Annotated in this window: 424 protein-coding genes, 5 tRNA genes, 1 other RNA gene, 5 pseudogenes and 2 riboswitches (1 of these 437 cut by a window edge); of the genes and pseudogenes, 255 read left to right on the top strand and 180 right to left on the bottom strand. The window is 67.2% G+C overall.

Going from position 1 to position 449417, the window contains the following annotated elements; translation table 11 throughout:
* Positions 1-330 carry the 5' portion of a hypothetical protein gene (locus tag AC2JAJ_RS06535; protein ID WP_486416450.1) on the bottom strand. It extends 270 nt beyond the left edge of the window, so 330 of the gene's 600 nt are visible here — the first part of the coding sequence; it begins with the start codon at positions 328-330; the stop codon falls past the left edge of the window.
* A 166-nt stretch (positions 331-496) separates the two neighbouring features.
* Positions 497-2743: a catalase gene (locus AC2JAJ_RS06530; protein WP_486416451.1), complete on the bottom strand. Its 2247-nt coding sequence runs from the start codon at positions 2741-2743 to the stop codon at positions 497-499.
* 108 nt (positions 2744-2851) lie between these two features.
* Here AC2JAJ_RS06530 and AC2JAJ_RS06525 point away from each other — a divergent pair, with 108 nt between their 5' ends.
* Positions 2852-5278: a phosphoketolase family protein gene (locus AC2JAJ_RS06525; RefSeq protein WP_486416452.1), complete on the top strand. Its 2427-nt coding sequence runs from the start codon at positions 2852-2854 to the stop codon at positions 5276-5278.
* Position 5279: 1 nt separating this feature from the next.
* Here the strand turns inward: AC2JAJ_RS06525 and AC2JAJ_RS06520 are convergent, their stop codons facing one another.
* The 3 genes from AC2JAJ_RS06520 to AC2JAJ_RS06510 all read right to left on the bottom strand — a co-directional run bounded on the left by AC2JAJ_RS06520 (position 5280) and on the right by AC2JAJ_RS06510 (position 8080).
* Entirely contained in the window at positions 5280-6029 is a 750-nt protein-coding gene (locus tag AC2JAJ_RS06520; RefSeq protein WP_501053420.1) for a DUF429 domain-containing protein, read from the bottom strand.
* Positions 6030-6036: 7 nt separating this feature from the next.
* Positions 6037-7380, bottom strand: a complete 1344-nt coding sequence (locus AC2JAJ_RS06515; RefSeq protein ID WP_486416454.1) for a carboxylesterase family protein — start codon at positions 7378-7380, stop codon at positions 6037-6039.
* 211 nt (positions 7381-7591) lie between these two features.
* The gene (locus AC2JAJ_RS06510) at positions 7592-8080 is read right to left on the bottom strand and encodes an inorganic diphosphatase (RefSeq protein ID WP_221384648.1); all 489 of its coding nucleotides are present in this window, start codon (positions 8078-8080) and stop codon (positions 7592-7594) included.
* A gap of 156 nt (positions 8081-8236) precedes the next feature.
* Between AC2JAJ_RS06510 and dacB the strand changes: the two genes are divergently transcribed.
* The 15 genes and pseudogenes from dacB (at position 8237) to AC2JAJ_RS06435 (ending at position 23151) form a co-directional block, all read left to right on the top strand.
* Positions 8237-9742: a D-alanyl-D-alanine carboxypeptidase/D-alanyl-D-alanine endopeptidase gene (dacB, locus tag AC2JAJ_RS06505; protein WP_486416455.1), complete on the top strand. Its 1506-nt coding sequence runs from the start codon at positions 8237-8239 to the stop codon at positions 9740-9742.
* Positions 9743-9873: 131 nt separating this feature from the next.
* Positions 9874-11079 (top strand): Rv3626c family coenzyme F420 biosynthesis-associated protein, encoded by a 1206-nt coding sequence (locus tag AC2JAJ_RS06500; RefSeq protein ID WP_486416456.1) that lies wholly within the window; start codon positions 9874-9876, stop codon positions 11077-11079.
* Between the two features lie 144 nt (positions 11080-11223).
* Positions 11224-12297: a tRNA lysidine(34) synthetase TilS gene (gene tilS, locus AC2JAJ_RS06495; RefSeq protein ID WP_486416728.1), complete on the top strand. Its 1074-nt coding sequence runs from the start codon at positions 11224-11226 to the stop codon at positions 12295-12297.
* A gap of 31 nt (positions 12298-12328) precedes the next feature.
* The gene (gene hpt, locus AC2JAJ_RS06490; RefSeq protein WP_131132307.1) at positions 12329-12880 is read left to right on the top strand and encodes a hypoxanthine phosphoribosyltransferase; all 552 of its coding nucleotides are present in this window, start codon (positions 12329-12331) and stop codon (positions 12878-12880) included.
* Between the two features lie 16 nt (positions 12881-12896).
* On the top strand, positions 12897-13964 hold the full coding sequence (locus tag AC2JAJ_RS06485; protein ID WP_486416457.1) for a LacI family DNA-binding transcriptional regulator: 1068 nt from the start codon (positions 12897-12899) through the stop codon (positions 13962-13964).
* Between the two features lie 159 nt (positions 13965-14123).
* The gene (gene ftsH / locus AC2JAJ_RS06480; RefSeq protein WP_221384660.1) at positions 14124-16184 is read left to right on the top strand and encodes an ATP-dependent zinc metalloprotease FtsH; all 2061 of its coding nucleotides are present in this window, start codon (positions 14124-14126) and stop codon (positions 16182-16184) included.
* A 9-nt stretch (positions 16185-16193) separates the two neighbouring features.
* Entirely contained in the window at positions 16194-16838 is a 645-nt protein-coding gene (gene folE / locus AC2JAJ_RS06475) for a GTP cyclohydrolase I FolE (protein ID WP_486416458.1), read from the top strand.
* Positions 16839-16847: 9 nt separating this feature from the next.
* Positions 16848-17798 (top strand): dihydropteroate synthase, encoded by a 951-nt coding sequence (folP, locus tag AC2JAJ_RS06470; RefSeq protein WP_486416459.1) that lies wholly within the window; start codon positions 16848-16850, stop codon positions 17796-17798.
* A 15-nt stretch (positions 17799-17813) separates the two neighbouring features.
* A complete protein-coding gene (folB, locus tag AC2JAJ_RS06465) occupies positions 17814-18185 on the top strand; it encodes a dihydroneopterin aldolase (RefSeq protein ID WP_486416460.1) in 372 nt (123 codons plus the stop codon).
* Entirely contained in the window at positions 18182-18727 is a 546-nt protein-coding gene (gene folK, locus AC2JAJ_RS06460) for a 2-amino-4-hydroxy-6-hydroxymethyldihydropteridine diphosphokinase (protein WP_486416461.1), read from the top strand. Before folB ends, folK begins: the two co-directional genes overlap by 4 nt.
* Positions 18724-19272, top strand: a complete 549-nt coding sequence (locus tag AC2JAJ_RS06455) for a DUF3180 domain-containing protein (protein WP_221384670.1) — start codon at positions 18724-18726, stop codon at positions 19270-19272. The genes folK and AC2JAJ_RS06455 overlap by 4 nt, the downstream gene beginning before the upstream one ends.
* Complete coding sequence (locus tag AC2JAJ_RS06450) at positions 19253-19765, top strand: PH domain-containing protein (protein ID WP_221384672.1); 513 nt, start codon at positions 19253-19255, stop codon at positions 19763-19765. The genes AC2JAJ_RS06455 and AC2JAJ_RS06450 overlap by 20 nt, the downstream gene beginning before the upstream one ends.
* A pseudogene (locus tag AC2JAJ_RS06445) lies at positions 19762-21105 on the top strand (PH domain-containing protein); the annotation flags it as partial. The gene AC2JAJ_RS06450 and the pseudogene AC2JAJ_RS06445, both read left to right, overlap by 4 nt.
* A 222-nt stretch (positions 21106-21327) precedes the next feature.
* On the top strand, positions 21328-22221 hold the full coding sequence (locus AC2JAJ_RS06440) for a Rossmann-like and DUF2520 domain-containing protein (protein ID WP_221384676.1): 894 nt from the start codon (positions 21328-21330) through the stop codon (positions 22219-22221).
* Positions 22222-23151, top strand: coding sequence for a 4-phosphopantoate--beta-alanine ligase (locus AC2JAJ_RS06435; protein WP_486416462.1), 930 nt, complete (start codon positions 22222-22224; stop codon positions 23149-23151).
* Positions 23152-23207: 56 nt separating this feature from the next.
* On the opposite strand, the gene AC2JAJ_RS06430 is transcribed toward AC2JAJ_RS06435, so the two are convergent.
* Entirely contained in the window at positions 23208-23474 is a 267-nt protein-coding gene (locus AC2JAJ_RS06430; RefSeq protein WP_221384680.1) for a hypothetical protein, read from the bottom strand.
* A gap of 128 nt (positions 23475-23602) precedes the next feature.
* Here AC2JAJ_RS06430 and AC2JAJ_RS06425 point away from each other — a divergent pair, with 128 nt between their 5' ends.
* A complete protein-coding gene (locus tag AC2JAJ_RS06425; RefSeq protein WP_221384683.1) occupies positions 23603-24238 on the top strand; it encodes a TetR/AcrR family transcriptional regulator in 636 nt (211 codons plus the stop codon).
* A 60-nt stretch (positions 24239-24298) separates the two neighbouring features.
* Here the strand turns inward: AC2JAJ_RS06425 and AC2JAJ_RS06420 are convergent, their stop codons facing one another.
* Positions 24299-26032, bottom strand: a complete 1734-nt coding sequence (locus AC2JAJ_RS06420; RefSeq protein ID WP_486416463.1) for an HNH endonuclease signature motif containing protein — start codon at positions 26030-26032, stop codon at positions 24299-24301.
* A 262-nt stretch (positions 26033-26294) separates the two neighbouring features.
* On the opposite strand from AC2JAJ_RS06420, the gene AC2JAJ_RS06415 reads away from it, so the two are divergent.
* Positions 26295-26861, top strand: coding sequence for a type 1 glutamine amidotransferase domain-containing protein (locus AC2JAJ_RS06415; RefSeq protein WP_221384687.1), 567 nt, complete (start codon positions 26295-26297; stop codon positions 26859-26861).
* 127 nt (positions 26862-26988) lie between these two features.
* Positions 26989-28455 (top strand): DHA2 family efflux MFS transporter permease subunit, encoded by a 1467-nt coding sequence (locus tag AC2JAJ_RS06410; RefSeq protein ID WP_486416464.1) that lies wholly within the window; start codon positions 26989-26991, stop codon positions 28453-28455.
* A gap of 6 nt (positions 28456-28461) precedes the next feature.
* On the opposite strand, the gene AC2JAJ_RS06405 is transcribed toward AC2JAJ_RS06410, so the two are convergent.
* Entirely contained in the window at positions 28462-29298 is an 837-nt protein-coding gene (locus tag AC2JAJ_RS06405) for an alpha/beta fold hydrolase (protein ID WP_221384689.1), read from the bottom strand.
* A gap of 57 nt (positions 29299-29355) precedes the next feature.
* Positions 29356-30027 (bottom strand): TetR/AcrR family transcriptional regulator, encoded by a 672-nt coding sequence (locus tag AC2JAJ_RS06400; RefSeq protein ID WP_486416465.1) that lies wholly within the window; start codon positions 30025-30027, stop codon positions 29356-29358.
* A 228-nt stretch (positions 30028-30255) separates the two neighbouring features.
* On the opposite strand from AC2JAJ_RS06400, the gene AC2JAJ_RS06395 reads away from it, so the two are divergent.
* Genes AC2JAJ_RS06395 through atzF form a run of 5 tightly spaced genes read left to right on the top strand, consistent with a single transcriptional unit; the run spans position 30256 to position 38910 of the window.
* On the top strand, positions 30256-31758 hold the full coding sequence (locus AC2JAJ_RS06395) for an amino acid permease (protein ID WP_486416466.1): 1503 nt from the start codon (positions 30256-30258) through the stop codon (positions 31756-31758).
* Between the two features lie 45 nt (positions 31759-31803).
* On the top strand, positions 31804-32679 hold the full coding sequence (locus AC2JAJ_RS06390) for an urea amidolyase associated protein UAAP1 (RefSeq protein WP_486416467.1): 876 nt from the start codon (positions 31804-31806) through the stop codon (positions 32677-32679).
* Positions 32676-33341: an urea amidolyase associated protein UAAP2 gene (locus tag AC2JAJ_RS06385; RefSeq protein ID WP_486416468.1), complete on the top strand. Its 666-nt coding sequence runs from the start codon at positions 32676-32678 to the stop codon at positions 33339-33341. The genes AC2JAJ_RS06390 and AC2JAJ_RS06385 overlap by 4 nt, the downstream gene beginning before the upstream one ends.
* On the top strand, positions 33338-37051 hold the full coding sequence (gene uca / locus AC2JAJ_RS06380) for an urea carboxylase (protein WP_501053419.1): 3714 nt from the start codon (positions 33338-33340) through the stop codon (positions 37049-37051). Before AC2JAJ_RS06385 ends, uca begins: the two co-directional genes overlap by 4 nt.
* A complete protein-coding gene (gene atzF / locus AC2JAJ_RS06375; protein WP_501053418.1) occupies positions 37048-38910 on the top strand; it encodes an allophanate hydrolase in 1863 nt (620 codons plus the stop codon). The genes uca and atzF overlap by 4 nt, the downstream gene beginning before the upstream one ends.
* Here the strand turns inward: atzF and AC2JAJ_RS06370 are convergent.
* Entirely contained in the window at positions 38888-39820 is a 933-nt protein-coding gene (locus AC2JAJ_RS06370; RefSeq protein ID WP_486416469.1) for an alpha/beta fold hydrolase, read from the bottom strand. The genes atzF and AC2JAJ_RS06370 overlap by 23 nt on opposite strands.
* Before the next feature lie 50 nt (positions 39821-39870).
* Between AC2JAJ_RS06370 and lysS the strand changes: the two genes are divergently transcribed.
* The 10 genes from lysS (at position 39871) to AC2JAJ_RS06320 (ending at position 50596) form a co-directional block, all read left to right on the top strand.
* Complete coding sequence (lysS, locus tag AC2JAJ_RS06365) at positions 39871-41409, top strand: lysine--tRNA ligase (RefSeq protein ID WP_221384702.1); 1539 nt, start codon at positions 39871-39873, stop codon at positions 41407-41409.
* 2 nt (positions 41410-41411) lie between these two features.
* Entirely contained in the window at positions 41412-41588 is a 177-nt protein-coding gene (locus AC2JAJ_RS06360; protein ID WP_221384704.1) for a hypothetical protein, read from the top strand.
* Between the two features lie 136 nt (positions 41589-41724).
* Positions 41725-42054 carry a histone-like nucleoid-structuring protein Lsr2 gene (locus AC2JAJ_RS06355; protein WP_221384706.1) on the top strand — a complete coding sequence of 110 codons (330 nt, stop codon included), beginning with the start codon at positions 41725-41727 and terminating at the stop codon, positions 42052-42054.
* Positions 42055-42378: 324 nt separating this feature from the next.
* Positions 42379-44871 carry an ATP-dependent Clp protease ATP-binding subunit gene (locus tag AC2JAJ_RS06350; RefSeq protein WP_221384708.1) on the top strand — a complete coding sequence of 831 codons (2493 nt, stop codon included), beginning with the start codon at positions 42379-42381 and terminating at the stop codon, positions 44869-44871.
* A 201-nt stretch (positions 44872-45072) separates the two neighbouring features.
* Positions 45073-47196: a S9 family peptidase gene (locus AC2JAJ_RS06345; RefSeq protein WP_486416470.1), complete on the top strand. Its 2124-nt coding sequence runs from the start codon at positions 45073-45075 to the stop codon at positions 47194-47196.
* A gap of 20 nt (positions 47197-47216) precedes the next feature.
* Positions 47217-47726 (top strand): amino-acid N-acetyltransferase, encoded by a 510-nt coding sequence (locus AC2JAJ_RS06340; protein WP_221384712.1) that lies wholly within the window; start codon positions 47217-47219, stop codon positions 47724-47726.
* Positions 47727-47989: 263 nt separating this feature from the next.
* Positions 47990-48991 (top strand): dihydroxyacetone kinase subunit DhaK, encoded by a 1002-nt coding sequence (dhaK, locus tag AC2JAJ_RS06335; protein WP_501053417.1) that lies wholly within the window; start codon positions 47990-47992, stop codon positions 48989-48991.
* Between the two features lie 2 nt (positions 48992-48993).
* Positions 48994-49626, top strand: coding sequence for a dihydroxyacetone kinase subunit DhaL (gene dhaL, locus AC2JAJ_RS06330; protein WP_221384796.1), 633 nt, complete (start codon positions 48994-48996; stop codon positions 49624-49626).
* A complete protein-coding gene (gene dhaM, locus AC2JAJ_RS06325) occupies positions 49623-50327 on the top strand; it encodes a dihydroxyacetone kinase phosphoryl donor subunit DhaM (protein ID WP_501053416.1) in 705 nt (234 codons plus the stop codon). Before dhaL ends, dhaM begins: the two co-directional genes overlap by 4 nt.
* Before the next feature lie 92 nt (positions 50328-50419).
* A complete protein-coding gene (locus tag AC2JAJ_RS06320) occupies positions 50420-50596 on the top strand; it encodes a hypothetical protein (protein WP_473694650.1) in 177 nt (58 codons plus the stop codon).
* A 2-nt stretch (positions 50597-50598) separates the two neighbouring features.
* On the opposite strand, the gene AC2JAJ_RS06315 is transcribed toward AC2JAJ_RS06320, so the two are convergent.
* The 3 genes from AC2JAJ_RS06315 to AC2JAJ_RS06305 all read right to left on the bottom strand — a co-directional run bounded on the left by AC2JAJ_RS06315 (position 50599) and on the right by AC2JAJ_RS06305 (position 52607).
* Positions 50599-51084: a hypothetical protein gene (locus tag AC2JAJ_RS06315; protein WP_486416472.1), complete on the bottom strand. Its 486-nt coding sequence runs from the start codon at positions 51082-51084 to the stop codon at positions 50599-50601.
* 89 nt (positions 51085-51173) lie between these two features.
* Complete coding sequence (locus AC2JAJ_RS06310; protein ID WP_486416473.1) at positions 51174-51605, bottom strand: DUF3592 domain-containing protein; 432 nt, start codon at positions 51603-51605, stop codon at positions 51174-51176.
* 60 nt (positions 51606-51665) lie between these two features.
* Positions 51666-52607: an iron-sulfur binding domain-containing protein gene (locus tag AC2JAJ_RS06305; protein ID WP_501053415.1), complete on the bottom strand. Its 942-nt coding sequence runs from the start codon at positions 52605-52607 to the stop codon at positions 51666-51668.
* A 160-nt stretch (positions 52608-52767) separates the two neighbouring features.
* Between AC2JAJ_RS06305 and AC2JAJ_RS06300 the strand changes: the two genes are divergently transcribed.
* Entirely contained in the window at positions 52768-53463 is a 696-nt protein-coding gene (locus AC2JAJ_RS06300; protein WP_486416474.1) for a hypothetical protein, read from the top strand.
* Between the two features lie 91 nt (positions 53464-53554).
* Here AC2JAJ_RS06300 and disA read toward each other — a convergent pair whose 3' ends face one another.
* The 3 genes from disA to AC2JAJ_RS06285 all read right to left on the bottom strand — a co-directional run bounded on the left by disA (position 53555) and on the right by AC2JAJ_RS06285 (position 55646).
* Complete coding sequence (disA, locus tag AC2JAJ_RS06295) at positions 53555-54631, bottom strand: DNA integrity scanning diadenylate cyclase DisA (RefSeq protein WP_221385160.1); 1077 nt, start codon at positions 54629-54631, stop codon at positions 53555-53557.
* Positions 54632-54784: 153 nt separating this feature from the next.
* Positions 54785-55384: a 2'-5' RNA ligase family protein gene (locus tag AC2JAJ_RS06290; RefSeq protein WP_486416475.1), complete on the bottom strand. Its 600-nt coding sequence runs from the start codon at positions 55382-55384 to the stop codon at positions 54785-54787.
* A gap of 40 nt (positions 55385-55424) precedes the next feature.
* On the bottom strand, positions 55425-55646 hold the full coding sequence (locus tag AC2JAJ_RS06285) for a hypothetical protein (protein WP_221385163.1): 222 nt from the start codon (positions 55644-55646) through the stop codon (positions 55425-55427).
* A 176-nt stretch (positions 55647-55822) separates the two neighbouring features.
* Here AC2JAJ_RS06285 and AC2JAJ_RS06280 point away from each other — a divergent pair, with 176 nt between their 5' ends.
* Positions 55823-57436, top strand: coding sequence for a peptide chain release factor 3 (locus AC2JAJ_RS06280; RefSeq protein WP_486416476.1), 1614 nt, complete (start codon positions 55823-55825; stop codon positions 57434-57436).
* Between the two features lie 6 nt (positions 57437-57442).
* Positions 57443-58672, top strand: a complete 1230-nt coding sequence (locus AC2JAJ_RS06275) for a beta-ketoacyl-[acyl-carrier-protein] synthase family protein (RefSeq protein ID WP_486416477.1) — start codon at positions 57443-57445, stop codon at positions 58670-58672.
* An 82-nt stretch (positions 58673-58754) separates the two neighbouring features.
* Here the strand turns inward: AC2JAJ_RS06275 and AC2JAJ_RS06270 are convergent, their stop codons facing one another.
* Positions 58755-59243 carry an NUDIX hydrolase gene (locus AC2JAJ_RS06270; RefSeq protein WP_486416478.1) on the bottom strand — a complete coding sequence of 163 codons (489 nt, stop codon included), beginning with the start codon at positions 59241-59243 and terminating at the stop codon, positions 58755-58757.
* Positions 59244-59384: 141 nt separating this feature from the next.
* Here AC2JAJ_RS06270 and AC2JAJ_RS06265 point away from each other — a divergent pair, with 141 nt between their 5' ends.
* Complete coding sequence (locus AC2JAJ_RS06265) at positions 59385-59627, top strand: hypothetical protein (protein WP_486416479.1); 243 nt, start codon at positions 59385-59387, stop codon at positions 59625-59627.
* A 35-nt stretch (positions 59628-59662) separates the two neighbouring features.
* On the opposite strand, the gene radA is transcribed toward AC2JAJ_RS06265, so the two are convergent.
* Together radA and AC2JAJ_RS06255 are read right to left on the bottom strand one after the other, a co-directional pair.
* Positions 59663-61036: a DNA repair protein RadA gene (gene radA, locus AC2JAJ_RS06260; RefSeq protein ID WP_486416480.1), complete on the bottom strand. Its 1374-nt coding sequence runs from the start codon at positions 61034-61036 to the stop codon at positions 59663-59665.
* Between the two features lie 29 nt (positions 61037-61065).
* On the bottom strand, positions 61066-62193 hold the full coding sequence (locus AC2JAJ_RS06255) for an FUSC family protein (RefSeq protein WP_486416481.1): 1128 nt from the start codon (positions 62191-62193) through the stop codon (positions 61066-61068).
* A gap of 249 nt (positions 62194-62442) precedes the next feature.
* Between AC2JAJ_RS06255 and pstS the strand changes: the two genes are divergently transcribed.
* From pstS to AC2JAJ_RS06230, 5 genes are all read left to right on the top strand, one after another.
* Positions 62443-63564: a phosphate ABC transporter substrate-binding protein PstS gene (gene pstS / locus AC2JAJ_RS06250; RefSeq protein ID WP_486416482.1), complete on the top strand. Its 1122-nt coding sequence runs from the start codon at positions 62443-62445 to the stop codon at positions 63562-63564.
* Between the two features lie 103 nt (positions 63565-63667).
* Positions 63668-64600 (top strand): phosphate ABC transporter permease subunit PstC, encoded by a 933-nt coding sequence (gene pstC, locus AC2JAJ_RS06245; protein ID WP_473694676.1) that lies wholly within the window; start codon positions 63668-63670, stop codon positions 64598-64600.
* Entirely contained in the window at positions 64601-65713 is a 1113-nt protein-coding gene (gene pstA / locus AC2JAJ_RS06240; protein WP_486416483.1) for a phosphate ABC transporter permease PstA, read from the top strand. It begins immediately after the preceding gene.
* 55 nt (positions 65714-65768) lie between these two features.
* Positions 65769-66548 (top strand): phosphate ABC transporter ATP-binding protein PstB, encoded by a 780-nt coding sequence (gene pstB, locus AC2JAJ_RS06235; RefSeq protein ID WP_221385182.1) that lies wholly within the window; start codon positions 65769-65771, stop codon positions 66546-66548.
* A 91-nt stretch (positions 66549-66639) separates the two neighbouring features.
* Positions 66640-67032: a hypothetical protein gene (locus AC2JAJ_RS06230; RefSeq protein WP_486416484.1), complete on the top strand. Its 393-nt coding sequence runs from the start codon at positions 66640-66642 to the stop codon at positions 67030-67032.
* Between the two features lie 88 nt (positions 67033-67120).
* Here the strand turns inward: AC2JAJ_RS06230 and AC2JAJ_RS06225 are convergent, their stop codons facing one another.
* The 4 genes from AC2JAJ_RS06225 to AC2JAJ_RS06210 form a co-directional block, all read right to left on the bottom strand.
* The gene (locus AC2JAJ_RS06225; protein WP_221385184.1) at positions 67121-67528 is read right to left on the bottom strand and encodes a hypothetical protein; all 408 of its coding nucleotides are present in this window, start codon (positions 67526-67528) and stop codon (positions 67121-67123) included.
* 95 nt (positions 67529-67623) lie between these two features.
* Positions 67624-68634 (bottom strand): inorganic phosphate transporter, encoded by a 1011-nt coding sequence (locus AC2JAJ_RS06220; RefSeq protein ID WP_486416485.1) that lies wholly within the window; start codon positions 68632-68634, stop codon positions 67624-67626.
* A 1-nt stretch (position 68635) separates the two neighbouring features.
* A complete protein-coding gene (locus AC2JAJ_RS06215; protein WP_221385186.1) occupies positions 68636-69253 on the bottom strand; it encodes a DUF47 domain-containing protein in 618 nt (205 codons plus the stop codon).
* 314 nt (positions 69254-69567) lie between these two features.
* Entirely contained in the window at positions 69568-70227 is a 660-nt protein-coding gene (locus AC2JAJ_RS06210; protein WP_221385187.1) for a hypothetical protein, read from the bottom strand.
* A 207-nt stretch (positions 70228-70434) separates the two neighbouring features.
* Here AC2JAJ_RS06210 and AC2JAJ_RS06205 point away from each other — a divergent pair.
* A tRNA-Lys gene (locus tag AC2JAJ_RS06205) sits at positions 70435-70507 on the top strand.
* Positions 70508-70587: 80 nt separating this feature from the next.
* Here the strand turns inward: AC2JAJ_RS06205 and AC2JAJ_RS06200 are convergent.
* Positions 70588-71220 carry a M23 family metallopeptidase gene (locus AC2JAJ_RS06200; protein ID WP_486416486.1) on the bottom strand — a complete coding sequence of 211 codons (633 nt, stop codon included), beginning with the start codon at positions 71218-71220 and terminating at the stop codon, positions 70588-70590.
* A gap of 183 nt (positions 71221-71403) precedes the next feature.
* On the opposite strand from AC2JAJ_RS06200, the gene AC2JAJ_RS06195 reads away from it, so the two are divergent.
* The 4 genes from AC2JAJ_RS06195 (at position 71404) to AC2JAJ_RS06180 (ending at position 74588) form a co-directional block, all read left to right on the top strand.
* A complete protein-coding gene (locus tag AC2JAJ_RS06195) occupies positions 71404-72231 on the top strand; it encodes a DUF4397 domain-containing protein (RefSeq protein WP_221385188.1) in 828 nt (275 codons plus the stop codon).
* Positions 72232-72412: 181 nt separating this feature from the next.
* Complete coding sequence (locus AC2JAJ_RS06190) at positions 72413-73162, top strand: class F sortase (RefSeq protein ID WP_486416487.1); 750 nt, start codon at positions 72413-72415, stop codon at positions 73160-73162.
* 48 nt (positions 73163-73210) lie between these two features.
* Entirely contained in the window at positions 73211-73789 is a 579-nt protein-coding gene (locus AC2JAJ_RS06185; protein ID WP_486416488.1) for an RNA polymerase sigma factor, read from the top strand.
* Positions 73776-74588, top strand: a complete 813-nt coding sequence (locus AC2JAJ_RS06180; protein ID WP_486416489.1) for an anti-sigma factor — start codon at positions 73776-73778, stop codon at positions 74586-74588. The genes AC2JAJ_RS06185 and AC2JAJ_RS06180 overlap by 14 nt, the downstream gene beginning before the upstream one ends.
* 79 nt (positions 74589-74667) lie before the next feature.
* Here AC2JAJ_RS06180 and AC2JAJ_RS06175 read toward each other — a convergent pair whose 3' ends face one another.
* Positions 74668-75585: an ANTAR domain-containing protein gene (locus tag AC2JAJ_RS06175; RefSeq protein ID WP_486416490.1), complete on the bottom strand. Its 918-nt coding sequence runs from the start codon at positions 75583-75585 to the stop codon at positions 74668-74670.
* Positions 75586-75823: 238 nt separating this feature from the next.
* Between AC2JAJ_RS06175 and arfA the strand changes: the two genes are divergently transcribed.
* The 12 genes from arfA to AC2JAJ_RS06115 all read left to right on the top strand — a co-directional run bounded on the left by arfA (position 75824) and on the right by AC2JAJ_RS06115 (position 86147).
* Positions 75824-77359, top strand: a complete 1536-nt coding sequence (gene arfA, locus AC2JAJ_RS06170) for an arabinosylfuranosidase ArfA (RefSeq protein WP_486416491.1) — start codon at positions 75824-75826, stop codon at positions 77357-77359.
* A 58-nt stretch (positions 77360-77417) separates the two neighbouring features.
* Entirely contained in the window at positions 77418-78005 is a 588-nt protein-coding gene (locus AC2JAJ_RS06165; protein WP_221385193.1) for an HhH-GPD-type base excision DNA repair protein, read from the top strand.
* Positions 78006-79010: a LacI family DNA-binding transcriptional regulator gene (locus AC2JAJ_RS06160; RefSeq protein WP_486416492.1), complete on the top strand. Its 1005-nt coding sequence runs from the start codon at positions 78006-78008 to the stop codon at positions 79008-79010.
* Positions 79011-79104: 94 nt separating this feature from the next.
* Positions 79105-79662, top strand: coding sequence for a cysteine hydrolase family protein (locus AC2JAJ_RS06155; RefSeq protein WP_221385195.1), 558 nt, complete (start codon positions 79105-79107; stop codon positions 79660-79662).
* Positions 79663-79748: 86 nt separating this feature from the next.
* Positions 79749-80051, top strand: a complete 303-nt coding sequence (locus AC2JAJ_RS06150; protein WP_221385196.1) for an urease subunit gamma — start codon at positions 79749-79751, stop codon at positions 80049-80051.
* Positions 80052-80061: 10 nt separating this feature from the next.
* Entirely contained in the window at positions 80062-80415 is a 354-nt protein-coding gene (locus AC2JAJ_RS06145; RefSeq protein WP_221385197.1) for an urease subunit beta, read from the top strand.
* Positions 80412-82142 (top strand): urease subunit alpha, encoded by a 1731-nt coding sequence (ureC, locus tag AC2JAJ_RS06140; protein ID WP_486416493.1) that lies wholly within the window; start codon positions 80412-80414, stop codon positions 82140-82142. The genes AC2JAJ_RS06145 and ureC overlap by 4 nt, the downstream gene beginning before the upstream one ends.
* An 8-nt stretch (positions 82143-82150) precedes the next feature.
* Complete coding sequence (gene ureE / locus AC2JAJ_RS06135; protein ID WP_486416494.1) at positions 82151-82636, top strand: urease accessory protein UreE; 486 nt, start codon at positions 82151-82153, stop codon at positions 82634-82636.
* Positions 82637-82786: 150 nt separating this feature from the next.
* A complete protein-coding gene (locus AC2JAJ_RS06130; RefSeq protein ID WP_486416495.1) occupies positions 82787-83455 on the top strand; it encodes an urease accessory protein UreF in 669 nt (222 codons plus the stop codon).
* Positions 83456-83482: 27 nt separating this feature from the next.
* The gene (gene ureG / locus AC2JAJ_RS06125; protein WP_486416496.1) at positions 83483-84100 is read left to right on the top strand and encodes an urease accessory protein UreG; all 618 of its coding nucleotides are present in this window, start codon (positions 83483-83485) and stop codon (positions 84098-84100) included.
* A gap of 146 nt (positions 84101-84246) precedes the next feature.
* Positions 84247-85077 carry an urease accessory protein UreD gene (locus tag AC2JAJ_RS06120; protein WP_486416497.1) on the top strand — a complete coding sequence of 277 codons (831 nt, stop codon included), beginning with the start codon at positions 84247-84249 and terminating at the stop codon, positions 85075-85077.
* Entirely contained in the window at positions 85077-86147 is a 1071-nt protein-coding gene (locus AC2JAJ_RS06115) for a HoxN/HupN/NixA family nickel/cobalt transporter (RefSeq protein WP_486416498.1), read from the top strand. Before AC2JAJ_RS06120 ends, AC2JAJ_RS06115 begins: the two co-directional genes overlap by 1 nt.
* A 62-nt stretch (positions 86148-86209) precedes the next feature.
* Here the strand turns inward: AC2JAJ_RS06115 and AC2JAJ_RS06110 are convergent, their stop codons facing one another.
* The gene (locus tag AC2JAJ_RS06110) at positions 86210-88165 is read right to left on the bottom strand and encodes a pectate lyase-like domain-containing protein (RefSeq protein ID WP_486416499.1); all 1956 of its coding nucleotides are present in this window, start codon (positions 88163-88165) and stop codon (positions 86210-86212) included.
* Positions 88166-88452: 287 nt separating this feature from the next.
* On the opposite strand from AC2JAJ_RS06110, the gene AC2JAJ_RS06105 reads away from it, so the two are divergent.
* Genes AC2JAJ_RS06105 through AC2JAJ_RS06085 form a run of 5 tightly spaced genes read left to right on the top strand, consistent with a single transcriptional unit; the run spans position 88453 to position 94193 of the window.
* Positions 88453-89745 (top strand): ABC transporter substrate-binding protein, encoded by a 1293-nt coding sequence (locus AC2JAJ_RS06105; RefSeq protein WP_486416500.1) that lies wholly within the window; start codon positions 88453-88455, stop codon positions 89743-89745.
* 2 nt (positions 89746-89747) lie between these two features.
* The gene (locus AC2JAJ_RS06100) at positions 89748-90740 is read left to right on the top strand and encodes a carbohydrate ABC transporter permease (RefSeq protein WP_486416501.1); all 993 of its coding nucleotides are present in this window, start codon (positions 89748-89750) and stop codon (positions 90738-90740) included.
* A complete protein-coding gene (locus AC2JAJ_RS06095; protein ID WP_473694722.1) occupies positions 90737-91663 on the top strand; it encodes a carbohydrate ABC transporter permease in 927 nt (308 codons plus the stop codon). The genes AC2JAJ_RS06100 and AC2JAJ_RS06095 overlap by 4 nt, the downstream gene beginning before the upstream one ends.
* The gene (locus AC2JAJ_RS06090) at positions 91660-93141 is read left to right on the top strand and encodes a glycoside hydrolase family 1 protein (protein WP_221385207.1); all 1482 of its coding nucleotides are present in this window, start codon (positions 91660-91662) and stop codon (positions 93139-93141) included. The genes AC2JAJ_RS06095 and AC2JAJ_RS06090 overlap by 4 nt, the downstream gene beginning before the upstream one ends.
* On the top strand, positions 93141-94193 hold the full coding sequence (locus tag AC2JAJ_RS06085; RefSeq protein WP_221385208.1) for a LacI family DNA-binding transcriptional regulator: 1053 nt from the start codon (positions 93141-93143) through the stop codon (positions 94191-94193). The genes AC2JAJ_RS06090 and AC2JAJ_RS06085 overlap by 1 nt, the downstream gene beginning before the upstream one ends.
* Positions 94194-94224: 31 nt before the next feature.
* Here AC2JAJ_RS06085 and AC2JAJ_RS06080 read toward each other — a convergent pair whose 3' ends face one another.
* The 5 genes from AC2JAJ_RS06080 to AC2JAJ_RS06060 form a co-directional block, all read right to left on the bottom strand.
* Positions 94225-94674, bottom strand: coding sequence for a transferase (locus AC2JAJ_RS06080; protein WP_473694728.1), 450 nt, complete (start codon positions 94672-94674; stop codon positions 94225-94227).
* Between the two features lie 87 nt (positions 94675-94761).
* Positions 94762-95421, bottom strand: a complete 660-nt coding sequence (locus tag AC2JAJ_RS06075) for a GntR family transcriptional regulator (protein WP_221385210.1) — start codon at positions 95419-95421, stop codon at positions 94762-94764.
* A gap of 116 nt (positions 95422-95537) precedes the next feature.
* On the bottom strand, positions 95538-96569 hold the full coding sequence (locus AC2JAJ_RS06070) for a transketolase family protein (protein WP_486416502.1): 1032 nt from the start codon (positions 96567-96569) through the stop codon (positions 95538-95540).
* Complete coding sequence (locus AC2JAJ_RS06065) at positions 96566-97462, bottom strand: transketolase (protein ID WP_486416503.1); 897 nt, start codon at positions 97460-97462, stop codon at positions 96566-96568. Before AC2JAJ_RS06065 ends, AC2JAJ_RS06070 begins: the two co-directional genes overlap by 4 nt.
* Before the next feature lie 36 nt (positions 97463-97498).
* A complete protein-coding gene (locus tag AC2JAJ_RS06060) occupies positions 97499-98836 on the bottom strand; it encodes an MFS transporter (protein WP_221385213.1) in 1338 nt (445 codons plus the stop codon).
* Positions 98837-99019: 183 nt separating this feature from the next.
* Between AC2JAJ_RS06060 and AC2JAJ_RS06055 the strand changes: the two genes are divergently transcribed.
* Genes AC2JAJ_RS06055 through AC2JAJ_RS06040 form a run of 4 tightly spaced genes read left to right on the top strand, consistent with a single transcriptional unit; the run spans position 99020 to position 102930 of the window.
* Entirely contained in the window at positions 99020-99844 is an 825-nt protein-coding gene (locus tag AC2JAJ_RS06055) for a sugar phosphate isomerase/epimerase family protein (protein ID WP_486416504.1), read from the top strand.
* A gap of 26 nt (positions 99845-99870) precedes the next feature.
* Entirely contained in the window at positions 99871-100644 is a 774-nt protein-coding gene (locus tag AC2JAJ_RS06050; RefSeq protein WP_221385215.1) for an SDR family NAD(P)-dependent oxidoreductase, read from the top strand.
* Positions 100645-100693: 49 nt separating this feature from the next.
* A complete protein-coding gene (locus AC2JAJ_RS06045) occupies positions 100694-102442 on the top strand; it encodes a dihydroxyacetone kinase family protein (protein ID WP_486416505.1) in 1749 nt (582 codons plus the stop codon).
* On the top strand, positions 102439-102930 hold the full coding sequence (locus tag AC2JAJ_RS06040) for an RpiB/LacA/LacB family sugar-phosphate isomerase (protein WP_486416506.1): 492 nt from the start codon (positions 102439-102441) through the stop codon (positions 102928-102930). The genes AC2JAJ_RS06045 and AC2JAJ_RS06040 overlap by 4 nt, the downstream gene beginning before the upstream one ends.
* A 28-nt stretch (positions 102931-102958) precedes the next feature.
* On the opposite strand, the gene AC2JAJ_RS06035 is transcribed toward AC2JAJ_RS06040, so the two are convergent.
* Positions 102959-103567, bottom strand: a complete 609-nt coding sequence (locus tag AC2JAJ_RS06035; RefSeq protein ID WP_221385218.1) for a TetR/AcrR family transcriptional regulator — start codon at positions 103565-103567, stop codon at positions 102959-102961.
* A 155-nt stretch (positions 103568-103722) separates the two neighbouring features.
* On the opposite strand from AC2JAJ_RS06035, the gene AC2JAJ_RS06030 reads away from it, so the two are divergent.
* The 4 genes from AC2JAJ_RS06030 to AC2JAJ_RS06015 all read left to right on the top strand — a co-directional run bounded on the left by AC2JAJ_RS06030 (position 103723) and on the right by AC2JAJ_RS06015 (position 108559).
* The gene (locus AC2JAJ_RS06030; protein WP_486416507.1) at positions 103723-105180 is read left to right on the top strand and encodes an APC family permease; all 1458 of its coding nucleotides are present in this window, start codon (positions 103723-103725) and stop codon (positions 105178-105180) included.
* Positions 105170-106810 carry an amidohydrolase gene (locus AC2JAJ_RS06025; protein WP_486416508.1) on the top strand — a complete coding sequence of 547 codons (1641 nt, stop codon included), beginning with the start codon at positions 105170-105172 and terminating at the stop codon, positions 106808-106810. The genes AC2JAJ_RS06030 and AC2JAJ_RS06025 overlap by 11 nt, the downstream gene beginning before the upstream one ends.
* Positions 106811-106905: 95 nt before the next feature.
* Positions 106906-107346 (top strand): SRPBCC family protein, encoded by a 441-nt coding sequence (locus AC2JAJ_RS06020; protein WP_221385221.1) that lies wholly within the window; start codon positions 106906-106908, stop codon positions 107344-107346.
* Between the two features lie 463 nt (positions 107347-107809).
* Positions 107810-108559: a GAF and ANTAR domain-containing protein gene (locus tag AC2JAJ_RS06015; protein ID WP_486416509.1), complete on the top strand. Its 750-nt coding sequence runs from the start codon at positions 107810-107812 to the stop codon at positions 108557-108559.
* Here AC2JAJ_RS06015 and AC2JAJ_RS06010 read toward each other — a convergent pair.
* Positions 108544-108834: a hypothetical protein gene (locus AC2JAJ_RS06010; protein ID WP_486416510.1), complete on the bottom strand. Its 291-nt coding sequence runs from the start codon at positions 108832-108834 to the stop codon at positions 108544-108546. The genes AC2JAJ_RS06015 and AC2JAJ_RS06010 overlap by 16 nt on opposite strands.
* A 203-nt stretch (positions 108835-109037) precedes the next feature.
* Between AC2JAJ_RS06010 and AC2JAJ_RS06005 the strand changes: the two genes are divergently transcribed.
* Positions 109038-109322, top strand: a complete 285-nt coding sequence (locus AC2JAJ_RS06005) for a metallothionein (RefSeq protein ID WP_221385224.1) — start codon at positions 109038-109040, stop codon at positions 109320-109322.
* Positions 109323-109418: 96 nt separating this feature from the next.
* Positions 109419-109856, top strand: coding sequence for a universal stress protein (locus AC2JAJ_RS06000; RefSeq protein ID WP_473694756.1), 438 nt, complete (start codon positions 109419-109421; stop codon positions 109854-109856).
* 156 nt (positions 109857-110012) lie between these two features.
* On the opposite strand, the gene AC2JAJ_RS05995 is transcribed toward AC2JAJ_RS06000, so the two are convergent.
* Entirely contained in the window at positions 110013-110402 is a 390-nt protein-coding gene (locus tag AC2JAJ_RS05995; RefSeq protein WP_486416511.1) for a hypothetical protein, read from the bottom strand.
* A gap of 110 nt (positions 110403-110512) precedes the next feature.
* Here AC2JAJ_RS05995 and AC2JAJ_RS05990 point away from each other — a divergent pair, with 110 nt between their 5' ends.
* Positions 110513-110977 (top strand): DUF8821 family protein, encoded by a 465-nt coding sequence (locus AC2JAJ_RS05990; protein WP_486416512.1) that lies wholly within the window; start codon positions 110513-110515, stop codon positions 110975-110977.
* A gap of 17 nt (positions 110978-110994) precedes the next feature.
* Here the strand turns inward: AC2JAJ_RS05990 and AC2JAJ_RS05985 are convergent, their stop codons facing one another.
* The 3 genes from AC2JAJ_RS05985 to AC2JAJ_RS05975 all read right to left on the bottom strand — a co-directional run bounded on the left by AC2JAJ_RS05985 (position 110995) and on the right by AC2JAJ_RS05975 (position 113128).
* On the bottom strand, positions 110995-111204 hold the full coding sequence (locus tag AC2JAJ_RS05985; protein WP_221385228.1) for a hypothetical protein: 210 nt from the start codon (positions 111202-111204) through the stop codon (positions 110995-110997).
* Between the two features lie 232 nt (positions 111205-111436).
* Entirely contained in the window at positions 111437-112252 is an 816-nt protein-coding gene (locus tag AC2JAJ_RS05980; protein ID WP_486416513.1) for a GDSL-type esterase/lipase family protein, read from the bottom strand.
* A gap of 99 nt (positions 112253-112351) precedes the next feature.
* The gene (locus AC2JAJ_RS05975; protein ID WP_486416514.1) at positions 112352-113128 is read right to left on the bottom strand and encodes a FadR/GntR family transcriptional regulator; all 777 of its coding nucleotides are present in this window, start codon (positions 113126-113128) and stop codon (positions 112352-112354) included.
* Positions 113129-113266: 138 nt separating this feature from the next.
* On the opposite strand from AC2JAJ_RS05975, the gene AC2JAJ_RS05970 reads away from it, so the two are divergent.
* The 6 genes from AC2JAJ_RS05970 (at position 113267) to AC2JAJ_RS05945 (ending at position 119342) form a co-directional block, all read left to right on the top strand.
* Complete coding sequence (locus tag AC2JAJ_RS05970) at positions 113267-114565, top strand: ABC transporter substrate-binding protein (RefSeq protein WP_486416515.1); 1299 nt, start codon at positions 113267-113269, stop codon at positions 114563-114565.
* Positions 114566-114662: 97 nt separating this feature from the next.
* Positions 114663-115616, top strand: coding sequence for a carbohydrate ABC transporter permease (locus AC2JAJ_RS05965; protein WP_260323438.1), 954 nt, complete (start codon positions 114663-114665; stop codon positions 115614-115616).
* Entirely contained in the window at positions 115613-116494 is an 882-nt protein-coding gene (locus tag AC2JAJ_RS05960) for a carbohydrate ABC transporter permease (RefSeq protein WP_221385232.1), read from the top strand. The genes AC2JAJ_RS05965 and AC2JAJ_RS05960 overlap by 4 nt, the downstream gene beginning before the upstream one ends.
* 9 nt (positions 116495-116503) lie before the next feature.
* Positions 116504-117652: a galactonate dehydratase gene (gene dgoD, locus AC2JAJ_RS05955; RefSeq protein ID WP_486416516.1), complete on the top strand. Its 1149-nt coding sequence runs from the start codon at positions 116504-116506 to the stop codon at positions 117650-117652.
* A 5-nt stretch (positions 117653-117657) separates the two neighbouring features.
* Complete coding sequence (locus AC2JAJ_RS05950) at positions 117658-118335, top strand: bifunctional 4-hydroxy-2-oxoglutarate aldolase/2-dehydro-3-deoxy-phosphogluconate aldolase (RefSeq protein WP_486416517.1); 678 nt, start codon at positions 117658-117660, stop codon at positions 118333-118335.
* Positions 118332-119342 carry a sugar kinase gene (locus AC2JAJ_RS05945; RefSeq protein WP_486416518.1) on the top strand — a complete coding sequence of 337 codons (1011 nt, stop codon included), beginning with the start codon at positions 118332-118334 and terminating at the stop codon, positions 119340-119342. The genes AC2JAJ_RS05950 and AC2JAJ_RS05945 overlap by 4 nt, the downstream gene beginning before the upstream one ends.
* A gap of 4 nt (positions 119343-119346) precedes the next feature.
* Here the strand turns inward: AC2JAJ_RS05945 and AC2JAJ_RS05940 are convergent, their stop codons facing one another.
* Positions 119347-120462, bottom strand: a complete 1116-nt coding sequence (locus AC2JAJ_RS05940; RefSeq protein WP_486416519.1) for a permease — start codon at positions 120460-120462, stop codon at positions 119347-119349.
* 79 nt (positions 120463-120541) lie between these two features.
* A complete protein-coding gene (locus tag AC2JAJ_RS05935; RefSeq protein ID WP_221385236.1) occupies positions 120542-121009 on the bottom strand; it encodes a MarR family winged helix-turn-helix transcriptional regulator in 468 nt (155 codons plus the stop codon).
* A gap of 134 nt (positions 121010-121143) precedes the next feature.
* Between AC2JAJ_RS05935 and AC2JAJ_RS05930 the strand changes: the two genes are divergently transcribed.
* The 6 genes and pseudogenes from AC2JAJ_RS05930 (at position 121144) to menE (ending at position 127687) form a co-directional block, all read left to right on the top strand.
* Complete coding sequence (locus tag AC2JAJ_RS05930; protein WP_486416520.1) at positions 121144-122082, top strand: SDR family NAD(P)-dependent oxidoreductase; 939 nt, start codon at positions 121144-121146, stop codon at positions 122080-122082.
* A gap of 2 nt (positions 122083-122084) precedes the next feature.
* Positions 122085-122975 carry an amidohydrolase family protein gene (locus AC2JAJ_RS05925; RefSeq protein WP_486416521.1) on the top strand — a complete coding sequence of 297 codons (891 nt, stop codon included), beginning with the start codon at positions 122085-122087 and terminating at the stop codon, positions 122973-122975.
* 1 nt (position 122976) lies between these two features.
* Complete coding sequence (locus AC2JAJ_RS05920) at positions 122977-124188, top strand: acyl-CoA dehydrogenase family protein (RefSeq protein WP_486416522.1); 1212 nt, start codon at positions 122977-122979, stop codon at positions 124186-124188.
* A 44-nt stretch (positions 124189-124232) separates the two neighbouring features.
* Complete coding sequence (locus AC2JAJ_RS05915) at positions 124233-124688, top strand: MaoC family dehydratase (RefSeq protein WP_486416523.1); 456 nt, start codon at positions 124233-124235, stop codon at positions 124686-124688.
* Positions 124689-124790: 102 nt separating this feature from the next.
* Positions 124791-126117 (top strand): annotated as a pseudogene (locus AC2JAJ_RS05910) (MFS transporter).
* A gap of 7 nt (positions 126118-126124) precedes the next feature.
* Positions 126125-127687: an o-succinylbenzoate--CoA ligase gene (menE, locus tag AC2JAJ_RS05905; RefSeq protein WP_486416524.1), complete on the top strand. Its 1563-nt coding sequence runs from the start codon at positions 126125-126127 to the stop codon at positions 127685-127687.
* Between the two features lie 69 nt (positions 127688-127756).
* Here menE and AC2JAJ_RS05900 read toward each other — a convergent pair whose 3' ends face one another.
* Positions 127757-128563: a DeoR/GlpR family DNA-binding transcription regulator gene (locus AC2JAJ_RS05900; RefSeq protein WP_308287850.1), complete on the bottom strand. Its 807-nt coding sequence runs from the start codon at positions 128561-128563 to the stop codon at positions 127757-127759.
* A 93-nt stretch (positions 128564-128656) separates the two neighbouring features.
* Between AC2JAJ_RS05900 and AC2JAJ_RS05895 the strand changes: the two genes are divergently transcribed.
* The 6 genes from AC2JAJ_RS05895 (at position 128657) to AC2JAJ_RS05870 (ending at position 135547) form a co-directional block, all read left to right on the top strand.
* The gene (locus AC2JAJ_RS05895) at positions 128657-129304 is read left to right on the top strand and encodes a bifunctional 4-hydroxy-2-oxoglutarate aldolase/2-dehydro-3-deoxy-phosphogluconate aldolase (RefSeq protein WP_486416525.1); all 648 of its coding nucleotides are present in this window, start codon (positions 128657-128659) and stop codon (positions 129302-129304) included.
* Between the two features lie 57 nt (positions 129305-129361).
* The gene (locus AC2JAJ_RS05890; RefSeq protein ID WP_486416526.1) at positions 129362-130657 is read left to right on the top strand and encodes an MFS transporter; all 1296 of its coding nucleotides are present in this window, start codon (positions 129362-129364) and stop codon (positions 130655-130657) included.
* Between the two features lie 50 nt (positions 130658-130707).
* Positions 130708-131292 carry a P-loop nucleotide/nucleoside kinase family protein gene (locus AC2JAJ_RS05885; protein ID WP_486416527.1) on the top strand — a complete coding sequence of 195 codons (585 nt, stop codon included), beginning with the start codon at positions 130708-130710 and terminating at the stop codon, positions 131290-131292.
* A 157-nt stretch (positions 131293-131449) separates the two neighbouring features.
* On the top strand, positions 131450-132478 hold the full coding sequence (locus AC2JAJ_RS05880; protein WP_486416528.1) for a bile acid:sodium symporter family protein: 1029 nt from the start codon (positions 131450-131452) through the stop codon (positions 132476-132478).
* A gap of 124 nt (positions 132479-132602) precedes the next feature.
* On the top strand, positions 132603-135068 hold the full coding sequence (locus AC2JAJ_RS05875; RefSeq protein WP_486416529.1) for a molybdopterin oxidoreductase family protein: 2466 nt from the start codon (positions 132603-132605) through the stop codon (positions 135066-135068).
* Entirely contained in the window at positions 135065-135547 is a 483-nt protein-coding gene (locus AC2JAJ_RS05870; protein WP_486416530.1) for a hypothetical protein, read from the top strand. Before AC2JAJ_RS05875 ends, AC2JAJ_RS05870 begins: the two co-directional genes overlap by 4 nt.
* A gap of 40 nt (positions 135548-135587) precedes the next feature.
* On the opposite strand, the gene AC2JAJ_RS05865 is transcribed toward AC2JAJ_RS05870, so the two are convergent.
* From AC2JAJ_RS05865 to AC2JAJ_RS05850, 4 genes are all read right to left on the bottom strand, one after another.
* Positions 135588-136337, bottom strand: a complete 750-nt coding sequence (locus AC2JAJ_RS05865; RefSeq protein WP_486416531.1) for a MerR family transcriptional regulator — start codon at positions 136335-136337, stop codon at positions 135588-135590.
* 108 nt (positions 136338-136445) lie between these two features.
* Positions 136446-136745 carry a DUF4193 domain-containing protein gene (locus AC2JAJ_RS05860; protein WP_221385249.1) on the bottom strand — a complete coding sequence of 100 codons (300 nt, stop codon included), beginning with the start codon at positions 136743-136745 and terminating at the stop codon, positions 136446-136448.
* 137 nt (positions 136746-136882) lie between these two features.
* Positions 136883-137743 (bottom strand): SDR family NAD(P)-dependent oxidoreductase, encoded by an 861-nt coding sequence (locus AC2JAJ_RS05855; RefSeq protein WP_486416532.1) that lies wholly within the window; start codon positions 137741-137743, stop codon positions 136883-136885.
* Positions 137744-137836: 93 nt separating this feature from the next.
* Complete coding sequence (locus tag AC2JAJ_RS05850) at positions 137837-138373, bottom strand: hypothetical protein (RefSeq protein ID WP_486416533.1); 537 nt, start codon at positions 138371-138373, stop codon at positions 137837-137839.
* A 242-nt stretch (positions 138374-138615) separates the two neighbouring features.
* On the opposite strand from AC2JAJ_RS05850, the gene AC2JAJ_RS05845 reads away from it, so the two are divergent.
* Entirely contained in the window at positions 138616-139824 is a 1209-nt protein-coding gene (locus AC2JAJ_RS05845) for an aspartate transaminase (protein WP_486416534.1), read from the top strand.
* Positions 139825-139856: 32 nt separating this feature from the next.
* Complete coding sequence (locus AC2JAJ_RS05840; protein WP_486416535.1) at positions 139857-140552, top strand: 4-carboxy-4-hydroxy-2-oxoadipate aldolase/oxaloacetate decarboxylase; 696 nt, start codon at positions 139857-139859, stop codon at positions 140550-140552.
* 91 nt (positions 140553-140643) lie between these two features.
* Here the strand turns inward: AC2JAJ_RS05840 and AC2JAJ_RS05835 are convergent, their stop codons facing one another.
* Positions 140644-140886, bottom strand: a complete 243-nt coding sequence (locus tag AC2JAJ_RS05835; RefSeq protein WP_221385253.1) for a hypothetical protein — start codon at positions 140884-140886, stop codon at positions 140644-140646.
* A 122-nt stretch (positions 140887-141008) separates the two neighbouring features.
* On the bottom strand, positions 141009-141959 hold the full coding sequence (gene nac / locus AC2JAJ_RS05830; RefSeq protein ID WP_486416536.1) for a nitrogen assimilation transcriptional regulator NAC: 951 nt from the start codon (positions 141957-141959) through the stop codon (positions 141009-141011).
* Between the two features lie 313 nt (positions 141960-142272).
* Between nac and AC2JAJ_RS05825 the strand changes: the two genes are divergently transcribed.
* The 15 genes from AC2JAJ_RS05825 to AC2JAJ_RS05755 all read left to right on the top strand — a co-directional run bounded on the left by AC2JAJ_RS05825 (position 142273) and on the right by AC2JAJ_RS05755 (position 156582).
* Positions 142273-143355, top strand: a complete 1083-nt coding sequence (locus AC2JAJ_RS05825) for an extracellular solute-binding protein (RefSeq protein ID WP_501053414.1) — start codon at positions 142273-142275, stop codon at positions 143353-143355.
* 47 nt (positions 143356-143402) lie between these two features.
* Positions 143403-144530, top strand: a complete 1128-nt coding sequence (locus AC2JAJ_RS05820; protein ID WP_501053413.1) for an ATP-binding cassette domain-containing protein — start codon at positions 143403-143405, stop codon at positions 144528-144530.
* Positions 144527-145447: an ABC transporter permease gene (locus tag AC2JAJ_RS05815; protein ID WP_486416539.1), complete on the top strand. Its 921-nt coding sequence runs from the start codon at positions 144527-144529 to the stop codon at positions 145445-145447. The genes AC2JAJ_RS05820 and AC2JAJ_RS05815 overlap by 4 nt, the downstream gene beginning before the upstream one ends.
* 2 nt (positions 145448-145449) lie before the next feature.
* The gene (locus AC2JAJ_RS05810; RefSeq protein WP_486416540.1) at positions 145450-146265 is read left to right on the top strand and encodes an ABC transporter permease; all 816 of its coding nucleotides are present in this window, start codon (positions 145450-145452) and stop codon (positions 146263-146265) included.
* Positions 146266-146550: 285 nt separating this feature from the next.
* Entirely contained in the window at positions 146551-147339 is a 789-nt protein-coding gene (locus tag AC2JAJ_RS05805) for a LamB/YcsF family protein (protein WP_486416541.1), read from the top strand.
* Position 147340: 1 nt separating this feature from the next.
* Positions 147341-148072, top strand: a complete 732-nt coding sequence (locus tag AC2JAJ_RS05800) for a 5-oxoprolinase subunit B family protein (RefSeq protein ID WP_473694815.1) — start codon at positions 147341-147343, stop codon at positions 148070-148072.
* Positions 148069-149076 carry a 5-oxoprolinase subunit C family protein gene (locus AC2JAJ_RS05795; RefSeq protein ID WP_486416542.1) on the top strand — a complete coding sequence of 336 codons (1008 nt, stop codon included), beginning with the start codon at positions 148069-148071 and terminating at the stop codon, positions 149074-149076. Before AC2JAJ_RS05800 ends, AC2JAJ_RS05795 begins: the two co-directional genes overlap by 4 nt.
* Positions 149077-149131: 55 nt before the next feature.
* Complete coding sequence (locus tag AC2JAJ_RS05790; protein WP_486416543.1) at positions 149132-150472, top strand: MFS transporter; 1341 nt, start codon at positions 149132-149134, stop codon at positions 150470-150472.
* A 60-nt stretch (positions 150473-150532) separates the two neighbouring features.
* A complete protein-coding gene (locus tag AC2JAJ_RS05785; RefSeq protein WP_486416544.1) occupies positions 150533-151291 on the top strand; it encodes an SDR family oxidoreductase in 759 nt (252 codons plus the stop codon).
* Between the two features lie 64 nt (positions 151292-151355).
* Entirely contained in the window at positions 151356-152324 is a 969-nt protein-coding gene (locus AC2JAJ_RS05780; protein WP_501053412.1) for an NAD(P)-dependent oxidoreductase, read from the top strand.
* Complete coding sequence (locus AC2JAJ_RS05775; RefSeq protein WP_486416545.1) at positions 152321-153091, top strand: SDR family oxidoreductase; 771 nt, start codon at positions 152321-152323, stop codon at positions 153089-153091. The genes AC2JAJ_RS05780 and AC2JAJ_RS05775 overlap by 4 nt, the downstream gene beginning before the upstream one ends.
* Entirely contained in the window at positions 153091-154164 is a 1074-nt protein-coding gene (locus AC2JAJ_RS05770; RefSeq protein WP_486416546.1) for an L-idonate 5-dehydrogenase, read from the top strand. Before AC2JAJ_RS05775 ends, AC2JAJ_RS05770 begins: the two co-directional genes overlap by 1 nt.
* The gene (locus AC2JAJ_RS05765; protein WP_486416547.1) at positions 154161-154709 is read left to right on the top strand and encodes a gluconokinase; all 549 of its coding nucleotides are present in this window, start codon (positions 154161-154163) and stop codon (positions 154707-154709) included. Before AC2JAJ_RS05770 ends, AC2JAJ_RS05765 begins: the two co-directional genes overlap by 4 nt.
* A gap of 107 nt (positions 154710-154816) precedes the next feature.
* Positions 154817-155410 carry a TetR family transcriptional regulator gene (locus AC2JAJ_RS05760; RefSeq protein ID WP_501053411.1) on the top strand — a complete coding sequence of 198 codons (594 nt, stop codon included), beginning with the start codon at positions 154817-154819 and terminating at the stop codon, positions 155408-155410.
* Complete coding sequence (locus tag AC2JAJ_RS05755) at positions 155410-156582, top strand: DMT family transporter (protein WP_486416548.1); 1173 nt, start codon at positions 155410-155412, stop codon at positions 156580-156582. Before AC2JAJ_RS05760 ends, AC2JAJ_RS05755 begins: the two co-directional genes overlap by 1 nt.
* Here the strand turns inward: AC2JAJ_RS05755 and AC2JAJ_RS05750 are convergent.
* Positions 156538-156711, bottom strand: a pseudogene (locus AC2JAJ_RS05750) (DUF3040 domain-containing protein); the annotation flags it as partial. The gene AC2JAJ_RS05755 and the pseudogene AC2JAJ_RS05750 sit on opposite strands and share 45 nt — an antisense overlap.
* Before the next feature lie 41 nt (positions 156712-156752).
* Entirely contained in the window at positions 156753-157337 is a 585-nt protein-coding gene (locus AC2JAJ_RS05745) for a DUF488 domain-containing protein (protein ID WP_486416549.1), read from the bottom strand.
* Positions 157338-157456: 119 nt separating this feature from the next.
* Between AC2JAJ_RS05745 and AC2JAJ_RS05740 the strand changes: the two genes are divergently transcribed.
* The gene (locus AC2JAJ_RS05740) at positions 157457-158191 is read left to right on the top strand and encodes a GAF and ANTAR domain-containing protein (RefSeq protein WP_486416550.1); all 735 of its coding nucleotides are present in this window, start codon (positions 157457-157459) and stop codon (positions 158189-158191) included.
* A gap of 241 nt (positions 158192-158432) precedes the next feature.
* On the top strand, positions 158433-160634 hold the full coding sequence (gene malQ / locus AC2JAJ_RS05735; RefSeq protein WP_486416551.1) for a 4-alpha-glucanotransferase: 2202 nt from the start codon (positions 158433-158435) through the stop codon (positions 160632-160634).
* A gap of 94 nt (positions 160635-160728) precedes the next feature.
* Here the strand turns inward: malQ and AC2JAJ_RS05730 are convergent, their stop codons facing one another.
* Both AC2JAJ_RS05730 and AC2JAJ_RS05725 read right to left on the bottom strand, forming a co-directional pair.
* Positions 160729-163863 (bottom strand): alpha-amylase family glycosyl hydrolase, encoded by a 3135-nt coding sequence (locus tag AC2JAJ_RS05730; protein WP_501053410.1) that lies wholly within the window; start codon positions 163861-163863, stop codon positions 160729-160731.
* Positions 163864-164037: 174 nt separating this feature from the next.
* Positions 164038-165084: a lactonase family protein gene (locus AC2JAJ_RS05725; RefSeq protein WP_486416553.1), complete on the bottom strand. Its 1047-nt coding sequence runs from the start codon at positions 165082-165084 to the stop codon at positions 164038-164040.
* A 419-nt stretch (positions 165085-165503) separates the two neighbouring features.
* Here AC2JAJ_RS05725 and AC2JAJ_RS05720 point away from each other — a divergent pair, with 419 nt between their 5' ends.
* Positions 165504-166307: a putative protein N(5)-glutamine methyltransferase gene (locus AC2JAJ_RS05720; protein ID WP_486416554.1), complete on the top strand. Its 804-nt coding sequence runs from the start codon at positions 165504-165506 to the stop codon at positions 166305-166307.
* 109 nt (positions 166308-166416) lie between these two features.
* Here AC2JAJ_RS05720 and AC2JAJ_RS05715 read toward each other — a convergent pair whose 3' ends face one another.
* The 10 genes from AC2JAJ_RS05715 to AC2JAJ_RS05670 form a co-directional block, all read right to left on the bottom strand.
* Positions 166417-168306, bottom strand: a complete 1890-nt coding sequence (locus AC2JAJ_RS05715; protein WP_486416555.1) for an HNH endonuclease signature motif containing protein — start codon at positions 168304-168306, stop codon at positions 166417-166419.
* A 236-nt stretch (positions 168307-168542) separates the two neighbouring features.
* Positions 168543-168950 carry a YtxH domain-containing protein gene (locus tag AC2JAJ_RS05710; protein ID WP_473694846.1) on the bottom strand — a complete coding sequence of 136 codons (408 nt, stop codon included), beginning with the start codon at positions 168948-168950 and terminating at the stop codon, positions 168543-168545.
* Positions 168951-169076: 126 nt separating this feature from the next.
* A complete protein-coding gene (locus AC2JAJ_RS05705) occupies positions 169077-169343 on the bottom strand; it encodes a GlsB/YeaQ/YmgE family stress response membrane protein (protein ID WP_221385279.1) in 267 nt (88 codons plus the stop codon).
* A 133-nt stretch (positions 169344-169476) separates the two neighbouring features.
* On the bottom strand, positions 169477-170310 hold the full coding sequence (locus AC2JAJ_RS05700) for an aldo/keto reductase (protein ID WP_486416556.1): 834 nt from the start codon (positions 170308-170310) through the stop codon (positions 169477-169479).
* Positions 170311-170348: 38 nt separating this feature from the next.
* Positions 170349-171911: a long-chain-fatty-acid--CoA ligase gene (locus AC2JAJ_RS05695; RefSeq protein WP_486416557.1), complete on the bottom strand. Its 1563-nt coding sequence runs from the start codon at positions 171909-171911 to the stop codon at positions 170349-170351.
* A gap of 37 nt (positions 171912-171948) precedes the next feature.
* Positions 171949-173205, bottom strand: a complete 1257-nt coding sequence (locus AC2JAJ_RS05690) for an acyl-CoA dehydrogenase family protein (protein WP_486416558.1) — start codon at positions 173203-173205, stop codon at positions 171949-171951.
* Between the two features lie 140 nt (positions 173206-173345).
* Positions 173346-174077, bottom strand: coding sequence for a TetR family transcriptional regulator (locus tag AC2JAJ_RS05685; protein WP_486416559.1), 732 nt, complete (start codon positions 174075-174077; stop codon positions 173346-173348).
* Positions 174078-174126: 49 nt separating this feature from the next.
* Positions 174127-175152, bottom strand: a complete 1026-nt coding sequence (locus AC2JAJ_RS05680) for an SDR family oxidoreductase (RefSeq protein WP_486416560.1) — start codon at positions 175150-175152, stop codon at positions 174127-174129.
* Positions 175146-176117 (bottom strand): aldo/keto reductase, encoded by a 972-nt coding sequence (locus tag AC2JAJ_RS05675; RefSeq protein ID WP_221385285.1) that lies wholly within the window; start codon positions 176115-176117, stop codon positions 175146-175148. Before AC2JAJ_RS05675 ends, AC2JAJ_RS05680 begins: the two co-directional genes overlap by 7 nt.
* A gap of 68 nt (positions 176118-176185) precedes the next feature.
* Positions 176186-177007: an aldo/keto reductase gene (locus AC2JAJ_RS05670; RefSeq protein ID WP_486416561.1), complete on the bottom strand. Its 822-nt coding sequence runs from the start codon at positions 177005-177007 to the stop codon at positions 176186-176188.
* Between the two features lie 197 nt (positions 177008-177204).
* Between AC2JAJ_RS05670 and AC2JAJ_RS05665 the strand changes: the two genes are divergently transcribed.
* The gene (locus tag AC2JAJ_RS05665; protein ID WP_486416562.1) at positions 177205-178104 is read left to right on the top strand and encodes a helix-turn-helix transcriptional regulator; all 900 of its coding nucleotides are present in this window, start codon (positions 177205-177207) and stop codon (positions 178102-178104) included.
* Positions 178105-178239: 135 nt separating this feature from the next.
* The gene (locus tag AC2JAJ_RS05660; protein WP_221385288.1) at positions 178240-178446 is read left to right on the top strand and encodes a hypothetical protein; all 207 of its coding nucleotides are present in this window, start codon (positions 178240-178242) and stop codon (positions 178444-178446) included.
* A 92-nt stretch (positions 178447-178538) separates the two neighbouring features.
* Here AC2JAJ_RS05660 and AC2JAJ_RS05655 read toward each other — a convergent pair whose 3' ends face one another.
* Together AC2JAJ_RS05655 and AC2JAJ_RS05650 are read right to left on the bottom strand one after the other, a co-directional pair.
* Positions 178539-178751, bottom strand: coding sequence for a dodecin (locus AC2JAJ_RS05655; RefSeq protein WP_221385289.1), 213 nt, complete (start codon positions 178749-178751; stop codon positions 178539-178541).
* Between the two features lie 120 nt (positions 178752-178871).
* Positions 178872-179576, bottom strand: coding sequence for a FadR/GntR family transcriptional regulator (locus AC2JAJ_RS05650; protein ID WP_473694864.1), 705 nt, complete (start codon positions 179574-179576; stop codon positions 178872-178874).
* A gap of 173 nt (positions 179577-179749) precedes the next feature.
* Here AC2JAJ_RS05650 and AC2JAJ_RS05645 point away from each other — a divergent pair, with 173 nt between their 5' ends.
* From AC2JAJ_RS05645 to AC2JAJ_RS05615, 7 genes are all read left to right on the top strand, one after another.
* Positions 179750-181234 carry a four-carbon acid sugar kinase family protein gene (locus tag AC2JAJ_RS05645; RefSeq protein ID WP_486416563.1) on the top strand — a complete coding sequence of 495 codons (1485 nt, stop codon included), beginning with the start codon at positions 179750-179752 and terminating at the stop codon, positions 181232-181234.
* A 52-nt stretch (positions 181235-181286) separates the two neighbouring features.
* Positions 181287-182186 (top strand): NAD(P)-dependent oxidoreductase, encoded by a 900-nt coding sequence (locus AC2JAJ_RS05640; protein WP_486416564.1) that lies wholly within the window; start codon positions 181287-181289, stop codon positions 182184-182186.
* A 167-nt stretch (positions 182187-182353) separates the two neighbouring features.
* On the top strand, positions 182354-183772 hold the full coding sequence (locus AC2JAJ_RS05635) for a GntP family transporter (protein WP_486416565.1): 1419 nt from the start codon (positions 182354-182356) through the stop codon (positions 183770-183772).
* Entirely contained in the window at positions 183772-184635 is an 864-nt protein-coding gene (locus tag AC2JAJ_RS05630; RefSeq protein WP_486416566.1) for a class II fructose-bisphosphate aldolase, read from the top strand. The genes AC2JAJ_RS05635 and AC2JAJ_RS05630 overlap by 1 nt, the downstream gene beginning before the upstream one ends.
* 46 nt (positions 184636-184681) lie before the next feature.
* On the top strand, positions 184682-185086 hold the full coding sequence (locus AC2JAJ_RS05625) for a DUF1304 domain-containing protein (RefSeq protein WP_221385294.1): 405 nt from the start codon (positions 184682-184684) through the stop codon (positions 185084-185086).
* A gap of 85 nt (positions 185087-185171) precedes the next feature.
* On the top strand, positions 185172-186509 hold the full coding sequence (locus tag AC2JAJ_RS05620; protein ID WP_486416567.1) for an acyltransferase family protein: 1338 nt from the start codon (positions 185172-185174) through the stop codon (positions 186507-186509).
* 15 nt (positions 186510-186524) lie between these two features.
* Positions 186525-186854 (top strand): GNAT family N-acetyltransferase, encoded by a 330-nt coding sequence (locus tag AC2JAJ_RS05615; protein WP_221385296.1) that lies wholly within the window; start codon positions 186525-186527, stop codon positions 186852-186854.
* Positions 186855-186897: 43 nt separating this feature from the next.
* Here AC2JAJ_RS05615 and AC2JAJ_RS05610 read toward each other — a convergent pair whose 3' ends face one another.
* Positions 186898-187227, bottom strand: a complete 330-nt coding sequence (locus tag AC2JAJ_RS05610; RefSeq protein WP_260323443.1) for a hypothetical protein — start codon at positions 187225-187227, stop codon at positions 186898-186900.
* A 433-nt stretch (positions 187228-187660) separates the two neighbouring features.
* Here AC2JAJ_RS05610 and AC2JAJ_RS05605 point away from each other — a divergent pair, with 433 nt between their 5' ends.
* The 5 genes from AC2JAJ_RS05605 to AC2JAJ_RS05585 are packed head-to-tail and all read left to right on the top strand — an operon-like array spanning position 187661 to position 193779.
* Positions 187661-189220 carry a pyridoxal phosphate-dependent decarboxylase family protein gene (locus AC2JAJ_RS05605; protein WP_486416730.1) on the top strand — a complete coding sequence of 520 codons (1560 nt, stop codon included), beginning with the start codon at positions 187661-187663 and terminating at the stop codon, positions 189218-189220.
* Complete coding sequence (locus AC2JAJ_RS05600) at positions 189217-190557, top strand: lysine N(6)-hydroxylase/L-ornithine N(5)-oxygenase family protein (RefSeq protein WP_486416568.1); 1341 nt, start codon at positions 189217-189219, stop codon at positions 190555-190557. Before AC2JAJ_RS05605 ends, AC2JAJ_RS05600 begins: the two co-directional genes overlap by 4 nt.
* Complete coding sequence (locus AC2JAJ_RS05595; RefSeq protein WP_486416569.1) at positions 190554-191117, top strand: GNAT family N-acetyltransferase; 564 nt, start codon at positions 190554-190556, stop codon at positions 191115-191117. The genes AC2JAJ_RS05600 and AC2JAJ_RS05595 overlap by 4 nt, the downstream gene beginning before the upstream one ends.
* Before the next feature lie 2 nt (positions 191118-191119).
* Complete coding sequence (locus AC2JAJ_RS05590; protein ID WP_486416731.1) at positions 191120-192979, top strand: IucA/IucC family protein; 1860 nt, start codon at positions 191120-191122, stop codon at positions 192977-192979.
* Between the two features lie 26 nt (positions 192980-193005).
* On the top strand, positions 193006-193779 hold the full coding sequence (locus AC2JAJ_RS05585) for an SDR family NAD(P)-dependent oxidoreductase (RefSeq protein WP_486416570.1): 774 nt from the start codon (positions 193006-193008) through the stop codon (positions 193777-193779).
* Here AC2JAJ_RS05585 and AC2JAJ_RS05580 read toward each other — a convergent pair.
* Together AC2JAJ_RS05580 and AC2JAJ_RS05575 are read right to left on the bottom strand one after the other, a co-directional pair.
* The gene (locus tag AC2JAJ_RS05580; RefSeq protein ID WP_486416571.1) at positions 193747-194871 is read right to left on the bottom strand and encodes an FUSC family protein; all 1125 of its coding nucleotides are present in this window, start codon (positions 194869-194871) and stop codon (positions 193747-193749) included. The genes AC2JAJ_RS05585 and AC2JAJ_RS05580 overlap by 33 nt on opposite strands.
* A gap of 218 nt (positions 194872-195089) precedes the next feature.
* On the bottom strand, positions 195090-196679 hold the full coding sequence (locus tag AC2JAJ_RS05575; RefSeq protein ID WP_486416572.1) for an MFS transporter: 1590 nt from the start codon (positions 196677-196679) through the stop codon (positions 195090-195092).
* Positions 196680-197113: 434 nt separating this feature from the next.
* Here AC2JAJ_RS05575 and AC2JAJ_RS05570 point away from each other — a divergent pair, with 434 nt between their 5' ends.
* Positions 197114-197371 carry a hypothetical protein gene (locus tag AC2JAJ_RS05570; RefSeq protein WP_486416573.1) on the top strand — a complete coding sequence of 86 codons (258 nt, stop codon included), beginning with the start codon at positions 197114-197116 and terminating at the stop codon, positions 197369-197371.
* Positions 197372-197512: 141 nt separating this feature from the next.
* On the opposite strand, the gene AC2JAJ_RS05565 is transcribed toward AC2JAJ_RS05570, so the two are convergent.
* Positions 197513-199993 (bottom strand): ATP-dependent DNA ligase, encoded by a 2481-nt coding sequence (locus AC2JAJ_RS05565; protein WP_486416574.1) that lies wholly within the window; start codon positions 199991-199993, stop codon positions 197513-197515.
* A gap of 40 nt (positions 199994-200033) precedes the next feature.
* Between AC2JAJ_RS05565 and ku the strand changes: the two genes are divergently transcribed.
* The 3 genes from ku to AC2JAJ_RS05550 all read left to right on the top strand — a co-directional run bounded on the left by ku (position 200034) and on the right by AC2JAJ_RS05550 (position 202568).
* A complete protein-coding gene (ku, locus tag AC2JAJ_RS05560; protein ID WP_486416575.1) occupies positions 200034-201137 on the top strand; it encodes a non-homologous end joining protein Ku in 1104 nt (367 codons plus the stop codon).
* 154 nt (positions 201138-201291) lie between these two features.
* Positions 201292-202137: a class I SAM-dependent methyltransferase gene (locus AC2JAJ_RS05555; protein WP_486416576.1), complete on the top strand. Its 846-nt coding sequence runs from the start codon at positions 201292-201294 to the stop codon at positions 202135-202137.
* Positions 202134-202568, top strand: a complete 435-nt coding sequence (locus AC2JAJ_RS05550; RefSeq protein WP_486416577.1) for an SRPBCC family protein — start codon at positions 202134-202136, stop codon at positions 202566-202568. Before AC2JAJ_RS05555 ends, AC2JAJ_RS05550 begins: the two co-directional genes overlap by 4 nt.
* A gap of 149 nt (positions 202569-202717) precedes the next feature.
* Here AC2JAJ_RS05550 and AC2JAJ_RS05545 read toward each other — a convergent pair whose 3' ends face one another.
* The 5 genes from AC2JAJ_RS05545 to AC2JAJ_RS05525 all read right to left on the bottom strand — a co-directional run bounded on the left by AC2JAJ_RS05545 (position 202718) and on the right by AC2JAJ_RS05525 (position 207490).
* A complete protein-coding gene (locus AC2JAJ_RS05545) occupies positions 202718-202993 on the bottom strand; it encodes an HPr family phosphocarrier protein (protein ID WP_221385306.1) in 276 nt (91 codons plus the stop codon).
* A 64-nt stretch (positions 202994-203057) separates the two neighbouring features.
* Positions 203058-205151, bottom strand: a complete 2094-nt coding sequence (locus AC2JAJ_RS05540; protein ID WP_486416578.1) for a PTS fructose transporter subunit IIABC — start codon at positions 205149-205151, stop codon at positions 203058-203060.
* Positions 205152-205153: 2 nt separating this feature from the next.
* On the bottom strand, positions 205154-206146 hold the full coding sequence (locus tag AC2JAJ_RS05535; protein ID WP_486416579.1) for a 1-phosphofructokinase family hexose kinase: 993 nt from the start codon (positions 206144-206146) through the stop codon (positions 205154-205156).
* Positions 206143-206949, bottom strand: coding sequence for a DeoR/GlpR family DNA-binding transcription regulator (locus AC2JAJ_RS05530; RefSeq protein ID WP_473694900.1), 807 nt, complete (start codon positions 206947-206949; stop codon positions 206143-206145). Before AC2JAJ_RS05530 ends, AC2JAJ_RS05535 begins: the two co-directional genes overlap by 4 nt.
* Before the next feature lie 289 nt (positions 206950-207238).
* Positions 207239-207490: a DUF6458 family protein gene (locus AC2JAJ_RS05525; RefSeq protein ID WP_221385310.1), complete on the bottom strand. Its 252-nt coding sequence runs from the start codon at positions 207488-207490 to the stop codon at positions 207239-207241.
* A 169-nt stretch (positions 207491-207659) separates the two neighbouring features.
* Between AC2JAJ_RS05525 and AC2JAJ_RS05520 the strand changes: the two genes are divergently transcribed.
* The 3 genes from AC2JAJ_RS05520 to AC2JAJ_RS05510 all read left to right on the top strand — a co-directional run bounded on the left by AC2JAJ_RS05520 (position 207660) and on the right by AC2JAJ_RS05510 (position 211713).
* Positions 207660-208277 (top strand): alpha/beta hydrolase, encoded by a 618-nt coding sequence (locus AC2JAJ_RS05520; protein ID WP_486416580.1) that lies wholly within the window; start codon positions 207660-207662, stop codon positions 208275-208277.
* Positions 208278-208480: 203 nt separating this feature from the next.
* Positions 208481-209218, top strand: a complete 738-nt coding sequence (locus AC2JAJ_RS05515) for an HAD family hydrolase (RefSeq protein ID WP_486416581.1) — start codon at positions 208481-208483, stop codon at positions 209216-209218.
* A gap of 149 nt (positions 209219-209367) precedes the next feature.
* A complete protein-coding gene (locus AC2JAJ_RS05510) occupies positions 209368-211713 on the top strand; it encodes a glycoside hydrolase family 65 protein (protein ID WP_486416582.1) in 2346 nt (781 codons plus the stop codon).
* A 47-nt stretch (positions 211714-211760) separates the two neighbouring features.
* Here AC2JAJ_RS05510 and AC2JAJ_RS05505 read toward each other — a convergent pair whose 3' ends face one another.
* The 7 genes from AC2JAJ_RS05505 to gcvP form a co-directional block, all read right to left on the bottom strand.
* A complete protein-coding gene (locus tag AC2JAJ_RS05505; RefSeq protein WP_486416583.1) occupies positions 211761-213077 on the bottom strand; it encodes an MFS transporter in 1317 nt (438 codons plus the stop codon).
* Between the two features lie 91 nt (positions 213078-213168).
* Positions 213169-214182, bottom strand: coding sequence for a lipoyl synthase (gene lipA / locus AC2JAJ_RS05500; RefSeq protein WP_486416584.1), 1014 nt, complete (start codon positions 214180-214182; stop codon positions 213169-213171).
* A gap of 13 nt (positions 214183-214195) precedes the next feature.
* Entirely contained in the window at positions 214196-215593 is a 1398-nt protein-coding gene (locus tag AC2JAJ_RS05495) for an L-serine ammonia-lyase (protein ID WP_486416585.1), read from the bottom strand.
* Between the two features lie 319 nt (positions 215594-215912).
* On the bottom strand, positions 215913-217214 hold the full coding sequence (gene glyA / locus AC2JAJ_RS05490) for a serine hydroxymethyltransferase (protein WP_486416586.1): 1302 nt from the start codon (positions 217212-217214) through the stop codon (positions 215913-215915).
* Between the two features lie 26 nt (positions 217215-217240).
* Positions 217241-217624, bottom strand: a complete 384-nt coding sequence (gene gcvH / locus AC2JAJ_RS05485) for a glycine cleavage system protein GcvH (protein WP_221385317.1) — start codon at positions 217622-217624, stop codon at positions 217241-217243.
* Between the two features lie 45 nt (positions 217625-217669).
* Positions 217670-218782: a glycine cleavage system aminomethyltransferase GcvT gene (gene gcvT, locus AC2JAJ_RS05480; protein ID WP_486416587.1), complete on the bottom strand. Its 1113-nt coding sequence runs from the start codon at positions 218780-218782 to the stop codon at positions 217670-217672.
* A 9-nt stretch (positions 218783-218791) separates the two neighbouring features.
* On the bottom strand, positions 218792-221653 hold the full coding sequence (gene gcvP / locus AC2JAJ_RS05475; RefSeq protein ID WP_501053408.1) for an aminomethyl-transferring glycine dehydrogenase: 2862 nt from the start codon (positions 221651-221653) through the stop codon (positions 218792-218794).
* A 158-nt stretch (positions 221654-221811) separates the two neighbouring features.
* Positions 221812-221911: riboswitch (glycine riboswitch) on the bottom strand.
* 135 nt (positions 221912-222046) lie between these two features.
* Here gcvP and AC2JAJ_RS05470 point away from each other — a divergent pair.
* The 6 genes and pseudogenes from AC2JAJ_RS05470 to AC2JAJ_RS05445 all read left to right on the top strand — a co-directional run bounded on the left by AC2JAJ_RS05470 (position 222047) and on the right by AC2JAJ_RS05445 (position 227497).
* Entirely contained in the window at positions 222047-222178 is a 132-nt protein-coding gene (locus AC2JAJ_RS05470) for a hypothetical protein (protein WP_486416588.1), read from the top strand.
* 11 nt (positions 222179-222189) lie between these two features.
* Positions 222190-222287: riboswitch (glycine riboswitch) on the top strand.
* Positions 222288-222442: 155 nt separating this feature from the next.
* The gene (gene cycA / locus AC2JAJ_RS05465; RefSeq protein ID WP_501053407.1) at positions 222443-223954 is read left to right on the top strand and encodes a D-serine/D-alanine/glycine transporter; all 1512 of its coding nucleotides are present in this window, start codon (positions 222443-222445) and stop codon (positions 223952-223954) included.
* 59 nt (positions 223955-224013) lie between these two features.
* Positions 224014-224877, top strand: a complete 864-nt coding sequence (gene purU, locus AC2JAJ_RS05460) for a formyltetrahydrofolate deformylase (RefSeq protein ID WP_486416732.1) — start codon at positions 224014-224016, stop codon at positions 224875-224877.
* A gap of 95 nt (positions 224878-224972) precedes the next feature.
* Positions 224973-225809 (top strand): methylenetetrahydrofolate reductase, encoded by an 837-nt coding sequence (locus AC2JAJ_RS05455; protein WP_486416590.1) that lies wholly within the window; start codon positions 224973-224975, stop codon positions 225807-225809.
* Between the two features lie 137 nt (positions 225810-225946).
* Positions 225947-226764 (top strand): annotated as a pseudogene (locus tag AC2JAJ_RS05450) (hypothetical protein).
* Positions 226748-227497 carry a LamB/YcsF family protein gene (locus AC2JAJ_RS05445; RefSeq protein ID WP_486416591.1) on the top strand — a complete coding sequence of 250 codons (750 nt, stop codon included), beginning with the start codon at positions 226748-226750 and terminating at the stop codon, positions 227495-227497. Before AC2JAJ_RS05450 ends, AC2JAJ_RS05445 begins: the two are co-directional and overlap by 17 nt.
* An 82-nt stretch (positions 227498-227579) precedes the next feature.
* Here the strand turns inward: AC2JAJ_RS05445 and AC2JAJ_RS05440 are convergent, their stop codons facing one another.
* Both AC2JAJ_RS05440 and AC2JAJ_RS05435 read right to left on the bottom strand, forming a co-directional pair.
* Positions 227580-229175, bottom strand: coding sequence for an HNH endonuclease signature motif containing protein (locus AC2JAJ_RS05440; protein ID WP_486416592.1), 1596 nt, complete (start codon positions 229173-229175; stop codon positions 227580-227582).
* 84 nt (positions 229176-229259) lie between these two features.
* The gene (locus AC2JAJ_RS05435; protein WP_473694924.1) at positions 229260-230621 is read right to left on the bottom strand and encodes a DUF445 domain-containing protein; all 1362 of its coding nucleotides are present in this window, start codon (positions 230619-230621) and stop codon (positions 229260-229262) included.
* A gap of 49 nt (positions 230622-230670) precedes the next feature.
* Between AC2JAJ_RS05435 and AC2JAJ_RS05430 the strand changes: the two genes are divergently transcribed.
* The 7 genes from AC2JAJ_RS05430 to AC2JAJ_RS05400 all read left to right on the top strand — a co-directional run bounded on the left by AC2JAJ_RS05430 (position 230671) and on the right by AC2JAJ_RS05400 (position 235538).
* Complete coding sequence (locus tag AC2JAJ_RS05430) at positions 230671-231537, top strand: glycerophosphodiester phosphodiesterase family protein (RefSeq protein WP_501053406.1); 867 nt, start codon at positions 230671-230673, stop codon at positions 231535-231537.
* Positions 231538-231577: 40 nt separating this feature from the next.
* Positions 231578-232984, top strand: a complete 1407-nt coding sequence (locus AC2JAJ_RS05425) for a CoA transferase (RefSeq protein WP_486416593.1) — start codon at positions 231578-231580, stop codon at positions 232982-232984.
* Positions 232985-233032: 48 nt separating this feature from the next.
* Complete coding sequence (locus tag AC2JAJ_RS05420) at positions 233033-233563, top strand: DoxX family protein (RefSeq protein WP_486416594.1); 531 nt, start codon at positions 233033-233035, stop codon at positions 233561-233563.
* Complete coding sequence (locus tag AC2JAJ_RS05415; RefSeq protein ID WP_501053405.1) at positions 233560-234348, top strand: AzlC family ABC transporter permease; 789 nt, start codon at positions 233560-233562, stop codon at positions 234346-234348. The genes AC2JAJ_RS05420 and AC2JAJ_RS05415 overlap by 4 nt, the downstream gene beginning before the upstream one ends.
* The gene (locus tag AC2JAJ_RS05410; protein WP_221385326.1) at positions 234345-234656 is read left to right on the top strand and encodes an AzlD domain-containing protein; all 312 of its coding nucleotides are present in this window, start codon (positions 234345-234347) and stop codon (positions 234654-234656) included. The genes AC2JAJ_RS05415 and AC2JAJ_RS05410 overlap by 4 nt, the downstream gene beginning before the upstream one ends.
* 128 nt (positions 234657-234784) lie before the next feature.
* Positions 234785-235042, top strand: a complete 258-nt coding sequence (locus tag AC2JAJ_RS05405; protein WP_221385327.1) for a hypothetical protein — start codon at positions 234785-234787, stop codon at positions 235040-235042.
* Between the two features lie 85 nt (positions 235043-235127).
* Entirely contained in the window at positions 235128-235538 is a 411-nt protein-coding gene (locus AC2JAJ_RS05400; protein WP_486416595.1) for a hypothetical protein, read from the top strand.
* A gap of 168 nt (positions 235539-235706) precedes the next feature.
* On the opposite strand, the gene AC2JAJ_RS05395 is transcribed toward AC2JAJ_RS05400, so the two are convergent.
* Complete coding sequence (locus AC2JAJ_RS05395) at positions 235707-235931, bottom strand: hypothetical protein (RefSeq protein ID WP_486416596.1); 225 nt, start codon at positions 235929-235931, stop codon at positions 235707-235709.
* Between the two features lie 194 nt (positions 235932-236125).
* Positions 236126-236773, bottom strand: a complete 648-nt coding sequence (locus AC2JAJ_RS05390; RefSeq protein ID WP_486416597.1) for a TetR/AcrR family transcriptional regulator — start codon at positions 236771-236773, stop codon at positions 236126-236128.
* Between the two features lie 123 nt (positions 236774-236896).
* Here AC2JAJ_RS05390 and AC2JAJ_RS05385 point away from each other — a divergent pair, with 123 nt between their 5' ends.
* From AC2JAJ_RS05385 to AC2JAJ_RS05360, 6 genes are all read left to right on the top strand, one after another.
* A complete protein-coding gene (locus AC2JAJ_RS05385; RefSeq protein WP_221385330.1) occupies positions 236897-237220 on the top strand; it encodes a thiamine-binding protein in 324 nt (107 codons plus the stop codon).
* A 61-nt stretch (positions 237221-237281) separates the two neighbouring features.
* Positions 237282-237959: an O-methyltransferase gene (locus tag AC2JAJ_RS05380; protein WP_473694937.1), complete on the top strand. Its 678-nt coding sequence runs from the start codon at positions 237282-237284 to the stop codon at positions 237957-237959.
* 98 nt (positions 237960-238057) lie between these two features.
* Positions 238058-238537, top strand: coding sequence for a Dps family protein (locus tag AC2JAJ_RS05375; protein WP_221385332.1), 480 nt, complete (start codon positions 238058-238060; stop codon positions 238535-238537).
* Positions 238538-238653: 116 nt separating this feature from the next.
* Complete coding sequence (locus AC2JAJ_RS05370) at positions 238654-239664, top strand: acyl-CoA dehydrogenase family protein (RefSeq protein ID WP_486416733.1); 1011 nt, start codon at positions 238654-238656, stop codon at positions 239662-239664.
* Positions 239658-241049: a PIG-L family deacetylase gene (locus tag AC2JAJ_RS05365; protein ID WP_486416598.1), complete on the top strand. Its 1392-nt coding sequence runs from the start codon at positions 239658-239660 to the stop codon at positions 241047-241049. The genes AC2JAJ_RS05370 and AC2JAJ_RS05365 overlap by 7 nt, the downstream gene beginning before the upstream one ends.
* Positions 241036-241815 (top strand): glycosyltransferase family 2 protein, encoded by a 780-nt coding sequence (locus AC2JAJ_RS05360; protein WP_486416599.1) that lies wholly within the window; start codon positions 241036-241038, stop codon positions 241813-241815. Before AC2JAJ_RS05365 ends, AC2JAJ_RS05360 begins: the two co-directional genes overlap by 14 nt.
* 99 nt (positions 241816-241914) lie before the next feature.
* Here the strand turns inward: AC2JAJ_RS05360 and AC2JAJ_RS05355 are convergent, their stop codons facing one another.
* The 5 genes from AC2JAJ_RS05355 to AC2JAJ_RS05335 all read right to left on the bottom strand — a co-directional run bounded on the left by AC2JAJ_RS05355 (position 241915) and on the right by AC2JAJ_RS05335 (position 245881).
* On the bottom strand, positions 241915-242172 hold the full coding sequence (locus tag AC2JAJ_RS05355; protein ID WP_221385335.1) for a hypothetical protein: 258 nt from the start codon (positions 242170-242172) through the stop codon (positions 241915-241917).
* Between the two features lie 357 nt (positions 242173-242529).
* On the bottom strand, positions 242530-243726 hold the full coding sequence (locus tag AC2JAJ_RS05350; RefSeq protein WP_486416600.1) for a YihY/virulence factor BrkB family protein: 1197 nt from the start codon (positions 243724-243726) through the stop codon (positions 242530-242532).
* A gap of 102 nt (positions 243727-243828) precedes the next feature.
* Complete coding sequence (locus AC2JAJ_RS05345; protein WP_486416601.1) at positions 243829-244491, bottom strand: DUF3618 domain-containing protein; 663 nt, start codon at positions 244489-244491, stop codon at positions 243829-243831.
* Complete coding sequence (locus tag AC2JAJ_RS05340; protein ID WP_501053404.1) at positions 244488-244919, bottom strand: phage holin family protein; 432 nt, start codon at positions 244917-244919, stop codon at positions 244488-244490. The genes AC2JAJ_RS05345 and AC2JAJ_RS05340 overlap by 4 nt, the downstream gene beginning before the upstream one ends.
* Complete coding sequence (locus AC2JAJ_RS05335) at positions 244919-245881, bottom strand: hypothetical protein (protein ID WP_501053403.1); 963 nt, start codon at positions 245879-245881, stop codon at positions 244919-244921. The genes AC2JAJ_RS05340 and AC2JAJ_RS05335 overlap by 1 nt, the downstream gene beginning before the upstream one ends.
* Before the next feature lie 187 nt (positions 245882-246068).
* Between AC2JAJ_RS05335 and AC2JAJ_RS05330 the strand changes: the two genes are divergently transcribed.
* Entirely contained in the window at positions 246069-246848 is a 780-nt protein-coding gene (locus AC2JAJ_RS05330) for a hypothetical protein (protein ID WP_486416602.1), read from the top strand.
* A gap of 64 nt (positions 246849-246912) precedes the next feature.
* Here the strand turns inward: AC2JAJ_RS05330 and AC2JAJ_RS05325 are convergent, their stop codons facing one another.
* Positions 246913-247956 (bottom strand): NAD-dependent epimerase/dehydratase family protein, encoded by a 1044-nt coding sequence (locus AC2JAJ_RS05325; protein WP_486416603.1) that lies wholly within the window; start codon positions 247954-247956, stop codon positions 246913-246915.
* Positions 247957-248103: 147 nt separating this feature from the next.
* Here AC2JAJ_RS05325 and AC2JAJ_RS05320 point away from each other — a divergent pair, with 147 nt between their 5' ends.
* The 11 genes from AC2JAJ_RS05320 to AC2JAJ_RS05270 all read left to right on the top strand — a co-directional run bounded on the left by AC2JAJ_RS05320 (position 248104) and on the right by AC2JAJ_RS05270 (position 260025).
* On the top strand, positions 248104-249066 hold the full coding sequence (locus tag AC2JAJ_RS05320; protein ID WP_486416604.1) for a sigma-70 family RNA polymerase sigma factor: 963 nt from the start codon (positions 248104-248106) through the stop codon (positions 249064-249066).
* A gap of 152 nt (positions 249067-249218) precedes the next feature.
* Positions 249219-249755 (top strand): D-glycero-alpha-D-manno-heptose-1,7-bisphosphate 7-phosphatase, encoded by a 537-nt coding sequence (locus AC2JAJ_RS05315; protein WP_486416605.1) that lies wholly within the window; start codon positions 249219-249221, stop codon positions 249753-249755.
* Entirely contained in the window at positions 249755-250843 is a 1089-nt protein-coding gene (locus AC2JAJ_RS05310; RefSeq protein WP_486416606.1) for a glycosyltransferase family 9 protein, read from the top strand. The genes AC2JAJ_RS05315 and AC2JAJ_RS05310 overlap by 1 nt, the downstream gene beginning before the upstream one ends.
* Positions 250840-251874, top strand: coding sequence for a glycosyltransferase (locus AC2JAJ_RS05305; RefSeq protein WP_486416607.1), 1035 nt, complete (start codon positions 250840-250842; stop codon positions 251872-251874). The genes AC2JAJ_RS05310 and AC2JAJ_RS05305 overlap by 4 nt, the downstream gene beginning before the upstream one ends.
* On the top strand, positions 251871-253124 hold the full coding sequence (locus AC2JAJ_RS05300) for a glycosyltransferase (protein WP_486416608.1): 1254 nt from the start codon (positions 251871-251873) through the stop codon (positions 253122-253124). Before AC2JAJ_RS05305 ends, AC2JAJ_RS05300 begins: the two co-directional genes overlap by 4 nt.
* Positions 253121-253846, top strand: coding sequence for a D-sedoheptulose-7-phosphate isomerase (locus AC2JAJ_RS05295; protein ID WP_486416609.1), 726 nt, complete (start codon positions 253121-253123; stop codon positions 253844-253846). Before AC2JAJ_RS05300 ends, AC2JAJ_RS05295 begins: the two co-directional genes overlap by 4 nt.
* Positions 253843-255276, top strand: a complete 1434-nt coding sequence (locus AC2JAJ_RS05290; protein ID WP_501053401.1) for a PfkB family carbohydrate kinase — start codon at positions 253843-253845, stop codon at positions 255274-255276. Before AC2JAJ_RS05295 ends, AC2JAJ_RS05290 begins: the two co-directional genes overlap by 4 nt.
* Before the next feature lie 51 nt (positions 255277-255327).
* On the top strand, positions 255328-256044 hold the full coding sequence (locus AC2JAJ_RS05285; RefSeq protein ID WP_486416610.1) for an SDR family oxidoreductase: 717 nt from the start codon (positions 255328-255330) through the stop codon (positions 256042-256044).
* A gap of 71 nt (positions 256045-256115) precedes the next feature.
* Positions 256116-257543 carry an aldehyde dehydrogenase family protein gene (locus tag AC2JAJ_RS05280; RefSeq protein ID WP_486416611.1) on the top strand — a complete coding sequence of 476 codons (1428 nt, stop codon included), beginning with the start codon at positions 256116-256118 and terminating at the stop codon, positions 257541-257543.
* A complete protein-coding gene (rfaE2, locus tag AC2JAJ_RS05275; RefSeq protein WP_486416612.1) occupies positions 257540-259075 on the top strand; it encodes a D-glycero-beta-D-manno-heptose 1-phosphate adenylyltransferase in 1536 nt (511 codons plus the stop codon). Before AC2JAJ_RS05280 ends, rfaE2 begins: the two co-directional genes overlap by 4 nt.
* Positions 259076-259107: 32 nt before the next feature.
* Positions 259108-260025 carry a spermidine synthase gene (locus tag AC2JAJ_RS05270; RefSeq protein ID WP_486416613.1) on the top strand — a complete coding sequence of 306 codons (918 nt, stop codon included), beginning with the start codon at positions 259108-259110 and terminating at the stop codon, positions 260023-260025.
* Here the strand turns inward: AC2JAJ_RS05270 and AC2JAJ_RS05265 are convergent.
* Positions 260022-260918, bottom strand: coding sequence for a LysR family transcriptional regulator (locus tag AC2JAJ_RS05265; RefSeq protein WP_486416614.1), 897 nt, complete (start codon positions 260916-260918; stop codon positions 260022-260024). The genes AC2JAJ_RS05270 and AC2JAJ_RS05265 overlap by 4 nt on opposite strands.
* A gap of 127 nt (positions 260919-261045) precedes the next feature.
* Between AC2JAJ_RS05265 and AC2JAJ_RS05260 the strand changes: the two genes are divergently transcribed.
* Together AC2JAJ_RS05260 and AC2JAJ_RS05255 are read left to right on the top strand one after the other, a co-directional pair.
* Positions 261046-262422 carry an MFS transporter gene (locus AC2JAJ_RS05260; RefSeq protein ID WP_221385353.1) on the top strand — a complete coding sequence of 459 codons (1377 nt, stop codon included), beginning with the start codon at positions 261046-261048 and terminating at the stop codon, positions 262420-262422.
* A 49-nt stretch (positions 262423-262471) separates the two neighbouring features.
* The gene (locus AC2JAJ_RS05255; RefSeq protein WP_486416615.1) at positions 262472-263221 is read left to right on the top strand and encodes a 3-hydroxybutyrate dehydrogenase; all 750 of its coding nucleotides are present in this window, start codon (positions 262472-262474) and stop codon (positions 263219-263221) included.
* 10 nt (positions 263222-263231) lie between these two features.
* On the opposite strand, the gene AC2JAJ_RS05250 is transcribed toward AC2JAJ_RS05255, so the two are convergent.
* Together AC2JAJ_RS05250 and AC2JAJ_RS05245 are read right to left on the bottom strand one after the other, a co-directional pair.
* Entirely contained in the window at positions 263232-263495 is a 264-nt protein-coding gene (locus AC2JAJ_RS05250; protein ID WP_486416616.1) for a hypothetical protein, read from the bottom strand.
* Between the two features lie 169 nt (positions 263496-263664).
* On the bottom strand, positions 263665-264057 hold the full coding sequence (locus AC2JAJ_RS05245) for a winged helix-turn-helix transcriptional regulator (protein ID WP_221385356.1): 393 nt from the start codon (positions 264055-264057) through the stop codon (positions 263665-263667).
* Between the two features lie 122 nt (positions 264058-264179).
* Here AC2JAJ_RS05245 and AC2JAJ_RS05240 point away from each other — a divergent pair, with 122 nt between their 5' ends.
* On the top strand, positions 264180-265043 hold the full coding sequence (locus tag AC2JAJ_RS05240) for an SDR family oxidoreductase (protein WP_486416617.1): 864 nt from the start codon (positions 264180-264182) through the stop codon (positions 265041-265043).
* A gap of 75 nt (positions 265044-265118) precedes the next feature.
* Here the strand turns inward: AC2JAJ_RS05240 and AC2JAJ_RS05235 are convergent, their stop codons facing one another.
* On the bottom strand, positions 265119-266606 hold the full coding sequence (locus AC2JAJ_RS05235) for an amino acid permease (RefSeq protein WP_486416618.1): 1488 nt from the start codon (positions 266604-266606) through the stop codon (positions 265119-265121).
* A gap of 240 nt (positions 266607-266846) precedes the next feature.
* Here AC2JAJ_RS05235 and AC2JAJ_RS05230 point away from each other — a divergent pair, with 240 nt between their 5' ends.
* The 4 genes from AC2JAJ_RS05230 to AC2JAJ_RS05215 all read left to right on the top strand — a co-directional run bounded on the left by AC2JAJ_RS05230 (position 266847) and on the right by AC2JAJ_RS05215 (position 271565).
* Entirely contained in the window at positions 266847-267734 is an 888-nt protein-coding gene (locus AC2JAJ_RS05230; protein WP_486416619.1) for an IclR family transcriptional regulator, read from the top strand.
* A 129-nt stretch (positions 267735-267863) separates the two neighbouring features.
* Positions 267864-269561, top strand: a complete 1698-nt coding sequence (hutU, locus tag AC2JAJ_RS05225) for a urocanate hydratase (protein ID WP_486416620.1) — start codon at positions 267864-267866, stop codon at positions 269559-269561.
* A 4-nt stretch (positions 269562-269565) separates the two neighbouring features.
* Complete coding sequence (gene hutH, locus AC2JAJ_RS05220; protein WP_486416621.1) at positions 269566-271158, top strand: histidine ammonia-lyase; 1593 nt, start codon at positions 269566-269568, stop codon at positions 271156-271158.
* 161 nt (positions 271159-271319) lie between these two features.
* Entirely contained in the window at positions 271320-271565 is a 246-nt protein-coding gene (locus AC2JAJ_RS05215) for a hypothetical protein (protein WP_486416622.1), read from the top strand.
* 112 nt (positions 271566-271677) lie between these two features.
* Here AC2JAJ_RS05215 and AC2JAJ_RS05210 read toward each other — a convergent pair whose 3' ends face one another.
* Positions 271678-271938, bottom strand: coding sequence for a hypothetical protein (locus AC2JAJ_RS05210; RefSeq protein WP_486416623.1), 261 nt, complete (start codon positions 271936-271938; stop codon positions 271678-271680).
* Positions 271939-272150: 212 nt separating this feature from the next.
* Between AC2JAJ_RS05210 and AC2JAJ_RS05205 the strand changes: the two genes are divergently transcribed.
* Positions 272151-273032 carry a fumarylacetoacetate hydrolase family protein gene (locus AC2JAJ_RS05205; protein ID WP_501053400.1) on the top strand — a complete coding sequence of 294 codons (882 nt, stop codon included), beginning with the start codon at positions 272151-272153 and terminating at the stop codon, positions 273030-273032.
* Between the two features lie 12 nt (positions 273033-273044).
* On the opposite strand, the gene AC2JAJ_RS05200 is transcribed toward AC2JAJ_RS05205, so the two are convergent.
* Genes AC2JAJ_RS05200 through AC2JAJ_RS05185 form a run of 4 tightly spaced genes read right to left on the bottom strand, consistent with a single transcriptional unit; the run spans position 273045 to position 276527 of the window.
* Positions 273045-273437 (bottom strand): universal stress protein, encoded by a 393-nt coding sequence (locus AC2JAJ_RS05200; RefSeq protein WP_486416625.1) that lies wholly within the window; start codon positions 273435-273437, stop codon positions 273045-273047.
* Positions 273434-275017, bottom strand: coding sequence for a tripartite tricarboxylate transporter permease (locus tag AC2JAJ_RS05195; RefSeq protein ID WP_486416626.1), 1584 nt, complete (start codon positions 275015-275017; stop codon positions 273434-273436). Before AC2JAJ_RS05195 ends, AC2JAJ_RS05200 begins: the two co-directional genes overlap by 4 nt.
* On the bottom strand, positions 275017-275520 hold the full coding sequence (locus AC2JAJ_RS05190; protein ID WP_486416627.1) for a tripartite tricarboxylate transporter TctB family protein: 504 nt from the start codon (positions 275518-275520) through the stop codon (positions 275017-275019). Before AC2JAJ_RS05190 ends, AC2JAJ_RS05195 begins: the two co-directional genes overlap by 1 nt.
* The gene (locus tag AC2JAJ_RS05185) at positions 275517-276527 is read right to left on the bottom strand and encodes a Bug family tripartite tricarboxylate transporter substrate binding protein (protein WP_486416628.1); all 1011 of its coding nucleotides are present in this window, start codon (positions 276525-276527) and stop codon (positions 275517-275519) included. The genes AC2JAJ_RS05190 and AC2JAJ_RS05185 overlap by 4 nt, the downstream gene beginning before the upstream one ends.
* A gap of 243 nt (positions 276528-276770) precedes the next feature.
* Here AC2JAJ_RS05185 and AC2JAJ_RS05180 point away from each other — a divergent pair, with 243 nt between their 5' ends.
* Both AC2JAJ_RS05180 and AC2JAJ_RS05175 read left to right on the top strand, forming a co-directional pair.
* The gene (locus tag AC2JAJ_RS05180; protein ID WP_486416734.1) at positions 276771-278351 is read left to right on the top strand and encodes a sensor histidine kinase; all 1581 of its coding nucleotides are present in this window, start codon (positions 276771-276773) and stop codon (positions 278349-278351) included.
* Positions 278348-279016, top strand: a complete 669-nt coding sequence (locus tag AC2JAJ_RS05175; RefSeq protein ID WP_486416629.1) for a response regulator — start codon at positions 278348-278350, stop codon at positions 279014-279016. Before AC2JAJ_RS05180 ends, AC2JAJ_RS05175 begins: the two co-directional genes overlap by 4 nt.
* 38 nt (positions 279017-279054) lie before the next feature.
* On the opposite strand, the gene hutG is transcribed toward AC2JAJ_RS05175, so the two are convergent.
* On the bottom strand, positions 279055-280008 hold the full coding sequence (hutG, locus tag AC2JAJ_RS05170) for a formimidoylglutamase (RefSeq protein ID WP_486416630.1): 954 nt from the start codon (positions 280006-280008) through the stop codon (positions 279055-279057).
* 203 nt (positions 280009-280211) lie between these two features.
* Here hutG and AC2JAJ_RS05165 point away from each other — a divergent pair, with 203 nt between their 5' ends.
* Positions 280212-281516: a cation:proton antiporter gene (locus AC2JAJ_RS05165; RefSeq protein ID WP_486416631.1), complete on the top strand. Its 1305-nt coding sequence runs from the start codon at positions 280212-280214 to the stop codon at positions 281514-281516.
* 67 nt (positions 281517-281583) lie between these two features.
* Here AC2JAJ_RS05165 and AC2JAJ_RS05160 read toward each other — a convergent pair whose 3' ends face one another.
* Entirely contained in the window at positions 281584-283023 is a 1440-nt protein-coding gene (locus AC2JAJ_RS05160) for a solute carrier family 23 protein (protein WP_501053399.1), read from the bottom strand.
* 110 nt (positions 283024-283133) lie between these two features.
* Between AC2JAJ_RS05160 and AC2JAJ_RS05155 the strand changes: the two genes are divergently transcribed.
* Positions 283134-283772 carry a copper resistance CopC family protein gene (locus tag AC2JAJ_RS05155; protein ID WP_486416632.1) on the top strand — a complete coding sequence of 213 codons (639 nt, stop codon included), beginning with the start codon at positions 283134-283136 and terminating at the stop codon, positions 283770-283772.
* 29 nt (positions 283773-283801) lie between these two features.
* Here AC2JAJ_RS05155 and AC2JAJ_RS05150 read toward each other — a convergent pair whose 3' ends face one another.
* On the bottom strand, positions 283802-284425 hold the full coding sequence (locus tag AC2JAJ_RS05150; protein ID WP_221385605.1) for an FAD-dependent monooxygenase: 624 nt from the start codon (positions 284423-284425) through the stop codon (positions 283802-283804).
* Between the two features lie 428 nt (positions 284426-284853).
* Between AC2JAJ_RS05150 and AC2JAJ_RS05145 the strand changes: the two genes are divergently transcribed.
* The 5 genes from AC2JAJ_RS05145 to AC2JAJ_RS05125 all read left to right on the top strand — a co-directional run bounded on the left by AC2JAJ_RS05145 (position 284854) and on the right by AC2JAJ_RS05125 (position 291960).
* Positions 284854-285894 (top strand): universal stress protein, encoded by a 1041-nt coding sequence (locus AC2JAJ_RS05145; RefSeq protein ID WP_486416633.1) that lies wholly within the window; start codon positions 284854-284856, stop codon positions 285892-285894.
* Positions 285895-285927: 33 nt separating this feature from the next.
* On the top strand, positions 285928-288744 hold the full coding sequence (locus AC2JAJ_RS05140; RefSeq protein ID WP_486416634.1) for a PEP/pyruvate-binding domain-containing protein: 2817 nt from the start codon (positions 285928-285930) through the stop codon (positions 288742-288744).
* 149 nt (positions 288745-288893) lie between these two features.
* Positions 288894-289988, top strand: coding sequence for a LolA family protein (locus tag AC2JAJ_RS05135; protein WP_501053398.1), 1095 nt, complete (start codon positions 288894-288896; stop codon positions 289986-289988).
* A 24-nt stretch (positions 289989-290012) separates the two neighbouring features.
* Positions 290013-291080 carry an ATP-binding cassette domain-containing protein gene (locus AC2JAJ_RS05130; protein WP_501053397.1) on the top strand — a complete coding sequence of 356 codons (1068 nt, stop codon included), beginning with the start codon at positions 290013-290015 and terminating at the stop codon, positions 291078-291080.
* Positions 291070-291960 carry a DUF2705 family protein gene (locus tag AC2JAJ_RS05125; protein ID WP_501053396.1) on the top strand — a complete coding sequence of 297 codons (891 nt, stop codon included), beginning with the start codon at positions 291070-291072 and terminating at the stop codon, positions 291958-291960. The genes AC2JAJ_RS05130 and AC2JAJ_RS05125 overlap by 11 nt, the downstream gene beginning before the upstream one ends.
* A 51-nt stretch (positions 291961-292011) precedes the next feature.
* Here the strand turns inward: AC2JAJ_RS05125 and AC2JAJ_RS05120 are convergent, their stop codons facing one another.
* The 5 genes from AC2JAJ_RS05120 to AC2JAJ_RS05100 form a co-directional block, all read right to left on the bottom strand.
* Positions 292012-293481, bottom strand: a complete 1470-nt coding sequence (locus AC2JAJ_RS05120) for a C40 family peptidase (RefSeq protein ID WP_486416637.1) — start codon at positions 293479-293481, stop codon at positions 292012-292014.
* A gap of 179 nt (positions 293482-293660) precedes the next feature.
* Positions 293661-294581 carry a cation diffusion facilitator family transporter gene (locus tag AC2JAJ_RS05115; RefSeq protein ID WP_486416638.1) on the bottom strand — a complete coding sequence of 307 codons (921 nt, stop codon included), beginning with the start codon at positions 294579-294581 and terminating at the stop codon, positions 293661-293663.
* Positions 294582-294591: 10 nt separating this feature from the next.
* Positions 294592-295020 (bottom strand): metallopeptidase family protein, encoded by a 429-nt coding sequence (locus AC2JAJ_RS05110; protein WP_486416639.1) that lies wholly within the window; start codon positions 295018-295020, stop codon positions 294592-294594.
* A gap of 9 nt (positions 295021-295029) precedes the next feature.
* Positions 295030-295920, bottom strand: coding sequence for a DMT family transporter (locus AC2JAJ_RS05105; protein WP_486416735.1), 891 nt, complete (start codon positions 295918-295920; stop codon positions 295030-295032).
* A gap of 174 nt (positions 295921-296094) precedes the next feature.
* On the bottom strand, positions 296095-297111 hold the full coding sequence (locus tag AC2JAJ_RS05100) for a PHP domain-containing protein (protein WP_486416640.1): 1017 nt from the start codon (positions 297109-297111) through the stop codon (positions 296095-296097).
* Between the two features lie 163 nt (positions 297112-297274).
* Here AC2JAJ_RS05100 and AC2JAJ_RS05095 point away from each other — a divergent pair.
* The 9 genes from AC2JAJ_RS05095 to AC2JAJ_RS05055 all read left to right on the top strand — a co-directional run bounded on the left by AC2JAJ_RS05095 (position 297275) and on the right by AC2JAJ_RS05055 (position 302283).
* Positions 297275-297347 (top strand) — tRNA-Glu (locus AC2JAJ_RS05095).
* Positions 297348-297438: 91 nt separating this feature from the next.
* Positions 297439-297512, top strand: a tRNA-Asp gene (locus AC2JAJ_RS05090).
* Positions 297513-297560: 48 nt separating this feature from the next.
* Positions 297561-297636 (top strand) — tRNA-Phe (locus AC2JAJ_RS05085).
* Between the two features lie 614 nt (positions 297637-298250).
* Positions 298251-299846, top strand: coding sequence for a glycoside hydrolase family 68 protein (locus AC2JAJ_RS05080; RefSeq protein ID WP_221385382.1), 1596 nt, complete (start codon positions 298251-298253; stop codon positions 299844-299846).
* Between the two features lie 173 nt (positions 299847-300019).
* On the top strand, positions 300020-300475 hold the full coding sequence (locus tag AC2JAJ_RS05075; protein ID WP_486416641.1) for an Asp23/Gls24 family envelope stress response protein: 456 nt from the start codon (positions 300020-300022) through the stop codon (positions 300473-300475).
* On the top strand, positions 300472-300663 hold the full coding sequence (locus AC2JAJ_RS05070) for a hypothetical protein (RefSeq protein WP_221385384.1): 192 nt from the start codon (positions 300472-300474) through the stop codon (positions 300661-300663). The genes AC2JAJ_RS05075 and AC2JAJ_RS05070 overlap by 4 nt, the downstream gene beginning before the upstream one ends.
* Positions 300660-301040 (top strand): hypothetical protein, encoded by a 381-nt coding sequence (locus tag AC2JAJ_RS05065; protein WP_486416642.1) that lies wholly within the window; start codon positions 300660-300662, stop codon positions 301038-301040. Before AC2JAJ_RS05070 ends, AC2JAJ_RS05065 begins: the two co-directional genes overlap by 4 nt.
* The gene (locus AC2JAJ_RS05060) at positions 301037-301675 is read left to right on the top strand and encodes a hypothetical protein (RefSeq protein WP_486416643.1); all 639 of its coding nucleotides are present in this window, start codon (positions 301037-301039) and stop codon (positions 301673-301675) included. Before AC2JAJ_RS05065 ends, AC2JAJ_RS05060 begins: the two co-directional genes overlap by 4 nt.
* Entirely contained in the window at positions 301672-302283 is a 612-nt protein-coding gene (locus AC2JAJ_RS05055; protein ID WP_486416644.1) for a hypothetical protein, read from the top strand. Before AC2JAJ_RS05060 ends, AC2JAJ_RS05055 begins: the two co-directional genes overlap by 4 nt.
* Before the next feature lie 59 nt (positions 302284-302342).
* Here AC2JAJ_RS05055 and AC2JAJ_RS05050 read toward each other — a convergent pair whose 3' ends face one another.
* Positions 302343-304148, bottom strand: coding sequence for a glycoside hydrolase family 13 protein (locus AC2JAJ_RS05050; RefSeq protein WP_486416645.1), 1806 nt, complete (start codon positions 304146-304148; stop codon positions 302343-302345).
* Between the two features lie 140 nt (positions 304149-304288).
* Here AC2JAJ_RS05050 and AC2JAJ_RS05045 point away from each other — a divergent pair, with 140 nt between their 5' ends.
* The 5 genes from AC2JAJ_RS05045 (at position 304289) to AC2JAJ_RS05025 (ending at position 308996) form a co-directional block, all read left to right on the top strand.
* Complete coding sequence (locus AC2JAJ_RS05045; protein WP_501053395.1) at positions 304289-305581, top strand: extracellular solute-binding protein; 1293 nt, start codon at positions 304289-304291, stop codon at positions 305579-305581.
* A gap of 7 nt (positions 305582-305588) precedes the next feature.
* Positions 305589-306626 (top strand): carbohydrate ABC transporter permease, encoded by a 1038-nt coding sequence (locus AC2JAJ_RS05040; RefSeq protein WP_486416646.1) that lies wholly within the window; start codon positions 305589-305591, stop codon positions 306624-306626.
* Positions 306623-307522, top strand: coding sequence for a carbohydrate ABC transporter permease (locus tag AC2JAJ_RS05035; protein WP_486416647.1), 900 nt, complete (start codon positions 306623-306625; stop codon positions 307520-307522). The genes AC2JAJ_RS05040 and AC2JAJ_RS05035 overlap by 4 nt, the downstream gene beginning before the upstream one ends.
* Positions 307519-307767 (top strand): hypothetical protein, encoded by a 249-nt coding sequence (locus AC2JAJ_RS05030; RefSeq protein ID WP_486416648.1) that lies wholly within the window; start codon positions 307519-307521, stop codon positions 307765-307767. The genes AC2JAJ_RS05035 and AC2JAJ_RS05030 overlap by 4 nt, the downstream gene beginning before the upstream one ends.
* Positions 307768-307943: 176 nt before the next feature.
* Entirely contained in the window at positions 307944-308996 is a 1053-nt protein-coding gene (locus tag AC2JAJ_RS05025) for a LacI family DNA-binding transcriptional regulator (RefSeq protein WP_486416649.1), read from the top strand.
* A 37-nt stretch (positions 308997-309033) separates the two neighbouring features.
* Here the strand turns inward: AC2JAJ_RS05025 and AC2JAJ_RS05020 are convergent, their stop codons facing one another.
* The gene (locus AC2JAJ_RS05020; protein WP_221385394.1) at positions 309034-309918 is read right to left on the bottom strand and encodes a DUF8083 family protein; all 885 of its coding nucleotides are present in this window, start codon (positions 309916-309918) and stop codon (positions 309034-309036) included.
* 34 nt (positions 309919-309952) lie between these two features.
* Positions 309953-310759, bottom strand: coding sequence for an exodeoxyribonuclease III (locus AC2JAJ_RS05015; RefSeq protein WP_486416650.1), 807 nt, complete (start codon positions 310757-310759; stop codon positions 309953-309955).
* A 159-nt stretch (positions 310760-310918) separates the two neighbouring features.
* Here AC2JAJ_RS05015 and AC2JAJ_RS05010 point away from each other — a divergent pair, with 159 nt between their 5' ends.
* From AC2JAJ_RS05010 to AC2JAJ_RS04985, 6 genes are all read left to right on the top strand, one after another.
* Positions 310919-312415, top strand: a complete 1497-nt coding sequence (locus AC2JAJ_RS05010) for a CoA-acylating methylmalonate-semialdehyde dehydrogenase (protein ID WP_486416651.1) — start codon at positions 310919-310921, stop codon at positions 312413-312415.
* Positions 312415-313515 carry an enoyl-CoA hydratase/isomerase family protein gene (locus tag AC2JAJ_RS05005; RefSeq protein ID WP_486416652.1) on the top strand — a complete coding sequence of 367 codons (1101 nt, stop codon included), beginning with the start codon at positions 312415-312417 and terminating at the stop codon, positions 313513-313515. Before AC2JAJ_RS05010 ends, AC2JAJ_RS05005 begins: the two co-directional genes overlap by 1 nt.
* Entirely contained in the window at positions 313508-314500 is a 993-nt protein-coding gene (mmsB, locus tag AC2JAJ_RS05000) for a 3-hydroxyisobutyrate dehydrogenase (protein ID WP_473695036.1), read from the top strand. Before AC2JAJ_RS05005 ends, mmsB begins: the two co-directional genes overlap by 8 nt.
* A complete protein-coding gene (locus AC2JAJ_RS04995) occupies positions 314497-315273 on the top strand; it encodes an enoyl-CoA hydratase (RefSeq protein ID WP_486416653.1) in 777 nt (258 codons plus the stop codon). The genes mmsB and AC2JAJ_RS04995 overlap by 4 nt, the downstream gene beginning before the upstream one ends.
* Positions 315274-315398: 125 nt before the next feature.
* On the top strand, positions 315399-316052 hold the full coding sequence (locus AC2JAJ_RS04990; RefSeq protein ID WP_486416654.1) for a DedA family protein: 654 nt from the start codon (positions 315399-315401) through the stop codon (positions 316050-316052).
* Positions 316053-316066: 14 nt separating this feature from the next.
* A complete protein-coding gene (locus tag AC2JAJ_RS04985) occupies positions 316067-317251 on the top strand; it encodes an acyl-CoA dehydrogenase family protein (protein ID WP_501053394.1) in 1185 nt (394 codons plus the stop codon).
* A gap of 6 nt (positions 317252-317257) precedes the next feature.
* Here AC2JAJ_RS04985 and AC2JAJ_RS04980 read toward each other — a convergent pair whose 3' ends face one another.
* The 5 genes from AC2JAJ_RS04980 to AC2JAJ_RS04960 form a co-directional block, all read right to left on the bottom strand.
* Positions 317258-318040 carry a MerR family transcriptional regulator gene (locus AC2JAJ_RS04980; RefSeq protein ID WP_486416656.1) on the bottom strand — a complete coding sequence of 261 codons (783 nt, stop codon included), beginning with the start codon at positions 318038-318040 and terminating at the stop codon, positions 317258-317260.
* 58 nt (positions 318041-318098) lie between these two features.
* Positions 318099-318428 (bottom strand): hypothetical protein, encoded by a 330-nt coding sequence (locus tag AC2JAJ_RS04975; protein ID WP_221385403.1) that lies wholly within the window; start codon positions 318426-318428, stop codon positions 318099-318101.
* Positions 318429-318561: 133 nt separating this feature from the next.
* Positions 318562-318765: a cold-shock protein gene (locus AC2JAJ_RS04970; RefSeq protein ID WP_009357211.1), complete on the bottom strand. Its 204-nt coding sequence runs from the start codon at positions 318763-318765 to the stop codon at positions 318562-318564.
* 131 nt (positions 318766-318896) lie between these two features.
* Positions 318897-319523, bottom strand: coding sequence for a response regulator (locus tag AC2JAJ_RS04965; RefSeq protein WP_486416657.1), 627 nt, complete (start codon positions 319521-319523; stop codon positions 318897-318899).
* Positions 319520-320746: a histidine kinase gene (locus AC2JAJ_RS04960; protein WP_501053393.1), complete on the bottom strand. Its 1227-nt coding sequence runs from the start codon at positions 320744-320746 to the stop codon at positions 319520-319522. Before AC2JAJ_RS04960 ends, AC2JAJ_RS04965 begins: the two co-directional genes overlap by 4 nt.
* A 185-nt stretch (positions 320747-320931) precedes the next feature.
* Here AC2JAJ_RS04960 and AC2JAJ_RS04955 point away from each other — a divergent pair, with 185 nt between their 5' ends.
* Entirely contained in the window at positions 320932-321510 is a 579-nt protein-coding gene (locus tag AC2JAJ_RS04955; RefSeq protein ID WP_486416659.1) for a GlcG/HbpS family heme-binding protein, read from the top strand.
* Between the two features lie 9 nt (positions 321511-321519).
* Complete coding sequence (locus tag AC2JAJ_RS04950) at positions 321520-322221, top strand: ankyrin repeat domain-containing protein (RefSeq protein ID WP_501053392.1); 702 nt, start codon at positions 321520-321522, stop codon at positions 322219-322221.
* A 151-nt stretch (positions 322222-322372) separates the two neighbouring features.
* Here AC2JAJ_RS04950 and AC2JAJ_RS04945 read toward each other — a convergent pair whose 3' ends face one another.
* The 4 genes from AC2JAJ_RS04945 to AC2JAJ_RS04930 are packed head-to-tail and all read right to left on the bottom strand — an operon-like array spanning position 322373 to position 326475.
* Entirely contained in the window at positions 322373-323557 is a 1185-nt protein-coding gene (locus AC2JAJ_RS04945; protein WP_486416661.1) for an acetyl-CoA acetyltransferase, read from the bottom strand.
* Positions 323554-324225 (bottom strand): CoA transferase subunit B, encoded by a 672-nt coding sequence (locus AC2JAJ_RS04940; protein WP_486416662.1) that lies wholly within the window; start codon positions 324223-324225, stop codon positions 323554-323556. Before AC2JAJ_RS04940 ends, AC2JAJ_RS04945 begins: the two co-directional genes overlap by 4 nt.
* A 43-nt stretch (positions 324226-324268) precedes the next feature.
* The gene (locus tag AC2JAJ_RS04935) at positions 324269-325708 is read right to left on the bottom strand and encodes a short-chain fatty acid transporter (RefSeq protein ID WP_486416663.1); all 1440 of its coding nucleotides are present in this window, start codon (positions 325706-325708) and stop codon (positions 324269-324271) included.
* A gap of 50 nt (positions 325709-325758) precedes the next feature.
* Positions 325759-326475, bottom strand: coding sequence for a CoA transferase subunit A (locus AC2JAJ_RS04930; RefSeq protein WP_221385409.1), 717 nt, complete (start codon positions 326473-326475; stop codon positions 325759-325761).
* 169 nt (positions 326476-326644) lie between these two features.
* On the opposite strand from AC2JAJ_RS04930, the gene AC2JAJ_RS04925 reads away from it, so the two are divergent.
* Entirely contained in the window at positions 326645-327433 is a 789-nt protein-coding gene (locus AC2JAJ_RS04925; RefSeq protein WP_221385410.1) for an IclR family transcriptional regulator, read from the top strand.
* 90 nt (positions 327434-327523) lie between these two features.
* Here the strand turns inward: AC2JAJ_RS04925 and nadE are convergent, their stop codons facing one another.
* Positions 327524-328378, bottom strand: a complete 855-nt coding sequence (gene nadE, locus AC2JAJ_RS04920) for an NAD(+) synthase (RefSeq protein ID WP_221385411.1) — start codon at positions 328376-328378, stop codon at positions 327524-327526.
* 75 nt (positions 328379-328453) lie between these two features.
* Between nadE and pyrE the strand changes: the two genes are divergently transcribed.
* The 4 genes from pyrE (at position 328454) to AC2JAJ_RS04900 (ending at position 333027) form a co-directional block, all read left to right on the top strand.
* On the top strand, positions 328454-330346 hold the full coding sequence (gene pyrE, locus AC2JAJ_RS04915; protein ID WP_486416664.1) for an orotate phosphoribosyltransferase: 1893 nt from the start codon (positions 328454-328456) through the stop codon (positions 330344-330346).
* 101 nt (positions 330347-330447) lie between these two features.
* Positions 330448-331215, top strand: a complete 768-nt coding sequence (locus tag AC2JAJ_RS04910; protein WP_486416665.1) for a GAF and ANTAR domain-containing protein — start codon at positions 330448-330450, stop codon at positions 331213-331215.
* 81 nt (positions 331216-331296) lie between these two features.
* Positions 331297-331917, top strand: coding sequence for a hypothetical protein (locus AC2JAJ_RS04905; protein ID WP_486416666.1), 621 nt, complete (start codon positions 331297-331299; stop codon positions 331915-331917).
* Between the two features lie 69 nt (positions 331918-331986).
* On the top strand, positions 331987-333027 hold the full coding sequence (locus tag AC2JAJ_RS04900; protein ID WP_473695072.1) for an alpha/beta hydrolase: 1041 nt from the start codon (positions 331987-331989) through the stop codon (positions 333025-333027).
* Here the strand turns inward: AC2JAJ_RS04900 and AC2JAJ_RS04895 are convergent.
* Positions 333024-333860 (bottom strand): HAD-IIA family hydrolase, encoded by an 837-nt coding sequence (locus AC2JAJ_RS04895; protein WP_188571777.1) that lies wholly within the window; start codon positions 333858-333860, stop codon positions 333024-333026. The two genes, AC2JAJ_RS04900 and AC2JAJ_RS04895, sit on opposite strands and share 4 nt — an antisense overlap.
* An 84-nt stretch (positions 333861-333944) precedes the next feature.
* Between AC2JAJ_RS04895 and AC2JAJ_RS04890 the strand changes: the two genes are divergently transcribed.
* From AC2JAJ_RS04890 to AC2JAJ_RS04880, 3 genes are all read left to right on the top strand, one after another.
* On the top strand, positions 333945-334601 hold the full coding sequence (locus tag AC2JAJ_RS04890; protein ID WP_486416667.1) for a TrmH family RNA methyltransferase: 657 nt from the start codon (positions 333945-333947) through the stop codon (positions 334599-334601).
* 122 nt (positions 334602-334723) lie between these two features.
* Positions 334724-335743, top strand: coding sequence for a class II fructose-bisphosphate aldolase (gene fbaA / locus AC2JAJ_RS04885; RefSeq protein ID WP_486416668.1), 1020 nt, complete (start codon positions 334724-334726; stop codon positions 335741-335743).
* Positions 335744-336166, top strand: coding sequence for a DUF3151 domain-containing protein (locus AC2JAJ_RS04880; protein WP_221385419.1), 423 nt, complete (start codon positions 335744-335746; stop codon positions 336164-336166). It abuts the gene before it with no gap.
* A gap of 98 nt (positions 336167-336264) precedes the next feature.
* Here the strand turns inward: AC2JAJ_RS04880 and AC2JAJ_RS04875 are convergent, their stop codons facing one another.
* Positions 336265-336897 (bottom strand): uracil-DNA glycosylase family protein, encoded by a 633-nt coding sequence (locus AC2JAJ_RS04875; protein ID WP_221385420.1) that lies wholly within the window; start codon positions 336895-336897, stop codon positions 336265-336267.
* Positions 336898-337153: 256 nt separating this feature from the next.
* On the opposite strand from AC2JAJ_RS04875, the gene AC2JAJ_RS04870 reads away from it, so the two are divergent.
* The 4 genes from AC2JAJ_RS04870 to AC2JAJ_RS04855 all read left to right on the top strand — a co-directional run bounded on the left by AC2JAJ_RS04870 (position 337154) and on the right by AC2JAJ_RS04855 (position 341035).
* Positions 337154-338254, top strand: coding sequence for a M14 family zinc carboxypeptidase (locus AC2JAJ_RS04870; protein ID WP_486416669.1), 1101 nt, complete (start codon positions 337154-337156; stop codon positions 338252-338254).
* A gap of 247 nt (positions 338255-338501) precedes the next feature.
* Positions 338502-339791 (top strand): adenylosuccinate synthase, encoded by a 1290-nt coding sequence (locus AC2JAJ_RS04865; RefSeq protein WP_221385422.1) that lies wholly within the window; start codon positions 338502-338504, stop codon positions 339789-339791.
* Positions 339792-340050: 259 nt separating this feature from the next.
* Positions 340051-340410, top strand: coding sequence for a YegP family protein (locus AC2JAJ_RS04860; protein WP_221385423.1), 360 nt, complete (start codon positions 340051-340053; stop codon positions 340408-340410).
* Positions 340411-340609: 199 nt separating this feature from the next.
* Complete coding sequence (locus AC2JAJ_RS04855; protein ID WP_486416670.1) at positions 340610-341035, top strand: CoA-binding protein; 426 nt, start codon at positions 340610-340612, stop codon at positions 341033-341035.
* Here the strand turns inward: AC2JAJ_RS04855 and AC2JAJ_RS04850 are convergent.
* The gene (locus tag AC2JAJ_RS04850; RefSeq protein WP_486416671.1) at positions 341032-342060 is read right to left on the bottom strand and encodes an isopenicillin N synthase family dioxygenase; all 1029 of its coding nucleotides are present in this window, start codon (positions 342058-342060) and stop codon (positions 341032-341034) included. The two genes, AC2JAJ_RS04855 and AC2JAJ_RS04850, sit on opposite strands and share 4 nt — an antisense overlap.
* A 45-nt stretch (positions 342061-342105) precedes the next feature.
* Between AC2JAJ_RS04850 and AC2JAJ_RS04845 the strand changes: the two genes are divergently transcribed.
* From AC2JAJ_RS04845 to AC2JAJ_RS04830, 4 genes are read left to right on the top strand one after another with little or no spacing between them, the layout of a single operon-like run.
* Positions 342106-342519 carry an MmcQ/YjbR family DNA-binding protein gene (locus AC2JAJ_RS04845; RefSeq protein WP_486416672.1) on the top strand — a complete coding sequence of 138 codons (414 nt, stop codon included), beginning with the start codon at positions 342106-342108 and terminating at the stop codon, positions 342517-342519.
* Positions 342520-342555: 36 nt separating this feature from the next.
* Positions 342556-343065 (top strand): DUF1990 domain-containing protein, encoded by a 510-nt coding sequence (locus AC2JAJ_RS04840; protein ID WP_486416673.1) that lies wholly within the window; start codon positions 342556-342558, stop codon positions 343063-343065.
* Entirely contained in the window at positions 343062-343379 is a 318-nt protein-coding gene (locus AC2JAJ_RS04835) for a putative quinol monooxygenase (RefSeq protein WP_473695088.1), read from the top strand. Before AC2JAJ_RS04840 ends, AC2JAJ_RS04835 begins: the two co-directional genes overlap by 4 nt.
* Positions 343380-343395: 16 nt before the next feature.
* Complete coding sequence (locus AC2JAJ_RS04830; protein WP_221385429.1) at positions 343396-343689, top strand: DUF503 domain-containing protein; 294 nt, start codon at positions 343396-343398, stop codon at positions 343687-343689.
* A 304-nt stretch (positions 343690-343993) separates the two neighbouring features.
* On the opposite strand, the gene AC2JAJ_RS04825 is transcribed toward AC2JAJ_RS04830, so the two are convergent.
* Together AC2JAJ_RS04825 and istA are read right to left on the bottom strand one after the other, a co-directional pair.
* On the bottom strand, positions 343994-344782 hold the full coding sequence (locus tag AC2JAJ_RS04825; protein ID WP_486414752.1) for an ATP-binding protein: 789 nt from the start codon (positions 344780-344782) through the stop codon (positions 343994-343996).
* Positions 344772-346322 carry an IS21 family transposase gene (gene istA / locus AC2JAJ_RS04820; protein WP_486414823.1) on the bottom strand — a complete coding sequence of 517 codons (1551 nt, stop codon included), beginning with the start codon at positions 346320-346322 and terminating at the stop codon, positions 344772-344774. The genes AC2JAJ_RS04825 and istA overlap by 11 nt, the downstream gene beginning before the upstream one ends.
* 322 nt (positions 346323-346644) lie before the next feature.
* On the opposite strand from istA, the gene AC2JAJ_RS04815 reads away from it, so the two are divergent.
* Positions 346645-347472, top strand: coding sequence for a type IV toxin-antitoxin system AbiEi family antitoxin (locus tag AC2JAJ_RS04815; RefSeq protein WP_486416674.1), 828 nt, complete (start codon positions 346645-346647; stop codon positions 347470-347472).
* 70 nt (positions 347473-347542) lie between these two features.
* On the opposite strand, the gene purL is transcribed toward AC2JAJ_RS04815, so the two are convergent.
* From purL to purS, 3 genes are read right to left on the bottom strand one after another with little or no spacing between them, the layout of a single operon-like run.
* Positions 347543-349852, bottom strand: coding sequence for a phosphoribosylformylglycinamidine synthase subunit PurL (purL, locus tag AC2JAJ_RS04810; RefSeq protein WP_486416675.1), 2310 nt, complete (start codon positions 349850-349852; stop codon positions 347543-347545).
* Complete coding sequence (gene purQ, locus AC2JAJ_RS04805) at positions 349849-350622, bottom strand: phosphoribosylformylglycinamidine synthase subunit PurQ (protein WP_486416676.1); 774 nt, start codon at positions 350620-350622, stop codon at positions 349849-349851. Before purQ ends, purL begins: the two co-directional genes overlap by 4 nt.
* 1 nt (position 350623) lies before the next feature.
* Positions 350624-350875 carry a phosphoribosylformylglycinamidine synthase subunit PurS gene (gene purS / locus AC2JAJ_RS04800; protein WP_486416677.1) on the bottom strand — a complete coding sequence of 84 codons (252 nt, stop codon included), beginning with the start codon at positions 350873-350875 and terminating at the stop codon, positions 350624-350626.
* 265 nt (positions 350876-351140) lie between these two features.
* Here purS and AC2JAJ_RS04795 point away from each other — a divergent pair, with 265 nt between their 5' ends.
* The gene (locus tag AC2JAJ_RS04795) at positions 351141-351326 is read left to right on the top strand and encodes a hypothetical protein (protein ID WP_486416678.1); all 186 of its coding nucleotides are present in this window, start codon (positions 351141-351143) and stop codon (positions 351324-351326) included.
* Positions 351327-351597: 271 nt separating this feature from the next.
* On the top strand, positions 351598-354705 hold the full coding sequence (locus tag AC2JAJ_RS04790; protein WP_486416736.1) for a S8 family serine peptidase: 3108 nt from the start codon (positions 351598-351600) through the stop codon (positions 354703-354705).
* Between the two features lie 102 nt (positions 354706-354807).
* On the opposite strand, the gene AC2JAJ_RS04785 is transcribed toward AC2JAJ_RS04790, so the two are convergent.
* The 4 genes from AC2JAJ_RS04785 to AC2JAJ_RS04770 all read right to left on the bottom strand — a co-directional run bounded on the left by AC2JAJ_RS04785 (position 354808) and on the right by AC2JAJ_RS04770 (position 357179).
* Entirely contained in the window at positions 354808-355143 is a 336-nt protein-coding gene (locus AC2JAJ_RS04785; protein ID WP_486416679.1) for a serine protease inhibitor, read from the bottom strand.
* Positions 355140-356063, bottom strand: a complete 924-nt coding sequence (locus tag AC2JAJ_RS04780) for a 3-methyladenine DNA glycosylase (protein WP_486416680.1) — start codon at positions 356061-356063, stop codon at positions 355140-355142. The genes AC2JAJ_RS04785 and AC2JAJ_RS04780 overlap by 4 nt, the downstream gene beginning before the upstream one ends.
* On the bottom strand, positions 356050-356619 hold the full coding sequence (locus tag AC2JAJ_RS04775; protein ID WP_473695101.1) for an SSI family serine proteinase inhibitor: 570 nt from the start codon (positions 356617-356619) through the stop codon (positions 356050-356052). The genes AC2JAJ_RS04780 and AC2JAJ_RS04775 overlap by 14 nt, the downstream gene beginning before the upstream one ends.
* Before the next feature lie 95 nt (positions 356620-356714).
* A complete protein-coding gene (locus tag AC2JAJ_RS04770) occupies positions 356715-357179 on the bottom strand; it encodes a MarR family winged helix-turn-helix transcriptional regulator (RefSeq protein ID WP_221385438.1) in 465 nt (154 codons plus the stop codon).
* A gap of 79 nt (positions 357180-357258) precedes the next feature.
* On the opposite strand from AC2JAJ_RS04770, the gene AC2JAJ_RS04765 reads away from it, so the two are divergent.
* The gene (locus tag AC2JAJ_RS04765; protein WP_221385439.1) at positions 357259-357501 is read left to right on the top strand and encodes a hypothetical protein; all 243 of its coding nucleotides are present in this window, start codon (positions 357259-357261) and stop codon (positions 357499-357501) included.
* A 171-nt stretch (positions 357502-357672) separates the two neighbouring features.
* The gene (locus AC2JAJ_RS04760; RefSeq protein ID WP_221385440.1) at positions 357673-357888 is read left to right on the top strand and encodes a hypothetical protein; all 216 of its coding nucleotides are present in this window, start codon (positions 357673-357675) and stop codon (positions 357886-357888) included.
* A gap of 87 nt (positions 357889-357975) precedes the next feature.
* On the opposite strand, the gene AC2JAJ_RS04755 is transcribed toward AC2JAJ_RS04760, so the two are convergent.
* The 5 genes from AC2JAJ_RS04755 to AC2JAJ_RS04735 form a co-directional block, all read right to left on the bottom strand.
* Positions 357976-359334 (bottom strand): aspartate kinase, encoded by a 1359-nt coding sequence (locus AC2JAJ_RS04755; protein WP_221385441.1) that lies wholly within the window; start codon positions 359332-359334, stop codon positions 357976-357978.
* A 159-nt stretch (positions 359335-359493) separates the two neighbouring features.
* A complete protein-coding gene (recR, locus tag AC2JAJ_RS04750) occupies positions 359494-360093 on the bottom strand; it encodes a recombination mediator RecR (protein WP_221385442.1) in 600 nt (199 codons plus the stop codon).
* A gap of 78 nt (positions 360094-360171) precedes the next feature.
* Positions 360172-363789: a DNA polymerase III subunit gamma and tau gene (locus AC2JAJ_RS04745; RefSeq protein WP_486416737.1), complete on the bottom strand. Its 3618-nt coding sequence runs from the start codon at positions 363787-363789 to the stop codon at positions 360172-360174.
* A gap of 21 nt (positions 363790-363810) precedes the next feature.
* Positions 363811-363907: signal recognition particle sRNA small type (gene ffs, locus AC2JAJ_RS04740), an RNA gene on the bottom strand.
* A gap of 44 nt (positions 363908-363951) precedes the next feature.
* Complete coding sequence (locus AC2JAJ_RS04735; protein ID WP_486416681.1) at positions 363952-364275, bottom strand: YqfO family protein; 324 nt, start codon at positions 364273-364275, stop codon at positions 363952-363954.
* A gap of 312 nt (positions 364276-364587) precedes the next feature.
* Here AC2JAJ_RS04735 and AC2JAJ_RS04730 point away from each other — a divergent pair.
* Positions 364588-364672 (top strand) — tRNA-Ser (locus AC2JAJ_RS04730).
* Between the two features lie 90 nt (positions 364673-364762).
* Here AC2JAJ_RS04730 and AC2JAJ_RS04725 read toward each other — a convergent pair.
* Positions 364763-365686 (bottom strand): oxygenase MpaB family protein, encoded by a 924-nt coding sequence (locus AC2JAJ_RS04725; RefSeq protein ID WP_501053390.1) that lies wholly within the window; start codon positions 365684-365686, stop codon positions 364763-364765.
* 132 nt (positions 365687-365818) lie between these two features.
* Here AC2JAJ_RS04725 and AC2JAJ_RS04720 point away from each other — a divergent pair, with 132 nt between their 5' ends.
* The 3 genes from AC2JAJ_RS04720 to AC2JAJ_RS04710 all read left to right on the top strand — a co-directional run bounded on the left by AC2JAJ_RS04720 (position 365819) and on the right by AC2JAJ_RS04710 (position 368996).
* Positions 365819-367456, top strand: coding sequence for a peptidoglycan DD-metalloendopeptidase family protein (locus AC2JAJ_RS04720; RefSeq protein WP_501053389.1), 1638 nt, complete (start codon positions 365819-365821; stop codon positions 367454-367456).
* Positions 367392-367904 carry a glutathione peroxidase gene (locus AC2JAJ_RS04715; protein ID WP_221385447.1) on the top strand — a complete coding sequence of 171 codons (513 nt, stop codon included), beginning with the start codon at positions 367392-367394 and terminating at the stop codon, positions 367902-367904. The genes AC2JAJ_RS04720 and AC2JAJ_RS04715 overlap by 65 nt, the downstream gene beginning before the upstream one ends.
* Before the next feature lie 162 nt (positions 367905-368066).
* The gene (locus tag AC2JAJ_RS04710) at positions 368067-368996 is read left to right on the top strand and encodes a phosphodiesterase (RefSeq protein ID WP_486414102.1); all 930 of its coding nucleotides are present in this window, start codon (positions 368067-368069) and stop codon (positions 368994-368996) included.
* 128 nt (positions 368997-369124) lie between these two features.
* Here AC2JAJ_RS04710 and AC2JAJ_RS04705 read toward each other — a convergent pair whose 3' ends face one another.
* Positions 369125-370762, bottom strand: a complete 1638-nt coding sequence (locus tag AC2JAJ_RS04705; RefSeq protein ID WP_221385449.1) for a stealth family protein — start codon at positions 370760-370762, stop codon at positions 369125-369127.
* A 104-nt stretch (positions 370763-370866) separates the two neighbouring features.
* Entirely contained in the window at positions 370867-371796 is a 930-nt protein-coding gene (locus tag AC2JAJ_RS04700) for a Cof-type HAD-IIB family hydrolase (RefSeq protein WP_221385450.1), read from the bottom strand.
* 148 nt (positions 371797-371944) lie between these two features.
* Here AC2JAJ_RS04700 and AC2JAJ_RS04695 point away from each other — a divergent pair, with 148 nt between their 5' ends.
* Both AC2JAJ_RS04695 and AC2JAJ_RS04690 read left to right on the top strand, forming a co-directional pair.
* Positions 371945-372244, top strand: coding sequence for a type II toxin-antitoxin system VapB family antitoxin (locus AC2JAJ_RS04695; RefSeq protein ID WP_221385451.1), 300 nt, complete (start codon positions 371945-371947; stop codon positions 372242-372244).
* Between the two features lie 10 nt (positions 372245-372254).
* On the top strand, positions 372255-372911 hold the full coding sequence (locus AC2JAJ_RS04690; protein WP_260323456.1) for a LytR C-terminal domain-containing protein: 657 nt from the start codon (positions 372255-372257) through the stop codon (positions 372909-372911).
* A gap of 27 nt (positions 372912-372938) precedes the next feature.
* On the opposite strand, the gene AC2JAJ_RS04685 is transcribed toward AC2JAJ_RS04690, so the two are convergent.
* Together AC2JAJ_RS04685 and AC2JAJ_RS04680 are read right to left on the bottom strand one after the other, a co-directional pair.
* On the bottom strand, positions 372939-373589 hold the full coding sequence (locus AC2JAJ_RS04685; RefSeq protein WP_486414103.1) for a TetR/AcrR family transcriptional regulator: 651 nt from the start codon (positions 373587-373589) through the stop codon (positions 372939-372941).
* Positions 373590-373620: 31 nt separating this feature from the next.
* Positions 373621-374319 carry a DsbA family oxidoreductase gene (locus AC2JAJ_RS04680; RefSeq protein ID WP_486414104.1) on the bottom strand — a complete coding sequence of 233 codons (699 nt, stop codon included), beginning with the start codon at positions 374317-374319 and terminating at the stop codon, positions 373621-373623.
* A gap of 215 nt (positions 374320-374534) precedes the next feature.
* Here AC2JAJ_RS04680 and AC2JAJ_RS04675 point away from each other — a divergent pair, with 215 nt between their 5' ends.
* On the top strand, positions 374535-375596 hold the full coding sequence (locus AC2JAJ_RS04675) for a glycosyltransferase family 4 protein (protein ID WP_486414105.1): 1062 nt from the start codon (positions 374535-374537) through the stop codon (positions 375594-375596).
* A 60-nt stretch (positions 375597-375656) separates the two neighbouring features.
* Positions 375657-377837, top strand: a complete 2181-nt coding sequence (locus AC2JAJ_RS04670) for an amylo-alpha-1,6-glucosidase (RefSeq protein ID WP_486414106.1) — start codon at positions 375657-375659, stop codon at positions 377835-377837.
* 3 nt (positions 377838-377840) lie between these two features.
* On the opposite strand, the gene AC2JAJ_RS04665 is transcribed toward AC2JAJ_RS04670, so the two are convergent.
* Together AC2JAJ_RS04665 and AC2JAJ_RS04660 are read right to left on the bottom strand one after the other, a co-directional pair.
* Entirely contained in the window at positions 377841-378374 is a 534-nt protein-coding gene (locus tag AC2JAJ_RS04665) for a GNAT family N-acetyltransferase (RefSeq protein WP_486414107.1), read from the bottom strand.
* 14 nt (positions 378375-378388) lie between these two features.
* Positions 378389-379348, bottom strand: a complete 960-nt coding sequence (locus AC2JAJ_RS04660) for a D-2-hydroxyacid dehydrogenase family protein (RefSeq protein WP_486416739.1) — start codon at positions 379346-379348, stop codon at positions 378389-378391.
* A gap of 143 nt (positions 379349-379491) precedes the next feature.
* On the opposite strand from AC2JAJ_RS04660, the gene AC2JAJ_RS04655 reads away from it, so the two are divergent.
* Positions 379492-380688, top strand: a complete 1197-nt coding sequence (locus AC2JAJ_RS04655; protein ID WP_221385459.1) for an MFS transporter — start codon at positions 379492-379494, stop codon at positions 380686-380688.
* Between the two features lie 216 nt (positions 380689-380904).
* Here AC2JAJ_RS04655 and aceB read toward each other — a convergent pair whose 3' ends face one another.
* Both aceB and aceA read right to left on the bottom strand, forming a co-directional pair.
* Entirely contained in the window at positions 380905-382557 is a 1653-nt protein-coding gene (aceB, locus tag AC2JAJ_RS04650; RefSeq protein ID WP_486414108.1) for a malate synthase A, read from the bottom strand.
* 102 nt (positions 382558-382659) lie between these two features.
* On the bottom strand, positions 382660-383976 hold the full coding sequence (gene aceA, locus AC2JAJ_RS04645; RefSeq protein WP_486414109.1) for an isocitrate lyase: 1317 nt from the start codon (positions 383974-383976) through the stop codon (positions 382660-382662).
* A gap of 149 nt (positions 383977-384125) precedes the next feature.
* On the opposite strand from aceA, the gene AC2JAJ_RS04640 reads away from it, so the two are divergent.
* Entirely contained in the window at positions 384126-385640 is a 1515-nt protein-coding gene (locus AC2JAJ_RS04640) for a helix-turn-helix domain-containing protein (protein WP_473695121.1), read from the top strand.
* Between the two features lies 1 nt (position 385641).
* Here the strand turns inward: AC2JAJ_RS04640 and AC2JAJ_RS04635 are convergent, their stop codons facing one another.
* The 4 genes from AC2JAJ_RS04635 to AC2JAJ_RS04620 all read right to left on the bottom strand — a co-directional run bounded on the left by AC2JAJ_RS04635 (position 385642) and on the right by AC2JAJ_RS04620 (position 389451).
* Positions 385642-385974, bottom strand: coding sequence for a hypothetical protein (locus AC2JAJ_RS04635; protein WP_486414110.1), 333 nt, complete (start codon positions 385972-385974; stop codon positions 385642-385644).
* Between the two features lie 363 nt (positions 385975-386337).
* Positions 386338-387345: a TAXI family TRAP transporter solute-binding subunit gene (locus AC2JAJ_RS04630; protein ID WP_486414111.1), complete on the bottom strand. Its 1008-nt coding sequence runs from the start codon at positions 387343-387345 to the stop codon at positions 386338-386340.
* Positions 387338-388786: a sensor histidine kinase gene (locus AC2JAJ_RS04625; protein WP_486414112.1), complete on the bottom strand. Its 1449-nt coding sequence runs from the start codon at positions 388784-388786 to the stop codon at positions 387338-387340. The genes AC2JAJ_RS04630 and AC2JAJ_RS04625 overlap by 8 nt, the downstream gene beginning before the upstream one ends.
* On the bottom strand, positions 388783-389451 hold the full coding sequence (locus AC2JAJ_RS04620; RefSeq protein ID WP_486414113.1) for a response regulator transcription factor: 669 nt from the start codon (positions 389449-389451) through the stop codon (positions 388783-388785). The genes AC2JAJ_RS04625 and AC2JAJ_RS04620 overlap by 4 nt, the downstream gene beginning before the upstream one ends.
* 234 nt (positions 389452-389685) lie before the next feature.
* On the opposite strand from AC2JAJ_RS04620, the gene AC2JAJ_RS04615 reads away from it, so the two are divergent.
* Both AC2JAJ_RS04615 and AC2JAJ_RS04610 read left to right on the top strand, forming a co-directional pair.
* Complete coding sequence (locus AC2JAJ_RS04615; protein ID WP_486414114.1) at positions 389686-391080, top strand: MFS transporter; 1395 nt, start codon at positions 389686-389688, stop codon at positions 391078-391080.
* Between the two features lie 179 nt (positions 391081-391259).
* The gene (locus AC2JAJ_RS04610; protein WP_501053387.1) at positions 391260-393008 is read left to right on the top strand and encodes a pyruvate dehydrogenase; all 1749 of its coding nucleotides are present in this window, start codon (positions 391260-391262) and stop codon (positions 393006-393008) included.
* Positions 393009-393028: 20 nt separating this feature from the next.
* Here the strand turns inward: AC2JAJ_RS04610 and AC2JAJ_RS04605 are convergent, their stop codons facing one another.
* From AC2JAJ_RS04605 to AC2JAJ_RS04570, 8 genes are all read right to left on the bottom strand, one after another.
* The gene (locus tag AC2JAJ_RS04605) at positions 393029-393886 is read right to left on the bottom strand and encodes a hydroxymethylpyrimidine/phosphomethylpyrimidine kinase (RefSeq protein WP_486414115.1); all 858 of its coding nucleotides are present in this window, start codon (positions 393884-393886) and stop codon (positions 393029-393031) included.
* 131 nt (positions 393887-394017) lie between these two features.
* Positions 394018-394956, bottom strand: coding sequence for a type IV toxin-antitoxin system AbiEi family antitoxin domain-containing protein (locus AC2JAJ_RS04600; RefSeq protein WP_486414116.1), 939 nt, complete (start codon positions 394954-394956; stop codon positions 394018-394020).
* 157 nt (positions 394957-395113) lie between these two features.
* Complete coding sequence (locus AC2JAJ_RS04595; RefSeq protein ID WP_486414117.1) at positions 395114-395863, bottom strand: dienelactone hydrolase family protein; 750 nt, start codon at positions 395861-395863, stop codon at positions 395114-395116.
* A 35-nt stretch (positions 395864-395898) separates the two neighbouring features.
* The gene (gene tgt, locus AC2JAJ_RS04590; RefSeq protein WP_486414118.1) at positions 395899-397185 is read right to left on the bottom strand and encodes a tRNA guanosine(34) transglycosylase Tgt; all 1287 of its coding nucleotides are present in this window, start codon (positions 397183-397185) and stop codon (positions 395899-395901) included.
* 48 nt (positions 397186-397233) lie between these two features.
* Complete coding sequence (locus tag AC2JAJ_RS04585; RefSeq protein WP_221385473.1) at positions 397234-397962, bottom strand: SRPBCC family protein; 729 nt, start codon at positions 397960-397962, stop codon at positions 397234-397236.
* 72 nt (positions 397963-398034) lie between these two features.
* Positions 398035-399063 carry a DUF6707 family protein gene (locus AC2JAJ_RS04580; protein ID WP_486414119.1) on the bottom strand — a complete coding sequence of 343 codons (1029 nt, stop codon included), beginning with the start codon at positions 399061-399063 and terminating at the stop codon, positions 398035-398037.
* A gap of 88 nt (positions 399064-399151) precedes the next feature.
* Positions 399152-399691, bottom strand: coding sequence for an NUDIX hydrolase family protein (locus AC2JAJ_RS04575; RefSeq protein WP_221385475.1), 540 nt, complete (start codon positions 399689-399691; stop codon positions 399152-399154).
* Positions 399692-399700: 9 nt separating this feature from the next.
* A complete protein-coding gene (locus AC2JAJ_RS04570) occupies positions 399701-400444 on the bottom strand; it encodes a VOC family protein (protein ID WP_221385612.1) in 744 nt (247 codons plus the stop codon).
* A 108-nt stretch (positions 400445-400552) separates the two neighbouring features.
* On the opposite strand from AC2JAJ_RS04570, the gene AC2JAJ_RS04565 reads away from it, so the two are divergent.
* Both AC2JAJ_RS04565 and AC2JAJ_RS04560 read left to right on the top strand, forming a co-directional pair.
* Entirely contained in the window at positions 400553-401164 is a 612-nt protein-coding gene (locus tag AC2JAJ_RS04565) for a YdeI/OmpD-associated family protein (protein WP_486414120.1), read from the top strand.
* 122 nt (positions 401165-401286) lie between these two features.
* Positions 401287-402963 (top strand): glycoside hydrolase family 32 protein, encoded by a 1677-nt coding sequence (locus tag AC2JAJ_RS04560; protein WP_486414121.1) that lies wholly within the window; start codon positions 401287-401289, stop codon positions 402961-402963.
* A gap of 12 nt (positions 402964-402975) precedes the next feature.
* Here the strand turns inward: AC2JAJ_RS04560 and AC2JAJ_RS04555 are convergent, their stop codons facing one another.
* Positions 402976-404262 carry a glycoside hydrolase family 76 protein gene (locus AC2JAJ_RS04555; protein WP_501053386.1) on the bottom strand — a complete coding sequence of 429 codons (1287 nt, stop codon included), beginning with the start codon at positions 404260-404262 and terminating at the stop codon, positions 402976-402978.
* 163 nt (positions 404263-404425) lie between these two features.
* On the opposite strand from AC2JAJ_RS04555, the gene AC2JAJ_RS04550 reads away from it, so the two are divergent.
* The 3 genes from AC2JAJ_RS04550 (at position 404426) to AC2JAJ_RS04540 (ending at position 408289) form a co-directional block, all read left to right on the top strand.
* Entirely contained in the window at positions 404426-405220 is a 795-nt protein-coding gene (locus AC2JAJ_RS04550; protein ID WP_221385479.1) for a 3-hydroxyacyl-CoA dehydrogenase, read from the top strand.
* A complete protein-coding gene (locus tag AC2JAJ_RS04545; RefSeq protein ID WP_501053385.1) occupies positions 405217-406422 on the top strand; it encodes an acyl-CoA dehydrogenase family protein in 1206 nt (401 codons plus the stop codon). Before AC2JAJ_RS04550 ends, AC2JAJ_RS04545 begins: the two co-directional genes overlap by 4 nt.
* A 421-nt stretch (positions 406423-406843) precedes the next feature.
* The gene (locus tag AC2JAJ_RS04540) at positions 406844-408289 is read left to right on the top strand and encodes an HNH endonuclease (protein WP_486416741.1); all 1446 of its coding nucleotides are present in this window, start codon (positions 406844-406846) and stop codon (positions 408287-408289) included.
* A gap of 53 nt (positions 408290-408342) precedes the next feature.
* Here the strand turns inward: AC2JAJ_RS04540 and AC2JAJ_RS04535 are convergent, their stop codons facing one another.
* On the bottom strand, positions 408343-409176 hold the full coding sequence (locus AC2JAJ_RS04535) for a DUF1684 domain-containing protein (RefSeq protein ID WP_486414123.1): 834 nt from the start codon (positions 409174-409176) through the stop codon (positions 408343-408345).
* 189 nt (positions 409177-409365) lie between these two features.
* On the opposite strand from AC2JAJ_RS04535, the gene ppc reads away from it, so the two are divergent.
* Both ppc and AC2JAJ_RS04525 read left to right on the top strand, forming a co-directional pair.
* Positions 409366-412182: a phosphoenolpyruvate carboxylase gene (ppc, locus tag AC2JAJ_RS04530; RefSeq protein WP_486414124.1), complete on the top strand. Its 2817-nt coding sequence runs from the start codon at positions 409366-409368 to the stop codon at positions 412180-412182.
* A 90-nt stretch (positions 412183-412272) separates the two neighbouring features.
* Positions 412273-412578: a hypothetical protein gene (locus AC2JAJ_RS04525; protein WP_486414125.1), complete on the top strand. Its 306-nt coding sequence runs from the start codon at positions 412273-412275 to the stop codon at positions 412576-412578.
* Between the two features lie 21 nt (positions 412579-412599).
* Here the strand turns inward: AC2JAJ_RS04525 and AC2JAJ_RS04520 are convergent, their stop codons facing one another.
* A complete protein-coding gene (locus tag AC2JAJ_RS04520) occupies positions 412600-413211 on the bottom strand; it encodes a DedA family protein (RefSeq protein ID WP_221385485.1) in 612 nt (203 codons plus the stop codon).
* Between the two features lie 35 nt (positions 413212-413246).
* Here AC2JAJ_RS04520 and AC2JAJ_RS04515 point away from each other — a divergent pair, with 35 nt between their 5' ends.
* Positions 413247-413777 (top strand): O-acetyl-ADP-ribose deacetylase, encoded by a 531-nt coding sequence (locus AC2JAJ_RS04515; protein WP_473695157.1) that lies wholly within the window; start codon positions 413247-413249, stop codon positions 413775-413777.
* Here the strand turns inward: AC2JAJ_RS04515 and AC2JAJ_RS04510 are convergent.
* On the bottom strand, positions 413749-414711 hold the full coding sequence (locus tag AC2JAJ_RS04510; RefSeq protein WP_501053473.1) for a pseudouridine synthase: 963 nt from the start codon (positions 414709-414711) through the stop codon (positions 413749-413751). The two genes, AC2JAJ_RS04515 and AC2JAJ_RS04510, sit on opposite strands and share 29 nt — an antisense overlap.
* Positions 414712-414829: 118 nt before the next feature.
* Here AC2JAJ_RS04510 and AC2JAJ_RS04505 point away from each other — a divergent pair, with 118 nt between their 5' ends.
* Positions 414830-415480, top strand: a complete 651-nt coding sequence (locus tag AC2JAJ_RS04505) for a helix-turn-helix domain-containing protein (protein ID WP_486414126.1) — start codon at positions 414830-414832, stop codon at positions 415478-415480.
* Positions 415473-416166: pseudogene (locus tag AC2JAJ_RS04500) on the top strand (SRPBCC family protein). Before AC2JAJ_RS04505 ends, AC2JAJ_RS04500 begins: the two are co-directional and overlap by 8 nt.
* A 27-nt stretch (positions 416167-416193) precedes the next feature.
* Here AC2JAJ_RS04500 and yczR read toward each other — a convergent pair.
* A complete protein-coding gene (yczR, locus tag AC2JAJ_RS04495) occupies positions 416194-417675 on the bottom strand; it encodes a MocR-like transcription factor YczR (RefSeq protein WP_486414128.1) in 1482 nt (493 codons plus the stop codon).
* Between the two features lie 60 nt (positions 417676-417735).
* Here yczR and yczE point away from each other — a divergent pair, with 60 nt between their 5' ends.
* Positions 417736-418356 carry a membrane protein YczE gene (gene yczE, locus AC2JAJ_RS04490; RefSeq protein ID WP_486414129.1) on the top strand — a complete coding sequence of 207 codons (621 nt, stop codon included), beginning with the start codon at positions 417736-417738 and terminating at the stop codon, positions 418354-418356.
* 24 nt (positions 418357-418380) lie between these two features.
* Here the strand turns inward: yczE and AC2JAJ_RS04485 are convergent, their stop codons facing one another.
* From AC2JAJ_RS04485 to AC2JAJ_RS04450, 8 genes are all read right to left on the bottom strand, one after another.
* Positions 418381-419211 (bottom strand): Fpg/Nei family DNA glycosylase, encoded by an 831-nt coding sequence (locus tag AC2JAJ_RS04485; RefSeq protein ID WP_486414130.1) that lies wholly within the window; start codon positions 419209-419211, stop codon positions 418381-418383.
* Positions 419204-424282: an Lhr family helicase gene (locus AC2JAJ_RS04480; protein ID WP_486416743.1), complete on the bottom strand. Its 5079-nt coding sequence runs from the start codon at positions 424280-424282 to the stop codon at positions 419204-419206. The genes AC2JAJ_RS04485 and AC2JAJ_RS04480 overlap by 8 nt, the downstream gene beginning before the upstream one ends.
* 195 nt (positions 424283-424477) lie before the next feature.
* Positions 424478-424987 (bottom strand): hypothetical protein, encoded by a 510-nt coding sequence (locus AC2JAJ_RS04475; protein ID WP_486414131.1) that lies wholly within the window; start codon positions 424985-424987, stop codon positions 424478-424480.
* A gap of 134 nt (positions 424988-425121) precedes the next feature.
* Entirely contained in the window at positions 425122-426672 is a 1551-nt protein-coding gene (locus AC2JAJ_RS04470; protein ID WP_486414132.1) for an FAD-dependent oxidoreductase, read from the bottom strand.
* A 224-nt stretch (positions 426673-426896) separates the two neighbouring features.
* Positions 426897-427544: a DUF4232 domain-containing protein gene (locus tag AC2JAJ_RS04465; RefSeq protein ID WP_501053384.1), complete on the bottom strand. Its 648-nt coding sequence runs from the start codon at positions 427542-427544 to the stop codon at positions 426897-426899.
* 31 nt (positions 427545-427575) lie between these two features.
* Positions 427576-428436 (bottom strand): DUF1775 domain-containing protein, encoded by an 861-nt coding sequence (locus tag AC2JAJ_RS04460; RefSeq protein ID WP_501053383.1) that lies wholly within the window; start codon positions 428434-428436, stop codon positions 427576-427578.
* An 86-nt stretch (positions 428437-428522) separates the two neighbouring features.
* Positions 428523-429149, bottom strand: coding sequence for a hypothetical protein (locus AC2JAJ_RS04455; RefSeq protein ID WP_486414135.1), 627 nt, complete (start codon positions 429147-429149; stop codon positions 428523-428525).
* Between the two features lie 137 nt (positions 429150-429286).
* The gene (locus AC2JAJ_RS04450) at positions 429287-429493 is read right to left on the bottom strand and encodes a hypothetical protein (protein ID WP_486416744.1); all 207 of its coding nucleotides are present in this window, start codon (positions 429491-429493) and stop codon (positions 429287-429289) included.
* Between the two features lie 183 nt (positions 429494-429676).
* Between AC2JAJ_RS04450 and AC2JAJ_RS04445 the strand changes: the two genes are divergently transcribed.
* The 3 genes from AC2JAJ_RS04445 to AC2JAJ_RS04435 all read left to right on the top strand — a co-directional run bounded on the left by AC2JAJ_RS04445 (position 429677) and on the right by AC2JAJ_RS04435 (position 432220).
* Entirely contained in the window at positions 429677-430021 is a 345-nt protein-coding gene (locus tag AC2JAJ_RS04445) for a hypothetical protein (RefSeq protein WP_486414136.1), read from the top strand.
* A gap of 199 nt (positions 430022-430220) precedes the next feature.
* Positions 430221-431438: an NRAMP family divalent metal transporter gene (locus AC2JAJ_RS04440; RefSeq protein WP_486414137.1), complete on the top strand. Its 1218-nt coding sequence runs from the start codon at positions 430221-430223 to the stop codon at positions 431436-431438.
* A gap of 14 nt (positions 431439-431452) precedes the next feature.
* Positions 431453-432220, top strand: a complete 768-nt coding sequence (locus AC2JAJ_RS04435) for a putative hydro-lyase (protein WP_486416745.1) — start codon at positions 431453-431455, stop codon at positions 432218-432220.
* 92 nt (positions 432221-432312) lie between these two features.
* Here AC2JAJ_RS04435 and AC2JAJ_RS04430 read toward each other — a convergent pair whose 3' ends face one another.
* From AC2JAJ_RS04430 to AC2JAJ_RS04380, 11 genes are all read right to left on the bottom strand, one after another.
* Positions 432313-432999: a GntR family transcriptional regulator gene (locus AC2JAJ_RS04430; RefSeq protein WP_486414138.1), complete on the bottom strand. Its 687-nt coding sequence runs from the start codon at positions 432997-432999 to the stop codon at positions 432313-432315.
* Between the two features lie 46 nt (positions 433000-433045).
* Positions 433046-434782 carry an acetyl/propionyl/methylcrotonyl-CoA carboxylase subunit alpha gene (locus AC2JAJ_RS04425; RefSeq protein ID WP_486414139.1) on the bottom strand — a complete coding sequence of 579 codons (1737 nt, stop codon included), beginning with the start codon at positions 434780-434782 and terminating at the stop codon, positions 433046-433048.
* An 11-nt stretch (positions 434783-434793) separates the two neighbouring features.
* A complete protein-coding gene (locus AC2JAJ_RS04420; protein WP_486414140.1) occupies positions 434794-436419 on the bottom strand; it encodes a 5-oxoprolinase subunit B/C family protein in 1626 nt (541 codons plus the stop codon).
* Positions 436416-437174 (bottom strand): LamB/YcsF family protein, encoded by a 759-nt coding sequence (locus AC2JAJ_RS04415; protein ID WP_486414141.1) that lies wholly within the window; start codon positions 437172-437174, stop codon positions 436416-436418. The genes AC2JAJ_RS04420 and AC2JAJ_RS04415 overlap by 4 nt, the downstream gene beginning before the upstream one ends.
* A gap of 103 nt (positions 437175-437277) precedes the next feature.
* Positions 437278-439032: a thiamine pyrophosphate-dependent enzyme gene (locus tag AC2JAJ_RS04410; RefSeq protein WP_486414142.1), complete on the bottom strand. Its 1755-nt coding sequence runs from the start codon at positions 439030-439032 to the stop codon at positions 437278-437280.
* 31 nt (positions 439033-439063) lie between these two features.
* Positions 439064-440014, bottom strand: coding sequence for a glutaminase (locus tag AC2JAJ_RS04405; RefSeq protein ID WP_501053382.1), 951 nt, complete (start codon positions 440012-440014; stop codon positions 439064-439066).
* Entirely contained in the window at positions 440011-441603 is a 1593-nt protein-coding gene (locus AC2JAJ_RS04400; protein ID WP_501053381.1) for a helix-turn-helix domain-containing protein, read from the bottom strand. The genes AC2JAJ_RS04405 and AC2JAJ_RS04400 overlap by 4 nt, the downstream gene beginning before the upstream one ends.
* Positions 441604-441774: 171 nt before the next feature.
* Positions 441775-442527 carry a maleylpyruvate isomerase family mycothiol-dependent enzyme gene (locus AC2JAJ_RS04395; RefSeq protein ID WP_486414145.1) on the bottom strand — a complete coding sequence of 251 codons (753 nt, stop codon included), beginning with the start codon at positions 442525-442527 and terminating at the stop codon, positions 441775-441777.
* A complete protein-coding gene (locus AC2JAJ_RS04390; protein WP_486414146.1) occupies positions 442527-443354 on the bottom strand; it encodes a fumarylacetoacetate hydrolase family protein in 828 nt (275 codons plus the stop codon). The genes AC2JAJ_RS04395 and AC2JAJ_RS04390 overlap by 1 nt, the downstream gene beginning before the upstream one ends.
* Positions 443354-444484 carry a cupin domain-containing protein gene (locus AC2JAJ_RS04385; protein ID WP_486414147.1) on the bottom strand — a complete coding sequence of 377 codons (1131 nt, stop codon included), beginning with the start codon at positions 444482-444484 and terminating at the stop codon, positions 443354-443356. Before AC2JAJ_RS04385 ends, AC2JAJ_RS04390 begins: the two co-directional genes overlap by 1 nt.
* A 103-nt stretch (positions 444485-444587) precedes the next feature.
* Positions 444588-445403 (bottom strand): IclR family transcriptional regulator domain-containing protein, encoded by an 816-nt coding sequence (locus AC2JAJ_RS04380; protein ID WP_501053380.1) that lies wholly within the window; start codon positions 445401-445403, stop codon positions 444588-444590.
* Between the two features lie 48 nt (positions 445404-445451).
* Here AC2JAJ_RS04380 and AC2JAJ_RS04375 point away from each other — a divergent pair, with 48 nt between their 5' ends.
* The 3 genes from AC2JAJ_RS04375 (at position 445452) to AC2JAJ_RS04365 (ending at position 449165) form a co-directional block, all read left to right on the top strand.
* Positions 445452-446735: an MFS transporter gene (locus AC2JAJ_RS04375; protein WP_486414148.1), complete on the top strand. Its 1284-nt coding sequence runs from the start codon at positions 445452-445454 to the stop codon at positions 446733-446735.
* Entirely contained in the window at positions 446728-447975 is a 1248-nt protein-coding gene (locus tag AC2JAJ_RS04370; RefSeq protein WP_486414149.1) for an FAD-dependent oxidoreductase, read from the top strand. The genes AC2JAJ_RS04375 and AC2JAJ_RS04370 overlap by 8 nt, the downstream gene beginning before the upstream one ends.
* 116 nt (positions 447976-448091) lie before the next feature.
* On the top strand, positions 448092-449165 hold the full coding sequence (locus tag AC2JAJ_RS04365) for an LLM class flavin-dependent oxidoreductase (RefSeq protein WP_486414150.1): 1074 nt from the start codon (positions 448092-448094) through the stop codon (positions 449163-449165).
* Positions 449166-449417: the final 252 nt, after the last annotated feature.

Raw genomic sequence — 449417 nt, 5'->3', positions numbered from 1 at the left:
CGCCACGGGAACCCTTTCCTTGCTGCTGCGGAGCCGGTCGACAGCCCGCCGCGCATACACCAGGCCGTGGCCTGATGCGTCCTTGACCTGGTTGGGCAGCGGCTCGTCCACCGGCCCCGCACCGATGCCGACATACCAGGAGCCGCTGCGCAGCGCGATCAGCGCCGCGTCCACCGCCTGGTGCGGGCAGTCGACGATCCCCTGCACTTCGTCCTCCACCGAGCGGTCAAAGTCCAGGCGCGCGGGGATGTGCCGCAGGGCCTTGAGCAGCTGCGGAACCTGGTCGCCGTCGCGCCGGCTGTCCGTCTGGTTGATGGTCAGGGTGAACATTCTGGGTACACACTACCCGGAAGTAGGAACTGTGGGACCGCCGGTATTACGGCTGGTGGGCCGCCTGTGCACTTCCTGGTGGCGGCGCAGCTGAGGGTCCGCGCCTGGTGCTGCGGACCCTCGGCCATCCTCCGGAGGAATGACCTCCGGCAGTCAGTTTTCCTGCTCAGTCGCCGGCCTGCCCGGCTGCCGCACCGGCTGCCGCGCCGGTTGCCGGGAAACGGTCCCAGGCGCGGTGGGCGGCGAGGAGCCCGGTCAGCGCAGCGGTGACTTCCGCTGCGCTGTCCCCGGCAGCGATGCCAACCGTTTCCTGCCGAATGCCGATCGCCTCAAGAACTGTGGACCCGGAGCCCCAGACGCCAATGGCTTTGGCGTGGCGGTACGCCTCGGAGAGCATGAGGGCGACGCGCGGATCGGGGGCTTCAACCGGTTCCCCGGCCTTGGCGTCACGCCCTGCTGCGGCGTCAGGCGCAGGCTGCTTGGCTCCGGCGACGATCAGCGCGTCGAACTCGGTGGACCGCGCCGTGAGGAAGGTCCGCTGCACCGTCACCGAAAGTCCGTCGGAGGAAAGCACGCCCCCGGTAGGTGCGATGACCAGCGGAACCATGCCCTCGCCGTCGAGCGCTTTGCGGGCAGCCTCCACCTCGGCCAGGTCACTGGCCGAATCGGCGATGATGCCCACCACGCGCCCGGCAACCGGCCAGGTCTCACCCACCTGGGACACGGCCGGGCTGGGGTCCCGGTCCGGGACCTGCTCGGTGGCCTCCGGCGCAGGCATGCCCAGGCCGGCAGCGACGGCGGCGCAGAGCCCGGCGTCGATATTCGCCAGGGCCTGGAGCTGCCGTTCGCGGATTGCGGTTTCGTAGCATTTGCCGAGCTCGAATGTGTACGCCTGGATGACATGGTCCTGCTCCACCGCGCTCAGGCTCCGGAAGAACAGCCGGGCCTGGCTGTAGTGGTCATCGAAGGATGCCGGGTTGCGCCGTTCCTTGATGGATTCCGCAACTGCCTCCGGCACGTCCACGAACGCGCCCATGTCCTGGCCGGCCAGGAACGGGCACCCGCCATCCAGGGAATTGGGCCGGTACGGTGCAACACCGGCGTGGTCCGCAGTCTGGTGCATGCCATCGCGGAGCATGTCGTTGACCGGAGCGTGCGGCCGGTTGATGGGGATCTGCGCGAAGTTCGGCCCGCCGAGCCGGGAGATCTGGGTGTCCAGGTAGGAAAACAACCGGACCTGCAGCAGGGGGTCGTTGGTGACGTCGATGCCCGGCACCAGGTGTCCGGGGTGGAAGGCCACCTGCTCGGTTTCAGCGAAGTAGTTGGTGGGGTTCGCATTGAGGGTCATGAGCCCGATGGGCTGCACCGGCGCGAGTTCCTCGGGGACGAACTTGGTGGGATCCAGCAGGTCGATGCCCTGGAACATCTGGTCTTCGGTGTCCGGGAAGGTCTGGATGCCCAGTTCCCACTCCGGGTAGGCGCCGGCCTCGATGGCGTCGGCGAGGTCGCGCCGGTGGAAGTCCGGGTCCATGCCGTTGATGATCTGGGCTTCCTCCCACACCAGCGAGTGCACGCCCTGTTTCGGCTTCCAGTGGAACTTCACCAGTGTGGTGTCACCGGCGGCGTTGACGAGCCGGAACGTGTGGACGCCGAAGCCTTCCATGGTGCGGTAGGACCGGGGGATGCCGCGGTCGGACATATTCCACAGAGTGTGCGCCTGCGCCTCGGTGTGGAGCGACACGAAATCCCAGAAGGTGTCGTGCGCGCTCTGGGCCTGGGGAATTTCCCGGTCCGGGTGGGGCTTGGCCGCGTGGACCACGTCCGGGAACTTGATGCCGTCCTGGATGAAGAACACCGGAATGTTGTTTCCCACGAGGTCGTAGGTGCCCTCGTCCGTGTAGAACTTGGTGGAGAACCCGCGGGTGTCCCTGACCGCGTCCGCGGACCCGCGGGAGCCCAGCACGGTGGAGAACCGGACGAACACCGGAGTTTCGACGTCCGGGGCAAGGAAGCCGGCGCGCGTGACTTTGGCAGCCGTCCCGTAAGAACGGAACACACCGTGCGCCCCTGCGCCCCGGGCGTGGACGACGCGCTCCGGGATCCGCTCGTGGTCAAAGTGGGTGATCTTCTCGCGCAGGTGGTGGTCCTGGAGCAGGATGGGACCGCGGGTCCCGGCTTTCAGGGAGTGGTCCGTATCCGGCAGGCGGAGCCCCTGGGCGGTGGTCAGGTACTGGCCGGACTGGGCGCGGGCGGTGGCGGGCGCACCCGTCGGGCTACCGGTCGGTGACACGGCTTCGGGACCGCGCTGGTCCGGCTTTGGCGGCAACGGCTCCCGCGGGGTGGTGGGCTCTTCAAGCGCCGGAGGCTCACTGGACGGAACTCCGGGAATTACAACGTCGTCTTCGGCTGGCATGTCTATCTCTCCCCACAGTAGATTTGCCCCAGCCCCCATACCGGGAAGCTAAGCTTACTTACTACCCTACAGGCCGCCTGCGGCGGCACACCCGACGTAAGGATGGTTATGGCCGGCAGCGCAGGACAGGATGTAAAGCCGCAGGACGGGACGCAGCTGGATGACATGCGGCCGGAAGAACTTGAGCTCGTTAACAAGTGGTGGCGGGCCGCCAACTACCTGTCGGTGGGCCAGATCTACCTGCGGTCCAACCCCCTGTTGCGGGAACCGCTCCGGGCGGAGGACACCAAGTCCCGCCTGCTGGGCCACTGGGGCACCACCCCCGGACTCAACTTCGTCTATGCCCACCTGAACCGCGTCATCCGCCGCGACTCAGCCGAGATGCTCTTTGTTGCCGGCCCCGGCCATGGCGGCCCGGCCGTCGTCGCCAACGCCTGGCTGGAGGGAACGTACTCCGAAATCTATGCCCATGTGGGCAATGACGAGGCCGGCCTTGCAGAACTCTTCCGGCAGTTCTCGTACCCCGGCGGCATCCCCAGCCACGCCGCTCCCGAAAGCCCCGGCTCCATCAACGAGGGCGGTGAACTCGGATACTCCCTGGCGCACGCCTACGGCACGGTACTGGACAACCCCCAGCTGGTGACCGCCGTCGTCATTGGTGACGGCGAGGCCGAGACCGGCCCGCTGGCCGCCAGCTGGCACTCGCACAACTTCCTGGACCCGGCCGCGGACGGCGCCGTGCTGCCCATCCTGCACCTGAACGGCTACAAGATCGCCAATCCCACCATCCTGGCGCGCATGCCGCAGGAGCAGCTGGAGCAGCTGCTGCGCGGATACGGCCACGAACCGCACTTCGTCACGGTCGCGGACCCGGACGACACCGAACAGGCGCACCGGGACTTTGCCGCCGTCCTGGACCGGTGCCTGTCAGAGATCCGGGCCATCCAGGACGCCCACCGCGCAGAGGGGGAAGGCCGCGAATCGGGGGAGGGCGGACACCGCTGGCCCATGATCGTGCTGCGCTCGCCGAAGGGCTGGACGGGCCCGCGGGAGGTGGACGGGCTGCAGGTGGAAGGGACATGGCGTGCCCACCAGGTGCCGCTGTCCGAGGTCCGGACCAACGGGGAGCACCTCAAGCAGCTGGAGGAATGGCTGCAGTCCTACCGCCCGGATGAACTGTTCGACGGCGACGGCAGGCTCCGTCCCGACGTCGCCAGGGCCGCGCCCACCGGCGACTTCCGGATGAGTGCCACGCCGCACGCCAACGGCGGCCTGCTCCGGCGGGCCCTGAAACTGCCCGCCTACCGGGACCACGCCGTCGAAGTCCCGAACCCCGGCACCGAACGGGTCAGCCCCATGATCACGCTGGGCTCCTGGATGCGGGACGTGATCGCGCAGAACATGGAGAACTTCCGGCTGTTCGGGCCGGACGAGACGGCATCGAACCGGCTGCAGAACGTCTACGAGGTCACCGACAAAGTGTGGCAGTACCGGATCGACGACGTCGACGAGCACCTTGCGCGGTCCGGACGGGTCATGGAGGTGCTGAGCGAGCACCTGTGCCAGGGCTGGCTCGAAGGCTATCTGCTCACCGGCCGCCATGGGGTGTTCAACTGCTACGAGGCCTTCATCCACATCGTCGACTCCATGTTCAACCAGCACGCCAAATGGCTTAAGGTGCACCGCACGCTGTCGTGGCGCCAGCCGGTGCCGTCCCTGAACTACCTGCTGTCCTCGCATGTGTGGCAGCAGGACCACAACGGTTTTTCGCACCAGGACCCGGGCTTCATCGACCACGCAGTGAACAAAAAGGCCGAGATCATCCGGGTGTACCTGCCGCCGGACGCCAACACCCTCCTGTCCGTCATGGAGCACTGCCTGGACTCCACCGACTACGTGAACATTGTGGTCAGCGGCAAGCAGCCGTCACCCACGTGGCTGGGACCGGCCGACGCCGCGAACCACTGCAGCCGCGGGCTGGGTATCTGGGAGTTCGCGGGGTCCGAGGTGCCGGGCGAGGAGCCCGACGTCGTCCTGGCCTGCGCCGGCGACGTTCCCACCGTGGAGACCGTGGCCGCGGCGGAACTGCTCAGGGAGGGTGCGCCAGGCCTGAAAGTCCGGGTGGTCAACGTGGTGGACCTGATGCGGCTGCAGGATGCCAGCGAGCATCCGCACGGCCTGCCGGCCCGGGACTTTGACGGGATCTTCACCAACGACAAGCCCATCATCTTCGCCTACCACGGCTACCCGGCGCTGATCCATCGGCTCGCGTACCGGCGGACCAACCAGCAGGGCCTGCACGTGCACGGCTACCAGGAGGAGGGGACCACCACCACGCCGTTCGACATGGCGATGATGAATCGGATCGACCGCTTCACCCTGGCGATCGACGCGATCGACCGGGTGCCGGGCCTCGCCGAACAGTATTCACTCCTGCGCCAGGACCTGCAGGACCGGCGGAACCGCTGCCGTGAACATACCCGCACCCACGGCGAGGACCCGGAGGAGATCCGGAACTGGAAGCTCGGCGGGTAGCTTACCGAAGTCCGTCAAGGGCGCAGGACGGAAGGTGGATCCATCCCTCGCTGCGGGCTGCCTCCGCGTGGCCCCCGTCCGGCTGGAGGGTGAGCCCGCGCGCCACCGCACGCGCGGTGAGGGAGGCGATGACGGCGTCGAACATGTCGTCCGAGCCGGCCAGCCTGTCCCGGTACCCGCCCAGGTCGAGCCAGGGCGCCCGCTCCTCAAAGGCCGCCAACAGGAGGCCAAGGCGATCGGCTTCGGGGATTCCCCGGCCCTTGTAACCGCGCCCGTTGAAGCCCCAGATCTTCAGCGAGGCCGCCGGATACACCTCGGCGAGCCGCCCTGAACCGTCGCGCTGCTGCGGGCCATGGATGGCGGCGATCTTCGCCTGGATGACGGCGCAGCGCATGGCGGGGTGGGCCAGGCGGTCGGCGGAGACGCTCAGCGGGATCAGCCCGGTGTGCGCAGTGGTGAAACGGTCGGTGTCGCGGTAGGCGAGCAGCCGCCGGCCCGCGATGCCGTCGTGCGCCAGGACGGGGCCGCCGTCGAAGTTCCGGTGCCCGGTAAGGAACGGGATCAGCGCATCAGGCCAGCCCACCGGGCAGTCGACGCCGGTCATGGCGCAGGCGCCGAAGAGGTCCACGATTTCCTGGTCGTCCACGTCCAGGGACAGGTGGGTGAGCCGGGCCAGGCTGTCACTCCAGTCGATGACAGCCACCGCGGTCTTCTTCGTGGCTGCCGCGAGGTCCACGCCGAGGGTCCTCACGGGGTTCTCAGGCAGCCTGGTACCGCAGGACCCCGGGAATTTCCCCGGCTGCGCCCAAGTCCGAGCCACGTGCGAAACCGGCCCACAGCGCCCGCAGTTCACGGCCTGCTGCTTGCACATCCTCCCAGCGGGCGCCATCGGTCAGGCCCACCCCGTCCCAGGTCTTCTTGCTGCCGAGCAGCAGGGGAAGGTCCACGGTATGGGCGGCGCCAAAGATGTTGCCGGGCGCATGCCAGTCCAGGACATAGCGGTGCACTTTTCCGCCCGCCTTGGCATGCCGGCGCGCAAACTTCCGGGTTGCCCGCCCATACACCGTCTCCGTGACAACCCAGTCGATGGCCCGGACGGCCGCGGGACCCACCACGGGAACGCCCGCCAAGCGCATCAGGCGCGGGCTGCGGGGGAGGAACAATCGGGCTTCCTCCGAGGTATGTCCGATCAGGACTTCGATGGCAGGGGCAGTCCGGTTCCAGGCCGCCTCTATTTCGGACTCCTCGGGGAGCGGATCGTGGCCGTACTGGGTGCCGAACGGCATGGCCGCCAACATGCCGAACTTCTTGGCCACTTGCGTAACCTGTGCTTCGAGAGCCACCACATCCATGGCGGGCGTCTGCTCCGTGACGCCGTCGGCCGCGATGCCCATGGCGTGGTTCATCTTGGCCCGGCCCCGGGTAATGCCCAGCGGCGCGCTCTGGATGATGGCGCGCTGGAAAAGTGTGGGCGCCTCCGGCGTGGCCATCAGGTGGGCGATTGCATCGCCCCCGGCGGACTGGCCAAACGCGGTGACCCGGCCGGGATCGCCGCCGAAGGCGGCGATGTTCCGCTGCACCCAGCGGAAGGCCTCCAGCTGGTCGAGGAGCCCCAGGTTGCCGGGACGCCCGGCAGGCGTCGCCAGGAACCCGAACAAACCGAGCCGGTACGTCACCGAGACCACTATCACCCGGTTCTCGGCCACCAGCCGGGCGGGATCGAAGATCGCCAGGTCACCGGATCCCGTGGTGTAGGAGCCGCCGTGGATCCAGACCATGACGGGCAGCTTTTCGTCCCGAGAGAGATCGCTGGGCATGGTGATCGACAGGTTCTGGCAGTCTTCGCTGCCGGGAAGCTCGCCGTACTTGGTGCCCAGGACATCGTCCAGGAACGGGACCGGCGCCTGCGGGCAGGCCGGCGCCAGGGACGTGGCGGCGAATTCGGCGGTCCAGTCCGGCACTGGCGCCGGCGGCTGGAACCGCTTGGCGGTGGCGTAGGGGATGCCGGTGGCGCGGAGGACGTCGCCGTCGCGCCATCCGCTGATGGGGCCGCAGGGAGGACGGAACAACAGCTGGGAGGTCAGGGCTGGCTCGGAACTCACAGCCCCACCATGCCACAACTTCCTGAAACAACGACGGCGGGTGCCCGGCTTCGGAAAGCCGGCCACCCGCCGTCGGACTTGCCCCAGCGTGGGTGGGCCCACGCCGTCAGGGTTCCCTGACCGAGCGAAGCGAGGTTAGGGGGACGGTGGGTGGGCCCACGCCGACAGGGTTCCCTGACCGAGCGAAGCGAGGTTAGGGGGACGGTGGGGATTAGTGCTGCGAAGGCACGTAGCGCTTGATCGAGGCTTCCAGCTCGGCTTCGGCGGCGGCGCGGTCGCCCCAGCCTTCGGCCTTGACCCACTTGCCCGGCTCCAGGTCCTTGTAGCGCGTGAAGAAGTGCTCGATTTCCTTGATCAGGAACTCGTTGACGTCGCTGACTTCCTGGATGTGGTCGAAGCGGGCATCCACGGGGACGCACAGGATCTTGGCGTCTCCGCCGCCGTCGTCGGTCATGTTGAAGACGCCGATGGGGCGGGACTCGACGATGACGCCCGGGTGCAGGTCGAAGTCCTGCAGGAGCACCAGCGCGTCCAGCGGGTCGCCGTCCTCGCCGAGGGTGTTCTCGAAGTACCCGTAGTGCGTGGGGTACTGCATGGAGGTGAAGAGGACGCGGTCCAGGCGGACGCGGCCGGTCTCGTGGTCAACTTCGTACTTGACGCGCGATCCCTTGGGGATCTCGATGGTCACGTCGTGCTTCATGGGAATGCTCCTCGGCAATTGCAGGGGGTGCGCGGCACACTTGACGGGCCCACAAAAAAGAGTGTCGGTGCCGCCGACTACAATTGAGGATATAGCGAGAGGCCCTGGAATCAGGAACTTGTGGGGAAATTTCAGGACTTGAGGACCAGCACCAGCATGACCAAAACAACCGGCCCGGAACGGCGTCGCGTCCGGCCCCCGCAGCGTTCCGGCAGCCTTCCCGCAGTCCTCCGCAAGTTGTGGCCCCTGGCCCTCGCCACCCTGCTCCTGGTTGCCCTCGCCATCCCCGCAGCCCTGCTGGTGGCACCCGGATTCCTCGGCCCCGAACCGCCCGCGCCGGCCCCCGCGCCTCCCGCCTGGCAACAGGTTCCCGCCACCCTCTCGGGCCCGCAGGGGCTGGCGGCCCTGGAACCCTCGGCCCAGGTGCCCGTCCCGTCAGCACTGGCGGCCCAGGTGGACCCGGTGCTGAAGACCGACGGCGGCGGAACATTCACCGGGATCGTCCAGGATGCGCTGACCGGCAAGGTCCTCTTCGACCGCGGCGGCGCGGAAAACCGGGTGCCGGCGTCGAACCTGAAACTGCTGACCGCCCTCGCCGCGCTGCGCACGCTGGGACCGGACCACCGTTTCAGCACCCGGGTGGTGCCCGGCCCGGAGGCTGGGCAGGTGGTGCTGGTGGGTGGCGGCGACGTCCTCCTGGCTGGGGGAGAGTCCCGGCCCCAGTCAACGATGGGCCACGCCGGCCTGGCCACCCTTGCCGCCCGCACGGCGGAAACCCTGCGGGAGGCCGGAACAACCGGCAGCATCAAGGTGCTTCTGGATGATTCCCTCTTCAGCGGCCCCGCGCTCAACCCCGCCTGGCAGGCAGGGGATGTGGAGGCAGGGGAGGTGGCCCCGCTGTACCCGCTGGCCCTCAACTCGGCCCGCTTCGATCCCGCCGTCACCACGGGGCCACGGCCGCAGGACGCCGCCATGGCCGCGGCTGAGGAGTTCGCGGCCCGGCTTCGCGCCGCGGGTGCCGGGGCGGGACTGGCGGTAGCGGCCGGCGTCGAACGTGCAGTCCACGCATCACCCCAGCAGGCTGCGCACCCCGCCGTCCTGGCGCAGGTCGATTCGGCCACGGTCGCGGAGCAGGTTGACCTGATGCTGCAGGTATCGGACAACTACCTGGCCGAAACCATGGGCCGGATGGCGGCACTCGCGTCCGGGCAGCCGGGGAGCAGTGAGGCCGCAGTCGCCACCGTCACGGCCCAGCTGGCGGCGGCCGGCATCCCCGTGGACTCCCTGAAACTCGTGGACGTCTGCGGGCTGGCCATGGAAAACCGGGTCTCCGCCCGGCAGCTCACCGAAGTGGTCCGGGCCATCACCTCCGGTACCGACAGCAGGCTCCGTGCCGCCCTCGACGGGTTTCCTGTGGCGGGCCTGACCGGCACCCTGGACATGCGGTACGGGAATGCCACCACGTCCGGCGGTGCCGGGCTGGTGCGGGCCAAGACCGGGACGTTGAACACCGTGCTGGCGCTCAGCGGCTACGTCGTTGACGCCGACGGGCGGCTTCTGGTGTTTTCGTTCGTCGGGAATGGGCTGACCCCCGGCGCGGCCGGCAACAAGGAGGCCCTCGACCGGGCCGCCACCGTGCTGGCCGGGTGCGGCTGCCGGTAACACTCCCAGGCGCGGTCCCGCGGGTCACGGCCGCTCATGTCCGGGCCGTCCAGGTTGCGCCGCGGCTGTGGGAGTTCCCCGGTGGGCGAACTTAAAGCCGATCCCCAGCCTCCTGTGTTCTGATGGGACCTATGGAGTCCACTTCACGCGAGTCCGCATCGATGCTGTCTTCAACGGATAAGTCCCCAACGGGCCAGTCCCCGGCGGCACCATCCAACGCAGCACCATCCAACGCAGCCGAATCAACCGCTGCCCCTTCCCTGATCAACTGGGATCTCGCAGCCTCCGCAGCAGCGCGGCTGGCTCCCGCCGGCCCTGTGCTCAGCCAGGCTGCCATCGGCGAGGCCGTGGACAGCCTGCGCCGGCTCGCGGACGCCTCCGTTCCGCACGTCCATGAGATTACGGGACTGGAAGCGGCACGGGACCTGCGGGACTCCTCGGTGCTGGTGGTGGACCGGGCATCCTGGGCCAAGGCCAACACGCAGAGCTTCGCCGTGATGCTGAAGCCGGCCATGCAGAAGATGCTGGACAACCGCCGTGGGACGATGAGCCCGGCGGCCGCCAACGTCAGCGGCGCCATCACCGGCAGCCAGCTTGGTGCCGTCCTGGCCTTCCTCTCCAGCAAGGTCCTGGGCCAGTACGATCCCTTCGCGGCACTGGCCGAAAACTCCACGGCACCCGCCGCCGGCAGGCTCCTGCTGGTGGCACCGAACATCGTCGCGGTGGAGCGGGAGCTCAACGTCACGCCGGAGGATTTCCGGCTGTGGGTCTGCCTGCATGAGCAGACGCATCGCGTGCAGTTCGCCGCCGCGCCGTGGCTGCGGCACCACATGCTGGAACAGATCGATGAACTCAGCGGCCACCTGCTGGGCAACGTCGACACCCTGATGGAGCGTGCCTCGGCAGCCGCCCGTTCGCTCAAGGACCGCTCCGTCAACGGAAACACTCCCGGCCGCGGCGCCATCCTGGACCTGCTGCAGGACCCCGAGGAAAAGGCCGCCATCTCGCACCTCACCGCGGTGATGAGCCTCCTCGAAGGCCACGCCAACGTGGTGATGGACGCCGTGGACGCCAGCATCATCCCCTCGGTTAAGACGATCCGCCAGCGGTTCAACGACCGCGGCAAGGACCGCGGCGTCATCGAAAAGTTCATCCGCAGCCTCCTTGGCCTGGACGCGAAGATGCGCCAATACTCCGACGGCGCCCGCTTCGTCCGGGCCGTGGTGGACGTGGCTGGCATGGAAGGCTTCAACAAAGTATGGGAGTCGGCCGACCACCTGCCCACCGAACCCGAGATCCACGATGCCAAGCTGTGGCTTGACCGGATGGGGCTCTGATTGCCTGACGAGCAGGTGCCCCGCCAGCCTTCTCCCGGGGTTCAGCCCGCCGCGCCTGCCAGCGGAACGGCGGTCCCCGCATCACGCGGCAGCGGCCGGCGCCGGCCCGGCAGGCTGGCGCCCGTCGTCGGCACCGCACGCAAAATGGTGCAGGACGCCCTTGCCGCGGCCGGATATCCGCGGCACGTGGTGGTGGCGTGCAGCGGCGGACCCGATTCCCTGGCGCTTGCCGCCGTCGCAGCGTACTTCGCCCGCCGCGGCCATGTGGATGGCCACCCCCTGACGGCAGGCGCGGTAGTGGTGGACCACCAACTGCAGGACGGCTCTGCCGAGGTCGCCGCCCGCACCGCCCAGGCCCTGAGGGAACTCGGCCTCGCCCCGGTGGACATCCGGAAAGTCACGGTTGGCGGTGCCGGGATGGGCCCGGAAGCCGCCGCGCGCGAAGCCCGGCACGAAGCGCTGGAAGCCGCCGCGGCGGAACAGGGCGCCGGTGCGGTCCTGCTGGGGCACACCCTGGACGACCAGGCGGAGCAGGTACTCCTGGGCCTGGCCCGCGGTTCCGGAACCCGCTCGCTTGCCGGCATGCGGCCGGCCCGCGTCAGCCCGGGCAATGCCCTCCTGCTGCGGCCTTTCCTTGGGCTGCGCCGCGCGGACACCGAGGAGATCTGTGCGGTTGAGGAGCTGGAGCCCTGGCACGACCCCACCAACGAGGACCCCGCCTACGCGCGGTCGCGTACCCGGGTTGAAGTCCTCCCGCACCTTGAGGAAAAGCTGGGTCCCGGCGTCGCCGAATCGCTGGCCCGGACCGCCGCCATCCTGCAGCTGGACGCCGACTACCTGGAGGATGTGGCGGAAAGCACCTACGCATCCCTCGTGGAGCGGGACGACAAGGAACTGAGCCTTCCAGAGGAGGCTTTGCGCGCGCTGGCCCCGGCCATCAGGTTCCGGGTCATCGCGAAGGCGGCGGCCGACGCCGGCGGGCAGCAGCCCAGTTACCGGCGCCTTTTAGCGGCGGAAGCGCTGCTGCGGCGGCAGGGATCGGCAGGGCCGGTGGAGCTTCCCGGGGGCGTCAGCGTGTACCGGCTGTCGCTGGCCCAGCTGGAAGGATCGACGCCTGGCCCGCAGCCGGGAACGCATGAGCGCCCCGGCTCCGTTCCCCGCGAACGGGCGCGCTGTGGGAAGCTAGTATTCCGGCCGCAAAAGCCGCCCGCAAAATAGTCGCACCCCCGCATCTAAACAGGAGCCATTGGTGGATTCAAACGACGTCCAGGCAGACCTCAAGCACGTTCTCTACACCAAGGAACAGATCCAGCAGCGCATCGCCGAGCTCGCTGCGGAGATCGACAAGGACTACGAAGGCCGCGAGATCCTCATTGTGGGCGTCCTCAAGGGTGCCGTGATGGTCATGGCGGACCTTGCGCGCGCGCTGCACAGCCACATCTCCATGGACTGGATGGCCGTGTCCTCCTACGGCTCCGGCACCCAGTCGTCCGGGGTGGTGCGCATCCTGAAGGACTTGGACACCGACCTGATGGGCAAGGACGTGCTGATCGTCGAGGACATCATCGACTCCGGCCTCACCCTGTCCTGGCTGAAGACCAACCTCGAATCCCGCGGCACCGCATCGGTGGAGATCTGCACCGCCTTCCGCAAGCCGACGGCGGCCAAGGTGGAGATCGACGTCAAGTACGTCGGCTACGACATCCCCAACGAGTTCGTGGTGGGCTACGGCCTGGACTACGCCGAGAAGTACCGCAACCTGGACTTCGTGGGCACCCTCGCCCCGCACGTCTACGAGTAGGCTGCGCCGCAACATCTTGCCGCCCAAGGATCTGCCCAGGAACATCGGCATCAAGGACGTGGCGCGGGCCGCCGGGGTGTCCGCCACCACGGTCTCCCATGTCCTCAATGACGTGTCCTATGCCCGGGTCAGCCCGGAGACACGGGACAAAGTGAAGGCAGCCGCCGTCGAGCTGGGCTACGGCCCCAACCGCCTGGCCCAGGCCCTGCGCAGCCGCAGGTCCGGCGTCCTTGGCCTGGTCAGCGAGGAGGTGGCCACCACGCCGCATGCCGGCCGCATGATCCTCGGCGCAGACCAGGCCGCCCGCGCGCGCGGCTACACGCTGATGCTGATCAATACCGCAGGCTCAGCCGACCCGGACCTGCGGGAAGCGGACGTCGAGTCCCTGCTGGAACGCCAGGTGGACGGGATCCTCTACGCCACCATGTACCACCGCCGGCTGCAGCCCCCGGCCAACCTGGGCAAGGTCCCGGCGGTCCTGGTGGACGCGGTCACCGCGGACGGCGGATTCCCGGCCGTGGTGCCGGACGAATACGGCGGGGCAGCCGCCGCGGTGGAAGCCCTGCTTGCCGCCGGCCACACCCGGATCGGGTTCCTGAACAACACCGAGGACGTTCCCTCCACGCACCTGCGCCTGCAAGGTTTCCGGGAGACGCTGACCCGCGCCGGACTGGACGGCGACTCCGCGCCGGTCCTGACGGCGTCGTCCGATGCAGACGGGGGATACGCTGCTGCCGGCCGGATCCTCGACGGCGACAACCCGCCGTCGGGCCTCTTCTGTTACAACGACCGCATGGCCATGGGGGCGTACCGCGCGGCGGCCGAGCGCGGCCTGGCCATTCCCGCGGACCTGTCCATTGTGGGCTTCGATGACCAGGAACTGATCGCCGCCAACCTGCACCCGGGGCTGACCACCGTGGCCCTGCCGCACTATGCCATGGGCGCCTGGGCGGCGGACAGGCTCATCGACGTGATTGAAGCCGGCACCACCGGCCCGGTACCGGAGCCGGTCCTCCTGGAGTGTCCGCTGGTCAGCCGGGGGTCCATCGCTGCGCCGGGGGACGTGGCGCCGGCGAGGCCGTGACGCCGCCTTAAAGCGCTACGCCCAAAGGGAACTTTTGCTTTTCACTATGCGTGATGTACTCCGGACGGTGTATAGCTAGAAGCTGACGCAGCACCATCACGCGCGCAGACTACTCGCCGTGCAGCACTACCGGAAGGGACGGGGCCAGCCCCCGAACAGATGAAAGCTAAGAACTTCTTCAAAGGCCCGGGCATCTGGATCGTCGTCGTGGTCGGTCTGCTCCTGGTGGCTTTTGCAACGCTCGCCCCCGGCGGCGCGTCACGGATCGATACGGACAAGGGCCTGGAACTGCTCTCCGGCAACAAGGTGGAGCAGGCAAAGATCTTCGACGGCGAGAACCGCGTTGACCTCACGCTGAAGGACAACCTGAACCTGGACGGGCAGGACAAAGGCAAGAGCGTCCAGTTCTTCTTCGTGGATGCCCGCGCGCAGGACGTGGTGAAGGCTGTCACCGACGCCAAGCCGGCCCAGGGCTTCACCGACCAGCCGATCGAGAGCAACTGGTTCTCCGGCCTGCTGTCCCTGTTGATCCCGGTCATCCTGCTGGGCGCCCTCTTCTGGTTCCTGATGACCCGCATGCAGGGCGGCGGCTCCAAGATCATGCAGTTCGGCAAGTCCAAGGCCAAGATGGTCAGCAAGGACATGCCGCAGGTGACCTTCGCCGACGTTGCAGGTGCCGACGAGGCAGTGGAGGAACTGCAGGAAATCAAGGAATTCCTGCAGGAACCGGCCAAGTTCCAGGCGGTCGGCGCCAAGATCCCCAAGGGTGTGCTCCTGTATGGCCCTCCGGGCACCGGCAAGACCCTGCTGGCCCGTGCAGTTGCCGGTGAAGCCGGTGTCCCCTTCTTCTCCATCTCGGGCTCGGACTTCGTGGAAATGTTCGTCGGCGTCGGCGCCTCGCGCGTCCGCGACCTCTTCGAACAGGCCAAGGCGAACTCCCCGGCCATCATCTTCGTGGATGAAATCGACGCCGTAGGCCGCCACCGCGGCGCCGGCATCGGCGGCGGCAACGACGAACGCGAGCAGACCCTGAACCAGCTGCTGGTGGAAATGGACGGCTTCGACGTCAAGACCAACGTCATCCTCATCGCCGCCACCAACCGGCCCGACGTCCTGGACCCGGCGCTGCTGCGTCCCGGCCGTTTCGACCGCCAGGTCTCCGTGGAGGCACCGGACCTGATCGGCCGCGACCAGATCCTGCAGGTGCACGCCAAGGGGAAGCCGATGGCGCCCGGCGTGGACCTCAAGGCCGTTGCGAAGAAGACCCCCGGCTATACCGGTGCGGATCTCGCCAACGTCCTCAACGAGGCGGCGCTGCTGACCGCGCGCTCCAATGCCAACCTGATCGATGACCGTGCCCTGGACGAGGCGATCGACCGCGTCATGGCCGGCCCGCAGAAGCGCAGCCGGGTCATGAAGGAACACGAGCGCAAGATCACCGCCTACCACGAGGGCGGCCACGCTCTTGTTGCCGCGGCGCTGCGGAACTCCGCGCCGGTCACCAAGATCACCATCCTTCCCCGCGGCCGCGCCCTTGGCTACACCATGGTGGTTCCGGAGAACGACAAGTACTCCATCACCCGCAACGAGCTCCTGGACCAGATGGCCTATGCCATGGGCGGGCGCGTCGCCGAGGAGATCGTGTTCCACGATCCGTCCACCGGCGCCTCCAACGACATCGAAAAGGCCACCGGCACCGCGCGCAAGATGGTCACCGAGTACGGCATGAGCGAACGCGTTGGTGCTGTCCGCCTCGGCCAGGGCGGTGGCGAACCCTTCCTGGGCCGCGATGCCGGGCACGAGCGCAACTACTCCGACCAGATCGCCTACGTGGTGGACGAGGAAGTGCGCCGCCTGATCGACCAGGCCCACGACGAGGCGTACGCCATCCTCACGGAGAACCGGGACATCCTGGACCTTCTCGCCCTGGAACTGCTGGAGCGGGAGACCCTTAACCAGGCAGAAATCGCCGACATCTTCCGGGACGTCCGGAAGCGCGACTTCCGCGAAGTGTGGCTGTCCAAGGAGACCCGCCCGGTCCTCGCGGGCCCCGTGGAGACCCGCCAGGAGCGGGCTGAACGGGAAGCCCAGGAAGAGGCCAAGAGGGCCAGGATGGACGAACCGCTGGACGCCCAGCCCCCGCACGCGCAGGGCGTTTCCGAGGATGCCCCGTTCCGGGGAGGAACCCCCGACTCGGGTCCTGACACCCTTCGCGGCTAAGCTTTCCCTGTGAATTCCTTCGACGACGACGATGTTTCCGCCTCCGCCACTTCCGTGGCGGAGGGCGTTTCCTCCCATTCAAAGCACGACAAAGTGGACCGGCCAAGGATCGAAGCGGCTGTCCGCGAGATCCTGCTGGCCATTGGCGAGGACCCGGACCGCGGCGGCCTGATAGACACCCCCAAGCGCGTGGCCAAGGCCTACGCCGAGGTGTTTGCCGGGCTGCACCACGACCCCGCGGACGTCCTGTCCACCACCTTCGACCTGGACCACGAAGAACTGGTCCTGGTCAAGGACATCCCGTTCTACTCCACCTGCGAGCACCACCTGGTGCCGTTCCACGGGGTGGCCCATGTGGGTTACATTCCGTCACATGACGGCCGGGTCACGGGGCTCAGCAAGCTGGCCCGGCTGGTGGACATTTATGCCCGGCGCCCGCAGGTGCAGGAGCGCCTGACCACTGAGATTGTCGAAGCGATGGTCCGCCACCTCAAACCCCGTGGTGCCATCGTCGTTGTTGAATGCGAACACATGTGCATGTCGATGCGCGGTATCCGCAAGCCCGGAGCGAAGACCGTCACCAGCGCGGTCCGCGGGCAGCTTCATGACCCGGCCACCCGTGCCGAAGCCATGAGCCTCATCCTCGGAAGGTAACCACACACCATGGACTCACTCGCCGCAGCCCCCGGAACGGGGCCCGCAACCTCGCCGCTGCCCATCCTGCGCAAACCGCGCCCGGCAGCGCGTTTCGAAGACCTCCCCACCGACCGCACCCTGGTCATGGGGATCCTGAACGTCACCCCCGATTCCTTCAGCGACGGCGGCAAGCACGCCACGGCGGACACCGCCATCGCGGCGGGCCTGCGGATGTTCTACGCGGGCGCCGACATCATCGACGTCGGCGGTGAATCCACCCGCCCGGGAGCAGATGACGTCAGCCCCGACGAGGAGCAGCGGCGCGTGCTGCCCGTCATCGAGGCGCTGGTGAAGGCCGGTGCGCTCGTCAGCATCGACACCACCCACGCCTCCACCGCAGCCGCTGCCCTGAAGGCCGGCGCGGCCATCATCAACGACGTCTCCGGGCTGACCATCGAGCCGGAGATGGTGGAGCTGGTGGCATCGTCCAAGGCTCCCTATGTCCTCACGCACCGCCGCGGGGACGCCAGGACCATGAACTCGCTCGCCGAATACACGGACGTGGCAGGGGAAGTGGTCGCGGAGCTGGCAGGAGTGCGGGACAAGCTGTACGCCGCCGGCGTCGCCAGCGAACAGATCATCATCGATCCGGGCCTGGGCTTCGCCAAGAACGATGCGCAGAACTGGGAACTGCTGCAGAACCTGGACCAGCTGGACAGCCTGGGCCACAAGGTCTTGGTGGCTGCCTCCCGCAAGCGTTTCCTCGGCACCCTCCTGACGGTGGCCGGCAAGTCTGCCGCTCCCGACGAGCGGGACGGCGCCACGGCCGCGATCACGGCGATCAGCGCCTTCCGCGGAGCCTGGGCCGTGCGGGTGCACGACGTCGGATCCAGCCTCGACGCCGTCAAGGTCGCCGCCCGCATGGCAGCAGCGCCCAAGGCTGCCGCACCCAGTTCCGCAATACCCAGAACCACCTAGGGCCGGGGGACCCCGATGGACAGGATTACGCTGACCGGTGTGACAGCCGTCGGCCATCACGGCGTGTTTGACTTCGAACGCCGGGAGGGCCAGCCCTTTGTGGTGGACGCGGTGCTCTACCTCGACTTCACCATGGCGGCGGAGTCTGATGACGTCATGGACACCGCGCACTATGGCGAGGTGGCGCAGCGTATTACTGACTGGATTTCCGGGGAACCCCTGAACCTCATTGAGGCACTGGCTGTGCGTATCGCCGACAGCCTTCTCAGCGAATTCCCGCTCGTGGCCGTGGAGGTCACGGTGCACAAGCCGCAGGCCCCTATTGAGGTTCCGTTCGGCGACGTCGCAGTGACCGTCCATCGCGACGCGCCAGGGGTGGGCGCATGAACGGCATCTACACCAAGGCCGTGCTGGCGCTGGGCAGCAACCTCGGGGAACGCAATGAGACCCTGACCGAGGCCGTGGCGGACCTTGTGGATCCTCCTGAAGTCCGCCTCCTTGCCGTTTCGCCGGTTGTCCAGACGAAGGCCGTGGGCGGCCCCGCAGGGCAGCCGGACTTCCTGAACATGGTCATCACGGTGGAAACTTGCCTTTCCCCGCAGGGGCTGCTGGAACACTGCCAGGCGGTGGAAAACAAGCACCACCGCGTCAGGGAGGTGCACTGGGGGCCGCGGACGCTCGACGTCGACATCATCACCTACGGCGATGTCCGCAGCGACGACCCCGGCCTGACCCTCCCGCACCCGCGCGCGGCCTCCCGAGCCTTTGTCCTCTACCCGTGGTCCCTCATCGAACCGGCTGCCACGCTCGACGGCGAACGCATCAGCGCGCTGGCCGCCCGGGCCGACGATTTCGGGGACCTCGCTCCGTTTGATGGTTTTGGCGACTTCGACGGCATGCCCACGGCGGGAGCGGTGGAGGAACGATGAAGCCGGTCAATCCGCTGCGCCTGATGCTGATCGGCGTCATCCTTGCGGTGGCGGGCTGGTCGGCAACCGTGGTCACCAGCCGGTACGGCATGTCCACTCCGGTCCTGCCTCCCACCGCGCTGGCCACCATGGCCGTGATCGTGATCATCACGCTGGTCCTCGGGATCCGGGTCCTGCGGTGGCGAAACAGCCACAAGCCGGAGAGCAAGGCGAAGAAGACGCAGCTGGACCCGCTTCTGGCCGCCCGGACGCTCGTCCTGGCGCAGGCCTGCGCCTACGCGGGGACCGTGCTGCTGGGCTGGCACGTGGGGATCTTCCTGGACCAGCTGAGGATCTGGAGCCTGCGCAGCGACCAGGGCATCACCTGGCTGGCCCTGGTCATGGGCGGCGGCGGCCTGGTGATGATCGTGGTGGGCCTGGTGGTGGAGCGGTTCTGCCGGATTCCCCCGGAGGACGGAGACACCACCGGCGTGGAAGGCAAGAAGGGCCGCGCCGCACGTGGAGAGGCCGCCGGGGAAGGCGAGTATGCGTACCGAGGCGATTGACCCGCCCGGTATCGACTGGCAGCGGGTTTCACCCAAATATGTGACGGTGCGGCTGGTGGAGTGGGCCCTCGCCAACCTCGCCATGGTCCTGGTCCTGTCCCTTCCGCTGGGTTTCGTACTTCTGGGCTGGTGGTCCTGGCCGCCACTGGGACTGGCCATCGCCGTGCCTGCCGTGATGCTGGTCGTGGCGCTGTGGCGGCTGGCGTTGATTCCGCGGCAGGTCCGCGCCATCGGCTACGCGGAGCGCGACGACGACCTCCTGATCAGGAGCGGCATCTTCTTCCAGCGCGCCATGGCAGTGCCGTACGGCCGGATGCAGTACGTCGACATCGCCGTGGGGCCCGTGGAACGCGGCCTGGGCCTCTGCACGCTGAAGCTGCACACCGCTTCGCCCGGCACTAACGCGCGCATCCCCGGCCTGCCGGCGGCAGAGGGGGCACGGCTCCGTGAGCAGCTGGCCGCGCGCGGCGAAGCCAGGCTGGCAGGGCTGTGACCGCTGACGGCCAGCGGCCTGCGGTCCCAAGTTCGGCGGCCAGCCAGGAAGCATTAGGAGCGTCCGACGACGAATGGCGGCGCGTGCATCCTGCCTCGCCGTTTGTCCGGGGCTGGGTTGCGCTGGCCGCCATCGTCTTCTTCTTTGGCCGGGACATCTTCGAACGCGTCCTGCAGGGACAGCCGATCTTCGAGGAGGGCCTGGCCCGGCGGGCCCCGTGGCTCCTGGCCGGCGGCGGTACTGTGCTGGCCGTGGCGGTGCTGGGGTTCGTCCTCACCTGGTACTTCACCAAGTACCAGGTGTCCGGTGGCTATGTGCGGGTGGACAGCGGATTCCTGTTCCGCCAGCACCGCCAGGCCCGGCTGGACCGGGTGCAGGCGATAGACATCGAGCAGCCCCTGCTGGCCCGCATCTTCGGCCTGGCCGAGCTCAAGTTCGAGGTGGCCGACGCCGGGGAGTCGGCAGTGCGCCTGGCCTACCTGAGGATCGACGACGCCCGCCGGCTTCGCGCCACCATCCTCGCCCAGGCCTCCGGCGCCGTTCCCGCAGTGGAGCACGCCGGCAACCACGCACCCGAGGCGCCGGAATACCAGGTACTCACCGTGCCGCCGTCGCGCCTTATCGGTTCGCTGCTGCTGAGCGAGCAAAGCTTCTTCGTGGTGCTGGGCGGCGTCGCGACAGTGCTGCTGTCCGCCGTGACGGATAACCGCGCCTTCTACTTCTACCTGGTTCCGGCGGCACTGGGCCTCGCAGCCAACTACTGGAACCTTTTCACCAAGGGCTACAACTTCACCGCCGCCATCTCGCCCGACGGGATCCGCCTGCGGTACGGGCTGCTGGACACCCAGGCCCAGACGCTCCCGCCCGGCCGGATCCAGGCGGTGAAGATTGCCCAGCCGCCACTGTGGCGTCCGTTCGGCTGGTACCGGGTGCAGGTCAACGTGGCCGGGTACGGCTTGGCCGGGAACGCGGCTGCAGGGAACACCAGGACCACCCTGCTGCCCGTGGGCAAGCTCGCCGACGCCCTGAACATCCTCGCGCTCGTGCTGCCGGATCCCGGAACCACGCAACCGGACACAGTGTTCGGGGCCGGACTCGCCGGAAGGGATTCCGACGGCGGATTCGTCACTACGCCGCGCCGGGCCCGGCTGCTGGCACCGCTGGCATGGCGCCGGAACGGTTTCACAGCGACCGGCACGGCCCTGTTGATCCGGTCGGGCCGCTGGTGGCGTGAGCTGGTGGTGGTCCCGCACCAGCGGACGCAATCAATGGCACTGCACCAAGGCCCCCTGGCGCGCCGATTCCGGGTGGCGGACCTGGTCCTGCACACCACGGCAGGCCCCGTATCCCCGCGGCTGGTCCAGGCGGGGCTGGATGAGGCGAGGCAGCTCTTCGACGACCAGGCCGCCCGCGCCCGGCTGGCCCGGACGCGGCAGACAACGGAACAATGGCTTCGGCAGGTGGTCCCGCCGGCACTAGAAGGCCCCCCGAACGCCGCAGGCGTGGCCGTCGCCGCCCGCGCCCGGCTGCCCCGACCAACCACCAACAGGAAGGCCCACAGCATGGCTAAGCCCGGACGCCTTGGCGTCGGAATCATCGGCGCAGGAAAGGTCGGCGCCGTGCTTGGTGCTGCCTTGCGCGCAGCCGAGCATGCCGTCGTCGGGGTCTCAGCGGTATCCGAGGCCAGCCGTGAACGGGCCGAGGCGCTGCTGCCCGGCGTCCCCGTCCTGGAGGTCCAGGACATCGTGGAACGCGCAGAATTGGTGCTGCTGGCCGTGCCGGACGATGCCCTGCCGGACCTCGTGGAGGGCTTGGCGAAGCTGGGGGCCTGGCAGCCCGGCCAGCTGGTTGCCCACACTTCCGGCCGGTTCGGCGTGGGCGTGCTGCGCCCGGTCCGCGCTGCAGGGGCCGTCCCGCTGGCACTGCACCCGGCCATGACGTTCACGGGCATGAGCCTTGACCTGACGCGCCTGCTCGACTGCACGTTCGGGGTGACCGCTGACGCGGCGATGCTTCCCATCGCGCAGGCGCTGGTGGTGGAGATGGGGGCCGAGCCGGTGGTCATCGCCGAGGCCGACCGGACTCTCTACCACGCGGCGCTGGCACACGGTTCCAACCACTTGGTCACCCTGGTGGCCCAGTCATCGCAGTTGCTGCGCGAAGTGGGCGTGGAGTCGCCCGAGCGCATGCTGGGTCCGCTGCTGCGCGCAACGCTGGAGAACGCGCTGGCCTCGGGCGAGTCCGCCCTGACCGGGCCGGTGGCACGCGGTGACGTGGGAACGGTGCGTGCCCACGCGGAGGCGTTGCGGGAGTACGACGGCGGCGGGCAGGGCGACGTGCTGGCGGCCTACCTTGCGATGGCGCGCGCCACGGCCCGCCGGGCTGAAGGGCGCGGGCTGCTGAAACCCGACCAGTTGCAGGGGCTGCATGAGGCCCTCGATCCGAAGGAGGACTGAATGTCCATTCAACTCGTCACCACAGTGGCCGGCCTGAAGGCAGAGAGTGCCCGGCTCCTCCGGTCCCGGAAGGGCATTTCGCAGGGGCTGGTGCCCACCATGGGCGCACTCCATGAAGGCCATGCTGCACTGGCGCGCACCGCCGTCGAACAAAATGACGTGGTGGTGGCGAGCATCTTCGTCAACCCCCTCCAGTTCGGCGACGCCGTGGACCTGGACCGGTACCCGAGGACCCTGGAAGCGGACCTGGTGCTGTTGGAGGAACAGGGCGTGGACCTGGTCTTCGCACCCTCTGTGGAGGAGGTCTATCCGGGCGGCGAACCCCTGGTCCGGGTCACGTCCGGCCGGCTCGGGGAAAAGTGGGAGGGTGCCTCCCGGCCGGGCCACTTCGATGGAGCACTGACCGTCGTGGCGAAGCTGTTGCACTATGGCATGCCGGCCGCGGGCCTTCCCGAAGGGGTCGGTGGGGATGTTCCATCCGGGGCAGCCCTGCCCGCGTACCGGGCTTATTTCGGACAGAAGGACGCCCAGCAGCTGGCCCTGGTGCGGCGGATGGCGGCGGACCTCAATTTTCCGGTGGAAATCGTGGGCGTGCCCACCGTGCGTTCGGACGACGGCCTGGCGCTGTCCAGCCGCAACCGGTTCCTGTCAGGCGAAGAGCGGGAAGCAGCGGTGGTCCTGTCCCGGGCATTGCGGCTGCTGGAGGAACGGGCCAACGCACACGAGCCGTTGGACCTCGATTCCGCCCAGGCAATGATTGAGTCCCAGCCCCTCGTGGGATTGGACTATTTCGACGTGGTGGATCCGGGCACCCTGGAACCGCTGGCCGAGAACTGCCGGGAAACGCCGTTCCGGGGAGAAGCATTGGCTCTTATCGCCGCGAAGGTGGGCCCGGTGCGGCTGATCGACAACATGCCGCTGAGCTCCTAGCTGCGGAGCTGGGCTTCCGTTGGCCTGGATGCAGGGCTGGCCGGATGCGTGGCTGGCTAGATGCCGGGCCTGTCGCGGCTGGTCATGAGCTGTTCGAGGAGCGCGCGTTCCGGGCGGCCGGGATTCCGGGCGACGCAACGGCGAAGGCGGTTACGCACGACTTCGTCGGCCGGGTCCTTGCTGCACAGCAGCTCATCGATAATTTCCTGCGCCTGCCATCGGAGCGACTCGATGGCGAACTGCCGGATCTCGGCCGGCGTTTCACTGGACATCCAGGGATCAGGATCCGAGGGCACGGTCTGGAATATCCGCTCTGCTGTCATCGGGGCCTCCTTGCACCAATCCGAAGCGGCCGAAGGTTTGGCCTCCACGGCGTTTGAGAGCACTGCGCGTGGTCAACACTACAGCCGGAAAGACCAGTCTGTCTCCCCCTGGAGTAGACTCAAGTTCTATGAGTACAGAGGCGAAGGTCCCGTTGTCCTCCGCATCTTCGCTGACGGTGGCGCCGGAAGGCCAGGCCAACTCCGAGGAGCGGATCCTGGCGGTGGCCTATGAGCTCTTCTCACGCCGGGGAATCCGGGATGTGGGCGTCAATGAGCTCATTGAGCGCTCGGGAGTAGCCAAGGCCACCTTCTACAGGCACTTCCCCTCCAAGGACTCGCTGGTCCTGGCATTCCTGGAGCAGCGGGACAAGCTCTGGACGGTCGAAGCGATCGTGACCCAGGCGCGCCGCCGTGGAAGGACTCCGGTTGAGCGCCTGCTGGCGATTTTCGACGTCCTGGGGGAGTGGTTCCAGCGCGAGGACTTCGAGGGGAGCACCTTCATCCATGTTCTGCTGGAAATGGGACCGTCCCACCCCCTGGGCCAGGCCAGCATTGACTACCTGGCAAAGCTCCGGGGGCACGTAGAGGCGCTGGCGGAGGAGGCGGGACTGACAAGCCCCGACGAGTTCGCCCGGTCCTGGCAGATCCTGATGAAGGGATCCATCATTTCGGCCACGGGCGGCGATCTGCAGGCTGCCACGCGGGCGCAGCAAATGGCTGGCTGGCTGATCGAGCACCACACGGCTCGGCCGGAGGCCCAGTAGCGGCGGCGGCCCGGCTACCTTCCGGCCCTCTTACGCTCGTGCCTGGACGTTCCTTCCGGGTTATCTGCCCGCTACAGCAAGGTCCCCAACCAAGACGAATGGCTTCTCGAAGAATTCGGCCCATTCTGGGTCGTCCGGGGAGAAATCGTTGAGGTCCATGAGCCCTCCATTGTCGGGTTCCCATTGGGCAGGATCGAGGGCCTCCCTCTGGGCAGAAGATTCCACCTGCCCGGGCGGCGCCCACTGAGGCACTTCCCACTGAGGCGCTTCCCACTGAGGCGCTTCCCATGGAGGAAGAGCTTCCTGCAGAGAAGGTACTCCCCGCGGCTTCCAATCTTCGGCGCCAACATATCCCTCGCCCCTTGCCGCACAGGTTAGTGACTGCGGCCAGTGGGTGGGTTCGGGGTCGGGTTGTTCGGGGTTGTAGTGGCGGCCGGTGGGTGAGGTCCAGCCGGGTGGCTCGTTTGCGGTGGCCGGGGTGGGGGTCCAGCCGCCGTGGTGTTTGAGCCGGTGGTGCTTGGGGCAGAGTTGTCCCAGGTTGGAAGCGCCGGTTTTACCGCCGTGTTTCCAGGCGGTGAGGTGGTCGGTGTCGTTGTCCAGTGATCGGTTGGTGCAACCGGGGAAGGTGCACTTGGCATCGCGCATCCTGATCCAGCGTTTGATCGTCTCGGGGAGCCGGTAGCTTCTGCGGCCGATCTCCAGGGGTGCGCCGTCGCGGGGGTCGACGAGGACGCGGTAGAAGGAGTCGGCGCCGTCTGCGACCAGCTTCCGTGCCATGGAGGCCGGGATCGGCCCGTGGCCGTCGAGTTCGGCGGGTTCATCGGTGAGGCCGAGGAGGGAGAACACCGGCACAGTCACCAGGACGTCGGCCCGTGGGGTGGGGGCCTTGCAGATTTCCGAAGGTTCCTCCGTGTCCGCGGTGGCTGTGCCGGTAGCAGTGGCCCCGGCGCCAAGCAGCAAAGAGGCTGCGATGTCGGGGCGGAGTTGGGTGAGGGTGCGCGGTTCGTTGGGCCCCTGCAGCCCGCGGGCGATCGCGGTGGTGCGGTTCCAGATGGCGCAGGCGGTGTCGCCGGGGAGGTGGAGCGAGATCCAGGCCATGCCGTCCCCGTCCGGGGTGTATTCCATCCGGCGGTCTGCCACACCTTTAGCGTGGCGTTTCTCAATGGATTCGGGGTGGTGCCGCTCCCGCCAACTGCGGACCTTCGCCCGGAACCGGGACGGGATGAGTTCACCGGGGGGCGCGCCGCGGGCAGGGCTCGGGGCGTCCGGGTCGAAGAAGTGCGCCACCAAAGACGCTGCCCCGGCAGGGCTGAGGCCTTCGGTTTCATCCACGATCACCTTCGCGTGCTGCCACGACACCGCCCCGGCGGCCAGCGCTTCCATGACCGGCGGCAGCGAGCAGACCTGCTGCGACTGGTGGACGAAAGCCCCGGCCGAGGCGGAGCTGATGGTCAGGACCCCGGCGATCTCCTCCACCGCGGACATCTCCGCGTACGTGCGCTCCTGCACGGATGCGTTCGGCGGCGTCATGGCCTGCTGGATCCGGAGGGAATCGGCCGCGTCCTGCGCTTTAGCGGCGGCAATCATTGACTCCAGCTTCGAATACCCGGCCAGCCGCTCCAGCCGGATCTCGTACTGCCGCTGCAACACATCCACACCAGCGCCGGCACCGTCACCTTCAGCGGACGCAAGCGCAGCGTCCTCGACGAACAGCGCGTCAAGGGCAGCGACAGAGGCATGAACACCCTCCATCCCCGCCCCTGAACCGCTCACTGTGCCGCTGCTGATTCCCATAAAAACATCATCCAGCGAGGCACTGACATTCTGACTTGCGCCGGTCCGCCACCCATGCAGGTAAGCCAAAAGACCCGAGCCGCCCCGCCGCCGTCGTACGCTCCCCAGCGGGTGCGCACCTCCTGGACCTTCCAGCTCCAGGACAAATAGTCAGCTTGCTTATCACTTACATACTTCCTAGGCTGGAACCTGTCAGGCAAACAACTCTCGAAGCGGATCTGTGCGCCGAAAAGCGCGGTCCCGCCTCAAGCGAGGAGGAAGAATGTCAGAGCACAGCATCGCAGGCAAGAAGGTCGCATTCCTTTTGACTGACGGCGTGGAGCAGGTGGAGCTCACCAGCCCCTGGCAGGCAGTGAAGGACGCCGGCGGCGAGCCCACCCTGGTGGCGCCGAAGAGCGGCAAGCTGCAGGGGTACAAGGGTACGGAGAAGGGTGACACCTTCGACGTCGACCTCACCGTCGCAGAGGCCAACGCCTCCGACTTCGACGCGCTGGTCCTCCCCGGCGGCGTCGTCAACGCCGACCACCTGCGGGTGGACAAGGACGCACAGAGCTTCACCCGCAGCTTCTTCGAACAGCACAAGCCGGTGGCCTCCATCTGCCACGGACCATGGCTGCTGATTGAGGCCGGGGTCATCAGGGGCCGGAACGTCACGTCCTACTTCACCCTTGAAACCGACCTGAAGAACGCCGGGGCGAACTGGACGGACCAGGAAGTGGTGGTTGACCAAGGCCTGGTGACCAGCCGGAACCCGGATGACCTGCCGGCATTCAACAACAAGCTGGTGGAGGAAATCTCCGAGGGCCAGCACGCCGGCCAGACGGCCTAGAACTACTCCTGTTCCCTCAGGGTTTGGAAAAAATACCCGTGCGGAGGAATTACTCCAGCGGGTAGAGTGTTGGCATCTGCAGCGGCGCTGACCGCGCATCACTCACCAAAACCCTGAGGGAACACCCATGTCTACCGAAGCCTCTCCGAACGCCAAGGGCCAGGCCGTCCAGAGCCAAGGAACCGAGGCCGCCACGCCGGAGAAGATGTCCCGGGAGGCAGTCACCATCATCAGCACGCTGCTGGTGGCGACGTTCGTGGTGATCCTGAACGAGACCATCATGAACGTCGCCCTGCAGCGGCTCATGGTGGACCTCCGGGTGGACCCGCCAACGGTCCAGTGGCTCTCCACCGGCTTCATGCTCACCATGGCCGTGGTCATCCCGACTACCGGATTCATCCTCCAGAGTCTGTCCACGCGCGCCGTCTTCATGCTGGCCATGGGCCTGTTTGCCGGCGGCACCACCCTGGCTGCAGTGGCCCCCGGGTTCGAAGTCCTGCTGCTGGCACGCATTGTCCAGGCCAGCGGCACCGCCATCATGCTCCCGCTCCTGATGACCACCATCCTCACCCTGGTCCCGCTGGCCAAACGCGGGGCGGTCATGGGAAATGTCAGCATCGCGATCTCCGTTGCCCCCGCCATGGGCCCCACTGTCTCAGGCCTGATCCTGGAGCATTTCACCTGGCGGTTCATGTTCGTGTTCGTGCTGCCGGTGGCCCTTGCGGCGCTTGCCATCGGAGCGAAATACCTCACCAACGTGGGAGAGACTGAAAAAGCCCGGCTGGACGCGCTGTCCGTCATCCTCACCGTCCCTGCATTCGGCGGCCTGGTCTACGGGCTCAGCCAGATCGGCGGCGGCCACGGCGGCCAGGCCGGTCCCGGCGCTGCAGCAATCGCAGCACTGGTCATCGGCGTCGCCGCCCTGGCAGTCTTCGTGCTCCGCCAGGTCCGGCTCCAGAAGGCGGCCGCGCCGCTGCTGGACCTGCGTGCCTTCAACTTCCGGATGTTCACCGTATCGGTCCTGCTGATGGTGGTGGCCATGATGGCACTGTTCGGCGGGGTCATCCTGCTGCCGCTCTACCTGCAGGAAGTCCGGGGCCTCGGCTCGCTGGAGACCGGCCTGGCGCTGCTTCCCGGCGGTCTCGCCATGGGCCTGCTTGGCCCGGTCATCGGCCGCGCGTTCGACAAGGTGGGCCCGCTGCCGCTCACGGTCAGCGGTTCCATCCTCATGGTTGTGACGCTCTGGCAGTTTTCAATGCTCGACGCCGGCACGGCGGTTTGGTGGATCGTCACCCTCCACGTGGGCCTGAGTTTCGGCCTGGCGCTGCTCTTCACCCCCGCCTTCACCACCGGACTGAACCCGCTGCCCCCGCACCTGTACTCCCACGGTTCGGCGATCATGAGCACCACGCAGCAGGTGGCAGGCGCCGCCGGCACGGCCCTGCTGGTGTCCATCTTCGCCGTGGTGAGCGCGACGTCGGGGCTCGTCGCCGGGATGAGCGCCGCCTTCCTGACCGCAACGGTCATAGCCTTTGCCGCCGTCGTGCTTTCGGCGATGATGCGTAAGACCGAGGGCGCCGGCCCGGGTCACTAGCCGAAACTAGCCGGCGAAGAAGTCGCTCAGTTCCTTGATCAGCTTGTCCGGGGCCTTGATGGCGCCATCATGGCCGAAGCCCGGCAGGATGGTGTAGCTGGATCCGGAGAGCACGTCGTGGATCTGCCCGCAGGCGATGCCGAAGTAGGCCGGGCTCTTTTCGCCCACGACGATCAGCGTTTCCAGCGGGAGGTCCAGGAACGGCTCTGCGGGCATGTCGGCGGCGATGATGGCCTTGATTTCGCGGACGCCGGTGCGCATCAGTTCCCGTTGCTGCTTACCCTCCGAAGTGCCGGCGGTCAGCTTGTTGGCCAGGGTCAGCATGGACAGCGGCATGCGCGAGGAGAACGCCCCGCCCGCCTCGAGGCCGCGCTGGATCACCGCAAGGGCGCGGTCGTCATCCTTGGCGGCGATCGCCTTCTCGTACTCGGCGATCCAGTCGGCGGTCACGCTGCCGTTCACGGAGACCGCGGGGTCATAGACGGCCAGCCGTTCCACCGGCAGCGTCCGGGCCGCGTGCAGGGCCACCGCGCCGCCAAAGCTGTGGCCGAAGACGTCAGTGCTCGACGTGTGCTTCATGACGGTATCGAGGTCCCGGATGTCCACGTCGAGGGTGTAATCCTCGGGCTGCGGTGACGACGAGCCGCGCCCGCGCCGGTTGAAGGTGTGCACCGGCCGGCCCAGGGAAGCGCTGAGCTTCTGGGCGAACTTGGTGTACTCAGCGGCCGTCACCATGGAGGGCGGCACCACCACCACGCCCGAACCTGCCGAAGCATGTTCCGTGCCGGTGGAGAAGAGCTCCACAGTGCCGCCGTCGGGGGTCCTGATGTTCTCTCGCGTCATGGTCCGAGCCTAGCCGAGCAGGCCGGGTAGGGGCATAACGGGCGCGGGGACCAGGGCCTAGGCGATCCGGCTGACCAGGGCTTGGCTCGCCGCCCGGATAGCCGGCAGTTGCCCGCCGAGTCCGCAAAGGGTGAGCCCGGCGTCGGCGGCCTGCGCCGCCGAGTCGCTGCCGGCCATCCCGTCCGCCCTGAGGTAGATCAGGGATTCGACCAGGCGGAACGTGAAATCTCCGCCGTCCGGGCCGCCGGTGGCGGTGGACAGGCCGGCGCCCAGCAGCCCGTATAGACGGCGGAGTTCCTGGCGGTCGGCCAGGAACTGGGCAAAGCGGGTGCTCCTGACTTCCGGCAGGTGGTACAGGACGCCGAGGTTCCAGCTCGCGGTGCACAGCTGGGTGCCGTCGTAAAGCGCGACGGCGTGCAGCCGGCTTCCAGCGGGGCTGTCAGTCCCGCTGGAATCAGCAGGCAACGCCGCCACTGCCCGCGCGAACTTCAGTCCGGCGGACACGGTTCCCTCCAGCAGGTCCTCGAGGATGTCGTCCTTGGTTTTGAAGTGGTGGTACAGGGATGACTGCCGGATTCCTACGGCGTCCGCGATGGACCGGGTGGAGGTGCTGGCAAAGCCCTGGGTGGTGAACAGTTCGGCCGCGGCGTCGAGGATTTCGTCGCGGGCGGTAGCGCCCGGCCGTGAGGGCTGTTGATGGCGGGGGCGTCCCGGTCCGGCTGAAGTCACGGCATCATTCTTGCACCGCTGGCGCCGGCCGGGAGTCCGGGGTTGTGCTGGTGAGGGGACGGAAACCTGGCCGAAACGTGATGTCTATCCGCCTTTTACAGAGGTGAAACTGTTTGGGGACATCCCGGTGGAAAACTATCAATTGACCGGTAATCAGCAGCCTTCGGCCGGGTGCTGCGATACCGGGAGGCTCTGCCCCCCAATTCCTTTCCAGCCCGGAGATTCCCGATGACTTCAACCGTTCTCCCCACCGTCCACCAGGACGATGCAGACCTGACGTCCCTTGGCTACCAGCCCACGCTCCACCGAAAGCTCGGCCGCTATGCTTCCTTTGCCGCCGGATTCTCTTTCGTTTCGATCCTGACCACCATCTTCCAGCTCTTCGCGTTCGGCTACTCCTTCGCCGGCCCGGCATTCTTCTGGACCTGGCCCGTGGTCCTGGTGGGCCAGTTGCTGGTGGCCCTGAACTTCGCCGAACTCGCCGCCCGCTACCCGCTCTCGGGCGCGGTGTACCAGTGGGCGCGGCGGGTTGGCGGGGAAGGAGTTGGCTGGTTCGCCGGCTGGTTCATGGCCATCGCGCAGGTGGTTACCGCCGCTGCCGCCGCCATCGCCCTGCAGGTGGTCCTGCCCCAGCTCTGGGACGGTTTCCAGGTGGTGGGCGGCGACCCGGCCCTCAACACCGTCACCGGCGCCGCGAACGCCGTCGTGCTCGGGGCTGTCCTCCTGGTGGCCACCACAGTCATCAACTCACTCGGCGTCAAGCTCATGGCCCACGTGAACTCGGTGGGCGTGACCTGCGAGATCGTCGGGGTCGCAGCGGTGATCCTGGCCCTGGTCAGCGCGGCCCAGCGCGGGCCGGACGTGGTGGCGGATACCACGGTGCTGCAGGGCTCAGACCTCGGCGCCGTGGGGGCCTTCCTGGTATCGGGCCTGATGGCCGCCTACGTGATGGTGGGCTTCAACTCCGCCGGGGAGCTATCGGAAGAAACCAAGGATCCACGCCGGACGGCACCGCGGACCATCCTCTCCGCCCTCCTCATCTCCGGCATCGGCGGGGCGCTGATGATCATCACCGCCCTGATGGCCGCACCCAGCCTCGACGACGGCCGGCTCGCCACCGAGGGCCTGCCCTACGTCCTCACCGCGGTTCTGGGCACCTTCTGGGGCAAGGTGCTGCTGGTGGACGTCGCGATCGCCATCTTCGTCTGCACCCTGGCCATCCAGACCGCCGGTTCCCGCCTGGTGTTCTCCATGGCCCGCGACGGCAAGCTCCCGGCGTCGGCCCTTCTCTCCTCCGTCCACCCCACCCGGGGAACGCCCATGTGGCCCTCGATCGTGATCGGCGCCCTGGCGGTGGGCGTCCTGGCCATCAACGTGGGAAACGCGGCCCTGTTCACCACCCTCTGCAGCGTCTGCATCGTGATGGTCTACCTGGCCTACCTCCTGGTCACCGTCCCGCAGCTGGTCAACCGCCTCCGCGGCGACTGGGACCGGGTGGGACAGGCCATGCCCGCCGGCCTCTTCTCACTGGGCCGCTGGGGGCTTCCGGTCAACATCCTCGCCGTCCTCTACGGCGGCGTCATGGTGGTCAACCTCGCCTGGCCGCGGCCCGAGGTGTACGACCCCTCCGGCGAGAACGGACTCCTCCTCTGGTCCGCGCCGATCATGGTGGCCGCGGTCCTGCTGCTTGGCCTCTGGGTCCGGCGCCGGAACCTCGCAGCCAACGCCTGAGACACGCGCAGATCATCCGAAATTTCCAGCAACTACAGGACTGACATGACCCAGACCCTCGAAACACCAGTTACCGGCACGGCCACCACCGCAGGCGCCCGCGCCCACGCCAGGGAACAGCATGGCAGGACCGCGGAGACCATGCGGTTCGTGCCGGCGGCTTCAGCGCCGGCACGCGTTCTGGCGGGAATTCCCGACGGCGTGTCCCCCGCCTGGGCGGAAACCCTCGCCTTTGGCCGCTACACCACTATGGCCCTGGCCCGCGGAACCCGCATCCGGCTTACGGACACCGCCGGTGACGCCTGCGTGCACACCCTCCTTTATCGCACCGGCGCCGTGCATGAACGGCTTAACCTCGCCGACACCGTCAAGGTCCCTTGGCAGGCCTACCCGGGCACGGGACACCCGCTCCTGTCCGACGCCGGACGCCTGATGGCCACCATCGTCACCGACACCTCCAACCGCCACGACGCCCTGACCGGCGCCACCACGCTCGCCGGCAACGCTGCAAAGTACGGTGCGGGGACCGCCCACAGTGCGTCACCCGCCGCCCGCGAGCTGCTCACCCTGGGTGCGCTCAAGAGTGGCCTGGGCACCAGGGACGTGGCGCCGTCGCTCTCCTTCTTCAAAGGCATCACTGTGGACCCCTCCGGCCGCATCACCTTCACCGGCAGCGCCGGCCCGGGAGCCGCCGTCGAACTCCTCCTCCAGATGGACGCCGTGCTGGTCCTGGCCAACACCGCCCACCCGCTGGACCCCCGCCCGGACTTCACTGGGACCACCGTGGACATCGTGGCCTGGCACGCGCCGAAGGACCTCGGGGAACTGGAAGCGGGCAGCCTCACCGGCCCGCTGGCCCCCGAACACCTGCAGGCCCTCCGCAACACCGAACACGACCTCACCGCAAGGAACGCCCGATGAACACCGCCATTTTCCCGGACGCCACCGAAACCGCGCTCGCCCCCGGCGATGTGGTCCTGGACGAACTTGTCGAAGCCCGCGGCCCCTGGTCCGCCGTGGTAGCCGCCGGCGACGTCCTGACCATCGTTGACCTGGAAGGCAACCAAGCCGTGGACTGCCTGCTGTACGCCGCGGCCGACACCACCGTGCGCTACTCCGCTCCGGCAACCATCGCCGCCCAGCAGTCGATCGTCCTCACCACGGGCTCGGTCCTTCGGGCAGACACCGGAGCGCCGCTGATGACCGTGGTGGCAGACGAAGTGGGCGTCCACGACACCATCGGCGGAGCCTGCTCGCAGGAATCCAACACCCTCCGCTACGGGCAGCACACCCGGGAACAGCATGCCTGCGTGGAGAACTTCCTGATCGAAGGTTCACGCTGGGGACTCGGCAAGCGGGACGTGGTGTCCAACATCAACTGGTTCATGAATGTCCCCGTGGACCCGGACGGCGCCTTGGGCATTGTTGACGGCCTGTCCGCCCCGGGCAAGCGCGTGGCTTTGAAGGCGGAGGTGGACACCCTGGTCCTCGTCTCCAACTGCCCGCAGGTCAACAACCCCTGCAACGGCTTCAACCCCACCCCCGTCCGCATGATCGTCACCCGGCCGGAGGCAGCCAAGTGAACAAGTTTGAAACCCTCCTGATCGCCAACCGCGGCGAAATCGCCTGCCGGATTATCGAGTCCGCCAAAAAACTGGGCCTGCGCACCGTCGCCGTGTTCTCCGAGGCGGACCGGGGCGCCAAGCACGTCCGGCTGGCCGACGAAGCGGTGCTGCTGGGACCCGCCCCGGCCAAGGAGTCCTACCTGCGGGTGGACGGGATCCTGGCCGCGGCCAAGGCCACCGGGGCCGGCGCCATCCACCCTGGCTACGGCTTCCTGTCGGAGGACGCAGCCTTCGCCGAGGCCGTCGAAGCAGCCGGCCTGGTGTTCGTGGGACCCACCTCCGAGCAGCTGCGCATCTTCGGCACCAAGCACACAGCGCGCGACGCCGCCCGGGCGGCCGGGGTGCCCATGATCGCCGGTTCCGGGCTGCTTGAGGACGTGGACGCTGCGACCGCGGCTTCCGCAACGATCGGTTTCCCGCTGATGCTCAAGGCCACCGGCGGTGGCGGTGGCATCGGCATGACGGTGTGCCGCAGCGAGGCCGAGCTGGTGGAGAGCTTTCCGCGTGTGGCCCGGCTGGCCGGTGCCAGCTTCGGAACCGCGGGAGTGTTCGCCGAACGGTATGTGGAGAACGCCCGCCACATCGAGGTCCAGGTCTTCGGCGACGGCGCAGGCCGGGTTGTCAGCCTGGGCGACCGGGACTGCTCCCTGCAGCGCCGCCACCAGAAAGTCCTCGAGGAAGCCCCCGCGCCGGACCTTCCGGACAGCCTGCGCGAAGAACTCCACCGCACCTCCCGTGCCCTGTGCGCCTCCCTTAACTACCGTTCAGCCGGCACCGTCGAGTTCGTCTATGATTCCGCCCGCAAGGAAGCATCCTTCCTCGAGGTCAACGCCCGGCTTCAGGTGGAACACCCCGTCACCGAAGCCGTCACCGGCGTCGACCTCGTGGAATGGATGCTCCGGCTGGCCCAGGGCGGCGCGGAAGCAAAGGCCGTCCTCGCCGGGGTTCCCGATGCGCTTCCCGTCTCCGGCCACGCGGTAGAGGCCCGGGTCTACGCCGAAGACCCCGCCCGCAATTTCCAGCCCAGCGCCGGCACCATCACCAACGCCGCCTACCCCTCAGCGGAGGAAGCACGGGTGGACGCCTGGGCCGAAACCGGCACCGACGTCTCCACCAACTACGACCCCCTCCTGGGCAAGATCATCACCGTCGGGGCAGACCGCGCTGAGGCTTTTGACCGGTTGGCTGCTGCGCTCGCCGGCACCCGGATTGACGGCATCGAAACCAACCTGGGCATGCTCCGCGCCGCCACCGGCCTGGACGTGGTCCGCAGCGTCCGGCACTCCACCAGCACCCTTGACCACGTGGGTGACCCGGAGCCGCGAATCACAGTGGAGCGCCCCGGGCTGCAGACCAGCGTCCAGGACTGGCCGGGCCGCACCGGGCTGTGGCAGATTGGCGTTCCGCCCAGCGGCCCCATGGACGATCTTTCCTTCCGGCTGGGCAACACGGTCCTGGGCAACCCGGAGGGTGCGCCGGGCCTGGAGTTCACCATGACCGGCCCCAGCCTGGCCTTCACGCACGCCACCACCGTCTGCGTCACCGGCGCGGAAGTGGTTGTGACGGTGGACGGAACGGAAGTGCCCGCCTGGACGCCTGTCACGGTCCCGGCGGGAGGAACGCTCGATGTGGGTGTTGCCGCCGGCAAGGGCCTGCGCGGCTACATCCTGTTCCAAGGCGGCCTGGACATCCCGGAATACCTTGGGAGCGCGTCCACCTTCACCCTGGGCCAGTTCGGCGGCCACGCCGGGCGGATCCTGCGCGCCGGTGACGTACTCCGCACGGTGAAATCCGGCGTCGAACAAACCCCCACCGCAGCGGTTCCGCTGGACAGCCGTCCCGCCCTGGCCTCCACCTGGGATCTTGCCGTGACGGAAGGCCCGCACGGCGCCCCCGAGTTCTTCCGGCGGGAAGACATCGAGGAGGTGTATGCCGCGGAGTACGAGGTGCACTTCAACTCCGCCCGCACCGGCGTCCGGCTCATCGGCCCCAAGCCGCGCTGGGCCCGGACCGACGGCGGCGAGGCAGGCCTGCACCCGTCCAACATCCACGACACCGCCTACTCCGTGGGCGCGCTGGACTTCACCGGCGACACGCCCATCCTGCTCGGCCCGGACGGCCCCAGCCTGGGCGGCTTCGTCTGCCCGGTCACCGTGGTGACTGCCGAGCGCTGGAAGCTCGGCCAGCTCCGCCCGGGGGACAAGGTCCGGTTCGTTCCCGTCAAAACCAGCCAGGCGCCGTCGGCCAAGGACCTGGGACCCGGCCGCCAGCTGGTCCTCCCGGGCGACGCGGACTGGACGTCGGATCCGTCCCTGGCAGCTCCGGCCGCCCGCCCCTTCCGTGGGGATGGCGACGACGGCGTGCTGGGCCGGGTGCCTGAAGGTTCCGGCCGACCTGCGGTCACCTACCGCCGCTCCGGCGACGACAACCTGCTCGTCGAATATGGCGAGATGGTGCTGGACCTTGGCCTTCGGGCCAGGGTGCACGCTTTGCACCAGCACCTCGAGCAACTCCGCGTCCCCGGCATCGTGGACCTCACCCCCGGCATCCGGTCGCTGCAGATCAAAGTGGACCCGTCCGTACTGTCCACCACGCGGTTGCTGGACCTGGTCCAGGAAGTCGAGGCAGGGCTGCCGGCCAGTTCCGAGCTGGTGGTTCCCAGCCGCACCGTCCGGCTGCCGCTGTCCTGGGACGATCCCGCCACCCGGGAAGCGATCGAGCGGTACATGGCAGGTGTCCGTGACGATGCTCCGTGGTGCCCGTGGAACATCGAGTTCATCCGCCGGATCAACGGCCTGGACTCCGTCAACGACGTCTTCGACACCGTCTTCAGCGCCGAGTACCTGGTCCTGGGCCTGGGCGACGTCTACCTCGGCGCGCCCGTGGCCACCCCGCTGGATCCGCGGCACCGCCTGGTCACCACCAAGTACAACCCGGCACGCACCTGGACGCCTGAGAACGCGGTGGGAATCGGCGGAGCCTACATGTGCATCTACGGGATGGAAGGCCCCGGCGGCTACCAGTTCGTGGGCCGCACCACCCAGGTCTGGTCCCGCTACGCTGACTCGGCCCCCTTCGAGCCGGGCTCGCCCTGGCTGCTGCGCTTCTTCGACCGGATCTCCTGGTACCCGGTCAGCCCGGAGGAACTGCTGGACCTGCGGGCGGACATGGCTGCCGGCCGGGGCCGTGGCGTCGAGATCGAGGACGGCACCTTCTCACTGGCCGAGCACGAAAAGTTCCTGTCGGAAAACCGCGAGTCCATCACGGCGTTCCGGGAAAAACAGGGCGCAGCGTTTGCGGTGGAACGGCAGGCGTGGGCCGACGCCGGCGAGTTCGACCGTGCCGACGCGTTGGCCGCGGTAGTGGCCCCGGTGGCAGACGAGGTAGACGTGCCGGAAGGCGGATCACTCGTCTCCGCTCCCTTTGCCGCCAGTGTCTGGAAGGTGGACGTGGCGGAAGGCGACCGCGTGGCCAAGGGCCAGCCGCTGGTTTCCCTGGAGGCGATGAAGATGGAAACGGTCCTGGAAGCACCCTCTGACGGCATTGTGCTCCGCGTCCTTCCCACCGCCGGCTCCCAGGTGGTGTCCGGCGAGGCCGTGGTTGTCCTCGGCGCCACCGCTGAATCTGCAGGGCTGGAAGAGCTGGAACTGGAAGAGGCAGCAGTATGAGCATCACGATCAGCGGCAACGCCACCCGGCGGGTCAAGGCAGCACTCGCGGCAGTTGAAGCAGTGGACCGGCCGGAAATCTGGATCATGCTCCGGAGCGCGGAGGACCTCCTGGAAGAAGCAGCCTCCATTGACGCCGCGGTGGCCAGCGGCGCGGACCTGCCGCTGGCCGGGCTCCTGCTTGCCGTCAAGAACAACGTTGACGTGGCCGGCATCCCCACTACTGCGGCCTGCCCGGGCTTCGCCTACACGCCGGAGAAGGACGCCGAAGCCGTGGCCCGGCTCCGCGCCGCCGGCGCTCTGGTCCTGGGCGCCACCAACCTGGACCAGTTCGCCACCGGGCTGGTGGGCACCCGCAGCCCGTACGGTGCGGTCCGGGACTCCCGCCGACCCGGGTTCATCTCCGGCGGTTCCAGTTCCGGTTCAGCGGTAGCCGTGGCACTTGGCCTCGCGGACATTGCCATTGGAACCGACACCGCCGGCTCGGGCCGGGTGCCGGCCGGCCTGCAGGGCATCGTGGGCATCAAACCCACCCTGGATGTTGTGTCCACCGCCGGCGTGGTGCCGGCTTGCCGGTCCTGGGACACCGTCACGATCTTTGCCCGGCACCTGGCCACGGCAGAGCTGGCCATGGGCGTGATGGCTGGAGGACCCCGCGCCTGGCCGGCAAACATCCGGCTCGCTGCCCCGGAAAGGCCGCGGGTTGCCTACCCTGCAACCCTGCCGGCGCTTCCGGAAGCCTGGGCCGCGGAATTCCACCGCAACGTGGACCGCCTGAAGGTGTTGGGCGTGGAAGCAGAGGCCATTGATTTCGACGACTTCCTCCAGGCTGCCCGCCTGCTTTACGACGGCGGGCTGGTAGCGGAGCGGTATGCCGCTGTGGGTGGTTTCCTGGACGGCGCACTCTTTCGCGGGGCCGACGGCGTGACTGACGGCAGGGCGGGCATCGACCCCACGGTGGCGGGCATCATCCGGGCAGCCGGCACTGCGCCCGCCCACCAGTACGTGGCAGACACCGCCCGCCTTGAGGAACTGAAAGGCAGGGCCATGGCCAGGCTTGAGGGCTTTGATGCCCTGCTGGTTCCCACCGCGCCGTTCCACCCCACCCTTGAAGAAGTGGACGCGGATCCGGTGGGCGTGAACTCCCTGATGGGCACGTACACGAACTTCTGCAACCTGTTCGACCTGTGCGCTGTGGCAGTGCCGGCGGGCGACGTGGACGGCGCCCAGTTTGGGCTCACCGTGGTGGGCCGGACCTTCGATGATGCCGTCGCGGCTGACATCGCCCGGAGGATCGAAACCACGCCCGCAGCACCGCAGCTCTTCGCTGCCGGGGCAGCGCCGGAGGCAAAGGCGGAAGCCCGCCACCCGTCGTCGTCCGTTCCCTGGCCGCTGGCGGCGGGTGCCGTGGCCGTACCGCTGGTAGTGGTGGGCGCGCACCGCAAGGGCCAGCCGCTGGCTCCCCAGCTGGAAGAACCGGGGGCTCTTTGGGACGGCCCTGTCCGAACGGCCGCACGCTACCGGATGGTGGCACTGGACACAGTGCCGCCGAAGCCGGGCGTGTACCGGTCCGACGACGGCGCACAGCTGGCGGGGGAACGCTGGCTTGTGTCCGAGGCGGGGCTGGGCGCGTTCCTCGCCGCCCTTCCCGAACCCATGCTGCTGGGGTCCTTGCAGCTCTCGGACGGCACCTCCGCCGTCGGATTCGCCTGCGATGCCGTTGCTGCTGCCGGCGGGGAGGACATCACCGCCTGGGGCGACTGGCTGGCGGACCGAAGCGTGCAACCGAGGCCCCGCACGGTGTGGCAGGACCTCGGGGAAGCGGCGTTGGCAGGATTCAGCCGCGGGGAACGGGGATAACGTCGGCGGCGTCCGGACGGGAATCACCGTCCGGGCGGGAGTCCCCGTCCGGACGTCCGTCCTTGAAGTAGGCGGCAATGGCCTCCACCAGTTCCTTCACTGCTGCCGGGATGGACCCGTGGAAGCACTTGGGGGAGAGCTGGAAGGTGCTGCCCGGAACCGCCGCGTGCAGCCGTTCGGCCGTCACCCGGTAGTAGCTGGGGCTCTTGCCGCCGGCCATGAAGAGGGTCCCGGGAGGCAGCACGCTGAAGTCCCGGGCGTGGTCCTTTTCGTTGTAAGCCGCGCGAAGTTCGCCCACACCGCTGGGCATCACCTGCCGGAAGATCCTGTTCACCTTCGTCCGCGACATGACCGCCATCAGGCCGGCCAGGACCGGTTCAGGGATCCTCGCCATGGCCGACCCCGGGCTGGTGGCCTGCTTCATATGCGCCAGGGCATGGCCCACCTTGCCGTTGTTGACCGCTTCCTCGAACCCGTCCAGCCACTTGGTGTCGATGCTGCCGTCGATGTTCACGGCCGCGTCGTACACGGCCAGCTTGTCCGGAACGAACGCTGTCCCGGTGAACTCCTGCACGGCGTTCAGGGCCACGGATCCGCCAAGGCTGTGGCCCAGGATGTTCCGGGCGCCGGTGGCGGTGAGGACGGTACGGACGTCCTCGATCTCCGTCGCCATGGAATAGTCGGCGGGCTGCCCGGACGAACTGCCGCGCCCCCTGCGGTCATAGACGTCAACTGCCCAGCCGTCGCCCAGGACCTTCGCCAGCGCAAGGGAGAACGGGCGGTAGATCAGGGCCGTGAGGAACGCGCCACCGATCAGCAGCACCCGCTTGTCGCCCGGCGCATCCTCGGTGCCGTAGCTGTACAAAGCCAGCCTGCCGCCGTCGTGCGTTGGAAGTACCCGTTCTTTCACCCTCCCCATCCTAGGCAGGCACGGCTCCCCGCCTCTGCCCGGTAAACTTGATGCTTGTGACTTCCCAAAACACCCCCGCGCCCAAGAACGCCCCAGAGCCCGTCGACGCCAGCGAGCAGATGCGGATCCGTATGGAAAAGCGCGCCAAACTTCTTGAGCGCGGCGCGGAGGCGTACCCCGTGGGGGTGGAGCGCACGCATTCCCTCGCCGAGATCCGGGAGAAGTACGCCCACCTCGAAGCGGATGACACCACCGGCGACATCGTGGGTGTTACCGGCCGCGTCGTCTTCGTCCGCAACACTGGCAAGCTCTGCTTCGCCACCCTGCAGGAAGGCGGCACCGACGGCAAGGCAACCCGCCTGCAGGCCATGCTGAGCCTCGCCAACGTCGGGGAGGAAGCGCTCGCCGACTGGAAGGCGCTGGTTGACCTCGGCGACCACGTCTTCATCAAGGGCGAGGTCATCTCCTCCCGCCGCGGCGAACTGTCGATCATGGCGGATTCCTGGTCCATGGCCTCCAAGGCCCTGCGCCCCCTGCCTGTGCTGCATGCGGACCTGAACGAGGAAACCCGTGTCCGCCAGCGCTACGTTGACCTGATGGTCCGCGACGAGGCCCGCGAAATGGTCTACACCCGCGCCGCCATCACCCGCTCCATCCGCGAGACCCTGTTCCGGCACCGCTACGTGGAAGTGGAAACGCCCATCCTGCAGCTGGTCCACGGCGGCGCACTGGCGCGTCCGTTCGAAACCCATATGAACGCCTTCGACCAGAAGATGACCCTGCGCATCGCCACCGAGCTGTACCTCAAGCGCGCCGTGGTGGGCGGGATCGACCGCGTGTACGACATGGGCCGCGTCTTCCGCAACGAAGGCGTGGACTCCACCCACAGCCCCGAGTTCACCACCCTTGAGTGCTATGAGGCCTGGGCGGACCAGTTCGTCATGGCCCAGCGGATCAAGGAGATCATCCTCGATGCAGCCGACGCCGTGGGTGCCGGGCGCGTCATGCAGACCGAGGCCGGGGAGATCAACCTCGACGGCGAGTGGACCTGGCTGGCCGTCTACCCCGGACTTTCCGACGCCGTCGGGCAGGAGGTCACGCCGGACACGCCCGTTGAGGTGCTTCGGGAGATCGCGGCCAAGCACGACGTCAAGGTGGATCCCAAGTGGGATGCCGAAAAGCTGGCCGTTGAACTGTTCGGCGAAATTGTCGAACCGACCCTGCTGAACCCCACGTTCGTTTACGACTACCCGCCCTCCGCGCAGCCCCTGGCCCGCCCGCACCGCGAGGATGGCCGGTTGATCGAGGCCTGGGACCTCATCATCGGCGGCATGGAACGCGGCACCGCCTTCTCCGAGCTGATCGACCCCGTCATCCAGCGGGAACGGCTCACCGAGCAGTCCATGCACGCGGCGGCCGGCGACGTCGAGGCCATGCAGCTGGACGAGGACTTCCTGCGCGCGCTCGAATATGGCGCTCCGCCCATGGGCGGCATCGGCCTGGGCATCGACCGGCTGGTGATGCTCTTCACCGGCGCCGGAATCCGTGAAACCATCCTGTTCCCCCTGCTAAAGCCCGAAGGGCACTGATCATGGAATACGTAGCAGTTCTTCTTCCCTCCCTGGTGGTGGGCCTGCTGTTCTGGTTTGCCATGAAGGCCATCTTCAATGCGGATAAAGCCGAGCGGCAGGCCGAGGCGCGTGCCCAGGCCGAAGCCGATGCGCTCCAAGCCCAGCCCACGGAGCGCCCGGGGCCCGATTCCAAATAGAAAAACCCGTGCTTTCCGCGTTTATCCCCAGGGAACCATTAGTCACTTTGACGCGTTGCCAGCCTAAGAGTCATACTTTTTTTGGGAAACATCCTGCTTTTCTGAAAACCGACTTTCCAGCAAGAGGAAGACTTTAATGGCACAGAAAGTAAACATCATCCTCGTGGATGATCTGGATGGGGGATCCGCAGACGAGAACGTTAAGTTTGGCCTCGATGGGGTCAACTACGAGATTGACCTCTCGGCAGCCAACGCCGCAGACCTCCGGTCTTCACTGGAGCGGTTTATTGGCGCTGCACGCAAGGCATCCGGCGGCCGTGTCCAGCGGGGCAAGGCACCAACCGGCGGCCGCAGCCACGACTCGGCGCAAATCCGGCAATGGGCACGGGATAACGGCTACACGGTTAACAGCCGCGGCCGAATTCAGGCCGAAATCCAGGAAGCCTACCAAAAGGCAAATTCCTAGCGACCGTCTTTAGCTGGACCGAAACCCCGCTTACCGCCGTCGGGCGGGAGCGGGGTTTTAAATTTCCCAAAGCGGGGGCGCTATGGCGGGTCCGCATCGCCTATTTCGGCTTTTTCAGGCGCTGCCGTCTTGCGGCTGTTTGTCCCCGCCGCGCCGGATGCTTCTTGGAATCTTCACCCCTGCCAGTACGTCCTGGCCGGTAACCACTGGGCGGCATCGCGGATATTCCCGCAGGCGCCCCGGTTTCCCCTGTGGCGAACACGCTCCACATCGCTGGACCGGCCACGTAGCATCAAAGTACGTCGTAGCTAGGAGTGTGGCGAAATGTTTGAGCGATTTACGGACCGTGCCCGTCGCGTAGTTGTGCTTGCCCAAGAAGAGGCACGCATGCTGAACCACAATTACATCGGTACCGAACACATCCTCTTGGGTCTGATCCACGAGGGTGAAGGCGTTGCCGCCAAAGCTCTTGAGTCCTTGAGCATTTCGCTCGACGGCGTTCGCGAGCAGGTGCAGGAGATCATCGGGCAGGGCCAGCAGGCCCCCTCCGGCCACATCCCCTTTACCCCCCGCGCCAAGAAGGTGCTGGAGCTCTCGCTGCGCGAAGCCCTGCAGCTGGGCCACAACTACATCGGCACCGAGCACATCCTGCTCGGCCTCATCCGCGAGGGTGAAGGCGTTGCCGCGCAGGTCCTGGTCAAGCTCGGCGCCGACCTCAACCGGGTCCGCCAGCAGGTCATCCAGCTCCTCTCCGGCTACCAGGGCAAGGAAACCACCGGCGCAGGAGTCGGCGGCGGACAGCCCGAAGGCGCTCCCGCCGGTTCCGTGGTCCTGGACCAGTTCGGCCGCAACCTCACCCAGGCTGCCCGCGAGAACAAGCTGGACCCGGTCATCGGCCGCGAGCAGGAAATGGAACGCGTCATGCAGGTCCTTTCCCGCCGCACCAAGAACAACCCGGTCCTCATCGGCGAGCCCGGCGTCGGCAAGACCGCCGTCGTCGAGGGCCTGGCCCAGGCGATCGTGCGCGGCGACGTCCCGGAGACCATCCGCGACAAGCAGCTCTACACCCTGGACCTCGGTTCCCTCGTGGCAGGCTCCCGCTACCGCGGTGACTTCGAAGAGCGCCTGAAGAAGGTCCTCAAGGAGATCCGCACCCGCGGCGACATCATCCTGTTCATCGACGAGATCCACACCCTGGTGGGTGCCGGCGCCGCCGAAGGCGCCATCGACGCAGCCTCGATCCTGAAGCCCATGCTGGCCCGCGGCGAGCTGCAGACCATCGGTGCCACCACGCTGGACGAGTACCGCAAGCACATCGAGAAGGATGCGGCCCTGGAACGCCGCTTCCAGCCGATCCAGGTCAAGGAACCCTCCGTGGCGCACGCCATCGAGATCCTCAAGGGCCTTCGTGACCGGTACGAGGCACACCACCGCGTCACCATCACGGACGGCGCCCTGGCCTCCGCCGCCAGCCTCGCCGAGCGCTACATCTCGGACCGCTTCCTGCCGGACAAGGCCATCGACCTGATCGACGAGGCCGGTGCGCGGCTGCGCATCCGCCGGATGACCGCTCCGCCGGAGCTCAAGGCCATGGATGAGCGCATCGCCAAGCTGAAGATGGAGAAGGAATCCGCCATCGACGCCCAGGACTTCGAAGGTGCCGCCGCGCTCCGCGACAAGGAGCAGAAGCTGATCTCCGAGCGCGCCGAGAAGGAACGCCACTGGAAGTCCGGCGGCATGGACGACATCTCCGAGGTGGATGAGGATCTCATCGCCGAGGTGCTGGCCAACTCCACGGGCATCCCCGTCTTCAAGCTGACCGAGGAAGAGTCCTCGCGCCTGCTCAAGATGGAAGAGGAACTGCACAAGCGCGTCGTCGGCCAGGACGAGGCCATCAAGGCACTGTCCCAGGCCATCCGCCGCACCCGTGCAGGGCTCAAGGACCCCAAGCGCCCCGGTGGGTCGTTCATCTTCGCCGGCCCCACCGGCGTCGGCAAGACCGAACTCGCCAAGGCACTCGCCGAGTTCCTGTTCGGCGAAGAGGACGCCCTCATCACGCTGGACATGTCCGAGTACTCCGAGAAGCACACCGTCTCGCGGCTCTTCGGTGCCCCTCCGGGCTACGTGGGCTACGAAGAGGGCGGGCAGCTGACCGAGAAGGTCCGCCGCCGTCCGTTCTCCGTGGTGCTGTTCGACGAAGTGGAAAAGGCCCACGCGGACCTCTTCAACTCGCTGCTGCAGATCCTGGAAGACGGCCGCCTGACGGACTCCCAGGGCCGCGTGGTGGACTTCAAGAACACCGTGATCATCATGACCACCAACCTGGGTACCCGGGATATCTCCAAGAGCGTCGCCACCGGCTTCCAGTCCGGCACCGACACGCAGACCGGCTACAACCGCATGCGTGCCCGCGTCACCGAGGAACTCAAGCAGCACTTCCGCCCCGAGTTCCTGAACCGTGTTGACGACGTCGTGGTGTTCCCGCAGCTCACCCAGGACGAGATCATCGAGATCGTGGACCTGTTCGTCACCCGCCTCGAGAAGCGCCTCAAGGACAAGGACATGGGCATCGAGCTGACCAAGGCCGCCAAGGTGCTCCTGGCAACCCGCGGCTACGATCCCGCCATGGGTGCCCGGCCGCTGCGCCGGACCATCCAGCGCGAGATCGAGGACCAGCTGTCCGAGAAGATCCTGTTCGGCGAGATCCACCCCGGCGACATCGTCGTCGTGGATGTGGAAGGCGAAGGCGACGACGCGAAGTTCACCTTCGCCGGTAACGCCAAGCCGCGCATCCCGGAAATCGCCCCGAGCGTCTAAGCTCCACAGCTAAAGCCCCGCCACTCCACAATGGAGCGGCGGGGCTTCGCTCTTTAACGACACCGTGGCTGGGTCCGGTGGGCTTTAGGCGAAGCGAAGGCGCCGGTGGCGGCGCGCCCCAGCTCCACCGGATCCAGCGCATCAGCGTGTCGGCTTCAGCAGGTTTGTGACGGGCAGCACAAAACGTGTTGAATCGGGGACATGGCTAATGAGAATCCGGCGATCCCGGACGAGCAACCACCCACCCCTTTCCACGACCTCGACCACTACCTGTCCATCCCGCGGGTAAGCGGCCTGGCCCTGAGCCCGGACGGCTCCCGGCTGGTCACCACCGTCAGCACCTTGAACGGCAAGGGCACCGAGTTCGCCACAGCGCTGTGGGAGCTGGACCCTGCCGGGCAGAAGCATGCCCGGCGCATCACCCGCAGTGCCAAGGGCGAGGCCGGTGCCGCCTTCGCTGCCAACGGTGACGTCTACTTCACGTCTGCGCGGCCCGACCCGGACAGCCCCGACGAGGAGCCGGTCAACGCCCTGTGGCTGCTGCCGGCCGACGGCGGCGAAGCCCGGGTCGTGCTGAACCGGACGGGCGGCATCAGCAAGGTGATCACGGCCAGGGAAGCGGACGCGGCGTTCGTGACGGCAGAGGTGCTGGCGGGTTCCGCCGATGAGCAGGACGATGCGGAACGGCGCAAGTCCCGGAAGGACAAGAAGGTCTCGGCCATCCTGCACAGCGAATACCCGGTCCGCTATTGGGACGCAGACCTGGGCCCCGGCCAGCCGAGGATCTTCGCCGTGGAAGCGGGCGAGGACAAATCGCCTGGCAAACCGGCGACGGTGGATGCGGCCGCGCCACTGGTCCTGCGAAACCTGACGCCCGACGCCGGGCCGCGGCTGCGGGAAGCGGAGACGGTAGTCAGTCCGGATGGAAAAACGGTCTACACCAGCTACACCAAACCCCTGGCGAAGGCGGACAGCCGTTCGGTGCTCGTGGCCGTGGACGTCTGCTCCGGCAGCCTCAAGGTACTGCTGGACCGGGAGGGCATGAGCTACTTTCCGGGCCCCGTCAGCCCCGATGGCCGGACGCTCGTGGTGGTCAGCGAGAGCGATTCCACGCCACAGCGGGCCCCGGAGATCAGGTTGCACCTGCTGGACGTCTCCAGTGAGGGGGCCAACGGTTCATCCGCGCTGCAGCCCCTGGCCCATGACTGGGACCGCTGGCCCAGGCCCGCTGCGTGGCTGCCGGACGGTTCCGCCCTCCTGGTGACAGCGGCCGACGACGGCGCGTCGCCGGTTTTCCGGATCAGCGTTCCGGCGGCTGCCGCTGAAGTAGGTCTCACCAGGGTGACGCAGGACGCGGCGGCCTACTCCGACGTCGTGGTTTCCCCTAAGGGGCGGCACGCCTACGCGCTGCGAAGTTCCTACGCTTTCCCTCCGGAAGCCGTGCGCATCGACCTCGCAACGGGCGAAACCACCCGCCTGCCCGCACCTGCCGAACGGCCGCGCTTCCCGGGCCGGCTGGAACGCATCGCCGCAACCGCGGCTGACGGCGCCCGCGTCCCGGCCTACCTCGCCCTGCCGGAGGGTACCTCGCCAGAGGGGCCGGCACCACTGCTCCTGTGGATCCACGGCGGCCCCCTCGGGTCCTGGAATGCCTGGACGTGGCGCTGGAACCCGTGGCTGCTGGCGGCCAAGGGTTATGCGGTGCTGCTGCCGGACCCTGCGCTGTCAACCGGCTACGGGCAGTCGTACATCCAGCGCGGCTGGGGATCATGGGGCAAAGCGCCCTTCAGCGACCTCATGGCCGTGACCGATGCGGCCGTGGAACGCGCGGACATCGACGAGACCCGGACCGCGGCGATGGGCGGCTCCTTCGGCGGCTACATGGCCAACTGGGTGGCGGGCAACACGGACCGGTTCAAGGCCATTGTGACCCACGCCAGCCTTTGGGCGCTGGACCAGTTTGGGCCCACCACAGATGCCTCGCAGTACTGGCTCAAGGAAATGACCGAGGAGATGGCGCTGGAGAACTCCCCGCACCTGCATGCGGAGAATATCGGCACTCCCATGCTGGTGATCCACGGCGACAAGGACTACCGGGTACCCATCGGGGAGGGCCTGCGGCTCTGGTACGAACTCCTGGCCAAGTCCCGGCTGGCAGCAGACCAGGACGGGCAGACCCCGCACCGCTTCCTGTACTTCCCGGATGAGAACCACTGGGTCCTCCAGCCGCAGCACGCGAAGGTCTGGTACCAGGTGGTGGAGTGGTTCCTGGCGAGGCACGTGCTGGGCCAGGAGAACGAACTGCCGGCTGAGCTGGGGATCTAGCCGGGCCGTAGGATGGCACTGTGACCGACTCCTTCCACATCCGTCCCGCGCGCACCAGCGACGTCCCCCTCATCAAGAAGCTGGTGGCGCCCCTCGCCGAGGAACGCATCCTGATGGCGAAGGAGACGGTGGCGTACTACGAAAGCCTGCAGGAGTTCCTCATCGCGGAATCCAGGGACGGTGAGGTGATCGGCTGCGGGGCACTGCACGTCATGTGGGAAGACCTTGCCGAAATCCGCACCCTTGCCGCGTCCGATGAATGGCGCGGCAAGGGGGTGGGCCACGTCCTGGTGGAAACGCTGCTGGAGCAGGCCCGCGCGCTGGGAGTTGCCCGCGTCTTCTGCCTGACGTTCGAGGTGGATTTCTTCAAGCGCCACGGCTTCGAGGTGATGGCGGACCAGTCAGCGGTTGACCCTGAGGTGTATTCCGAACTCCTCCGCTCCCACGATGAGGGCGTAGCCGAATTCCTGGACCTGGCAAGGGTGAAGCCCAACACCCTCGGCAACACCCGGATGATCCGCGCCCTCTGACCTGGTCTCCAGGCTGGCCGCAGAACAGCCACGTTTGCATTATTCGATTTGATGGATAAACTATTTCCCGGCCGGATATGGGGGGCCTCAGGAAAGGGACAGTCATTGGGGGCTGTCCCTTTGCTGCATCCCGTGCATGCGTCCGGGCCGGCGCCGGCGTTTCCCGCCAAAAATCGGAGGCCGGACGAACCTACCGTTAGCTGCCGCCGCGGTAGTAGGGTCGGACACACATCCTTCAGGAGCACAGCCAGGAGCGCACCGCCATGAAGAAACTCATCAACGATCCCAAGTCCGTCGTCCACGAATCGGTCCAGGGGTTCGGCCTGGCGCACGCCGGACTGGTGACTGTCAGCGAAGACCCCATCTACATCACGCGCAAGGATGCGCCGGTGGCCGGCAAAGTGGGGCTCGTCTCCGGCGGCGGGAGCGGGCATGAACCGCTGCATGCCGGCTACGTTGGAAAGGGAATGCTGGACGCCGCCGTGCCCGGGGCCGTGTTCACGTCGCCCACACCGGACCAGATCCTTCCCGCGACCCTCGCTGCGAACGCAGGTGCCGGCGTCGTGCACATCGTCAAGAACTACACCGGCGACGTCCTGAACTTCGAAACCGCCGCGGAGCTGGCCGAGGCGGAAGGCGTCAACGTCCGCACTGTCCTGGTCAATGACGACGTGGCAGTGGAGGATTCCCTGTACACGGCCGGGCGGCGCGGGGTGGGCGGCACCGTCCTCGTGGAGAAGATAGCGGGTGCAGCTGCGGAGCGGGGCGACGGCCTGGAAGCCGTGGTGGCCATCGGCGAGCGGGTCAACGCCAACGTCCGGACCATGGGGGTCGCGCTGACCGCATGCACGGTGCCCCACGCCGGCACCCCCAGTTTCGACCTCGACGAAAACGAGATCGAGATTGGCATCGGCATCCACGGTGAACCCGGGAGGCACCGGATCCCGATGGAGAACGCGGACGGCATCACTGACCGCCTGCTGGAACCCGTCCTGGCCGACCTGAAAATCACTGCCGGGGACAGGGTGCTGCTCTTCGTCAACGGCATGGGCGGCACCCCGCTCAGCGAGCTGTACATCGTCTACCGCCGTGCAGCGCAGGTGCTCGCGGACGCCGGAGCAACGGTGGACCGCTCCCTGGTGGGCAACTACATCACCTCACTGGAGATGCAGGGCTGTTCCATCTCGGTGCTCCGGCTCGATGACGAGCTCACCGCACTTTGGGACGCGCCGGTGCATACGGCCGCCCTGCGGTGGGGCATGTGACCGTGGTCCTGGACGTCAACTGGACGGTGAAGTGGCTGACCCTGTGCGCGCAGGCGATGGCTGAGCACCGCATTGAACTGATCGAGCTTGACCGGGCCATCGGTGACTCCGACCACGGCGAAAACATGGACCGCGGATTCCAGGCCGTCCTGGCCAAGCTCGATGAGGCCACCCCGGAAACGCCTGGAGCCGCGCTGAAAATGACGGCGATGACGCTCATGTCCAAGGTTGGCGGCGCCGCCGGGCCGCTCTACGGCACCGCCTTCCTGCGTGCGGCCACCGCTGTGGGGGACGCGGCCGAGGTGGAACCCGCCGCCTGGGCGCTCGCCTTGGCGGCTGCACGGGATGGCATTGTGGCGCGGGGGAAGGCGGAACCCGGAGACAAGACCATGGTGGATGCCTGGACCCCGGCCGTTGACGCGGCTCGTGAAGCCGCCGACGGCGGAAGCCCGGACCTCCTCAGCGTCCTGGTGGCCGCGGCGGAGGCAGCGGAGGCCGGGGCGGTGGCCACCGATCCGCTGATTGCCCGCAAAGGCCGAGCCAGCTACCTGGGCGAGCGCAGTGCCGGCCACCGGGACCCCGGCGCGGTCTCCACGGCGCTGATCCTGCGCGCCGCCGTCGGGGCGGCTGCGTGAGCGTAAGCATCGTCGTGGTCTCCCACAGCGAAAAGATTGCCGACGGCGCCGTGGAACTCGCCGCCCAAATGGCGCCCGACGTCGTCATCCTGCCCGCCGGGGGCACCGACGACGGGCGGATCGGCACCAGCCTGGACAAGGTCCTTGCCGCCCTTGAACAGGCACTGGAACGGGCTGGCGGGGGCGGTGCCGTAGTCATTACGGACCTCGGATCGGCGGTCATGACCGCCGAGTCGGCGCTTGAGTTCATGGGGGATCCGCCGGATGCCGTGCTGACGGACGCCCCGCTGGTGGAGGGGCTCGTGGCCGCCGCGGTAGCCGCCCAGGGCGGGGCGGACGTCCAGGCAGTCAAACGCGCCGCGGAGGCGGTTCGTGGTCCTGCCGGCCGCCCGGAGCCCTCCCTGCCTGAGGTGGTCCCGGAAGGGCCTGCCACCGGAGCTGCGCCCAAGTGCAGCGGAGACTTCGAGCTGGTGAACCAGGCTGGCATGCACGCCCGGCCGGCTGCCAAGATCGCTGGCGGCCTGGCTTCACTTGACGCCGAGGTGACAGTCAACGGCGTCGACGGTGCCTCCATGACGGCACTGATGATGCTCGCCGCGGGCAAGGGATCGGTGCTGCACGTCGAGGCGTGGGGTGCGGACGCGGAACGTGCCGTGGACTACGTGGGCGGCCTGGTGCAGGCGGGGTTCGGCGAACCCTGATCGGCCTCCCCGCTCGGGCGGCTGTGTCCCGATTCGGGGCCGGCGGTGTGTTCCGGGCACCTCCGCGGCCATCTGCGAATAAGCTCGATGCCATGGAACGGCCCCACCCCGAAGACAACCCCCAGGAGATAGAAGTACTGGACGGGCAGACGTCCGTGGAGGAGTTGCTGGCCGACCTTGGTTTCGAATGGCACCCGGATTCTGCCCCCGGCGACGCCGGTACCGGTACACCGGCCGGTGACCTGTTCAACCAGCCGGCACTTTTCTAGCATCAGGCGCTTTCCCGCAGCCCCGTGCCGTCCAGGGTGACCGACGCCGTGAGGAACTTGCCGCACTGCTCGCCGAACGGGTAGACGGCACGCGGCTGGAATTGCAGGGTGCGGACCGGCAACGCTGATCCGTCAGGGCCGGCGCCGGATGCCGTGACGGTCATGGCGGATTCCGTCAGCGCGTCAAGCATCAGCGTTCCAACCCGGGTGCCGTCGGGTGAGGCGGTAGCGGAACAGGCGCCCTCGGGATTGCAGCCCTGGTCCACCGAAGCGGTCCCGGGACGCAACTCCAGGTCCCCTTCCTTGCAGTTACCGTCCTGGCAGGCCTGCAGATGCAGGGTTCCTACCTGGGGCGCATAGGCGGCGGTGATGGTCACCGAAACCGCGGTGGCCTGCGCGATTGCCGGGCAGGCGCTGGCGCCGGGCCCGCAGCCGGAGACGAGCGCCGTCGTCGCGATCCATGCCAAAAGCAGCCCCTGCCTGCGCATGCTCCCAGCGTACGGCCGCCGAAGGCGGGGCTGTTGGGGAAGCGGGAAAGTGACGCCGGCATTGTTATCTGCCCCGGGCACGCGGGGCGTCAGCCCAGCGGGAAGATGCTGATGAACCACAACAGCGCGACGGCGAAGACCGCGAAAAACGCAGCCAGGCAGCCCATGGCCGTGCGCGGCTCGGAGGACACCTGGAGCGACTCGTTGGGGTTGGCGGGGTTGTAAGCGACCTCAATGAGCGACCCCGGCAGCGGCTGCTCCACCCCGGAGATCTCGGATTTGCCCATGAAAAGGGTGCCGTGCGGGTCAGTGAACTGGTAGGTGGGGTAGTAGCGCAGGTTTCGGTTTGAGCCGCCCACGCCGCTGGTCCAACCGGTGGTGCTGCCGGTGACGGTTGCCTGGGCCTTGGGCCAGTCCGACATCAGCTGCGACTGGCGCTTCGTACTGCGCGCGGCCCGGACCAGTGAATAGATCGTGCCCGCAACGAACAGCGCCCACACAATGTACAGAATGATCTTCATGGCTTCCCCCGGTTCCGGTCACCAAGAAGTATGCCATCCGTGCCCGCACCCGCCGGAGGGTCAGGCTGGAAGCCGGTAGCCGCCGTCGTGCATCTCCGCCAGCCCGTCCGCCAGCAGCCCCGCCAGTGCCCGTTCCAGCTGCTCGGGAGCGGTGTTGAGCCTGTGCAGGGCGGCAAGGGGCACCCCGATACCTTCCGCAGCGAAGCCGAGATCAGCTGGTTCGCGGTGGAACATGTCCAGCGGCACGGGCGTGTCCGCCAACCGGAGCACGGCCATCACGGCGCCGCGGACCTGGCGGTCGGTGCCATGCCAGGCCTGCCCCTTGGGGACGTACGACGGCGGCGGCCCACCCGCCGCGAGCCAGGCACAGGAGTCTTTCACCGGGCAGTCGCCGCACTTTGGGGAGCGGGCGGTGCATACCAGCGCCCCCAGTTCCATGACCGCAGCGTTCCAACGGACGGAGGCGGCGTCGTCGTCCGGCAGGAGGGAGGCGGCAAGGCGCATTTCCGCCGCGGTCAGCGCCGCTGCGGGAAGCGCGGTACCGGAAACAAGCCGGGCGTGCACCCTGCGGATGTTGGTGTCCACCACCGTTTCCCGGCGGCCGTAGGCGAAGGCCGCCACCGCCGCTGCGGTGTAACTGCCCACGCCGGGAAGGGCCAGCAGTTCGGCATAGGTGTCCGGGACTTTTCCGCCGTGGTCCTTCACGATCGCGGCGGCCGCGGCATGCAGCCGCAGGGCCCGCCGGGGGTAACCGAGGCGGCCCCACGAACGCACCGCCTCGCCGGCAGGTTCACCCGCGAGGCCCGCGGGGGTGGGCCAGCGCGTGAGCCACTCGTGCCAGACCGGCAGGACCCGGACAACGGGGGTCTGCTGCAGCATGATTTCGCTGACGAGCACGCCCCAGGCTGAGCAGGAGGGCTCGCGCCAGGGCAGGTCGCGGGCAGTTTCCGCGAACCAGGTGTTGATCCGGGCGTGGAGCGCCTGCAGATCATCCTGGGTCACGGATGCATCCGCGGGCGCGGTCTGGAGGGAGGTTTGAGTGTCGATCCCAACACTGTAGTGGATGCCTTCCGACCCGCGGAAAACCGGATGTGACCCACGCGTTGGCCGCCCGGCGGCGTGGTGGCGGGGAAGAACCGGAGGTGTTCCCTAGCCTAGGAGGATGGGCAGGCAGGGCGATTCATCAACACGCAAGGCATCCGGTTCCAGCAGCGTCCGGAAGCCGAGCGCCGCCGTGTACCGTCGGCGCCGGCTAGTTGTCGGCGGGGCACTCCTGCTGGTGATCGCACTGGTGGTCGGCGGTTTCGCCATAGCAGGGGCCTTCAAAGCCGGTTCGGAGCAGGCGTCATCAACCCAGACCGGTTCCACTGCACCCTCTGCTTCAGCCGCCCCGTCTGCGTCCACCCCTTCTGCGTCCGCTTCCGCGACCCCCTCCGCCACGCCGTCGCCCACCCCCTCGGCCACACCGGCCTGCAACCAGAACCTGGTGACCGTCGCGGCTTCCACGGACAAACCGGCCTACGGTGCCGGGGAGAACCCCGTGCTGACCCTGAAGGTGACCAACGGCGGTACCGTCCCCTGCGAAGTCAACATCGGGACCTCGCAGATGGAGTTCCTGGTGACCAGCGGCTCGGACCGGATCTTCTCGTCGAAGGACTGCCAGGCGTCCAGTGAGGACCTGGTGAAGGTGATCGCCCCCGGGGCCAGCGAGACGGCCAACTTCCCGTGGTCACGGACCCGGAGCGCGGAGGGCTGCAAGGCAGTTGCCGCGGCACCGGGCGGCGGTGGGGCGTACTACATCTTCACGGCGAAACTCGGTTCGCGGGCAAGCCCGAAGGCAGTCTTCCAGCTGAACTGAGTGCCCAATCCCCATCGATTGCTGAGTAAATGCCCTTTTCAGGGTTCAAAACGGCAGTTATGGAGCAACCGATGAGGGTTGACCGAGGCGTTTAGAGGAAGCGGTCCAGGAGGCTGGCCTCGGCCATCCGGCTCAGCCCCTCGCGGACGGTGCGGGCACGCTGGTCGCCGATGCCATCCACCGTCATGAGGTCGTCGATGGTGGCCGCCATGAGGAACTGCAGGCCGCCGAAGTGGTCCACCAGGCGGTCCGCCACCGCCTTCGGAACCGCCTTCAGGCCGGACAGCAGCCGGTAACCGCGGGGCTGGACCACGGCGTCCAGGTTCGCTTCACCGCCGGCGAAGCCCACGATCCCGGAGATCTTGCCCAGGTCGATCAGCTCGGTGGGCCCCAGGTTCACCAGTTCGCTGACCGCTTTGTCGATGTCCTCCGCCGAGGTGTTGGGGCTGGCGTAGTCGCGGATAATGACGTCGCTGCCCGGCCCCCTGCCTACGGTGAGTTCATCGAGCTGGAGCGAGAGGAGCCGGCCGTCCTCGCCCAGTTCGAGCACGTACTGGGAAATCTCTTCGGAAATGCGGCGGACCATCTCCTGGCGCTGCAGCGTGACGGCCACGTCCCTGACTGTCACCATGGCTTCGATTTCCAGGGCGGAAAGGGAACTGGTGACCTGGTCCAGGCGTGCCCGGTAGCGTTCAAGGGTGGCCAGGGCCTGGTTGGCGCGGGCCAGGACGTTTTCCGAACCCTCCAGCACGTGCCGCAGCCCGTTCACGTAGAGGGCGATGATCTGCATCGACTGGCTCACCGAGATCACCGGCACGCCGGTCTGCTTGGCCACGCGCTCGGCGGTGCGGTGGCGGGTTCCGGACTCCTGGGTTTCAATGCTCGAATCGGGAACCAGCTGCACGGCGGCGCGGAGGATGTTACCGGCGTCCTTGTCGCAGATGATGGCGCCGTCCATCTTGGCCAGCTCGCGCAGGCGCGTGGGCGAGAACTCGATGCCGATGTCGAAGCCGCCCGAGCAGATCGAATCGATGGTGCGGTCTGAGCCCAGGACGATCAGGGCGCCGGTGCGGCCGCGGAGGATCCGCTCCAGCCCGTCGCGAAGGGGTGTTCCGGGTGCCACCCGGCCCAGAGTGGCCCTCAGCGATTCTTCGGGGCTCCGCGCCATAGGTGTATCCCTTCAAAGGTGCGGACCGCCGCCCGCAGAAAATGCCGGCCCGCACAGGTGGCCGGCAGGATCAAAAAGTGCTCTGATTCCCGCAAGCTCAATGATAGGGGCAAGAATCCCAACTTCCGCACGGGCAAGCCCCAAAGTGCCCCATTAGGGGGTGCCCGTAACGCCCTTCGGAATGCGTTCGACGGCGGGTGGCGTGGCGGGTATTTTGACTTCCGTTTGGGCGGTGTCCGGCCATGTTGCCGGCCCGGGCGCGCCGAGCGGCGTGACGGTCTTAGTGCCGCTGTCCCACAGCCGCGCACCGGTGCATCGTCCTTCAAAGCGCAGGTCCAGCAGGTCCATGGCCGCGCCCAGCTGCTCCGCGGGGATGCGGCGCGCGATTGTGACGTGCGGCGTCCACGCGCCGGGGAGCGTGAGCGGCAGCGCGCCGGAGACCTCCTGGTGGAGGCGGCGGTGCAGCTCGAGCAGGGAAGTGGCCAGGACCACCGACCGGGCCAGGACGTACTTGCCCGTACCTGCCGGAAAGAGGACCGCCCCGGAGAACTCGATGTCTATGGGCAATGCCTGCCAGGGATCGTCGCAGGAGCTTAACTGGAGTCCGGGGCCGGCCGCCAGAGTGATGTGCGGGCTGTTGCTCGGCGAGGAATGACCGGCCAGGCTGGGCAGCCCGGCGTCCGCGAGCCTGGACCAGTCGGCCCTGATGATGGAATCGGTGGATTCGTCAAAGACCAGCTCGATGCTGCGCATGGAACCATCATGCCGTCACCGCGGAGCCGGCAGCGGAACCTCAGCGCCTGCGCTCGCGCAGCATCCGCTCCAGGTCCTTGCTGACCTTCGACAGGGACGCGGCCCGCAGGGCCTTGTGCTCTGCGGCAGTCTGGACGCCGCGCTTCCTGGCCGGTGCCGGTGGAAGGCCGGAACCGGGCTCCTCCGGCCGCGTGGGGGAGGCCAGGTTGGTGGCCAGCGGGTCAAAGAAGAGATTGCCGGAGAAGGTGAGACCTTGCATCATGCGCCCAAGTTAGCTGCCCGGCATTTCGCGGCCTTGAACGTCCGGTTTCGCGGGCGTTAAGCGCACCCCGAGCCGGTTTGCTGCCCTGCGATAAACTTGTACTTTGGCTGATTGCCATAGTCCCGGCCCTCGAGCCGCAGCGCCCCGGCAGCCACAACCGCAGCGAAAGTAGCACCGTGTCCCAAGATGTCCTGACCCCCGCCCGGATCAATTCGATTCACAAAGAAGCGGGCCGCCGCAGGACCTTTGCCGTCATCTCGCACCCCGACGCCGGCAAGTCCACGCTCACCGAAGCGCTCGCCCTGCACGCGAAAGTGATCGGCACCGCCGGCGCGTCCAGCGGCAAGGCCAACCGCAAGGAAACGGTCTCGGACTGGATGCAGATGGAAAAGGACCGCGGCATCTCCATCAGCTCGGCCGCCCTCCAGTTCTCCTACCGCGACACCGTCATCAACCTCCTGGACACCCCCGGCCACGCCGACTTCTCCGAGGACACCTACCGGGTGCTTGCCGCCGTCGACTGCGCCGTGATGCTCGTGGACGCCGCCAAGGGCCTGGAAACCCAGACCATGAAGCTCTTCGAGGTCTGCAAGCAGCGGAACCTGCCGATCATCACGGTCATCAACAAGTGGGACCGCCCCGGGCTGGACGCCTTGGCGCTGATGGATGAAATCACCGAACGCACCGGCCTGCAGCCCATGCCGCTGACCTGGGCCGTGGGGATCTCGGGCGACTTCCGCGGCGTCTGGGACCTGCGCAACGACCGCTTCGCCCGGTTCCAGCGCAACAACGCCGGCGCGCAGATTGCCATCACCGAATACTTCACCCCGGAGGAAGCCGCGCAGGACCAAGGCAGCAACTGGTCCGACGCCGTGGATGAGGCCGGGCTGGTCATCGAATCCAACCTCGAGTTCGACGTCGACGCCTTCCACGCCGGCAAGGCCACCCCCATCCTGTTCAGTTCCGCTGCCCTGAACTTCGGCGTGAAGGAACTGCTGGACGCGCTGGTGGACTTCGCGCCGCCGGCGGCACCCCGGCCGGACATCGACGGCAACCCCCGCCCCGTTGAGGCCCCGTTCTCCGGCTTCGTCTTCAAGGTCCAGGCCGGCATGAACAAGGCGCACCGCGACCATGTGGCGTTCATCCGCGTGTGTTCCGGCGTCTTCGAACGCGGCATGGTGGTCACGCAGACCCGCACGGGTAAGTCTTTCGCCACCAAGTACGCCCAGCAGGTGTTCGGCCGCGAACGGGAAGTCATCGACGAGGCGTACCCGGGCGACGTCGTCGGACTGGTCAATGCCTCCTCGCTGCGGGTGGGGGACAGCCTGTTCCTGGAGGAGTCCGTGGAGTACCCGGCCATCCCGCTGTTCGCCCCCGAGCACTTCCAGGTGGCCCGCTCCAAGGACCCCAGCAAGTTCAAGCAGTTCCGCCGCGGCATCGAGCAGCTCGAACACGAGGGCGTCATCCAGCTGCTCCGCTCCGACCTCCGCGGAGACCAGGCGCCGGTGCTTGCCGCCGTCGGCCCCATGCAGTTCGAGGTGGTGGAGGACCGCATGGCGCACGACTTCAGCGCCCCCATGCGGCTGGAGCGCCTGCCGTATTCGCTCGCGCGGATTTCGACGGCGGATGCCATGCCCGCGCTGGCCAACGTCCCCGGCGCTGAGGTGCTTCTGCGGTCCGACGGCGAATACCTCGCACTGTTCAACGACGTGTGGGCCCTGCGGCGGATCGAGAAGAACCACCCGGACCTCACCCTGGTGCCCATCGGCACGCACAACCCTGCGAAGTAAGGCATCATGACTGCATCCCAGCCCCGCGTTCTCGTTACCGGCGCCGGCACCATCAACCCGCTCGGCTCCACCGTCAAGGAGACCTGGGAAGCCCTGCTCGCAGGGGAGTCAGGCATCGCGGAGCTCGCCGAGGAATGGGCTGCCCAGTTGCCTGTGAAGATCGCGGGGCAGGTCAGGGCGGACCTGTCGCAGCACCTCAGCACCCGCGAGATGAAGCGGATGGACCGCTGCGGCCAGTTCGCGCTGATTGCCGCACGGGAGGCGTGGACGCAGGCAGGAAGCCCGGAGGTCGACCCCGAACGCTTTGCCGTGGTCATCGGCTCCGCCTATGGCGGTCTCGGTTCCACTATCGAGCAGGACCGCACCCTCGCCGCATCCGGTCCGCGCAAGGTTTCCCCGCACACCCTCACCCGCCTGATGGTCAACGGCCCCGCTGCCTGGGTGTCCATCGACCTCGGTGCCCGCGGCGGCGCCCGGACGCCGGTCAGCGCCTGCGCCTCCGGGGCCGAGGCGATTGTCCAGGCAGCCGAAATGATCCGCTCGGGCGCTGCCGACGTCGTAATTGCCGGTGGCGTGGACGCCTCCGTGAACGACCTGGTGATCAGCGGCTTCTCCCAGATTCGCGCCCTGTCCACGCATGCCGGCGATCCGCAGCGGGCCTCGCGCCCGTTCGACGGCGGCCGTGATGGCTTTGTGCTGGCCGAGGGCGCCGGCGTGGTGGTGCTGGAGAGCGAGGAACACGCCCGTGCCCGCGGCGCCGCAGTGCTGGGGGCCGTGGCCGGGGGAGCGGTAACCTCCGACGCGAACGACATCGTGGCTGCCGACCCCGCCATGCAGCGGCGCGTCATGCAGAAGGCACTGGAATCCGCCGGCATGCAGCCGGTGGACATCGGCTTTGTCCACGCCCACGCCACCTCCACACCCGTGGGCGACCGGCTCGAAGGCCAGGCCATCAGCGCCGTCTTCGGCCCTTCCGTGCCGGTGACGTCCACGAAGGGCCACACCGGACACCTGCTGGGCGGCGCAGGTGCGCTGGCCGCCGTCGTGGTCCTTGAAACCCTGCGCACGGGCCAGTTGCCCGGGACGCTGAACGTGGAGGCGCTGGACCCGGAAGTGGACCTCAACGTCATCACCGAAGCCGCCCACCGGCTGCCGCCGGGTTACTCCCCAGCCGGACTGGTGAACGCCTTCGGCTTTGGCGGCCACAGTGTGGCCCTGGTGATCACAGGCTCCTAAACCGCGGGAAACGCCGGAACGGTGCGGGATCGCCGGATCTCATCGGCGTCCCGGCGCCGTTACGGCGATTTCGGTGCTGCCTCTACCTGCCGGTGGCATCCTTGACCAGTGCATCGAGGATGGGAAGCTGGCCCTTGACCAGTTTGAGCCGGGCTTCCAGCAGCGGGAACCAGCGGGCATCATCGATCTCCGGGAAGTCCTGGATCCGGCCGGACCCCCTGGGCCACTCGAGGGGAAATGTGTTGCTGTTGATGCTGGCCGGCTGGAAATCAGCCTCCGCGGCAAAGACGGTGATGAGTTTTCCCGATGGTTGCCGGAAGTCGCCAAGCTGCCGGTATTCGACGTCGGGGGCCGCAGTGCCCATCTCCTCGGCAAATTCACGCAGCGCGGCGGCCAACGGGTCCTCGCCAGCGGCATACTCACCCTTGGGAAGGGACCACGCGTGCGCGTCCTTGCGCGCCCAGAACGGTCCGCCCATGTGCGCGATCCAGACCTGCAGGCCGTCCTCTGCCCCTGCCGGGCCGGCAGGGACCCGCCGGTACAGCAGCACCCCTGCGCTTCGAACGGGCATCGGTCCTCCTTACGGTCACTGTTGAACTTCAATCGCCGTCTGCCGTTTACGTGGAGTTCACGGGACTGCTTTAGGTTATTCCTTCAGGCACTCTGCCTGGCATCCTGCCCGGCACTCTGCTCGAAGGGAATGGGACCCGTCATGGCCAATATTGCTGATGTTTTGGGACGGCTTACGCCGGAGGAACGTGATGAGCTGCGCGGTCTTGGCCCCCAGGGCCACCTGCCGCGCCACCTGGTTGACGCCCTCGACCGGGCCGCAGGCGGTTCGGGTTCGGGCCGCGGCTACTACGTGCCAAACGGCAACGTCAACGCCACCGGCGGACCGCTGCTGGTGCTGCGCAGCGACGTCGCCGGCTGGCTGATGGGCGGCGCCGGTTCCTGACGCCGGCCCAGGCCTCGCCAGCCGAAGCCCCGGTCCTAGCCGATCAGGAGGCTGAGCGCCTCCGTCAGGTGTTCCACCTCCCGGACTGAGAATCCGGCAGGCACCGGTCCGGGGCCGTTGTGGCTCGCCGGCACCACGGCGTGCGTGAACCCAAGCCGGTGGGCCTCCTGGATGCGCTGGTTGATGCCGGGCACGGGCCGGACTTCACCGGCGAGGCCTACTTCGCCGAAGGCGATCAACCGGACGGGCAGGGGCTTGCGGGCCTTGGCCGACGCTACTGCAAGTGCTACGGCGAGGTCGGTGGCCGGTTCGCTGAGTTTTACCCCGCCCACCGTGGCCACGTAGGAATCGTCCTTGTGGAGCAGTGTTCCGGCGCGCTGCTGCAGGACAGCCAGCAGCATGGACACCCGTGAGCTGTCCAGGCCGCTGGTGGCGCGGCGCGGCTGCGAGTTGGGGCTTTCGGCGAGCAGCGACTGCACCTCAGCCAGCAGGGGGCGGCGCCCTTCCATGGTCACGGTGATGCAGGTTCCCGAGACCGGGTCCTTGGTGCGGCTGACGAACAGTCCGCTGGGATCGGCGAGGCCTTCGATGCCGTTCTCATTCAGGTCGAAGCAGCCGACGTCGTCCGTGGGCCCGTACCGGTTCTTCACCGCACGGAGCAGCCGCAGGCGCGAGTGCCGCTCGCCCTCGAACTGGCACACCACATCCACCAGGTGCTCCAGCAGCCGCGGACCCGCGATGGATCCGTCCTTGGTCACGTGGCCCACCAGCAGCGTGGTCATGTTGCGCCGCTTGGCGGCGGCGATGATGGAGGCCGCCACTTCGCGGACCTGCGAGACGCCGCCGGCGCTGCCGTCCACATCGGCGCTGCTGAGGGTCTGGACGGAGTCCACGATCAGCAGCCGCGGTTCAATTTTTTCCACCTGCCCAAGGGCCTGGCCAAGATCCGTCTCGGCCGACAAGTAGAGGGATTCGGCGACGGCGTCGATCCGTTCGGCGCGCAGCTTCACCTGGGCGGCCGACTCCTCCCCGGTGACATAGAGGACGTCCTGCGCTGTCCGGGCGAATTTGGCGGCGACGTCCAGCAGCAGCGTGGACTTGCCCACGCCTGGCTCTCCGGCCAGCAGGATGACGGCGCCCGGGACCAGGCCGCCGCCCAGTACCCGGTCCAGTTCGTCAACCCCGGTAGGGAGGAATGCGGCGGTGGTGGCGTCCACGTCGGCGATCTTCCGGGCCGGCTCCATGACCGTGGTGGCCGCCGTGGTGCGCGCCACCGCGGTGCCTGTTTCCTCAACGGTGCCCCAGGCCTGGCACTCGCCGCAACGGCCCACCCACTTGACGGTGGTCCAGCCGCATTCGGCGCATTTGTACGCGGGCGCCTTGGACGCCCGGGAAGTCTTTGTTGCCATGCGTTCAACCCTAGTGGCGGCCACTGACATTAGAGCGCGGGCAGCACGTCCCTGGCTTCGTCCGCGTCCATGCCCGTGGCCTCCAGCAGGTCCACCATCAGCGGCCGGAACAGCATGACCACCGTTTCACCCTCCAGCCGCTGCACCTCCAGCAGCTTGGGATGCAGGCGCAGGGCGATCTCGCTCAGGTCCCGGCGAGCGGTGCGCAGGTGGGCGCGCCGGACGCCGTCGTGCGATTCCGCAAGGCCCAGCGACAGCTCATCGATCGCGGCAGCGGTCTCCTGCAGCACCTCCGCGATGCTGTCCGTCGCCTCATCCGAGAGGGCGGCGTGGTTGATCGCGCTGGTAAGCCGCCGGGCGAAGACGCGGCTGTTGCGCAACGCGAGGTCGATGAAGTCCAGGGACTGCTTCAGCCGGTCCAGTTCATCACGGTGCCGGCGGTAGGCGGGGGCCAGCGTGGCCACCTCCCCGGACGCACGGAGGGACTGCCGCATGGCATCGACCAGGGGCTGGCAGTTCCTGCCGCGGATCAGCGCGTGCCAGGCCTGGGTGGAATCGCTGTTAACCAGCGCGCCCGCGCATTCGCGCAGCACCTCGGCCAGTTCATGCAGCAGTTTCTGGACGTCCCGCCGCGGTTCCCGCCGCGGGTCCTTCGGCATGAGGATCGTCACCAGCAGCGCGAACAGCCCGCCCACCACGGCATCGATGCTGCGGGTGAAAGGCCCGCCGGACGGCGCCGGCAGCAGCACCACCAGCAAGGACTGCAGCGCCAGCTGGGTGGTGAAGATATTTCCGCTGTCCAGGAACCGGGCCAGCAGGATGGAGGTGAGAAGCACGACGGCGGCCACCCAGATATCGCCGCCCAGCCAGTGCAGGAGCAGATCACCGACGACGATGCCGAGGGTGCAGCCCAGCCCCACTTCCATGACCCGCCGCAGCCGGGGCTCCCGCGAAAAACCGAGGGAGATCAGCGACGACGTGGCAGCGAACAGGGGACCGGAGTGGCCAAGGACGTACTCCGCGAACGCGTAGGCCCCTACCGCGCAGACCGTCATCTGGATGGCAGGGATGAAGGAGTTGCGGCTGCGGATCAGTCCGGTGCGTACGCGGCTGCGCAGGAATCGCCTGGTTGCTGAGAATCCTGCTTCGATGGCCATGGGTCCAAGTCTATTCAGTGGTGGACCACGGCCCGGCGCCTCCACTACGGCGGCAGATGTGATCCGCGCAATGGTAACCCGGCATTTGTCAACGAATATCCCGCCGTCGTTAATCCTCCGTTCACTTTGGACAGGCCATCCCGTTACCTGCGGCCCATAACTTGCTTGAAGGTACACAACGTACGCATCGCGCTGCAGGGTTCTCCGTCCCTGTCCCGCACCTGAATAACCCTGGAAGGGGCATATCTAGTGAAGGCACTCCGCATCGGCCGCCACGCGGCTATCGCTGTTATCGCAGCCGGCGCACTCGCGCTTAGCGCCTGCGGTTCAGACAACGCCACCGGCACCAAGCCTGCCGGCGACTCAGCCTCGGCCGGCACCAAGGTCACCGGCACGCTCACCGGCATCGGCTCCTCTGCGCAGGCCGCGGCAATGGACGCCTGGAAGACCAACTTCGCTTCCGCCCACCCCGGCGCCAGCGTTCAGTACTCCCCGGACGGCTCCGGCGCAGGCCGCAAGGCCATCCTTGATGGCTCGGCCCAGTTCGCCGGCTCCGACGCGTACCTGAAGGACGAGGAGGTGGCATCGTCCAAGACGCAGTGCGGCCCCGAGGGCGCCATTAACGTCCCGGTCTACATTTCCCCAATCGCAGTGGCTTTCAACGTCCCCGGCGTCACGGACCTGAAGCTGGACGCCGCCACGGTTGCCAAGATCTTCCGCGGCGAGATCGCGAAGTGGAACGACCCCGCTATCGCTGCCCTCAACGAAGGTGCCACCCTGCCTGACCTGAAGGTCACTCCCGTGAACCGTTCCGATGACTCGGGCACCACGCAGAACTTCACGGACTACCTGGCCGCCGCGGCACCTGAAGTCTGGACCGACAAGGCCGCCGGTGTCTGGCCCGCAAGCCTCCAGGGCGAAAACGCCAAGGGCACCTCCGGTGTAGTCAAGACCGTCACCGACACTCCCGGTGCCGTGACCTACGCAGACGACTCCGCCGTAAGCGGCAAGCTCGGCGTGGCCCAGATCAAGGTGGGCGACTCCTTCACTAAGATCTCCGCCGAGGCAGCTGCCAAGGCAGTGGACGCGGGCAAGCCGGTGGAAGGCCGCTCCGCCAACGACCTCTCCATCAAGCTGGACCGCAAGACCACCATTGCCGGTGCCTACCCGATCGTCCTGGTGTCCTTCCACGTCCTGTGCACTACCTACGACAAGCAGGAGACCGTTGACCTGGTCAAGGCCTTCGAGCACTACGTAGTTTCCGAGGAGGGCCAGAAGGCTGCTGCCGACTCCGCCAAGTCCGCCCCGCTGAGCTCCGACCTCGCGGCCAAGGCTGCCAAGGCCATCGACTCGATCAAGGTCAAGTCCTAGCCGCACCGCGAAACCAGGTTCCCCGCCTGCCGGAAGGCAGTGCGGGGATCTTGGCTTTGCATCCCGCATCCCTCACACCAGTAATCGACCGAAGGGCCGTCGAATGACCGCCACCCCCCTGACCAGCACCCAGGGCGCCGGGCGCGCCGGGGACAAAGTCTTTTCCGGCGCCGCGCTGGCCGCAGGCTGCCTGATCCTCGCCGTTCTTTTCGGCGTCGCACTCTTCCTGGTGGTCCAGGCCATTCCCGCGCTGACCGCTCCGGCGGACAAGATCCAGGGCGGGCAGGGCTTCTTCGCCTACATCTGGCCCATCGTGATCGGCACGCTCATCGCCGCCGTCATTGCGCTGGTGATCGCCACGCCCATCGCCATCGGGGTGGCGCTCTTCATCTCGCACTTCGCCCCCCGCAGCCTCGCTTCCGGACTCGGTTATGTCGTCGACCTGCTCGCCGCCATCCCCTCCGTGGTCTATGGCGCCTGGGGTGCGGCCTTCCTGGCCAAGGAGATTGCGCCGGCGTATGGCTGGCTTGCGGACAACATGGGCTGGCTGCCGATCTTCGAGGGCCCCGCGTCCACCACCGGCAAGACCATCCTGACTGCGGGCATCGTCCTGGCGGTCATGGTCCTGCCCATCATCACCTCGCTGTCCCGCGAAATCTTCCTTCAGACCCCCAAGCTGCATGAAGAGGCCGCGCTGGCACTGGGTGCCACCCGCTGGGAAATGATCAAGATGGCCGTGCTGCCCTTCGCCCGCCCGGGCATCATCAGCGCCGTCATGCTGGGCCTGGGCCGCGCGCTGGGCGAGACCATGGCCGTTGCGCTGGTGCTGTCCTCCGGCGCCCTGACCGCCAGCCTGATCCAGTCAGGTAACCAGACCATCGCTGCCGAGATTGCCCTGAACTTCCCCGAAGCCAGTGGGATCAAGGTCAGCACGCTGATCGCCGCCGGCCTGGTCCTGTTCATCATCACCCTGGCAGTGAACATGATCGCCCGCTGGGTCATCACCCGGCACAAAGAATTCTCGGGAGCCAACTAAATGACCTCCACGCTCACCCCGGTCCGCAGCAAGCGGTCGGCGCTGACCAAGGGCCAGCTGCCCAAGTACGCACCCTATGCCGTGCTCGGTGCAGCCCTGATCGTCGGCGCGGCCATCCTCGCCCTGATCGGCTTCAACGCCTTCGGCTGGGGCCTGGTTTCCGCGATCCTGTTCGCCATCGGCCTGGTCTCCTGGAGCGCGGCCGTTGAGGGCTCCCGCAAAGCCAAGGACAAGCTGGCCACCTGCCTGGTGGTGGGCTCGTTCCTGGTGGCACTGCTGCCCCTGGTGTCGGTGATCTGGACGGTGCTGGTCAACGGCGTGCCGGGTCTCATCAACCCCGGGTTCCTCACCAACTCGATGAACGGCGTCACTGGCGCCTACGACAACAAGGCCGTGGAGAACGGCACGCCGGTCCTGGGCGGTATCTACCACGCCCTCCTGGGCACCGTGGAGATCACCCTGCTGGCCACCGTCATCTCCGTCCCCGTGGGGCTGCTCACCGCCATCTACCTGGTGGAATACGGCCGGGACGGCCGGCTGGCCAAGGCCATCACGTTCTTCGTGGACGTCATGACCGGCATCCCCTCCATCGTTGCCGGCCTCTTCGCCGCCGCCTTCTTCTTCGTGGTGATGGGGCCGGGCACCAAGACCGGTGCCGTTGCCGCCGTCGCCCTTTCGGTGCTGATGATCCCCGTGGTGGTGCGCTCCAGCGAGGAAATGCTCAGGATCGTCCCGAACGAACTGCGCGAGGCCGCCTACGCGCTGGGCGTGCGCAAGTGGCGCACCATCCTCAAGGTGGTCATTCCGACGGCGATCTCCGGCATCGCATCCGGCGTCACCCTGGCAATCGCCCGGGTCATCGGCGAAACGGCGCCCATCCTGGTCACCGCCGGCTTTGCCACCAGCATCAACTCCAACGTTTTCGGGGGGTGGATGGCATCGCTGCCCACGTTCATTTACACCCAGATCCTCAACCCCACCTCGCCCTCCAACCCGGACCCGTCCTCGCAGCGGGCCTGGGGAGCGGCGCTGGTGCTGATCATCCTGGTCATGCTCCTGAACCTGGTGGCACGCCTGATCGCCAGGATCTTCGCCCCCAAAACCGGCCGCTGACAGCTTCCCGCTCCGGCCCTAAACTCAATTTCTACCCAGTAAGTGAAGGAACACCATGTCTAAGCGCATCGACGTCAAGGACCTGAACGTGTACTACGGCGATTTCCTCGCCGTCGAGGACGTCAGCATCAACATCGAAGCCAAGTCCGTTACCGCGTTCATTGGCCCTTCCGGCTGCGGTAAGTCCACCTTCCTGCGCACCCTGAACCGGATGCACGAGGTCATCCCCGGCGCGCGCGTGGAGGGTGAGGTCCTGCTCGACGGCGACAACCTCTACGGCCCGGGCGTGGACCCCGTTGCCGTCCGCTCGCAGATCGGCATGGTCTTCCAGCGCCCCAACCCGTTCCCCACCATGTCCATCCGTGACAACGTGCTGGCAGGGGTCAAGCTGAACAACAAAAAGATCTCCAAAGGCGAGGCCGACGTACTCGTGGAACGCTCGCTGAAGGGCGCCAACCTCTGGAATGAGGTCAAGGACCGGCTGGAAAAGCCCGGTTCGGGCCTCTCCGGTGGGCAGCAGCAGCGGCTCTGCATCGCCCGTGCCATTGCCGTGGAACCGCAGGTCATCCTGATGGACGAGCCCTGCTCCGCCCTGGACCCCATTTCCACGCTGGCCATTGAGGACCTCATCAACGAGCTCAAGGACCAGTACACCGTGGTGATCGTGACGCACAACATGCAGCAGGCCGCCCGGGTTTCGGACAGGACGGCGTTCTTCAACATCGCCGGCACGGGCAAGCCCGGCAAGCTCATCGAGTACGGGGACACCCACACCATCTTCAGCAACCCGGTCCAGAAGGCCACCGAGGACTACGTGTCGGGACGTTTCGGGTAGGACGAAATTCCTGCTGGCCTTAATCCATCGTATTTAGTACGCTGAACTAGATACTTTGGTAACTAGTAGTAAGCCAGCTTAGGAGCTTCCAATGACGCAGACAGCCAGCAGCCCCAGAAGCCGCCAGCTTACGGTTCACGGGCAGGCGCCCGCCATCAGGTTTCCGCACCCCGACCTTCCGGTGCAGGAATTCTGCGCCACCGGTCCCGCATCTGCGCTCCAGGACATCGTGGCCGCGCCCGTGATTGAGCAGGAGCCGGTGGCTCCCGGCGACGTCCTGTCCGCTGTGTGGCGGACCAGCTCCTACGTGGAAACAGTCCAGTGGGAGTTGGACTCCGCCCAGGAGTCCCTGCTGCAGGCGGTCCGCAGGGCGGCCATGAGCGGCGTGGCCCATGATGAACTGTGCGCCGCAGCCAACCTCACGCCCGAGGAACTGTCGGACGCGCTTGAAGCGCAGGCAGGTCCGGCCGCCATCGCGATCTAGGCAGCACGACGCTACGCAGGGACTGTTCCCGCGCACCGAAGTGCAGCCTCGTGGCGCGGGGCGGTACGCAGGCGTCGCAGACCTGCCGCTAGTCAGGAACTTCGAGCTGGAACCCGCATTGGCAGCGCAGTACCCGGGTGGGCAGGCATACGGCGTTGAACCCGCCTCCGGCGTTGGCGATGCGGTAGCAAAGCCGTTCGACTTCGAAGCCGGCTTCTTCCATGGGGAAGCCGCAGTGGACATAATCGTCGCCGAAGAGGATGACCTTGGCCATCCAGCGGACCTGGTGGAGCGCTGCGGCCACGTCCGATGCATAGGCCAGGTGTTCCTGGAACAGGTTGCAGTCATTGCAGGTATAGGACACCGTCACCAGGTCGCCGCCCGCCGTTCCGATGGCCGTGACGGCGTGGATGGTCAACTGGTGCTCGGTTCCGCAGGTCTCGCACTGCAGCTGCCGCGGCTGCGGGAGTGGACGCCGGGAATTCGAGGGAGACATACCGCCTGCTCTTTTCCGCGTTGTGCAGCGGGGCCGCCGTGAGTCTGCAGCGGCGCTGTCCGCGGCCCTGCACCCGGCGGCCGGGAGCAGGGGTCCTATCCGGCGGCGGGGGAGAGGGCCAGTGCCAGCACGAAGGCCAGGGCGCATGTGGCCACCGGCGTCAGGGCCCACAGCCAGAGGATCCGTATCACCAGCAGCCGGTTGGTAACGGAGAAATGCTGGTTTTCACCGGCTCCCAGGGCTCCGGCCGTGACGGTGTGCGTCGTGGAGATGGGCCAGTGCAGTGCAATGGCGCCGACGAAGAGCATCAGGGCGCTGAAGGTCTGCGCCACGGAACCGCGCAGCGGATCGATCCTGGTGATCCTGTAGCCGATGGTGTGCGAGATCCGCCAGCCGCCGAACAATGTCCCGGCCGTCATCATCACTGCCGAGAGCAAAGCGACCCAGGCGGGGATCCCGCCGTCGTCATAGCCCGCCGCCAGAAGTGCCAGCAGGAGCACGGCGCTGACCCGCTGCCCGTCCTGCAGGCCGTGGCCGAAGGCCACCGCGGCGGCGGCGATAGCCTGCGCCCTCCGGAAGCGCTGGTTCACCACATTGGCTTGGGTGTAGCGCGCCCCCCAGGTGGCGGGAAAGACCAGGAGGAAGGAGCCGCTGTAGGCCACCAGCGGAGACAGCACCAGCGGCAGCACCACCTGGAACAGCAGCGACTGGTCCACGCCCGCCACGCCGGGACCGCCCACGGCCAGGCTGGCCAGCCCTGCTCCCGCGAGCCCGCCCACCAGCGCATGGGTGGAGGACGCCGGGATGCCGCGCCACCACATCAGGAGTCCCCAGCCGCAGGCGCTGGCCAGCCCTGCGACGAGGATGGTGAGGCCGCCTGCCCCGGCGGGAAGATGGATCCAGGTCTGGCTGACGGCGACGGCGAGCAGCGCGCTGAGCAGGGCACCCACGAAGTTAAAGAATGCGGCCAGCAGCACGCCCACGCTGGGGGTGAGGGCCCTGTTGCGGACCGCCAGGGCCACCGAGTTGGAGGCGTCCCGGAAGCCGTTCAGGAAGGCAAACGCCGCAGCCAGCAGGACCACTGCGCCGAAAATGACTGCCGCCATTTCAGGATTCCTTGACGATGATGCTGCCCACTTGGGTTGCCACCCGGCGCATGTCCTTGGTGACCTCTACTAGTTGGTTGGCGATATCCCGGTTCCGGGAATACTGCGGCCACTTCATGTCGGCGATCATGTCGGCCACCCATACCCGGTGCGTCCGTTCGGCCCGCTTGGCCAGGCGCAGGATCTCGATCCAGTAGTCCTCAAGGTCGTCCAGGTCGTTCAGCCGGCGCATCGCATCAACTGTCAGTTCGGCCTGCCGGCTGATGATCTCCAGTTGGTCCGCTGCACGCCGTGGCAAGCGGTCCAGCCGGTACAGGGCCACCAGTTCGGCGGCGGCATCCATCTTCTCCATGGCTTCGTTCAGGTACCGGGACAGGGCGTACATGTCCTCGCGGGGAAGCGGGTTGACGAAGCTGGTGCGCATATGGGTCAGGAGCGCAAAATGCAGTTCGGCGGACTTGGCCTCATGGTTGTGCATGTCCTCGACGAGCGTGTTGTGCTCGTCCGCGGGGACGCCGAGGATCTCTGCCAGGGTGGCGCTGGCCAGCACGATCTGTTGTGCCATCTGTGAGAGGAGGTTCAGCCCTGCGGGCTCCTGGGGAAAAAGGCGCAGCTTCACGTGTTTACCGGTCTCCGGGGACATAACAGGGCGGGGATTGCCGCCGTGTGACTTGACCCGGCCGTGCAACTGTCGCTTACTCTACCGGCCCGCCGATGCGCCGTTGAAACCACCCGGCCGGAAGCGGGCACAAAAATGGTGCCGAACCGGATACGCCTCTCGGCGGTAGGCCGCTCTAGGCGGCTAATTGTTGAAGCCCGGGGGTTTCGCGGCTCGGCACCGGTTTCAGTCTTCTACTTCGATTCGCGCAAGTCAATCTTGACAGCGGGCGCGTGAACGGTAAGTGAACAGGCGACTTTTGTCCTGGCCTGCGGTCAGTCCAGTTCGCCGAGGCGCCACGCGTTTGCCGCGTGTTCGAGGTCCTCGGCGGTCTTCACCAGCTGGTGGGAATTGCGGGTCAGCTTGCTGGCATGCGCCTCGTTGGCATGCTCGGCGCCGTCGGCGAGGGTTGCCTGGCCGAGCGCCACGACGCGGCAAAACGCGGCGGAGCGTTCCAGCGCGACGTCGAACTCGCCGTCGAACGCGCCGGACAGGATGGCGTCCGCCATGCTGCGCATCTCGTCAGCGCCCGGTGGTTCCGCCGCGCCGGCCACCACGTTGGACACCTGCGCCGTGTCCCTGCCCGCGCGGAAGTAGACAGAGATGCGTTCCGGGTCCTGGACGGTTGCGGCCCGCAGCGCGTAAAGCCGCCAGAGCGCGCCGGGGAGGGAGCGCGCGGGGCTCTCGGCCCACATCTCGGCAATGGCGTCCAGCCCCTGCTCGTCGGCGAGCTTTACCAGCCGCTCGGTGACAAGGGGGTCGTCGCTGTCGCGGCCGTGGCGCACAAGCGCCTGGGCGGCAAGGTGGGCAGCCTCCGAGATGCGGGCGGGATCTGCGCCGCCGGCAAACGGTTCGAAGTCCATCGGCGCGAAGGGCTTGGGCTTGTGGTGCCGGTTGCTGCCGCCGTAATGGCTGGTTCCTGCTTGCTCGCTCATGCCCCCACGCTACTCCTGTGCCGTGGCGTTATCGAGCATCCGTACAGCCTGCAATCCAAGCGCGGGAAGGGTCTTTGGGCCTTGGGGAAACCACGACGGCGGGGTCCCGGCCTTGTGCAAAGACGGCGGAACGATGGGTTAGAGTATTAACGTCCAGAAATGGATTGGGCCGGGACGGGCGGACACAGTGTGTTTGGCCACCGGCAGGGGCCTTTAGCTCAGTTGGTAGAGCATCGGACTTTTAATCCGTGGGTCGTGGGTTCGAGCCCCACAGGGCCCACCCATCATGAACCGGCGGCGCAGCATCAGCGCCGGCACTCTCGTCCACGCAGGGTATTCCTGCCCCGGGGCGTTGGGTGCCTACACCGAGACGATCGTCCCGTTGCGCGGCAGCCCGTCCGGGAAGGCCAGGGGAACGGCTGCGGCCCGTGCCGGGTCCACGGAATCCATGGCCTGCACGTGGAGGTGCGGCTCCGTGCTGTTGCCGGAATTTCCGCAGGCGCCCACCATGTCCCCGGGTCCAACGTGCTGGCCCGGCCGGACGCATACACTTCCGCGCTTCAAGTGGCACAGGGCGATGAACACGCCGCCGCTTTCCAGCACCACGTAATTGCCCGCAAGGCCGGCCCAGCCCCGCCGGAGGCGGCTGGCCTGCGTGGCTGCGTAGCCGATCGACGGCAGCCCCCTGAAGCTGCCGTGGTCCGGCTCCGCGTCATGGCAGGCGCGGATGATCCCAGCTGCCGGCGCCGTGACCGGCCGCCCAAACCCCACGAAGTTCTCCGGTTGCTCGGACCGCAGGAATGAGGCCGGCGTGAATGCAGCGGAGCGTCCGTTCCTGTCCACGGGGGTGAAGTCGATGGCATAGCTGGTGGCAAGAAGCCGGGTTCCATGGCTGGGCACCCTGTCCGCGGGCGAATTCTGCACCAGCCACGTTCCCGTGAACGGGTACTCCAGGTTAACTGTCCCGCCGGCCGGGGCGCGGTACGCGGTCATTCCGGCACTCCTTCCCTGATGGGCCGCCTTCATCCTTGCGAACAGGCCACTGCCGCGCAAGGCAGAAGAGCGTTGCGGCAAGTTAAAGAATTTTCCATGTATCTGCATCCAAATCCGCGTCCCTGCCGGTAGTAGGGGTGTAAGCAAAGACGCCCGCACGGCGGGCCACCCAAGGAGATGGACATGCGCAACAAGATCTTCACCGCAGGCGCCGGGGCGGCAGCCATTGCCGCCGCAATCGCACTCGCCGGTCCCGCCCAGGCAGCAGACGGAGACGCCCAGCTTTCCGTGCTGCACGGGGTCCCCGGGCTGACCGTGGACGTGTGGGTCAATGGTGACCGCACACTGGATGACTTCGCGCCGGGAACCCTGGCCGGGCCGCTGGCGCTTCCGGCAGGTGCCTACGAACTGGCCATCACGGCCTCGGATGCCGCGGACGCCTCCTCGCCCGTTATCGGCCCCGTCACCGTGAACCTTGCGGCCAACGGGAACTACACCGCCGCAGCCCACCTGGACGCCGCAGGCAAGCCGGCGGCCAACCTCTTTACTAACGACGCAGCCCAAATCCCCGCCGGCAAGGGCAAACTGACTGTCCGCCACGCCGCCGCGGCACCCGCGGTCGATGTCCTGGCAGGAGGTACCGCCGTCGTCACCAACCTGGCCAACCCGAACGAACAAACCCTGACCCTCGATCCCGGGACTGTCCCGGCCGCGGTCGCCGCCGCCGGAACAACCACCCCCGTGCTCGGCCCGGCGGATGTGACCGTCGCCGAAGGCACGCACACGATCGTCTACGCGTGGGGCAGCCTGGCTGACCAGAACCTGAAGCTCGCGGTACAGACCATCGAAGGCCTCCACTCGTCGCCTGCGTCCGTGCCGGGCGCACGTGACGGCTCGGCGGATGCAGGAGGAGCAGGATCTGCTGCTGCCGCCGGCATCGCAGCCTTGGCGCTCCTGGCGGGCGTGTGGGGCGTGGCCCGGGCAGTGGCAGCACGGCGCGCGGAGGCGTAGCGGGGGGTGTGCCGGGGATGATCCCGAGGCGCAGGGGCCGGTCAACCTCGGCCCGCCCCTGCGCCGGCCCCTGCGCCTGCCGCGTGCAGAAGTCCGGTTCCGTGCCTGCCCGCTTCGGGCATCTCCCGGGCCGGAAAGAGTAGCCCGCATCGCATGAAGTGCCGGGAGGAAGGCAGCAACCATGGAGCTAAACCCGACGACGGCAGGGCAGCCCCGCCGTCGTGATTCCTTGCACCCTGCCCACCGCTGGGGGGCGGCGGCAGCGGTGGTGGCCACGCTGGTTCTTGCCGGCTGCTCTTCCACCGGCCTGGGGGAAGCAGCGCCCCCGGCGACTGCCGTCCCGCCCCGCAGTGCCACCTCCCCGGACCCCCTCCTGCCCCCGCAGGCCGCACCGACAGCCGCCGCTTCCGCCGTACCGCCTGCTGCGGCGGCTCCTTCCCTTGCCGGCGTCCCCGTCCATCCCGCAACGGCCAAGCCGGCTGCAGCAGTGCCGCCACCCACCTGGCTTACCGTGCCGGGCACGTCGGTCGACATGGCCGTGGTTCCCGGCGGAGTGTCAGCCGGGGGAGCCATGGAAATCCCTGACGCCTTCGACCGGGCCGCGTGGTACCGGTACGGCCCGGCCCCTGGTGCGGCGCAGGGGTCCGCCGTCATAGCCGGCCATATCGACACCACCTCCAACCGGGCTCCGTTCTCGGCGCTGAAGTCGCTTCCGGCGGGCGCCGTGATCCGGGTGGGGCGGGACGGTGCCCCGGCACTCACCTACCGGGTAGTGAAGGTGGACCTGATGGCCAAGGATAGATTCGACGGCGCATCGCTGTTCCGCCGCTCCGGGGCGCATGAGCTCAAGGTGGTCACCTGCGGCGGCCGGTGGCTGGACGAGCGCCTGGACTACAGCGACAATGTGATTGTCACCGCGGTCCTTGAGTAAGCAGCGGCCAGACATGTTTCTCGTCGCCGATGCCGGGAAGGAGCCGCCGTGACATCCTCCGGGCCCGCCTTCCGCGGCTGGGATGACGGGCAGACCGCGACCTTCCTTGCCGGTGATGAGAATGCGCTGGCAGCGGCCTACCGCGAATTTGCCCCTCTGGTGCACACGCTGGCCCTGCGGTCCCTGTCCGATCCGACGGCGGCGGACGACGTCACCCAGGAGGTCTTCATCCGGGTGTGGCGCTCCAGGGCCGCGTTCAATCCGGCGGTGGCAAGGCTCCCGGCGTGGATCGTGGGTATTGCCCGCAATGTCATCCTGGACGCGCAGTCAGCGGCGTCCCGCGAGGCGCGCAAGGCCCAGGCAGCGGCCGGAGCCGGGATGGCCCGGGACGGGGAAGCCGGGGTTGAAGCGGTGGAAGTCCTGGCGGACAGGCTGCTGTTGGACGGGGAACTGGAGAGGCTGGGCGAGCCCCAGGGGTCCATCATGAGGCTGGCCTTCTACGAGGACCTGACGCACGAGCAGATATCGCGCCGGCTGGACCTCCCACTTGGTACGGTCAAGAGCCACATCCGACGCGGCCTGTCGCACCTGAGAAGCAGATTGGAGGTAGACCATGCCGCATCTTGATCCGGACGAGTTAAGCCTCCTTGCGCTCTACGACGACTGGGTGGACGACGACGGTCGGGAGCACCTGCGCGTCTGTCCTGCCTGCGCGGCGGACTACGCGGCATTGCGGCGCACCGTGAGTGCCGTGAAATACAGCCCCGATCCCAGCGGCCTTTCGATTCCAGGTCCCCAGGTGTGGGCAGGCATCCACCGCGAGCTGGGACTTTCCGCCTCCCTTGAGCAGGATCCGCTCGCGGCTGCCGCGCCGGAGGCCGGACAGGCCCAGCCCGTGAAGGGACCTGTCGCTGTCCGCCGGCTACCTCTGGGCGGACCAAACGGCGCTCAAGGTGCGGAAGCGCGGTCTGTCAAAGGACGCGGCCGGGCAGGGCGGCGTGCCGCCTGGTGGCAGCGCCCTGGCACGTGGATGACCGCCGCGGCAGCCGCCGTCCTGGTGATTTTCGGGGCTCTGTGGGTGGCCAACCGCGAGCCCCGGGAACTGGCTGGTGCCGAACTTGCCCCGGTGGCACAGCATTCGGCGACTGGCTCGGCCAAGGTGGTGCAACAGCCCGACGGCTCCCGCCGGCTGGAGGTCAGGCTGGACAAGGACGAGGCCCGGGGGTACCAGGAGGTGTGGCTCATCGCGCCCGATCTTTCCCGGCTGGTCAGCGTGGGTGTGATGAACGCCGAAACCGGGACATTCGACGTGCCCGCTGGGCTGGACCTCGCGGAGTATCCCATCGTGGACGTTTCGGACGAGCCCATGGACGGCAATCCAGCCCACTCCAGCGACAGCATCGCCCGCGGCACGCTGTCTTCCTGACCTGGAACCGAAACCTGGCCACCGGATGGGCCTGGGCAGGCCCATCCGGCAGCGTTCACAACCTGTGTGGGAGCTGCAGCTAGCGGCTGAAGTGCGGGTTGGGTGCGCCTTCGGGCAGTCCCTGCAGTATGTCCTCGGCGACCCGCCGCACCTTGATGTTGCGGTGGCTTGAGGCCTTGGCCAGGATGGCGAAGGCGTCCTGGTAGGAGCACCTGTTCTGGGCCATGATCACGCCGCAGGCAATGTTAATGGAGGTGCGGCTGTCCAGGGCGGACCGGAGGTCGGTGGCAAGGGAACGCGCGGCATGCATGTCAATGGCCATCTGCAGGCTCCTGGCCGCCAGGACGGCGAAGGATCGTGCCTCGGCGATGACCTGCAGCGGGAATGCCTTTTCATCCTGGGCGAAGAATGCCAGGGCAGCGGTTGCCTGGCCGGGATCACTGACTGTTCCGGTCCCGCCAGCGGCCCTGCCGCCGGCATCGAGTCGGAGCCTGACGGCCAGGGCGCTCCCAAAGCCGGCGACCTGCAGCTGGCCGGAGTACTGCTGCCAGCGGAAATCTCCGTTCCGCTGGAGGACTGCCACGGGATGCCCGCCGGACAGCACGTCGATGACGGGCCCCTCCGCCGCTTCCTGTTCCCAGTCCAGCAGGGTCACCACCTGTTCGCTGGTGCCCGTGACGGCGGGGCTTCGCTTGTGCTGGCGCAGCACCACGCCGCACCCCACATCGGATCCGGCCGTCCGGACCACGTGGTCCATGGCCGCGGCGGAAAGCAGCTCCAGGGATTCGTCCAGGGTGTCGGCGCCGGTCACCAGGTCAATCAGGATGGGCGGCGTAGCGGGGAGGAGTGGCTGGTTTCCGCGCACGTTCGAAGACGGGAGAGGGCCGGCGACGGCTGGGGGAGAGTCCTTGGTCTCAAAGGACTCCTCGTCGCCGGCCCCGCTTACCACCCGGGTCCGGTGGACCGGGAAGCCTGAATTTGCGTGCGATGCGTGCATTGCCAGTCTCACACCCCCTAGTGAGCCAAGTACCGCGGGCCGAATCAGGTCTTGCCTCTGATAAGAAACCTATTTGCCGTGACCGTCCGGGTGTATGCGTAGGCGGTACCTGTTTTTCGGATTAGGTAGTACTTGGCCCCGGCCCTGGGCTGGAGCCGCGTCCAGACCCTTGACTCCTGCCGCAGCATCGCCAAGACTGTTTCTATAACGTTGTAAAAGCTGAAGCAAGGATGTATTCGTGACCCCGACAGAACCCTCAGCGCCTGCCAGCGCCTCCCTCACCATCGATCCCGCCTTCACGGTGGGCCCCGTCAGGCGGCGCACGTTCGGCGCCTTCGTCGAACACCTTGGCCGCTGCGTCTACACCGGCATCTTCGAACCGGAGCATCCCAAAGCAGACGAGGACGGCTTCCGCACGGACGTGCTGGAGCTGACCCGTGAACTGGGCGTCTCCACCGTGCGGTACCCGGGCGGCAACTTTGTCTCCGGCTACCGCTGGGAGGACGGCGTTGGCCCCGCGGACCAGCGTCCTGTCCGCCTGGACCTGGCCTGGCACTCCACCGACCCCAACAAGGTGGGCGTTGACGAGTTCGCCAAGTGGTCCGCCAAAGCGGGCGTGGAGCCCATGATGGCGGTGAACCTGGGGACCCGCGGGATCCAGGAGGCGCTGGACCTCCTGGAGTACTGCAACATCGACGGCGGCACGGCCCTTTCGGAGCAGCGTCGCGCCAACGGTGCGGCCAACGGCTACGGCATCAGGATGTGGTGCCTGGGCAACGAAATGGACGGCCCCTGGCAGATCGGCCACAAGAACGCCTTGGAGTACGGCCGGCTCGCCGCCGACACCGCCCGCGGGATGCGCATGGTCGAGCCGGACTTGGAGCTGGTTGCCTGCGGCAGTTCCGGGCCCACCATGCCCACCTTCGGCGAGTGGGAACGCGTGGTCCTGTCCGAAACCTATGAGCTGGTGGACCTGATCTCGGCCCACCAGTACTTCGAGGACTTCGGTGACCTGCAGGAGCACCTGGCCGCCGGACACAAAATGGAAGCCTTCATCCGGGACATCGTGAGCCACATCGACCACGTGAAGTCCGTGAAGAAGTCCACCAAACAGGTGAACATCTCCTTCGACGAGTGGAACGTCTGGCACATGAGCCGGGACGAATCCAAGGTGCCCACGGGCAAGGACTGGCCGGTGGCCCCGGTCCTGCTGGAGGACACCTACACGGTGGCCGACGCCGTTGTCGTGGGTGACCTCCTGGTCACGCTGCTGCGCAACACGGACAGGGTCCACTCGGCCAGCCTCGCCCAGCTGGTGAACGTGATCGCCCCGATCATGACCGAGCCCGGCGGCCGCGCCTGGAAGCAGACCACGTTCCACCCGTTCGCCCTGACCTCCCGGCACGCCTCCGGCACTGTCCTCCAGCTCGCCGTCGAATCCCCGCTGGTCAGCGGCGGCAAGACGGCGGACTTCCCCGCCCTGTCCGCCGTCGCAACCTATGACGCAGACAAGGGTGAGGCCGTGGTGTTCGCGGTGAACCGCTCGGCCGACCAGGCGCTCACGCTGGACGCCGCCGTGGCCGGCCTGGGCAATGTCCGTGTGGCGGAGGCCCTGACCTACGCCAACAAGGACCCGTACTGGCAGGCCAGCGCCGACGATTCCACGTCCGTCCTGCCTTCAGAGAACGGCACGGTCAAGGTCGAGGGTGGACGCCTCACCGCGGAGCTTCCGGCCGTGTCCTGGTCCATGATCCGGCTGGCCGTCACTTCCTGACCGGGCTGGCTGGAAGGGCGGGGCGTCCTTATGACGACGGCGGCCCGTAGATGGGAGGATGGACGGCATGGAACTGCACATCACGGGGGACCCCGCTGCGGACAAGTTGTTGAGTGAGGACGCCTTCGCCCTGCTGACCGGCATGCTGCTGGACCAGCAGGTGACCATGGAATCGGCGTTCGCCGGACCCGAGAAGATCCGGACGCGGATCGGGTCGCTAAAGCCCGAGGCGATTGCCGCCCATGACCCCGCGGCCTTCGTGGAGATGTTCAAGGAACGCCCCGCCGTCCACCGCTTCCCCGGATCCATGGCGGCGAGGGTCCAGGCGCTCGCCGAAGCGGTCCAGAACGAGTGGGACGGCGACACCGCCGCAATCTGGACCAAGGGTTCGCCCGATGGTGCCGAGGTGCTGCGCCGCCTCAAGGCCCTGCCCGGTTTCGGTGACCAGAAGGCCAAAATCTTCCTGGCGCTGCTGGGCAAGCAGCGTGGCCTCGCAGCCCCGGGATGGCGGGAAGCCGCAGGACACTACGGGGAGGAAGGGTCCTACTTGTCCGTGGCGGACATCGTGGATCCGGAGTCCCTCGCCAAGGTCCGTGCCAGCAAGCAGGCGGCCAAGGCTGCCGCGAAAGCAGGAAAAGAACGCTAAATGGCAGTCACCATGAACGACGTCGCGAGGGCAGCGGGCGTTTCGCTCAAGACAGTCTCCAACGTCCTGAACGACTACGAGTTCATCCGCCCCGCCACCAAGCAGCGGGTGCAGGATGCCATTGCGGAACTGGGCTACGAAGCCAACCTCACCGCGCGCAGCCTCCGTTCCGGCAAAACGTCAATGTTGGGCCTGGTCCTGTCCGACCTCTCAGCGCCGTACTACGCGGAACTGGCGTCCAAGCTGATGAAGGCAGCCTCCCGCCACGGCTACCGGGTGCTGGTGGAGCAGTCCGACGCCGAAGCCTCCGCGGAGCTAGGCGCCCTGCAGGGGACCTTCCGGCAGCTCACGGACGGACTGCTGTTCACGCCGCTGGCCATCGACGCCGACCAGATCGCTGCCCGGTCCGGCAGCAAGCCCGTCGTCATGCTGGGCGAGCACATCATGGATCCCCGCTTCGACCTGGTCACCATGAAGAACGAGGAAGCCGCAGCCGCCCTCACCGCGCACCTGCTGGCAGCCGGACGCCGTCGGATCGCCGTGATAGGCGCGCACCCGGATGAGTCCGCCGGAAGCGCCGGCCTGCGCCTGAACGGGTACCGGAAGGCGCTGGAAGACGCGGGCATAGCGTTCGACGCCGGCCTGGTCGCCCCCGCTGAATGGCGCCGGGACGCCGGGGCTGCTGCAGTTGCCGGACTCCTTGACGCCGGGGTGGAGTTCGATGCCGTGTTTGGCCTGAACGACGTGCTGGCCCTCGGCGCCATGCATGAGCTGCTGATCCGGGGCCTCAAGGTGCCCTCGGACGTGGCGGTTGCCGGTTTCGACGACATCGACGAGGCCCGGTTTGCCTCACCGTCCCTGACTACGGTCTCCCCGGGCATGGACGAAATTGCGGAGCGCTCCATAGGGCTGCTGCTGGACAGGGTCGCCGGGCGTGAAACCGCCGCGACGGGCGTGCACGTGAAGGCAGAATTCGAGCTGAAGATCAGGGAGTCCGCGCCCTGACACGTCCGCAAACCGGGTTCGTTCCAAACCCCGGTTTTGTCCGCGCCCGAACGGGTACCTTTTCGGCACCGGATCAACGACGAAAGGTGCCCACGTGATTGCCCTCCTGGTCATCGACATGCAGAACGCATTCTTCGAAGCCCCCGAACTGGCGGCCCAGCAGGAGCGGGTGGTCAGCGAGTGCAACCGGCTGCTGGAAGGGTTCGAGGCGGCCGGACACAAAGTCCTCCTGGTGGGCACCGAACACGAGCGGGACAAGTCCACCTGGACCCTCAGCATGCTCGATGACGACCAGGGATTCATCTTCCGCGGCAGCGGGCAGGCCCAGTCCGTGCCCGGCCTCATCACTGATGGACTGCCCCAGCTGAACAAGACCAGGGACAGCGCCTTCGTGGGGACCAACCTGCTGGCCCGCCTGCGGAACTGGGGTGCGGACGAGGTGGTGCTCGCCGGCGTCTCGACCCACAACTGCATCGCCCAGACCGCCGCCGACGCATTCGCGCACAACATCCGGGTGACCTACGCGAAGGATGCCATGGCCTCCGAAGCCGACCAGGACGCCGCCGACATGCTCCGCATCCTCTCCACCACCTACCGCCAGCCCGTCCAGTCCAGCGATGAGATCCTCGCCCGCCTCAGCGAAACAGGCTGAGCCCGGCCCTTCCTGATACTCCGGAAACGTGGTGGAAACCTTCCCGGCCTACGCTGGTCGCACGCCCCGCCGTCGAAGGGAACCCCATGCACCTGATGCCGCGTGAGCAGGAAAAGCTCCTGATCGTGGTGGCCGCCGACCTTGCCCGCCGGAGGCAGGCCCGCGGCCTGAAGCTGAACTACCCCGAGGCCGTGGCCATCATCAGCTACGAACTGATCGAGGGAGCCCGGGATGGCCGGAGCGTGGCCGACCTGATGAGCTACGGCACCACCCTGCTCACCCGTGGGGACGTGATGGAAGGCGTGCCGGAGATGATCCACGACGTCCAGATCGAAGCAACCTTCCCCGACGGCACCAAGCTCGTCACCGTCCACAGCCCCATCCGCTAGGGAGCGCGCAATGATTCCAGGTGAGTATGTACTTCGGCCGGAACCCGTGACCGCGAATGCGGGCAGGGAGGCGATCGAGGTTGCCGTGACCAACACCGGCGACCGTCCCGTCCAGGTGGGTTCGCACTTCCATTTCGCCGAGGCCAACGCCGCCCTGGCCTTTGACCGCACCGCCGCCTACGGGCGCCGCCTGGACATCCCGGCAGGAACGGCTGCCCGGTTTGAGCCGGGGGATGCGCGCAGCGTGCGGTTGATTGAGTTGGCCGGCCGCCGCGAGGTGTATGGCCTCAGCAACGCAGTCAACGGAAGGCTCGACGGCGGCACCCGCCCGGGCGGGTCCGCTACCGAAGGGGAGAACAAGTGAGCTTCGAAATTCCCCGCCGGCAATACGCCGACCTCTACGGGCCAACCAGCGGGGACAAAATCCGGTTGGCCGACACCGAACTGTTCCTCGAGATCGAGCAGGACCTCACCGTCTACGGCGAGGAAGTGGTGTTCGGCGGCGGCAAGGTGATCCGCGACGGCATGGGCCAAAACGGCCAAGCCACCCGTGATGGGGACATCCCGGACACCGTCATCACCAATGCCGTCATCCTGGACTACACCGGCATCTACAAGGCAGACGTGGCCCTGAAAGACGGGCACATCTTCCGGATCGGCAAAGCCGGCAACCCGCAGATCACCGACGGCGTGGACATCGTCATCGGCGCCAGCACCGAGATCATCGCCGGGGAACGGAAGATCCTCACCGCCGGCGGGGTGGACACCCACATCCACTTCATCTCCCCGGACCAGATTCCCACGGCGCTTGCCAGCGGCGTGACCACCATGATCGGCGGCGGCACCGGCCCGGCTGAAGGCACCAAGGCCACAACGGTGACCCCCGGGAAGTGGCACATCCAGCGGATGCTGCAGGCGGCCGAGGCGTTCCCCATGAACATCGGCCTGTTCGGCAAGGGCCACGCGTCCGCCGTCGAACCGTTGGCAGAGCAGATCCGCGCCGGTGCCATCGGCCTGAAAGTCCACGAGGACTGGGGCTCCACCACCTCCTCCATCGACACCTCCTTGAAGGTGGCCGACGAGTACGACGTCCAGGTGGCCGTCCACACCGACACCCTCAACGAGTGCGGGTTCGTCGAGGACACTATCCGGGCCATCAACGGCCGCGTCATCCACACCTTCCACACGGAGGGCGCGGGCGGCGGACACGCCCCGGACATCATCAAGATCGCGGGCATGCCCAACGTCCTGCCCGCCTCCACGAACCCCACGCTGCCGTACACGCGCAACACCATCGAAGAGCACCTGGACATGCTGATGGTCTGCCACCACCTCAACCCGGACATCCCCGAGGACGTGGCCTTCGCCGATTCCCGCATCCGCGCCGAAACCATCGCCGCCGAGGACGTCCTGCAGGACCTCGGCATCTTCTCCATCACCTCTTCCGATTCCCAGGCCATGGGCCGGGTGGGCGAGGTCATCACCCGCACCTGGCAGGTGGCGGACAAGATGAAGAAGCAGCGCGGGGTACTGGAAGACAACGACGGCGGCACGCACGGCAGTGCGGACAGCGACAACTTCCGCCTCAAGCGCTACGTGGCCAAGTACACGATCAACCCGGCCATTGCGCAGGGCATCGCCGACTCCGTGGGCTCCATCGAGGTGGGCAAGTTCGCCGACCTGGTCCTCTGGGACCCCGCGTTCTTCGGCGTCAAACCTGAGCTCGTCCTCAAAGGCGGCCAAATCGCCTACGCCCTGATGGGCGACGCCAACGCCTCCATCCCCACGCCGCAGCCGCGCACCATGCGCCCCATGTTCGGTGCGTTCGGCAAGGCCGTCCAGCAGTGCTCCATCACCTTCCTGTCCAAGGCCGCCATCGACGCCGGCGTGCCCGGAGAACTGGGGCTGGAGAAGGTCATCCGGCCGGTCTCCGGCATCCGGAACCTCACCAAGGCCGACCTGCGATACAACGACGCCACGCCCGACATCCAGGTTGACCCGGAAACCTACCAGGTGACGGTCGACGGCGAGGACGTCACCTGCGAGCCGTCCGACGTGCTGCCCATGGCGCAGCGCTACTTCCTCTTCTAGGAGCCCCAGTGATCATCGAACGCGTCCTCGGAAACCTGCACGACCTTCCTGAGACCCACCTCGCCGCCTACGCCGGACTGCACCAGGAGAAAGTCGTCCTCCCCAGCGCCCAACTGGTCAAACGCATCCAGCGCGCCACCACCGACCACGGCAAGGAAATCGGCATCCGCCTCCCCTCCGGCTCCGGCGACCTGCGCGACGGCGACATCCTCCACGTCGAACAGTCCAACATGATCGTCGTGTCCGTGCTGCCCACCGACGTCCTGGTCATCGCGCCCCGCACCATCACCGAAATGGGCGTCACCGCACACTCCCTCGGCAACCGGCACCTCCAGGCACAGTTCTTCGACGCGGAGAGCGAATATGGGGCCGACGTCATGGTGTGCGCCTACGACCACACCGTCGAGGATTACCTCACCCATGCCGGTGTGCCTTACTCCCGCCAGGAACGCGTCCTCCCTGTACCTTTCCGCCATGCTGAACACTCGCACTAATAACCCTGTCGCAGCGCTGCGCGCTCCCCGGGAGGTGTCGCTTGGGTGCGCCGGCCCGGATTGGGGGCCGTGCCCGCTTCGCGGTGCCCGCCACGCCGCGGCCCCCAATCCGGGCCGTCGCGATGCTCCGTCCCGTTGGGCGGCAGTGCGGTGAGCAGTTACCAACTTGCTCTTCAGCAACTTACTGACTCTGCGCTTCCTACTGGGGCCTTTGCGCACTCTTTTGGGTTTGAGACGTACCTCGACCGCGGGCTCGTTTTTGATGAGGGGTCCTTTGGGGTCTGGTTGTCCTCGTTCATCTCGCAGTCGCTTGCCTACTCTGACGGGCTGGCTGTTCGTCTCCTCTACGACGGGGTTGATCTGGGGGAGCTGGATTCGCTGCTTTCTGCCTCTCTCCTGCCCCGGCAGGTTCGGGAGGCCAGCCTCAAGATGGGTTCCCGGTTGTTGGAGATCGGGGCTGAGGTGTTTCCCTCACCTGCGCTCGACCTGTACCGGGACCTGGTGGCCAGCGGCCGGGCCGCCGGGCACCAGCCGCTGGCGTTCGCCGTCGTCGCCCGCTCCCTTGGCGTGCCGCTGCAGGAGGCACTCGCCGCCTACCTCTTCGCCACCGTCACGTCGCTCACCCAGAACGCCGTCCGTGCCATCCCGCTCGGCCAGAACGCCGGGCAGCGGGTGCTGCGGAAAGCGCACGACGACGTTGCTGCCGCCATCGAGGCGATTGCGCACCTCACGACGGACGACCTGGGCGCCGTCAGCCCCGGGCTGGAAATCTCGCAAATGCGGCACGAACGCCAGCGTGCCCGGATGTTCATGAGCTGACAGTGCTCTCGACCCAGGAGGAACACCATGACTGAACCCATCAAAATCGGCATCGGCGGGCCCGTCGGCGCCGGCAAGACGCAGCTCGTGGAGCGGCTCACCCGGCACATGAGCGGCGACATCTCCATGGCCGCCATCACCAACGACATCTACACCATCGAAGACGCCAAAATCCTCGCCGCCAACGGCATCCTCCCCGAGGACCGGATCATCGGCGTCGAAACCGGCGGCTGCCCGCACACCGCCATCCGCGAGGACACCTCCATGAACACCGCCGCCATCGAGGAACTCAAGGTCCGGCACCCGGACCTGCAGGTCATCTTCGTCGAGTCCGGCGGCGACAACCTCTCCGCCACCTTCAGCCCCGAACTCGTCGACTTCTCCATCTACATCATTGACGTGGCCCAGGGTGAGAAGATCCCCCGGAAGGCCGGCCAGGGCATGATCAAGTCCGACCTCTTCATCATCAACAAAACCGACCTCGCACCCCACGTGGGAGCGGACCTGAAAATAATGGAGAAAGATTCGAAAGAGTTTAGAGGGGATAGGCCCTTCTGCTTCACCAACCTCAAAACCGACGAGGGCCTGGAAAAAGTAATTGACTGGATCCGGCACGACGTCCTGATGCTCGACCTGGCGCAATAGACATGGGGGCACTGGACTTGCGCCAAGGTGACGTAGACACTGAGGCGGCGAGGCCGGATTTTGGGGCCGCGGCGTGGCGGGCACCGCGGAGCGGGCACGGCCCCAAATCCGGCGAAGCCGCCGGACCCAGCCACGGACAGGCACCTATGGGTCGGCTTGAGTTGGGCGTCAGTTTGCGGGGTGGCCGGTCGATTGCGTCGCATCAGTACCATCGAGGTGCCCTTCGGGTGCTGCGTCCGCACTACCTCGATGACTCCGGGCAGGTTTGCTATGTCGTCGTGAATCCTGGCGGGGCTTATCTTGGGGCTGATCTCTTTGTCCTCGATGTCGAGGTCGGTGACTCGGCTTCTTTGCTGCTGACGACGCAGTCCGCAACCAAGGTCTATCGGACTCCCGGGTCCTTTGCCGAGCAGCGGATGGCTGTGCGTTTGGGGGAGGGGGCGCGGCTGGAGCTGATGCCCGACCAGCTGATCGCCTACCGGGAAGCAAGCTACCGGCAACGGACCTCCGTGACGCTGCGGCCTTCGTCGTCACTGGTCATGGCCGAGGTGGTGACCCCTGGTTGGTCGCCGGACGGCGCCGCCTTCCGGTACGAGGAGGTGCGGCTGCGGAACGAGATCCATGTCGAAACCGGCCACGCCACGCAGCTGCTGGCATTGGACAACCTGCTGATCCGGCCGCCGCTTGGCGACGTCGCCGGGCTCGGGTTCATGGAGGGGTACAGCCATCTGGGCTCGCTCGTGGTGGTGGACCCAAGGGTGGACCAGGCGCTCGCCGATGAACTGCATCACGTGACGGCAGGCTATGACGCCTTGACCGGGCTCACCCTGACCCGCACAGTCGAAGGAACCACCGGCCTGGTGCTGCGCACGCTGTCCAACAGCACGGGGGAACTGAACTGCCTGCTCGGCTCCTGCGCCAACCTCCTCCGGCAGCGCTGGCACGGGCAGGGGCCGCTGGACCTGAGGAAGCACTGATGACGGCACTGGCAAACATCACCGCCCTCTACCGGGACCGTGAAACCCTGCCACTTCGGACCCGGGTGCTCTGCACTTTCGGTGCCGTGGCTGCCCTGCACGCTGCCGCCGTCGTACTCCTGCTCGCCGGAAATGCTGGGGCCACGGGACCGCAGGCGCTCACGTGGGGCCTGGTGCTCACCGCCTACCTGGCCGGCGTGAAGCACAGCTACGACTGGGACCATCTCGCCGCGATCGATAACGCCACCCGCAAATTCGTCGCGCAGCGCCAGGACCCGGTCAGCGTGGGCTTCGCCTTCAGCCTGGGCCACAGCTCGGTGGTGGCGCTGGCCGGGGTGTTGGTGATTGCCGGTGCTTCCGTCGTCGGCGGGTTGATGCAGGAGGGCTCGGCCGGCAACCTTGTGCTCGGCCTGGTGGGCAGCGGTGTATCGGGCCTGTTCCTGCTGGCCATGGGTCTCTTCAACGGCTCCGCCTTCGCCCGCTCAGCCGGTGCCTACCGCCGCGTCCGGAACGGTGCCGACGTCGACCCCCGCGAACTCGAGCCGCAGGGCATGGTGGCGCGGCTCCTCGCCAAGCCGCTGTCCAGGGTGCACCGGCCGCGGAACATCTATGTGATCGGCTTCCTGTTTGGCCTTGGCTTCGACACGGCCACCACCATCGGGCTGCTGATGATGACGACGGCGGCCTCGCTGGCTGGAGTGCCCCCGTTCGCGCTGCTGGCACTGCCGCTGGCGTTCGCTGCGGCGATGACGCTGTGCGATTCCCTCAATGGGCTTGCGATGATCCGGATGTACCGTTCGGCGCTCGGTGATCCGCGGCGGAGGCTCGGCTTCAACGCGCTGGTCACGGGCATCTCCGCGGTTTCGGCCCTGTTCATTGCCGTCATCACACTGGGCGGATTCCTGCACGCGGCTTTTGCCTTGGATGATCCGGTGACAAAGTGGCTGGATTCCGTCGACCTGGGCGACGCCGGCCTCCTGCTGGTGGCGCTCCTGCTGGCCGCCTGGGGCGGGGCTGCGCTGCGCGGAAGGCGCGCAACCGGAAGGCCGGCCGCTGAGGTTGCCGAGTAAGCGCGGGGCGCGGTGCCGGCCTGTTGACCGGCACCGCGCCCGCTGGCCAAAGCCTGACTCAGCTAGCCGAAATCGGCAACGTAGCTGGGCACGCCGACGGCGTCAGTCGATACGGGTGCTCCCGTGTCATTCACCACGTGGTCCAGGGTTCCCGCTCCGAGGTTCACAGTCAGCAGGCTGTGCAGCCTCACCCCGGGAGCTACCGGCACCTCAAAACCCCTGGTGGCATGGATGGAGGGGTTCACATTGTTGTAGACGTAGCTGCCGCCGCCCCAGAGCTCATGGGTCTTCACGGAATCGGAGACCTTGTAACCGGCCCAGCCCAGGACTCCGTCGTGCTGCCAGGCGGCCTGGTTGGGTGCGTCATAGGGCAATTCGTTCTGGAAGAAAACGGTTTTGCCGTTTTCACCGTTCCAGATGACGTTGTACTCCTGGTAATGCTCCACGAACAGGCCTGTGGCGGTGACATTGTTGCCGTTGACGATCACGCCGTTCCGGCCGGTGTTGGTTGTCCAGCCCACGCCGTTGCCGTGGTCGGCGCGCCAGGCCCAGATGTGGTCAAGGAGAACGTTGTCGCTGTTGACTTCCAGGCTGACCGACGCTTTGCCGACGTGCGGGCCGCCGATGCGGAAGAACACGTCATGGAGAGTGGTGGGGTTTGCGGGATCCTTGTGCACGGGTGAGTTGGCCGGTCCATCGCCTGCACCGTCGCTGGCCTTGCCGATCCGCATCAGGACGGGTGAAGCCACCTCGCCGCCATCCACGGTGACCGCGGCGATGTCCACGCCCGGGACGTCCGCCACCGTCAGGGGAACTGCTCCGTCGACGGCGGTAAGTGTCGCCATGCCCAGCCCAAGCACCACGGTGTTGGCCCGCTTGACCTCGATGCTGTCATCGACGCCGTAGACCCCTGGCGTGAGCAGGAGGTTCTTGCCCCTGGCAAGCTGGGAGTTGATGGTCTGTACTGAATCGTTGGGCGTCGCCACATAGAAGTCGGCCAAGGGGATGCTGCGCCCCTTGGTAGGGCCGTCTTCCCACGTTGTGCCCGAAGAGTTTTCGCGGACGGCGGGCACGAACACGCTGTACTGGCCGGCGGAGTCCAGCGTCAGGTAGGGCTTCTCCCGGCTGATGGGGGTGTTGCTCAGGGTAGTGTATGGCGGGTTCGGGAAGGAGTCCGCAGGAGCCCCGTCCACGCCCGAGAACACTTGGTTCCAGACCCCGTTGGACCAGCTTCCAATGCTGCTGTCGCGGACCAGGTACTGCTGCTGCGAGCCGTTGATGACGGCACCCGTCTTCGAGTCCGCGATGAATCCGCCGCTGGCATACTGAGGGCCGGCCGTGCAGTAGTCCATCAGGGACAGGTTGCCGCCGGTGATGTTGACCCGCCGCATGGGTGAGGCCTGCGAAGCCGCCCAGAAGTTCGCCGAGCTTCGGCAGCCTTCGAGTCCGGTGACATTGATCGTGAGGTTGGAAAGGGACCGCCAGAAGTTGTTCAGGGCGATGCAGTTGTCGGCGGCCAGGCAGCGGTTGTAGACGTCCACGTGCCCGTTGATGGTGACATCGGTGGGTGCAGCGCCCAGTCCGGCCACTTCGGTGGAGTAGCCCACCTGGACGATCAGCGGTTCTTCGGGGGTGCCATAGGTGCCGGGTTTGAACAACAGGGAGTAGCGCTTGGCCCCCATTTCGTCGTCCACCTGCTGGGCGGCGATGGAGTCCACCGTGGCCTGGATTTGAGCCACCGGCATGCCGGGATCGAAAACGTAGACGTTGGGTCCAAATGGATGAGGTGCAGCCTGTGGAAGAGCCGGGGTTGCGGTGGTTTGGAGCGCCGGTGCGCGGGTGGCGGCCAGTGCCGGCGGGTTGGTGGGCGCTGCGACGGCCACGCCTGTTCCGCTGCCGACCAGGCCGGACAGGAGCACCACCGTGCTGGCTATGAGCCGGCGCCTGGCCTTCGTATGGGGGAGCGGGGAGGGTGTGCTGGCGGCGCGCGGAAGATGGGGAGGGTGGGCTAGCGGCATTGCTGGTCCTGTTCGTCGGTGGGATTCATCGAGCCGGAAGGAGAAAGGCGGCGAAAAGACGCGGCCGTGGGAGCGCTCCCGTCGGGAAGCGTAACACCGCGTCCAAGCACCGGCAAGGGTGGTGGGAGCGCTCCTAAAAATCCTTGACAGGAGGGTGCGGGGTGCGACACCATGACGTGAGAGCGCTCCCACCGACCCTCCAAGAGCCGGCCAAGCCGCTCCACTACCTACCGCCCGGCCGTCCACGCGGATCGATAGGGCACCTCTGACGAAGGAGTCTTCCCCCTGTGAAAAACCCCAGCAAGTTCTCCCTGCTTTCGGCAGCCGCCGCCTGCCTTGCCCTGTCGCTTTCCGCCTGCGGTTCCCCATCACCCGACAAGGCCGGAGTCAACGACGCCACCGGGTCCGATCCCGTCACGCTTACCGTGGGGACGTTCAATGAGTTCGGCTACGAGAAGCTTTTCGAGGAATACGAAAAGCTGAACCCGAACGTGACCATCGAGCATAAGAAGGCAGCAACCACCAACGAAGCCCGCGACAACCTCACCACCCGCCTGGCCGCCGGCTCCGGCCTCTCCGATATCGAGGCTGTGGAGGTGGACTGGCTCCCGGAACTCCTGGAGTACCCGGACCGCTTTGCAGATTTGGGCGATCCCGCTGTTGAAGGACGCTGGCTGGACTGGAAGACCGAAGCCGCCACAACCGCGGACGGCAAGCTCCTTGCCTATGGGACCGACTCCGGCCCTGAAGCGGTCTGCTACAACGCCGAACTGCTCAAGAAGGCCGGCATGCCCACTGAGCGCGGGGAGGTTGCCCGGATGCTGGGCACCACCTGGGACAGCTACTTCGAAGCCGGCAAGGCATTCAAGGCTGCAAGCCCCAAGTCTGCATGGTTCGACTCCGCAGGGGCAATCTACCAAGGCATGAGCAACCAGCTGGAAAAGGTCTACGAGGAGGAAGACGGCACCGTCATCGCCACGGAGAACCAGAAGGTCAAGGACACCTACAACCGGGTCCTGAAAGCCTCCACCGAGGACGGGCTGTCCGCCCACCTCAGCCAGTGGAGCGACGACTGGGCCTCCGGATTCCAGACCGGCGCCTTCGCCACAACCCTCTGCCCGGGCTGGATGCTCGGAGTCATCGAGGGCAACGCAGCCGGGGTCACCGGCTGGGACGTTGCCAACGTCTTTCCCGGCGGCGGCGGAAACTGGGGCGGGTCCTACCTGACCGTCCCCACCCAGGGCGGGCACCAGGCCGAGGCCAAGAAGCTGGCAGGCTGGTTGACGGCCCCTGAGCAGCAGATCAAGGCATTCACCGCCAAGGGCACCTTCCCCAGCCAGAAGGAGGCGCTGGAAAGCCCCGAGCTGCTGGGACAGACCAACGCCTTCTTCAACGGTGCACCCACCGGCGAGATCTTTGCCGAGCGTGCCAAGGCGGTTGAGGTGACCCCCTTCAAGGGTGCCAAGTTCTTCGCCATCAACGACGCCATGCAGCAGGCGCTCACCCGGGTGGACGTTGACAAGTCGGACGACGCCGCCTCCTCCTGGGAGAAGTTCGTCGCCGCAGTGAAGTCCCTCTAAGCATGGCAGTCACCGACCGGGTCAAGCCCGGGAGCGCCGGGCATCCGCCCCTGCGTCCCGCGGACACGAAGCGTGTCCGGCGCCTGGCTTTCTCGCAGCAGGTCTCCAAGTGGGACGTAAAGCTCTCCCCCTACCTCTACATCTCGCCTTTCTTCATTCTGTTCGCTGTCACAGGGCTCTTCCCGCTGGTGTACACGGCATGGGTTTCCCTGCACAACTGGAACCTCATTGGCGGACAGGGCAAGTTCACGGGCCTGGAAAACTACGCCTTCGTTGTGGCCCAGCCCTACTTCTGGAACGCGGCGGGCAACACCTTCAGCATCTTCGTCCTGTCCTCCCTTCCCCAGGTTGTGATCGCCCTGGTGATAGCGGCTGTACTGGACGCGAACCTGAGGGCCAGGACGTTCTGGCGGATGGGGGTGCTGGTGCCTTTTGTTGTTGCACCCGTGGCAGTGGGCCTGATCTTCAACAACCTCTTCGCGGACCAGTTTGGCCTGATCAATGAGATGTTGAAGGCGGCAGGGCTGGGCCCGGTCCGGTGGCATTCCGATTCCCTTTCGAGCCACCTGGCGATCGCCACCATGGTGAACTTCCGCTGGACCGGCTACAACGCACTGATCTTCCTCGCAGCCATGCAGGCCATTCCGAGGGACGTGTTCGAAGCGGCAACCATCGACGGCGCGGGCCGCCTGCGGCAATTCTTCTCCGTGACCGTCCCCATGCTGCGGCCAACGGTGATCTTCGTGGTGATCACCTCAACCATCGGCGGCCTCCAGATTTTCGATGAGCCCCGGGTCTTCGACCAGTCCGGACTGGGCGGAGCGGACCGGCAGTGGCAGACGCTGACCATGTATATCTGGGAACTTGGCTGGGGCCAGCGCAACTTCGGCAGGGCGTCTGCCGTGGCCTGGCTGCTCTTCCTGATCATCGTCCTGATCGCCCTGCTCAACTTCCTCATTACCAAGCGCATCGCAAGCCAGGGAGGCCGCAAGTGAGCTCCATTCCCATGATCGAGCAGACCGCCGGTAAGGGGGCCGCCCGGGCAGCAGCCCGTCGCGGGCATGGTGCCGGGGGTACCAGGGGCGGCAGGTCCAGCCAGGGAAGTGCCCGCAGGCCCGGCTTCCCCACCTACGGTTTCCTGGGTGCCGTGCTTCTCGCCTCGATCTTTCCGCTGTACTGGTCCTTCCTGGTAGGCAGCCATGACAACACCGTCCTGAGCCGCGGCATCCCGCTGCTGCCCGGAGGGAACTTCCTGGCAAACGCTGCCAAAGTCTTTGACAGCATCCCGTTCTGGAAGGCGATGGGCAACAGCCTTATCGTCTCGTGCGTTACCGCAGCATCCGTCGTCGTGTTCTCCACCCTGGCCGGATTCGCCTTTGCCAAGCTCCGCTTCCGCGGCAGCAAGGCGCTGCTGGTGTTTGTCATCGCGACGATGGCGGTGCCCACCCAGCTCGGCGTGGTCCCGCTGTTTATCGTGATGTCCAAGCTGGGATGGACCGGGTCGCTCTGGGCTGTCATCATCCCCGGCCTCGTCACGGCCTTCGGGGTGTTCTGGATGACCCAGTACCTGCGCGACGCCCTCCCTGATGAACTCATCGAGGCGGTAAGAATGGACGGGGCCTCGATGATCCAGGCCTTCTGGTACATCGGCTTCCCCGCTGCCCGGCCGGCGGCGGCCATGCTGGCCCTGTTCACCTTCGTGGCCACCTGGACGAACTTCTTTTGGCCGTTCATTGTCCTGGACCCGTCAAACCCCACCCTCCCGGTGGCGCTGCAGCTGCTGCAGGCTGCCCATTTCGTGGACTACTCCGTGGTCCTGGCCGGCGCTGTCCTGGCCACCATCCCGCTCCTGCTCCTCTTTATTGCGGCAGGCCGGCAACTCGTATCTGGAATTATGCAAGGAGCAGTCAAAGGATGAGTTCCACCCAACTTCCGTTTCCGGAGGGCTTCCTCTGGGGCGCGGCAACAGCTGCCTACCAAATTGAAGGTTCAGCACATGCCGGCGGCAGGCAGGATTCGATCTGGGATACCTTCGCCCGGGTGCCCGGCGCGGTGGCTGACGGTCACAACGGCGACGTGGCATGCGACCACTACCGGCGCTACCGGCAGGACGTCGCACTCATGAAACAGCTGAACATGGAGGCCTACAGGTTCTCAACGTCGTGGGCCCGCTGCATGCCTGATGGCGTGACCCCCAACCCTGAAGGCCTCGCCTTTTACTCCCGCCTGGTGGACGAGCTGCTGGCGGCAGGCATTACGCCCTGGCTGACCCTGTACCACTGGGACCTGCCCCAGGCACTCGAGGACAAGGGCGGCTGGGCCAACAGGGACACGGCCTACCGTTTCGCTGAGTACGCGGCCCTGATGCACGGCGTCCTGGGCGACCGGGTACGGATCTGGACAACCCTCAACGAACCGTGGTGCTCGGCGTTCCTGGGCTATGCGGCGGGCATCCACGCGCCCGGCCGGCAGGAACCCCGGGCCGCACTGGCTGCGGCCCACCACCTCCTGCTGGGCCACGGGCTGGCAGCCCGTGAGCTCCGCCGGCGCGATGCGGACGCCTCCCTGGGCATCACTTTGAACCTGACTGTCGCTGATCCCCGGGATCCCGGCAGCGGGGGCGACAGGGATGCGGCCAGGCGCATCGACGGCCAGTTCAACAGAATCTTCCTGGACCCGCTGTTCAGAGGGGAATACCCGGCTGACCTGCTGGCGGATGTGGCGCACCTGGGCCTGGCCGGGCTGGTGCAGGACGGGGACCTGGAGACCATTGCCACGCCACTGGACCTGCTGGGCGTCAACTATTACCACGGGGAGTGCGTGACGAAGGACCCGGAAGTCCCGTCCGGCGGGGCGGTGGCGACCGCGGCCGCTCCGGAGCAGGTGGCCCGCCCGGTTTCCTCACCGTTCGTGGCAGCAGACGGCGCGCGTTCGGTGCCCCGCGGCCTGCCTGTGACGGGAATGGGCTGGGAGGTCCAGCCGGAGGGGCTGCGGCGCCTGCTCAACCGATTGCAGGCAGAGTACACGGGCCCGGCGGGCATCCCCCTGTATGTCACCGAAAACGGGGCGGCTTATGACGACGTCCCCGACGAAACGGGTTTTGTGGATGACCAGGACCGCTTGGCGTTCTTCGCCTCCCACCTCCAGGCGGTGCATGGTGCAGTGGCCGACGGAGTGGATGTCCGCGGCTACCTGGCGTGGTCGCTTCTGGACAATTACGAGTGGTCCTTTGGCTACCATCAGCGTTTCGGGCTGGTTCGAGTGGACTATGCCACGCAGGACCGGATTCCAAAAGCAAGCGCGCGGTGGTATGCGGAAGTGGCTGGCTCGAACGCAGTGCCTGCTGACCGCAGGCTCCCAACGCCTTCGGTGCAAGGTGTCGTATTGTCTGTGTAATGAACGAGAAGACGCGCCGCCCCGCCCTCGCCAAGGCGGGGCGGTCCAGTCCCACGCTCGAGGACCTCGCCACCGCGGCCGGGGTGTCCCGTTCCACGGCGTCCAGGGCCATCAATGGCGGACTGAAGGTCAGCCCGGAAGCACAGGCCGCCGTCGATGCGGCGATCGTGGCGCTGGGGTACACGCCCAACCGGGCGGCACGCAGCCTCGTCACCCGGCGGACGGCGTCGGTGGCACTGGTCATCCCGGAGCCGGACGCCAGGGTGATGATGGATCCCTACTTCGCGGCGGTGATCACGGGCGTGAATGAAGCACTCCGTGAAACCGACATGCAGCTGGTGTTGCTGATGTCGCGGACGGGGGACGACTCCGCGCGGACCATCCGGTACCTGCGTGGCGGCCATGTGGACGGCGCCATCGTCGTGTCCCACCACCGGGCCGACGCCTGGGTGGAAAGCCTGGGTGACACCGGACTGCCTACAGTTTTTATCGGCAGGCCGTGGGATACAGGATCAGGAATTCCCTTTGTTGACCTCGACAACTTTGAGGGTGGCCGGTTGGCGGCGCAGCACCTGGCCCGACTGGGACGTACCAAGCTGGGAACCGTTGCCGGCCCGGGCGATATGACAGCCGCCGTCGACCGCTTGGAAGGATGGCTGCAGGGGCTCAGGGAAGCCGGCCTCCAGCCCGGACCCGTGGTCCACGGGGACTTTACGACGCCGGGAGGCGCTGACGCCGCACGGAACCTGTTCGCCCAGGCACCGGAGCTGGACGGCGTTTTCGCCGCATCGGACCTCATGGCGCTGGGCGTGGTCGACGCTGTCCGCGGTGCGGGCCGGCGCGTCCCGGACGACGTGGCAGTCGTCGGCTTCGATAATCACGCGATCCTGGCGCCCGGCGGCATTGGACTCACCACAGTCACCCATCCAGTGGCTGACATGGCGGAGGCAGCGGGCCAACTCCTCCTGCGCGCCATCGAGGATCCGGGGCAGGGGATGGATCCACTGATCTACCCGCCTGAACTGGTAGTGCGCGGAAGCACTGTGGGCTGACCTGCGGAGTTCCTGCAGGCACCAGGAGCGGCTAAGCGGCCAGCCCGCCCCTGGCCTTCCGGTGCACCCGGTGCGGCGCTGACGACGTGGCGGTGCGGGCACCGGCAAGCACTTCGGTGCCGTCGGGCACGGTGCTGTCGGCGTCCAGGTGGGCGCCGTGCTCAATCAGCACGCCCGAGCCAATCCTCGTGTGGCTGCCGATGTGGACGCGGTTGCCAATGACGGTGCCGCGCCCGATGCGCACACCGTCGCCAATGACTGTCCGGTTGCCGATCCTGGCGTCCCGGTCTATCCAGCTGCCGTGTCCGATCCGGCACCCGGGACCCACCTGCGCGCCGTGTTCCACGTAGGTCATGGGGCCGATCCGGGCGCTGTCAGCCACGATGGCACCCGGAGCGATCAGCCCGCCGCCGTTGTCGTGGCGGCTGTAGCGGGTGACCTTTCCGGCGTCGTCCTCAACTGAGACAAACTTTGCGGTCATACCATCCCTCGTTAACGCTGCGGCTATTTACCGCGCAGTAGGTTAACGGTCCACAGCGCTAAGGGATTCCCGGCGGCTCCTGTGGAGTTATGCCACCAGGTTGGCCGCGGCGGTGTCCATGTGTTCCAGGATGGTCTGGCGGGCCAGGGCGGCATCACCAGTATCGATGGCGGCCATGATGTCTTTATGCCGGTCGACGCTCATGTTGCTGACCCCCTTCTCCAGTCCCGCGAACATGATGGACATCCGTATGGATCCCTCCAGCGATTCCCAGGAATGCAGCAGCGTTTCGTTGCCAGTGAGCCGGCAGAGGGTCCGGTGGAATTCGAGGTCGGACTCGATCCGTTCCTCCAGCGTCCCGGTGGTGGCGTCCTCCATGGCGTCGATGGCCTTGTGCAGGGATTTGGTCACGTGCTGCCGGTCCGGCAGTTCGCACAGCGTTCGCGCGGCCAGGGATTCCAAAGCGGCGCGGACAGCGTAGATGTCCCGGATCTCCTTCCCGTCCAAGTGCCGGACCGAGAGGCGGCCGCGGGGCCCGGCGGACAGCAGCCCCTCCTGCTCAAGCTGGCGCAGGGCTTCGCGAAGGGTGCCCCGGCTGATCTGCAGCATCTCGGACAGTTCGGTTTCCACCAAGTGCCGGCCGGGTTCCAGCTCGCCGCTGGTGATGGCGGTCCGCAACGCCGAGAGTGCCTGCTCGCGCAGGCTTTTCTTTTCCAGTCCCAGCAGCGGGGCGGTCAATCCGGCCATGGCTTGTCCTCAATGTCATAAGTCGACTGTTTACAGTCGGTAATGGTTTCGATAATACGGCAGAAAGCACGGCACCGGGCGGGAGCGGTGCCGTGCTTTCTGCATTGTTAGGGGCTCTAGCCGAGCTCGGCCAGCACCTTGGCCACAATACGGTCCACGGCGAGGCCGTAGCGGTCGTGCAGCGTGGGCAGGGCGCCGGCGTCCAGGAACTGGTCCGGCAGTGCCACGGGCACCACGCGCCTGCCCACGCCGGCGGTGACGACGGCGGACGCAACGGTCTCGAACAGGCCGCCCACCACGGAGTGGTTTTCCAGGGTAACGGCGAGGCGGTCGGTATCGACCTCCTTGAGGACGGTTTCGGCGTCGAAAGGCTTGATCGTGGGGGTGTGCACGACGGCGACGTCCACGTTGTGCGCCTCGAGTGCCTTGGCTGCCTGCAGGGCACGCATGGTCATCAGGCCGGAGGAGATGAACACGACGTCGTTGCCGCCGCGCAGGACCTTGGCCTTGCCGAGTTCGAACGTGTAGTCGTACTCGTCCAGGACGGTGGGAACGTTGCCGCGCAGCAGCCGCAGGTAGGTGGGGCCTTCGGAGGCCGCCAGCTGCGGGACGGCCTGCTCGATGTCCACCGAGTCGCAGGGGTCAACGATGGTCAGGTTGGGCATGCCGCGGAAGATCGCCATGTCCTCGGTGGCCTGGTGGCTGGGGCCGTACCCGGTGGTCAAGCCGGGCAGGCCGCCCACGATGTTGACGTTCAGGTTCGGCTCGGCCGCGTCCAGGCAGAGGAAGTCGTAGGCGCGGCGGGCAGCGAACACGGAGTAGGTGGACGCGAACGGCACCAGGCCGGACTCGGCGAGCCCGGCGGCTGCGCCGAAGAGCAGCTGCTCGGCCATGCCCATCTGGAAGAACCGCTCCGGGAAGGCCTTGGCGAAGATATGCATGTCCGTGTACTTGCCCAGGTCCGCGGTCAGGCCCACGATCTTGTCGTTCTCCTGCGCTGCCTTGACCAATGCGTGCCCGAATGGTGCGCTAGAGGTCTTTTGGCCGGGGTCGGCGAACGATGCGATCATCGCCGAAGTCTTCAGCTTCGGCTTGGCCGGTGTTGCAGCGGCTGCCGCCGTATCGGGGGCCTCGGTGGTGGTGCTCATGCTGAAGCCTTTCCTTCATAACCGGCGGTGAGCTGCTCGCGGCAGATCTGCCATTCGTTTTCTTCGATGCGCATGAAGTGCGCCTTTTCGCGATCTTCCAGCAGCGGGACGCCGCGGCCCACCTTGGTGTCGCACAGGATGACGGAGGGACGTCCGACGGAGGCCGACTGGGCAGCTGCATTGTCGAACGCTGCCAGCAGCGCGCCGACGTCGTTCCCGTCCACCCGCTGGGTGTACCAGCCGAACGATTCCCACTTCTCCGTCGCCGGCTCGGTGCGCAGCACCGTGTCCGTCTTGCCGTCCGCCTGCAGGGCGTTGATGTCCACCATGGCGGTGAGGTTGCCCAGCTGGTGGTGGTGCGCGCCCATCGCGGCCTCCCAGGTGGACCCCTCGTCCAGTTCCCCGTCGGAGAGGAAGTTGAACACCCGGGCGTCCGAGCCCTGGTAGCGCAGGCCCAGGGCCATGCCGACGGCGATGGTCAGGCCGTGGCCCAGGGAACCGCCGGAGATCTCCATGCCCGGGGTGTAAGTGGACATGCCGGACATCGGCAGGCGGGAATCGTCCGAGCCGTAGGTTTCCAGCTCCTCCGCCGGGACGATGCCGGCCTCGGCCAGTGCGGCGTAGTGGCCAATCGCGTAGTGCCCGGTGGAGAGCAGGAACCGGTCGCGGGCTTCCCAGTGCGGGTCCTCGGCGCGGAAGCGGAGCTGGTCCCCGTATACCGTGGCGAGCATGTCGGCAGCACCCAGGGCCTGGCCAACATACCCCTGGCCCTGCACCTCGCCCATATTCAGGGCGTGGTGCCTGATCCGGTACGCGGCGGCGTTGATCTTCTCTAGCCGTTCCGGGGTCACTGCGGTCCGCAGTGCGGTGTCCTGGACGGTTTCTGTAGGCATTACTGGCTCCGTGGTCGTTTCGTGCGTGGCTGTCATTCAGGCGTTGACGGTGTTGGGGGTGCTTTTGGTGGCTTCCTCGGCCAGCTCGCGCTCCCGCTTGCCCCAGGTTTCCCGGGTAGCGACGGCGGCCCAGAGGCCGATCAGGGCGTAAGTGCCGAAGAGCAGCGCGGGGCCCATCCAGCCGAAGCTGACAAACAGCAGGGTGGTGATGAAGGGGGTAAAGCCGGACACCATGGCCGAGATCTGGTAGGCCAGGCTGGCGCCGGACGCACGGGTCTTGGCCTGGAAAAGCTCCGGGAACCAGGCACCCTGGGCGCCGGCCAGCGAGTTCTGGCACACGGCGTAGGAGATGACGATCGTGAGGATGATGGCGATGAACAAGCCGGTGTTGACCAGCAGGAACATGGGGATGGCGAACAATGCGGCGAAGGCAGTGGACCAGACGTACAGGGGACGGCGGCCGATGCGGTCGGTCAGGGCGGCCCACGCCTGGGTGGCGAAGATGCCGATGGCCGAGGCAATGCAGAGGGCAATCAGCGTCTGGCTCTTGTCCGCCAGGTGCTGGCTGTTGATGTAGGAAATCATGTAGGTGATGGACACGGCGTAGCCGGCGGTCTCTGCAATGCGGAGGCCGATGCCCTTGATGATGTTGCGCCAGTCGGTCTTGATGACCTCCACGATGGGTGCCTTGACGATGGCGCCGCTGTCCTTGACCTCATCGAAGACAGGGGACTCGGGGACCTTGGAGCGGATGATCAGGCCGACCGCCACCAGCAGGATGCTGGCCAGGAACGGGATCCGCCATGCGAGCTCACCGCCCAGGTTCACGCTGAACAGGAAGGTCAGGTTGGCCAGCAGCAGGCCCACCGGGAAGCCAGCCTGGACGATGCCGGTGTACTTGCCCTTGGCCTTCCACGGAGCGTGCTCGTAGCTCATCAGGATGGCACCGCCCCATTCAGCGCCGAATGCCAAGCCTTGGACGATGCGGACGAAGACCAGCAGCGCCGGTGCCAGCAGGCCGACAGCGGCGTAGGTGGGCAGCAGGCCGATCGCGAAGGTTGCCAGGCCCATCAGGATCAGGGATGCGACCAGGACGGGCTTGCGGCCCACTTTGTCGCCCAGGTGTCCGCCAATGATGCCGCCGAGGGGGCGGGCTGCGAAGCCAACGCCCAGGGTTGCAAAGGAGGCGAGCGTGCCGGTGACCGGATCGCTCCCGGGGAAGAAGGCAGTTCCGAAATACAGTGCGGCAGCGGTGCCGAAGCCGATGAAGTCATACGTCTCAATCACGGCCCCCACGCCGGATCCGATGGCAACTCGCCGGGCGTCCTTGGTGCCGTGGACGGGGCCGCGCATGGTCAGAGCATCTTTGCTCATGGAGGTTCCCTTTCGAAAAGCGGCTTTGGAAGTCCGCTGTCGACTGTTAACAAAATGATACGTCCCAGTGTGACCGAGATCATTTCCACTGTCAACAGTCGACTTCTAGAGTTGACTGTTGACAGTTAACGCAAGTACTGTGGTCGCCATCACTACTGCTTGGCACGAACCAAAGGATCAACGATGTTCCACTCCCGACTCGGGTGTTCCTCCATCAGCTTCCGGCACCAGGAACTGGGCGAGGCCCTCCGCACCATGAAGGAGCTGGGGTTCGAAGAGATCGACCTGGGCGCCCTGCCCGGGGTCTGCAACCACGTTCCCTATGACCTCGATGCTGCGGCCGTTGAAGCCGTTTCGGCCGAGGTTAACGCGTCGGGCCTCCGGGTGTGCTCCGTCAACGGAGACATCGGGGACCTGAATGCAGTACTGGACGCCGATGCTCAGGCCGCGCGCCGGCGCCACCTGGACGCACTGCTCACCCTTACCTCGAACATCGGCGCCAAGGCTCTCGTCCTGCCCTGCGGAGCCCTTAACCACGAACCCGTGCGCAGCGAAGACGAGGACCTGGACCTCATCGCCGCCCAGCTGATCGGCGCCGGACGGCGGGCGGCGGAGTTCGGCGTCGAACTCTGGACCGAATCCCTGCACTTCCTGCGCTTCTGCTGGAACCTGGACCGTGCGGCAAAGCTCGCTGACCGGCTGGCAGGCTCCGGCGTCGGAATCGTCATGGACTTCAGCCACATCGTGGCCGCCGGCGAGGACATCCAGTCCTACCTTGACCGGCACGCCGGCCGCATCAGCCATGTCCACCTGCGCGACGCCGTGCCGGGCAACATCAACCTCAGCATCGGCAATGGCAATGCCGACTTCGCCGACGGCCTGAAGCGGCTCGCCGCCGACGGCTATACCGGCCACTTTTCGCTCGAACTGGAAACCCGGGACGTCACCAACGACGAACGTCCAGCGGCCGCCGCCAAGGCAGCCAGCTTCATCACCGACCTCATCTGAACTGACACAAACCAAGGAGTACCACCATGACCACCATCCAGCGCACCGCCGTCCTCACCGGAGCAACCTCCGAACGGGGCATCGGCATCACCACCGCCCGCCGCTACGCCCGCGAAGGCTGGGGCATCGTCGTCCTGGACCTCGACGGCGAGAAGTCCGCGAAGGTTGCGGCTGAAATCGGCAACGAATTCAACGTTCCCGCCTTCGGCCACGAGATCGACGTCGCCAGCGAAGCTTCGGTCATCGCCGCCCAGGCAGCCGTGGCCGCCGAGGTCGCCGCCGGCAACCTCCCGCCCGTCGGCGCCCTGGCCAACATCGCAGGCATCACCTCCCCGGTCCCGTTCCTGGAGACCACCCTTGAGCTGTGGCACAAGGTCATGGACGTCAACGCCACCGGCACCTATTTGGTCACCAAGGCATTCCTGCCGGACATGATCGGGAACGGCTGGGGCCGGATCATCAACATGTCCTCGGTGTCCGCGCAGCGCGGCGGCGGTGTCTTCGGCAAGGTTCCCTACTCCGCAGCCAAGGCTGCCATCCTCGGCTTCACCAAGGCCCTGGCCCGGGAACTCGGCACCACCGGGGTCACCGTCAACGCCATCACCCCGGGCGCCGTGGACACCAACATCCGCGTGGGCAGCACCGAGGAACAGGAAGCCGCCATCAACGCCGGCATCCCGCTGGGCCGCAACGCCACCACCGAGGAAGTCGCCTCCGTGATCACGTTCCTGTCCTCCGAGGATTCCGCCTACCTCACCGGCACCACCGTGGACATCAACGGCGGAAGCCACATGCACTAACAGCCCCGCGACAGCAGGCTACTGACAACACGGACGCCGGAGAACCACCATGACCAAAATCTTCAACGACCCCTCACAGTTCGCCGAGGAGGCCCTGGCAGGCTTCTGCGACGTCCACTCGGACCTGGTCCGCCAGGTCCCCGGCGGCGCCGTACGCCGGTACCGCCCTGCGCAGCCCAAGGTTGCCGTCCTCGCCGGCGGCGGCTCCGGCCACTACCCGGCGTTCGCCGGACTGATCGGCACGGGCTTCGCCGACGGCGCGGTGGTGGGCAACATCTTCACCTCGCCGTCGGCGCAGCAGGCCTATGCGGTGGCCAAGGCCGCCGACTCCGGCGCGGGCGTGGTCTTCACCTATGGCAATTACGCCGGCGACGTAATGAACTTCGGCATGGCCAGCGAGCGCCTGGCCGCCGAGGGCATCGCCGTGGAGAACGTGCTGGTGACAGACGACATCGCCAGCGCCCCGCCGTCGGAATCCGCCAAGCGCCGCGGCATCGCCGGCGACTTCACCGTGTTCAAGATGATGGGAGCGGCCGCCGAGAACGGTGCTGGCCTTGCCGAGGTGGTCCGCCTGGGACGCAAGGCCAATGACCTGACCCGCACCATCGGCAGTGCGTTCGCGGGCTGCTCCTTCCCCGGCGCCGAAGCCCCGCTGTTCACGCTTCCGAAAGGCCAGATGGGCCTGGGTCTTGGCATCCACGGCGAGCCGGGACTGCACGACACGGACCTGCCCTCCGCTGAGGAGCTGGGCCAGGAACTGGTGTCCCGGGTGCTCTCCGAAGCGCCGGTCAACGCCGGCAAGCGGATCGCCGTGCTCCTCAACGGACTCGGCTCCACCAAGCACGAGGAGCTCTTCGTTCTCTGGGGCACGGTGGCGCCGTTGCTGCGCGCCGCCGGCTACACCCTGGTCATGCCCGAAGTGGGCGAATTGGTCACCAGCCTGGACATGGCCGGCGTCTCGCTGACCGTCACCTGGCTGGACGAGGAGCTTGAGCCCCTGTGGACCGCTCCCGCTGAGACTCCCGCCTACCGCCGCGGCAATGCGGCCCGGGACGCAGGGGCGCTGTCCGGTGAGGAAGCGTCCGACGGCGGAGCCGCCGTTGCAGCATTCGTCGCCACGGACGCCTCCCGCGGATACGCCGCCGCCTGTGTCGCCGCGATCCAGGCAGCCCAGGCTTCGCTGCACGAGGCCGAAGAGCGGCTGGGCCGCATGGACGCCATCGCCGGCGACGGCGACCATGGCCGCGGCATGGTCCGCGGGGTGGACGCGGCGACTGCCGCGGCAGCCGCGGCACTCGGTGACGGTGCAGGGGCAGGTGACGTCCTGGCTGCAGCGGGGGACGCCTGGGCCGACAAGGCCGGCGGCACCTCCGGCGTCCTCTGGGGAGCGGGGCTGCGGGCCTTCGGCGAAACCGTGGGCAACAGCACTGCACCGGAAGGGGCGGTCCTCGCGGCGGCCGTGACTGCTTTCGCGGACCGGATCGTCCAGCTGGGCAAAGCAGAGATTGGTGACAAGACGATGGTGGACGCCCTGCTGCCCTTCGCCAGTGCCTTCAGCCGCGAAGTGGCCAACGGGGTTTCGCCAACCCGGGCGTGGGAAACAGCCGCGCGGGAATCCGCCGCAGCAGCGGAAGCCACCGCGGATCTGCTGCCGTTGAAGGGCAGGGCCCGCCCCCTGGCAGAGAAGAGCCTGGGCACCCCGGACCCCGGAGCCACCTCCCTGGCCATGGTGTTCGCCGTGATGGGCGCGCACTTCGCCGCAAGCACAACCGTTGCCCAGACAGGAGCTAAGTCATGACGACGGAAGGACAAACCACGGGACTGCGGCTCATTGTCGGCGCGGACGAGGCCGGCGTCGACTACAAAGACAAGGTCCTTGCCGACCTGCGCAACGACCCCCGCGTCAGCGAGGTCATCGACATCGGGGTCAACCGGAGCGACGCCCCGGACGACTTCACCAAGCCCTACCCCTACGTGGGCATCACAGCCGGCGAAATGATCCGGGACGGCTCCGCGGACCGCGCCATCCTCTTCTGCGGCACCGGAATCGGGGTGGCCATCGCCGCGAACAAGGTGGAAGGCATCCGCGCCACGGCTGCGCACGACTCCTTCTCGGTGGAACGCTCCATCCTGTCCAACGACTGCCAGGTGCTCACCATGGGCCAGCGCGTGGTGGGCATCGAGCTCGCCCGGCGGCTGGCGAAGGAATGGATCGGCTACACGTTTGACCCGTCGTCGGCGTCCGCGGGCAAGGTCAAGGTCCTCACCGACTTCGAGGGCTGCTAGCAGGACCGGCCGCGACGTCGCGCGGTATTCAGCCGTCCAGCTTCGCGCGCAGGCCGCCGATGATCACGTCCAGCCCGAAGTCAAAGGCGTGGCTGCCCCGTTCCTCCGAAGGCCCTGCATTGCTCACGGCGCGTTTGAGCGTGGGATAGCCCTCTGCCGGCGGATCCCACACAACTTCCGGGGCGGCGAGATCCAGTGCTGCGCCCAAGGCGAAGCTGTCGATCGTCGAAATGGCGGACACCACGTCCCGGCCCCGGAATCCTGCCGCTTCCAGGGCCAGGGCGAGGTCTTCGTAGAGTCCCATGACGTCGGGGTCCGTGATGGACTGCAGCACCATCAGGGGTGCCAGCCGCGGGTGGCGGGCAAAGGCATCCCGGTAGGCCCGGATAAGGACCCGCAGGGCGGCTTCCCAGTCCTGGTGGTCCACGGGGGGATAGGGCTCCTCGGTGATAATCCGGTGCCTCAGCAGTTCCAGGATCTCGTCCCGCCCCGTGACGTGGTTGTAGATCGATGACTGGCTGACACCTATTTTTTTGGCGAGCTTGGGAAAACTGAAATCCCCGCTCTCATCAACCAGCTCCAGGGCGGCCGTTGTGAGGGCCTCCACGGAAATCAACGGGAGGGGCGGGCGGCCCATCGGTTCTCCTGACTGCAGCTCTCTGACATCGGCTCCAGCCTAGCCGCACGTCACAAAATCCCTGCAGCCAAAAGACTATTGTGCTCTGGGCCACTTGGTTCCATACTAAACGAAAGCCTTTCGTTTAAAGTGGGCTTCCAAGAAAGGACCGAGCTTTGTCCGAGACCAAAATCAAGCAAAAGACGCCGTCCGCTGACGGTGCACTCAAACGCAACGCGCTGGGAACCGGAGGGATCGCCTTCCTGGTAATCTCCGCAGCCGCACCCCTGACAGTGATGGCGGGCGTAGCCCCGGTGGCAATCGGAGTCGCGGGCATCGGCGCCCCGGCCGGTTACCTCCTGGCAGGCATAGTCCTGACCCTCTTCGCCATCGGCTTCATGGCAATGACCCGCCACGTCAAAGCGTCCGGCGGCTTCTACACCTACATCTCGATCTCCCTGGGCAAGACGGCGGGACTGGCGTCCGCCATCCTCGCGATCGTCTCCTACAACTGCCTGCAGATCGGCGTCTACGGGCTGTTCGCCGTACAGACGCACGACATGCTGCAGGTCCTTTTTGGGCTTGAGGTGCCGTGGCCGGCCATAGCGCTCACCGCCGTCGCAGCTGTCTGGTTCCTCGGGTACCGGGGGATCGACGTCGGGGCCAAGGTACTCGGCGTCCTCCTTGTTGCGGAGACGGGCATCCTCGGCGTCATGGGAGTGGGCATCCTCGGCAGCGGAGGAGCGCACGGCATCAGCCTGGGATCCTTCAGCCCGGAACAGGCGTTAGGGCCAGGCGTCCTGGCGATCCTCGGCATCTGCTTCGCCGCCTTCATGGGCTTTGAGTCCACCGTGCTCTACCGCTCCGAAGCCCGCAACCCCGACAAGTCCGTCCCGCGGGCCATGTACATCGCGGTGGGCTTCATGTCGGTCTTCTATGCGTTCATTGTCTGGGCGGTCATCCAGGCCTTTGGTGACGACCAGGTGGTGGAAGCCGCCGGCGAACTGTCCGGTGGCATGTTCTTCCAAACGATCGGCCACTATGTGGGCCCCTGGGCCGAGACCGCCATGTATGTGCTGATCGTCACCAGCGTTTACGCATCACAGCTGGCCTTCCACAGCGCCATCAACCGCTACGTCTACATGCTCGCGAAGGACGGGGTCCTGCCGGCCTTCCTCGGCCGCACCCACCACCGGTTCCGGTCTCCGCACCGCGCCGGGCAGCTGCAGACCCTGCTGGCAGCCGTCGTGATCGCTATCTGCGCCATACTCAACGCCGACCCGTACCAGCAGCTCCTGATCTGGGTGAACACGCCGGGCATCTTCGGCATCGTGGGCCTCCAGGGCCTGGTTTCCGTGGCCGCGTTCCTCTACCTGCGCCGGAACCCCCAAGCTGCCGCCAACAAACTGATGGCCCCGCTCAGCCTTGCCTCGGCCATCCTGCTCTTCGGCGTCGTCCTCCTCATCGCGCTCAACATCGAGCTCCTCACTGCCGCCGACACCCTGACCAACACCATCCTGATCCTTGTCACACCGGTGGTGTTCGCCGGCGGCCTGCTGGCCGCCCTCTGGGTACGGCGCCGCCGCCCCGACACTTTCGACCGAATTGGAAGCTTTGAAACACATGAATCCTGACCTGATCATCCTTGCCGGCACGGTGCACACCATGGATGCAGGGTCCGGCAGCCGTCCGGCACCGGAAGCCGTTGCTGTGCGGAACGGCCGCATCCACGCCATTGGAACCCGGAAGGTCGCGGCATCCTGGGGGCCGGCGGAGGAAGTCCTCGAATTCGGGGACGCCGTGCTGACCCCGGGCCTGGTGGACTGCCACGTCCACCCTGTCATGGGCCTGGACATGACCAGGGGCTGCAACCTCTCCGGCATTTCCGACCTCGCAGCCATCCGGGCGCTGCTGCGGGCAGAAGCAGACGCAACTCCCGCAGGGGACTGGGTCCGCGCGTGGGGCCTCGACCCCAACGCCTTCGGCTCGGTACCACCCCACCGCGAGCTGATTGACGACGTCGTCGCCGGCCGGCCTGCCCTGATCCGGCTGTTCGACGCGCATTCGGCACTGGCCAGCAGCAGGGCGCTGGACATCGCCGGAATCAGCGGTCCGCACGCCTTCGACCAGGCCGCGGAAGTGGTCTGCGACGGCAACGGCAGGCCCACCGGGCTCCTGCTCGAGGCCGCCGCACTCGACCTGGTCCTGGCGCACATGCCCGCCGAGAGTTTCGAGGACCGGAAGCTGCGGCTGGGCGAGGTCCTGACCGGGTTCTCCCGGGCAGGACTGACCGGCATCCATGTCATGGACTGCGGAGAGGGGACCCTTGACCTCCTGGCAGCCCTCGAAAGCGATGGTGCCGGGGAGGGCCTGCCGCTGCGCGTGCGCATCTCGCCCTGGTGCATGCCGGGCAGCGACGAGGCCAGCTGGGAGCTGCTTGCAGGGCAGGTGGGAACCATGCGGGGCCAGCGGTGGGAAATCGCCGGAATCAAGCTGTTCGTGGACGGCACGGTGGACAACGGCACCGCCTGGCTCTTCGAACCGGACAGCCACGGGCAGTCCACCACGCCATTTTGGCCACGTCCGGAGGAATACGCCCGGGCCATCCGGTTCTTTGCCGGCCGCGGCATCCCCACCGCGACGCACGCCATCGGGGACGCGGGGGTGGCGGCCGTGCTGGGGGCCTTCGAGGCTCTTCCCGTGGACGTGCCGCCGGCACCACACCGCATCGAGCACATCGAAACGGTCCCGGACCAACTCATCGACAGGTTCGCCCGCTCGGGCCTGATTGCCAGCATGCAGCCCAGCCACTGCACCCACTACTCCCGGGCGGACCAGACCGACAACTGGTCAACACGGCTGGGGAAGGAACGGGCGGACCGGGGCTGGCGGTGCGCCGACCTCCGGTCCGCAGGCGCCACGCTGGCGCTCGGCTCGGACTGGCCCGTGGCCCCGTTTGAGCCCCTCCCCATCCTCGCCGACGCCCAGTTACGGCGAAGGTCGGGCCACCCGGACGAGCAGCCCATTGTGCCGCGGCAGGCCCTCACCGCGCTGCAGGCGCTGGAGGGGTACACCTCGCACGCCGCAAAGGCTGCGGGGGAGTGGGCGGTCTCGGGGTCGGTAACCGTCGGCAAACGCGCGGACTTCACCATCTTCGACGTTGACCCGTTGTCGGCGGCGCCGGATGACCTGGCGTCGGCGCGCGTGCTCGCTACGATCGTGGACGGCCAGCCGCACCATCTCTCCGTGGGCGCAGACCGGTAGACGGCGCCGGACGCGGCCCGGCTCCCGGCAATGGGCCACGTGCGGGCCCGTGCCCGGGGCTGGGCTTCCGCCGGCCCCGTTCCTACACTGGGGTGATGATCACAGTCACCGGAAGTGTGGAAACCAACCTGTCCGCCGAGAAGGCCTTTGCCTTCCTGAGCCAGTTCGAGAACACGAGCAAGTGGGATCCCAACACTCCGGTGATGGACAAGCTCACACCGGGGCCGGTGGCGGTGGGCCACCGCTACCACGCGGAGTCGGAGTTCCGGGGAAAGCGGCAATCCCTGGAATACGAGGTCATTGAACTGACCGAAAACCACCTCAAACTGCGGGGCGAGAACAAGAGCGTGACCGCCTTCGACTCCGTGGATGTCAGCCCGAACGGGACCGGCTCGGTGGTGAAGTACACGGCCGAGTTCAGCATCAAAGGCCCCGCCAGGATCATCCAGCCCCTCCTGAAGCCTGCGTTCATGTCGCTGCGGGACCCCGCCCTGAAGGGGATCCGCAACACCCTCAACGCGTTGGCAGCCGGCTGACGGCGGCGAAGAACCCGCGGGTCTCCCGCCGCGGGTCGTCCCGCAGCCCGGGTTGGGCATACGATCCAGTGCTGCGCGCCGAGTCCTCCGGTTAGCGGCGCCGTTCTGCGGTCCCGCTTTGGATGGTGGCGCGGGCGAAGAGGCCTTCCGACGCCGGCGGGCCCGGCGGGTGCCGGGCCCCGCCAGGTGCCGGAACCCCAAAGCGCCCCGGCGGTAGCTGGTGGACACCACCAGGGCGCCCGCCGCAGCGGCGAACCCGCCGCCGTCCTCCCTCCACACGCGTGGCTTGTGCCCGCGGGCGCCGGGGACTCGGGGTCTTGGGCTGCCGCGGGGCCGAACGAGGAGCTGGAGGGGACCGTCATGGTGTCAGGTTGCGGCTTCAACGCGGGTAGGCTGGCATCACCGTTCGGCAGTGGGCGGCCATGATGCTGTGGCCTGTCACAAACCCGCCGGAGGGAGACCCTTGCTCAACGCCGAAGCCCCGCATGACGATCTCTTCGCCGATGTTGCCCGGCGCCTGCAGGATTCTTTCCTGAAAAATCCCGCAGTGGAGGCGTGCCTTCAGGAATTGGCTCCCTACGCGGCAGCCAGGCTGGGCAGCGAGGACCGGCCACTGCTGTGCGCAATGACCGTGCTCCGGCCCAAACACCCGGCAACAACGGCCGCCAGCACTCCCTGCGCCCGCGTGCTCAGCCAACTGGAGCGCAAGTACGGGGACGGCCCGGGAACCACCGCGATGCGGACCGGCGGCACCGTGCTGATAGGGGACGCCCGGCAGGACCGGCGGTGGGCCGAATATGCGCACGCCGTTGTGGGACTGGGCTGCATGTCCGTCCTCAGTATTCCCGTGGATCTTGAGGGCGCGGACGGGGTGTTGAGCCTCTACAGCGGGCAGGCCGAGGCATACAACGCCGAAGTGGTGGCCCGGGCCGAGGCATTCGTCCTGCAGGCAGCCAAAGGTCTGACGCTCGCTTTGCGCATGGTGAAACTGGAGGAGACCAGGGACGGCCTCACCGCGGCCATGCAGACACGCACCGTGATCGACCTGGCTACGGGGGCCATCATGGCGCAGAACCGGTGCAGTCAATCCGATGCCTTCACCTTGCTTCGCAAGGCATCCAACGCAAGGAACATGAAACTCCGAGATGTTGCCGCCGCGGTGGTGTCCTCCGTGGCCGGGGCAGAAGGCGTTTCCACCTATTTCGACGAGTAGGGGTCCGGTCCTTCGGAGTGCAGCCGGGACAGCACTGAGTCGCTGAACGGCACACGAAGCGGCAGGCCTTCCGTGGCGCAGTATTCATTGACGGCCTGTGCGAGGGCATCACGCTCCCTGGGCGGGAGTCTGGTTTCACCCGCGCAGTAGTCCCTGATAACGCGCTCGGAAGCGTCGCCGCCCAGCGAGACGAACTCCAGCCACAACTGGCCCAGGTCCAGGTGGTGTTCCTTGATGACAGCACCCGTCAGGGCCTGCTGGTCTGCCTCGTCCATTGTCCCCTCCTGCGTTGGGTCCAGTTTCCTTACGGCGGGTTCGGAGCAGGAGACATGGGGGATGGGTGCCGGTCGAAGATTTTTATCGGGCCTGCCTCCGGTACCCCGGGCCGGTAACGCCTGAGGACCTTTGCCCCTAGCAGGAACCAAGGGAAGGGGCCAACCTGAGTGTCTGGAGCAACAGGAATCAGGAGGAAATGAGCATGGGCGCATGCGATGTCTGCGGCAGCAGCGAGGGGCGGATGTTCACCGTCACCATGGGCAGCCAGACCGGCACGTTCGACAGTTTCGAATGTGCCATCCACATGATGGCGCCGGCCTGCGAGCACTGCGGTTGCCGGATCCTGGGACATCCGATTGACAGCGAAGCCGGCATCTACTGCTGCCTGCACTGCGCGCGGGAGGCCGGAAACCCGCACCAGGCCGCCAAGGCAGAACACTCCACCGTAGCGGTGCCGGCGCAGGGTAGTGCGGCGGGCAAGGCCTGACTTTGCCTGGACCTAACTTGCCCGGACCCACGTTGTCCGGACCCAACGTGCCCGGACCCAAGTTGCCGGTATCCAGGGAGCGGGAAGAGGAGAATCATGGCTGGTAGCGGGCGCTTCAGGATAGTGGTGGGGGTGGACGGTTCGGACCAGTCCCGCGCGGCAATGGACTGGGCCATCGAGGAGTCCAGGCTGCGCGGTGGCGAGGTCCTGGCGCTGACGGCATGGAGCTTCCCCTATATCAGCGACGCCCTTGGCACAGCCTGGGACTACGAGATCTTCGAGAAGGACGCCCAGGCCATCCTCGAAACGGAGCTTGCCCGCGTGAAGGACCAGGGCGGGAACGTGACCGGCCGGGTGGTGGAGGGCAATCCCGCCTCCGCGCTGGTGGACGCCTCCAAGGACGCTGACCTGGTAGCCGTGGGATCGCGCGGCCACGGCGGATTTACCGGGATGCTGCTTGGCTCGGTGTCCCACCAGACGATCCACCTGGCGCACTGTCCGGTGCTGGTGTTCCGCGAACCCCGCGCCGAGTAGGCCAGCGCGTAGGCCAGCGCGCCGGCGAAGCATCTGCCGATCAGCATGGGGGGCGTTGGCGATCACGGCCGTCCGGGACGGCGTCCGTCAACCCGGACGTCGCGCAACCTCAAGTCCGCTCAGGACTCGTGGCCGTTCAGGCCGCGAGGTAGCGGGTCAGGCCGCGAGGAAGCGGGCGAAGCCAGCGTGAACCTCGTGGACGATGACCGGCCCGGTCCCGAGGAGCTGGGCCTTCGCCCGGAGCTGGCCCAGGAGGTCTTCGGTAGGCCGCCCGAATACTTCGATGGCCTTCATGGTGATCAGCGGGGCAACCGGAGGGAACTTAGCCCCCGCCACCTTCAGGTGCAGCTCCAACGAGGCAAGGTCGCTGTGAAGGTGCAGGACCTTCATGGTGGATCCATCCTCTGAGAAATAGACGCAGTACGACAGGATCTGTGGCTCGTTCTGTTCGACAAACTCCTCCAGCCCTGCCATGGCTTCCTTGAGTTCCGCCAGTTTGCCCGGACGGACCTCGGAGGTATCCAGGTACGCGATGAAATTTGCCATTCCGTCTCCTTGGTTCTTGAAGGTAATCGGCCGACCGTGCCCTTTTCCGGGTGCGCTTTCCCGACGCGAATCTGCAAGGATGTGTGCGGAAGACCATCCCAGGAGGATTTATGCCGTACACCGTGGATTTCAAGAACGTGTCCACCGCTGGTTTGGAATCCTCACCGGTTGCGGGCGCGCTGGCCGGGCTCCGGGCCAACGAGGCCCGTTACTACAAAAACAAGTACGACCACGACTTCACTGTCACGCCGGCGGAGGACGATCCGGCGACGCTCGACTACATCAGCCACATTCTTTCCGCCGAGCGCAACATCGTCATCTCCTCCAGGCCCCTTGAGGTGTCCTCCTTTGAGGTGGACGGACTGCGGATGGCATACGTGTTTTACGAGTCCGGCCTGTCCGTCAACGTCATGTACGGTTTGGACGACGGCGGCAAACGGGCGGTCGGGTTCAAGCTTTCCGACGGCATGGACATCCCGGAGGAACTGGCCGGCAGTTTCAAATTCGCCCGCCAAAAGTCCAAGCTCGCGGGCACCATCCGGGGCTCCTACTTTGTGATCAAAGGCGAGTACTGACTGCGACCGGCCCCGCCCTACTTCTGCTCGGGAATCCAATATGGCGCAGCCGCACCGGCACCCGTGAGGTTGTCACAGCGGACAAGCTGGGCGCCGATGCGTTCGAGCGGACAATCGACGTAGGTGGTGAGGGAGTCGGGGCCCCCGGCTGTTGGTTCCACGGGTGTCCCCGCCGGCAGAAACGTGGTCAAGGCGGCAGCAAAGAGCGCCAGACTGAGATCGAACATGATGTCTCCTGCTAAAGACATAATTACAGGACCGCCCCCGGTCGGGCGGTGGAAATCAGCTGCCCAGCGAGCCGTGAGTGCACTGCAACAGCGCCCATTTTGCGCTTGCAGGCGCCAGAGTACGCCCGCCGCGAAGCCGCCGTAAGGGTGGCGCCTACCCCATTTCCACCGCGCAGGGAGTAGGTATTTGCAAGGGGATACCCCCTGGACCACACCGCTAGGGAACGCCTTTTTACGAGCCCCAATAGGAGGCGCGCCACGTGATGCCGGCCAGGGTGGCCTGGCCCTTCAAGCTGGGGTGGAAGTAATCCAGGAGGCTGACATCGCTGGCGGAGAAGGAATAGTCGTAGACGGCGCGCTTGTCCCAGCGGCAGATCTGCGCGTACTTGGCGCAAGTTTCCTCAAGCGCCACATTGAAGGCTTCTTCCCGCTGCACCACCAACTGCCGCTGTTCCTCGGTAATGGAAGTGGACAGCATGGACTGGCAAATGTTTGCGCTCGACCATACCCACTGCGCCACGGAGTTGGTGTGCAGCACGTTCCACAGCTGGTAAATGTCCGGGATGCTGCTCACGAACACGCGCGGCCGCGGACTCATCTGGTGCAGCCTCGCCAGCGACTGGTCAATGTAGGCCGTGAAGTCTGCCACCGGTGTCATCGTCGACGCCGAGGACGTGCAGAGATCGTTGGCGCCGACCAGGATGGTGACATATTCGGCTCCCTGCGACGCAGCTGTTTCCACCTGGCTGGGCAGGTCCCTGGCTTTGGCGCCGCTCTTTGCGTCATTGAAGTTGTTTCCCTGAATGGCCGGCTTTAGGGAGAGCAGCTGTTCGTAGTGGCTCTGGATTCCGTCGTAGGCGCCGGCTCCGGTAGACCAGGACTGGGCGGGATGGTCGCCGTACCAGCAACAGGCGTCTGCGGCCCGGGAAATCGAGTCACCGAGCGCCGCCATGCTTTTGGGGTAGCTGGCCGCCGCAGCGGGTTGCGCGCCCGCAAGGGCAAAGACAAGGAACAGCAGAATAAGCAGGCACTTTGCAACCTTGCGCATCTGAACCTCCCGGCATGGCCCGCACAACAAGGGGCTGGCATCCACGAAAAGATCTGTGCCCACAAGGTACACCCGGAGGCGGGAGAAAGCTCAGATTCCTCAGGGCGCTGCGGCCACTGCTGGGCCGCCGTCTTCGGGGCTGTCACCGCCGGCGGGGTGGTTGCTGGACCAGATGTCGCCCATTTCCTCGGTGGACTGCTCCACGATCCTGCTCATTGCGGCGTGGGCGGCCCCGGCATCACCGCGCTGGATGGCGCTTGCTACGTCCACGTGCAGCTGCAGTGCCTCGTGGTCGGGCAGGTGCGGCATCAGTCCGTGCTGGGTCCGCCCGGCCAGCACCTCGGCCACGAGGTTGTGCAACTGGGAGAACATCAGGTTGCCGGAGGCGTTGAGGACCGCGGCATGGAACTCGATATCCAGGCGGAGGAATTCAGGCTGGTCCCCCCGCTGCCCTGCTGCCCACAGCCGCGCGGCCATGGAGACAAGGTTGCTGGCCTCGTCCAGGGTGGCGCGTTCGGCCGCGAGGCGGGCAGCCTGTGGCTCGATGGCGCCGCGCAGCTCATTCAAGGCCCGCAGCTGCTCCAGCCGCTTGGCCGATGCCAGCCGCCAGCGGATCACCTGGGGGTCGTAGAGGTTCCAGCTTGCCTCAGGCCGGACCACTGTTCCCAGGCGCCGGCGGGACTCGAGCATTCCCATGGAGGAGAGGACGCGGGTGGCTTCCCGGATCACGGAGCGGGACACCTTGTGCTGCGCCTCCAGCTCGTCCAGCCGCAGGATGGAATTCGGTGCCAGCGTTCCCTCGGCAATGGCGAGCCCCAGGTTTTCGACCAGCGATGAGTGCAGGTCCGGGGCCAACGCCGCCTTTGGGATTGTCATGAATAAATCATATGGGGCGGGCGCAAGGTCTTGTATATGTCTGCCTTATTTGTCTATGCTCGCTGAACAGAACAGACGTAAAGAGGCGTTTGTAACCGGCCCGCGGAGTTGCGGGCCCCGATGGCAAAGGGAGTCGTAATGAAGCGGCGTTCAATCGTGAAGTACGCGGCCGTAGCCGCGGCGCTGTCGCTGGGGCTGACCGCCTGCAGCGGCGGCGGAGGCGGCAGCGACCAGGCGAAGGAGTCCGGCACTGTCCGCGTCACCCTCGCCAACCATGTGTGGACCGAAGGCATCAAGGCCGCCATTCCGGAGTTCGAGAAGTCCAGCGGGCTCAAGGTCGAGCTGACCCAGCTCGGCGAAGACCAGTTGTCGGACCAGTACAACGTCAAGCTCAACGCGGGCAGCGACGAGGTCGACGTCATGATGTACCGCCCGCTGCAGGAAGGCAAGGCCTTCGCCAAGAACGGGTATCTCGCGGACCTTACCAGCAAGGTGTCCTCCGACTCCAGCTGGGACTGGAAGGATTACCAGGAAGGCCCGGTCAAGGCCACCACAGCCGACGGCAAGGTGGTTGGCGTGCCGATCATCACCGAACGCGAAGTCCTCTACTACCGCAAGGACCTGCTTCAGGCAGCAGGGCTCCAGGTTCCCAAGACCATGGAAGAACTCGAGTCGGCGGCCAAGGCCATCAAGGCATCCAACCCGGACACCGCGGGCTTCGTTGCCCGCACCGGCAAGTCCGCGGCGGTCACCCAGTTCTCCAGCTTCCTGTACAGCTTCGGCGGGGACTTCGTTGACTCCAGCGGCAAGGCCGCGGTCAACTCCGACGCTGCCAAGAAGGCCTACGCCTACTACGGCGGCCTGATCCGCAACTACGGCCCGGCCAACGTCAGCACGGACATGAGCTGGCCGGAGGCAATGGCCATCTTCACCCAGGGCGGCGCCGCCTTCTACACCGAGGCCGATTCGCTCTACAAGAACGCCACCGACCCCGCCAAGTCCAAGGTGTCCGACAAAGTCGGGTTCGCGGCGCTTCCTGCCGGGCCCGCCGGTTCGAAGCCCTACAACATCCCGTCCTGGGCGCTGGGCGTGAACCAGAACTCCAGCAACCAGGACAACGCCTGGAAGTTCATCCAGTGGGCAACCAGCAAGGAACGCACCCTGGCAGCCCAGAAGGCCGGCGTTCCCGGCCCGCGGGCATCCGTCTGGTCGAACCCGGAGGGAACCTCCACCTACCCGAAGGACCTGGCCGACGCGATCGCCGCGAGCGCCAAGAACGGCGTGGGCCATGACCGCCCCGAGGTTGTCACGGTAGGCAAGGCCCGCGAGATCGTGGGCGCCCCGATCGTCGCCACCATCACCGGTGCGGACCCGGCCGCCGCGGCCAACGACGCGCAGACCGCCTTCCAGACGTTCCTGGACAGCGAAAAGAAGTAGGACGCAGGCGCCGAAAGTGCCACACCAGCCCGCCGGGACGGCCCAAAAACCGTCCCGGCGCGGCCCCGCTTCACCCCCCAAACTCCTTAGGTGAACCATGTCTGTACTGAACCCTCCCCGCAGCGCGCAGCCCCGCAGCGCCCGCGGCCCCGCCGGCGCAGGAGGAAACTTCTCCGCCTGGGCCAACCGGCACCGGAAGTGGCTTTTTGCGGCACCGGCCATGATCTTCGTCGGCGTCCTGATCGTCTTCCCGCTGGCCTGGACCCTGTACCTGAGCCTCACCGACTCCCAGGGCTCCGTCAGGGCCGCCACCGAGTTCATCGGCCTGCAGAACTACCTGACCGTGCTGACTGACACGGACCGGTTCTGGCCCGCCGTGGGCCGCACCCTCTCCTTCACCGGCCTGGCCCTGGCGTTCGAGGTGGTGCTCGGCATGGGCATCGCCCTGCTGCTCTGGCGCCCCTTCCGCGGCGAAAAGTGGGTCCGCGTGGCCATCCTGCTGCCCCTGGTAGCCACCCCCGTTGCAGTCGGCATGATGTGGCGGTTGATCTTCGATCCCAACATCGGCTTCGTCAACCAGCTCCTGGGCATGGTGGGCATCCCGCCCCAGCCGTGGCTGTCCGGCCAGGACACCGCCCTGGGGACCACCATCTTCATGGACGTATGGCAGTGGACCCCCATGGTGGTCCTGATCCTGCTCGCCGGCCTGACCTCACTGTCCGACGAACCGGACGAAGCGGCCCGTGTGGACGGTGCCAACGCCTTCCAGCGGTTCTTCTACATCACCCTTCCCCTCATGATGCCCACCGTGATCGTCGCCATCCTGCTCCGGGGCATCGACGCGTTGAAAACCTTCGACATCCTGTACGCCACAAAGGGCAAGGGCGGCGGTTCCTTCCACGAGGTGGAGACGCTGAACGTCTACGCGTACGGGCTGAGCTTCGACTACAACCAGTACGGGCTCTCCTCCGCGGTGCTGATCCTCTTCTTCATGATCATCATCGGCTCCATGTGGCTGCTCACCATGCGCAAGAAAGCGGCAAGCAAATGACCGTGCTGAATGAAAACACCCCTTCCACCGCAGCCGGCAACCGTCCCGCACGGCGGCGGAAGCCGTTGGCTTCCCGGGCGTACAAGGTGTTCCGGGTGGTTGCCCTCATCGTTGTGGTGCTGTTCCTGCTGGCACCGCTGTTTTGGATGCTCCTGGCCTCGCTGAAGACCAACGTGGACATTTACGACACCGCCAAAGCCTTCCTGTTCCCGCCCACCTTCGAGAACTACGCCAACGTGCTGCAGCGCAACAACTACTTCGTCTTCATCTTCAACAGCTTCTGGGTGGCGTTCGTCTCCACGGTCCTGTCGATCATCCTCGGGGTGCCAGCCGCGTACGCGATGAGCCGCTTCACCATGCACCGCTCCGCGCTGGTGGTGCTGATGGCGCGCGTCATCCCCGGAGTTTCGCTCCTGGTGCCCTGGTACTACGTCTTCTCCAACCTGCGGATGGTGGGCAAGTTCGAGGTGCTGATCCTCAGCCACATGTTCGTCGCCCTCCCGCTGATCGTGTACATCATGATGAGCTACTTCGACTCACTGCCGCTGGAACTTGAAGAATCGGCAGAGGTGGACGGGCTCACGCCGATCGGCGCCTTCCGGCTGATCACGCTGCCGCTGGCCGTGTCCGGCATCGCGACCGCCGGCATCCTGTCCTTCATTTTCTCGTGGAACAACTTCATGTTCGCGCTGGTGCTTTCCGGGGCCAAGACCAAGACCCTGCCGGTGGCCATCTTCGACTTCGTCTCCTACGCCAGCATTGACTGGGGCGGCCTGATGGCGGCGGCAACGGTGGTCACCATCCCCATCATGATCATTGCGCTCTTCACGCAGAAGTACATCGTTTCCGGCCTGACCGCCGGCGCCACCAAGGGTTAGGACCGCCGCGTGACAGTGATCAGCCGGATCGAAACATTCCTTGTCCCGCCCCGCTGGCTCTTCGTCCGGGTCGAGACCGAAAGCGGAATCGTCGGATGGGGCGAGGCCACTTGCGAAGGCCGCAGCGAGACGGTGCGCGCCGCCGTCGGACAACTCTCGGAACTGCTCATCGGCAAGGACCCCCTCCGGATCGAAGACCACTGGCAGGTCATGACCAAGGGTTCCTTTTACCGGGGCGGACCCATCCTGGCCAGTGCCGTCTCCGGCCTCGACCAGGCCCTGTGGGACATCGCGGGCAAGCACTTCAACACCCCGGTGCACCAGCTCCTGGGCGGCCACGTCCGCGACCGGATCCGCATGTACGGCTGGGTGGGCGGAGACGAGCCCAACGAGGTGGCAGACCAGATCAGCGCGCAACTTGAGGTGGGGCTCACCGCCGTCAAAATGAACGCCAGCGGCCGGATGAGCGCCGTGGCGTCGGTGGCGGAGATCGACGGCGTCATCCGCCGTGTTGCCGCGGCGCGCCAGGTCCTGGGCGACCACCGGGACGTCGCTGTCGACTTCCACGGCCGCTTCAGCCTGGCCAGCGCCAGGCGGGTGGCACCCCTGCTGGAACCGTTCCGGCCCTTCTTCCTCGAAGAACCGGTGGTTCCGGAAAACACGCACCTGCTGCGGGAATTCACGTCCTCCACCACCACGCCCGTGTCCACCGGGGAACGGCTCTACAACCGGCAGGAGTTCCTGCCGGCGCTGCAGGCCGGCATAGCAGTGGCGCAGCCGGACCTCTCCCACGCCGGCGGCATCACCGAGGTCCGCAAGATCGCCGCGCTGGCCGAGGTCTACGACGTCCAGCTGGCGCCGCACTGTCCCCTGGGGCCATTGGCGCTGGCCGCCTGCCTCCAGGTCGGGTTCGCCACGCCCAACTTCCTCATCCAGGAACAAAGCATCGGCATCCACTACAACCAGGGCGCCGAAGTCCTCGACTACGTGGTGGACAAGGCGCCGTTCAAGTTCGTGGACGGACACATCGAACGGCTCACGGGCCCCGGGCTGGGCATCGAAATCGACGAGGCCGTGGTCCGGGCAGCGGACAAACGCGGCCACGCCTGGCGCGGGCCCGTGTGGCGCCACCCCGACGGATCCTTCGCAGAATGGTGAACCCCATGACATCCCAGGAATCAGCTGTTACCTCCGCCGGCCTGCTGGCCGGCATCCGGCACGCGCGGCTTGTCGGCATCGTCCGCGGGAACGACGGCGATGCTGCCGCCAAGGCGGCGCTGGCAGCGATGGAGGAAGGTTTCCAGTACGTGGAGATCGCGCTCACCACGCCCAACGCGCTGGAGGCGATCCGCGAGGTCCGCGCGGCCGCCCCGGACGGCTGCCTTGTGGGGGCGGGCACCGTCCTCAGCCAGGCCGACGTCGAACACGTCACCGCCGCTGGCGGCCAGTTCATCGTCACCCCCTCCCTGGCCCCCTCGATCAGCGAGGCGGCCAGTGCCGGGATCCCGGTCCTGGCCGGTGCGCTCACTCCCAGCGAGGCTTACGAGGCGATGGAACGCGGCGCCACCGCCATCAAGCTTTTCCCTGCGTCCATCGGCGGGCCCCGCTATTTGAAGGCTGTCCGGGACCCGTTCCCGGACATCCCGTTCATCGCCGTGGGCGGGGTGGGGCTCGACGAAGCCACTGGCTACTGGGAAGCAGGCGCCATTGCCGTCGGACTCGGCGGTCCCCTGTTCGGCAGTGCGGCCTCCGGCGGCGACCTCGCGGACATGCGGAACCGTGCGCGGAACTTCCTCCGCCTCGCCGCCGAATTTGCAGCACGGACCGGTAACCAGGCATGACCGCTGACGGCGCGGCCGGTCGCAATGCGGCCCCGCACCAGGTGGACCTGCTGACCGTGGGTGAGTCGATGGTCTCGCTCCGCTCCGCTGGGCCGCTGGCAAACGGCGGAACCCTGAATATGCAGGTGGCCGGGGCTGAATCGAATGTGGCCATCGGCGTTGTGCGCCTTGGCCATTCGTCAGCCTGGGTCGGGTCCGTCGGCGCGGATCCGCACGGCGAGTTCATCGTGAAGCAGTTGCGCGGCGAGGGCGTCCGGCTGCACCACACTGTGCATCCGGAGCGGAGCACGGGCGTGATGTTCCTGGAACAGCGCACCGCCGACCTCGGCAGGGCCTTTTATTACCGGGCCGGCTCGGCCGGTGCCACCGTCTCGCGGGACCAGGTGGCTGCAGCCCTCGACGGCGGCGCCCGGATCCTGCACCTGACCGGCATCACCCCCGCCCTCAGCCCCGAGGCGCGGGACGCGGTGGAATACGCCGCCAAACGTGCTTCCGCTGGCGGAACGGTGGTCTCCCTCGACGTGAACTACCGCAGCAAGCTATGGTCCCGGGACCAGGCGCGGGCCGTCCTCGCCCCATTGGCGCGCCATGCCACCATCGTCATTGCGTCCGACGACGAACTCGACCTGGTTGCCCCGCCCCGGGATGGGAACGTGGCGGCAGGGCAGCCTGCCGGTGAGGCCTGCGCCGCCGCGATGCTGCTGGACGCCGGAGTCCGTGAAGTGGTGGTGAAACGCGGCGCTGCGGGCGCGGCAGTCTATACGGCGGACGGCTGTCTTGAAGCGCCGGCCATTGCCGTTACGTGCGTGGACACCATCGGAGCGGGCGACGCGTTCACCGCCGGCTACCTCTCCGCCCTTCTCGACGGCGAGGATGTGGCAGGCCGCCTGAAGCTGGGCGTCCTCGCCGGCGCGTTCGCCGTCAGTACGCGCGGCGACTGGGAAGGCTTGCCGCGCCTCGACGAACTTGCGCTGCTCGATCAGGCCCCGGGCAGCACCCAGCGCTGACCCGTCAGGTCAGTGCCGTCATGGCGAGGGCGCCCACCAGGCCCATGCCCATGACGGCGAACCCCGTGGCTACGATCACCCGCCCGGGGAAGGCCCCACGGACCATCAGCATCGAGGGCAGGCTTAGGGCCGGCAGGGTCAGCACCAGGGCTCCCAAAGGGCCAATTCCAACCCCGGCGGCCATCAGGGCGCCGATGATGGGGATCTCTGCGGCAGTCGGGATCACGAACAGGGTTCCGGCGACGGCAAGCAGGACGGCTGCGGGCACGCCCCACGACGCGAGCGCGCCGGCCCCGGGGAACAGCCAGCCGCGGAAGCCGCCAAGGAGCATCACCACGACGGCGTACTCCGGCAGGAGGCGCGTTGCCAACCGCATGAGGGCCTTGGCGAACCTGCGTACGGCACCGGCCGCAGTCCCGGTTTCGACGGGATCGTCCTGCGGATCGGCGACGCTGGATCCTTTCGCCAGGCGGCTCACGAGCAGCGTGACGCCGAAGACAAGGATCACGCCGGTGCCGACGCGGACGGCGACGAACTGCCAGGGGAGCACGAAGGCCATGAAGGCCAGTGCTGCCGGATTGAGTACCGGGTTGCCGAGCCAGTACGCGAGCGCGGAGCTGACCGGAACCCCTCTGCGGCGGACGTTCAGGGCAACAGGGGCCGCGCAGCATGTGCACATCATCGACGCCATTGACAGGAGCCCGCCACAGGCCGTGCCCGCCAACAAGCCACGCCTCGCCTGGAACAGTGCGAGCAGCCTGCGGGCCGGAAGAAATGCCTCTACCGACGCGGCAACGAGCAGGCCCGCCACAAGTGCCTGCCAGATTGACGCGGCGTAGGCGAGTGCGTATTCAACGGCCGCATTCCACGACGGGGAGGGCGGCGCACCCGCCTTGCCGGACAGGACAGAGCTTCCCAATGAGTGGCTGTCGGCCACGGCCGGGACTTTGAGGGCATAGGGGTACCACTTGGCCCAGGCGAGGGCAGCGATGGCTATCCCGGCAGTGGCGAGCGTCCCCAGGAGCAGCCCGCGCCGCCGGCCTCGCGCCTGCTCCGCGACGGGCTTCTGGTTCAGCCGGTCGTTGCCTTGGGGCCCGATGCCGATGGCAGTGTCCTTCATGCGCGTCCCTGGACCTTTCCTCGTCGGGCCCGGCGGCAGCCGGCCCTGTCCCCCATGATCAGACCACAGCGGCTGTGGCTTACTCCGCCGCGCCCCACAGTGCCTTGCGGAGCAGCCGCTTTAATTCCTGCGACTCCTCCCCGGACAATGCGGTTAGCTGGTCCAGCTCCGCTGCGTCCAGCGCGGCGCGGGCCTTGGTGTGCATCTTCCGCCCCTCGGCGGTGGAGACGATGATCTTGGCCCGCCGGTCCTGCTTTCCCTGCGCCCGCTCCACCAGGCCGCGGCGCTCCAGGTCATCCACCAGCGTGACCACCTGGCTGGGGTCCAGGCTGAGGAAATCCGCCAGCTCCCGCTGCGTCGGCTCCAGTCCGCTGCATGCCAGCGTCAAGACGGAGAAGGAACGCTCCCGCAGGCCGAAGTCGGCAAGGGCCTTGTTGTTCAGCAGCGAGCCCGCGGCGTGCAGCTTGGCCAGCAGCAGGCCCACATCGTTGCCGATCCTGGCTGCCGCAAGGCGCGGGGTCTGAACGTCTGTGCCCAAGGTGGCCATCACAACTCCGGTACTGGTAAAAAACAATCGTTGACTTTTTCAATGATCCGTAATTTCATTGATTTCAACAAGGATCTCACACCCCAGTGAAACCATCCCAACGGCTTCGGCCGGCGCATGCGAAGGAGCAGGCTATGAGCTTGAACGGCAAGGTTGCTATCGTCACCGGAAGCGGGCAGGGCCTGGGCCTCGCCTACGCGAGGGAACTCGCACGCCAGGGCGCCGCCGTCGTCATCAACGACGTCAATGCGGAGACCGCTGCGCAGGCCGTCGCCCAGATCGAGGCGGACGGCGGCCGGGCCACCGCCGTCGTGGTTCCGGTAGGCACCACTGACGCAGCCAAGGCCTTGGTGGCAGGGGCCGTGGACACGTTCGGCCGGCTGGACATCCTGGTCACCAACGCCGGCATCCTCCGCGACAAGTCCCTGCTGAAGATGACGGACGAGGACTTCGACCTGGTGATCAACGTCCACCTCAAGGGCACCTTCACCTGCGTCCGCGAGTCCTACGCCTACTTCAAGGAAAACAACATCCAGGGCCGGATCATCACCATCGGTTCCCCTACGGGGCAGCGGGGCAACTTCGGGCAGACCAACTATGCCGCCGCCAAGGCCGGCATCGTGGGCATGGTCCGCACCTGGGCGCTGGAAATGAAGAAGGCCGGCGTGACGGTCAACAGCGTCATCCCCGTCGCGGCAACCGCGATGACCAAGACCGTGCCGTACTTCCAGAAGGCAGTGGAAGCAGAGGAACGCGGCGAGGCCATGCCGTCCTTCTTCCGCCATGACCTCGGCTTTGGAACGGCCGACGACGTCGCCGGACTGGTTGCCTTCCTTGCCTCTGACGAGGCAGCCAACATCACCGGCCAGGCCATCGGTGCCGGCGGTGACCGGCTGCAGGTGTGGACCCACCCGGAGGCGGCCGCCACCGAATACCGCGAGGGCGGCTGGAGCTACGAGGCGCTGTTGGACAACGCCGGCCAGCTCTTCAACGCGGACACGCTGCAAAGCTATGGGGAGGAATTCCTGCCCCTGCCCGCAGACCTTCAGCCCGAGCCCGCCGAGGCGCGCTGACCATGGGTGACCGTTACGAACTGGCCATCGACCCGGCTAAGCTCGACGCCGTCGACATGCACGTCCACCTCGAAGTGGACAGCTGCGGGCACGGTTCCCTGCCTGAGGAGTTGACCGAGGCATCGGCCAAGTACTTCAAGGCCGAGGACCGGACCCCCTCCCTGGACCGGATCGCGGACATCTACCGCGAACTGAACATGGCCGCCGTCGTCTTCACCGTGGACGCCCGCACCCAGCTCAAGCACGAGCCCAACAGCATCCCGGAGCTCATTGCCGGGGCTGCCCGGAACAATGACGTGCTGATCCCGTTCGGCAGCGTGGACCCGCGAACCGGCGAGGACGCCATTGCCGGCGCCAAGCACCAGGCCATCGAGCTCGGTGCCCGCGGCTTCAAGTTCCACCCCTCCCTGCAGGGCTTCGACCCGTCCAACGAACGCTTCTACCCCTTGTGGGAGACGCTCCAGGAACTGGGGTTGCCAGCCATCTTCCACACCGGCCAGAACGGCATGGGAGCAGGCCTGCCCGGCGGGTATGGCATCAAGCTCGCCTACTCCAACCCGCTGCTGCTGGACGCCGTGGCCGCGGACTTCCCGGGCCTGCAGATCATCATGGCCCACCCCTCGGTGCCGTGGCAGGACGAGGCGAACTCCATTGCCACCCACAAGGCCAACGTCTTCATCGACCTCTCCGGCTGGTCCCCCAAGTACTTCCCGGAATCCCTGGTGAAGGGGGCCAACTCCTACCTGCAGGACAAGGTGCTGTTTGGCACCGACTTCCCGCTGATCACCCCGCAGAAATGGCTCGGGGCTTTCGCGGACCTGCCGCTGAAGGACGAGGTCCGGCCCAAGATCCTCAAGGACAACGCCGTACGCCTCCTTGGGCTGGGGGCCTGAGATGGGGATGACGACGGCGGAACGCGCTTTGGGTTCCAGGCTTTACGGCACGTCGGACTGGTACGACGCAGAGTCCCTGCTCACCGACGGCGAGCGCCAGGTCCTGGCCCGGCTGCGGAACTTCCTCGACACCCAGGCCAGGCCGCTGCTGGCCGAGTACTGGGAGCGGGGCGAATTCCCGGAGCAGCTGGCCAGGCCGCTGGTCGACCTGGACCTGATGGAACCTGCCGAACTAACTGAGGACGCCCCGGCCCGCGGGATCTACCACGGCTTCCGGATCTTCGAACTGGCCCGCACGGATGCCTCGCTGGCCACCTGGTACACCGCCCAGGCCGGCCTGTTCCGCACCGCCATCCGGGTGGGTGCCTCCCAGGAGCAGCAGGCCGAGTGGATGCCCAAGGTCATCGACTTCTCCCTCAAAGGCGTGTTCTCGCTGACGGAGCCGGAGCATGGATCGGACATCGCCGGCGGGCTCTCAACCACCGCGCGGCGTGACTCCGACGGAAGCTGGATCCTGGACGGTGCCAAGCGCTGGATCGGGGGCGCCGCCACTGCGGACGTCCTCGCCGTCTTCGCCCGGGACACCGCCGACGGACAGGTCAAGGCCTTCCTCGTGGACCGGACCGCGGACGGCGTCACGCTCGAGAAGATCCAGGGGAAGACCTCCCTGCGGATGATGCAGAACGCCCACATCACCCTGGCCGGCGTCCGCGTTCCCGAATCGATGCGCCTGCACAACGTGAACTCCTTCAAGGATGTCGCCGCCATGCTTCGGGCCATGCGCTCGGACGTGGCCTGGATCGCCACCGGTATCGCGGCTGGCGCGTTCGAAGCGGCGCTCGCCTACGTCAACGAGCGCCGGCAGTTCGGACGTACCCTCGGTTCCTTCCAGCTGGTCCAGGAAAAACTGGCCCGCATGCTGGGGAACGTCACCGCCAGCCTGTCCCTGGTGGTCCGCCTTACCGATCAGCAGGCCAAGGGCATCTACCGGGACCAGGACTCAGCCCTGGCCAAGATGCAGACCTCCCTCTTCATGCGCGACACCGTGGCCCTGGCCCGCGAAGTGGTGGGCGGCAACGGCATTACCCTCGCCGCCGACGTAGCCCGCTTCCATGCCGACGCCGAAGCCGTCTACTCCTACGAGGGCACGCACGACATCAACGCCCTCATCATCGGCCGGGCCCTCACCGGCGAAAGCGCCTTTACCCGCTAAGCCACAACCCCATTACCCAAACCAACTGCAACCAGGAGGCAACGATGCCCAATCTCGTCGTCGATTTCGACACCCTGCCCACCCTGTCCGGGAAGGATCTCGGCACCACCGACTACCGCCAGATCACCCAGGAACAGATCAATCTCTTTGCCGACGCCACGGACGACCACCAGTGGATCCACACCGATCCCGAACGCGCCAAGGACGGCCCTTTCGGTGCCCCCATCGCCCACGGCTTCCTTACCCTCTCCCTGATCATCCCGTTCTGGGGCGAGCTGTTCGACGTCGAGGGCGTCACCACCAAGGTCAACTACGGCCTGGACAAGGTCCGCTTCACCTCCCCGGTGACGGCGGGCTCCAAAGTCCGCATGCAGGCCACCATCGCCGACGTCACCGAGGTCAAGGGCGGCGCCCAGATCAAGGTCAACGCCACGATCGAAATCGAAGGCCAGGAACGCCCGGCCGTCGTCGCCGAATTCCTCGCCCGCTTCTACAAGTAGGCCTGCCCCTTAAACAGGCAAACCCTTCAAACAGGCCGTTTCACGCAGACGGCTTCTACAGGCAACCCCAAAAACCCCATTCCTCCGTCCCTAGGAACAGCCATGTCCGGACACCCCACGCTCGCACCTGCGGGCACGGCCGCTAAGCGCAAGGAAGCGCGCACGGTCATCCTGTCCAGCTATCTGGGCAGCACCATCGAGTTCTATGACTTCCTGCTGTACGCCACGGCGGCGGCAGTAGCCTTCCCCAAGGTCTTCTTCGCCGGAACGGACGAATGGGTGGGCGTCGTCGCCGCCTACGCCACCTTCGCCGCCGGCTACGTGGCCAGGCCGCTGGGCGGCGTCATCTTCGGCCACTTCGGCGACAAGGTGGGCCGCAAGGGCATGCTGATCATCTCCATGGCCATGATGGGCATCGCCTCCACCCTTATCGGCCTGATCCCCGGCGCCGGCGTGATCGGGCCGTGGGGCGCCGTCATCCTGGTGCTGCTGCGGGTCTGCCAGGGCATCGCCGTCGGCGGTGAATGGGGAGGCGCCGCGCTCATGGCGCTGGAGCACTCCGACCCCAAGCGGCGCGGCTTCGCGGCCTCCTTCGTCAACGCCGGGGCACCCACCGGCGCAGTGCTGGGCACCGTGGTGATGGGCATCTTCTCGGCCCTGCCGCAGGACGCCTTCCTGGCCTGGGGCTGGCGCGTGCCGTTCCTGCTGTCCTTCGTGCTCCTTATCGTGGGCATGTTCGTCCGCCTGCGGGTCTCCGAAAGCCCCATCTTCGCCGAAGCCGTGGCGAAGGAAGAGGCCCAGGGTGCCAAGCGCAAGATCCCGCTGCTGGACGTGCTGCGCCGGCCCAAGGCCCTGATCATGATCATGTTCGCCGGCGCCGCCGGATTCGGCCTCCAGGTGGTGCTGCCCACCTTCTCGGTGACCTACGCTGTGTCCAAGGGCGCACCGCAGCAGGGCGTGCTGTATGCCTTCGCGGGAGCCTCGGCCATCTCCATCATCTTCGTCCTGCTGGGTGGCCGCCTGTCCGACCGCCTCGGCCGCCGCCCCGTGATGATCGCCGGACTGGCCCTGTTCATCGCCTACCTGTTCCCCATGTTCGGCATGCTCGGCTCCGGCAACGTGGCCCTGGTTTTCGTGGCCTTCACCGTGGCACTCATCCTGCACTCGTCCCTGTACGGTCCGCTGGCGGCGTTCGTCTCCGAACAGTTCGGCACCACCTCCCGCTACACCGGTGCCGCGGTGGGCTACCAGCTGGCCACGCTCATCGGCGCAGGCTTCACCCCGGGGCATCGTGGCCGGGCTCTACAAGGACTCCGGGCAGGACATACTCCCCGTGGTGGTGTTCCTGTCGGTCTTGGCACTCGTCTCGATTGTCTTCATCGCCCTGACGCGGGAATCTAAGAACAACGACCTCAACACGGTCCGTTAGGAGAACCATGGACAACAACGGAGTTGGCTCCTGGCTGCAGCGCCGCCGCCGGAAATCGGGTGCCCAGGCTGCACTTCTGTCCGGAGCAAGGACCCTGAGCTACGAGGAGCTCGCGGAACGTACCGACCGCCTGGCCAACGCACTCCGGGACAGGGGAGTGGCCAAGAATGACCGGGTGGCGTACCTGGGGGAGAACCACCCGTCCTTCGTGGAGACGTTCTTCGCCTGCGGGCTCCTGGGCGCCATCTTCGTGCCGCTCAACACCCGGCTCGCGCCACCCGAGCTGCAGTTCCAGCTGCAGGACTCCGGGGCCCTGCTGCTGGTCAATGCCGGTGCCCTGGAAGCGCCCGCTTCCGCCGCCGTGGAAGCCACTGGGGTGACCCACCGCCTTGTCATAGCGGCCGACGGCGGAACGGAACCTTCCGCTGCCACGCCACCGGCCGCCGTCGGGCACCCCGTAGTTGTCGACGACTATGAGGAGGCGTTGCAGGCTGCAGCGCCGGACTCCCTCGACGTCCCGGTGGAGCTCGATGACGGTGCGATGATCCTCTACACCTCGGGGACCACCGGCAAGCCCAAGGGTGCGCTGCTGACACACGGGAACATCACGTGGAACTGCATCAACACCATCGTGGACATGGACATCAACCGCAGCGACGTGGCGCTCATGATCTCGCCGCTGTTCCACGTGGCATCGCTGGACATGGGGCTGCTGCCGATGCTGCTCAAGGGTGCCACCGTGGTGCTGGAGGCCAAGTTCGACACCGCAAGGGTGCTGGAACTGATCCAGGAGCACAAGGTCACCACCCTCAACGGCGTGCCCACCACGTTCCAGCTGCTGTGCGAGGATCCAGGATGGGCCACGGCGGACCTCAGCTCCCTGGACAAGCTCACGTGCGGCGGCTCCGCCATTCCCCGCCGTGTCCTGGACGCGTACGAGGACCGCGGCATTGGGTTCACCAGCTGCTACGGCATGACCGAGACGGCGCCGGGGGCCACCATGCTTCCCGTGGACCGTTCCCGGGAGAAAGCCGGATCGGCGGGCCTGCCGCACTTCTTCACGGACGTCCGGATCGCCGATCCGCTGGGCGGGGTTGCCGCGCCGGGCGAGGTCGGGGAGATCCAGGTCTCCGGCCCCAACGTGATCAAGGAATACTGGAACCGCCCGGAGGCCACCGCCGCCAGCTACTCCGACGGCTCCTGGTTCCGCTCCGGCGACATGGGCTACCGCGATGAGGAGGGCTTCCTGTTCGTCTCGGACCGGCTCAAGGACATGATCATCTCCGGCGGCGAGAACATCTACCCTGCGGAGGTGGAGGCCGTCATCGCCGAACACAGCGCCGTCAGCAGCGTGGCGGTCATCGGCGTCAGCGACGACAAATGGGGCGAGGTGCCGCGGGCGGTGGTCACGCTGCGCGACGGCGCATCACTGACCGGGGAGCAGTTGCAAAGTTTCCTGGACGGCCGGCTTGCCCGCTACAAGATCCCCAAGTCTCTGGTGGTGGTGGATGACATGCCGCGCACGGCCAGCGGGAAAATCCGGAAGATGGAGCTCCGTAAACAGGTCTGACATGAGCTGCACAACGCCCGCCGCGGTATCCCGGGGCGGGCGTTGTGTTTTAAGGACGATGGAGCCCTGTCAAGCGGCCCGTCCAAGGGCGGCCACCTGCACTGTGACTCCAAGATCGCGGATGTTCTCCTGCATCTCCTGGGGCAGTTGGTCGTCGGTGACTACGCCGTCCAGCCTTTCAAGGGGTGCCACATTGAAGCGCGATACCGTGCCGAACTTGGTGCTGTCCGCCAGCAGGAAGCACGACGACGAGGCCTCCAGGGCGGCCAGCTTCACTTCGACTTTGTCCATGACGGGCGTGGTGATGCCCCGGGCCATGTTCCACGTGCCGGTGCTGAGGAAGCACAGGTCGATGTTGATGGAGTGCACCACGTCGGCGGCGATTTTTCCGCAGCTCGAGGCGCTGGACGGATCCACCGCCCCGCCGGTATGGATGGTCTCGATGTGAGGGTACGTGAACAGGCTGGTGACCACGTAGAAATCATTGGTCACCACGGTAAGGCCCTGGCGCCCGGCGAGGTACGGCACCACCGACTGGCAGGTGGTGCCTGCGTCGAGGAAAATCACCATGCCGTCTTCCACTGACCCGGCAGCAAGCTCGGCAATGGCCTGCTTGCGCGGCAGTTCAAGCTGTGCGCGGAACTCGCGCTCGCGCGGAGGCTCCTGGCTGGTCCAGTCCGCGAGCCGGACGCCACCTTGCACTGATATCACTTGTCCCTGATCTTCCAAGGCCGTGATGTCCCGCCGGACCGTCATATGGGAGACGTTCATGTAGTCGGTAAGGCTGCGGATACTGAGGACGCCCTCCCGGCGCAACAGGCGCAGGATTTCCTGGTGGCGCTGCTCGGGGATCAGGGGCCGGGCGGTCGGGCTCACAGGCGGTTCTCCTTTGAAAATGAAGTACTTCCAGCTTAACAAGTTTTCACAGGGTGTTCCACTTTGTGAATCTTTGATCTAATCTCTTAAACGATGTTAAATAAATTTGAAACTCAGGAAACGATCATCCGCACTGGAGCCCTGCTCATCGCGCGGCTTGACTCTGCCGACGAGGCCTACCGGGTGTCCGAGGCCGCCATCGCAGGCGGTATCCGTGCGGTCGAAGTCCCGCTGACCGTTCCGGGCGCCCTGGGCGTCATTGAGCGTCTGGCCGACAAGTACGGCGACCAGGGCATCGTGGTCGGCGCGGGAACGGTGCTCGACGCCGAAGCCGCCTACGCGGCGATCTCGGCCGGAGCACGGCTGCTGGTCAGTCCGCAGCTGAATCCGAGGATGATCGCCACTGCCAACCGCTACCAGGTGGTCAGCGCGAGCGGCGCGTTCACGCCTACGGAGGTGCTTAACACCCTCGAAGCGGGCGCGGACATCGTCAAGCTCTTCCCCGCCGAGCTTGGCGGCCCTGCCTACGTAAAGACAATCCTCGCGCCGCTGCCGCAGGCGCCCGTCATGCCTTCCGGAGGCGTGAGTCCGGCCAACGTGGGCGAATGGTTCGCCGCGGGAGTCACCGCCGTTGGTGTCGGCAGCTTTGTCACCAAGGCAGCCCGGCAGGACGGCGACTACGGCAAGGTTGCGGAGGCTGCCCGCACCTTCCTCGCAGCAATTGAACAAGCCCGCCGCTAAGGCCGGCACCCCCAGTACCGGCAGTCGTTGCCGACAGAACACAAAGGAGTGAGCTGCATGAGCCAAGCTTCAGCAGAAATTGACGCGTCCACTGAAAAGCCCGGACGCAACGTGCGGATCAGGTGGTACCTCATCGCCCTGCTCGTCATCGGCGGCATCGTCAACTACCTGGACCGGAACAACCTCAGCATCGCCAACACCACGATTGCCAAGGAATTCGGGCTCAACGCCCTCCAAATGGGGCTGCTGCTGTCCGCCTTCTCCTGGCCTTATGCCATTGCCAACCTTCCGGCCGGGTACCTGGTGGACCGGTTTGGGCCTAAGAAGATGTTCGCCTGGGCCGCAGGGCTGTGGTCTATCGTCTCTATGCTTTCCTCCCTGGCCAACTCCTTCGGGTTCCTTTATGCCGCCCGTGTTGCCTTGGGCGTCGCAGAGTCGCCGTTCTTCACGTCGGGGCTCAAGGTGGCTGACAAGTGGTTCAACAAAACCGAGCGTGCGCTGCCCGTCTCCATCGTTAACACCGGTTCACAGATCGCCAATGCCATTGCGCCGCCGCTCCTGACCTTCCTCATGCTGACCATGAGCTGGCGCGGCATGTTCCTGGTCGTCGGCGCGCTCGGCATCGTCATTGCCCTGGTCTGGCTCCGCGTCTACCGCGACCCCACGCTGAAGGAACAGTTCATCATCAAGGGTGCGGAATTCGAAGCGCAGCTTCAGCCCAAGGAGAAGCAGGCCGGATGGGGCGAGCTTCTCACCAAGAAGAACACATGGTTCATGGTCATTGGCGCTTTTGGCATCTTCTACACCGTCTGGGTCTACCTCACCTGGCTTCCCAGCTACCTGCAGACCGCACGCGGATTCAGCCTTAGCCAAATCGGCTGGCTGGCAGGACTGCCGTTCCTCTGCGGCATCGCCGGCGTGCTGGCCGGCGGTATCTTCTCAGGCAAGGCCATTGCCCGCGGCGTCCCTGTCGTCCGTGCCCGAAAGATCCCAATTGTGGGCGGTGCGTTGCTCGCCGCCGCCGCCGTGCTGCCGGTGGCTTACGTGGAAAATACTGCCCTGGCAATCGTGCTGCTGTCCCTGGGCTACTTCGCGGCCCAAGTACCCATCGGTGTGCTCTGGACCCTGGCGTCGGATATTGCGGAACCCAACCAAGTGGCCTCCCTTGGCGCCATCCAGAACTTCGGCGGATTCCTGGGGGCTGCAGTGGCGCCGATCGTTACAGGCCTTATCCTTGATGCCACCGGCGGCAACTACACCATGGTGTTCCTGATCGGCGGTGTGCTGCTGATTGTGGGCGCCGTGTCATACGGCTTCTTCGTCAAGGACCGCCGCAAGCCGGTCGCGGCGTAACGCCCGCATTCCTGGCATCCCACAAGCCACAGTTCGAGGAAGAACAAGCAGTGACCAGTATCCCCAAAGTATTCTTTGTGATCGGCCCGGCAGGCTCTGGAAAATCAAGTGTCAGCCGCCACCTTGCGGAGCGGTTCGGCGCGGCGCACATCGACAAAGACACCGCCACCATCCGCTTCACCGAACTGCTTCTGAAACTCAACGGTTCGGACCCGAACGAGCGGGACAACAATGAGTTCTACCAAAACGTCATCATGCCGCTGGAGTACGCGTCCATCCTGGACCTGACACGCGACAACTTGCGGGCGGGCAACTCGGTAGTGCTGGACGCTCCCTTCGGCCGGTTCTTCCCCGACGATGACTACCTAGCCAAGGTCCGGGCCGAGCACCAGTGGCCCGAGGCCGAACTCATCGTGGTCCACGTCCGGCTGGCAGGGGAGGCCTTGCGTCGGCGCCTCATCGCGCGCGGGTACCCGCGGGACGAATGGAAGCTCGCCAACTGGGAAACGTTCTGGTCGGGGGCCCAGGGCGACTCCTGCCGGTGGAAGGAGGCGCGCCACCTGGATTTCGATAACAGCGGCGCTGCCGTCGACGTTACTTCCTTTGCGGCGGCGGTGACCGCCGGGGCTGCCTAGGAGCGGGGGAAGGGGTGGACGACGGCGAAGGACCCGCCGTCGTCCACTATTCTTTTCCCAAGCGGAGGCGCAGTTTGCCGGCCGGTATGCTTTCGCCGTCGTTACCGATCACGGTCATCAATTGGCGGGACCTGCCACCCGGTGACAGCATGGTTAGATGCTTGAGGCAACTAAACCCCCGAATTCGCCCGACAAGGCCCCCGCCAACCCCGCGCTGGAAGCGGAAAGCAGGATCGCGCGCATAGCCGTGACAGTGTTCCCGATCCTGGTGGTGGTCGCGGGAGTCGTCGGCTTCCTGCTTCCCGGCGCCTTCAAACCTTTGGGGCCGGCCGTGCCCTACCTGCTCGGCATCATCATGTTCTGCATGGGCCTGACGCTGACCCCACCGGACTTCGCCGCCGTGGCCAAGCGCCCGTGGGCCGTGGCGCTGGGAATTGTGGCGCACTACATCATCATGCCCGGCGCAGGCTGGCTGATCGCGGGCGCCCTGAACCTGGAACCCGAACTGGCCGTGGGGGTCATCCTGGTGGGCTGCGCGCCTTCCGGAACCGCCTCCAACGTGATGGCGTTCCTGGCCAAGGGCGACGTAGCCCTGTCGGTGGCGGTAGCGTCCGTCTCCACCCTGATCGCCCCCATCGTCACCCCGCTGCTCGTCCTGTTCCTGGCAGGCTCCTACCTTTCGATCGATGCCGCCGGCATGGTGGGGGACATCGTCAAAACCGTGCTGCTGCCGGTGGTCGCCGGCCTCCTGGCCCGGCTCTTCCTCAAGAAGCTTGTCGCCAAGGTGCTGCCGGCACTGCCGTGGGCGTCCGCCGTCGTGATCTCCCTAATCGTGGCCATCGTGGTTGCCGGCAGCGCCAGCAAGATCGTCGCCGCCGGTGCCATCGTGTTCCTCGCCGTGGTGCTGCACAACGGCTTCGGCCTGGGCCTGGGCTACCTGGCCGGGAAACTGGGCCGCCTGGACGACAAAGCCCGCCGCGCCCTGGCCTTCGAAGTGGGCATGCAGAACTCCGGCCTGGCCGCCACACTGGCCACCGCCCACTTCAGCCCCCTCGCAGCACTGCCCTCCGCCGTGTTCTCGCTGTGGCACAACATCTCCGGGGCCATCGTGGCTGCCTGGCTGGCCCGCCGACCCCTGCAGGACACGCCCCTGCAGGACACGCCGCTTACGGACAAGCGCGCCTGACCTGCACCGTCACCGCCGCATGACCCGATAAACCCATGTTTCCGCTGCCCCGTTCTGGGTAAAGACCCGGTAGGGGCAGCGCCGCCGGCGCTGCCCCGGCCAATTCCGGACGGGAGAGGGACAGATGGCTCAGATCGACCGAATAGCTGAACCATGGGGGACGCGGACGCCGTACGGCGCCGGCAATGAATGGCCGGTCAGGGTGGACACCCACCTGGCCGAGGGGGTGGCCCCGGAGGATGTGGACGCCTGGGTGCAGACGGCGTCGCTGCTGCACTCGAACGGCGACGCGATGGACATTGCCGTCAAGGACAACCGGATTGTCGGCGTCCGGGGACGGGCGGTGGACAGGGTGAACCACGGCCGCCTGGGACCGAAGGACCTGTACGGGTGGCAGGCGAACGCGTCGCCGGACCGGCTCACCAAGCCGCTGATCCGCGAGGGCGGGAAGCTGGTGGAGACGGACTGGGACACCGCCATGCAGCGCGTGGTGGACCGTTCGAAGGCGTTGCTGGCGGAGCAAGGGCCCAGCGCCATCGGCTTCTACACCACCGGCCAGCTGTTCGCCGAGGAGTACTACACGCTGGGGACCATAGCGCACGGCGGCATCGGCACCAACCACGTGGACGGAAACACGCGGCTGTGCACGGCAACGGCGGCCGAGGCGCTGAAGGAGTCTTTCGGCTGCGACGGCCAGCCGGGCTCCTACACCGATGTGGACCACGCCGACGTCATCGCCCTGTACGGGCACAACGTGGCGGAAACCCAGACTGTCCTGTGGACCCGGATGCTGGACCGCCTGGCAGGACCCAACCCGCCCAGGATCATCTGCGTGGACCCACGCCTGACCCCCGTGGCCAAGGCCGCCACCGTGCACTTGGCACCGCGGCCGGGCACCAACGTGGCCCTGATGAACGGCATCCTGCATGAGATCATCTCCAACGGCTGGGTGGACCAGGAGTACATCCAGGCCCACACCGTGGGGTTCTCCGAGCTCGAAAAAGAGGTCAAGAACTACCCTCCGGCCGTGGTTGCGGAAATCTGCGGCGTCCCGGCGGAGCAAATCTCCGAAGCGGCCAGCATCATCGGCCACGCCAAACGGCTCCTGTCCACGGTGCTGCAGGGCTTCTACCAATCGAACCAGGGCACCGCCGCCGCGGTGCAGGTGAACAACATCAACATCATCCGCGGCATGCTGGGCAAGCCGGGCTGCGGCATCCTGCAGATGAACGGCCAGCCCACTGCCGAAAACACGCGCGAGTGCGGGGCTGACGGGGACCTGGCTGCCTTCCGGAACTGGTCCAACGACGCCCACGTCAAGGATCTCGCCCGGGTGTGGAACATCGACCCCATGTCGATCCCGCACTACTCGCCGCCCACGCACGTCATGCAGATGATGCGGTACGCGGAGGACGGCTCCATCAGGATGCTGTGGGTCAGCGGCACCAACCCCGCCGTCTCATTGCCCGAACTGGCGCGGGTCCGCAGCATCCTGAAGCAGGAGCGGCTGTTCCTGGTGGTGCAGGACATCTTCCTGTCGGAGACGGCCCAGCTGGCCGACGTCGTGCTCCCTGCCGCCACCTGGGGCGAAAAAACGGGGACCTTCACCAACGTGGACCGCACGGTCCACCTTTCGGAAAAAGCCGTGGACCCGCCCGGTGAGGCCCGGCCAGACCTGGACATCTTCATCGACTACGCGCACCGCATGGGCCTGAAGGACAAGGACGGCCAGCCGCTGATCAAGTGGCACGACCCCGAGTCCGCCTTCGAAGCCTGGAAGGAATGCTCCCGCGGGCGTCCGTGCGACTACACCGGCATCACCTACGGCAAGCTGCGCGGCGGCTCCGGCATCCAGTGGCCGTGCAACGAGGAGAACCCGGACGGCACCGAACGGATCTACGCTGACGGAAAGTTCTGGGCCCATCCGGAGTACTGCGAGACCTACGGCCGCGACCTGATCACCGGCGCGCCCGTGGACCCGTCCGAGTACAAGGCCCTCAACCCAGAGGGCAAGGCCATCATCAAGGCCGCCGAATACGTGCCGCCGCACGAGCTGCCGAGCCAGGACTTCCCGCTCCAGCTCATTACCGGGCGCACGCTCTACCAGTTCCACACGCGTACCAAGACGGGCAGGGCCCCGGAACTGCAGGCGGCCGCGCCCGACGTCTGGGTGGAGTTGTCGGCGGACGACGCCGGCAGCTACGGGATTGCCGAGGGGGACCTTGCGGACGTGGAGACCCCGCGTGGTTCGGTCCGTGCGCGCGTCCGGATCAGCGGGATCAGGAACGGGGTCCTGTTCCTGCCGTTCCATTACGGCTACTGGGATACCGACGGCGGGCACCAGCCCGACGGGGCGGGCCGGGCAGCCAACGAACTGACCATCACCGACTGGGACGCCGCATCCAAGCAGCCTATCTTCAAGACGGCAGCCGCCCGCATCACCCGGATTTCCGCCGGCGACGGGCCGTCGCCGGCGCCCACCACCACGGCGTCGGCGCCCGCAGGCGGGTTCCCGGATGAGGCGAGGACCAAGGGAATCACATCCGCCTTGGCCGACGAAGCCGGCGGCACCGAAGGAGGAGCGCGATGAAATTCGGGCTCGTATTGAAGGAACTGCACCGCTCCGAAAATGAGCTGGCGCACCATCTGCTGGTCATCTCGGAACGCCACAAGGTGGACCACGAGATCTACCACCTGGCCCGGGACCTTTCACGCTGGTCGCAGCAGCACGTCCGGGACATCGCGGCGCTTGCCGGGAACTACGGCGAGAACCTGGATCCGGAACCGCGCAGCGAGGCGGGGCTGATGGAGACCCTGCGGGAGAAGGGCAGTGAGATGGTGGGCCGGCGGCCGGAAACGGGGATGCTGCTGCTGCGCGACCTGCGGGAACTCTACCTGCAGGCGTGCGGCGTATCCGCGGACTGGGAGCTGCTGGCCCAGGCTGCCCAGGGGATGAAGGACCAGGACCTGCTGGGCCTGGCGGAGAAATGCCATCCGCAAACGATCCGGCAGATGAAGTGGGCCAACGGCAAGCTGAAGGAATCCGCCACCCAGGTGCTGGTCAGCTAAGTTCCCTGTCAGCCACGTTCCGGGTCAGCCAGGTTCCCCGTCAGCTGTGTTGGCGGGCCGCCTGCAGGTGCGCCACCAGGGCCTGCATCTGCTGGGCGGTCCAGGGCAGGGCCTTGCTCAGTTCGGCGCTGTTCTCGTTCCACATGGTGCGGGCGGCCGCTTTGGTGCCCTCGCTGCTGTGGAAACGGGAGCCCAGCTCATCCCAGCGCCGCACCAGGTCCGTGGCCTCCGGGCTGCCGGCGGGGACACCGGCGTCGACCTGGCGCAGGCCCTCCTCGACCAGGCCAGCCCACTCGGTCCGTGACTCCTCCATGGCCTCCTGCCCCAACCCGGCCCGCCGTTCGTCGAGTTCGCGGCGCTGGTCCTCGGTGAAGTAGTTCCCGAACATCGCCATCCTTTCCAGAACGGTCATGAAATAGGCGGGCTCGGCATGCCCGTGGCTGCTGATGCGTTCCAGCAGCTCCCGGATGGTCCGCTGCAGCTGCTCCAGCTGCAGCGCCTGATCGTCCAGCGCGGCCAGCTGCCGGAGCAGCAGCCTTTGCAGGGAACCGGGACCGGTACCGTCCAGCGCGGTGGCGATGTCGCCAAGCGGCACCCCCAGGCTCCGCAGAGTCCGGATGCAGTACAGCCGCCGCAGGTCCTGTTCGGTGTAGCGGCGGTGGCCGGCAGCCGTGCGGACAGTTGCCCGGAGCAGGCCGATGCTGTCGTAGTAGTGGAGCGCCCGGACCGTCACACCGGTTGCCGCCGCCAGCTCCCCGATGCTCCATAACGCTTCACCATGTTGTTCCATACCGACCACGGTAGATCCTGACGCAGCGTCAGGTTCAACCCCGGTGGAGGGGCAGCCGCAGGGCAACAGTGGTCCAGTGAACCAGGTGCCGCAGGCGGCGTTCCCCCGCTATCCCTCACATTCCTTGCAGTATTTCTTGCCGTCTTTTTCCCGGGCAAGCTGGCTGCGGTGGTGGACCAGGAAGCAGGACATGCACGTGAATTCGTCCGCCTGCACCGGCACCACCTGGATGAGGAGCTCCTCGTTGGAGAGGTCGGCGCCGGGCAGCTCGAAGCTGTCCGCGAGGTCCGTCTCGTCCACGTCGGGGGTGGCCTCCCGGCGGCCGGACTTATCGGACTTCAGCTCCTCCAGGGCGACATTCGGCTCTTCCTCGGGAGTCACCCGCGGAGCGTCGTAGTCAACTGACATGTGGTGGTTCTCCTGTCAACTTTCTTTCTGGTTATCCGGGACTGGATTCTAGACTGCCGTCTTCGGAATCCGGTCCTGAACAGATCGACAACGCAGGGCGGCCCCAACTAATTCCCTGCCAGCTTCGCGTCTGTGGATCAGCTGAAATCTGTGCCTGCCAAGCGTGCACAGGCTTCCCACAGCCGCCGCCGCGCCTCCGGGTCTGAACCCATGCCGGGGGTAGGAAGTTGCTTCCGGCCTGCCCACAACTTGCCGGTGACCGCTGCCGTTTCAGGTGCCACGGCGAGCCAGAGGGGTGTGTCTGCCGCCCGCTCCGCCGTCTTTCCCAGTGTGTTCGTGATCCACCGGAACGGGCCGTCCACGTCCTGCAGTAGCCCGGTGTTCCTCACCAGTCCCGGGTGGACGGCGTTGACCACCACGCCTGTTCCGCGCAGCCGTTCGGCAAACTCCTGGGTCAGCAGGACCCGGCCCAGCATGGTGGGCGGGGTGGAACGGAGGAAGCTGTATTTTCCCTTGGCTGTCTGCAGGTCATCGAAGGGGATTCGGACGTTTCCATACTTGGACGCAATGTTGACGATCCGTGAGGGCAGGGCAGCGGTGGCACTTTTCCTGAGCTCCTCCAGCAGGAGGCCGGTAACCAGGAAGTAGGACATCACGTTGGTGGCGAAGGTGAGTTCCAGCCCTTCGGCGGTTTCGTGGCGTTCCTTCCGGAACACGCCGGCGGCGTTGACCAGTATGTCCAGCCTGCCGTGACGGGAACGGAACCCGTCCACGGCGGCGCGGATAGAGGACTGCAGGGACAGGTCACAGGCGAGCGGTTCAAGGTCCGCGCCTGGAACGCGTGTCCGGATATCTGCCATCGCCGCCTGGGCACGCGCCTCGCTCCGGCCCACGACCACAACGGTGGCCCCTGCGCCGGCAAGGCCGGCGGCCACTGCCCGCCCGATGCCTCCGGTCGCGCCGGTCACCAACGCAATGCGTCCGTCCAGCCGTGCCATCCCGCCGCCTCCAGGTAATCCGATCCTCCGGGACTATCCCAGCACTGTTCGGAGCATGTGGCCAGAGCCTGCCGGACCGCAACCGTGGGCTTTTCAGGATGCCTGTGGCGTGGCGATGCCCCTGGTCACCTTGCGTATCTCCTCATGTTTCAGTCCGCTGGCGGCGGCGAGTTGGTAGTCGTCCAGGAGGCGCAGCTTCCGTGCCGTGGCGAGCACCCCGGCGCGGGTTTGTTCGACGGCGGTACGCGCCGCCTCGACGGATTCCACCTCCGCTGCAAGCGTGGTGATGGTCCTTAGATGGGCTTCGGGGGATTGCCCGGAAGGATAGAGTTCGTCCTGCGCCCCGATAACACGGACCGTTGCGGCAGGCAGTCCGGCCGCCCTGGCAAGCAGGGCTACCTTCACCCCGTCACAAAAGGCCTGGGCAACGCGTTCATTGAGCTCCAGGGAAAGCGCCCGCAGCCGGCTTGACCGCAGGGAAATCATGCGCTTGTGCTGCGCCAGGAGGGACAGGAGCTCTTCCGCCCGGGCCACTGCAGGGTCCGGTGCGGGGACGCCCCGGTAGCGGTAACGGCTCCCAACAGCCGCCGAAGGGGCAATTGTCCGCTCGTATGACTGTGTCCGGGCCACCTCTGCTCCTTGTCTTGGCCGCGCATCCCCGTCGTGGTCGACGGGTCCAACCAGCACGCTACGCCGCGCCAAAGCACGGGAGCCAATACCAATAACGCGTGGTGCGATAGGCAAAACTTCTGGCTGCCGGGTCATAAGGGCTGCTTATCCGTCCACGCACTTTAGGTCTTATCCAAGCCGGTGGTTCCTTCCCTACGCTCGAATGAACCACACTCATCCGTCCCGGAACCCAGGAAGAGACCATGCCTGAATTCGTGCCCGCATCACGTGTAACCCGTATCAAATCCTCGCCCAGTGTTGCCGCGGCCGCCCGTGTGCGGGAACTCAAGGCCGAGGGGCGCCGGATCCTGGACCTGACCGTGGGCGAACCGGATTTCGATACCCCGCAGCACATCAAGGACGCGGCGATTGCGGCCATCGGCCGCGGTGAAACGAAGTACACGTCGGTCAACGGGACGCCGGAACTCCAGAAGGCCATCCTGCAGACGCTGGAGCGCAGGACGGGCCAGCAGTACACCCCGGCCGAAATCACCATCGGCGGCGGCGGAAAGCAGGTCATCTTCACGGCATTCATGGCCACCCTCGACCAGGGCGACGAGGTTGTCATTCCGGCGCCGTACTGGGTCTCCTACCCGGACATGGTGCTGGCCAACGAGGGCACCCCCGTGATTGTCCCCTGCGGCGAAGAAACCGGGTTCAAGCTCACCCCCGCGGCCCTGGCGCAGGCCCTGACGGAGCGCACCAAGTGGCTCATCCTCAACACGCCCTCCAACCCCACGGGAGCCGTCTATTCCCGGGAGGAACTGGCGGGCCTCGCCGCCGTCCTCAAGGACCACCCCTCCGTCTACGTGCTCACGGACGAGATCTACGACGAAATCCACTTCGGCGAAGAGCCGATTACCAGCCTCGTGGCCGTGGCGCCCGAGCTCAAGGACCGGGTGCTGGTCACCAACGGCGTCTCCAAGGCCTACGCAATGACCGGGTGGCGGCTGGGGTACGCCGGCGGACCGGCGCCGCTGGTGGCGGCCATCAACAAGCTGCAGTCCCAGATGTCGTCCTGCCCGTCGTCCGTCAGCCAGGCCGCCGCTGCCGCCGCGCTGACCGGGAACCAGGCATTTGTCCGCGAAAGCGTGGAGGTCTACCGGGAGCGGCGCGATGCGGCAGTCGCCGGGCTCAACGCCGTCGAGGGCCTGCAATGCCCGACGCCGGAGGGCGCCTTTTACGCGTACGTCAACTGCGCCGGGGTCATCGGAAAGACGACGCCCGAAGGCCGGCAGATCACCAATGACGAGGACTTCACGCTCTACCTGCTGGATGCCGCCTCGGTGGCCGTCATCCAGGGCTCGGCCTACGGCCTGGGCCCCTACTTCCGGGTCTCATACGCCACCGCGCTGCCAGTGATCGAGGAATCCATCGCCGCCATCGAAAAAGCCGTCCAGGCACTGTCCTGACACACCCCAACCAGTTTCCCAGGAGTAATCGCATGATCCACGTCAAGACGAAATTCGACCGCCCTTCGGAAGACGCCATCCAACGCCTTTCCAGGTTCTCCTCCGCCACCGTCCACGAAGCGCAGGGCCGCAAAGGCGCCCTGAGCTCCAGGATCAAACCCATCGACCGCAGCATGACCTTCTGCGGGCCGGCTGTCACGGTGGTGTGTGCCCCGAGGGACAACCTCATGCTCCAGGTGGCCATCCACTATGCGCAAAAGGGCGATGTTGTCCTGGTCTCGGCCGGCGAATACGAGGAAGCCGGAACGTTCGGCGACGTGCTGGGCAACGCCATGAAAGCAAAGGGCCTGGCCGCAATGGTCACCGACTCCGGCGTGCGCGACACCAAGGACCTCATCGAACTTGGCCTGCCGGTCTTCTCCGGCAGCGTCTGCATCAAGGGAACCGTCAAGGAAACCATCGGCCCCATCAACCATCCCGTAGTGTTCGGCGACGAAATCGTCTACCCGGGGGACGTCCTGCTCGGCGACGCCGACGGCGTGGTGGTGGTCCGCAAGGACGAAATCGAGGAAGTCATCCAGCTGGCGCAGGCGCGCGTCGACGCAGAGGACGACCTCATCCGACGCTACAAACAAGGCGGCACCACCATCGAGCTGTGCAAGCTGACGGACGTCCTCAAGGCCAAGGGCCTGCTGGTGGAGGACGCCGAACTGGAGCCCGTACTGTAGTCCGGCATCGATGCCTTTAAACCACAAGGCCCGGGTTCCTTCGGGAACTCCGGGTCTTACCCCTTGCCTCTTGTCGTTGTAGAGCTGTGGGTCAATTGATTCCAGGCAGGCGGTAGGCCGGCGGACCTGCTTGTGAATCGTCCAGGTACCACATGGTGGAACCGCGCTTGCCGGGGGGCATCATGCTTCCCTCGAATACGAACACCGGCTCATTGGCGGGTCCGTCCTCCGGCCGCCAGAAACCGTTGGCGGGGCAATGCGAACCGGTGCTTGCCTTCAATTGGATTTTTCGTTCTGATGCTTTCCGGTACTGCGGTCCGGTGATCTTTTTCATGGCGGGCTCCAAGGAATCTAAGGCCGAGGTAACCGCTGTTGCAGCGGACCTTTATGGTTTTATCCTAGAGCCGCAAAAATTCCTTGAATAAGACAAAACAGGAGTGCCCTGATAAGCCCTTCTTATGATGCATCCCGCGCATTGGCGCGAATCGGCGAATATTTGCTGCGCAGCATTTCCTGCAGCATTTCCTTCAGCACCAGCAGGACCGCGGAGCCCGCCTCGGACAACGGCTCGTGGTCAGGAGTGCAGAGGGCGATCTTGCACTGCAGCGCGGGGTCGGTGATTCGCAGGACCCGGAAGTCCTCTTCATGGAAGAGGGCATCCGCGGCCGACTTGGGCAGGATGGTGGCCCCGAGATCCGTGCGCAGCAACCGGGTAAGGGATGGCACGGATTCCACCTCGCCCACCAGCTTGAGCTTCATGCCCTTGCCTTCGATGCCGGCCTGCACCACCTGGCGCAGCGTGTGGATCTGTTCCGGCAGGAAGAGGCCCACGGTGGCGACTTCTTCCAGAGTGATGGTTTCCGCATCAGCAGCGACCGGCAGTTCACGCCGGGAGTTCACGATCAGGTACAGGTCCTCCACGATCAGCGTGGTGAACTGCACCCCGCGGATAGGGCCTGGCTCGTAGATAAGCGCCATGTCGAGGCGCCCATTCTTGATGGCCTCGCTGAGAACGCCCCCGTAAATCTCAGTCACATGGAGGACGATGTCCGGGTAGCGCCTGCCCACTTCGCTGATGATCTGCGGGGTCAGGCTGGAGGCCATGCTGTAGGGGGCGATGGCGATCGATACGCGGCCGGACGGGGCTGCGCCGGAGGCTGCCACGTCCAACCGGGCCTGCTCCACCAGCCGAAGGATGGACTGGGCATGCCTGTACAGGGTGTGTCCCGCTGCAGTTGGCTTCACGCCCTGCTTGCTGCGTATCAGCAGCCGCTGCTTCAGCTCCGATTCCAGGGCGGAAACCTGCTGGCTCAGGGCTGGCTGGGCAACATGCAGCGCCGAAGCGGCTTTGGTGATGCTCCCTGAATCCACGATCTGCACAAAGTACGCAAGCTTCCGCGTATCCATGCCGCCTTCTCTCTTTGCGGCGCCCTGAATCCGTGTGGGTCATAACCGGATGCTATGGAGGGATACGCAACAGGTCTTTGTGTGATGCACATCTCCGACCTTATGTTGAACCCAGAGCGCTATTTCACTGGCAGTACATTCTAACCCCAGACAGACATGCAATTTCACGATGACGTCAAACGCATTCTGCATGGAAAGGCATTTAATCGAAATAGACGCCTTCTTTTACATTTTCGAAATACGCCCACCGTAGCTTCGGAACATTCAGGATCCGCAGCCAACCGCCCGGATTCTTCTTAGGAAAGAGACGCAAATGCGAGCAACCATCAAAAGGAAAATGGCGGCTGTGGCCGCGCTTTCCGCAGCAATGTTGGCAATGTCCGGCTGCGGGGGAAGCAGCGACGCGGCCAAGGCCGGCAGCGCCACATCCGGGGAAGTAAACCTGATTGCCTACTCCGGCGTATGGCAGGACCAGTACAACGCGGCAGTGATCGAACCCTTCAAGGCCAAGTACCCGGACATCAAGATCAACTACGCCTCCAAGCGTTCATCCGCCGAGATGCTCAGTGCCCTCCAGGGCCAGAAGAACAGCCCGGCCACGGACGTCGCCATCATGGACAACTCAGTCTCCACAACTGGCAACAAGCAGGGATTGTTCGAAAAGGTCACGCCCGACGCCGTCCCGAACCTCGCCAACGTGCCTGAAAAGTTCCGTGACAAGGACGGATACGGTCCCGTGGCCATGCTCGATGCCGTCGGCCTGGTCTATGACACCGCCACCTTCCCCAAGGCCCCGGACAGCTGGAACGTCCTGTGGGACCCTGCATATGCAGGAAAAATCAATGTCAACGCCCCGCCCTCGCTCCTGGGCCTGTCCCTGACGGCGATCACATCCAAGATGCAGGGTGAGGATTACACGAAGGGCATTGACGGCGCTGTTGCCCGCCTTAAGGAGCTCGCCCCCAGTGTCCAGACCTTCGCGCCCAACCCGGACGAGTACCAGAACGTCATAACGGGACAGACGGTGCTGGGACTGGGCCAGAACGCCCGCGGCCAGTTCTACAGCGATCAAAGCAACAAGAAGATGGGTGTCACCTTCCCCAAGGAAGGCACGGTCTACCAGATCAACACCGTCAACCTGGTCAAGGACGCCCCGCACTCAGCCGCGGCCACGACCTTTATCAACTACGCGCTGTCCGCCGAAGCCCAGACGGCTTTCGCCAAGGCTCTCTTTTACGCCCCGTCCGTGACGAACGCGGACCTGCCTGCCGATGTCAAAGCACGCGTGGTGCCCACCGACGGTTCCCTGAACATCGTCCCCCTCGACGTTGATTTCCTCTCCTCGGCCCGCGACAAGTGGACCGACACCTGGAAGCGCCAGATCATCACCAAGTAGCGCGCCGGCGCCCCTCCCCACCTTCCCCCTTCAGGAGAACTGAACCCGTGACTGAATCAAAACTGTCGATCGTAGATCTGACCAAACGATACGCAGCAGGTCTGGAACCCGCCGTCGACCGCCTGAACATGGAAGTGGAGGAGGGGCACCTGGTGGCGCTCCTCGGCCCATCCGGCTGTGGCAAGACCACCACCCTCCGTATGGTGGCCGGCCTGATGGACCCCACAGCCGGTTCCATCGTGGTGGACGGCAAGGAAATCACCCACACCCCCGTCAACAAACGGGGCATGGGCATGGTCTTCCAGTCCTATGCGCTGTTTCCGCACATGAATGTCGAGCGGAACGTTGCCTTCGGCCTGGAGATGCGCCAGGTCCCCAAAGCCCAGCAAAAGGCGCGTGTCGCCGCAGCCCTGGACATGGTCCAGTTGGGCCACCTCGGCAAGCGGCAAACCAAGGAACTCTCCGGCGGCCAACAGCAACGCATTGCACTGGCCCGCGCCCTGGTGGTGGAACCCACCCTGCTCTTGCTGGACGAACCGTTGTCCAACCTTGATGCCAAGCTTCGCGAAACCATGCGGACCGAGATCCGGTCCATCCAGCAGCGCACCAGGGCCACCACTCTTTTCGTTACCCACGACCAGGATGAGGCCTTGGACATGGCCGACAGGATCGCAGTGATGAACGGCGGGCTGATCGAACAGTTCGGCTCGCCCACGGAGGTGTACGAACGGCCCCGTACCCACTTCGTGGCCAATTTCATCGGCCAGGCCAATTTCCTGGACGCACGTGTCGGCGCCGAAACCGGGCGGGCCAACCTGGCCGGTGAGAGCTATTACCGCGTGGAGGTAGAGGGCCTTGGCCAGTTCGGTGCGGTCGGTTCGGCCGGGCTGGCCGGTACCACCCACGAACTGGTTATCCGCCCCCACCGTCTCGGCGTCTCCCTCGCCCCCGGATCGGGGCCGGCTCCGCTCGCAGGAACCATTGAACGCGTCAGCTACACGGGTGATGCGCTGGCCGTTGCAGTACGGGTGGGCGAAAAACTGCTGCAGGCCCAAATGCCCACCGTCAGCGGAGACCTGCCACGGGTCGGAGATGCCGCGTACCTGTCATGGGCGCCGGAAGACGCATATTTGCTTCCGGCTCCGGGTGCCGTCGCGGAACGGCTTGCGGCATGACCCTCCTTGAAGCTCCGGCCGCCCCTGAAAGGCCCCGTGCCAAAAACGAAGGGCAGCTCGAGAGAGCCACCGAACGGCGCAACCGCCGCACCTACCTTGCGCTCCTGCTTCCGGGCCTGCTCGGCCTGCTGGTCAGTTTCGTTTTCCCGCTGGCCTACATGGTCCGGATGTCCTTCAACCAGGGAAGCCCGGACGGCGTCGTCGTTGAGACGTTCACCCTGGATACGTACATCCAACCGCTGACGGACCCCTACTACTGGAAGGTCACCCTGGACACGTTCCAGATGGGTGTCACCGTTGGTGTCCTGTGCGTCCTGGTGTCCTACCCGGTGGCCTTGTTTCTGGCCCGCAGCACCAGCAAGTACCGGGGCCTCCTCATCGCCATTGCCATCGCGCCACTGCTCACCTCGGCAGTGGTCCGTACCTACGGCTGGATGGTGATCCTGGGAACCAATGGGCTCGTGAACTCCTCGCTCACCGGGCTGGGCCTGATCGATACCCCGCTAAAGCTCACCAACAATATGGCTGGCGTGACCATAGGCCTGGTGGAGATCTTCATGCCCTACGCCATCCTGGCCATGATCTCCGGGTTCGGCCGGCTCAGCCCCCAGCTGGAGGAAGCGGCCGGTTCCCTGGGCGCCAGCAAATTCAAGGTGTTCACCCGGGTTACGCTTCCGCTCTGCCTGCCGGGCCTGCTGACCGCGTTCCTGCTGGTCTTCGTCCTGTCCATCAGCACGTTCATCACGCCCCGCCTCCTGGGCGGCGGCAGCGTGCAGGTCCTGGCCACCGAGATCTACGATCAAACCACCGGCCTGCTCAACTGGCCCTTCGCCGCCGCTCTATCCGTCATCCTGCTAGTGCTTTTCGGCCTGATCATCGCCGTCTACCAGCGCCTCACCAGAAAGATCGGAGGGTGACCATGAGCGAGGCAAAGGTATTCAAACCGCGCTTCAACCCCGCCAAACCAGCATTCGGGCTCCTGGTGTTCCTGCTGTACCTGTTCCTGCTGGCACCGCTGCTGATTGTGTTCGTGGTGTCGTTCGCCGCCAACCAGTACCTGTCCTTCCCGCCGGAAGGGTTCACCCTGAAGTGGTATGGGATGCTGCCGCAGGAGGGCACATTCATGGAGGGCATGAAGGTCAGCCTGATCGTTGCCGTCATCGTCACGCTGATCGTCCTGGCGCTCGGAGTGCCTGCGGCCCTGGCTCTGGACCGGTTCGAGTTCAAGGCCAAGGCCGCGGTCCAGTCGTTCTTCCTGTCGCCCCTGCTGATCCCCAGCATCGTCCTGGCTTTGGGCATGGTGCTGCTCTTCGGCCCATTGAAGCTGACCAACACCTACGCCGGGATAGGCATCGGACACGTGGCCATCACCATCCCGTTCGTCATCCGGACCACCCTGATGAGCCTGGCCACCACGGATACGTCCTGCGAAGCAGCCGCCCGGATCCTGGGCGCCGGGTCGTGGACAGTATTCCGGCGTGTGACCCTGCCCATCATCCAACCCGGCGTGATCGCCGGTGGAGTCATTGCCTTCATTGTCTCCTTCGACGAAGCCGTGATCTCGCTGTTCGTGGCCGAATCCGGCCTGCCGACCCTGCCTGTGCAGGTGCTGCGTTACGTGGAAAACTCGGCGGATGCGGCGGTCGCCGCCCTGTCCGTGATCCTTATCCTGATCTCGCTGGCCGTGGTGGTGGTGGTGGAACGCGTCATGGGGCTGCGCAAAGCGCTCCGCTGACGCTGCGTCCACAGACAACCCAACGCACCAGTCCTGCCCGGCCCGCAACAGCGGGCCGGGCAGGACTGCGTCCGGGACAGGCAGGGGTCATAACCGGCACCTATCCCGTGACACCGATTACGTCTTTGTGTGATCAAAGTCCCGGTGTCAGACTTTTTCTACAAGCCCGGAAATCCGGGCATGGGACGCAGGCCCTGGAAGCCCGTCCCCCCACTTCCGCTTTCCGGCAGCAGCCACTGTGCCCTGTTGCCAGCGCTGTGCCAATACCCCCCAAGGAGGGCTCACATGGGACCCATGGTCGATCTCGTGGCAGATCTCGGAGAAGGCTTCGGCGCCTACTCGATGGGCGACGACGCGGCCCTGCTCGAAGTGGTGTCCAGCGCCAACATCGCCTGCGGCTTCCATGCCGGAGATCCGGACATTATGAACGCCACCGTTGCTGAATGTGTACGCCGCGGCGTCAGCATCGGGGCCCACCCCAGCTTCCCGGACCTGCGGGGCTTTGGCCGCCGGGCCATGGACCTTACCGCAGACGAAGTCCGTCACGACCTCCTTTACCAGTTCGGTGCCCTGAGCGCTTTCGCTGCCTACCACGGCGCCGGCGTCGTCCACCTTGCACCGCACGGCCGCCTCGGCAATCTCGTTGCCACCCGGCCGGACTACGCCGGGGCCGTGGCCGACACCGCCGCCCGCATCAATCCGGACCTCATCGTCCTGGCCCAGGACGGCGAACTCGCCGACGCTGCCGCAGCCCGACACCTCCCCGTCGGCATTGTGGGGATCGCGGACCGCGCCTACCAGGCTGACGGCACCCTGGTGCCGCGCAGCCAGCCGGGCGCCGTCATCCACGATCCCTCAGTCATCGTGGAACGCACCATCCGTATGGTCTGCGAAGGCGTCATTGAAACAGTCGCCGGAACAGACCTTCCCATCGCTGCCGACACCATCCTGCTCCACGGTGACACCCCGGGTGCCGTCCAGCTGGCCCGCCGGGTCCGTGCGGAACTGGAACGCGCCGGCGTCACCATTGCCCCGCTCGGCCAGGTCCTGGCCGCCAAAGCGAAAGCCGCCTGACATGACCGCCCATCCAACCGCAGCGCAGCCTCCCGTGGAGGTGTTCGAATCCGGCGACGCAGCCCTGCGGGTCGTCGCTTCCTCCCCGGACAGGGAGGCCAACTGGGCCACCGTCCACGCCCTCGCCGCATGGCTGGACAATGCCGGTGCCGACGGCGTCCACGGGGCGGTGCCCACCTACGATTCGCTGCTGGTCGAGTTCGACCCCGCCGTCACCTCGGCGCGCCAGGTGCGGGCTTTCGTCCTCCTGGGCCTGCGCCAGCTCGAATTTGCAGGCGTCCCTGCCCGGGCCCCCCGCGAATTCCTGGTCCCCGTGGTTTACGGCGGCGAGTACGGCCCGGACCTGGAGCGCGTTGCCGAACAGCAGCAGCTCTCCGTTGATGAAGTCATCCAGCTTCACACCACCAAGGCCTACGTCATTCGCTGCCTGGGCGCCCCGGCCGGCTCGCCCATGATGGACGGCCCGGATTTCCCGTTCCCGGTGCCCCGCTTGAAGGACCCCCGCCTGTCGGTGCCTGCCGGTGCCGTGTCAGTGGCCGGACGGCAGGCAGTCATTGCTCCGGCCATGGCACCTGGCGGCTGGTGCGTCATCGGCCAGACCCCGCTGACCGTGCTCGACGCCGGCAGCGAACCGCTGGTTCCCTACGTCCCCGGCGACGCACTGCGGTTCCTCCAGATCCATCCCAAAGACTTCGCACAGTACGAAGGCCGCAAGCTGGAGGCAATTCGATGAGCCTGGTGATCCAGCAGCCAGGCAACTCCGTGGTCACGGACCTGGGGCGCTTCCGCGGACCCCGGTTCGGCCTGCCGGTCAACGGAGCCCTGGACCAGTTTTCAGCCCGCGCCGCCAACATCCTGGCCGGCAATGGTGACGATGCCCCGCTGCTGGAAGTCACCGCACTGGACTTCCGCATGCGGGCCACCACGGACCTCCTCATCGCCGTCACCGGCGCACCGCTGCGCCTCACCGTGGGCGGGCGCGAGTGCCAGCAGTGGGAGCCGGTATCCGTGCAGGCGGGTGAAACCATAGCGCTGCGCCGCATGCACGGCGGCCTCCGGGCCTATATCGCCGTCCACGGCTCGGTCGACGCCCCGCTGCTCCTGGGCAGCTGCGCGCCGGACACCGTCGTCGGATTCGGACTCCGGCTCGCCGAAGGTACCGAACTGAAGACCTCCCGCTCTGTCCCGCCCATCCGCCAGCCGTACTTCGACCTCCCGCTTTTCCGACTGGGCCTCACCCGGCCGGAATTCCACAGCACCGCAGTGGTGGAGGTGACGGATGGGCCCGATGTGGAGGAATTCGGCGACACCGCCGAACTGCTCTACAACACCGAGTACACGGTCAGCGGCCGGAGCAACCACATCGGGCTGCGGCTGGGCGGGGCACTTCCGGAACGCCAGTCCACTGCGGAGGTGCTGTCCCGGGGCGTCCCGGTAGGCGCCGTGGAGGTGCCCTCCCGGGAAGAGCTCCTGGTGCTGCACCGTGGCCGCGGAGTCACCGCCGGCTACCCCGTCCTGGCAGTGGTCACCAGCCGCTCCCTGGACGTGCTGGCCCAGGCCCGGCCGGGCCACAAAATCAGCTTCCGCAGAACCTCTGTCACCGAAGCAACAGCGAAACACCGGGCGGCGCTAAGGGAACTGGAAACACTGCGTTCCAAAGTCGGCACAGTGTTCTCATTCCTGGGCATCGGGAACCAGCCGGGCCGGCGCCAGCCCTTGCCGGCCGCCGGAACCTAGAAACCCTCGCTGGACCCCCAAAGCATTGTTACCATCACCTTAAGTAAGGAAAGCCATGTCCACCTCTACGCATGCGGCCCAGCCGCACCAAGAGCGGCTCAGCAGCAAGCAGACCCGCAAGGTTGTCACGGCCGGCTGCGTCGGCATCTTCGTGGAACTCTATGACAACGGCATCTTCGCCTTCATGGCCGGAACGCTTGCCCTCGTCTTCCTCGCCCCCGGGAACCCGGACAACGCCCTGCTGTTCGTCTTCGCCGGCTATGCCGTTTCCTTCTTCGTGCGCCCCCTCGGCGCCGTCGTCTGCGGATACCTGGGTGACCGGATCGGACGGCAAAAGCTGCTGGTCTTCGTCATCCTCCTGATCAGTGTGGCCACGGCCGGTATCGGCCTGCTGCCTCCTTATGCGGCGATCGGCATTGCGGCGCCCATCCTGCTGGTGCTGCTCCGCCTGCTGCAGGGCTTCTCCGTGGGCGGCGAAGCTGCCGGCGCCATGACGTTCCTCGCCGAACACGCACCCGAAGGCAAGCGCGGCATCATCACCTCCTACGCCCAGATCGCCTCCTTCGCGGCACTGCTCACCGGCACCCTGGTTGCCTACTCCATGTCCCCGTGGCTCACCCAGGCAGCGATCGACGGCGGCGGCTTCGGAGCGTTCGCATGGCGCATTCCGTTCCTGGTCGCCATTCCCATGGGCATCATCGGCTGGTACATCCGCAAGGCCATCAGCGACACCCCCAACTTTGAAAAGCTGAAGGAAGAAGGCGGGCTGTCCAAGAACCCGCTTAAGGAAGCGTTCGCCTCGGCCGAGCACCGCCGCGCCATGCTCCTGGCACTCTTCATCCCGCTGATGAACGGCTCCGGCTACTACGTCCTGTTCTCCTACATGCCCACCTTCCTGAAGGGCAAGCAGCTCAATTTCACCATCGGTGAGGCCCTGCTGGTCACGGCCTGCAGCCTGGTGGTCATCTGCATCGCCATCCCGTTCATGGGCGCCCTTTCCGACCGTGTGGGCCGCAAGAGGGTCATTGCCGGCGCCGCCATCGCCATGGCCGTCCTGGGCATCCCGTCCTACGCACTCATCGCCACCGGCAACATGGGCCTGGCTATCCTCGGCGCATCCATCATGGCCGTCGTCTTCGCCGGCCACACCGCGGTCATCCACATCCTGATTGTTGAGCTGTTCCCCACCCGCGTCCGCTATTCGGCCTACGGCCTGGGCTACAACATCTCCTCGGCACTGTTCGGCGGCACGGCTCCGCTGCTGATGACCTGGCTGATTGCGGAGACCAACAACATCTACATGCCCGCCTTCTATGCAGTCATCACCGCGCTGGGCACCCTTGCCGCCGTCAGCACGGTCAAGGACCGGGCTCACCAACCGCTCCGCGACGCCTGATTTTCCCCGAGACCTTCAACTACCGGTGCAGCGCCGCGCTGCGCCTCGCAGGAGATACCCATGACTTTTTCCGACTACACCACAGCCCTCGTCACCGGAGCCTCCACCGGCATGGGCGCCGCCATCGCCGAACGCCTCAGCAAAAGGGGCCTGACCGTCCATGCCGTGGCCCGCAACGCCGACCGCCTCGCCGAACTCGCGGACCGCACGGGAGCAGTCCCGCACGTGGTGGACCTGACCGACACGGCCGCGCTGGCCGACGTCGTGCGAGACCTGAAGGTGGACGTCCTGGTCAACTGCGCCGGCGTCTCCCGGCCGGGCAACATCCTGGACTCCTCCGAGCAGGACATCGACGAACTGGTGGACGTGAACCTCCGCGGCCTGCTGCAGCTCACCCGCCTGGTGCTGCCGGGCATGGTGGAGCGGGACCTTGGCCACATCGTCAACATCAGCTCCATCGCCGGCCTGTACAACTTCTACGGCCACACGGTCTACCACGCCACCAAGGCTGCCGTGCACCAGATCTCCCGGCAGCTCCGGAACGACACCGTGGGCAAGCGCATCCGCGTCACCGAAATCTGCCCCGGCCGGGTGGAGACAGAGATCTTCGGCCGGAACATGGGCGGCAGCCCCGAGGCCATGGAAGAAGCCTGGAAGACGTACTACGAGGGCTACGAGTCGCTGACCACGGATGACATCGTCAACGGTCTCGATTACGCCATCGAGACCCCGCGCCACGTAAATGTTGGCATGCTTGAGCTCATGCCCACTTTCCAGGTGCCCGGCGGCCTGACCTTCGACCGTCGGGATGAAGACTGACCCAGCACCACGTTCCGCCCGCCTGCAGCTCCAACCCCCACCACCAACCGTTAGGCCCCTACCGATGCAGCTAGTACAAACCGTCAGTTTCCCCGAACCCCAGCTCCTTGCCAGCCTCTCCCCGCTTCCCGAGGGACTGCACGGCGTGGTGTGGGACATGCAGGGGGCGCCGGACGAGACCCACGGAAGCATCGACGGCGTCATCCTGCCCTACATCAATGCCGGGGCCGTGCTGGGGAACCTGGACAAGGTCCCGGACCTCAAGTTCGTCCAGACCCAGTCAACAGGGTACGACGGCGTGCGCGAGGCGGCCGGGCCGGCCGCCGCAGTGGCAAACGCCTCGGGCGTCCACGCAGCCGCCACCGCGGAGCTGGCCGTGGGGCTCATCCTGGCCAAACTGCGAGGCATCGACCAGGCGGTCCGTGACCAGCAGACCGAAAACTGGGCACCACAGCGACGCCAGTCGCTGGCCGACCGGCGCGTCCTGCTGCTGGGCGTCGGCGGCATCGGGCAGGAACTGGCCCGCAGGCTGGAACCCTTCGAAGTCGGCATCACCCGCGTGGGCAGCACCCCCCGCACCGATGAACACGGCCAGGTGCACTCCTCGGCGGACCTGGAAGCCCTGGCCCCGGACCACGACATCCTGGTTTCCGTCCTGCCGCTGAACACTGAAACCGAGCACCTGGTCAACGCGCAGGTCCTTGCCGCCCTGCCCGACGGCGCCCTGGTGGTCAACGTGGGACGCGGCCCGGTGATCGACACCGAGGCGCTCACGGCGGAGGTTGTCTCCGGCCGGCTCCACTGCGCCTTGGACGTGGTGGACCCCGAACCGCTGCCCAAGGGACATCCGCTGTGGTCCACGGACAATGCCTTGATCACCCCGCACGTGGGCGGCAACGCCTCCGCGTTCGAACCACGGATCCTCAAACTGCTGAAGCGCCAGCTCGAAGCCCTCGCCGCCGGCGAAACCCCGGCGAACCTTGTCCAGGAGGGCCCGTTCCAGCAGGGCCCATTCCAGGGGCCGTCCGCATGAGCGCGCTGTTCGACCTGACCGGCCGCGTCGCCCTCGTCACCGGTTCCAGCCGCGGCATCGGCTCCTCCCTGGCACGGGCCCTGGCCGAGGCCGGTGCCACCGTGGTGCTCAATGGTGTCAACCCGGAGCGGCTCAAGGAAGCCGAAACGGCGCTCGCAGCCGACTTCCCGCCCGGACGCATCGCCAGCGTCGCCTTCGACGTCACCGACGGCGATGCCGCCGCCCGCAGCATCTCCTGGATCGAGGAAAACGTCGGTCCGCTGGACATCCTGGTCAACAACGCCGGCATCCAGCACCGGGTTCCCATGCTGGACCTGGACGTGGCCGACTGGGAGCGGGTGATTTCCACGGACCTCACCAGCGCATTCCTGGTGGGCCGGGAAGCCGCCCGGCACATGATTCCACGCGGCCGCGGCAAGATCATCAACATCTGCTCTGTCCAGACGGACCTGGCCCGGCCCACCATCGCCCCGTACGTTGCGGCCAAGGGCGGCCTGCGCAACCTCACGCGCGCCATGACGGCCGAGTGGGCTGCCTCCGGCCTGCAGATCAACGGCATCGCGCCCGGGTACATCCATACCGAGATGACCCAGAACCTGGTGGATGACGAGCAGTTCAATTCCTGGATCCTGGGCCGCACCCCGGCCAACCGCTGGGGCACCCCGCAGGACCTGGCCGGCCCGGTGGTGTGGCTGGCCTCCAGCGGTTCCGACTTCGTGAACGGCCAGACGATCTTTATCGACGGCGGAATGACGGTGGTGGTCTGATGTCCCTGGATTCTGAATCCCTTCCCGCTTCGGGTCCGGCCCTGGTGGCGCACGCCGCCGGTGACCTGCGTATCGATGACATCCCGCTGGCCCGGCCTGCCGCCGATGAGGCGGTGGTGGAGGTGCGCTACGGCGGGATCTGTGGCTCCGACCTGCATTACTGGCTGCACGGCGCGGCGGGGGAGTCCATCCTGAAGGCGCCGCTGGTCCTCGGCCATGAAGTTTCGGGGGTCGTGGTGCGCCCTGCAGCCGGCGGTGCAGGCCCGCAGGCCGGGACCGCGGTCGCCGTCCATCCCGCCACTCCGGGCCCCGGCGCCGCGAAATACCCTGCGGACCGGCCCAACCTCTCGCCGGGCTGCACTTACCTGGGCAGCGCGGCCCGCTACCCGCACACGGACGGAGCGTTCAGCCGCTACGTGAACCTGCCCGTGCGGATGCTCCGGCCACTGCCGGACAGCATCGACCTGCGCGCCGCCGCCCTGATCGAACCCGCCTCCGTGGCGTGGCATGCAGTGTCCCGGGCCGGCGACATCAAGGGCAAGTCCGCCCTGGTGATTGGCTCCGGACCCATCGGTGCGCTGGCCGTCGCCGTGCTCAAGCGCGGCGGTGCTGCCCGGATCACCGCGGTGGACCTGCATGCCAAACCGCTGGAAATCGCTGCGGCCGTTGGCGCCGACCAGGTGATCAATGCCGCTGACACGGCAGCGATCGAGGCTGTCGAGGCCGACGTCGTGATCGAATCCTCCGGAAACCACCACGGCCTGGCCTCCGCCGTCCGCGGCGCCGTCCGCGGCGGCACCGTGGTCATGGTCGGCCTGCTCCCCACGGGGATGCAGCCCGTGCCCATCTCGCTGGCCATCACCCGCGAACTCGAGCTCAAGGGCTCGTTCCGTTTCAACGATGAGATCGACGACGTGATCGCCGCGCTCGCCGACGGATCCCTGGACATTGAGCCCGTCATCACGCACGAATTTCCGCTGGCCGACGCCCTACATGCGTTCGAAGTGGCCAAGGACTCCACCACGTCCGGCAAGGTCCTGCTCAACTTTGACGGTGAAGGGCCGGACCAGTGAGCGGGCGGATGCCCCCGCTGGTGGTCATGGGAGTTTCGGGGTGCGGCAAATCCACGGTGGGCGCCCTCCTGGCTGAGCGGCTGGGCATGCCATTCCTGGATGGTGACGATTTCCACCCGGCGGCCAACAAGGAGAAGATGGCCGCGGGCGTTCCGCTCACCGACGACGACCGGGCGCCCTGGCTCGTCCGGATCGGCGAGCTCCTTGCTGGAGATGACGACGTCGGCACGACAGTTCCGCCGGTCGTCGCCTGTTCGGCGCTCAAGCGCAGCTACCGGGACCTCCTGCGCAGCAGCGCCCCTGAGGTGGTGTTCATCCACCTCAGCGGCAGCGCTGCCACGATCGCTGCCCGGATGGACGCCAGGGCCCACGAGTTTATGCCGCGCACCCTGCTTGAGTCCCAGCTCGCCACGCTCGAGGGGCTGGGACCGGACGAAGCGCACGTGCTGGCCGACATCTCGCTGGAACCCGGCGCGCTCGTCGAGACGGTCGTCCAGGCGCTTGAGGTGCGCGCGGGAGCTGTCCGCAATCCTGCGGCGCCATAGGAACGCTGCGCGACCCCGCCCGGAATCCGCAGAAGGAAAAGCCTCCTTTTAAGCGCGGAAAGCTCCCTTGGGTAGGTAGACTGGTCTACCTACCCAAGGAGCAGTCCATGCCCACTACTGATGCAGGTCCCTTCCGCCGACCCGCGCGCGAGCTGCTGCTGGCGGCCGCGGCACGCCTGTTCTACGCGCAGGGAGTTGCCGCGACGGGCATCGACACCATCACCGCTGCGGCGGGCGTGGCGAAAAAGAGCCTCTACAACAACTTCTCGTCCAAGGCGGAGCTGGTGGCGGCGTACCTCGAAGCCCGGCACGAGGAGTGGCTGGCCCTGTACCGGAAAAGGGTGGACACCGCAGCAACTCCCGGGGACCGGGTGCTGGCCGTCTTCGACGCCTACCGGGACCACGCCAACTTTGCCTACGAGCACGGGTTCCGGGGATGCGGGCTCCTTAACGCCGCAGCCGAACTGCCGGTGGGCAACGCCGGGCGGCTGGCGGTGCGCAAGCACAAGGAAGAGGTCGAGGAACTGCTGGCACAGCCAGTCCACGAACTGCTGCCGGACGAGCCGGAACGTGCAGACATCACGGCCCGGCACCTTTCCTTCCTGCTCGAGGGGGCCATGGCGCGCGCCGGCTTGGACGGCGGGGACAAATGCCTGCAGGACGCCAGGCTGATCGCCGGGCAGATCCTGGCAGCCCTGTAATGGCAAGGGCTAAAACCGGAAACCCCGCGGCCGTCGGCAGCTCCAATGGGCCGCTCTGGGGCGCCCTGTTCGTCGTCGCCGCGTCCGTCCTGTGGGGAACCACGGGCACCGCGGCCACGTTCGCCCCATCTGTAAGTCCGCTGGCCATCGGCGCCGTCGCCATGGGCATCGGTGGGCTTCTCCAGGCAGCGCTGGCGGCGCGGTTGATCAGGCTGCAGTGGCGCGGAATCAGGCAGCGTTGGCGCCTGGTGTTGCCGGCGGCCGCGGCCGTGGCCGTCTATCCGCTGGCCTTCTACAGTTCCATGCACCTCTCCGGCGTGGCAGTGGGGACGGTCGTTTCCATCGGGTCCGCTCCAGTGGCGGCCGCGCTCATCGAACGGTTTGCCGACCACAAGCCGCTGACGGGCCGGTGGACTGTCGGCGCTGTCCTGGGCATCGGCGGCGCGGCACTGCTGTCCTTTGCCGGACACAGCCTGGCAGGACCCAGCTCTGCGGGACCCATCACTGCGGGACACGGCGCCGTAGCCGATGGCGGCACATCCGCCGCCGAATCGGCCACCCAATGGGCCTCCACGGCCGGCATCGCCCTGGGCCTGGTGGCTGGCGGAACCTATGCGCTCTATTCGTGGGGCGCGCACCGCCTGATTGCCGGCGGCGTTACTTCACGGGCCGCGATGGGGAGCGTGTTCGGGCTCGGCGGGCTGCTGTTGATGCCCGTCCTCGCCTTCACCGGCGCCCCGCTGCTCGCCTCGTGGACCAACGCCTCGGTGGGGGCGTACATGGCGGTGGTGCCCATGTTCGCCGGGTATCTGTTGTTCGGTTGGGGGCTGGCGCGGATCCGGGCGAGCACGGCCACCGGCATCTCCCTGCTCGAAACGGTGGTGGCGGCCGCCCTTGCGGTGCTGGTGGTGGGGGAGCGGCTTCCGGCACTTGGGTGGCTTGGCGCCGCCGTCGTTCTTGGAAGCCTGTTTATCCTCAGCCCGCTCAGCCAGCCCCGGCGGACGGTTGAGTCAGCCGGTGGGCTGTTGCCGTCCGCTCCGGCCCGGGAAGGGGCGGTTGAGCAGGAGGCACCCGCCCAGCGCCAGCAGCAGGAAACCCACCACGACGGCGACCACCTCCTGGCTGCCGAGGCCCGCCACGACGATCGCGAGCGCGAGCAGGCAAACAAGTGACCCGGCTATGAGCCCCGCCGGAATGCGGCGGGCAGGGTAACCGGAGAGCAGCTCCATGGCCAGGTGGGGATCGTCCGCGATCAGTCCCAGCTCCAGCTCCTTGAGCAGCCTCCGCTCTTCTTCGGACATTGGCATTGCATGCCCCTGGATTCCATGAGACGCGGCTATCGCTATTGACCGTAGGAGCGTTCCCGCGCAGAGTCAAGGGTCCCGGGTGCGCCTGGCTGCTGCCCGTCCGGGACGTCATACCGCAGCTCGTTGCCCATGACCCGGACACCCTTCGTGGGGACGTGCGGGGTCCGCTTGGCCGGCGGCATCAGGTGCTCCACCGGAGTGTCCGCAAGGAGCAGGCAATGGTCTGCGATGAGTCGGCGGTGGCACCGCCACCAAACGGTTTCGCTGCACATGATGGCGGTCTGCTGGTCCTGCGCCTCCGCCAGCAGCCCGGCCACGGCGGCCGCGAACCCGGGCGAGCGCATGTAGCCCGCGTACGCCCGGAACGAGTCGTTGCGCAGCGCCGTGTCAGGGGAGTCGGGTGGAAGCTTGCGGAAACCGCCCAGCCGGCGTTCCCAGCGGTAGCTGATGCCGGCGGCCGGGAGCCACTCGGCCATGCTGTCCTTGCCGAAATGCGGATACTTGCGGCTGCCGGGAGCGATCCGGACGTCCACCAGGGACGCCACGCCCGCCGCGGTGAGCAGCGCCGTGAACTCCTCCCGGGAGGACGTGCCGTGACCTACCGTGAACAGGGCCTTCATCAAAGCCATGTTAGGCGCGTGCCGAAATTCATGGTGCCACGTCGCACGGAGTAACCCTGCATCGCGGGGATGACGTTTTGTGGCGCGCGGCGGCCCGGCGATCTCGCATATATTGGGGCATGGCCACCCCCGCTAGCGACGACGAGTTCGTCCAACTGCACGACCTCATCATTGGCAGCACGAACGTGGGTGGGTTCCTGACGGAGCTGTCCATGGTGGCGGCGTCCACGCTCAGCGACGCCTCGGGCGTGTTCATCGAGTGCGGGGTGACCCTTCAACGACGCAAACGCACCGCCACCATCGCGGGCAGCAGCGAACGCGCCGCGATGCTGGACAAGCTGGAACAGGCCCTCGGGGACGGGCCCTGCATTGCCTCCCTGGAGAGCATGACGCCGGTGGTCCTGGGGGATGTGGCCACTGACACCCGCTGGCCGGAGTACCAGAAAGTGCTGGCCGACAACGGCTGCCGGAGCGTGCTGGGCGTTCCGCTGGCACTGGACGAGAACCAGTCCGCCGCACTGAACTTCTTTTCCTCGGAACCGAACGTCTATGCTCCGGCGGTGGTCACCCGGGCCGAAGGGTTCGCGCATCTGGCCGGCCGTGCGTTGCGGTTGGCCCTGAGGATCGCGGATGCCCAGAACCTGGCGGACGATCTTCGGGCCGCCATGCAGAGCCGCACCACGATCGACCTCGCCTGCGGGGTGATCATGGCGCAGAACCGGTGCACCCAGGACGAAGCGATGGCCCTGCTGACCAAGGCGTCGAGCCACCGGAACCAGAAACTGCGGGACCTGGCGGGTGACGTCCTTGGCCGGGTCAGCAACGGAACGGTGAACACGCACTTCGATCCCTGAGCCGCCGCCCGGGAACCTCGGGCCATTCCTCCGGGCTTGATAGGTTCGGCGCACAGCCGGGACGCGGTTCGCGGGAACGGGACACCGCGGGGACGGGAGACCGTGGCGTCCCGTCCGGGTTTCACCCCGGCGGCGCCCTGCAATAATCTGAACCAACGGCTGTGCACTGGGGTGGCGCCCGCTGTGCAGCAGGCAGCACTGTAAGTTTCGGGACCATCACAGACGAACGAGGCGGACACCCATGACGGCAACAGATCAGCAGCACGCATCACGACCGGAAGTGCCCGCAGACCCTCCTGCCGCCCATGAGCCCCTGGATCCGCACCTGCTGCAGCAGCTGGCGGACGCGTACGGGGTGGGCACCTCCTTCCAAGGCTGGGACGGGCTGCCGCATTCCGTGGCGGAGGAGACGCTGGTCAAGGTGCTCGCTGCCCTGGGCGTCGAGGCGCGCACCAACAGCGAGATCGAGGCAGCCTTGGCGGAGGCGGAACTGGCGCCGTGGCGCCGGATGCTGCCGCCCGCCGTCGTCATCCAGCAGGGTGAGCCGGCGCAGGTGCCGGTCCATGTGCGGGACGGGGCCACCGCCAGCCTGACTGTCACCCTCGAAGGGGGAGCGGGATCACGGGAGGCAGTCCAGCAGGACATCTGGGTGCAGCCCAGGGAGGTCGACGGCGTCTCCACCGGAAGAGCCACCTTTTCCCTTCCGCAGGACCTGCCCTTGGGCTGGCATAGCCTGCACGCGGAGTCGGAGGGTGCCGCAGCCACCGCCGCCCTGGTGGTGACGCCGGCGCGGTTGGCAACAGCCAAACCGCTGGAGGAACGCCGGGGCTGGGGGCTCGCCACGCAGCTGTATTCGGTCCGGTCCAAACGCTCGTGGGGCATCGGGGATTTCGCCGACCTTGCGGACCTGGCAGCGATCAGCGGGGCGCGCGGCGCCGACTACGTGCTGGTCAACCCGCTGCATGCGGCGGAGCCGGTTCCGCCGGTCCAGCCCTCGCCTTACTCGCCCTCCACGCGCCGGTTCTTCAATCCGCTGTACATCCGCATCGAGGCCGTTCCCGAGCTCGCCTACCTCCGCCCACGCAAGCGGGCAGCGCTGGAAAAGCTCCACGCCGAAGTGGCCGTGCTGAACAAGGAGGGCGGACGGCTGGACCGGGACGCCGTTTACGCCGCCAAGCTCCAGGCGCTCGAGATGCTTTACCACACACGGCGTTCCCCGGCCCGGCAGGCCGCCTTCGACGAGTTCTGCCGGATTTCCGGCAAGGGGCTGGACGACTTCGCGCTGTGGTCCGCCATCCGTGAAGACCTTGCCCCTGGCGATCCCCTGTGGACCGACCCGGCCTGCGCGATTGGCACCCGGGAGGCGGAGGCGCTCCGGGAGAAGCTGGCGGACAGGATCGGGTTCCACCGGTGGCTGCAGTGGATCTGCGACGAGCAGCTTGAATACGCCCAGCACGCCGCACTGCGCTCCGGGATGCGCCTTGGCGTGGTGCACGACCTCGCAGTGGGGGTTGACCACAGCAGCGCCGACGCCTGGACGCTGCGCAGCGTGCTGGCCCCGGCCACCAGCGTGGGCGCGCCGCCGGACATGTACAACCAGCAGGGCCAGGACTGGGGTCAGCCGCCATGGCACCCCACCCGCCTGGCCGAGGCCGGCTACGCACCGTTCCGCGACATGCTGGCCACGGTGCTGCGGCACGCCGGCGGCATCCGCGTGGACCACATCCTGGGCCTGTTCCGGCTCTGGTGGATCCCCGCCGGGAACGCCCCCGGCGACGGCGCCTACGTCCGCTACGACCACGAGGCCCTGATCGGCATCCTCGCCCTCGAGGCGCACCGCGCCGGCGCGGTGGTCATCGGGGAGGACCTGGGCACCTTCGAGCCGTGGGTGCGGGACTACCTTGCCGCGCGCGGCATCCTGGGAACGTCCATCCTCTGGTTTGAGTACGACGGCGATTCGCCCCTTGCGCCGGAGAAGTACCGCACACAGGCGCTCGCCAGCGTCAACACCCACGACCTGCCGCCCACCGCCGGCTACCTCGCCGGGGACCATGTCGCACTGCGGAGCCGGTTGGGCCTGCTGGAACGGTCCGAGGCGGAAGAGCGGGCTGAGCACAATGCATCCTTGGAGAAGATGTTCGCCCTCCTGCGCGAGCGCGGTTACCTGGCTGGAGGGGCAGCCGACGGGGAGGAACACACCATCGAAGCCCTGCACCTGCTGCTGGCGCAGGCGCCGTCGGTGCTCCTGGGCGTGGCACTGGTGGATGCGGTGGGGGAGCGGCGGGTCCAGAACCAGCCCGGAACCACCGCGGCCCTTTATCCAAACTGGCAGGTGCCCTTGGGCGGCCCGGACGGCAAACCCGTGTACCTTGACGACCTTCCCGCCAACGGGCGGTTCAATGCGCTGCTCGCGGCGGTGGAGCGTGCCATGCACGGCCAGTAACGGGACTCTACACAAGCAACGCGGCACACAAGCAACGCGGCCCCGCCTTCATGACGGGCCGCGTTGCTTGTGTCCTTGTCCCTGGGCAGTACACCTAGCCCGCAGTGATCACGTGGGTGAAGTGGTCATACCGGAAGGTGACTGGGCCGCCGTCGTGCTCAAATACGATATTGGCGCCGGGGGAAGCTCCCCCTGCCCCGTAGCTGACGTCCCAGGTGCGGTTGAGGGCCGCCTTGAACTCGTAGCTTCCCGCGGGCAGGTCGGGCACGGCCAGCTTCCACACGAGGTCTGCCGGGTCCAGCGTGAGCTGTGCCTGGTCACAGGCAGGCTCCCAGTCCGAGGCGCAGCCCAGTTCGCTGTCCATGCTGCCAGCTGCGGCCGCTGCCTTGGGCTGCTGCGACGCGTACACGGCACTGAGGAGATGGGTGCTGTTGTCGTAGCGGAAGGTCACCGGGCCACCCGGGTGGTCCAGGACGATGTTCTGGCCGTTGGGCTGGCCGTCGGCACCGTAGTTCTCATCCCAGCCGCCGTTGAGCGCGGCCTTGTACTCGTACTGCCCGGCCGGCAGGTCCACGGTCAGCCGCCAGATCCGGTCGGCCGGGTCGAGCACCATCTGCGCCTTGCCGCAGGACGGATCCCACTGCGCGCTGCAGCCCATCGCCTGGTTGAGGGACCCGGCCACCGCTACGGAGTCAGGCTGCGGTGCCTCACCCACGGTGACCGTCCGGGTCCCGCTGGTGACGTTGAAACCGGGGCCGGCCATGGCTGCCCGGTACCGGACGGCGGTGCCGTCCGCCAGGGCTGACACGTCGTCGGTGGCCGAGTACACAGGCGAAGAGTCATCCGTGCCCACGCCGGTCCACGCTCCGCCGTCCACGCTGCGCTCGAACGACACCACATGGCTGGACTTCTCCGGATCTGCGGTGGCGCTGAGTTCCACCTTGCCCTTCACGCTGCTGCCTTCCACAGGTTTCTGGAGGGTCAGGACAGGCGCTGGGACACTCGCGGTCCGGGTTTGGCTGGTGGCAACATGCCCGCCGTTGTCCAGCACGGTGGCCCGGTATTCCAGCGGAGTCCTTGCGTCCAGGGAGGCAACATCGTGGAACACCTGGTACGGGGCGGTGTCATCCGTACCGATCGGCTTCCAGTCCCCGCCTGCTGTCCTTGCTTCGAAGGTGACCTCGTAGAACGAAGCACCGTCGACGTCGGCCGCCACGTTGATGCGCCCGTTGTCACCCGCAGCCGCCGCCGGCTGCTGGAGGGCGACGGCGGGAGCTTCCTTGGAGTGCGGGATCCGGCCTGACGATTCGTAGACGACGGCGGAGAGCGGCGGGACGGTTACGGTGAGTTTGGCGTCCTCGGAGGTCTTCACCTCGTCGGCGCCCTGGCCGTAGATGCGCGTGTAGCTGCGCTTGCCGATGTAGGTGGGGATGGCCGCGGTCTGGGCCTGCCCGCTGTTGTTCAGGGCCACCACGTACTCGCGCTGGTCCTTCGCATCGGTTCGGGAAAAGGCGTAGATGCCGGGGCCCTCCGCGGCGTAGCGGTGCTGGTGGGCGCCGTTCCGCAGCGCCGGATGCTCCTTGGTGAGGGCAGCCAGTTCGCGGATCTTTGCGTACAGCGGGTGCCCTTGATTGAAGTTGTCCGTGGCGTGGGTGGCGTCCGTGCCCAGCAGGTCGTCGTCCAGGTAGTCCGGAACCTTGCTGGCGAAGAGGGTCTGCCGTGCGTCCTGGTCGCCGCCCGGGCCGGTGAAGCCCTGTTCGTCGCCGTAGTAGACCACAGGGTTGCCGCGGGAGAAGTACATCAGCTCATGCGCGAGTTCATCGCGGGCCACCTTCTCTGCATCACTGGCGGCGGGATTGTCCTGGGCGATGAAGCTGCCGATGCGGCCCATGTCGTGGTTGCCCAGGAAGGTGGGCAGTTCGTAGACGTTGGAATCGGCGTCGGTGTACCAGTCGTCGCCGGCGAAGAAGGCCTGCAGCGACTGTGCGTCCTGGCTCTTGGAGGCAAAGTTGCGGGCGGCGTCCTGGAAGGGGAAATCCAGGACCGCCTGCATGTTGTTGCGCGTGGTGAACTGCGAGGTGAAGCTCTTGGTGGTGCCGAAAACTTCGCCGAACATGAAGAACTCGTCCTTGCCGTGCTCCTTGGCGTACGCCAGGACGTTGGGGCCGAACTCCTGCCAGAACTCGTTGTTGACGTGCTTCATGGTGTCGATCCGGAAACCGTCCACGCCGAAGTCGCCGATCCAGGACTTGTAGATGTCCTCCATGCCTTTCACCACGGTGGGGTGCTCGGTGAAGAGGTCATCAAGGCCGAAGAAATCCCCATACATGGAGTCCTCGCCAGTGAAGGTGGTATCGCCCCGGTTGTGGTACAGGGTGGGGTCGTTCAGCCAGGCGGGAACCTTGAGGTTCTCTTCGCCCGGTGCCGGGACTGGTTTATAGGGGAAGGACGTGTTGACGTCCAGTTGCGGGAACGTCCCGGTGCCGGCGTAGTCACGGTCGTCGAACGCCTGGCCTGATGCAGTCCTGTAGGGGACGGCATCCTTTGAGACGTAGCCCTTGCGCGCTCCCTCCTGGTACCCGATGACGTCCGCGGTGTGGTTGGTGATGATGTCGAAGTAGACCTTCATGCCGCGGGCATGGGCCTCGTCGATGAGCGCCTTGAGTTCATCATTGGTGCCCAGGTGCGGGTCGATCTGGGTGAAGTCGGTAACCCAGTAACCGTGGTAGCCGGCCGACTTGTCCGCCGGCTGGACCGCCTTGTTCTTGAAGCTCGGAGTCAGCCAGATGGAGGTGGTGCCCAGGCCCTGGATGTAGTCGATCTTCTCCCGCAGGCCGGCCAGGTCCCCGCCGTTGTAGAAGCCCTTCCTGGTGGGGTCGAAACCGGAGACCATCGTGTCTGAGCCGAGGCCGCCCCGGTCATTTGCGGTGCTGCCGTTGTCGAAGCGGTCTGCCATGACGAAGTAGAAGTTCTCGTCCGTCACAGGGCCGCGCAGTGAGTGCAGTGCCGCCGCGACTGCCGGATCCTTGGTGCCGGGACCCTTGGGGTCCGGCGCGGCGGCGGCAGGGAGGACCGCGGCGGAGACGGCCACGGCGGCTGCCACGAGGCCGGCCGCCGAACGGACGGCGGCGCGGCTTGCGATCAGGCGCCGGGGCGCAGGGTGTGTTCCTGCCGGCCTGGCCGGCAGTTGGGCGCGTGGGGGAGCGCCGGGAGGGGTGCGGAATAACAAGCGTGAGACCTTCCTGGGAAGCAGCGCTGCTGTACAGGCTTGACGTTGATGTCGGGATGCGGCAGGAGGGTTCGAAGGACAGCGCGTGGTCCTGTGAACCAAGTCACAACTGTAAGCGCTTGCACTGAATTACTCCAGTGTTTAGGGAAGGTACTGCGCTGTGGCAAGAACTGTTCAGGTGGCCGGTATCAGCGCGGCGGGTGAAGGCGTCCGGAGGTTGTGCAGCACCGGCCCGGGAAGGCCTGTGGCCGGGTCCAGGGCAAACGTGGCGATGTTGTCGGAGCGCTCATGCGCAACATGCAGCCAGTTTCCCCGGACCAGGTGGTGCCGGGGCCAGTTCCCGCCGCTGTTGAAGTCCTTGACGGGGATGAGTTCGGTGCCGTCGGCGGCCACCTCCAGGACACTGATGATGTTGGATCCGCGCACGCCCGCGTAGGCGAACCCATGGTGTGGGCCGAGGCAGATTTCCGCGGCCGAATCGCCGTCCTGGCTGCCGCCGGCGGTGGCCGGTCCGCGGAAGACCAATTCGTAGGTGCCTGCCTCGGGCCGGACCACAAAGACCTCCACTGAGTACTCGGACAGCACAAAGACGTTGCCGTTGGGATGTTCCACCATGTGCCGGGGGCCGCTGCCGTAAGGGAGGACCACCTCATGGTCGGCTACCAGCCCGGTGCCCGGTTCGTAGTTCCAAATGCGGAGGGTGTCATGGCCCAGGTCCGTCGTCATGATGCGGCCATCCTGCAGCATCAAGCTGGCATGGGCACGGCTTTGCCGGGGCTCGCCCGGTGCAAGGCCGGCGTGTGGGTCAACCGACGGTGCGGCCGGGAACCGCCCGGTCATGCCGCCGTCGGCGTCCAATTCGTACAAGAGGACCTGGCCGTCGCCCCAGCACGTGGCCGCCAGGAAGCGCGCGCCGGGATCGACGGCAACGTGGCAGGTGGCGTCACCAGCCTGCTGCGGTTCACCAAAGGGTTCCAGGCCAGACTCCCCTGTCCGGCGGTAGGCCTGCACTTTCCGGCGCTGTTCGGCCGCAGCGTACACAACGGGCAGGGTTGGGTGGACGGCAAGGAACGACGGCGACTGGGCCTTGGTTGCCGTGCCCAGCCACTCGAGCCTGCCGTCCTGGTGTGCCCGGACGGCGCCGATACCTTCGGCGCGGCCGCCGCCATCGGGGGTGTAGGTGCCGATCCACAGAATGTCGTCGCCGGTGCCGGATGTCATGCTCCCATCCTGCCAATAAGGTCTGCGCATTCCTGCTCATCAGCCATTCCTGTTTCGCGCCGGGGGAAGCTAGCATGGGCTTTCCAGCAACGGCAGAAGGAGGTGGGTCCGATTACCGCTTCATCAATCCCGGATACCTCTTCCCGCTGCCGCCCGGAGAGCTTGGATTAAGCAGCGTGAGGGTGCCCGGCAGCCCACTGAAAGGCGTTGTTATGCCCCCTGCTGAATCGTCACCTGCCCCGGACTCGCCGGCATCTGCGGCTCGCTCCACGGCCCCCTCTCTGTCCACACGTCCGGCCGCGGCCAGGACGCCGGCTCCGTCCGCGCCCTCCGTTCCGCCCACGACCCGGGCCCCGGCCGCACCCCAGGCTCCGCCCACGCCCCGGGCTCCGGCCGCGTCTGCAGTTCTGCCCGAGCCGATGCCTTATTCCCGGATCGTCTCGCAATTGCGTTCTGCCGGCTGTGTCTTCGCCGAGGAGGAAGCCAGGCTCCTGCTGGCTGAAGCTCCCGGGCCTGCGCAACTCGCGGAAAATGTCCGGCGCCGGATCGGCGGCGTCCCGCTCGAATACATCCTGGGCTGGGCGGAATTCGCAGGCCGGAGGATCGTGGTTGAGGCAGGAGTGTTCGTGCCGCGGCGGCGGACCGGACTGCTGGTCCATGAAGCCGTGGCCCTGCTGACAGCGGATGCCGGCCCCTCAGCTCCGATTGTTGTGGACCTTTGCTGTGGATCCGGGGCAGTGGGAGCCGCAATCCTGTGCAGGTTGCCGCGAGCGGAACTGCACGCCGCCGACATTGACCCCGCAGCCGTTGCCTGCGCGCGACGGAATGTTGAGTCGCTGGGAGGACAAGTTCACGAGGGCGACCTGTTCCAGGCCCTCCCGACAGGACTGCGCGGACGAGTCCAGTTAGTGGCCGTCAACGCTCCCTACGTGCCGACTGAGGCCATCCGGACCATGCCACCGGAGGCGCGCCTGTACGAGCCTGCTCTCTCGCTGGACGGCGGCCCGGACGGCCTGGACTTCCATCGGCGGCTTGCTGCCGAGGCTACCGAATGGCTCGCACCTGGAGGGCGTCTGCTCATCGAAACGAGCGAGCGCCAGGCTGCCGGGACCGGCGCAATCCTGGTGGCAGAAGGGTTTGGTGTAAGGACGGTCCGATCAGAGGAACTTGACGGAACCGCGGTTGTCGGAACGGTCGCTGGGCGTGCCGCAACTTACCTGTAGAGGCGACGTGCGCTCCAGCTTCGGGCCCGGGGTGCCGCCGCTTTGGCGCACCTCTCCTTCAGCCGCTTTGCGTGGCAGCTGTTGCTCGGGTTTGTAAGCCTGGCCGTTCTCACTCCCGCTTGGTGGGCGGTGGCGGAGGTTTGAAGTAGTGGTTTTGTCGGGGTTTTCGTGCGGGATCGATGTGGGGCGGGGGAATGAAAGTTGGCATGCCGTGCGTGTTGCTGATGCTCCACTGTTCTTTGTGGATGAGGTGATGGTGGTGGCTGCAGAGCAGGACGCCGTTGTTGGTACTGGTTGGTCCGCCTTGTGACCAGTAGGTGATGTGGTGGGCCTCGCACCAGGGTGCAGGAATAGTGCAGTTAGGGAACGCGCAGCCTTGGTCGCGCGCCGTGATGGCGAGGCGCTGGGCCGGGCTGAAGAGGCGGGCTTTTCGGCCGAGGTCGAGGATTTCGCCATGGGTGCCCAGGAGGGCGGGGATGATGTCTGCGTCGCATGCGATTTTGCGCAGGGTAGCGGCCGCGACCGGTCCGGTGAACACAAAGGATCCCGTCCCTGTCCCTGTCCGGGGCCCTGTCCCTGCGGCTGTCCCGGCAAGTGCCAGCCTGTCGACCTCTTGGCCTGTGTGCGGCCACGGACGGGACATGGTCCGCGATATCCCACCCGCATCGGCACCGGCATCGGCACCGGCGCTGGTGGCTGCTGTGCTGCGAGCATCGGGGAAGAGGTCCTGGTAGTCGATGGTGGCGATGATTTGGGGCCGGTTGCCGCCGGTCGTCGGCAGGGTATTGGTGGCCAAGGCGGCTTTCACTGCGGTGACGATGCCGTCGAGTTGCTTCTGGGGGCGGGTGCGCCTGTCCAGGTCCATCCCGTCGGATTGTGGTGCTGGCCCGGGACTTGTTCCTGGATCTGCTTCCAGGTGCGTGCCAGTCTTCGCATCGCCCGGGCCTGGGTTACCGGGGACCGACGTGCGGGGGTTGGTGGCCGTGTTCATGACGGTCAACAGGTGTTCGTATTGATCGGTGGTGGCAAAGATCTCAAGGTGGTGCAGGCCGTGGCGGGGTTTGCGGATGAAGGCGCCCTGGGTGTGGCGGAGGGCTTCTTCGATGGGTTCGGTGCCGTCGGCATCGATGGTGTCCGCCCAGCGCTGCGCCAGGCGGGCGAGGAAATCGGGGTCGCTGGTGGCGGCCTCGGCAGTGAGATGCTGTTCGACCCGGTCCAGGACCTCCGGAGAGGCGTGGTGCTGGAGCCGGTCCAGGGTGGCGGTGATGATCGTCGCGGAGTGTGAGGACACAGCCGGGGCTTCCGCCCTTAGGCTTGCCGGGCCGCCGTCATGTGGACCCAGCTCCGTCGCGGGGGCAAGTGCGGCGGCGAGGTGTTCGCGGACGGGTGGTGTTGGTTCACCAGTGAGGGCAGCGCCGGCCAGGGTGTGGTGCGCGAGGGTGAGGCGGCGGCGGGCTTCCCGGATGGGGATCCGAAGGCAGACCCGAAGGAACTCGGCGGTGTTCCTGCAACCGTCGTCGGCGGGCGAGGTCAGGGCCGGGCGGCTCGAACCGCTGGGCCAGCTGGTGTCCGTTTCGTTGACGGCATGGGTGCCGTTCAAGGTTTCCACGCCCTTGGTGTCCCAGCCGCTCATTCCGCGACGCCTGCGTCCGGCTGTGGCGGCCTCGGCGATAGCCTGCCCGCGGGTCCGGTCCACGGTGCCGGCCGCGGCAATCTGCAAGCACTCCACGCTCCGTGCGAGCTCTTCCACATGGGCGGCATATTGGGCTGCCCCAACGTAGCTGGCCCCTGCCAGAAAGCTGGGAGCGGCGAGGGCGGCCGCCGCGAGCTGCGCACGCAGGCCATCCAGCTGAGCAGCGGCCGCGCTGTCTTGTACCGCGCTGTCTCTCGCCGCACTGTCTTTCGCCGCGCCGCCGGGGACGGCCTGAAGGCGGGGGAGCCGCGGCGGCCGGGCGCCGGCGTCGTACGCCTCCTCGAGCTGTTCCCCAATAGCCTCCATAGCCCAACTCTGCCAGCCACCACTGACATTGAGGACCCACGAAAGCCCGTATGTGGAAAACCCGCGCCCGGGCGGTGCTGCGTCCCTCAAGTGCTGCAGCTGGCCCTTAAATACAGCTGGCCGCCGCGTCCCCCAAGGATCGCGGCGGCCAGCAAGGTATCAAGTTGTAACACACGGCCCGCACCAGCCTGTTGTCACAGACAGGGCAGGCGTCATATTCAGCACTGCGGCGGTAATCAGGCCTTGCTTGTCCCGTCTGCGGTACCCAGGTTGGTGGTTTCCGGGTGGGTGCTGTGCGCGGGGATGTGGTCCTCGCCCAGCTCGCCCGTCCCGGCTGTTCCGCCTGTCCCGGCCCCAGCGCCGGTGGGACCGGAGGTGTTCCCTGTGCCGGTCGAGCCGTCGCGGTGAATTGCGGAGCCAATGACAGTGCCTGCCCTGCGCGCCGCCTCGCCCAGCTGGTCCGCAACCTCGGGGGCCTTTTCCTTGATGGTCCCCGTGGCCACAGCCACCTTGTCCTGGACGGGCTTGCTGTCCCAAATGCTGGCGGCGCGGGCCTTCAGCTTGTCATATGCGGCACGGCCGGACCGTGAGCCGAGGACGTAGCCAGCGGCGATGCCAACACCCAAAAGAAGCTTGTTTTTCATCATGAACTCCTGCTCCGCGAGAAGGTTGTCAGTTTTGGCCGGGACGCTTGGCGCCTAGCCGGAGAAATGAAAACCGGCCTGGGGGATGTGTGCCCCCAGGCCGGTTTCCTGGCACTGCCCGGGCAGTTATCCGCGGACGCTGCGCTTGGTGACCATGCCGTAGATGGCGAGCACGATCAGCGAGCCGACGATCGCCAGCAGCCAGGTCTGGATCGAGAAGAACTCCTGCAGTCCGCTGCCGAAGATCATTCCACCCAGCCAGCCGCCGAGGATGGCACCAACAACGCCCAGGATCAGGGTGATGAACCAGCCGCCACCCTGCCTGCCCGGGAGGATCGCCTTAGCGATCGCACCGGCAATAAGTCCGAGAATCAGAAATGCAATAAATCCCATTTTTTTGCTCTCTTCCTAGGTAAAGGAGGCCCCCATGTTCCGGAGGCACTTCGTCCTTCTGGCTCAATAGTAATCATGCTTACTATCTATTTGCCAACCCCGCGTCAGGAAAAAAGCCCAGTTCAAGCATGCCTCAGTGGCCCGTATGGTCCGAATCATTGCCCGCCCCGGGACCTTCGTCGAGGACCGCAAGTTCCGCGAGATCCTGCCGATCCAGGGCGAAATCGAACACGTCCAGGTTCTCCCTCATGCGCTCGGGAGAAGCACTCTTGGGAATCGTTACCAATCCGTTTTGTATATGCCACCGCAGGACCAGTTGTCCCGGTGTTTTGCCGTGTTTTTCCGCCAGCTGGGAAAGAATTGGGGCGCTGAGCAGACCCGCGCCGGAGCCACCCAACGGGCTGTAGGACTCCGTGACAATTCCATGCTTCGCGTGGAATTCCCGCTCCGCCTCCCGGGTGATCGCCGGGCTTAGCTGGATTTGGTTAACCGCAGGCACCACGTCCGTCTCTGCCATCAGCCGTTCCAAGTGGGCGGGCTTGAAGTTGGACACCCCAATCGACCGGGCTTTCCCCTCCGCCTGGAGCCGCTCGAACGTCTGCCACGTGGAGATGTACTGGTCCCGGCCAGGAAGCGGCCAGTGGATCAGCAGCAGGTCCACGTAGTCCAGCCCCAGGCGCTCCAGGGACCCCTCCAGGCCGGCAACGGCGCGGTCGTGGCCCTGGAATTCACCGTCCAGCTTGGTGGTGACGAAGAGGTCGCTGCGGTCCAGGCCGCTGGCCCGGATGCCGTTGCCCACGCCGCGCTCGTTGCCGTACTTCACGGCGGTATCGATGTGCCGGTACCCGGCTTCCAGGGCTTGTACGACGGCGGTCGCCACCTGGTCGTCGTCCAGCGGCCAGGTGCCAAGGCCCAGCTGGGGGATGCTGTGGCCGTCATTGAGTTCGATGAGCGGTGCAAGTGTCATGCGAACAGTCTTGCGGGCCGGTGCACCCGGGTCCACCCCTAGCTGCCGCTGGAATCCTCAGCCAGTTTCCGTTTGAGGATTTTTCCGCTCGGGCCCAGCGGGAGTTCGGAGACAATCCTGACCACCCGCGGGTACTTGTATGCCGCGAGCTGGGCGCTCGCAAAGTCAATCAGGCCCGCTTCGGAAACGGTGGCCCCGGCATCCAGCACAATGGCCGCCGCGATCTCCTGGCCGTGCACGTCATGCGGTATCCCGTAGACGGCGGCGCTGACCACCTGCGGGTGGGTGAGCAGGACTTCCTCCACCTCCCGGGGATACACGTTGAATCCGTTCCGGATGATCATGTCCTTCTTGCGGTCGACGATGGTGAGGTAGCCGTCGTCGCCCTTTGTCCCGAGGTCCCCGCTGCGGAACCAGCCGTCCACCACCGCCTCGGCCGTAGCCTCTGGCCGGTTGAGGTAGCCCTTCATCAGCAGGTGTCCGCGGATGACGAGTTCGCCAAGCTCCCCGTTGGGCAGCAGTTCGATGCGCTCCACCACCTCGGGCCGGGCAATTTCGATATCTACGCCCCAGATCGGTACGCCGATGGTTCCAGGCCGGGGTGGCGTGCCGACATGGTTGAAGGCTGCAACGGGCGAGGTTTCGGTCAGCCCGTAGCCCTCGTGGATCTCCACGCCGAAAACGTCCCGGAACTTGTCCATCACAGCCAGCGGAAGGGACGCTCCGCCGGAGATGCCGTACCGCAGGGCGGCAGGCCGGTCGGGCAACGTCTTGGCTGCCTCCAGCAGTGCCACGTACATGGTGGGAACCCCCAGGAAGACGTTGACATCGTGCCGGGCCAGCAGCTTCAGGGCATCCTCGCCGTTGAAGCGGGGCATCAGCACGATGGTGGCGCCGGCCCGCAGCCCGGTGTTGAGAACCACTGTCTGGCCGAAGGTGTGGAAGAGCGGCAGGCCGCCGAACAGGACGTCACCGGGCCGGAAGTCCATCACGCTGGTCAGCAGCACCGATGTCTGTTCCACGAGGGCGAAATGTGTGCCCAGCGCGCCTTTCGGTTTACCCGTCGTGCCCGAGGTGTAGAGGATCGTTGCGGTGTCCGAGGGGCGGCACGGCTCGTATGTGCGGATCGGCTCGGCGCCGGAAGCTTCCGCCTCAAGCCGGGGGAACCCGCTGTCGTCCGGAGCCATCACTGTCAGCACGCCGACTCCGCTGGCTTCCGCGCCTGCGGCCCCTTCCGGGAGCAGCGGAGCGGCGCATACCAGCAGCCGGGCGCCGCTGTCCTGGAGGACGTACTCGATTTCGCGGGCCTTGAGCAGGGCATGAACCGGAACCACGATGGCACCCAGGGACAGGATGGCGTAGTAGACCCGGGCGAAGTCCGGAACGTTGGGAATCAGGACGGCGACGGCGTCGCCCGGGCCGATGCCACGCGCACGCAGCGCTCCCGCGTAGGCGCGGGTCTGGCGCCACAGGTCCCCGTAGCTGACCTCGTCCCCGCCGACCACGAGGGCGATGCTGTCCGGCGTCCTGCGGGCGGATTCAGCCAGGATGGCGGCCACGGAAATCGTTGCGAATCCCTCGGCGGAGTTGTTGTTGGTCATGGCCTGCTTCTTCCGTGGGAGGTGTTTTTTCGGGGGCTCAGGCGAAGGCGGACATGCCGGTGATGCCGCGGCCGATGATGAGGGCCTGCACCGTCTCGGTGCCTTCGTAGGTGTGGATCGCCTCGATGTCGGCAAGGTGCCGTGCCACGCGGTTTGCCAGCAGGATGCCGTTGCCGCCCAGCAGGTCGCGCGCATTGGAGGCGATGCCCCTGGCGATGCGTGTGCAGGTGTACTTCGCCAACGACGCCTGCTCGGGGGTGAGCGTCCCGGCCTCGTCCAGGCGGGTCATCTGGACCACCATCAACTGCATCGTCGCCAGTTCGCTGAGCATCCGGGCCAACCGCTCCTGCACAATCTGGGAGGCTGCCAGTGGCCTGCCAAACTGGCGGCGCTGCCTGGCGTACTGGACGGCGGTTTCATAGCAGGCGGTGGCATGCCCGACGGCGGACCACGCCACGCCCAGGCGGGTCGCCAGGAGCACGCGTGCCGTGTCCTTGAAGGTGCGCGCCCCGGGGAGGACGTTCGCCTCCGGAACAAAGACGTTCTCGAGCCGGATATGTGCCTGCCAGATGGCGCGCAGGGCCAGCTTTCCCTCGATCTTCGTGGCGGTGTAGCCGGGGGAGTCCTGGGGGACCAGGTAGCCGTGCACCTGGCCGTCTTCGCCGCGCGCCCACACCACGGTGACGCCGCCCACCGAGCCGTTGCCGATCCATTTCTTCTCACCGTTGAGCAGGAAGCCGCCGTCGGTCCGGGTTGCGGTGGATTCCAGCGCCACCGAGTCCGAGCCGTGGGTGGGCTCGGTCAGGGCGAAGGCCGCGTATTCCTTTCCGCTGGCGACAGCGGGCAGCCAGCGTTCTTTCTGGGCCGCGGAGCCACATTCGGCGATCGACCGGAGGGCCAGGCCCCCCTGGACGGCGATCATCGTGGCCACGGAGCCGTCCCCGCGGCTGATTTCCATGTTCACGAGCCCCGCGGCCATGCTGCTCATCGGCGCGAATCCGTCCACCGGGACGCCGTCGCGCAGCAGGTCCTGCTGGCCGAGGCGCTCCAGCAGGTGAAGTGGATACTCGCCCCGTTCCCAATAGCCGTCAATGACGGGGAGGACCTCATCCTGGACGAAGCTGCGTGCCCGCTCCCAGTAGGCGCGGTCCCCGGCGCTGATGCCCGCAAAGACAGCGGCCGGGTCCGTGCCCAGCGCCTCCGTCACCACATAGTTCGGTTCTACGGTGCCGGCGGGAAAACCGTCCGGAAAGCTGGTATCGGTCACTCCCCGGGCGGGAGACGTCGTCGTCATATCTGCATCCTCTGGATCTGCGGTGAACCCTCGGCGCCGACCGCGGGCGAAGGTGTGGCGGGGACCACACCGGTCAAGGATGCACTGAAACGCAGTTCCACGTCAAGGGACTGAGTGCCATATGCGGGTCAGGGAACAACTCAGGGAAGGGCGTCACGAACCGCCTGGGCAATGGCCTCCTTGTCCACGGCGTCCGCCAGCACGGTCACGACGACGGTGGGCGGCTGGGGTGCGCGCCCCCGGCCAAGCAGGACCGGACGGAACATCCGGGACAAGGCATGGAGTTCGGTGGCCAGGGAGGCGGCCCTTTTCCGGTCGCCGGGAGCTGCATCAGGGGCCCCGGCCGCGGCGTCGTCCGCCGCTTCAGGGCCGGCGCGAAGCCACTCCCGGAGGAAGGCGTTGTGCACGGCAACGACTGACGCCGCGAAGGCGACTGCCGTGTGTTCATGCGCGCCGCCGTCGGGCAGCCCGTCCATCACGTGCCGCAGGAACGCCCGCTCGTACCGGTGGGAGGTAACCAGCTCGCGGTCCCGGAGGGCCGGTACCGCCTGCAGGAGCCGGTACCTCGCCCGGGAAGTCTCCGGATTCCGCAGGTGGTGGTTGAAGACCAGCAGTGCCGCGTCGCAAATCGCTGCCAGGGGGTCCTGCGTTGATCCCGCCAGCAGGGCGTTCACGTGGCCGAGGATCCGCTCATGGTCTGCGAAGACCACGTCCTCTTTCGAGCCGAACTTCCGGAAGAAGGTGCTGCGGCTCATGCCCGCAGCCTCTGCCAGCCCCTCCACGGACGTGGCATCGAAACCCTGGCGCGCCAGCAGCCCGATCGCGGCGGCGACCGGTTCGTCGGCATTGCGGCCCTCGGCGTTGGCGGTCATGCGCCGAAATCTAGCACACGGGCAGGGCTCCTCCCCGGGTGCCCGCTCCTCAGGCGCCCCTGCGGGCCCAGCTGGTGAGCTTGTCCGAAAGCTGCATGTAGTCCTCGTTCACCTGTTGCAGCTCCGCGTGGCTGTCGAACCACTGGACAATCTCGCGGGCACCGTCCGCGAACGGGATGGTGGCGGTGTACGACGGGACCAGGGACTTGATCTTCGTGTTGTCAAAGACCACGGAATGGGACCGGTCGCCCAGGAGGTTGGAGCCCAGTTCCTGGTCGTGCGCCGCAATGGTTTCGGACGCCACGTGCACCAGCTCCGGTTCCGCCACGCCCGCCGCCCGTGCGAAGAGCCGGTAGATCTGGTTCCATGGCAGGTACTCGTCCGAGGTGATGGTGTAGCTCTCGCCCACAGCCTGCGGCCGGCCGAGCAGCCCCACGAAAGCCTTGGCGAAGTCACGGCTGTGCGTGAGGGTCCACAACGAGGTGCCATCGCCATGGACCATGACCGGGAGCCCGGCACGCATCCGGTGGACATCCGTCCAGCCGCCCACCATGGCGATCTTGGTGCGGTCATAGGTGTGTGACGGCCGCACCACCGTCAGCGGAAAGTCCTGCTCCCGGTAGGCGCGGAAGAGCAGTTCCTCGCACTCGATCTTGTCCCGGGAATACTGCCAGAAGGGGTTCTTCAGCGGCGTGGATTCCAGGATCGGCAGCCGGGTGGGCGGTTTCTGGTACGCGGACGCCGAGCTGATGAAGACGTACTGCCCGGCCCTGTCCCTGAACAGGTCCATGCTGGTTTGCGCCTGGTCCGGGGTGTACGAGATGAAGTCCGCGACGGCGTCGAACGTCCTCCCGCCCAGCACGTCGCGGACCGCCGCCGCATCGCGGATGTCCGCGTGCAGGACTTCCGCGCCATCGGGGACGGGCCTGGTGGACTGTCCCCGGTTCAGGATGGTCAGCCGGTGGCCCAGCGCGACGGCGCGTTCTGCCGCCGCCGCGCTGATGACCCCGGTGCCGCCGATGAAAAGGATGCTCCGCGGCGCCACCGTGCCTGCGGCCTCGGGTGGGGTCACCACGCGTAGTCTTCCGGTGCCGTACGGTGTCCCGGGAAAATGTCGTCCAGCCGCTTGAGGGCGTCGGCGTCGAGGCTGACGTCCAGGGCGCGGACCGCCGAGTCCAGCTGTTCCTGAGTCCGCGGACCCACAATCGGTGCCGTCACGGCGGGCTGGTGGAGGAGCCAGGCAAGGGCAATATCGCCGGGTTCGTGGCCCAGTTCATCCGCGAAATCCTCGTACTGGCGGATCTGGTCCTGGTGCTTCTTCAGCGTTTCAGCGGCCCGTCCTTCGGTGCGGCGCACGCCTTCGCGCTCCTTCTTCAGCACCCCGCCAAGGAGTCCGCCCTGGAGGGGAGACCAAGGGATCAGGCCCAGCCCGTACTGTTGCGCGGCCGGGATGACTTCAAGCTCAACCTGGCGCATGAAGAGGTTGTAGATGGACTGCTCGCTGACCAGGCCGGTGTAGTTCCGGCGGCGGGCTGCTTCCTGTGCCTGGGCGATGTGCCAGCCGGCGAAGTTGCTGCTGCCCGAGTAAAGGATCTTGCCCTGCTGGACCGCCACTTCGACGGCCTGCCAGATTTCATCCCAGGGGGTGTCCCGGTCGATGTGGTGGAACTGGTAGACATCGATGTAGTCGGTTTGCAGCCGCTTGAGGCTGGCATCCAGGGCCCGCCGGATGTTCAGCGCCGAGAGCTTGGATTCGTTGGGCCGGTCCGTCATGGTGCCGTAAAGCTTGGTGGCGAGCACGGTGTGCTCCCGGCGCTCGCCGCCCTTGGCGAACCAGCGCCCGATGATTTCCTCGGTCCAGCCGCGGTGCCCGGCGCCGCCGTAGACATTGGCGGTGTCGAAGAAATTGATTCCGGATTCGTGGGCCGAGTCCATGATGCTGTGCGCGTCCGCTTCCTCCGTCTGCGGACCAAAGTTCATGGTGCCCAGGCAAAGGCGTGAGACTTTCAGGCCGGAGCGGCCCAGGTGGGTGTACTGCATGGAAGGAGTTCCTTTCGGGGAGCCTGCCGGATGGGGTTGGCCTGCCGGCCGGTGGAGACTGTGGGGATTCACATCTGGGTGAAGGAGGCGACGGCGGGATCGGAACCGATGCGGGCACCGGATTCCAGCGCCGTGATGGCGGCCAGTTCGTCGTCGGACAGCGTCAGGGAGGATGCCGCGAAGTTTTCCCGGATCCGGTCAGGGTTCGCCGACTTGGGGATGACGATGTTTCCCTGGGCCAGGTGCCAGGCCAGCACAACCTGGGCGGTGGAGGCGTTGTGCGCGTTGGCGATTGCCGTGACGGCATTTCCGTTCAGGTCCCCGCCCTGCCCCAGCGGGCTGTAGGCCTCCACGGCGATGCCGAGGCCTCGGCACTTCGCCGCCAGGTCCGCCTGCTGGTAGCTGGGGTGCAGCTCGATCTGGTTGACGGCGGGGACGGTTTCGGCGGACTCCAGCAGGGTGTCCAGGTGGTCGGAGAGGAAGTTGGAGACACCGATGGCGCGGATCTCCTTGTTGTCGTACAGCCGCTCCATCTCCTTCCAGGCCTGCACGAACAGTCCCTGCGACGGCACGGGCCAGTGGATGAGGTAGAGGTCGATGAAGTCCAGGCCCAGCGCTTTCCGGCTGTTTTGGAAGGCCTCCTGCGCCCGGCCCTGCTCGCCGTTGCGGAGCTTGGTGGTAATGAAGATGTCCTCGCGTGCGATGCCGGTGGCGGCAAGCGCCGCCCCCACCCCGGCCTCGTTGCGGTAGGCGGCCGCGGTGTCGATGTGGCGGTAGCCCGCCTCCAGCGCGTCCTCCACGGTGCGCTGCGTATCTTCCGGCGGAACCTGGAAAACGCCGAAGCCAAGTTGCGGGATGGTGACGCCGTTGTTCAGTGTCAGCTCTGACATGGGTGCTCCTTGAACGGTGGTGGTGGAATCAGTGCCGGATGCTCGACAGCGAGAAAGCGGTTTCCGCTGGCTCACTCCTGAGCCTATGCACTTTTGGCCGCTAAGTCAGCAGGCAAGGCTGATCCTGTTTTTCCTAGGATTGCCAGTCCTACCTTCGTTGTAGAACGATGCCCGATACGGCAGGCAGAATGGGGACCATGGGTCAAAGCGCCGAGTTCGGAAAATTCCTCAAAGCGATGCGGTCGCGGCTGAGTCCGGAGGTGGCCGGAACCGGCCCCACCAACGGTTCCCGCAGGGTCCCTGGCCTGCGGCGGGAAGAGGTGGCGCGGCTGGCTGGTGTCAGCACCGACTACTACGTCCGGCTGGAGCAGGGCCGTAATATCCACCCTTCGCGCACAGTCCTGGACGCGGTGGCCCGGGCGTTGCGGCTGGACAGCAGCGAGCACGCACACATGCTGGACCTGCTCGAAAACTGTGCGGGCTCTCCCCGTGAGTCCGGCCCGTCGGCAGCCCAGGGGGTCCGGCCCGCACTCCGCCAGCTCCTGGATGCGGTGGGGGATGTCCCCGCCATGGTGCTGGGCAGGCGCAGCGACGTGCTTGCCGGGAACCGGATGGCTTTCCTGCTCTTCACGGATTTCACCGCGCTGCCCGCCGCCGAGCGGAACCTTGCCCGCTGGACGATCCTCGACCCCGCGGCGCGGGAACTTTTCCGCGACTGGAAGACCGTGGCTGCCGAAGCTGCGGGCTCCCTCCGCCTGGACGTGGGGCGCCACCCCAACGATCCCCAGGCGAACCAGTTGGTGGGGGAGTTGGCGGTCCACAGCGAACATTTCCGGCAGTGGTGGGCGGGCCACCGCGTGGCCACCCGCTCGGCCGGCACCGTCCGGCTGCACCATCCGGCAGTGGGTGACCTTGAACTGAACTTTGAAAACCTCATCCTGCCTGAGGACCCCGACCAGATGCTGCGGGTATATTCCGCCCGGCCCGGTTCGCCGTCGTCGGACGCACTGGCCCTCCTTGGCAGCCTGGGGGCGGCGGCCGGGACCGCCCTGGAACGGCGGCCTGCCCCGGCCGCCGACGGTGCTGGCGCGGAGTAACGCGTCCCCGGGAGTGCTTCTTCTGTACATTTGTCCAGAGAGGGTGCCCAATTCTGGCCAGCCGCCCATTGGTCCCGGGGCCGGGGGTTCCTAGGCTGGAGAAACAAGGTTCCCGCCCCAAGGATGGTCTCAACGATGAAACGCATCGCCCTGCTGAAGGAGCGCCAGGCGTCTGCCGGCGCCGCGTCCACTGCCACCGGCTCGCACTGCCCCGCGTCAGGCCTGTGGAGCCCGGAACTTGATCCGCATACCGTGCTCTCCTTCTTCGAAGGCCACGTATTTCCTGCGTTCGACGGCGTCCCAACAGTCTGGCGCCGCCGGAGCCCGGGCACCGCGAACTAAGCCATCCCTAAAGCAGAACTGACCCGCAGCCGGCGTCATTGACACTCCGCCGGCTGCGGGTCAGTTTTGCTTGAATCAGTGCTCTGTGTTGGTCAGTGCTCTTCGAGCCGGAAGCCGATCTTGATGGTGACCTGCCAGTCCGCCACCTTGCCCTCTTCCAGGTGGCCGCGGATCTCCTTGACCTCGAACCAGTCGAGGTGCCGCAGGGTCTGGGATGCCTTGGCGAGGCCGTTGCGGACGGCATCGTCCACGCCCTCGGTGGAGGTGCCGACAATTTCAGAAATGCTGTACGTGTGGTTGGACAACTTCGCTCCTCGTGATCGTCGATGCCCCCGGTTGCGGGCCGTCCCTGAAGCCTAGTAGGACTCCGGGAGCGTTGGCCAGACCCTTGGGGCCCGGAGCGGCAGCAAGTCCCGGGTGGGGGACTACCGGGCCTCCAGCACCAGGTTCTTCAGGTCGTCCAGGGTCTGCTGCATGTGCGCGTCCATCGTTTCCCGTGACCTGACCGCGTCCCGCGACTGCAGGGCTTCGGCGATGCTCTGGTGATGGCCGATGGCGTGTTCCTGGATGGTGGGAACGGCCGATGTTTCTGTCCGCCGCTTCTCCAGCACCCGGTGCAGCGGCTCGAACAGCACGGACACGAAGACGTTGCCCGAGGCGCGGAGGATCACGTCGTGGAAAGCGAGGTCCGCTTCCACGAAGGCGGCGACGTCGTTGATGCTGTGGGCGGCCTTCATTGCCGAGACGTGGGCGAAGAGGGAGTCGATGTCCTCTTCCGAGATCCGCCCGGCGGCCAGTTCGCAGGCCCCGGTCTCCAGCATTCGCCGGAGTTCGATGAGCTGGATGGAGGCATCGGCGTCGTTCTTGCCTTCCGAGGCGGCGCGAAGCACTGCCTCGAGGGAGGTCCAGCGGCTGAGCGGGTTGACGAATGTGCCCCGGCCCCGCTCCACACTCAGGATGTGCTGGGCCTGCAGTGTCTTCATCGCTTCGCGGACCGTCATGCGGCTGACTTCATGGCGCGCACTGAGCTCGTGCTCTCCGGGCACGGTGGCCCCGGGCGGAAACTCGCCTTCGATGATGCGGTCCAGCAACTCGTCGGCCACGATGCCGACCAGCGATTTCCTTGCCATATTTCCCCCGCTTCCTGCTCCCGGCCCACGCCCGGCGGATATGTCAGACAAGTCTACTTGCGCGTCCTTATGTCGTGTGCCACACTAACATTCAAATGCAAGATGTCAGACATCTTACAGTTACCTTTACATCAGGATCCCGATCCCCGGATCGCAACACAACGGAGTGCACTGTGACGCATGAAGCCGACATGCTGGCCGCCTACCCGGCAGAACTGGATATCCCGGCAGCGCTGGTTGCCGCCACGCTGGCCGCTTCCAACGCGGAAGTTCCCCGCGTCCTGGTAGTGCTCGACGACGACCCCACCGGCACGCAGTCAGTGGCGGATTTGCCCGTGCTCACCCGCTGGGAAGTGGAAGACTTCGCGTGGGCTTTTGGCCAGGGCAAGCACGCCGTGTACGTCCTCACCAACACCCGCAGCCTTGATCCGGCGGAGGCAGCGGCACGCAATGAAGAAGTCGTCCGCAACGCGCTTGCCGCGGCAGGTTCGCCCGACAAGCTTCGCCTCGGCTTCGTCAGCCGCAGCGACTCCACCCTCCGCGGCCACTACCCCCTGGAACCGGACGTCATCGCAGCCACGGTTGCCGAGGCCGGCGGCGGAACAACCGACGGCGTCGTCATCGTTCCGGCCTTCCCGGACGCCGGCCGCGTCACCGTCGGCGGTGTCCACTACATGCGCGGCACCGGCGACGCCAAGGGCACCCTGGTTCCCGTCTCCGAAACCGAGTTCGCCAAAGATGCGACCTTTGGCTTCAGCACGTCCGTCATGGCAGAGTACGTTGCCGAAAAGTCGCAGGGCCGGTTCCCCGCAGAGTCCGTGATTGTCCTGGATTTGGACATCATCCGTGCCGGCGCCTCCGCCCAGGATCCTGCCATCTCCGCGAAGGCCATCGCCGACGCCCTGGAACCAGCCACAGACTCCACCCCGATCGTGGCCGACATCGTCACCGAGAACGACTTCCGTGCCCTCGCCCTGGGTCTTGAAGAGGCCGAACGCCGCGGCAAGAAGCTCCTCTACCGTGTCGGCCCGCCGTTTGTCCGCGGCCGCATCGGCCAGGAAGTCCGCACCGCGCTGACAGCCGAAGAGGCCTACGCGGGCAACACCCCGTCGGAAGCAGGCGGCCTGATCGTGGTGGGCTCGCACGTGGGACTCACCACCCGCCAGCTCAACGTCCTCACCGCCGAACACAGCTCCGCGCGCATCATCGAGATCGACGTCGAGAAGCTCCTCGCCGATGAATCCGAAGCCAAGGCGCACCTGGACCAAACGGTGGACGCCGTGGTCGAAGCCCTCCGCGCCGGCGACGTCATCGTGCACACCAGCCGCCTCCTCATCAAGACGGACGACCCTGCCGAAAGCCTGCGGATCGCGCGCACCGTCTCGGCCGCCGTCGTCGACGTGGTGAACCGGACCCTTAAGACCTTCCCACCCCGGTTCGTCATCGCCAAGGGCGGCATCACCTCCTCCGACGTGGCAGCCCACGGCCTGGAAATCCGCCACGCCATTGTCCGCGGCCCCATGCTCCCGGGCATCGTCAGCCTCTGGGAACCGGTGGACGGCCCCGCCAAGGGCATCCCGTACATCGTCTTCGCCGGCAACGTGGGCGACGACGACTCCCTCGCCCAGGTCACGCGCAAACTCAGCACCGCATTCTGACGGCGCGTCGAACAAACCCCAATTTCCCGCAAGAATTCAACGGAGAAACACCATGACCAGCAATTACACCGTCACCGTCCTGGGCCTTGGCGCCATGGGCCTGCCCATGGCCACCCGCCTGGCTTCGCAGCTGACCGTCCACGGCTTCGACATCGCCGAGCCCCGTCTCAAGCTCGCCGAAGAAGCCGGCATCACCACCTTCACAACAGCCCGTGAGGCTGCAAAGGGCGCCGACGCCGTGCTCCTGGCCGTCCGCAACGGTGAACAGCTCAACGACGTCCTCTTCGGCGAAAACGGCGTGGCCTCGGTGCTTGAGCCGGGCGCCGTCGTCATCCTCGGCAGCACCGTGGGCACCGACGCCATCCCCGCTACGGTCGCCAAGCTGGCCGAATACGGCGTGGACCTGGTGGACGCCCCGCTGTCCGGCGGCCCCAAGCGCGCCGGCGAAGGCGACCTGCTGATCGTCGTCGGCGCTTCCCCCGAAGCCCGCGAAAAGGCAGCGCCGGCCCTGGACCTGCTCGCCTCCACCCTCACCGTGGTGGGCGACAACCCCGGCGACGGCCAGGCGCTGAAGACTGTGAACCAGCTCCTGTGCGGCGTCCACATTGCCGCCGCCGCGGAGGCCCTTGCCCTGGCCGACGCGCTCGGACTGGACCAGGCCAAGACCCTGGCTGCCCTGGAAGCGGGGGCCGCCGGCTCCTTCATGCTGTCCAACCGCGGCCCGCGCATCCTCGAGGCGTACAACGAGGACGGCGCCGAGGTCCTGTCCCGCCTGGACATCTTCGTCAAGGACATGGGCATCGTGGGCAAGGCAACCCGCGCCGCCGGCCTGGCAGCCCCCGTTGCCGCCGCCGCCGAGCAGCTCTACCTGCTGGGCCAGGCCCAGGGCCTCGCCGCCGGCGATGACTCGGCGGTCATCAAGGTGGTTGCCCCCGCCAAGCGCACCACGTAACCCGGCGCACCAGGAAGCCTTTCCCCGTACCAGGTACGACGACGGCGGTCCCCCCTTCGCCGTCGCCGTACCTCCCAGCGTTGCCGGCGCCGTCCCGCAACGTTTATCCCCGCCGTAAGACCTGCTGCCCGCCTTCCCCCAGGCCGGCACGTCAAAGGAGACATCCCATGAGCGCATTAGCTCTCCTGGCCATAGCAGCCGCAGGCGTCGCCCTGCTGCTGGTGGCCGTCATTAAATTCAAGATCCCGGCTTTCCTGGCGTTGCTTGTCGTCAGCGTGCTGGTGGCCCTTGTGGCCGGCATTCCGCTGCCGGACGTCATCAAGACCGTCACTGACGGCATGGGCGGCACCCTCGGTTCCGTCGCCATCCTGGTGGGCCTGGGAGCCATGCTGGGCAAGATGATTGAAATATCCGGCGGCGCACAGTCGCTTGCCGGCAAGTTCACCCAGCTGCTGGGCCCCAGGCGGATTATCGCGGCCTTGACCGCTGCCGCGTTCCTGCTGGCCATCCCCGTCTTCTTTGACGTCGGATTCATCATCCTGATCCCCATCATCTACGGCTTCGCCAAGGCCGCCGGGGTCAATCCCGTCAAGATCGGCCTGCCCGTGGGCGCCATCATGCTCGCCATCCATGTCGTCGTTCCCCCGCACCCCGGCGTAGTGGGTGGAGCCGGCATCCTTGGTGCCGACATCGGCTGGGCCACCATCCTGGGCCTCGTGCTCTGCATTCCCGTCGGGATCCTGGGCTACTTCGTTGCGCGGAAGCTGAACCGGCGCGAGTTCTCCATGCTGCCCGCCACCGCCGAGCAGTTCCGCCTGTTCGGAACAGGCACCTCGCAGGTCGAGCAGGAAGCCGCGCAGGGCAGCTCCCAGGTTGCCGTCAAGACCCAGGTCAAGACCGCCCCCAGCCCTGCCATGATCATCACGCTGATCGTCCTCCCCATCCTCATGATCATGCTGGGCACTGTGGGCGCAGTCGTCCTGCCGAAGGATTCCTTCCCGGCGCAGTTTGCCGCCTTTGTCGGCGCACCCCTGATTGCGCTCCTCACCGCACTGGGCCTGGCCTACTACTTCCTGGGCATCCGGCGCGGCTGGTCCTCGCAGCACACCGGTGAAGTCATGGACTCGGCACTGGCCCCCACTGCAATCGTCATCCTGGTCACCGGCGCCGGTGGCGTGTTCGGCAAGGTCCTGACGGTTTCCGGCATCGGCAAGGCACTGGCGGAGGGTCTGCAGACCGCTGGCCTGCCCGTCATCGTCATGGCGTTCATCCTCGCGGCGATCCTGCGGGCTTCGCAGGGGTCGGCGACGGTGGCCATCATCACCACGGCCGGACTGCTGAGCGCGTCCGTTGCAGGTGGCGGGTTCTCACCCATCCAAACCGCGTTGATCCTGGTCGCCATCGGCTTTGGAGCCTTCGGCCTCAGCCACGTCAACGACTCCGGCTTCTGGATCGTCACCCGCTACCTGGGGCTCTCCGTCGCCGACGGCCTGAAGACCTGGACCGTCCTCACCACCATCCTGGGCCTGGCCGGTTTCGTCCTGACCTTCCTGGTCTGGATCCTGGTGGGAGGCCTGGGCGTCTGATGCGAACCCGACTCGACCACCTGGTCACGTCCGCCCTCCAGCAGGGTTCCGCTGTTCCGGCCTTCACCTGCTACGACTTCACCACCGCGCTGGCCGTGGTGGCAGCCGCAGAAGAGTCCGGGCGGGGCGCCATCCTGCTGGTGGCACCCAGGACCGCCGCCACGGCGAACGGTCTGCGCCTCATAGCGGCCCTCCGCGGCCTGGCCGACGCCGCTGCGGTTCCGGTCGCGGTGCAGCTTGACCACGCAAGCGACCTGAAGGTGATGGCCGACGCCGTCGCGGCAGGGGCGGATTCCGTCCTCGCCGACGGATCGTCCCTTCCCTACGAGGACAACATCGCACTGGTCCGGGCCGCACGCGCCCTGCTGGGCCCCGACGTCGTGCTCGAAGCTGAACTCGGCGGCCTGGCCGGCGACGAGGACCGCGCCTTCTCCGCCGATCAGCCGGCGGACCAGTCCGGGGCGGACGTGGCCGGCTTGACCGATTCCGCGCAGGTGGAGGACTTCGTCTCCCGCACCGGAGCGGAGCTGCTGGCCGTCGCCGTCGGCAATGTCCACGGCAAGTACAAGGGCGAGCCGCGGCTCCGCTGGGACGTGCTGCAGGACATCGCGGTGCGGACCCACATCCCATTGGTGCTGCACGGCGCCTCGGGAATTCCCGCCGAAGAACTGGTCAAGGCCGCCGCCATGAACGTGGGCAAGGTCAACTTCAACACCGAACTGCGGACCGGCGTGCTCGCCACACTGCAGGACCAGCTCGCCGCCCACCGCGCGGACGGCGAGAACCTCCAGGGCCTGTTGGGCCAGTGGAACAACAGCGCGCGGGACTTCGCCACCACCACGCTGGCCACGCTGGCACGGTAGCTGCAAGGCCCGCGAAGCCGCCAGGCAGGGAGGCTAGGATCGAGCAATGATCCTGGCCTCCCTTCTTTTTGCCTTCCTGGCCGCCGCACTCCACGTGTACATCTTCAGCATGGAGTCCGTGACCTGGACCAGGCCTGCCACGTGGAAGCGCTTCGGCGTGGCCTCGCAGGCGGACGCGGACACCACCGCTCCCATGGCCTACAACCAGGGCTTCTACAACTTGTTCCTCGCCATCGGGGCGTTTACCGGGATCGGCTTGGTGGCCTTTGGCGGGCAGGGATCAGGGCAGGCGGTGGCCGGCTGGACCCTGGTCTTCAGCAGCTGCGGATCCATGCTCCTGGCCGCCGCCGTCCTGGCTGTCACCGGACGGAAGTACCTCCGCGCCGCTGCGACCCAGGGCACCCTGCCGTTGCTCGCCGTCGTGCTGGGGCTGGCCGCTGTGCTGTCCTGACGGTCGGGGCGAAAGACCGTAGACAGCGCCGGTGGTGGGGGCACAATAGTGCTGTGGGCAGCAGCAGGTCTCAGTAGGTCCCACCGTGGGCGGCGCCAGCAAGCGGGGGACACCGAGGGGGCCGGACCCGGCAAACGGCCGTGATCCGGCCATCGACCTTGTCCGCTTCGCCTGCCTGGCGCTGGTGGTGGTGGGACACTCCATGATGGTCAGCCCGGTACTGCACCCGGACGGCACGGTGACCACGGAGAACACGCTCGCCGTGCAGGACTGGTTTGTTCCCGTCATTTGGATCTTCATGGTGATGCCCCTGTTTTTCGTCACGGGAGGCATGACCGGCCTGCAGTCCTGGCGGCGGCTCAAGGGAAGCGGGGGCACTGCGGCGCAGTTCATCCGTGCCAGGCTGCTGCGCCTGCTCCTGCCCGCCACCGCGTTGCTGGCCGTGATGGTCCTGGGGCTGGGGGCGGCGGCAGTGCTGGGCGTGGACCGCCAGGCGGTCCAGCTGATGGCCGCGGGCGCCGCGATGCCCCTGTGGTTCCTGGCAGCCTACCTCGCGGCACAGCTGAACATTCCGGTCCTGGCCGCCCTCCACGCCCGGGCGCCATGGCTGGCCCTCGGCCTGCTTACCGCCCTGGTGGTGGCTGTGGACTGCCTGCGCGGCGCGCTGCCGGCCCTTTCCTATGCCAACCTGGTTTTCGTCTGGTGCGCCGTGCAGCAGCTTGGGTTCCTGGCCGCCGACGGCCACTTTGCCAGGCTTTCCCGTTCCGGCCTGGCAGGCATGGCTGTTGCCGCGAATCTCGTGCTGGGCCTTGTTACCGGCCTCGGGCTGTACACGGGAAACATGCTGGTGAACCTCAACCCGCCCAACCTCACCCTGTTCCTGCTGGGCGTGGCCCAGTTGGCGGCAATGGAGCTGGCGCGGCCGGCGCTGGGCCCGCTGGCGGCGGTCGGCTGGGTGCGCCGGCTGCTGGGACTGGTGGGCGGCCGCTCGCTGACCGTCTATCTCTGGCATCTTCCGCTGCTGGTGGGGATGTCCGGACTGCTGCTGCTCACCCCGGTTTACAAGCCTGCCGCCGGAACGCCTGAGTGGTGGTGGTCACGGCCTGTAGTGGTCCTGGCGCTGGTCCTCCTGCTGCTGCCGGTAGCGGTTGCGTTCGGGCGCCTGGAGGAACGCCCGACGGCGCCGCAGGCCTACCGCTGCCGGCCCGCCTCGGCGGGGGCCGCCGTCGTCGTGGTCTTCCTTCCGGTGGCGGACGCCGCACTCAGCGGACTTTCGCTGGGACTGCTGGCCGCCGGCGCGCTGTGCTTCACCGTGGCGATCCTGCTCCTCGGTGGCTTGCCGGTCCGCCGGCGGCGCCGCATACCGAAGCCTGTGGCAGGACGGGGGCGCGGCGGCGGGGGCATTGCCAGCGGAGTGAAGTAGTGCCAGTGTCAGACCATGACCGAGAACACCATGTCCACAGAGGATGAGTTCACCGCCAACGTTTCCCTCCGGCGCAACGACGCGCATCACCGCTATGAGCTGCTGGTGGACGGCAAGCTCGCCGTCCAGGCCTTCTTCCGTGACCTTCCGGGGCATATCGACTTCACGCACACCGAAACCGGCAAGGACTTCGAGGGCCGCGGCCTGGCCAGGGTGCTGGCGCACTTCGCCCTGGACGACGTCGTGGCCACCGGTAAACGCATCATCCCGCACTGCCCGTTCATGTCCAGCTACCTGCGCAAGCACGAGGGCTACGAACAGTTCGTCGACTGGCCGGAGCGCTAGCCGGGCCGGCGCCAACCGGATTGTCCGCAGCCGGCGTGCCTCGTCAGCTGGCCAGGGCTGCCGGTTCGGGCAGGGACAACCCGGTGCCGGGGTCATCGAGCGTGAAGCCGCACGCGCAGCGGTAGGTGACCACGCTTTCGGGCGCTGATCCGGCATGCAGTGCCACCACCGAGGTGCCGTCGACGTAGACAGGCTGGCGGACGGGCAGTTCCCCGTAGTCCACGCGCTCCATTGGCATGCGGCAATGCATCCGCGAGTTCATGGTGACCAGAAGCCCTGCGTCCACGGGTACGGTGGCGGTCAAAAGGCGCTCAGCCGCATCGGTGCGCTCCCCAGGCGCGGTCAGCTGATGTTCGGTTGCGGTGGTAATCATGGTCATCCTTGGGCTTCTTTCACGGAGCCACCCTCGTCGGCAGCCCCGCCGCGAACTGCTTGCGGAGGTTCATTTGCCCCATAAGCAAAGCATGCTTACTAATCACTTCGCAAATCGAATGTGATGCAGCGCACCCCCTTGGGGTGCTGCCCTGGGCTGCCACTACCCCTTCGGGCTGCCGCTCGGACGGGCTGTGCCGGGCTTGGCCGCGTCCCACCCCCATTGGCTTGGTCGGCGTTTCCCCAGCTCAGACTGATGGCCGTTCGATCATTGCACGTCAAGAAATACATCACAAAAGTTTGACTAAAAGGGTTACCTAAGTAAGGCTTGCCTTGCCTTACGAACGTCAACAGAAGGAAACCCTGTGCCGCTGCTGCCCCGACTCGACGCCCCGCCCGTTGATGACCCGCTTTCCCTGCATGGGTCCCTTCCGATGAATCCGCCGGACGCAGGCGGCCGGCAGGAGCAGGACTTTGGTTCGCGGCTCGAGCTGGCGCTCGGGGCAACCAACCACCTCTTCAACGCCAGGAACTCCGCCCGGTACGTGGCCCAGGTCCTGCAGGGTGTCAATGCCGTCGCCACCCAAGTGGAGCGGACCACCCGCCCGTTCACCGGCGTCGAACCTGCCGTCCTGGCGGCGCGCGTGGGCGCTGTTGACCTGGACATGCCGCTGCCGGATACGGCCGCGGCACTGCAGGAACTCGACGACGTCTACCTGCGCGACGCCGTCTATTTCCATGACGCCAAATACGCCGCCCACCTCAACTGCCCCGTGGTGATCCCCGCCCTCGTGGGTGAGGCGGTCCTCTCCGCAGTCAACTCCTCCCTCGATACCTGGGACCAGAGCGCCGGCGCCACCATGATCGAGCGGCGCCTCATCGACTGGACCGCACAGCGGCTGCACCTGGGCAGCAACGCCGACGGTATCTTCACCTCCGGCGGCAGCCAGTCCAACCTGCAGGCGCTGCTGATCGCCCGCAACCACGCGGTGGCAGGCCTGCGCCGCGATCCCGCCCGCAGCAGCCTCCGTCTCCCGGCCCTGCTGGACACGTTGCGCATCTTCACCTCGGCGGACAGCCACTTCAGCATCCGGAAGTCGGCATCGATGCTGGGCCTGGGCTACGACGCCGTCGTCAGCGTCCCCTGCACGCCGGACCATCGGATGGACCCGGCCGAGCTGGCCCGGGCCATGGCGGAAGCGCGCGACGCCGGGCTGGTGCCCATGGCGGTCGTGGCCACCGCCGGGACTACGGACTTTGGCGCGGTGGACCCGCTCGCAGGGCTCGCCACCCTTGCCCGCGCCCACGGTGCCTGGTTCCACATCGACGCCGCGTACGGCGGCGGCCTGATGGCCTCCGGGCGTTACCGCCACCTCCTGGACGGGACGGGCCTCGCTGACTCGGTCACCGTCGACTTCCACAAGACCTTCTTCCAACCCGTCAGCTCCAGCGCCCTGCTGGTCGCTGACCGCAGCATGCTGCGGCACGTCACCTACTACGCGGACTACCTGAACCCCGAGAGTGCGGCGCTCGCCGAGATCCCCAACCAGGTGGACAAGAGCATCCAGACCACCCGCCGCTTTGATGCCCTGAAGCTCTGGCTCACCCTGCGGATCATGGGGGCGGATGCCATCGGCGCGCTGTTCGATGAAGCCATCGACCTCGCCGGGCAGGTCGGTTCGCTCCTTGAAGCCGACGATGACTTCGAACTCGCGGCGCCGCCGCAGCTCAGCACCCTGGTGTTCCGCTACCGCCCGCGCCTCGGGAACGGCGAGCGGCTCGCCGAGGAGGCCGCCGACACGCTCAACCCCGCCATCCGCGCCGCTGTTTTCGCCTCCGGCCAAGCGGTGGTGGCCGGCACCACGGTGGGCGGGCGGCACTATTTGAAGTTCACCCTCCTCAATGCGGAGGCCACCCTCCAGGACATCTCCGGGATCATCGGCCTGCTGCGCCGCACCGGCGCCGGCCTCCTCGAAGGCGGGGCAGCCGCATGAGCACCTCCATCAACGGCGTGGTGCACGACTTCGCCGCTATCGGCGTCGGCCCCTTCAACCTGGGCCTGGCCGCCCTCGCCGAGCCGGTGGAAGGCCTCAGCGGGGTCTTCCTCGAGCAGCGGGAAACCTTCGACTGGCATCCCGGAATGATGCTGGAGCCCGCCCATCTGCAGGTCCCGTTCATGGCGGACCTGGTGACCATGGCCGACCCCACCTCGCCATTCTCATTCCTGAACTTCCTCAAGCAGACGGGCCGGTTGTACCGCTTCTACATCCGGGAGAACTTCTACCCGCTGCGGGCCGAGTACAACCAGTACTGCCAGTGGGTGGCCGGGCAGCTGCACTCCGTCCGTTTTGGCACAACCGTGCTGGAAACGGCGTACGACGACGGCGCGTACCGGCTGTCCGTGTCAGGCCCGGACGGTCCCGGGGTAATTTTTGCCAGGCGGCTGGTGCTCGGCACTGGCACCTCCCCGTACGTCCCGGCCGCCGCTGAGGGGATCCTGCCGGCCACGGCCGCCGGAAATGGGGGACTGGCCATCCACAACGCCGACTACCTGGCCCGGAAGGCCGAACTGCAGCAGCGGCGCAGCATCACCATCATCGGCAGCGGCCAGAGCGCGGCGGAGATCTATTACGAGCTCCTGCAGGAAGCCGACGCCCACGGCTACCGGCTGGATTGGGTGACGCGCTCCGGCCGGTTCTTCCCGCTCGAGTACACCAAGCTGACCCTGGAGATGACCTCCCCGGAGTACGTGGACTACTTCCACAACCTCCCGCCGGAGCAGCGCGACCAGCTCAACACGACGCAGAAGAACCTGTACAAGGGCATCAACTCCGACCTGATCGACGCCATCTACGACCTGCTCTACACCAGGAGCCTCACCGGCATGGTGGACACCCGGCTGCTGACTTCTTCCACCCTCACGGGTGCCGAACGGGACGCGGCCGCCGGAACCTACACACTGCACCTGCACCACCACGAGCAAGGCCACTCCTACAGCCTGGACAGCGAAGCCGTGGTTTTCGCCACCGGCTACGGCTACCGGGAACCTGCGTTCCTCGCCGGCGTCCAAGGCCGGATCGCCCGGGACAGCGCCGGCCGGTTCGCCGTGGACCGGAACTACAGCATCGGCGTGGAACCCAACGAGATCTTCGTCCAGAACGCCGAACTGCACACCCACGGTTTTGCCACCCCCGACCTCGGCATGGGCGCCTACCGCAACTCCTGCATTTTGCGCGAAATCACCGGCCGCGAGGTGTACCCCGTGGAGCGGAGCATCGCCTTCCAGCAGTTCGGCGTGCCCGCCGCGGTCCCGGCGGGGGCCACGGTATGAGGTTCACGTTCCGCGACGTCCACCCCATGGCAGATGCCCCGCTCCTGCACAGCTGGGTGACGCAGCCCTACGCCTCGTTCTGGGGGATGCTGTCAGCCAGCGTGGAGGACGTTGCGCGTGAATACGCAGCAATCCAGGCGGGCGGGCACCACCGTGCCCTGTTGGGGCTCGAGGGCGGTGCGCCCGCCTTCCTGATGGAGGAGTACCTTCCAGCGTCCTCGCCACTGGCCGCGGTGTACCCGGTCCTGCCCGGCGACATGGGGATGCACCTGCTGGTGGCCCCGCCGTCGGGCGCCCTGGAAGCCGGCTTCACCACCGCCGTCATGGATGCCGTCCTGGCCCGGCTGTTCGCCAAACCCAGGGTGGACAGGATCGTGGTGGAACCGGACGTCCGGAACAGCCGCGTCCACGCCCTCAACGAACGCCTTGGCTTCCGCGCTGCCAGCGTGGTGGCGCTTCCAGGCAAGGACGCACTGCTGAGTTTTTGCAGCCGCCACGACTATCTCGCCGCCCGGACCTTGGCTGTCCCGTTTCCGAATAGCAATGGAGCACTCCTGTGACCATCGATCTGCACCAACCACTTGCCCTCCCGGCCCCGGCTCTTCCCGCCGCGTCCCCCTCGTCGGTCTCCCACCTCACCCCCGGCCGCTGGGAAGCGGCCAACCGGCACCTGCTCCGCAAAGCGCTCGCGGAGTTCTCGCACGAACGGATCCTTCGCCCGGAGCCGGTCTCCACGCCGGAGCCCGGCAGCTACCGCATAGGCAGCCCCGACGGCGCCCACGAGTACCGCTTTGATGCCCGGGTCCTGGAATTGGACCACTGGTCCATTGATGCCGCGTCCATCCGGCACTTCCACCGCGGCACCGAGGCGCCGCTGGACGCCGTCGAATTCATCACCATATTCCACGAGGTCCTGGGCATCAGGATCGGGATGCTCCCGGTGTACCTGGAGGAAATCAGCAGCACCCTGGCCAGCCACGCCTACAAGCAAGCGGCCGGGCACCCGCCCGCCGCCGAACTGGCGGCAGGAGTGACCCGCGGCGGTGACGTGGCCGCCGACTTCCAGGCCATCGAACGGAGCATGACCGAGGGCCACCCCTGCTTTGTTGCCAACAACGGAAGGCTGGGCTTCGGCATTACCGACTACCACGCGTTCGCACCCGAAACCGGCGCCCCGGTGCAGCTGGAGTGGATTGCCGTGCACCGCGGCTACGCCGTCTTCACCTCCAGCGCCGGGCTTGATTACGCAACGCACCTGGCCGCCGAACTCGGGCCGCTGCTGGGTACCTTCCACGCCGTGCTGCAGGGACAGGACCTGGACCCGGCCGCCTACTTCCTTCTGCCGGTGCACCCCTGGCAGTGGGAGAACAAGCTCGCGGTTACCTTCGCTGCGGAGATTGCCGGCCGGCGCATCGTTTACCTCGGCACCGGTGTTGACCAGTACCAGGCGCAGCAATCCATCCGGACCTTCTTCAACACCAGCGCGCCGGGCAGGAACTACGTGAAGACGGCCCTGTCAGTGCTGAACATGGGCTTCATGCGGGGACTTTCGCCGCAGTACATGAAGGCGACGCCGGCGATCAACGACTGGCTGCGGGCGCTGATCACATCCGACGAGGCGCTGCAGCGCCGTGGCTTTACCATGATCGGCGAGGTGGCCGCCGTCGGATACCACAACCCCTGTTACGAGGCTGGCTCAGCCGAGGGTTCCCCCTACCGGAAGATGCTGTCCGCCCTGTGGCGGGAAAGTCCGCTGCCGTTGCTCCGGGATGGCCAGCAACTGGCCACCATGGCCTCGCTCCTGCACGTTGACGCAGCCGGCAAGCCCATGGCCTCCGCCCTGATTGGGCGGTCGGGACTCGCTCCTGCCGACTGGCTCCGGCGGTACTTCGAGGCCTACCTCATCCCGCTGGTGCACTGCCTGTACCGGTACGGACTGGCGTTCATGCCGCACGGTGAAAACGTCATCCTGGTCCTCGAAGACGGCGTGCCCGTGCGGGCGATCATGAAGGACATCGCCGAGGAGATCGTGGTGATGGGGGACCGGGTGGACCTGCCGGACGAGGTGTCGCGGATCAAGGCTGACGTTCCGGACGAGGACCAGGTGCTGGCGATCTTTACGGACGTCTTCGACTGCATCTTCCGCTTCCTGGCCGCGCTCCTTGAGGAAGACGGAATGCTGTCCGGGGAGGACTTCTGGCGGACCGCCGCCCAAGCGATCCGGGACTACCAGCGGCAGCACCCCGACCTCGCGGACCAGTTCGCACGTCACGACCTCTTCGCCCCGGACTTCGAGCTGTCCTGCCTGAACCGGCTCCAGCTGCGGAACAACCAGCACATGCTGGACCTTGCCGATCCCTCTGGCGGGCTGCAGAAAGCCGGGCGCCTGGCCAATCCGCTGGCCCGGTTCCAGGGCCGGTAGGCGCCGCATCTGGCTAGGCTTGCAGCATGACGCCATCCAGCTTCCGAACAACCGCACTCGTCACCGGGGCCAGCGCAGGGCTCGGCCATGAATTCGCCAGGCAGCTCGCGGCCGAGGGCCACGACCTGGTCCTGGTGGCCCGCAATGCGTCCCGGCTTGCAGAAACAGCGGAGGACCTGCGGCGGCGCTACGGAATCACGGCTGAGGTGCTTCCCGCCGACCTGACGGACGACGACGACGTGGCCGCCGTCGTCGAACGCCTCAAGGACGCCCGGCGCCCGGTGGGGATGCTCGTGAACAACGCGGGGATCGGCCTGCTGCACAACTTCGAGGACAACCACGTGGGGGAGGAAAAGAGCCACCTGAAGCTGCATACCGAGACAGCCATGGTGCTCACGCACGCGGCGCTGGAGGGCATGCTGGAACGGGGGGAGGGGCGGATCATCAACGTGGCCAGCGTGGCCGCGTTCCTGCCCCGGGGCACGTACTCGGCCGCGAAGGCGTGGCTGGTGAGTTTCAGCCGCTGGGCCAACATGGCCTACCGCAGGCGCGGGATCAAGGTCACCGCCGTCTGCCCCGGTTTCACGCATACCGAATTCCACGACCGGATGGGGATGGACAAGTCGGTCGCCCCCGCCTGGACGTGGCTGCGGGCGGAGCGGGTGGTCCGTGAGGGCCTGGCGGACAACGCGAACGGTAAAGCCGTGTCCATCCCGTCCAAGCGGTACAAGGTGGTGGCGGCGGTGGCCAGGGTGGCGCCGGCCAGGCTAATGGCGGGACCGGCGCGGAAGCCCCGATAGTCGCGGGGACCCGAGCAGGCCTGCCCAGGTCCGTGAACCTGCGCGGCGGACGGCCACCACTACCAGGATGCCCGTGAGTGCGCCCACCAAGGTTTCCACCGCCCGCTCCAGGATCAGGACCTGGGGGTCGGCAGGGGCAGCCAGCTGGGTGATCAGCAGGATGACGGGCGTGAAGGAGACCATGGCCAGGCCATAGTGCCTGGTCATGAACAGCTCCGTGGTGAATTGGAAAAGGATCACCAGCAGTGCCAGCACCACGGCCTGGTGCGCGGGCCCTTGATGTGAAAGGTACAGCCCCGCCAGGGTCCAGGGGGCGGGAAGGATGACGACGGCGGTGACCACCAGTCCCACGAACGTCCCCACGATGCGGTGGACGCCGCGGCGGACGCTGCTGGGCAGGTCCGCGCCGGCCAGCGGGACGGCGGCGGCTGCCATGGCCCAGTGCGGGTGGCCGCTGCCGCTGAGGACTCCCACCGTCCCGGCAGCGCCCACGGCCAGCACGTATCTCGCGGCGTGGATCAGCAGCTCGCGGCGGCGTGCCGCTGAACGTCGTGGCGCGGCGCGGACCGCGCCCGGCTGCCACGACCTGCGGCGGATCCAGCCGCTGAACCCGACCAGGATCGAGAACACCGATGATCCGGCCGCGATCAGCATTGCCGTGTACCAGGGCACGGCCAAGGGGACGGAAGCGCAGAAGCCCAAGGCCAGGATCCCGAAGAAGGGGCCGTTCGGCTTCAGGCGTACCCGGTCGGAGTAGACCGAACCCACTCCAGCCAGTGTGGCCTCCACAGCCACCAGCCACCACGAATGGAGGTGGTAGAGGGCCAGGGCCGTGCCGACCGCCACGCCGCTGAGCAGGACCAGGGCACCCTGGCCCTGGTGGCGCAGGCGCAGCTGGTGGGGTTCGGAGCGGCCGTACATGCCAGTGAGGGCGCCGAACACGGCATAGATGATGAGGTCCGTCCGGCCCGCCGCCATCAGGAGCATGGACGGGACGGCAACGCTGGCGGCCACCCGGAGGGCGGCAAGATGGTCGGCATTGGCCGGTTCCAGGCGGTGGAGTGCGCGCACCTGCTCCGCCACCCGCTTCATGTACCGACCCGTCCTGTATCTGTTCCTCTGTCCTGCAACGGCCCCGGGGGGCCCTTGGGAACGTACCACCGGCCGGCGGGCCGCGTCATATTCCCCGGCGGGCGGCGGTCACAAAAGGAAACTCCAGGCGCGCAAAGGCCCGCCCGGCGTGCTTCCCCCAAGGAAGCACGCTGGACGGGCCTTCTGAGCGTGGGCTACAAGCGTGCCCGGGACTGAGGCTAGGCGCCTGCCGGAACCCCGCGCTGCGCGTGCGGATCCGTGCCGTCAACGGTCTCGAACGGCAGTTCGTCCAGGTTGATCAGCGGGTTCTCGTCCTGGGTGGCCACCAGCTCTTTCGCTTCCTCCTGGCTGTCCACGCTGGGCATGGAACCCGGGAGCGGGCGGTTGGCGGACTCCTTCAGGAAGAAGATGGCGATAGCGCCCACCAGGGACGTGCCCATCAGGTAATAGGCAGGCATCATGTCGTTGCCTGTGGCGCCGATCAGCGCGGCCACGATGAAGGGGGTGGTCCCACCAAAGATCGCAACGGCGAAGTTATAGGCAATGCCCATGGCTCCGTAGCGGCTGGACGTGGGGAACTGGGCCGGCAGGGCCGAAGCCAGGTTGGCCACGTAGAAGGTTACCGGGAACGCGATGAGGGCCAGGCCGGTAAGTGTGGACCAGACGGCACCCACACCGATCAGAAGGAACGCGGGAATGGCCAGGACAACGGTGCTGAGAGCGCCGATCCAGAGCACGGGACGGCGGCCAATCCGGTCGGACAGCTTGCCCGTCAGCGGGATGCAGAGGCTCATGACCACCAGCACTGGGATGGTCAGCAGGGTGCCGTGGACCTCGTCGTAGCCCTTGGACTCGGTGAGGTAAGTGGGCATATAGGAGGTCAGCGCGTAACCCGCGGTGTTGGCGGCGGCCACGACGACCATGGCGACGATGATGGGGCGCCAGTAGGCCTTGACGATACCCACGGGGCCCTTTGCCACGGCGGTGTCACCGGCAGATGCGTTCCTGGCGTTCTCTTCCTGCGCGTCAAGGGTGGCCTGGAACTGCGGCGACTCCTCGATCTTGCTCCGGAAATAGACGGCGATCAGACCCAGCGGACCGGCAACCAGGAAGGGGATGCGCCAGCCCCAGTCCTCCATGGTGGCCTGGCCCAGGGTGAGCTGCAGGACCGAGACCAGGGCTGCGCCGATGGCGAAGCCCATGTAGCTGCCGAGGTCTAGGAAGCTGGCAAAGAAGCCGCGGCGCTTGTCGGCGGCGTACTCGCTGACGAACGTCGTGGCGCCGGCGTATTCACCGCCGGTGGAGAAGCCCTGGACCACCTTCAGGAACACCAGCAGTGCAGCGGCCCACAGCCCTATTTGCGCATAACCGGGCAGGAGCCCGACGGCGAACGTACTGGCCGCCATGATCATCAGGGTCGTGGCCAGAATCTTCTGGCGTCCCATCTTGTCACCCAGCCAGCCGAAGATCACGCCGCCCAGGGGACGTGCAATGAAGGTTGCGGCGAAGGTGCCAAGCAGGAACAGCGTCTGCGTGGTGGGATCGGACTCGGGGAGGAACACCGGGCCCATGGTGGTGATCAGGTATCCGAAGACACCTACGTCGTACCATTCCATGGTGTTGCCGACGATGGTGCCGCCGAGGGCCTTTTTGAGCATCGGCTGGTCAACCACGTTGACGTCGGATTCCTTGAGCCGGCGGCGTGGCAGCAGCCGGGACTTCTTGGCAGCCGCGGAGGCTGCAGGGTTGGTTCCGCTGGCGTTCCTGGCGCCTGCTGGAGAGTCGGTCATGCTTCGGTCTGTGGGCATTTGGGCAACTCCTGTGGAGGTCATTTGCTTGCGACTTGTAGCTGCCCCGCTCCGGGCAGGCCTTCAATTTTACGCGATGCCTGTGGCGTTCTGACAGTTCAATGGCGTAGAGTGCGCCCTTTTGAGGCCGTTGCAGGGTTGCTCCGACGGTTTTTTATCCCTGCTTTTCCCGCGCCATTACTGGGAAGCAGGCTGATCAACAGCTTCGTTACCAAAAATTTTCCTGCTCATGCCTGTTCCGGGCCGGTCTGGGGGCTGCCGGTGCCCCAAAAGTGACGGGGGCCACACGGTCCGGAGGGGTTCACAGGAGCGCGCCGGGTGCCTATCGTGGAGCGATGGAAACACTTCTTTTCGGGCGGTAGTCCGCGCGCGCCCGGCGCCTGTTTCAGCGTTTCGTTTCAGCGAAGACCGAAGGGAAGAAGGGAAGAACAAAAATGGGTGAAGACAACAACCGGCCCCGCATCAAACCGGAGGTGGCTGACCACCTTGCGGCAGCAATGCGGGCGTCCGCCGTGCCTGGTCCTGCGGCCATCGGCGGGATGCCCGTTGCGCAGCAGAGCGCGTGGCCGGACGGCAGCGGGAAGCGGCGGCACCCGAAGGAACAGTACGGTGGCCACGGCCGAATGGGACACGAAGCCGCGGTCACGGCGGTGCACCGGACCGGGCGGCCGCAGATGCCGCACTCGTCGTAGGCAGCACCTTAAGCCTGCGGCAGCAAAAACCTGCGACCCGCAAAACCGCAGGCGACACGCAAGTTACCTGGCGCCCCGATATTCGGTACGCGCCAGGTAATTTGCGCTTCACGGGGTGCTTTGCGCTTCGACAACACGCAGTCACCCCTCGCGGACCACCTCCGACGGGTCCTTGTCGAGCCGCCAGCCACGCCAGCGGGGGTGCCGCAGCCGCCCCGGGCCGGTCCACTCGCCGTACGTCACCTCGCCCACCAGTTCCGGAGCCACCCAGTGCGCGTCCGCCGAGTCCGGGCGGGGTACGTCGTGGAACGGTGAGGTCTTCCGGCCCAGGCGCTCCACGGTCTGCCGCAGTTCAGTGAGTTCGCGCGTGCTGAAGCCGCTGCCCACCCGGCCCACGTACTGCAGCTTGTCGCCGTCAGGGATACCCACCAGCAGCGAGCCCACCGTGTCCTCGCGCCCGCCCTTTCCCGGACGCCAGCCGCCCACTACCACTTCCTGGGTCTGCTCCGTCTTCAGCTTGATCCAGGTGCGCGTCCGCTGGCCGCTGACGTAACGGCTGTCCGTCCGCTTGGCCATCACGCCTTCGAGCCCCAGTTCCTGCGCACTGTCGAGGAGGTGCCGGACGGGCTCGTCCAGTACGGGGGAGAGTTCCACGGGGCAGCCGGAGGGCGCGAAGAACTCCTCCAGCTGCTGGCGCCGCCTGGCCAGTGGCAGCCGCCGGAGGTCCTTTCCGCCGCTGAAGAGCAGGTCGAAGAGCATCAGCTGGACCGGGATGGCCGCACGGGCCTTCGCGACGTCGGCGGCGCGGGTGAGCTTCATCCGGCCCTGGAGCAGCCCGAAGTCGGGCCTGCCACCGGGGCCGGGGGCGATGATCTCCCCGTCCGCCACGAACGGTTTCCGCGGCCAGCATTCCGGATCGGTGAACTCCGGATAGGTGCGCGTGACGTCGTTGCCGTTGCGGCTGAAGATCCGGACTTTCTCCCCGTCGCCCACCAGGACGGCCCGGACCCCGTCCCATTTGAGTTCGTACTGCCAGCTGCTGCCCTGCAGGTCGGCGGTGGTCCCGGAGGTGGCCATCATGGGACGGAACTCCAGCGGGTCCACGGCCGCCGCAGCGGCCGGCATCTCGTCCTCGGCGTCGGGTGCAGGCGCTTCGCCGCCGTCCCCGGGCTCCTGCGCCGCCGGTGCCGCCCGTCGTCGTGCGCCTGGCTGCTCCTTGTCCATCAGGTGGATCAGCCATTGGCTTTCGGCGTCCTTGCCCTGCCCGCGCCCGGTGTGGATCAGGGCAATCTTCCTGGTCCCGCCCAGCCCGCCGCCCTCGGACCCGGTGAGGGTGACGATGACTTCCTTGCCGTTGATCCATTTGTGCAGTTCGTAGGTTCCGGTGTCCCAGATGCTCATCTCGCCTGCCCCGTACTGCCCCTTGGGAATCGTTCCGTGGAAGGTGAGGTAATCCATGGGATGGTCCTCGGTTTGGACGGCCAGGTGGTTCTTGCCGCCGGATTCCGGGACGCCCTTCGGAAGTGCCCACGACACCAGGACCCCCTCATGCTCCAACCGCAGGTCCCAGTGCAGGCGGGAGGCGTGGTGTTCCTGGATGACAAAGCTGTTGCCGCCGGTGGGGATCCCGGCGAAGGGCTCGGGCGTTGCCCCGGGATCGCGCATGGCGCGGTACTTGCCCAGGCGGGGATCGCCGTCGTCCTTCCCGTGGCCATGCTGCGCGGCGCCGGGCGCTGCGTTGACGACGGCGGCAAACGGGTCCTTGCCGTCCCGCACCCGCCGCAGCACCTCCTGATAGTCCAGGTGCCTGAGCCCGGCCGAGCCGATCTCGCGCCAGGTGCGCGGCGCGGCGACCGTGGGCGTGGGCCTGCCACGCAGGGAGTACGGGACAATCGTGGTTTTTGCAGCGTTGTTCTGGCTCCAGTCAACGAGCACCTTGCCCGTGCGCAGGGTCTTTTTCATGTCGCTGACGGCGAGGTCCGGGTGGTCGGCCTCAAGGGCCCGTGCCAACTCACGCGCGAAGGCGGAGACCTGGTCCGAGGTCTGGGTTCCATCCAGGGCGGCGTAGAGGTGGATTCCCTTGCTGCCGCTGGTGACGGGGACCGGGTCCAGCCCGACGTCCTGCAGGATGGCGCGGGCCAGGAGGGCAACCTCGCGGCATTCGGCCAGGCCCGCCCCCTCGCCGGGGTCCAGGTCCAGCACCAGCCGGTCCGGGTTCAGCTGGTTGCCGTGCGAGTCCACCCGCCACTGGGGGACATGGACCTCCAGGGAGTTGATCTGGCCGAACCAGGTCAGTGTGGCGGCGTCGTTGACCATGGGGTAGTAGATGGTCCGGTCCTTGTGCGTGATACCTACACGCGGCAGCCAGCCGGGGGCGGAATCTTCGAGGTCCTTCTGGAAGAACACCTCACCGGGCTTGTCCGCCGTGCCCACGCCGTTGACCCACCGCTTCCGCGTGGCCGGCCGGTTCGCCGCCGCCGGAATCAGCACATGGGCCACTGCGGCGTAGTAGGCCAGCACATCCGCCTTGGTGGTGCCGGTCTCCGGGTAGATGATTTTGTCGAGGTTGGTCAGGGTCAGTTCACGCCCCGCAACCATGACGCGCTCCCTAGCGGCCGCCATGGGGCTTCACCTCCGGCCCGGTGTGCTGTTGACTGTAGTAATGAGAGCCATCTGGAAAGGTGCCATCGCGTTTGGGCTGGTCAACGTGCCTGTGAAGGTCTACAGCGCCACTGAGGATCATGACATCAGTCTGCACCAGGTTCACAACGCAGATGGTGGCAGGATCCGCTACCAGCGGCGGTGCGAGGTCTGCGGCGAGGTGATCGACTACTCGGACATCGATAAGGCGTTCGAGGAGGACGGCCGGACGGTGGTCCTCACCAAGGATGAGCTCAAGGCGATCCCGGCCGAGAACAGCCATGAGATCGAAGTGGTGCAGTTCGTCCCGTCCGAGCAGCTCGAACCCATGATGTTCGAAAAGAGCTACTACCTGGAACCGGACTCCAAATCGCCCAAAGCCTACGTGCTGCTGCGCCGGGCGCTTGAGGACACGGACCGCGTGGCCATTGTCCAGTTTGCGCTGCGGGAGAAGACCCGGCTGGGGGCCCTCCGGATCAAGGACGACGTCCTGGTGCTGCAGTCGCTCCTGTGGCCCGACGAAGTGCGCGAAGCCAGCTTCCCCTCCCTCGACGCCGCGATCAGGATTTCCGCGCAGGAACGCGACATGTCCGCCGCGCTCGTGGAATCCATGGCGGCCGACTTCGACCCCGCCGCCTTCACGGACGACTACCAGGTGCAGCTCCGCCAGCTCATCGACGCCAAGCTGGAGCAGGGCGAATCGCTGGACACCGGGGAAACGTTCGGGGTGGAAGCCGGGCAGGGCGGCAAGGGCGAGGTCATCGACCTGATGGAGGCCCTGAAACGCAGCCTGGACCGGAAGCGCAGCGGCGGGGAAGCTGCCGCAAGCGGGGCAGCCGGGGACGAAGCGGACACCGGGGACGAGGAGGAAGCCCCCGCCAAACCGGCCCGCAAGACCGGGACCAGGGCGGCTGCCTCGAAGACTGCAGCTTCGAAGACTGCAGCTTCGAAGTCGGACGATGGAAAGGCTGCGGCCGGCACGTCTTCCGCGAAGTCCACGTCCACAGCCTCCAAAGCGGCCGCCTCCAAGTCGACGGCTTCCAAAACAGCAGAGACCAAGACCGCCGGAACCAAGACCGCAGCCAAGCCGGCAGCCAAGACCACCAGGGCGCGCAAGCCGGCCTGATCCTGCTGTCCCGCTGTCAGTGGCCGTCCCCTTTACAGGGGGCCGCGTCCCTTTACAGCGTGACGGGGCGCGTCCACAATGGGTCGCATCACAGCCTCCGCTGTGCCAACAGCGTGCTGACATTCATTGAACGGACACGTAAAGGGGCGCGGGCATGGACGACCAGACCAGCACGGTGGAGGCGGACCGGGAGCTCAAGAGGAAGCACCGGGCGATGTGGGCCTCGGGAGACTACCCGGCCCTTGCGGACGAAATGCTCCTGGAACTGGGGGCTGTCCTGGTTGAGGCCTGCGGGATCAAGCCGCGGCAGCGCGTCCTGGACGTGGCGGCAGGAACTGGAAACGCCGCCATTCCCGCGGCAATGATGGGCGCCTCAGTGGTGGCCAGCGACCTCACCCCGGAACTCTTCGAGGCAGGACGGCGGGAGGCGGCCAACCGGGGCGTCAGCCTGGAGTGGCAGGAAGGCGACGCGGAGGCCCTGCCGTTCGGGGACGGCGAGTTCGACGCCGTGATGTCCTGTATCGGCGTGGCCTTCGCGCCCCACCACCAGAAGGCAGCGGACGAGCTGCTGCGGGTGTGCAAGCCGGGAGGCAGCATCGGCTTGCTGTGCTGGACGCCGGAAGGATTCGTCGGGCAGATGTTCACCGGGATGAAGCCTTTTACGCCGCCACCCCCGCCGGGTGCCGAGCCCGCGCCGCTCTGGGGGAATGAAGAGCATGTCCGTGGCCTGCTGGGCAGCCGGATTACCGATGTCCACACCCGGAAACAGAACCTGGCGGTCCGTAGCTTCCACCAGCCCGCCGACTTTGTCCGGTACTTCAAATCCCACTACGGCCCCATGATCTCCGTCTATAAGTCTCTGGGTGACGACAAGGAGAAGGCCGCGGCGCTGGACAAGGCCCTCACTGAGCTCGCCGACTCGTTCGGCGACGCCCACGGTGACGTCCCGTTCCAGATGGAATGGGAGTACCTGCTGTTCACGGCACGGAAGGCATCATGATGCCGGAAGACCATGTGGCAACCTCCACGACGACCATCGAAGCCCCGCCCGGCCGCGTCTGGGAGGTGATCACCGACCCGGCGGCGGTGAAGGAGTTCATGTTCGGGGCCGAGGTGCAGACCGACTGGAAAGTGGGAAGCCCGATCACCTGGCAGGGCGAGTGGGAGGGCAAGCCGTTCCAGGACAAGGGCGAAATCAGGGACATCGTCCCGGGCCGGAAGCTGGTCTACACCCACTTCAGCCCCATGTCCGGCCAGGAGGACAAGCCGGAGAACTACCACACGCTGGAGTGGACCCTTGAGGACCAGGGCGGCGCCACCCGGCTGACGCTCGCCCAGGACAACAACCCCACCCCCGAGGCCGCCGCCCATTCCAAGGCCATGTGGGACAAGCTCGTGGGCGACGTCAAGGCGCTCGCCGAACGCGGCTGACCCCGGCTGATCCAGTTGGGGCCCGGCTGGCCCAGTTGGGTGGACGCGCCAGTGGTGGGGGCGCCGCTTAAGCCAAGCAGCCGCCGTCGGGCACTTCCCTGGTGGGAAGGCGCCCGACGGCGGCCGGCTGGTCAGTGCGTTAAGCGCTACTAGGCGTCGTGGTCCGTTTCCAGGATCTGCACCAGGCGTTCCAGAGCGTCGTCCGCACCCGCACCTTCGGCGCGGAGGACCACCACGTCGCCGTGCTCGGCGCCCAGGCTCATGAGGGACAGGATGCTGGCGGCATCCATGGCCTCGTCCGCGGGCTCGCCTTCACGGGCGATGGTGATGTCCAGGTCGAACTCGCCTGCAGCCTCTGCGAAGATGGCGGCGGGGCGTGCGTGCAGGCCCACGCGGCTGGCGACGGTTGCGGTGCGTTCTGGCATTTTTGCTCCTTTGTCGTTCGGCGGCTGATGTTTCAGCACCGGAAGGTAGGTGGGTGGGACCGGCTCAGGCGGTTACGGGAACCGGTTCAACCGTATCAACGGTCTTCTTCACTGCCCAGCGCTTGAGGGCGATCACGGACAGTGCCGTGACGACGGTTCCGACGGCGATCGAGACGACGAACATCACGAAGTTGTCGATGGCGAAGAAGACGAAGATGCCGCCGTGCGGGGCCTTCGAACCCACAGCTGCAGCCATCGAAATGGCTCCGGTGACGGCGCCGCCCAGCATGCTGGCAGGGATGACGCGCAGCGGGTCCGCCGCGGCGAACGGGATGGCGCCTTCGGAGATGAAGGAGGCACCCAGCAGCCAGGCTGCCTTGCCGTTTTCCTGCTCGGCGAGGCTGAACAGCTTCTTGTTCAGGACGGTCGAAGCCAGCGCCATGGCCAGCGGGGGAACCATGCCGGACGCCATGACCGCTGCCATGATCTGCCACGGGGCCTGGTTGTCGATGGTGGCGGCGCCCAGGCCGGCGACGGCGAAGGAGTAGGCAACCTTGTTGACCGGGCCGCCGAGGTCGAAGCACATCATCAGGCCGAGGATCACGCCGAGGGCAATGGCGCCTGCGCCGGTGAGGCCGGAGAGCCAGCCGTTCAGGCCGTTGGTGATGGCGACGATCGGGCCGCCAAGGATCAGGAACATCAGGCCGGACGCCACCAGGGAGGCCAGCAGCGGGATGATGACGACGGGCATCAGGCCGCGCAGCCAGCGTGCCACCTGCAGGCGGCCCACCACGTGGGCGATGTAGCCGGCGAGCAGGCCGCCGACGATTCCGCCAAGGAAGCCGGCTCCCATGAACCCGGCAACAGCACCGGCGACGAAGCCGGGGGCGATGCCGGGACGGTCTGCGATGGCGTACGCGATGTAGCCGGCCAGCGCAGGAACAAGGAAGCCAAGGGACAGGGCACCGATCTTGAACAGCACGGCGCCGAGGTAGGCACCCAGCGGGCCCCAGGCATTCTCAGGGAATTCGGTAGGCAGGTTGAAGAGGCTGTTCTGGACCACGATGGTGTCCGCGTACTTGGTGATCAGGTAGCCGCCCATGAGGAAGCCGAGGGCGATCAGCAGGCCGCCGCCAGCCACGAACGGAATCATGTAGCTGACACCGGTGAGCAGGGCCTTCTTGAGCTTCTGGCCGATGTGCTCGCCCTTTTCCTCGGCCTCGTGCTCGGCCTGCTCCTCCGCACCGAAGTGCGGGACGCGGCGGGCGTTGGGGTTGTCGGCCGCGGCGAGGGCTTCCTGGACCATCTTGTCCGGTTCGTCGATGCCGCGCTTGACCGGTGCGTTGACCACGGGCTTGCCGGCGAAACGTTCCTTGCCGCGAACGTCCACGTCGACGGCAAAGATTACGGCGTCCGCTGCGGCGATGACGGCAGGGTCCAGTGCCTTGGCACCGGAGGAGCCCTGGGTCTCCACCTGCAGGTCCACGCCGACTTCCTTGGCTGCTGCCACCAGGGAATCGGCGGCCATGTAGGTGTGCGCGATGCCGGTGGGGCAGGCAGTCACGGCGACGAGGCGCTTGGGGCCGCGGGCGGCGGAACCTGCCGGAGCCTCGCCGGTGGTGGCGGCCGCCGGGGCAGAACCTGCGCCGACGCTCGCGCCGACCGGTACCGCATCAGCGGGGGCGGCTGCGGCGTGGGCCGCCGGCTTGTCCGCCAGGGCGCCGTCGACGAGCTCGACGATCTCAGCCTCGGAGGACGCGTTGCGCAGGGCAGCGGTGAAGTCCTTTTTGATGAGTGACCGCGCCAGCTTTGAGAGCAGCTTCAGGTGTTCCTGGTCGGCCCCGTCGGGCGCGGCGATGAAGAACACGAGGTCGGCAGGGCCGTCCTTGGCGCCGAAGTCCACCTTCGGGTTCAGGCGTGCCATGGCCAGGGTGGGCACCGTGACGGCGGCCGAGCGGCAGTGCGGGATGGCGATGCCGCCGGGGATGCCCGTGGCGGTCTTCTGCTCGCGGGCGAAGGCGTCGGCGAAGAGGCCCTCCACTTCTGATGCGCGTCCGGTGGCAGCTACCTTGCTTGCCAGATGCCGGATCACCGTCTCGGGCGCGTTGCCCAGGTTCTGGTCGAGCTCGACCAGTTCCGTGGTGATGAGCTGAGTCACTGTCAATCCTTTCGAAGGGCCGTGATGGTTACGGCATCCGGGGTGGTTTGGTGTACTGCCGGAACAGTGGAACCCGGCAGCGAGGCAGCGGCGGCACCGTGGGCCACCGCCTGACGAAGGCAGTCGGCCGGGGCCGCGCCCTGGCCGTGGGCGAGCAGGTAGCCGGCCAGGGCGGAGTCGCCCGCGCCGACGGTACTGACCGCGGAGACCGGCGGATGCGTGGCCAGCCACGCGCCGTCGGCTGTTACCAGGACAGCTCCCTTGGATCCGAGAGTTGCCAGCACAGCACCCACACCTGAACGGACGACGGCGGCTGCGGCTGCGGCGGCAGCTGCCGGGTCCGCTTCCAGTTCGTCGCCGGTGGCCGGGGCGAAACCGGTGGCTGCGGCCAGTTCCGCCAGTTCTTCGGCGTTGGGCTTGAGGAGGTCCGGCATACCCTCCGGGCCGCCGGTGAGGGCGGCGGCGAGGGGCAGTCCGGACGAGTCGACGGCGATCAGTGGCGTACGTGCCGAGGATGCGCCGTCGGCGGAGGAACGCAGGCGGCGGGCCGCCGTCGCGTAGAAGTCCCCGGGGAAGCCGGGCGGCAGGGAGCCGGCCAGGACCACCCAGCTGGCGCCGCGCGAGCTTTCCACCAGCAGCTTGAGGAGGGCTTCCTGCTCGTTTTCGTCGAGCACGGGCCCGGGTTCGTTGATCTTGGTGGTCACGCCGCCGGGCTCGGTGAGTGCCACGTTGGTGCGCAGCGTCTCATCGATGGGAAGGGACACGAAAGGCACCGCCTGCTCCCGCAGCCCGGCAAGGACGGGATCGTTGTCCGCGCCGGGGAGGACTGCCAAGGATTCGAGGCCGGAGGCCACCAGCGCCCGGGAGACGTTGACGCCCTTGCCGCCGGATTCCTGGCTGACGGAGACCGCCCGCTGGACCTCGCCGCGCTGCAGCGGACCCGGCAGGGCGACGGTACGGTCCAGGCTGGGGTTGGCCGTGAAGGTGACGATCATGCGATCACCACGTCCACGCCGGCCTCTTCCAGGGCGGCTGCGAGTTCAGGTCCGGGTTCGCTGTCTGTAATCAAGGTGTCCAGATCTTTCAGGGAGGCGAACTGGACCAGGGTTTCCGTGTCCAGCTTGGAGGAGTCGGCCAGCACCACAATGCGGCGTGCCGACTGAACGAAAGCTGCCTTGACGGCGGCTTCCTCGGGATCGGGAGTGCTGACGCCAAAGCTGGCGTGGATGCCGTTCGTGCCGATGAAGGCGATGTCCGGCCGGAGCCTGGCAGCGGCGTCGACGGTTGCCTGGCCCACGGCCACCTGGGTGATTCCGCGTACACGGCCGCCCAGGATCTGCAGCGCGATGCCGGGAACAGTGGAGAGCTTGCTGGCGATGGGCACCGCATGGGTGATGACCACCAGTTCCGGCCGGGTCCCGTTGCCCTCTGCGGGCTCGACGGCGGTCTGCCGGGCGAGCAGGTCCGCGAGCACCTCGGTGGTGGTGCCGCCGTCGACCAGCACACTGGCAGGAGCGTTGCGGGGGATCAGGGCAAGCGCGGCTTCGGCAATCCGGATCTTCTGTTCCGGACGCTGGATGGCGCGCTCCGTCACGCTTTCCTCGGTGGTGCTGAAACGGTCCGCCGCCACTGCGCCCCCGTGGACGCGGCGCACGGTTCCTGCGCTTTCCAGGGTTGCCAGGTCCCGGCGGACAGTTTCGGTAGTGATGCGGAAGCGCTCGGCCAGCAGGGTCACGCTGACCCGGCCACTGCCGGCCACAAGCTCGGCAATCTTTTGCTGGCGCTCCTCGGCGAACACGTACCCTCCGTTGCGTAGCTGCTCTCGTGACCTGGATCACTCTGATGTTGAGTTACTTGACTTTATCTTTGCTTCTGTTGGTTTGTCAATGGAAACCAACATGAAACAAAATCCGGTACCCCGGGGGCGGGTTTTCGCACGCCTGCCGGGATTTCCTGCCGTTTACTCCTTCATGTCCGCCCAAAGACCCTCTGTGCGGGCATGGAAAAAGCCGGGCTGGAGCCATCAAGGCAACAGCCCGGCTCTGCGGGATCAATCGGGGTGCAGCTTCCCGCCGCCGTCTGCCTGGCTAAATGCCGTCGCGGGTTTCGTGCCGGGTGATGCGCTCGCCGGTGTTGGGGTCGATGGCGGAACGGGACTCACTCACCCGGCGCCGGCTGGGGGAGGCGAGGATGAGCGAGGCGATGAGCCCGATAACGCCGACGGCCATCAGGATGTACCCCACCAGTTGCTGGTCAATGAACGGGATCAGGCCCGGGGCCACGGCCCAAGCGAGGATGGCACCGAGGGCGATGAGGAAGATTGACGAGCCGATTCTCATGACTTGCTCCTTACGGCCGCGTGCTGCGCGGCGCTGGGTGGGTGCTGCCTGTAGGTGTTGCGTACACTGCCACTGCTAAGCCTGCTGTCTATCAATCGCCACGCTACCTCCCGGTATCGGTGGTTTCAATGACCGTGGCTGGACCGTTATCCCTCGTTAGGCTGATCCGGTGGAAACAGTTGTGTGGTCCAGGCCCGAAGGCCAGCGTGCCGGCACGCCCTTGCTGGTGATGATGCATGGCTACGGCACTGATGAGTCACGGATGGTCCGGCTCTTTGAATACCTGCCGCAGGAGTTCACGTTTGCCGCCCTGAGGGCTCCCATGCCCATCGGCGACCATTGGGGCTGGTTCCTGCTGGATTACTTCCTGGCCAACGACTTTGCGGACGTCATCGCTGCGGCGAACGCCGTGCAGGGGTGGATCAACTCCGTCAAGGACCAGCACAGCAGCGTCACGCTGATGGGATACTCGCAGGGCATGGCCATGGCCAGTACCCTCCTGCGGCTGCACCCGGAGGAGTACCGGGCCGTGGTGGGCCTGTCGGGCTTCGTGCTCAACAACGAGCTGCTCACCATGACGGATTCGTTCGACGTGAAGCCGCCGTTCTTTTGGGGGCGGGATAAAGCGGACCTGGTGATCAACGAGGACGCCGTCGCCTACACCGCCGAATGGCTGGAGAAGAACACGCGGCTGACGGCCCGCACCTACCCCGGAATGGGGCACGCCATGTCCAAAACGGAGATGGTGGATGTCAGCGCATTCCTGCGCCACTACGTGCTCCGCTGACTCCCCGGCCGCCTGCAGTGGCACGGGCGGAAAAAACAGTTGCACGCCAAATTTGTAAGCGCTTACACTTTCCTACGGTCATGATCGGTCCTGCAGCGGGCGGATGAAGGAGGCAATGCCGTGTGCATGTTGTCTACCGGCTCCTCCGCTGGCTGCCCCGGCGGGGCCGGCCATCCGCACATTGAAAGGACAACGCACTGCCGATGACACAGCAATCCTCACCCCATGCCGCCGTCTGGACCGGGGCGGCGGGGATCCTGTTCGACCTGGACGGAGTGCTGACCCCCACGGCCGCCGTGCATGAGCGCGCCTGGCAGGAACTGTTCGGAGGCTACTTGGCCTCCCACCCCCAGGTCCGTGGCTACAGCGAGAGCGACTACTTCGACCACATCGACGGCAAACCCCGCTTTGACGGAGTGCGGGACTTCCTGTCATCCCGCGGGCTTACGCTTCCGGAGGGCCCGCTGGACGACGACCCCGCGAACGAAACCGTCCAGGGCCTGGGCAACCGGAAGAACCGCATCTTCAATGACATCGTGGGCGACGGCGTCGAACCGTTCGAAGGGTCCGTGCGTTTCCTCGAAGCCGCCCTGGCGCGCGGACTCAAGGTCGCCGTCGTATCTTCCTCCCGGAACGCCCCCGCCGTCCTGGCCGCGGCCGGCCTCAGCCGCCACTTCCCCGTGGTGGTGGACGGAGTGGTGGCCGCGGAGCAGGGCCTTCCCGGCAAGCCCAGCCCCGCCACCTACGACTACGCCGCGCAACTGCTGGACTTGTCCAGCGAGGACTGCGTGGTGGTCGAGGACGCCGTATCCGGCGTACAGGCCGGGCAGGCGGGATCGTTCCACTCCGTCATCGGCGTTGACCGCGGCGCCGGCCGGCAGGCCCTCCTTGACGCCGGCGCGACCGTGGTGGTCGGCGATCTCCAGGAGCTGATCCCCTAAACCGCTGCCTTCCCCCCGCAGCAGCCACAACGGGGCGGCCCGCCCAGTACCCACGCTGGGCACCGTCCCGCCCACCCCACCCCCGTCTTCAACACGCACCCCGGCCGGCCCCCACCGGCAGGACAGCAAGGCCAAAGGACCCCAACACCATGGCTATTCTCAACGCGGACCGCGAACGGTTCCCCGACACCCCCTGGCAGCTCCTCGAAACCCGCCACGAAGCGGGCGGCGCGGGAACTTTAGAAACCCTCTTTGCCTTGGGCAACGGGCATCTGGGTATCCGCGGCGCCCACTGGGCCGCGGCCGACTCCGAACTGCCAGGCAGCTTCATCAACGGGCTGCACGAAATCTGGGACATCAAGCACGCTGAAAACGCGTTCGGGTTCGCGCGCACCGGCCAGCGCATCCTCTACATCCCGGACGCCAACAACTTCACGGTGGTGGTGGACGGGGAAAACCTCACGCTGGCCGAATCCGAGGTGCTCGCCTACCGGCGCTCCGTTGACTTCGCCACCGGCATCTACGAGTGCCGGATCACCTGGCAGTGCCGGTCCGGCGCTGTCGTGACCACCACGGAGCGGCGGGCGGTGGGCTTCGCGTCCCGCGGGAGCCTGGGCATCTCGCTGGAAGTGGCCACGGACCGGCAGGTGTCGCTGGATGTCACGTCATCGGTGATCAACCGCCAGGACCAGCCGGTGGAAGACCACTCGGTGCACGATCCGCGGCGGGCAGGCCGCCACGCCGGGCGCGTCCTGCTGCCGCTGCGGCTGGATGGCGGCGACGGTTCCCTGCGCATGGCCTGGGAAGCCGCGGAATCCAAGCAGCGCGTCGGCATCGCCGTGGAGCACTGGACCTCCGCAGGGCACCAGCCGTTCGAGACACTCGTGGACCAGGACGACAGCAGCGTGCGCTACGTCCTGGCCGTGGACGCCGATGCGCCGTTCCGGCTGGAAAAGAGCGTCAGCTACGCAGCCGGCCGCGCAGTCCAGGACCTCGACGCCGACGCGGCCGAAATGGCCGAAGCAGGCCTCCGTCCGGTGCAGGATATCTTCGCCGAGAGCGAGGCGCACTACCGCGGCTACTGGGCCACCTCGGACATTGTGGTGGACGGCGGCGGCCCCGGGCTGCAGCAGGCCATCCGCTGGAACCTCTTCCAGCTGGCGCAGGCTACCGCCCGTGCGGACGTTGCCGGCATCCCGGCCAAGGGCGTCACCGGATCGGGCTATGAGGGGCACTACTTCTGGGACCAGGAGGTGTACCTGCTGCCCTACCTCACCTACACGAACCCCGACGGCGCCCGGCAGGTCCTGGAGTTCCGGCACGGCATGCTTCCCGAGGCCAAGATCCGGGCCAAGGAGCTGAGCGTGGACGGCGCCCTTTTCCCGTGGCGCACCATCAACGGCCTCGAAGCCAGCGCCTACTACGCGGCGGGCACCGCGCAGTTCCACATCGCCGCCGCCATCGCCTTCGCCACCAACAGGTACCTGTGGGCAACGGGGGATGGGGCCTTCCGCGACGGGATGGGCGCCGAACTGCTGATCGAGACGGCCCGGATGTGGATCTCCCTGGGCTTCTTCGGCAAGGACGGGCTGTTCCACATCCATGGGGTCACCGGCCCGGACGAGTACACCGCCGTAGTAAACGACAACCTGTACACGAACGTCATGGCACGCTTCAATTTGCGCGCCGCTGCCGCGCTGGACCACGCCGAAGTAACGCAGGAGGAGCGCCAGCTGTGGGAGGCGGCCGCAAACCGCATGCAGCTGCCGTTCGATGACCGGATGCAGGTGCACTCGCAGGACAACGACTTCATGACCCTGGAGGCGTGGGACTGGACCACACCCCGGTCGAAGTATCCCCTGCTGCTGCACTTCCACCCCTTGGTGATCTACCGCCACCAGGTCCTCAAGCAGGCGGACACCGTCCTGGCCATGTTCCTGCAGTGGCAGGACTTCACGGCGGAGGAAAAGCACCGCGCCTTCGACTTCTACGACCCCATCACCACCGGCGACTCGACCCTGTCCGCCTGCGTCCAGGGGATCATGGCGGCCGAGGTGGGCTATTCCGGGGAAGCGCTGGACCACTTCACCAACGCTGCATTCATCGACCTTGACGATACCCACGGCAACACGATCGACGGTGTGCACATCGCCTCCACCGGCGGCGTCTGGAGCTCGCTGGTCTGCGGGTTCGCCGGCATGCGGGACCAGGGCCCGGTCCCGTTCTTCGATCCGCGCCTGCCCGCCGAGTGGGAGGGGCTGACGTTCCACCTGAAGATCCGTGGCCGGCTCCTGCGGGTCCAGCTCGGACCGGGTGACATCACGCTTGCGGTGCAGGAGGGCGAGCCGCTGGAGGTTGACGTCCGCGGCCGGCGCCTCCTGGTGGGCGGTGAGCCTGCGCGGATGCCGCTGGAACGGGTCACCGAACCGGTGCGTACCGTGTTCCCGAGCGGGCTGCCGACGGCGAGCATCCCCGTGGTGCGCGGCAACAGCTGAACAGGACGGTCGACGGCGGCGCGGCAGCTTTTCCCTGCCGTGCCGCCTTAGTCTCCTGCCGCCGTCGTGCGTTCCGCCTCCGGTGCAGCGTCCAGCGGATGCGCCACTTCGTCCAGGGGCATCCGCGCAGCGGCCAGGGCCACCACGGCCATGACGGGGCACACTCCGCCGGCCACCAGGAAGATCAGCCAGACGGGCAGGACCGCCGCGGCCGGCCCGGCCAGGGCCATGGACACCGGCATCAGGGCCAGCGACACGAAAAAGTCCAGGCTGGAAATCCGGCCCAGCAGGTGCGGCGGAACCCTCCGCTGCAGCAGCGTCCCCCAGATGACCATGCCCACGCTGCCGGTGGCGCCGAAAACGAACAGCGCCGCGCCGATGGCCCAGAAGTTGTCCATGGCGCCGATCGCGGCCAGCGGCAGGCTGCCCGCGCCCCAGGACACCATCATCACCGTGAGGTAGCGCCGCGGCAGCCGGAAGGACGCCGTGAGCAGCGAGCCCAGGGCCGCGCCGACGCCCATGACGGCGAGCAGGAACCCGAACATGCTCGAATCACCGCCGAGCTGGTCGCGCACCACGAACGGCAGCAGGACCTCGATGGGGCCAATCAGGAACAGCACGGAGATGCACGCCCAGAGCAGCGTCCACAGCAGCCACGGGGTGCCCAGCGTGTAGGCCACGCCTTCGCGCAGGTCCCGGAAGAAGGACGGACGACGGCGGTCCCCGCCGTCCGCTGCTTCTTCGCCGTCTGCGGTGGGGGCGGGATTCCCAGGCTTCCCGCTGCGCAGGAAGTTCAGGATGGCGAAGGCCGCGAGGTGGCATGCGGCCACGGCCGTCACCGCATGGGAGGGTGACAGGGCGGCCACCAGGACGCCCGCCACCGCAGGGCCTGCCGCCTGCTGCAGGACCGGGCGCATGGATCCCTCCATGCCGTTGGCCGCCATCAGGTCCTCCGCGGGAAGAATGCGCGGCAGGATGGCCGAGTAGGCGGGGAAGAAGAAGGCGGCCCCGACACCCAGCACGAACGCGGCCACCGCCACATGCCACAGCTGGAGCCAGCCCGCCATGGCCAGCCCGCTGACGGCGGCGATCACCGCGAGGTTGGCGCCCTCCACGGCGATGATGAGCCGCCGCTGCGGAACCCTGTCCGCCGCGATGCCGCCGGCCAGGACGAACGCCACCAGGCCGGCACTGCCGGCGGCGGCCACCAGGGACAGGTCCAGCGGGCCGCCGCCGAGCCGCATCACCTGGTACACCATGGCAACGGCCCACATACCGGACCCGAAGATGGAGATGGCCAGTGCCGCGATCAGCACCCGGTACTCGCGATGGGCAAAGGGCCGCAAGGCTTTGGGTGTGGGCATAGGGCCAGTTTAGGGGGCAGTTTATGCGGTCGTGCTGCGGCCGGTCCTGCCTGGTGTCCCCACGGCACCAGGCAGCACCCTCTTCGCAGGATTATCCCGCGAGGAGGGTGCTGGCTTCCTGGCGGGTGGTGCCGGAGTCCTGGATGCCTTCGGCGATGTGGGCGAGTTCGGCGGGGATGTCGCGGCCTTTTTTGCGCATGGCGGTGGCCCAGAGGCGGCCGGCGCGGTAGGAGGAGCGGACCAGGGGTCCGGACATGACGCCGAGGAAGCCGATGTCTTCGGCTTCGTGCTGCAGGTCCAGGAATTCCTGGGGTTTGACCCAGCGGTCCACGGGCAGGTGCCGTTCGGACGGGCGCAGGTACTGGGTGATGGTGATCAGGTCGCAGCCGGCGTCGTGGAGGTCGCGGAGGGCTTCGGAGATTTCTTCGCGGGTTTCGCCCATGCCCAGGATGAGGTTGGATTTGGTGACCATCCCGTGGTTGCGGCCCTGGGTGATGACGTCCAGGGAGCGGTCGTAGCGGAACGCGGGGCGGATGCGCTTGAAGATGCGGGGGACGGTTTCGACGTTGTGGGCGAAGACTTCGGGCCTGGAGTCGCAGATCGCCTTGATGTGGTCGGGGTTGCCGGAGAAGTCGGGGATGAGCAGTTCGACGCCGGTGCCGGGGTTCAGTTCGTGGATCTTGCGGACGGTTTCGGCGTAGAGCCAGACGCCTTCGTCGTCGAGGTCGTCGCGGGCGACGCCGGTGACGGTGGCGTAGCGCAGCTGCATGGATTGGACGGAGCGGGCCACCTTGGTGGGTTCGAACCGGTCCAGGGGTGAGGGTTTGCCGGTGTCGATCTGGCAGAAGTCGCAGCGGCGGGTGCATTCGGAGCCGCCGATCAGGAAGGTCGCTTCCTTGTCTTCCCAGCATTCGAAGATGTTGGGGCAGCCGGCCTCTTCGCAGACGGTGTGCAGGCCTTCCTTCTTGACCAGGTTCTTCAGCCCGACGAACTCGGGCCCCATCTGGACCTTGGCCTTGATCCACTCCGGCTTGCGTTCGACCGGAACCGCAGCATTACGCTGCTCGATCCGCAGCATCTTCCGGCCTTCAGGTGCCAATGTCATCGGTACTCTTTCCTTAGCATTCCACGACGTTGACGGCGAGGCCGCCCATCGCTGTTTCCTTGTATTTGTCGCTCATGTCCTTGCCGGTTTCGCGCATCGTGATGATGACCTCGTCCAGCGAGACGCGGTGGGTGCCGTCGCCCCAGAGCGCCATCTTGGCGGCGTTGATCGCCTTGGCCGCGGCGATCGCGTTCCGCTCGATGCACGGAACCTGGACCAACCCGCCAATCGGGTCGCAGGTCAGGCCCAGGTTGTGCTCCATCGCGATCTCCGCGGCGTTCTCCACCTGCGCCGGGGTCCCGCCCATCACCTCGGCCAGGCCCGCGGCGGCCATCGACGACGCGGATCCCACCTCGCCCTGGCAACCCACCTCGGCCCCGGAGATCGAGGCCTGCTCCTTGTAGAGCACCCCGACGGCGCCGGCGGCGAGCAGGAACTTCACCACCACACCGTCGCGGTCCTCCTGCGTGGCGGACTCCATCCCGGGCGCGAAATGCAGGGCGTAGAACAGCACGGCGGGAATGATGCCGGCGGCGCCGTTGGTCGGGGCGGTGACCACCCTGCCGCCGGAGGCGTTCTCCTCGTTCACCGCCAGGGCCACCAGGTTCACCCACTCCTGCCAGTACTTGGGGTCCCGGTCCTTGTCCTCCTTGAGCAGGCGGTCATGCCAGTCCGGGGCCCGGCGCCGGACCTTCAGCCCGCCGGGCAGCAGTCCTGTCCGTTTGAGGCTGGTCTGCACGCAGGCCTCCATGACGGACCAGATGTGCAGCAGGCCGGCGCGGATCTCCTCCTCATCCCGCGAGGACTTCTCGTTGAGGAACATGATGTCGCTGATCCCCAGTCCGGTGTCCCGGCAGTGCTCCAGCAGTTCGGCGGCGGTCCGGAACGGCAGCGGCAGCTCCTTCTTCGACTCCTCCAGCTCCTGCAGGGCCGCGTCCTCTTCGCCTTCACGGACGATGAACCCGCCGCCCACCGAAAAGAACGTGGCGGTGTGGAGGACGTTGCCATCGGGGTCGGAGACCGTGAACGTCATTCCGTTGGTGTGCCGCGGCAGTACCGTCAGCGGCCGCAGCACCATGTCCTGCACGCCGTAGGGCAGCGGCACCGCGCCCGCCAGGTTCAGGATCCCGGTCTCCGCGATCGCGGCCAACCGCTCCTCCACCTCCTCCGGCAGGATCAGCTCCGGATGGAACCCCTCCAACCCCAGCAGGATTGCGGTCATCGTCCCATGCCCGTGACCAGTCGCCGCCAACGACCCATAAAGATCCACCCGCAGCGACGCCACCTCCGCCAGCAACCCGGAAGCCTTCAGCTCCTCCGCGAACACGGCAGCAGCCCGCATCGGCCCCACGGTGTGGGAAGAAGAGGGCCCAATCCCGATCGAAAACAGATCAAAGACTCCAACAGCCATGACGGGTATTCCTAACTAGAGAGTTCGTGGCGGGGTTGGGTGCGCCTGGCCGAATTCCTCCGCGTGCTCGGTCGCGAAGACGTCCGCTGAGCGGACGTGACGCTCCCTTAGACGCACGTCTCCGGAATCCGCCCAGTCGTCCAGGCCGCGCACCTAAGCGACGGACCTCGCGAGCGTCAGCGGAGCCGGACTTTTCGAAAGCGTGCTCCCCACCGTCTCCCTAACCTCGCAAGCTCGGCCAGGGAACCCTGACGGCGTGGGCCCATGCACGCGTGAAAATGTCCGGTCCGCCGACGCGGACGCAACCAGGGTGAAGCACTTAGGCGAGGTTGGTGATTGACGGGTAGAGCGGGTGTGCTTTTGCGAGGGCCTCGACGCGGTGACGCAGGCCGGAAAGGTCCGCATCGGCGTCGGCCGTCAATGCTTCGGCGATGATGTCCGCCACCTCGCGGAAGGCGTCCTCGCCGAAGCCCCGCGTGGCCAGGGCCGGGGTGCCGATCCGCAGGCCGGAGGTGACCATCGGCGGGCGCGGGTCGAAGGGGACGGCGTTGCGGTTGACGGTGATGTCGATCGCGGCGAGCCGGTCCTCGGCCTGCTGGCCGTCGAGTTCGCAGTTCCGCAGGTCAACGAGGACCAGGTGCACGTCGGTGCCGCCGGACACCACGCTGATGCCCTTGGCACTGACGGCGGGCTGGACCAGACGGTCAGCCAGGATCCGGGCGCCGGCCAGGACGCGCTCCTGCCGCTCACGGAACTCTGCGGACGCGGCGATCTTGAACGCCACGGCCTTGCCCGCGATCACGTGTTCCAGCGGGCCGCCCTGCTGGCCCGGGAACACCGCGGAGTTGATCTTCTTGGCGATGTCGGCGTCGTTGGTCAGGATGATGCCGCCGCGCGGACCGGCGAGGGTCTTGTGCGTGGTGGAGGTGGTGACGTGCGCGTGCGGCACCGGCGACGGGTGCAGTCCCGCGGCCACCAGCCCGGCGAAGTGGGCCATGTCCACCATCAGGTACGCACCCACGGAGTCGGCGATCCGGCGGAATTCGGCGAAGTCCAGCTGCCGGGCGTAGGCGGACCAGCCGGCCACGATCAGCGCCGGCTTGTGCTCCTGGGCCAGGCGCTCCACTTCGGCCATGTCCACGGTATGGGTGTCCTCGCGGACGCCGTACGGGACCACTGTGTAGAGCTTGCCGGAGAAGTTGATCTTCATGCCGTGGGTGAGGTGGCCGCCGTGGGCGAGGTTCAGTCCCATGATGGTGTCGCCCGGCTTGATCAGCGCATGCATCACCGAGGCGTTGGCCTGCGCGCCGGAGTGCGGCTGGACGTTGGCGTACTCCGCGCCGAACAGTGCCTTCACGCGGTCGATGGCCAGCTGTTCGATGACGTCCACGTGCTCGCAGCCGCCGTAGTAGCGCTTGCCCGGGTAGCCCTCGGCGTACTTGTTGGTCAGCACCGAACCCTGCGCCTGCATCACGGCGACGGCGGTGTGGTTCTCGGAGGCGATCATCTCCAGTCCGTCACGCTGGCGGGTGAGCTCGTCGTCGATCTTCGCGGCGATCTCGGGGTCCAGCGCGGACAGGTCCTCGTTCAGGCTGGGGGACACCACCTGTTCAAATGCCACGGTTCCCGCGGCAGATGAAGCGCCGCTCACAGCTCGCCGCCGTTTGCTTCGGCGTATTCCTGTGCAGACAGCAGCGGGCCTTCTTCGGTGACGGTGACTTTGAAGAGCCAGCCGGCGCCGTAGGGGTCGTTGTTGATCACGGCGGGGTCGCTGACCACGTCGTCGTTGACCTCCGTGACCTCGCCGGTCACGGGGGAGTACAGGTCGGACACGGACTTGGTGGACTCAATCTCGCCACAGGTCTCGCCTGCGGTCACCGTGGAACCAACCTCGGGCAGGTCCACGTACACAATGTCGCCCAGCGCCTCGGCGGCAACAGCGGACACGCCCACCACGGACGGGCCGGAGCCGTCAGCGGCGATCCATTCGTGTTCGGCGGAGTACTTCAGTTCAGCGGCAACTTTAGCCATGGTGTGTTTCCTTAAGTTAGGGGTTCGGTGTGCGGGCGCGCCGGGCTATTTTTGGCGCTTGTAAAAGGGCAGTGCGACGACTTCGAAGGGCTCGGCCTTGCCGCGCAGGTCCACGTCCAGGGCGGTGCCCAGCCCGGCGTGCTCGACGTCGACGTAGGCCAGTGCCACCGGGTATCCCAGGGTGGGGCTGGGCTGGCCCGAGGTCACCTCGCCCACCACGTTTCCGTCTTTGAGGACGGGGTAGCCACCACGGCCGGCGCGGCGGCCATGACCTTTCAGGCCCACCAGTTTGCGCTTGGGGCCGGCCTCCTTGGCCTCCTCAAGTGCCGCCCGGCCCACGAAGTCGCCTTCCTTGGATGCGAGCGCCACCACAGGGCCCAGGCCGGCATCGAAGGGTGAACGCTCCAGCGAGAGCTCGTTCCCGTACAGCGGCATGCCCGCTTCAAGGCGGAGCGAATCGCGGGATGCGAGGCCGCAGGGGACAATGCCGAACTCTTCCCCGGCCTGGGCAACGGACTCCCACAGGGAAGCGGCGCCTTCATTCGGGAGGAAGAGCTCAAAGCCGTCTTCACCGGTGTAGCCGGTGCGGGCCAGGATGACATCGTGGCCGGCCACGGTGACTTCGTTGAACGCGTAGTACTTCAGGCCGGTGACCAGGGCGTGCTGGGACTCATCCGTGAGCTTGAGCAGGATGGCTTCGGCCTTGGGTCCCTGGACTGCGACGAGCGAAGTTGCGGCCGAAGCGTCCTCCACTGTCACATTGAAGTTCGCAGCGCGTTCTGCCAGGGCGGCGGCCACGGTGGGTGCGTTCCCCGCGTTGGGAACCACCAGGTACTTCTCATCGCCGAAACGGTACGTGATGAGGTCGTCGATGATGCCGCCGTCGGCGTTGCAGATCAGCGAGTACTTGGCCTTGCCGTCCGCGATAGCGGACAACTTGCCCACCAGGGCGTAGTCCAGGAAGGCGCCGGCCTGGGGGCCGGTCACCCAGACTTCGCCCATGTGGGAGAGGTCGAACAGGCCGGCGGCGTTCCGGACGGCGTGGTGTTCGGCCAGTTCGGAGCTGTACTTCAGCGGCATCTGCCAGCCACCGAAGTCGGTGAAGGAGGCGCCAAGCTTCTTGTGCTCTTCGTAGAGAGCCGTGTAGTTCTCGGTCATGGGGATCCTTTAGTTTTCGAACTCGGACAGCGGCGGGCAGGAGCAGACCAGGTTCCGGTCTCCACCGGCGCCGTCGATGCGGCCTACCGGCGGGAAGTATTTGTCCTGCTTGAGGTGGTGGACGGGGAAGACGGCCTGCTCACGGCTGTACCGGCGGGTCCATTCGGAGTCCACGACGGCGGACGCGGAGTGGGGTGCGTTGCGCAGCGGGGAGTCCTGGACAGTGAAGTCGCCGTTGGCCACCTGGTCGATTTCCTTGCGGATGGTGATCATGGCCTCGATGAAGCGGTCGATCTCGGCCAGGTCCTCGGATTCGGTGGGCTCCACCATCAGGGTGCCGGCCACCGGAAACGCCAGGGTGGGGGCATGGAAGCCGAAGTCGATGAGGCGCTTGGCCACGTCCTCCGCGGTGACGCCGGTCTTGGCGGTCAGGTCGCGCAGGTCCAGGATGCACTCGTGCGCCACGAGCCCTCCCTCACCGGTGTAGAGGACCGGGAAGTACTCGTTCAACCTGGTCGCGACGTAGTTCGCTGCGAGCAGCGCTGCCTTGGTGGCCTCGGTCAGCCCTTCGCCGCCCATGAGCTTCACGTACGCCCAGGAGATCGGCAGGACACCGGCGGAACCGAAGTTCGAGGCGCTGATGGCCACGCCGTGGCCTTCCACTGTTCCCTCGGAGGAAGCGTTGTTGGCGTCGCCGGGCATGAACGGTGCCAGATGCGCTTTGGCTGCGACCGGTCCGACGCCGGGTCCGCCGCCGCCGTGCGGGATGCAGAAGGTCTTGTGCAGGTTCAGGTGGGACACGTCGCCGCCGAACTTGCCCGGCTGGGCCAGGCCCACCAGCGCGTTCAGGTTGGCACCGTCAACGTAGACCTGGCCGCCGGCGGCGTGGACAGCCTCGCAGATCTCAGTCACGTCCGCGTCATAGACGCCGTGGGTGGACGGGTAGGTGATCATGATCGCCGAGAGTACGTCCTTGTTCGCCTCGATCTTCGCGTACAGGTCCTCGTGGTCGATCGTGCCGTCCGCTGCGGTGGCGACGACGACGACCTTCATGCCCGCGAGAACCGCGGAGGCCGCGTTGGTGCCATGGGCCGACGCGGGGATCAGGCAGACGTTGCGCTGGGCATCACCGTTGGCGCGGTGGTAGCCGCGAATGGCCAGCAGGCCGGCCAGCTCGCCCTGGGATCCGGCGTTCGGCTGCAGCGACACCTGGTCGTAGCCGGTGATTTCCGCCAGGTCGGCTTCCAGGCCGCTGATCAGTTCCCGCCAGCCCTTGGTCTGTGACTCCGGGGCGAAGGGGTGGATTGAGGCGAACTCCGGCCAGGAGATGGCCTCCATCTCGGCGGTGGCGTTCAGCTTCATGGTGCACGAGCCCAGCGGGATCATGGTGCGGTCCAGCGCCAGGTCCCGGTCCGAGAGCCTGCGGATGTAGCGCAGGAGCTGGGTTTCGGACCGGTGGGTGTTGAAGACCGGGTGCTGCATGAACTCAGAAGTGCGGAGCACCTCGGACGGCAGGTCGAAGCCCTCAGCGTCCACCACGGGGCCGGCGCCGAAGGCGACGGCGACCGCGGAGAGGATTTCCGGCGTCGTGGTTTCATCGACGGAGACCCCGATGGTGTCGGCGTCGATGTGGCGCAGGTTGATGCCGCGTGCTTCTGCAGCGGTGACGACCTTGGCGGCCTTGCCGGGGACGGAGACCGTGACCGTGTCGAAGAACGCCTCGGTGGCCAGTTCCCGGCCCGCGATCTTGAGCGTGGTGGCGAGGGCGCGGGCGTTGTTGTGGACACGCTCGGCGATGGCCTTCAGCCCGTCGGGTCCGTGGTAGACGGCGTAGAAGGAGGAGACGATGGCCAGCAGCGCCTGCGCGGTGCAGATGTTGGATGTGGCCTTTTCGCGGCGGATGTGCTGCTCGCGGGTCTGCAGCGCCAGCCGGTACGCGGGAAAACCGGCGTCATCCTTGGAGACGCCCACCAGGCGGCCGGGCATGGAACGCTCCAGGCCCTTGGCCACTGCCATGTAGGCGGCGTGCGGGCCGCCGAAGAACAGCGGGACACCGAACCGCTGGGTGGAGCCGACGGCGATGTCGGCGCCCTGCTCGCCGGGAGGGGTGATCAGGGTCAGCGCCAGGAGGTCGGCGGCCACCGTCACCAGCGCGCCGCGCTCCTTTGCTTCGGCAATGACGCCTGCGTGGTTGAAGACGCGGCCGGAGACGCCGGGCTGCTGGAGCACGATGCCGTTGATGTCGCCTTCGGGCAGGCCCTTGGACAGGTCGGCAACCTCAACCTCGAAGCCGAGCGCCTCAGCGCGGCCCTTGACGACGGCGATGGTCTGCGGCAGGACGTCGGCGTCCAGGACGGTCTTGCCGTCACGGGCAGCCTTGTTCTTATTGGCCCTGCGCATCATGAGGACTGCTTCGGCCACGGCGGTGGCTTCATCCAGCAGCGAGGCGTTGGCGATGGGCAGTCCCACCAGGTCCTGGACCATGGTCTGGAAGTTCAGCAGCGCCTCGAGCCGGCCCTGGGAGATTTCGGGCTGGTAGGGCGTGTAGGCGGTGTACCAGGCCGGCGCCTCAAGGACATTCCGGCGGATGACGGCAGGGGTGATGGTGTCGTAGTAGCCCTGGCCGATCATCTGCACGGCGGTCTTGTTCTTGGCGGCGAGGCGGCGCAGTTCAGCCAGGACCTCCACTTCGCTGAGGGCATCGGCGAGCTTCAGCGCGGTTTCCTGCCGGATGGAGGCCGGGACGGCCATGTCGACGAGGCCATCCACGCTGTCGTAGCCGACGGCTTTCAGCATGGTGTCGACGTCGGCCTGCCGGCGCGCGCCGATATGGCGGTCAACGAATGATGTTGATGCGGATTGAATCGTCATGAGGAACTCCAGGTCTGGCCGGCCAAGTGGCACGGCGTGCGGTGGGTTCCTCCCCGCTCTGTATTGGACCTGAGAGATTCCGCGCTGCCTGCTCTTGGCAGGACTTCGCTTGCACCGTCGGTGAGTGCTGCCGGAGCAGCGCTGCTTTCCAGAGTCGCCTCGCCGTGACGGTACATGGGCCTGAGAGATTCCTGGGGAGGATTTGCTCCTACGGCGCCTGTCCGGTGGATGCCGGGAGGGCTCTCCCGTCACAGCTCGAAAGGCTTATTCAAATGTGGGTGATTCGGCTCACACGGTACAGGTTTGTTGAAGCAAAAACAAATTGCTGCGTCACGCTAATGGGGCCTTGGCGCTCTGTTGCCCCGAAAAGACATCCCGGGTTGACATCCGATCGTGACGGGCACCACACTGATCCCCGGGATTGGCGCCGAGGCCTGGCTGGCTCAGCGTAACCGGAGCAGCCCCGTTCCGGCGCCGGTCCCATCGCCCAACCTCCGCAGCGCGGAGGCGGTGGCGTCCAACTGAAAATGAGCCTTCGACCTGCGGCGGGAGAGCCCTGCCGGTACGTTCAGCAGGCGCCGTAGGAGCAAACCCTCCCCAGGAAACTCTCAGGCCCACGTACCGCCGCGGTGAGGCAACTCTGGAAAGTAGCCGGGCCCTGTCCCGGCTCACCGACGGTGCAAGCAGGCCCTGGCTGGGTCTGCGGAATCTCTCAGGTCCCAGACAGAGCGGGGAGGAAATCCAATCTTTGCGACACCCCGGGTGCCGCTCGAACGATGGAGTTCCTCAATGACGACCCACTCCCCGACGTCCACCGGCGGCGGAGCCGCGCACCTGGAGCGGCAGCTCAGCAACCGGCACATCCAACTGATCGCCATCGGCGGCGCCATCGGCACCGGCCTGTTCATGGGCTCCGGCAAGACCATCTCCGCGGCCGGCCCCTCAGTGATCTTCGTGTACATGATCATCGGCTTCATGCTGTTCTTCGTCATGCGTGCCATGGGTGAACTGCTGCTCAGCAACCTCAACTACAAGTCGTTCAGTGACTTCGCCGCTGATCTGCTGGGTCCGTGGGCCGGCTTCTTTACCGGCTGGACCTACTGGTTCTGCTGGGTCATCACCGGCATCGCCGATGTCATCGCCATCGCGGGCTACTCCCGTGAACTGTGGCCCGGGGTTCCCCTGTGGATTCCCGGCCTGGCCACCGTGGCCATCCTCCTGCTCCTGAACCTCGTCACCGTAAAGGCGTTCGGCGAGACCGAGTTCTGGTTCGCCCTGATCAAGATCGTCGCCATTGCCGCGCTGATCATCGTTGGCCTGTTCATGATTCTCACCGGTTTCCAGTCCGACGCCGGCCCTGCCACCTTCACCAACCTGTGGAGCCATGGCGGATTCTTCCCCAACGAATTCATGGGCTTCGTGGCCGGCTTCCAGATCGCCGTCTTCGCCTTCGTGGGCATCGAACTGGTGGGTACCACCGCTGCCGAGGCCAAGAACCCGGAGCGGAACCTGCCCAAGGCCATCAACTCCATCCCCATCCGGGTGCTCCTCTTCTACGTAGGTGCCCTCATCATCCTGATGGCTGTCACCCCCTGGACCGAGTTCAAGGCCGGCCACAGCCCCTTTATCGCCATGTTCTCCCTGGCGGGGCTCGGCGCCGCAGCCACAGTGGTCAACCTCGTGGTGCTGAGCTCCGCGATGTCCTCCGCCAACTCCGGCATTTACTCCACCTCCCGCATGGTCTTCGGGCTTGCCCAGGAAGGCGACGCACCGGACGTCTTTGGCAAACTGTCCCGGCGGAAGGTACCCCAGAACGCACTATTCCTTTCCTGCGTGCTGCTGCTGTCCGGCGTCGTCCTCATGTACGCGGGCCAGGACGTGGGCAAGGCGTTCGACATGGTGACCACCGTCTCCGCCGTCTGCTTTGTCTTCGTCTGGTCCATCATCCTGGCCAGCTATGTTGCCTTCCGCCGCCGGCGGCCGCACCTGCATGAGGCATCGAAGTTCAAGATGCCCGGCGGCGTTGCCATGGTCTGGGTGGTCTTCGCCTTCTTCGCCTTCGTGATCTGGGCCCTCACGACCCAGCCGGACACCTTGATGGCGCTGCTGGTTACCCCGGTGTGGTTCATCATGCTGGGCGCTGCATGGTTCGTCCTCCGGCGCCGGCCCGCGCACCAGGCCCGTTTTGCCACCTTCCAAGCTGAACTCCAGGCAGACCAGGACTTCGCTGGGGCAGCATCAGGCAAGGCTGTCCGGCCGGGTGCCGCCGCTGAAGCCGCGGACGAACGGGTCAAGCGGTGATCGGCACCGAGGACCGCACCGCCGGGACCAGCGTGTCTGCAGCCGGGCGGCTCCAGCCCATGCCGCCGGAAACGGGCAAGGAATTCGTGTTGACGTTCCACTGCCCGGATGCCCTGGGCATTGTCCAGGCGGTGGCGGCATTCCTGCTGGATCAGGAATGCTACATCGTGGACATCAAGCAGTTCGGCGACAGGGCAAGCGGCCGGTTCTTCATGCGCGTCCACGTCACCTCCGAAGTTGACATTGACCTTGCCCGCCTCCGTGCCGGTTTCGGGCAGGTGGCCCAGGAATGGCAGATGGACTGGCGCCTGGAACGCCACGGACGCAGGCAGCCCATCCTGGTGATGGTCTCCAAGTACGAGCATTGCCTGAACGACCTCCTGTTCCGCGCCCGCAGCGGGGAATTGCCCGTGGAGATCGCTGCCGTGGTGTCCAACCACCCGGACCTGGAACCGCTTGCAGCGTGGCACGGTGTTCCTTTCCACCACATCCCCGTGACGCCGGACACCAAGACGGATGCGGAGGAGCGCCTGCTGGGCCTGGTGGACCATTACTCCGTGGAGCTGGTGGTGCTTGCCCGCTACATGCAGGTGCTCAGCGACGGCCTGACCCGCAAGCTGGACGGCCGGGCCATCAACATCCACCACTCGTTCCTGCCCAGTTTCAAGGGTGCCAAGCCCTACCACCAGGCCTACGAGCGCGGCGTCAAAACGGTGGGCGCCACAGCCCACTACGTGAACTCGGAGCTCGATGAGGGGCCCATCATTTCGCAGCAGGTCATCGAGGTGGACCACACGTACTCCGCCTCGGACCTGGTCACCGTTGGCCGCGATGCCGAGTGCAAGGCCCTCACGAATGCCGTCCGCTGGCACGCTGAAGGACGGATAGTCCTCTCCGGCAACCGGACGATCATCCTCCGCTAATTGGGGGTTTATCTACGTGGCCGGTGCCTGCTTTCCATCCGGAGGGGCAGGCGCCGGCCCGTGCCACCCGTGGCCGGCCGAACCTGGAGTTCCTCATGACGATTCAATCCCTTATGGCATTAACCACTGCTTCACGTCCCGCAGAAGAGCGGGCCCCTGGTTCGAAAGAGAAGGACATTCTCCCTGTTCGGCTGGAGATAACTCCTGCGGAGGGCATTGTCGCCCTGGTCCAGGGCAGCACACCTGCAGGGTCTGTCCTGACGGTGACGTGCCTGCCCCATCAAGGTGTGGGTGCCACGGTCAGGACGGCTATCGAGCTTGCCTACCTTGGCTTCGAGGTTGTACCCCACCTGGCCGCACGAAGCATCGAGAGCCGGCAGCAACTGCGAGGTCTTGTCCACAATTTCCACGACGCCGGCATCAACGAGGTGTTCGTCGTCGGTGGTGATGCGGGTGAAACTGCCGGGCCGTACGCCAGCAGCCTTCCGCTGCTTGAGGACCTCGCCGACTTGTCCGGCGGCCGGATCGGTGCAGGTGTTGCAGGCTACCCGGAAGGACACCCGTGCCACAGCGAACTGCACATGCTTGATGCTTTGCTGGAAAAGCAGCGCTTGGCATCGGCAGTGGTGACGCAGATGTGCTTTTCGGCGGCACGCGTCCGGTGGTATGCCGAAACGCTGCGCCGCGAAGGAGTCCGGTTGCCGGTCTGGGCGGGAGTCGCGGGAGCGGTTCCGGTGGCCCAATTGATTTCCGTTGCGACCAGGATCGGGGTGGGTCCATCGCTCAAATTGCTGAGCCGACGGGGTCCCCTTGGGCGACGGCTGCTTACTGGCGGCCAGTATTCACCCCAGGCGATGCTCGCGGAACTGCGGGACAGCGGGGCCGTGGACGGGGTGCACCTTTGCACCTTTAACAACGTGACGGGTGTGTGAAACGGAAACCGGGGCCGTACCGGCGGGCGCTTGACTGGGAAGTCGGAGCCGAAAGTTAAGCATGCTTAGTGTCTATCCACATAGGATGGAAAGGCACGGCAGCCACCCGCTGCAGGTCGATTTGAATGAAGGTGACCATGGCCAGGCGCAGCAATCCCGCAGTACGAATCGCACAGGAAACCGCCCACAGCGCAATGTTCGATGCCGACGGCAAGCCGAAGCCCGGGGTGCACAACGTGCTCCTGAAAGCGGTGCAGATCCAGCGGCCCCTCGTGGTTGCCTACATCCGGCGGCTGCAAAAGAAGCACCCCCGTGCCACCGCTGCGCAACTGGCTGACATCGCCGAGCGCGACTACCTGCGCGCGGTCGCCGGCGGCGGCGCCCTGGTGGGTGCGACCGCCGTCGTCCCCGGCGTGGGAACCGTGGCATCGCTGGGACTTTCCGCGGCCGCAACCGTTGGCTTCCTGGAGGCAACGGCCCTCTACGCCACTTCGCTTGCCGAACTGCACGGCATCCGCCTCACCAATCCCGAGAAGGCCGGCACCATGGTCATGGCGATCATGCTGGGCGAGGAGGGCACCGCGCTGCTGGGGACCCTCAGCGGCCAGGCAGCGGGTGGGGCCAAGCCCACGGACATCTGGGGGAACATCCTGTCCAGGTCCTCGCTTCCCGGGTTCGGCAATGTCCGGAAAAGGATCCAGCACGCCTTCCTGAAGAACCTGCTCAAGCGGCAGGGGACGGCGCTGTTCGGCAGGGCCCTTCCGTTCGGCATCGGCGCGGTGGTGGGCGGAGCGGGTAACCTCGTGATGGGCCGTGCGGTGGCAGCGAACGCCCGGGAGGCGTTCGGGCCAATGCCGGACACCATTCCCGGCGAGCTGACGGCGGCCGCGGCGCCGGATAACCAGGCGCTGACCCCCTGACGCTGGAAGGCACAACACGTGGATCTCAACGCTGACCTTGGCCAAGCATTCGGCTCCTGGACCATGGGCGGCGACGCCGCGATGTTCCAGCTGGTGACCAGTGCCAACGTTGCGTGCGGCTTCCACGCGGGCGACCCCGTCACCATGCTGGACAGCTGCCGGGCAGCGTACGAACTGGATGTCACCGTCGGCGCGCACCTGGGTTACCGCGACCTGGCCGGCTTTGGCCTGCGCGCCCTGGATGTGAGTTTCGACGAGCTGTTCGGGGACGTGCTGTACCAGCTGGGCGCTCTCGACGGAGTGGCCCACGCGGTGGGTGCCTCCGTGGACTACGTCAAGGCGCATGGTGCCTTGTACGACAGGCTGGTGGACGATGCCGAGCAGGCCGCCGCCGTGGTGGCTGCAGTCAGTGCCTACGATCCCGGCCTCCCTATTCTGGGCTTCCCTGGCTCGGAGCTGTTGAAGCAGGCCGGGGAGGCGGGACTCCCGGTATTTGTCGAAGCGTTCCCGGACCGCGCCTACCTTGCCGACGGCAGCCTGGTTCCGCGCTCCCAGGAGGGCGCAGTGCTGTTCGACGCCGACGCGGTAGTCGAGCGGGCCGTGCGCATGGCCCTCAAGGGGGAAGTGCCAGCCGTGGACGGGACAGTGGTGCAGGTCCGCCCGGACTCCCTGCGCCTTTCCGGTGGGACTCCCGCCGCGGTGGAGATGGCCGCACGCGTGCGGACGGGGCTGGAGGCTGCCGGCGTGGAACTGGAATCCTTCGCCTAGCGCCTGCTGCAGTTCTGCAACACAACGACACGACCATTGGCCGCGGCGGCACACCGGGAACAGGCCACGGATCGCGGCCGGGCTAGCACGTCAACAGGGCAAATGGCTTTGCGAAGAATTCCGCCCAGAGGGGGTCGTCCGGCCACAAGTCGCCGGGATCGATGAGTTTGTCGTCGTCCGGTTCCCACTGCGGGACGTCCCCCGGGCTGGCATCTTCACGTGGGCTGGCATCTTCAAATGGGCTGGCCCCGAACGTCGGCCGATGAGGCCAGTGTGTTGGTTCTGGGTCGTGTTGTTCGGGGTTGTAGTGGCGGCCGGTGGGTGAGGTCCAGCCGGGTGGCTTGTTTGCGATGGCCGGAGTGGGGGTCCAGCCGCCGTGGTGTTTCAGCCGGTGGTGCCTGGGGCAGAGCTGTCCCAGGTTGGAAGCGCCGGTTTCTCCGCCGTGTTGCCAGGCGGTGAGGTGGTCGGTGTCATTGTCCAGTGATCGGTTGGTGCAGCCGGGGAAGGTGCACTTGCGGTCGCGCATCCTGATCCAGCGTTTGATTGTCTCGGGGAGCCGGTAGCTTCTGCGGCCGATTTCCAGGGGTGCCCCGTCGCGGGGGTCGACGAGGACGCGGTAGAAGGAGTCGGCGCCGTCTGCGACGAGTTTCCGTGCCATGGAGGCGGGGATCGGGCCGAGGCCGTCGAGTTCGGCGGGTTCATCGGTGAGGCCGAGGAGGGAGAAGACCGGCACAGTCACCAGGACGTCGGCCCGTGGGGTGGGGACCTTGCAGATTTCCGAAGGTTCATCCGTGTCTGCGGTGGCTGCGCCGGTAGCAGTGGCCCCGGCGCCAAGCAGCAAAGAGGCTGCGATGTCGGGGCGGAGTTGGGTGATGGTGCGTGGTTCGTCGGGTCCTTGGAGGCCGCGGGCGGTGGCGGTGGTGCGGTTCCAGATGGCGGAGGCGGTGTCGCCGGGGAGGTAGAGCGTCACCCGGGCCATGCCGTCCCGGTCGGGGCGGTATTCCGTCCGCCGGTCGGCGGCGCTTTTGGTGTGGCGGGTCTCGATCGATTCGGGGTGGTGCCGTTCGCGCCAGGCGCGGGCCTTGGCCCGGAACCGGGACGGGACGAGTTCCCCGGGTGCGGCGCCGCGGGCAGGGTTCGGGGCGTCCGGGTCGAAGAAGTGCGCCACCAAAGACGCTGCCCCGGCAGAGGTGAGGCCTTCGGTTTCATCCACGACGACGCGCGCGTGCTGCCACGAGATGGCCCCGGCGGCCAGTGCGTCCATGACCGGCGGCAGCGAACAGACCTGCTGCGACTGGTGGGCGAACGCCCCGGCGGCCGCGGAACTGATGGTCAGGACCCCGGCGATCTCCTCCACCGCGGACATCTCCGCGTAGGCGCGTTCCGGCACGGACGCGTCCGGCGGGGTCATGGCCTGCTGGATCCGGATGGAATCGGCCGCGTCCTGCGCTTTAGCGGCGGCAATCATTGACTCCAGCTTCGAATACCCGGCCAGCCGCTCCAGCCGGATCTCGTACTGCCGCTGCAACACATCCACCCCACCGCCGGCGCCATCAGCAGCGTCCGCGGAGGAAAGCGCAGCGTCCTCCAGGAACAGCGCATCAAGGGCAGCAACAGAGGCATGAACACCCTCCATCCCCGCCCCTGAAACGCTCACTGCGCCGCCGCTGATTCCCATACGAACATCATCCAACGGGGGTGTGACATTCAGACCTTCATGGCCCGCCGCCCAAGCCACTGCTGCCAGGGCGCCACGGAACCCTCACCCAAAAATCAGCTGCGCCACCGTGAAAATCGCGAGTCCGGCCAGGGATCCCACCACCGTGCCGTTGATCCGGATGAACTGCAGGTCCTTGCCCACCTGCAGTTCGATCTTCTGCGAGGTCTCCTCGGCATCCCACCGCGCCACCGTGTCCGTGATGACCCCTGCAATGTCCGAGCGATAGGTCCGCACCAGGTACCCGGCGGCATCGGCAATCCAGGAGTTGACCTTCCCCGCCAGCTCGGGGTCGTCAACCAGCCGCGAGCCGAAGTCGCGAACCGCTGCCTTGAACTTGATGGTGAGTTCGCTGTGGGGATCGTCCACCGCGCCCAGCAGCGCATTCTTCACCGTCCCCCAAGTCCGGGAAGCGAGCTCGCGCACCTCGGGGTCGCCCAGTACCTGCGCCTTGATGACCTCGGCACGGGCGATCATGGCGGGATCGTGCTGCAGGTCCCGGGCGAGGTCGTTGAGGTACTTGTCGATCGACTGGCGCACCTGGTGGTTGGGATCGGCCTGGACGGCGCGGACGAACTTGAGGATCTCGATATAAACCTTGTCTCCCACGAGCCCGTCCACGAACTGCGGAACCCAGGTGGGGGAGCGGTCGGAGACCAGGCGGGTGACAGTTTCGTGGTTGTCGTCCACCCAGTCGGCAGCGCGGTCAACCAGCAGGTCCACCAGCGTGTGGTGGTGCCCGTCGTGGAAGATCCGCTCCGCCAGCCTGCCGACGGGCGGCCCCCACGGCGGAGTGAGCAGGTGCTTGCGGACCATGCCCTCGATCACGGCCTGGACGTCGTCGTCGTTCAGCACGGTGAAGGCGCCCCGGATGACGGCGGCCCCCTCCTTGGCGACGCGCTCAGCACCGCCCGGCCCAGCCAGCCATTGGCCTGCCCGCCGGGCTACGTTGACGGTGGCCAGCTTGTCCTGCACCACCTGCTCGGAGAGGAAGTTGGTTTCCACGAACTCGCCCAGTGAGGCGCCGATCTGGTCCTTCCGGCGCGGAATGATGGCTGTGTGCGGGATCTTGATGCCCATGGGGTACTTGAAGAGGGCGGTCACCGCGAACCAGTCAGCAAGCGCGCCCACCATGCCGCCTTCCGCGGCCGCGCGCACGTACTGCAGCCACGGATAGTCCTTCTGCAGCGCGAAGGCAAAGACAAAGATCACGGCCATGGCGATCAGCAGGCCCAGCGCCACGAGCTTCATTTTCCGCAGCGCTGCCGCCTTTTCGGCGTCTCCGGCACCAAGGTGCTGGCGTACGACGGCGGCCGGCACCGTGCTGCCCGGGCCGGCGGATGGTGCGGGCCGGCTGTGTGCATCCTGAGTAGTTGGCTCAGTTGTTGCCTCAGAGTTCACCTGCATGTGCCAAGCCTAGCCCCGAAGGCCTGGGCCGGTCGGCTACCGTGTGTCCATGACAACTGACGAGTCAATGCCGCAGCGGCCGTTGGTCTTTGCCCACCGTGGCGCAAGCGGAGCCTTTGCCGAACACACCCGCGCGGCCTACCTGCAGGCCCTGGCGGACGGGGCGGACGGGGTGGAGTGCGATGTCCACCTGACCCGGGACCAGCACGTGGTCCTGCTGCATGACGCCAACCTGGACCGCACCTCCGACGGGACCGGGCCGGTGGCTGACCGGACCTTGCACGAGCTGCGCCAGCTCGACTTTTCCTCCTGGAAGGGCGTCCGCATCCCCGAGGAATACGGGGCACGCTCCGATCAGTTCCTCACCCTCTCCGAACTGCTGGACATCCTCCGGGGTGCTGGGCGGCCAGTGCGGCTTGCCGTCGAACTCAAACATCCCAGCCCGTACCAGCTCAAACTGGAAGACCGGGTGCTTGAGGTGCTCCGCAGCGAAGGCTGGGACCCGGAAAGCTCCACTGTTGACAACGTGGCCGTGACCTTCATGAGCTTCAGCCCCGACTCCGTCCGGCACTTGCTGCACTCCGTCCCGCCGCAGTTCATCTGCCAGTTGGTGGACGACCTCACCATCCATGAGATCCGCGGCGGCCTGGGCCTGGGGCCGATCGCCGGCGGAGCGGTCACCAACCTGATGAAGGCCGCGCAGCTTGAAGGTGAGCAGATCCTGGACGACGGCCTGGTGGGGATGGCAGGGCCGGGCATCGATTACGTCCGGGAGCGCCCGCACACCGTCCGCCGATGGCTGGATTCCGGCCGCCGCTTCCGGGTGTGGACGGTGGATTCCGAGGAGGACGTGGCGCTGTGCCGCGACCTGGGCATCCAGGAGATCACCAGCAACGTGCCAGGCCCGGGTCCTTGACCAGCTCCGGCTGGGCGCACCGCAGGGAAAGTAGGCCGGAGTGGGTGCCGCGGCAGATGCACCTTCCCCGCTCCGCTGGTGGGCCGGGCCGCTGGACGTTGAGGGGCTGGCCCTGCGCTCGGTGGGAGCCGCGGCGGAGGCGCTGAACCTGTATACCGGTGCGCCGGGCAGGTTCCGCACTGCACCCGCTTTGGCAGCCGCCGCTTTCGATTCCTTTGGACACCTGCGGATCGGCGGGCGGGCCCTGCAGGGCTTCGCGCCCCTGTCGGGCTTCCGCCGCACCAGCGACGGCTGGATCAGGCTCCATGCAAACTACCCCCACCACGAGCAGCGGCTGCTGCGGGCCCTGGGGGCGGCCACGGCAGCAGGCGTGGAGGCGGCCCTTGGTTCCATGACGTCCCTGGAGGCAGAAGCGGCCATCCAGGACCATGGCGGGATCGCCGCGGCCGTCAGGACCCGCGGCGAATGGCTTGCCTCGGACATGGGCCGGGCCGCCGCCACCGGCCCGTGGATCATTCGCGACGGCGGCAGCACACCCGGCTGGGGGCTGAAGGACTTCCCGGCCGGCGCAGCAGGGCCTGCAGGAGACGCGGCTGCCGGCCCTGCCCAGGCCGCCGGCGGCAGCCAGCAGCTGCCCCTGGCGGGCCTCCGGGTGCTGGACCTGACGAGGGTCATCGCCGGACCTGTCGCCACCCGGCTGCTGGCGGCGCTGGGGGCCGACGTCCTGCGCGTCGACCCGCCGGCCCTGCCCGAGATCGTGGACCAGTTCGTGGACACGGCCTTCGGAAAACGCAGCGCGGAAGCGGACCTTGGGCTGCCCTCGACGCGACAGCACCTGCAGCAGCTCCTGACGGACGCCGACGTGGTGGTCACCGGCTACCGGGGCGGCGCCCTGGACCGCTTTGGCCTCAATCCCCGGGACCTGCTGGCCGCGCATCCGCGGCTGGTGGTGGTCACCCTTGACAGCTGGGGCAGGGCGGGGCCACGGAGCGGCCTGCGCGGTTTCGACAGCATCGTCCAGGCGACCAGTGGCATCGCCCACCTTTATGGCAGGGAAGATGACGACGGCGGATGGCGCCCGGGTGCCTTGCCGGTCCAGGCATTGGATCACGCCACCGGGTACGGCGCGGCGGCGGCAGTGGTGCTCCTGCTGGCTGAACGCAGGAAAACGGGAAGGGGAGGTGCGGCCCGCCTTTCGCTTGCACGCACCGCCGAGGAACTCTTTGCCCTGCCCCTTAATCCCAGGCCCCTTAGTTCCGGACCCCTGCATTCCCTGTCCCCAGAGACAGCGGACACGGCGCAACTGCCGGAGCCCGGCTATCGCTCCATGGAAAGCTCCTACGGGCCGCTCCGCTATGTTCCGCCGCCGCTGCTCATGTCCGGCCGGATCCTGGACTACACGGCTCCGCCGCCACCCTACGGCAGCTCGGACCTCACCTGGACCTGAATCCACGCCGGTTTCGGCCGCCAGTGCAGGCTGTGGTTGAGTGGTTCCATGCTTTTTCCCCGGTCCGGACCTGCCGTCCAGAGCCTGTCCGCTGCCGCCATGGGAGTCCTCCTGCTGGCCAGCGCCAACAAGCATTTCCGGGACCCGATGTTCTACGGCGACGTGGTTCCCGGCTACCTCTGCCGGGACGACGCGGCTTCAGGCCAAGCCAATAACGCTGACGGCCGGCATCCGCTGGCCGTCCTGTCCTGCGAGGAATGGGTCGCTGCCACCGGCCTGCTTGAGCTGGCCGCCGCCGTCGGAATCCTCCTCCCGCCCACGCGGAAGGTGGCCGCCACCGCCCTCGCCGGGCTGTTCACCGCATTCCTGGCAGGGCATGTCGACGCACTCATACGGGCCTATGGTCCCGACGGAACCCCACGGCAACGGAAAATCCACACCGCACGGCTCCCGTTGCAGGCACCGCTCATCCTGTGGGCCTGGAGCCTGCGGAAGCCGGGCCTGCGGAAACCGGGCCTGCGGAAACCGGGCCTGCGGAAGCCCGCCATTCCCGGCCTTGCCTGGCCGGTCCGGCCGTGAAGCTGCTCGCCTCGCCCGCGGTCCGGGTGGGGATCTCCATCAGCATCGCCACGGGCCTGTACGGGGTGTCCTTCGGGGCGCTCTCGGTCACGTCGGGCCTGAGCATCCTGCAGACCATGGCCTTGAGCCTGCTCCTCTTCAGCGGCGGCTCCCAGTTCGCGTTCATCGGAGTCGTGGGCGGCGGCGGTTCGGGCATCGCCGCCATGAGCGCCGCCACCCTGCTGGGCATGCGCAACGGCATCTACGGGATGCAGCTGAACGCCCTGCTGCGGCCCCGCGGCTGGCGGAAGTACGTTGGCGCCCAGTTGACCATTGACGAGTCCACGGCCACCAGCACCGGCCAGGAGGATCCCGCGGAGCAGCGCCGCGGGTTCTGGGCCGCCGGCATCGGCATCTACGTGCTGTGGAACGTCTTCACCGCCGTCGGTGCCCTTGCCGGCAGCGGGCTTGGCGATCCCAAACAGTGGGGACTGGACGGTGCCGCGGTGGCAGCTTTCCTGGCGCTGTTGTGGCCGCGCCTCAAGGGACGGGAACCGGTCGCCATCGCGGTGGTGTGTGCCGTGGCCACGGTGATTGCCGTTCCGTTCGTGCCGGCGGGCGTGCCCATCCTGGTGGCCGCCGTGGTGGCAGCCCTGGCCGGCTGGTTCAGCCACGGACGCCGCGACGAAGGACTGGAACCCGACATCGAGCCGTACGCGGAGCATCATTACGGGCGCCACGGTTGCGGGAGCCCCGGACAGCGGACGGAGCACGGAGGCAGCGCACAGCCGGGAGCGGGCTCATGAATCTGTGGATCTGGCTGATCCTGGCCTGCGTCCTGGCGTACGCATGGAAACTCGTCGGCTACTTCGTCCCTGCCAAGTTCCTGGAAGACCCGCGGACGTCGAGAATTGCGGGCACCATGACAATCGGCCTGCTGGCGTCATTGACCGTAGTCAACGCGGTGGCATCAGGGCAGGCGCTGGCGGCGGACGCACGGCTCGGCGCACTCGGCGCGGCAGCCGTTGCGCTGGCACTGCGCGCACCCTTCCTGGTGGTGGTGATCGCCGGCGCCGGCACCGCGGCGCTGTTGAGGTTCCTCGGCTGGAGCTGACCGGCCGTCCCCTGCCGGCGCAAAAACCCACCGCAAAAGGGGGGTCCTGGCCACTGCCGCGGCGTCCCGCCGGTTGTACTATGAGATCGGCTATGCAGCTGGCCAAGGACTCCTTCAGAACGGCAACCATGGACAATAAGCTGCACGCGGCAGGAGAGAGGGCAGGCCGGCCGCAACGCCAAATCATTCGACGCCGGGCAGGGCTGCCTGCCAAGCGTTTCTTTACCCACTTCGCCCGCCTTTCCGACGTCCCGGCGGAGGACCTGGAGTTGTTGTCCCAAAGGCTCCGGCACGCACTCGACCTGGACCCGTCGTCGCCAATTCCATCGCTGCAGGCCCTGGTGGGCCGGGAGATCAGGAAACGGCGGGACGCCGCCAGGGGCTAACGGCCCTCGGCAGGGCCCGGGCCGGATGTGGTGCACTGGAAGAGAGGCAGCCCACATCGGCGGCAGCCACCAAGGAGGAATCGGGATGAGCGAACAGTCACGGCCAACGGCGCCGGACGACGGCCAGGGAACCGCGGACGCCGAAGGAAGAAGCGCCGAAAAACGGGGTGCGGACGTACCCGCCGCCGAGCAGACCGGCCGGACCCGGGCCGCCTACCTTGATCCGCGCGGATCCGAGGCCACCAGGGAACTGAGGGATACCGCCCGGCGCCGCAGGGACGCCGAAGAGAAACTCCAGCAGCACCTGATGGAAGCCAAGGAGCACGTCCCCAACGAGTTCCACGCACACCACAAGGCCGCGCACGAGGGGGACCGCCGGCCCCAGCCGGGCGGGCACGAAGGTGAAGCCCCGCACGCAGGTGAAGCCCTGCACGAAGGTAAAGCCGGGCATGACGGTGAAGCCCAGGCGGAGGGCCCTGACGGTCACCAGCCCTGAAAGTCCAGGAACCACGTCCTGAGAGTGCGCCTGGCAGCCGGGCGGCGGTGGCCGGCTGCCGGGTGGCTTTCAGTGCAGGGTTGGCTTCCAGTGCAGGGTGTTGGTGCGTGCAGCGTTGTTGATGCGTGCCGTTGTTGATGCGTGCAGAGAGTTGGGGAACCGGTGCTGCTACGCCACTCCGTGGGCGGCGCCTTCCGCGCCTACGCTCCGGCGGTTGCTTTCTTCGACGCCCATCTCGTACCAGACGTCGGCACCGAATTCGGGCTCGGGAGTATCAAGGTTCTGGTAGAGGGCATCCAAAAGTTCGGCAAGTTCCCCGGCGCTAAGGGTGGGCAGCACTTCCTCGGGACCGCGGGGACCGGTGAGGTACTGGGAAAGTTTCGAGCCGTTCATGGCTGGGGAACCGGTGTCCGGCCGGAACGCGCGGATTTTTGCATGGGTCGCTCCATCTCGGAAGAAAGAATCCAGGCTGTCTGCGTAACCCGTCCTGAGTCTATTGCACTTGGGGGGAGGCCCACAATGGCGTGGCAGCCCACAAACGCGCGGGCAGCCCGGGGGAAAAGCCCGCAGGTGTCAGGACGCGGCCATCATGCCCGGGGACCCAGGAGCCCGGCGCCGAGTGCCGTAGCGGCCGGGACAGGGACATGCGGAGGGAGGGGGCGCGCCGGCCGGACAGCCCGGATGGAGTCCTCCACCAGGGCCAGCGGCCGCCGCCAGGCGTCCGAACCCGGTTCCATGGTGTCCACCACGCCGATCAGCATGGCCAGCAGCCGGAACATGTCCGTCATCGAAATGTCCCCCCGCAGGCTGCCCTGGCCCTGGCCGCGGACCAGCAGCACGCTGATCGAATCCATCAGCGAACCGGTAATCCCGGTGAGCAGTTCGCGGCGCCCCGCGACGGCGCACAGCAGGTTGGCGTCCTCGCTTGCAGCCGCCATCAGCGCCTCAAGCACGCGCAGCAGGCCGGCGGCGGCGTCGATGTCCGCCAGCGCGCCCTCCATGACGGGGTCCACGGTGAGCCGCAGTTGCCGGTTGAGTGCTGCGAGGACCAGTTCTTCCTTGTCCGCGAAGTTCCGGAAGAGGGTGGCGGGACCAACGCCTGCGGTGGCTGCGATGGTCTGCAGCGGAACTTCGGGGCCGAATTCCCGGAAACACTGGCGCGCCGCCGTGATGATTTTGTCCACGTTCCGCGCTGCGTCTGCACGGAGGGGTTTGCGGGCGACTGCGAGGCTCATGCCCAAAGGGTAGCAACGGAGCCTGCGGCGTTCACCGTTACCGGAGGGTAGCCGCTTATGTGACGGCCGCAGCCAGGGACGCTGCCCTGCGGTGGTCCATGGCTGCGTGGCACACTTGGGGGCATGTTGCTTGCATTCTCTGTCGCCCCGTCAGGCGTTCCTGCCGGGGGTTCGCGCCCCAACGATGCCTCCGTGCACGACGCCGTTGCCGCCGCCGTAAAGATCGTCCGCGAGTCCGGACTGCCCAACCAAACGGATTCGATGTTCACCACCATCGAGGGGGAGTGGGACGAAGTGTTCGACGTCGTCAAACGCGCCACCGAGGCCGTGGGACAGTTCGGCAGCCGCGTTTCCCTGGTGATCAAGGCAGATATCAGGCCCGGCTACGCCGGTGAGCTCACGGCCAAGGTGGACCGCCTAGAAGGTGCACTCGCGCGGGATTCCTGACCCGGGAGCAAGCGGCCGGAAGCATCTGGACCGGCAGGACGGCCCGTGCCAAACTGTGCCCATGTTCGAGCACAAACCCCGGCCGGAATGGATAGCCGCTGAAGAGTTCCTGTCCACAACCGTGGTTCATCCGGACCCGGCGCTGCAGCGTGCCGTCACGTCGGCCGCCGAGGCCGGGATGCCCGCTATCGAGGTGGCACCCAATGCCGGGAAGCTGCTTAAGCTCCTGGTCCAGCTCTCGGGCGCACACCGGATCCTGGAGATCGGAACGCTCGCCGGCTACAGCACCATCTGGATGGGCCGGGGCCTTCCCCCTGGCGGCAGCATCGTTACCTGCGAGTACCTGCCCCAGCACGCAGAAGTGGCGTGGGCCAACATCGATGCCGCCGGGCTGGGCCAAAAGGTGGAGATCCGGCTGGGCCCGGCGCTGGACACCCTCGCCGCGCTCGCCGAGGAGGAACGCAAACCCTTCGACTTCATCTTCATCGACGCGGACAAGCAAAACGACAGCCGCTACCTCGACTGGGCGGTCCGGTTGGGCCGGCCCGGTGCCGCAGTGGTGCTGGACAACGCCGTCTGGGAAGGGGCCGTCCTTGATCCCGGCATGGACCCGGTCAACGCTCCCGGAATCATCGAGGCCCTCAAACTGCTGGGGGACCATCCCCGGCTGGACGCCACCGTCATCCAGACCGTGGGTTCCAAAGGCTGGGACGGGTTCGCCCTGGCACGGATCACCTGAGCTGGCCTGCACGCTGCGCGGAGTCGCGGGACGCAAGCGGTAAGTATGCTTAGGGCCAGTGGCCGTGCCGGCCTGAAAGAGCAGCAACGGAGGACATCATGAAGGCATCACCCACTCTGGCCAGCAATCTCCAAATGGTCCTGACGGACCTGATCGAGCTGCACCTGCAGGGAAAGCAGGCCCACTGGAACCTCGTGGGCACCAACTTCCGCGACCTGCACCTCCAGCTCGACGAAATCGTCGCGGCCGCCCGGCTCTTCGCCGACCAGGCAGCTGAACGGATGCGCGCCCTCCATGCCCTCCCTGACGGCCGCAGCAGCGCAGTGGCGGCCGGCACGCGCCTGGAAGAGTTCCCGGAGGGGTTGGTTTCCACCAAGGACACCGTGAAGCTGATCACCCAACGCCTGGAACGCACTGTGCAGACCATGCGGGACGTCCATGATGAGGTGGACGGCGAAGACCCCACCAGCGCGGACCTCCTCCACGCCATCATCGAGCGGCTGGAACAACTGGCCTGGATGGTGAACGCCGAGACCATGGCGCCCACTGCGGCCGTTACCGAGCCGGCCGGGAAGTAGTGGCGTCCCCCGCGGCTCCCGCCAACAGCCCGGGCCGCCCGGAGCAGGCAGCGCGCGGCACCGGGACCGCCGCCCCCGTGCTGATGGCATCCACTCCGGAGGAGTTCGCCCAGTGGATGCCGCTCCTGGGGCGGGTGGGCCCGCTCGTGGGCAACCCTCCCGCGCTGCTCGGCCTTGCCGCCGAGGCGGGCGGCAGCTGGCCGCTCCCAGGCGGCGGGGGCACCGGTATCCTGTGGGAGCTCCTGGCCTCCGTGGCTGCAGCCGACGTCGCAGCGGCCCGCATCTTTGAGCCGCACCTTGACGCCCTGGCAATCCTGCAGCAGGCCGGGGTAACGGCTCCCGCAGGAACGGCTCCCGGGGGCAGCTGGGGCGTGTTCGCCGCCGAAGGGCCCGGTATGAGGCTGGACGCCACGCTTGCCGGGACCGGAGTGGTCCTCAGTGGGTCCAAGCCCTGGTGTTCCCTGGCGCGGCAGTTGGACAATGCGGTGGTCACGGCACACACGGACGACGGCCGGGCGGCTTTCGCCGTCAGCCTCCGCCACCCCGGTGTGGACTGCGAAGAGCCCGAGTGGGTGGCCCGCGGACTGCGGGAGATACCCAGCGGGACTGTCCACTTCGACCAGGTTCCGGCGGTACCGCTTGGCGGAACGGGCTGGTACCACAGCAGGCCCGGCTTCGCGTGGGGCGGCATGGGGGTCGCCGCCTGCTGGCTGGGAGGTGCGGTGGGAGCTGCCCGGGAATTCCGGCACGGCCTGCAGGCCGGCGCGGACGCCGGACGCCAACCGGACCAGCTGGCACTCGCGGCGCTGGGTGAGGCGGACAGGGTCATCACCGCGGCCCTGCAGTACCTGGCCCGGACGGCCTCGCGCCTTGACGGCGGCACCCTGGCCACCGGCGCGGGCCAAAGCACCTGGAGCGAAGCCCAGCGGGTGCGGGGAACTGTCGCGGCCGCCGTCGAACGCGTCCTCCATCTGGTGGGCACCAACCGGGGGCCAGGTCCGCTGGCCTTCGACGAGCCTTACGCCAAGAGGATGGCGGACCTGGCACTTTACGTGCGCCAGCACCACGGCCATCGGGACGATGCGCAACTGGGCAACCTGGTCCTGGCCGGAGACTGCCAATGGTGACCTTCTCGCATGCGGACCAGGGGACCGCCGAGGCGGCGTGGGCCGCGGGCGGACTGCAGACGCTGCCCGAGCTGCCCCTCGGGCCTGCCGAACTTGGCGGCATGGGATTCGTGGTCCTGGCCGCCCACCCGGATGACGAAACCCTCGGTGCCGGAGGGCTCGTCGCCTCCCTGCACGCTCTCGGGGCCACGGTGGAAGTCATCCTGTGCACCGCGGGGGAGGGCTCGCATCCCGAGTCGCCCACCACCACTGCTGAGCGGCTCGCGCGGATCCGCCTGGCCGAGTTCGGAGCGGGCCTTTCCGCCCTGGGCATGAAGGACAACTGGCGGTTCCTCGGCCTGCCGGACCGCGGGCTGGCCGGCCACACCGGCGTGATCAGCGGCGCCGTGCGGGAAGCTGCCCAGCGCGTCTCCCGGGACGGCCGGCGGATTGTGCTGGTGGCGCCCTACCGGGCAGACGGCCATGCCGACCATGATGCCTTGGGAGCGGCGGCAGCAGCGGTGGCCGGCCAGGACGGGCATGGCCTGCTGGAATACCCCGTCTGGTACTGGCACTGGGCCACGCCGGACCGGGCCGACTGGCAGGAATGGGTCCGGTTCCACCTCAGCCGGCAGGCCCGCGAAGCGAAGGGCAACGCCATGCTTGCCCACGCTTCCCAGATCCTGCCGCTTTCGCCGGCGGCCGGTGACGAAGCACTCCTGCACGCGGAGTTCCTGGGGCACTTTGCACGCACCTTCGAAGTCTTCGCCTGGACCCCGGCGCGGGACACCAGTGTGGCGCCGCACCGCAGCGGTGACGCCGAACGCATCTTCGACGCCGTCCACGCCGGAGCCGAGGACCCCTGGAACTACACAGCCAGCTGGTATGAGAGGCGTAAGCGCGCCCTCACCCTGGCCGCCCTTCCGGTGGAGTCCTATGAACGCGGCCTGGAAATCGGATGCTCGATCGGCACGCTCACCGCTGACCTGGCGTCCCGGTGCCGGGCACTACTTGCCGTGGACGCGAGCAGCGCTGCGGTCCGGCAAGCCAAGCGGCGGCTTGCGGAATACCCCGGCGTCAGTGTCCAACAGCGGGTGGTGCCGGGCTCCTGGCCGCAAGGCACGTTCGGGCTGCTGGTGGTATCCGAGGTGGGCTATTACCTGGCACCGGAGGAACTGGCGGTGCTCTGGGACCGCGTCGAAGGATCACTTGAACCAGGCGGGACCCTGGTGCTGTGCCATTGGCGGCATCCGATCGACGGCTGGGAGCTTGACGGCGACGCCGTGCACGCCCTTGCCCGGAAGCGGCTGGGCTGGCGGAGCGCCGGGCTGTACCAGGAGCGGGACTTCGTCCTGGAAATCCTCATTGCGCCGACAACCGCCGGGGACCTTCATGCAGGAGGCTGACGCGGGCTGCCGGACAGGCCTGGACGCTCCAGCTTCCGGCCAGCGATGCCGGGAGGGCGCGTCCATCGGGGACGTGGCAGTGGTGATTCCGGTACACAACGAGGAGCAGCACCTCGGACGGGCACTCGCGGGCGTCCGGACAGCGGCAGACGAGGTGGCGGCCCACCATCCGGGCGTCAGTGTGCGCGTCATGATGGTGCTGGACAGCTGCGCTGACGGTTCCCTTCGGCTTGCCACGGACTTCGCCGCGTCCGATGCCCGTTTCGACGCCATGACTGTCGGCTTCCGGAATGTTGGGATGAGCCGCCGGGCCGGCGCGGAAGCCCTCGGGCTGAACGGCGGTGCTGCCGCGGAGCGTGCCTGGCTGGCCAACACCGACGCCGACTCGATGGTGCCCCGGAACTGGCTGGCACGGCAGTTGGACCTGGCAGCCGCCGGCGCCGACGTCGTCCTCGGCTCGGTGGAACCCGACGGCGATGGCATGCAGAACGCCCTCATTGCCCGCTGGCATGCCCGGCATATCCTGGCCGAAAACCACTCCCATGTGTACGGGGCCAACCTGGGCGTGCGTGGCTCGTCCTACCTGGGGGCAGGCGGTTTTCCAGGCCTTGCTTCCGGTGAGGACCGGGTTCTAGTGGACAGGCTGCGCGCCAGCGGGGCGCGGATTGTTGCCACGGACACCGTGCGGGTCCTCACATCGGGCAGGACGCTGGGGAGGGCACCGCGTGGGTTCGCCGCCTATCTCCTGGCGCTTGCCCAACAATAGGCCGACAGACGGTTGCACAGAAAAGGGTGCCGCCGGCCAGTGAAAAATTCACAGCGGCGGCAGCACCCTTCCGCTTAAAACTTCGTGGGACTGTGCCCGTTACACCAGGTCCGGAGCGCTGGCCACGATGTAGTCGGCTGCGGCAGGTCCGGTCATGGAGAGGTTGTTGCTGTCAGGATCGATTCCGTGCTCCTGCAATGCCTCCCAAAGGGCAGCAGGAGCCTGGAGCTCGGCCTTGTGCAGAAGGCACCAACTTGTGTACAGGCCATAGAGCTCATCGCGTCCGAGGCCCAGTCCAGGCTCTTTGTCCGGGACAACTGCTTCGGCAAGAAATTGTTCAAAATGGGTAGCAGGCATGTCCGCTCATTAAGGGTCGACCGTGATGCCGCCGTATCTGCTTCAGCGGCCTTGCGGGTCCCCGAAAGGTGCCCGCAAGGTATGGATGAAATTATGACAGGGCGGCCCACCTTGTCCAACTCGCTGCTATCCGGCCGGGCCGCCCGGCCGCTGCGGACTACTCCAGGTTGAGGGGGCCGACGGCGACTGGGGGACTGGCCTCGGTCTCAGAAGAGGCCATCTCACCGCCGGCCCCGCATCGCCCCGGGCTCCCCCAGCCCGGGAAACCCTGGCAGGACCTCCATCTCAATTTTCCTCCAAGTTGGAGGTCCTGCCTAGTACCTGTCCCCAAGCCGTCCACTGCCGGCGCGGACCCAACTAGGCGTGGCCGCCCTGCCGGCCGCCGTCGTCGGACCCTGCATCGCCGGCGCGGTGCTGCACCTTGTCACGCACCCGGTCCCGGTGGCTTTCCGTGGAAGCGCCTTCCGGCTGCTGCCCGTCCTGTCCGCCGTTCTCCGAGGCGTACTTCTCCCGGAGTTCGCGTCCGTGCTTGATGTCGTCCTCGATCTGCTGCTGCATCTTCTCGCTCTTCTTGGTATCGCGCGGCGGCAGCTGGATGGTCTCTTCCGCCTCAATGCCGGCCTGGAGCTCACGCCCACGTTCCACCTCGGCATCGAATTCGGCACCGAACAGCAGCGACATGTTCAGGATCCAGAGCCACAGCAGCATCACGATCACGCCACCCAAGGTGCCGTAGGTCTTGTTGTAGTTGCCGAAGTTGCCCACGTAGAAACCAAAAGCAAGCGACGCTACCAGGAAAACCACCAGGGCGATGGCCGAGCCCATGCTCATCCAGCGGAACTTCGGCTGCTTGACGTTGGGGGTGGCGTAATAGAGAACCGCAATGATGGCAATGATGAGGATGACCATCACCGGCCACTTGGCGATGTTCCAGACGGCCAGGAAGGCGCTGCTAAGCCCGATCAGCCCGCCGACGGCCTCGGAGATGGGTCCGCTGAGGACCAGCATGCCCGCGAGGAGCGCCACGATCACCACGGCAAGGAGTGTGACGGCCAGCATGGTGCCCCGCAGCTTCACGAACGGGCGTCCCTCATCCACCTCGTAAATCCGGTTCATCGCCCGGCCGAAACCACCTACGTATCCGGACGCCGACCAGAGCGCGGTGACAAGGCCGATGACCAGGGTGAACCCGGCTGCCGGGGCATTCGTGAGCTCTGAGACGGGGCCGCTGATGGTGTTCACGGTTTCCGCGGGCGCAAAGCCGCGCACGATTTCCAGCAGGGCCGTGGTGGTCTTCTGCGGATCTCCGAAGAGGCCGAGCAGCGACACAAGCGCCAGCAGGGCGGGGAACAGGGACAGGACCGCGTAGTACGTCAGCCCGGCCGCCAGGTCAGGGCACTGGTCCTTGCTGAACTCCCGGAACGTCTTCCTGGTGATGTACTTCCACGACGGCTTATCCAGGTCCCGGGGGCTGCCAGGCTTCCTTGCATCATTTGGATCCGGAGCCTGGCCCGCCTTCGCGGTACTGGTCTCGGATGAGTCGTGAGTGGCCATGGGGTGTCCTCTCCATCAAGTGGCTGAAGCGGACAGGCCGGCCCCGCGAAGGCGGTGCCGGCCTGTCGAACAGTTCTGTTGCTTGCGGTGCAGCGCCCTGGTTTAGGTGTTTTGGACGTTGTCTTTGGCGTCGGTGGCGCGGTCTTTGACGTCGGTGGCGGCCATTTGGCCTTCGGTTTTGACGTTTTGGGCGGCGTCGGTGGCGGTGGCTTTGACGTTTTCCATGGCTTCCTGGGCGGGTTCCTTGAGGTCCTGGGCCATGTTTTTCGCGGCGTCGGTGAGTTCGTGGGCCAGGGGCTGGGCTGCGGTTTTGAGTTGGTCCGCGGCTTCGCGTTCTTTCTGGCTTGGCGGGATCAGGGAGGAGACGAGCAGGCCCGCGCCGAAGGCGATCAGGCCGGCGGCCAGGGGGTTGCCCTGGGTTTTGGCTTTGACCTGGTCGGGGGTGTGGGAGACGGCCTGGCCGGCGTCGGTGAGTTTGGCCGAGACGGTGTCTTTGGCGTCGTGGAGGCTGTCTCCGGCGTTATGCAGGGCGTTGGTGGTGTGGCCTGCGCCGGTGGTGGTGGTGTCGTGGATTGTGGTGGTGGCGGTGTCGGCTGCGCCCATGATTTTCTCCTTGACTCCGGTGACGGTGTCGCGGACCTTGTCGGTCTGGCGGTGGACGATGTTGGACGGGGTGACCTTGTCGGCGACGGCGTCCACGTTGGTGCCCAGGCGGGCACGGGTGGCTTCTATGTCTGCGCGGATGACGTCGGGGTTCTCGCTCATCGGTTTACCTCACCTGGTTTTAGGGTTGGGGGGATTTCGGAGAGTGTTTCGCTGGTTTGGGGCAGGCCTTTGATCTCTTTGAGTTCCTTGCGGCCGATGCTGGCCAGGACGGCGGCGGTGATGGCCCAGATGACGGCGACGATCAGCGCGGCCCAGCCCAGGGGCATGAGGGCGCCGAGGGCGAACATCAGGGCCAGGGAGAGGAAGAGCAGGACGAAGTGTCCGCCGACGCCGGCGCTGGCGAGCATGCCGGCGCCTTTCCCGGCGCGGGTGGCTGACTGTTTGGCTTCGGCCTTGGCCAGTTCCACTTCCTGGCGCATCAGGGTGGACAGGTCCCGGGTGACGTCCCCGAGCAGTTCGCCCAGCGAGGCGGTATCGGCCTTCAGATGCGCCGCACTCGGCGGCGTCTCAGGAATCTGGCTGCTCATCAGAGCCCACCCGTCTGGCCGCCCCTGGTGCGGTCCCGGGTAAGGGGGTCGTTAGCCATCGGATCGTCGGCAAGGGCGCGGTCGCGCAGCGGGTCATCGGACAGCTGGTTGCCGGACCATGGTTCCTCCGCCAGTTGCGGGCTGTCGAGGCCGCTGGCCGTACCTGCAGTCTCCGGGTAGCTGCTGCCCGGGGCCCCGCCATCGTAGCCGGCCGTTGTGGTTGCCGGGCCGGGGAGCTGGACCGGCGGGGGCGGGACTGTCCCGCCCGCCGGAGCATACGTGCCGCTGTACTGGTCTGCGCGGGGTGTACCCGGGTACAAGCCGGCCTGGCCGCTGCGGGAAGTGGAACTTTCGGGGGCTCCGGCGGTGAGGCCGCGGGTGAGGCGCCCGGCGAGGACGCCGGCGCCGGCGGCGAGGAGCAGGAACGTGCCGGGGCGGTTGCGGGCAAACCGCTGGACTTCGGTGAGCAGGTCGCCCGGTTCGCGGTTTTCCAGCCAGGTGGCCATGGACGAGGTGCGCTCGGCGGCCTGGCGGATCAGGTCGCCGGCGACGCCCTGCTGGTCAGGGGCGCTGGCCATGCTGTGCAGCTGGCTGGAGATGTTGCGGATGCCTTCGGCCGCCTTCTGCTGCTGGGTGCCGGCCTGGCTGGTCAACCCCGCGCGGGCCTGGTGCAGCAGGTCCTGCGCGCCGGCCTTTGCCTCGGAAGCAACATTCGCGGCTTCCTCTTTCGCCGTCTGGGAAACGTTCTGGGCGGCGGATGCGGCCTCCCCGGCTACGTTCGAGGCTTCTTCCTTGGCTGCGTCCTTGCGGGACGGCCCGGAGCCGTCTGTGCCGTAACCGGCCTCACTGGCACCTGGAGTGGCGGCGGATGGGAAGGTGGCGGCGTTCCGCTCACCAGGAAGTCCTGTGCTGGCCGGGGGCGCCGTGTACGTCGGGTCCTCGGGCCAATGGCTCTCTGTCATCTTCGCTCTCTCTTTCCAAGAAGGCCGGTTGTTGATCAAGAACCAGCAATACTGGCCGTAAAATAATAAGCATGATTACTAATAAAAGGTAAGTACCCTTGCTAACCCGAATGTAACGTTCACGAATAAGACAGCCGGAATGGCGCGGGCCTGCCCGGTTACAACGAAGTGGGAAGTGGTGGGAAAAATGGATACAGCTCCCTGGGTATGGGTCATTGTTGCCGTTGTCGTGGTGGTGCTGGTCGCCGTGCTGTTCCTGGCCGGCGGGAGGCGCCGGCGGGCAATGCAGGAAAAGCGCGACCGGGAACACCGGGAAAAGGCCGCTGAAATCCGGCGCGAAGCCGAAAACATGGAAATCGATGCCCGGGAACGGGAAGCCAAGGCCATTAGGGCACGTGCCGATGCCGAGCAGGCGCAGGTCAATGCGGCCCGGTTGCGCCAGGAAGCGGAACAGCAGGCCCGGGAAGCCCAGTCGCTGCGCGGCGATGTTGCCAGCCGTGCCCGCAAGGCCGACGAGCTCGATCCGGACGTCACCGTCGATGGCACCCGGAGCGGCCGTACGCAGGGCGGGGCAGCGGAGGGCGCAGGGGCTGACGGCGGATATGCCGGCGGTGGCCATGCCGGGGGCGGACGCCGCGAAGGTATAGCCGGGGATGCCTACCCCGAAGCCCGCAGGGATGGCCTGCGTGGTGAAGCCCTGTCGGGTCGCCCGCTTCGGGAGGAGCGGCCCGCCGACGCTGCTGCGGAATCGCGGGACGACGGATTGCGGGACGATGGATTGCGGGACGATGGATTGCGAAACGATGGATTGCGGGACGATGAGGTGTCCCGGCGGGACGTGCGGCGCGATGACGCCGGCCAGCGGGATGTCGCCGGAGGAGCTGCCGCTTCGCCAGGCGACGTCCACCGGGACGCCCAGGAAGCCAACCGGGAAGCCAGGGGCCGGGACCGGGGCGACGGAATCTAGCGGCCGGAATTCGATGCACCGCCCGGCGGACGCCGGGCGGTGCATCGTGTTTAGGGCTGGCGGTTTAAGGCCGGCGGCGCGGCCTGAGGACCGGAGACGGATGCACTCCTGTCCCGGTTCCCAGGCCGGCGAGCACTTCCTTCACGGCGTCAACCGAGGACACTTTCGGCTCCCAGCCCAGGATTCGCCGCGCCCGGTCCGTATCCATGATGGGCGCCCCTGCGGCCATCTCAACCCAGCCGGCGTCCGTGGGTTGGATTCGGGCCCGCCAGGTGAGGTCCACCACCGCATGCAGCAGCCGCATGGGGATGGGGAGGATCCGCTTGGCGCCAAGGACGCGTGCCAGTTCCTGTGGGTTGAGTACCGGCTCAGCGGCAATGTTGAAAGCGCCGCTGGCACGCTGGTCAACCACGCGCCAGTAAGCCTCCGCAACGTCATCGGCGTGCACTGCCTGGAATATGAGGTTGTCCGGCGCTGGGAGCAGTGGGGTCCAGGGCTTCCCTGGAATGAGCCGCGGAATGACGTGCCCCAGGAAATACCGCCCAATTTCGCTGCCGGCATTCGCCTGGAAGATCAGCCCCGGCCGGAGCCGGGCCACGGAAATAGCCGGTTCACTGGCCATGAACTGATCCAGGAGTCTTTCCTGTTCGGCTTTGTGCCGGCTGTAGTGGGAGCCGGGCATGCCCGTGGCCGGCCAGGACTCGTCCCTGCGTTGGTCCTTGCTTGAGCTGCTGTAGGCACCAACGGAGGAGGCGCAGACAATCTGCTTCACGCCCGCTGTGCGTGCTGCTTCCAGGACGTTCGCGGTTCCGGTGACATTCGTCCGGTGCAGCTGCTCAAGGTCGCGGTTCGGCTGGATTTGCCATGCAAGGTGGACCACGGCGTCGGCTCCGGCGAGCGCCCGTTCCAGCAGTGGCCGGTCCTGTTCGGCGCCCACGTCCAGCGTGTTCCACTCGACGCCGTCGTACGGTGGCGCCGAGGTGTCCGGAAGGCGGCGGCTGATGCCAACCAGCTGCAGGCTGCCGGGCTTCCGGGAGAGCTGGCCCTGGAGGTTGCGCAGCAGTGCGGTCCCTGCGTTTCCACTGGCTCCGGTGATGGCAATGCGCATGACGAAGGCTCCTTGGAGGTGGTGGGCGGTTGCCGCTTACATCCCGAGCCTACAACTGGGAAGGGTTGAATTATAAGCAACCTTATGATTTGCTGCTTCTAAGTCTTGCCGCAGGCTTTCGGAACCCAGACCGAGGGACAACGATCCATGCCCGAATCCTTTGCCGCACTTGCCGTGGATACTACGCGAGTCCAGGAACAGCATCCAGAACCACAACAGAATCCAGCCCCGCCCTCCTCGTCGGGCCGGCTGCGGGAAACCTTCGAGAATGAGCTGGTCCTGAGGTACCTGGACCTGGCCGAGGCCCTGGCTGCCCGCTTCGAGGGCCGTGGCCGGGAACGGGCGGACTTGAACCAGGTTGCCTACCTGGGCCTGGTGAAGGCGGCCCGCGGCTTTGACCAGGCCAAGGGCGAGAGCTTCCCTGCCTATGCAGCGCCAACCATCACGGGTGAACTCAAAAGGTACCTGCGTGACCGGACGTGGGTTGTGCGCCCGCCCCGCCACATCCAGGACCTGCGAACCCGGCTCTTCCGGACAGAGCCGGAGCTGACCCAGTCACTCGGCAGGAGCCCCAGCGTGGAGGAACTGGCCGGCGAACTGGGAACGGACCCCGCAGAGGTGCAGGAAGCTATCTCGGCCTCCAGCAGCATGCACCCGGATTCACTGGATGCCGTGAACCCGAACTCGGACGCACCCTCCATCGGCGAGATGCTGGCCTGCCCGGACGCGCCGCTGGAACGGCTCGAAGAACTGGCGTGCCTCCGCGACGCCATGCAGGACCTGGATGGCCCGGACCGGGAGCTTCTTTACCGCCGCTACTTCTGCGAGGAAACGCAGGTCCAGCTGGGCAAACGGCTGGGCATGTCGCAAATGCAGGTATCCCGCCGCCTGGCCAAGGTCCTGGTGGAACTGCAGCGCCGGCTGGAGGCCAGCGCGCACACCTGCGGCCCGGAAGCCGAGGGTGGCATGGGAACCGAAAGCAGGGCTTTCGGCTCAGACCGGTTTGCTGGCTCCGGAACGGCGTTCCGGCACCTGCGGACGGCTGGCAACCCGTCCCCCGGAGGCGCCGCCACCCGCCGCCGGTTCGGCGGCGGGACCAGGGCGAACTAGACGCCTGCGGGTTGGTCCGGGACTGCGCACCAGCACCAGCACCAGCAAAACCCTATCTTGCCTGTTCAGTGTCGGCCGCCGGCCATGGTCCGGAGGCCGGGAAAAGCCCGCGGCCCTGTTTAGGAGCCGCAGGAGGAGGGAACAGGGTGGTTATGGAAAGCTCCGAAACCTCCAACCTCAGGGCTGTCCTGTTCGACCGGGACGGGACCCTGGTGGTCGATGTGCCATACAACGGCGATCCGGACCTGGTCCAGCCAATGCCTGGAGCCAAGGAGGTCCTGGACGGCCTCCGGGCCGCAGGCATCGCCACGGGCGTCATCAGCAACCAGTCCGGCATCGCCCGGGGCCTGATAACTCCCGGCGACGTGGCCAGGGTCAACGCCAAAGTGGAAGAACTGCTGGGCCCGTTCGATGTGTGGGAAATCTGCCCCCACTCCGAACAGGACCGCTGCGCCTGCCGCAAACCTGCACCGGGCATGGTGCAGAACGCGTGCCACAAACTCGGGATCAGCGCATCCCAGGCTGCCCTGATCGGCGATATAGGAGCCGACGTGGGAGCCGCGGAAGCCGCCGGAGCCATCGGCGTCCTTGTTCCCACTCCCGTCACCCGCGCGGAGGAAGTGGCCGGGGCGCGGCTGGTGGCCGCTGACCTCGCCTCCGCCGTCGGCCTGCTCCAGGCGGCGCCCTGATGGGGCGCGTGCTGGTGGCCCGGCTGGACAGCATGGGCGACGTCCTGCTCGCTGGTCCCGCCGTCCGGGCGGTAGCAAACGGAAGGGGCCATGCCGGCAGCGGGAACAACCATGTCGTGATGCTGTGCGGCCGGCAGGGGGAATCCGCCGCCGGCCTGCTGCCGGGTGTCGCCGAGGTCTACAGCTGGGACAGCCCCTGGATCATGAACCCGGCGCCGAAGATGACCGGCCCGCACGCAGACCGGCTGATCGATTACGTCCGCAACTCAAGGATCACCGAAGCCGTGATCCTGACTTCCTTCCACCAGTCGCCGCTGCCGCTGGCGCTGCTCTTGCGGCTCGCGGGCGTGGAACGCATCACCGGGGCCTCCACCGACTACGCCGGGTCCCTCCTGGACATCCGGTTAAAGCCCGGGGAAGACTTCCCCGAAGACCAGCCGGAGGCGGAGCGGGCGCGTGGCATTGCCGAGGCCGCGGGATTCCGGCTGCCCGCCGGGGACGACGGAAAGCTGCACGTGAAATCTGTTCCTGACGTCACCGGGCTGGTCGGCGCGGACCCTTACATCGTGGTCCACCCGGGAGCAGCGGTCCCTGCCAGGGCCTGGCCCCCGCTGCACCACGCCGCCGCCGTCGAACTCCTCCAAGGTGCGGGGCACCGTGTGGTGGTCACCGGCGGACCCGGTGAAACCTCGCTCACCGCCACCGTTGCGGGCCCCTCGGCACTGGACCTCGGCGGCTGTACCGACCTTGATGCCATGGCCGGCGTCATGGCCGGAGCGGAGGCGGTGGTCACGGGTAATACCGGCCCCGCCCACCTTGCCGCCGCCGTGGGCACCCCGGTGGCCTGCCTGTTTTCCCCCGTGGTCCCGGCCATCCGCTGGGCACCGTACGGGGTTCCGCTGGAGCTCCTGGGCGACCAGAATGCGGCCTGCCGGATGACCCGGGCCAGGGTGTGCCCGGTCCCGGGCCACCCATGCCTGGACTCTGTCTCACCGGAGGAAGTAGTGGCGGCAGTGGAACGCCTTATCAGCGGAGTGAGCTCCTTCAGCACCCACGTCAGCACCCGTAGAAAGGCCCGCAACAGATGAGAATCCTGCTCTGGCATGTCCACGGATCCTGGACGGACGCCTTCGTCCGCGGCCGCCACGAATATTTGCTGCCCGTCCTGCCCGAAGGCGGAGCCTGGGGCCTGGGCCGGGCGGGCCGGAATTGGCCCGAATCGGTCCGGGAGGTGGACTTGGCGACGCTCGACGCAGACGCCGTGGACGCCGTCGTGCTGCAACGGCCCGAAGAAATCGACGAAGTGGCGCGTTCGCTGGGACGCACCCCCGGCGTGGACCTGCCCGCGGTTTTCGTGGAACACAACACGCCCAAGGGAAACTTCCCCAACATCCCCCACCCGCTGGCGGACCAGGACCTCATTCCGGTCGTCCACGTGACCCACTTCAACCGGCTCGCGTGGGACAACGGTTCCGCCCCCACCACCGTCATCGAGCACGGAATCCCGGACCCCGGCCACCTCTACACGGGTGAGCTGCCGGAACTCGGCGTCGTCGTCAATGAGCCGGTGCGGCGCGGCCGGGTGACAGGCACGGACCTGCTGCCGGCCTTCGCAGGAGTGGCTCCGCTGCAGGTCTTCGGGATGAAGACCGACGGACTTGCCGCCGCCACCGGGATCGACGCATCCCGGCTGACGGCCCGCGGCGACCTGCAAACGAAGGACCTGCACCGGGAACTGGCACGCTGCCGGGCCTATGTGCACCCGATGCGCTGGACGTCCCTGGGCCTGTCGCTATTGGAGGCCATGCACCTGGCTATGCCAGTGGTGGTCCTTGCCGCTACCGAGGCCCCGCGTGCGGTGCCGCAGGAAGCCGGCGTGGTGTCCGCCGACGTCGACGAGCTGCTCCGCTGCGCGGCGCGGCTGGTTGCCAATCCGGAGGAAGCCCGACGGCGGGGGCTCGCCGCCCGGGAGGCGGCGCTGGAACGCTACGGCCTGGGCAAGTTCCAGGACCGCTGGGACGAGCTCCTGGCAGACCTGCGCAACCGGCCCCGCCGATCCGTCAACGAGCGCCGGGACGAGCGGATCCTCGTGCCGGCCGGGGAGAGGAAGATTCTATGAAAATCGCCATGGTTTCCGAGCACGCAAGCCCGCTGGCGGCACTGGGCGGAGTAGACGCCGGCGGCCAGAACGTGCACGTCGCCGCATTATCCGAGGCGCTCGCCAAACGGGGCCACCACGTCACCGTCTACACGCGCAGGGATGCGACGGAGCTTCCCGAAAGGGTCCGGGTGGGGCGCCGGTTCGAGGTGGTCCACGTCGACGCCGGGCCAGCACGGCACGTGCCCAAGGACGAGCTGCTGCCCTACATGGGTGAACTGGCGGACGGCGTTGCCAGGGATTGGGGGCAGCGGCCGCCGGACGTGGTGCACGGCCATTTCTGGATGTCCGGGCTCGCTGCGCTGGACGCGGCGAGGCGGCCGGAGACCGGGTACCGGGTGCCGATGCTTCAGACTTTCCACGCGCTCGGGACGGTCAAGCGGCGGCACCAGGGCGTCGAGGACACCAGCCCGGAGGAACGGCAATGGCTGGAACCCGGGGTGGGCCGGGCCGCGGACCGCATCATCGCCACCTGCTCCGATGAGGTGTTCGAACTCAAGGCCATGGGCATCGCGACGGGCAAGATCTCCATCGCCCCCTGCGGCGTGGACCTGGACGTCTTCGGAGCCACCGGCCCCGCCGCCCCCAGAACCCGCCGTTACCGCATCCTGTCCGTGGGCCGCCTGGTGCCGCGCAAGGGCGTCGACCTGGTGATCCGTGCGCTGCCGTTCCTGTTGGCGGCAGGATTCGACGACGTCGAACTCCTGATCGTCGGCGGCGGCGGGGACAGCAACACCCTGAACAATGATCCGGAGATCCGCCGCCTGCTGGGCCTTGCCGCCGAGCTGGGTGTCTCGGAACAGGTCACGCTGCAGGGCCAGGTCTCGCGCGGCGAAATGCCCGGCATCTTCCGCAGCGCCGACGCCGTGGTCTGCGCTCCGTGGTACGAGCCGTTCGGGATCGTGCCGCTGGAGGCGATGGCCTGCGGTGTGCCGGTGGTGGCCGCCGCCGTCGGGGGTCTGCGCGACACCGTGGTGGACCACGCCACGGGCCTGCACGTGCCGCCGCGCGATCCGGAGGCCATCGGCTCGGCCCTGTCCCTGCTGCTGGAGAACCCCGCCCTGCGGGCCAGCCTTGGCCGCGCCGGCGAGCAGCGGGCCCGCACCCGCTACTCCTGGGACCGGGTTGCCGCCGAAACCGAGAAGGCTTACCAGCTTGCCGCCGCCGGAACCCCGGTGGGCGCTATTCCGATGGAAGGAGCGGCCCTGTGACTACCGAGTGGTCCCTGCGTGAAGCCGACCTCCGCGCCCTGACAACGCCCCCCGCACTGCCGGCCGTACTGCCCGGTGCCACCTTCGTGGATCCCGACAGTGCCGATGCCGTCCGCGCGCACCTGGACAGCGTGCTGCCGGCCCTGGACTCCCTGCGGAGCCAATCCGGCCGGCTGGCCGCCTGGGGTGTAGAGCTTGCGCAGCGGCTGCTGCGCGGACAGCGGCTCCTTGCCGCCGGAAACGGTGGTTCCGCCGCCGAGGCGCAGCACCTGACCGCCGAACTGGTGGGGCGGTTCGACGGCGAGCGCGTCCCGTTCTCCGCCATCTCCCTGCACGCGGAATCGTCCGCGGTGACGGCGATCGCCAACGATTACGGGTACGACGACGTCTTCGCCCGCCAGGTGCGTGCACACGGACGCTCCGGCGACGTGCTGATGCTGCTGTCCACCAGCGGCAGGAGCCCCAACCTGCTGCGCGCCGCCGAGGCGGCAGGCCGGCTGAACGTGACCACCTGGGCACTCACCGGCACCGGCCCGAACCCACTGGCAGACGCCTGCGATGAGGCCGTCATGGTCGACGCACCCAACTCCAACGCCCAGGAAGGGCACCTGATTGCCCTGCATGCGGTCTGCCGCGCCTTCGACCTCGAGGTGGGCAGGCACACCCCGGATGCCGGACCAGGTGCGGCCAACGGCGGGTGGCGGAACGGCGGCAGGCCATGAGGGTCGTGGTGGTGGGCGACGTGATGCTGGACGTGGACCTCTCCGGCGAGGCCACCCGGCTCAGCCCCGACGCGCCAGTTCCCGTCGTCGATGTTTCCGGCGTCCGCCGCCGTGCCGGCGGTGCCGGCCTGGTGGCGCGGATGCTGGCCCAGGACGGCTGGCCCGTCACCCTGGTGACGGTACTGGGGGAGGACGACGCCGGCAGCCAGCTGCGCTCGCACCTCGCCGGGGTGCGGCTCGTCGCCGGAACCACGGGCTACCCGTCACCGGTGAAGACGCGGGTACGGGCCGGATCCCATCCCGTGGTCCGCTTCGACCAGGGGTGCGCGAAAACCCCGGTTCCCGACGTCAGCCCAGCCATGCTCCGGGCGGTGGAAAAAGCCGGCGTGATCATCGTGGCGGACTACGGCAGGGGACTGGCGGCCAACCCCCGGCTGCGGGAGCTCCTGTCCCGCCTGGCACCCGATGTCCCCATTGTCTGGGACCCCCACCCCTCCGGCCCGGACCCGGTACCGGGCGTGGCCGTGGTGACACCCAACATCTCCGAAGCCACCAAGGCCGCGCAGTCGGTTGCCGCGGCGAAAGCCTCCGGGGCCCGGCCTGCCGCGGCGGAAGGCCCCTCCGGGGACCAGGCCGCGGAGGTGGCCGCGATCCTGCTGGAGCGCTGGCAGAGCCGCGCAGTGCTGGTCACCAGGGGCGAGGAAGGGGCCGTCCTGCTGCGCCAGGGCGACCCGTCCGCCCATGCTGTTCCCGCGCCGAGGGTGCAAGCAGGCGACCCCTGCGGCGCCGGCGACCGCCTCGCCGCCAGCCTTGCCATGCACCTCCTGGCCGGCCGCGATCTTCTGGACGCCGCGGCCCTGGCAGTGCATGACGCAGCCGACTTCCTCGCCGCCGGGGGAGTGTCGGCGCTGCCCGATACCGGCGCCGATGACGCTGCTGCCGGAAAGCCGGGACCTGGCGCCGCCGGCCGGCGCACCACCGAACCGCTGCTCCTGGCCCGCTCAGTGCGGGAAAGCGGAGGAAAGGTGGTGGCCACCGGCGGCTGCTTCGACCTGCTGCACGCCGGGCATGTCCGGTCCCTCGCCGCGGCAAGGGAACTTGGGGACTGCCTGATCGTCTGCCTCAACTCCGACGACTCCGTGCGGCGGCTCAAAGGCCCGGAACGCCCCATCATCGGCCAGCACGACCGGGCCGAACTGCTCCTGGCCATGGAATGCGTGGACGCGGTGATGGTCTTCGACGAGGACACTCCCGAAGCCGCACTGGACCGCCTCCGGCCGGACATCTGGGTCAAGGGCGGCGACTACAAGGGAGCCCGCCTGCCCGAAGCCGGCCTGGTGGAAAGCTGGGGCGGCCAATGCCTCACCGTCCCGTTCCATCCGGCCCGTTCCACCACCGGCCTGGCCAACGCACTCGCCAAGGTCAGCTGACCGGATTCCCGATTTTCGAACTGTCTTGTTTTCCCCGTTGAAAGGAACACCATGACCGCAGAGTCAACTGCCAACGCCACGCCCACGCCCGGACGCGTCCTGGTGACCGGAGGAGCCTCCGGGCTGGGGGCCGCCGTCGTCGACGCCGTCCTGCGCTCGGGCGGCACCCCGGTGGTCCTGGACCGCGACATCAGCAGCGTCTCCGGAGTGAAAGCCTTCGAAGTGGACGTGGCCGACCGAACGGCCGTGGAGCACGCCGTCCGGGAAGCCGCGGAGACCCTGGGCGGCCTGGACGCGGTGGTCACCGCTGCCGGCATCGACCGGTGCGGCAAGCTCGCCGACGTCGAGGCCACCGAATGGGAGAAGGTCATCGGGGTCAACCTGATGGGCACCGTCTCCGTGGTCCGCGCCGCGCTGCCGTACCTGAAGGAAACCCACGGCCGCGTGGTCACAGTGGCCTCCACCCTGGGCAAGCGCGCCGTGGCCGACGCCACCGCGTACTGCGCCTCCAAATTCGGCGTGGTGGGATTCAGCCACGCCCTCGCCGCGGAAACCGGCGGGGAAATCGGCGTCACCACCATGATCCCCGGCGGCATGAAGACCCGCTTCTTCGATGACCGCACCGAGCAGTACAAGCCGCAGGACGACTCCCGCCTCAACGATCCTGCCAACACCGCGCAGGCCATCCTTTTCGCGCTGAACCAGCCCACGGGCTGCGAGGTGCGCGAAATGCTGATCTGCCACGAGGAAGAGGGCTCCTGGCCCTAAACCGGCACCAGCAGCACCCATCCATCCATCCAGCACCGACCTATCCAGCATCGAAAGGCGGGAGGAACACCATGCCAACCACAGCCACCGAAACAACCCCGGGCAGTGCAGCAGCCGAGGGCTCCGGCATCACCATCCAGGACCCGCGCACAGATGAAGAACTCTGGACCGTGCCCCAGGCTTCCACCGAGGAGATTGCCCATGCCGTGAAGGTGGCACGCAGCGCCGCTGCCGGCTGGGCAGCCACCGCCCCCGCAGAACGGGGCGCCGCGTTGCGCACCGCCGCCAAGGCGCTCGACGCCGCCGCACAGGAACTCGCCGGGCTCAACGCCAGCGAAACCGGCAGGCCGGTGGAGGAAGCGCTCGCCGGGATCGGGGCCGCCGTCTCCACGTTGGAACAGTATGCAGAGCTGGGTCCGGTGCACCGCGGACACAGCCTGCGCGGCAACCGGCTTGCGTCCGACTACACCGTGGCCGAGCCGCGCGGCGTTGCCGTCCTTCTCACTCCGTGGAACGATCCCGTGGCGGTAGCCTGCGGCCTCATCGGTGCCGCCCTGGCCACCGGCAACGCCGTCATCCACAAACCCAGTGAGCGGTGTCCGCGGCTGGGCGAGGCGCTGGGCGAAGTCCTGGCGCCAACCTTCCCGGCCGGCGTCTTCCTGACCGTTTCAGGCGGCGCGGAGGTGGGAGCGCAGCTCTCGCAGGCGGACGTCGACGTGATTGCCCACGTCGGCTCCAGCGCATCCGGCGCCCGGATCGTCAGGGCAGCGGCCCTGACCGGGGCACACGTCATCCGGGAAAACGGCGGCAATGACCCGCTGCTCGTGGACAGCGGCGTGGACCCTGCGTGGGCGGCTGAACAGGCGGCCATCGGCGCCTTCAGCAACAGCGGACAGATCTGCACCTCGGTGGAGCGGATCTACGTCCACCGGGATATCGCGGAGGAGTTCTGCAGCGCGCTCCAAGCTGAGGCCGCGCGCCGGAACAGCAACGGCACGGTGGCACCCCTGGTTGACCGCCGGATGCGCGATGCAGTCCACGCCCACGTTTCCGGGGCCCTGGACCAGGGTGCCACGGCTGCTGAGGGCGGCGTCCTTCCGGACGGGCCGGGTTCTTTCTACCCTGCCACTGTCCTTCTCGGCTGCACCGAGGGGATGCAGGTCATGGCGGAGGAGACGTTCGGTCCGGTTGCCCCGGTACAGGTGGTGGACTCGTTCGACGACGGCCTGCGCCTGGCCTGCAGCGGCAAGTACGGGCTGGCCGCCACCGTCCTCAGTGCCAACATTGCCCACATCCAGCAGGCCGTGGCGTCGCTGCCAGTGGGAACCGTGAAGATCAACGAGGTCTTTGGCGGCGCTCCCGGCGGTGCGGCCCAGCCGCGCGGGGAAAGCGGTGCCGGGTTCGGGTACGGGCCGGAGCTGCTGGGCGAATTCACGCAGGTCAAGGTGGTGCACATCGCTGCGCCACCGGCCGCCGGGCAAGGGCAGGACCTGCCATGAGCGTATCCCCGGAGTCCATCGACCTCTCCACCCAGCGGGCCCTGTCCGAGTGGCTGCCCGGCAGGCTGGCCGAGGAGCAGCCATCCATCCTGGTGATCGGCGACGTCATGCTCGATGGCTGGTGGAGCGGCAGCATCGAACGGCTCTGCCGGGAAGCTCCGGCGCCCGTGGTGGACATCCAGTCGCGTGAATCGGTGCCCGGCGGGGCCGCCAACACTGCCATGAACCTGGCGGCCCTGGGCGCGAAGGTTTCCGTTGCCGGCATCATCGGCACCGACGACGCCGGCGGGGACCTGCGGCGGCAGCTGTCTGCGGCAGGCATCGATGTCCGGAACCTGCACGCGCACCCGGATATGGTGACCACCACCAAGATCCGGATCAGCAGCGGAGGCCAGGTGATGCTGCGCCTCGACGACTCGGCCAGGACGGTGCCAGCCGATGCCCTCGCCGCGCTGGCCGCTTTGGTGGGTGCCGCCGTCGAACGCCAGGACGCCGTGCTGGTGTGCGACTACGGCACGGGGGTGGTGGACGGTCCCGTCCGCGCCGCGCTCACCGCCGTCCTCGCGGAGGGCCCTGCAAGCGGGGACCGTCCGCTGGTGGTGGTCGATGCCCACGACCCGCGCCCCTGGGCTGCCCTGAAGCCTGACCTGGTGACGCCCAACGCGCAGGAAACCGCGCGCCTGCTCGACCGGAAGCTGCCGGAAGGGCAGGAGCGGGTGGAGGCCGTGGGGGCCCAGTCGGACGCTGTGCTGGAAAGCACCGGCGCGCGGGCGGTGGTGGTCACCCTGGACCGGGACGGCACCGTCCTGCTGACGCCCGACGGCGTGCGGCACCGGACATGGGCACGGCCGGCGGCCGAGAAACAGGCCTCCGGGGCGGGGGACACTTTTGTGGCCGCGCTGACAGTGGCCCGTGCCGCCGGCCTGCCCCTGACGGCAAGCCTCGACCTGGCCCAGGCGGCGGCCGACGTCGTGGTGCACCAGCCCGGCACGTCCGTCTGCAGCACCGCCCAGCTGAGCCGCTACCTCAAGGCGTTCGCGGACACGGCCCTCGGCGGGGACGAACTGCAGCGCCATGTGGAGCTGCACCGGGCCCAGGGCCAGCGGATCGTGCTGACCAACGGCTGCTTCGACGTGCTGCACAGCGGCCACACCCGCTACCTGAACCAGGCCAAGCAGCTGGGCGACATCCTGGTGGTGGCGCTCAACAGCGACGACTCGGTGCACCGGCTCAAGGGTGCCGGCAGGCCCATCAACACCATGGCAGACCGCGCTGCGGTGGTGGCCGCCCTCAGCTGCGTGGACTACGTGACCGTGTTCGACACCCCCACCGCCACGCCGCTGATCCAGCGGCTCCAGCCGGAGGTGTATGCCAAGGGCGGGGACTACACCCCCGAGATGCTGGCCGAGACGTCCGCGGTGGAGGAGTACGGCGGCAGGGTGGCCATCCTCGACTACGTGGCCGAGCGGTCCACTACGGCCGTGGTGAAGAGGATCCGCGACGGCGAAGGGGCCGCCAGCCCGGTCAACTAGGGTTGAGGCATGACTGAAGCGGGGCACGGGTAATGGGCAAACGCGGAAAGTCGGGAGGCCGGGGCCGGCCGGCAGCGGCCGCGGTGGAGGCGCCCAAGGGCCCGGGACCCCGGGGCGCTGCGGGGCCCGTTGAGGGCGTCTACTCCATCGATACCGGTGACTGCGAATTGATCGCGGACCAGGACAACAGCACGGGCTGGCTCCTGAAGATCAACGGCGTGATGAGCTCCCACATCGACCTCGCCGACCCCCTGTTCCTGGACTTCGAGTACATGCGGTGGATGGCGGCGCTGATCGAGTCCCGCTGGCCGCCGTCGGGCCCTTCCCCTGCCGGGGCGGCGCACAAGCTGCGCGGCCTGCACCTGGGCGGCGGCGCCTGCTCCATGGCGCGCTACTTCGCCGCCGTGTACCCGGATGCGCGGCAGGTGGTGGTGGAGCTGGACGGCAAGCTGGCAGAGTACGTCCGGGGCTGGTTCGACCTCCCCAAGGCGCCGCTGCTCCGGATCCGCGTGGGCGAGGCCCGCGCTGTGACGGAGACCCTCACAGCCCAGACCCGGGACTTCATCATCCGTGATGTCTTTGCGGGCGCCCATACCCCACGGCCGCTGACCACCGCGGAATTCATCACGCAGGCGAAGCGGGTCCTGGCCCCGGGCGGGCTGTACGTGGTCAATTCCGGCGATGCCCCGGACTTGAAGAATGCCCGTGAGGACGCCGCGACCATCGCGGCCGCCTTCAAGCACACGGTGATCGTCGCCGACCCCGCCATGCTCAAGGGCCGGCGGTACGGAAACATGGTGATGGCCGGCAGCGATGTCCCCTTCGGCGACGACCCGCAGCTGCGCCGACGCCTCCTGGGCGGGGCCGTCCCGGCGCACCTCTGGGACGATGCGCAGGTGCGGGCCTTCGCCGCCGGCACACCCGTCCGCCACGACCCCGCCGCGGTCTAACCCCGGCCCAGGAGCACCTCGCGATGCTCGGCCATCCGTTCCTGCAGCGCTTTGACGACGGCGGCCACGGCGGGGCGGCGCAGCGAGTCCGGGCGGAGGACCAGCCAGTAGGGGAGCAGTTCGCCGATGTCGTCCGGCAGCACCCGGACCAGGTCGTCATGGAGGTCGGCCATGAAGCAGGGCAGGAACCCCACCCCGGCACCGGCCCGGGTGGCCTCCACATGGACGAACACGTTGGTGGACGTCAGCCCCTCGCGCATCGCGGGAACCAGCCGCCGCGGCGCATCGAGGTCGTCCACCTGCAGCATGGAATCGACGAAGTAGACCAGCGGGTGGCCGTTGAGTTCGGCGACGGTCGCGGGGGTTCCGTACTCGGCCAGGTACTCCCTGGACGCGTACATTCCCAGCCGGTATTCGCCCAGCCGGATAGCCTCGGCCCGGTGCACCTGCGGCACGCCCACCACCACCTCGATGTCCAGGCCGGAGCGCTGCTGCAGGGCGCGCCTGGTCATGGTCACCACCTCCACGCTCAGGCCGGGGTGCTTCCGCCGCAGCTGCGCCACGGCCGGCGCGGCGATGTAGGCGCTGAAGCCGTCCGTCGCCGTCATACGCACCACGCCGGTGATGGGGTCCGGTGCCTGGCCCGACGGTCCCAGCGTCCCCAGCACCGACTCCACCTGCTCTGCCGCCTGTACTGCCCGTTCGCCGAGTTCCGTCAGTTCCCATCCGCCGGCCGCCCGGGCGAGGACCCGTCCGCCGAGCGACTTCTCGAGGGCGGCGATCCGGCGCGAGACCGTGGTGTGGTTCAAGCCCAGGGCCTGGGCCGCCGTCGTGAATTTGGCAGAGCGGGATACCGCGAGGAGGACCAGCAGGTCATCTGGGTTCGCTTTCATATCTGCAATTGTGCACACACCCACTGCCTCTTTGGTCATTGAAGAGCAGGGATTGTGCAGCAATACTCATCTGAGTCACTTGTGCTGGAGATCACAGCACGTGTCAATGTGGACACTGAGGAGAACCATGAGCGTTGAGCAACGCCAGGCCAATGAAGCCGGGCATGCACCCAAAGGATCAGGACTGAAGAAGATTGTTGCCGCTTCCATGGTGGGCACGGTGGTGGAGTGGTACGAGTTCTTCCTCTACGCCACCGCCGCCACCCTGGTCTTTGGCAAGTACTTCTTCCCGTCCACCGGCAATGAGCTGGACGGGATCATCCAGGCGTTCCTGACCTACGCCGTGGGCTTCATTGCCCGGCCCCTGGGCGGCATTGTCTTCGGCCAGATCGGCGACAAGCTGGGCCGCAAGCCCACCCTGCAGCTCACCATCATCATCATTGGTGTGTCCACGTTCCTGATGGGCTGCCTCCCCGGCTTCGCCGACATCGGATACCTTGCCCCCGCCCTGCTGGTGGTGCTGCGGTTCATCCAGGGCTTCGCCCTGGGCGGCGAATGGGGCGGCGCGGTCCTCCTGGTGGCCGAGCACAGCCCGAACAAGACGCGTGCCTTCTGGTCCAGCTGGCCGCAGGCCGCCGTCCCGGTGGGCAACCTGCTGGCCACCCTGGTGCTGTACATCATGTCCACCACCCTCAGCAGTGAGGCCTTCCTTGGATGGGGCTGGCGCGTCGCCTTCTGGCTCTCCGCCGTGATCGTCTTCGTGGGCTACTACATCCGCACCAACGTCAGCGAGTCGCCCATCTTCCTCGAGGCCAAGGAGCTGGTGGAGAAGGAACAGGCCGTCAGCTACGGCGTGTTCGAGGTGCTCCGCAAGTACCCCAAGGGCATCTTCCAGGCCATGGGCCTGCGATTCGCCGAAAACATCATGTATTACCTGGTGGTCAGCTTCGCGATCGTCTACCTCAAGAGCGTGCACAAGTACGACACCTCGTCGCTGCTGCTGGCGCTGCTGATCGCGCACGTCATCCACTTTGCGATCATTCCGCAGTACGGCCGGCTGGCCGACCGGATCGGCCGCAAGCCCGTCTACCTCGCCGGCGCCATCGCCGGTGCCACCTGGCCTTTCTTTGCCTTCCCGATGTTCGATACCCGCAACCCGCTGGTCATTGTCCTCGCGGTGACGATCGGCCTGTGCCTGCACGGGCTCATGTACGCCGGGCAGCCGGCCATCATGGCCGAAATGTTCCCCACCCGGATGCGGTACTCCGGTGCGTCCCTCGGCTCACAGGTGACGTCGATCTTCGCCGGTTCGCTGGCGCCCCTGCTCGCCACGCAGTGGCTCAAGGACACCGGTTCCTGGGTCCCCACCGCCATCTACCTGGTGGTTGCCTGCGCCATCACCGCCGCAGCGGTGCTGAGCCTGAAGGAAACCAAGGGCATCGCCCTGGAGGACGTGGACAAGGAAGACGCCGCCCGCGAAGGGCTGCTCACCGCCAGCCGCTGACGCTGGACACCGGACGTACTGGACACTTCGGCTACAAAGGAGATCTGCAATGGAAAACACGTTGAACGGACGCAAGGCGCTGGTCACCGGCGGTGCCAGCGGGATCGGCGCCGCGTGCGTCCGCGAGCTCGCGGCGCGGGGTGCCAAGGTGGTGGTGGCCGACGTCGACTCCGCCGCCGCTGCGGCCCTCGCCGACGAGGTGGGCGGCACCGCGTGGGCCGTTGACCTGCTGGACGTGGAGTCGCTGGCCACCCTGAACCTGGACTGCGACATCCTGGTGAACAACGCCGGGATCCAGTGCATCAGCCCCATCGAGGAGTTCGACCCCGCGGACTTCCGCCGCCTCATCACCCTGATGCTGGAGGCGCCGTTCCTGCTGGTCCGCGCGGCGCTGCCGCACATGTACGCCAACAAGTTCGGCCGGATCATCAACCTGTCGTCGGTGCACGGCATCCGGGCGTCCCCGTTCAAGAGCGCCTACGTCTCGGCCAAGCACGGGCTGGAAGGGTTGAGCAAGGTCACGGCGCTGGAGGGCGGTCCGCGCGGAGTCACCTCGAACTGCGTCAACCCCGGTTATGTGCGCACGCCCCTGGTGGAAAGCCAGATCGCGGCCCAGGCGCAGGTGCACGGCATCCCGGAGTCCGAAGTGCTGGCCAAGGTCATGCTCACCGAGGCGGCCATAAAGCGGCTGGTGGAGCCGGAGGAGGTGGCGTCCCTCGTGGGCTGGCTGGCCTCCGACAGTGCAGGCATGGTCACGGGAGCCAGCTACACGATGGACGGCGGCTGGTCCGCCCGCTGAAACCCTCCTCCTAGTCCAGGGGCTTGACCAGCCGGTGGTCGAAAAAGAAGACGCCGTAAGGGGTCTTCACCCCCACTGACCGGCGGTCCTGCCACACGACGACCCCTTCGCGCCTGCCGCTGAAGGGGTCGTCTGCCGTGACGGTGTCCCCAACCCGGTACGGGCAGCGGGGGGCCAGGGCGCGCGCTGCACGGCCGCCAATCCGCACCAGGTAAGAGCCGAGGCTTACCGGCCGGCCCATTCCGGACAGGTCCTCTATGTACTCCTTGACCATGGGAACCAACTCCTCGCGGCGGGCAGTGCGCCGCCTGCTAACGGTGCTGGTTGGCGGAACGCTCCCAGCGGAGGATGGTCCTCCCATTCCGGCCGCCACCGTACGGCTACGCTAGGCGCTATTCACACCAGCCACATTAGTAACAGGTACCCGATTTTACGAAGGGCCACTACTTGGCCGGCGTGGAGCCCTGTCCGCCAAGGATTTCCTCGGCGTTGTCGAACGCCCAGGCCACCAGGGGCACCAGGAGCGCGCTCAAGGCGTAACCGCGCTCCGTCAGGCTGTAATCCACGCGCGGCGGGATGACCGGCTGGGCCGTCCTGCGTACCAGGCCGTCGCGCTCAAGGGTCTTAAGGGTCTGTGCCAGCATCTTTTCGCTGATGCCCTCGGCCCGGCGCCGAAGGTCACTCCACCGCTGCTCGCCCTCGGACAGCGCAACCAGGACCAGGACGCCCCACTTGCTGGTGATGTGGTCCAGCACGGTACGGCTGGGGCATCCGGCCGGGAACACGCCGTCGGCAAAACCCAGGGGCAGGGGAGAGGGGTGCGGTGCTGCCTGCATGGAACCAGCTTACCTTTTGGTCAGTACCTTACTTCAAAGTGCGTACTCTCTTTCGGGAAGTATCGTCCGCTGCCCCCAGTTGTAATCCGTGACAGAGCGATACCAAACGAAAAGGAACCATCATGACCATCGTTGTTACAGGCGCCACCGGGCAGCTCGGCCGCCACGTCCTTGAAGCACTGCTGGAAAGCGGCGTTCCCGCCCAGGACATCGTGGCGGCAGGGCGGTCGGTTGAAAAGCTCGAAGACTTCGCCGCGCGCGGTGTGCGGTCCCAGGCCATGGACTACACCGATGCCGGTTCCGTGGAGGCCGCGCTGAAGGGCGCCAAGAGGGTGCTGCTGATCTCGGGAAGCGAAGTGGGCCAGCGCGTCGAACAGCACCGCACAGTGATCGACGCCGCGAAGGCTGCAGGGGTTGAACTGCTCGCCTACACCAGCATCGCCAACGCCGACACCACCGGTATGAAGCTCGCCGACGAGCACAAGGCCACCGAGGCCCTGCTGCGCGAATCCGGCGTCCCCTTCGTGCTGCTGCGCAACGGCTGGTACCTGGAGAACTACACCGAACAGCTTCCCGGGACCCTGGCCCAGGGGGCAGTGGCAGGAAGTGCCGGCAACGGCAGGGTCAGCGGCGCCGCGCGGGTGGACTACGCCCACGCCGCTGCCGCTGTGCTCGTGGCGGACGGCCAGGCCGGGATGGTGTACGAACTGGGCGGCGACGACGCCTTCAGCATGGCTGACCTCGCCGCGGAGATCAGCGCTGCAACGGGCAAAGCGGTCACCTACAACGACCTGCCCGCTGAAGACTACGCAGGCCTGCTCGCTTCCGTGGGCGTTCCCGAAGGGTTCGCGGAAATCCTTGCCGATTCAGACCTGGGCATCGCCCGGGGCGATTTGCTGGTCAGCAGCGGCGACCTGCGCAGGCTGATTGGGCGTCCGACGACGTCCCTCGCCGAAGCGGTCAGGTCCGCCGCAGCGTCGGCGTAGCGCGGTAGAACCAGAAGATGCCCGGCCTGTTCCTGGGCCGGGCGCCTTTGGTGCCCGCCGGGGTACCTTTGCCGCCTAGCTGCTCCGGTCTGCCCGGACCACAGGGAGCGGTGACGTTTCGTCCTCAAGGTGGGCCCGCCGTCGTCCGTCACCCTTGATCCACAGCCGGTATGCCAGGACCAGCAGCCCCAGCCACGCGGCACCCACGTACAGCGCGATCCGGGTGTCCTCGAAAGCGCCCAGGACGGCGATCACCAGCGCCATGAACGCGATGGTGAGGATCGAGGCAGCCGGCCACCATGGCGAGGGGAACTCCGACGCCGGCAGGCCCTTCCGCCCGATTTCCCGCTTCATGGCCACATGCGAGGCCAGGATCATCACCCAGACCCAGACGGTGGCGAAAGTGGCGATGGAGGCGATCAGCAGGAACACATCCTCGGGAATGACGGCGTTGAGGACCACGCCCACCAGCAGGATCCCGGCCATCATGACCACCGTCATCCAGGGGACGCCGTGCCGGGACACCTTGCCGAAAGCAAGTGGTGCGTGCCCCTGGTTGGAGAGCCCAAAGAGGATGCGTCCGGCGCCGAAGATGTCGCTGTTGATGGCCGACAACGCAGCCGTGATCACCACGGCGTTGAGGATGTGCGGGGCAGCCGGGATGCCAAGGCCGCTGAAGATCTGCACGAATGGGCTGCCGTTGCTGCCCACCTCGTCCCAGGGGAAGAGGCTCATGAGAACGCCCAGTGTCAGGACGTAGAACAGCAGTACGCGGACGGGAACGGTGTTCACTGCCTTGGGGATGACCTTCTTGGGATCTGCCGCTTCGCCGGCCGTGATGCCGAGTGTCTCAATCCCGCCGAAGGCGAACATCACCACGGCAAAGGATGCCAGGAGGCCTTCGAAACCGTTCGGGAACAGGCCGCCGTGGTCCACCAGGTTGCCCAGCCCCGGCGCGACGGTGGAACCGGCCGCCTGGAAGCCGAACATGATGATGGCAGCGCCGCCGGCGATCATCGCGATGATGGCAGCGACCTTGATGAGCGAGAACCAGAATTCCAGCTCTCCGAAGACCTTGACGCTGAGCAGGTTCAGGGCGGCCAGGAAGCAGATGACGGCCACGATCCAGATCCAGCGGTCCACCTGCGGGAACCAGAAGCCCATGTAGATGCTGAACGCCGTCACGTCCGCGATGGCCACGATGGCCATTTCGAACACGTAGGTCCAGCCGGTCACGAAGCCGGCCAGGGGGCCGAGGTAGCGGCTTGCGTACTGGCTGAAGGAGCCCGACACCGGGTGCCTGACGGCCATCTCGCCGAGGGCTCGCATCACCATGAAGACGGCCGCACCGCCGATGATGTAGGCGAGCAGCACTGCAGGGCCGGCCTTTTGGATGGCGGAGGCGGAGCCATAGAAGAGGCCGGTGCCGATCGCGGAGCCGAGGGCCATGAATCGGATGTGCCTGACGTTCAGGCCGCGGTTCAGGACGCTTCCGACGGCGGCTGGGAGCCTGTGCGTTCCGGCCTCGCCTTCGGTCCGGGTGGGGGTTGGGGCTGGTTGCATGCGAATACCTTCTCGTCATTGGGGAGGGGGCCGCTAACCAGCAGACCATTCCGGTGGCCGCCGTGACGGGGCTCACGCCGCCTTGGTGTCTTTCATTCCAGACTGTCTTTGCTGGATGGCGCGCCTTGTCTGGTATTTCAGACAGGATGGCTGGTAACGGCTCCCCTAGGTCGCCGTTGAGGGCGCAAGCTTGAGTACGGGATACCGGACACACAGCTACCCGGAAGGACCTTCCAGCCCATGAGCACTTCACTGAGCCCCGAAACACGAGGCCCCGAAACACGAGGCGCCGAAACGCGCGGCGCCGAAACGCGCGGCGCCGAAACAAAGACACCCCGCGCGGCGGCCAAGGTGTCCTCGAAGGTTCCGGCCGCGGAGAACACCCTGCGCATCCTCAAGCTCCTTGCTTCGCGGCGCGGCCCGATGGCGGCGTCCCAGATCGCGTCGAGCCTCGGCCTCCCGCGTTCCAGCGTCTACCACCTGCTGGGGGTGATGGAGGCCAACGGCTTCGTCCTCCACCTCCACGAGGAACAGCGCTACGGGCTCGGGATCAGCGCCTTTGAGCTCAGCTCCGCGTACTCACGGCAGGAGCCGCTGTCCCGCCTGGGCCGGCCGCTCCTGGCCAGCCTCGTGGACGCCATCGGGGAGAGCGCACACCTCGCGGTACTGCACGGACGGGACGTGCTCTACATCGTCGAGGAGCGGGCCAAGAACCGCCCGTCCCTGGTGACCGACGTCGGCGTCCGCCTTCCCAGCCACCTCACCGCCAGCGGGCGGGCCATCCTGGCGGCGCTGCCCAAATCCCAGGTCCGCGCCCTGTATCCGAACGCCGCGGCCTTCTCGGCGCGGCACGAGGTGGAGGGTGCCATCATGAAGTACTCGTCCCTGTCCTCCCACCTGGACCAGGTGCGGCAGCGCGGCTATGCCACCGAACACGGGGAGGTGACCCCCGGATTCGGGTCCATCGCGGCCGCGGTCACGGACCACCTGGGCTGGCCAACGGCGGCCGTTGCCGTCACGTTCCTCGAGGACAGGATGCCCGCGGATGAATGGCCCGCCCTGGCCGGGAGGGTGCAGAAAGCGGCCGACGAGTTGTCCCTCAGGCTCCACGGCCGCCCTGGCAAATAGAGCCGGTCCGGTTGTCTGCAATCCCGGACAGCAGGCCTGCAAATCCCCTGTGAAGGCCTCCTCCAAGGGGCTTTAGTTGATACAGAACTTCTTTCCTCCACCAGACACACACCACGAGAAGGAGCCACCATGGCACCCGCCGATTTCACCACCGGTGCCCGCCCGGTCAAAGCAGCCCGCGGCACTGAGCTCACCGCCAAGTCCTGGCAGACCGAAGCGCCGCTGCGCATGCTGATGAACAACCTGGACCCCGAGGTCGCCGAGCGCCCGGACGACCTGGTGGTCTATGGCGGCACCGGCCGCGCTGTCCGCTCCTGGGCCGCGTTCGACGCCATCACCCGCACCCTGGAAACGATGGAGAAGGACGAGACCCTCCTGGTCCAGTCCGGCAAGCCCGTGGGCGTCTTCCGCACCAACGAATGGGCTCCCCGGGTGCTGCTGGCCAACTCCAACCTGGTGGGCGACTGGGCCACCTGGCCTGAATTCCGCCGGCTCGAGGCCGAGGGCCTGATGATGTACGGCCAGATGACCGCCGGGTCCTGGATCTACATCGGCACCCAGGGCATCCTGCAGGGCACCTTCGAGACCTTCGCCGCGATCGCCCGCAAGCTCACCGGCGACGAGAACGGCACCCTCGCGGGCACCCTGACGCTGACCGGCGGCTGCGGCGGCATGGGCGGCGCCCAGCCGCTCGCCGTCACCCTGAATGAGGGCGCCTGCCTGATCGTCGACGTCGACGAAACGCGCCTGCGCCGCCGCGCCGGCAAACGCTACCTGGACGAGGTGGAAACGGACCTCGACGCAGCCATCGCCAAGGTCCTGAAGGCCAAGGAAGAGCGCCGCGGCTGGTCCGTGGGCTACGTGGGCAACGCCGCCGAAGTCTTCCCGGAAATCCTGCGCCGCCACAAGGCAGGCGAACTCACCGTGGACATCGTCACCGACCAGACCAGCGCCCACGATCCGCTGTCCTACCTCCCGGAGGGCATCTCCGTCGCCGAGTGGCACCGCGAAGCCGAAGCGGACCCGGAAGGCTTCACCAAGAAGGCCCAGGCGTCCATGGCCCGGCACGTGCAGGCCATGGTGGAATTCCAGGACGCGGGCGCCGAAGTCTTCGACTACGGCAACTCCATCCGCGACGAGGCCCGCAAGGGCGGCTACGGGCGTGCCTTCGAGTTCCCCGGCTTCGTTCCCGCCTACATCCGTCCGCTGTTCTGCGAGGGCCTGGGCCCGTTCCGCTGGGTTGCCCTGTCCGGCGATCCGGAGGACATCCGCGTCACTGACGAGGCCATCAAGGAGCTCTTCCCGGAGAACAAGCACCTGCACCGCTGGATCGACGCCGCCCAGGACCGCGTCGAGTTCGAGGGCCTGCCGGCCCGCATCTGCTGGCTCGGCTACGGCGAACGGCACAAGGCCGGGCTGCTGTTCAACCAGCTGGTCAAGGAAGGCAAGGTCAAGGCCCCCATCGTGATCGGCCGCGACCACCTCGACTCCGGGTCCGTCGCCTCCCCGTACCGCGAAACCGAGGCCATGGCGGACGGCTCGGACGCCATCGCCGACTGGCCGCTGCTGAACGCCCTCCTCAACACGGCCTCCGGCGCAACGTGGGTGTCCCTGCACCACGGCGGAGGCGTGGGCATCGGCCGGTCCATCCACGCCGGCCAGGTCTCCGTCGCCGACGGCACAGACCTCGCCGCGCAGAAACTCGAACGCCTCCTCACCAACGACCCGGGCATGGGCGTCATCCGCCACGCCGACGCCGGCTACGCACGCGCCCTGGACGTCGCCAAGGAACGCGGCGTCCGCATCCCGATGAACGAGAGCAAGTAAAACAATGACTGCGATTACCCACGAACCGCTCACCGTCACCCTTGGTCCCGCCGGCGTAACGCCCGGGGATGTGCTCGCCGTCGCGCGCCACAACGCCAAGGTGTCCATCGCGCCGGAAGCCCTGGAAACCGTCGCCAAGGTCCGCGCCCACATCGACGACCTCGCCTCCAGCGACATCCCCGCCTACGGCATCTCCACCGGCTTCGGCGCGCTGGCCAACCGCCACATCCCCAACGACCTGCGCACCCAGCTGCAGAAATCCCTGATCCGCAGCCACGCTGCCGGCATGGGTCCGGCCGTGGAGCGCGAAGTGGTCCGCGGAATCATGTTCCTTCGTGCCAAGACCCTGGCTTCCGGCCGCACCGGAGTGCGCCCGGTGGTCCTGCAGACCATGGTGGACGTCCTCAACGCCGGCATCACCCCGGTGGTCCGCGAATTCGGTTCGCTCGGCTGCTCCGGTGACCTCGCCCCGCTGTCCCACTGCGCGCTGGTCCTGATGGGCGAGGGTGAGGCGGAAGGGCCCGACGGCGTGACCTACGGCGGGCGGGGAGAGCAGCCTGTCGCTGAGCTGCTTGCAGCGCACGGCATCGAGCCGGTCACCCTTGCTGAAAAGGAAGGGCTGGCACTGGTCAACGGCACCGAGGGCATGCTGGGCATGCTCCTGATGGCCATCGCGGACCTTCGCCGGCTGCTGACGACGGCGGACATCACCGCTGCGCTCAGCATCGAGGCGCTGCTGGGCACCGACCAGGTGTTCCTGCCGGAACTGCACGCGGCCCTGCGCCCCCATCCCGGCCAGGCAGCCAGCGCCGACAACATGCTCCGCGTACTCTCGGATTCACCGATCGTGGCTTCCCACAAGGTGGGGGACTCCCGGGTGCAGGACGCCTACTCGCTGCGCTGCGCCCCGCAGGTGGCAGGCGCCGTCCGTGACACCGTGGACCATGCCGAGCTGGTGGCCACCCGCGAACTGGCTGCCGCCATCGACAACCCGGTAGTCCTGCCGGACGGCCGGGTGAGCTCGAACGGCAACTTCCACGGCGCCCCCGTGGCCTACGTGCTGGACTACCTCGCCATCGCCGTCGCGGACCTCAGCTCCATCGCCGAACGCCGCACGGACAGGATGCTGGACCCGGCACGCTCCCACGGGTTGCCCGCGTTCCTCGCGGCCGACCCCGGCGTGGACTCCGGACTGATGATCGCCCAGTACACCCAGGCGGGGCTGGTTTCGGACAACAAGCGGCTGGCCGTCCCGGCGTCCGTGGATTCCATCCCCAGCTCGGCCATGCAGGAGGACCACGTGTCCATGGGCTGGCACGCGGCACGCAAGCTCCGCAAGGCAGTGGAGAACCTGCGCCGCGTCCTCGCCATCGAACTGGTGACGGCGGCACGGGCCCTGGACATCCGGACCCAGCTTTCCGGCGGGAAGCTGGTGCCCGGACCGGCCGGCACCGCTGTGGTGGAAGTGCTGCGGAAGGTGGTGGAAGGGCCGGGAACCGACCGGTTCCTTTCGCCCGAACTGGAAGCGGCGGACCGCCTGGTCGCATTGGGGGACGTGTGCGCGGCGGCCGAATCCGCCGTCGGCACCCTCGCCTGAAACCGAAGGATCTTCAGCTGCCGCTTCCCCTCAGTCCAAGGAGTGGAATTTCCGGCGCCGCGGCCCCCGCGGCGCCGGGAGTGTAGTAGAACTGAAGATGTAGTGAAAGTCACATCAAAGAAGCTGTGGCGGCAGAACGATACAAAGGGGTAGAAGTTCAAATGAAAGCACGTGGGGCGGTCCTGTCGAGGCGCAATGCCCATTCCGCTACGGTGTCCGACTGGAAATCCCTCCAGGCAGGGGACCATGTCGAGATCATCAAACATGCGCATGTGGTGGCAGCCGGGGAGGTGGAAGAGGTGTCGCAGAGCGGCAACGTCCTGTGGCTCGTGCCGGCCGGGCCGTCAAGTTCGGCGGACAAGGAGCTCTTCCTGAAGTCCGACGGCGTCCAGGTCCGCCGCGGCTAGCGGTCCCCCAGCACCAATCGAAAAATCCCCGTCCAGCCTTGTGGCTGGGCGGGGATTTTGCTGCTTGCGCGGGTGTGGCCGGGCGCCGCACGGGCGTGCAAGCGCGGGCGGTTCAGGCGGCGATGGACTCGTACGTCTCGCCGAAAGGCACTGACTCGTCCAGGGCCACCGTGTAGTGGCCCGGGTGGATCCGGGTGACCAGGATGCCGCAGGCGGCGTCCCTGGCTGCCACCTGAATTAGCTCCGCAACCGCCTCTTCCAGTCCGGCGTGCACCTCGCTGACGCTGGAGAATTCCAGGCTGATGGACCGGACCGACGGTGCTTCGACGGGCTCGGCAGCGGCCGGAAGGCGCTCCAAAGTGGCTGTACTCATGTGCTGTACTTTCTGTGTTTACTGCCTAAGGGCAGCACTATTCTATCGACTGCTCCCCATACATGTCAGATATCTGCCCTATCTGGCCTTCCGGCCCCCAGTCACAAACGGCATTTTCGGCAGGCCGCGAGGCAATCAACCACCATGGAATGAAGGCCCCTCCGGGCCCCTGTCGCCGGACATTGATGTCCAAGAACCGAAGGAGAACCTGGATGAAAATCATGCGCCTGGGCGAGAGCGGAAGCGAACAGCCGGCCGTGATGGTTGCCGCGGATGATGGCACATCCCGCTACTTCAGCCTGCTGCCCCTCACGGCCGACGTGGACGGTCCGTTCCTGGCGGCCGGCGGCCTGGGCGAGGTCCGCCGCGCGCTGGCAGAGGGCAGCCTTCCCGTCCTGGAAGGAGCCGCCGGGCTCCGGGTTGGTTCCCCCGTGGCGCGGCCCGGCTCAGTGGTGGGCATTGGCATGAACTACGCCACCCATGCCGCCGAATCCGGCGCCGAGCCGCCCACGATCCCGGTGGTGTTCCTCAAGCCCAGCAACACCGTTACGGGCCCCTTTGATGCCGCTCCCGTTCCGCCTGGTTCCACCAAATACGACTGGGAAGTGGAACTGGGCATCGTGATCGGCAGGGAAGCCAGCTACCTCAGTTCCGTGGAGGAGGCGGCGGCGTGCATTGCCGGCTACGTCACGGCCAACGATCTGTCCGAACGCGAATACCAGCTGCCCGGAGCCGCCGGGCAGTGGACCAAGGGCAAGTCGCTGCCCGGCTCAACGCCCCTGGGGCCGTGGCTGGTTCCGGCGGATGAAGTCGACGGCGGCCAGCTCACCCTGCGCAGCTGGGTCAACGGAGAGCCCCGCCAGGATTCGTCCACGGCGGGGTTGATCTTCGACCCCGCTACCCTGGTTCACCACTGCAGCCAGTACATGCGGCTCGAGCCGGGCGACGTCGTCCTGACGGGAACGCCTGAAGGGGTGGCCCTGAGCGGGCGTTTCCCCTACCTCCAGCCCGGGGATGTGGTGGAGGTAGAGGTCGAGGGGTTGGGCCGGCAGCGCCAGGAGCTGTTCCGGGCGCAGCCGGCCCCGGTGGGCTGACCAGGCGGGCGCCTAACCCGCCTTGACGGCCAGGACCGGGCAGTCCGCTTCAAGCAGGATGTGCTGGGACGTGCTGCCCATGATCAGCTTGCCCACCGGGGTGCGGCGGCGCAGGCCAATCACAATCAGTTCTGCTTTGTGCTCCTCGGCGGCGTCCAGCACCTCAGCCGCGGCGTCATGGCCGCGGACCGGCCTCTTGACCAGGTACTGGATGCCCTGGCCGGCCAGGCGCTGTTCGATGTCCTGGATCTCCCTTTCGGGGGCGAAGCGGCTGTCCACCACCGATTCGCCCTTGGAAGAGTTGATCAGCACCAGGGTGCTGTTGCTCTTCCGGGCTTCGGCGATGGCCTGGGTGAGGGCGGCTTCGCCCTCGGGAGTAGGCACGTATCCCACAACGACTGTCATGGTTGCTCCTTATGGTCGGAATAGACGGCATTGTGGTTCGAGTGGACCGTATCCTCAACGTCCGTGGCAAGGGGCGCTGCCCCGCCCGCAGGAGCAGCAACCGGGCGGCTGCGGCGGAACAGCTTGTAGGCCAAGGGCCAGAGCAGGATGAGGGCAATGATGACGTATACAACGATGGCGATCGGCTCGTTGAACAGTCCCGCCGGGTCACCCCCGGACAGTTTCAGCGTCTTGCGCAGTTGGTCTTCCAGCCGCGGGCCGAGGATGACGCCGAGGATCAGCGGCAGGACGGGCAGGCCAAAGCGCCGCATCATGAAACCCAAGGCGCCGAAAATCAATAGCAGTACCAGGTCGAAGGCCTGCAGGTTTACGGAGTAGGCGCCCAGCGTGGCGAAGAACAGGATGCCGGCATACAGGTAGGGACGGGGAATCTGCAGGAGCTTCGCCCACAGTGGAGCCAAAGGCAGGTTAATGAGCAGCAGAAGAAAGTTGCCAATGAAGAGGCTGGCGATCAACGCCCACACCAGGGGACCCTGGCTCGAGAAAAGCTGAGGACCAGGCTGAATGCCGTATCCGGTGAACGCGGCCAGCATCACGGCGGCAGTGGCGTTGGTGGGCAGGCCCAAGGCCAGCATCGGAGTTAGCGTGCCGGCAGCGGAGGCGTTGTTGGCGGCTTCCGGCCCGGCAACGCCCTCAATAGCGCCCTTGCCGAACTCTTCGGGATGCTTGCTGAGCCGTTTCTCCGTCACATAGGACAGGAACGTGGGAATCTCAGCACCACCGGCCGGCAGCGCACCGAACGGGAATCCGAATGCCGTTCCGCGGAGCCAGGGCTTCCAGGAGCGCTTCCAGTCGGACTTGCCCATCCAGGGCTGGCCCACCGGGATGGCCTCCAGGGGAGTGCGGCGCAAATGCGCTGCCACCCAGAGGGCCTCGCCCACGGCAAAGATCGCTACGGCAACCACCACGATGTCAATGCCGTCAGCCAGCAGAGGGATACCGAACGTGAGGCGGGCCTGGCCGGAGCCCATGCCTACCAGGCCGATCGCCAGGCCAAGGCCCAAAGCAGCGAAGCCGCGCAGCCGGGAGGATCCCAGCACGGCAGTGACCGCCAGCAGGGCCAGGACCATAATCGCGAAGTAGCTGGGGGAGCCGAGGCTGACGGCGAACTGCACAACGATCGGCGCGAACATTGCCAGCAGGGCAGTACCTATGGTGCCAGCCACGAAGGAGCCGATGGCCGCCGTCGCCAGAGCCTGGGCGGCCCTGCCGGCCTTGGCCATCTTGTTCCCTTCAATCGCCGTGATCACGGAGGATGATTCGCCGGGTGTGTTAAGGAGGATGGATGTAGTGGACCCGCCGTACATGCCGCCGTAATAGATGCCAGCGAACATAATAAACGCGCTGGTGGGTTCCAGGACCTGGGTGACGGGCAGCAACAGGGCCACTGTCATGGCTGGGCCCAGTCCCGGGAGGACGCCGACGGCGGTACCCAGGATGACGCCGATCACGGCGTAGAGGAGGTTCATGGGAGTCATGGCGGTGGCGAAGCCGTCCATAAGGGAGGACCAAACGTCCATTACAGGATTCCTTCCAGGAGTCCGGCGGGAAGGTGGATGCCCAGGCCAAGGTAAAAGCCGTAAAAGGTAAGGACGGACAGGCCAATGGCAATCAGGGCGTCGCGGACGTAGTGCCTGCTGCCCAAGGCCCAGGCACAGCCCCAGAACAGGACGGTTCCGGAGATGACCCAACCCGCCCAGTCGATCAGCAGGATATTGGCCACGAAGGCACCCGCCAGGGGCAGGACAGTCTTCCAGTCCGCAGGATGGGTGAGGTCAACGTCCTCGCCGCCCTCTGCCTCGCCCCGGCCGCCACGCAGGACGTTGATGGCCAGGAGGACCGCGCAGATGACCAGCAGGCCGGAAACCAGGTAGGGGAGCGTCTTGGGCCCCACCGGATCAGCTTGGGAATACGTGATGGCCAGGCGGCTGGCGTCAAGGAAGACGATGACGCCGGCCGCGCCGAGCAGGAGGGCTACCCCCAGCTCGGCGCGGCCTTTCAGGCCTGTTGCGAGGGAGCTCACGCCAACCCAAGCTTGGTGAGCACGTCCGCCACCCGCTTGTCCTGGTCGCCGAGGAAGGACTTGAACTCGTCACCGGTGATGAACGCATCGGTCCAGCTGTGCGTCTTTAGCGCTTCCTTCCACCCGTCGGTGCCGTGCATCTTCTCGAGGGCGGCAATCAGCTTGGCTTTGTGCTCGTCACTGATGCCCGGAGGGGCCACCACGCCCCGCCAGTTGGTGAATACCAGGTCGATGTTGGATTCCTTCAACGTCGGGGCATCTACGCCCTCGAGCCGCTTTTCGCCACTGGTGGCCAGGACGCGCACTTCGCCTGACTGGATCTGCTGCAGGTACTCGCCGGCTCCGGAGGCTGCAAATCCGAGTTTGTTGCCCAGGATCGCCGGCAGGAGGTCGCCGCCGCCGTCATATGCGATGTAGTTGACCTTGGTGGCATCGATGCCCACGGCGCCGGCCAGCTGCATGGGAAGCAGGTGGTCAGGGCCGCCGGGGTTGGAGCCGCCGCCCACCGCGATGGAACCCGGATTGGCCTTCCATGCGTTCACCAGGTCATCGATGGTCTTGTACGGCGAGTCCTTGCTCACCATGATGGCGCCGGGTTCCTCGATGAGGCGGGCGAGCGGGGTTGTCTGGGTCAGTTTGGACTCGGATTTGTTGGTGTAGCTGGCGCCCACCACCCCCAGGCCCATGAGCATGGCGAGGTCGCCGTTGCCCTTTTCGTTGACGATCCGGGCCAGGCCCACTGTGCCTCCGGCACCGGCCAGGTTGAAGACCTCGGTGTTGGTGGAGATCTTTGCGTCGTCCAGGACCTTCGCGGCCGCGCGGGCGGTGGTGTCATACCCGCCGCCCGGGGAGTTGGGGACCATGATCTGCAGTCCGGTGATGGGCCCGGCGGCAGCGCCGGAGCTTTCCGAACCTGTGGAGCTCTTACCGGTGGCACCGCAGCCGGTGGCCATCAGGGCGATGCCGGCGGCGACGGCGGCAACGCGCAATGCGCGGATCTGGCGCATGTGTTCCTCTTCTCTCAAGACAAAATCTGGTCGGCACCGGCTGGGTTGTGTTGCGGTGCCTTGTGGTTCCGATGCTAGGGGCGGGCGTGATGGCGATCACTCTTGTGTACGCAGAGAAAGTTGTGTTCATTGCGTTCACGTTTGGTCGAACCCACCGAAGGTCCTGCCAGCGGGGCTTGGGATATAGTTCCCGTTACCACCCGCCCAAACTCCAGGAAGACCATTGTGACTCGACGACGAGGAATGTCCCTTGCGGGGCAGTACCTTCTGCTGCAGTTGCTCATTGTCCTGGCGGTCCTTGTGGGCGTGGTGGCCATTTCCCTGGCCCAGTCAGCCGCCGCCTTTGAACGGATCGAAGGCCGGCGTGCGCTCTCGGCGGCGGAAGCGCTGGGCGGGAACCCGGTGGTCCGCGAACTCCTCCCTGAGGCCCAGGCGAGAGGCGGTGCCGTGCTGCCCGCCGTGGCAGAGTCCGTGCGGATCGTTTCCGGCTCGTCGCGGGTGACGCTGGCAAAGCTGGACCGGACGGTGGTGGCGTCCTCGGATCCCAGCCTGCTCGGCGAGCCGCTGGAGCTCGGAGCCAGCAGGGTGATGGAAGGGCGGGCTTGGACCGGAGTGGTGGGCGGGAGCCCTGCCCCGCTCCTGTCGGCGCATGTGCCGGTCCTGGATGACACCGGGCGCATGATTGGGATCGCCTCCATCAGCCGCAGCTATCCCACGGTGCTCGAACGGCTGGGCGACGCGGTCCCTAACCTCCTCACCTACCTGGGCGTGGCGAGTGTCCTGGGCATTGCCGGCTCGCTGCTGCTGTCGCGCCGTGTCAAGCGGCAGACCCTGGGCATGGAGCCCAGTGAGATCACCGGCCTGGTGGAGAACCGTGAAGCCATGCTGCAGGGCCTGAAGGAAGGCGTCGTGGCTCTGGACCCGCATGAACGGATCACTGTGGCCAACGCCAGCGCGCGTTCCCTGCTCGGGCTCCCGGAAGACTGCGTCGGCAAACGGGTGGCCGGCCTCGCCGTCGAACCTGCCCTGAAGGAAGTCCTCACCCGCGAACAGTCCGGACCGGACCAGCTGGTGCTGGTGGGCGACCGGCTGGTGGTGATGAACCGGGTGCCCATCCACTCCCGCGGCCGGGTGATCGGCTCGGTGGCCACGCTGCGCGACCGCACCGAGCTGTCCGAGCTGGAGCGGGAGCTGGGCAACACCCGCACCGCCACGGACACGCTGCGGGCCCAGGCGCACGAGTTCGCCAACCAGCTGCACGTGATCTCCGGCCTGATCCAGATCGGCGAGTACGATTCCGTGGTCCAGTTCGTCAACGGGGCCACGCTGGACCGGACTCGGCTCAACGACGAGGTGACCAGCCGGATCAAGGATCCCGCGCTGGCTGCCCTGCTGATCGCCAAGTCCAGCCTGGCCACGGAGCGCGGCGCAGTCCTGCAGTTGGACCCCGACTCCACCCTGGAGAAGGTGGACGACGAGCTGTCGCGCGACCTCACCACCGTGGTGGGGAACCTGGTGGACAACGCGTTCGACGCCGTCACAGGGCTCCCGCAGGCAGCCGTCACGGTGCGGGTGGAAGGCAGGCAAGGCGGAGACGTCGTCGTTACGGTGCGGGACACCGGTCCCGGCATTCCCGGACCGTCCGCCGAGCATATTTTCCGCCAGGGCTTCACCACCAAGGACCCGGGCCCGGCCGGGAGCAGGGGCTTCGGGCTGGCGCTGTCCCGGGTGGTGTGCCGCCGCAGCGGCGGGAACCTGACGGTGGCCAACGACCACGGCGCAGTCTTCACCGCCGTGCTGAAAGGAAGCAGTAACAAGCCATGATCCAGGTCCTGATAGTCGATGACGACTTCATGGTGGCCAAGGTGCACGCCGGATTCATCCAGCGCACGCCCGGCTTCGCCGTAGTAGGCGCGGCGCACACCGGCGCCCAGGCCTTGGCCGAAACTGAACGGCTCCAGCCGGACCTGGTGCTGCTGGACATCCACCTGCCGGACATCAACGGCCTGGACCTGATGCAGCGGCTGCGGGCGGTGGCCCCGGAACTCGATGTGCTGGTGATCAGTGCGGCGCGCGAAGTGGAAACCGTGCGCAAGGCCCTGCGCGGCGGCATCGTCCACTACCTGATCAAGCCGTTCTCCCAGACGGACCTCCAGGAGCGGCTGGAACATTACCGCAGCGCCTACCAAAGCCTGGCTGCGTCCAAGGACGTGGCCGAACAGTCGGACGTCAACCGGGTCTTCGGCCTGGACCGCGCCAAGCGTCCGCTGCCGAAGGGCTGCAGCATCGAGACGCTGAAACTGGTGGAGGCTGCGCTGAATGCCGCCGCCGGAGACCTGTCGGCGGCCGAGGTGGCCGAGGAACTGGGCACCTCCCGCGTCAGTGCCCGCCGGTACCTGGAGTACTTGTACGACGAAGGCCTGGCGGAGGTGCGGCTCAAGTACGGTGTGGGACGGCCGGAGCGCCGGTACGTCCTGAAGGGCGCCTGACCCGGCAGGCCTTGCCTGGGCCGGTTTCGCGGCGCGGATCAGCGCAGCAGCGTGTCCAGCAACCGGGCCGCCGTTTTGGCGGTCCGGCCGTCGATGTCGAAGTCCGGGTTCAGTTCCGCCACATCGAGGTGCAGCAGCTTTCCGCTCTGCACCACCTGCCGGCACAGGGCCGAAATGACCGGCAGCGGTACCCCGTACGCTGCGGGGGCGCTCACGCCGGGCGCCACGGCGGCGGGCAGCACATCCAGGTCGATGGTCAGGTAAAGGACGTCGATGTCCGCCAGGAAACCGGCCACGAAGTCCCGGACCCGCTCCGCCCCGCAGTCTTCGTCCAGCAGGTACCGGACGCCCAGCCTGTCCGCGGTGTCGAACAGGACCTTCGTGTTGTTGGGTTCCGAAATTCCGACGACGGCGTAGCGGAATTCGCGTCCGGCGTCCGCTTCGGCGCGGGCCATCTGGAGGAACGGCGTGCCGGAGCTGGGTACGGCTTCGTCCCGCAGGTCGAAGTGCGCATCGAGGTTGAGTACGCCCAGCCGCTGCCCGCCCTGCACCGCGGCCGAGGCGCTGGCCCCGAGGTAGCTGGCGTAGGCGGTTTCGTGGCCGCCGCCCAGGACAACTGTCAGGTGGCCGGCGTCGAGCAGGGCGGCGACCACGCTGCCGACCCGTTCCTGCCCCGCTTCCAGTGCATCGCCGTCGACGACTATATCGCCGGCGTCGCGTACCGTGCGGTCCGGATGGAAGGCCAGGGGGCCAAGCGCCCTGCGGATCGCGGCCGGAGCGGCGGCCGCGCCCGTGCGGCCCTTGTTGCGCCGCACCCCCTCGTCGCTAGCGAAGCCGAGCAGGGCCACTGGTTTGTTGCCCGCCCCAGGTTCGGCGGCGGGGTCGAACGCGGCCACTGCCTGCCACCAGCGGCGGTGTCCGGGGCCGTCGCCGTCGAACCTTCCGGTCCAGGGCTGTGGGTGGACGTCGACGGCGGGGAGGGTGAAGACCATGCCTCAAGCTCACCGCATGCCGGCCCTGAAAACCAGCGCCGCCGCCGTCGTCCTGTCCGGGATCCAAGAACTCCGGCGGAACGGCAGGGCTTTGCGGGGAACGGCCTCCGCGATGGGTACGGGGGATAGGGTGGGACCAATCCGCCCCAAGCAGCAGGAGGCTCCTGCGCCGGACCACGCAACAATTCCAGGCTGGAGAGCCCATGTTTGAAGCACCCGACATTCTTTTTGCCGCGGCCGGCGTGGCGGTTTTCGTCGCCGCGGTCCTGCCGAAACTCCTGCGCGACATGCCGTTGTCCATGCCGATGGTGTTCCTCGGCGCCGGGATGGCTGCGTTCGCGCTGATTCCGACGCTCCCCAATCCGAACCCCGTGGAGCACAGCAACTTCGTGATGCACCTGGCGGAGATCTGCGTGATTGTTTCGCTGATGGGCGCGGGGCTGGCGCTGGACCGGCCCGTGGGCCGCAAGCGCTGGTCCACGACGTGGCGGCTGTTGGGGATCGCCATGCCGCTGTGCATCGTTGCCCTCACGCTGCTGGGGATGTGGTTCCTGGGCCTGGGGCTTGGGGCCGCCCTGCTCGTGGCGTCCAGCCTGGCGCCCACGGATCCGGTCCTGGCCTCCGAAGTGCAGGTGGGTGAGCCGGCGGACCACGACGAAAGCGCCGACAAGGAGGACGAGGTGCGGTTCGGCCTCACCTCGGAGGCCGGACTCAACGACGGCCTGGCGTTCCCGTTCGTGTACCTGGCCATCGCCATCAGCGCTGCCGGCGGATCCTCGTCCGGCTGGTTTGCCGGGTGGCTCGGGATGGACGTGGTGTGGCGGCTGGCCTTTGGCCTGCTGGCGGGATTCCTTACCGGGAAGCTGCTGGCCACGCTGTTCTTTTCAGCCCGCCGGGACAGCCTGCGGTTGTCCAACCACTCGGAGGGTTTCGTGGCGTTGTCCGCGACGTTCCTGGCATATGGCCTGGCGGAAATGGTGGAGGGGTACGGCTTCGTCGCAGTCTTCGTGTGCGCCCTGACCATCCGTGCAGCCGAGCGCACCCATGGCTACCACCGCGTGCTCCACTCCTACGTGGAGCAGCTCGAACGGCTCCTGACGGTGGTGATCCTGGTCCTGCTTGGCGGGGCCATCGCCCGTGGCCTGCTGTCCGGGATCGGCCTGGCGGAGCTGCTGGTGGCGCTGGCTTTCCTGCTGGTGGTCCGGCCGCTGGCGGGCTGGGCGGGGCTGCTGGGCGGCAAGACCGGCCCCCGGGAACGGATTGCGCTGTCGTTCTTCGGCATCCGCGGGATCGGGTCCCTGTACTACCTGTCGTTCGCGCTGGACGAGGGCCATTTCGCGGAGCAGGGGCAACGGCTCTGGTCCCTCGTGGGGCTGGTGGTGGCGTTGTCCATCGTGATCCATGGTGCCACCACGTCGCCGCTGATGAACCGGCTGGACCTGCTGCGCCAGAAGAAGGCGGTTGCGGTGTCCGGCGACGAGGGGCTGGCGCCGAACACCCCGGTATAGGCACTCCCATGGGACGACGAAGGGCTGGTGGGGCAGCTGCCGCACCAGCCCTTCGCGCCGGAAGGAGCTACATTCCCAGCGCGGCCTCGATCGGGCCAATGGCGAAGAACAGCGCGAACGCCGCGGCCACGGCCCACATCAGCGGGTGGATGTCCTTGACCCGGCCCTGCACGGTGCGGATCAGGACGTAGGCGATGAAGCCGGCGCCCAGGCCGTTGGCGATCGAGTACGTGAAGGGCATCAGGGTGAAGGTCAGGAACGCCGGGATCGCGATACCCCAGTCCTGCCAGTCGATCTTGCCCACCTGGGACACCATCATGAAGCCCACCACCACCAGCGCCGGGGCCACGGCCTCGAACGGAACGAGGTTGATGAGCGGGGTGAAGAACATTGCCACCAGGAACAGCAGGCCGGTGACGATCGAGGCGATGCCGGTCCGGGCGCCTTCGCCAATGCCGGCGCCGGCTTCAACGTAGATCTGGTTGGAGGACACTGACGCACCGCCGCCGATGATGGCGCCGAGGGCGTCCACCTGGAGCACGCGGTCGACGTCGGGGATGTTGCCGTGCTCGTCCACCGTGCCGGCCTCGTTCGCCAGGCCCACCATGGTGCCCATGGCGTCGAAGAAGATGCTGAGCAGGATGACGAAGGCCAGGAGCGTGGCCGCCACGAAGCCCAGGTGCTCGAAGGCGCCGAACGGGTTGGCCTTGCCGATCAGGGAAAGGTCCGGGGCGGCCCAGCCGGAGAAGGCGGGCGCCACCAGCGACCAGCCCTGCGGGTTGAAGTTCTTGCCGTCGAAACTGGGGCCGATGTGCAGCGTGGTCTCAAGGACCACGGACAGTACGGTGGAGGTGATGATGCCGATCAGGATGGCACCCTTGACCTTCCGCACCACCAGGGCGATGGTCAGGATCAGGCCGAAAACGAAGACGGCGGTGGGCCAGCCCAGCAGCTTGCCTTCGAAGCCGAGCCCCACGGGCACGGTGGTCCCCGCAACGTCCGGGATGCGCCGGACGAACCCAGCGTTCACCAGCCCGATCAGGGCGATGAACAGGCCGATGCCCACCACGATGGCCGTCTTGAGCCCGTCCGGGACGGCCTTGAAGACCGCGGTACGGAAGCCGGTGAGCACCAGGACCAGCATGGTGAGGCCGGAGAGGACCACCAGGCCCATCATGTCCGGCCATGTCAGCCCGGGGTTGGTGGCCACGGTGACGGCGACGAAGGCGTTGACGCCCAGGCCGGTGGCGAGTGCGAAGGGATGCCGGCCCCACGCGCCCATGAGGATCGTGAGCAGGCCCGCGACGAAGGCGGTCACCGCCGCCACTGCGGTGAAGCCCAACGTGGTGCCGCTGGAGTCAGGCCCGGACAGGATCAGGGGGTTCAGCACCACGATGTAGCTCATGGCGAAGAACGTGGCGAACCCGCCGCGGATCTCGCGGGAAAGGTTGGAACCGCGCTCGGTGACCCTGAAATACCGGTCCAGGGCAGAGCCTTGCTTAAGCATTAGTCCTCCGGGGGAGTGTGTGGGGATACCTGCATCCTAAGGGAGCGGCAGCGGCGGGGGGCGCAGATTCGCCTAGTCTGTAAGGAAGCCAACACAAGGAGCAGTCCCGCATGCGTTCCACCCGCCGCCCTTTCCTAAACCTGCTGCTCGGTGTCCTCATCGTTGCCGCGTCGGCACTGGGCCTGGCCGGCCCGGCGGCCGCGCACGACGCAGCAGAGTCCACCAGCCCGGCGCAGGGGGCAACGCTCGCGGCCCCGCCGGACGAGGTTTCGGTGACGTTCAGCAACAAGCCCCTGGGCATCGGCGCCTCCTTCTCAGTCAGGGACGCGTCCGGCACCGAATGGGCTGACGGGTCTGTGCAGATCGTGGACAACATGGCCACCCAGAAGCTTCGCCCCGGCGCCCCGGCCGGCGCGTACACGGTTGCATGGCGCGTCGTCAGCTCCGACTCCCACCCCATCGAGGGGACATTCGCTTTCACCGCGGCCTCCGGCGCTGCGGGCTCTTCCGGGCAACCCACGGCAGGAAGTTCGACGACGGCGGGCACAGTCCCGGGCATGGGCACCGCCCGGCCCGGCGTGACGGAGGAGCCGTCCGCGCCGGCCAGCGCGGGTGAGCCGTTCCAGTGGAGCATCGTGATTTTTGCGGCCGTGGCGGTGGGACTGCTCGCCGCCCTGGGCATACTGGCAAGGCGGCGGCTCACCGGCGACGCCGATAACAGCGGCGGGGACAAAGGGGACGGGGAGTAGCCCCGCGGCAGCGGGTTCCGGCGCGGACGTCAGCAGCCCAGCATGGCAAGGCTTCCCGTCGCTGGGAACCCTCCGCCATTCGGGTTGACCCTGGCGGAGATCGCCTGGCCCACGGTTTTGGCCTGGCGAAGGACTTCCTTGGGCGAGGGCGTGATGAGCTCCCCGACCCCCACAAGGTAGATGCCGATGGCCCGCATGGCCGCAGCCACGTTCCGGCCTACCGACAGGCCGAAGTCGTTGATCATGCGCCGCAACTGGCTGTGGGCGCATCGCGTCAGGACGATGTGGTCCGCCACCAGGACGCCCGTAGGGGTGTGCACCTGCCATTGCGGCGCACCGGTGCCGTCCGCTGATCCCAACATGGTGAGCTGCACCGCGCGGGTCGTGTTCCGGATGTCCACGCTGTGGCTGGCGGCGTAGTTGCGCAGGTGGCGCAGGATCTCGTTGCGTTCGCGCAGGGTGTCCGAATCCGCGGCGTCGCAGCGCTGCAGGGAGGTGGTGTTCGCGGGTTGCCCGGCGCCCAGCAGGTCCAGTCCGTCCACCACAATGGAGTCCACTCCATGTCGCCGCAATTCGGCGGCAACAGCCAGCCCTGACAGGCCCGTGCCAATGATGACAGTGGTGGTCTGTTCGGTCCCGGCACTCCCAGGCATGCTTGACACTACAGTTTCCCTCCTTCGAAGCTTCGTCAGGTGCCGGCATCCTCGCCGGCGCGCCTGCCGGTGCCCCCAGGCACGGCCGCAGCGCATGGCCGGGAGCAGCGTGCTGACAGGAAGTGGCAGTCGGCGTCCCGGACCAACAATGTCCTGAAGAATACAGAACAATCCCGCCCGTGGGTAGCCCAAAACGCCAAGATTCTTCCCGCGGTGAAGGCGCTTTCCGTGCCGGGGCCCGGAGGCTGTGGATAACCCGCTTTCCCGGGCCTGGCCACGCTTGCTAAGCCGCATGGTACGGAGAATAGTGAGGACTGGGAAGCAGGTTGTTCCCCGCGGCTGCGGCTCCGGACCGGGTGCACGGGGAGGGGCCCGTTTTCTGGCAGAATAGCCGCAACATCAGGCAGTAACGCGAGGAGGCGGCCCCCATGGGCGCACAAGAGTTGCATCCGGACCCTGCACAGGACGGTCGTGGGGCATCGGCCGCTCCGGAGGGCATCGTGGTGGGCGTTGACGGCTCCGAACACGGCCAGTGCGCCTTGGTGTGGGCCGCGCGGGAGGCCCAGCGCCGCCGTCGTCCCCTGCACATCGTCACCGCCTACTCCGTGCCGATCTTTGCTGCGTCCGGCCTGGACGGCGGCTACGCCACGGTGGACGACTCCGTCATCCGCGAAGGCGCCGAGGCCATCGCCAGGCAGGCCCTCGAGAAAGTTTCCACGTACGACATCGACGCCAGTTCCTCGGTGGAAAACGGCGACGCCGCGGGAGTGCTGCTGGAGATGTCCGGAAGCGCTGAACTCCTGGTGGTGGGCACGCGGGGGCGCGGGGGTTTCGTGGGCAGGCTCCTTGGTTCGGTGAGCAGCGCCCTGCCCGCACACGCCAAGTGCCCCACCGTAACCGTCCCGTTGTTCTGTGCGGACCGGTTGGGCGAGACCACCGAGGACCGGCGCATCAAGGCTGAGCAGGCCAAAGCCGGGCACCGGCAGGTGGAGAACGTCGTGGTGGTCGGCGTTGACGGCTCGGAGCAGGCACGGGTTGCCGTCCTGGAAGCCGCCGACCAGGCCGTGCGCCTCGGCGCCGCCCTCCGCGTCGTCTGCGCCGTTCCCCAGTACAGCGGTTCCCTGGCGTGGGTCCCCGCGCCGATGGACCGAAAGGCGCTGTTCGACGACATCCGGGTCACCCTGGACGCCGGAATGGCGTGGCTCCGCAGCCACTACCCGCGGCTCCAGGCCGACTACGAGCTCAAGGACGGCTCGCCGGTGGACGTGCTCGTGGAGGAAAGCCGGCACGTCGAACTGGTGGTGGTGGGCACCCGCGGCCGCGGCGGCTTCGCCGGCATGCTGCTCGGTTCGACCTCCGACGGCGTCCTCCATCACGCCAAGGGGCCGGTCATGGTGGTGCCGGACCGGGAAGACCCGCGCCTTGCGGACCGTGCCCGTTTCGGGCCGATGCTCGGAGACGCCGCCTAAGCCGCCGCTGTTCCCGACCAAGGAACTGCGGACATGCAGCGGCACGGGATACCCGGCGGTGAGCCCAGTGGGCTTGTCCTGGACCTGCGCAGGCTCGACGCCGGCATGCTCGCGCTGGTGGGCGGCAAGGCGGCCAACCTTGGGGAACTGCTCGCCGCGGGCCTGCCCGTCCCGGAAGGCTTTTGCCTCACCACCACGGCCTACCGGGAGGTGGTCTCCGGCTCGGGAGCCGTGCTTCCCGGGCTGGCCGCCGTCTACGCCGCCCTCGAAACCGCAGGGGGTGCGGCAGCCAAGGAACCTCCTGACGTGAGCGGCCTGGCGGGAGCGGCCCGCGCAGCCATCCTGGCGGCGCCCGTTCCGGCAGCAGTGTCCGGCGCGGTGGCGCAGGCCTATGCGGCACTCGGGCCGGACGTGCCGGTGGCGGTCCGGTCCTCGGCCACTGCTGAAGACCTGCCGTTCGCAAGCTTCGCCGGCCAGCAGGAGACCTACCTCAACGTGGTGGGGGTGCCTGCGCTCCTCGACGCCGTCCAAAAATGCTGGGCCTCGCTATGGACTGACCGGGCGACCACGTACCGGGCCGGCCTGGGGATGGATCCGGCCGGCGTGGCCCTGGCCGTGGTGGTCCAGCGGATGGTGGACGCGGACACGGCGGGGGTCATGTTCACGGCGAATCCCCTCACCGGCAGCCGGCGGCAGATTGTCATCGACGCCAGCCCGGGGCTCGGCGAAGCCGTGGTGTCCGGGGCCGTCAACCCGGACCATTTCGTGGTGGATGCATTGACCGGCAAGGTGCTGGAACGGAAGACCGGCGGGAAGGGCATGGAGATCCGGCCCCTTCCCGGCGGCGGGACGGAGGTCCGGGAGTCGCGCGCAGCCGGCGGGACTCTGTGCCTGACGGACCCCCAGGTGGCCGGGCTGGTGCGGCTGGGGCAGCGGGCCGAAGCGCATTTTGGCGCCCCGCAGGACACCGAATGGGCCATCGACAGTGCCGGCGCCCTGTGGCTCACGCAGTCCAGGCCGATCACCACGCTCTACCCGGTCCCGAAGAGCAACGGCGCCGCGGGCAACGTTCCTGCCGGCGGGAAGCCTGTAGGCGGCACCCGTGCCTACCTCTGCTTCAGCCTCGCCCAGGGGCTCACCCGGCCACTCACGCCGATGGGCCTTGCGTCTGTCCGCCTTATCGCCTCTTCCGTCGCCATGGCCGCAGGCTTCCCTGTGCCTGACCCGGGGCGCGGGCCGTCGCCCTACGCCGAGGCCGGGCAGCGGATTTACGTCGACTTCACCACTCCCATACGCAGCGCCGTGGGCCGCCGGATCGTTCCCCGGGTTTTCGACATCATGGAGGCCCGGACAGCGGCGGTCATGCGGCAACTGTTCGAAGACCCGGCGTTTTCGGTGACCACGAGGACACCCTTCGGGCTGCTGCGCCACGTGGCGCCCGTGGCCGCCCGCGCCAGGGTTCCCGCCACCCTCCTGCGTGCGCTGGTTCGGCCGGAGGCGGCCCTCCGGCGGTTGGACCGCTTCACCAGGGAATTCGATGCCTCCCTTGTCCTTGACGATGGGGCCGCCCCGCAGGCGCGCCTTGACCACGCCGAGTCACTGTTGGGCTCACGCCTGTTCCTGATTGTTCCGGCCGTTCTTCCCCTTCCAGCGCTGGGGTTCGCCATGCTGGGCGTGGCGGGAAAACTGCTGGGCGGAAACCCGTGGAATGAACTGCAGCCGGTGATCCGCGGCCTGCCGAACAACATCACCACGCAGATGGACCTGGAGCTGTGGCATCTTGCGGAAGCGATCCGGGACGACGCCCAGTCACGCAGCGCCCTGATGGCCGGGGATGCGGCCGTCCTGGCGGACGCTTTCCGCGCCGGGCAGCTGCCGGCCCGGCTGGAGGCCGGGCTGACCCGGTTCCTGGACAGGTACGGGCACCGGGCCGTGGCCGAAATCGACGTGGGACAGCCGCGCTGGTCGGAGGAACCGGCGCACATCCTGGGCATCCTGGCCAACTATCTGCGGCTGGACAACCCTGCCCTCGCGCCCGACGTGCAGTTCAGCAAGGCAGCGGAGGAAGCGGAAGCGCAGGTGGAGCTGCTCGCCGCCCGCGCCGCCGCCCGTGGCAGGGTGCGGGGAATGCTGGTGCGGGGCGCGCTGCGCAGGGCGCGGCTGTTCGCCGGCCTGCGGGAGCTGCCCAAATACCAGCTCGTGGTGGGCCTGGCGGAGGTCCGCCGGCAGATCCTCCTGGTGGGGTCGGAACTGGCGGACTCAGGCAGGCTCGAGCGGCCGGATGACGTGTTCTTCCTGGCCTTCGACGAAGTCCGGCAGGCACTTACCGGGACCGTTAAGACCGCAGCGAACACGGGAGATGCAGGAACGCCGGTCCCGGACTTGCGGCCGCTCGTGGCGGCGCGGCGTGGGGACTACGACCGTGAGCTCGGGCGCCGCCACATCCCCAGGGTGCTGCTCTCGGACGGAACGGAACCCGAAGCGGTGCGGGCCGCCGTCGGGAATGCCGCCGAAGGAACCCTCACGGGCAGCCCGGCCTCCGCGGGGACGGTGACCGCACGGGCACGCGTCATCCTGGATCCTGTGGGCGCCCGCCTTGAGCCGGGGGAGATCCTGGTTGCCCCGTCCACGGACCCTGGGTGGACACCGCTGTTCCTGACGGCGGGCGGCCTGGTGATGGAGATGGGCGGCCCCAATTCGCACGGCGCGGTGGTTGCGAGGGAATATGGCATTCCTGCCGTCGTGGGCGTACCGGGCGCCACCCGTGTGATAGCCACCGGACAAACAATAACGGTCGACGGCGGATCGGGGACGGTCGTGCGGGAGCGTGCGGCAGCGCTGCAGGATTAGGGGGTTCCTGCGGGTATGGACCGCCTGCACCGGCGTACGCTTGACCTATGGGCTCCAACGGACCGGGTTCCAGTGAACAGCTCCAGCGAGGGAGCACGTTAGGCCGCCGGGCATGGCTTCGGTGGCTACCTGCTGCCGCGGCGCCAGCAGTGATCGCCGCGGGTGTCCTGGCCGGGTCCATCCCCGCAAGCGCCGGTGACCCTCTTCCCGCCAAGACCCCGGCGCAGGTGCTTGAGCTGCTGGCCAGCCACCAGGTGCAGTCCTTCTCCGGGACCGTGGAGCAGTCCTCGGAACTGGGACTGCCCGAACTGCCCGCCGCAGGGAAGCCCACCGGGCCGGCGTCCGCCGGCGGGGCAGCCTCGGTGATCGAACTGCTGTCCGGAGACCACACCGCCCGCATCTACGTGGACGGCAAAGACAATGCCCGTCTGCAGGTGGTGGACCAGCTGGCCGAGCGGGACGTGATACACCACGGCAACGACGTCTGGTTCTACTCATCGAAGGACAACAGTGCGGCACACCTGGCCCTCCCTGCACACGCCGGGGACACCGCCCGCCCGGATGACGGGCGGGGCATGCACGCCATGCCCACTCCCGGCGAGCTGGCCCGGAAGTTGCTGGCGAAGGTTGAGCCCACCACGGCCGTTACGGTCGGCCCGGACGTAGCTGTCGCCGGCCGGGCGGCCTACAACCTGGTCCTTGAACCGCGGACAGATGCAACCCTGGTGGGCCGCGTAGCCGTCGCCGTTGACGGCAAGAACGGGATGCCCCTCTCCGTCCAGGTGACCGCCCGCGGAGCCGACAAGCCCGCCTTCCGTTCCGGCTTCACCAGCCTTTCCCTTGACGCCCCGGACCCGTCGCTGTTCACCTTTGCCCCACCGCCGGGCAGTACCGTCAAGGAGATCCAGGTCCCGGATAAGTCCCATTTGCCCGCCAGCTTCCACGAGCCCGGCATGGCCATCACGCCCGAACAATTCTTCGCGCAGATGGCAGCCAAGGGCCACCCCTCCGTGACGGGCAAGTCCTGGGATGCCGTGGTGGGCCTGCCCGCCCAGGTATCCTCCGGCTCGTCCGCTGAAACGCTGCTGCGCGATCCGCTCCTGTCCCAGGCCGCCGTCGTCGTTCCCGGCGGGCACCTGCTCTCCACCGCGCTGCTGAACGTGCTCATCATGGACGATGGCCGCATCTTGGCCGGGATGGTGCCGCCGGAAAGGCTCCAGGCCGTGGCAGCTGGGGCCCAGTGAGAACGGCGCAGTGAGCATGGCACAGTGAGCGTGGCGTTGGGGCCCGCCGGCTTGGCGGTCGAGACACACGGCCTGAGCAAGCGGTTTGGCCAGCAGCTCGCCGTGGACCGCGTGGACCTGGCCGTTCCGCATGGATCGGTATTCGGATTCCTGGGCCCCAACGGATCCGGCAAGACAACCACCATCCGGATGTTGCTTGGCCTTGCGGCCGCCTCTGCCGGCACGGTGAGCCTGCTCGGCCTGGAGATGCCGGGCAGGCTCCATGAGGTGCTTCCGCGCGTCGGTGCCCTGGTGGAGGGCCCCGCGTTCTATCCCTTTCTCTCTGGCGCGGCGAACCTCCACCGGCTCGATTCCGCCAGCCCCCAGACCGTCCCTGCCACGCGCAAGGCGCGGGTAGAGCGGGCCCTGGAACGCGTAGGCCTGGGGCATGCAGCGGCGAAGCGCGTCCACGCCTACTCCCTGGGAATGAAGCAGCGCCTGGGGATAGCCAACGCACTGCTTTCGCCGCGTGACCTGCTGGTGCTGGACGAGCCCACCAACGGGCTGGACCCGCAGGGGACCCGCGAGGTGCGCCACCTGGTGCGGTCACTGGCCCACGAGGGAACCACCGTTTTCGTGTCCAGCCACCTGCTGGCAGAGGTGGACCAGATGTGTACCCATGCTGCCGTGATGAGCGCCGGCAGGCTGGTGGCCCAGGGGCCGCTGGCAGAACTGCGGCAGGCAGGAAACACCCGGATCCGGCTTGTCACCCCCGACGGCGGCCAGGCACGGCAGGTGCTGGCACGGCTTGGCCTGGACGCGGAGCCGGGCGCGGGACCGGACCTTTCAGGGCGGGCAGCGCCGTCGGCGCAGGGGCAGGCGCTGGGGCAGCCGGACGGCGAAAGCATTGTTGCCGGGCTGGACGGGCAGGGCAGGCTGGATGGGCAGGGCAGGCTGGATGGGCAGGCCGGGCGATCCGCTCTCCTCCCGGAGGAAGTGGTGGCGCAGCTTGTCCACGCCGGCGTCCGCGTCCGGGGCTTCGCCGTCGAGCGTGAAAGCCTGGAAGACCGCTTTGTTGCCCTCACGGGGGAAGGATTCGACGTTGCCCAGTAGCGTACCCGCCGATACCCCGGATGCGGACGCAGCAGCCCGGCCCGCACCGGTGCCCGCACCGCGCGGCTCCGGGCTCTCCCTGCTGGGCTCGGAACTGAAGGTATTGTTCGGCCGGCGTCGGACCTGGGCGCTGCTGCTGGCGCTGGCTGCCATCCCGGTGCTCATCGCCATCGCCGTGCGGGTTTCCTCGCCGGTCCCGCCCGGACGCGGGCCTGCTTTCCTGGACCGGATCACCCAGAACGGCTTGTTCGTCGCCTTCACGGCCATGTTGGTTTCAGTCCCCCTGTTCATGCCACTCGCGGTGGGGGTGGTGGCGGGGGACACCATCGCGGGGGAGGCGAACCTGGGGACCCTGCGGTACCTGCTCGTGGCACCGGCCGGGCGGGTGCGGCTGCTCCTGGTCAAGTACGCCGGCGCGCTCGCCTTTGGTCTGGTGGCACCCTTGGCCGTGGGCCTTGCCGGGGCGGCGATTGGGGCGGCACTCTTCCCGGTGGGTCCCGTGACGCTGCTTTCCGGGGGCGTGGTCCAGCCGCCCGAAGCAGCCCTCCGCATTGTGCTGATCGCTGCGTACCTCGCTGTGTCCCTGGCTGGTCTTTCCGCCATAGGGCTCTTCCTGTCCACCCTGACCGTGGTTCCCGTCGGTGCCATGGCGGCCACCGTGGTGGTGTCGGTGGTCTCGCAGGTACTGGACCAGCTTCCCCAGCTGGAGTGGCTGCACCCCTGGCTGTTCAGCCACTACTGGCTGGGGTTCGGCGACATGCTGCGCCAGCCGCTGCTGTGGGACTCGTTTGCCAGCAACGCCCTGCTCCAGGCCGGATACATCGTGGTGTTCGGCGCGCTCGCCTACGGCCGCTTCGTCAGCAAGGACATCCTGAGCTGAGGCACGGACTCACTGGGGCCGGTTCGCGGAAACCGGCTTCCCATGGGCGGTTCAGTACCGGGCTGCGTACGGGTAGAGGTCCATCCCCACCATGGAACTGATGGACGACACCGTGATGCCCTCCTGCGGATTCAGCGCCTGAACCACCTGTCCGTTCCCCAGGTATATGGCCACGTGGTAGAAGTTGCCCGCCGAACCCCACACCACCAGGTCGCCGCGGCGGGCCTGCGAGATGGGAACGTGTACCGGGGCTGCGGCATACTGCTGGGTGGCCGTGCGCGGAAGATAGGTCCCGGCCGCCGCGAAGGCGTTCTGGACCAGCCCTGAGCAGTCAAAGCCGTACAGGCCCGTGCCGCCCCACTGGTAGTAGTACGGTGCGCCAACCTTTCCAAGGGCTACGGAGATGGCCACTTCGTACGAGCCGGTCCCGGTCGACGGCGCCGGCGCGGGGGCAGGAACGGGGGCGGGGGCAACGGGGGCAGGAGCCGGCGCAGGGGCTACAGGCGCTGGCGCGGGTGCCACGGGTGCAGGGGCAGCCGGCGCAGGAACAGCAGGTGCCGGGCCCGGGGCAGGAGGTGCGGGAGCAGCCGGTGCCGGGGCAGGCGGGGCCGGTGCCGCGCCTTGTGCGGGGGAATTCCGCGGCGCTGCAGTATTCCCCGCTGCTGTATTCCCGGCCGCCTGGGCCTGCGCCGCCTTGTCGGCAGCCGCTTTGTCCGCAGCCGCGGAGAGCGCCGCGAGCCTGGCCTCTTCGCGCTGCCGGTCCAGGGCATCCACCCGGGCCGACTCCAGCGCCACCGTGGTGTTGCGGAGCTGCGCCAACTGGTCCACCAGGACCGTCCGCTGGGCCTTCGCATCGGCCACGGCCTTGGCCTGCGCGGCATTGGCCTCCTCCGCCTGGGTCTTGCGCTGCTCCGCGGTCCTGGCAGCGTCATCCGCGGCCTCGCTGGCATCCTCGGCGGCCGCGGTCAGGGAGCGGTACGCGGTGGCGGCCGCGTCCGCAGCGTCAAAGGCGCGGCTGCGGCTGGCCGAAAGTGCCTCGAGCGTGGCCGCCTGCTGCAGGCTCTCGCCGCCGCTGGCGAGGGTTCCGAGGGTGGGGTTCAGGCCGCCATTGCGGTACAGATCCCCGGCCAGCTGGCCTACCTGCTTCCGGGTCTTGTCCTGCTGCTCCCGTGCTGCGGAAGCCCGCGCGGTGGCGAGCGAGGCTGCGCCGGTCCTCTGTTGCAGTTCCACGAGCGCCTCGCTGTAGGCGTTGTTGGCCTGCATGGCTACCGCGAACGAGGCCTGCTGGGCCGCTGCCGCGTCAGCAAGGATGCGCTCGATCGCCGTCACCTGGTCTGCCGTGGCGGCCTCGCTGGCCTTCGCTGCGGCAATGTCCTCCGGCGATGGAATGTCAGGCGACGCAGGGACAGCAGAGGCAGGTGGCAGCGCCGGAACAGCGGATGCCGGCGCTGTGGCGGAGGCAAAAAGTACGACGGCGGCGCACAGCACGGCCGTCCTGCGTCCCAGTCCGGATAAAGCCATCTGCAAAGACCTCGCAACGTAAGGCTGGGAGGTCCTGTATTTGGCACGAGTGTGCCGCTCAGCTGCCCGCCAGCAGTCCGAGGCTACGTGAGCTTTTGCACTTTAGCAACAGCAGTCACATCAATAACATAAACCACAAATGTGTCATTTGTCCGGACGCTCGGCGCCGCGTGTCGCGGTCACGCATGCTGATGGGTCTCGTGCTCGGAGTGGCTGGCGGGTTCCAGCTGGAACGTGCAGTGGTCGGTGTCAAAGTGCGAGCCAAGGCAGCTGATCAGCTTGTCCAGGAGCTGGTCGGCGCCCCGGGCGTTGAGCACCCCGTCCTCCACCACCACATGGGCCGAGAAGACGGGGACGCCGGAGGTGATGGTCCAGATATGGATGTCGTGCACATCGGTGACGCCGTCGACGGACAGGATGTGCTCCCGGATCATCTGCACCTCCACGCCCTTGGGGCTGGCCTCGAGGAGGACGTCCACCACGTCCCGCAGCAGGCTCCAGGCCCGCGGCAGGATCAGCAGCGCGATCAGGACGGAAGCAATGGTGTCCGCCGCCTTGAAACCGGTGAGCATAATGACCAGCGCCGCGACGATGACCGCGGCCGATCCCAGCAGGTCACCCAGCACTTCGAGGTAGGCGCCCCGGACGTTCAGGCTTTCCTCCTGTGCCCGGCGCAGGATCAACAGTGACACCAGGTTGGCTACAGCGCCGAGGATGGCGGCAAACAGCATAATGCCCGTCTGCACCTCCGGCGGCGCCCCGAACCGTCTGACTGCCTCTGTGAAAATGACCACTGCGATCACGATCAGGACGAGTGCGTTGGCCAGTGCGGCGAGCACTTCGGCCCGTTGGTAGCCGTACGTCCGTTGGTCGCTCGCCGGTCGTCCCGCGATCCACGTCGCCAGCAGGGCGATGGTGACGCCCGCCGCGTCAGAGAGCATGTGGCCGGCGTCCGCCAGCAGGGAGAGCGACCCGGACAGGACGGAACCAACGATTTGGATGACGACGACGCCCAGTGTGATACCCAGGACGGCCAGCAGGCGCTTCCGGTGCCTGCCGGTGGCGGTGATGCCGTGCGCGTGGCTGTGGTCGTGTCCCATGCTTACAAGGCTAGCCCCAGCCGAGCTGGTGGAGCCGTTCGTCGGAAATGCCGAAGTGGTGCGCGATTTCGTGGACCACCGTCACGGCCACCTCATGGATGACATCATCCCGTGAGCCGCAGATGTCCAGGATGGGTTCGCGGAAGATGGTGATGCGGTCCGGGAGGGAGCCGGCGTCCCACCAGGAATCGCGTTCGGTCAGCGGGACCCCTTCGTACAGTCCCAGCAGAACGGTTTCGGGATCTTCGCCAGGTCCAGGCACGTAGTCGTCCTCGATGAACACGGCCACATTGTCCATGGCACGTGCCAGCTTCTCCGGAATGCTCTGCAGGGCGTCCTCGACGGCGGCCTCGAACTCGTCCGCCGACATGCTGAAGCCGGGAGGCTCATGCGGGCCGCCGGGGATGATGGGCAGGCCCGGCGGAAGGTTGGCTGGCATACCCCGACTCTAATACCGGAGCTGCCGGTTGCGTGGCGGCCGGGTCCGCCGCCGGGTCAGTGCCACCCCCACCAGGCACACCACGCCGCCGACAAGGCCCCAGGCCGTGGGGATCTCGCCCAGCAGGAGCCACGAGATCAGGACGGTGGTTCCGGGAACCAGATAGGTGGTGGCGGCGAGCTTTCCGGCGTCTACGAGGGACAACGCGTACGCCCAGGTGGTGAAGGCGATGGCTGTGGGAAACACGCCCAGGTATACCAGCGCCCACGTGGCCTGCGGCGGAGCGGCCTGGACCTCGGACGCCAGCTGTCCGGCAAAGGGGAGGCAGCACACCGCACCCACCACGATCCCGAACCAGGTCGCCTGGGCGGCGGGGATTTTCCGCACCACGGGCTTCTGGATGATGACGCTGACTGCGGCGAGCACGGCGGCAAGGAGGCAAAGCGCCACACCCGCCAGGTCCGCCGTCGCGCTTTCCCCCGCGTTGCGGGGTTGCCCGGATCCCAGGGCGATCAGGGCAACCCCGGCGAAGGCCACCGTGCTTCCGATCAGCAGCCACCGCGGGAAGCCTTCCTTGAGGAAGATCCCGGCCATGATGGCCACCAGGATGGGATTCACATTGATCAGCAGGGCGCTGGTACCGGCATCCAGGACGTGCTCCGCGGCGTTTAACGCCACGTTGTAGCCGCCGAACCACATCACGCCGTAGGCGAGGATGGGCAGCCATTCACGGCCCCGGGGCAGCGTCCGGCTCTTCCGCAGCTGGGGCAGGACCAGGAAGGCCAGGACGACGGCGGCAATCGCCAGCCGGCCGAGCGTCAGGGAGCCGGGTGAGAAGTTCGGGCCGATGGCGCGGATGCCCACGAAAGCCGATGCCCACAGCACGACGGTGACCGCCATGGCCGCCACTCCCAGCGCCTTGACGGGGGAGGGCGGGGAAGGCGTGGCAGTCAATGATTGGCGTGGGGCTTCGGAGGAGGGCATGAAGCCAATGTAACCGGCGGCCGAAACCTCCACTGGCGGAAATCGGCCACGTCGTAAGTGCCTGGTTCTCCAACCCTGCCTGCGGGTGCCCTACTTTGCCGAGGCCCAGTCGAGCAGCTTTTCCACGGGCCAGGTGGTGATGATGCGCTCGGCCGGAACACCGTTGCGGGCTGCACGTTCGGCGCCGTACTGCAGGAAATCCAGCTGCCCGGGTGCGTGGGCATCGCTGTCGATCGAAAACAGGCACCCTGCCTCCAGGGCCAGTTGGATCAACGCATCGGGCGGGTCCTGCCGCTCCGGCCTCGAATTGATCTCCACCGCGACGTTGTGTTCCGCGCAGGCCGCGAATACTTCCCCGGCATCGAATTCCGAGGGCGGCCGTGTTCCGCGGCCGCCCTCCACCAGGCGCCCCGTACAGTGGCCCAGGATGTTGGTGTGCGGGTCCGTGATGCCGCCCAGCATCCGCTTGGTCATGGTCTTGCGGTCTGCGCGGAGCTTCGAGTGGACGCTGGCCACCACGATGTCCAGGCGGTCCAGCAGGTAGGGTTCCTGGTCGAGTTCGCCGGATTCGAGGATGTCCACCTCGATCCCGGTCAGGAGCCGTGTGCGGTTGCCGTTGCTGTTGAGGGATTCCACCACGTCCAGTTGGTCAAGAAGCCGCCCGGCGGACAGGCCGTTCGCGATCGTGAGGTTGGGGGAGTGGTCGGTCAGGGCGAGGTACTCCCGGCCCAGCACGCCCGCGGCGTCCACCATCAGTTCGATGGGGGAGCCGCCGTCGGACCACTCGCTGTGGCTGTGCAGGTCGCCCCGGAGTGCTTCCCTGATGCCGGTCCCGCCGGAGGCCAGCGGCTGGGCACCTTTTTCGCGGAGGTCGGCCAGATAGTCCGGGACCTGCCCGTCCACTGCCTGCCGGATCACCGCGAACGTCCGGTCCCCGATGCCCTTCATGGATTTCAACCGGCCCGTCCGGGCGCGTTCGGCCACCTCGTCAGGGGACAGAGCGCTGATGGCCGCCGCCGCCTTCCGGAAGGCCTGGACCTTGAACGTGGCGGCGCGTCCGCGCTCCAGCCAGAAAGCAATCTCATTGAGCGCTGCAACGGCATCCATCCGTCCATCTTCACCCTCGGGCCGGCCTGTCGGCGGTGTTTTCGGCCGATTTTGGATTATTCCCCGTTAGCCCCTATAGTTGTTGAGTCCAGTTCGGAGAAACGCAAAGGACAAAGACGCAAAGCCCCGCTTTACGCCTTTTATTTTGTTCCGAACGGTTCTGGCCCCCATCGTCTAGCGGCCTAGGACACCGCCCTTTCACGGCGGCGGCACGGGTTCGAATCCCGTTGGGGGTACGCAAGGAACTGGTCAAACAGGCTAAAAAAGTCTGGTAGGCTGGAAGCCTTGAAAAAAGCGGTAGAGATACTGCTGAAGCAAGAAACGCAAGGCCCTGTAGCGCAGTTGGTTAGCGCGCCGCCCTGTCACGGCGGAGGTCGCGGGTTCAAGTCCCGTCAGGGTCGCTCTGATTGTTGGAAGCAATTCCGGCTCTCATGGTGACTAGTCACCTAGGCTCTGTAGCTCAGTTGGTAGAGCGTTCGACTGAAAATCGAAAGGTCACCGGATCGACGCCGGTCGGAGCCACCACTGGGAAGCATCAGTTCTTCGGAACTGGTGCTTTTCTTCTTTAACCAGAATCTTCCCCTCCATCGCGGGGCGTGGGACAAGGCGCCCCGCCAATGCGGCTGACGGCATGGTGCGTGCGGCCGGCCCCCCTGGCCAAACCCGGAATCCTAAGCCCGTCCGCCAGACAGAACCTTGAAGGTCCGGGCCTGCGAACAAGCTTCTGATGATGCGCCGCAACGCCGCCGGCAGCATGATCCGGAAGTGGCCAACGCAACAATCCATCGCCTGCTGACTAAAAAATTTGAACGCCCATGAAACATTTGACTCGTGCCAAACCGTTGTGGCACGCGCGCGTGTTGGCTTGCGTAAGCGCTTGCATGCTACTGGCGGGTAGCTGGTTTTGCCCGTCGAAACACGGTTTGAAATGCCCACCGGAGGCCGCCTAGCGTGGATCGCGGCCCGGGATGGCTTGTCCTTCCCGGGTGTTCCCAGGGTCCTACCCAGGCCCTGTTTCCTCGACACACAACGGCGTCCCCGATGCCGCCTGAGGTGTTGTCGGGCCGCCGGAGTGGCCGAGGGCCAAGGGCATCCGCCCGTCTTCCCCGAACAGTTACCACTCCGCGAGAAGAGCAATAATGCACAAGCACCCCCACAACCGGATGCTGCGGTGGCGCCCTGCCGCCGCAGCACTGGCAGCGGCCGTAGCGGCCTCCGCCTTCCTGGCCGTCCCCTCCGCCCAGGCCAATGAGCCGGCGGATCCGCCGGCCAGCCAGGAGCTGCCGGCGCCCACTCCAGGGTTCGCGCTCCCCACCGAACACACGCAGCAGGCCTTCGATCCGGCGTCGGACTTCACCTCCAAGTGGACCCGCGCTGATGCCAAGCAGATCATGGCGCAGAGCAATCCCAATGTCGCGCCGGGCCAGAACTCGATGAGCCCGGATGTCTCCATGCCGGAAATCCCCGAGGACTTCCCGGCCATGAACGACGACGTCTGGGTCTGGGACACCTGGTCCCTGACGGACGAGAACGCCAACCAGATCAGCTACAAGGGCTGGGACGTCGTCTTCTCCCTCGTCGCTGACCGCCACGCCGGATACGGCTTCGACCAGCGCCACTGGAATGCCCGGATCGGCTACTTCTTCCGCAAGACCAACGCCGATCCGGCCAAGGACAAGTGGAACTACGGCGGACACCTGTTCCTTGACAACACCTCCATCGGCAACACGGAGTGGTCCGGCTCCACCCGCCTGATGCAGGGCAACCACGTCAACGTCTTCTACACCGCCACCACCTTCTACGACGTGGCCGAGCGCAACGCAGGCGGCGGCGGCATCGCCCCGGACGCAGCCATTGCCAAAGCCCTGGGCAACATCCACGCCGACCAGAACGGTGTGACCTTCGACGGCTTCGAACACACCAAGCTGCTGGAGCCGGACGGAAAGATGTACCAGACCAAGGCGCAGAACCCGGGCTTCGCGTTCCGCGACCCGTACACCTTTGCCGACCCTGCCCACCCGGGCAAGACCTTCATGGTCTTCGAGGGCAACACCGCCGGCAACCGCGGCGACTACCAGTGCAAGGGCGAGGACCTGGGCTACCGGCCGGGCGACCCCCACGCTGAGAGCGTCACCGACGTCCAGAACAGCGGCGCGCACTACCAGACTGCGAACGTGGGCCTGGCAGTGGCTGACAACAAGGACCTGACCAAATGGTCCTTCCTGCCGCCGATCCTCTCCGCCAACTGCGTGAACGACCAGACCGAGCGTCCGCAGATCTTCATCCAGAACGAAAACGGCAAGAACAAGTACTACCTGTACACGATCAGCCACCAGTTCACCTACGCGGCAGGCATGCGCGGCCCCGACGGCGTCTACGGCTTCGTTGGCGACGGCGTCCGCTCCGACTTCCAGCCCGTCAACAACTCCGGCCTGGCCCTCGGTTCCCCGACGGACCTGAACCTGCCCGCGAACAACCCGAGCGGGACCATCTCGGGCCAGCAGAACGGACGCCAGTTCCAGGCCTACTCGCACTACGTGCAGCCGGGCGGCCTGGTGCAGTCGTTCATCGACAACGTCAACGGCGTGCGCGGCGGGTCGCTGTCCCCGACCGTGAAGATCAACTTCAAAAACGGTGTGACCCAGGTTGACCGCAGCTTCGGCCAGAACGGCCTCGGCCCGTTCGGCTACCTGCCCACCAACGTCAGGGTCGGCGGCGAAGGCCACTACAAGTAGGCTGCCACTGATTGCTGCAACACACCGCCCAGGCGGGGATGTCCTTTGGGGGCTTCCCCGCCTGGGTCCTTTTAAAGCGGCAGCTGCGCTTCCCGTTGCCACGCCGTCTGAGTTTCCAGCACATCTGTCGCAGGCTAGGGATAGGGTGGAAGCAACAGAAGGGGGAGTGCCTGATGGAATACCAGAACCCACAACCCGATGCCGTGGTGAAGCGCCGTCCTGCCGGCAACCCGGTGCCTGGCCTGGGCCGCACCGTCATCTCCGAGACGGCCGTCGCCAAGGTGGCAGGGATCGCGGCCCGGGCCGTTCCCGGCGTCTACTCCCTGGGCTCGGGGCCGTCGCGTGCGCTGGGAGCGATCCGCGACGCCGTCGGAAGCTCGGACCACGCCGCCGGGGTCCACGCCGAGGTCGGCGAAACCCAGGTGGCCGTGGACATCAGCCTGGTGGCAAGCTACGGCACGCCCCTGCACTCACTGGCCAACGAGGTCCGTGCCGCCGTCTACCGTGCCGTTGAGGAACTGGTGGGGCTGCAGGTCATCGAGGTGAACGTCGAAATTACCGATGTCTACGTGCCGCCCCCGGTCAAAACCACCGCCTCCGGTGCTTCCGAAAGGGAGGCGCTGCTGTGAACCTTACTGTGGCCGGCACCGCGCTGGGGGCCTTCGTGGCATTCATGTCCCTGCAGTTCGGGCTCTGGGGCTTCCTCGTTTCGTTGCTCTTCATGGCCATCGGCGCCCTCCTGGGCCGCGCTGCGGAAGGGAAGCTGGACCTGCGCGGCGTGTTCGACGCCATCACAGGCCGGCGCTCGTCCTCATGAGCGCGCCCGCGCCGGCTGCCGGGGGGCAGGCGTTCAGCGGCCACAACCGGATCAGCACCCAGGCACTTACCAGCCTCGCCAAGGTGGCCGCTGCCCAGGCACTTGGCGTCGAGCCACAGGACGTGCGGGCCGAGTGGTCGGACGACGACGGCCTGCTGGCCTTGTCCCTCGTCATGCCCATCAGCATCCCGCCGCTGCCGTCCGTGCAGCTTGATCCGTCGAAAGTCACGGCGGCCGGAGGTTCCATTTGGGCCCGCACGGTTGCGGCCAAAGCGCGCATCCTGGCAACCGTCTCGGAACTCAGCGGTTCCCGGTTGAGCCGGGTGGACATCCGCATCAGCGGGGCAAGGATCAGCCACGGAGGAAGGGTGCAGTGAGCAGCAGCGTCGAAAACCGCCCGACGGACACCCGTCACCGGAAAGGCCAGGGGCCGGACATGCGCCGGATCCTGTACCGCGAAACCCACTCGTCACGGGCGGCGGTAGCAACGGCTGCTGCCGTCCTGGTCATGGTGCTGGCCGCCTACGGGGTTCTTGAGGCCGGAGTGCACGCTGTGGGCCAGCCGGCCTGGCTGATCGAGCCCCAAGTGGCTGCTCAGCGCATCGTGGATCTACCAGCAGGTATCCCGTCGCTGCTGCTGGCCGCCATCGGCGCGGTGTTGGCCATGCTCGGACTGATTTTCCTCCTCAACGGCATCCTGCCCGGAAGGCGTGCCCGCCACCGGTTGCTGGGCGCGGAGGGGGAGGGCCTTCCGGCCGTAGTCGTGGATGATGAAGTCATCGCGTCCTCGCTGGCCCGCCGGGCGCGGCTGGCGGCCAACGTCACCCCGGAACAGGTCATGGTGGTGGTCTCCCAGCGTACGGTGCTGGTGAATGTCCGCCCCACGTCCGGCGTTCCGGTGAACCAGGACGTGGTGCTGGCGGCTGTCCGCGAGGAACTGGACCACATGCTGCTCGATCCCGATCCCGAAGTCCAGGTTAACGTGACGTCGTCCGGGGTGATCGGGGCATGAACAGCACACCCGCGCTGCTTAACCGCATCCTGCTCGCTGTTTTGGGCCTGATCCTGCTGGCGGCCGGCGTCCTGTTGGTGCTGCTGGCCACCGTACCGGCGGTGGGCCCATGGTGGCATGACTGGTCGGGTGGGCTGTGGAGCGGAGCCAGCCGGGCCTTCAACTCAACCCGGTTCCCGGGGCGGAGCGAGAGTTGGCTGTGGATCGTCATTGCGCTGGCGCTGCTGGTGCTGATCGGGCTGATGGTTGCCTGGGTGGCCCAGCAGGGCAAGGGCCGATCCAACCTGCTGGCCGCCGAATACGATCCAGGTGACGTTCCCGGCGACGTCCGGATCGGCGGCGGGGTGGCGGAACAGGCCCTCAAGCACGCCCTCGAGGGGCGCCCGGACCTCGCCGGCGCTGCCGTCACCACTTACGAAGTCAAAGGCTCGCCCGCCCTGAAAGTCCGGCTGATGCCGCGGCAGGGGGTGGCGCCGCACCTGCTCGCCGCCGAGGTGTCCGGGCTCCTGGATGCCCTGGAATCCGTCGTAGGCAAGGAGACACCCGTCCTGATCCATATCGGAGCCGGTGCCCGGACCCGCTTCGGCCGGGCCGAGCGCGTGCGCTGAGCGGGTTACTTCCGCTGTGCAGCCTCCGGTGGCCTCACTCGGCTGTGCAGCTCGGCCAGCTACTTCGGCTGCAGATAGACAGTGCAGTCCACGGGAACCTCCCGCATCCCTGCCCAGTCTTCGGCGGGTTCGGGACCGCTGGAGAGGGCCACCGAGTATCCCTCGGGCACGGGAGCCGAAGCGAACCCCATGTTGGCCACCACAAGGACGTCCCCGTTCCGGAATGCCAGCAGGCCGCTGTCCGGGGCATGCTCGTCCGTCCATTCCAGGGATCCCAGGCCCAGACGCCTGGCTGACCGGAACCTGATCGCGGCCCGGTACAGCTCCAGGGTTGAGCCTTCCTCGCCGTCCTGCTGGTCGGCGGCGAGAGGGCCGAAGCTTTCCGGCTGCGGAAGCCACGGCTCAGCGGCAGGGCCGCCGTGCGTGATGGAGAAGCCAAATCCGGGCTGGTCCTCTGCCCAGGGCAGCGGGACCCGGCATCCGTCCCGTCCGGTTTCCGCGCCCCGCGTGCGGAAGAAGGTGGGGTCCTGCCTCGCCTCGGCCGGGAGCGTGGTGTGCTCCGGCAGCCCCAGTTCTTCGCCCTGGTATATGTACGCAGACCCGGGGAGCGCGAGCGCAACCAGGGTGGCGGCGCGGGCCCGTGCCAGGCCCAGGGCCGCATCTGGCTGTTCGTCGTCGGCCGCTATGCCCTTGGGAAAGGTGGTGGGGTCCTTGAGCCCGAACCGGGAGGCGTGCCGGACGGTGTCGTGGTTGCTCAGCACCCAGGTGCTGGGAGCACCCACCGACGCTGCCGCCGCCAGGGACGCTTCAATGGCTTCGGACATGCGTTGGGCATCCCAGCCTGCCAGCAGGAAGTCGAAGTTGAAGGCCTGCTGCATCTCGTCCAGACGGATGTACCGGGCCAGGCGCTCGGCCGGTTCCACCCACGCCTCTGCCACCATCATCCGGTCGCCGCCGTATTCGTCCAGGACACGGTGCCAGTCCCGGTAGATGTCGTGAACGCCGTCCTGGTCGAAGAACGGCGAGGGGGGATACATCGGGGAAACGGCACGGTGCGGTTCCTCGGCATCGGTGTGCGCGCCGGGGGCATCACCGGGCAGGTGGCCGTCCGGGCGGGGCCCGGCGGTGCCTTCCACCATCGCGGCTACCCCTTCCCAGTCGGGAAGCCCTGCCTCCTTCACCAAGCCGTGGGCGACGTCCACCCTGAACCCATCCGCGCCACGGTCCAGCCAGAAGCGCAGCACGGCCCGCATCTCCTGCTGGACTTCGGGGTTCTCCCAGTTGAGGTCCGGCTGCCTGGTATCGAAGAGGTGGAGGTACCACTGGCCGGGGGAGCCATCAGCTTCGGTCACGCGGCTCCATGCGGGGCCGCCAAACACGGACTTCCAGTTGTTGGGTGCACGGTTCCCGTCCCCGGAGCCCGGGACTTCGTCCTTGCCCTCCCGGAAGATGTAGCGGTCCCGTTCCGGGCTCCCCGGGAGTGCACCGAGGGCTGCCCGGAACCAGGCATGTTCGTCGGAAGTGTGGTTCGGCACCAGGTCCACAATGACCTTCATGCCGCGGCGGTGGGCATCCTGCAACATCGCATCGAAGTCGGCCAGGGAACCGAAGAGGGGGTCCACCTGGCGGTAGTCTGCGACGTCGTATCCGCCGTCGGCCTGCGGCGACTTATAAAACGGAGACAGCCAGATGGCGTCGACTCCCAGTTGCTCAAGGTAGGGGAGCCGGTCCATCACCCCGCGCAGATCGCCCATCCCGTCGCCGTTACCGTCTGCGAAGGAGCGGGGGTAGATCTGGTAGACAACGGCGTCGGCCCACCAGGGGCTGGAGGCCCCGGACGCTGCGGGAACGGATGGGTTGGACATTTGGTTCCCCTCAGATAACTTTTTGATGTAAACGCTTGCATTCGTCACAGCAACCTTACTAGTGTGATGGTCACCACATCAACCTCACCTAGCAAGCGCACTGTCGACCTACTTGTCACTCAGCGAGGAGCTTCAAGCTAATGAAAACCCCTAGATTCCTGCTTCCGGCTGCCACTGCCGGCATTCTGGCCCTGACGTTATCCGCCTGCGGCGGCGGAGGCGGAGGGGGCACCAGCGGCGGCGGTGGAGGCAGCGACGCTGACGCCAACCTCGACGGCCGCGGGCCCATCACCTACGTCCAGGGCAAAGACAACAGCAACGTCGTCCGGCCCCTCGTGGAGAAGTGGAACGCCGACCACCCCAATGAAAAGGTCACCTTCAAGGAACAAACCGACCAGGCAGACCAACAGCATGACGACCTTGTCCAGCATTTCCAGGCCAAGCAGTCCGACTACGACGTCGTCGACGTGGATGTTGTCTGGACAGCCGAGTTCGCAGCTAAGGGCTGGCTGCAGCCTCTGAAGGACAAGATGGCGATCGACACCAGCGCCATGCTCAAGCCGACCGTGGACAGCGCAACCTACAAGGGCACCCTGTACGCCGCTCCGCAGACGTCCGACGGCGGTATCCTCTACTACCGCAAGGACCTGGTGCCCACTCCGCCCAAGACCTGGGACGAGATGATGGGCATGTGCTCCATTGCCCAGGCCAATAACATCGGGTGCTACGCGGGCCAGTACGCCAAATATGAAGGCCTTACCGTGAATGCTTCCGAGGCAATCAATTCCTTCGGCGGTTCAGTTCTGGACAAGGACGGCAAGCCGAGCTTGAACACACCTGAAGCCAAGACCGGACTGGAAAAGCTCGCAAAGGCCTACGCCGACGGAAACATCCCGAAGGAAGCGATCACGTACAAGGAAGAAGAAAGCCGGCGGGCGTTCCAGGATGGGAAGCTCCTTTTCCTGCGCAACTGGCCTTACGTCTACAACCTGGCCACCACCGAAGGATCCTCGCAAGTAAAGGACAAGCTTGGACTGGCGGCCCTGCCGGGCAAGGATGGCCCCGGTGCGTCGTCGCTCGGCGGCCACAACCTGGCGGTGAGCGTTTACTCCAAGAACAAGGCCACGGCCCTGGACTTCCTGAAGTTTATGACCTCCGAGGAAACTGAGAAGTTCTACGCTACGCAGGGTTCCCTTGCTCCGGTTCTTGGCAAGCTGTACGAGGACCCGGAACTCGTTGCCAAGCTGCCCTACCTTCCGGTCCTGAAGACGTCTATCGAAAACGCCGTGCCGCGTCCGGTTACCCCCTTCTATCCGGCAGTCACCAAGGCAATCCAAGATAACGCCTACCCTGCAATCAAGGGAGAAAAGTCAGTGGAAGCAGCGCTCTCCGACATGCAGAAGTCCATCGAATCCGCCGGTGCGGGATCGTAGTTCTGCCATGGCAACCGAACTGGGCCCGACGTCGGTGAAAACACCGGCGTCGGGCGGCACCCCCGTCCATCACGCGCCCAAGGGTGTGGGGGAAGACAACAGGATTGCAAGCCAGGGGCGCTGGGCATCCTGGCTGCTGGCCCCCACCATCATCGCCTTGGGCGTGGTGATCGTCTACCCCATCATCAGCGCCATCGTCATGTCATTCCAGAAGGACGCCGGCCTGGATCCCGCCACCGGTCTATTCACGGCAGGAGGCCCAGCGGGTATCCAGAACTACGTGAACTGGCTGGCTCAGCAGTGTTCAGCTCCCGGCGGGGGAACAGTAGCCTGTCCGCCTGGCACTCTGGGAGGCCAGTTCTGGTCCGCCACGGCAACCACCTTTTTCTTCACAGTGGTGACCGTTGCCTTGGAAACCGTCCTGGGCTTCTGGATGGCCATGATCATGGCCCGCACGTTCCGAGGCCGCAGTCTGGTCCGTGCTGCTGTGCTGGTGCCTTGGGCCATCCCCACAGCCGTGACCGCAAAGCTGTGGTTTTTCATCTTCGCCTTCGAAGGCATCGCCAACAAACTGTTCAACGTCAGCATCCTTTGGACGGGCAGCGAATGGCCTGCAAAGTGGGCTGTGATCATCGCCGACGTCTGGAAAACCACGCCTTTCATGGCGCTGCTGATCCTCGCAGGTCTGCAGATGATCCCCGCGGAAGTCTACGAAGCGGCCAAGGTGGACGGCACCACGGCCTGGCAGCGGTTCCGCCTGATTACGCTTCCGCTGGTCAAGCCGGCACTGATGGTGGCAGTCCTCTTCCGCACCCTGGATGCGCTGCGCATGTTCGACCTGCCGTACATCCTGACGGGCGGCGCGAACAACACCACCACGTTGTCCATCCTGGTGATCAACCAGATCCGGCAGGGATTCAACTCGGCGGCCGCGCTGTCCACCATCACCTTCATCATCATCTTCCTCGTCGCGTTCATCTTTGTCCGCTTCCTTGGGGCGAACGTGGTTGAACAGAGCGGCGCCACAGGAAAGGGGAAGAAATGACCGCGGCAACGGCTGACGCCACAGCGCTTCGTGCCCGCCAGGACAAGGGTCGCAAGGCCGCCCAGAACCGGGAAAAGTGGGCGCAGGGGAGGACCTACCTCAGCGCCGCCATCATCTTGCTCTGGTGCCTGGCACCGGCCTACTGGATGGTGGTAACCGCGTTCCGCGAGGTGGGCTACACCTATGACACGTCAATCCTGCCCACCCACGTGACACTGGACAACTTCAGGACCGCCTTTGACACGTCATTTGGCAACAGGTTTGGCCAGGCTCTGCTCAACAGCGTGTTCATCGGTGCCGTCGTGACGGCAGTATCCCTGCTGATCGGTGTGTTCGCAGCCTACGCCTTGGCCCGGCTGAACTTCCGGGGCAAGTTCCTGGTGCTCGGCTTCATCCTGGGAGCTTCGATGTTCCCCGGCGTTGCCCTGATCACCCCGCTGTTCCAGCTGTTCACTAACATTGGCTGGATGGGCACCTACCAGGCCCTGATCATCCCCAACATTTCCTTCGTACTCCCGCTGACGGTCTACACCATGACCTCATTCTTCCGGGAGATGCCGTGGGAATTGGAGGAATCGGCCCGGGTGGACGGCTGCACGCAGGGGCAGGCATTCCGCAAAGTCATTATGCCCCTGGCGGCACCGGCGATCTTCACCACGGCAATCCTGGCGTTCATTTCTTCCTGGAATGAGTTCCTGATCGCCAGCCAGCTGTCCAGCGACGCGACGCAGCCGGTGACCGTGGCCATTGCGAACTTCGCCGGCGCACAGCCCAACCAGATCCCGTACACGGCCATTATGGCCGCGGGCTCCATCGTCACCGTTCCCTTGGTGATCCTGGTGCTGGTGTTCCAGCGCAAGATTGTCGCCGGCCTTACGGCAGGTGCAGTCAAGTGACGGCCAACGGTTCCCGCCCCCAGGCCAAGGGGGCGGGAAACCGGACCCGGCTGGTCCGGTCCGGCGAGGATTTTGACATCATCATCGGGTTCCTCGGCTTCTGGGCGATTGTCCTCCTGGTGGTTACTGTCTGGATGGAAGTGACGGCCCAGCCAGCCCTCGGCTGGGCGCTGGGACTGCTGGCCACGCTGCTGGCGCTGTACGGCATGGTGCGGCTCCGGCGGAAACTTCCCGCCCGCAGGTAGCTGGACCGCGGTGGTCAACAGTGCCCCGCGGAGGGCGCCTGCAGGGCGCCCTTCGCGCGCAGTTGCCCGCGTGCCACAGTTACCGGTGCGCAGCCGCGAAATGAGAAGATACAGGGTTTGGGGAGTACCGCGGGGCTTGCGGCCCTGCGCCGCAAAGGAGTGGATGAGGGGACACGGTGGCACGGACAACAGAAAGGTCCCAGCGGGGCGGCCATAACGGCGTCAGCATCGAGGACGTGGCGGCAGCCGCCGGAGTATCAACCGCCACTGTGTCCCGGGCCGTACGCGGGCTGCCCCGGGTGTCGCCGGCCACGCGTGAGAAGATCCTCGAGGTGGCCGGGAACCTGGGCTACGTTGCCTCCTCATCTGCCTCCGGCCTTGCCACCGGACGTACCAGGACCATCGGAGTGCTGGCGCCGTTCGTCAGCCGTTGGTTCTTTTCGAAAGCCATCGAGGGGGCGGACCGGGAACTGCATGCCCGCAATTACAACCTATCCCTGTTCAACCTCGGCGGCCACGGCAGCAACCGGGAGCGGCTCTTCAGCAAGACCATGGTCTATAAGCAGATCGACGCCCTCCTGGTCCTGTGCATGGCGCTCAGCCATGACGAATTGGACCATCTTCAGAAGATCGACATCCCCCTCGTCGTCGTCGGCGGCCACGTCGAGGAGTGCTCGTACATCGGCATCGACGATTACGCAGCCGCCTCAACCGCGGTGCGGCACCTGATCGACCTCGGCCATAAGAAGATCGCCCTTCTGCACGGCGATGACGAGACCGACCTGAACTTCGATGTTCCGCGGGTGCGGATCCTGGCCTTCAAGGACGTCATGGCTGCAGCCGGTCTCCCCACCCGCCCTGAATGGGACGAATGGGGCGACTTCACCGTCCGCAGCGGCCAGGAAGCCCTGCGCCGGCTGTGGTCGCGGGAGGGGGAAAAGCCGACCGCGATTTTCTGCGCGTCCGATGAGATGGCGATGGGTGTGATCTTTGAGGCCAACCGCCTTGGCATCCGGGTTCCGGAGGACCTGTCCGTGGTGGGCATCGACAACCACGACTTTGCCGAAGCCATGGGACTGACCACAGTCGGCCAGCGGCCGGACGATCAGGCCGAGCTGGCCACCAAGATGCTCCTTGACGAACTGGACGGCCAAATCGGGGCCGTGCATTCCGCCGTCGCGCCCCACGAACTCATTGTCCGCCGCAGCACAGCACCTCCGACGCACTAAAACGGCTGGGCTAAACCGGCAACTGCAGGCAGGCGGCTCAGGATGCCCGGGCCAGCTGGCGGATGGGAATCCAACGCGAGGCAAGCCGCCGGTATGCGGCCGCGGCCCCGGTCATGTCGCCCTCGGCAAGGCACTCGATGCCCAGCCTGATGTCCATGGGGGACTCGTCCGGATAGACCTTGTCCGCCACGGCGCCGTAGTCCAGTTCCACCATCGAGTCCACGTGGAACAGCTCCAGCCATTCCGTCAGCTGCGCCAGGTCATCGAGCATGTCCAGGTCCGGCGCGGCCAGCGCCAGGTTCGCCACCGCATACCGGGCCCGCTCCAGCGCATCGGTGATGGGAGCCCAGACGCGCACCGTGAGGATCCGCCCGGCGGCCTCCACCACGTCCTTGCGGTCTGATTCCATGAATAGGGAAAACCAGCTGAACGGGATTCCCCAGGTGGACGCCCGCGTATGGACGCGGATGGAACCGTCCCGGGCCTTCACCAGGTCGATCCGTTCCTGATGCCGGTCGCGCTGCTCCTCGGGGATGAGCAGTTCCGCCAGTGGTCCGTGGATGCCCTCCATCAGGGCGTTGGCTGCCAGCCCGGCGCGCAGGACCAGCTGGCTGGGACAGTACAGCAGCACCTGCCCGGCGTCAGCGCCGGCGTCGGCCGCTCCAGCTTCGGGGGCCGGGGCGGTAGTGACGCGCACCAGGTCGGTGCGGCCGGTGGGGAACGGGTCTCCACCGGAGCGGGTAATGCGTCCCAGCGAGGCCAGCAGTTCGGCATTTTCGACGGCGGCACGCGAGGCTGCGCGGGCCCCCGCCGCCTGGATCGCGGCGCGCTGCTCCTCCGGGAAGGCTTCCAGGGGTTCGTAGACGCGCAGCGTGGAGGAAAAAGGCAGGCCGGCCTGGCCCCGGTAGAGGTTGCCCGTCATCACGGTCTCCTTGGATGGGTCCAGGTCGTTTTCATCAGTCCGCCAGTTCCACCAGCACGGGGGCGTGGTCCGAGGCGCCCTTGCCCTTGCGTTCCTCGCGGTCGATCGAGGCGCCCGTGACCCGGGCGGCCAGGGCGGGGGAGGCCAGGACGAAGTCGATCCGCATGCCTTCCTTCTTGGGGAAGCGCAACTGGGTGTAGTCCCAGTAGGTGTAGACGCCGGGCCCGGGGGTGTAGGGACGGACCACGTCCGTGAAGCCGGCGGATTCGAAGGCATGGAACGCGGCCCGCTCGGGCGGGCTGACGTGCGTGGACCGGTTGGCGATGAAAAGGTCGATGTCCCAGACGTCCTCATCGAAGGGCGCGATGTTCCAGTCGCCCATCAGCGCCACCTGCGCCTGCGGGTCTTCCGCCACGAGTCCCTGCGCGTGTGTTTTGAGGCTTTCCAGCCACTTGAGCTTGTAGGGCATGTGCTCGTCATCCAGGGACCGTCCGTTGGGGACGTACAGGCTCCAGATCCGGATGCCGGCGCAGGTGGCGGCCATGGCCCGGGCTTCCTGGACGGGGTCCTTCCCCGCTTTGCCAAAGGAAGGCTGGTCCAGGAACGTCCGCTCAACGTCCTCAAGCCCAACGCGGGAGGCGATGGCGACGCCGTTCCACTGGTTCACGCCGAAGTGGGCAACCTCGTATCCCATCCGCTCGAAGAGCTCCCACGGGAAGTTGTCGTCCTTGCACTTGGTTTCCTGGATGGCCAGGACATCGCAGTCACTGCGCTGCAGCCAGGCCTCCACGCGGTCGGCGCGTGCGCGGAGGGAGTTCACGTTCCACGTAGCTATCTTCACGGTTTCTAACTTACCTTGGCAGCCGGTCGGCGGGTAAAGCCTCCCGGAGCCCCCGCCCGAAGTGGGCCGGGATGGGGAGGACTTCGGCGGACAGGGCGGGTATATTCGCAACCACAATGACCTGGACCACCCACCCGGGCATGCAAAGGAGCACCAGCCATGCGCGAACTCTCCCACTATGTCGGCGGACACCACGTGCAGGGAACGTCCGGCCGCTTCTCAGATGTCTTCGATCCCTGTACCGGCCGGGTCCAGGCACGGGTGCCGCTGGCCAGTGGCACCGAGGTGGCGGACGCTGTTGCCACGGCGGCGAAGGCCCAGCCGGAGTGGGCCGCCATGAACCCCCAGCGCCGGGCGCGGGTCCTGCTGCGGTTCGTGGACTTGGTGAACCGCACCATGGATGATCTTGCCCGGCTGTTGTCATCCGAACACGGAAAGACGCTCGCGGACTCCCGGGGCGACATCCAGCGGGGCCTGGAGGTGGTGGAGTTCTCTGCCGCGGCGCCACACCTTCTCAAGGGCGAGTTCTCCAGCGATGCCGGCCCGGGAATCGACATTCATTCGCTGCGCCAGCCGCTGGGCGTGGTGGCAGGCATCACGCCTTTTAACTTCCCGGCCATGATTCCACTCTGGAAGTCGGGGCCGGCGCTCGCGGCCGGCAATGCGTTCATCCTCAAGCCCTCCGAACGGGACCCGTCGGTGCCGTTGCGGCTGGCCGAACTGTACAGCGAGGCCGGCGTTCCGGACGGGGTATTCAACGTGGTCAACGGGGACAAGGAAGCGGTGGACGCCCTGCTGGTGGACCCGGGGGTCAAAGCAGTGGGCTTTGTTGGGTCCACGCCCATCGCCGAATACATCTACGCCACAGCGGCCGCCGCCGGAAAGCGGGCGCAGTGCTTTGGCGGGGCCAAGAACCACATGGTCGTCATGCCCGACGCCGACCTGGACCAGGCGGCGGACGCCCTCATCGGCTCCGGCTACGGGTCAGCGGGGGAGCGGTGCATGGCTGTTTCCGTGGCTGTGCCCGTGGGCCAGGAGACGGCGGACCAGTTGGTGGCCAGGCTCCAGGAGCGGATCAAAGCACTGAAGGTGGGACCCAGCCTGGAGCCCGGGGTGGACTTCGGCCCAGTGGTTACCGCGGCTGCCAAGCAGCGGATCGAGGGCTATATCGAGGCCGGTGCGGAGGCGGGAGCCACCCTCCTGGAGGACGGCCGGGGCCTGGCAGTGGACGGCCACGCGGACGGGTTCTGGCTGGGGCCCACCCTTTTCGACCACGTCACCCCGGACATGGCCATCTACCGCGACGAGATCTTCGGACCTGTCCTGGTGGTGGTCCGCGCCGCCGGCTACGACGAAGCGCTCCGGCTCTGCAGCGACAATCCCTTCGGCAACGGCGTGGCGATCTTCACCCGCGACGGCGGCGCCGCCCGGGACTTTGCCACCCGGGTGGACGTGGGCATGGTGGGCATCAACGTCCCGATCCCGGTGCCGCTGGCCTACTACACCTTTGGCGGCTGGAAGGCATCCGGCTTCGGCGACCTGAACCAGCACGGCGCCGATGCCTTCCGTTTCTACACCAAGACCAAGACGGTCACCACCCGGTGGCCCTCGGGAATACGCCACGGAGCGAGCTTCGTGATGCCGGAAGGAAGCTGATGGGCGCAGGACAAAGCAACGGGACCACCGAAGTACTCTTTGAACGCCGTGGCCGGCTTGGAGTGTGCACCCTCAACAGGCCCAAGGCGGTCAACGCCCTCACCGCCGGGATGGTGGGGATGCTCCTGGAGCAGCTCACCACATGGGCGCAGGACGACGGCGTCTCCGCCGTCCTGGTCCAGGGCGCCGGGGAGCGGGGCCTCTGCGCGGGTGGAGACATCGTGGCCATCTACCAGGACATGCTGCACGGCGGGAGCGCGACGGCGGATTTTTGGCAGACCGAATACCGCGTCAACGCCTTGATCGCCCGGTATCCCAAGCCCTATGTGGCCCTCATGGATGGGCTGGTCCTGGGCGGAGGGGTGGGGATTTCCGCGCACGGGGATGTCCGCGTCGTCACCGAGCGGACCCGCACGGGAATGCCGGAAACCACCATCGGGTTCGCGCCCGACGTCGGCGGAACCTACCTGCTCTCACGCGCACCCGGGGAAACCGGAACCCATGCCGCCCTCACCGGGGCACACCTGGATGCCGCTGACGCCCTGTTCCTGGGCCTCGCGGACCACTATGTCCCGTCCCAGGCACTGCCCCGGCTGGTGGGCGCGCTGGAAGACCAAAGCCCGGAAGACGCCGTCGCGCGTTACACGGCGCAGGCTCCCGCCTCGGTCCTGGCCGGGCAACAGGAGTGGATCGACGCCTGCTACGCCTCCGACGACGCCGAAGACATCGTCCGCCGGCTCCGCGCCTGGAAGGGCCCGGGGAGCAGCGAGGCAGCCGACGCGGCGGACACGATCGAAGCCAAGTCGCCGACGTCGGTCAAGGTCACCCTGGCATCCCTGCGCCGGGCCAAACACCTGACCCTGAACGAAGCACTGGCCCAGGAGTACCGCACAGGGCTGCGTTTCCTGGCCGGGCCGGACTTCCGTGAAGGCATCAGGGCGCAGGTGGTGGACAAGGACCGGAACCCGACGTGGAAACCAGCCACGCTGGGGGAGGTCCTTCCGTCCCAGGTGGACCGGTTCTTCCAGCCGCTGGACGGCGCCGAGCTGGACCTGCAGCCTGGCCAGGAACTATTGGAGAAGGAGGCAGGCCATGCCTGACATGCTGACAGTAGCCTTCCTGGGGCTGGGGCACATGGGTGCGCCCATGGCCCTGAACCTGGTGCGGGCGGGCCATCGGGTGACTGGTTTCGACGTTGTGCCCGCAGCCGTGGAAGCGGCCCGGGAGAGGGGCGTGCCGGTGGCCGGAGGTGCGCTTGACGCGGCGGCCGGCGCCGACGTCGTCCTGACGATGTTCCAGACCGGCCGGCAGGTGCTCGACGCCTACAGCGGTCGGGATGGCCAGCCGGGGCTGCTGCAGGCTGCCGCTCCCGGGACGATGTTCCTGGATTGCTCCACCATCAACGTGGAGGAAGCGCGCGAAGCTGCCAACCTTGCGGTGGAGGCCGGCCACCGTTCCGTCGATGCCCCCGTTTCCGGTGGCGTGGTGGGGGCCGAAGCGGGCACCCTCACGTTCATGGTGGGCGGTGACGCGGAGGACTTCCAGAAGGTCCTGCCGCTCCTGGAAGCAATGGGTAAACGGGTGGTCCACTGTGGTGCACACGGTGCGGGCCAGGCCGCCAAGGTCTGCAACAACCTCATCCTGGGCGTCTCCATGATTGCGGTCAGTGAAGCCTTCGTGCTCGGCGAAAAACTGGGCCTGAGCCACCAGGCCCTGTTCGACGTGGCGTCGGCCGCCTCGGGCCAGTGCTGGGCCTTGACCACCAACTGTCCCGTGCCGGGACCCGTTCCCGGCAGCCCCGCCAACCGGGATTACCAGCCGGGATTCGCGGGGGCGCTCATGGCCAAGGACCTCAACCTCGCCGCCAACGCCCTGCGGACCACCCATGTAGCCGCGCGGATGGGTCCGCTGGCAGCCGAAATCTACGATAGGTTTGCCGCGGAAGGCGGCGCCGGCCGGGATTTTTCCGCGATTATCACCGATATCCGGAACAAATCCGGACAGCAGGCCGCGGCGGCAGCAGGGGAGGCCTCAAACGCCGGCCCTGCGCCCACACTGGCACACGACGACGGGAGCCCCGAATGACCGAATACGCCAACATCCTGGTGGAGCAACGGGACAGGGTGGGGCTGGTGACACTGAACCGCCCCTCAGCCTTGAATGCGCTGAACAAAGCCACCATGGAAGAGGTGGTGTCCGCCGTTACCGCCATGGATGCCGATCCCGGGGTGGGAGCGGTGGTGATTACCGGTTCGGGCAAGGCGTTCGCCGCGGGAGCCGACATCAAGGAGATGGCGGACCAGGGCTACATGGATATGTACGCTGCGGACTGGTTCCGGGGCTGGGAGGATTTCACCCGGCTGCGCATACCCACTGTAGCCGCGGTGGCCGGATTTGCCCTCGGCGGCGGCTGCGAACTGGCCATGATGTGCGACCTCATCATCGCCGGTGACAACGCCAAGTTCGGCCAGCCGGAAATCAACCTGGGCGTGCTCCCGGGCATGGGTGGATCCCAGCGGCTCACACGGGCCGTGGGCAAGGCGAAAGCCATGGACCTGATCCTCACCGGCCGGTTTATCGGCGCCGAGGAAGCAGACCGGTGCGGTCTGGTGTCCCGGGTGGTTCCGGCAGAGACGGTGGTGGACGAGGCCCTCAAAGCCGCCGCGGTTATTGCCGGCAAGTCGAAACCCGTGGCGATGGCAGCCAAGGAAGCCGTGAATGCCGCCTTTGAAACCGGGCTGGCCCAGGGCGTCTTGTTCGAGCGCAGGCTTTTCCATTCCCTGTTCGCCACCGAGGACCAGAAGGAAGGCATGGCTGCCTTCACGGAAAAGCGGGAGCCCGAGTTCAAGCACCGGTAAGCCGCAGGGCAGCGGCTCCCCTGCCCTTCCACGGAAGCCTGTCCTGCCACGGAAGCCCGCCAGGCCCCGTAAGGTGGACACAGACCGGCCAATGAACGGTGAAAGCAGCGGAATGGGACGGGCTTATGTGGACATCAATGGCCGGTGCGGCGAACCCCACCGAGGGCCTGACCGGGATCGTGGGGGTGGCGGCAAGGGCCATCGACACCCTGGGCGAGTGGGGCGTGGGGGCCTTCACGCTGGCGGAAACCGTGGTGCCCCCCGTCCCGAGTGAGGTGATTCTGCCCCTTTCGGGCTACCTGGCCAAGCAGGGGTCGCTGAGTCTGGTCTTCGTCTTTGCCACCAGCACCCTGGGCGCCTACCTGGGCGCACTGTTCCTGTACTGGCTGGGGGCCAAACTCGGTCTCGAACGTTCCATCCGGGGGCTGTCCAAACTTCCCTTGGTGGACCGGGAGGACTTCGAGCACGCCGCCACCTGGTTCCGCCGCCACGGCAGGTCCTCCATCTTCTTCGGCCGGCTCCTGCCCGGGGTGCGGAGCCTGATCTCACTCCCGGCGGGCGCTGCGTCCATGCCGATTGGCACCTTCACCCTGTTCACGCTGGCCGGAAGCGGCCTGTGGAACGCCGCATTGATCGGACTGGGATATGCCCTGGGCACCCAGTACCGGCTCATCGAGGAATACTCACGGTTCCTCAACTACGCAGTGTACGCAGCCCTCGCTGTCGCGCTGGCACTGCTCATCGTCCGGCGGGCCAGGCGCGCCAAGGCGCTTCGCTGACGGAGGCGGCAACAATGAATTACCAGGAATCCGCCGGCGGGCTGGCCTTCAAGGATGCCGACCTGATGCACGTCACCGACCTCCTGGCCGCGCCTGAACGGGAACGGTACATGCGGACCCGGCAATTCCTGCAATCCTCCGTCCGGGACCAGTCCGTGGGGTACTGGAACCGGGAGGAGTTCCCTTTCGACCTGGTGGCCGAAATGGGGAAGCAGGGGCTGGGAGCGCTGCAGCTGGACGGCAGTTCCATCCTGTTCAAGGGACTGATGTATGTGGAGCTCGCCAGGGCAGACGTCTCCCTGTCCGCCCTGGCAGGGATCCACAACGAGCTGATCGTGGGCATGGTCAGCCAGCTGGGATCCGATGAGCAGAAGCGGCGGTGGCTGCCGGGCTTGCGGAATTTCAGCACGTTGGGAGCTTTTGCCCTGACGGAGCCGGACCACGGCTCGGACATTTCCCGTGCCCTCGGGACCACTGCCACCCGGGACGGCGCCCATTGGGTGCTCAACGGCGCCAAGCGCTGGATCGGCGCGGGTACCATTGCCGACTTTGCCTTGGTCTGGGCACGGGACACCGCAGACGGCGGGATCAAGGGCTTTCTGGTGGAGACGGACCGGCCGGGCTACGAGGCCACCAAAATATCCAGCAAGATCGGCCTGCGGATCATGCAGAACGCCGACATCACTTTGTCGGACGTCCGCATTCCCGCTGGCAACCTGCTGCCCGGGGCGGACCGCTTCGCGGCTGCAAACGACTTGCTCCGGGACTCCCGCGCCTGGGTGGGCTGGCAGGCGGCGGGCATCCAGCTGGCTGCATTCGACGTGGCGCGAGGCTATTCCCTGGCCCGGAGCCAGTTCGGCCGCAGGCTTGCCGGTTTCCAGCTGGTCCAGCAGCAGCTGGCCGACATGTTGGGTAATGCCTCGGCCTCGCTCGCGCTGATGGTGGAACTGGCGCGCATCCAGGAGTCGGGAAAACTGGAGATGGCGCAGGCGGCCATGGCCAAGGCCACCACCACGCGCCTGGCCCGTGCTTCGGTGGCAATGGGCCGGTCCCTCCTCGGCGGCAATGGCATCAGCACCGATTATGGAATGGCCAAGCTGTTTGGCGACGCCGAGATCCTTTACACCTATGAGGGCACCTTCGAGATCAACTCGTTGCTCGTGGGCCGCGCTGTCACCGGCATCTCTGCCTTCCCCTGACCCGGGTTACAGGTGTTTGTCGGCGAAGCTGAGCAGGGCGTCCCGCACGAAGCGGGCGCCCCCATCACCTCCATAGTTGGCAGCAAACCGGGGATCGGCTACGTACATGTCCGCGAGGCCAACGACGTATCCCTTGATATCGCCGCCGGTTCCGGAAGCCGGGGTGCCGGGAATGGAGCGGAGCCAGTCGACGTGCCGCCTGGCCAGGTCCTGCGCCTGGGGTCCATCGGCCGGGACTCCTGCACCGGCGGCCTCGATCCAGTCCCGGCCCAGTTGCGCTGCCCGTGACTGCCATTCCTTCCGCGCCCGCGCATCCATGCCGCGCCACCACGCGTCGCCCTTTGCGTACGCGTCCTTGCCCCACCGTTCCTCGACCTCGTCCTTGTACTGGGTGTGGTCGAAGCCGGCGAACATGTCCTCTGCCATGAGGTGGCCTCCTGCCTTTACCGTTTGGATAGTGTGGCGGACGGATTCCATCTGGACCGTCAGCCGGCGTTGTTCCTGTTCCAGCCACCGCAGGTGGCGGGTGAGTGCGTCGACCGGGTCCGATTGACGCTGGAAGACCTCCGCGATGGCGGGCAATCCCAGGCCCAGCTCCCGGAGGAGGAGGATGCGCTGCAGCTGCAGGAGGGCGGCGCCGTCGTAATATCGGTAGCCGTTGCTGCCCACGCGGGTGGGTCTCAGCAGTCCGATGTCGTCGTAGTGCCGCAGCGTGCGGCTGGTGGTGCCGGCGATCCTGGCCACGTCCTGGATGGACCAGATCCTCCCGTCGCCCCGGATTTCTTCCATGCACTGAGCGTAAGGGTTGACGCAGCGTCAAGGTCAAGGGCAGGCCGAGGGACTTGGTTCAGCGGGCGGGGCGGTTGTGGGGCCTGCGGTTGCGGGCCTGTGCCAGCAGCCGGAGGAACGCGAAAATAAAGCCGGCCTCGAACAGCAGCATCAGGCCGACCAGGAGCCACTGCTGCCGGGTGATGAAGACAATGCACCCCGTCATCGCCAGGATGGTTCCCAAGGCCAGGGCGTAGATGGCGAAGCCAGCGGCGACGCGCGCACTGCGGACGCCGGTGCGGAAGCCGAATCCGTGGGGTTCACCGCCGGGTTGCCCGGGCACACGGTCAGGTGCGGCGGGCCCAAGCCTGTCGAACTCCTCCCACGGGTCCTGGTCCTGTCCGGTCATAGGTCAATTATCCCGAAAAGCAGCTTGCGGCGGGTGGGACGGGCTGCGCGGGACATAAAAAGAGCGGCCCCTCCAACAAGGTTGGAGGAGCCGCTCTTTGGGGTCCCGGCATGGGCCGGAGGCCGCCGAAGACTTAGAGCGGGCGGATGTTCTCTGCCTGCGGACCCTTCGGGCCCTGGGTCACATCGAATTCGACCTTCTGGTTCTCGTCCAATGAGCGGTAGCCGCTGGTGGCGATTGCCGAGTAGTGGGCGAAAACGTCAGCGGACCCGTCATCGGGGGCAATGAAGCCAAAACCCTTTTCGGCGTTGAACCATTTAACTGTGCCTGTTGCCATGGCTGCATTCCTTCATGTGACTCTGATTCTCTCCCCAGGAATCATCCCGGAGTGCGCAGGAGTTCGTCCCCCACTGTCCCCAAAGTACGGGGCGCGGGGCCGCTGTGCAAGGGTAGGCGCCATAAACACGGTCATCGCATGCCCTCCCGGCGTATGGCAGTGGCAATCGCGGCGGCCCGGGTGTCAACTCCCAGCTTGGCGTAGATGTGCGCCAGGTGGGTCTTGACGGTGGCCTCGGAGATGAACAGCCGCCTCCCGAGCTCGCGGTTGCTGAGTCCTTCGGTCAGCAGGCTGAGCAGCTCCGCTTCCCGTGGCGTCAGGATGGCGTCCGGGTTCCGCAGCTGCTGGAAGAGCCTGGACGCAACTGGCGGGCTCATGACGCTCTTGCCCTGGACAGCGCCCCGGATCGCCGTGAAGATCTCCTCCGGGGCAGCGTCCTTCAGCAGGTAGCCCATGGCGCCGGCATCCACTGCGCGGACAATGTCGGCGTCGGAGTCGTACGTGGTGAACACCAGGACCGCCTGGCTGCCGTCGCTTTCCCGAAGCCGCCTGATCGCCTCGATTCCGTCCATTCCCGGCCCCATGGCGAGGTCCATGACCACCACTGCAGGGCTATGCTGCCGGACCAGCTGGAGCGCCTCCTCGCCGGAGGACGCCTCGGCCACCACCTCGATGTCCGGCTGTGTGCCCAGCAGTGCGCGCAATCCGCTCCGGACCACCAGATGGTCGTCAACGAGGAGCACGGTGACGGGGCTCATGTCTCCGCCTCCAGGGGCAGTTGCGCCGCCACGACAGTCCCTTCCCCTGACGCGCTCTCCACCGAAAACAGGCCGCCCAGCTGCTCCACCCGCTGCCGCATGGCCCGCAGTCCGTACCCGCCGGCGTCCGACGGCGGTGCTGCCGCCGCCGGATCAAAGCCGGCGCCGTCGTCGTAAATGTCCAAGGTGACGGCGTCCGGAAGGAAACCCAGCGTCACGGTGGCCACCGACGCCGAGGCGTGCAGCCGGATATTGGAAGCCGCGCTCTGCGCCACGCGGAGCAGGGCATGCCGGACTTCCGGGGACACGGTACGCGGCTCACCGGTCACCATGAGGCGGGTTTCGGGCACGTACTGCCGTGCGGCAAGCAGCACCGCCTCGGGTAGGGGTGCGGCATCCAGCCCGGGGGACGCCAGTTCGTGGACCAGGCTGCGGGTCTCCGACAGGCTGGCACGGAGCAGGCCCGTGGCCTGGCGGACATCATCGCGTGCTGCAGTATCCGGCCACGCCCGGTCCGCGGCTTCGAGCAGGAGCAGGCTGCTCGCCAGGCCCTGTGTGACGGTGTCGTGGATTTCCCGGGAGACCCGCTCGCGTTCCCCGATGGTGCCGGCCCGCCGTTCACTGGCCGCCAGCTGCCCCTGCGCGCTGCTGACTTCCGCATGCAGGCGGCGCTGTTCTTCGGCGTCACGCTGTATGCGGTCGTAGATGAGCGTCAGCATCGTGCCTACCGCCAGCGGTCCCAGGAGCATCGCCACGTCGGTGCCGCTGCCCAGGCGGAACAGTCCGACGGCGGTGGCGAGCGTGATGGCAGCAGCCAGGACGTACGCTGTCGTACCTCGCAGGGCGCTGCGGCACAGGAAGAACAGGGCGAAGGAACACCACGCGAAGCTTGGCGCTGCCACCACCAGCACCGCCCACACAGCCACGAGGACGACGACCCATGGCACCCCGGCCCGGTCCCGTGCGGACAGCAGGGCTACGACGGCGTAGAGCAGGCACGCCGCAGCGGCAAGTCCCAGAACCACCAGGTTGTCCGCGGGGCTGTGGCGCATGACGTAACGGACAGCCGACGCCACCAGGAGCAGGGCGAAGCCCGCGTGGACAGTCAATCCGATACTGCCCAGGGGGCCGGCCCGGGTCAGCGGATCCATGCCAAGGCGGCGGCTGCCGCCGGCAGGGGGTACCGCGGGGCCGGGGTTTGTACTGGTGTCTGTGGCGGGCATGGCATCCGGATCTGGTGGGGAACGCTGCCTTCCATGCTAGGGCTCCCGCACTGTCCCGTCCCTCAGCCTTTTGGCTGATATGGCCGGCCTTTTGATGGAGCAGGGATCCGCCAAACGCCCGATGGCAGGCACCGTACTCCCGGGAAGGATGGAAACAGCAATCCCGACCAAGCGAAGGAAACGTCATGAAGAAGTCCCACAAGGTATTTGCCGCCGCGGCCGCCGGAGCCCTCCTGGTCACTGCCGGGGCAACCGCCGCCGCGAACGCTGGAACGGCTGGCGCAACTGGCACGCAGGCACCCGCAGTCATGCCTGCCGTGGACGTGCAGCCGGCCCCGGAAACCGTGGTGCAGCAGAACCGCATCACCGTAGGGGCATCGGCGCAGGCCGTCAGCGCGGCGCTCGCCAAGTGCCAGGCGGACAAGCTGCCGTTCGTCACCGTTGCGCTCGTGGACAGGTTTGGCACGGTCCAGGCGCTGCTCCGCGGCGACAATGCCGCCGAACACACCATCGAGGCAGCCAAGCGGAAGGCCTACACGGCGGCAGCCTTTGGCGCGCCCACCAGTGAGCTGGCGAAGCGGATTAACGGAAACGGTCCTTCCATCGCCGACCTCCCCGGCACCCTGTTCCTGGCCGGCGGGGTACCGCTGAAGGTCAACGGTGTTTCGGTGGCCGGCATCGGCGTGGGCGGCGCCCCCGACGGCGCGCTCGATGAGGCCTGCGCCACCGCCGGCGCCGAGGCTATCGCAGCAGCCACGAAGTAGGGTTCAGGCATGAGGCGTGGCGGCACAGCAGCCCTGATGGCCTTAGCCGGAATACTCCTCGCTGCGTGCCAGGCAAGGCCAGGGGAGTCGCAGGACGTTGGTTCCCCGCCGCCTGTTTCATCCGTCAACCCGGGCGGGGAAACCGGCTCCCCGCAAGCAAGCCCCGCTGCCCCCTCCAGCCCGGCAGCACCGGCACCCCCGTTGAGCCCGGAGGCACAGGCGCGGCTCGACCAGGAACTGATCGCGGCGGCCAAGGCCAACGACGCGCCCAGGGTTGCCGGACTGATCGGCCGTGGCGGCAACGTCAACGCCAAGGACTCCATCCAGGACTCGGCGTTCCTCTACAGCGGGGCGGAGGGGTTCAACGAGGTGCTGCAGTTGACGCTGGCTGCCGGGGCTGACGTCACCAGCACCAACCGTTATGGCGGCACGGCGCTCATCCCAGCCAGCGAGCACGGCCACGTGGAGACCGTGAAGATCCTCATCGCAGCCGGTGTCCCGGTAAACCACGTCAACCACCTGGGCTGGACCGCCATGCAGGAGGCCATCCTGCTGAACGACGGCGGCCCGCGCCAGCAGGAGGTCGTGCGGCTGCTGCTGGACGCCGGTGCCGACCCCGGCATCCGCGACCCGGAAGGCAGGACCGCACTGCAGAATGCTGAGCGGCTGGGCTTTGGGGACATTGCGGCCCTCCTCCGGGGTGCCGGCTGATCCTGCCCGTGCCTCCGCAATCACCATGCGCGGCCGTCCCGGGGCACTTTGGCGCGGACACGCCGTCGTCATCCCCCGAGACGGCTCCGGACGGCTTCAAAGCGCCCCACGACGGCGGCACCGCCCCGGGTGCCACCGTCCGGGTGCCAGGCTAGACGGCCTCGAGGATGCTCACGTAGTTGGCGATGCCCACGCCGCCCATGTTCTGCACAGCCGCGCGGCGGGGGCCAGCCAGCTGCATGTCGCCGGCCGTTCCGGTGAGCTGCATCGCGGTGATGACGTGCTGGGAGACGCCCGTGGCTCCCACCGGGTGGCCCTTGGCCTTGAGGCCTCCCGATACGTTGATGGGAAGCCTGCCGTCCCTGAAGACCCAGCCTTCCTTCACCGCGCGGGCGCCCTGGCCCGGTTCGGTCAGCCCGATGGCTTCGTACATGAGCAGTTCGGCGATGGTGAAGCAGTCATGGACCTCGGCGAAGTCAAGGTCCTCCAGTCCCACACCGGCCATTGCCATGGCGCGCTGCCAGGAGGCCTGGGTTGCGGCGAATGCGGTGGGGTCCCGGCGATCGGTGGGGAAGAAATCGTTGGCCTGGCCGAAACCGGCCAGCCGGACCGGCGCGGTGGCTCCGCCGGTTGGGGCCACAGACAGCACGACGGCGGCGGCACCATCGGAGACCGGGGAGCAGTCGGTGCGGCGCAGCGGGTCCGCGACCATGGGGTTCTTGTCCGAGACGGTCTGGCAGAACTCCTCGCCAAGGTCCTTCCGGAGCTGGGCATAGGGGTTGTCGACGCCATTGCGGTGGTTCTTCGCCGCGATGGTGCCCAGCACGTCGGACACAGTGCCGTAACGCTTCTCGTAGTGCTTGGCCACTTCTGCGAAGAGGCCGGTGAAGCCCGTGGTGGAGGGCTTGCCTGCCATGTCGTAGTCCGCACCGAGCAGGGCGGCACCCACAACGTCGGCGCCGGCGTGGGTCATCTTCTCGGCGCCAATGACCAGGACCGTCTTTGCCGTGCCAGCCAGCAGCGACTTGGTGCCCTGCTGGAACGCCGCCGAGCCGGAAGCGCAGGCGTTTTCCACCCGGGTGGAGGGGACGTTGGCCAGGTCCGGTGAAACCTGCAGCGCCAGCGAGGACGGGAAGGCCAGCGGCATCATGCCGGAGTTGAACTGGCCCACGTAGATCTCGTCGATCTGGCCCGGCTCGATGCCGGCGTTGCCGATCGCCTCGGAAGCCACCTGGACGATGAGGGACTCGAGGGTCTCCTCTGTCAGCTTGCCGAACTTGCTGTGCCCCCAGCCGGTGAGCAGGACATCCTTGCCGAACTGTTCCTTCAAGCTCATGCTGCCACTTCCTCGTTCTCGAGCCGGACTGTAAAGTCGGCTTCGGTTTTGCTCTGGATGTCCTCTACGGTGACCCCTGGGGCAAGCCGGGTCAGCGTGAGCCGCCGCCCGCCGTCGTCGTCGTTAATCAGGTCGAAGACTGCCAGGTCGCTGATGATCCGGTCCACGCAGCTGAGCCCGGTCAGGGGGAGGGTGCACTCGCGCACGATCTTCGCGGTGCCGTCCTTGGCATTGTGCTCGGTGAGGACCACCACCCGCGGCGTCCCGGCCACCAGGTCCATGGCACCGCCCATGCCCTTGACCATCTTGCCCGGGATGGTCCAGTTGGCCAGGTCGCCGTTGCCGGAGACCTGCATGGCACCGAGGATGGCCACCTTGACGTGCCCGCCGCGGATCATGCCGAAGGAGGTGGCGGAGTCGAAGATACTGCCGCCGGGCAGGACCGTCACGGTCTGCTTGCCCGCATTGATGAGGTCGGCATCCTCCTCGCCCTCGTACGGGAACGGGCCCATGCCCAGCAGCCCGTTCTCGCTCTGCAGGACAACCCGCACGCCCTCGGGCAAGTTGTTGGCCACCAGCGTGGGGATGCCGATGCCCAGGTTCACGTAGTCGCCGTCGTTCAGTTCCTCGGCGGCGATCGCAGCCATCTGGTCCCTGGTCCATGCCATGGGGTTTCTCCTTTTGTCTTGTTTACCGCAGTATTCGTTGAGGTCAGTTCGGTATAACCGGTGGCACGAAGTCGAAGGTCATTCCCAGCAGCCAGGCCAGCAGGAGGACCACCGGCAGGTGGAACAGGAACTGCTGGAAGGTGAAGCCCACCAGGTCCCGGGCGCGCAGGCCCAGCACCGCCAGCAGGGGCAGCATGAAGAACGGGTTGATGAGGTTGGGCAGCGCTTCGGCCATGTTGTAGATCTGCACGGTCCAGCCAAGGTTCATGTTCACGTCCGTGGCGGACTGCATCACGTACGGCGCCTCCACCAGCCATTTGCCGCCGCCCGACGGCACAAACATGCCGAGGAACGCCGTGTAGAGGGCGATGATGACGGCGAACGCGCCGTTGCCGCCGATGCTGGTGAAGAAGTGTGCGAGGTGCTCGGACACCGAGAGGCCGCCTGCGCCGGCGGCTTTGGTCAGGATCGCTGCCATCGCCGCATACAGGGGAAACTGCACCAGGATTCCCGCTGTGGCGGGGACAGCCTTGCTGACTGACTGGAGGAACCTGCGCGGCGTCCCGTGCAGCACGAGCCCCAGCATGAGGAAGACCAGCAGGTACCCGTTGAGCGAGCTGACCACGCTCAAAATGGGCAGCGTCAGAAGCTGGGACACCAGCCAGCCCAGGGTCAGGACGCCGGCGAGTACGGGCAGCACGCGGCTGTATTCGAGCCATTCGCCCGGACGGGACTGTTCCGCCGGAGGTTCGGGCTGGTCATTGAGGTCCACGCCCAGATCGGCAGCGGTCCTGATCGCGCTGCCCGTGGGGGCCGAAAAGTGCGCTATGACCGTTGTCAGCAGCATGAGGATGGCCAGCGTCAGCAGGGACTGCCAGGTGAAGATGGTGGTGCCGAAGTCCAGGACACCGGTGATCTTCAGCAGCGCCGGGGGAATGGACGCCTTTGTTGCCTGCAGCTGGGCAGCCGAGGAGGACATGCCCAGCGCCCATACGGCTCCCAGCCCCATGAAAGCCGCTGCACCCAGGGCCCGGTAGTCCACCTGGAGGTCCCGGCGGCGGGCTATGGCGCGTGCCAGGAGTCCGCCGAAGATCAGGCTCAGCCCCCAGTTCACGAAGGACACCGACATGGACATGACGGCCACAAAGCTCACGGCAGTGCGCGCGGAGCCCGGCACCTGTGCCAGCCGCTCGATCAAACGGGCCACCGGGGGTGCGGTGGCCACCACGTAGCCGGTCAGCACCACCATCGCCATCTGCAGGGTAAAGGCCGTGAGGTCCCAGAAGCCGTTGCCGAAGGAATCCACTACGGCCTTGGGCGAAGCGCCGATGGCCAGCGCCGCAATGGCCACCAGCAGCACCCCGGCCAAGGCGAAGATGTAGGCGTCCGGGAACCATTTCTGGGTCCATCCGGCCAGCTTCTCCGCCATCCGGGCCAGGCCTTTTTGCGGGAAATCCTGGCGGTTGAGTTGCGTGGTGGTCATGAGGGCGTTTCTCTCCATTGAGTAATCGGAACGGTGGCGCTGGATGCGGCCTAGGCGGAAACGAGGTCGGGACGCTGCCGGACGGTCCGCTGTTCGATGTCCTTGACGCGGTCCGTGGCCCGCACCAGCCGCTGGACAAAGACGCCCGGGGTCACGATGTGGTTCGGGTCCAGGTCGCCGGGCTGCACGATCACCTCGGCCTCGGCGATGGTCAGCTGTCCTGCCGTGGCCACCACGGGGTTGAAGTTCCGGGCGGTGTAGCGGTAGATGAGGTTGCCGTCAGTGTCCGCGGTGTGGGCGTGGACCAGCGCGACGTCGGCCCGGATGGCCCGCTCCTGGACGTACGTTTCGCCGTCGAACACCTCGTGCGGCTTGCCTTCGGCCACGAGGGTGCCCACCCCGGTTTTCGTGTAGAAGGCGGGAATGCCGGCGCCGCCGGCGCGGAGGCGTTCGGCGAGGGTGCCCTGCGGCGTGAACTCCACCTCAAGCTTTCCGGCGAGGTACTGTTCGGCGAAGAGCTTGTTCTCGCCCACGTAGGAGGCGATGACCTTGCGGACCTGGCCAGCCTCTATCAGGACTCCCAGGCCCTTGCCGTCCACGCCCATGTTGTTGGACACCACGGTGAGGTCCTTGACGCCTGAATCGCGGACGGCTTCGATCAGGTCGGCAGGAATGCCGCTGAGGCCGAATCCGCCCACGGCGAGGGTAATGCCGTCCCGCAGGGCCCCTTCCAGGGCGGCTGCGGCGGAGGGCTGCAGTTTCTTCATGTCGACTCCTCGTTGAGCGATGGGCCAGTCCATTTTATGGACGATGGTTTCTGCATGTGGAGACTACGGGTGCCCCGATTCCGCTGTCAAGCGGTGGAATACCCCGTTTTTACAGTGTGGACGGTAGGATTGAATGCATCCACAATATGGACAATCAGGGAGGTTTTTCATGACGTCGGCGCCGGTGCAGGGGGCCCAGGTCGTGGCCCGCGTCGCAGGACTGCTGCGGCTGGTGGGCCGCAGCCCCGAGGGGATGCCGCTTGCCGGCCTGGTCCGGGAATCAGGGCTGACGCGGCCCACCGTCCACCGGCTCCTGTCCTCACTCGCCTCCGAGGGGCTGCTGGACCACGACCCCATCACCGGCAACTGGGTGCTGGGACCGGAAGTCCTCCTGATGGGTTCGGTGGCATCCGCCCGGTTTCCGCTGGAGGACATCGCCCGGCCCAGCCTGCGCCGGCTTGCCGAAGCGACGGGGGAGAGCGCCTTCTTTTCCATCCGGCGCGGCGGGGAGACGGTCTGCCTGCTGCGGGAGGAGGGCAGCTTTCCGGTGCGGTCCTTCGTGCTGCACGAAGGCGTCCGGTTTCCCCTGGGCGTGGCGTCGGCGGGGACGGCCATCATGGCCTTCCTGCCGGAGGATGAGCAGGAGGAACTGCTGGCCCGGTGGCCGGAGCACGCGGGAGGCTTCGCAGCGAACCACACCCCGGCGCGGGTGCGGGAGAACCTTGTCCGCACCAGGCTGGCAGGTTACTCGGTGAATCCCGGGATGGTGCTGGAAGGCAGCTGGGGCATGGGGGCCGCGGTGTTTGACCGGTCCGGAAAGCCGGCCTGGGCGCTGTCCCTGACCGGCATCGAACCGCGCTTCAAGCCTGGGCGGCAGCCCGAACTGGGCGCTCTCCTGATGGCGGAAGCGCACCGGATCACGCAGCAGCTGGGCGGCGAGGCAGCCCCGCCGAAGTAGCCCGGCTTTGCCCGGAAACGACGACGGCGCGCCGCCCCTTTACGGTGCGCCGCGCCGTCGTGCTTCCCAAAAGTGGGCTGCTTCGGCTGGTTAGAGGCCCGCGCGTGGCTCCTCCGGGCCCTCGTGCTTCCACCAGGTATCGAAAATGGTGACCGGAACGGTGCGCTTGTGGCGGGTGCGCAGGTACTTCTGTTCGATCGATTCGGCGACGGAGCCAGGAACGTCGCGGCCCTCCAGGTAGTCGTCGATCTGGTCATACGTCAGGCCCAGCTCGTCCTCGTCGGTGCGGCCCGGCCGGTCGTCGAGCAGGTCGGCGGTGGGCACCTTCCCCCAGACCCGCTCGGGCGCGCCGAGCTCAGCCAGCAGGGCACGGTTCTGCCGCTTGTTCAGGCCGAACAGGGGCAGGATGTCCGCGCCGCCGTCGCCGTACTTGGTGAAGAACCCCGTCACCGACTCGGCGCCGTGGTCGGTTCCGATGACCAGGTAGTTGTGCTCGCCAGCCAGCGCATACTGGGCGATCATGCGGGTGCGGGCCTTGGTGTTCCCCTTGTGGAAGTCGGAAATTTCCGAGCCCACGGTCTTTTCGAACTCATCCTCGAAACCGTCCACGGCAGCCGAGATATTGAACGTCCATTCCGTCTTGGCCTTGATGAAGTCCAGGGCTGCCTGGGCGTCCTCTTCATCATGCTGCACGCCGTAGGGCAGGCGGACGGCCACGAAATTGGCGTCCACACCCTCGGCTTCGAGCTCATCCACGGCCAGCTGCGCCAGCTTCCCGGCGAGGGAGGAATCCAGGCCGCCGGAAATGCCCAGGACAAAGCCCTTGGTGCCGGTGGCCTTCAGGTATTCCTTGAGGAACGCGACGCGCTTGCGCACCTCCCCTGCGGGATCGATCCGGGGCTGGACGCCCATTTCTTCAATGATCTTGGCCTGGAGTTCGCGCATGTGGTCCAGCCTAGCCAGCGCTGTCAACAACCCTCAACTGTTCCGGCCGGGCGTTGGGCGGCGTACCGTACAGGCATGGAACCGACTGGGTGTGCTGTTGTGGGCGGCGGTCCGGCAGGCATGGTGCTTGGCCTGCTGCTGGCAAGGGCGGGCGTGCAGGTCTCGGTTATGGAGAAGCACAGCGACTTCCTGCGCGATTTCCGCGGCGACACAGTGCACCCGTCCACCATCCGGCTGATTGACGAACTGGGCCTGGGCGATGGATTCCGCAAACTCCCGCAGAGCCGGCTGCGGGGAGTCGCGGTCCCCGTCCCCGGCAAAGGCATGGTCACGCTGGCCGATTTCTCGTCCTTGAAGCCTCCCTACGACTACATCGCGATGATGCCCCAGTGGGACCTCCTCGATTTCCTCGCCTCAAAGGCCGCCGCCGAGCCGGGCTTTACGCTCCTCATGGACCATGAGGCCACCGGTTTGGTGTTCGACGGCGGACGCGTCACCGGGGTGCGCTACCGGACGGCCGGGACAGCTGGCCCCGGCGGGGAGTCGGTGCTGTCCGCCGACGTCGTGGTGGCGGCGGACGGCCGCAAATCGGTGCTGCGCCGGGCCGCTGGGCTGCATCCCAGGGAATATCCGGTGCCCTTCGACACCTGGTGGTTCAAACTCCCGCGCCGCGCGTCCGAATCGGGCGAGATCGCCGGAGTGGTCCCGTCGCTGGGGGACCGCGACGCGATGATCGCCCTCAACCGCACCGACTACTACCAGATGGGCTACTTGGCACCGAAAGGAGCCGATGCCAGGATTCGTGCGGGCGGCGTGGAGCGGTTCAGGCAGCGCGTGGCGGCACTCCGCCCGGACCTTGCCGACAGGGTGGACTCCATCCAGTCCCTTGATGACCTGCACTGGCTGGACGTCCGGTTGGACCGGCTTCCGCGGTGGTACGTGGACGGCTTCCTGTGCATCGGTGACGCCGCCCACGCGATGTCGCCCGCCGGCGGGGTGGGGATCAACCTCGCCATCCAGGACGCGGTGGCCGCAGCGGCGCGGCTGGCACCGGACCTGCTCCGGGGCCACGTGAGAGCGAAGACCCTGGCTGCCGTGCAACGGCGCCGCCGGATGCCCACGGTTGCCGTCCAGGCAGTGCAGCGGCTGATGCACCGCGTGATCTTCGTTCCCCTGTTTGCCGGGACATTGTCCGGCGACATGCTGGCAGGGAAGAGGCCCGGCGCGTCGTTCAGCTGGCAGCGGCTGCTTTTCTTCCTCCTGCGCCACAACCCTGTGGTGCGGCGCCTCCTGCCCCGGCTTATCGGCTTCGGACCGCGCCCCGAGCACGCACCCGCGTTCGCCCGGCCCGCTGCCATTCCGCCACCCACTAAACTGGAGTCCATGACTTCCCCCACTGACACGGCTGTAGACACGGCCGCTGCCCGCGCCCGACTGCTCGAACTGATCAAGGAACTCGCCGTGGTCCGCGGCAAGGTGATCCTTTCCAGCGGGGCCGAGGCGGACTACTACATCGACCTGCGCCGCATCACGCTTCATCACGAGGCCTCCAGGCTGGTGGGGCAGGTCATGCTGGCACTGGCAGACGAGGCCGGCATCGACTTCGAATGCGCCGGCGGGCTCACCATGGGTGCAGACCCGGTTGGCACTGCCGTCATGCACGCAGCCGTTGACGCCGGCCGCAGCGTTGACGCGTTCGTGGTGCGGAAGGCACAGAAGTCCTACGGCATGGGGCGCCAAGTGGAGGGGCCGTCCGTCGAGGGGCGCAAGGTGCTGGTCCTTGAGGACACCTCCACCACGGGCGGCTCGGCGCTGACAGCCGTGGAGGGCGTCCGGAAAGCCGGCGGCAACGTCGTGGCGGTGGCAGTGATTGTGGACCGCGATACCGGGGCCAAGGAAAAGATCGAAGCCGAAACCGGCGTGCCCTACCTGTACGCCTTCGGCAAGGACGAGCTGGGACTTGCCTAGCCTGCACACAATGTAGTCAGCCCCAGTGCCGGCCCTTGGACCGGCACTGGGGCTGTCTTATCATGGGCTTTAACCTTTAGTACCTTTGGAGAACCTGCAGCATGCTCCCCCCCAGCCAGGCCCTGAGCGCCACTGACCAGGTCCAGAACCTTATTCTGGAAAGCGCCGACTTCGAGGAATTCCTCAACGAACTGGCGCGCTTCTCCGCGCACCAGATGGCAGGGGACGGGGACGACGCCCTGTGTGGCATCACATTGCTCCGCGACCGGAAGGCCGCCACCATTGGCTGGAGCAGTGCCGTCGCCCGGGAAGTGGACGAAATCCAGTACTCCCTTTCGCAGGGTCCGTGCCTCACCGCCGCCAAGGATGAGCGCGAAGTCTACGTTCCGGATTTGCTGCAGGAGGACCGGTGGGGACCGGACTACGCCGCCGCGGTTGCCTCATACGGGCTGCGGTCAGTCTTTTCCCTGCCCTTCAACCTGCAGGGCGAAGCCAAGGCAGCACTGAACCTCTATTCCGATTTTCCGCATAAGTTCGACGGGTCCGCTGCCGCGAGGGCCAGGGACTTCACCCGGGAAATTTCGCAGGCTCTGCGCCTGGCCGTACGGTTCTCGCTGCACGCTGACAGCGCCACCAACCTTCGTGCCACCCTGGAGTCGCGGACCATCATCGACATTGCAGTGGGAATCGTCATGGCGCAGAACCGCTGCAGCCAGGACGCCGCCGTCGAAATCCTCACCGAGGCGTCCAGCAACAGCAACAGGAAGCTGCGGGACATCGCCAAGTCGCTGGTGGATTCCGTGGGCGGGGCCGGCGCGCGGACGCACTACCAGGAACCTTCCAAGACGCGGCCGGGCGGCGCCGCCTGAGGTGTGGCTTGTGTGGTGCCGTCCCGCGGGTTACGCTTGCCGAGGTTGAGCCGTCGGCCATAGACCTCTTTTGGAGTACCTATGGACCGCGCGTTAGACGCTCTCGTTAACCTCGATGTCCCTGCTGACATCGTCCGGATTGAAGTCCGGGGGACCCTTCACAACGATTCCCGTGCCGAACTGGTCCACATCATCCGCCGGGTCCGGAGGATGGGCATCCGCTGCCGTATCTGTGTTGACCTCTCCCGTGCTGCGCTCGTCGAATCCTCCGCTCTGGCCGGGCTGCGCGCAGACCTGAACGCCATTGCCGCCAACTCCTTGCTGGGTGTTCCTTCCGCCGGGGTCGGCCTTCAGCTGGCGCCCTCCTCACATGACCGGGGCCTGCAGGACGAGTCGAGCCGCCAACCGATCCTGGTGGACGACGACGTCAGGGAGCTGTTCCCCGGGGGTGAGTTCGCAGGTGAATTCCCCCAACTCCCCGTGATGTGGATCGAGGAGCTGTACGGCCGCCCCCTGACCGCCTACACGGACGAGGAACTGCTCCAGGCCAGCGACTTCCTCTTTGCGCTGCTGGACAACCCGGAGGCACCCGACGGCGCGGACCTGCTGGGCCGCTACAACGACATCGGCCTCGAAATCCTACGCCGTCGGCAGAGCCCCCAGGCGCCTTACCCGGCCGCGGAGGGCCAGGCCGCCAGCTGACCCGGCGTCGCCGAAAGGTTACGTCCCGCTCCTTGCGGCGGTATCTTCCGATGTGCCTACGGTAGTGGTGTGCCGTTTGAGGGAGAAGTGAATCCGCAGGACCGGCGCGGGACTCCCCAGGCCCGGCTGCTGGCGGAGTCGGCTGCCCTGAAACGCTTCTCGCGCCGTTCCTTCCTCGGCGGGGCGGGCGCAGCCTCCCTGCTCGCCGCGGACATGCTGCTCACCCGTGAAGTGCAGTCGCAGCGGCGCACCACCAGGATCCTGCAGGTTGCCGACGATTTCGCCGACGCCTACTACCCGGACGCCAGCTGGTTCCTGTTCCCGGGGTATAAGACCAGCTGGGAAGAAGCGCAGTGGATCCTCAACACCCTCCGCGGCGCGCTTAACAAGCGCGCCCGGCTTGCCGCCGTCGGCTATTCCAACCTGGGGCTGAACATCACCGAGGTGGTCAACGCGGTCACCGACTACGTGGCCGCCGAGAAGATCACCAAGCTGTTCTTTTACGGCCACAGTTTCGGCGGCATGCTCGCCACCCAGGTGGCCGCACGGCTGCTTGCGCTGAACGGCATCCAGGTGCAGTTCATCCTCCTGGATTCCAGCCCCTACAGCGCACATGACGTGCTGGACCAGAGCTGGTTCGACGGCGTGGTGTTCCTCTACGAGCGCGGCTTCCGGTTCCCGTCCACGCTCCGCGGCGGGTACGAGCTGGGGGAGCGGATCATCCACAAGGACGAACGGAGCTGGCGGCAGATCCTGGACCAGACCCTCGAGCAGCTGTCCCCGATCGCCCCGTCGAACGTGCTGGTCCAGACCGAATCCGCATACATCTACCACTTCGACGGAAGCCAGTTTGCCGGGAAGCTCGGTACGGCCAAGATGGCCTACCTGGGCAATCCGAAGGACCAAACGGTGGCCTATGAAACCGCTGTGGAAACCTGGGCTGTGGTGTTCAAGGACAATATGGTCTCCAGCAACCTGCAGACCACCGGCGCGGCGCCGGCCCACGCCAGCCCCGGCTGGAACCCCCAGGTCTACCGGCCGCTCCTGACGGACCTGCTGGACGAGTACTTCCCGCTGCCCCGGGGCGGTTCCCGGGTGAGTATTTTCTAGATCTGGTTCTTCAGGTCCGCCACTGAGTTCAGGACCTGGTTTGGCCGGAACGGGTAGGCCGCAATGTCGTCCTTGTGGGTGATGCCGCTCAGGACCAGGACCGTGTGCAGCCCCGCTTCCATGCCGGCGATGATGTCGGTGTCCATCCGGTCCCCGATCATGGCGGTGGTCTCGGAGTGGGCGTCGATCTGGTTCATCGCGCTGCGGAACATCATGGGATTCGGTTTGCCCACAATGTACGGTTCGCGGCCGGTGGCCTTGGTGATCAGCGCGGCGATGGCGCCGGTGGCGGGCATGGGGCCGTCCTTTGACGGTCCCGTGGCATCGGGGTTGGTGGCGATGAAGCGGGCACCGGCGAGGATCAGGCGGATGGCCATGGTGATCGCCTCGAAAGAGTACGTGCGCGTCTCGCCGAGCACGACGAAGTCCGGGTTCTGGTCGGTGAGGATGAAGCCTGCCTCATGCAGCGCCGTCGTCAGCCCTGCCTCACCGATGGTGTACGCGCGGTTGCCTGATTCCGAACCCCCCGCGGACACCTGGTCCTTCAGGAACTGCGCCGTGGCCAGGGCGGAGGTCCAGATGTTCTCTTCCGGGATCTCCAGGCCGGAGGCGCGCAGGCGGGCGGCCAGGTCACGCGGGGTGAAGATGGAGTTGTTGGTCAGCACCAGGAAGCGCTTGGAGGTGTCCACCCAGCGTTGGATCAGTTCCGCGGCACCCGGAATCGGCTGGTTCTCGTGGACCAGCACGCCGTCCATGTCCGTCAGCCAGCACTCGATTTCCTGGCCGCTGCGGTACACCGCCGGGTTGCCTGCCACCTGGTCTGCTTCTGCCATGCCTGTCCTCCACGTGATGAATGCGCCTGTGCTGAAAGCCCGAAAGGACCAGTCTAGTGTTGAGGGGTGAACCAGACGCCCGCCATGACAGACGAACCCGACCACGCACCCGGGGAGGGTGCGCCGGAAAAGGCGGAGGTCGGCGTCGGGCCCTGGGAAGGGGAACTGCCGGAAGGCGACCATTGGGACCCCGACCTCCTGGCGGACGGCGACCGGCGGAACGTCCTGGACAAGTACCGCTACTGGAAGCACGAGGCAATCGTGGCGGAGCTGGATTCGCGCCGGCACAACTTCCACGTGGCCATCGAGAACTGGCAACATGACCTGAATATCGGCACCGTGGTGCGCACCGCAAATGCCTTCCTTGCCAAAGAGGTGCACATCATCGGCCGGCGCCGGTGGAACCGGCGGGGCGCGATGGTCACCGACCGCTACCAGCACATCCGCCACCACCCCACCGTTGGGGACTTCGTCCGGTGGGCCCAGGGGGAGGGGCTGGCGATCATCGGGGTCGACATCTTCCCGGACTCGGTGCCGCTGGAGACGTACGACCTGCCACGGGACTGCGTGCTGGTCTTCGGACAGGAGGGTCCGGGCCTCACGCCGGAGGTCCACCAGGCCGCCGTCGCCACCTTGTCCATCGAGCAGTTCGGCTCCACCCGGTCCATCAATGCCGCTTCCGCCGCAGCCATCGCAATGCACGCGTGGGTGCGCCGGCATGTCTTCAACCAGCACGTCTGAGTGTTACTGAGCGGTGACCCGAAACACTCTCCCGGCGCGGAAATGGCTAGGATGGTGCCAAGCCGTAAGCGGTCTACTTGAGGGTCATCCACCCACAGACGAAACTCAGCAGAGGAGCCAGCATGCCCATTGCAACCCCAGAGATCTACTCCGAGATGATCGACCGTGCGAAGGCGGGCGGCTTCGCGTTCCCGGCCGTTAACGTCACGTCCTCGCAGACGCTGAACGCCGCGCTGCGCGGTTTCGCCGACGCCGAGTCCGACGGCATCGTGCAGGTTTCCACCGGCGGTGCAGCCTACTGGTCCGGCGCCTCCACCAAGGACATGGTTGCCGGGTCCCTGGGCTTCGCAGCCTTCGCCCGCGAAGTGGCCAAGAACTACAACGTCAACATCGCGCTGCACACCGACCACTGCCCCAAGGACAAGCTGGACGGCTTCGTCCTGCCCCTGCTGGCCGCCTCCGAGGCCGAGGTCAAGGCAGGCCGCAACCCGCTGTTCAACTCCCACATGTGGGACGGCTCCGCCGAGACGCTGCAGGACAACCTCCGCATCGCCCGCGACCTGCTGCAGCGCACCGCCGCCGCGAAGATGATCCTCGAGGTCGAAATCGGCACGGTGGGCGGTGAAGAGGACGGCGTTGAGAACGAGATCAACGAAAAGCTCTACACCACCGTCGAGGACGCCCTGGCCACCGTTGAGGCACTGGGCTCCGGCGAGAACGGCCGCTACATCACGGCGCTGACCTTCGGCAACGTGCACGGCGTCTACAAGCCCGGCGGCGTCAAGCTGCGCCCGGAAATCCTCAAGGACATCCAGGCCCAGGTCGGCGCCAAGATCGGCAAGGACAACCCGTTCGACCTCGTCTTCCACGGCGGTTCCGGCTCCTCGGACCAGGAAATCGCGGACGCAGTCTCCTTCGGCGTGATCAAGATGAACATCGACACCGACACCCAGTACGCCTACACGCGTCCGGTGGCGCACCACATGTTCAAGAACTACGACGGCGTGCTCAAGGTTGACGGCGAAGTGGGCAACAAGAAGACCTACGACCCCCGCGTCTGGGGCGCCTCCGCCGAAGCCGGCCTGGCAGCCCGCGTGGTGGAAGCCACCAAGCAGCTCGGCTCGGCCGGAAAGACCTTCTAGGTGTCGGACGAATTCCGCAGGAACCTGATGGGCCCCGAGCCCACGCTCCTGCCTGCGGAAACCGAGGTCTACGGCCAGCTGGACGCCGGGCACGAGGCCCTGGACCTGGTGGCAAAGCACCCCACCTCCTCGCTGCTCTGGGCCATCCTGGCCGAGGAAGCCTGGAAGGAAGGCCGCACCATCGACTCCTACGCCTACGCCCGGGTGGGCTACCACCGCGGACTGGACTCGCTGCGCCGCAACGGCTGGCGCGGCGTGGGGCCCATCCCGTGGGAGCACGAGCCGAACCGCGGATTCCTGCGTGCGCTGTACTCCCTCGGCCGGGCTTCATCGGCCATCGGCGAGGCGGAGGAGCCGGAGCGGATCGAGAAGTTCCTCAATGACTCCGACCCCACGGCGAAGGCAGCCATGGAAGGCTCCTGACGCCACAAGGACTTAAAACGGACGACGGCGGGTGGTCACCTTTCGCATGAAAGGTGGCCACCCGCCGTCGTTACCTCTTAAGGCTGGACCTCTTCAGGCTAGGCTTTGTTGGCGATACCGGTACGGGCCATTGCGTCGGCGTAGGCCGCACGCATGTCCTCGAGGTACTCCTCCTGGCGCGCGGGGGAGCCGGCGAAGGCGCGGCCGCTGAGGGACCGGACCTTGTAGGTCTTCAGGCCGCGGCGCCACAGCAGGGGAACTTCGGTCTTGAGCAGCAGGTTGGCCAGGCGGTTGGCTTCGGTGCCGTGCGCCACGATCACCGAGGCGCGCGGGACCAGTGCCAGGAACTTGAGCAGGGGCTTGAGGCCGGCCTGCACCTGATCAGGGGTGAACTTTCCGTTGGGTTCGCCCGGGACGTGCCAAGGGTGGACGTTCCATGGCATCACGAACTCGGGGCGCAGGCCCAGCTTCCACTGGATGCCGAGCATGCGCGTGGCGGCGTCCTGGTCGCCGGCGGTGATGAAGCCCGACTTGTCGGCCTCGCCGATGTTGGAGAACAGGCTGATAATGCGGCATTCCTCCACGTCATGCATGGGGTCGACGTAGGGCACTACCGTCCCGGGGCGGCCTTCCTGCAGGGAATCGCACAGTTCGTTGATGGCTGCGACGCTGGGTTCGTAGCGGCGGTTCAGGAGCTGTTCGTGGAATGTTTCGGGGGCCAGGGCGGTCATGAAGTGCTGGTTCTCCTGCGGGGATTGGCGTTGCTTCCGCCGCCGAAAACGGCACGCGGGGGCGCGACTGGTCAGCGGCGGTTAATTGGGGATGGACCAACTCCTGGTCGGCCTCGTCCAGTTTACCAAGCCCCGGGAAGTGACGTGCCGGTGTGGGCGACCGAAAATGGACTTACAGGGTTTGTCGATTTAATTGACAGAATCCGTCCAGCTTGGTTGGCTCGAGTCACAGCCGAATGAGGGACATTGCGGCTGCATGCACCACCGCACTCGAAGAAGAGGAAACCGCACCGTGAAGAAATCCCTGGCAACCTTCAGGAACCTGGCCCTGACCGGAGCCCTCGCGCTCGCCGTCGTGGCCGGCCCCGCCCCCTTGGCACACGCCGTGGGTGAAGGGCCCACCTACGACGGCAACGGCCAGATCACCACCACAAAACTGGCAACCTATGACCAGATGGTCTCCTTCCTGAAGGACCAGGACGCCAAGCAGCCGGCCATGGAGCTGGAAGTCATCGGCAAGACCGTCAAAGGCCGGGACATCCACCTGGTCAAGTACATCTCGGACCCGGCCAAGCCCACCATCCTGTACCTGACCCAGCAGCACGGCAACGAGCAGCTCACCACGGAGGGCGCGCTGGAGTTCGTCAAGCACCTGGGAACCGGCAAATCGGCGGACACCCTGAACGGCGTGAACATCCTCATCCTTCCGATGCTGAACGCGGACGGCGCCATGGGGGACGTGAACTTCTCCCTGGATGACTACCTCGCCAAGGGCGACCGCCACCTCACCCGCTACAACGCCGAGGGCGTGGACCTGAACCGCGACCACGTGGCCAAGATCCAGCCCGAAACCCAGGCGCTGCACAACAACGTGATGCGCAAGTACCGGATCGACTACATGATCGACCTGCACCACCAAGGCACCCGCGCCGAGCGCGACGGCAAGCTGGTGTCAGGTTCCGTCCTGTACCCCACCACGCCGAACGCCGACCCCGCCGTCGTCGAAAAGTCCAAGCAGCTCGGCGCCGTGGTCTTCAACAATGTCGACTCCACGGGCTGGGGCCACCTGGGCAAGTACCAGGGCGGCAGCGCCGAGACCATCAGCCGCAACGGCATTTCGGTGGAGTACGGGATCGCCACGCTGCTCTTCGAGATGCGTGGCATGTCTGACCACTACCTGGACGGCTACGCGCTGGGGCAGCGCAGCAACGGCTACCTGATCAAGCAGACGGTCACCACCCTGACGTCCACGGCCGCAGCCATCGCGGACGGGTCCATTGCCGACGCCGACACCACCTTCTGGGACACCCTCGCCGAACAGACGTCCCGGCCAGCCGGGGAAGCCGACGACGAATAACCAGCCACCGGGAGGCCGCCGCGGTCCTTTACCCTGCATCAAGAACCGCGGCGGCCCAACAAGTGGACAAAGTGCGCCATCGGCTAAACTTGGGTGGTAAGAGCCCCGGGGCCATTGCGTTCGCCGATCCGTGCTGCGGAAACGGCGGAGGCCGGTCCGCTCGGGGCATTCTCATGAACGGCGCTGCGTCTGGTCCGCCACCTCCGTGGCCGGCCCCGGGCAGCCCGAACGAATGGGGGAGGATCCCATGCCAGCAATTGTGATCGTAGGAGCCCAGTGGGGCGACGAAGGTAAAGGCAAGGCCACCGACCTGCTGGGCGGCCGTGTTGACTACGTCGTCAAGCCCAACGGCGGCAACAACGCCGGGCACACCGTCGTCGTAGGCGGTGAAAAGTACGAACTCAAACTGCTGCCCGCAGGCATTCTCAGCCCCAACGCAGTCCCCATTATCGGCAACGGCTGCGTGGTGAACCTCGAGGCACTCTTCCAGGAGATTGACGGCCTGCAGGCCCGCGGCGCCGACACCTCGAAGCTCCGCGTCTCGGCCAACGCGCACCTCGTGGCCCCATACCACCAGGTCCTGGACAAGGTCACCGAACGCTTCCTTGGCAAGCGTGCCATCGGCACCACCGGCCGCGGCATCGGCCCCGCCTACATGGACAAGGTGGCCCGTCTCGGCATCCGCGTCCAGGACGTCTTCGACGAATCCATCCTCCGCCAGAAGGTGGAAGGCTCGCTGCGCCAGAAGAACGAACTCCTGGTCAAGGTCTACAACCGCCGCAGCGTAGTGGTGGACGAGATCGTCGACTACTTCCTGTCCTTCGCCGAACGGCTCCGCCCGCTGGTCATCGACAGCACCCTGGTCCTCAACTCCGCGCTGGACGAGGGCAAGGTGGTCCTGATGGAAGGCGGCCAGGCAACCTTCCTGGACGTCGACCACGGCACCTACCCGTTCGTGACCTCCTCCAACCCCACTGCCGGCGGTGCGTCGGTGGGTTCCGGCATCGGCCCCACCCGCATCTCGCGCTCCATCGGCATCATCAAGGCCTACACCACGCGCGTTGGGGCAGGTCCGTTCCCCACGGAGCTCTTCGATGAGATGGGCGTCTACCTGCAGAAGACCGGCGGCGAGTTCGGCGTCAACACCGGCCGGCCGCGCCGCTGCGGCTGGTACGACGCCGTCCTGGCCCGCCACGCCTCCCGCGTCAACGGCTTCACGGACTACTTCGTCACCAAGTTGGACGTGCTGACCGGCATTGAACAGATCCCGGTGTGCGTGGCCTACGACGTGGACGGCGTCCGCCATGACGAGATGCCCATGACCCAGACCGAGTTCCACCACGCGAAGCCGATCTTCGAGTACTTCGACGGCTGGACCGAGGACATCACCGGCGCCCGCACCCTCGCGGACCTGCCGGAGAACGCCCGCAACTACGTGCTTGCCCTGGAGAAGCTCTCCGGAACCCGCTTCTCTGCCATTGGGGTCGGGCCCGACCGGGACCAGACGATCGTGGTCAACGACCTCATCAACGACTGATCCCCGCCCTTAAGGGATTCACGACGGCGGCGGCGCACCTTGGCGGGTGGGCCGCCGCCGCTGTTTCCACGGTGGGCAGCAATTTACACAGGCTTAACCCGCATGGTCTTGTAAGCCTGCACGCTGGGGCGCCAGAATTTTTAGCACCATTTGAACTGATCAGCAGACGGTTCCAGCAGACTCCCAATGGACGGCGCAGCGGTGCGCGCCCCGGATGGGCCGCCGCCGGCAGGACCGCGCAGACCGGAAGGAAACCATCGTGGCAGGAAATTTCGAAGTCTTCCTTGACCCGGAGTCGCTGTACAGGTTCCGCCTGCTGGCGCCCGACGGTACGGTGATGGCCGTGTCCGGTGCGTTCGAGGATAAAAGGGGTGTGGCAGCAGGCATCGCTGCGGTGCGTGAATGTGCGGGTACGGGCTTGGTCACCGACCTATGCCCGCCGGGAGCCGTAGCCCGTCCGGCGGCCGGCGGTGCCGGTATTCCCGCGGAGCCGCCCGCCGTCGTCGTTCCTGCCTGCGACGATCAGCGCCTGCCCTCAAGACTGCACGCTTTTGCACCGGCCAAAGGGCCGCGCCGGCAGGCGACGCTGCCCCGCTGGACCAGGGCAGCGGTCCGCTGAGGGCCGGAGGAAGAAAGTTTTTAAAAAACTTTTGAAAAGGCGTAACCCTTTTGGGGGTGCCAACGATTACCCCTGTGTAGCGCCGGCCTGGAACATGTCCCCCATCACGTTCCAGGCCGGCTCTTCCTTTTTGCCGGTTTCGGCGACGCAGTTTCGGCGCGGGCCGTGGGCCGCCCTCCCTGCCGCGTAGGCTAATCGCATGGGCCACATAAACGATCCCGCAGTCATTGAACGACTCATGCGCACCAAGGGGAGGTGGGCCATCGTCGGCTTGTCCACCAACGAATGGCGTGCCGCCTACGACACGTCCCTGTTCATCCGGGACCGGATGGGCATGGAAATCATCCCCGTCAACCTGCCCGGGGATGCGGTGCACGGGGAGACCGGCTACCGCACGCTCGGTGACATTCCGGCGGAAAAGCGGCCCATCGACGTCGTCGACTGTTTTGTGAACTCGCAGAAGGTGGGCGATGTGGTGGACCAGGCCATTGCCGTCGGTGCCAAGGCCGTATGGCTGCAGCTGGGAGTCATTGACGAAGCCGCCGCAGAGCGCGCCAAGGCAGCCGGCCTGGACGTGGTAATGAACGCCTGCCCCGCCCAGCTCGCGTGGAAGTACAACCTCTAGCGGATCATCAGTTGGGGATAGTGCCGCTCCGTGACGTCGGGATGTGCGCGCATCCGGCCTTTGAGCATGTTGAGCCCGAAGGTGGACAGCAGCGGATTGCCCGGATCGTCGGTGATGCCGCGCGCCTGGGCTTTCAACTCCGGCGGCAGGGGCACCGGGCCGATCTCGGCATCGAGGCGCGGAGACCAGAAAAACGGGACCGAGTAGCGGTCCACCCCCGGCGGCGGAGCCTGGACGCGGTGGATGGTGGCCGCCAGGTAGCCCTCGGTGGCCACTTCCAGCATCTCCCCGAGGTTCACCACGAGGGCACCGCGAAGGGGCTCCACGGGCAACCATTCGGTGGTGCCGGGAGGCAGGACTTCAAGGCCGCCGACGTCGTCCTGGAGCAGGAGGGTGACGAAGCCATAGTCGGCGTGCGAACCCACGCCCTGGTCGCCGGCCGCTTCCACCACGCCGCCGACGTAGTGCACGAGCTTGCCCATCCATGCCGGGGTGTCCCGGAACGGCTCATCGAAGTAGTCTTCGGGCAGCTGCAGGGACACTGCGATGGCCCTCAGGAGTTCCATGCCCACCTCTGACATCAGCTCTGCCCAGGCCATCGCCGCCGGCTTGAGTTCCGGAAAGGACTCGTCCGGCCAGAGGTTGGGGCCCTGCAGCAGCCAGTACGGCTGGTCGGCCGGATAGTCCTTCACGGGGGCGCGTTCGGGGGAGTAGTCGATCTGTTCGCGCGCGTCCGCCCTGCCCTGCGTCACCTCGGTTCCCATCCGGGTGTAGCCGCGGAAATGCGGCGACAGACGGTTGTCCAGCTTCATCCGCTCCTCGAGGGGCAGGTCGAAGAAGCGCCGGACCACATCCAGGAGGTCCTCTGCCTGGCCGGGGGACCCGCCGTACCCGGTGACCTGGAAGAACCCCACATCATGGGTGGCGTGCCGCAGCTGCTCGATGAACTCGGGGCGGAACGAGCCGTAGGGCTGCCGTGCACTACTCAGATCCAGAACAGGTATGGCTCCCTGGTCATGTGACATCCTCGCAGACTAGCACCGCGGGGCCGGGCTTTATAGGCTTCCTTCATGGACCCCGCCGCCTTGAGGAAAATCTGTCTTTCCTTTCCCGGCGCCTACGAGGACTTCCCCTTCGGGCCGGAGACATCGGTGTTCAAGGTCCGTGCCCAGGTTTCCGGCGGGGCCAGGCATGAGGCCAAACTCTTCGCGCTGTCGTCGATGGACGTGCGCGACTTCTACGTCAATCTGAAGTGCGAGCCCGCCCTGGCAGTCCAGCTGCGTGCGGTACATCCCGAAATCACGGGGGCGTGGCACATGAACAAGACGCACTGGAACGGCATCCGCCTGGACGGGTCGCTGCCGGACGACATGGTCCGTGACATGGTGGAAGACTCCTACGACCTGGTGGTTTCCGGTTTGAGCAGGAAACAGCAGGAGCAGCTGGGCTGGGCACGCCTGGGCGGGGCAGGAACGGATGACTGACAGGGGCAGGTTTTGGGTGCACTGAATTATCCCGGAGTGGGAGGTACCGAACAGGGGACCGCCCCGGAAGGGTTCGACCGTGTCCTGGAAGAGGCCCGGCTGGGCAGCGGCCTCGCGGTCTACCGGCGGGTGGCAGAGGGCATCCTGGCCTGGGAGCTGCAGCGCCGGGCCGGACTTCGGGTCAGCGCGGATTCACCCACGGCGGTACCCGGGGCGCGGGTGGTGAGCGGCTTCGGCGTCGGGCCCCTCCGCCTGAACGCGCCCTGTGAGGTGGTGTGGGTCCACGAGCCCTCGCCGAACGGTGTGCCGCAGTCGGCGGGGTTCGGCTACGGGACGCTGCCTGGCCACCCCGCCCGGGGCGAAGAGTCTTTCGAAGTGGAGATCAACAGCCAAGGGGAGGTCCGGCTCCGGATCCGCGCCTTCAGCCGGCCCGCGAACTGGTTCTACGCGGCCGGCGGAATGGTGACCCGTGCGGCGCAACGCCTCGTGACGGGCCGGTACATTGAAGGGGCACGCAGACTCGCCCAGGAAGGACCCGCCCAATGATTTTTATCGTCGTTAAGTTCAAGGTAAAGCCCGACTGGTCGGAGCGCTGGCTGGACCTGGTGGACGACTTCACCAAGGCGACGCGGCAGGAGCCGGGCAACCTGTGGTTCGACTGGTCCCGCAGCGTGGATGACCCGAACGAGTTCGTCCTGGTGGAGGCGTTCAAGGACGATGCCGCCGGCGACCACGTTAACAGCCGCCACTTCAAACAGGCCATGGCCGACATGCCCCAGGCGCTCGCCGAAACACCCCGGATCATCAGCCGGCAACTCGAGGGCGAAGGCTGGGACCTGATGGGCGAACTCACCATCTAGCAGGAAGGCCTGGAGCATGTGGATCGGCTGGAGTGAGTTCGACATCCTCCTCGGGGACGTGCACAGCCTGAAGGAGAAACGCTCCGTTGTCAGGCCCCTCCTGGCCGAACTTAAGCGCCGCTTCGAGATCTCCGTCGCGGAGGTCGGGGACCACAGCCAGTACCGGCGCACACAGCTTGGCGTTGGCCTCGTGGCAGCGGACCGGCCCCACCTCGTGGAGGTGCTGGCCGCCGTCGAACGTTTCGTGGCGGGCCGGCCGGAGATCGAGCTGCTCAGCGTGCGCCAGCGGGAGCTCCACAGCGAGGACTGACCCCCATCGATTGCTCCGTGGACGCCCTTTTGAGACACCAAAAGGGCGTTTACGGAGCAGTGGATGAGAGGTGTGGATAACTTCTGCGGGTTCTGGCCCCTTCTGGTGTCATGGACCGATGAAGACCCCACGCCCACTTCCGGACGATTTTCAGGGCTGTCAACGGCAACTTAGAAATGACCGGTGGCGGCAGGTTGGTTTGCCCGCTGGCGGCAGGTGTTTGACCGGTCGCGGCAAGTATTTTTGGACAGGGTCAGGCGCCCCGGGCGTGCCGGGTTTTGGGGCGCCTGACCGGGGTTTTGGGTTAGCTCATCGGGCGGGTTCCTTTCCCGTTTTGGGCTTGCATGAGCCTGACGGACTCGCCGCTGGTTTGGCAGAGGTGGGCGTGGTGGAGAAGCCGGTCCACGGTCGCGGTGGCGATGGTTTTGGGCATGAGCTCATCGAACCCGGAGGGGTGGATGTTCGAGCTGATCGCCAGGGACCGCTTTTCGTAGGAGGCTTCCACGACCCGGTAGAAGCCCTCGACTGCGTCGGCGGAGACCGGCAGCAGGCCTATGTCGTCGATGCAGATCAAATCCACGTTCGTGGCGCGGGTGATGGCTTTGTTGACGCTGTCATCGATGCGGTGCCGTCGCACGAGAGCGCCGAGGTCTTCCATGCTGAGCCAGGACACGGACATGCCCTGATCGATGGCCAGTTGGCCGAGGGCTTCCAGAAGCAGGGTCTTGCCGGTGCCGGAGGGCCCGCAGGCAATCAGGTTCTCCCGCCGCCGCACCCATTCCAGGGTCCGCAGGAACGACGTTGTTGCAGCCGGCAGGGTGGAGAGGGCTTCGTCCCAGACATCGAAGGTCTTCCCGGTGGGGAATCCGGCACGTTTGCGCCGGGTGGCCAGCATCGAGGCGTTCCGGCCGGTGGCTTCGGCTTCGAGCAGGACGCGGACGACTTCGGTGGGGTCCCAGCGTTGGGCTTTCGCGGTGGCAAGGACCTCGGCGACCACAGCGCGGGCGTGCGGCATCCGGGTCGTGCGCATCAGCGCGATCACGTTCTCCACCGCCGCGTCAGCCAGGGGCGGGGTCATGGTGTTAGCGCTCATCGATGGCTCCTTCAAAGTCTTCATCGCTGGTGGTGTTAGGGGCGGTGCCGAAGTTGGCCCAGGCGCTGGTGCCCTGACTCAGCCACCGGCCCTGGTCGGTGACGGTGTGGGTGGCCCCGGTCGTGTGGCTTTTCCCGTTGCCGGTGTTGACGATGGAGATCAGGTCCTCGTGGGTGAAGCGCTGGTGCACCGCTGCCGCTCCCAGGCCCTTGTCGACCTCGTCGGCGCCAAGGACCTTGGCGAGGGTGACGGCGCGTTCCATTTTGTGCCGGATCTTCTGGGTGCCCGCGGCGGCGGCTTCCTTGAGCCAGAGCGCGGCGCCGGCGCCGAGGGCCAGGAACTCCTCCTCTGCCTTGTTCGTCGGGCGGATCACCCGTTCCAGGGCCCCTGCAGGGGCGGGCGGGAAGTGGGTCTCGATGATCGCGGGGATGCCGGGGCGGGTGAGCTTATGCCGGGCGACCTCGACCGGGCCGGAGTCCCCGACGTGGACGATGATCACCTCGGTTTCGGTGCCCCGTACCCACACCATCTGACCCATCAGGGTGTGCGGGACGGAGTACCGGGATTGCTGGAAGGTGATCATGGGCATGTTCGGCGGGACCTGCCGGGTATGGCCGAAACTCGCCGTCACCGGGGTCGCCGGGACCGGGTGCAACCGGGGCTGTTCGAGAACCCGGAGCATGTCCTTCGGGATCTCAAGAGTGGCCCGGTGCACCCGCGAATTCACCTCCTCCATAAACACCTCACAGGCCGCCTCCAGCTCGGCGAAAGACCGGTACTCGGGCAGCAGATTGGTCTCTTTCGGGACGAGGTCGGCTTTGGCGATCTTCACCGCGTTCTCCACCCCGCCCTTCGAGGCCGGGTCCGCCGGCAGACACGTCTGCAGCGAGGTTGAATAGTGCCTCGCGAAGGCCACGATCTGATGGTTGCGGACCGGGACCCCGGCGACGTGCTCGACCGTGACGGTCTTCTCGTTATCCGTCAAAATGTAGGTCGGAACCCCGCCGATCAGCCGGAACGCCCTGTCCAGGGCGGCGAACACGCTCGGCATGGTCTTATCCCGCAAAGCAATCACAATCCGGAACCGGGAGAAGGCCAGCCAGGCCACGAACAGCACGGTCTTCACCCCGTCAACGACGGGTCCGTCGCCGTAGTCATACTGAAGCCACAGACCCGGCTCAGGAGTCCAAGGACGGTGCACACGCACGTTCCGGGCCCGGTATTTCGCCTTCAGTTCAGCCAGCGTGGTCCTGGTCGTCCGCTCACACCCGGTGAACCCCAAAGCGACAAGTTTCTCATGCACCACATCGCCGCGGATCTTCCCGCGGGACTGCTCGACCCAGGAGATCAACTGTGGCAGGAACGGGTCAGTCATCCGGCCGCGCTGCCGGGCCACCGGCGCCTGCGCACCGTCCTGGCGGGCTTTCACATAAGAGCGGACCGTGTTGTGTGAGACGCCGCAGATCTTCGCGGCATCCCGGTACGACCGGGTTAAATCGTAAGCAGCTAAAATTTCCATGAACTCTCCTGGAGACTTCACAACGAGCCCCTTCCTTCCCACAACGGGTGAAACACAGACGATTGGCATCGCCATTTCACCGCGGAAGGAAGGGGCTCTCCCCGTAACGACACGAGGGATGGACAAGAGGAATCCCAGCACGCCTAGCCACACACCGTGGCCTACTGCTGTCCAAAAATGCTTGCCGCCGCTGGTCAAAACCACTGCCGCGAACGGTCAACCAGTTTTGCCGTCTCCGGTCAGTTTAAAGTTGCCGCTTACACAGGGCCGTCCATTCACTACAGGCGAGGCAATCCGCGCCGGGATATCACCCAAGCAACTGCGGCACCGTCAGCTGCGTCGCATGGGGAAGGGCATCAGATCGGGATGTCCGACGGCGGAGCTTCCGCTGAGCGCACGGGTCCGGCCTTTCATTGAAATCAACCAGCTTTGTGCTGCCTCGCACGTTACGGCTGCGGAGCTTCACTCGCTGCCGCAACGGCGCCGGGACGAGACCCTGGACGCCTACCACATCATCCGTCCCGCGGGCGCAGCCCACCTGGACAGGCCCCACGTCATCGTGCACCGCATGAAGCTCTACGAGGACGAAGTCACCACAATTGACGGAGTTCCAGTGACGACGCCGATTCGGACCTGGCTCGATATGGCTGAGCTGCTGTCCGTCGATGAGCTCGTAGCGATGGGGGACAGCTGCGTCCGTGTGCCCAGGCTGGATTTTGAAGGCCGGGACACGCCGCTGTGCAGCATAAGGGACCTGCAGGGGGTTGTCGACAGGCACCGGGGGAAGCGGGGGCTCCTGAAGGCGAAGGAGGCTCTGAAACTCATCCGGGTCGGATCGGATTCGCCGCAGGAAACCATGCTGCGGCTCGCCATCGTCCGCGCGGGGCTGCCGGAACCCGAGCTGAATGTTCCGATCATTACCGGGGACGGCGTCAGGCATCATGAGCCGGACTTGTCGTACCGCAAATACAAGATCGGCATTGAGTACGAGGGCGAACACCACGGCGAGGAAAGCCAGATCGCCAGGGACATAGCGCGCTCGGAACGGTACACCGCCTTGGGCTGGACGGAGGTCAGGATCTCCAAACGACACATGCTCAATGACGCCAAACCGGCCGCGGCCAAAGTTTTGGTTGCGTTGGCGCAGGCCGGCTGGCGGCGGGGTTCTTAAAAACGATTGCTCCGCAGCGGCCGTTTTGAAGGTTCAAAAGGGCAGCTGCGGAGCAATCGATAGGGGGGTCTTAGCCGAAGTACTTCGGCAGGGTCCCCTCGTGGGCTTCGCGGAGGGCGTCGAGGGACAGGGCCTCCACGCCGTTGATCTCCAGCGTGCCGCTGGCTGCGTCCACCACGCCGATGCGGGTGTGGGCGAAGCCGCGGGCGGTGCACATGTCGGTGAAGCGGACTTCCTCGGAACGGGGAACACCCACAACAGCGCGGCCCTGGGATTCGGAGAAGAGCGCCGTGAACAGGTCCACGCCGTCCCGGTCCATAACGTCCTGCAGGGCGATCCGGGCACCCACGCCGTAGCGCAGCGAGGACTCCACCAGTGCGGCCGCGAGCCCGCCTTCGGAGAGGTCGTGCGCGGCGTCGATCATGCCGTCGCGGGAAGCGTTGATCAGGATCTCCCCCAGGGCGCGTTCGGCCTCGAGGTCGACCTTTGGCGGCTTTCCGCCCAGGTGGCCGCGCATGTTGGCCCATTCGGAACCGTCCAGCTCGGCGCCCGTGGTGCCCAGCAGGTAGATGGCCTGGCCGTCCTCGCGCCAGCCCGACGGCGTGCGGCGGGCGACGTCGTCGAGCTTGCCCAGGACTGCCACCACGGGGGAGGGGTGGATGGGCGTGGTGCCCGTCTGGTTATAGAGCGAGACGTTGCCGCCGGTGACCGGGATGCCCAGCACCATGCAGGCGTCGGACAGGCCGCGGATGGCTTCGGCCAGCTGCCACATGACGTCCGGGTCCTCGGGGGAGCCGAAGTTCAGGCAGTCGCTGACGGCCATGGGGATGGCGCCGGCGGTGGCGACGTTGCGGTAGGCCTCGGCCAGTGCCAGCTGGGCGCCGTGGTACGGGTCCAGGTAGGTGTAGCGGCCGTTGGCGTCGGTGGCCAGGGCAACGCCCAGGCCGGTTTCCTCATCCACGCGGACCACGCCGGCGTCGTCGGGGAACGCCATGGAGGTGTTGCCGCCCACGTAGCGGTCGTACTGGTTGGTGATCCAGGACTTGGAGCACATGTTCGGCGATGCCACGAGTTCAGTCACGGCGGCAGCCAGCGAGGCCGGGCTGGCCGGGCGGCCGGCGTCCTGCACGGAGCCGGTGAAGGTGTCCGCCTGGACGGCGTCCTGCCACTCGGGGCGGGCGAACGGGCGGTCGTAGACCGGGCCGTCGTGTGCCACGGTGCGGGGATCGACGTCGACAATCACGTCGCCTTCCCAGGTGATGATCAGGCGGCCGGTGTCGGTCACTTCGCCGAGCCAGGAGTACTCCACGGCCCACTTGTCCATCACGGCCTCGAACGCTTCCACGTTCTCCGGCGTGACAACGGCCATCATGCGTTCCTGTGACTCGGACATCAGGATCTCGCCCGGGGTCAGCGTGGGGTCGCGCAGCAGGACCGCGGTCAGCTCAACCTGCATGCCGCCGTCGCCGTTGGAAGCCAACTCGGACGTGGCGCAGGAGATGCCGGCGGCACCGAGGTCCTGGATGCCTTCCACCAGGGAGCCCTTGAAGAGCTCCAGGCAGCACTCGATGAGGACCTTCTCGGCGAACGGGTCGCCCACCTGCACGGCGGGGCGCTTGGACGGCTTGGTTTCGTCAAAGGACTCGGAGGCAAGCACCGAGGCGCCGCCGATGCCGTCGCCGCCGGTGCGGGCACCGAACAGGACCACCTTGTTGCCCTTGCCTGACGCGTTGGCCAGGCGGATGTCCTCGTGCCGCATGACGCCCACGGCGAGGGCGTTGACCAGCGGGTTGCCCTGGTAGACGGAATCGAACACCATCTCGCCACCGATGTTGGGCAGGCCCAGGGAGTTGCCGTAGCCGCCGATGCCGGCCACCGCACCGTGCATGACGCGCGCGGTATCCGGGTGGTCGATCGCGCCGAAGCGCAGCGGGTCCATCACGGCCACCGGGCGGGCGCCCATGGAGATGATGTCGCGGACAATGCCGCCAATGCCGGTCGCCGCACCCTGGTAGGGCTCAACGAACGACGGCGAGTTGTGCGATTCGATCTTGAAGGTCACGGCCCAGCCGTCCCCCAGGTTGGTGACGCCGGCGTTTTCGCCGATGCCCACCAGCATGTCCTTCTTCATTTCCTCGGTGACCTTCTGGCCGAACTGGCGCAGGTGGTTCTTGGAGGACTTGTAGGAGCAGTGCTCGCTCCACATGACGGAGTACATGGCCAGTTCGGCGCCGGTGGGGCGGCGGCCCAGGACCTTGACGATCTCGTCGAACTCGTTCCGCTTCAGGCCCAGCTCGGCCCAGGGCAGTTCGGTGTCCGGGGTCTTGGCGGCGTTCTCGACGGTGTCGATATTGAACTTCTTGGTGGTTTCGGTGGTCACTTGTCGCCTCCCACAATCTTGTTCAGGACGGAGGTGAAGAATCCGAGGCCGTCGGTGTCGGAACCGCCGATCCCGTCGAGGGATTCCGGTCCAAAACCGGGTTCCACTGCATGCTCGGGGTGCGGCATGAGGCCCACCACGTTGCCGGCGGCGTTGGAGATGCCGGCGATGTCGCGCCGCGAACCGTTCGGGTTGAAGCCCACGTAGCGGAACACCACGCGGCCTTCGGCCTCAAGGGCGTCCAGGGTCTTCTCGTCCGCGATGTACTGGCCGTCCTGGTTCTTCAGCGGGATGGTGATCTCCTGGCCCGCCTCATAGTCCAGCGTCCAGGCAGTGTTGCTGTTCTCAACACGCAGCACCTGGTCGCGGCACAGGAACTTCAGGTGGTCGTTCTTGATCATCGAACCGGGCAGCAGGTGCGACTCGGTGAGGATCTGGAATCCATTGCAGATGCCCAGCACCGGGAGCTTCGCGTCGCTGTTGGCGGCGTCGATGATCTTCGACATCAGGGGTGCGAAGCGGGCAATGGCGCCGGCGCGCAGGTAGTCGCCGTAGGAGAATCCGCCGGGAATGATGACGGCGTCCACGTCACCAAGCTGGGAAGCGCCGTGCCAGAGTTCGACGGCGGTGCCACCGGCCAGGCGGACGGCGCGTGCGGCGTCGCGGTCATCGAGGGTGCCGGGGAAAGTGACGACGCCGATCTTCGCGCCCGCGAGGCGGGGATTTGCGGCGACGGCGATGGCCTCGCCGATCAGGGGAAGTTCAGTCATCTCAGGCCTCGATGACCTCGACGTTGACGACGTCTTCGATCACGGGGTTGGAGAGCAGGGTCTCGGCGGCGTCGCGGGCCTGGGCCAGGATGTCCTCGGTCACCTCGCCGTCGACAGTCAGTTCAAAACGCTTGCCCTGGCGGACAGCGCTGAAGCTGGTGAAGCCCAGCCGGGGCAGAGCGCCAACGATTGCCTTCCCCTGCGGGTCCAGAATCTCGGGCTTGGGCATGACGTCAACAACGATCCGGGGCATCCGGTAACTCCTGTGCGTGAGCTTGGGTAAGGGCGCAGCGGAGTGGTGCCGTCTCACGCCTACCAGGATCTTGGGGACAGTTGGGCAACTGCCGTGGTCAACGATGAGGTGGGGCGCTCCGCGAGCTTGCCCTCTTATTCTACCGGGCGGCGCGGACCCCTTTGTATTCCATGAAATCGGGGCCGGGAGACGGCGGGAACCCTCCCTGCCTGGTGCCGCCTGTGGAGTTCTGGAGTTGCCCGCCTGCCTTCATTAGGATTGCGGCATGGCTGAGAATTCCAAGTCCCTCCTGTTGCCAATGGTTGCCGCGGCTGTGTTCGCCGGCCTGGGCCGCATGGTGTTCCAGAAGGTCAAAGCTGACCGCGTGGCCCGCCAGAGCAATGTAGCCGGGCCGGTGGATGAGAAGACCAGGCAATGGATCAGTGAGGTAGTGCGTACGCCGCGGCCTTAGCGCGAACAGTCGTAATGGTCCCTTCCGGGCGCCCTTCGGGGCGCCTTTTTCGTGCCCTGCCGAGGCTGCTGCCGGGTCGTATGACAATCAGAGATAGTTCTCTGTTTCCTATGTCATATCTTGCTATCAGTCTGTAATCTTTGAGCAGTCTGGTCTCACCAAATTACAAGATCTGTAATTTCCTCTGGCGTGCCAGTCGTTAGGCCGCCCCTCATTGACTGGGCGGCACCTCGTGAAAGGGTTGAGCGTGAATTCAACTGGAAAGAGCCCCTTGCGGGCTGGGGGACTCCGGAAGGCTGCGGCGCTTGCCGTCGGGCTGCCCCTTCTCCTTGGGTCGTTGGTGGCTGGCCCCGCATCGGCGGCACCGGAAGGCCGGGGGCAAGGGGATACGGCCGCCGGCGCCCAGGGCACTCAGTTCAAGGACGGCCGGTACATTGTGGTGCTGGCCGGACCGGCAGCTGCTGCTTATGAAGGCCAGACCCCGGGGCTTGGAGCAACCAAGCCGCAGCAGGGCAGGAAGCTGGATGCGGGCAGCGCCAACTTCAAGGCCTACGACGCCCACCTGCGCCAGCAGCAGCGTGACGTCGCTGCCGGTCAAGGAGTGACCCCTGCCAAGCAGTACACCGCTGCGCTGAACGGGTTCACCGCAGCATTGACCGCGGCGCAGGCCGCCGCGCTGTCGAAGGACAGCCGGGTCCTGGTGGTGGCGCCCGACGTCGAGAACAAGCCGGACTACACCACCACCGACTTCCTCAAGCTCACCGGCCCTGAGGGCATGTGGGCAACGCAGTTCGGCGGGGAGGCAAATGCCGGAAAGGGCGTGGTGGTCGGTGTCATCGACTCCGGCTACGCTCCGGACAACCCTTTCCTCCAGGGTGAACCTGTCGCACCCCTGCAGGGCAAGCCGCAAATGGGGGTCCCTTACCGCACCGGCGAAGGCAGGATCGCCATGCTGAAGGCGGACGGCACCACCTTCGAGGGCGAATGCCAAAAGGGCCAAGGAAGCGGGGCGGCGTTTGATGGCTCGCTGTGCAACTCAAAAGTCGTCAGCGCCCGCTACTTCGCTGATTCCTTCCTCCAGTACGTTGCCCCGGAGAACCGGGCGTCGGAAGAACTCATTTCCCCCGTGGACGTGGGCAGCCACGGCACGCACACCGCCACCACCGCCGCCGGCAACGCCAATGTCGAACAGGTGATCGACGGCGCCAGCTTCGGCAAGAGCTCGGGCGTGGCACCCGCCGCGAAGGTCTCCGTCTACAAAGTCTGCTGGGAGGACACCAACCCGGATACCGGCGGTTGCTACTCCTCTGCTTCAGTAGAGGCCGTGGATGCAGCCCTCAAGGACGGGGTGGACGTCCTGAATTACTCCATTTCGGGAAACAACAACAACACCACTGATCCTGTGGCGCTGGCATTCCTCAATGCCGCCGCTGCCGGCGTCTTCGTCTCCGCCTCGGCAGGCAACTCCGGCCCCGCGGCTTCCACTGTCAACCACGCCTCGCCCTGGCTCACCACTGTGGCTGCTTCCACTTTCCCCAGCGACCTGCTCGGAACCGTCAAGGTCTCTGACGGTTCGCTGTACCGCGGGGCATCCATCATGAAGACGGAAGTGGCTGACAAGCCCACGGTCATTGCTGCGGCGGCCGCTGCCGCAGGCGCCACCAATGCCAACCTCTGTGCTCCGGGCTCACTGGATCCGGCGAAGGTGGCAGGCAAGGTGGTGGTCTGCGACCGCGGTGTCGTGGACCGGACGGCCAAGAGCCAAGAGGTCCTGGACAAAGGCGGCGTGGGCATGATCCTGGTGAACCTCACCAGCAGCTCCGAGGACGCGGACAACCACGTGTTGCCGACCGTCCACGTCAACGCGCCCAAGAGCCTGGAACTTAAGTCCAAGCTGGAAGGAAACCCGGCGCTGACCGTCAGCCTGGTGAAGGGCGACTTGACCGGGCTGCCGCCGGCTCCCGCACCGCAGATCGCAGGGTTCTCGTCCCGCGGCCCCACCCTTGCCTCCGGCGGCGACCTGCTCAAGCCGGACATCGCCGCGCCGGGCGTCAACGTCCTTGCCGGCGTCTCCACCATCGGCAACGACGGTGACCAGTTCGGATTCATGTCCGGCACGTCCATGGCGGCCCCGCACATTTCCGGCTTCGGTGCCCTGGTGCTGGGCAAACAGCCGTCATGGAGTCCCGCGATGGTCAAGTCCGCGATGATGACCACCGCCTACCCGCTGGTCAACGCTGACGGCTCGGCCAACACCGATCCCTTCCAGGGCGGAGCGGGCCACATCGATTCCACCCGCGTGCTCGATCCCGGCCTGGTGTACAACTCGGGCGTCCAGGACTGGCTGGCATTCCTCAACGGCCAGGGTGTTGAAACGGGTGCTCCGCAGGCGGGCTCCATCCCAGCCCGCGACCTCAACCTGCCGTCGATCGCGCTGGGCAGCCTGGTGGGGGAAGTCCAGGTGAAGCGGAAGCTCACGGCACTGGTCCCGGGCCTGTACCGCCCTGAGGTGAACATGCCGGGCTTCAACGTGACGGTGGAACCCCAGGCGTTGAACTTCGCCAAGGCCGGCCAGACCCGCGAGGTGACCCTCACCATCCGTAACGCCAGCGCTCCGATGGGCAAGTTCAGCACCGGAACCCTGACCTGGAAGGGGCCGAGGACGGTGTCCTCACCGATCGCCGTACGCCCCGTTGATGCCCAGGTTGCGCCGTCGTTCTCCTTCAGTTCGCCCACCGGGACCGGCAGCGGTTCCATGGAACTGGTATCCGGCTCGGACAGCCCCATCGCGGTGGGCGTGGAGGGCCTGGCACCGCTGAGTCGGACGGCCATCACCAAGACGCCGGGCGAATATGCTCCCACGAACGACGCGCACAATGCCCTGCTGCAGGTGAAGGTGCCGGCCGGTGCCTCCTTTGCCCGGATGGGCGTCCAGGCACAATCGGACGACGTCGACTGGGACATGGTGGTGTACGCACCGAACGCTTCGGGTGGGCTGACGGCGACCCAGGTGGCGACGGCCTCCGCCAGCGAGTTCCTGGACATTGACTCGCCCCGGGCGGGCACGTACTACGTGGTGGCAAACCTGTACTCCACGCCGGACAACGGGCCGGCCACGGCTTCCGTCCAGGCGGTGACGTTCGCCGGGGATGCCGGCAATCTCACCGTCGATCCGAACCCCATCGTGGCTCCGAACGGAACGGCAACATCGGCAACCCTGGCTTGGACCGGCCTGTCCGAGGGATCCTACCTCTCACGGCTGAGCCTGGGCGGGAACGGCGTCAGGACCTGGGTGAACGTGCAGGTGGGGTCTGGCTCTGCCGCGGCCCCGGCCGGCGCTCCGCAGCTCGGCCTGGCACAGGCGGTGCCCGCCAGCTGACGCGCCAGGATCTGGGGGGAAGGTCCCGGGCGGTCGGCAACCGCCCGGGACCTTTTTCATCCCTGCGGCCCCGTGTTGGCTTCGCAGCGTGCGGCAATGCACTCAGGCGGACGTGCCGCCTCCCAACAGCGGAGCCATGGCGTTCCAGCGGGCAATCTCGCAGCCGTCCGTGCGGCTGAAGACAGAGTCCACGGGGCGGCCGTCGATGGTGCCGGTCACCGTCGCGACCTGCGGACCGCCGTACTGCTGGGTGCACAGCTTCGGAGGACCCGGCACCGGGAAAAAGATGGCTTCGCCGAACTGTTCCACGGCGGCGAGTGCCGCTTCCGGATCCGGCACGGTGGTGGCGTCGGCGGGGCGGCCATCCCTGGCCACCAGGCGGAAGACGTATTCGGGGGAGTCGGCATCCGGCCGGACGCTGACAGTCAGGTCGATCATGAATGCTGCCAGGCCATGACCGCGTTGAGTTCCCGGGCCAGCCTTTCCCGCAGCACCGAGGCCTCTGCGGCGAATGCCCGCTGGTGCTCGACATAGGCAGCCTTGCCCTGCGGCGTTTCGATGGGAATCGCAGGGTATCCCCATTCCGCAAGGTCGTACGGTGACGCCTGCATGTCCATGGCCCGGATGCGCCACGACAACTCGAAACAGTCCATGACCAGTTCGCTTGGCAGCGCCGGCAGCAGCTTGTAGGCCCACTTGTACAGGTCCATGTTGGCGTGCAGGCAGCCCGGCTGCTCCAGGTGGCGCTGGCTCTCCCGGGTGGGTGTGAGCTCGTTCAGCGGGAGCGCGTCCGGAGTGTAGAAGCGGAACGCGTCGAAGTGGGTGCACCGGATTTTGTTGTCCTCCACCACCTTGTCGGTGCCGGCCGCTCCCAGCCTCAGCTGCAGGTATTCGTGGCGAAGGTCGAACTTGTCCTGGCGGTACACCATGGCCCACTCATGCAGGCCGAAGCAGCCAAACTGTGCCGGACGTGCAGCGGTACCGCGGAGGATGATGCCGGCGAAGGCCACCGCATCCTTCCGGTCGGCCAGGAAGGCCGCCCGGTCGAAGGTGACCGCGGTGCTTCCCGCCGGCAGCCCCAGGAAGGCAAGCTCGCCGTCGTCGAGCGTCCTGTAATGCTTCCAACTGCGCCGCAGCGCCGCCTGCTCATCGGTCAGGACCGTCCCGGCCCCCGGGTGCCAGCGCCTCAGCTGGCCCGGCTTTTGCGTGTAGTAGGTGAACAGGAAGTCTTCCACGGGATGCTTTTGTCCCGCGGACCGGCGGGCAAGGTAGGGATCGGCGTAGCGGCTGACACGTTGCAGGTGGGCTTCCTCCCTGCTCCGCCCGATGTCCGCCGCCAGGAGGCTAAGAGGCTCCACCCGCGGTACCCAACACGTCCTTGGCGGCTTCCCATGCGCTGATTTCACACCCGTCGGTCCGTGCAAAGGAGGCATCAACGGCAACTCCGTCCACCACTCCTGTCACGGTCGCCTTCTGCGGGCCGCCGTACTGCTGCGTGCAGGCCTGGGCGCTCCCTTGGGTGGCTGGCGCCAGGATGGCAGGGTTCGCCTTCAACGCCGCGCAGGCTGCGGCCGCGTTGGGGTGGCTGCTTTCCGCGGCCGGCGTTCCGGCGGTGCAGACCAAGGTGTAGTCGAGTTGGGCTGCGCCTTCGGACGGCACGACGGTGATGGCCAGTTCGGCATTTCCCTGGCCCGGTCCGGGCGACGGCCGGGACGTGGGCGGTGCCGGGGCCGGCACCGAGGTCTCGGTGTCGGGGGACGGGGTGCCAGGGGTGGATGGCGGGGTGGCAGGGGAAGAACCGGAGGGGGCCGGGGAAGATGGGCCCGACGACGAGCCTTCCGGGGTGCCGGAACAGCCGGAGACCAGCCCGGCACCAAGCGCCAGGACTGCAGCGAACAGCCGCACTTTATGCATCAGGCCACCTCTCCCGCACGCGATGATTTTCGTCCGCTAATTCTAGTCATTTGCGCGCCCGGGGCCACTGCGGCCGCGACAAGCGCCGGCGCCCGCTACGAAGCGCTCCCTCCCGATGTGGCAGCGATCAACCCCATCATGGAAGCATGCAGTTCGGTGACCTGTTCCCGGCTCAGCCCCAGCCGCTCCATCATGGTGCCGGGCACGTTGAGCGCCTGCTGCCTCAGCGCGGCGCCTTCGGGAGTCAGTTCGACGGCGAGGGCCCGCTCGTTTCCGTCCGCGCGGCGCCGGGTGATCAGCCCGGCTGCTTCCAGCCTGCGGAGCAGGGGAGAGATGGTGGCCGGTTCCTGGGCAAGGGCTGCACTGATGTTCTTCACTGTCCGCGGGCTTGTTTCCCAGAGGCAGAGCATCACCAGGTACTGCGGATGCGTCAGGTTGAGCTTCTCCAGCACGGGCTTGTAGGCGCCCACAACGCTGCGTGCAGCTACCGTCAGGGCGAAGCAGAGCTGGTGTTCCAGCAGCAGGTCTTCATCCTGTGCCGTGTCGACGCTCGTCGTCATTGATCCTCCAATTGTTAGTGCACTAATAGTTAGTGTACATTTCTAAGCAGGAAACGCAGTAAGTGGAAGGAACCGCTTCATGGACAGGGCCAGATCAGGGCAGAAGGGCAACGCCTCCCAGCGCTTCATGCGGGCGACGGGGAAGCTGAGGGCCATCTTCGGTCCGGCAAGCCGAACCTCGCTGGCGCATGACATGACGGAGGAGAACCGCAGGCTGCTGGCCCAGCGGCAGGCCGAAACCCAGCAGTGGGAGACCGTCACCAGGCCGGACGGCAGCACCTACGTCGTGCCGAGGAACCCGGAAGACCGCTCCCTGCGCTGATCCGCACGGGCTGACCGTCCCGCCCTGCAACACCGCGGACGGGGGTGGCGGACGCCATTCTTCCCCCGCCTGCCGGCGCCTTTTTCCCACGGCGGGTTTAAACTGGGGGCACTGGCTCCCGCCGGAGGCAGCGGCACTTTCGCCCGAGGCTCGGGAAGGGGGTGGAAAACAGTGGCACATGTCCTCAGTGGTTTCATGGGCCTGACTGAAAGGCTCCGTTTCTTCTTCGGTCCTGCTACCCGACTGGACGCCGACACGCCCGTCGTACACAAGCACGACGAATTTGAGCAGGCCTCCGAAGAGGAGCTCTCGCACTTCGTGGTTGAAACCGACTCATCCGGCCACCACTACGCCGTGCGCCGCGAAGACCTGGAAAACGAAGGCTGACATCCTTATCCAGGCCCCTTAAGTACACAAAAGCCGGGCCGTCCTTCCAATGGAACGAAAGGACGGCCCGGCTTCTTGCTGCCTTGCTTAGCGGCCGGTCCCGCCGTAGACGGTGGCTTCGCTCTCGCTGTCCAGCCCAAATGCCTTGTGGATCACCCGGACGGCCTCGTCCAGCAGGTCCGCATGCGTTACCACGGAGATGCGGATCTCGGAGGTGGAGATCATGTTGATGTTGATGCCGGCGTCCGACAGCGCCTTGAAGAACGTGGCCGAAACACCGGGATGGGACCGCATGCCGGCACCGATCAGTGACAGCTTGCCGATCTGCTCGTTGTACTCGATCGACTCGAAGCCGATCTGGTCCTGGGCGGCGTGCAGTGCAGCCAGGGCATCGGCACCTTCAACGATCGGCAGGGTGAAGGAGATATCGGTCTTGCCCGTGCCGTGGGTGGACACGTTCTGGACGATCATGTCGATGTTGGAGTGGGCGTCCGCAATGACCTGGAAGATCGCGGCAGCCTTGCCGGGAATGTCGGGGACGCCGACCACGGTGACCTTGGCTTCTGAACGGTCATGGGCAACGCCGGAGATGATTGGCTGCTCCAAGGCAACTCCCTCTTGAGTGGTGATCTTGTCTTCGGCGCTGGGGATGACCCAGGTGCCTTCGTGCTGGCTGAATGAGGAACGGACGTGCAGCGGGACACCGAACCGGCGGGCGTATTCGACGCAGCGCAGGTGCAGGATCTTCGCGCCCGAGGCCGCGAGCTCCAGCATCTCCTCGCTGGAGATGGTGTCGATTTTCTGGGCCGAAGGGACAACGCGGGGATCGGCGGTGAAGATGCCGTCAACGTCCGTGTAGATTTCGCAGACGTCCGCTTCCAGGGCGGCTGCCAGCGCCACCGCCGTGGTGTCGGAGCCACCACGGCCCAGGGTGGTGATTTCGTTGGTGGCCCGGGTCATGCCCTGGAACCCTGCAACGATGGCGATGTTCCCCTTGTCCAGGGCCGTGCGGATCCGGTGCGGGTCGACGTCGATGATCCGGGCCTTGCCGTGGATCCCATCCGTGATCATGCCGGCCTGGGACCCGGTAAAGGACTGTGCGGACGCGCCGAGCTTGTTGATGGCCATGGCCAGCAGGGCCATGGAGATGCGTTCGCCGGCCGAGAGCAGCATGTCCATTTCCCGGGCAGGCGCGGAATCGGTGACCTGTGCGGCGAGGTCCAGCAGTTCATCCGTCGTATCGCCCATGGCCGAAACGACCACTACAACCTCGTTGCCGGCCTGCTGGGCGTCAACGACGCGCTTGGCAACGCGCTTGATGCCGTCCGCGTCCGCCACGGAGGAGCCACCGAATTTCTGCACGATGAGCTGTTTGGTCACCGCTTTGCCGGCGGACGGCACCTGCGGCTGTGTTGCGTTGTGCACTTCGGTGGTGGGCGTACTCATGCGCATACCTTCATTGGATCAATTGGAGTTCTGGAGGCTTGGCAGCCTGACGCCGGGCCGGCGCGACTTCCTTTCGACAGTTTATCGCCGTGCGAAGAGCGGCGCTGAATTGTGACCGCATGCCGGTCCCCGCCCGAGGCGCACGGGCGGGGGCAGCCGTTAGCCGAGGGCGTTCCGGCGACCCTCGAAGGCCCGTCCGAGCGTGACCTCGTCGGCGTACTCCAGATCCCCGCCCACCGGCAGCCCGGATGCCAGGCGGGTGACGGTGATGCCGATCGTCTTGAGCATGCGGGCCAGATAGGTGGCCGTTGCCTCACCCTCCAGGTTCGGGTCGGTGGCGATGATGACTTCCTGGATCTCGCCGTCGTTCAGCCTGGTGAGCAGTTCGCGGATCCGCAGCTGCTCGGGACCAACGCCGGCAATGGGATTGATGGCGCCGCCCAGCACGTGGTACCGGCCGCGGAATGATCGGGTGCGTTCGACAGCGAGGACGTCCTTGGACTCCTCAACCACGCAGATGACTGAAGGGTCGCGGCGGGGGTCCCGGCAGATGTTGCACTTTTCCTGCTCAGTAACGTTGCCGCAGACCGTGCAGAACTTGACCCGCTCCTTCACCGTGGTGATGGCCTCGACCAGCCGCTTCATGTCCTGGGGGTCCGCTTCGAGGATGTGGAACGCCAGCCGCTGCGCGGACTTGGGGCCCACCCCTGGAAGGCGTCCGAGCTCATCGATCAGCTCCTGGACAGCACCTTCGTACACGTTTCCCTCTTTAGCTTGGTATGGATGGCGGGTAAATGGATCGGCAGTTCAGCCGGGCGTGCCTTGGCGTGGCCGGCGTCAGTACCGTGGCGGCACGGGGCTTCCGTCCAGGGACCGCTCCTCGATCAGTTTCCCGCCCAGGATGCGTTCCACCGCGGCCCGGCCGAACACACCCGACTCCTCAATGGTTTCGTCGTCGGCGCTCGGTATGTCCTGGACGTATGAAGTTGCCGCCGCAGTGCTGGAGGGCGCCTTGGCGCGGCCCGCAGCAGCCTCCGGGCTGTTGGACAGCCGCTGGTAGAGGCTTTGCCGGGTTTCCGTGCGTGCCGCAGCGGGTGCACTGCCGGGAGTTGCGGGACGTATGGGAGCGACGGCGGGTGCGGACCCGGCGGAGGCCATCGCAAATTCCGGGGCCGGGGCAGGTTGGGACGTCGACGGCGGACGGGACCCTTGGGTGCCGTCGGCAGAGGCTGCGGTGGGCTGGCCCGGCGACGCCCAGCCAGTTCCAGACGCAGCAGCGGGCGCAGTCACGGGAATGGATGGAGGAACCTGTGCGGTGGCCGGTTCGTAGCGGGGAATCTGGACAGGTCCGCTTGATTCGGGCTGGCCCGCAGCAGGGACAGCTGCCCCCACGTTGCTCTTATCTCCGACCACCCACACGCCTGGGGCCTGCTCCACAGCCCGTGTCCAGGGGTCGTGTGCGGCGGGCTGTCCTGTGCCGCCTGCACCCCGTGTGCCGGTGGTGATTCCTGCCCCATGGGAAGGTGCCTCAACGGAATCCTTGGCCCCGCCGGCGGACTGCTGGGGGGTTTCCCGTGCAGCATTTGGTGCGGTGGCACGGCTGCCCGGACGTGGTGACGGTTCCCAGTCCATGGGAGGTTCCTCGTCCAGCGGGGGAGCGTCCTCGTCCCGAGCGGGTCCCCAGTCATCGTCCGAGTAGGAGTAGTCACCGCCGGCGTCGGGGTATGCGGATGGCGCAGGCTGCGCGGCGCTGGAAGCGTCGCCGAGCGCCGAACCACCTGCATGCGCAGGAGAGGATGCCGGGCTGGAGGTTCCCGCGTTCGCCGTTGCCGCGGCAGCGGGCGTGTGGGAAGCCGGCGGGTTGGCCGGTGCTGCCTGGATAGATGGCGCTGCCTGGGATGGCGCTGCCTGGGATGCCGCTGCCTGGGATGCCGCTGCATGGACGGCCGTGGTGGCTTCTGCAGGGGCGGGGGCTGCAGCGGAACTGCCGGAACCGCGGGGTCCGCCGCCGGGCGCCCCGGCATGTGCCCGGGCCTCCGGGTGGCCGGGCCGGCCGCTGGCAGCCGCACTGCCGGCCTGTTCGCCAAAGCTCCGGTCTCCACCGGGTTGAGTCCCAAGGTCCTGGACCCCGGCATCCGGGCCGGTGCCTGGGCGGCGAGGGGTGTCCATGGCGGAGGGCGCCGGAGCCAGTCCCCACGCGACGTCAGCTGAAGTGGCGGGAACCACCGGGCTGGCCGGCGCTTTTGGGTTTGGGTCAGAGCTCGATTGGCCGGCGCCGCGTTGCTGGCCGGCGCCGCCCGGTTGGCTGGCGCCGTTCGTTTGGCTTGGGCCGCTCGATTGGCTGGCGCCGCCCGCCACGGCGTTGATCTGGCAGTCAATCCCCACCGTCTTGTGGATGGCTTGCCGCAGGTTCTCCGAGTGGTCCGCGCGGCCGAAAGCGCCGGCAAGTCCCTGGGTGGTGAAGGACAGCGTCAGGACGCTGCCGTCAAAGGAGCTGACCTGGGCATTGGGCTCAACAAGGGCCCACGTGCTGCGCTTGATCTTGGACAGCGTCTGCAGGACGTCAGGCCAGGCCCTGCGCAGGACTTCCACATCACCCATCGCCGACGGTGCGGCAGGCGCGGAACCGGCGGGTTGCTCCCGGTGTCCGTCCTGGGCCTGCGGGTTGACGGTGGCCGGGCTTCCGTGGGCTTGGGTCGCAGGAGCCGGGGTTTCCCGTTCCCTGGTTTCCGGGGCCGGGGTGTGCCTGTCCGTGGCCTGCCGGGGTTGAGTTTCCGGGGCCGGGGCCTGCCGCGCCGGGGTTTCCGGAACCTGCGGTCCGTCAGCGGGCGCATGCGGCGCGGCAGGGGCGGCCGACCGTTCCGCGGTGGGTGCATGGCGGGCAGCGGTTTCATCAACCGGCCAATCCTTCGTGCTCACCCGCGGCGGCGTCAGCGGGGTACGCAGGCCCGCAGGAGCCTGAGCGCCCTGGGTATCCAAGGGCGCGGGCGCAGCGGCAACCGGGGGATTTTCTGCGCCGCTGGTTTCGGAGCGGTGGATTTCCGAGCGGCTTTCCGGGCGCGCGTTGCTATCCGAGCGCGCGTTGGAGGTGCGGCCGGGCAGTTGTTGCTCCGGTGCCACGGCGGCGCGGCCATCCTGTTGAACCGGGCCTGCTGCAGCGAGGGGGCCAGCTACTTGCTGCACGGGCTGCCGCGCTGGCGCCTGCGTTGCCTGGGCCTGGTTCGGAGACAGGGCCGGGGCGCCGACGTCATTGCCCGCATAGTTGAGGCGCCGTTCAACGCGGTCAATCCGCGCAGCCATCCCGCGCTCATTCTGTTCGGCGCTGGGGAGCAGGATCCGGGCACACAGCAGTTCAAGGTGCAGCCGAGGGGATGTTGCGCCCGTCATTTCGGTCAGGGCGGTGTTGGTGACATCCGCAGCGCGGGAAAGTTCCGCAGCCCCCAGGTTGTGGGCCTGGTTCTGCAGGCGGGCGATCTGGTCCGCCGGCATCCCGCGCAGGATGACGTGGGCGCTCTCAGGCATGGCCTGGACGATGATCAGGTCCCGGAAGCGTTCCAGCAGGTCCTCGACGAACCGGCGCGGATCGTGGCCCGTCTGGATGACCCGGTCCACAGCACGGAAGACCGTTGCAGCATCGGAAGCGGCAACGGCTTCCACGACGTCGTCCAGCAGCGATGCATGGGTGTAGCCGAGCAGGGCCACCGCAAGCTCGTAGTCCAGCCCGTTGGGCCCGGCACCGGCCATGAGCTGGTCCAGCACGGAAAGCGAGTCACGGACCGAACCGCCGCCGGCCCGGATGACCAATGACAGCACGCCGGGAGCCACCGGAACGTTTTCCTGCTGGCACAAAAGTTCGAGGTAGGCCATCAGCGGTTCCGGCGGCACCAGCCGGAACGGGTAGTGGTGCGTCCGGGAGCGGATGGTTCCGATGACCTTGTCCGGCTCGGTGGTGGCGAAGATGAACTTGATGTGTTCCGGCGGCTCCTCCACGATCTTCAGCAGGGCGTTGAACCCGGCTGAGGTGACCATGTGGGCTTCGTCGATGATGAAGATCTTGTAGCGGTCCCGCACGGGAGCGAAGGTGGCGCGTTCGCGGAGGTCCCGGGCGTCGTCGACACCGCCGTGGCTGGCAGCGTCGATCTCGATGACGTCCAGCGATCCAGAGCCGCCGCGGGCCAGCTCCACGCAGCTGGGGCAGGTGCCGCAAGGGGTATCCGTGGGGCCCTGCGCGCAGTTGAGGCAGCGGGCCAGGATGCGGGCGGAGGTGGTCTTGCCACAGCCCCTGGGGCCGGAAAAAAGATAGGCGTGGTTGACGCGGTTCTTCCGCAGGGCCGTCATCAGCGGCTCGGTGACGTGCTCCTGACCGATAACGTCGGCGAACGAGTCGGGACGGTATCTGCGGTACAGGGCGGTAGTAACTGTCACAGAGAAAACCCTACCAATCCGGGCTGACATCATGCCGCCCTGTGGGGGAATAGTAAAGACCCCCCATGCACCCGCCAGAGCCCGTCTACCCTTGCTACCTTCCGGTCCTGGGGGAGTTCAACAGGATGACGCCACATGAGGGGCCGTCAGATACTTTACCCGAACATTCGGCGCGACTCGAATCGGGCGTACTTACCGCCAGCCCTCCACAGGCCAGGTCATGAAGGCTGGCTCCTCATAGGGGTGGGCAGTCCGCAGCGCAGCCACCACGGCGGCCAGCACCTGTTCCTCCACGATGCATTCGACGCGTTCTTCAGCCACGGTTTCCGGCCTGCCGGGCTGGCCGAGGTAGGGCTGGGCGCCCTCGTGCGGAGTGAACCTCCCGGTCCCCGCCGTGACGAAGGAGCAATGGGAGTAGTTTCCCAAGCGGCCCGCTCCGGCGTCGCCGATGGCATCCAGAACCTGCCCGGTGTGCGACGCCGGGACATAAACCACCAGTGCGTGCAGCTCAGCCATGGAACCTATAGTGCACGATGACGGCCCAACCGCTGCGGTTTCCATTGCTTATCCCGGCGCGACGCACGATCATGGAAATGTACACCGATTGGGGCAATCTCGAGATTGTGAGCTGTGTGGCCTGGCTTTGCGGTGCCGGACCAAGCAGTTCAACGGCGTACCCGCGGGAATGGGCGCGTTGGGGGCGCCCATTTTCCAGTTTAAGGCAGCAATCGGCACCTGCCGGCGTCGAAAACGCCCCTCCCGGCGCTCAATTGGGCGTTGCGGGAAAGTTCAGGTAGTCTAGTACCTGCTTTTGATTCAGAAGCAGTTGGAGAATTCGCCTAGCGGCCTATGGCGCACGCCTGGAACGCGTGTTGGGTTAACGCCCTCGGGGGTTCAAATCCCCCATTCTCCGCCGGTCAGGAACCCGGCCCCGGTACACCGGGGCCGGGTTCTTTCGTTTTCCCGCGTGCCCGCGGTGCCGGCGATGATCAGGCAGCGACGGTCACGCAATGCCGGCCGAGGGCTCACCCAACCGCCGCAGGCGTTCCCTAGCCGCGTTTTCGCTGGGACTTCTGCGGCCCAAGGCGAGACGGACGACGCCGAGCACCGCCTTGGTTGCCGCCCGCACGGGGAGGGGGAATGGGCCGAGCCGTGGAACGGAGACTCCAAGCATGCTGCGGTACCTGGGCTCCAGGGTGTAGACGGCACTGGCGAACAGCACCCGGTAGCCGGGACGAAGCAGGGGGTGCAACGGTGGATTGCGGATGAATTGCACGGTTTCAGCCACCCTGTCGTCCGTCCGCAGCTGGTCCTGTGCGTACCAGCGATCCAACTCATTTCGCATTTCCGCTTCCGTAAGCGGTGGATCCTCCACTCCCATCAGCCTGCCGGCCTGGGCCCACTCCCGCACATAGGCGTCAGGGCCGCCCGGGATGGGACCTCCGTACACCTTGTGGGCCGTGAGGAAAGCGTCCGTGAAGGCGAGGTGGATCCAGCGTGCGAGGCCGGGATCGTTGGCGCTGTAGGTTCGCAGGCCGCCCGCGTTGTCCCGGTACGTCCCCTGGACAGGCATGTGCAGGTGTCGGACGCGTTCGGACGCATCTTCAGCAGCGGCCTTGGAGCCGTAGGTGACGGTGAAGATCCAGCGGATGGTGTTGGCCAGGCGCCGGAGGGGGTCTTCACGGAAGTTGGAGTGCTCGTGCACACCGGCCAGAGCGCCGGGGTGCAGCGACTGCATGAGCAAAGCGCGGATACCGGCCACGATGGGCGTCATGGAGCCGTGGACCGCCCACACTGCCGACCCGGCCAGGTGGTATCCGGCGTCATTGCCTTCCGCCAGGCGCAGCGACCATTCAGGTGGACCGTCTGCCTTGCCTGAGAAGGTCTTCCTCAGTTCGTCCTGCCAGATGCGAAGGACATTGCGCATGACCTATTGTTGCCCATTTTTCCGGCGCCGGAAGGGCTCTCGCAGGTCCAGGGGATGCTGAACCCCTAACGCCCGCAAAAAAACCCGCATTGTGCGGCAGCAGGGTTCACAGGCCTGGGCGCCTGTGGTCCCATGGGACATACCGTCGAGACAACGCGCGGTCAGCCACGTGGTGGAGTCAGTCAATTGGGCAAGCATTGGGCGCCGGGCAGGGGCAAGCCGGAACAGGGTTCTTTCCCCCCTGTTGCGCGTGCAGTGGCCGCCGCGGGCGTGCTGGCCGCATCGGTGGCCGCAGTCAACCTCGCGGCAGGTCCGGAAGGAGCCGGCCAGGCGGCGGGTTCTGTATCCCGCGCCGGAACAAGCCGTGCCGCCGCGGCCCCGGCAGGCGCCACAGCGCAGGAATCAGCCAGCGCCCCGGAATCGAATTTGCTGCAGCCCTCTGAAGCTGCCCCCATGGGATCGGACCAGGTGGGAGCGGGACAGTTGGCGGCGCCCGTCCTGTCCGACCCCCACGCGGTCCTTTCCTTTCCCCACCCGACGGTCGGCACCTTCGGGGATGGCGGATTCCCAGGACTGGCGGTGGGCCCGGCCGGGGTTGGCAGGCCCCCCATCGGGTTCCTGATGGCACCCTTGCAGGTCCTTTACCCGAGTTCGCCGTTCGGATTCCGGATCAGCCCGCTGAGCGGATTTGCGGGAGACTTCCACCTGGGACAGGACTATGCCGCGCCATGCGGGGCCACGGTTTACGCGGCGGATTCGGGCGTCGTCAGGGCGGCGGGCTGGCACCCCTGGGGAGGCGGCAACCGGGTGGAGATTGACCACGGCGATGGCCTCGTCACCACCTACAACCACCTGGAATCGATTGGCGTACGTACGGGTGACAAGGTGCAGGTCGGGCAGGCCATCGCACAGGTGGGTTCCACGGGCTGGTCCACGGGCTGCCATCTGCACTTCGAGACCATCGTCAAGGGCCGGTATACGAATCCCTTGGGCTGGAGCTTCCTCACGCTGCGGGCCGTGGGACAGTTGCTGCCAGACCATATGGTTGCGTACGGGCCCGGTGGAAATTCCCTCTCTGACGGCAGGGTCAGCTGGACCATCCCACTGCCGATGTTGCCGGACGTTGGATCCCGGGCTGTGGATTCCCACATGTGGGATTCGACGGCGGCACCACCTCCGGCGACGGGCATGGCGTTCCCGTCCCCGACGCCCTCGCCCAGCAGTCCGTGGGCGGCTGAGCCGTCGCCGTCGCCCTCGCCAACTGAGCCATCTCCTTCACCCAGCGACCCATGGCCATCGCCCACGCCCACTGAGCCTTCGCCTTCACCAACTGAGCCTTCGCCTTCACCAACTGAGCCGTCCGAGCCGCCGGCGCCTACCACTGAGGAGCCGGCCCCGGCGCCTACCACTGAGGAGCCGGCCCCGGCGCCTACCACTGAGGAACCGGCCCCGGCGCCTACCACTGAGGAACCGGCCCCGTTGCCCACCACTGAGGAACCCGCCCCAGCACCCAGTGAGCCTGCGCCGTTGCCCACCACTGAAGAGCCGGCCCCCGCCCCCGCGCCTATCGAAACGGCCACGCCCATAGAGACAGCCAGCCCCATAGAGACAGCGACGCCCACAGAGACGGTGACCCAAACCGCGCCCAGCCAGGAAACTTCCAGCCCGGACCCGTACGTAGACGCCACGGCAACGAACAGCACGTATGAAGAACCTGCCGGAGACACGACGCTCGTCACCCCTGTACCCGATTCCACTAACACTCAATGACGGCACGGGGACGGAGTTCGGACAGTTCAGGGGAAAGGTGGTGATGGTGGTCAACGTGGCGTCCAACTGTGGATTCACTCCGCAGTACGCAACCCTTGAGTCGCTCTACGCCAGGTTCCGCGACCGCGGCTTCGAGATCCTGGGCGTACCCTGCAACCAGTTCGCGGGGCAGGAGCCCGGTACGGACAGCGAGATCGCCGGGTTCTGCGAGCGCAATTACGGGGTCACATTCCCGCTGACGGCCAAGGCAGATGTGCGGGGGAGGAACCAGCACCCGTTGTACGGCGAGCTTACGAAGTTTAAGGCCGGGCTGCTGCCCGGCCTGGTGAAGTGGAACTTCGAAAAGTTCCTGGTGAGCCGCGACGGCGAGGTGGCGGCAAGGTTTGCCCCGGCAGTGCAACCGGACTCGCCCAAGGTACTGGCAGCGATCGAGGAATTACTCTGCTGATAAAAACGACTACGCCGAATCAAGTATGAATATGCGCAGTTTTACGAACTTTTTCCACATCAGCTCCGGCGATTTACCCCAAGTTTGCCAAATGTCTGATTGGATAAAGATTACTGAAGGGTAGAAGGGAAGAACGGCTTCCCACCGACCACAGAGGCAGCAATGGAGCACATCGAGGCCGAACATCCCCGGCCACGCCACTTCCTACTCCACCTGAGCGACCCCCACTTGTTGGGAGGTGCAGAACCCCTCTACGGAACCGTCGACAGCGAAGCGCGGCTCATCCAGCTCTTTGACGAAGTGAAGGCCTCCGGCGCGCGGCCCGAAGCCGTGATCTTCACCGGAGACCTCGCGGACAAGGGCGACCCCCAGGCCTACGTCAAGCTGCGGGCCATCGTGGAGCCCGCCTGCCGGGACCTGGGTGCAGAGGTCATCTGGGCCATGGGCAACCACGACGACCGCGCCAACTTCCGCATGGGCCTGCTGGACCAGCCCGGCACCGCCGAACCCGTGGACCACAGTTACTTCATCAACGGGCTGCGCGTCATCACCCTGGACACGACTGTTCCGGGCTTCCATCACGGCGAGGTGAGCCCGGAACAGCTGGACTGGCTGGCCCGGCAGCTGGAAACTCCAGCCCCGGACGGCACGATCCTGGCCCTCCACCACCCGCCCGTGCCCTCCGTGCTGGACCTTTCGGTGCTGGTGGAACTGCGGGACCAGGCCTCGCTGGCCGCCGTAGTGCGGAACTCCGACGTCCGGACCATCCTGGCCGGCCACCTGCACTACTCCACCACGGCCATGTTTGCCGGTGTTCCCGTCTCGGTCGCCTCGGCCTCCTGCTACACCCAAGACCTCAATGTCCCGGTCGGAGGTACCCGCGGGCAGGACGGCGGGCAGGCCTTCAACCTGGTGCACGTGTACGAGCACACTATCGTGCACTCCGTGGTTCCGCTCGGCACTTCGCCCACTGTTGGCGAGTACGTGTCACCGGAGGAAACGGCGGCACGCCTGGAAGCTGCGGGGATCCAGATTCCGGAGACCACCAAGCAGCGCGGCGGCGCCCGGCTCGGCGCGCCCACGAGGCGCTAGCGAAACCGGGCGCCAGCGAAAAACAGGCGCCAGTGAAACCGGGCGCCAAACCCGGCGCTGGAGACTAACCACACAGGACAGCGCGGCGCGCCAGGGAGGCGCGCCGCGCTGTTGTGCCGGCGATCAGATTACTTCTCCCAGGGCGCCTTGATCGGGAAGTACTTCTCCAGGAAGTCGGTCACCACTTCGGCGCGCTCGTCGGCACTGACCTCCGGGAAGCTGCCGTCGTTGAGGCAGAAGAAGTCCATGTTCCGCTTGGCCAGCAGCTTGGGCAGGTACTTCAGCCCGGCCCGCATGGTGGTGTCAACGTAGCGGACCTTCGCCGCCGTCTGCGTGACGGCCCGGCCGGTGAGCAGCGCGTAGTAGTGGTAGAAGGAATTGGTGACGGAGATGTTGTCCGCTGCACGGAAGCGGCTGGCGGCCGTCTTCCGGAACTCCTCAGGGAATTCCTCCTCCATCTGGGCCACCAGGCTGCGCCGCAGGGGGGCGGCGGTGTGTTCCAGGTGGCGGGTGGTGATCCGGCCGAACCGGTTCCACAGGAGCTTGCGGTTCACCCGGGCAGCGTTCTCGAAGCCGCTGCGTTCGGCGTCGTTCTCGCCCAGGCCGATCCGGGTCTCCGCCTCGATGAACTTGGTGATGCCGCCGGGGGTGAAGAACATGTCGGGGCTGACGGGACGGCCGAAAAACATGTCGTCGTTGGAGTACAGGAAGTGCTCGGACAGGCCTTCGATGTGGTGCAGCTGGCACTCCACGGCCTGGGAGTTGTGCGTGGGCAGCACGGAGGGGTCGGCGAAGAACTCCTCGCTGCGCACGATGGTGACCGACGGGTGTTCCGCCAGCCAGGCCGGCGCGGGGGAGTCCGTGGCGATGAAGATGCGGCGGATCCAGGGGGCGAACATGTACACGGACCGGAGCGCGTACTTGAGTTCGTTGATCTGCCGGAACCGGGCTTCATGGTCGTCGCCCTCGCCCAGGACCACGCCCTGCTGCTGGGCGCGGCGCGCGGCAATATATTCCGGGGAGCTGCCGTCCACCCAGGAGAACACCAGGTCGATGTCGAAGCTGATATCGCTGGCGTGGTCGGCGAACATGTTCTCGATGGTGGGCCAGGTGTGGCCGTAGCGCTCCACGGTGCCGCGGACGGCGTCCTGCCGCAGCAGGGTGCGGCGGGTCAGGGAGTTCTCGATGGGGAGGATCAGCTGTTCACCTTCGAAGGACCACAGCTCGATCTGGACGCCTGCTGAGGCGCCGAACTCAAAGCCGCCCACCGGTTCCACACGCGGCCGGTAGAGGCGGAAGATGCGTGCCTGCCGGTTGGAGGACAGCTCGCCGTCGGCCACCAGGACGGACGTCTTCTTCTTGGCGTCCACCGTCATGGAATAGAAGGGTTCGTCCCGGCAGGCTTCCACCAGGGCGGCGCGGAGCTTCTTCCGGTCCTTCCAGTCCAGGGCGATGACGGGCCGGTCGTTGTTGCCGCGCACCAACAGGTATGCCAGTTCCGCGTTCACCAGGATGTTGCGCACGAACAGCAGGTCTTCCACCATGGCCTGGTAGGGGGTCCTGGTGTCGTTGATCAGGGCATAGCGGCCTTTGTGCCGCACGACATCGGGGCGGTGCTTCAGGCGCTGCTCAGCGGCCGCCGAGGTGATCTCGGAATGGAATTGTTCCTCTACGGACGCTTGGCCGCCGTAATAGACTTCGTCCTGGACAGGTGCTTCTGTAATGGGATTCTCCGTGCTGGTGGAAGTGTTCATTCTTACCTGCATGATAGTCCTGCCCGGATAACGGCAGGTTTCGGGCGCTGTCCGGGACCAGCCGCAGGTGCCGGCCCACCGGCCGGCATGAGAAACGTGCGACGGCGGGCGGCGGCTTAGATGCCCAGCGCTTCCCGCCAGCCGCGCAGGAAGGCCCCTCCGGCGTCGTCATGGATCACAGAGGCCTCCAGCCCAAGGTCCGCCGCCGTCAGCACCTGGTAAGGCTTGCTGGGCACGCCATCCGCCGGGCGGACGTCCACGTGCTTCACGGCATGGTCGTTGTGGTGCAGCCAGTCGGCCATTGCATAATCCGTGCGGGAATCTCCCACCGTCCGCCAGGCCTGCGGGGTGATGCCCTGCGCGGCCAGCAGTTCCACCGCCCGGCTGGCGCCGAGGTCCTTGCCCAGCCGCACCGACTCAATGTCCGTGGAGATGATGGTGGGGTCCACGCGGTAGTCCACGTCGTCGTCGGAATTCGGTGCGTGGTGGTCCAGCCGGACCACCCCCAGCCCGTGGCGGCCCATCAGCTCCATGGCGTCCGCGTCGAACAGCTTCTGCTCGGCGAGGTACTCGGCGCTGGGCACGCCGATGTGCTGCTCCACGGACACCATGGCCCGCTTGGTTTCATCGAAGAACATGTGGGCCGAGTAGTCCTCCGCCACCAGGCGGCGGATGTCGTCACCGTAAGCGGCCGGCACGGCCAGCTCCCGGTCAACGTGGACCGGGCCGGGGCCGGTGGAGGTGTAGCTGAACCACACGGCGCCCTTTTCGCAGATGGCATGGATGACGGTCCCGGCCGGGATCCCTGCCGCGATCATCGGCTCCATGACCTGCTCGCGGATGAACGCGTCCGAGCGGCCGGTGTTGAAGATGACGGGAATGCCGGCTGCGGCGAGGGCCACGAGGTCCGCAATGATGTCCGGTTTGACGTCCCTGGTCACGGGGCTTGCCACCGGCCCGTCCACATCCAGCAGGAGTGCCAGCGGGGGCGTCGAGGGCAGGCGGGTTCCGGGCGCGGGCACGGCGGGGGACTCGGAGGCTGTCATGGGTCCATTCTGTCAGCAGCAACCGCAGGTGCCCGGTGGGCCATCGCGAAAGCGGCCCTGGATGACGCATGGTCACTGTTTGGCTACAACCTCCGGCGGGCACGCCCTGCTACTTTCCCTGCGGCTGCTCGGTGCCTAGTGTGGCAGGGTGATATTCAAAGCTGTGGGCGAGGGCCGCCCTTACCCCGACCATGGTTACAACACCCCGAAGCAGTGGGCGTCCCTTCCGCCGCGTCCGGTCCGGCTGGACGAACTGGTCACCACCAAGCGGACCCTGGACCTGGAGGCACTGCTCGCCGAGGATTCCACGTTTTTCGGGGACCTGTTCCCGCACGTGGTGCAGTACCGGGGAACGATGTACCTGGAGGACGGACTGCACCGCGCCGTCCGGACCGCCCTGCACCAGCGCACCGCAATCCACGCCCGCGTCCTGGTGCTCGATGGCTAGGCGGCGGCCCATGGATCCGGACATCCTGCACGGCCACCACGTAGTCAGCGGGCCGGAACTGCGGGCGGCCATGGAGGCGGCCCGGGATGCCGATGAAACCGTCCGGGTGCGCCGCCGCGTGCTGCATGGCGTGGTCCTGGTCCTGCTGATCGGCCTGATTGCGGCCGCCATCATCCTGGCGCTCGCCATCATCAACGGGCGGTTCAAGATCCCGGCTGCGGAAACGGCTCCAACGCCGGTCTCATCCTGCCCGGCGTCCATGTTCGACTACACGCCGAACGACAAGATCAACCTCAACGTCTACAACTCCACCAGCCGGCCCGGCCTGGCCCGCACCGTGGCGGACGAGCTCCTGGCACGGAAGTTCGTGGTGGGGGCGGTGGGCAACATCAACGCCGGCTATCGGGGTGCGGCAGCCGTGGTGTCCGGGGCTGCCGGGCAGGCGGCGGCCTTCAGCGTGCAGCGCAATATCCCGGGTTCGGACTACTTCCAGGACGGCCGGACGGACGCCAGCGTCGACCTCATCCTCGCCCATGACTACAAGGCCCTCGTCCCGCCGGAGCTGGTGGACCAGACACCCGGCAAGCTCAGCTGCCCCCGGGAAAGCCGGCGGATAGCGGACAGCGACAAGTGGCCGGTCATGCCGACGGCGGCGCCCACCTCCTGATGCCCTCCGCCCCGCCTGGCTGCGGGCTCAGCCGGCCGCTGCTGGAAGGGGGCCGACCCGGACGGGCCGCCCGCCGGCGTCGAACCTGGCGCCGGCGCCGAGCTGGATGAAGCGCACCGTCCGGGCCACGCGCGCCTCCAGCTCCGACGGCTCGTCGCTGCCCCGGGCCGCGCTTGAGGACAACGTGCCGAGGATCAGCTGCGACTGCTGCCCGACGTCCGCCACGGGCAGGTAGCCCTGCTCCATGCCGTCGCGAAGAATGTCCTGGAGCAGGACGCTGAGCTCGCCCACATGGTCGGACAGTTTGGCAAAGGACGACGGCGACAGCACCGCACCCATGGCAGGTCCCGGGGGGAGGTGGCGGCGGCTGAGGTCCACCACCTGGGCTCGGACGTACAGGGCCAGGCGGTCCACCGGATTCTCCAGCCGGCCCAGCGCGTCGCGAAGGTCGGAGAGGAATTTCTCCGTCTCGTCGAGCGCGTAGGAAATCAGCAGCTCTTCGATGTCCGCGTAGTAGTTGTACACGGCGGTCCGGCCCACGCCCGCGTGCCGCGCCACGTCGGTCATGGTCAGTCCGGGAAGGCCGTGCGAGAACAGCAGCTCGCCGAAAGCGGTCAAGATCCGGCGCTGGGTGCCCGCGCGCTGCTCGGCGTTGCTGGCGGCTGAAATCCTGGGCATACAGACACTTTACCGCGATGTGTCAGTAAACCTAGACGGAACACCCCTCCGGGCCGCATACTTCCGCCTCACCGGAGTTGACCAGCACCAGGGGGTTGGCGTCCTGCCATGCCTGGTTCAGGGCTGCGGTGAAGGTCTGGACGGGCTGCGCGCCGGACAGGCCGAACTTGCGGTCGATGACGAAGAAAGGCACGCCGCTGATGCCCAGGGCCTGGGCCTCACGGAAGTCGTTGCGCACGTCCTCCGCATAGTTGTCCGTGGTGAAGAGCTCCTCCACCTCGCGGGCCGGGAGTCCGAGGTCCTTGCCGAGCGCCGACAGGTAGTCCCGGCTGCCGATGTCCTCGCCGTGCTCGAAGTGGTCGCTCAGCAGGCGTTCCTTGGCTGCGTCCTGCTTCGCGTGTGCGGCGGCAAGATGGATCAGGCGGTGGGCGGTGAAGCTGTTGGCCACCACCACCTTGTCGAAGTGGTAATCCAGGCCTTCGCCCTTGGCCTGCTGGGCCACGTGGTCGAACATCTGCGAGACCTGCTGGGGCGCCATCCCCTTGCGGGTGCTCAGGTACTCCAGTTCGGTGCCGTCGTAGTGCTCCGGCAGGGTGGGGTCCAGCTGGTAGCTGCGCCACACCACCTCGACGGCGTCCCGGTGCGGGAAGTCCGCCAGCGCCGACTCGAAACGGCGCTTTCCAATGAAGCACCAGGGGCAGGCAACGTCAGACCAGATCTCAATCCTCATGGTTTCCATAACCGGCCCCGTCGGGACGCCATTCCTGTGCACGCTATGACATCGGGCACATTGGGTCTTGTCTCGGAGCCGTGGCGTGGTAGATAGTCGGAGCAGAGGTCAAGCAGCGGGCCCTTTCATAGCGGAAGCACCGTGGCAAGAGCGCCCCGGTGGAATTTCTGCCCGGCCAGCTGGGGAGCCAGGCCTGTCACCCTGGGAGGCCAGGAATGCGCATTGGACTGGTTTCGGGACCCTGGATTCCCGTTCCACCTGCAACCTACGGCGGCACTGAAAGAGTGGTGGATACCCTTGCCCGGGGCTTCGCGGCTGCCGGCCACGAGGTGCTGCTCGCAGCCCCAACCGAGAGCGAGTGCCCCGTGCAGCTCGTTCCGAACATGCGGCCGGCCGACTATGACGGACTGGGAACCACCATCTCCGAACTCAGCCACGTCACCAGGGCCTACGACGGGCTGCAGGACGTGGACGTCATCCATGACCACACGCTAACGGGTCCCCTGTACATGCATAGGCCGCCCGGGGTGCCGCTGGCCACCACCATCCACGGCCCCATCAATGCGCAGGCGGCGGACATCTACCGGGCTGTTGCCAGGAACGCGGCCGTGGTGGCGATCTCCCGGGACCAGGCCTCGCATGCGCCCGATGTCCCGGTCACCCGCGTCATCCATCACGGAATGGACCTCTCCCGCGTGCCTGTGGGAACCGGCAGCGGAGGCTACCTGTGCTTCGTGGGCCGGTCATGCCCGGACAAGGGATTGGTGGAGGCCATCACCATCGCCCAGGAGGCCGGGATGCACCTCAAGATTGCGGTCAAGATGCGGGAACCGGAGGAGATCCGCTACTTCCGGGAAGTCATCGAACCCAGGCTGGGACCCAACGAAGACTTCGTGGGCGAGGTGGACGACGCCGCCAAGTACCAGCTGGTGGGCGAGGCCGTGGCCTTCCTGAATCCCATCCAGTGGTCCGAGCCGTTCGGCCTGGTCATGATCGAGGCGCTCGCCACCGGAACGCCGGTGGTCGGCACACGCATAGGCTCCGCCCCGGAGATCGTCAAGCATGGGCGGACGGGGTTCCTGGGAGAGACTGGCGAACTGTCTGCGCTCGTGCCGGCGGCCGCGGAACTGGACCGGGCGGCGTGCCGGAAAGCTGTCGAGGAGCGGTTCACGGCCGACCGCATGGTGGCTGACCACCTGCGGCTCTACAGCGACCTTATTGAAGGCAAGGCGTTTCCGGGGGTTCCGGATGGTGGCCGGGTGCACCAAAATCTATAGAGGCATCAATGCTTCGCCGGAGTCCCCCGGGCAGCATGCCGCCTGAGAAGGGAGTCTCCCATGACCGCCTGGAACGCAGACAACGAAGCCTCCGTGTCCGATTCGGGCTCTGTCACGGTCCTGGAGGGGTCCTCGTTCTGTATCTCGTCCGGCAGCGGCGACATCAGTCCCGAGGGCGGAACGAACGGCGCGTTCTTCCAGGACACCCGCATCGTCTCGCGCTGGGTGCTGCGCATCAACGGCTCGCTCCGGGATCCGCTGTCCGCGCAGCGGCCGCATCCGTTCGAGGCCACGTTCGTGGGTAGGGCCAAGTGGCCCGGCGGCAGGTTCGACAGCCCGCTTGTGGTGCGCCAGGTCCGTCACATCGGGCCGGGCATGCAGGACGACATCACGCTGGAAAACTATGCGGCAGAACCCGTCGAGTGCGACATCGAGCTCCTGGTGGACGCAGACCAGGCGGACCTCTTTGACGTCAAGGGTGGACGCACCACGGGACCCGATGACACCACGCGGAGGCTGGAGGAAGGGCGGCTGGTCATCGAGGCCTTCCGGCATGGCCAGCAGCGGGGATCCGCCGTGGGCGCCCGGGGCGCGGAGGCCAGTACCGACGGGCTCCGCTTCCACGTGACGGTCCCCGCCAGGGGGAAGTGGGCCACCAGCGTCATCGTCGTGCCGCTGGTTAATGGTGAGGCGCCGGAAAAGCCCTTCCGTGAGGGACAGTTGCCACACCACCGTGAAGGCGTGCGCCGGCACCTGGACTGGGAAGAGGGCGTCCCGCGGATCAGCATCGCGGACGCGAGCCTGCAAAACACGCTCAACCGGAGCCAGACCGACCTTGGCGCGCTGCGGATATTCGACGCCCACCACCCCGAGCGCGCTGCGGTAGCGGCCGGTGCACCCTGGTTCATGGCGCTGTTCGGTCGTGACTCGCTGCTGACCTCGTACATGAGCCTGATGGTCAACCCCAACCTTGCGCTCGGCACGCTGCAGACCCTCGCCGGGATCCAGGGAAGGAAAGTGGACCCTGACTCGGAGGAGGAACCCGGGCGCATCCCGCACGAGGTTCGGCTGGGCGTCACCGCCGGGCTCTCCCTGGGCGGCACCGCGTATTACGGCACCGTCGACGCAACACCGCTCTTCGTGGCAACCCTGGGAGAACTGAGCCGCTGGGGACTGTCCCGGGATGCCATCCATGCACTGCTGCCGCACGCGGACCGGGCGCTGGAGTGGATCGAGAAGTACGGCGACAAAGACGGCGACGGATTCGTGGAATATCTTCGCCCCAATGAGCACGGCCTGGTCAACCAGGGCTGGAAGGACTCCTGGGACGGGATCAACTTCGCGGACGGAACCATCGCCGAGGCCCCCATCGCCCTCTGCGAGGTCCAGGCGTACGTCTACGCCGCCTACCTGGGCAGGTCGCTGTTGGCCCATTGGAGCGGCGACTCGGCATTGGAACAGCACTGGGCCGGCAAGGCGGCGGCCTTCAAGGAGGAGTTCAACAAGACATTCTGGCTGCCGGACAAGGGCTACTTTGCCGTGGCGCTGGACAAGGACAAGCGCCCCGTCGACGCACTCACCTCGAACATCGGCCATTGCCTGTGGACGGGCATCGTCGACGAGGACAAGGCCCAGTCCGTGATGGAAAACCTGATGTCGCCCCAAATGTTCACCGGCTGGGGAATCCGTACGCTGGCTTCGGACATGGGCGCGTACAACCCCGTGAGCTACCACAACGGCTCCGTGTGGCCACACGACACGGCGCTGGTGGCCACCGGACTGATGCGTTATGGGTTCGTGGACGAGGCCAGGCGGGTCGCCATGGGCATTTTCGACGCCGCCGAGCACTTCGACGGCCGCCTGCCGGAGCTGTTCTGCGGGTTCGACCGCGGCGAGTTCCCCGGCCCTGTTCCCTATCCCACCGCATGCTCGCCGCAGGCCTGGGCCGCGGCCGCACCGGTGCAGCTTGCGCGGATCCTGCTGCGTTTCGACCCCGTGTTCACCCGTGGGGTGGTGCATTTGGCGCCGATCCTGCCGGAGTCCGTGGGCTCGTTCAGGGCGGAAAACGTCCTGCTGGATACCAGCAGGGTGACCATCAATGCAGCGGGATCGAGCGGCACCATCGAGGGCCTCCCGCCCGGGTTGAAGCTCCTGGCCCAGCCGCGGCCGCCGCTGGCATACCCGGTGGAAGAGGCAGTGGCAGGTTCGGTCATCCGAAGGCTGCACCAACCCGGGACGTGATATTCAGGGCAGGGCACGCTCCAGCACGAAGTCATGTTCCACGGTGCTGCCCAGTTGGAAGGACTTGGTGCCCACCTTGCGGAAGCCCGACTTTTCGTAAAAGCGGATGGCGCGCGCGTTCTGGCTGTTGACACCCAGCCACGCGGCCGCGCCGCCGGCGGCTGCGGCAGCCTGGAGGCTGGCATGCATGAGCTCTGCGGCGGCGCCGAGCCCGTGGTAGTCCGGGTGGACGTAGCACTTGCTGAGCTCCACTGACGGCTGCAGGGTCAGGGCGGACAAAACGTCGGGATCCGATGCGGCACGGTTCACCAGCAGGCTGTACCCGTTGAGCCGGCCGTCGGCGTCGATCACCAGGACGGTGGTCTCCGGGTCGGCGAGGTAGCGCTGGAAGTGCTTTTCGCTGAGCGTGTTGGCCAGGTGCGCCGCAATGTCCGCAGGTGACGACGACGGCGGGCAGGCAAGCGGAAAGGTGACGGCCGCCAGCTCGGCCAGCGGGCCGGCGTCGTCCGCTGTTGCCTGGCGGATGGTGTGGCTCATGCGGCTGCGTCCTGTCAGGCGGTGATGGTGCGGATGGGGGACCCGGCGAGCCAGGCGGAGACGTCCTCCAGCGCGCCGCCGTAAAACTGCCGGTAGCTTTCCTGCGTGACGTAGCCGAGGTGGGGCGAGAGCACCGTATTCGGCGCGGCCAGGAGCGGATGTCCGGCCTGCAGGGGTTCCTGGTCGAACACGTCCAGGGCCGCGCCGCGGATCCACCCCTCGTTCAGCGCCTTGACCAGTGCTTCCTGGTCAACCAGCGGCCCCCGGGCGGTGTTCACCAGGATGCCGTCGGGCCCCAGCAGCCGCAGTTCGGCCTCGCCCACGGTGTTTTCGGAGCGTTCGGACAGCCGCAGGTGGAGGGTGGCGACGTCGGCGACGGTGAACAGTTCCTCCTTGGACACCAGCCGCGCGCCGGCCTCGGCGGCTGCCTCCGCGGTCAGGTTCGCACTCCACGCCACCACGTCCATCCCGAACGCCTGCCCGTAGGCGGCCACCCGGCGCCCGATCTTGCCCAGCCCCACGATGCCCAGGGTTTTCCCGGCCAGTTCGACGCCCACCGTGGACTGCCACGTGCCGGCGCGGAGCGAGTTTTCCTCGGCGGGCAGGTGCCGGGCGGCGGCCAGCAGCAGGGCCCACGTCAGCTCGGGTGCGGCGGTGGGTGAACCGGGCGTCCCGCATACCGTCACACCGTGCTCCGCCGCCGCGGCCACATCAATGGAGGCGTTCGCCATCCCCGTGGTGACCAGCAGTTGGAGGGCCGGCAGTTTCTCGAACACCTCGCGCGGGAAGGCGGTCCGCTCCCGCATCGCGACCACGATCGTCGTGTCCGCCAGCGCCGAAACCAGCGCATCCCGGGAAGTAAAGGGTTCACGGTAGGTGGTGACGGTGACGCCGTCGGCCTCCAGGGAAGCCCAGTCGGCGAAAGCGTGGGCCACGTCCTGGTAGTCGTCAAGGATGGCAAGGCGGTGCGGCATGGCGGGTCCTTCGCGGTGTCCTTCGGCCAGGGTCACGTTCATCGTATGGCAGGGCCGGCGGCGGGGGTGCCTGAAACTCCCGCAAGCCGCGGCATGATAGCAATGGGAGTGATGAAACTGCGCCCATTCCCGATTTTGCCCCTGTGAGCGGCCGGCTCCTCTCCCGCGTCCCAAACAGCTGGATCCTGCTGGCCTGCATCGGGCTGCTCGCGCTGAACCTGCGTGGCCCGTTTGTTGCCGTCGCCCCGGTAGTGGACCTCATGCAGGCGGAACTCCATTTTTCGCCGGTCCTGCTGGGCCTGCTGACCAGCATCCCGGTGCTCTGCTTCTCGCTGGCTGCGCCCCTGGCGTCCCTGGCGGCCAGGAAGTTCGGTGCCGAGGTGGCCGTGACACTGACCATCCTGGGGGTGCTGGCGGGTGTGCTCTTGCGATCCGGCGGGGGACCGGTGCTGGTGGTGGCCGGAACCGTACTGATCGGGGTGGCCATCACGGTGGGCAACATCGCGGTGCCGCTGATCATCCGGCGCGATTTCGCCCCGCGGCGACAGGGGACCGCAATGGGCATCTACACCGCGGCACTGAACATCGGATCCTTCCTGACGTCGGTGGCCATGGCCCCGCTTGCCGCCGCCGCGGGGTGGCGGCTTGCCCTGGGGTCCGTGGCCGTCCTGGCCGTTGCCGCGGTTGCGGTGTGGGTCCTGGCGGTGGGGCCGCGCAGTGCATTCGTGGCGGCCGGCGAGGACGGCCGCAGCAGCACGCAACTGCCCCCGGTGAACGGCGCCGGCTGGATAACGGCCGGACTGACGGCGGGCTTCGGTGGACAGGCGTTTTCCTATTACGGCGTCACGGCATGGCTGCCCAGCTACCTGCATGACGAACTGGCCATGTCCGCTTCGGAGGCGGGCGCGGCATCCTCGATTTTCCAGATCCTCGCCATCCTGGGCGGCCTCGGCGTGCCCTTCGCCGCCAAATACATGAGCACGACGGCGGTGGCGGTCACCCTGGGCACGTTGTGGCTGGCCGTTCCGGTGGGGCTTCTCTTCCTGCCGCAGCTGTGGTGGCTGTGGTCCATTTCCGGCGGGATTGCCCAGGGCGGCGGCATCACCCTGATTTTCATCGCCATCATCAAGCTGGCCCGCGACCAGGCCTCCGCCGGCAGGATGTCAGCCACGGTCCAGGGCCTGGGTTACTGCCTCGCCGCCGTGGCGCCCCCGCTGGTGGGCTTCGTGCACGACTCTTCGGGATCGTGGACCCCGGCCCTGCTGGTCATCCTGGTCTCGGTGCTGACCTTCTTTGCCAGCACCACCCTGTCCGTGCGGAAGGTGCCGAAGGGGCGCTAAGGCAAGACACCGCCGTCGTCCCGCGTCCAGGCCCCTGCTCACTTAGCGCAACAAACACGACGACGCCCGCTCACCTTTCTGAGGAAAGTGAGCGGGCGTCCCGGGTTGTCCCGCATCAGCTGGGGGACGTGGGGTTGCTCCGCTGCCGGGCCGGCGCCCCGGATTTCGGGGGGCCTGTTGCGAAGGGCGTGCCGGCCCGGCAAGCGGAAGATTGGGTTATGCCGCGGCGAGCTCCTCGACGGTGGCCCTTTCGCGGGCCTCGGTCAGGTAGCGGGCGTAGGCGGGCAGGGTGAGGAAGGACGGGAACTCGGTGGCCAAGGTGACTTCCTCGAAGATGTCGCGGGCGTCTTCGAAGCGGTCGCCGTCGAAGCGTTCCAGCCGGGCGAATTCCTCGTCGAGGAGCTCCTCCACCCACTCGTGGGTGACGATCTCGCCATGGTCCGTGATGGCCCGGGCGTAGATCCACTGCCAGAGCTGCGACCGGGAGATTTCGGCGGTGGCGGCGTCCTCCATGAGGTTGTGGATGGCCACTGCACCGTTGCCGCGCAGCCAGGACTCGATGTAGCGGATGCCCACCTCGATGTTGTTCCTGATGCCCTGTTCGGTGATGGTGCCCTGGGTGGCGGCCACGTTGATCAGGGCGCGGTCGTCCGGCGTGACGTCCTCCCGCAGCCGGTCCAGCTGGTTGCTGCGCTCGCCGAGGACGCCGTCGAACACCTCGCGGCAGATGGGCACCAGGTCCGGGTGGGCCACCCAGGAGCCGTCGAAGCCGTCGTTGGCCTCGCGGGTCTTGTCCGCGCGGACCTTCTCGAGGGCGTTGGCGTTTGCTTCCGGGTCCTTGCGGTTTGGCACGGCTGCGGCCATGCCGCCGATGGCCATGGCGCCGCGCTTGTGGCAGGCCCGGACCAGCTGTTCGGTGTAGGCGCGCATGAAGGGGGCGGTCATGGTCACCTGGGCCCGGTCCGGGAGGACGAAGCGGGGGCCGCGGGTGCGGAAGTTCTTGATGAGGGAGAAGATGTAGTCCCAGCGGCCGGCGTTCAGGCCGGAGGCATGGTCGCGGAGTTCGTAGAGGATTTCCTCCATTTCGAAGGCCGCGGTGATGGTCTCGATCAGCACGGTGGCGCGGATGGTGCCCTGGGGGATGCCGAGCAGGTCCTGGGCGAGGATGAAGATGTCGTTCCAGAGCCGGGCTTCGTGGTGGTTCTCGATCTTGGGCAGGTAGAAGTACGGTCCCTTGCCCTGGGCGAGCAGGCGGCGGGCGTTGTGGAAGAAGAACAGTCCGAAGTCCACGATGCCGCCGGCGATCGGCTGGCCGTCGATGAGCATGTGCTTCTCGGGCAGGTGCCAGCCGCGCGGGCGGACCACGATGGTGGGCAGGTCCCCGGCGGGGCGGAGCTTGTATTCCTTGCCTTCGTCCGTGGTGAAGTCGATCCGCCGCTCCAGGGCGTCGGTGAGGTTCAGCTGGCCCTTGATGACGTTCCGCCAGGTGGGGGTGAAGGAATCCTCCATGTCCGCGAGCCACACCTTGGCGCCCGAGTTCAGCGCGTTGATGGTCATCTTCTTGTCCACCGGGCCGGTGATCTCCACGCGGCGGTCCTCCAGGCCGGGGGCCGGGGGAGCGACGCGCCATGACGGATCGTTGCGGATGTGCTCGGTCTCCCGGAGGAAGCGGGGGTCGGCGCCGGCGGCAATGTCAGCCCGCCGGGTCCGCCGTGCCTGCAGCAGCTCCTGCCGCCGGTCGGCAGTAGCCCGGTGCAGCTTGCCGATGAACGTGAGGGCATCCGGGGTCAGCACCTCGTCCTGCCGGCAAATGGGCTGCGCAGTGAGGGTTATGCCATTGATCGTGAAGCTATCGGTGAAGCTGTTCATGGGAGTTCTCCTGGTAAACCCTCGTTGCTCTATCACTTTTGGTTCCCAAGGGGGTCCATTAAGGGCCAAAAGTGATAGAGCAACGAGCGGGGAAGGCTGGGATTAGTGGAACTGGCCCTCTTCGGTCGATCCGACCAAAGCGAGGGTGGAGGCGTTCGGGTTGAGCGCCGTGGAGATGCTGTCGAAGTAGCCGGTGCCGACTTCGCGCTGGTGCTTGGTTGCGGTGTAGCCGCGGGACTCGGAGGCGAATTCCCTCTCCTGGAGCTCGACGTAGGCGCTCATGCCTTCACGGGCGTAACCGTGGGCGAGGTCGAACATCGAGTAGTTCAGGGCGTGGAAGCCGGCCAGGGTGATGAACTGGAACGTGAAGCCCATGGCACCGAGTTCACGCTGGAACTTGGCGATGGTGTCGTCGTCCAGGTGCTTGCGCCAGTTGAACGACGGCGAGCAGTTGTAGGAGAGCATCTGGTCCGGGAACTCGGCCTTGACCGATTCGGCGAACTTGCGGGCCAGCTCCAGGTCCGGGGTGCCCGTTTCCATCCAGATCAGGTCCGAGTAGGGGGCGTAGGCCTTGGCGCGGGCGATGCAGGGTTCGATGCCGTTGCGGACCTTGTAGAAGCCCTCCGCGGTACGCTCACCGGTGATGAATTCCTGGTCCCGCTCGTCGACGTCGGAGGTGATCAGGGTGGCTGCCTCGGCGTCGGTGCGGGCGATGACGACGGTGGGGGTGCCGGCGACGTCGGCCGCGAGCCGGGCCGCGTTCAGGGTGCGGACGTGCTGCTGGGTGGGGATCAGCACCTTGCCGCCCAGATGGCCGCACTTCTTTTCAGATGCCAGCTGGTCCTCCCAGTGAACGCCTGAAGCGCCGGCCTGGATCATGGATTTCATGAGCTCGTAGGCGTTGAGCGGGCCGCCGAAGCCGGCCTCGGCGTCGGCAACGATCGGGACCATCCAGTCCTCAACGGTCTGGATGCCTTCGGAGAACTCGATCTGATCTGCCCGCAGCAGGGCGTTGTTGATGCGGCGGACCACGGTGGGGACCGAGTTGGCCGGGTAGAGAGACTGGTCCGGGTAGGTGTGGCCGGAGTTGTTGGCGTCTGCGGCGACCTGCCAGCCGGAGAGGTAGATGGCGCGCAGGCCGGCCTTGACCTGCTGGACGGCCTGGTTGCCGGTGAGGGCGCCCAGGGCGTTGGTGTAGCCGCCGGTCTTGTGCTCCTCGGTGAGCTGCTTCCACAGCTTCTCCGAACCCCGCCGGGCCAGGGTGTGCTCTTCGGAGACGCGGCCCCGGAGGCGGACGACGTCGGAGGCTGAGTAGTCCCGGGTCACACCTTCCCAGCGGGGGTTGGCGGCCCACTCGAGCTCCAGGGCGGCAGCCTGCTCTTCGGCCGTCTGTGAGGTGGGCTCAAATGCTGCAGTCATCGTTGATCTCCTTGATTGAGCTCCGGATGGAGTAGGTGGGAACCGCGCCGTTGAGGCTCCCACCGGCTTATCCGGTGCGGTGTTTCTTTCCGTGACAACTACTTTTCAGCACTTTCAACCCCCTTTCCAGAGAAAAGGTATGGAAAGAAATGCGTTTCTTCACGTATTCTTCAGAAATGTCGCCTTCAAGCTGGAACAGGGACGTTTCCCAGCAATCGTCCACCGCCGCCGCCCCCGAACTGGACGTCTTTGCGCTGGGCCGCCGCGTCCGCCACCTGCGCAAGCAGGCAGGGCTCACCCTCGATGACCTGAGTGCCGCCGTCGGAACCGCCCCGAGCCAGCTCAGCCTGATCGAGAACGGCAAGCGCGAGCCCAAACTGACGCTGCTGCAGCACCTGGCGGGTGCGCTGAACGTCAGCATCGACCAGTTGCTCGGGGCCGAGCCGCCCAGCCGCCGCGCCGCACTGGAGATTGAGCTGGAACGGTACCAGCGCGGACCGCTGTACGAATCCCTCAACCTGCCCAAAATCCGCATCAGCTCAAGGCTTCCGCTGGATGTCCTGGAGGCCCAGGTGGGGTTGCTGCACGAGCTGGAACGGAAGATGAACGAGCAGGTGGCCACCCCCGAGGAAGCGCGCCGCGCCAATGGTGAACTGCGGGCCATGATGCGGGAGCGCGGGAACTATTTCCCGGAGTACGAGGCAGAGGCACAGAAGGTCCTCAAGGAAGTGGGCTACACCACCGGTCCGCTGAGCCAGCACGTCATCGCGGACATTGCCGCGCACCTCGGTTTCACCCTGCACCACGTGGGGGATTTGCCGCATTCCACCCGCTCGGTGACTGACTTGAAGAACCGCAAAATTTACCTGACCCAGAGCCAGCGGCAGGACCACGACCCCCGCTCGGTGCTGCTGCAGGCCTTGGGGCACTACGTGCTGGGCCACGAGACACCGAAGAACTACGGCGACTTCCTGGCCCAGCGGGTGGCCACCAACTATTTCGCCGCGGCCCTGCTCCTGCCCGAGCAGGCCACCGTGGAATTTCTGCAGAAAGCCAAGGCAGCCAAGGAAATCGCGGTGGAGGACATCCGGGACGCCTTCGCCGTGTCCTATGAGACCGCAGCGCACCGATTCACGAATCTGGCCACCAAGCACCTGGGCATCACCACCCATTTCCAGAAGACCCACCAGAGCGGCATCATCTACAAGGCCTACGAGAACGACGGCGTGAACTTCCCCCAGGACCACACCGGCGCCATCGAGGGCCAGCCCTCGTGCAAGGCCTGGACGTCCCGCGCCGTGTTCGACGTTCCGGACAAGTTCAGCGCCTACAGCCAATACACCGATACGCCTTCGGGCACGTATTGGTGCACCGCACGGACTGAGCGCTCCGCAAGCGGTGAGTTCTCGCTCAGCATTGGCGTGCCCTACCAGCATGTGAAGTGGTTCCGGGGACGGGAAACCACAGCCCGGGCCACCTCCAACTGCCCGGACCCCACCTGCTGCAAACGTCCGCCCGCCGAGTTGGCCACCCAGTGGGCCGGCAACGCCTGGCCCTCGGCGCGGGCACACTCACACCTGCTGGCCGCGATGCCACCCGGCGCCTTCCCCGGTGTGGACGAGACCGAGGTGTACAGCTTCCTGCAGGCCCACTCGGGGAATTGAGTTATCGTCTACCTTCCAATGCGTACCCATGGGCAGCACTCAAACTACTGGGCGTCATGGCTAGTCCATCGAGTATTGCGTCACGCAGGATATCGAGCGCGGCCCAATAGGATTCTTCGCTGCCGGACCATTTACCGAAAGCTCCGAGGAAGCGCACAAATTCGTGCAGGGCGATGCAGAACGAAGTGCAAACATCTGGATTGCGCTCGAGCAGTGCGGGGACCAGTTCCGCCAGCAACTCTGTATCCAAAGTCGTTGCTTTCGGGCACCCACTATATTCTGCATGGAGCTTGTAAAAGACGATCAGGCGCTCTAGGACAGTGGCCACGTTCATGTTGACGCCTCGGGCGCCATACCAGCGGGCGAAGGACGGTAGTAGGGACTCCAAGTCGCGAATAGTGCGGTCCGGAGTGAGCGATTCATTCGGGATGGCATCTGGCATGGCGCCCCCGAAGCCGCTCCGGGCATGATCCCTCTGTCCCGCCCGCCGGCGCTGGTTCCTGCCCACAGTGATCCTCACTTCCTTCCTGCTCTACTGGTCGTCCAAACAGTAGGGAGGAAACTGCCGGCCCTGCGACAGCCGGAAGCGCGTATGTGGATAAGAAGCCGAAACCTAACCCCAACGTCTGCTCACTTGTGGGGGCAGGAGCTGATGGGGCGTCAGTGGTTTTGGGGCGGGAAGTGATGGGGCGCCTGGCTAGCCGTGCAGTTCCCGGTACGCAGCGGCCGCGGCCGGGTGCAGGGGGACTCCGGCGGTGTTGATGAGGGTTTCCGCGCTGAGGAACTGCACGCCCAGGGTGGACTGGGGAATCAGTTCGCCGGCGTTGTGCACCAGCAGCTGGACAGTGCGTTCCACGGTGTCGCCATCCAGGTCCCGGCGGCAGAGCAGGAGGTTGGGGGCGCCCACGGTCCACACCGCGGGCACTCCGGGGTAGCTGCCCTCCGGGATCAGGACGCGGTCGTACACGCCGCCGTACCGGCGACGCAGTTCCGGCAGCAGCGCGGACAGGTCCAGCAGTGCCAGTGCCACGTCCTTGGTTGCGGCGGCGATCGCAGCCGTGGGAACGCCGCCGGACCAGAACAGGGCATCCACCGTTCCTGCCTTGAGCGCGGCGATGCCGTCGTTCAGGCCAAGGTTTTCGACGGCGGTTGTCCCCGGGGCTGGCGTCGCAGCATCCGCGGAGGTTGCCAGCCCGGCCGCCGTCAGGAGCCGCGGTGTGGTGATGGACGTCCCGGAGCCTGGCTGGCCCACGGCGACCCTGCGCCCGGCGAGGCCGGAGATGTCCCGGATGCCGCTGTCCCTGCGGACCACGCAGTGGACATAGTTTTCGTAGACCTTCCCCACCGCTGCAATCTCGGCTCCACCGGCCAGTCCGGGCTGCTGGGTTGCCGCGTCAGCCAGGGCCACGGCAAACGCCGCCCTTCCTGCCCGCAGCTCGGCGAGATTGTCCAGGCTGCCGCCCGTGGGTATAGCCGTGGCGTGCCGGGCTACGCCGTGCCGTTCCAGCGCGGCCGCCAGCAGCGTGGAAAATTCCAGGTAGAATCCGCCCGGCTCACCGCCTGCCACGGTCAAAGTGTCCGGCCGGTCGCTGGCGGTGCAGGAGCTGAGGCCCGGCGGCAGCAACGATGCGAGTCCGACGGCGAGGGCTGACTTGAGCACCGAGCGGCGGGAAGGCCGTGCTGGGGGCACGTGAACGTCAGGCATAGTTCTCACCGCTGTCAGGTTCTGACGGGATCTGTGCCGTGTAGAAGGGAAACTCAATCCTTGCCGACAGCCCGTGCGGTGCTGCTTCGGCCAGGACAAGCCGGCCGCCATTGGCTGCCGCAAGCTCGCCAACAATCGTCATGCCCAGGCCCGTCCCAGGGACTGAGGCATGCCGGGGGGACCGCCAAAACCTGGTGGCAGCCGAGGTGCGCTCCGCCTCGGAAAGCCCTGGACCGTCGTCGGAAATCTCAACGGTCACCCTCCCATTCGTTGCCCGGACCTGGGCGGTGACGGTGGCTCCGGGCGCGTACTTGAAGGCGTTGCCCAGCAGTTCGCCCACCATCTGGGCCAGTTCCGCCGGCTTGCACGCCGCCAGCACCGCCGGCCGGGGAGCAGGAGCCAGGACCAGCCGGCATCCGGCCTGCCCGGCCAGCGGCGCCGCCCGTTCGACTTCGCCCTGGAGAATGGGGTACGGGTCCACCGCTTCCGATGCGGGCGGCTCGGCCTGGCTGCCAACGGCCCGGAGGGAACCTTCGGACGCCCGGTGCTCCGCCGCCGCAAGCTTCAGCACGCCGTCCAGTATCTCCTCCACCCGTTCCAGCTCGGCGATGGCCCGTTCGGCGGCATCGTGTTCGGGGGCGCCCTTCAGCTCGAGCTGGAGCAGATCCAGCCGCAGCCGCAGCGCACCCACAGGGTTGCGCAGCTGGTGTGAGGTGTCCGCAATCAGCTGCCGCTGCGACTCCATGCTGGCGCTTACGGTCCGGGCCATGGCGGTGAAGGACCTGCTCAGCTCCCGCAATTCCGGCGGGCCGGCCTCCGGCAGGCGCCCGGCGCGCCCGGTCCTGCCCAGCTCGTTGACCGCCGAGTTCAGGCGCAGGACCGGCCGCAGGACCCAACTGGTGACCCGGGCCGCGCCGAACAGGAGGATGGCGGCAAGGGCGAGTGAAGCCACTCCCACACCGAGCCACCGTTCCCGGAGCTTCTGCCGTGCGGTCGCAGCGTCGACGTCCAGGACCACGGCCCCCAGAACCTGGCTGGCATTGCCGAAGGGCCGGAAGATGACCTGGGAACCGGTGCCGAAGGGCTCCAGCGGTTCCAGGGCCGTGTTGCTCACGTTCAGCCGGGCCACGGAGAGGGCTTCCTGCACGTCGGCGCGGTCGGCCCCCAGCCCACCAGACGCCAAGGTCTCCTGCTGCAGCCGCACCACAATGCCTTCCCCGTACAGCCCGGAGTAAGTGTCCATTTCCCGCTGCAGCCGGGCGGTGTCGCCGTCCCCGGATGCGTCAAAGGCCACCTGTGCCAGCCGGTTCAGCGACGCCGCCCGGTTGATCTGCAGCTCCTGCGTCAGTTCCCGGGACGCGGAGGACAGGATGGTTCCCGAAATCAGGAAGACCACCACGAGGCAGAGCACGCTGAGGACGCCGAGGACCCGCAGCCTCATGGGGCAGTCGCCTCCACCCGGTAGCCGACCCCGCGGACGTTGATGATGAAGCCGGGCTTCTGCAGTTTGGCCCGCAGCCCGGTGAGGTGCACATCCAGGGAGCGTGACGATGCCAGGAAGGCGTCGCCCCACAGGGCGTCCAGGATCTGTTCGCGCGTGACTACCGAACCGGCATGGCGCGCCAGCAGGGCCAGCAACTCGAACTCGGTGGCGGTGAGGGGAAGGGGGACGCCGGCCTTGGACGCGACGCGCCGGTCCAGGTCAATGTCCAGGTCGTCCAGGACAACGCTGTGCTGCGTCGCCCCGCTGCTGCGTCCGGCCCGGCGGGTCACCGCTTCTATCCGGGCCAGCAGTTCCACGAGCTTGACGGGTTTGACAAGGTAGTCGTCCGCACCCGACCGCAGGCCGAGCACCACGCTGCGTTCGTCGTCGCGCGCGGTCAGGACCAGGATGGGAACATCGGTGACCTGGCGGAGCTTGCGCAGCACCTCAAGCCCGTCCATGTCAGGAAGCCCGAGGTCCAGCAGGATCACCTGGAAATCCCGGTGGGTAAGGAGCGCGTCGGCGCCGCGGGACACCCTGGAAGCCGCATGCCCGGCCGTCGCGACGCCGGCGGCCAGCGCGCTGGCCATGGCGTCGTCGTCCTCGACGATCAGCACTTCCATTGCCCTGTTCCTTGCTGTCTGTGCGCTGTTCCCGTTCATCCCCCGCCTTTGGAGACTACCGCGCCCCGGGCGCTTACGCCCGACGGCGGTCGGCAAGTTGGGAAGGGGGACCCGCCCAAACCTAAGGAAGTGTTAGGAAATGCCCTTCCGCGTTGGCTGTGCCGTGCATCACCCATAACTTGGATAAGGCTCCCGGCGCTGGAGACCACAATCACTACGAGGAGGAACTCACCGATGAGCACCCAACAAGCCATCCCTGCCACGGAGGCAGCCCAGACCCGGCGGGCGGTGGGCAATATCCTGAAGGGATCCGCCGGCAACCTCGTGGAGTGGTACGACCTCTACGTCTACACCGTCTTCGCCGCCTATTTCCAGGCCCACTTCTTCAACTCCAAGGATGAGCTCCAGGCGGGCCTTGAAGCGATGGCCGTCTTCTCGACGTCGTTCCTCATGCGGCCCATCGGTGCCTGGTTCTTCGGCCGGTACGCGGACCGCCACGGCCGGAAGGCTGCGCTGACGCTTAGTGTCACCCTGATGTCGGCGGGATCTTTCGCCATCGCCGTGCTGCCCACCCAGGACGTCATCGGGCTGTGGGCCATGATCCTGCTGGTCATCATCCGCGTGATCCAGGGCTTCTCCGTGGGCGGCGAATACGGCACCAGCGCCACCTACATGTCGGAGGCAGCCACCTCCAAGCGCCGCGGCTTCTTCTCCAGCTTCCAGTACGTCACCCTGGTGGGCGGCCAGATGCTGGCCCTGCTGGTCCTGGTGATCCTGCAGAACGTCATGCCCAAGGGCGACCTGGGCGAGTGGGGCTGGCGCATCCCGTTCGCCATCGGCGGCGTGGCCGCCCTCGTGGTGCTGTGGCTGCGCCGCTCCATGGAAGAGACCGTCTCGGCAGAGCAGATCAACGCGGCCAAGACCCCTGCAGTGCCCGGCCAGGCCCAGCCGGGCACCATGAAGCTGCTGTTCACCGGCTACTGGAAGCCGCTGCTGGTCTGCATCGGCATCACCCTCGGTGGCACCGTGGCCTTCTACACCTACACCAATTTCATCCTGAAGTTCATGAACGATACGTCCGGGATCGCCAAGACGGACACCTCCGTGATCAACTTCTGGGCGCTGTTCATCTTCATGCTGCTCCAGCCCGTCTACGGCATCATCTCGGACAAGGTGGGCCGCAAGCCCCTGCTGCTGTGGTTCGGCATTACCGGCGTGCTGTTCACCTGGCCGCTGCTCTCCACCCTGGCCGGCACCAAGGATCCGTTCACCGCGTTCCTGCTCATGATGGGCGGCCTGGTGATCGTGGGCGGCTACACCTCCATCAACGCCCTGGTGAAGGCCGAACTCTTCCCGGCCTCCATCCGCGCCCTGGGCGTGGGCCTGGGCTACGCGATCGCCAACTCGCTCTTCGGCGGTACCGTGCCGCTGATCGGCGCTGCCTTCCAGAAGGCGGAGCGGGAGGACCTGTTCTTCACCTACGTCACCGTGGCCATCGCCATCTCGCTGCTGGTCTACATCTTCGCGCTGAAGAACAAGAAGACCACGCACCTCGACGACGAACAGGGCCACGCCTGGGAACAGGCGCCCCTGGACGGCGGCAAGGATAAGGATCCCCTGGGCGTCTAGTCGGGCAGGCACCAAGGAGTGCCGTTGCCAAGGAGGCGTACGACGGCGGCTGCCAGGCCGCCGTCGTACGCCTCCTTGTGTTTGGACCGCTGAGCGCCTCGCCTCAACTGGCTGTCCGGGATGCGCGGACTATATTGGGCCATGTCAGAACACCACCACAAACGCGGGAGTCTGCACCCATGGCCAAGGAACTTGCCACCCAGCTCATCGAACAACTCCAGGCTGCCGGCGTGCAGCGGATCTACGGGATCGTGGGGGACAGCCTCAACCCGATCGTGGACGCTGTCCGGCAAACGGGAGGCTCGGCCAAGGGCGGCATCGACTGGATCCATGTCCGCCATGAGGAAGCCGCCGCGTTCGCCGCGGCCGCCGAAGCCCAGCTCACCGGCAAGCTGGCTGTTTGCGCGGGCTCCTGCGGCCCCGGCAACCTGCACCTGATCAACGGCCTCTACGACGCCAACCGTTCCGGTGCGCCCGTGCTGGCCATCGCCTCGCACATCCCGAGCAAGCAGATCGGCAGCAGCTTCTTCCAGGAAACCCACCCGGACCGGCTCTTCAACGAATGCTCGGTGTATTCGGAACTGGTCAGCACCGCGGAGCAGGCACCACGCGTGATGCACAGCGCCATCCAGCACGCGCTGGGACTCGGGGGAGTCGCCGTCGTCACCCTTCCCGGTGACATCGCCGGGCTGGAGGCCACTGCGCCCACCCCGCTCCCCGCAACCTTCCGGCCCGCCGCTTTGGTCCCCGACCATGCCAGCGTCCGGGCGCTGGCCGATGCCATCAACGACGCCGGCAAGGTGGCCATTTTTGCCGGGGCCGGCGTGCAGGGTGCGCACCGGGAACTGATGGCGCTCGCCGAGCTGGCCAAAGCGCCGGTGGGCCACTCACTGCGCGGCAAGGACTTCGTCCAGTACGACAACCCCTTCGACATCGGCATGACCGGCCTGCTGGGCTACGGTGCCGCCGCGGAGGGAATCGAGGATGCGGACCTGCTGGTCCTGCTGGGCACCGACTTCCCGTACGACCAGTTCCTGCCGGACACCCGCACCGCGCAGGTGGACCGGGCGGCGCAGCGGCTGGGGCGGCGGACCGACGTGGACATCGCCGTCCATGGCGACGTGCTGCCCACCCTGCGCGCGCTGCTGCCGCTGGTGAAACCCAAGAAGAGCCGCCGCTTCCTGGACCAGATGCTGAAGAAGCACGACCGGCTGATGAACAAGTCCGTAGGCGCCTACACCCGCAAGGTGGAGACGAAGCAGCCCATCCATCCGGAGTACGCGGCCTCGCTGCTGGACCAGGTGGCCGCGGAGGACGCGATCTTCACCGCGGACACGGGCATGTGCAACGTCTGGACTGCGCGCTACATCAATCCGCTGGGCACCCGCCGGCTGATCGGTTCCTTCCTGCACGGCTCCATGGCCAATGCCCTCCCGCATGCCATCGGCGCCCAGCTGGCATACCCGGGCCGGCAGGTTGTTTCGGTCTCAGGCGACGGCGGCCTGTCCATGCTGCTGGGCGAGCTCATCACCGCCGCCGCGTATAAGCTGCCGGTCAACGTGGTGGTGTTCAACAACTCCACCCTGGGCATGGTGAAGCTGGAGATGCTGGTGGATGGCCTGCCCGACTTCGGCGTGGATGTGCCGGACGCCAACTACGCCGCCGTGGCGAAGGCCTTGGGTTTCCACTCCGTGCGGATCACCGATCCCCGCCAGATCGAGGCGGCGTACCGGCAGGCCTTCGCGCACCCGGGCCCGTCACTGGTGGAGCTGATCACCGACCCCAAGGCGCTGTCCATCCCGCCGAAGGTCTCCGGCTCGCAGGTGCTCGGGTTCGCCACGGCCATGTCCAAGGTGGTTCTCAACCGCGGCGCCGGCGAGGCCGTGAGCATGGCCCGCAGCAACCTGCGCAACATCCCCAGGAGCTAGCCTCCTGGACGCTGGGTGGGTTACCGCGCGCCGCCCTGCCACAGGGCATCGAACGGGGCACCGGAGGCCACGCGGTTCCGGATGCCGGCGGTGACGAAGTCCTTGGCGGTCCGGGCAGCTTCAAGCGGGGTGGCGCCCTTGGCGAGCTCCGCCGTCACGGCCGCGGCCAGCGAGCAGCCGGCGCCGGAGACGGCCACCTCGCCCACCTTGGGCGCGGCCAGGACTTCGAGGGTTTCGCCGTCGTAGAACACGTCGACGGCGTCCGGGCCTTCCAGCCGCACCCCGCCCTTGGCGAGGACTGCCGCGCCGCTGAGCTCATGGATGCGGACGGCGGCGGCCTTGAGGGATTCGACGTCGGTGATCTCCAGGCCGGAGAGTGATTCCGCCTCGAAGTGGTTGGGCGTGACGAACGTGGCCAGGGGCAGGATCTGCGCCTTCAGGGCCTGGTCGGTGTCCAGGGCGTGGCCCGGTTCCTGGCCCTTGCAGATCAGCACCGGGTCCAGGACGACGTTGGCGAAGCTGTTCTCCTGCAGGGCGCCGGCCACCGTGCTGATGGTGGCCGGGCTGCCGAGCATGCCGATCTTCACCGTGTCCAAAGCCGAAGGCGCGCCCGACGCCGGACCGTACGCCGCCGTCGTCGCTTCCAGCTGGTCGGCAATCACCTGCTGGTCCACCGGCACGAAGCGGTGGTTCCAGCTGTCCTTGGGGTCGAAGGAGACGATGCACGTGAGGTTTGCGATGCCGAAGACGCCGAGTTCCTGGAAGGTCTTCAGGTCGGCCTGGGCGCCGGCGCCGCCGGTGGCTTCGGAGCCTGCGATGGTGAGGACGACTGCGGGGGCGTCCGCGGGCAGCGTTGCTTCAGGGGAAACGGAAGTCATGCACCCATCCTGCCACCCGGCGTCGTGCGTTGTGGCTTACCCGTCCCGGGACGCCGGAAGGATGCCAGATCGCCGGATTAAACCGGCGACCTGGTGGCTTTCCGGCGATTTGGGCTCCGGCCGGGGCATGGCTACCGGCGGAGCGCTGCAAGGACACGGGCTTTGAACTCGTGTTCGCGGAACAGGTCGGCCCATTTCACGCGCAGAAAGGTCCACCCGTCCTCGATGAGGGCATTTTCGCGCTGCCGTTCCTGGAACAGCGCCTCCGCCGTCGGCCTGTAGTCGAAGTACTTGGTTTTCCCGTCGAATTCGAGGGCCACCTGCTTCTCCTTCCAGGCGAAATCCAGCCGGTACCGGCCGGCACGCGTAGCCACTGCGACCTGGGGTTCGGGCAGCGGAAGTTTCAACCGTGCCAGGAGTTCGCGGGTGAGAGTCTCACCGGCTGACTCCGACCGCGGATCGGCGTGGGTGAGCGCCAGCCGAAGGGTCCGGATCCCGCGGCACCCTTGCAGGCCCTGGGCCATATTGTCCATGAGGACCTTGTCTGCACCGAGCCTGAGCGCGTGGTCCATCAGCACCAGTGCCTGCCGGTAGCCCAGCATCATGGCGCAATCCATCACCGTCCGCTCCAGCGACGTCACCCTCAGTCCGCCGAGAGTCACCACCTCCGGTGCGGTCCACGGCCGGGTATGGCCGCGGACATCCTTGCCGAGCCGCTCGCTGGAAGGGTTCCCCGGCAGCAGAAGGTGGATCAGATCATCGACGTCCCACAGATACAAACCGTGCAGCCGGGCCGCCGAGGTGTGGCTGTACACGTAGCCGCCCGCTGAGGTGGTCAGTGTCCCGTGCGCGTGGGCGCGAATCAGCTGCCTGCTGCGGACCGGGCCCGACTGCTTCTCCCACAGCTCAGCGCGGATGTAGCAGCCGTGGCGGAGGCGGACCAGCTTTCCGTGGAGCACCAAGGCCTTGATGGCCCGGGCGTTGAGGCCCATCTCGTTCAATTGCCCCGTCCGCCACAGGTTGCCGGTCCCCGGAAGGGCGGGGAGCGGGACTGGTCGTTGCGGTGTCATCCCGACAGGATCCTGCCGCCGCGGCAGCTCCGGAAGGCGCCGCCGTCGTCATGTGGAAAACGTGAGCGGCCCCCCAGCTCGCCGGAAACCGTCCGGATCGCCGGAACGCTCCGGCGATCCCGCAGCTTTCCGGCGGGTTCGACGGCGGACCGCCCGGTCAGTCCTTCAGCGTCCCGTCCAGCAGGGCCCGGAGTTCGTGGAAGTGCCGTTCGGTGGCTTCGGGGTGGAAGGCCGAGGTGTCCGCCATGGTGTAGCCGTGCGGCGCCCCGGCGTAGATCTCGTTGGATGCCTCAAGCCCTGCGTCCTTGAGCGCTTCGCCGAGCCGGGCGACGGCATCGGGACCCATGCTGCGGTCGTGGTCGGCATGGCCGAAGACGAACCGGGCCCGTGCGTTGCCCAGCTTGAGGTGCGGGCTGTCCGGGGTGTCGGTGGCGAGTCCGCCGCCATGGAAGCCGCCGCATGCCGCCACCACTTCGGGGTGGGACGTTGCGGTGCGGACAGCAAGCCTGGCGCCCATGCAGTAGCCGGTGGTTCCGATCGGGCCGGGGGCCACGCCGTCGAGGGATGCCAGGGCGGCCACCCAGGCGTCGATGTCCGGCAGCGCCTTGTCCGGTGTCAGGCGGCCGACGCGCGGGAACGCAGCCTTGCCCGCCGCCTCCCGGCCTTCCTCGGTGGACATGCCCCCTGCAGGGGCGAGTTCGGCCACGGTTCCTTCCCGGTAGAAGACGTTCGGGGCCAGCACCACGTAGCCCCAGTCGGAGATGCGCTGGGCCATCTCCTGGATGCGGGGGCGCAGGCCGAACGCGTCCATATAGAGGATGACGCCGGGGAATGGGCCGGTTCCGGTGGACGGGCGGGCCACCAGGGCCTCGGCGGTGCCTTCTGCGGCAGGGATCTCGATGGGCATGGGGCCACCCTACCTGAGCGCCCTGGCGGTACCGCCTAGGAGTAGTACCGGCCCAGGGTCTCGGCCTTGAAATCAAAGAACCTGCCGGACTCGATCGCCAGCCGCGCGTCGTCCACCATCTTCACCACGAACCGCTCGTTGTGGATGGAAATCAGGGTGGCGGAGACCATCTCCTTGGCTTTGAACAGGTGGTGGATGTAGGCGCGCGAGTAGTTGGCGCACGTGTAGCAGTCGCAGCCTTCCTGCAGCGGCCCGAAATCGCGCTTGTACTTCGCGCCCGAGAGGTTGAACCGGCCGTAGGGGGTGTAGAAGGCGGAGTTGCGGGCCACACGGGTGGGGGAGACGCAGTCGAAGGTGTCGGCCCCGTTTTCGATGGCCGTGAAGATGTCGTCCGGCTCGGAGATGCCGAGCAGGTGCCGTGGCTTGTCCTCGGGGAGTTCCTCGTTGCACCAGCGCACGATGGTGCCAAGGTTTTCCTTTTCCAGTGCCCCGCCGATGCCGTAGCCGTCGAACGGCATGGCGCCGAGGTCGCGGCAGGCCTTCCGGCGCAGGTCCTCGTACTGGGCGCCCTGGATGACGCCGAACAGGGCCTGGTACGGCTTTCCCGCCCGCTCGCCGGTCAGCCGGAAATGCTCCGCGATGCACCGCTCCGCCCACAGCCGCGTCCGCTCCAGCGACTCCTCCTGGTACCGGCGGGAGTTCTGCAGCGTGGTGAGCTCGTCGAACGCGAACATGATGTCCGCACCGATTTGGTGCTGGACCTGCATGGAGATTTCGGGGGAGAAGCGGTGGCGGTCACCGTTCAGGTGCGACTTGAACCAGACGCCGTCGTCGTCGATGTGTGCCAGCCGCTCCTTGCCGGGGGCCACGGCGTCGTCCGGGCCGGAGGCATCAACGGATTTCATGTCGATGACCTTCTTGAACCCTGAGCCCAGGCTCATCACCTGGAACCCGCCGGAGTCCGTGAACGTGGGCCCGGGCCAGTTCATGAAGGCGCCCAGGCCCCCGGCCTCGTCCAGGATGTCCGGGCCCGGCTGCAGGTACAGGTGGTAGGCGTTGGCCAGCAGTGCCTGCGCGCCCAGGCCCGCCATGGATTCCGGGAGCACAGCCTTCACCGTGGCCTTGGTCCCGACGGCGATAAACGCCGGGGTGCGGATCTCGCCGTGCGGGGTGGTGATGGTGCCGGTGCGGCCCAGGAATTCCCCGCCGTTTTCGTCAACCAGCGCGGCCGGCGGCGGGCAGGAATCGGCCAGGCGGGTGCCTACCGTGAAGGAGAACTGGGACTGGGTATCGGGCAGGGTGGTGGCAAGATCGGCGGGCACCCTACCAGTGTGCCAGCAAACGCGGCGGCGCCAGCAAGGACGCCGCCCTCAGCTCACCGGATCCGAGTCAGGGTAGTTTTCGGACCGCCAGGAATCCCAGGCGGAACGCACCGCCTCGAGCCTGCCGGCGCCCAGGTCATACGTCGAAGCGATGACCAGGGAGCCATCACCCTCCTCGCGGACATTCTTGATGGCAGGATGGTCGGCCACCACCAGCAGCCCCTCGCCATGCTCCGCATAGTCGTGCACCGTGAGGCCAACCTGGTGGCTGGTCCGGAACCAGACCTTCCCACTGATCTGCTCGCCGGTCCCCAGCTGCACCTGGTACGGCTCGCCCGCTGCCGGGAGGTCGGAGAGCCCCAGCTTGTCGATCGCCGAGCCCTTCCCGTCCCGCAGGTGCAGGAACAAGGTGTGCCGCTTGCCGTGCGGGTGGCGTTCCAGGGCGAAGCGGAGCTGCTGCAGGAACGTCAGCCACCCCTGCGTGATGTCCTCGTCCCAGGCGGCCCATTCGGAGTCGTGGTCAAGGGCTCCGCGGGTAACGCTGACCCGGGTCCCGCCGGGCACGGGATGAAGCTCGAAGGTGTCCCCGCCATGGACGGTGAGGCTGGTGTGGTCCGCGGATTCCTGGACGTCGCCCGAGAAGTAGATCTCCTTGATCTCGGACTCCAGGTCCTCGGCCTGCCAGCCGTGCCACTGGGCCACCCTGGACGGTTCGCGCAGCATGGTCCAGACCTGCGGCGCGTCGGCGTTGATCACTACGCTGAGATTGTTCGTCATAGCCCCGAATGTACGCCCCGGACACAGCGCCGGGTAGGGGGAATTTCCCCGGTCCGCCGGCCGCGGCGACGCTCAGGAGCGGACGGCCTCCAGCTCGTTGCTGATGCGCCGCTGCAGTTCGGGCATTCCGATGGTTTCCGAGCCGCCGTGGGCGCGCAGGAACAGCAGGGACTCCAGCCGCAGCAGACGCCATTCGCGCTCGGCGTCGTGGTTGGAGTTGTCGATGGAGCGGAAGATTTCCTTGTCGTACAGGTTGGGCTCGTTGAGCGAGCGCTGCCGGACCTTGGCCGCCATCCGTGCCTTGAACGGGTCCGTCTCCTGGTTTTCGGGTGTGCGGATGAGCTTCTCGTAGACCTCGGCGCGTTCATCCTGGCCGTCCTCCCGGCAGATGTAGCTGGCCAGGGCAAGGGATGCCTCCACGGAGGTCCACCGGCCGGGGTTTCCGTCATAGGGAAGGACGGTGATCAGGTCCGCGACGGACAGCGCACCTTCGGCGTCCTTGAGCGTGATGAACAGCTCGTGCGCGAGGTCGCTGAGGTCCTTCAGGCAGCTTCCGGATTTGAAGTTGACGCCCTTGGAGAGCCGGTCGGCCAGGAGCAGCACGCCCATTGCGTCGGGGTGGGCTTCGGCCGCAGCCTCCACCACGGATTCGGGGGTGCCGTTCGGCGCCGGGATGAGGGCCAGTTCCTCCTCGCTGGGCCCGGTCACCGCGGGCGGAACGGGAGGCAGGGGAGGTACGACGACGGCGGGCGCCACCGCGATGGGACCGGTCCCGCCGCCGGGCTGCTCCTGCTGCCCGTCGTTGGGTGCGGCTTCCGCGGGAGGGGCGGCCTCCGGAAGGGGGGCCGGCAGCGGAAGCTGGGTGACGTCGTCGTGCGCCCCGTCCACGACAGTGACCAAGGTGCCGATGGCCACCCGCAGCGTTCCGCCGCCGGAAAGGCTCGCCAGGACCAGGGCCGGGGAGCCGAAGTCGTCGTGCTCAAGCTCCACCTGGTCGATTTCGGCGGTACGGCGGCCGTCCGGAAGGAGGATGTGGCTGCCGGTGGTCAGAGATCCAGCCTGCTGTTCACGGTGGTGCCTGGCGGCTGGTGATTCGGTCATGGGAGTCCTTAAGTTCTCTTGCGGTCCGCCCTACAGTCTACAAAGGCAGGTGCCTAAAACCGGGGACCCCCACGGCCCGGCGGGGATGTCAGAAGCCCACACCCGCGAACGCCAGGGCCTGCCGGATGAGGGCGCCGCGGCCGCCGGAAAACTCCATCTGGACGCCCGGGCTGAGGACTTCCTCGGGGGTCATCCAGGTCAGTTCCAGGGCGTCCTGGCGGGGCTCGCACTCGCCCGTGACGGGGATGATGTAGGCCAGGGACACGGCGTGTTGCCGTTCATCGGTGAACCCGGTCTGAGACGGTGCGGGGAAGTATTCGGCCACCGTGAAGGGCACCGGGCTGAGCGGCAGCTGCGGGAACGCCAGGGGGCCGAGGTCTTTTTCCATGTGCCGCAGCAGCGCGGCGCGGATGGTTTCGCGGTAGATGACGCGGCCGGATACGAGGGACCGGACCATGGTGCCGTCGGCGTCCGCCTGCAGCAGCGTGCCCACCTCGTTCACGTATCCCAGCGGGTCAAGCCTGACCGGCACTGCCTCCACGTACACCATGGGCAGCCGCCCCCGGGCCTCAAAGAGGTCTTCTTCAGAGAGCCAGCCGGGATTCGGGTCAGGGGTGCGCACGTTCATGGTTAATTTCTACCCCATGGGGCGCCGCTCGGAGATCCAGACCGTGGCGGGCGCGTTGGGAACGGGCGCGTCCGGATTTGCCACGTGGAGGGTGCTGCCAAAGGCCTCCTCGGTGAGGCTGGCGGGGAAACCGGCGGCCGTGAGGCGCTCCCGCAACGGTTCCAAGGCACCGCCGTACTCGAAGCCCAGGCCCGAGCGGGACGGCCCCGACGCCGGGCGCACCAGGAGGACGCCGCCGTTCTTGGCAGTGAAGTCGGCGGTCTCGTCATTGTCCGGAACCGGGCGCGGGCGGGCGCCCACCTGCAGCAGCGTATGGGCCGCGGCGTCCGGGTCAGCCGTGTACCAGACGCCGACGACGGCCAGGGCGGGATCGGCGTCGGCGCACTGGGCGAAATGGTCCGCCTTGCTGGCCATGAACGTGAACCCGTCCGGCGCGCTGATCCGGCAGGCGCCGCCATGGTCGCCGGCGACCAGCTCGGCCGGTGGCATGCCGTCCTTCGCACCGCCATCCTCCTGGGCGGACAGGTTGGTGCGGCGGGCGAACTCAGCGACGTCGCCCACCTCCACCGCCAGGATGGTCCGGCCGTCCTGGCCGGATCCGGCAGGCTCGGGGTGCAGCACCAGGCGGCCGGACGCGGAATCGAAAACCTGCCGCCCGCCGTCGTCCTCTGTCTGGACCATGCCCAGCGCAGTGAGGAGTTCTTTCCAGGACCCGGTGCGGGAGGTGTAGTGGACGGGACGGACTCGGAGCATGGCGTTGTCCTTGTGCTCGGTGGTGTGCTGCCGTATGGCCATGATGCCACTTGATGCGCCGGTGCACACGGGGCTTGTGGCCCGCCTTTTCATGGGCAGAATTAGGCCATGGGCGATGACCTCGAGGAACTGCTGGTGCCCGATGCCGCTGCCTGGCGTGCCTGGCTGGAGGAGAACCACGCCACCAGCCCCGGCGTGTGGCTGGTGATGAGCAAGAAGGGCGGTACGGTGACCGGCCTCGACTACCCCGCGGCGCTGGACGAGGCCCTGTGCTTTGGCTGGATCGACGGGCAGGGACGGCGCCGCGACAGTGGGAGCATGTTCGTCCGGATGACCCCCCGCCGTTCCCGCAGCGTCTGGTCGGCGCGGAACGTGGGGCATGTCGCCCGGCTTGAGGAAGCCGGGAAGATGACCGACGCCGGCAGGGCAGCGGTAGCCGCGGCAAAGGCTGACGGCCGCTGGGACGCGGCCTATGGCGGGCAGGCCGCTGTCGAAGTCCCCCCGGACCTCGCCGCCGCCATCGCTGCCAACCCGGCAGCGCAGGCCACGTTCGACGTCCTCACCAAAACCAACCTGTTCTCCCTGGTGTACCGGACAAATTCGGCGAAGCAGGCGGCCACCCGGGCGCGCCGGATCGCCGGGTTCGTGGAGATGCTGGCACGGGGGGAGACGCCTTATCCGCAGAAGAGGCGGCCGGCGGGTCCGGGCGTGCCCCGCTAACATGACGCTCCGGATTGGGCTCCGGACGGCCCTGCCGGTAAGATTGACGGTTCACTTGCACTGGTGCCGTTCCCTGCTCTCGGGGGACGGCACTTGTGCGTTCAGCGACGGATCGACATCCCATGCCCTCCACACCTTCCGGAACAGTCCTGGCCGCCCTCCGGCGCCGCCCCCTCCTCTGGGCCGTGCTGGCCGCGGTGGCCGCCCTGGCCGTGGCCGCATCGCTGCTGCTCGCCGGAAACAGCGCGCGCGACAACACCGCCCAGGACAACAGCCGGCCCGGCACCGGCACACCCAGCGCCGCTCCTCCGGCGGAGGCTGCCCCGGCGCAGGAGTCCGGGTACCGGCCGGCCTACCACCTCACCCCGGACCAGCGCTGGATGAACGATCCCCAGCGGCCCTTCCTCCTGGACGGTGTGTGGCACTACTACTACCTCTACAACGCCGACTATCCGGAGGGGAACGGCACAGAGTGGTTCCACGCCACCAGCACGGACCTGGTGCATTGGAAGAACGAGGGCGTGGCCATTCCCAAGTTCCGCAACGGCCTTGGCGACATCGAAACCGGGTCAGCGGTGGTGGATACGGAGGGGACCGCCGGATTCGGCAAGGGAGCCGTCATTGCGGTCCTCACCCAGCAGCACGACGGAGTCCAGCGCCAGTCGCTGTTCTTCTCCACGGACCAGGGCTACAGCTTCCAGAGCTACGGGCAGAACCCGGTGATGGAGAACCCCGGCGCCGAGCACTGGCGGGACCCCAGGATCGTGCGCGACGACGCCAGCAACCAGTGGCTGATGCTGCTCGCCGAGGGGCACAAGATCGGCTTCTACACGTCCCCGGACCTGAAACAGTGGACCTATGTTTCGGACTTCCAGCAGGACGGGCTCGGCATCTTGGAATGCCCCGACTTCTTCCAGTTGGATATCGACGGCGACCCCGCCAAACGCACCTGGGTCCTGGCCGCCAGCGCCAACGGCTCCACAGAGGGCCGCACCACTGGCCTGGCGTACTGGACCGGCAGTTTCGATGGCAAGTCGTTCACGCCCGGGGGCGGCCACCAGTGGCTCGACGGCGGAGCGGACTTCTACGCCGCCGTCACCTTTGATGATCCGCGCCTGCCCGACGGCCAGCGGAAGGCGTCCCGGCACGCCATCGGCTGGATGAACAACTGGGCCTACGCCCGGCAGCTGCCCACCAAGGACTGGTACGGCGCGGCTTCCGTAGTTCGGGACATTCGCCTGGAGTCCCGCGGCGGCCGCCCCGCCCTGGTCTCGGCGCCCACCCCTTCGCTGCAATCGCTGGAAGGGGAGCCGGCGCAGATCCCCGGCGGCGGACTCGGGGACGGGCGGACGCTCCCGGTACCGGACAGCGGCGCGTTCAAGGCCGACGTCGAACTTGTTCGGCCCGCCGACGGCGCCGGCGTGGCAAGGCTTCTCCTGCAAAGCGGGGGCGCCACCTACGCCACCATCGGTTACGACTTCACGGCCGGCCGGGCATTCGTGGCCCGGGACGGCGACGCGGTAGCCGGCGCCCACGGACGCCCTGCCCAGGGACAGCCGGGGAGTCCCGCCGTGGATGCTGCCTACCGCCAGCCCCAGTCCGTGGAGGTCCGGCCCTCCGGGGACACCGTCCGCCTCACCATCTACGTGGACCGCTCCTCCGTCGAGGTCTTTGGTGACGGACAGTCGCTCACGGCCCTCGTCTTCCCCCCGGACGGCGATAAGGGAGTCCGGTTGGAAGCCGACGGTCCGGTGCGGCTCAGGGGCGGCGCGGTGACGCCGCTGGCCGGCATCCGCTAGACGGCCTGGCTTCTAGGCGGTGCGGTCCGGGTCCGAGGGAAGGGCGGCCGCGCTGACCCTCGCCGCGGCTTCCAGCGTCATCCACGCCTGCAGCTGGGTGGCGAGTTCGACGGCGGCACCCGGCGGATACGTTTCGGCCGCCGGTTGGGCTGCATGCACGGAGAAAATGCTCCTGCCTGCGGACGCGGGCCGCGCCTCGCCGGCAGCCACCTCCCGGCGGCCCAACCAGAAGGCCTCGGCGGTGGCGGTCACGAGCCGGGCCGCGGCAGCCCGGGTGGCGTCGGGAAGCCGGCCGTCGACTGCCGCGAGTGCAAGGTAACGGCAGAGGATCCCGGTGAACAGGCCGCCGTCGCCCGATCCCTCGCACCGGAGCACTGGGCTGCCCGGGATGGTCAGTTTCCGGCCAACCGCCTCCACCAGTGCCGCAGCCCGGGCCAGGTTCGCTTCCCCGCCCAGTTCCAGGAGCGCGCCCAGCACGGGGCCCTGGTTGTAGGTGTAGACGGCACGCTCCACCAGCGTCCCGCCGGACGGGTCCACCCGGACACCGTCAAGGTAAAGGCCCTGGCCGGCGTTGAAGAGGGTGGCGTCCAGCCAGTCCAGCAGCGCCTGGGCCTTGGCCTGCTGGCCGGTGCGGGCATAGAACAGTGCCACCGGAGCCGTGGCCGGGGTGTTCTTGAAGTCCCGCTTCTTGCTCCAGAAAGTCCCGCCGCCCAGATCGTCCGTGCACGCCGCATCGAATTGCAGGGTCAGTGCCGCGCGGACGGCGGCGTTGCGCCGGCGCCCCGGCCGCCGGGTGTCCTCCGCCAGCCGGTCCAGCCGCAGGGTGGCCAGGGCAAGCCACGCCATGTCGTCGTAGTAGTTGTTCACGAACGTCAGCGCATTGCGCAGCCGGACGCCCGTGACCAGCCGCGAGGCCAGGCGCCCGGCGCTGGGGCGGTGCGGGCCGTTGAACCGCGCTGCCGGGGTGGCCCCGCCGCCCAGTTCGCGCCGGCCGGTGTCCACCAGGCAATCCACGTAGTGCGCCTGCCACCAGTAGTGCCAAGGGAGGACGAGGCCCGCGGCCGTCCTGGCGCGCCGCAGCGCGGCAAGCCACCGACCCTGCGGCCGGCCGCCCGGTTCCGATTCCTGCCCCGCCGGAGGCTTGCCCTGCCCGGCCGGGTGCTTTCCCTGCCACAGCACGGCGCCCAGGTGTGTTCCGGGCAGGAACAGCAGCTTCCGGCCGAACAGGGCGGTCACGGACTGCGCGGCGTGGTTGGCCCGGTCGGGCCAGTCGGCGAAAGCGGGGCTGCTGGTGCTCATGCTGTCCACCCTAGCCGCGGGCCGCAGGCCACCACGCGCACCGCCGATTGGCGGGAGCAGTCGTGAACCAGGCCGGACACGTGCGGGAACGCGGGATTTCAGTTAACATTCACTAACTGATACCGCTGGCCCGCAGCCGGGGGACACGCATCAAGGAGGATGTATGGACAGCAAAGGCAGCGTGGCACTTGTCACCGGGGGTGCTTCCGGGCTGGGCGCCGCCACGGCGCGGAGGTTGTTCGACGACGGCGCCTCCGTGGTGCTGCTGGACCTTCCCTCCTCAGGCGGGCAGGCAGTGGCGGATGAACTCAACGGCCGCGCCCAAACCGGCCAGTCCGCCGTCTTTGCCCCCGCCGACGTAACCAGCGAGGCGGACGTACGGGCCGCCGTCGCGACCGCCAGTGAGCTGGGACCGCTGCGGATCGTCGTGAACTGCGCCGGCATCGCCACGCCCGGCAAGGTGCTGGGACGCGAAGGCGTGCTGCCGCTGGACACCTTCAGCCGGGTCATCCAGGTCAACCTGGTGGGAACGTTCAACGTGCTGCGGCTGGCGGCTGAGGCCATGGTGGCCACCGAGCCGGTGGCCACCGAACTCGGCGGCCCGGAACGCGGCGTCATCATCAACACGGCCTCCGTGGCCGCGTTCGACGGGCAGATCGGCCAGCCCGCGTACTCCGCATCCAAGGGCGCGGTGGCGGCCATGACGCTGCCCATCGCCCGTGAGCTGGCGCGCTCGCTGGTGCGGGTGGTCACCATCGCCCCGGGCATCTTCGAAACACCCATGATGGCGGGCCTGCCGCAGGAAGCCCAGGACTCGCTGGGTGCCCAGGTTCCGCACCCCTCCAGGCTGGGCAAGCCGGCGGAGTACGCCAACCTGGTGGCGCACATCGTGGACAACGCCATGCTTAACGGCGAGACCATCCGGCTGGACGGTGCCATCAGGATGGGGCCGAAATGACCGGCTTGGACCTGTCACAGCTGCCTTCAGCGGACCTTTTCGCCGTCGAATCCCTGCTCAACGACACGGAACGCCGCAAGCTCGCGCAGCTGCGGGACTTCCTGGCCGCCGAGATCGCACCCTTTGCCGGCGATTGGTGGAACAACGCCGAGTTCCCCGCGCACCTCCTGCCCAAGCTGGCCGCGCTGGAATTGAGCACGCCATCCCAGCGCGGGTACAGCAACCTGTTCGCCGGGCTGGTCATCGCGGAAATGACCCGGGTGGACACCTCCATTGCCACGTTCTTCCTGGTCCACCATGACCTGTTCGTCCAGTCCCTGTACGACTTCGGCAGCGAGGACCAAAAGCAGCGGCTCCTGGCGGACGCCTCGGACCTGCGCATCACCGGCGCCTTTGCCCTGACCGAGCCCCTGCACGGGTCCGACGTCGCCGGCGGGATGGAAACCCGGGCGCGGCGGATCTCCTCCAGGACCGGGAAAGCGGACAGCGGCGGCGACGCCTGGGTGCTGAACGGCGCCAAGCGGTGGATCGGCAACGGGACGTTCTGCGACTACATGCTGGTGTGGGCGCGCGACGAAGCGGACGGGGCGGTCCGGGGGTTCATCGTGGACGCCGCGCTGCCCGGCGTCAGGCGCACCCGGATCGAGAACAAGATCGCGCTGCGGACGGTCCAGAACGCGGACATCGTGTTCGAGGACGTCCGCGTGGCCGAGGCGGACCGCTTTAGTGGGATCAGCAGCTTCGAGGACACCAAGGAGCTGCTCCGCAGCTCCCGCATTATGGTCGCCTGGCAGGGCGTGGGCCAGCAGCTGGCCGCGTTCGACGTCGCACGGCAGTACGCCGTCGAACGGCACCAGTTCGGCCTGCCGCTGGCGGCGTTCCAGCTGATCCAGCAGCAGTTGGTGACCATGCTGGGGAATGCGGTGGCGAGCATGGGCATGATGGCCGGGCTGGCCCGGCTGCAGGACCAGGGCGACGCGGACATGCCCAAGGTGGCGCTGGCCAAGTCCTACATCAGTGCGCGGATGCGCGAGACCGTGGCGCTGGGCCGGTCGATCCTGGGCGGCAACGGCATCGTCACCGACTACCGGATGGCCAAGATCTTCGCCGACGCCGAGGCCATCTACACCTACGAGGGCTCCTTCGAGGTCAACACCCTCATCGTGGGCCGCGCCATCACGGGCGTCTCCGCGATTGCCTAGGCACCTGCCTTAGAGGACGCAGGCACCTGCCTTAGAGGAGGCACGACGGCGGGTGGCTGGCTTTTACAGGCTTGGCGCCGTCCGTTGGCGTTGCCTTAACCCCGGCCTGGCCTTGGAAGTTTTCCACATAAGTTCGTGGGCGGCTGCTGATGTCAGTGCCTGGTGGAAGACTTCGGTTATGGAAGCGGTTGTGGGGACGGCGGCAGCACTTGAGGCGGAGCCTCAGGGGCCGTTAGCTGCTTGCGCCGTTCAGCCAGGGCCTGTCGTTCCGGCCACCTTGACTGCAGTTGCTGGCGCACCCCGGCCATCGCTTGGCATTTCGGCTGCCGGGAATGCGCCGGCCTCCTCGTCTGGTGTTCCGTCCCTTGCTGATGTCCTGGCTCTGCTTCGTGCCGTGCCGCTCGCCGACGATGGTCCGGGGATGATGGACCAGGGCCGGGGGTTGGAGGATCTTAAGTGTCTGGCGGGGGCGCAGCAGGCGCGGCTTGCCGTGGCGTTTGATCTTCAGCAGCGGCGGGAGCAGGCCGCTGCCGGGCTGCCCGTGGATGAGCAGGGCGCCGGGGTGGCGGCGCAGATCGGGCTCGCGCGGCGTGAGTCACCGGACCGCGGTTCCCGGCTGCTGGGCATGGCTGAAACCCTCACGGGGATGCCGCACACGTTCGACGCTTTTCGGGCCGGCCGGTTGAATGAGTGGCGGGCAACGCTGATCGTGAAGGAAACCATCTGCCTGTCTGTCGAGGACCGGGCCGCAGTGGACGAGGAGCTCGCCGCCGACACCGGAACCCTCACCGGCGCCCTCGACGGCGCCGGCGACCGCGCCATTGTGGCCGCGGTGCGTGCGGCGGCCTACCGGCGGGACCCCGCCTCTGTTGCGAAGCGTGCGGCCCGGGCGGTGGGCGAGCGGTGCGTGAGCCTGCGCCCGGCCCCTGACACCTTGACCTACCTCACCGCCCTGCTGCCCGTCGCCCAGGGCGTCGCCACCTACGCCGCCCTGGCCCGGGACGCGGACACCGCACGGTCGGCAGGGGGCGACCGGTCCCGGGGGCAGGTCATGGCGGACACCCTGGTTGAACGCGTCACCGGCACCCCCGGCGGGATCACCGGGGTGGAGATCCAGCTCGTCATGACCGACCGCACCCTCCTCCAGGCAGACGCCGAACCCGCACGCCTCCCCGGCTACGGCACCATCCCCGCAACGGTAGCCCGCGAACTCGCCCTCACCGGCAGAAGCGGCACAGGCAAGAGCGGCACAGACGACGCCGGCAGGAGTGAAGCCAGCGTGCAGGAACTGGATCTCTTCCTCCGCCGGCTCTACACCGCCCCCGGCACCTTGGAACTGGTCGCGATGGACTCCAAAGCCCGGCTCTTCCCGGCAGGGCTCAAGCGCTTCCTCCAGGTCCGGGACGACACCTGCCGCACCCCGTACTGCGACGCCCCCATCCGCCACCACGACCACAACGTCTCCTGGCAGGGCTGCGGACCCACCACCGCCGGCAACGGCCAGGGCCTCTGCGAAGCCTGCAACCACACCAAGGAAACCCCCGGCTGGACCGCCAAACCAGTCCGCGGACCGCGGCACACAGTCACCACAACCACCCCCACCGGACACACCTACCGATCCGCCGCACCACCGTTACCGGGAGCGGCACTGCCCGGGCCGGATCAACAGGGGTACGCCGGCCATCCTTCAGCGGCAGAACAAGTCCCACCTCCCATTGCTGTCCAGGTATTGGGGAGGGTGGTATCGGCGCGCATCGCTGGGCGCCCGCAGCCTTTCCACGGCGCTGTGTCGAGCACGCGCGGAGTGTCCAGAAAACGCGCGCTATCCAGAAAGCGTGCCACGGCCAGAAAGACCGGTATTCCGTAGCAACCCCGGTCGGCGGGCTGCATCCGGCGGCAGCCGTGTTGGCGGCATGACCATCACGCGGGGTAGGGCGCCTTTTCGCCGGCCTCCACCCGGATGTCCAGGCTGTTGTTCTTCACCGGCATGGGGCAGGTGCCGTAGGGGGTGAAGGCGCTGGGGTAGTTGATGGCCCGGTTGAAGTCCAGCACCACCGTGCCGTCCGGCCGCGGCCGCGGCGTGGAGAGTTTCCGCCAGTCGGCTGTTTGTCCCGGCGGGGCAGCGCCGTTGGTCTCGTCATGGAACGTGACCGTCAGGGCTCCGAGCTTCTCCTCCTCCGCCTGCAGCCGGAATTCGTGTGGGCTGCCGGGGAGCCGGAAAACCACCTCGCCCACGCTGCGGTGCACCCCGTCCACCAGGGGGTTGGCGGTACTGATGGGGACGTCCACGGGCCCGGGGTACGGCTCGAAGCGGGCTTCGACTTCCCAGTCCGGGTTGTAAGGGTAGGTGGGAACGCCGTCAAACCCGGTCAGCACGGGAGAAGCGGAGTCTCGGGTGCGGATGGCGTAACGGCCCGCGCGCATGGCCAGCTCCACCACCACCTGGTCCCCGGCCGGCCCGCCGAACTGCACCCACATCAGGGACTCTTCGTCCGCCAGGGCCGCCGACACGGTGCCGTCCACCGTTTCCCCGGTCTCCACCAGCGTGAGCCCATCCGCCGGCGCCGCGGTGAGGAACGCCGTCGTACCGTTGGTTGACCACAATCCCGGGGCGAGGTCGACGGCGGCCGGGGCGTCCTCCAGCCACTGGAAGGAAGTGAGGGTCAGCCAGCCGTGGCGGGCTGCCAGGGCTTTGTCCCGGTTGGTGCGGAAGCGCTGCCAGCGCTCCAGCCTTGCGTCTGTGGTGGTGGCCATGGTTCCTTCCGTTCGGGATGCCCCGGCTACAACCGCGCGGGCCGCGTGTTCATTCCGTCAGGGTGACATCTTTTGAGACGGATTCGAACGAGGCGCCGCCGCGGGGGTAGCATCTTTAGCTAGTAACGTGGCTCACAGTATCCAGCGCAGTGTACGAGCCAAGTCCGAAACCCTCGAAAGATTGCTTCCATGGCTCACACTGCAACACCTCCCGAAACCGATCTCGCCTCCGAACTGCGTGCGGATGTCCGGCGCGTGTCCACCCTGCTGGGTGAATCCCTGGTCCGGCAGCACGGACCCGAGCTCCTGGACCTCGTGGAGCAGGTCCGCCTGCTGACCAAGGAGTCCAAGGAAGCGGCGCGCGGCGGTGCGGATGCCACCGGCCCGTGGAGCGCCCACGACGTCGTCGCCCAGGTCCGCGAGCTGCTGGGCTCCCTGCCGATCGAGCAGGCCACCGACCTGGTCCGCGCCTTCGCGTTCTACTTCCACCTGGCCAACGCCGCCGAGCAGGTGCATCGGGTACGGGGCCTGCGTACCCGCGCTGAAAAGGACGGCTGGCTGGCCAAGACCGTGGCCGAGATCGCCGCCCAGGCCGGCCCCGACGTCCTGCAGGAAGTGGTCAACGGGCTGGACGTGCGCCCCATCTTCACGGCGCACCCCACCGAGGCATCCCGCCGGTCCGTCCTGGACAAGATCCGCAAGCTCTCCGACGTCCTGTCCCACCCCACCGCCGAGGGTTCGACCGCCCGGCGGCGGCAGGACCGGCAGCTGGCCGAGATCATCGACCAGATGTGGCAGACTGACGAACTGCGCCAGGTCCGGCCCACCCCCGTGGACGAGGCCCGGAACGCCATCTACTACCTGGGCGGCATCCTCACCGACGCGATGCCGGAGATGCTGACCGAACTCTCCGAGCTCCTGGGCGAGCACGGTGTCACCCTCGCGTCCAAGGACGCTCCCATCCGGTTTGGCTCCTGGATCGGCGGTGACCGCGACGGCAACCCGAACGTCACCGCCGCCGTGACCCGCGAAATCCTGCAGATCCAGAACCAAAGCGCCATCCGGATCAGCATCGGCATGATCGACGAACTGATTTCGATCCTCTCCAATTCCACCGCCCTGGCCGGTGCGGACGAATCGCTGCTCACCTCCATCGACGAGGACCTGAAGAAGCTGCCCGGCCTGGACAAGCGCGTCCTGGAGCTGAATGCCCAGGAGCCCTACCGGCTGAAGCTCACCTGCATCAAGGCCAAGCTCATCAACACCGGCAAGCGCGTGGCGGCCAACTCGAACCACGAGCACGGCCGGGACTACAGCGGAACTGAAGAACTTTTGGCGGACCTGCACCTGCTGGAACTGTCGCTGCGCAACCACTCTGCGGCCTTGGCTGCTGACGGCTCCCTGGCCCGCGTGCGCCGCGCCATCGCCTCCTTCGGGCTCCACCTGGCCACCCTGGACATCCGCGAGCACGCAGACCACCACCATGACGCCGTCGGCCAGCTGATGGACCGGATCGGCGGCCCCGGGCTGCGCTACGCGGAGCTGAGCCGCGAGGAGCGCTTCGAGGTGCTGGGCTCAGAGCTCGCCTCCCGCCGTCCGCTCTCCGGGCACCCGATCAAGCTCGACGGCGCCGCGGACGGCACGTACGACGTCTTCCGCGAAATCCGCCGCGCCCTGCGCATGTACGGCCCCGATGTCATCGAGACCTACATCATCTCCATGACCCGCGGCGCCGACGACGTCCTGGCCGCGGCCGTCCTGGCCCGCGAGGCCGGCCTCGTGAACCTCTTCGGCGACAAGCCGTACGCGAAGCTCGGTTTCGCGCCGCTGCTGGAGACGGTGGAGGAACTGCGGGCCTCGGCCGAGATCATCGACCAGCTGTTGTCCGACCCCTCGTACCGGGAGCTGGTCCGCCTGCGTGGCGACATCCAGGAAGTCATGCTGGGCTACTCGGACTCCAACAAGGAATCCGGCGTGATGACCAGCCAGTGGGAGATCCACAAGACCCAGCGCAAGCTGCGGGACGTGGCCGCCAAGCACGGCGTCCGCGTCCGGCTGTTCCACGGCCGCGGCGGTTCCGTGGGCCGCGGCGGCGGGCCCACCTACGACGCCATCCTGGCCCAGCCCAACGGTGTCCTCGAAGGCGAGATCAAGTTCACCGAGCAGGGTGAGGTCATCTCGGACAAGTACTCGCTGCCCGAGCTCGCCCGCGAAAACCTCGAGCTGTCGCTGGCCGCGGTGTTGCAGGGGTCCGCCCTGCACCGGGACCCCCGTACCTCCGAGGACCAGCGCGAGCGTTACGGCCACGTCATGGAGACGATCTCCGACGCAGCGTTCGAGCGTTACCGCAAGCTCGTTGACCACCCGGACCTGCCCGCCTACTTCATGGCGTCCACTCCGGTGGAACAGCTGGGATCGCTCAACATCGGCTCCCGCCCGTCCAAGCGCCCGGACTCCGGTGCCGGGCTGGGCGGCCTCCGCGCCATCCCGTGGGTGTTCGGCTGGACCCAGTCGCGCCAGATCGTGCCAGGCTGGTTCGGCGTCGGGTCTGGCCTCAAGGCCGCCAGGGAAGCCGGCAACGCGGCGCAGCTGGTGGAAATGATGGACCACTGGCATTTCTTCCGCTCCGTGCTGTCCAACGTGGAGATGACGCTGGCCAAGACGGACATGGACATCGCCGGCTACTACGTGGCCACTCTGGTCCCCGAAGAGCTCCACCACCTCTTCCGCACCATCCGTGAGGAGTACGAGCTTACGGTGGCTGAGGTGCGCAAGCTCACAGGCGAGAACATTCTCCTGGACGCGCAGCCAACCTTGAAGCGCTCCCTGGAGATCCGCGACCAGTACCTGGACCCCATCAGCTACCTGCAGGTGGAACTGCTGCGCCGTGTCCGCGAGGCCGCAAAAGCGGACAGCATCAGCGGGGCAGAAATCGACGAGCGCCTCCAGCGGGCCATGCTCATCACCGTCAACGGGGTGGCGGCAGGCCTCCGCAACACCGGGTAACCCTCCAGTTGCTCTATCACTTGTGGTCCCTAAGAGAGGCTCTTAGGGACCACAAGTGATAGAGCACGCAGGTTGGATAGGGTGGAGGGCATGCCTTCCTTCCAGACCCGACTCAAGATCACCGGGCTGCGGCCGGGAAATCCGCCCGAATCCGTCATGGAGACGGCCGTGGAGGTGCTCGGAACCCGGCACCACGTCGAGGCGCACCAGCTGCAGCTCGCCGGGGGCGTGCCGCAGCTGAACCTGCGCTTCCTGGTCGAGGCGACCGAATACAACGGCGAGAACCAGCAGGCGCGGGAATCGGCCGCGATGATGCGCGACGCCGTCGAACGGGTTGCGCTGACCGGTGCGCTGAGCGTACTGCGGCGCAGCCGCGGCAAGTGGCTGCCCGTCTAGCCTGGAGGGCGTCTGGCTTGGTCATTGCCCGGTCTCCTCGACCGGGGACCGGTCGCCGCGCCGCCGGGTGACGATGATGCCGACGACGCCGCCGATCAGCAGGCCGAGCGCGACACCGATGAGGGAGCTGGCCCAGAACGGCAGCCTCGTGGCCGAACCGGTGAAGTAGCCCAGGCCCACCAGCCAGCAGGCCCACAGGACTGCGCCGAGGCCGGCGCACAAACTGAAGCCGCGGACCGAAACGTTGGCAATGCCGGAAGCGGCGGACGTCGCCAGCCGTCCGCCCGGGATGAACCTGGCCCCGATGATGGTGCCGTAGGTGGAGGACCGGCCGGCCTTGGCCAGCGCGTCGTGGATGCCGCTGTGCACCCGCCGGCCCCACTTCCAGCGGTCCAGCAGGTGGCTCAGGCGCCGCCGGAAGAGCTGGAACACTACCATGTCGCCGATCCACGAGGCAAGTGCGGCCAGGACGAGCACCAGGAACACGTTGGCCCTGCCGTCCGCTGACAGGGCACCCCCGGTGATCACCACCATCTCGGACGGGACGGGCGGAAAAATGGCATCGCCAAGGACCAGCGGGATCACCCAGAAATAGAGGGCGGCTCCCCAGCTGTCAGCGCTGCCGAAGTCCATTGCCACAAATTACCGCACTTTGGGAAACTGGCGGCATGCGGATTTCCGTGCTGCAGGGCGACATCACCCAGCGGCGGGTGGACGCGGTGGTGAACGCCGCAAATTCCTCGCTGCTCGGCGGCGGGGGAGTGGACGGGGCGCTGCACCGGGCGGCCGGTCCTGAGCTGCTGGCCGCCTGCCGGGAGCTCCGGGCCGGCGGCCTGCCGCACGGGCTCCCAGTGGGCGCCGCCGTGGCAACTCCGGCCTTCCGGCTGCCGGCACGCTGGGTGGTCCATACCGTGGGCCCCAACCGGCACGCGGGCCAGACCAACCGCGCCCTCCTGGTGTCCTGCTTCAGTGAAAGCCTGCGGCTGGCCGAGGACCTGGGGGCGCAGGGCTTGGCCTTTCCTGCGGTGGGCGCCGGAGCGTACGGGTGGCCGGCGGCGGCTGTGGCCGAAGCCGCCCGAGACGCGCTGGCAGGGTTCCAGGCATCCCATCCAGCGCATGGCCTGGAGCTGGTGGAGTTTGTGCTCTTCCGCGCGGAGGTGGAAGCGGTCTTCAGGAACGTGCTCGGGCCGCTTCGCTGAGTTCCAGGCCGCTGCGGTATTCCACTGGCTTGCCGGACACGGGATCCACGAACCGGATGCCGCGGGCCAGGAGCTGCAGCGGTTTGGCGTAGTCGTCCGGGGCCTTGTCCAGCAGGTCGGGGTAGAACGCGTCGTTCAGGATTCCCAGCCCCAGCGAGGCCATGTGGACCCGCAGCTGGTGCGTCTTGCCGGTGTGCGGCTCCAGCCGGTACCTGGCAAGACGCTGGGTGGTGGCCGCGGCATCCAAGGACGTGCCGGCGTCGAACGTTTCCAACTGTTCGATCCTGGTTTCCGCGTTCGGCTCGCCGTCCACGACCTCGGCGAGGAGGTAGCTGCGCGACTTGGTCATCCGGTTCCGGACCACCACGGGGAACTCGACGGCGGCGTGCCCCGGCGCGGGCTCGGCCGCGGACACGCACTCGTATTCCTTCTGCACCTGGCGCTTCTCGAACAGCACCTGGTACTTGCCGCGGGTCTGCGGATTGGTGGAAAAGAGCAGCACTCCGGCGGTCATCCGGTCCAGGCGGTGCATGGGGATCAGGTCCGGCAGGTCCAGTTGGTTCCGCAGGCGGACCAAGGCCGATTCCTGGATGTAGGTGCCGCCGGGAGTGGTAGGCAGGAAGTGCGGCTTGTCCACCACCAGCAGGTGTTCGTCCTGGTGCAGGATGCTGATCTCCACCGGCAGCCGGGTCTCCGGGGGCAGGGTGCGGTAGTACCAGATGAAGGTGTGGTCCTCGAGCCTGGTGTGCCGGCTCAGGGGTACGCCGCCTTCGCCGACAATCTCGCCGGCGTTGAACCTGTCCTCGATGCCCTGCGGGTCAATGTGCCCCCAGCGGTGCATCATGTAGTCCATTGCGGTGTCCCACGGGCCCTCCTCCGGAAGCCGCAGGCGGGTGGCGTTCACGCCGTCGCGCACGGGAAGGGGGGATTGCATCACCGGTCCATTCTACCGGCGGCGCCACGTGGGCCGCCCTGGATCCCGGTCAATCGCGCCAAAACCGACGATAAAAAAGTTCTTGACAAAAAAAGTTGTCGGTTGGCATGCTGGAGGCATGCAGGACATAGCAGTCATCGAAGATCCCGCAGCGGCGGAGGCGTCGCTGGACCCGATCCGCACCGCCATCCTCCGGGAGCTGGTCCAGCCGGGATCCGCCACACAGCTGGCGGTCCGGGTGGGCCTGCCCCGGCAGAAGGTGAACTACCACCTCAAGGCGCTGGAGCGGCACGGACTGGTGGAGCTGGTGGAGGAGCGGCGCAAGGGCAACGTCACCGAACGGGTCCTGCAGGCCAGTGCCGCGTCGTACCTGATCTCGCCCACGGCCCTGGCCGCCGTTTCGCCGGATCCGCACCGCTTTTCCGACCGCTTCTCGGCCTTCTGGCTGCTGGCGCTGGCGGGAAGGATGGTGCAGGAGATGGGCAAGCTGATCACCGGCGCCGCGGCCGCCCGGCAAAAACTTGCCACCTTCGCGATCGACGGCGACATCACCTTCCGCAGCGCGGCTGACCGTGCCGCCTTTGCGGAGGAACTGGGCGTGGAGGTCACGCGGCTGGTGGACAAGTACCACGACGGCGGCGCGTCCGCGGGTGGCCGGCGGCACCGCCTGGTGGTGGCGCTGCACCCTGCACTCAAAGAAAACGGCGCCTCCAAGGAAACCAAGGCAGCCAAGGAAACTGACACACGCAAGGAGCACGGCAATGACTGACAAGCGCAACTTCGAAATTGTTTACGACACAGAACTTCCCGGCACGCCGGAGCGTGTGTGGGAAGCCGTCACCAACGGAACGCCGGCCTGGATGTTTCCCACCGACCAGTGGCCCGACGTCAGGACCGTCAACGAGTACCCCACCCACCTGGTCTCCCGGATGGAGGGGCCGGACGGCTGGTTCAACCAGCTGGAGCATGTCCTGGAACCGCTCGACGGCGGCCGCGCCCGGCTGCACTACGTCCACAGCGGCATCTTCGCGGACAACTGGGACCAGCAGTATGACGGTGCCAGCCTGGCACACTGAGTTCTACCTGCACACACTGGGCCAGTACCTGCAGTACTTCGACGGCCGCCCCGTGGTCTTCACCGATATCCAGGCTCCCGCCACATCGCAGGCTTCCGATGGCTTCGCGCGGTTGCGCAGGGCACTTGGCGTCGAGTCGGCCGGGCGGGGGTCGGCCGTGGACGTGGAGCTCGACGGTGTGGGCCGGCTCGTGGGTGACGTCGATTTCTCGAATGAACACTTCCTGGGCATCCGCACCCCTGACGCGCTGTTCCGGTTCTTCGGCCGGAACGCCTTCGGTGCCCCGGTGGGAATGACGGTGCACGACTTCAGCGGAGCCGGCGACTCCGAAACCACGGCCAAAGCGTGGGGCGGCTTCCTGGAGCGGGTGTACGCCTAGCGCGGGCGCCTCATCCGGGGCCTCGGGTCAGGCGATGGCGACGGCGGGAGCATGGGTGAGCGAGCGTCGAAGCTGGGGTGCGGCGTCGAGCCTGTCCTGGGCGGCCCGCAGTGCCAGCACCGCGGCCTCGAGCTTGTCCGGCGGAAGGGTGAAGGGCAGCCGCAGGTAGCGTTCAAACGCGCCGCCTACCCCGAACCGGGGTCCGGCCGCCAGCCTGATGCCGAAATCCGGGGCGAGGACTGTCAGTGCGGTGCTGGCGGGCGCGGGGAGCCGGCACCAGACGGAGAGGCCACCGGCGGGGCGCGTTGCCTGCCACGTGGGAAGGTGGCTGGCCAGGAGTCCGAGCAGGGCTTCCCTGTTGGCGCGCAGCGTCTCCAGTAGCGCAGGCAGCGGCTCGTCCAGGGCCCTCACCAGATGGGCGGCGGCCAGCTGTTCCATGACGGGGCCGCCCAGGTCCAGGGTGGTGCGTGCCGCGGCAAACCGCTGGATCATGGGCTCCGACGCCCGGATCCACCCGGTGCGCAGGCCGCCCCAATGCGACTTGCTCAGTGAGCCGATGGACACCACGGCGCTGCTGAAACCGGCCAGGGGGGTGGTGGCAACGCCGTCGAGGTTCAGCTCACGAAGTGTCTCGTCCGCCACCAGCACGGTTCCTGCCGCGGCGGCCGCACGGACCAGCCGGCGGCGCTGGACATCGGGCATGATCATGCCGGTGGGGTTGTGGAAGTCCGGCACCAAATAGGCGAGCTTGGGCTGCTGCTGCGCCATTGCCGATTCCAGGGCGGCCAGGTCCCAGCCGGAATCGGCGAAGGCGACCGGTACGGGGCGGCAGCGGGCGGCGCGAACGGCGTCCAGTGCGTGCGGGTAGCTGGGGTGTTCCACCAGGATGCGGTCCTGCCGGTCCGCCAGGGTGCGGATGACGATGGTCAGGGCATGCTGGGCGCCCGATGTGACCATGACCTGCCCCGGCTGCGTTGGCACTCCGGCAGCCGAGTACCGGTCTGCTATGGCCTGGCGCAGCGGCATCAGTCCCAGGGCGTCGTACCCGAACCCGGGCAGCAGGGCGGGGAGTTCGGTGAGCGCCGCCGCGAACGCCCGGTGCACCACCTCCCCGCTGGCCGGCAGCGCCGAATAAGCGAGGTCGATCAGGCCCTCGGGGGCACTGAGGCCGGGTGCTGCCGGGGGAGTGTCCGACGGCGGCCGGGGACCGAAGAGTGCCGGGCCGAACGAAGTATGTTCGGGGATGCGGGTCCTGCCTCGGCTGCCCTGGCCGCTGCTCAGGAAACCCTGCTCCCGGAGGCTCGCATAGGCCGCCGTGACGGTGGTGCGGCTGACCCCCAGTGCCGCGCACAGGGAGCGCTCGCTGGGCAGTGCCGTATCCAGCGGAACGCGGCCATCCAGGATGAGCAGCCGCACAACATCCGCCAACTCCCGGTACGCCGGCCCCGTTCCGTGGTTCCATGTGCCGAGGAGGCGGGACAACGCGGAGGCGGTAAGGGAAGTAGGCATGTAGCCAGTATTTCAGACTGGCTATGTTATTCAATGCCAGTTCGTTGGGAGCATGGTTTCATGATGACCCGCAGACTCGTCCAGCTGTTTACCGGCCTCGCCATGTATGGCATCTCCTTGGCCATGTTCATCCGCGCCGGGCTGGGCCTGGACCCCTGGGACGTCTTCCACCAGGGACTGGCCAACCGGACCGGGCTAAGCATCGGCGTGGTGGTGATCGCGGTGAGCTTCCTGGTGCTGCTGCTCTGGATTCCGCTTCGGCAGATGCCCGGCTTCGGTACCCTTTGCAACGCCATCCTGGTGGGTGTGTTCGCAGACGTCGGCCTTGCCTTCATCCCTGCCGTGCCGCACCTGGCCGGGCAGGCCGGGCTCCTTGTCGGGGCGGTCCTGCTGAACGGGATCGCTTCCGCCTGCTACATCGGTGCACGCTTCGGCCCCGGAGCACGCGACGGACTGATGACGGGCCTCGCAAGGCGCACCGGCTGGTCCGTCCGGTTGTCGCGCACCCTGATCGAGGTGACGGTTCTGGCCATCGGCTGGGTGCTCGGCGGCTCGGTGGGCGTGGGCACGGTGGTGTACGCCCTGGCCATCGGCCCCCTGGTCCAGCTGCTGCTGCCGCGCTTCATGGTTCCTGCCGCAGCGCCGCAGTCCGCCGGGGAGCCTACCCCCGCCAACTGCTGAAGACCAGCTGCCTGCGGTCCGACGTCACGCCGGGACAGGCTGGCATGTCGGGCAGAAGTAGATGTCCCGCTCTTCCTCGCCGTTGGGTTTGCCCAGCAGCCCGCGCCGGACGGGGGTCCCGCACTTGAGGCACCGCTGGTGTTCCCGCCCGTAGACCCAGTAGCCGGGGCGGCCTGCCATCCTGCCGACGGGCATGCCGCGGGCGTTGAGGATGGTGACACGGCGGCCGGGGCCCAGGTTGACCTCCAAAAGCTGCTTGGCATCGGTCATCATGGTGCGGACGTCCGGCACCTTGGAGACCGGCGTGGCAGGATGTACGCCGGAGAGGAAGCACGCCTCGCAGCGGTAGATGTTGCCGATGCCTGCAAGGTTGCGCTGGTCCAGCAGCGCCACTCCCACGGGGACCTCGGGGTGGGCCCGGATGCGGCGCTCCGCCTCATCGAGGTCCCAGTCCGGACCCAGGAGGTCCGGGCCCAGGAATCCCACAATCGAATCCTCGTTGTCCGTCGCCACTACTTCCAGCAGGCCCAGGGAGAATCCGACGGCGTCAGCGGCCGCTGTGCGCAGCACGCACCGCGCCGTGAAGCCGGGTTTCCGCCACCTGCCGCCGGGAGGATAGACCTGCCACGTTCCCTCCATCTTCAGGTGGGAGTGGATGGTGAGCTTTTTGTCCTCCGGGCTGACAACCCGCATCAGGAGGTGCTTGCCGCGGGGAACTACCTCGGCAACGGTCCAGCCGGCCAGGTTCAGCGTGGCAAAGCGCGGGACGCGGAAGTCCGAGGCCAGCAGCGTTTGTCCCGCGAGGGCCTGGTGCAGCTGGTGGGCGGCCCGCCAGACGGAGTCGCCTTCAGGCACGGATCCTCAGTCCCTTCGGGGTTGAATAGGCGCCGGCTGCGCTGAGGGCGGCAGCCACCGGAGTGTCCAGGATTCCGTGGCCGTTAACCTTTTCCATGATCAGCTTGTCCACGGCTCCACGGGTCACGACGCCCACCAGCGCGGCACCTGCCGCCGCCAGGACGTCGTCATCAGCACTGAAGGCCAGCAGCGTCTTGCCGCCGCGCTCCACGTAGAGGACCAGCGCGCCGTCCACCAGGACCACCAGCGCACCGGCCTTCCGGCCGGGCCGGTGGCCGGTGCCGGCGTCGTCCTGGACCGCCGGCCAGGGCAGGGCTGCCCCGTAGGGGTTGGCGGGATCGGTAGCGGCAAGCGCCAAGGCCACGGGCTCCGCCTTGGCCAGCTGGGTGTCCTCGCTGTACGAGCGCAGCCGGTCCACGGTGGCGGGAACGGCAAACTGGGCGGCGCCCAGGTGTTCGATGAAGTACCCGCGGCGGCAGCGGCCGGCTTCTTCGAGCCGTGCCAGGACCTTGTACATCAGGCCGAAGCCGCCCAGGATCTGCTCGGCCATGACCGAGCCCCTCGTGACCACCCCGTAGCGGTCGAGCAGGAGCTCAGCGGTGGCGCGGGCATGGATGGTGGGATCGAGTTCCGGCTCCGGAAGGGCAGACCAGCGGCCCGCGGCAGTGGGCGGCGTGGCCGCCCCGCCCGTGCCGTAGCGTCCGTCGCCGTAGCGGCTACCGGACAGGCCGGGGGATCCCATTAGCCCGGTACCGTGCGATCGGCCGAGCCTGCCCAGGCGCGGGGCCCTGGCCCGGGGTGCCCGGGCCACTTGGCGGTGGGCGGTATGGCCGCCCGCGATGAGTGACCTGACCGGGGCGAAAGTATCCCCGGTGATCCTGCCTGCCCAGGCGAGGTCCCACAGCGCGGTGACCACTTCCTGGTCGCTGACGACGGCGTCCATGCCGCCGGCAACGTCGGTGAGCTGCCGGAAGAAGTAGCCGCCGCCGTTGGCGCGCAGGTGGTCCAGGAGCCGCCGGCCGGCGTCGCCCGGTTCGAAGTCGGGGGCAGGGTTGAGGGTCAGTTCCACGGAGTCGGCAAGGTGCAGGCTGATCCAGCCGTCGTTCCCGGGCACGGCTCCCGCCCCGGACCAGAGGACTTCGCCGGCGGCCATCAGTTCGTCCAGCATGGCTGGCTGGTAGTTGGACACCCGGCTGGCCAGGACCAGCGGTTCCCAGGCCGAGGCCGGGACAGGCACGCCGGAGAGCTGGTCGATGGCGGTGATGATGCCATCCAGTCCGCGCAGCGAGGGCTGGCCGCGGCCGCCGCCGGGCGTGCGGACATGCTGCCACGCGGGGAGGAAGCGCCCATAGGCGGCGGCGTCCACCGGTTCAACCTCGGCGCGAAGGGCCGCCAGGGAACGACGACGGAGCTTGCGGAGGACGTCGGCGTCGCACCATTCGCTCTGGATAGCGTGCGGAACGTCGGGTGCAGGCGCGTGCGGAGGCGGTCCTTCCGCAGCATCAATCAGCTGGCTTCCGGTGTCCAGCGCCGTGTCATGCGGTCCGTCTTCAGGTGGCGTTGCCTCCGATGTTCCGGCCCCGGGCGGTGTCACGTGGGGCCGGAATTCCCCCTCGACCACGCGGCCATCGGCCGCGAGCCGTTTCAGGGCCGTGCCCACCACCGCAACGCCAAGACCCAGCCGGGCTGCGGCTTCCGCGGCCGTGAAGGGGCCATGTGTCCTGGCGTAGCGGGCCACGAGGTCGCCCAGGGGATCGGCCACGGGCTCGATGAAGGCCAACGGAACGCCCATGGGCAATGGCACGCCGATGGCGTCGCGGAGGCGGGCGGCGTCCTCCACCGCCGCGTAGCGTTCCACACCGCCGATGTTGACCCTGATTGCTCGGTTGGCGCGCTGCAGGGCGGCCAGGTGCGCAGCAGCCTCCGGGACCGTTGCGCTGGTTTCAGCGGGGCCGGTTTCAAGGGCTTCGGTTCCGGCAGGACTGGATTCGGCAGTTCCGGTGCCGCCCGCCTCAACCACCGGCTGCCCGGCTTCGGCAGCCTGGGCCGCCGCCGTGCCGTCCAGCCGTTCTGCCGTTTCCTCCGGCGTCAGGGGTCCCAGCAGCCGCAACAGGTCCGCCACCCCCTCCATGCCGCGCGCCCGGCGGTCCGGGGCCAGGCGCTGCAGTTCGCGCTCGGTGGCCTCGATGACTTTGGCGTCAAGGAGCTCCCGAAGCTCAACGCGGCCCAGCAGTTCGTTGAGCAGGGTGGAGTCCAAGGCCAGGGCGGCCGCACGCCGCTCGGCCAGCGGCGAGTCGCCTTCGTAAAGGAACTGGGCCACGTAGCCAAAGAGCAGGGACTTGGCGAACGGTGAGGGCTGCTGCGTGGTGGTCTGCACGATCCGCAGCTCCCGCCGCTCCACGGACGCGGCGATGTCCTTCAGTGCCGGGAGGTCGTAGACGTCCTGCAGGCACTCGCGCACCGTTTCGAGCACGATGGGGAAGGTGGGGTACTTCCGGGCAACATCAAGCAGCTGTGCCGACCGCTGGCGCTGCTGCCACAGCGGCTGCCGCTTGCCCGGGGTCTGCCGGGGAAGCAGCAAAGCACGGGCGGCGCACTCCCGGAACCGGGAGGCGAACAGCGCGCTTCCGCCCACCTCGGCGGTGACGATCTGCTCCAGTTCCTCGGGGTCGAACAGGAACAGCTCGGCGCCTGGCGGCTCGTCCTCCATCATCGGCACCCGCAGGACAATGCCGTCGTCGGCCGCCATCGCCGAACCGTCCAGCCCGTACCGCTGGTGGAGCCGCTGGCCCACAGCGAGGGCCCATGGCGCGTGCACCGGCATTCCAAACGGGCTGTGCAGGATCACCCGCCAGTCGCCCAGTTCGTCGTGGAACCGCTCCACCACCAACGTGGTGTCGCTGGGAACCACCTCAGTGGCCTGCTTCTGCTCGTTGAGGTACTGGATGAGGTTGTTGGCGGCGAAGTCGTCCAGGCCGCTGGCCTTGCAGCGTTCGGCGGCAGGACCGGCATCGGAGGCCGACAGTTCCCTGACGAACGCTCCCAGGGCGCGGCCCAGGTCCACTGGGCGGCCCAGGGAATCGCCCTTCCAGAACGGCAACTTCCCGGGCTGGCCGAACGCCGGGGATACCAGCACGCGGTCGTGGGTGATGTCCTCGATCTTCCAGCTGGTGGCGCCCAGGGCAAAGACATCGCCCACGCGGGACTCATACACCATCTCTTCATCGAGCTCGCCGACGCGCCGGCCGCCGCGCGGCGCGCGGGCCGGCTTGCCGTCCTCGGCGGGGGAGGCGGCGCCCTCGGCCTCGGTGCCGATGATGTAGACGCCGAACAGGCCGCGGTCCGGGATGGTGCCGCCGGACGTGACGGCCAGCCGCTGGGCCCCGGGCCGTCCTTCGATGGTGCCGGCGTTCCGGTCCCAGATGATCCTTGGCCGGAGCTCGGCGAATTCGTCCGACGGGTACCGGCCGGCCAGCAGGTCCAGGGTGGCTTCGAAGGCGGAGCGGGGAAGCGAGGCGAACGGGGCGGACCGGCGCACGGTGCTGAACCATTCCTCCACGTCAATGCTGCCCAGTGCGGTGGCGGCTACGGTCTGCTGGGCCAGGATGTCCAGCGGGTTCGCGGGGATGCTGAGGCGCTCGATCTTGCCGTCCAGCATCCGCTCCACGGTGATGGCGGTGTGGACCAGGTCCGCGCGGTGCTTCGGGAAAAGGACGCCCTGGGAGATTTCGCCCACCTGGTGTCCGGCGCGGCCCACCCGCTGCAGCCCGCTGGCCACCGACGGAGGGGATTCCACCTGCACCACCAGGTCCACGGCGCCCATATCGATGCCGAGTTCCAGGGATGACGTGGCCACGACACACCGCAGCCGCCCCGATTTCAGGTCGTCCTCAATCAGCGCGCGCTGGTCCTTGGACACCGAGCCGTGGTGGGCGCGCGCCAAGACGGGATCAGCCCCGGAAGTGCTGCCCGCCTGGGCCATCATGTGTGCAGGTGTGGCGGTTGAGGCAGGAACACCAGGCACCAGTCCCGCCGAGGAGTCCGAAGCGCCCGCATGCCCTTCCGGAGCCGGATCATCCCAGCCGCCGCCCACCGCGACCAGCTGGCGCTCGGCGTAGATTTCGTTGAGCCGGGCCGTCAGGCGCTCCGCCAGGCGGCGGGAGTTGGCGAAGACGATGGTGGACTGGTTGGCCAGCACCAGGTCCACGATCTTCTCCTCGACGTGCGGCCATATGGAGGCCTGCGGCTGCAGCCCGGAGGCGGGGCCGGAGTCGAAAGCGCCCGCGGCGCCCTGCAGGTCCGACATGTCCTCCACCGGTACGGAAACGGTCAGGTCCCAGTTCTTCCGGGCCGGAGGAGCCACGATCTCCACGGGAGCGGAGCCGGCGAGGAACTGGGCCACGAGTTCGCGGGGCTCCACGGTGGCGGAGAGCCCGATGCGCTGTGCGGGTTTGGGCAGCAGCGCGTCCAGCCGTTCCAGCGAGACGGCGAGGTGTGCGCCGCGTTTGGTCCCGGCCACGGCATGGACCTCGTCGATGATGATGGTGTCCACCTCCGTGAGGGTTTCGCGGGCCTTCGACGTGAGCATGAGGAACAGCGATTCGGGGGTGGTGATCAGGATGTCCGGCGGGCTGCTTAGCAGCGCGCGGCGGTCCGCGGCGGGTGTATCCCCGGAGCGGACGCCGACGGTGATCAGCGGCGCCGGAAGTCCCAGCCGCTTGGCGGTCTGCGTGATGCCGATAAGCGGGGACCGCAGGTTCCGTTCCACATCGACGCCCAGGGCCTTCAAAGGCGAGATGTACAGGACCCGGGTCTTGCGCTTCGGCGCCCGCGGCCGCCTTCCCTTGGCGGGGGCTTCCGGGGCGGCGTCCGGAGGTGCTGCCGGTGCGGCGGCGAGGAGCCGGTCCAGGGCCCAAAGGAATGCGGCGAGGGTCTTTCCGGAACCGGTGGGGGCGACCACCAGTGCGTGCGAACCGGAGGAGATGGCGTTCCAAGCGCCTGCCTGCGCGGGTGTGGGTTCGGAGAACGCGCCCAGGAACCACTCACGGGTGGGCCTGCTGAACTGGCCCATGGGCGCAGCGGAGGACGGCTCCTTCCCGTGCCCTCCGCCACCGGACGGGGCAAGATCCTGGTTCATGCCTCCATCATGCCCCACGGCACTGACAGTGATGTCGGGGCCGCCGCGCGTTCCGCCTTCAGGACGAGGCGTTAATGAACCCGATGGTGATTGCCGTCCACCAGCACACCTGCGAGATCACCAGGCAGATCACCAGGTGCGCGCGCTGGCCAAGGCCAGGTCCGTGAACCTGGCCTGGGCGGGCAGCCGTGCGAGCCGCCGCATCAGCGGGATGAGCATTATCCCGTTCAGGCTGAGCACAAGGATCGCCCCGAGCTTGATGTCGGTCATCAGGTTACTCAGGTGCGGGGTCAGGAACACGCCGGTGACCATCAGGCCAGCGAGGCCACCCCAGATCAGCGGAGTCGCGGCGCCGTCGAGCCGGATGATTTCTGCCAGGTCGCGCCTGCCGATGAGCCACAGGAAGCCATACCAGTCGACCAGGATGATGGCCCCAAAAGCCACGATGAGGAATACGTCATGCACCACCAGATCAATGTCATGGGCGTAGGCCTCCACCTGGACTGCCGTCGACGCCGTTACGGACAACAGCCACGCCACGGCCGCGGCAACGGAGAGGACGAACACAAGGCGCCGGGTGGACTTCTCGGATTCGCGGTGCCGCCTGATAGCGCGTCTGCTGACTGGGATGTAGCTCATGGGATACCTCTGCGAGACCTGCCGCCGGTCGCCGTCCCAGCCCAGCCGTGGGTAGCTCCAACATAGCCCCGCCGCGGCCGCCCAGCAAGGAAGCGTCGGGCCCGGTGCCGGCACCCTTCCCTGGCCGCGCTCCCTCAGGCGGTGCCCGCCGTCGGCAGGTCCTTGGTGGCCGGCCCTTCCAGCAGCTTGCCCTCGTTGGTGAAGCGGGAGCCGTGCAGGGGGCAGTCCCACGTCTTTTCGTTATCATTCCAGTGCACGATGCCGCCCAGGTGGGTGCAGACGGCCGAGAGCCGGCAGGTGGTGCCGTCCACGGTCGACACCGCCACAGGCCGGTTGCCCTCCCGGTGGACCTTGCCCTGGCCCTCGGCAGGGGCTTGCGCGGAGCTTGCCTCTGCGGGCGCCGGCGCCTGCCCCGCGCGCCCCTTGCCGCCGTCGAACCTGCGGCCTTCCGCCGTCACCTTTCCCCAGTCGGTGGCGAGCCTCGCGGCCACCCCCGCATTCAACGCGACGGCGGAGAACGCACCGGCCGGAGAGGTCACCCGGTGGTGGATGGTGTTTGCCCAGGGCACCTGGCCGCCCAGGATGTCCGCTGAGATGTCCAGCGCGGCGGCAACGGCGTTCGTCATTCCCCACTTGTTGTAGCCGGTGCCGAAATAGATGTGGCCCTTGCCGCGGGGGAGCTTTCCGAAGAACGGCATGAGGTTGGTGGGCATGTAATCCTGCGCGGACCACGTGTGCGTGGCCACGGCGCCGGGGTAATGCCGGGCGGCCCAGTCGAGCAGGCCGGCAAGGTGTGCCTTTTCCGACGGCGTCCGGCCGACGTGGTGCCCGTGGCCGCCCACCAGCAGCAGCTTCCTGCCGTCCACCTCATAGTCCCGGAGGGAGTGGGTGGGCTGCTCCACCGAGATGTACATGCCCGGCGGGGGAGCCTGGCCGTCCTGCAGGTCCAGCGCGGCGGCGTAGGAACGGCTTGGTGTCAGTTTTGCGAAATACAGGCCCCGGTCCAGGACGGGGATGCCGGTGGCCAGCACCACCCGGTCGGCCCTGACGCTGCCCCGGTTGGTCCGGACGGCAACGGGCGAGTCGCCGGTGACGTCCTGCAGGCGGACACCGCTGACAACGTGCCCGCCGCGGCCGCGGATATCGGCGATCAATGCGTCGATGACCTCGAGCGGGTTGATCTGCGCCTGGTCCCGCATCCGGACGGCGCCGTGGACGGGGAACGGCAGGCCGGCGTCGCGCACGTAATCCACGTCCAGCCCGGCGGTGGAGGCGGCGCTGATTTCTTCGCGCAGCTTTTCGGTGCCCTGGGCGGAGGCTGCGTAGGTATACGCGTCCCGGTGCTGGTAGGGAACCTTCTGTTCGTCCAGGTAGCGCAGGAGCCACGCCTGCCCTTCCCGGTTGCCGTCCACGTAGGCCTGCACCTGCTTCGCTGAATACTGCCGGGCCAGCTGGGACAGGAACGTGCCCTGGAGCAGGGTTACTTTCGCGGTGGTGTTGCCGGTGGTCACCGCCCCCGGGTAGCGGGCTTCGAGCACCAGGACGTTCTGTCCGGAGCGCGCCAGCAGCAGCGCGGACACCAATCCTGTCAGCCCGGCTCCGGCAACCACGGTGTCATACCTGTTGTCCGGCTCGAACGGATCAGACGTAAAGGTCTGCGCGCGGTCCAGCCAAAGTGACGTCATGCCAGTCCAACCTGCCTCCGGTCCATGGCCCTGCGGGCCGCTTTGTGATGGGTCCGTTATGGGCGCATCCTGTCCGCCGTGGTGTTGATAAGTATACTTACGGTACCCGGCCGGCGGAGTGGAATTTTTCGACGGCGGCGCACAAGCAGTAAAGGCGGCCCGGCTTGATAGCCGGGCCGCCTTTACTGCTTCGAGGGGAACCTATGCCAGGGGCAGGGCCGGCATCAGGCCGGCTGGAACGCCCCGATGGTGAGCAGGACGATATCTGCGTTGCTGCAGGCCTTGGTGGGCTGCGGCAGGAACAGCGAGTCGGTGTCCTCGGGCGGGTAGACACGGTAGCCTGCGGCGTCCACCAGGGTGCAGCCCATGTAGTTGCCGGCCTGGGTGTAGCGCAGCACCGCGGTGCCGGTCTGGCCCGGGGCCAGGATGACGTCGACGACGCCTGCGGACTCGTCGCGCTGGGCCGGTGCACCAATGGGGGCGCCGGCGGCGTCGGCCACCAGGGAGACTCCGGGGAAACCCTTGAGGAGGCAGGGTTCGGCACCCTTGTTGGTCAGGTTGAGCTTCATGTAGACGCTGCCGGCCGCGCCGCCGCCGGTGGCATCGGTGGCCGCGGTGAGGCCGGCCGCCTTGCACAGGGCAGGAGCGCCGCCACCGGTTGCATCGGAGGACGGCGGCGAGGACGGGGACGGCGTCGAGGTGGCAGAGGAGGCCGAAGTGGTGGGACTTGCGGACTGGCTCGCCTGGCCGGTGGCCGGGGCCGTGGTGGATTGCGACTGGGGCTGGCTCGGACCGCACCCGGTGAGCAGGAGGGCAGCTGCTGCTGCCGCCGTGGACATGACTAACCCCTGGGACATTCTGTGAGACCTCATGGCATTACCTTCGCGGCACTGGTGCCCTGCGTCAACGATGCCACCGGCGGAACCGCACATTTGATGCCCGGATCGTGATGATCCGGGCATCAAATGCCGGCGACTTGCCGCTCTGGTCCGCGCCTGCGGCGCCCCCGGCCGCACCCTTTGGCGCCGGGCGCCGTGCCCCGCTCCGAAGCAGGGCCCCGGCGCCGAGGACCAGGCCGCCCAGGCCCGCGGCGAGGCCCGCCCAGCTGCGGGCGTCCGCGCCGCTGTCCGTAACGGCCGCAGCCTGCTCGGTGGGCGCCCCTGCGGAGTGGGAAGACCCGGCAGGGTGCGCAGCGTCCCCGTGCCCGTCCGCGGCCGAATCGGCAGTGATGGTCATGGCGGGGGCGGGGGCCTTGAGGCTGTGCGGGTCCTGGCCGACCGCGGCGGTTTCGGACCAGTCGGTCTGGCCGCTCTCGCACGTCTGCAGCGTGGGGAAGTTCAAGGTGGTCCCGGCGGCGTCGGGCAGGTGCACGGAGAGGACCAGCGCATCGCGGAGCTCGGGGCTCAGCGGGGTCTTTGCGGTGTAGACGATCTGGCTGGTCCTTTTGGTGATGCTGGAGCCGTCCGCCAGCTTCCGGGGCTCGGCGAAAGTCTCCGTCACCTTTTCCACGGTCCAGTTGGGGTTCACGGTGGGCTGGGCGTCATTGAGCTCCGGGGGAAGCGTGATGGCCACCTTGGTGGTGGGGGAGGTGTCGCAGCCGTGCGGTATGCCGAAGGTCAGCAGTGCGTAGGAGCCGGCGTCGGTTTTGTCGGGTGTCACACCCACGTGGGCTGACGCGCCGCCTGCCGCTGCCAGCAGTAGGGCCGCGGCGCCCCCGGTGGCTGTGGCGGTGGTCAGGGCGCGGCGAAGCATGGAGGTTGTCATGGGTTTTGCCTTTCTGGCGCACGCCCGGGAATCCGGGGTGCAGGAAAATGGGTCCCCGACGCCGGCCGGAAGGCCAGGTGCGGGGTTTAGGAGGAGGGCACGACGGCGGAAGGCGGGCCCCGTCGGCTGTCTTGCCGGAGATTGCGCCACGGCTGCCGCGGCAGCGGAAGGGGCCCGAACGGCCCGGGGAAGCGGGGGGCGGGCACTGGCGCCGCCGGCCGCGGAAGGCCGGCCAGGGGCCGCAGCCATCCGGCGAGGGCCCACAGCGCGGCCTCACCCCTGGCAAGGAGGAGGGTGCAGCCAAGGGTGGCCGCGGCATGCGCTGCCAGCATCAGGGGCGCCAGGCCCGGGTCCGCAGGGCTCACGTGCTCCGCGAAGGGAGCAATCCCCGGGAAGCCGGCCAGGACTGCGCCGTGCACGTGGGGTGCAGGGGGCCCGGCGGCGGGGGCGGGGGCGCTGAAAGCCGTCAGGAGTTCATGCAGCGCCAGCTGGCCGCCGGCCAGGAGCGCGCCCACGGCGGGAAAGGAGAGCCGGAGGCGTGTTGCGGCCGTGCTCGCAAGTGCAGTCAGCGCCAGGACGGCCAGCAGGATGCCGGGCGAGGGGAGTTGACCGCCGCCTGCCACGTGGGCACCGGCCGCCAGGGACAGGATGCCGGCAGCCAGGCTTGAGGCACGGAACAGGTGGAAGGGAATACGGGGAGGGTGGCCAGTCACGGCTGCTCCTCCCTGTGCCGGCAGCGGGGGTCCATTGGCACGGGTTCCGGCCTCTGCAATTCTACCGGTGCACGGGCGGCCCTTCCATCAGTCGGTCTCGGGCCCGCAGCAGTAATGGCAGTCCTCGGGGCACTCGGTCATGCCGGGCTCCCCACCAGGTCGAAGCCGTCCGCGACGTGGAAAAGCCGGCGGCCTCCGACGGCCGCCGTTACCCAGACGATGTCGCCGTCCTCCGTCCTGGTGTCCACCAGCCCGGCGAACACGGAGCGCCCGTTCCTCCTCAGTTCGACGCTGTCACCGATCTCGACGTCGTCCCAGCGGGGAGCTCTTACGCGGCTCGTCATTGAAGTCACGGCATGTCCTTTGGATGGTTGCGGGAGCTGCGGCCATTGCAGCGGGTGATGCCATCAAACAGGCGCAGCGCTGCCTTGAACAATGGAGCTGTGACCACGCAGCTTGCCCACGCTTTGTGCACCGCTCCAGCGCTAGACTGCCTGCGTAAGTGTCGGCGATCGAAGGAGAAGTTCATGGACTACACCGGAAGCCAGTCCGAAAAGGCGGTTCCCGCCGGTGATCTGGGCCGCAGCCATATTGGTCAGACCATCAGTTTCCAGCCCAACGAGTTTACGGTCGTGTTTGGCAAGCTCGCCGGAGTCGCGCGGACTGAGGCCATGGTTTACCTGTCCCTGACGGGCGTGGGTAACGGCACGCACCTCAAGGATGAATACGATCTGCCCGTGACGCATGAGGTCTATGTTCCGGTGGACGTCATTTCCAATGCGGAGTCCACCATCAAGGACCTGTTCGGCAAGGTCCAGGAAAACCTGCGCGGCGCGGGCCACAAGGGGGAGGACCGGACGGACCGCTTGTAGCGCCGCTGCCTGCGGTATCGCTGAAAAGGAAGGCCGGGCCCGCCGCACTTCGCAGTGCGGGCCCGGCCTTCCTGCCGTCCAGGCCCGCCAGCCCAGCACGAAATTTGTTGAACAATGTCTTGCGGGAATTGTTCAACAACCTGTATCGTCATTCGGGACGACCACTGTGACTCCAGTCACCCCGAACAATGGATGGACCATGGCAGATACCGGCACGAAACTGAAGCTGAGCTCCTCTGCCCGGCGCACAGCCCTCCTGGGGGCTATGTTCCTGATGGCCACAAGCGCCATCGGGCCGGGCTTCATCACCCAAACCACCGTTTTCACGGCGCAAATCGGCGCCGCCTTCGCTTTCGCCATCCTGGCGTCCATCCTGATTGACATGGCGGTCCAGATGAACGTCTGGCGCGTCATCGGTGTTTCAGGCCTCCGCGCCCAGGAGCTTGGCAACAAGGTGGTCCCCGGCGTCGGCTGGCTGCTGTCCGGCCTGGTCTTCATCGGCGGGGTGGTCTTCAACATCGGCAACATCGCCGGAACCGGCCTAGGCGCCAACGCCATGCTCGGCGTCGATCCGAAGATCGGTGGCGTCGTATCTGCCGTCGTCGCCATCCTGGTGTTCCTCAGCAAGAAGGCCGGCATGGCCCTGGACCGGATCGTGGTGCTCCTGGGCGCCGTCATGATCCTGCTGATGATCTATGTGGCCATCGTTGCCGCCCCGCCGCTGGGTGAGGCCCTGAAGAACACCTTCCTGCCGGACACCGTGGACTTCCTGATCATTACCACCCTGGTGGGCGGCACCGTGGGCGGCTACATCACCTACGCCGGCGCCCACCGCATGCTGGACTCCGGTGCCACCGGAATCGAGCACGTCAAGCAGATCACCCGCAGCTCCATCCTTGGCATCATCGTCACCGGCATCATGCGCGTGCTGCTCTTCCTGGCAATCCTGGGCGTGGTGGCCGGCGGCACCGTCCTGACCAGCAACAACATGGCAGCCGAGGCCTTCGGCGCCGCTGCCGGCGAAATCGGCCTGCGCATGTTCGGCGTTGTCCTGTGGGCGGCCGCCATCACCTCCGTCATCGGCGCCGCCTTCACCTCCGTCTCCTTCATCACCTCCTCCCGGACCCCGGAGCGCAAGCGGAACCTCATCACGGTGGTCTTCATCGCCGGCTGCGCCCTGGTGTACTTCTTCCTCGGGCAGGCCCCCCAGCAGTTGCTGATCTTTGCGGGTGCCTTCAACGGCCTGATCCTGCCCGTGGGCTTCGGTGTCCTCCTGTGGGTGGCGTGGCGCCGCCGGGACCTGATGCACGGTTACGCCTACCCCAAGTGGCTCCTCCTGCTGGGCGTGGCCACCTGGCTGGTCACGCTGTTCCTGGGCTGGAACTCGATGCTGGGCCTGGCGAAACTGTGGTCGTGATCAACAGGCCCTCCATGTTGCCCGCCGCCGCACGGGAGGCCTTCCGTGGCGGCGTGGTGGAGCCGACCTCCGGCTGGTCGCGGGGCTACGCCCAGGCGAACGTCCTGGCCATCCCGCGCGAATATGCGTTCGACTTCCTGCTGTTCGCCCAGCGGAACCCCAAGCCGTGCCCCATCCTGGGAGTGCTGGAGGCGGGCGAGACCACCGGGCCGCTGCTGGCCGGGGGCGATATCCGTACCGACGTTCCCCAATACACGGTGTACCGCGACGGCGTGAAAGTGGACGAGCCCACGGACATCAGCGGCTACTGGCGCGATGACCTGGTGACCTTCCTGATCGGCTGCTCCTTCACGTTCGAGGCGGCCCTGCAGGATGGCGGTATCGCCATCGCCCACATCGACCAGGGCGTGAACGTGCCGATGTACCGCACCAACCGCCAGTGTGCCCCTGCCGGCCGGATGTCAGGACCCATGGTCGTCTCCATGCGGCCTGTCCCGGCGTCGCAGGTGGCCGATGCCGTGCGGATCACCTCACGGTACCCGGCCGTGCACGGTGCCCCCGTCCACGTGGGCAACCCGGAGGAGCTGGGGATCGGTGACCTTTCGCGTCCGGACTTCGGCGACGCGGTGGAAATTCCGGCAGGCCATATCCCAGTTTTCTGGGCCTGCGGCGTCACTCCGCAGGCTGCCGTCATGCAGTCCCGCCCGCCCCTGGCCATCGGCCACGCACCGGGGCATATGCTGATCACCGACGCCCGGGACAGTGATTACCTGATCCCATGATCCCCGTCCCGTAATGCCGAAAGGCCGGTGCCGCCCGCAGGGGCGGCACCGGCCTTGGCGTTTTGGACCTTTCCCGTGTCCAGCGCCGGACGTCAGGAGGCGGCGCGCCCCGCGAGGTGGCCCAGCAGTTCTGCTTCCGCTGCATCGAGGTACTCGCGCAGTTCGGCCGCGGCCTTTTCGTTTTCGCCCGCCCGGAGCCGCCTGACCAGCAGCACGTTGCGGTCCACGTAATGGCTGTGGAAGTCCGGGGCCGAGGACATCGCGTAAAACACCAGGCGCATCTCAGCCAGCACGCGGTCCATCATCCGGCCCAGGGTTCCGCTTCCGGTAAGGCCCACAACTTCCCTGTGGAACGCCTGGTTGGCGTCGGCCATGTCCGCAACGGAGCCCGCATCCCGCGCGGCCTGCGCGCGCTGGACCACGGCTTCCATGGTGTCCAGCTTCTGCGCTGTAATGTCGCCCCAAAGCACCGCCGCCGGCTCGATGGCCCTGCGGACGCGGTAGATCTCCCGGACGTCCTCCGGCCCCGGCGATGCCACGAAGACGCCGCGGTTGGGGATGCGGCGGACTATCGATTCCTCTGCGAGGGCGGTGAAGGCCTGCCGGAGTGTGTTGCGGGACACCCCGAGGGCCGCGGACAGGGACTGCTCGGAGAGCTTGGTTCCCGGGGTCAGCTCACCGCCGGCGATGCCGTTGCGGATCCTTGACGCAATCCAGGCGGTGGTGTGCGCGTGTTCGGCAGCGCCGCCAGACCTGTCCCCTCCAGACACAGCGTTCATGCCGCATTCCCCCCAATAGCGTGGACAACCAGTCTAGGCGACGGTTTTAGGCGACCGTGCCCAGCACCTCGCCCCGCGCCACGGCAGTGCCGGGCACCTGCGCGCCCCGCCGGAACGTCCCGGACTCTTCCACGGAAACCACCGTTTCCATCTTCATCGCCTCCAGGACCGCAACGGGCTGGCCGGCGCCAAGCTCCGCCCCGTCATCGGCGAGCCACTTGACCAGGTTTCCGCCCATGGGGGCCGTGACGTGGCCGTTGGGTGCGGTTGTATCGGCGGCAGTCGATGGTTCCACGGCCGCGCCGCCACCGTGCACCAGCGCGTTGAAGATGGACGCGGGGAGGCCAAGCTGGACCGCCTTGCCATCGATCTCCACGGTCAGCGTCTCCCGCCGTGCCACGGGACCGGCCACAAAGCTGTCCAGGGCGGACTCCAGCCGGCCCGCAAAAGCCGACTCAATCCAGGTGGTGTACACGCCCAGCCGGTCCTCCGCGGTGAAATCCGGATCGCGCACCACGGCGCGGTGGAAGGGGACCACGGTGGGCACACCTTCGATCCGCAACTCGTCCAGGGCGGCGCGGGCACGGCGCAGCGCCTGTGCCCGGTCCGCCCCGTGGACGATCAGTTTGGCCATCAGGGAGTCGTATTCCGACGGCACCACGGAGCCCGACCGCACCCCGGAATCCACCCGGATGCCCGCGCCGGTGGGGGCTTCGAAGACGTCCACGGGGCCGGGGGAGGGCAGGAAGCCGCGGCCCGCGTCCTCGGCGTTCAGCCGGAACTCGATGGCGTGGCCAACCGGCTCCGGATCGGACGTGACGGAGACCGGGAGCCCGGCCGCGATGCGGAACTGTTCCCGCACCAGGTCCATCCCGGACGTTTCCTCGGTGACCGGGTGCTCCACCTGGAGGCGGGTGTTGACCTCCAGGAAGGAGATCACGCCGTCCGGCGCCACCAGGTACTCGACCGTGCCGGCGCCGGTGTAGCCGGCCTCGCGGCAGATGGCCCGGGCTGATTCGTGGATGCGGCTGCGCTGGTCGTCGGTGAGGAACGGCGCGGGGGCTTCCTCCACCAGCTTCTGGTTGCGGCGCTGCAGGGAGCAGTCGCGGGTGCCCACCACCACCACGTTGCCGTGGGTGTCCGCCAGTACCTGGGCCTCGACATGGCGTGGTTTGTCCAGGAACCGTTCCACGAAGCACTCGCCCCGGCCAAAGGCAACGGTGGCTTCCCGGACGGCGGAGTCGAAGGCGTCGTCGATGTCTTCGAGCCGGTACGCGATCTTCAGGCCGCGGCCGCCGCCGCCGAAGGCCGCTTTGATGGCCACTGGAACGCCGTACTGCTCCGCGAATGCGCGCACCTCGGCGGCGTCGGCCACCGGGCCGTCGGAGCCGGGCACCAGCGGAGCGCCGGCGCGCACGGCGATCTCGCGGGCGGTGACCTTGTTGCCCAGGCTGCGGATCGCTTCCGGTGAGGGGCCCACCCAGGTGAGTCCGGCGTCGAGCACTGCCTGGGCAAAGTCTGCGTTTTCGGACAGGAATCCGTAGCCGGGGTGGACGGCGTCTGCGCCGGCGCGGGCCGCGACTGCCAGGAGTTTTCCGATGTTGAGGTAGGTGTCCGAACTGGCCGAGCCTTCCAGTGGGTACGCCTCGTCACTGAGGCGCACGTGCAGGGCGTCGGCGTCGGGATCGGAATAGACGGCAACGGATGCCAGCCCCGCGTCAGTGCAGGCACGGGCGATCCGGACAGCGATTTCGCCGCGGTTGGCGATCAGGACTTTCTTCATGGTGGCTTCTTTCACAGGCTTGGGGTGGAGGTCAGGGGCCGCAGGGTTTCCGGGTCCACGGCGACGAACCGGAGCGGGGTGCCGGGCGGGAGCTGTGCTGCCGCCGGCAGGTCTTCGGGGATGACGGCGCCAATCACGGGGTAGCCGCCCGTCACGGGGTGGTCGGCAAGGAACAGGACGGGAAGGCCCGACGGCGGCACCTGCAGTGAGCCGGCCACCACGCCTTCGCTGGGGAGTTCCTCAGTCCGTGCCCGTTCCAGGGCGGCGCCGCTTCCGGTGGTGCCCAGCCGCACACCGATGCGGTTGGACTCCGCAGTCACGGTCCACGTCTGGCCGGTGAGGGCAGAGCGGGACTCCCCCGTGAACCAGTCCTGGCGGGGGCCCGGGGTGATGCGCAGGATCACGGGCTGGTCGGTGGTTCCGGCGGCCACGCCGGACGGCAGGGTGGATGGTTCCGGGGCGCCCACGATCCGTCCCCGGTCCGCCGCGCCGACCGGAAGCACGGTGCCGGCAACCAGCGGTGCCGGGCCAATGCCGGACATCAGGTCTGTTGAGCGGCTGCCCAGGACGGCTGGAACGTCGATCCCGCCCCGGACGGCCAGGTAGGTGCGCAGGCCGGCAGACGGCTGGTCCAGGCTCAGGGTCTCGCCGTCGTGCAGTGCGAAGGGTCCGTACATGGGGGCCTGCCGGGATCCGTGCGGCCCGGTGATGGTGGCCGAGGCCGGCGCCCCGCTGAGGGCCGCGGTCAGTTCGCCGCTGGCCCGGACCGCCAGGCCGCCGAGGACGTTCTCCACCACGGCGTCGCCGGGCGGGTTTCCTGCCAACCGGTTGGCCTGCCGGGCGCTGGCGGTGTCCGCGGCGCCCGCGGCGGAGACGCCGAGGTCGCGGTACCCCGCCCTGCCCAGGTCCTGGATCAGGGACTGAAGGCCGGGGTTTATGACTTCAAGGGCGGGGCCGGCACCTGCCGGCTGGGCCTGCGGTGCGTCCTTAGTCCCGCCGCGGATCTCCACCAGTTCCCGCACGGCCACGTACTGGACCCGCTGGCCGGGGCGCACCAGCGCCGGCTGGTCGCGGTCCAGGTCCCACATCCGCGCGGCGGTGCGGCCGATCAGCTGCCAGCCGCCCGGTGAACTGCGGGGGTAGACGGCGGAGAAGTTTCCGGCCATGGCCACCGAGCCTGCGGGCACAGCCGTGCGCGGCGTGGCCCTCCGGGGAACGTTGAGGGCTTCGTTTTCGCCCACGAGGTAGGCGAAGCCCGGGGCGAAGCCGCCGAAGGCCGCTGTCCACAGCTGTCCGGTGTGGGCGGCCACCACGCCGTCGGCGCTGAGGCCGGTATGGGCCGCCACTTCGGCGAGGTCCTCGCCGTCGTAGACCACCTCGATCCGCACAGGGTCCGCGTCGGCGGCCGGTCCGTGGGACGCGCCGGGATCCGCGAAGGTGATGCCGTCCCGCGCCGCCAGAGCATTGGCACGGGAGTCGAAGACCGCCATGACGGTCCGTGCCGCGGCCAGGACGTCCACCTGGCCTGCCGGCGGGTCCTGCAGCAGTTGGGCGTGCAGGGCCAGTACCTCGGGCAGGGAATCGAGCTCGATGAGCAGGGCGCGCGGGCCGGCCCAGCGGATGGCGGGGGAGCTCACACGAAACTCCTGATGCCCACGCCGGCGGCCTCGAGTTCACGGCGGACGGCGGCGGACATGGCTACCGCACCTTCGGTGTCGCCGTGAAGGCAGATGCTCTCTGCGCTGGTCCTGATCACCGAGCCGTCATGGGCCGTGATGGTTCCCTCGGTGGCCAGGCGGACCATGTTGGCGGCCACGATGTCCTGGTCGTGCAGGACAGCGCCCTTCTCGCGGCGCGATACCAGGGTGCCGTCGGGGTTGTAGGCGCGGTCCGCGAAGGCTTCGGCGACGCCCCGCAGGCCGGCGGCCTCCGCCGCCGTAAGGGCGGCGGAGCCCGGGAGCAGGAGCAGGGGCAGGTCCCCGCCGAATGCCTTCACCGCGTCCACCACCGCCTGGGCGTGGGCCCAGTGCGTGACGATGGTGTTGTACAGCGCGCCGTGCGGCTTCACGTACCTGATGCGCCCGCCCGCGGAGCGGGCAAGCGCATCCAGGGCGCCCAGCTGGTACAGGACATCATCGGCCAGCTCCGTGGGGGAGCAGTCCAGGAAGCGCCTGCCGAAGCCGGCCAGGTCCCGGTAGCCCACGTGGGCGCCGATGGTGACCCCGGCGGCCACGGCGTCGCGGCACGTCTGCGCAATGGTGGTGGGGTCTCCGGCGTGGAAGCCGCAGGCCACATTGGCGCTGGAGACCGAGCGGAAGATCGCGGCGTCATCGCCCATCGTCCAGTTCCCGAAGGATTCCCCTACGTCGCTGTTGAGGTCAATGAAGGCCATAGTGATTCCCGTCTCCTTTAAGTGGTTACTTCAGGATGCACGAGAATCTTGGATTGTTCAACAATTTAGGGCTTTTAGTTCACGAAATTGTTGAACACATCAGTCAGTACGCCTTGACGCGCTGCTCCACCACCAGGTGGACCAGGGCGAAAGTGCCCTCCTCGTCGATGGCGGCGAGAGCGGCGTCCAGGGCTGCCGGGATGCCGCAGTCTGCGGTGACGGTGACGCCGAAACCACCAAAAGCCCTGGCCATCAGCCCGAAGTCCGGGTTCTTCAGCTGGGTGCCGGAAATCCGTTCCGGGTAGTGCCGTTCCTGGTGGCTGCGGATGGTGCCGTACTCCTGGTTGTCCATGACGATCACCAGGGGCGTGGCGCCGTACTGGGCGGCGGTAGCCAGCTCCTGTCCGTTCATGAGGAACTCGCCGTCCCCGGCAATGGTGACCACCCGCCGTCGTGGTTCTGCCAGCGAGGCGGCAACTGCGGACGGGATGGAATATCCCATGGACCCGTTGCGGGCGCTGAGCATGGAGGCGTAGCGGCGGGTGGGGAAGTACCGGTGCGCCCAGTTCGTGTGTTCGCCGGCCCCGAACGTCACCACGGCATCCTCCGGCAGCCGGGGGACGAGGTTGGCCATCAGGGTGTCCATCCGGGCCTTTCCTGACGCGGGGGCAGCCGGCGGGAGCGCGGCGAAGCGTTCCTGCTCGGCACGCATCCTGCCCGTCCACGCCTTCCACTCTTCCTTTACCGGCAGGGTGATTCCTTCGAGGCCGCGGACGAACGCTTCCGGCTTGGCCAGGATCTGGCGGGATACCGGGCCCGAGCGTCCCCGCAGCGAGGGGTCCACCGTGACCAGGAAGTTTTCCTTGTCCCAGTCCTGCCGGCAGACGAAACCGTCCGTGATGACGTCGCCCGGGACGGTCCCGACGAAGACCAGCAGGTCGGTCTCTTCCAGCAGGTCGTAGGTGGGGCGGGGCCGGCCGTACCCGATGGGCCCCACGTAGGAGGGCGAGTCGAAGGAAACCGTCCCCTGGGTGCGCCACTCGGCGGCGGCCGGGATGCGGTGCCGTTCCAGCCACGCCGTGAGCCGGTCCGCGGCATCCTGGGTCCAGTCGTTGCCGCCGGTGACGAACAGCGGCTTGCTGGATGCGGCGAGGGCGGCCGCCAGTGCCTCGGCGTCGGCGCTGCCCATGCCCCCGGCGGCAACCGGGATCGGCGGGTGCAGCCGGGCCGGGACCTGCTGCTGGATGACGTCCTCCGGCAGGCCCACCACCACGGGTCCGGGCCGCCCGCTCATTGCGGCGAACATGGCCTCTGCCACGATCTCCGACGCGCGTTCCGGGTGGTCCAGCACCATGACACGCTTGGCCCCCGTGTCGAACCAGGACTTGATGTCGAACTCCTGGAACGCCTCGCGGTCCCGGTGGGCGAAGGGGATGAGGCCCACGAAGAGCAGCAGCGGGGTGGAGTCCTGCCACGCGGTGTGCAGCCCCACGTGGGCGTTCGCGGCACCGGGACCGCGGGTCACCATGGCCACGCCGGGGCGCTGGTTCATCTTGCCGTCGGCCTCGGCCATGTACGCGGCTCCGCCTTCGTGGCGGCAGACGATGGTCTCGATGGCGGAATTGTGCAGGCCATCGAGCACGTCCAGGAAGCTTTCGCCGGGAACCACATAGGTGCGCTCCACTCCGTGCGCCGCCAGGGAATCGACGATGACATGTCCGGCGGACTTCAGGGCGGGCTGCGCGGTTTCGGCCTGGCTTGGCCGGCTGTCACGGGAAAGGCGTTCGACGCCGGCCGGCGGCTGCGCGGCGGCAAGTGGCGGGTTGGTGGTCAGGGCGGAGTGCGGCTCTGGTGTCATGTTCTTTCTCTGGTAAGTGGGGGCGGGAAATCTAGAAGACGGACCAGCCGGTGCGGTCGGAGAGATCCGCGAGGGCTGCGGTCCCGGCAAGCGAGTTGCCCTTGGCGTCCAGGCGCGGGCTCCAGACGCAGATGGCGCACTGGCCGGGGACGATGGCCAGGATGCCCCCGCCCACGCCGCTTTTGCCGGGAAGCCCCACGCGGAAGGCGAATTCGCCCGCAGCGTCGTACATGCCGCAGGTCAGCATGATGGAGCCCACGCGCTTCGCTTCATTCCGGGAGAGGACTGTTCCGCCGGAGCCCTGGCCGTCCTGGGCCAGGAAGAGCCCGGCCCGGGCCAGCTGGACGCAGCTCATCATGATCGAACATTGGCGGACGTAGTTTTCCACCACGGCGCCGGCTGGCTGGGTCAAGTTGCCAAAGTCCTTCAGGAAGTGCGCCAGGGCGAGGTTGCGGCTGCTGTTGGCCAGTTCGCCGGCCGCGGCCGCCTCGCCAATGAAGGGTGCGTGTCCGCCCGGCTCCTCCTCTTGGCCCCCCGCCTGTTCGGTGAGGAACCGAAGCAGCTGCGTGGCGGCGTCGGGCGCTTCTTCCATCAGGTGGTCGGTGACCACCAGTGCGCCGGCGTTGATGAAGGGATTGCGCGGGATGCCGTGCTCGGCCTCGAGCTGGACCAGTGAATTGAAGGACGTGCCCGAAGGCTCGCGCAGGACGCGGGACCAGAGCCGGGCCCGGCTGCCCTGCAGTGCCATGGCCAGGGTGAACACCTTGGAAATGCTCTGGATGGAGAAAGGCACGTGCGCATCGCCGGAGCTGAAGACGTCACCGGAGGTAGTGGCGATGGCGATGCCGAAGCGGTCGAAGGGAACGTCTGCCAGGAAGGGGATGTTGCGTGGGACGGTGCCCGTTTCCCGGCGGGGTCGGTGGTCCCGGACGATGTCCTTGATGAGGGCGTCCAGGGGCGCGGTGTCCAGTGTTGTTGTCATTTCCTGCCTGCTGGGTGGTTGGCGGTGGCCCATTCCTGGATGTGGAGCAGTGCCACCAGGGAATCGCGCGGGTTGCCGAAGTCGAGTCCGGTCACCCGGGCGGCCTTGCCCACCCGGTAGTAGACCGTGTTTTTATGCAGCTTCAGCCGCCGGGCGCACTCGGCCACGTCAAAGGAGGCATCGAAATAGGCGCGCAGGGTTTCGGCGAGTTCGCCGTCCTCCTGCAGCAGCGCGGCCAGGCTGCGGTGGCGGAATGGGGAGGCGGTGAAGTACCGGACCGCCTCGCGGTAGGGGATTTCCGCTTCGAAATCGTCCACGCCGGCCACGCGTGCCCCGGAACTTCCCATGCAGGCGAGCAGGGCTTCGGTGATGCGGGTGGCCGTGTGAAGGGACAGCAGGTCCGGAACCATGGGGCCCACCGCAGCGACGGCGGTGATGCCAAGGTGCTTCCGGGCATCCCGCACGATGGCTTCGGCCAGGGACCGCAGCCCCTGTTCAGCGGTGCTGGAGTGCAGGTCCGGCACGATGACGGCGGTGTCGCCGTTGAACTGGCCGACGACGGCGGAGGGCTTGTACGCGGCGGCGTGGATGGAGGCGAGGTTGGCAAGTTCGCCGTGCTTGAGTGCCGCGTCGTCGGCCCGGGAGTCGTCGTCCGACATGCCAAGCAGGATCAGTGCCGCCGGGCGTTCTGCCGGTATCTTCCCGCTGTGGGCGCTGGCGGCGGCTTCCGCGGGACCGGACAGGAGCCGGACGATCCGGTCCTCCCGCATGTGGACGGACTGCTGGTTGCGGTAGCGGATCAGTTCGGCCGAAGCCCGTGCGGCGGAGCCCGTGAGGACGTATTCCACGTCGTCGCCGAAACCCTCGCCGGTCTCCTGGAGCCAGATGTAGCCCATGATGCGCTCGCCGGCGAACAGGGCGATGGCCACCCGTTCGCGCAGCCCGTCCTGGGGCCGGGCCGGCACCCGGACGGGTTTGCGGGTGCGGTGGAGTTCCCGGTACGCGCCGAGGTCCTTGAGCAGCAGTTCGTATTTCCGTGGGCCGCGGCGGGCCAGGATGGAGGCCTTGCGCAGTTCGTCGATGTCGTTGGTGACGGTGGAATAGGCGAGGACTTTGTTGGCCGCGTCCTCGATCACCACGTGGCTGGACGTCAGCCTGGCCGTGGTCTGCGCGATGGCGAACAGGTCCTCTTCCAGCAGGGTCAGGACTTCGCTTTGGTAGCTGCGCGGCTGGATGCGGTCCTTGGCGATGGAGAGCAGGCGGTCCCAGTCGGCGCCGGGGTCCACGAGCAGCAGGCCGGCGCTGGCGGAGAGCAGGAGTTCCTCCACTTCGGCAAGATCCCCGCGGCTGCCTTTGACGGCAACGACGGGCGGCGGGTCCTTGAGGAGCCGCCGCAGTGCCGGCAGGGCGGACCGTCCCCGGACACCGATCAGCAGGACAAAGGCGCCGCGGGCGTCGACTGCCTCGTCGTCGGCGTCGACGATGAGGAAGCGTTCGATGGGGGGCGCGGACGGGCCGGGCCGCAGGATGAGGCTGGCGAAACCGAGGGGGAGGTCCGAGAGGATGTCATCCACCGTAACCACGGACATAGGGGTTCCTTTTGCGTCGATCCCGCCGGACGGCTCTGTCCGGTCACCTCATGGTATCCAGCGCAAAGTCCCCGAAATATGGATCGGCGTCCAACCTTTAGAGAGGTTTTTTGGTCCCCGGCCTGAGGCGGGCCAGGATCCCACTGATCCAGATCCTGGCCCGCCTTCACGCTAGATCCACGCAGGTGCCGTAGGCACCAGGTCCAGCGGCCCGCCGTCGTGCGTTGCCGCCACGCCTTCCGTCCCCCGGCCGGTGGCCCACTGGGTGACGGCTGCCAGGGAACCGGACACCATAGTGGGCGACGCAGCCGCGGTGTCCCCGAGCTCCATGTCGGTGCCGTCCACAGTGATGAGGAGCCCGGCGTCCGTGCCGCGGGCGTGCCAGGCGCCGGTGATGTCTTTGAGCAGCCGGGCCAGGACGGGTGCGGGGATGTCGTTGAAGGTGGCCCCGTTGTCCAGGTCCACGGCGTGGACCCATACCTCGCGGGTGCGCATCCACACGGTTTCCTCGGCCGGGACGGTCCTGCCCTGGACTGTTTTGACCTTGTGGTGCCAGTTGTCGGCGGGCAGGTCGCGCCACTCGACGTTCAGGTGCACGGCCGAATGGTCGAACAGGTTCCGCAGCGCGATGGGACTCAGGGTGGCGCCGAATTCGATCTCGTGGTTGCGGACTTCGACCGAGGGGTACATCGGTGTTTCCACCCCCGTGGCCGCCCACTCGACCAGCCGGGAGACGGCGCGGGCGTTGTAGCCCACGTGGGCTACAACGTGGCGGCGGGTCCAGCCCGGCAGCAGCGAGTCCCCGTCCAGGTCCGCGTCGGTCAGCTCGTTGAGCTTGCGGGCGAAGAACGCGGTGCCGCGCCGGGCCTGCAGCAGCCCCTCGAGCAGGACGGGGTCGGTGGTCTGGTCGTGCCGGGCAACCATCAGGCTTCCTTGACCACGCGGTTGGCCAGCTGGCCCAGGCCCTCGATGGTGGTGACCAGGACCTGGCCCTCCTGGAGGTAGCGTTTGGGGTCCTGGGCGTGGCCCACGCCGCCGGGGGTGCCGGTGGCGATCACGTCGCCGGGGTTCAGCGTGATGATGGTGGAGATGTAGGAGACCAGGTATTCAGGGGTGAACACCAGGTCCGAGGTGGGGGTGGACTGCTGGATGTCGCCGTCCACGGCGGAGGTCATCAGCGGGCCGGGGGTGAATTCGTCCTTGGTGACCAGGGCGGGGCCGAACGGGGTGGATTTCTCCCAGGTCTTGCCCTGCAGCCACTGGATGGTGCGGAACTGGTAGTCGCGCATGGAGATGTCGTTGAGGACCGAGTAGCCGGCGATGTGGTCCGCGGCTTCGGTTTCGGGGATCCGGCGGCCGGTTTTGCCGATGACGACGGCGAGTTCGGCTTCCCAGTCCACGGTGTCCGATTCCTGCGGCAGGGCCAGGTCGTCGTTGGGCCCGATCAGGGACTCGGCGTACTTGGCGAACAGGGTGGGGTGCGCCGGGACCTCGCGGCCCATCTCCTTGATGTGGTTGCGGTAGTTGTGGCCCACGCAGATGATCTTGCCCGGGGAGGGCACGACGGCGGCAAGGTCGGCTCCGTCGAGCGGGTGGGTTGCGCCGTTGGCCGCCTTCGCGGTGGTTTCCCAGGAGGGGTCCTGCAGCAGGGCTCCGACGTCGGCGAACCCCGGGATCTCGGTGAGGGTGCCGCCGTCCTGGCGGACCGCCGTCGTGCTGCCGTCTTCCAGGCGGAGGGTGAGGAGTTTCATTACTTGGTGCGTCCTTCGATGTAGGTGCGGTTGAAGTTCAGGCGCTCAAAGATGGGGGCGTCGCTGAAACGGAAAAGGTCGAATTCACTCTCGGCCTGCAGCGACCACGATGCCCAGGAGGGCACAACGAACAGGTCGCCCTTGGCCAGGACCCTGGTGTCGCCGTTCAGGGTCACGGTGCCGGTTCCCTCGAAGACCTGCCAGACGCTGGAGCCGACCTCGCGGACCGTCTCGGTCCGGGCGTCCGCGCGCAGCCGGTGGAACTCGGCGCGGATGGTGGGCATGACGTCCCCGCCGGTGGTGGGGTTGGTGTACCGGATCGCGGCGTGGCCCTGGGACACGGTGGCGGGGTGGCCCTCGTCCTCGAGGAGTAGCTGCTCCCGCAGGGCGGCGTCGGTGTATTTCCACCGGTAGGCCGCGATGGGGGAGTTGGTGGTGTCATCGAGCCCGGAGAGCGGGCGAAGGCCGGGGTGGGCCCAGAGCCGCTCGGAGCGGGAGATGTCCGGGGTGGCCTCGTCGGTGACGCGTTCGGTGCCGAACTCGAAGAACCCGGCGTCGGCGTAGTGCACGAACGGAATGTCCAGGCCGTCGATCCAGGCCATCGGCTGATCGGTGTCGTTGTGGTGGCCGTGGAAGTTCCAGCCCGGGGTGAGCAGGAAGTCGCCGCGGGACATCCGGACCGGGTCACCGTTCACCACGGTCCACACGCCCTCACCCTCGACGACGAAACGGAAGGCATTCTGGGAGTGCCGGTGCTCCGGGGCTGTTTCCCGGCCGCCCAGGTACTGGATGGCAGCCCAGAGGGTGGGGGTGGCATACGGGGTGCCGCCCAGGCCCGGGTTGGCGAGCGCGATCGCGCGGCGTTCCCCGCCGCGGCCCACCGGCACCAGGTCACCGGCGCGTGCGGCCAGCGGATACAGGTCATCCCACCGCCACACGTGCGGGACAGCCTTCGGTGACGGGACCATCGGCATCAGGTCAGCGATCTCCGTCCACAACGGGATCAGGTTTTCCTGGGCAAAGTCCCGGTACAGCTGCTCAAGCTGGGCAGCCTCCTCCGGGGTGGGCTCGGGAACATGGTGTTCCTGCGCCACGGATTCGTGCGTTTGGTTTTCAGCGCTGATCGACACTGGCCTTCTCCTTGCGTGCGGACTGACTGCGACGTGCATCCGACACTAAGGAGGTTGGGGTGTGATCCCCAGCATATTCTGTAGAGCAGAAATCTCCGGAGGTTCACTCCGGGCTTGCTGTCCCGTCGCGGTCCACGGGATTGGCGGCGATGTCGATCTCCAGCTGCCGCCGGGTTTCCATCATCACGCCCACCAGGCCGGCGTTGAACAGCTTGCGGAACCTTGCCACGGGAGTGGCCACGCTCAGCGCCCCCACCACCATGCCCTTGCCGTTGTGCAGCGCCATCCCGAACGCGCTGATGCCCTCCTCGGTGCCTTCGAAGTTGGCGGCGAATCCGTTGGCGCGCACCGATTCGAGCTCTCGCAGGAACGCCGGGTACTCAGCGTCCGGGATGTAGTCGCCTGCCAGCTCCGCGTTCGGGCTGCGGAACAGCTGCTCCAGCACGGCAGGGTCGAGCTCGGCCAGGATGGCCTTGCCGCCGGATGCCTTGTGGGCTGGCAGCAGCGTGCCCTGCCGGTCGCCCACCCGCAGGATGTTCGTGCTTTCCACGGTGTCCAGGAACCGGACCTTGGTGCCCACCCGGATCATCAGGTTGACGGTCTCGTTGGTCCGGGCGCACAGCAGTTCCATGTGCGGGCGTGCCAGGTCCCGCAGCTGCCTGGTCCAGCTGAAGCCCGCCGGGCCCGCGCCCATCGCGGGGCCCGGCACGTATCGGCGCGTCTCGTCCTGTACGGCGAAGCCGCGGTACACCAGCATGGCCAGCAGCCGGTGGGCAGTGGAGGGAGCCACGCCGAGTTCCTCCGCGGCGTCCTTGAGCCGCAGGCTGCCGACGTCCCGCAGGAGCTGGAGGAGCTGCAGGGCGTTGTCCACGGCCTCAATGGAGTAGGTGGGCTTCCGGCGGGCGGGAAGATTCTGCATGCCAGAATCTTATGGGCGCGGCGGGCAGCGTGCCAGCACAGTGGTGGCATGAATCACACAACTTCCGCTGCAGCGCCGCAGCGTGCGGCCGCCCCCACAGCGGGCGCGGGCCGTTCCGGGTTTCCCCGGCATTCCGTGCTTGCCGTCCTGGTGTGCTGGCTGCTGGTCGTTTTCGACGGCTATGACCTGATTGTCTACGGCACAGTCCAGGCTTCGCTCATCAGCGATACCGGCTGGGGCCTGACCAAGGCCACGGCCGGAACCATCGGGTCGATGGCGTTCGTCGGCATGATGATCGGGGCGGTCTTCGCGGGCAGGATGTCCGATACCTGGGGCCGCCGCCGCACCATCGTCGGCTGCGCCGTCGTCTTCTCTGTCTTCACCATCCTGTGCGCTTTCGCCCCCAACGCACCGGTCTTCGGCGTCCTGAGGCTGCTGGCCGGCATCGGCCTGGGCGGGCTGGTGCCGTCCGCCAATGCCCTCGTGGCCGAACTGGTGCCGGAAAAATGGCGGTCCACCATCGCCACGCTCATGATGTCCGGCGTTCCCATCGGCGGTTCCATCGCAGCGCTGGTTGGCATCCCGCTCATTCCGGCGTTCGGCTGGCCCGTGATGTTCCTGGTGGCCGTATTGGCCCTGGTGGTGGTGGTCCCGCTGGGCCTTCGCTACCTTCCCGAAACCCTGCCATCCGGGCAGCCCGGTTCCGGAACCAGGGAACCCGTAGGTTTTGGCTCCCTGCTCCGGGCTCCGTTCGCAGGCGCCAGCGTCCTGTTCGCCATCGCCACCCTGGTGACCCTCTTCGCCTGGTACGGGTTGGGAACCTGGCTGCCCAACCTCATGCAGTTGGCCGGCTACAACCTGGGCTCCGCCCTGACCTTTGCCCTTGCACTCAACCTTGGCGCCGTGGCCGGCTCGGTGCTGACCGCGTGGGCGGGCACCAGGTTCGGCCCGATCCCGACGGCGATCGCGGCAGCGGCGGTGGCTGCCACCGCCCTGGTGGTCCTGGTGAGCGGCCCGCCCGTCGCCGTCGTCTACCTCATGCTGGTGCTCGCCGGCGTGGGGACGCACGGGACGCAGTGCCTGATCATCGCCGCCGTCGCCAGCCACTACCCGGCCCACCTTCGCGGCACCGCACTCGGCTGGGCGCTGGGCGTGGGCCGGATCGGCGCCGTGGCCGCACCGCAGGCGGGGGGACTCCTCCTCGCTGCGGGCCTGGGCGTCAATTCCAACTTCCTGGCATTTGCCGGAGCAGCCGCCGCAGCAGCAGTCCTGCTCGCAGCCATCGGCACCAAAATCAAGAAATCGACAGCAGTAGGAGTTTCCAATGTCTAACGTCAAAGAGTCCACCGATGTCCTCGTGGTGGGCGGCGGCATGGCCGGGCTGGCCGGAGCGCTGGCACTGCGCGAAAACGGCGCGGACGTCACACTGGTCGAGGTCGCGCCTGCGTTCGGTGAGGTGGGTGCCGGCCTGCAGATGGCACCCAACGCCTCCCGCGTCCTCAAGCGCTGGGGCCTGCTGGAGAAGGCACTCGAAATCGGCGTCCAGCCCAAGCACCTGGTGTTCCGCGACGCGGTCACCGGGGAGGAACTGACCCGCCAGACCCTCGGCGGCGAGTTCGAGGAGCGCTACGGTGCCCCGTACGTCGTGATCCACCGCAGCGACCTGCACCGGATCCTGCTTGAGGCCTGCCAGGCGGCCGGGGTCACCCTGGTGAACGACGTCCTGGTCCAGAAGGTGGAAACCGAGGGGGAGAAGGCCCGGGCCTACACCGCCAAGGGCGAGGTGTTCGAGGCCGACGCCGTCCTGGCCGCCGACGGGCTGAAGTCCACGCTGCGTGCCGGGGTCGCCAACGACGGTCCCGTCTCCTCGGCCTACGTGGCCTACCGCGGAACCGTGCCGATCACGCCGGAGACGCCGGCCGCCGACCTCGAGGACGTCATCGTCTACCTCGGACCGAACTGCCACCTGGTGCAGTACCCGCTGCGCAAGGGCGAGCTGCTGAACACCGTGGCTGTCTTCAAGTCCGCGTCCTTCGAACGCGGTGAAGAGCAGTACGGCGGCGTTGACGAGCTGGAGGCCGCTTACGCCGGCTGCGTCCCGGCCGTGCAGGAAGCCCTGAAGAACCTTGCCACCGGCATCCGCTGGCCCATGTACGACCGCGATCCCATCGAAAACTGGGTTGCGGGCCGGATGGCGCTGATCGGCGACGCCGCCCACCCGATGCTGCAGTACCTGGCCCAGGGCGCGTGCCAGGCGCTGGAGGACGCCGCCGTGCTCCAGGACGCCACCCGCAGCCGCGTCTTCACGCCCGAAGGCATCGACGCCGGCGCCTGGGAAGCCGCCTTCCGGGAGTTCAACGAGACCCGTGCCGCCCGCACTGCCCGGGTCCAGCGCACCGCCCGGATCTGGGGCGAGTCCTGGCACGTGGACGGCGTGGCACGCGTCCTGCGGAACATGCTGTTCAAGGGCCGCGGCGACAACAACTTCCAGTACAACGACTGGCTGTACGGCCGCGAGGAGCCCGGCGTTCCCGCCGAGGTTCCGGCCGGCGCCAAGCTCGTGGAAGCCTAAGTACCGCTTTAAGGGGCGGGCGTACGACGGCGGGTGGCTCCCGCCGTCGTGCACCCGCCTTTTGCATGTGCTTTGGGCCCATGGAATAGAAAACATAACTTGAATGTTCAATCAACATGGACTTCGGGATCTTCACGTTCGGTGAGCTGTCGCGCAACCATGTAACCGGCACGGCTCTGTCGCCACGGCAACGGCTGGCAGACATTATCGAACTGGCCAAGCTGGCTGACCAGGCAGGCATCAGCTTCCTCGGCCTTGGCGAGCACCACCGCCATGACTTCGCACTGTCCGCGCCTGAGATCGTGCTGGCCGCCATTGCCCGCGAAACCAACAACCTGCGGCTAAGCACGGCCGTCACCGTGCTCTCCACCCAGGATCCCGTGCGGCTCTTCGAACAGTTCGCCACGTTGGACCTGGTGTCCGGTGGCCGTGCCGAAATCATTGCCGGCCGCGGCGCGTTCATCGAGTCCTATCCGCTGTTCGGTTACGACACAGCGGATTACGACGCACTGTTCGACGAGAAGCTAAGGATGCTGCTGGAGCTGCGGGACAACGCCAGCCTCACCTGGCAGGGCACCCTGACCCAGAGCATCCACGGTATGGACATCGCCCCGCAGCCGCTGCAGGAAAAACTGCCGGTCTGGGTGGGCGTGGGCGGTACCCCTTCAAGTTTTGCCCGCGCCGGCCGGCTGGGCCTGCCCCTGTTCGTGGCGCTGCTGTCCGGCCCGGAGCGGTTCCGGCGCCTCGTGGACCTGTACCGGCACACAGCTGCGGAGGCGGGCCACGACGTTGCGGCACTGCCGGTGGGTGCCGGCGGCCACTTCTATGTGGCCCCCACCTCCCAGCAGGCCCGCAATACCTTTTACCCCTACTACCGGGCGTACTTCGAGCAGAACATGCCCCGCCCGGTGGACCACTTTCCCCGGTCCACGTTCGACGAATGGTCCGAGCCGGGCGGCGGGTTGCTGGTGGGGAGCCCGCAGCAGGTGGTTGAGAAGATCCTGGCCATCCATGAGGCCCTGGGCACCAGCCGCTACATGGCGCAGATCGGACTTGGCGGGCTGCCGTTCGCCGAGACAGCCCGTTCCATCGAGCTACTTGCCACCGAGATCATGCCGGCTGTGAACCGCGAAATCCAAGACCGGGAACCGTCCGCCGCCCTGCCTGTTCCATTTCATGAGCATCACTGACCCTGAGGACAAACCTATGCACGCTCCGTTCGCCGAACCCACCGTCGCCTGGCACACCCCTGACGCGCCCGACAGCCCGCTTGTCGTGCTGCTGCACGGCCGCGGTTCCGATGAGACAGGGATCATCGGACTGGCGGACCATCTTCCTGCCGGTCCGTCCTACGCCGCTGTGCGGGCGCCGATCCCCGCAGGGGGCGGCTATGCCTGGTTCGCAAACCGCGGGACGGGGCGGCCCGTGGCCGAGTCTTTGGA

The sequence above is a fragment of the Arthrobacter sp. MOO21 genome, assembly GCF_057369995.2.
The sequence above is the reverse complement of the archived record's forward strand: the minus strand, read 5'-3'. Positions and strand labels throughout refer to the sequence as shown.

Coding starts and splice junctions, on each gene's coding strand:
- AC2JAJ_RS06530 (WP_486416451.1), bottom strand. CDS start 2,743: ATGCCAGCCGAAGACGACGTTGTAATTCCCGGAGTTCCGTCCAGTGAG.
- AC2JAJ_RS06525 (WP_486416452.1), top strand. CDS start 2,852: ATGGCCGGCAGCGCAGGACAGGATGTAAAGCCGCAGGACGGGACGCAG.
- AC2JAJ_RS06510 (WP_221384648.1), bottom strand. CDS start 8,080: ATGAAGCACGACGTGACCATCGAGATCCCCAAGGGATCGCGCGTCAAG.
- dacB (WP_486416455.1), top strand. CDS start 8,237: ATGACCAAAACAACCGGCCCGGAACGGCGTCGCGTCCGGCCCCCGCAG.
- AC2JAJ_RS06500 (WP_486416456.1), top strand. CDS start 9,874: ATGGAGTCCACTTCACGCGAGTCCGCATCGATGCTGTCTTCAACGGAT.
- tilS (WP_486416728.1), top strand. CDS start 11,224: ATGGTGCAGGACGCCCTTGCCGCGGCCGGATATCCGCGGCACGTGGTG.
- ftsH (WP_221384660.1), top strand. CDS start 14,124: ATGAAAGCTAAGAACTTCTTCAAAGGCCCGGGCATCTGGATCGTCGTC.
- folP (WP_486416459.1), top strand. CDS start 16,848: ATGGACTCACTCGCCGCAGCCCCCGGAACGGGGCCCGCAACCTCGCCG.
- folB (WP_486416460.1), top strand. CDS start 17,814: ATGGACAGGATTACGCTGACCGGTGTGACAGCCGTCGGCCATCACGGC.
- folK (WP_486416461.1), top strand. CDS start 18,182: ATGAACGGCATCTACACCAAGGCCGTGCTGGCGCTGGGCAGCAACCTC.
- AC2JAJ_RS06455 (WP_221384670.1), top strand. CDS start 18,724: ATGAAGCCGGTCAATCCGCTGCGCCTGATGCTGATCGGCGTCATCCTT.
- AC2JAJ_RS06450 (WP_221384672.1), top strand. CDS start 19,253: ATGCGTACCGAGGCGATTGACCCGCCCGGTATCGACTGGCAGCGGGTT.
- AC2JAJ_RS06440 (WP_221384676.1), top strand. CDS start 21,328: ATGGCTAAGCCCGGACGCCTTGGCGTCGGAATCATCGGCGCAGGAAAG.
- AC2JAJ_RS06435 (WP_486416462.1), top strand. CDS start 22,222: ATGTCCATTCAACTCGTCACCACAGTGGCCGGCCTGAAGGCAGAGAGT.
- AC2JAJ_RS06430 (WP_221384680.1), bottom strand. CDS start 23,474: ATGACAGCAGAGCGGATATTCCAGACCGTGCCCTCGGATCCTGATCCC.
- AC2JAJ_RS06425 (WP_221384683.1), top strand. CDS start 23,603: ATGAGTACAGAGGCGAAGGTCCCGTTGTCCTCCGCATCTTCGCTGACG.
- AC2JAJ_RS06420 (WP_486416463.1), bottom strand. CDS start 26,032: ATGGGAATCAGCAGCGGCACAGTGAGCGGTTCAGGGGCGGGGATGGAG.
- AC2JAJ_RS06415 (WP_221384687.1), top strand. CDS start 26,295: ATGTCAGAGCACAGCATCGCAGGCAAGAAGGTCGCATTCCTTTTGACT.
- AC2JAJ_RS06410 (WP_486416464.1), top strand. CDS start 26,989: ATGTCTACCGAAGCCTCTCCGAACGCCAAGGGCCAGGCCGTCCAGAGC.
- AC2JAJ_RS06405 (WP_221384689.1), bottom strand. CDS start 29,298: ATGACGCGAGAGAACATCAGGACCCCCGACGGCGGCACTGTGGAGCTC.
- AC2JAJ_RS06395 (WP_486416466.1), top strand. CDS start 30,256: ATGACTTCAACCGTTCTCCCCACCGTCCACCAGGACGATGCAGACCTG.
- AC2JAJ_RS06390 (WP_486416467.1), top strand. CDS start 31,804: ATGACCCAGACCCTCGAAACACCAGTTACCGGCACGGCCACCACCGCA.
- AC2JAJ_RS06385 (WP_486416468.1), top strand. CDS start 32,676: ATGAACACCGCCATTTTCCCGGACGCCACCGAAACCGCGCTCGCCCCC.
- atzF (WP_501053418.1), top strand. CDS start 37,048: ATGAGCATCACGATCAGCGGCAACGCCACCCGGCGGGTCAAGGCAGCA.
- lysS (WP_221384702.1), top strand. CDS start 39,871: ATGCTTGTGACTTCCCAAAACACCCCCGCGCCCAAGAACGCCCCAGAG.
- AC2JAJ_RS06360 (WP_221384704.1), top strand. CDS start 41,412: ATGGAATACGTAGCAGTTCTTCTTCCCTCCCTGGTGGTGGGCCTGCTG.
- AC2JAJ_RS06355 (WP_221384706.1), top strand. CDS start 41,725: ATGGCACAGAAAGTAAACATCATCCTCGTGGATGATCTGGATGGGGGA.
- AC2JAJ_RS06350 (WP_221384708.1), top strand. CDS start 42,379: ATGTTTGAGCGATTTACGGACCGTGCCCGTCGCGTAGTTGTGCTTGCC.
- AC2JAJ_RS06345 (WP_486416470.1), top strand. CDS start 45,073: ATGGCTAATGAGAATCCGGCGATCCCGGACGAGCAACCACCCACCCCT.
- dhaK (WP_501053417.1), top strand. CDS start 47,990: ATGAAGAAACTCATCAACGATCCCAAGTCCGTCGTCCACGAATCGGTC.
- AC2JAJ_RS06320 (WP_473694650.1), top strand. CDS start 50,420: ATGGAACGGCCCCACCCCGAAGACAACCCCCAGGAGATAGAAGTACTG.
- AC2JAJ_RS06315 (WP_486416472.1), bottom strand. CDS start 51,084: ATGCGCAGGCAGGGGCTGCTTTTGGCATGGATCGCGACGACGGCGCTC.
- AC2JAJ_RS06310 (WP_486416473.1), bottom strand. CDS start 51,605: ATGAAGATCATTCTGTACATTGTGTGGGCGCTGTTCGTTGCGGGCACG.
- AC2JAJ_RS06300 (WP_486416474.1), top strand. CDS start 52,768: ATGGGCAGGCAGGGCGATTCATCAACACGCAAGGCATCCGGTTCCAGC.
- disA (WP_221385160.1), bottom strand. CDS start 54,631: ATGGCGCGGAGCCCCGAAGAATCGCTGAGGGCCACTCTGGGCCGGGTG.
- AC2JAJ_RS06290 (WP_486416475.1), bottom strand. CDS start 55,384: ATGCGCAGCATCGAGCTGGTCTTTGACGAATCCACCGATTCCATCATC.
- AC2JAJ_RS06285 (WP_221385163.1), bottom strand. CDS start 55,646: ATGATGCAAGGTCTCACCTTCTCCGGCAATCTCTTCTTTGACCCGCTG.
- AC2JAJ_RS06275 (WP_486416477.1), top strand. CDS start 57,443: ATGACTGCATCCCAGCCCCGCGTTCTCGTTACCGGCGCCGGCACCATC.
- AC2JAJ_RS06270 (WP_486416478.1), bottom strand. CDS start 59,243: ATGCCCGTTCGAAGCGCAGGGGTGCTGCTGTACCGGCGGGTCCCTGCC.
- AC2JAJ_RS06265 (WP_486416479.1), top strand. CDS start 59,385: ATGGCCAATATTGCTGATGTTTTGGGACGGCTTACGCCGGAGGAACGT.
- radA (WP_486416480.1), bottom strand. CDS start 61,036: ATGGCAACAAAGACTTCCCGGGCGTCCAAGGCGCCCGCGTACAAATGC.
- AC2JAJ_RS06255 (WP_486416481.1), bottom strand. CDS start 62,193: ATGGCCATCGAAGCAGGATTCTCAGCAACCAGGCGATTCCTGCGCAGC.
- pstC (WP_473694676.1), top strand. CDS start 63,668: ATGACCGCCACCCCCCTGACCAGCACCCAGGGCGCCGGGCGCGCCGGG.
- pstA (WP_486416483.1), top strand. CDS start 64,601: ATGACCTCCACGCTCACCCCGGTCCGCAGCAAGCGGTCGGCGCTGACC.
- pstB (WP_221385182.1), top strand. CDS start 65,769: ATGTCTAAGCGCATCGACGTCAAGGACCTGAACGTGTACTACGGCGAT.
- AC2JAJ_RS06230 (WP_486416484.1), top strand. CDS start 66,640: ATGACGCAGACAGCCAGCAGCCCCAGAAGCCGCCAGCTTACGGTTCAC.
- AC2JAJ_RS06225 (WP_221385184.1), bottom strand. CDS start 67,528: ATGTCTCCCTCGAATTCCCGGCGTCCACTCCCGCAGCCGCGGCAGCTG.
- AC2JAJ_RS06220 (WP_486416485.1), bottom strand. CDS start 68,634: ATGGCGGCAGTCATTTTCGGCGCAGTGGTCCTGCTGGCTGCGGCGTTT.
- AC2JAJ_RS06210 (WP_221385187.1), bottom strand. CDS start 70,227: ATGAGCGAGCAAGCAGGAACCAGCCATTACGGCGGCAGCAACCGGCAC.
- AC2JAJ_RS06200 (WP_486416486.1), bottom strand. CDS start 71,220: ATGACCGCGTACCGCGCCCCGGCCGGCGGGACAGTTAACCTGGAGTAC.
- AC2JAJ_RS06195 (WP_221385188.1), top strand. CDS start 71,404: ATGCGCAACAAGATCTTCACCGCAGGCGCCGGGGCGGCAGCCATTGCC.
- AC2JAJ_RS06190 (WP_486416487.1), top strand. CDS start 72,413: ATGGAGCTAAACCCGACGACGGCAGGGCAGCCCCGCCGTCGTGATTCC.
- AC2JAJ_RS06180 (WP_486416489.1), top strand. CDS start 73,776: ATGCCGCATCTTGATCCGGACGAGTTAAGCCTCCTTGCGCTCTACGAC.
- AC2JAJ_RS06175 (WP_486416490.1), bottom strand. CDS start 75,585: ATGCACGCATCGCACGCAAATTCAGGCTTCCCGGTCCACCGGACCCGG.
- AC2JAJ_RS06165 (WP_221385193.1), top strand. CDS start 77,418: ATGGACGGCATGGAACTGCACATCACGGGGGACCCCGCTGCGGACAAG.
- AC2JAJ_RS06160 (WP_486416492.1), top strand. CDS start 78,006: ATGGCAGTCACCATGAACGACGTCGCGAGGGCAGCGGGCGTTTCGCTC.
- AC2JAJ_RS06150 (WP_221385196.1), top strand. CDS start 79,749: ATGCACCTGATGCCGCGTGAGCAGGAAAAGCTCCTGATCGTGGTGGCC.
- AC2JAJ_RS06145 (WP_221385197.1), top strand. CDS start 80,062: ATGATTCCAGGTGAGTATGTACTTCGGCCGGAACCCGTGACCGCGAAT.
- ureG (WP_486416496.1), top strand. CDS start 83,483: ATGACTGAACCCATCAAAATCGGCATCGGCGGGCCCGTCGGCGCCGGC.
- AC2JAJ_RS06120 (WP_486416497.1), top strand. CDS start 84,247: ATGGGTCGGCTTGAGTTGGGCGTCAGTTTGCGGGGTGGCCGGTCGATT.
- AC2JAJ_RS06115 (WP_486416498.1), top strand. CDS start 85,077: ATGACGGCACTGGCAAACATCACCGCCCTCTACCGGGACCGTGAAACC.
- AC2JAJ_RS06110 (WP_486416499.1), bottom strand. CDS start 88,165: ATGCCGCTAGCCCACCCTCCCCATCTTCCGCGCGCCGCCAGCACACCC.
- AC2JAJ_RS06100 (WP_486416501.1), top strand. CDS start 89,748: ATGGCAGTCACCGACCGGGTCAAGCCCGGGAGCGCCGGGCATCCGCCC.
- AC2JAJ_RS06090 (WP_221385207.1), top strand. CDS start 91,660: ATGAGTTCCACCCAACTTCCGTTTCCGGAGGGCTTCCTCTGGGGCGCG.
- AC2JAJ_RS06085 (WP_221385208.1), top strand. CDS start 93,141: ATGAACGAGAAGACGCGCCGCCCCGCCCTCGCCAAGGCGGGGCGGTCC.
- AC2JAJ_RS06080 (WP_473694728.1), bottom strand. CDS start 94,674: ATGACCGCAAAGTTTGTCTCAGTTGAGGACGACGCCGGAAAGGTCACC.
- AC2JAJ_RS06075 (WP_221385210.1), bottom strand. CDS start 95,421: ATGGCCGGATTGACCGCCCCGCTGCTGGGACTGGAAAAGAAAAGCCTG.
- AC2JAJ_RS06070 (WP_486416502.1), bottom strand. CDS start 96,569: ATGAGCACCACCACCGAGGCCCCCGATACGGCGGCAGCCGCTGCAACA.
- AC2JAJ_RS06065 (WP_486416503.1), bottom strand. CDS start 97,462: ATGCCTACAGAAACCGTCCAGGACACCGCACTGCGGACCGCAGTGACC.
- AC2JAJ_RS06060 (WP_221385213.1), bottom strand. CDS start 98,836: ATGAGCAAAGATGCTCTGACCATGCGCGGCCCCGTCCACGGCACCAAG.
- AC2JAJ_RS06055 (WP_486416504.1), top strand. CDS start 99,020: ATGTTCCACTCCCGACTCGGGTGTTCCTCCATCAGCTTCCGGCACCAG.
- AC2JAJ_RS06050 (WP_221385215.1), top strand. CDS start 99,871: ATGACCACCATCCAGCGCACCGCCGTCCTCACCGGAGCAACCTCCGAA.
- AC2JAJ_RS06045 (WP_486416505.1), top strand. CDS start 100,694: ATGACCAAAATCTTCAACGACCCCTCACAGTTCGCCGAGGAGGCCCTG.
- AC2JAJ_RS06040 (WP_486416506.1), top strand. CDS start 102,439: ATGACGACGGAAGGACAAACCACGGGACTGCGGCTCATTGTCGGCGCG.
- AC2JAJ_RS06035 (WP_221385218.1), bottom strand. CDS start 103,567: ATGGGCCGCCCGCCCCTCCCGTTGATTTCCGTGGAGGCCCTCACAACG.
- AC2JAJ_RS06025 (WP_486416508.1), top strand. CDS start 105,170: ATGAATCCTGACCTGATCATCCTTGCCGGCACGGTGCACACCATGGAT.
- AC2JAJ_RS06020 (WP_221385221.1), top strand. CDS start 106,906: ATGATCACAGTCACCGGAAGTGTGGAAACCAACCTGTCCGCCGAGAAG.
- AC2JAJ_RS06010 (WP_486416510.1), bottom strand. CDS start 108,834: ATGGACGAGGCAGACCAGCAGGCCCTGACGGGTGCTGTCATCAAGGAA.
- AC2JAJ_RS06005 (WP_221385224.1), top strand. CDS start 109,038: ATGGGCGCATGCGATGTCTGCGGCAGCAGCGAGGGGCGGATGTTCACC.
- AC2JAJ_RS06000 (WP_473694756.1), top strand. CDS start 109,419: ATGGCTGGTAGCGGGCGCTTCAGGATAGTGGTGGGGGTGGACGGTTCG.
- AC2JAJ_RS05995 (WP_486416511.1), bottom strand. CDS start 110,402: ATGGCAAATTTCATCGCGTACCTGGATACCTCCGAGGTCCGTCCGGGC.
- AC2JAJ_RS05990 (WP_486416512.1), top strand. CDS start 110,513: ATGCCGTACACCGTGGATTTCAAGAACGTGTCCACCGCTGGTTTGGAA.
- AC2JAJ_RS05985 (WP_221385228.1), bottom strand. CDS start 111,204: ATGTTCGATCTCAGTCTGGCGCTCTTTGCTGCCGCCTTGACCACGTTT.
- AC2JAJ_RS05980 (WP_486416513.1), bottom strand. CDS start 112,252: ATGCGCAAGGTTGCAAAGTGCCTGCTTATTCTGCTGTTCCTTGTCTTT.
- AC2JAJ_RS05975 (WP_486416514.1), bottom strand. CDS start 113,128: ATGACAATCCCAAAGGCGGCGTTGGCCCCGGACCTGCACTCATCGCTG.
- AC2JAJ_RS05970 (WP_486416515.1), top strand. CDS start 113,267: ATGAAGCGGCGTTCAATCGTGAAGTACGCGGCCGTAGCCGCGGCGCTG.
- AC2JAJ_RS05965 (WP_260323438.1), top strand. CDS start 114,663: ATGTCTGTACTGAACCCTCCCCGCAGCGCGCAGCCCCGCAGCGCCCGC.
- AC2JAJ_RS05960 (WP_221385232.1), top strand. CDS start 115,613: ATGACCGTGCTGAATGAAAACACCCCTTCCACCGCAGCCGGCAACCGT.
- AC2JAJ_RS05950 (WP_486416517.1), top strand. CDS start 117,658: ATGACATCCCAGGAATCAGCTGTTACCTCCGCCGGCCTGCTGGCCGGC.
- AC2JAJ_RS05945 (WP_486416518.1), top strand. CDS start 118,332: ATGACCGCTGACGGCGCGGCCGGTCGCAATGCGGCCCCGCACCAGGTG.
- AC2JAJ_RS05940 (WP_486416519.1), bottom strand. CDS start 120,462: ATGAAGGACACTGCCATCGGCATCGGGCCCCAAGGCAACGACCGGCTG.
- AC2JAJ_RS05935 (WP_221385236.1), bottom strand. CDS start 121,009: ATGGCCACCTTGGGCACAGACGTTCAGACCCCGCGCCTTGCGGCAGCC.
- AC2JAJ_RS05930 (WP_486416520.1), top strand. CDS start 121,144: ATGAGCTTGAACGGCAAGGTTGCTATCGTCACCGGAAGCGGGCAGGGC.
- AC2JAJ_RS05925 (WP_486416521.1), top strand. CDS start 122,085: ATGGGTGACCGTTACGAACTGGCCATCGACCCGGCTAAGCTCGACGCC.
- AC2JAJ_RS05920 (WP_486416522.1), top strand. CDS start 122,977: ATGGGGATGACGACGGCGGAACGCGCTTTGGGTTCCAGGCTTTACGGC.
- AC2JAJ_RS05915 (WP_486416523.1), top strand. CDS start 124,233: ATGCCCAATCTCGTCGTCGATTTCGACACCCTGCCCACCCTGTCCGGG.
- menE (WP_486416524.1), top strand. CDS start 126,125: ATGGACAACAACGGAGTTGGCTCCTGGCTGCAGCGCCGCCGCCGGAAA.
- AC2JAJ_RS05895 (WP_486416525.1), top strand. CDS start 128,657: ATGTTAAATAAATTTGAAACTCAGGAAACGATCATCCGCACTGGAGCC.
- AC2JAJ_RS05890 (WP_486416526.1), top strand. CDS start 129,362: ATGAGCCAAGCTTCAGCAGAAATTGACGCGTCCACTGAAAAGCCCGGA.
- AC2JAJ_RS05880 (WP_486416528.1), top strand. CDS start 131,450: ATGCTTGAGGCAACTAAACCCCCGAATTCGCCCGACAAGGCCCCCGCC.
- AC2JAJ_RS05875 (WP_486416529.1), top strand. CDS start 132,603: ATGGCTCAGATCGACCGAATAGCTGAACCATGGGGGACGCGGACGCCG.
- AC2JAJ_RS05870 (WP_486416530.1), top strand. CDS start 135,065: ATGAAATTCGGGCTCGTATTGAAGGAACTGCACCGCTCCGAAAATGAG.
- AC2JAJ_RS05865 (WP_486416531.1), bottom strand. CDS start 136,337: ATGGAACAACATGGTGAAGCGTTATGGAGCATCGGGGAGCTGGCGGCG.
- AC2JAJ_RS05860 (WP_221385249.1), bottom strand. CDS start 136,745: ATGTCAGTTGACTACGACGCTCCGCGGGTGACTCCCGAGGAAGAGCCG.
- AC2JAJ_RS05855 (WP_486416532.1), bottom strand. CDS start 137,743: ATGGCACGGCTGGACGGACGCATTGCGTTGGTGACCGGCGCGACCGGA.
- AC2JAJ_RS05845 (WP_486416534.1), top strand. CDS start 138,616: ATGCCTGAATTCGTGCCCGCATCACGTGTAACCCGTATCAAATCCTCG.
- AC2JAJ_RS05840 (WP_486416535.1), top strand. CDS start 139,857: ATGATCCACGTCAAGACGAAATTCGACCGCCCTTCGGAAGACGCCATC.
- AC2JAJ_RS05835 (WP_221385253.1), bottom strand. CDS start 140,886: ATGAAAAAGATCACCGGACCGCAGTACCGGAAAGCATCAGAACGAAAA.
- nac (WP_486416536.1), bottom strand. CDS start 141,959: ATGGATACGCGGAAGCTTGCGTACTTTGTGCAGATCGTGGATTCAGGG.
- AC2JAJ_RS05825 (WP_501053414.1), top strand. CDS start 142,273: ATGCGAGCAACCATCAAAAGGAAAATGGCGGCTGTGGCCGCGCTTTCC.
- AC2JAJ_RS05815 (WP_486416539.1), top strand. CDS start 144,527: ATGACCCTCCTTGAAGCTCCGGCCGCCCCTGAAAGGCCCCGTGCCAAA.
- AC2JAJ_RS05810 (WP_486416540.1), top strand. CDS start 145,450: ATGAGCGAGGCAAAGGTATTCAAACCGCGCTTCAACCCCGCCAAACCA.
- AC2JAJ_RS05805 (WP_486416541.1), top strand. CDS start 146,551: ATGGGACCCATGGTCGATCTCGTGGCAGATCTCGGAGAAGGCTTCGGC.
- AC2JAJ_RS05800 (WP_473694815.1), top strand. CDS start 147,341: ATGACCGCCCATCCAACCGCAGCGCAGCCTCCCGTGGAGGTGTTCGAA.
- AC2JAJ_RS05795 (WP_486416542.1), top strand. CDS start 148,069: ATGAGCCTGGTGATCCAGCAGCCAGGCAACTCCGTGGTCACGGACCTG.
- AC2JAJ_RS05790 (WP_486416543.1), top strand. CDS start 149,132: ATGTCCACCTCTACGCATGCGGCCCAGCCGCACCAAGAGCGGCTCAGC.
- AC2JAJ_RS05785 (WP_486416544.1), top strand. CDS start 150,533: ATGACTTTTTCCGACTACACCACAGCCCTCGTCACCGGAGCCTCCACC.
- AC2JAJ_RS05780 (WP_501053412.1), top strand. CDS start 151,356: ATGCAGCTAGTACAAACCGTCAGTTTCCCCGAACCCCAGCTCCTTGCC.
- AC2JAJ_RS05775 (WP_486416545.1), top strand. CDS start 152,321: ATGAGCGCGCTGTTCGACCTGACCGGCCGCGTCGCCCTCGTCACCGGT.
- AC2JAJ_RS05770 (WP_486416546.1), top strand. CDS start 153,091: ATGTCCCTGGATTCTGAATCCCTTCCCGCTTCGGGTCCGGCCCTGGTG.
- AC2JAJ_RS05760 (WP_501053411.1), top strand. CDS start 154,817: ATGCCCACTACTGATGCAGGTCCCTTCCGCCGACCCGCGCGCGAGCTG.
- AC2JAJ_RS05755 (WP_486416548.1), top strand. CDS start 155,410: ATGGCAAGGGCTAAAACCGGAAACCCCGCGGCCGTCGGCAGCTCCAAT.
- AC2JAJ_RS05745 (WP_486416549.1), bottom strand. CDS start 157,337: ATGAAGGCCCTGTTCACGGTAGGTCACGGCACGTCCTCCCGGGAGGAG.
- AC2JAJ_RS05740 (WP_486416550.1), top strand. CDS start 157,457: ATGGCCACCCCCGCTAGCGACGACGAGTTCGTCCAACTGCACGACCTC.
- malQ (WP_486416551.1), top strand. CDS start 158,433: ATGACGGCAACAGATCAGCAGCACGCATCACGACCGGAAGTGCCCGCA.
- AC2JAJ_RS05725 (WP_486416553.1), bottom strand. CDS start 165,084: ATGACATCCGGCACCGGCGACGACATTCTGTGGATCGGCACCTACACC.
- AC2JAJ_RS05720 (WP_486416554.1), top strand. CDS start 165,504: ATGCCTTATTCCCGGATCGTCTCGCAATTGCGTTCTGCCGGCTGTGTC.
- AC2JAJ_RS05715 (WP_486416555.1), bottom strand. CDS start 168,306: ATGGAGGCTATTGGGGAACAGCTCGAGGAGGCGTACGACGCCGGCGCC.
- AC2JAJ_RS05710 (WP_473694846.1), bottom strand. CDS start 168,950: ATGAAAAACAAGCTTCTTTTGGGTGTTGGCATCGCCGCTGGCTACGTC.
- AC2JAJ_RS05705 (WP_221385279.1), bottom strand. CDS start 169,343: ATGGGATTTATTGCATTTCTGATTCTCGGACTTATTGCCGGTGCGATC.
- AC2JAJ_RS05700 (WP_486416556.1), bottom strand. CDS start 170,310: ATGACACTTGCACCGCTCATCGAACTCAATGACGGCCACAGCATCCCC.
- AC2JAJ_RS05695 (WP_486416557.1), bottom strand. CDS start 171,911: ATGACCAACAACAACTCCGCCGAGGGATTCGCAACGATTTCCGTGGCC.
- AC2JAJ_RS05690 (WP_486416558.1), bottom strand. CDS start 173,205: ATGACGACGACGTCTCCCGCCCGGGGAGTGACCGATACCAGCTTTCCG.
- AC2JAJ_RS05685 (WP_486416559.1), bottom strand. CDS start 174,077: ATGACCGCCAACGCCGAGGGCCGCAATGCCGACGAACCGGTCGCCGCC.
- AC2JAJ_RS05675 (WP_221385285.1), bottom strand. CDS start 176,117: ATGCAGTACACCCACCTGGGCCGCTCCGGCCTGAAAGTCTCACGCCTT.
- AC2JAJ_RS05670 (WP_486416561.1), bottom strand. CDS start 177,007: ATGTCAGAGCTGACACTGAACAACGGCGTCACCATCCCGCAACTTGGC.
- AC2JAJ_RS05665 (WP_486416562.1), top strand. CDS start 177,205: ATGGGTCAAAGCGCCGAGTTCGGAAAATTCCTCAAAGCGATGCGGTCG.
- AC2JAJ_RS05660 (WP_221385288.1), top strand. CDS start 178,240: ATGAAACGCATCGCCCTGCTGAAGGAGCGCCAGGCGTCTGCCGGCGCC.
- AC2JAJ_RS05650 (WP_473694864.1), bottom strand. CDS start 179,576: ATGGCAAGGAAATCGCTGGTCGGCATCGTGGCCGACGAGTTGCTGGAC.
- AC2JAJ_RS05640 (WP_486416564.1), top strand. CDS start 181,287: ATGACCAGCAATTACACCGTCACCGTCCTGGGCCTTGGCGCCATGGGC.
- AC2JAJ_RS05635 (WP_486416565.1), top strand. CDS start 182,354: ATGAGCGCATTAGCTCTCCTGGCCATAGCAGCCGCAGGCGTCGCCCTG.
- AC2JAJ_RS05630 (WP_486416566.1), top strand. CDS start 183,772: ATGCGAACCCGACTCGACCACCTGGTCACGTCCGCCCTCCAGCAGGGT.
- AC2JAJ_RS05625 (WP_221385294.1), top strand. CDS start 184,682: ATGATCCTGGCCTCCCTTCTTTTTGCCTTCCTGGCCGCCGCACTCCAC.
- AC2JAJ_RS05615 (WP_221385296.1), top strand. CDS start 186,525: ATGACCGAGAACACCATGTCCACAGAGGATGAGTTCACCGCCAACGTT.
- AC2JAJ_RS05610 (WP_260323443.1), bottom strand. CDS start 187,227: ATGATTACCACCGCAACCGAACATCAGCTGACCGCGCCTGGGGAGCGC.
- AC2JAJ_RS05605 (WP_486416730.1), top strand. CDS start 187,661: ATGAATCCGCCGGACGCAGGCGGCCGGCAGGAGCAGGACTTTGGTTCG.
- AC2JAJ_RS05600 (WP_486416568.1), top strand. CDS start 189,217: ATGAGCACCTCCATCAACGGCGTGGTGCACGACTTCGCCGCTATCGGC.
- AC2JAJ_RS05595 (WP_486416569.1), top strand. CDS start 190,554: ATGAGGTTCACGTTCCGCGACGTCCACCCCATGGCAGATGCCCCGCTC.
- AC2JAJ_RS05585 (WP_486416570.1), top strand. CDS start 193,006: ATGACGCCATCCAGCTTCCGAACAACCGCACTCGTCACCGGGGCCAGC.
- AC2JAJ_RS05580 (WP_486416571.1), bottom strand. CDS start 194,871: ATGAAGCGGGTGGCGGAGCAGGTGCGCGCACTCCACCGCCTGGAACCG.
- AC2JAJ_RS05575 (WP_486416572.1), bottom strand. CDS start 196,679: ATGCCCACAGACCGAAGCATGACCGACTCTCCAGCAGGCGCCAGGAAC.
- AC2JAJ_RS05570 (WP_486416573.1), top strand. CDS start 197,114: ATGGGTGAAGACAACAACCGGCCCCGCATCAAACCGGAGGTGGCTGAC.
- AC2JAJ_RS05565 (WP_486416574.1), bottom strand. CDS start 199,993: ATGGCGGCCGCTAGGGAGCGCGTCATGGTTGCGGGGCGTGAACTGACC.
- ku (WP_486416575.1), top strand. CDS start 200,034: ATGAGAGCCATCTGGAAAGGTGCCATCGCGTTTGGGCTGGTCAACGTG.
- AC2JAJ_RS05555 (WP_486416576.1), top strand. CDS start 201,292: ATGGACGACCAGACCAGCACGGTGGAGGCGGACCGGGAGCTCAAGAGG.
- AC2JAJ_RS05550 (WP_486416577.1), top strand. CDS start 202,134: ATGATGCCGGAAGACCATGTGGCAACCTCCACGACGACCATCGAAGCC.
- AC2JAJ_RS05545 (WP_221385306.1), bottom strand. CDS start 202,993: ATGCCAGAACGCACCGCAACCGTCGCCAGCCGCGTGGGCCTGCACGCA.
- AC2JAJ_RS05535 (WP_486416579.1), bottom strand. CDS start 206,146: ATGATCGTCACCTTCACGGCCAACCCCAGCCTGGACCGTACCGTCGCC.
- AC2JAJ_RS05525 (WP_221385310.1), bottom strand. CDS start 207,490: ATGAGAATCGGCTCGTCAATCTTCCTCATCGCCCTCGGTGCCATCCTC.
- AC2JAJ_RS05515 (WP_486416581.1), top strand. CDS start 208,481: ATGACACAGCAATCCTCACCCCATGCCGCCGTCTGGACCGGGGCGGCG.
- AC2JAJ_RS05510 (WP_486416582.1), top strand. CDS start 209,368: ATGGCTATTCTCAACGCGGACCGCGAACGGTTCCCCGACACCCCCTGG.
- AC2JAJ_RS05505 (WP_486416583.1), bottom strand. CDS start 213,077: ATGCCCACACCCAAAGCCTTGCGGCCCTTTGCCCATCGCGAGTACCGG.
- lipA (WP_486416584.1), bottom strand. CDS start 214,182: ATGACATTGGCACCTGAAGGCCGGAAGATGCTGCGGATCGAGCAGCGT.
- AC2JAJ_RS05495 (WP_486416585.1), bottom strand. CDS start 215,593: ATGGCTGTTGGAGTCTTTGATCTGTTTTCGATCGGGATTGGGCCCTCT.
- gcvH (WP_221385317.1), bottom strand. CDS start 217,624: ATGGCTAAAGTTGCCGCTGAACTGAAGTACTCCGCCGAACACGAATGG.
- gcvT (WP_486416587.1), bottom strand. CDS start 218,782: ATGACCGAGAACTACACGGCTCTCTACGAAGAGCACAAGAAGCTTGGC.
- gcvP (WP_501053408.1), bottom strand. CDS start 221,653: ATGACGATTCAATCCGCATCAACATCATTCGTTGACCGCCATATCGGC.
- cycA (WP_501053407.1), top strand. CDS start 222,443: ATGACGACCCACTCCCCGACGTCCACCGGCGGCGGAGCCGCGCACCTG.
- purU (WP_486416732.1), top strand. CDS start 224,014: ATGCCGCCGGAAACGGGCAAGGAATTCGTGTTGACGTTCCACTGCCCG.
- AC2JAJ_RS05455 (WP_486416590.1), top strand. CDS start 224,973: ATGACGATTCAATCCCTTATGGCATTAACCACTGCTTCACGTCCCGCA.
- AC2JAJ_RS05440 (WP_486416592.1), bottom strand. CDS start 229,175: ATGGGAATCAGCGGCGGCGCAGTGAGCGTTTCAGGGGCGGGGATGGAG.
- AC2JAJ_RS05435 (WP_473694924.1), bottom strand. CDS start 230,621: ATGCAGGTGAACTCTGAGGCAACAACTGAGCCAACTACTCAGGATGCA.
- AC2JAJ_RS05430 (WP_501053406.1), top strand. CDS start 230,671: ATGACAACTGACGAGTCAATGCCGCAGCGGCCGTTGGTCTTTGCCCAC.
- AC2JAJ_RS05420 (WP_486416594.1), top strand. CDS start 233,033: ATGCTTTTTCCCCGGTCCGGACCTGCCGTCCAGAGCCTGTCCGCTGCC.
- AC2JAJ_RS05410 (WP_221385326.1), top strand. CDS start 234,345: ATGAATCTGTGGATCTGGCTGATCCTGGCCTGCGTCCTGGCGTACGCA.
- AC2JAJ_RS05405 (WP_221385327.1), top strand. CDS start 234,785: ATGGACAATAAGCTGCACGCGGCAGGAGAGAGGGCAGGCCGGCCGCAA.
- AC2JAJ_RS05400 (WP_486416595.1), top strand. CDS start 235,128: ATGAGCGAACAGTCACGGCCAACGGCGCCGGACGACGGCCAGGGAACC.
- AC2JAJ_RS05395 (WP_486416596.1), bottom strand. CDS start 235,931: ATGAACGGCTCGAAACTTTCCCAGTACCTCACCGGTCCCCGCGGTCCC.
- AC2JAJ_RS05390 (WP_486416597.1), bottom strand. CDS start 236,773: ATGAGCCTCGCAGTCGCCCGCAAACCCCTCCGTGCAGACGCAGCGCGG.
- AC2JAJ_RS05385 (WP_221385330.1), top strand. CDS start 236,897: ATGTTGCTTGCATTCTCTGTCGCCCCGTCAGGCGTTCCTGCCGGGGGT.
- AC2JAJ_RS05380 (WP_473694937.1), top strand. CDS start 237,282: ATGTTCGAGCACAAACCCCGGCCGGAATGGATAGCCGCTGAAGAGTTC.
- AC2JAJ_RS05375 (WP_221385332.1), top strand. CDS start 238,058: ATGAAGGCATCACCCACTCTGGCCAGCAATCTCCAAATGGTCCTGACG.
- AC2JAJ_RS05370 (WP_486416733.1), top strand. CDS start 238,654: ATGCCGCTCCTGGGGCGGGTGGGCCCGCTCGTGGGCAACCCTCCCGCG.
- AC2JAJ_RS05365 (WP_486416598.1), top strand. CDS start 239,658: ATGGTGACCTTCTCGCATGCGGACCAGGGGACCGCCGAGGCGGCGTGG.
- AC2JAJ_RS05360 (WP_486416599.1), top strand. CDS start 241,036: ATGCAGGAGGCTGACGCGGGCTGCCGGACAGGCCTGGACGCTCCAGCT.
- AC2JAJ_RS05355 (WP_221385335.1), bottom strand. CDS start 242,172: ATGCCTGCTACCCATTTTGAACAATTTCTTGCCGAAGCAGTTGTCCCG.
- AC2JAJ_RS05350 (WP_486416600.1), bottom strand. CDS start 243,726: ATGGCCACTCACGACTCATCCGAGACCAGTACCGCGAAGGCGGGCCAG.
- AC2JAJ_RS05345 (WP_486416601.1), bottom strand. CDS start 244,491: ATGAGCGAGAACCCCGACGTCATCCGCGCAGACATAGAAGCCACCCGT.
- AC2JAJ_RS05340 (WP_501053404.1), bottom strand. CDS start 244,919: ATGAGCAGCCAGATTCCTGAGACGCCGCCGAGTGCGGCGCATCTGAAG.
- AC2JAJ_RS05335 (WP_501053403.1), bottom strand. CDS start 245,881: ATGACAGAGAGCCATTGGCCCGAGGACCCGACGTACACGGCGCCCCCG.
- AC2JAJ_RS05330 (WP_486416602.1), top strand. CDS start 246,069: ATGGATACAGCTCCCTGGGTATGGGTCATTGTTGCCGTTGTCGTGGTG.
- AC2JAJ_RS05325 (WP_486416603.1), bottom strand. CDS start 247,956: ATGCGCATTGCCATCACCGGAGCCAGTGGAAACGCAGGGACCGCACTG.
- AC2JAJ_RS05320 (WP_486416604.1), top strand. CDS start 248,104: ATGCCCGAATCCTTTGCCGCACTTGCCGTGGATACTACGCGAGTCCAG.
- AC2JAJ_RS05315 (WP_486416605.1), top strand. CDS start 249,219: ATGGAAAGCTCCGAAACCTCCAACCTCAGGGCTGTCCTGTTCGACCGG.
- AC2JAJ_RS05310 (WP_486416606.1), top strand. CDS start 249,755: ATGGGGCGCGTGCTGGTGGCCCGGCTGGACAGCATGGGCGACGTCCTG.
- AC2JAJ_RS05305 (WP_486416607.1), top strand. CDS start 250,840: ATGAGAATCCTGCTCTGGCATGTCCACGGATCCTGGACGGACGCCTTC.
- AC2JAJ_RS05300 (WP_486416608.1), top strand. CDS start 251,871: ATGAAAATCGCCATGGTTTCCGAGCACGCAAGCCCGCTGGCGGCACTG.
- AC2JAJ_RS05290 (WP_501053401.1), top strand. CDS start 253,843: ATGAGGGTCGTGGTGGTGGGCGACGTGATGCTGGACGTGGACCTCTCC.
- AC2JAJ_RS05285 (WP_486416610.1), top strand. CDS start 255,328: ATGACCGCAGAGTCAACTGCCAACGCCACGCCCACGCCCGGACGCGTC.
- AC2JAJ_RS05280 (WP_486416611.1), top strand. CDS start 256,116: ATGCCAACCACAGCCACCGAAACAACCCCGGGCAGTGCAGCAGCCGAG.
- rfaE2 (WP_486416612.1), top strand. CDS start 257,540: ATGAGCGTATCCCCGGAGTCCATCGACCTCTCCACCCAGCGGGCCCTG.
- AC2JAJ_RS05270 (WP_486416613.1), top strand. CDS start 259,108: ATGGGCAAACGCGGAAAGTCGGGAGGCCGGGGCCGGCCGGCAGCGGCC.
- AC2JAJ_RS05265 (WP_486416614.1), bottom strand. CDS start 260,918: ATGAAAGCGAACCCAGATGACCTGCTGGTCCTCCTCGCGGTATCCCGC.
- AC2JAJ_RS05260 (WP_221385353.1), top strand. CDS start 261,046: ATGAGCGTTGAGCAACGCCAGGCCAATGAAGCCGGGCATGCACCCAAA.
- AC2JAJ_RS05255 (WP_486416615.1), top strand. CDS start 262,472: ATGGAAAACACGTTGAACGGACGCAAGGCGCTGGTCACCGGCGGTGCC.
- AC2JAJ_RS05250 (WP_486416616.1), bottom strand. CDS start 263,495: ATGGTCAAGGAGTACATAGAGGACCTGTCCGGAATGGGCCGGCCGGTA.
- AC2JAJ_RS05245 (WP_221385356.1), bottom strand. CDS start 264,057: ATGCAGGCAGCACCGCACCCCTCTCCCCTGCCCCTGGGTTTTGCCGAC.
- AC2JAJ_RS05240 (WP_486416617.1), top strand. CDS start 264,180: ATGACCATCGTTGTTACAGGCGCCACCGGGCAGCTCGGCCGCCACGTC.
- AC2JAJ_RS05235 (WP_486416618.1), bottom strand. CDS start 266,606: ATGCAACCAGCCCCAACCCCCACCCGGACCGAAGGCGAGGCCGGAACG.
- AC2JAJ_RS05230 (WP_486416619.1), top strand. CDS start 266,847: ATGAGCACTTCACTGAGCCCCGAAACACGAGGCCCCGAAACACGAGGC.
- hutU (WP_486416620.1), top strand. CDS start 267,864: ATGGCACCCGCCGATTTCACCACCGGTGCCCGCCCGGTCAAAGCAGCC.
- hutH (WP_486416621.1), top strand. CDS start 269,566: ATGACTGCGATTACCCACGAACCGCTCACCGTCACCCTTGGTCCCGCC.
- AC2JAJ_RS05215 (WP_486416622.1), top strand. CDS start 271,320: ATGAAAGCACGTGGGGCGGTCCTGTCGAGGCGCAATGCCCATTCCGCT.
- AC2JAJ_RS05210 (WP_486416623.1), bottom strand. CDS start 271,938: ATGAGTACAGCCACTTTGGAGCGCCTTCCGGCCGCTGCCGAGCCCGTC.
- AC2JAJ_RS05205 (WP_501053400.1), top strand. CDS start 272,151: ATGAAAATCATGCGCCTGGGCGAGAGCGGAAGCGAACAGCCGGCCGTG.
- AC2JAJ_RS05200 (WP_486416625.1), bottom strand. CDS start 273,437: ATGACAGTCGTTGTGGGATACGTGCCTACTCCCGAGGGCGAAGCCGCC.
- AC2JAJ_RS05195 (WP_486416626.1), bottom strand. CDS start 275,017: ATGGACGTTTGGTCCTCCCTTATGGACGGCTTCGCCACCGCCATGACT.
- AC2JAJ_RS05185 (WP_486416628.1), bottom strand. CDS start 276,527: ATGCGCCAGATCCGCGCATTGCGCGTTGCCGCCGTCGCCGCCGGCATC.
- AC2JAJ_RS05180 (WP_486416734.1), top strand. CDS start 276,771: ATGTCCCTTGCGGGGCAGTACCTTCTGCTGCAGTTGCTCATTGTCCTG.
- AC2JAJ_RS05175 (WP_486416629.1), top strand. CDS start 278,348: ATGATCCAGGTCCTGATAGTCGATGACGACTTCATGGTGGCCAAGGTG.
- hutG (WP_486416630.1), bottom strand. CDS start 280,008: ATGGTCTTCACCCTCCCCGCCGTCGACGTCCACCCACAGCCCTGGACC.
- AC2JAJ_RS05165 (WP_486416631.1), top strand. CDS start 280,212: ATGTTTGAAGCACCCGACATTCTTTTTGCCGCGGCCGGCGTGGCGGTT.
- AC2JAJ_RS05160 (WP_501053399.1), bottom strand. CDS start 283,023: ATGCTTAAGCAAGGCTCTGCCCTGGACCGGTATTTCAGGGTCACCGAG.
- AC2JAJ_RS05155 (WP_486416632.1), top strand. CDS start 283,134: ATGCGTTCCACCCGCCGCCCTTTCCTAAACCTGCTGCTCGGTGTCCTC.
- AC2JAJ_RS05150 (WP_221385605.1), bottom strand. CDS start 284,425: ATGCCTGGGAGTGCCGGGACCGAACAGACCACCACTGTCATCATTGGC.
- AC2JAJ_RS05145 (WP_486416633.1), top strand. CDS start 284,854: ATGGGCGCACAAGAGTTGCATCCGGACCCTGCACAGGACGGTCGTGGG.
- AC2JAJ_RS05140 (WP_486416634.1), top strand. CDS start 285,928: ATGCAGCGGCACGGGATACCCGGCGGTGAGCCCAGTGGGCTTGTCCTG.
- AC2JAJ_RS05120 (WP_486416637.1), bottom strand. CDS start 293,481: ATGGCTTTATCCGGACTGGGACGCAGGACGGCCGTGCTGTGCGCCGCC.
- AC2JAJ_RS05115 (WP_486416638.1), bottom strand. CDS start 294,581: ATGGGACACGACCACAGCCACGCGCACGGCATCACCGCCACCGGCAGG.
- AC2JAJ_RS05110 (WP_486416639.1), bottom strand. CDS start 295,020: ATGCCAGCCAACCTTCCGCCGGGCCTGCCCATCATCCCCGGCGGCCCG.
- AC2JAJ_RS05105 (WP_486416735.1), bottom strand. CDS start 295,920: ATGGCGGTCACCGTCGTGCTGTGGGCATCGGCTTTCGTGGGCATCCGC.
- AC2JAJ_RS05100 (WP_486416640.1), bottom strand. CDS start 297,111: ATGGATGCCGTTGCAGCGCTCAATGAGATTGCTTTCTGGCTGGAGCGC.
- AC2JAJ_RS05080 (WP_221385382.1), top strand. CDS start 298,251: ATGCACAAGCACCCCCACAACCGGATGCTGCGGTGGCGCCCTGCCGCC.
- AC2JAJ_RS05075 (WP_486416641.1), top strand. CDS start 300,020: ATGGAATACCAGAACCCACAACCCGATGCCGTGGTGAAGCGCCGTCCT.
- AC2JAJ_RS05065 (WP_486416642.1), top strand. CDS start 300,660: ATGAGCGCGCCCGCGCCGGCTGCCGGGGGGCAGGCGTTCAGCGGCCAC.
- AC2JAJ_RS05055 (WP_486416644.1), top strand. CDS start 301,672: ATGAACAGCACACCCGCGCTGCTTAACCGCATCCTGCTCGCTGTTTTG.
- AC2JAJ_RS05050 (WP_486416645.1), bottom strand. CDS start 304,148: ATGTCCAACCCATCCGTTCCCGCAGCGTCCGGGGCCTCCAGCCCCTGG.
- AC2JAJ_RS05045 (WP_501053395.1), top strand. CDS start 304,289: ATGAAAACCCCTAGATTCCTGCTTCCGGCTGCCACTGCCGGCATTCTG.
- AC2JAJ_RS05040 (WP_486416646.1), top strand. CDS start 305,589: ATGGCAACCGAACTGGGCCCGACGTCGGTGAAAACACCGGCGTCGGGC.
- AC2JAJ_RS05035 (WP_486416647.1), top strand. CDS start 306,623: ATGACCGCGGCAACGGCTGACGCCACAGCGCTTCGTGCCCGCCAGGAC.
- AC2JAJ_RS05020 (WP_221385394.1), bottom strand. CDS start 309,918: ATGACGGGCAACCTCTACCGGGGCCAGGCCGGCCTGCCTTTTTCCTCC.
- AC2JAJ_RS05010 (WP_486416651.1), top strand. CDS start 310,919: ATGCGCGAACTCTCCCACTATGTCGGCGGACACCACGTGCAGGGAACG.
- AC2JAJ_RS05005 (WP_486416652.1), top strand. CDS start 312,415: ATGGGCGCAGGACAAAGCAACGGGACCACCGAAGTACTCTTTGAACGC.
- mmsB (WP_473695036.1), top strand. CDS start 313,508: ATGCCTGACATGCTGACAGTAGCCTTCCTGGGGCTGGGGCACATGGGT.
- AC2JAJ_RS04995 (WP_486416653.1), top strand. CDS start 314,497: ATGACCGAATACGCCAACATCCTGGTGGAGCAACGGGACAGGGTGGGG.
- AC2JAJ_RS04990 (WP_486416654.1), top strand. CDS start 315,399: ATGTGGACATCAATGGCCGGTGCGGCGAACCCCACCGAGGGCCTGACC.
- AC2JAJ_RS04985 (WP_501053394.1), top strand. CDS start 316,067: ATGAATTACCAGGAATCCGCCGGCGGGCTGGCCTTCAAGGATGCCGAC.
- AC2JAJ_RS04980 (WP_486416656.1), bottom strand. CDS start 318,040: ATGGAAGAAATCCGGGGCGACGGGAGGATCTGGTCCATCCAGGACGTG.
- AC2JAJ_RS04975 (WP_221385403.1), bottom strand. CDS start 318,428: ATGACCGGACAGGACCAGGACCCGTGGGAGGAGTTCGACAGGCTTGGG.
- AC2JAJ_RS04970 (WP_009357211.1), bottom strand. CDS start 318,765: ATGGCAACAGGCACAGTTAAATGGTTCAACGCCGAAAAGGGTTTTGGC.
- AC2JAJ_RS04965 (WP_486416657.1), bottom strand. CDS start 319,523: ATGAGCCCCGTCACCGTGCTCCTCGTTGACGACCATCTGGTGGTCCGG.
- AC2JAJ_RS04960 (WP_501053393.1), bottom strand. CDS start 320,746: ATGCCCGCCACAGACACCAGTACAAACCCCGGCCCCGCGGTACCCCCT.
- AC2JAJ_RS04955 (WP_486416659.1), top strand. CDS start 320,932: ATGAAGAAGTCCCACAAGGTATTTGCCGCCGCGGCCGCCGGAGCCCTC.
- AC2JAJ_RS04950 (WP_501053392.1), top strand. CDS start 321,520: ATGAGGCGTGGCGGCACAGCAGCCCTGATGGCCTTAGCCGGAATACTC.
- AC2JAJ_RS04945 (WP_486416661.1), bottom strand. CDS start 323,557: ATGAGCTTGAAGGAACAGTTCGGCAAGGATGTCCTGCTCACCGGCTGG.
- AC2JAJ_RS04940 (WP_486416662.1), bottom strand. CDS start 324,225: ATGGCATGGACCAGGGACCAGATGGCTGCGATCGCCGCCGAGGAACTG.
- AC2JAJ_RS04935 (WP_486416663.1), bottom strand. CDS start 325,708: ATGACCACCACGCAACTCAACCGCCAGGATTTCCCGCAAAAAGGCCTG.
- AC2JAJ_RS04930 (WP_221385409.1), bottom strand. CDS start 326,475: ATGAAGAAACTGCAGCCCTCCGCCGCAGCCGCCCTGGAAGGGGCCCTG.
- AC2JAJ_RS04925 (WP_221385410.1), top strand. CDS start 326,645: ATGACGTCGGCGCCGGTGCAGGGGGCCCAGGTCGTGGCCCGCGTCGCA.
- nadE (WP_221385411.1), bottom strand. CDS start 328,378: ATGCGCGAACTCCAGGCCAAGATCATTGAAGAAATGGGCGTCCAGCCC.
- pyrE (WP_486416664.1), top strand. CDS start 328,454: ATGGAACCGACTGGGTGTGCTGTTGTGGGCGGCGGTCCGGCAGGCATG.
- AC2JAJ_RS04910 (WP_486416665.1), top strand. CDS start 330,448: ATGCTCCCCCCCAGCCAGGCCCTGAGCGCCACTGACCAGGTCCAGAAC.
- AC2JAJ_RS04905 (WP_486416666.1), top strand. CDS start 331,297: ATGGACCGCGCGTTAGACGCTCTCGTTAACCTCGATGTCCCTGCTGAC.
- AC2JAJ_RS04895 (WP_188571777.1), bottom strand. CDS start 333,860: ATGGCAGAAGCAGACCAGGTGGCAGGCAACCCGGCGGTGTACCGCAGC.
- AC2JAJ_RS04890 (WP_486416667.1), top strand. CDS start 333,945: ATGACAGACGAACCCGACCACGCACCCGGGGAGGGTGCGCCGGAAAAG.
- fbaA (WP_486416668.1), top strand. CDS start 334,724: ATGCCCATTGCAACCCCAGAGATCTACTCCGAGATGATCGACCGTGCG.
- AC2JAJ_RS04875 (WP_221385420.1), bottom strand. CDS start 336,897: ATGACCGCCCTGGCCCCCGAAACATTCCACGAACAGCTCCTGAACCGC.
- AC2JAJ_RS04870 (WP_486416669.1), top strand. CDS start 337,154: ATGCACCACCGCACTCGAAGAAGAGGAAACCGCACCGTGAAGAAATCC.
- AC2JAJ_RS04865 (WP_221385422.1), top strand. CDS start 338,502: ATGCCAGCAATTGTGATCGTAGGAGCCCAGTGGGGCGACGAAGGTAAA.
- AC2JAJ_RS04855 (WP_486416670.1), top strand. CDS start 340,610: ATGGGCCACATAAACGATCCCGCAGTCATTGAACGACTCATGCGCACC.
- AC2JAJ_RS04850 (WP_486416671.1), bottom strand. CDS start 342,060: ATGTCACATGACCAGGGAGCCATACCTGTTCTGGATCTGAGTAGTGCA.
- AC2JAJ_RS04845 (WP_486416672.1), top strand. CDS start 342,106: ATGGACCCCGCCGCCTTGAGGAAAATCTGTCTTTCCTTTCCCGGCGCC.
- AC2JAJ_RS04835 (WP_473695088.1), top strand. CDS start 343,062: ATGATTTTTATCGTCGTTAAGTTCAAGGTAAAGCCCGACTGGTCGGAG.
- AC2JAJ_RS04830 (WP_221385429.1), top strand. CDS start 343,396: ATGTGGATCGGCTGGAGTGAGTTCGACATCCTCCTCGGGGACGTGCAC.
- AC2JAJ_RS04825 (WP_486414752.1), bottom strand. CDS start 344,782: ATGAGCGCTAACACCATGACCCCGCCCCTGGCTGACGCGGCGGTGGAG.
- AC2JAJ_RS04815 (WP_486416674.1), top strand. CDS start 346,645: ATGGGGAAGGGCATCAGATCGGGATGTCCGACGGCGGAGCTTCCGCTG.
- purQ (WP_486416676.1), bottom strand. CDS start 350,622: ATGACTGAACTTCCCCTGATCGGCGAGGCCATCGCCGTCGCCGCAAAT.
- purS (WP_486416677.1), bottom strand. CDS start 350,875: ATGCCCCGGATCGTTGTTGACGTCATGCCCAAGCCCGAGATTCTGGAC.
- AC2JAJ_RS04795 (WP_486416678.1), top strand. CDS start 351,141: ATGGCTGAGAATTCCAAGTCCCTCCTGTTGCCAATGGTTGCCGCGGCT.
- AC2JAJ_RS04785 (WP_486416679.1), bottom strand. CDS start 355,143: ATGATCGACCTGACTGTCAGCGTCCGGCCGGATGCCGACTCCCCCGAA.
- AC2JAJ_RS04775 (WP_473695101.1), bottom strand. CDS start 356,619: ATGCATAAAGTGCGGCTGTTCGCTGCAGTCCTGGCGCTTGGTGCCGGG.
- AC2JAJ_RS04770 (WP_221385438.1), bottom strand. CDS start 357,179: ATGACGACGAGCGTCGACACGGCACAGGATGAAGACCTGCTGCTGGAA.
- AC2JAJ_RS04765 (WP_221385439.1), top strand. CDS start 357,259: ATGGACAGGGCCAGATCAGGGCAGAAGGGCAACGCCTCCCAGCGCTTC.
- AC2JAJ_RS04755 (WP_221385441.1), bottom strand. CDS start 359,334: ATGAGTACGCCCACCACCGAAGTGCACAACGCAACACAGCCGCAGGTG.
- AC2JAJ_RS04745 (WP_486416737.1), bottom strand. CDS start 363,789: ATGTCAGCCCGGATTGGTAGGGTTTTCTCTGTGACAGTTACTACCGCC.
- AC2JAJ_RS04735 (WP_486416681.1), bottom strand. CDS start 364,275: ATGGCTGAGCTGCACGCACTGGTGGTTTATGTCCCGGCGTCGCACACC.
- AC2JAJ_RS04725 (WP_501053390.1), bottom strand. CDS start 365,686: ATGCGCAATGTCCTTCGCATCTGGCAGGACGAACTGAGGAAGACCTTC.
- AC2JAJ_RS04720 (WP_501053389.1), top strand. CDS start 365,819: ATGGGACATACCGTCGAGACAACGCGCGGTCAGCCACGTGGTGGAGTC.
- AC2JAJ_RS04715 (WP_221385447.1), top strand. CDS start 367,392: ATGAAGAACCTGCCGGAGACACGACGCTCGTCACCCCTGTACCCGATT.
- AC2JAJ_RS04710 (WP_486414102.1), top strand. CDS start 368,067: ATGGAGCACATCGAGGCCGAACATCCCCGGCCACGCCACTTCCTACTC.
- AC2JAJ_RS04705 (WP_221385449.1), bottom strand. CDS start 370,762: ATGCAGGTAAGAATGAACACTTCCACCAGCACGGAGAATCCCATTACA.
- AC2JAJ_RS04700 (WP_221385450.1), bottom strand. CDS start 371,796: ATGACAGCCTCCGAGTCCCCCGCCGTGCCCGCGCCCGGAACCCGCCTG.
- AC2JAJ_RS04690 (WP_260323456.1), top strand. CDS start 372,255: ATGGATCCGGACATCCTGCACGGCCACCACGTAGTCAGCGGGCCGGAA.
- AC2JAJ_RS04685 (WP_486414103.1), bottom strand. CDS start 373,589: ATGCCCAGGATTTCAGCCGCCAGCAACGCCGAGCAGCGCGCGGGCACC.
- AC2JAJ_RS04680 (WP_486414104.1), bottom strand. CDS start 374,319: ATGAGGATTGAGATCTGGTCTGACGTTGCCTGCCCCTGGTGCTTCATT.
- AC2JAJ_RS04675 (WP_486414105.1), top strand. CDS start 374,535: ATGCGCATTGGACTGGTTTCGGGACCCTGGATTCCCGTTCCACCTGCA.
- AC2JAJ_RS04670 (WP_486414106.1), top strand. CDS start 375,657: ATGACCGCCTGGAACGCAGACAACGAAGCCTCCGTGTCCGATTCGGGC.
- AC2JAJ_RS04665 (WP_486414107.1), bottom strand. CDS start 378,374: ATGAGCCACACCATCCGCCAGGCAACAGCGGACGACGCCGGCCCGCTG.
- AC2JAJ_RS04660 (WP_486416739.1), bottom strand. CDS start 379,348: ATGCCGCACCGCCTTGCCATCCTTGACGACTACCAGGACGTGGCCCAC.
- aceB (WP_486414108.1), bottom strand. CDS start 382,557: ATGAACAGCTTCACCGATAGCTTCACGATCAATGGCATAACCCTCACT.
- aceA (WP_486414109.1), bottom strand. CDS start 383,976: ATGACTGCAGCATTTGAGCCCACCTCACAGACGGCCGAAGAGCAGGCT.
- AC2JAJ_RS04640 (WP_473695121.1), top strand. CDS start 384,126: ATGCGTTTCTTCACGTATTCTTCAGAAATGTCGCCTTCAAGCTGGAAC.
- AC2JAJ_RS04635 (WP_486414110.1), bottom strand. CDS start 385,974: ATGAACGTGGCCACTGTCCTAGAGCGCCTGATCGTCTTTTACAAGCTC.
- AC2JAJ_RS04630 (WP_486414111.1), bottom strand. CDS start 387,345: ATGCCTGACGTTCACGTGCCCCCAGCACGGCCTTCCCGCCGCTCGGTG.
- AC2JAJ_RS04625 (WP_486414112.1), bottom strand. CDS start 388,786: ATGAGGCTGCGGGTCCTCGGCGTCCTCAGCGTGCTCTGCCTCGTGGTG.
- AC2JAJ_RS04620 (WP_486414113.1), bottom strand. CDS start 389,451: ATGGAAGTGCTGATCGTCGAGGACGACGACGCCATGGCCAGCGCGCTG.
- AC2JAJ_RS04615 (WP_486414114.1), top strand. CDS start 389,686: ATGAGCACCCAACAAGCCATCCCTGCCACGGAGGCAGCCCAGACCCGG.
- AC2JAJ_RS04610 (WP_501053387.1), top strand. CDS start 391,260: ATGGCCAAGGAACTTGCCACCCAGCTCATCGAACAACTCCAGGCTGCC.
- AC2JAJ_RS04605 (WP_486414115.1), bottom strand. CDS start 393,886: ATGACTTCCGTTTCCCCTGAAGCAACGCTGCCCGCGGACGCCCCCGCA.
- AC2JAJ_RS04600 (WP_486414116.1), bottom strand. CDS start 394,956: ATGACACCGCAACGACCAGTCCCGCTCCCCGCCCTTCCGGGGACCGGC.
- AC2JAJ_RS04595 (WP_486414117.1), bottom strand. CDS start 395,863: ATGCCCATCGAGATCCCTGCCGCAGAAGGCACCGCCGAGGCCCTGGTG.
- AC2JAJ_RS04585 (WP_221385473.1), bottom strand. CDS start 397,962: ATGACGAACAATCTCAGCGTAGTGATCAACGCCGACGCGCCGCAGGTC.
- AC2JAJ_RS04580 (WP_486414119.1), bottom strand. CDS start 399,063: ATGACCGAATCACCAGCCGCCAGGCACCACCGTGAACAGCAGGCTGGA.
- AC2JAJ_RS04575 (WP_221385475.1), bottom strand. CDS start 399,691: ATGAACGTGCGCACCCCTGACCCGAATCCCGGCTGGCTCTCTGAAGAA.
- AC2JAJ_RS04570 (WP_221385612.1), bottom strand. CDS start 400,444: ATGCTCCGAGTCCGTCCCGTCCACTACACCTCCCGCACCGGGTCCTGG.
- AC2JAJ_RS04565 (WP_486414120.1), top strand. CDS start 400,553: ATGGGCGATGACCTCGAGGAACTGCTGGTGCCCGATGCCGCTGCCTGG.
- AC2JAJ_RS04560 (WP_486414121.1), top strand. CDS start 401,287: ATGCCCTCCACACCTTCCGGAACAGTCCTGGCCGCCCTCCGGCGCCGC.
- AC2JAJ_RS04555 (WP_501053386.1), bottom strand. CDS start 404,262: ATGAGCACCAGCAGCCCCGCTTTCGCCGACTGGCCCGACCGGGCCAAC.
- AC2JAJ_RS04550 (WP_221385479.1), top strand. CDS start 404,426: ATGGACAGCAAAGGCAGCGTGGCACTTGTCACCGGGGGTGCTTCCGGG.
- AC2JAJ_RS04545 (WP_501053385.1), top strand. CDS start 405,217: ATGACCGGCTTGGACCTGTCACAGCTGCCTTCAGCGGACCTTTTCGCC.
- AC2JAJ_RS04540 (WP_486416741.1), top strand. CDS start 406,844: ATGATGGACCAGGGCCGGGGGTTGGAGGATCTTAAGTGTCTGGCGGGG.
- AC2JAJ_RS04535 (WP_486414123.1), bottom strand. CDS start 409,176: ATGGCCACCACCACAGACGCAAGGCTGGAGCGCTGGCAGCGCTTCCGC.
- ppc (WP_486414124.1), top strand. CDS start 409,366: ATGGCTCACACTGCAACACCTCCCGAAACCGATCTCGCCTCCGAACTG.
- AC2JAJ_RS04525 (WP_486414125.1), top strand. CDS start 412,273: ATGCCTTCCTTCCAGACCCGACTCAAGATCACCGGGCTGCGGCCGGGA.
- AC2JAJ_RS04520 (WP_221385485.1), bottom strand. CDS start 413,211: ATGGACTTCGGCAGCGCTGACAGCTGGGGAGCCGCCCTCTATTTCTGG.
- AC2JAJ_RS04515 (WP_473695157.1), top strand. CDS start 413,247: ATGCGGATTTCCGTGCTGCAGGGCGACATCACCCAGCGGCGGGTGGAC.
- AC2JAJ_RS04510 (WP_501053473.1), bottom strand. CDS start 414,711: ATGCAATCCCCCCTTCCCGTGCGCGACGGCGTGAACGCCACCCGCCTG.
- AC2JAJ_RS04505 (WP_486414126.1), top strand. CDS start 414,830: ATGCAGGACATAGCAGTCATCGAAGATCCCGCAGCGGCGGAGGCGTCG.
- yczR (WP_486414128.1), bottom strand. CDS start 417,675: ATGCCTACTTCCCTTACCGCCTCCGCGTTGTCCCGCCTCCTCGGCACA.
- yczE (WP_486414129.1), top strand. CDS start 417,736: ATGATGACCCGCAGACTCGTCCAGCTGTTTACCGGCCTCGCCATGTAT.
- AC2JAJ_RS04480 (WP_486416743.1), bottom strand. CDS start 424,282: ATGGGCCAGTTCAGCAGGCCCACCCGTGAGTGGTTCCTGGGCGCGTTC.
- AC2JAJ_RS04475 (WP_486414131.1), bottom strand. CDS start 424,987: ATGAGCTACATCCCAGTCAGCAGACGCGCTATCAGGCGGCACCGCGAA.
- AC2JAJ_RS04470 (WP_486414132.1), bottom strand. CDS start 426,672: ATGACGTCACTTTGGCTGGACCGCGCGCAGACCTTTACGTCTGATCCG.
- AC2JAJ_RS04465 (WP_501053384.1), bottom strand. CDS start 427,544: ATGAGGTCTCACAGAATGTCCCAGGGGTTAGTCATGTCCACGGCGGCA.
- AC2JAJ_RS04460 (WP_501053383.1), bottom strand. CDS start 428,436: ATGACAACCTCCATGCTTCGCCGCGCCCTGACCACCGCCACAGCCACC.
- AC2JAJ_RS04450 (WP_486416744.1), bottom strand. CDS start 429,493: ATGACGAGCCGCGTAAGAGCTCCCCGCTGGGACGACGTCGAGATCGGT.
- AC2JAJ_RS04445 (WP_486414136.1), top strand. CDS start 429,677: ATGGACTACACCGGAAGCCAGTCCGAAAAGGCGGTTCCCGCCGGTGAT.
- AC2JAJ_RS04440 (WP_486414137.1), top strand. CDS start 430,221: ATGGCAGATACCGGCACGAAACTGAAGCTGAGCTCCTCTGCCCGGCGC.
- AC2JAJ_RS04435 (WP_486416745.1), top strand. CDS start 431,453: ATGTTGCCCGCCGCCGCACGGGAGGCCTTCCGTGGCGGCGTGGTGGAG.
- AC2JAJ_RS04430 (WP_486414138.1), bottom strand. CDS start 432,999: ATGAACGCTGTGTCTGGAGGGGACAGGTCTGGCGGCGCTGCCGAACAC.
- AC2JAJ_RS04425 (WP_486414139.1), bottom strand. CDS start 434,782: ATGAAGAAAGTCCTGATCGCCAACCGCGGCGAAATCGCTGTCCGGATC.
- AC2JAJ_RS04415 (WP_486414141.1), bottom strand. CDS start 437,174: ATGGCCTTCATTGACCTCAACAGCGACGTAGGGGAATCCTTCGGGAAC.
- AC2JAJ_RS04410 (WP_486414142.1), bottom strand. CDS start 439,032: ATGACACCAGAGCCGCACTCCGCCCTGACCACCAACCCGCCACTTGCC.
- AC2JAJ_RS04405 (WP_501053382.1), bottom strand. CDS start 440,014: ATGACAACAACACTGGACACCGCGCCCCTGGACGCCCTCATCAAGGAC.
- AC2JAJ_RS04400 (WP_501053381.1), bottom strand. CDS start 441,603: ATGTCCGTGGTTACGGTGGATGACATCCTCTCGGACCTCCCCCTCGGT.
- AC2JAJ_RS04395 (WP_486414145.1), bottom strand. CDS start 442,527: ATGGTTGCCCGGCACGACCAGACCACCGACCCCGTCCTGCTCGAGGGG.
- AC2JAJ_RS04390 (WP_486414146.1), bottom strand. CDS start 443,354: ATGAAACTCCTCACCCTCCGCCTGGAAGACGGCAGCACGACGGCGGTC.
- AC2JAJ_RS04380 (WP_501053380.1), bottom strand. CDS start 445,403: ATGCAGAATCTTCCCGCCCGCCGGAAGCCCACCTACTCCATTGAGGCC.
- AC2JAJ_RS04375 (WP_486414148.1), top strand. CDS start 445,452: ATGAATCACACAACTTCCGCTGCAGCGCCGCAGCGTGCGGCCGCCCCC.
- AC2JAJ_RS04370 (WP_486414149.1), top strand. CDS start 446,728: ATGTCTAACGTCAAAGAGTCCACCGATGTCCTCGTGGTGGGCGGCGGC.
- AC2JAJ_RS04365 (WP_486414150.1), top strand. CDS start 448,092: ATGGACTTCGGGATCTTCACGTTCGGTGAGCTGTCGCGCAACCATGTA.